Annotated in this window: 313 protein-coding genes and 3 pseudogenes; 155 read left to right on the top strand and 161 right to left on the bottom strand. The window is 71.1% G+C overall.

The genetic code is table 11. The features are described from left to right. Window positions 1-368: 368 nt before the first annotated feature. The 6 genes and pseudogenes from IO36_RS12770 (at window position 369) to IO36_RS12795 (ending at window position 4523) form a co-directional block, all read left to right on the top strand. Window positions 369-746 (top strand): hypothetical protein, encoded by a 378-nt coding sequence (locus IO36_RS12770; RefSeq protein ID WP_037619569.1) that lies wholly within the window; start codon window positions 369-371, stop codon window positions 744-746. A gap of 186 nt (window positions 747-932) precedes the next feature. After that, on the top strand, window positions 933-1967 hold the full coding sequence (locus tag IO36_RS48070) for a helix-turn-helix transcriptional regulator (RefSeq protein WP_245173240.1): 1035 nt from the start codon (window positions 933-935) through the stop codon (window positions 1965-1967). A 211-nt stretch (window positions 1968-2178) separates the two neighbouring features. Continuing rightward, window positions 2179-2604: a DUF7878 domain-containing protein gene (locus tag IO36_RS12780; protein WP_245173242.1), complete on the top strand. Its 426-nt coding sequence runs from the start codon at window positions 2179-2181 to the stop codon at window positions 2602-2604. Between the two features lie 264 nt (window positions 2605-2868). After that, on the top strand, window positions 2869-3447 hold the full coding sequence (locus IO36_RS12785; RefSeq protein ID WP_158997309.1) for a GNAT family N-acetyltransferase: 579 nt from the start codon (window positions 2869-2871) through the stop codon (window positions 3445-3447). 411 nt (window positions 3448-3858) lie between these two features. Next, window positions 3859-3990: pseudogene (locus tag IO36_RS48075) on the top strand (IS256 family transposase); the annotation flags it as partial. Beyond that, on the top strand, window positions 3987-4523 hold the full coding sequence (locus IO36_RS12795) for a hypothetical protein (RefSeq protein ID WP_209441194.1): 537 nt from the start codon (window positions 3987-3989) through the stop codon (window positions 4521-4523). The pseudogene IO36_RS48075 and the gene IO36_RS12795, both read left to right, overlap by 4 nt. Here the strand turns inward: IO36_RS12795 and IO36_RS12800 are convergent. From IO36_RS12800 to IO36_RS12805, 3 genes are all read right to left on the bottom strand, one after another. Continuing rightward, on the bottom strand, window positions 4518-5066 hold the full coding sequence (locus tag IO36_RS12800) for a GIY-YIG nuclease family protein (RefSeq protein WP_037619575.1): 549 nt from the start codon (window positions 5064-5066) through the stop codon (window positions 4518-4520). The two genes, IO36_RS12795 and IO36_RS12800, sit on opposite strands and share 6 nt — an antisense overlap. A 13-nt stretch (window positions 5067-5079) precedes the next feature. Beyond that, a complete protein-coding gene (locus IO36_RS49330; protein ID WP_425535525.1) occupies window positions 5080-5427 on the bottom strand; it encodes a DUF6234 family protein in 348 nt (115 codons plus the stop codon). A gap of 156 nt (window positions 5428-5583) precedes the next feature. Beyond that, entirely contained in the window at window positions 5584-6057 is a 474-nt protein-coding gene (locus IO36_RS12805; protein WP_063764854.1) for a hypothetical protein, read from the bottom strand. 299 nt (window positions 6058-6356) lie between these two features. Between IO36_RS12805 and IO36_RS12810 the strand changes: the two genes are divergently transcribed. Both IO36_RS12810 and IO36_RS12815 read left to right on the top strand, forming a co-directional pair. Then, window positions 6357-7187: an SDR family oxidoreductase gene (locus IO36_RS12810; RefSeq protein ID WP_037619577.1), complete on the top strand. Its 831-nt coding sequence runs from the start codon at window positions 6357-6359 to the stop codon at window positions 7185-7187. Window positions 7188-7316: 129 nt separating this feature from the next. After that, window positions 7317-8000 carry a M15 family metallopeptidase gene (locus IO36_RS12815; protein ID WP_037619579.1) on the top strand — a complete coding sequence of 228 codons (684 nt, stop codon included), beginning with the start codon at window positions 7317-7319 and terminating at the stop codon, window positions 7998-8000. Between the two features lie 198 nt (window positions 8001-8198). Here the strand turns inward: IO36_RS12815 and IO36_RS12820 are convergent, their stop codons facing one another. Continuing rightward, entirely contained in the window at window positions 8199-9602 is a 1404-nt protein-coding gene (locus IO36_RS12820) for a HEAT repeat domain-containing protein (protein ID WP_245173244.1), read from the bottom strand. A 158-nt stretch (window positions 9603-9760) separates the two neighbouring features. Between IO36_RS12820 and IO36_RS12825 the strand changes: the two genes are divergently transcribed. Next, a complete protein-coding gene (locus tag IO36_RS12825) occupies window positions 9761-10684 on the top strand; it encodes an immunity 49 family protein (RefSeq protein WP_245173245.1) in 924 nt (307 codons plus the stop codon). A gap of 117 nt (window positions 10685-10801) precedes the next feature. Next, the gene (locus tag IO36_RS12830) at window positions 10802-12304 is read left to right on the top strand and encodes a serine/threonine-protein kinase (protein ID WP_245173246.1); all 1503 of its coding nucleotides are present in this window, start codon (window positions 10802-10804) and stop codon (window positions 12302-12304) included. A gap of 13 nt (window positions 12305-12317) precedes the next feature. Here the strand turns inward: IO36_RS12830 and IO36_RS12835 are convergent, their stop codons facing one another. Further along, complete coding sequence (locus IO36_RS12835; RefSeq protein ID WP_037619586.1) at window positions 12318-13037, bottom strand: TetR/AcrR family transcriptional regulator; 720 nt, start codon at window positions 13035-13037, stop codon at window positions 12318-12320. A gap of 88 nt (window positions 13038-13125) precedes the next feature. On the opposite strand from IO36_RS12835, the gene IO36_RS12840 reads away from it, so the two are divergent. Next, window positions 13126-13986 carry an SDR family oxidoreductase gene (locus IO36_RS12840; RefSeq protein ID WP_037619588.1) on the top strand — a complete coding sequence of 287 codons (861 nt, stop codon included), beginning with the start codon at window positions 13126-13128 and terminating at the stop codon, window positions 13984-13986. Window positions 13987-14049: 63 nt separating this feature from the next. On the opposite strand, the gene IO36_RS12845 is transcribed toward IO36_RS12840, so the two are convergent. Next, window positions 14050-15189 (bottom strand): PucR family transcriptional regulator, encoded by a 1140-nt coding sequence (locus tag IO36_RS12845; protein WP_037619590.1) that lies wholly within the window; start codon window positions 15187-15189, stop codon window positions 14050-14052. Between the two features lie 86 nt (window positions 15190-15275). Here IO36_RS12845 and IO36_RS12850 point away from each other — a divergent pair, with 86 nt between their 5' ends. From IO36_RS12850 to IO36_RS12865, 4 genes are all read left to right on the top strand, one after another. Then, the gene (locus IO36_RS12850) at window positions 15276-16331 is read left to right on the top strand and encodes a ferredoxin reductase (protein ID WP_037619592.1); all 1056 of its coding nucleotides are present in this window, start codon (window positions 15276-15278) and stop codon (window positions 16329-16331) included. Between the two features lie 7 nt (window positions 16332-16338). Next, window positions 16339-17457, top strand: a complete 1119-nt coding sequence (locus IO36_RS12855; RefSeq protein ID WP_037619594.1) for a fatty acid desaturase family protein — start codon at window positions 16339-16341, stop codon at window positions 17455-17457. 781 nt (window positions 17458-18238) lie between these two features. Continuing rightward, window positions 18239-19270 (top strand): serine hydrolase domain-containing protein, encoded by a 1032-nt coding sequence (locus tag IO36_RS12860; RefSeq protein WP_158997314.1) that lies wholly within the window; start codon window positions 18239-18241, stop codon window positions 19268-19270. Between the two features lie 104 nt (window positions 19271-19374). Further along, the gene (locus IO36_RS12865) at window positions 19375-20157 is read left to right on the top strand and encodes a hypothetical protein (protein ID WP_037619596.1); all 783 of its coding nucleotides are present in this window, start codon (window positions 19375-19377) and stop codon (window positions 20155-20157) included. An 84-nt stretch (window positions 20158-20241) separates the two neighbouring features. Here the strand turns inward: IO36_RS12865 and IO36_RS12870 are convergent, their stop codons facing one another. Further along, on the bottom strand, window positions 20242-21114 hold the full coding sequence (locus IO36_RS12870) for a restriction endonuclease (protein WP_037619599.1): 873 nt from the start codon (window positions 21112-21114) through the stop codon (window positions 20242-20244). Window positions 21115-21389: 275 nt separating this feature from the next. On the opposite strand from IO36_RS12870, the gene IO36_RS12875 reads away from it, so the two are divergent. Beyond that, complete coding sequence (locus IO36_RS12875; RefSeq protein ID WP_209441195.1) at window positions 21390-22820, top strand: MFS transporter; 1431 nt, start codon at window positions 21390-21392, stop codon at window positions 22818-22820. 173 nt (window positions 22821-22993) lie between these two features. Here the strand turns inward: IO36_RS12875 and IO36_RS12880 are convergent, their stop codons facing one another. Further along, window positions 22994-24226, bottom strand: a complete 1233-nt coding sequence (locus tag IO36_RS12880; protein WP_037619601.1) for a cytochrome P450 family protein — start codon at window positions 24224-24226, stop codon at window positions 22994-22996. Window positions 24227-24526: 300 nt separating this feature from the next. On the opposite strand from IO36_RS12880, the gene IO36_RS12885 reads away from it, so the two are divergent. Beyond that, entirely contained in the window at window positions 24527-25108 is a 582-nt protein-coding gene (locus IO36_RS12885; protein ID WP_037619605.1) for a dihydrofolate reductase family protein, read from the top strand. 21 nt (window positions 25109-25129) lie between these two features. On the opposite strand, the gene IO36_RS46785 is transcribed toward IO36_RS12885, so the two are convergent. Both IO36_RS46785 and IO36_RS12890 read right to left on the bottom strand, forming a co-directional pair. Beyond that, window positions 25130-25267 carry a hypothetical protein gene (locus tag IO36_RS46785; protein ID WP_158997316.1) on the bottom strand — a complete coding sequence of 46 codons (138 nt, stop codon included), beginning with the start codon at window positions 25265-25267 and terminating at the stop codon, window positions 25130-25132. Window positions 25268-25308: 41 nt separating this feature from the next. After that, entirely contained in the window at window positions 25309-26607 is a 1299-nt protein-coding gene (locus tag IO36_RS12890) for an MFS transporter (protein WP_037619608.1), read from the bottom strand. A 635-nt stretch (window positions 26608-27242) separates the two neighbouring features. On the opposite strand from IO36_RS12890, the gene IO36_RS12895 reads away from it, so the two are divergent. Next, window positions 27243-27923, top strand: coding sequence for an NADPH-dependent F420 reductase (locus tag IO36_RS12895; protein WP_037619609.1), 681 nt, complete (start codon window positions 27243-27245; stop codon window positions 27921-27923). A gap of 87 nt (window positions 27924-28010) precedes the next feature. Here the strand turns inward: IO36_RS12895 and IO36_RS12900 are convergent, their stop codons facing one another. The 7 genes from IO36_RS12900 to IO36_RS47695 form a co-directional block, all read right to left on the bottom strand. Beyond that, window positions 28011-28766, bottom strand: coding sequence for a YqjF family protein (locus IO36_RS12900; protein WP_037619611.1), 756 nt, complete (start codon window positions 28764-28766; stop codon window positions 28011-28013). Between the two features lie 261 nt (window positions 28767-29027). Continuing rightward, window positions 29028-29930 carry a hypothetical protein gene (locus tag IO36_RS12905; RefSeq protein ID WP_051900364.1) on the bottom strand — a complete coding sequence of 301 codons (903 nt, stop codon included), beginning with the start codon at window positions 29928-29930 and terminating at the stop codon, window positions 29028-29030. Between the two features lie 311 nt (window positions 29931-30241). Next, window positions 30242-30802: a hypothetical protein gene (locus IO36_RS12910; RefSeq protein WP_051900365.1), complete on the bottom strand. Its 561-nt coding sequence runs from the start codon at window positions 30800-30802 to the stop codon at window positions 30242-30244. A gap of 83 nt (window positions 30803-30885) precedes the next feature. Further along, window positions 30886-31035 (bottom strand): hypothetical protein, encoded by a 150-nt coding sequence (locus IO36_RS46790; RefSeq protein ID WP_158997318.1) that lies wholly within the window; start codon window positions 31033-31035, stop codon window positions 30886-30888. Window positions 31036-31085: 50 nt separating this feature from the next. Next, entirely contained in the window at window positions 31086-31541 is a 456-nt protein-coding gene (locus tag IO36_RS12915) for a hypothetical protein (protein WP_051900366.1), read from the bottom strand. A gap of 278 nt (window positions 31542-31819) precedes the next feature. Beyond that, a complete protein-coding gene (locus tag IO36_RS12920) occupies window positions 31820-32227 on the bottom strand; it encodes a hypothetical protein (protein WP_037619613.1) in 408 nt (135 codons plus the stop codon). 45 nt (window positions 32228-32272) lie between these two features. Further along, window positions 32273-33529, bottom strand: a complete 1257-nt coding sequence (locus IO36_RS47695) for a hypothetical protein (protein WP_051900367.1) — start codon at window positions 33527-33529, stop codon at window positions 32273-32275. 110 nt (window positions 33530-33639) lie between these two features. Here IO36_RS47695 and IO36_RS43035 point away from each other — a divergent pair, with 110 nt between their 5' ends. The 3 genes from IO36_RS43035 (at window position 33640) to IO36_RS43040 (ending at window position 38967) form a co-directional block, all read left to right on the top strand. Continuing rightward, window positions 33640-35373, top strand: coding sequence for an FHA domain-containing protein (locus IO36_RS43035; RefSeq protein ID WP_158997320.1), 1734 nt, complete (start codon window positions 33640-33642; stop codon window positions 35371-35373). Further along, entirely contained in the window at window positions 35370-36947 is a 1578-nt protein-coding gene (locus IO36_RS12935; protein WP_051900369.1) for a serine/threonine-protein kinase, read from the top strand. The genes IO36_RS43035 and IO36_RS12935 overlap by 4 nt, the downstream gene beginning before the upstream one ends. A 70-nt stretch (window positions 36948-37017) precedes the next feature. Beyond that, window positions 37018-38967, top strand: coding sequence for a hypothetical protein (locus IO36_RS43040; protein WP_051900370.1), 1950 nt, complete (start codon window positions 37018-37020; stop codon window positions 38965-38967). A gap of 470 nt (window positions 38968-39437) precedes the next feature. Here IO36_RS43040 and IO36_RS12945 read toward each other — a convergent pair whose 3' ends face one another. Together IO36_RS12945 and IO36_RS12950 are read right to left on the bottom strand one after the other, a co-directional pair. Then, complete coding sequence (locus IO36_RS12945) at window positions 39438-41222, bottom strand: cation:proton antiporter (protein WP_037619615.1); 1785 nt, start codon at window positions 41220-41222, stop codon at window positions 39438-39440. A gap of 41 nt (window positions 41223-41263) precedes the next feature. Further along, the gene (locus tag IO36_RS12950) at window positions 41264-42211 is read right to left on the bottom strand and encodes a DUF389 domain-containing protein (protein WP_037619616.1); all 948 of its coding nucleotides are present in this window, start codon (window positions 42209-42211) and stop codon (window positions 41264-41266) included. Between the two features lie 205 nt (window positions 42212-42416). Here IO36_RS12950 and IO36_RS12955 point away from each other — a divergent pair, with 205 nt between their 5' ends. The 4 genes from IO36_RS12955 to IO36_RS12970 all read left to right on the top strand — a co-directional run bounded on the left by IO36_RS12955 (window position 42417) and on the right by IO36_RS12970 (window position 47493). Beyond that, window positions 42417-44237 (top strand): glycoside hydrolase family 15 protein, encoded by a 1821-nt coding sequence (locus tag IO36_RS12955; RefSeq protein WP_037619618.1) that lies wholly within the window; start codon window positions 42417-42419, stop codon window positions 44235-44237. 3 nt (window positions 44238-44240) lie between these two features. Next, entirely contained in the window at window positions 44241-45185 is a 945-nt protein-coding gene (locus tag IO36_RS12960) for a cyclase family protein (RefSeq protein WP_245173247.1), read from the top strand. Window positions 45186-45232: 47 nt separating this feature from the next. Further along, window positions 45233-45751 carry a gluconokinase gene (locus IO36_RS12965; protein ID WP_245173248.1) on the top strand — a complete coding sequence of 173 codons (519 nt, stop codon included), beginning with the start codon at window positions 45233-45235 and terminating at the stop codon, window positions 45749-45751. Window positions 45752-45912: 161 nt separating this feature from the next. Beyond that, a complete protein-coding gene (locus tag IO36_RS12970; protein ID WP_037619622.1) occupies window positions 45913-47493 on the top strand; it encodes a GMC oxidoreductase in 1581 nt (526 codons plus the stop codon). Window positions 47494-47548: 55 nt separating this feature from the next. Here IO36_RS12970 and IO36_RS12975 read toward each other — a convergent pair whose 3' ends face one another. The 4 genes from IO36_RS12975 to IO36_RS12990 form a co-directional block, all read right to left on the bottom strand. Beyond that, entirely contained in the window at window positions 47549-48592 is a 1044-nt protein-coding gene (locus tag IO36_RS12975; RefSeq protein ID WP_037619624.1) for a cytochrome d ubiquinol oxidase subunit II, read from the bottom strand. Beyond that, the gene (locus tag IO36_RS12980) at window positions 48589-50091 is read right to left on the bottom strand and encodes a cytochrome ubiquinol oxidase subunit I (RefSeq protein WP_037619626.1); all 1503 of its coding nucleotides are present in this window, start codon (window positions 50089-50091) and stop codon (window positions 48589-48591) included. Before IO36_RS12980 ends, IO36_RS12975 begins: the two co-directional genes overlap by 4 nt. A gap of 82 nt (window positions 50092-50173) precedes the next feature. After that, window positions 50174-51514 carry an NAD(P)/FAD-dependent oxidoreductase gene (locus tag IO36_RS12985; RefSeq protein ID WP_037619627.1) on the bottom strand — a complete coding sequence of 447 codons (1341 nt, stop codon included), beginning with the start codon at window positions 51512-51514 and terminating at the stop codon, window positions 50174-50176. A 6-nt stretch (window positions 51515-51520) separates the two neighbouring features. Beyond that, window positions 51521-52360: an SDR family oxidoreductase gene (locus tag IO36_RS12990; RefSeq protein ID WP_037619629.1), complete on the bottom strand. Its 840-nt coding sequence runs from the start codon at window positions 52358-52360 to the stop codon at window positions 51521-51523. A gap of 441 nt (window positions 52361-52801) precedes the next feature. On the opposite strand from IO36_RS12990, the gene IO36_RS12995 reads away from it, so the two are divergent. After that, window positions 52802-53758 (top strand): 2-hydroxyacid dehydrogenase, encoded by a 957-nt coding sequence (locus tag IO36_RS12995; RefSeq protein WP_051900371.1) that lies wholly within the window; start codon window positions 52802-52804, stop codon window positions 53756-53758. A gap of 326 nt (window positions 53759-54084) precedes the next feature. Here IO36_RS12995 and IO36_RS45895 read toward each other — a convergent pair whose 3' ends face one another. Continuing rightward, window positions 54085-54348 (bottom strand): hypothetical protein, encoded by a 264-nt coding sequence (locus IO36_RS45895; RefSeq protein WP_037619631.1) that lies wholly within the window; start codon window positions 54346-54348, stop codon window positions 54085-54087. A 170-nt stretch (window positions 54349-54518) separates the two neighbouring features. On the opposite strand from IO36_RS45895, the gene IO36_RS46795 reads away from it, so the two are divergent. Further along, window positions 54519-54680, top strand: a complete 162-nt coding sequence (locus tag IO36_RS46795) for a hypothetical protein (RefSeq protein ID WP_158997322.1) — start codon at window positions 54519-54521, stop codon at window positions 54678-54680. 71 nt (window positions 54681-54751) lie between these two features. Here the strand turns inward: IO36_RS46795 and IO36_RS13005 are convergent, their stop codons facing one another. After that, window positions 54752-55465 carry an SDR family oxidoreductase gene (locus IO36_RS13005; RefSeq protein WP_037619633.1) on the bottom strand — a complete coding sequence of 238 codons (714 nt, stop codon included), beginning with the start codon at window positions 55463-55465 and terminating at the stop codon, window positions 54752-54754. A 102-nt stretch (window positions 55466-55567) separates the two neighbouring features. On the opposite strand from IO36_RS13005, the gene IO36_RS13010 reads away from it, so the two are divergent. Beyond that, on the top strand, window positions 55568-56404 hold the full coding sequence (locus tag IO36_RS13010; RefSeq protein WP_037619634.1) for an MmyB family transcriptional regulator: 837 nt from the start codon (window positions 55568-55570) through the stop codon (window positions 56402-56404). 109 nt (window positions 56405-56513) lie between these two features. On the opposite strand, the gene IO36_RS13015 is transcribed toward IO36_RS13010, so the two are convergent. Continuing rightward, window positions 56514-57143 (bottom strand): hypothetical protein, encoded by a 630-nt coding sequence (locus IO36_RS13015; RefSeq protein ID WP_037619637.1) that lies wholly within the window; start codon window positions 57141-57143, stop codon window positions 56514-56516. 173 nt (window positions 57144-57316) lie between these two features. Here IO36_RS13015 and IO36_RS13020 point away from each other — a divergent pair, with 173 nt between their 5' ends. Then, entirely contained in the window at window positions 57317-57916 is a 600-nt protein-coding gene (locus IO36_RS13020; protein WP_245173249.1) for an Imm21 family immunity protein, read from the top strand. Between the two features lie 780 nt (window positions 57917-58696). Continuing rightward, complete coding sequence (locus tag IO36_RS13025) at window positions 58697-59107, top strand: DUF6281 family protein (RefSeq protein WP_245173250.1); 411 nt, start codon at window positions 58697-58699, stop codon at window positions 59105-59107. A 243-nt stretch (window positions 59108-59350) separates the two neighbouring features. On the opposite strand, the gene IO36_RS13030 is transcribed toward IO36_RS13025, so the two are convergent. After that, the gene (locus IO36_RS13030) at window positions 59351-60217 is read right to left on the bottom strand and encodes an RNA polymerase sigma-70 factor (protein WP_037619903.1); all 867 of its coding nucleotides are present in this window, start codon (window positions 60215-60217) and stop codon (window positions 59351-59353) included. A 67-nt stretch (window positions 60218-60284) separates the two neighbouring features. After that, complete coding sequence (locus tag IO36_RS13035) at window positions 60285-60854, bottom strand: carboxymuconolactone decarboxylase family protein (protein ID WP_037619640.1); 570 nt, start codon at window positions 60852-60854, stop codon at window positions 60285-60287. 207 nt (window positions 60855-61061) lie between these two features. Between IO36_RS13035 and IO36_RS13040 the strand changes: the two genes are divergently transcribed. Further along, entirely contained in the window at window positions 61062-61991 is a 930-nt protein-coding gene (locus IO36_RS13040; RefSeq protein ID WP_037619641.1) for an ADP-ribosylglycohydrolase family protein, read from the top strand. A gap of 205 nt (window positions 61992-62196) precedes the next feature. Here the strand turns inward: IO36_RS13040 and IO36_RS13045 are convergent, their stop codons facing one another. Beyond that, window positions 62197-63306 carry an FAD-dependent oxidoreductase gene (locus tag IO36_RS13045; protein WP_037619642.1) on the bottom strand — a complete coding sequence of 370 codons (1110 nt, stop codon included), beginning with the start codon at window positions 63304-63306 and terminating at the stop codon, window positions 62197-62199. Between the two features lie 68 nt (window positions 63307-63374). Between IO36_RS13045 and IO36_RS13050 the strand changes: the two genes are divergently transcribed. Then, entirely contained in the window at window positions 63375-64055 is a 681-nt protein-coding gene (locus IO36_RS13050) for a TetR/AcrR family transcriptional regulator (protein WP_037619643.1), read from the top strand. 239 nt (window positions 64056-64294) lie between these two features. Here IO36_RS13050 and IO36_RS13055 read toward each other — a convergent pair whose 3' ends face one another. Next, window positions 64295-65368 carry an alpha/beta fold hydrolase gene (locus IO36_RS13055; RefSeq protein ID WP_078943159.1) on the bottom strand — a complete coding sequence of 358 codons (1074 nt, stop codon included), beginning with the start codon at window positions 65366-65368 and terminating at the stop codon, window positions 64295-64297. Here IO36_RS13055 and IO36_RS13060 point away from each other — a divergent pair. The 3 genes from IO36_RS13060 to IO36_RS48085 all read left to right on the top strand — a co-directional run bounded on the left by IO36_RS13060 (window position 65341) and on the right by IO36_RS48085 (window position 70403). Then, window positions 65341-66291, top strand: a complete 951-nt coding sequence (locus IO36_RS13060; protein ID WP_425535526.1) for a helix-turn-helix domain-containing protein — start codon at window positions 65341-65343, stop codon at window positions 66289-66291. The two genes, IO36_RS13055 and IO36_RS13060, sit on opposite strands and share 28 nt — an antisense overlap. A 196-nt stretch (window positions 66292-66487) precedes the next feature. After that, window positions 66488-69286 carry a lysylphosphatidylglycerol synthase domain-containing protein gene (locus tag IO36_RS13065; RefSeq protein ID WP_078943160.1) on the top strand — a complete coding sequence of 933 codons (2799 nt, stop codon included), beginning with the start codon at window positions 66488-66490 and terminating at the stop codon, window positions 69284-69286. 502 nt (window positions 69287-69788) lie between these two features. Then, window positions 69789-70403 (top strand): hypothetical protein, encoded by a 615-nt coding sequence (locus tag IO36_RS48085; protein WP_037619645.1) that lies wholly within the window; start codon window positions 69789-69791, stop codon window positions 70401-70403. Window positions 70404-70581: 178 nt separating this feature from the next. On the opposite strand, the gene IO36_RS13075 is transcribed toward IO36_RS48085, so the two are convergent. Next, complete coding sequence (locus IO36_RS13075) at window positions 70582-71181, bottom strand: CGNR zinc finger domain-containing protein (RefSeq protein WP_037619646.1); 600 nt, start codon at window positions 71179-71181, stop codon at window positions 70582-70584. A gap of 133 nt (window positions 71182-71314) precedes the next feature. On the opposite strand from IO36_RS13075, the gene IO36_RS13080 reads away from it, so the two are divergent. After that, window positions 71315-72604, top strand: coding sequence for an MFS transporter (locus IO36_RS13080; protein ID WP_078943161.1), 1290 nt, complete (start codon window positions 71315-71317; stop codon window positions 72602-72604). A gap of 121 nt (window positions 72605-72725) precedes the next feature. Here the strand turns inward: IO36_RS13080 and IO36_RS13085 are convergent, their stop codons facing one another. The 4 genes from IO36_RS13085 to IO36_RS13100 all read right to left on the bottom strand — a co-directional run bounded on the left by IO36_RS13085 (window position 72726) and on the right by IO36_RS13100 (window position 77033). Beyond that, window positions 72726-74237, bottom strand: a complete 1512-nt coding sequence (locus IO36_RS13085) for a DUF4246 domain-containing protein (RefSeq protein ID WP_078943162.1) — start codon at window positions 74235-74237, stop codon at window positions 72726-72728. Window positions 74238-74405: 168 nt separating this feature from the next. After that, window positions 74406-75158, bottom strand: a complete 753-nt coding sequence (locus IO36_RS13090) for a hypothetical protein (RefSeq protein WP_245173252.1) — start codon at window positions 75156-75158, stop codon at window positions 74406-74408. A 227-nt stretch (window positions 75159-75385) separates the two neighbouring features. Next, window positions 75386-75982 (bottom strand): NADPH-dependent F420 reductase, encoded by a 597-nt coding sequence (locus IO36_RS13095; protein ID WP_037619648.1) that lies wholly within the window; start codon window positions 75980-75982, stop codon window positions 75386-75388. Window positions 75983-76214: 232 nt separating this feature from the next. After that, complete coding sequence (locus IO36_RS13100; RefSeq protein WP_037619649.1) at window positions 76215-77033, bottom strand: 3'(2'),5'-bisphosphate nucleotidase CysQ; 819 nt, start codon at window positions 77031-77033, stop codon at window positions 76215-76217. Window positions 77034-77170: 137 nt separating this feature from the next. Here IO36_RS13100 and IO36_RS13105 point away from each other — a divergent pair, with 137 nt between their 5' ends. The 3 genes from IO36_RS13105 (at window position 77171) to IO36_RS13115 (ending at window position 80200) form a co-directional block, all read left to right on the top strand. Further along, window positions 77171-78079 carry a LysR family transcriptional regulator gene (locus IO36_RS13105; RefSeq protein WP_037619650.1) on the top strand — a complete coding sequence of 303 codons (909 nt, stop codon included), beginning with the start codon at window positions 77171-77173 and terminating at the stop codon, window positions 78077-78079. A 353-nt stretch (window positions 78080-78432) separates the two neighbouring features. Next, on the top strand, window positions 78433-79050 hold the full coding sequence (locus IO36_RS13110) for a hypothetical protein (protein ID WP_037619651.1): 618 nt from the start codon (window positions 78433-78435) through the stop codon (window positions 79048-79050). Between the two features lie 397 nt (window positions 79051-79447). Beyond that, window positions 79448-80200 carry a class I SAM-dependent methyltransferase gene (locus IO36_RS13115; protein ID WP_037619652.1) on the top strand — a complete coding sequence of 251 codons (753 nt, stop codon included), beginning with the start codon at window positions 79448-79450 and terminating at the stop codon, window positions 80198-80200. A gap of 63 nt (window positions 80201-80263) precedes the next feature. Here the strand turns inward: IO36_RS13115 and IO36_RS13120 are convergent, their stop codons facing one another. The 4 genes from IO36_RS13120 to IO36_RS13135 all read right to left on the bottom strand — a co-directional run bounded on the left by IO36_RS13120 (window position 80264) and on the right by IO36_RS13135 (window position 83359). Continuing rightward, the gene (locus IO36_RS13120; RefSeq protein ID WP_037619653.1) at window positions 80264-80884 is read right to left on the bottom strand and encodes an SMI1/KNR4 family protein; all 621 of its coding nucleotides are present in this window, start codon (window positions 80882-80884) and stop codon (window positions 80264-80266) included. A 144-nt stretch (window positions 80885-81028) separates the two neighbouring features. After that, entirely contained in the window at window positions 81029-81919 is an 891-nt protein-coding gene (locus IO36_RS13125; protein WP_037619654.1) for a GNAT family N-acetyltransferase, read from the bottom strand. Window positions 81920-82086: 167 nt separating this feature from the next. After that, window positions 82087-82452, bottom strand: a complete 366-nt coding sequence (locus tag IO36_RS13130) for a darcynin family protein (protein ID WP_037619655.1) — start codon at window positions 82450-82452, stop codon at window positions 82087-82089. Then, the gene (locus IO36_RS13135; RefSeq protein WP_037619656.1) at window positions 82442-83359 is read right to left on the bottom strand and encodes an NAD(P)H-binding protein; all 918 of its coding nucleotides are present in this window, start codon (window positions 83357-83359) and stop codon (window positions 82442-82444) included. Before IO36_RS13135 ends, IO36_RS13130 begins: the two co-directional genes overlap by 11 nt. A gap of 106 nt (window positions 83360-83465) precedes the next feature. Here IO36_RS13135 and IO36_RS13140 point away from each other — a divergent pair, with 106 nt between their 5' ends. Both IO36_RS13140 and IO36_RS13145 read left to right on the top strand, forming a co-directional pair. Next, entirely contained in the window at window positions 83466-84422 is a 957-nt protein-coding gene (locus tag IO36_RS13140; protein ID WP_037619910.1) for a LysR family transcriptional regulator, read from the top strand. Window positions 84423-84758: 336 nt separating this feature from the next. After that, a complete protein-coding gene (locus IO36_RS13145) occupies window positions 84759-85097 on the top strand; it encodes a thioredoxin family protein (RefSeq protein WP_037619657.1) in 339 nt (112 codons plus the stop codon). Between the two features lie 70 nt (window positions 85098-85167). On the opposite strand, the gene IO36_RS13150 is transcribed toward IO36_RS13145, so the two are convergent. Continuing rightward, window positions 85168-86157: a 5'-nucleotidase gene (locus IO36_RS13150; protein WP_051900374.1), complete on the bottom strand. Its 990-nt coding sequence runs from the start codon at window positions 86155-86157 to the stop codon at window positions 85168-85170. Window positions 86158-86313: 156 nt separating this feature from the next. Between IO36_RS13150 and IO36_RS13155 the strand changes: the two genes are divergently transcribed. Next, a complete protein-coding gene (locus tag IO36_RS13155) occupies window positions 86314-87006 on the top strand; it encodes a VOC family protein (RefSeq protein ID WP_037619912.1) in 693 nt (230 codons plus the stop codon). 45 nt (window positions 87007-87051) lie between these two features. Here IO36_RS13155 and IO36_RS13160 read toward each other — a convergent pair whose 3' ends face one another. Beyond that, entirely contained in the window at window positions 87052-87648 is a 597-nt protein-coding gene (locus tag IO36_RS13160; RefSeq protein ID WP_037619658.1) for an SMI1/KNR4 family protein, read from the bottom strand. A gap of 599 nt (window positions 87649-88247) precedes the next feature. Here IO36_RS13160 and IO36_RS13165 point away from each other — a divergent pair. Both IO36_RS13165 and IO36_RS43045 read left to right on the top strand, forming a co-directional pair. Beyond that, window positions 88248-88559 (top strand): hypothetical protein, encoded by a 312-nt coding sequence (locus IO36_RS13165; RefSeq protein ID WP_037619659.1) that lies wholly within the window; start codon window positions 88248-88250, stop codon window positions 88557-88559. After that, window positions 88559-88909 carry a DUF7336 domain-containing protein gene (locus IO36_RS43045; RefSeq protein WP_051900375.1) on the top strand — a complete coding sequence of 117 codons (351 nt, stop codon included), beginning with the start codon at window positions 88559-88561 and terminating at the stop codon, window positions 88907-88909. Before IO36_RS13165 ends, IO36_RS43045 begins: the two co-directional genes overlap by 1 nt. Before the next feature lie 175 nt (window positions 88910-89084). On the opposite strand, the gene IO36_RS13175 is transcribed toward IO36_RS43045, so the two are convergent. From IO36_RS13175 to IO36_RS13190, 4 genes are all read right to left on the bottom strand, one after another. Then, the gene (locus IO36_RS13175) at window positions 89085-89399 is read right to left on the bottom strand and encodes a hypothetical protein (RefSeq protein ID WP_037619660.1); all 315 of its coding nucleotides are present in this window, start codon (window positions 89397-89399) and stop codon (window positions 89085-89087) included. 236 nt (window positions 89400-89635) lie between these two features. Then, a complete protein-coding gene (locus tag IO36_RS13180; RefSeq protein ID WP_051900377.1) occupies window positions 89636-90742 on the bottom strand; it encodes an NAD(P)/FAD-dependent oxidoreductase in 1107 nt (368 codons plus the stop codon). Between the two features lie 306 nt (window positions 90743-91048). Continuing rightward, window positions 91049-92140: a CU044_5270 family protein gene (locus tag IO36_RS13185; protein ID WP_037619661.1), complete on the bottom strand. Its 1092-nt coding sequence runs from the start codon at window positions 92138-92140 to the stop codon at window positions 91049-91051. Next, entirely contained in the window at window positions 92137-92754 is a 618-nt protein-coding gene (locus IO36_RS13190) for an RNA polymerase sigma factor (protein ID WP_037619662.1), read from the bottom strand. The genes IO36_RS13185 and IO36_RS13190 overlap by 4 nt, the downstream gene beginning before the upstream one ends. A 284-nt stretch (window positions 92755-93038) precedes the next feature. On the opposite strand from IO36_RS13190, the gene IO36_RS13195 reads away from it, so the two are divergent. Further along, window positions 93039-93959 (top strand): ADP-ribosylglycohydrolase family protein, encoded by a 921-nt coding sequence (locus IO36_RS13195; RefSeq protein ID WP_425535528.1) that lies wholly within the window; start codon window positions 93039-93041, stop codon window positions 93957-93959. Window positions 93960-94233: 274 nt separating this feature from the next. Here IO36_RS13195 and IO36_RS13200 read toward each other — a convergent pair whose 3' ends face one another. Next, a complete protein-coding gene (locus IO36_RS13200) occupies window positions 94234-94878 on the bottom strand; it encodes a TetR/AcrR family transcriptional regulator (protein WP_245173254.1) in 645 nt (214 codons plus the stop codon). Window positions 94879-94936: 58 nt separating this feature from the next. On the opposite strand from IO36_RS13200, the gene IO36_RS13205 reads away from it, so the two are divergent. Beyond that, window positions 94937-95812 (top strand): class I SAM-dependent methyltransferase, encoded by an 876-nt coding sequence (locus tag IO36_RS13205; RefSeq protein WP_037619667.1) that lies wholly within the window; start codon window positions 94937-94939, stop codon window positions 95810-95812. Between the two features lie 124 nt (window positions 95813-95936). Here IO36_RS13205 and IO36_RS13210 read toward each other — a convergent pair whose 3' ends face one another. The 3 genes from IO36_RS13210 to IO36_RS13220 form a co-directional block, all read right to left on the bottom strand. Beyond that, window positions 95937-96332, bottom strand: a complete 396-nt coding sequence (locus IO36_RS13210; protein ID WP_037619668.1) for a hypothetical protein — start codon at window positions 96330-96332, stop codon at window positions 95937-95939. 147 nt (window positions 96333-96479) lie between these two features. Next, entirely contained in the window at window positions 96480-96848 is a 369-nt protein-coding gene (locus IO36_RS13215) for a VOC family protein (protein ID WP_037619669.1), read from the bottom strand. A gap of 187 nt (window positions 96849-97035) precedes the next feature. Further along, the gene (locus IO36_RS13220) at window positions 97036-97527 is read right to left on the bottom strand and encodes a hypothetical protein (RefSeq protein ID WP_051900378.1); all 492 of its coding nucleotides are present in this window, start codon (window positions 97525-97527) and stop codon (window positions 97036-97038) included. A gap of 304 nt (window positions 97528-97831) precedes the next feature. Between IO36_RS13220 and IO36_RS46800 the strand changes: the two genes are divergently transcribed. The 4 genes from IO36_RS46800 to IO36_RS13240 all read left to right on the top strand — a co-directional run bounded on the left by IO36_RS46800 (window position 97832) and on the right by IO36_RS13240 (window position 102316). Then, on the top strand, window positions 97832-98092 hold the full coding sequence (locus IO36_RS46800) for a hypothetical protein (RefSeq protein WP_037619671.1): 261 nt from the start codon (window positions 97832-97834) through the stop codon (window positions 98090-98092). 12 nt (window positions 98093-98104) lie between these two features. Then, the gene (locus IO36_RS46805; protein WP_037619672.1) at window positions 98105-98482 is read left to right on the top strand and encodes a hypothetical protein; all 378 of its coding nucleotides are present in this window, start codon (window positions 98105-98107) and stop codon (window positions 98480-98482) included. Between the two features lie 372 nt (window positions 98483-98854). Next, window positions 98855-100795 carry a caspase family protein gene (locus IO36_RS43050; RefSeq protein ID WP_051900379.1) on the top strand — a complete coding sequence of 647 codons (1941 nt, stop codon included), beginning with the start codon at window positions 98855-98857 and terminating at the stop codon, window positions 100793-100795. Window positions 100796-100939: 144 nt separating this feature from the next. Further along, window positions 100940-102316 (top strand): tetratricopeptide repeat protein, encoded by a 1377-nt coding sequence (locus tag IO36_RS13240; protein WP_158997326.1) that lies wholly within the window; start codon window positions 100940-100942, stop codon window positions 102314-102316. 87 nt (window positions 102317-102403) lie between these two features. Here the strand turns inward: IO36_RS13240 and IO36_RS13245 are convergent, their stop codons facing one another. Next, window positions 102404-103012 carry a hypothetical protein gene (locus IO36_RS13245; RefSeq protein WP_037619676.1) on the bottom strand — a complete coding sequence of 203 codons (609 nt, stop codon included), beginning with the start codon at window positions 103010-103012 and terminating at the stop codon, window positions 102404-102406. A gap of 547 nt (window positions 103013-103559) precedes the next feature. Here IO36_RS13245 and IO36_RS13250 point away from each other — a divergent pair. Then, window positions 103560-105215 (top strand): ricin-type beta-trefoil lectin domain protein, encoded by a 1656-nt coding sequence (locus tag IO36_RS13250; protein WP_245173274.1) that lies wholly within the window; start codon window positions 103560-103562, stop codon window positions 105213-105215. A 294-nt stretch (window positions 105216-105509) separates the two neighbouring features. On the opposite strand, the gene IO36_RS13255 is transcribed toward IO36_RS13250, so the two are convergent. After that, on the bottom strand, window positions 105510-106448 hold the full coding sequence (locus IO36_RS13255; protein ID WP_037619679.1) for a LysR family transcriptional regulator: 939 nt from the start codon (window positions 106446-106448) through the stop codon (window positions 105510-105512). A 187-nt stretch (window positions 106449-106635) separates the two neighbouring features. Between IO36_RS13255 and snpA the strand changes: the two genes are divergently transcribed. Both snpA and dacB read left to right on the top strand, forming a co-directional pair. Beyond that, window positions 106636-107331 (top strand): snapalysin, encoded by a 696-nt coding sequence (gene snpA, locus IO36_RS13260; protein ID WP_037619681.1) that lies wholly within the window; start codon window positions 106636-106638, stop codon window positions 107329-107331. Between the two features lie 549 nt (window positions 107332-107880). Beyond that, window positions 107881-109464 carry a D-alanyl-D-alanine carboxypeptidase/D-alanyl-D-alanine endopeptidase gene (gene dacB / locus IO36_RS13265; protein WP_078943164.1) on the top strand — a complete coding sequence of 528 codons (1584 nt, stop codon included), beginning with the start codon at window positions 107881-107883 and terminating at the stop codon, window positions 109462-109464. Window positions 109465-109618: 154 nt separating this feature from the next. Here dacB and IO36_RS13270 read toward each other — a convergent pair whose 3' ends face one another. Then, window positions 109619-110062 (bottom strand): MarR family winged helix-turn-helix transcriptional regulator, encoded by a 444-nt coding sequence (locus IO36_RS13270; protein WP_245173255.1) that lies wholly within the window; start codon window positions 110060-110062, stop codon window positions 109619-109621. A 148-nt stretch (window positions 110063-110210) separates the two neighbouring features. Here IO36_RS13270 and IO36_RS13275 point away from each other — a divergent pair, with 148 nt between their 5' ends. The 3 genes from IO36_RS13275 (at window position 110211) to IO36_RS13285 (ending at window position 112655) form a co-directional block, all read left to right on the top strand. Continuing rightward, the gene (locus tag IO36_RS13275; protein WP_051900382.1) at window positions 110211-111176 is read left to right on the top strand and encodes an SMP-30/gluconolactonase/LRE family protein; all 966 of its coding nucleotides are present in this window, start codon (window positions 110211-110213) and stop codon (window positions 111174-111176) included. A gap of 148 nt (window positions 111177-111324) precedes the next feature. Further along, window positions 111325-111909 (top strand): sigma-70 family RNA polymerase sigma factor, encoded by a 585-nt coding sequence (locus IO36_RS13280; RefSeq protein ID WP_037619685.1) that lies wholly within the window; start codon window positions 111325-111327, stop codon window positions 111907-111909. Beyond that, window positions 111906-112655: an anti-sigma factor gene (locus IO36_RS13285; RefSeq protein WP_037619686.1), complete on the top strand. Its 750-nt coding sequence runs from the start codon at window positions 111906-111908 to the stop codon at window positions 112653-112655. Before IO36_RS13280 ends, IO36_RS13285 begins: the two co-directional genes overlap by 4 nt. A gap of 63 nt (window positions 112656-112718) precedes the next feature. Here IO36_RS13285 and IO36_RS13290 read toward each other — a convergent pair whose 3' ends face one another. The 5 genes from IO36_RS13290 to IO36_RS13310 form a co-directional block, all read right to left on the bottom strand. Further along, window positions 112719-113195, bottom strand: coding sequence for a fasciclin domain-containing protein (locus IO36_RS13290; protein WP_037619920.1), 477 nt, complete (start codon window positions 113193-113195; stop codon window positions 112719-112721). A 135-nt stretch (window positions 113196-113330) separates the two neighbouring features. Continuing rightward, window positions 113331-114953, bottom strand: coding sequence for a molybdopterin-dependent oxidoreductase (locus IO36_RS13295; protein ID WP_051900453.1), 1623 nt, complete (start codon window positions 114951-114953; stop codon window positions 113331-113333). Window positions 114954-115162: 209 nt separating this feature from the next. Continuing rightward, window positions 115163-115522 (bottom strand): hypothetical protein, encoded by a 360-nt coding sequence (locus tag IO36_RS13300; protein WP_037619687.1) that lies wholly within the window; start codon window positions 115520-115522, stop codon window positions 115163-115165. A 268-nt stretch (window positions 115523-115790) separates the two neighbouring features. Next, window positions 115791-116738 (bottom strand): M28 family metallopeptidase, encoded by a 948-nt coding sequence (locus tag IO36_RS13305; RefSeq protein ID WP_037619688.1) that lies wholly within the window; start codon window positions 116736-116738, stop codon window positions 115791-115793. Between the two features lie 305 nt (window positions 116739-117043). Further along, on the bottom strand, window positions 117044-118654 hold the full coding sequence (locus IO36_RS13310; protein ID WP_037619689.1) for a glycoside hydrolase family 26 protein: 1611 nt from the start codon (window positions 118652-118654) through the stop codon (window positions 117044-117046). 350 nt (window positions 118655-119004) lie between these two features. Here IO36_RS13310 and IO36_RS49150 point away from each other — a divergent pair, with 350 nt between their 5' ends. From IO36_RS49150 to IO36_RS13335, 6 genes are all read left to right on the top strand, one after another. Further along, complete coding sequence (locus tag IO36_RS49150) at window positions 119005-119769, top strand: ABC transporter substrate-binding protein (RefSeq protein ID WP_342455114.1); 765 nt, start codon at window positions 119005-119007, stop codon at window positions 119767-119769. 15 nt (window positions 119770-119784) lie between these two features. Next, the gene (locus tag IO36_RS49155; protein WP_342455116.1) at window positions 119785-120288 is read left to right on the top strand and encodes an extracellular solute-binding protein; all 504 of its coding nucleotides are present in this window, start codon (window positions 119785-119787) and stop codon (window positions 120286-120288) included. Window positions 120289-120349: 61 nt separating this feature from the next. Continuing rightward, window positions 120350-121321: a carbohydrate ABC transporter permease gene (locus tag IO36_RS13320; RefSeq protein ID WP_078943165.1), complete on the top strand. Its 972-nt coding sequence runs from the start codon at window positions 120350-120352 to the stop codon at window positions 121319-121321. 53 nt (window positions 121322-121374) lie between these two features. After that, on the top strand, window positions 121375-122322 hold the full coding sequence (locus IO36_RS13325) for a carbohydrate ABC transporter permease (RefSeq protein ID WP_078943166.1): 948 nt from the start codon (window positions 121375-121377) through the stop codon (window positions 122320-122322). A gap of 72 nt (window positions 122323-122394) precedes the next feature. Then, window positions 122395-124086: a glycoside hydrolase family 43 protein gene (locus tag IO36_RS13330; RefSeq protein ID WP_037619690.1), complete on the top strand. Its 1692-nt coding sequence runs from the start codon at window positions 122395-122397 to the stop codon at window positions 124084-124086. A gap of 129 nt (window positions 124087-124215) precedes the next feature. Continuing rightward, on the top strand, window positions 124216-125250 hold the full coding sequence (locus tag IO36_RS13335; RefSeq protein ID WP_037619691.1) for a LacI family DNA-binding transcriptional regulator: 1035 nt from the start codon (window positions 124216-124218) through the stop codon (window positions 125248-125250). Window positions 125251-125323: 73 nt separating this feature from the next. Here the strand turns inward: IO36_RS13335 and IO36_RS13340 are convergent, their stop codons facing one another. After that, complete coding sequence (locus IO36_RS13340; RefSeq protein WP_037619692.1) at window positions 125324-127456, bottom strand: glycoside hydrolase family 6 protein; 2133 nt, start codon at window positions 127454-127456, stop codon at window positions 125324-125326. Between the two features lie 745 nt (window positions 127457-128201). On the opposite strand from IO36_RS13340, the gene IO36_RS13345 reads away from it, so the two are divergent. Next, entirely contained in the window at window positions 128202-130022 is a 1821-nt protein-coding gene (locus IO36_RS13345; protein ID WP_037619693.1) for a cellulase family glycosylhydrolase, read from the top strand. A 212-nt stretch (window positions 130023-130234) separates the two neighbouring features. Here the strand turns inward: IO36_RS13345 and IO36_RS13350 are convergent, their stop codons facing one another. After that, complete coding sequence (locus IO36_RS13350; RefSeq protein WP_158997328.1) at window positions 130235-131680, bottom strand: endonuclease/exonuclease/phosphatase family protein; 1446 nt, start codon at window positions 131678-131680, stop codon at window positions 130235-130237. Window positions 131681-131970: 290 nt separating this feature from the next. Between IO36_RS13350 and IO36_RS13355 the strand changes: the two genes are divergently transcribed. Next, window positions 131971-132927: a hypothetical protein gene (locus tag IO36_RS13355; RefSeq protein WP_037619695.1), complete on the top strand. Its 957-nt coding sequence runs from the start codon at window positions 131971-131973 to the stop codon at window positions 132925-132927. A 59-nt stretch (window positions 132928-132986) separates the two neighbouring features. Here IO36_RS13355 and IO36_RS13360 read toward each other — a convergent pair whose 3' ends face one another. Both IO36_RS13360 and IO36_RS13365 read right to left on the bottom strand, forming a co-directional pair. Further along, the gene (locus tag IO36_RS13360; protein WP_209441196.1) at window positions 132987-133415 is read right to left on the bottom strand and encodes a gas vesicle structural protein GvpA; all 429 of its coding nucleotides are present in this window, start codon (window positions 133413-133415) and stop codon (window positions 132987-132989) included. A gap of 284 nt (window positions 133416-133699) precedes the next feature. Beyond that, on the bottom strand, window positions 133700-134296 hold the full coding sequence (locus IO36_RS13365) for a nucleotidyltransferase family protein (RefSeq protein WP_037619697.1): 597 nt from the start codon (window positions 134294-134296) through the stop codon (window positions 133700-133702). A gap of 280 nt (window positions 134297-134576) precedes the next feature. Between IO36_RS13365 and IO36_RS13370 the strand changes: the two genes are divergently transcribed. Both IO36_RS13370 and IO36_RS13375 read left to right on the top strand, forming a co-directional pair. Then, window positions 134577-135779, top strand: a complete 1203-nt coding sequence (locus tag IO36_RS13370; RefSeq protein ID WP_245173256.1) for a DNA topoisomerase subunit B — start codon at window positions 134577-134579, stop codon at window positions 135777-135779. Continuing rightward, the gene (locus tag IO36_RS13375) at window positions 135776-135964 is read left to right on the top strand and encodes a hypothetical protein (protein WP_037619699.1); all 189 of its coding nucleotides are present in this window, start codon (window positions 135776-135778) and stop codon (window positions 135962-135964) included. The genes IO36_RS13370 and IO36_RS13375 overlap by 4 nt, the downstream gene beginning before the upstream one ends. A gap of 153 nt (window positions 135965-136117) precedes the next feature. Here IO36_RS13375 and IO36_RS13380 read toward each other — a convergent pair whose 3' ends face one another. The 5 genes from IO36_RS13380 to IO36_RS13400 form a co-directional block, all read right to left on the bottom strand. Beyond that, the gene (locus IO36_RS13380) at window positions 136118-136666 is read right to left on the bottom strand and encodes a hypothetical protein (protein ID WP_037619700.1); all 549 of its coding nucleotides are present in this window, start codon (window positions 136664-136666) and stop codon (window positions 136118-136120) included. 168 nt (window positions 136667-136834) lie between these two features. Then, window positions 136835-137500, bottom strand: a complete 666-nt coding sequence (locus tag IO36_RS13385) for a DUF305 domain-containing protein (RefSeq protein ID WP_037619701.1) — start codon at window positions 137498-137500, stop codon at window positions 136835-136837. 103 nt (window positions 137501-137603) lie between these two features. After that, window positions 137604-138017 (bottom strand): DUF6153 family protein, encoded by a 414-nt coding sequence (locus IO36_RS13390; RefSeq protein ID WP_037619702.1) that lies wholly within the window; start codon window positions 138015-138017, stop codon window positions 137604-137606. Window positions 138018-138549: 532 nt separating this feature from the next. After that, window positions 138550-139365 (bottom strand): endo alpha-1,4 polygalactosaminidase, encoded by an 816-nt coding sequence (locus IO36_RS13395; RefSeq protein WP_037619703.1) that lies wholly within the window; start codon window positions 139363-139365, stop codon window positions 138550-138552. A 173-nt stretch (window positions 139366-139538) separates the two neighbouring features. Further along, window positions 139539-140192, bottom strand: a complete 654-nt coding sequence (locus tag IO36_RS13400; RefSeq protein WP_037619926.1) for a TetR/AcrR family transcriptional regulator — start codon at window positions 140190-140192, stop codon at window positions 139539-139541. Window positions 140193-140351: 159 nt separating this feature from the next. Between IO36_RS13400 and IO36_RS13405 the strand changes: the two genes are divergently transcribed. Then, window positions 140352-141824 carry an MFS transporter gene (locus IO36_RS13405; RefSeq protein ID WP_037619704.1) on the top strand — a complete coding sequence of 491 codons (1473 nt, stop codon included), beginning with the start codon at window positions 140352-140354 and terminating at the stop codon, window positions 141822-141824. 140 nt (window positions 141825-141964) lie between these two features. Here IO36_RS13405 and IO36_RS13410 read toward each other — a convergent pair whose 3' ends face one another. Both IO36_RS13410 and IO36_RS13415 read right to left on the bottom strand, forming a co-directional pair. Further along, window positions 141965-142360 carry a hypothetical protein gene (locus IO36_RS13410; RefSeq protein ID WP_037619705.1) on the bottom strand — a complete coding sequence of 132 codons (396 nt, stop codon included), beginning with the start codon at window positions 142358-142360 and terminating at the stop codon, window positions 141965-141967. A gap of 4 nt (window positions 142361-142364) precedes the next feature. Continuing rightward, on the bottom strand, window positions 142365-143249 hold the full coding sequence (locus IO36_RS13415) for an AraC family transcriptional regulator (protein WP_037619706.1): 885 nt from the start codon (window positions 143247-143249) through the stop codon (window positions 142365-142367). Window positions 143250-143393: 144 nt separating this feature from the next. Between IO36_RS13415 and IO36_RS13420 the strand changes: the two genes are divergently transcribed. Then, a complete protein-coding gene (locus tag IO36_RS13420) occupies window positions 143394-144509 on the top strand; it encodes an EstA family serine hydrolase (protein WP_037619707.1) in 1116 nt (371 codons plus the stop codon). A gap of 288 nt (window positions 144510-144797) precedes the next feature. Continuing rightward, window positions 144798-145460: a lysophospholipid acyltransferase family protein gene (locus tag IO36_RS13425; RefSeq protein WP_037619927.1), complete on the top strand. Its 663-nt coding sequence runs from the start codon at window positions 144798-144800 to the stop codon at window positions 145458-145460. Between the two features lie 223 nt (window positions 145461-145683). Here IO36_RS13425 and IO36_RS13430 read toward each other — a convergent pair whose 3' ends face one another. Both IO36_RS13430 and IO36_RS13435 read right to left on the bottom strand, forming a co-directional pair. Then, window positions 145684-146673, bottom strand: coding sequence for an aldo/keto reductase (locus IO36_RS13430; RefSeq protein WP_037619709.1), 990 nt, complete (start codon window positions 146671-146673; stop codon window positions 145684-145686). 318 nt (window positions 146674-146991) lie between these two features. Next, window positions 146992-147897, bottom strand: coding sequence for a LysR family transcriptional regulator (locus tag IO36_RS13435; RefSeq protein WP_037619711.1), 906 nt, complete (start codon window positions 147895-147897; stop codon window positions 146992-146994). Window positions 147898-148307: 410 nt separating this feature from the next. Here IO36_RS13435 and IO36_RS13440 point away from each other — a divergent pair, with 410 nt between their 5' ends. From IO36_RS13440 to IO36_RS13455, 4 genes are all read left to right on the top strand, one after another. Continuing rightward, window positions 148308-149012 carry a type 1 glutamine amidotransferase domain-containing protein gene (locus IO36_RS13440; RefSeq protein ID WP_037619713.1) on the top strand — a complete coding sequence of 235 codons (705 nt, stop codon included), beginning with the start codon at window positions 148308-148310 and terminating at the stop codon, window positions 149010-149012. A gap of 195 nt (window positions 149013-149207) precedes the next feature. Next, window positions 149208-150200, top strand: a complete 993-nt coding sequence (locus IO36_RS13445) for a TIGR01777 family oxidoreductase (protein ID WP_037619715.1) — start codon at window positions 149208-149210, stop codon at window positions 150198-150200. Window positions 150201-150285: 85 nt separating this feature from the next. Next, window positions 150286-151053, top strand: coding sequence for a hypothetical protein (locus tag IO36_RS13450; protein WP_158997330.1), 768 nt, complete (start codon window positions 150286-150288; stop codon window positions 151051-151053). Window positions 151054-151091: 38 nt separating this feature from the next. Continuing rightward, window positions 151092-151448: a hypothetical protein gene (locus IO36_RS13455; protein ID WP_037619718.1), complete on the top strand. Its 357-nt coding sequence runs from the start codon at window positions 151092-151094 to the stop codon at window positions 151446-151448. A gap of 23 nt (window positions 151449-151471) precedes the next feature. Here IO36_RS13455 and IO36_RS13460 read toward each other — a convergent pair whose 3' ends face one another. From IO36_RS13460 to IO36_RS48905, 7 genes are read right to left on the bottom strand one after another with little or no spacing between them, the layout of a single operon-like run. Beyond that, window positions 151472-153127, bottom strand: a complete 1656-nt coding sequence (locus IO36_RS13460; protein ID WP_037619720.1) for an alpha-keto acid decarboxylase family protein — start codon at window positions 153125-153127, stop codon at window positions 151472-151474. Between the two features lie 19 nt (window positions 153128-153146). After that, window positions 153147-153974: an MBL fold metallo-hydrolase gene (locus tag IO36_RS13465; protein WP_037619722.1), complete on the bottom strand. Its 828-nt coding sequence runs from the start codon at window positions 153972-153974 to the stop codon at window positions 153147-153149. Window positions 153975-153993: 19 nt separating this feature from the next. After that, entirely contained in the window at window positions 153994-154989 is a 996-nt protein-coding gene (locus tag IO36_RS13470) for a sugar phosphate isomerase/epimerase family protein (RefSeq protein WP_037619928.1), read from the bottom strand. A 2-nt stretch (window positions 154990-154991) separates the two neighbouring features. Then, window positions 154992-155906 carry a myo-inosose-2 dehydratase gene (gene iolE / locus IO36_RS13475; protein ID WP_037619723.1) on the bottom strand — a complete coding sequence of 305 codons (915 nt, stop codon included), beginning with the start codon at window positions 155904-155906 and terminating at the stop codon, window positions 154992-154994. After that, the gene (locus IO36_RS13480) at window positions 155903-156427 is read right to left on the bottom strand and encodes a hypothetical protein (RefSeq protein WP_037619724.1); all 525 of its coding nucleotides are present in this window, start codon (window positions 156425-156427) and stop codon (window positions 155903-155905) included. The genes iolE and IO36_RS13480 overlap by 4 nt, the downstream gene beginning before the upstream one ends. Then, window positions 156424-157536: a ferritin-like domain-containing protein gene (locus IO36_RS13485; protein ID WP_051900384.1), complete on the bottom strand. Its 1113-nt coding sequence runs from the start codon at window positions 157534-157536 to the stop codon at window positions 156424-156426. Before IO36_RS13485 ends, IO36_RS13480 begins: the two co-directional genes overlap by 4 nt. Further along, complete coding sequence (locus IO36_RS48905; protein ID WP_051900386.1) at window positions 157533-159464, bottom strand: GMC family oxidoreductase; 1932 nt, start codon at window positions 159462-159464, stop codon at window positions 157533-157535. The genes IO36_RS13485 and IO36_RS48905 overlap by 4 nt, the downstream gene beginning before the upstream one ends. 258 nt (window positions 159465-159722) lie before the next feature. Here IO36_RS48905 and IO36_RS46810 point away from each other — a divergent pair, with 258 nt between their 5' ends. From IO36_RS46810 to IO36_RS13505, 4 genes are all read left to right on the top strand, one after another. After that, window positions 159723-159878, top strand: a complete 156-nt coding sequence (locus tag IO36_RS46810; RefSeq protein ID WP_158997332.1) for a hypothetical protein — start codon at window positions 159723-159725, stop codon at window positions 159876-159878. A 568-nt stretch (window positions 159879-160446) separates the two neighbouring features. Then, the gene (locus IO36_RS13495; protein WP_037619726.1) at window positions 160447-164133 is read left to right on the top strand and encodes an ATP-binding protein; all 3687 of its coding nucleotides are present in this window, start codon (window positions 160447-160449) and stop codon (window positions 164131-164133) included. Window positions 164134-164153: 20 nt separating this feature from the next. Next, a complete protein-coding gene (locus tag IO36_RS13500; protein ID WP_037619727.1) occupies window positions 164154-165992 on the top strand; it encodes a glycoside hydrolase family 15 protein in 1839 nt (612 codons plus the stop codon). A gap of 590 nt (window positions 165993-166582) precedes the next feature. Further along, window positions 166583-167674, top strand: coding sequence for a phosphatidylinositol-specific phospholipase C domain-containing protein (locus tag IO36_RS13505; RefSeq protein ID WP_078943167.1), 1092 nt, complete (start codon window positions 166583-166585; stop codon window positions 167672-167674). A 292-nt stretch (window positions 167675-167966) separates the two neighbouring features. Here the strand turns inward: IO36_RS13505 and IO36_RS13510 are convergent, their stop codons facing one another. Then, window positions 167967-168398 carry a pentapeptide repeat-containing protein gene (locus tag IO36_RS13510; RefSeq protein WP_037619729.1) on the bottom strand — a complete coding sequence of 144 codons (432 nt, stop codon included), beginning with the start codon at window positions 168396-168398 and terminating at the stop codon, window positions 167967-167969. A gap of 219 nt (window positions 168399-168617) precedes the next feature. On the opposite strand from IO36_RS13510, the gene IO36_RS13515 reads away from it, so the two are divergent. Then, window positions 168618-169397 carry a Type 1 glutamine amidotransferase-like domain-containing protein gene (locus tag IO36_RS13515; protein WP_078943168.1) on the top strand — a complete coding sequence of 260 codons (780 nt, stop codon included), beginning with the start codon at window positions 168618-168620 and terminating at the stop codon, window positions 169395-169397. Here IO36_RS13515 and IO36_RS13520 read toward each other — a convergent pair. Further along, window positions 169379-170575: a serine hydrolase domain-containing protein gene (locus IO36_RS13520; RefSeq protein WP_037619730.1), complete on the bottom strand. Its 1197-nt coding sequence runs from the start codon at window positions 170573-170575 to the stop codon at window positions 169379-169381. The genes IO36_RS13515 and IO36_RS13520 overlap by 19 nt on opposite strands. A gap of 202 nt (window positions 170576-170777) precedes the next feature. On the opposite strand from IO36_RS13520, the gene IO36_RS13525 reads away from it, so the two are divergent. From IO36_RS13525 to IO36_RS13540, 3 genes are all read left to right on the top strand, one after another. Continuing rightward, window positions 170778-171542 carry a hypothetical protein gene (locus IO36_RS13525; protein ID WP_158997334.1) on the top strand — a complete coding sequence of 255 codons (765 nt, stop codon included), beginning with the start codon at window positions 170778-170780 and terminating at the stop codon, window positions 171540-171542. Window positions 171543-171644: 102 nt separating this feature from the next. Beyond that, complete coding sequence (locus IO36_RS44395; protein WP_051900390.1) at window positions 171645-172889, top strand: hypothetical protein; 1245 nt, start codon at window positions 171645-171647, stop codon at window positions 172887-172889. A 162-nt stretch (window positions 172890-173051) separates the two neighbouring features. Beyond that, the gene (locus tag IO36_RS13540) at window positions 173052-173531 is read left to right on the top strand and encodes a hypothetical protein (RefSeq protein ID WP_037619732.1); all 480 of its coding nucleotides are present in this window, start codon (window positions 173052-173054) and stop codon (window positions 173529-173531) included. A gap of 88 nt (window positions 173532-173619) precedes the next feature. Here the strand turns inward: IO36_RS13540 and IO36_RS13545 are convergent, their stop codons facing one another. Next, entirely contained in the window at window positions 173620-174111 is a 492-nt protein-coding gene (locus tag IO36_RS13545) for a hypothetical protein (RefSeq protein WP_037619733.1), read from the bottom strand. 154 nt (window positions 174112-174265) lie between these two features. Here IO36_RS13545 and IO36_RS13550 point away from each other — a divergent pair, with 154 nt between their 5' ends. Beyond that, window positions 174266-174904, top strand: a complete 639-nt coding sequence (locus tag IO36_RS13550) for a hypothetical protein (protein ID WP_037619734.1) — start codon at window positions 174266-174268, stop codon at window positions 174902-174904. Between the two features lie 65 nt (window positions 174905-174969). On the opposite strand, the gene IO36_RS13555 is transcribed toward IO36_RS13550, so the two are convergent. Then, the gene (locus IO36_RS13555; protein ID WP_037619735.1) at window positions 174970-175410 is read right to left on the bottom strand and encodes a VOC family protein; all 441 of its coding nucleotides are present in this window, start codon (window positions 175408-175410) and stop codon (window positions 174970-174972) included. Window positions 175411-175703: 293 nt separating this feature from the next. Here IO36_RS13555 and IO36_RS13560 point away from each other — a divergent pair, with 293 nt between their 5' ends. The 3 genes from IO36_RS13560 to IO36_RS13575 all read left to right on the top strand — a co-directional run bounded on the left by IO36_RS13560 (window position 175704) and on the right by IO36_RS13575 (window position 180209). Further along, window positions 175704-176441, top strand: a complete 738-nt coding sequence (locus tag IO36_RS13560) for a dienelactone hydrolase family protein (RefSeq protein WP_037619736.1) — start codon at window positions 175704-175706, stop codon at window positions 176439-176441. A 494-nt stretch (window positions 176442-176935) separates the two neighbouring features. Then, window positions 176936-179356: a SpoIIE family protein phosphatase gene (locus IO36_RS13570; RefSeq protein WP_245173257.1), complete on the top strand. Its 2421-nt coding sequence runs from the start codon at window positions 176936-176938 to the stop codon at window positions 179354-179356. A gap of 109 nt (window positions 179357-179465) precedes the next feature. Beyond that, complete coding sequence (locus tag IO36_RS13575) at window positions 179466-180209, top strand: alpha/beta fold hydrolase (RefSeq protein WP_037619742.1); 744 nt, start codon at window positions 179466-179468, stop codon at window positions 180207-180209. 363 nt (window positions 180210-180572) lie between these two features. Here the strand turns inward: IO36_RS13575 and IO36_RS13580 are convergent, their stop codons facing one another. From IO36_RS13580 to IO36_RS13605, 6 genes are all read right to left on the bottom strand, one after another. After that, window positions 180573-181361, bottom strand: coding sequence for a hypothetical protein (locus IO36_RS13580; RefSeq protein WP_051900393.1), 789 nt, complete (start codon window positions 181359-181361; stop codon window positions 180573-180575). 180 nt (window positions 181362-181541) lie between these two features. Then, complete coding sequence (locus IO36_RS13585) at window positions 181542-182321, bottom strand: alpha/beta fold hydrolase (RefSeq protein WP_037619744.1); 780 nt, start codon at window positions 182319-182321, stop codon at window positions 181542-181544. 102 nt (window positions 182322-182423) lie between these two features. Beyond that, complete coding sequence (locus IO36_RS13590) at window positions 182424-183560, bottom strand: alpha/beta hydrolase (RefSeq protein WP_037619746.1); 1137 nt, start codon at window positions 183558-183560, stop codon at window positions 182424-182426. After that, window positions 183557-186481, bottom strand: coding sequence for a thioester reductase domain-containing protein (locus tag IO36_RS13595; RefSeq protein WP_037619748.1), 2925 nt, complete (start codon window positions 186479-186481; stop codon window positions 183557-183559). Before IO36_RS13595 ends, IO36_RS13590 begins: the two co-directional genes overlap by 4 nt. An 80-nt stretch (window positions 186482-186561) precedes the next feature. Further along, window positions 186562-201339 (bottom strand): type I polyketide synthase, encoded by a 14778-nt coding sequence (locus tag IO36_RS13600; protein WP_107065699.1) that lies wholly within the window; start codon window positions 201337-201339, stop codon window positions 186562-186564. Window positions 201340-201732: 393 nt separating this feature from the next. After that, entirely contained in the window at window positions 201733-203523 is a 1791-nt protein-coding gene (locus tag IO36_RS13605; RefSeq protein ID WP_037619749.1) for a fatty acyl-AMP ligase, read from the bottom strand. A gap of 497 nt (window positions 203524-204020) precedes the next feature. Between IO36_RS13605 and IO36_RS13610 the strand changes: the two genes are divergently transcribed. From IO36_RS13610 to IO36_RS13615, 3 genes are all read left to right on the top strand, one after another. After that, window positions 204021-204431 carry a hypothetical protein gene (locus tag IO36_RS13610; protein WP_158997336.1) on the top strand — a complete coding sequence of 137 codons (411 nt, stop codon included), beginning with the start codon at window positions 204021-204023 and terminating at the stop codon, window positions 204429-204431. Window positions 204432-204660: 229 nt separating this feature from the next. Then, window positions 204661-204891: a hypothetical protein gene (locus tag IO36_RS47705; RefSeq protein ID WP_107065700.1), complete on the top strand. Its 231-nt coding sequence runs from the start codon at window positions 204661-204663 to the stop codon at window positions 204889-204891. A 60-nt stretch (window positions 204892-204951) separates the two neighbouring features. Continuing rightward, window positions 204952-205437: an HIT family protein gene (locus IO36_RS13615; RefSeq protein WP_037619751.1), complete on the top strand. Its 486-nt coding sequence runs from the start codon at window positions 204952-204954 to the stop codon at window positions 205435-205437. A gap of 27 nt (window positions 205438-205464) precedes the next feature. Here the strand turns inward: IO36_RS13615 and IO36_RS13620 are convergent. The 5 genes and pseudogenes from IO36_RS13620 to IO36_RS13640 form a co-directional block, all read right to left on the bottom strand. Continuing rightward, a pseudogene (locus IO36_RS13620) lies at window positions 205465-205538 on the bottom strand. A 117-nt stretch (window positions 205539-205655) separates the two neighbouring features. Further along, a complete protein-coding gene (locus IO36_RS13625) occupies window positions 205656-206474 on the bottom strand; it encodes an SAM-dependent methyltransferase (RefSeq protein ID WP_037619752.1) in 819 nt (272 codons plus the stop codon). A 122-nt stretch (window positions 206475-206596) separates the two neighbouring features. Beyond that, window positions 206597-207409: a class I SAM-dependent methyltransferase gene (locus IO36_RS13630; protein ID WP_037619753.1), complete on the bottom strand. Its 813-nt coding sequence runs from the start codon at window positions 207407-207409 to the stop codon at window positions 206597-206599. A 395-nt stretch (window positions 207410-207804) separates the two neighbouring features. Further along, the gene (locus IO36_RS13635) at window positions 207805-208215 is read right to left on the bottom strand and encodes a hypothetical protein (RefSeq protein ID WP_037619754.1); all 411 of its coding nucleotides are present in this window, start codon (window positions 208213-208215) and stop codon (window positions 207805-207807) included. A 234-nt stretch (window positions 208216-208449) separates the two neighbouring features. Next, window positions 208450-208998, bottom strand: a complete 549-nt coding sequence (locus IO36_RS13640; protein WP_037619755.1) for an ArsR/SmtB family transcription factor — start codon at window positions 208996-208998, stop codon at window positions 208450-208452. Between the two features lie 108 nt (window positions 208999-209106). Between IO36_RS13640 and IO36_RS13645 the strand changes: the two genes are divergently transcribed. The 3 genes from IO36_RS13645 to IO36_RS13655 all read left to right on the top strand — a co-directional run bounded on the left by IO36_RS13645 (window position 209107) and on the right by IO36_RS13655 (window position 211225). Beyond that, window positions 209107-210345, top strand: a complete 1239-nt coding sequence (locus IO36_RS13645) for an MFS transporter (protein ID WP_037619756.1) — start codon at window positions 209107-209109, stop codon at window positions 210343-210345. Window positions 210346-210594: 249 nt separating this feature from the next. Next, window positions 210595-210921, top strand: coding sequence for a hypothetical protein (locus IO36_RS13650; protein WP_245173258.1), 327 nt, complete (start codon window positions 210595-210597; stop codon window positions 210919-210921). Between the two features lie 64 nt (window positions 210922-210985). Further along, window positions 210986-211225, top strand: a complete 240-nt coding sequence (locus IO36_RS13655) for a hypothetical protein (protein WP_037619757.1) — start codon at window positions 210986-210988, stop codon at window positions 211223-211225. A gap of 35 nt (window positions 211226-211260) precedes the next feature. On the opposite strand, the gene IO36_RS13660 is transcribed toward IO36_RS13655, so the two are convergent. Then, window positions 211261-212403, bottom strand: a complete 1143-nt coding sequence (locus IO36_RS13660; protein ID WP_037619758.1) for an acyl-CoA dehydrogenase family protein — start codon at window positions 212401-212403, stop codon at window positions 211261-211263. Window positions 212404-212677: 274 nt separating this feature from the next. On the opposite strand from IO36_RS13660, the gene IO36_RS13665 reads away from it, so the two are divergent. Continuing rightward, window positions 212678-213901 (top strand): oxygenase MpaB family protein, encoded by a 1224-nt coding sequence (locus IO36_RS13665; protein WP_037619759.1) that lies wholly within the window; start codon window positions 212678-212680, stop codon window positions 213899-213901. Between the two features lie 134 nt (window positions 213902-214035). Here IO36_RS13665 and IO36_RS13670 read toward each other — a convergent pair whose 3' ends face one another. Next, window positions 214036-215097, bottom strand: coding sequence for a porin PorA family protein (locus tag IO36_RS13670; protein ID WP_051900396.1), 1062 nt, complete (start codon window positions 215095-215097; stop codon window positions 214036-214038). Between the two features lie 519 nt (window positions 215098-215616). Here IO36_RS13670 and IO36_RS13675 point away from each other — a divergent pair. Both IO36_RS13675 and IO36_RS13680 read left to right on the top strand, forming a co-directional pair. After that, window positions 215617-217284, top strand: coding sequence for a beta-1,3-glucanase family protein (locus IO36_RS13675; protein ID WP_037619760.1), 1668 nt, complete (start codon window positions 215617-215619; stop codon window positions 217282-217284). Window positions 217285-217516: 232 nt separating this feature from the next. Beyond that, complete coding sequence (locus IO36_RS13680; protein WP_037619761.1) at window positions 217517-218308, top strand: hypothetical protein; 792 nt, start codon at window positions 217517-217519, stop codon at window positions 218306-218308. 199 nt (window positions 218309-218507) lie between these two features. On the opposite strand, the gene IO36_RS13685 is transcribed toward IO36_RS13680, so the two are convergent. Beyond that, entirely contained in the window at window positions 218508-219374 is an 867-nt protein-coding gene (locus IO36_RS13685; RefSeq protein WP_037619762.1) for a PhzF family phenazine biosynthesis protein, read from the bottom strand. Between the two features lie 256 nt (window positions 219375-219630). Between IO36_RS13685 and IO36_RS43060 the strand changes: the two genes are divergently transcribed. Further along, entirely contained in the window at window positions 219631-221814 is a 2184-nt protein-coding gene (locus IO36_RS43060) for an FG-GAP repeat domain-containing protein (RefSeq protein ID WP_051900398.1), read from the top strand. A gap of 174 nt (window positions 221815-221988) precedes the next feature. Here the strand turns inward: IO36_RS43060 and IO36_RS13695 are convergent, their stop codons facing one another. Next, entirely contained in the window at window positions 221989-222933 is a 945-nt protein-coding gene (locus IO36_RS13695; protein WP_037619763.1) for a hypothetical protein, read from the bottom strand. Further along, a complete protein-coding gene (locus IO36_RS13700; protein ID WP_037619764.1) occupies window positions 222930-223493 on the bottom strand; it encodes an RNA polymerase sigma factor in 564 nt (187 codons plus the stop codon). The genes IO36_RS13695 and IO36_RS13700 overlap by 4 nt, the downstream gene beginning before the upstream one ends. A 303-nt stretch (window positions 223494-223796) precedes the next feature. Here IO36_RS13700 and IO36_RS13705 point away from each other — a divergent pair, with 303 nt between their 5' ends. Further along, window positions 223797-224384, top strand: a complete 588-nt coding sequence (locus IO36_RS13705; RefSeq protein WP_051900400.1) for a GNAT family N-acetyltransferase — start codon at window positions 223797-223799, stop codon at window positions 224382-224384. Between the two features lie 183 nt (window positions 224385-224567). Here the strand turns inward: IO36_RS13705 and IO36_RS13710 are convergent, their stop codons facing one another. The 3 genes from IO36_RS13710 to IO36_RS13720 all read right to left on the bottom strand — a co-directional run bounded on the left by IO36_RS13710 (window position 224568) and on the right by IO36_RS13720 (window position 229312). Further along, complete coding sequence (locus tag IO36_RS13710) at window positions 224568-226838, bottom strand: outer membrane protein assembly factor BamB family protein (RefSeq protein WP_051900402.1); 2271 nt, start codon at window positions 226836-226838, stop codon at window positions 224568-224570. 381 nt (window positions 226839-227219) lie between these two features. Further along, on the bottom strand, window positions 227220-228725 hold the full coding sequence (locus IO36_RS13715) for a COG1361 family protein (RefSeq protein ID WP_037619765.1): 1506 nt from the start codon (window positions 228723-228725) through the stop codon (window positions 227220-227222). Continuing rightward, window positions 228722-229312 carry a chloramphenicol phosphotransferase CPT family protein gene (locus IO36_RS13720; RefSeq protein ID WP_051900404.1) on the bottom strand — a complete coding sequence of 197 codons (591 nt, stop codon included), beginning with the start codon at window positions 229310-229312 and terminating at the stop codon, window positions 228722-228724. The genes IO36_RS13715 and IO36_RS13720 overlap by 4 nt, the downstream gene beginning before the upstream one ends. Window positions 229313-229586: 274 nt before the next feature. Between IO36_RS13720 and IO36_RS13725 the strand changes: the two genes are divergently transcribed. The 5 genes from IO36_RS13725 to IO36_RS13745 all read left to right on the top strand — a co-directional run bounded on the left by IO36_RS13725 (window position 229587) and on the right by IO36_RS13745 (window position 233297). Continuing rightward, window positions 229587-230030, top strand: a complete 444-nt coding sequence (locus IO36_RS13725) for a hypothetical protein (RefSeq protein ID WP_245173259.1) — start codon at window positions 229587-229589, stop codon at window positions 230028-230030. A gap of 116 nt (window positions 230031-230146) precedes the next feature. Next, on the top strand, window positions 230147-230815 hold the full coding sequence (locus IO36_RS13730) for a TetR/AcrR family transcriptional regulator (RefSeq protein ID WP_051900405.1): 669 nt from the start codon (window positions 230147-230149) through the stop codon (window positions 230813-230815). An 84-nt stretch (window positions 230816-230899) separates the two neighbouring features. Continuing rightward, window positions 230900-231538, top strand: a complete 639-nt coding sequence (locus IO36_RS13735) for a TIGR03086 family metal-binding protein (RefSeq protein ID WP_051900406.1) — start codon at window positions 230900-230902, stop codon at window positions 231536-231538. 76 nt (window positions 231539-231614) lie between these two features. After that, a complete protein-coding gene (locus IO36_RS13740) occupies window positions 231615-232286 on the top strand; it encodes a HEAT repeat domain-containing protein (RefSeq protein WP_037619766.1) in 672 nt (223 codons plus the stop codon). 3 nt (window positions 232287-232289) lie between these two features. Then, the gene (locus tag IO36_RS13745; RefSeq protein ID WP_037619767.1) at window positions 232290-233297 is read left to right on the top strand and encodes a HEAT repeat domain-containing protein; all 1008 of its coding nucleotides are present in this window, start codon (window positions 232290-232292) and stop codon (window positions 233295-233297) included. Window positions 233298-233525: 228 nt separating this feature from the next. Here the strand turns inward: IO36_RS13745 and IO36_RS13750 are convergent, their stop codons facing one another. Then, window positions 233526-234062 (bottom strand): hypothetical protein, encoded by a 537-nt coding sequence (locus IO36_RS13750; RefSeq protein WP_158997338.1) that lies wholly within the window; start codon window positions 234060-234062, stop codon window positions 233526-233528. 265 nt (window positions 234063-234327) lie between these two features. On the opposite strand from IO36_RS13750, the gene IO36_RS13755 reads away from it, so the two are divergent. Then, window positions 234328-234846: a GNAT family N-acetyltransferase gene (locus IO36_RS13755; RefSeq protein WP_037619769.1), complete on the top strand. Its 519-nt coding sequence runs from the start codon at window positions 234328-234330 to the stop codon at window positions 234844-234846. On the opposite strand, the gene IO36_RS13760 is transcribed toward IO36_RS13755, so the two are convergent. Further along, on the bottom strand, window positions 234847-235203 hold the full coding sequence (locus IO36_RS13760; RefSeq protein WP_051900407.1) for a winged helix-turn-helix transcriptional regulator: 357 nt from the start codon (window positions 235201-235203) through the stop codon (window positions 234847-234849). A 104-nt stretch (window positions 235204-235307) separates the two neighbouring features. On the opposite strand from IO36_RS13760, the gene IO36_RS13765 reads away from it, so the two are divergent. The 3 genes from IO36_RS13765 (at window position 235308) to IO36_RS13775 (ending at window position 238274) form a co-directional block, all read left to right on the top strand. Beyond that, complete coding sequence (locus IO36_RS13765; RefSeq protein ID WP_051900408.1) at window positions 235308-236012, top strand: NADPH-dependent F420 reductase; 705 nt, start codon at window positions 235308-235310, stop codon at window positions 236010-236012. A gap of 450 nt (window positions 236013-236462) precedes the next feature. Then, window positions 236463-237170, top strand: a complete 708-nt coding sequence (locus IO36_RS13770; RefSeq protein ID WP_037619772.1) for a DUF4232 domain-containing protein — start codon at window positions 236463-236465, stop codon at window positions 237168-237170. A gap of 327 nt (window positions 237171-237497) precedes the next feature. Continuing rightward, window positions 237498-238274 (top strand): hypothetical protein, encoded by a 777-nt coding sequence (locus IO36_RS13775; protein ID WP_037619774.1) that lies wholly within the window; start codon window positions 237498-237500, stop codon window positions 238272-238274. Between the two features lie 79 nt (window positions 238275-238353). Here the strand turns inward: IO36_RS13775 and IO36_RS13780 are convergent, their stop codons facing one another. The 3 genes from IO36_RS13780 to IO36_RS13790 all read right to left on the bottom strand — a co-directional run bounded on the left by IO36_RS13780 (window position 238354) and on the right by IO36_RS13790 (window position 241136). Beyond that, window positions 238354-238539 (bottom strand): hypothetical protein, encoded by a 186-nt coding sequence (locus IO36_RS13780; protein WP_037619775.1) that lies wholly within the window; start codon window positions 238537-238539, stop codon window positions 238354-238356. A gap of 303 nt (window positions 238540-238842) precedes the next feature. After that, window positions 238843-239367, bottom strand: coding sequence for a hypothetical protein (locus IO36_RS13785; RefSeq protein ID WP_037619777.1), 525 nt, complete (start codon window positions 239365-239367; stop codon window positions 238843-238845). 758 nt (window positions 239368-240125) lie between these two features. Next, window positions 240126-241136 (bottom strand): sigma-70 family RNA polymerase sigma factor, encoded by a 1011-nt coding sequence (locus IO36_RS13790; RefSeq protein WP_037619778.1) that lies wholly within the window; start codon window positions 241134-241136, stop codon window positions 240126-240128. Window positions 241137-241300: 164 nt separating this feature from the next. Between IO36_RS13790 and IO36_RS13795 the strand changes: the two genes are divergently transcribed. After that, a complete protein-coding gene (locus tag IO36_RS13795) occupies window positions 241301-241891 on the top strand; it encodes a dihydrofolate reductase family protein (RefSeq protein ID WP_037619779.1) in 591 nt (196 codons plus the stop codon). A 105-nt stretch (window positions 241892-241996) separates the two neighbouring features. Here IO36_RS13795 and IO36_RS13800 read toward each other — a convergent pair whose 3' ends face one another. Beyond that, window positions 241997-242329: an ANTAR domain-containing protein gene (locus IO36_RS13800; RefSeq protein ID WP_037619780.1), complete on the bottom strand. Its 333-nt coding sequence runs from the start codon at window positions 242327-242329 to the stop codon at window positions 241997-241999. Between the two features lie 246 nt (window positions 242330-242575). Here IO36_RS13800 and IO36_RS13805 point away from each other — a divergent pair, with 246 nt between their 5' ends. Both IO36_RS13805 and IO36_RS13810 read left to right on the top strand, forming a co-directional pair. Further along, window positions 242576-243304 (top strand): hypothetical protein, encoded by a 729-nt coding sequence (locus IO36_RS13805; RefSeq protein WP_158997340.1) that lies wholly within the window; start codon window positions 242576-242578, stop codon window positions 243302-243304. Window positions 243305-243515: 211 nt separating this feature from the next. Further along, window positions 243516-244994, top strand: coding sequence for a glutamate-cysteine ligase family protein (locus IO36_RS13810; protein ID WP_037619782.1), 1479 nt, complete (start codon window positions 243516-243518; stop codon window positions 244992-244994). Between the two features lie 93 nt (window positions 244995-245087). On the opposite strand, the gene ltaE is transcribed toward IO36_RS13810, so the two are convergent. Beyond that, window positions 245088-246215 carry a low-specificity L-threonine aldolase gene (gene ltaE, locus IO36_RS13815; protein ID WP_245173260.1) on the bottom strand — a complete coding sequence of 376 codons (1128 nt, stop codon included), beginning with the start codon at window positions 246213-246215 and terminating at the stop codon, window positions 245088-245090. 307 nt (window positions 246216-246522) lie between these two features. Beyond that, a complete protein-coding gene (locus IO36_RS13820) occupies window positions 246523-246984 on the bottom strand; it encodes a MarR family winged helix-turn-helix transcriptional regulator (protein WP_037619783.1) in 462 nt (153 codons plus the stop codon). A gap of 61 nt (window positions 246985-247045) precedes the next feature. On the opposite strand from IO36_RS13820, the gene IO36_RS13825 reads away from it, so the two are divergent. The 3 genes from IO36_RS13825 (at window position 247046) to IO36_RS13835 (ending at window position 255643) form a co-directional block, all read left to right on the top strand. Then, window positions 247046-247960: an LLM class flavin-dependent oxidoreductase gene (locus tag IO36_RS13825; protein ID WP_037619953.1), complete on the top strand. Its 915-nt coding sequence runs from the start codon at window positions 247046-247048 to the stop codon at window positions 247958-247960. Between the two features lie 70 nt (window positions 247961-248030). After that, entirely contained in the window at window positions 248031-248732 is a 702-nt protein-coding gene (locus tag IO36_RS13830; protein WP_158997342.1) for a hypothetical protein, read from the top strand. Window positions 248733-249028: 296 nt separating this feature from the next. Next, the gene (locus IO36_RS13835) at window positions 249029-255643 is read left to right on the top strand and encodes a glycoside hydrolase domain-containing protein (protein WP_037619786.1); all 6615 of its coding nucleotides are present in this window, start codon (window positions 249029-249031) and stop codon (window positions 255641-255643) included. A gap of 25 nt (window positions 255644-255668) precedes the next feature. On the opposite strand, the gene IO36_RS13840 is transcribed toward IO36_RS13835, so the two are convergent. After that, window positions 255669-256343, bottom strand: a complete 675-nt coding sequence (locus IO36_RS13840; protein ID WP_078943172.1) for an LUD domain-containing protein — start codon at window positions 256341-256343, stop codon at window positions 255669-255671. Window positions 256344-256713: 370 nt separating this feature from the next. Here IO36_RS13840 and sigJ point away from each other — a divergent pair, with 370 nt between their 5' ends. After that, window positions 256714-257700 carry an RNA polymerase sigma factor SigJ gene (gene sigJ, locus IO36_RS13845; RefSeq protein ID WP_051900412.1) on the top strand — a complete coding sequence of 329 codons (987 nt, stop codon included), beginning with the start codon at window positions 256714-256716 and terminating at the stop codon, window positions 257698-257700. A 163-nt stretch (window positions 257701-257863) separates the two neighbouring features. On the opposite strand, the gene IO36_RS43065 is transcribed toward sigJ, so the two are convergent. Further along, window positions 257864-260581 (bottom strand): glycoside hydrolase family 5 protein, encoded by a 2718-nt coding sequence (locus tag IO36_RS43065; protein ID WP_051900414.1) that lies wholly within the window; start codon window positions 260579-260581, stop codon window positions 257864-257866. Between the two features lie 359 nt (window positions 260582-260940). Between IO36_RS43065 and IO36_RS13855 the strand changes: the two genes are divergently transcribed. After that, a complete protein-coding gene (locus tag IO36_RS13855) occupies window positions 260941-261669 on the top strand; it encodes a hypothetical protein (protein ID WP_037619788.1) in 729 nt (242 codons plus the stop codon). Continuing rightward, on the top strand, window positions 261659-262429 hold the full coding sequence (locus IO36_RS13860) for a hypothetical protein (protein WP_037619789.1): 771 nt from the start codon (window positions 261659-261661) through the stop codon (window positions 262427-262429). Before IO36_RS13855 ends, IO36_RS13860 begins: the two co-directional genes overlap by 11 nt. A gap of 50 nt (window positions 262430-262479) precedes the next feature. Here IO36_RS13860 and IO36_RS13865 read toward each other — a convergent pair whose 3' ends face one another. From IO36_RS13865 to IO36_RS13875, 3 genes are all read right to left on the bottom strand, one after another. Then, window positions 262480-262863: a hypothetical protein gene (locus IO36_RS13865; protein WP_245173261.1), complete on the bottom strand. Its 384-nt coding sequence runs from the start codon at window positions 262861-262863 to the stop codon at window positions 262480-262482. 266 nt (window positions 262864-263129) lie between these two features. Continuing rightward, window positions 263130-263564 carry a VOC family protein gene (locus IO36_RS13870; protein WP_037619793.1) on the bottom strand — a complete coding sequence of 145 codons (435 nt, stop codon included), beginning with the start codon at window positions 263562-263564 and terminating at the stop codon, window positions 263130-263132. Between the two features lie 97 nt (window positions 263565-263661). Next, window positions 263662-264210, bottom strand: coding sequence for a GNAT family N-acetyltransferase (locus IO36_RS13875; RefSeq protein WP_037619794.1), 549 nt, complete (start codon window positions 264208-264210; stop codon window positions 263662-263664). 226 nt (window positions 264211-264436) lie between these two features. Between IO36_RS13875 and IO36_RS13880 the strand changes: the two genes are divergently transcribed. Further along, on the top strand, window positions 264437-265207 hold the full coding sequence (locus tag IO36_RS13880) for a polysaccharide deacetylase family protein (protein WP_037619796.1): 771 nt from the start codon (window positions 264437-264439) through the stop codon (window positions 265205-265207). A gap of 307 nt (window positions 265208-265514) precedes the next feature. Here the strand turns inward: IO36_RS13880 and IO36_RS13885 are convergent, their stop codons facing one another. The 3 genes from IO36_RS13885 to IO36_RS13895 all read right to left on the bottom strand — a co-directional run bounded on the left by IO36_RS13885 (window position 265515) and on the right by IO36_RS13895 (window position 267615). Beyond that, window positions 265515-265721 carry a hypothetical protein gene (locus IO36_RS13885; protein ID WP_037619797.1) on the bottom strand — a complete coding sequence of 69 codons (207 nt, stop codon included), beginning with the start codon at window positions 265719-265721 and terminating at the stop codon, window positions 265515-265517. Between the two features lie 632 nt (window positions 265722-266353). Then, window positions 266354-267043 carry a class I SAM-dependent methyltransferase gene (locus tag IO36_RS13890; RefSeq protein WP_037619799.1) on the bottom strand — a complete coding sequence of 230 codons (690 nt, stop codon included), beginning with the start codon at window positions 267041-267043 and terminating at the stop codon, window positions 266354-266356. Window positions 267044-267150: 107 nt separating this feature from the next. Then, window positions 267151-267615, bottom strand: a complete 465-nt coding sequence (locus IO36_RS13895; RefSeq protein WP_037619801.1) for a GNAT family N-acetyltransferase — start codon at window positions 267613-267615, stop codon at window positions 267151-267153. Window positions 267616-268089: 474 nt separating this feature from the next. Here IO36_RS13895 and IO36_RS13900 point away from each other — a divergent pair, with 474 nt between their 5' ends. The 3 genes from IO36_RS13900 to IO36_RS13910 are packed head-to-tail and all read left to right on the top strand — an operon-like array spanning window position 268090 to window position 270139. Continuing rightward, on the top strand, window positions 268090-269304 hold the full coding sequence (locus IO36_RS13900) for a glycoside hydrolase family 3 N-terminal domain-containing protein (protein WP_037619802.1): 1215 nt from the start codon (window positions 268090-268092) through the stop codon (window positions 269302-269304). A 58-nt stretch (window positions 269305-269362) separates the two neighbouring features. Further along, on the top strand, window positions 269363-269746 hold the full coding sequence (locus IO36_RS13905) for a VOC family protein (protein WP_037619804.1): 384 nt from the start codon (window positions 269363-269365) through the stop codon (window positions 269744-269746). An 18-nt stretch (window positions 269747-269764) separates the two neighbouring features. Then, the gene (locus IO36_RS13910; RefSeq protein WP_037619805.1) at window positions 269765-270139 is read left to right on the top strand and encodes a hypothetical protein; all 375 of its coding nucleotides are present in this window, start codon (window positions 269765-269767) and stop codon (window positions 270137-270139) included. Window positions 270140-270312: 173 nt separating this feature from the next. Here the strand turns inward: IO36_RS13910 and IO36_RS13915 are convergent, their stop codons facing one another. The 4 genes from IO36_RS13915 to IO36_RS48910 all read right to left on the bottom strand — a co-directional run bounded on the left by IO36_RS13915 (window position 270313) and on the right by IO36_RS48910 (window position 274296). Beyond that, window positions 270313-272736 (bottom strand): ABC transporter permease, encoded by a 2424-nt coding sequence (locus IO36_RS13915; RefSeq protein WP_037619806.1) that lies wholly within the window; start codon window positions 272734-272736, stop codon window positions 270313-270315. Further along, window positions 272733-273425 carry an ABC transporter ATP-binding protein gene (locus IO36_RS13920; protein ID WP_037619807.1) on the bottom strand — a complete coding sequence of 231 codons (693 nt, stop codon included), beginning with the start codon at window positions 273423-273425 and terminating at the stop codon, window positions 272733-272735. The genes IO36_RS13915 and IO36_RS13920 overlap by 4 nt, the downstream gene beginning before the upstream one ends. A 442-nt stretch (window positions 273426-273867) precedes the next feature. Further along, window positions 273868-274131 carry a hypothetical protein gene (locus IO36_RS48100; RefSeq protein ID WP_037619808.1) on the bottom strand — a complete coding sequence of 88 codons (264 nt, stop codon included), beginning with the start codon at window positions 274129-274131 and terminating at the stop codon, window positions 273868-273870. Window positions 274132-274161: 30 nt separating this feature from the next. Continuing rightward, a complete protein-coding gene (locus IO36_RS48910; protein ID WP_280923723.1) occupies window positions 274162-274296 on the bottom strand; it encodes a hypothetical protein in 135 nt (44 codons plus the stop codon). Between the two features lie 79 nt (window positions 274297-274375). On the opposite strand from IO36_RS48910, the pseudogene IO36_RS49160 reads away from it, so the two are divergent. Continuing rightward, window positions 274376-274975 (top strand): annotated as a pseudogene (locus tag IO36_RS49160) (sensor histidine kinase); the annotation flags it as partial. A gap of 13 nt (window positions 274976-274988) precedes the next feature. Then, on the top strand, window positions 274989-275675 hold the full coding sequence (locus IO36_RS13935) for a response regulator (protein ID WP_037619810.1): 687 nt from the start codon (window positions 274989-274991) through the stop codon (window positions 275673-275675). 115 nt (window positions 275676-275790) lie between these two features. On the opposite strand, the gene IO36_RS13940 is transcribed toward IO36_RS13935, so the two are convergent. The 3 genes from IO36_RS13940 to IO36_RS13950 all read right to left on the bottom strand — a co-directional run bounded on the left by IO36_RS13940 (window position 275791) and on the right by IO36_RS13950 (window position 279477). Further along, window positions 275791-277392: a serine/threonine-protein kinase gene (locus IO36_RS13940; protein WP_051900421.1), complete on the bottom strand. Its 1602-nt coding sequence runs from the start codon at window positions 277390-277392 to the stop codon at window positions 275791-275793. A 108-nt stretch (window positions 277393-277500) separates the two neighbouring features. Continuing rightward, complete coding sequence (locus tag IO36_RS13945; RefSeq protein WP_037619811.1) at window positions 277501-278184, bottom strand: hypothetical protein; 684 nt, start codon at window positions 278182-278184, stop codon at window positions 277501-277503. A 153-nt stretch (window positions 278185-278337) separates the two neighbouring features. Then, entirely contained in the window at window positions 278338-279477 is a 1140-nt protein-coding gene (locus IO36_RS13950; RefSeq protein WP_037619812.1) for a winged helix DNA-binding domain-containing protein, read from the bottom strand. Window positions 279478-279598: 121 nt separating this feature from the next. On the opposite strand from IO36_RS13950, the gene IO36_RS13955 reads away from it, so the two are divergent. The 7 genes from IO36_RS13955 (at window position 279599) to IO36_RS13985 (ending at window position 286119) form a co-directional block, all read left to right on the top strand. Further along, entirely contained in the window at window positions 279599-279793 is a 195-nt protein-coding gene (locus IO36_RS13955) for a hypothetical protein (protein ID WP_037619814.1), read from the top strand. A gap of 231 nt (window positions 279794-280024) precedes the next feature. After that, the gene (locus IO36_RS13960; RefSeq protein WP_037619815.1) at window positions 280025-280786 is read left to right on the top strand and encodes a hypothetical protein; all 762 of its coding nucleotides are present in this window, start codon (window positions 280025-280027) and stop codon (window positions 280784-280786) included. Between the two features lie 218 nt (window positions 280787-281004). Then, the gene (locus tag IO36_RS13965) at window positions 281005-281868 is read left to right on the top strand and encodes a bestrophin-like domain (protein WP_051900424.1); all 864 of its coding nucleotides are present in this window, start codon (window positions 281005-281007) and stop codon (window positions 281866-281868) included. A 225-nt stretch (window positions 281869-282093) separates the two neighbouring features. Continuing rightward, entirely contained in the window at window positions 282094-283302 is a 1209-nt protein-coding gene (locus IO36_RS13970) for an ATP-binding protein (RefSeq protein ID WP_037619817.1), read from the top strand. Window positions 283303-283411: 109 nt separating this feature from the next. Next, window positions 283412-284335, top strand: coding sequence for an aminoglycoside phosphotransferase family protein (locus IO36_RS13975; protein WP_037619818.1), 924 nt, complete (start codon window positions 283412-283414; stop codon window positions 284333-284335). Window positions 284336-284516: 181 nt separating this feature from the next. Beyond that, window positions 284517-285101 carry a DUF6817 domain-containing protein gene (locus IO36_RS13980; protein ID WP_051900426.1) on the top strand — a complete coding sequence of 195 codons (585 nt, stop codon included), beginning with the start codon at window positions 284517-284519 and terminating at the stop codon, window positions 285099-285101. Between the two features lie 295 nt (window positions 285102-285396). Next, a complete protein-coding gene (locus IO36_RS13985) occupies window positions 285397-286119 on the top strand; it encodes a VOC family protein (RefSeq protein WP_037619959.1) in 723 nt (240 codons plus the stop codon). 148 nt (window positions 286120-286267) lie between these two features. Here the strand turns inward: IO36_RS13985 and IO36_RS13990 are convergent, their stop codons facing one another. Next, window positions 286268-287209, bottom strand: a complete 942-nt coding sequence (locus IO36_RS13990; protein ID WP_037619820.1) for an EamA family transporter — start codon at window positions 287207-287209, stop codon at window positions 286268-286270. Between the two features lie 40 nt (window positions 287210-287249). Between IO36_RS13990 and IO36_RS13995 the strand changes: the two genes are divergently transcribed. The 4 genes from IO36_RS13995 to IO36_RS14010 all read left to right on the top strand — a co-directional run bounded on the left by IO36_RS13995 (window position 287250) and on the right by IO36_RS14010 (window position 289372). Then, entirely contained in the window at window positions 287250-287774 is a 525-nt protein-coding gene (locus tag IO36_RS13995) for a MarR family winged helix-turn-helix transcriptional regulator (protein ID WP_037619821.1), read from the top strand. A gap of 52 nt (window positions 287775-287826) precedes the next feature. Further along, the gene (locus IO36_RS14000; protein ID WP_037619823.1) at window positions 287827-288525 is read left to right on the top strand and encodes a VOC family protein; all 699 of its coding nucleotides are present in this window, start codon (window positions 287827-287829) and stop codon (window positions 288523-288525) included. Window positions 288526-288737: 212 nt separating this feature from the next. Next, window positions 288738-288989: a hypothetical protein gene (locus tag IO36_RS14005; RefSeq protein WP_037619824.1), complete on the top strand. Its 252-nt coding sequence runs from the start codon at window positions 288738-288740 to the stop codon at window positions 288987-288989. Between the two features lie 5 nt (window positions 288990-288994). After that, entirely contained in the window at window positions 288995-289372 is a 378-nt protein-coding gene (locus IO36_RS14010) for a hypothetical protein (RefSeq protein WP_037619826.1), read from the top strand. A gap of 142 nt (window positions 289373-289514) precedes the next feature. On the opposite strand, the gene IO36_RS14015 is transcribed toward IO36_RS14010, so the two are convergent. Next, window positions 289515-290018: a hypothetical protein gene (locus IO36_RS14015; protein WP_037619828.1), complete on the bottom strand. Its 504-nt coding sequence runs from the start codon at window positions 290016-290018 to the stop codon at window positions 289515-289517. Between the two features lie 97 nt (window positions 290019-290115). After that, window positions 290116-290541, bottom strand: a complete 426-nt coding sequence (locus IO36_RS14020) for a hypothetical protein (protein ID WP_051900427.1) — start codon at window positions 290539-290541, stop codon at window positions 290116-290118. Between the two features lie 248 nt (window positions 290542-290789). Between IO36_RS14020 and IO36_RS14025 the strand changes: the two genes are divergently transcribed. The 3 genes from IO36_RS14025 (at window position 290790) to IO36_RS48920 (ending at window position 295822) form a co-directional block, all read left to right on the top strand. Next, entirely contained in the window at window positions 290790-291917 is a 1128-nt protein-coding gene (locus IO36_RS14025; RefSeq protein WP_209441197.1) for a MerR family transcriptional regulator, read from the top strand. A gap of 449 nt (window positions 291918-292366) precedes the next feature. Next, on the top strand, window positions 292367-294979 hold the full coding sequence (rph, locus tag IO36_RS14030; RefSeq protein ID WP_037619962.1) for a rifamycin-inactivating phosphotransferase: 2613 nt from the start codon (window positions 292367-292369) through the stop codon (window positions 294977-294979). A gap of 159 nt (window positions 294980-295138) precedes the next feature. Beyond that, window positions 295139-295822, top strand: coding sequence for a TetR/AcrR family transcriptional regulator (locus tag IO36_RS48920; RefSeq protein ID WP_051900428.1), 684 nt, complete (start codon window positions 295139-295141; stop codon window positions 295820-295822). Between the two features lie 118 nt (window positions 295823-295940). Here IO36_RS48920 and IO36_RS14040 read toward each other — a convergent pair whose 3' ends face one another. The 3 genes from IO36_RS14040 to IO36_RS14050 form a co-directional block, all read right to left on the bottom strand. Continuing rightward, window positions 295941-296462 carry a hypothetical protein gene (locus tag IO36_RS14040; protein ID WP_245173264.1) on the bottom strand — a complete coding sequence of 174 codons (522 nt, stop codon included), beginning with the start codon at window positions 296460-296462 and terminating at the stop codon, window positions 295941-295943. A gap of 137 nt (window positions 296463-296599) precedes the next feature. Further along, window positions 296600-297388, bottom strand: a complete 789-nt coding sequence (locus IO36_RS14045; RefSeq protein ID WP_037619829.1) for an enoyl-CoA hydratase-related protein — start codon at window positions 297386-297388, stop codon at window positions 296600-296602. A 222-nt stretch (window positions 297389-297610) separates the two neighbouring features. Next, complete coding sequence (locus tag IO36_RS14050) at window positions 297611-298609, bottom strand: NAD(P)H-dependent flavin oxidoreductase (protein WP_037619830.1); 999 nt, start codon at window positions 298607-298609, stop codon at window positions 297611-297613. Between the two features lie 557 nt (window positions 298610-299166). Between IO36_RS14050 and IO36_RS14055 the strand changes: the two genes are divergently transcribed. From IO36_RS14055 to IO36_RS14065, 3 genes are all read left to right on the top strand, one after another. Continuing rightward, window positions 299167-299979: an SDR family oxidoreductase gene (locus IO36_RS14055; protein WP_037619831.1), complete on the top strand. Its 813-nt coding sequence runs from the start codon at window positions 299167-299169 to the stop codon at window positions 299977-299979. Between the two features lie 136 nt (window positions 299980-300115). Continuing rightward, window positions 300116-301258: an acyl-CoA dehydrogenase family protein gene (locus IO36_RS14060; RefSeq protein WP_037619832.1), complete on the top strand. Its 1143-nt coding sequence runs from the start codon at window positions 300116-300118 to the stop codon at window positions 301256-301258. 22 nt (window positions 301259-301280) lie between these two features. Then, complete coding sequence (locus IO36_RS14065; protein WP_037619965.1) at window positions 301281-301811, top strand: hypothetical protein; 531 nt, start codon at window positions 301281-301283, stop codon at window positions 301809-301811. Between the two features lie 51 nt (window positions 301812-301862). Here the strand turns inward: IO36_RS14065 and IO36_RS14070 are convergent, their stop codons facing one another. After that, window positions 301863-302306 (bottom strand): MarR family winged helix-turn-helix transcriptional regulator, encoded by a 444-nt coding sequence (locus tag IO36_RS14070; protein WP_245173266.1) that lies wholly within the window; start codon window positions 302304-302306, stop codon window positions 301863-301865. 111 nt (window positions 302307-302417) lie between these two features. Between IO36_RS14070 and IO36_RS14075 the strand changes: the two genes are divergently transcribed. Further along, window positions 302418-302831, top strand: a complete 414-nt coding sequence (locus IO36_RS14075; RefSeq protein WP_037619833.1) for a DUF1398 domain-containing protein — start codon at window positions 302418-302420, stop codon at window positions 302829-302831. Window positions 302832-302950: 119 nt separating this feature from the next. After that, window positions 302951-303826 carry an SDR family oxidoreductase gene (locus IO36_RS14080; RefSeq protein ID WP_037619834.1) on the top strand — a complete coding sequence of 292 codons (876 nt, stop codon included), beginning with the start codon at window positions 302951-302953 and terminating at the stop codon, window positions 303824-303826. 18 nt (window positions 303827-303844) lie between these two features. Here IO36_RS14080 and IO36_RS14085 read toward each other — a convergent pair whose 3' ends face one another. After that, window positions 303845-304780, bottom strand: coding sequence for a LysR family transcriptional regulator (locus tag IO36_RS14085; protein ID WP_037619835.1), 936 nt, complete (start codon window positions 304778-304780; stop codon window positions 303845-303847). 132 nt (window positions 304781-304912) lie between these two features. On the opposite strand from IO36_RS14085, the gene IO36_RS14090 reads away from it, so the two are divergent. Continuing rightward, window positions 304913-306163 carry an MFS transporter gene (locus IO36_RS14090; protein ID WP_037619837.1) on the top strand — a complete coding sequence of 417 codons (1251 nt, stop codon included), beginning with the start codon at window positions 304913-304915 and terminating at the stop codon, window positions 306161-306163. Window positions 306164-306191: 28 nt separating this feature from the next. Here IO36_RS14090 and IO36_RS14095 read toward each other — a convergent pair whose 3' ends face one another. The 3 genes from IO36_RS14095 to IO36_RS14105 all read right to left on the bottom strand — a co-directional run bounded on the left by IO36_RS14095 (window position 306192) and on the right by IO36_RS14105 (window position 309596). Then, on the bottom strand, window positions 306192-307640 hold the full coding sequence (locus tag IO36_RS14095) for a 3-hydroxybutyrate oligomer hydrolase family protein (RefSeq protein WP_037619838.1): 1449 nt from the start codon (window positions 307638-307640) through the stop codon (window positions 306192-306194). A 221-nt stretch (window positions 307641-307861) separates the two neighbouring features. Next, window positions 307862-308395 (bottom strand): 2'-5' RNA ligase family protein, encoded by a 534-nt coding sequence (locus IO36_RS14100; protein WP_037619839.1) that lies wholly within the window; start codon window positions 308393-308395, stop codon window positions 307862-307864. A gap of 550 nt (window positions 308396-308945) precedes the next feature. Beyond that, window positions 308946-309596, bottom strand: a complete 651-nt coding sequence (locus IO36_RS14105) for a TetR/AcrR family transcriptional regulator (RefSeq protein WP_051900429.1) — start codon at window positions 309594-309596, stop codon at window positions 308946-308948. 70 nt (window positions 309597-309666) lie between these two features. Here IO36_RS14105 and IO36_RS14110 point away from each other — a divergent pair, with 70 nt between their 5' ends. Continuing rightward, complete coding sequence (locus IO36_RS14110; RefSeq protein WP_037619841.1) at window positions 309667-311274, top strand: FAD-binding oxidoreductase; 1608 nt, start codon at window positions 309667-309669, stop codon at window positions 311272-311274. Window positions 311275-311328: 54 nt separating this feature from the next. On the opposite strand, the gene IO36_RS14115 is transcribed toward IO36_RS14110, so the two are convergent. Next, window positions 311329-312183 carry a helix-turn-helix transcriptional regulator gene (locus IO36_RS14115; protein WP_037619843.1) on the bottom strand — a complete coding sequence of 285 codons (855 nt, stop codon included), beginning with the start codon at window positions 312181-312183 and terminating at the stop codon, window positions 311329-311331. Window positions 312184-312283: 100 nt separating this feature from the next. Between IO36_RS14115 and IO36_RS14120 the strand changes: the two genes are divergently transcribed. Beyond that, entirely contained in the window at window positions 312284-313048 is a 765-nt protein-coding gene (locus IO36_RS14120; RefSeq protein WP_037619844.1) for an SDR family oxidoreductase, read from the top strand. A 30-nt stretch (window positions 313049-313078) separates the two neighbouring features. On the opposite strand, the gene IO36_RS14125 is transcribed toward IO36_RS14120, so the two are convergent. Continuing rightward, window positions 313079-313504: a tautomerase family protein gene (locus tag IO36_RS14125; protein WP_037619845.1), complete on the bottom strand. Its 426-nt coding sequence runs from the start codon at window positions 313502-313504 to the stop codon at window positions 313079-313081. A 147-nt stretch (window positions 313505-313651) separates the two neighbouring features. Between IO36_RS14125 and IO36_RS14130 the strand changes: the two genes are divergently transcribed. Both IO36_RS14130 and IO36_RS48120 read left to right on the top strand, forming a co-directional pair. Beyond that, window positions 313652-314134: a winged helix-turn-helix transcriptional regulator gene (locus tag IO36_RS14130; RefSeq protein ID WP_037619846.1), complete on the top strand. Its 483-nt coding sequence runs from the start codon at window positions 313652-313654 to the stop codon at window positions 314132-314134. A 323-nt stretch (window positions 314135-314457) separates the two neighbouring features. Continuing rightward, the gene (locus tag IO36_RS48120) at window positions 314458-315093 is read left to right on the top strand and encodes a hypothetical protein (RefSeq protein WP_245173268.1); all 636 of its coding nucleotides are present in this window, start codon (window positions 314458-314460) and stop codon (window positions 315091-315093) included. Between the two features lie 43 nt (window positions 315094-315136). Here IO36_RS48120 and IO36_RS14140 read toward each other — a convergent pair whose 3' ends face one another. Both IO36_RS14140 and IO36_RS14145 read right to left on the bottom strand, forming a co-directional pair. Next, window positions 315137-315754 (bottom strand): DUF4240 domain-containing protein, encoded by a 618-nt coding sequence (locus IO36_RS14140; RefSeq protein WP_051900431.1) that lies wholly within the window; start codon window positions 315752-315754, stop codon window positions 315137-315139. Between the two features lie 195 nt (window positions 315755-315949). Further along, entirely contained in the window at window positions 315950-316663 is a 714-nt protein-coding gene (locus IO36_RS14145; protein WP_037619848.1) for a hypothetical protein, read from the bottom strand. A gap of 366 nt (window positions 316664-317029) precedes the next feature. Here IO36_RS14145 and IO36_RS48125 point away from each other — a divergent pair, with 366 nt between their 5' ends. Beyond that, window positions 317030-317428 carry a hypothetical protein gene (locus IO36_RS48125; RefSeq protein WP_037619970.1) on the top strand — a complete coding sequence of 133 codons (399 nt, stop codon included), beginning with the start codon at window positions 317030-317032 and terminating at the stop codon, window positions 317426-317428. Between the two features lie 162 nt (window positions 317429-317590). Next, the gene (locus tag IO36_RS48130) at window positions 317591-317734 is read left to right on the top strand and encodes a hypothetical protein (protein ID WP_245173269.1); all 144 of its coding nucleotides are present in this window, start codon (window positions 317591-317593) and stop codon (window positions 317732-317734) included. Between the two features lie 92 nt (window positions 317735-317826). Here the strand turns inward: IO36_RS48130 and IO36_RS14155 are convergent, their stop codons facing one another. Together IO36_RS14155 and IO36_RS14160 are read right to left on the bottom strand one after the other, a co-directional pair. Beyond that, window positions 317827-318441: a hypothetical protein gene (locus IO36_RS14155; protein ID WP_037619849.1), complete on the bottom strand. Its 615-nt coding sequence runs from the start codon at window positions 318439-318441 to the stop codon at window positions 317827-317829. Between the two features lie 19 nt (window positions 318442-318460). Then, the gene (locus IO36_RS14160; RefSeq protein WP_037619850.1) at window positions 318461-319009 is read right to left on the bottom strand and encodes a DUF3291 domain-containing protein; all 549 of its coding nucleotides are present in this window, start codon (window positions 319007-319009) and stop codon (window positions 318461-318463) included. A 366-nt stretch (window positions 319010-319375) separates the two neighbouring features. On the opposite strand from IO36_RS14160, the gene IO36_RS14165 reads away from it, so the two are divergent. Beyond that, window positions 319376-319846, top strand: a complete 471-nt coding sequence (locus IO36_RS14165; RefSeq protein WP_209441199.1) for a hypothetical protein — start codon at window positions 319376-319378, stop codon at window positions 319844-319846. 428 nt (window positions 319847-320274) lie between these two features. Here IO36_RS14165 and IO36_RS48925 read toward each other — a convergent pair whose 3' ends face one another. Then, the gene (locus IO36_RS48925) at window positions 320275-320403 is read right to left on the bottom strand and encodes a hypothetical protein (RefSeq protein ID WP_280923724.1); all 129 of its coding nucleotides are present in this window, start codon (window positions 320401-320403) and stop codon (window positions 320275-320277) included. A gap of 736 nt (window positions 320404-321139) precedes the next feature. After that, window positions 321140-321958 carry a hypothetical protein gene (locus IO36_RS14180; protein ID WP_051900432.1) on the bottom strand — a complete coding sequence of 273 codons (819 nt, stop codon included), beginning with the start codon at window positions 321956-321958 and terminating at the stop codon, window positions 321140-321142. A gap of 215 nt (window positions 321959-322173) precedes the next feature. Here IO36_RS14180 and IO36_RS14185 point away from each other — a divergent pair, with 215 nt between their 5' ends. Continuing rightward, window positions 322174-323091: an oxygenase MpaB family protein gene (locus IO36_RS14185; RefSeq protein WP_051900433.1), complete on the top strand. Its 918-nt coding sequence runs from the start codon at window positions 322174-322176 to the stop codon at window positions 323089-323091. A 120-nt stretch (window positions 323092-323211) separates the two neighbouring features. On the opposite strand, the gene IO36_RS14190 is transcribed toward IO36_RS14185, so the two are convergent. The 3 genes from IO36_RS14190 to IO36_RS14200 all read right to left on the bottom strand — a co-directional run bounded on the left by IO36_RS14190 (window position 323212) and on the right by IO36_RS14200 (window position 326748). Further along, on the bottom strand, window positions 323212-324183 hold the full coding sequence (locus IO36_RS14190) for an alpha/beta hydrolase (protein ID WP_037619856.1): 972 nt from the start codon (window positions 324181-324183) through the stop codon (window positions 323212-323214). Between the two features lie 284 nt (window positions 324184-324467). Further along, the gene (locus IO36_RS14195) at window positions 324468-325187 is read right to left on the bottom strand and encodes a type 1 glutamine amidotransferase domain-containing protein (RefSeq protein WP_037619857.1); all 720 of its coding nucleotides are present in this window, start codon (window positions 325185-325187) and stop codon (window positions 324468-324470) included. Window positions 325188-325497: 310 nt separating this feature from the next. After that, on the bottom strand, window positions 325498-326748 hold the full coding sequence (locus IO36_RS14200; RefSeq protein ID WP_037619858.1) for an NADH:flavin oxidoreductase/NADH oxidase family protein: 1251 nt from the start codon (window positions 326746-326748) through the stop codon (window positions 325498-325500). Between the two features lie 95 nt (window positions 326749-326843). On the opposite strand from IO36_RS14200, the gene IO36_RS14205 reads away from it, so the two are divergent. Beyond that, window positions 326844-327446, top strand: coding sequence for a TetR/AcrR family transcriptional regulator (locus IO36_RS14205; RefSeq protein ID WP_037619859.1), 603 nt, complete (start codon window positions 326844-326846; stop codon window positions 327444-327446). Window positions 327447-327769: 323 nt separating this feature from the next. Then, window positions 327770-328819: a hypothetical protein gene (locus IO36_RS14210; RefSeq protein ID WP_158997344.1), complete on the top strand. Its 1050-nt coding sequence runs from the start codon at window positions 327770-327772 to the stop codon at window positions 328817-328819. 53 nt (window positions 328820-328872) lie between these two features. Here the strand turns inward: IO36_RS14210 and IO36_RS14215 are convergent, their stop codons facing one another. The 3 genes from IO36_RS14215 to IO36_RS14225 all read right to left on the bottom strand — a co-directional run bounded on the left by IO36_RS14215 (window position 328873) and on the right by IO36_RS14225 (window position 331596). Further along, window positions 328873-329232, bottom strand: a complete 360-nt coding sequence (locus IO36_RS14215; protein ID WP_425535527.1) for a hypothetical protein — start codon at window positions 329230-329232, stop codon at window positions 328873-328875. Window positions 329233-329481: 249 nt separating this feature from the next. After that, entirely contained in the window at window positions 329482-330405 is a 924-nt protein-coding gene (locus IO36_RS14220; RefSeq protein WP_037619860.1) for a PIG-L deacetylase family protein, read from the bottom strand. 174 nt (window positions 330406-330579) lie between these two features. Then, window positions 330580-331596, bottom strand: coding sequence for a LysR family transcriptional regulator (locus IO36_RS14225; RefSeq protein ID WP_078943176.1), 1017 nt, complete (start codon window positions 331594-331596; stop codon window positions 330580-330582). A gap of 100 nt (window positions 331597-331696) precedes the next feature. Here IO36_RS14225 and IO36_RS14230 point away from each other — a divergent pair, with 100 nt between their 5' ends. Then, window positions 331697-332695, top strand: a complete 999-nt coding sequence (locus tag IO36_RS14230) for an NADP-dependent oxidoreductase (protein WP_037619861.1) — start codon at window positions 331697-331699, stop codon at window positions 332693-332695. A 204-nt stretch (window positions 332696-332899) separates the two neighbouring features. Further along, window positions 332900-333274: a response regulator transcription factor gene (locus IO36_RS14235; RefSeq protein ID WP_037619862.1), complete on the top strand. Its 375-nt coding sequence runs from the start codon at window positions 332900-332902 to the stop codon at window positions 333272-333274. Between the two features lie 90 nt (window positions 333275-333364). Here IO36_RS14235 and IO36_RS14240 read toward each other — a convergent pair whose 3' ends face one another. Then, a complete protein-coding gene (locus tag IO36_RS14240; protein ID WP_158997346.1) occupies window positions 333365-334585 on the bottom strand; it encodes a sensor histidine kinase in 1221 nt (406 codons plus the stop codon). 503 nt (window positions 334586-335088) lie between these two features. Here IO36_RS14240 and IO36_RS43075 point away from each other — a divergent pair. Together IO36_RS43075 and IO36_RS14250 are read left to right on the top strand one after the other, a co-directional pair. Continuing rightward, window positions 335089-336153, top strand: coding sequence for a HEAT repeat domain-containing protein (locus IO36_RS43075; protein WP_051900439.1), 1065 nt, complete (start codon window positions 335089-335091; stop codon window positions 336151-336153). Beyond that, on the top strand, window positions 336150-337625 hold the full coding sequence (locus IO36_RS14250; protein WP_037619863.1) for a glycosyltransferase family 2 protein: 1476 nt from the start codon (window positions 336150-336152) through the stop codon (window positions 337623-337625). Before IO36_RS43075 ends, IO36_RS14250 begins: the two co-directional genes overlap by 4 nt. 167 nt (window positions 337626-337792) lie before the next feature. Here the strand turns inward: IO36_RS14250 and IO36_RS43080 are convergent, their stop codons facing one another. The 4 genes from IO36_RS43080 to IO36_RS14270 all read right to left on the bottom strand — a co-directional run bounded on the left by IO36_RS43080 (window position 337793) and on the right by IO36_RS14270 (window position 345011). Next, on the bottom strand, window positions 337793-340132 hold the full coding sequence (locus IO36_RS43080; RefSeq protein WP_051900441.1) for an ABC transporter substrate-binding protein: 2340 nt from the start codon (window positions 340130-340132) through the stop codon (window positions 337793-337795). Window positions 340133-340787: 655 nt separating this feature from the next. Beyond that, a complete protein-coding gene (locus tag IO36_RS14260; RefSeq protein ID WP_037619864.1) occupies window positions 340788-341534 on the bottom strand; it encodes a DUF4386 domain-containing protein in 747 nt (248 codons plus the stop codon). Between the two features lies 1 nt (window position 341535). Beyond that, a complete protein-coding gene (locus IO36_RS14265) occupies window positions 341536-341844 on the bottom strand; it encodes a hypothetical protein (RefSeq protein WP_051900444.1) in 309 nt (102 codons plus the stop codon). A 332-nt stretch (window positions 341845-342176) separates the two neighbouring features. After that, entirely contained in the window at window positions 342177-345011 is a 2835-nt protein-coding gene (locus IO36_RS14270) for a winged helix-turn-helix domain-containing protein (RefSeq protein ID WP_037619865.1), read from the bottom strand. Window positions 345012-345448: 437 nt separating this feature from the next. Here IO36_RS14270 and IO36_RS14275 point away from each other — a divergent pair, with 437 nt between their 5' ends. After that, a complete protein-coding gene (locus IO36_RS14275) occupies window positions 345449-346117 on the top strand; it encodes a DNA alkylation repair protein (protein ID WP_245173270.1) in 669 nt (222 codons plus the stop codon). A gap of 260 nt (window positions 346118-346377) precedes the next feature. On the opposite strand, the gene IO36_RS14280 is transcribed toward IO36_RS14275, so the two are convergent. From IO36_RS14280 to IO36_RS14315, 8 genes are all read right to left on the bottom strand, one after another. Beyond that, window positions 346378-346899 (bottom strand): hypothetical protein, encoded by a 522-nt coding sequence (locus tag IO36_RS14280; RefSeq protein WP_078943178.1) that lies wholly within the window; start codon window positions 346897-346899, stop codon window positions 346378-346380. Between the two features lie 13 nt (window positions 346900-346912). After that, window positions 346913-347035: a hypothetical protein gene (locus IO36_RS48930; RefSeq protein ID WP_280923725.1), complete on the bottom strand. Its 123-nt coding sequence runs from the start codon at window positions 347033-347035 to the stop codon at window positions 346913-346915. A gap of 166 nt (window positions 347036-347201) precedes the next feature. Beyond that, a complete protein-coding gene (locus IO36_RS14290; protein ID WP_037619867.1) occupies window positions 347202-348032 on the bottom strand; it encodes a transglutaminase domain-containing protein in 831 nt (276 codons plus the stop codon). 118 nt (window positions 348033-348150) lie between these two features. Beyond that, window positions 348151-348654, bottom strand: a complete 504-nt coding sequence (locus IO36_RS14295) for a hypothetical protein (protein ID WP_037619868.1) — start codon at window positions 348652-348654, stop codon at window positions 348151-348153. A gap of 80 nt (window positions 348655-348734) precedes the next feature. Then, entirely contained in the window at window positions 348735-350333 is a 1599-nt protein-coding gene (locus IO36_RS43765) for a serine/threonine-protein kinase (protein ID WP_245173271.1), read from the bottom strand. A 206-nt stretch (window positions 350334-350539) separates the two neighbouring features. Further along, window positions 350540-350875, bottom strand: coding sequence for a hypothetical protein (locus tag IO36_RS45925; RefSeq protein WP_158997348.1), 336 nt, complete (start codon window positions 350873-350875; stop codon window positions 350540-350542). Window positions 350876-351172: 297 nt separating this feature from the next. After that, window positions 351173-351394, bottom strand: coding sequence for a DUF7489 domain-containing protein (locus tag IO36_RS46815; protein ID WP_037619871.1), 222 nt, complete (start codon window positions 351392-351394; stop codon window positions 351173-351175). Between the two features lie 191 nt (window positions 351395-351585). Further along, window positions 351586-352344: a maleylpyruvate isomerase family mycothiol-dependent enzyme gene (locus IO36_RS14315; protein ID WP_209441200.1), complete on the bottom strand. Its 759-nt coding sequence runs from the start codon at window positions 352342-352344 to the stop codon at window positions 351586-351588. Window positions 352345-352510: the final 166 nt, after the last annotated feature.

The following is a 352510-nucleotide window of genomic DNA, read 5'->3' on the forward strand; positions in this document are numbered from 1 at the left end:
AACAGGACGGCACCTGGGCCGTCGCCTACAGCCGCCAGACCGGAGACCACTACCTCGCCAGCACCAAGGTCACCGACTACGTCGACGTCCGCTGATACGTATCGCAGCAGCGCCGCACATTGGCTCCGGCCAGAGCCAAAGCGAGGGGGTCGACAGCCAGCGCGCATCAGGTGCGAGCGGAACGCCGCCGCCACGTAGGAGCAGGAAGCTCTGCGGTCCTTGGCCGATTCTGCGGAGGCATCCTGTCAACCCCCCACTTCTGGGGGCTTCGTTCAGTTCCCCGGTCAAGGCAAGGTCCTCGATGTGCTCCAGAAGTCGGGGCGCCGCTCGGCAGCGCATCGCCGACAGCGATCAGGGGGAAAGCAATCATGAAGAGAATCAAGGGACGTCGTGTCGCCATCGTCGCGGTACTCAGTGCCGGTGCGCTGGCGCTGGCGACCGGCAGTGCGTCCGCGGCCGACGCGTTGATCCACGTAACCGAGGGCAACGGCGTCGGCGTCTACAACAGGCCGCACACCCGCTTCGGCAAGGTGGGCATCCCGGACCTGCGCCTCGGAGACGCGATCATCGCCGACTGCTGGGACCGCGGCGACAACATCGACAATCACGGAAACGTCTGGTACCACACGGTCTCCGAGCGGTACACGGCCGGCACCGGCCAGGAGTTCTTCGTGACGGGGTGGACCTACGGGGCGTACGTGGACAGCAACGAAGCCTTCCACAGTGGGGACATTCCGGAGTGCTGACGGGATGAACCCGAGTCGCCCGGTCCTGAGAAACTCAGGGCCGGGCGACCGCGGGGAAAGGCCGGGAATCGAAGCCTCCAATTCCACTCTTGTGAGGGCTGACTCATATGCGCCAAGGATCGCTGCCGGTCGGCCAATATGCGGAGACCATTTGCTCGTGGGCACACGCTGAACCACACTGCCTGCATGATTCCGGACGCGAAGCTGATCTCCCACACTTTGTTATCGGCAGCCGCGGAAGCAACGACCATCTCCGAGCTCGGCAAGGTGATCTCGGAGAACCTCGCACCGCTCATATCCCACGACGGCTTTATGCTTCGAGGAGTGGACCCGATCACGGGTGCCGCCTGTTTCCTGACCAAGGAACACGGCTACGGAGCATCCTTCTACCGCGCGCTGGAAACCGCGGAGGTCCTGGGACACGACCGGCACACCTTGACCAACCTGGTCAGCAAGGAACGCCTCGCCACCGTGCTCGGATCAGACCCACGTGCGCGACGGCACAGCCTCCAGCACTTGGAGATGATGAACGCGACCGAAGTCGGCAGCGAGCTGCGAGTCGCGCTGTGCATCAAGGGGACGCCTTGGGGATTGCTGGTGCTCCTGAGAGGAAGTGGCAGCAGACCGTTCTCGCCGGCCGATGCGCTCACCGCCGGGCGACTGTCCCCTTCCATCGCGGCGGCGCTGAAACGGTACCTTGCCGGTCGATTCCTCCGCCCCGTCCGCAGCGCTCCCCCGCCCGGCGTCGTCGTCATCGACGGGAACGACAAGATAATGGCGGTCACCCAAACCGGCCATGACTGGATGCGCAAGCTCGTTCCCGACATCGAGGCCGAAGACAAGGGAGAGACATTCGCGCATATCTGGAACATCGCCATCACCGCACGGCAACCGGGCCGCCAACCGCTGAGCCGCATACCGGGCCCGGACGGGTGGATCGTGCTGCAGGCCCAGCCACTCGACGCATCAGGCTCCGGCGGTGTAGCGGTGACCATCCAATCCGCATCCTCCGACGTCCTGTTGCCCGCCGCGGCCGTCCTGTACGGAATCACCTCGCGGGAACAGGCGGTCATCCGAAGTGCTCTCACTGGGCTGGCCGTCAAACAGATAGCCCGTAGCCTGGATCTTTCCCTGCACACCGTCAACGATCACTTCAAAGCGATCTATCGGAAAACCGGCGTCAACAGCCGTGAGGAACTTGTCGCCAGCCTGTCGCAGTGACTCTGGGAACCTTTAGCGCCGTCTATTGTGTCGGGCGGGCGGCAAAGGCCCGTGCCGTGCGCCTGCTCGAAGCCGTGGTGGCGCCGCCTGCCCAGCCATTTGACGTTCGGGCCCTTTTCAGCGCACTCTCTTGGTCGGTCCAGTGCGGTACGGCGTCGAACGGCCTCGCCCCTCACACCAAGCCGGCCTCAGAACTCATGGAGGTCGGGCGATGCAGATCGTATGCCGGAACTTTGAACTGTCCGACCTGCCCCGCCGCGGCCTCACTCCGCAGGAGGCGCCCCTGGAGGTGCTGCTCCTCGACATCGAGGCGGAACTGTCCCTCTGGGAGCAGGGGCGGAAGGTGTGGTCCGAGGCCGCGTTCCCGGTGGCCGAGCTCACGTACCACCTGGCGCTCTGGCTCCAGAGCCCGTCTGCCGGTCACGAAGCCTTCGGGCTTGATTCGATGCAGGCCGAGGAAGGAATGATCCGGATCGTCCACTCCGATGGGGGCTGGCGGATCGGTTCCACCTTGACGCCGGGCTTCTGGACCTCACCCGTAGCTTGGAAAGTGCTCGTGGCAGAGATCAGGCATTTCGACCAGACCGTGCGCGAGGGCATCGCCGCGATGGGCATCGACCCCGCCTTCATCCCATAGCACTGAGAATGTTCCGAACACCGGTCGAGGGCCGGGGAAGTCCCTCTGTGAAGCGTCGGGCCGGTGCCGACGACCAAGCTGACGGATACCTGCGGGGACAGGCTATATTCGGCCATCGCGCGATGCTGGAGCACCGCTTCAGCTGTCTTCCTCCTGGTGCGGGGCATGATGTGGAAACCACTGTTTCGCCGACCTGCTGAACCGCTTCACCCCCCAATACGCGGTAAGTGCGGTGCGGGCCGGCACGTGTTGCGGAGCGAACGGTTGCTGCTCTACACGCCGGTCATCGCCCTGGATGTCATGGCTTCTGCCGCGGCAGGATCCGACGCCGAGGCGCAGCGCTGGCTGGGGTCCAGGGATGACGAGCTTGTGCAGCACGCGGACACGCGAGAGTTGTTCTTGTCCATACGCGCGGATGACGACCTATCAGGGTTCGAGGCGCGCGACCGCTTGAAGATGATGAGAAGGCTGGAGCCGGGCTCCGATGGCTTCGTCCAGCTGACCGCCGTGCATGCGGCCGACGGCAGATATGCGGGTGCGACGATCATCAACCTGAAATCCGGCGAGATCGGTGGCTGGTTGGCCCCGGGCTACCGTCGGCAAGGACTGGGCATCGAGCTCTTCCGCGCGGCCGTCCAGCTCGGTCACCGACATCTCGACATCAAGGTCGTGCGAGCGGGCGCGGAGCCGACGAACAGTGCCTCTCGGGGAGCGCTCGCGGCAGTCGGCTTTACGGCTGCCCCAGGACCGACACGGTTCACCCTGGGCGACGGACGGGAGATCGACGCATGCTGGTACCAGCACGCGCAGGAATCAACTGCGCTCTGCCGTGGCGGGAACTGATCAACCGCAAAGAGTCCAGCCGTGTTCATCACCGGAGCAGCACCGGCTTCAGAGGCCATACCCCGACCATCGCGTAGTCCGGGCCGACCGCGACGCCGAGACAAGAATGATGACCTCCTCGCCCGAGCGAACCCTTACTGGGCACTTCAGCTTGCGCTGCCGTGTCCCTCACCTGCTGCTGCGGTCCGGGGCGCCCGCAGTCGTTCGCCGCCGTGCGTCGGCGTTGTCTCCGCGTCGGACACTCATGCCAGGAGCTAGGTAGTGAGATGTCAGGATGGTGGCGTGGTGATCCCTGGACATGAGGACGACCCTCTAGCGGTCGATGAGGAGTGGCTCGGCCTTCCTGGTTTCTGGCCGGCGCACCTGCTGTGGCTTGCCGAAGGCGAGAACGTGGATCCTGAGCCCGCGGTCTTCAAACTAGTCGAGTTCGCGCAGACTCGCTGGTGCCCGGTCAACGCACCCCACCGTGTCGCGCTGGTCCGGGCCGGCGTCTGCTTCGAACGTGGCCAGCTGGTCGAGCGGCCGGAGGGGAACGCCGCGTGAGTGACGAGCCCTTCGACGAGGAACCTGCCGAACACCACCGCTACCGCCGCTACCTGCAGGACTTGGAAGGCGTCTCGCCTGCGGAAGAAGCCGCCCTGGTGGCCACGGTGCTGCGCGACCCGGTCATGTCGATGGCGGAGGCCGCGGTCAACCGCCACTTGGAGTGCCGGGTTTCGGTACTGCTGACCGACCCGGCGTTCACTGCGTGGGGCCACAACATGGCGGCGGTCATCGGGGACCGCCCTTTCCTCACCCGCCGTCTGCGCGAGTGGACCCTGCTCAGGGCAATCGCGCTGGACGAGCCATGGACCGTCGAAGAGCTCACCACCGCATCCGACTGGTTCCAGCGCACAGCCTCGGCCGCACAGATCGTCACCTCAGCCGAGGTCCTCACACTCCTCGCTGAGCGGGGGCGAACTCGCCGCGTTCGCAACGCAGCACGTCGGCGCATCCAGCTCCGGCTGACGCCTAACGCGATGGTTCACCCTCGGTGCAGCTCAGTTGGTGAGACCAGACCGACGGACGGTCTATGAGCTGACAGCCAACTCACGTGCTCGCTCCCGGGCTTGGGACCTCAGATCCTTGAGGCGGCTGTGGAACGGGTTGTGGCGGTTCTGGTCGAGGTTCAGCGGCAGGTCGAGTTGAGCTATGAGTTCCGACTCCAGAGTCCACGGCTCGTCGTGCTCGATCCAGCACACTCGGGCGTTCGCCACCATCCACTGGCTGAGCCAGGCCTCGCCGGCCTTGCCGAAAGTCATTCGTGTACCGCTGTGGCCCACCCGACGCAGCTCTATCCCCAGCAGGCAACCGAGCGTGAGGCGAAGGGTCGATCCGGCCGCGTTGCCCCGGTAGTGATACCGCACCCGCTTGCGCAGGTTCTGCGTGCTGGTCCGGTTGGCCATGTACCGGGGAGCTATTCCGACGTAGAGCAGGCGCCCTGCATCGAGGTCGGCTGAGGGAGCCTGTTCGAAGTGCCACCCGTAAACCCCAGCTGCCGCCGGCACCGGGCTGGGACGCGTCAGGACCTCCTCCGCGGACCACAGCCGATCTGGTGCGGTGAGAGCGACATCGGCCACGGAGCCTCCAGGGTCACAACGGTGTTGATCGGAGGCTACTACGGGGCCGCGTCGCCCCTTGGAGCCGGTAAAACTCGTAGTGGACCCAACCGCCGGCCGCGCCCCGACGATGGCCACGAGGCGAGGTGCAGCACCCACCGGTTCGGCCACTGCCCTTGCAGCTGGGCGCTGATGGCACGTCGTGGCAGAACTGATCCTGGTGAGCCTGGACCTGGCCCCCACCCATGTAGATCATGAAACTCAAAACAGCCATGAAGGCTTGGGTCATCACAGTGACGACGGCGTCGACCCATGCGGCTGTCACGGCCGCCGCATCGGTGACTACTCCGACCGCGCTGGCGACGGCCAGGTAACCCCACAAGGGACGTCTTGACGGTGCTTTCCGGCTCGAGATCGAAACCGGACAGGAACCAGAGTCCGAAGATCACTGCCATCAGCACAAAGTCCAGAGACCCACGGCTTCCTCCAGGGGCCGCTGACCGGCTGTGCACTCGTTCCGATCCGTAGCTCGATGGCATCAGTCGCTGACGGTCGTCCTGTGCCCTGCTGATCCTTGGAGCGGCATGCTCGCTTCGTCGTCGCTCAACGCGGTGTAGACCGTAAGGGCGGATGCGACGACATCGACCTTCGCAGGCCCTGCGATCCGCAGCCGCACCAACGCGGGGAGATCGGCAGAGCGGTCGATGAGACCGATGGCATCGTCAGGCCACGGGTGTGGCAGCCGCGGGAGGTGGTCCACCATGATGTCGTCGATGAAGGAGCCCTGGACCGCGGTCGGGTCCCCTGTCTCGAAGTGGTGCAGATAGGTGAGCGAGATGACGATGTCTGGCTTGTGGGGCCCCTCTCTGAGGAAGACATCCACACCGACACCGTCATCTACAGCCCCGAACGAGACCCGTTCTACGAAGTAGCTCACGCATGGAGCAAGAATGCGGGCTGCTCTCAGACAGCGGTTCTTGACGGCATCCTCGGCCTCGACTGCGTCGCTCATGGCGTGAGGCTACGGCTCACTGCTGGCCACATCGATGACTGGTGGCTGACGGGGGCACGGCACCGTCCCGACTCCAGGTACCGCTCGTACAACTCGTCATAGGTGGAGCCCGCTTGGATGTCGTCGAGCGGAGGCTCTCCCTCCCAGACGGCAAGGTCGTAGGTCATGCCGAATGATCGCAGGGGTGTTCTCCCGAGTTCTCTTGGGCCGGCCGTCACCGGCTTCCAGTCGGCCTCCTCCAGCGCCTCCCTGTAGTGCTGTGGCCGATGCCAGGCCGGGACGGTCTACCGTGTCGCGTCATGAAGGTCTTGGTCATCGGCGGCAGTGGCTTCCTCGGCACCGAGTTGATCCGGCAGGCGACCACGGCCGGGCACGCGACGGTCGCGACCTACGCGAGCAGGCCCGGCACCTCTTCCCACGTCTCGTGGCACCCGCTTGACCTGCGGGATCCCGGACGGCTGGACGCCGTCATGGCCGAGGTCGGCGCGGATGTTGTCGTCAACGTATCGAGCGGCAACGCCGACTGGGCGGTGACGGCTCAAGGGCCCGTCCGGCTGGCGATGGCGGCTGCGAAGTACGGATGCCGCCTGGTCCACGTGTCCAGCGACGCGGTGTTCTCCGGCGCCCGAGTCGATTACGACGAGTCCTGCCTCCCCGATCCCGTCACCCCGTACGGGGCGGCGAAGGCGGCCGCGGAAACGGGGATCCTTCTCGCATATCCGGAGGCCGTCGTCGCCCGCACCTCGCTGATCATCGGCGATGGACGTTCCGTGCATGAGCGCGTCGTTCATGAACTGGCCGCCGGCACCCGCGAAGGTGTCCTGTTCACCGACGACGTCCGCTGCCCGGTGCACGTCGCCGATCTGGCCGCCGCCCTCCTGGAGCTGGCCTCAGACAGGGGCGCGGCCGGCATCCACCATCTCGCGGGGTCCGACGCTGTGAGCCGTCACGGGCTCGGCATCCTCATCGCCAGGCGTGACGGCCTGGACGCCTCCCGGCTACCGACCGGCCTGCGAGCCCGCAGCACACTTCCCGGCGCCCTCGACGTACGCCTCGACAGCCGAGCCACCCAGCGGAACCTAAGCACCACGCTGCGCGGCGCCCACCAGTTCATGAGAGCAACAGTCTGACCGCCGCCCAGCCCGACGACACCACCCGTCCGCACCTGCGGCCAACGGGCGCTCTCCCCTGCTCGCCGAGTACTTGGCCGACCTTGTGGCCCTTGGTCGCTCGGAGGGCACCTGCGAGATCATCACAGGATGAGCGAGATCATCTTGATGTCGGATCCACGCGTCGCGGCCGTCCCCGTGCACGAGTGCGGTGAGCCGCTGGTCGATGTCCGAAGCGGCGGTGCGCTCCTTGTGGACTCACGAAAGCAGAGCGACTCGGACGCTTTCTACTACCTGCGTGAGAGTGTGCTGGAACGTCTGCGGCAGGCGCAGGCGCACCTTCCGGCGGGCCTGAGATTCTTGGTGGTCGAGGGCTATCGTCCCCCAGTGCTGCAGCGCCGCTATTTCGAGAACTATGCGGCGAAGCTCCGAGCCGAGCGGCCAGGATGGACTGACGAGGAGATCCGGTCGGCAACGAGCCGTTTCGTGTCACCACCCGAGGTCGCGCCGCACAGCGCGGGCGCAGCGGTGGATCTCACGCTCGTGGACACGGACGGGCGCGAACTCGATATGGGCACGGCGATGAACGCCACTCCGGAGGAAAGCGCCGGCGCCAGCTACACCGACGCTGCCGGGATCAGTGAGCAGGCGCGCACCCACCGGGCCATCTTGGGGCGCGCGCTGACGGCCGCCAGCTTGGTGAACTACCCAACGGAGTGGTGGCACTGGTCATTCGGCGATCGATATTGGGCCTTGATCACACACGCAGCAGGCGCCTGTTACGGGCCGATCCGACGACACGAGCGGTTGCCCGGCCCCTCAAAGCACGGCTGAGGGGTCACGGACACCGACTCGGCAGCCGGACTTCGAGTTGCAAGGTGTGGCGGGCTCCCGCTGTCCCCCTGAGGGCCCGGCCACCCGGCGGCGCCAGCGCGGCAGCGCTCCGCATCGCACCACCACGACCAGGAGCGTGGCCCGTAGGCCTGGCCTGCAACAGCTGTCCCGGGGGCAGATGCTCACGCTGACTTGTCGTCACTCGCCGGCAGCTTTCTCCTTTTGCCATCTCCACCGCCAGAGCGCGTCGGCCCGATGGTCGTGCTCGAAACCGTCTCCGAGAGGCCCCACCCGCTCGATCGCCTCGGCGATACGCGGGTCGTCGCGCAGGACGAGACCGTAGGCGGCCTCCAGACGCACGATCTGGTCGTCGTCGTCGAGCAACGCCACCAGTGCGTCGGCGATGGCAGGGGAACGGTCCGGAGAGCCGGCCAGCGCCGCCGCGACGCCACCGCGCATGTCGGTGGCCGGCCCTGATGCCAGCAACAGCAGCGCCCGAGTGATCTCCGGGAGGAGGTCGGCTTCCGGCATGCCTACAGTGCAGGCCATGAACCGCACCCCAGCGTCCGGGTCACTCATCAGGGTGATCAGTGCGGCCCTGGCCGCGGGCGTACGGACACCGCCGGCCCCGGAAAGAGCGTAGGGCACCTCGCGGCGCACGCGCGGGTCGGGATGGCCGGCGTAGCGAAGGCCGATGGCCTCGTGGTCCGGATGCTCCTGCTCGGTGAAAATGTCGAGCACCTTCGCGAGAACCTCGCTGTCCGTTTCCTCGGCTGCCCAGGTGGCCAGGAGTTCGTTCTCCTTCTTCGCGTAGTAGGGGCTGGAATCGAAGAGCCCTCGCGCCCGCAGGTAGGCCAGCACGAACCGGCGGTGCGCCCGGTCCGGGTGGTGACGATGGGCCACCACGGCCGACCAGGTCTCGAAGCTGCGACGCTCGGCAAGGATCCATCTGACCGTGGACCAGCACACATGCTCATCGTCCGGCTGCTCGACAGCGCGGGCGATCAGTTCGTCGACGGGGGTCAGAACACGAAAGGCCCACTCCAGAGAGGTCAGGACGGCAGCGTGGCCGGCCCGCACGACGAGGCCGCCGACCGAGACCTGATCGACCCAGTCGTATTCACCGTCCTGAACCCGGACCGTCCGGGCCTGATTCGGCACGCCTGCCCTGCGTCGCAGTTCTTCGGCCGCGCCCGTCTCGCACCATCCTCGGGCCAGGACGAGCAACCGTTCACGGGCGGACTCCGAGAGCCGCAGCCGGGGCTCCCCGCCCAGCACCGCCGAGAAGATCGCCGGCGAACCGCCGTCGACGGCGCGCCACAATGGTGTGGTCCCGTCGGGCAGGACATGGTCGGGGTCCGCGCCGCCCTCCACCAACGCCTCGGCGACCGGCTCGTCGTACGCCGCCACCGCCGCGCACAGAACCGGCAGCCCGTTCGCGTCGACCGTGTCCGGATTCGCGCCTCCGTCCAGCAGCTCCCGCACCGACTTGGCGTCCCCGGCCTGAACCGCCGACCTGAGCCGACCGTCGAGTCCGTCCTCGTTCATATCCCCGTCCCCCGTTTTCACAAGCGTCGCCGTCCCACCGTTCGCGAAGACCAATTCATCTGAGGCCCTCCAAAGGACAGCATTCTCAAACTACTTGACTGCCCCGCAGATCACAGGGCTGGTCAGGGCCGGGTCCTCGAGCGGATTCGGAAGGGACCGGCAGCGAAGCGTTGAGGAGGGCGTTGTCAGTGGGCCCTGCGAGGATGGCAGGCATGGCGATCAAGGAAGTTACACGTCACGCAGTCGCGGAGCAGCGGATCGAGCAGGCTCTTGCCGGCATGCGGAGTCGGGCGTTCGACCGATGGCACACGATGCGGTACGGCGACCTGCCGCTGCGGCAAGGGCTGAGGGAACTCGGCGAGGCACTGGCCGACCACATCGCCGCGCGCACCGTGCCCGATCCCGCCCTGGGCGCACCCGAGTCGCGCACCGCCCTGGTCACAGCCGCGGAGTGCGCCATGGGCGTACTGAGCCTCGCGTGCTTCCCCGACGGTGACTTCTCGGTACCCCTCCCGCTCGTGACGGAGACACTCACCAGCGAGGAACTGCACTACGAGGAGGAGTGGGAGCCGGCTGCCCCCGTGACCTCGGCGCGGACGTGGACGGACGCGTTCGCGTGGTCCGTGATCAGCGGCCTGATAGGCGAGCGGGACCGCGTGATCGGTCCCCTGCTGCGCGAGGACTACGCGCCCGCCATCCGCGACGGCGTCCCGTACTCGAAGCGGAAGTCGGTGTCCGATCCGGCCGACCTCGCGGAGATGGACGCGCTGTGCGGCTACCTGACCGTCGTCCAGGGTCCTTACCCCGGCGCACTCCCCGGCCCGGTGCCGCTGGCCAAGCCGGACACCGCCGAGCGAGTGCGTAGCGCCGAGCAGCTCGACAGGGCCGGGACGCTGACGCCGGATCAGCGGTTGCTGCGCGTTCTCCTCGACGACGACCAGGTCGAGTTCGAGCAGGCCCTGCACGAAAGACTCGTGACCCACCGCGAGAGCGTCGGCGACGACCCGGGTGCCCGGACGCTGCTGCCGTTGGGAGCTGTCACGCTGGCAACCCTCGCCTGCCTCGCCCACGGCTGGCAGTTGGGCACGCGATCCGCCTATCTGCCCGAAGCGCTGTTGAACGCCCCGCAGCGGTGATCGGCCCGCGACCCTGCGATCGAGCGGGGCGGTGATCGCACTTGCCTCCCCGGTTCCGCCCGCGGCTTCCTCCTGAACTGGCCACCTCGTGTCCCCTGTTGTCCTAGTCTGACCCGCATGACACCGGGGGACATGGTCGACGGACGCTTCGAACTGATCGAACGGGTCGGCAGCGGGGGGATGGGAACGGTATGGCGAGCCATGGACACCGTGCTGCACCGTGAGGTGGCCCTCAAGGCGGTGCGGCAGGACGCGGACGCCTCGCACACCGTACGGGAACGGGTCATGCGTGAGGCAAGGGCGTTGGCCCGGCTCAGCAACCCGTACGTGGTGACGGTGCACGAAGTCATCGAGGCGGAGCCCCATCCGTGGATCGTGATGGAATTCGTGCCCGGCACCTCGCTCCAACAGCGCGTCGACGCGGGTCCGCTGAGCCCGGCAGAGACGGCCCGCATCGGCCGCCAGTTGCTTTCCGCCCTGCGCGCCGCGCACGCCGCCGGCATCCACCACCGTGACGTCAAACCCGCGAACATCCTCATCCGCCCCGACGGCAGCGCCGCCCTCACGGACTTCGGTATCGCCGCCCTCCAGGGCTCGACGGCACTGACCGCGACCGACCAGATCATCGGCACCCCGGAGTACATGGCTCCCGAACGCATCCGCGGCCGCGACGACGACCCGGCCTCCGACCTGTGGTCGCTCGGGCTGGTCATGTACGTGTGCACGGAGGGCACAAGCCCACTGCGCCGAGCGACCACGGCCGCCACTCTCGCCGCCGTCCTCGAAGAGCCGGTCCCCCCGCCCGTACGCTCCGGACTTCTGGCTCCTGTCCTACAGGCCCTCCTCGAACGGGACCAGGCGGCCCGCCCCGGCGCCGAGCAGCTGGACGCGATGCTCGCACAGGTAGAGGCCGGCACCCTGTCGAGCTGGCATCGGCCGACGATGACGGCGGCACGAATGCCGCCCTTGGTCCTCCAGGCGACCCCCACGCATGTGGACATCCCCCGGCAGGTGACTCCGACACGCCATCTCACGCCGGCGCTCCTCGCGGTGACCGCGGTCCTGGCCGTCGTCGCGGTGACCGCGTTGGTGCTGGCGTTCCAGACGCGCAAGGACAACGAACCGGCCGCAGGCCCAGCCGTTGGAACAACCACGCCTGCCCAGCTCACATCGGCCCCTCACACGCGACCGGCGAGCCCGGATCCGGTGCGCAGTCCGGACCCGACGCCAAGTACCCTCTCCTCCCCCGCACCGAGCGTGTCGCAGCAGTCCGCGGCCCCGGTGGACCGTGGCCGCTGGATCGCACAGCTGTACTCCGAACCCGTCTCCTCGGGCTCCGGCGCACGCGACCAGCGCCTCAGCCAGATCCGTGGCACCGTGCCCGAAGCGCTCTACCTGCGCAGCGACGACTACGCCTCACTGCGCCCCGGCTACTGGGTGATCTACGCGCCGGGCCCGTTCACCGACGGCCGCGCCGCGCTCTCCTTCTGCGCCGAGCGCGGACGTACCACGGCGAACGCCTGCATCGGCCGCTACCTGAGCACCGATCCCGCCGACCTCCCCCTCCAGTGCCGTCCCCCGTCGGCCAACGCGACGGGCCGCTGCACACGCGACAGCTGACGACTTCGGCCCCTCAGGGCGAACCGGACGCTGTCAGGCGGGTCAGCCACTCGCGCAGCAGGTGCTGTTCGGCGGCGCTCAGGACATCGGCGTCGTCGGGGAGGGCGGCGCGCAGTGCGCGGGCCGCCGCGGCGGGGCCGTTCTCCGTGGCGGGGACCGTCGGTTCGGTACGGGTGATGGCGGTGACCATCGCTTCGCGGAGGGCGGTCAGCAGCGCCGGATCGCGGCGGTCCGACGGGGTGGAGTGCCAGGTGGTGACCGCGCCCCGGCCGGTGGCCTGGATGATCTGGGCGGCCAGTTCCTCGTCGACCCGCAGCCATCCCCCGGCCGCCAGTCGGCGCACCCGGCCGTGGAGGATCTCCAGGCCCGCGCGGTGTGCCATGTCCGCGCCCCGGCCGGTGGCCCTGTTCATCACCGCGAACAGTTCGGGGCGGGAGATCCCGAACTCGACCACCAGGTCCCAGCCGTGGCGCAGCTCCTCCACCGCGTCCTGCGGGTCGGGGTCGAGCTGTGCGCGCTTGGTCTCCAGGAACTGCGCGTAGCCGTGCTCGGCGACGGCCTCGAGGAGCCCCTCCTTGTCGCCGAAGAGGCGGTAGATCGCGGGCGGCTGCATCCCGGCCGCGGCGGCGACCGCGCGGGTACTGACCGCTTCCGGGCCGCCGTTCTCCAGTAGCTCGACGGCCGCCTCGACGATGCGGTGACGGGGGCTGTCGGTGGTGTCGCGCGTTGCCATGAACCGATGATATCGAAGGTTTGATTCCATCGATATTCCAGTGTTACCGTCGAAGTGATTCCACTGGAAACAGCGTCGGGAGAACACCGTGATCATCGTGACCGGAGCCACCGGAAAGCTCGGCCGCCGCACCGTCGAACGCCTGCTGGAGCGCGTCCCCGCCGACCGTGTCGGTGTCAGCGTCCGTGACCCCCGCAAGGCGAAGGATCTGGCCGACCGCGGCGTCCGCGTCCGGCAGGGCAACTTCGACGACCCCGCCTCGCTCGTGCACGCCTTCGAGGGCGCCGAGCAGGTGCTTCTCGTCTCCCTCGACCGGACGGGCGAGGAGTGCGTCGCCGGCCATCGCACCGCCGTCGACGCCGCCGTGAAGGCCGGCGCCGGCCGCATCCTCTACACCAGCCAGATGGGCGCCGCCCACGACTCCCGCTTCACGGCATGCCGCGACCACGCCCGGACCGAGGACCTACTGCGTGCGACCGGCCTGCCGTGGACCGCGCTGCGCAACGGCTTCTATACGTTCAGCGCCCTGCTATTCCTTGAGCCCGCCCGCCAGACCGGCGACATCGCCCTCCCCGCCGACGGCCCCTTCGCCTGGACCGGCCACGACGACCTCGCCGAGGCCACCGCGGCGATCCTGACCGACGAGGGCCGCTTCGAAGGACCCACCCCGCCGCTGACCGGGGCGACGGCGCTCGACTTCGACGCCGTCGCCCGGATCGCGTCCCAGGCCACCGGGCGGTCCTTCACCCGCACCGTCATCCCTGACGACACCTTCCGCGAGCAGGCACTGGCGCACGGCGCCCCGGCCCCGATGTCCGACCTGCTGGTGAGCATCTTCGACGCGGCACGGAACGGCGAGTTCACCACCGTCGACCCGACGCTGGCGGAGCTGATCGGGCGAGAGCCCGCCACCTTCGGCACCCTCCTGGAGGCCGCCTGGGCCGCATAGCCCCTGAGCACCCCGGTCCGGCGTGAGCGGGCACATCGCCCTGGTGGACGGTCGACATACGCCTCAGCCGACCCGAGGACCGACCGCCAGCGTCAGTTCAAGGACCCGCTCCGGCAGTGCGAGGTCCGGGAACAGTTCCCGTAGCTGCGACATCCGGTAGCGGACGGTCTGAGGGTGGACGAACAACGCCGCCGCCACCTCGTCCCGCCGGCCCTGGTGCAGCAGCCACGCCCGCAACGTCTCCTCCAGCCGCCGCGCGGTCGCGACAGGCAAGGTCCGCAACGGTGCGAGGGCTCGGGCACGCAGATCCGCGAACGCGTCCACGTCGGCGCTCAGCACCAGCTCGGGCAGGTGGTCCTCGGTGTCGCGGATGTCGGAGGAGAGGGAGCGCGCGCGGACAGCCCGCTCGTACGAGGCGCACGCACGGGTCCACGGCCGGGCCGGGCCGACCACGGCGGTGCGGTCGGCCAGCTGCCGCAGGAGATGGGATCGGTCGGCGTCGGGGACGAGCAGTACACCGGTGGCGTCCGGAAGATCGTCCAGGACGAGGGTGCTCGGGTCGAACGCACGGTAGGCGGGGCGGGCCTGGGCGGCGGGCAGCAGGACCGCGGTCAGCGACACCGGAGCCTGCCAACCGGCCCGCTGAGCGGAGGACAGCAGCACATCCGGGTTCGCGCCGGCGAGGAGGTCGCGGGCCAGCTGCTCCAGGTGGCGCTCGTGGTCCCGGCCCCGGGCGGCCAGTTCGTCGGCGTGGCCCGCGGCGCTTGCGGCGGAGAGCTCGTCGATGTAGGCGAAGGTCAGCTCGGCGAACTTGGCGACCTCGGCGGCGGGCAGACCCGCGGGTACGGCACCCGCTGCCAGGCACCGCCAGGCCACGCGGGCACCGACACGGTAGGCGCTGAGCAGGGCGTCCATCGAACGCCCGTCGCGCACCTCGCCGCGGCCCAGCTCGTAGGCCGCGTCACCGCCGTCACCGCCCGTGGCGCTCCCGCTCGCGAGGTCCAGATAGTGCCCCAGGGCGGTGCGGACGGCTCGGCGGATGGTGGCGCCCATGTGGCCCGTGAGGGCGTTGGCGTAGGGAGGGACCTCGTCGATGATCGCCTGGACGACCTCGTCGGCGGTGGCCTTCAGCCCGGCTCGAAGTACGGTGACCGTCGTCTCGTCCAAGGCCAGTTCGCTGGCCCTCCGCATCACATGGTTCACGATTTATTCCCTGCGAACAATTCTGCCGACCAGATTTACGTCCTACGGTCAGGACTTTACGCCCTGAGGCGCAGCAAGCTGGGGCCATGACGAGTACAGCCCTCCGCAGCAGGGCGTGGAAGATGCTCGAGATGGTCACGACGCCGCTGCTGCCGTCGGACTACCTCGACCTGGTCAGCCCGCTGCGCGCGGGCGCCGACCTGCGGGGGCGCATCGAGGCCGTGCACCCCGAGACAGCGGACGCCGCGACCATCGTGATCAGACCGGGACGGGGCTGGCGCGGTCACAGAGCCGGTCAGTACGTGCGGATCGGGGTCGACGTCGACGGGGTGCGCCTGTGGCGTGCCTACTCCATCACCTCGCCGACGAACCGCCAGGACGGCCGCTTCACGATCACCGTGAAGGCGATCCCCGACGGCAAGGTCAGCAACCACCTGGTCCGCGCGGCGACACCGGGCACGCTGATCCAGCTCGACCAGGCGACCGGTGACTTCGTGCTGCCGGAGGCCAAGCCCGCCAAGGTGCTCTACCTGACGGCCGGCAGCGGTATCACGCCGGTGATGGGCATGCTGCGCGACACCGGGTTCGACGACGTCGTCATGGTCCACTGCGCGCCGCGGCCGCAGGACGTGATCTTCCGCGGTGATCTGCACGACCTGGTCGCGGACACGAAGCTGCAGCTCACCGAGGTGCACACCGACACGGACGGCATGCTCGACATCGCCCGTCTCGACGAGCTCGTGCCCGACTGGGCCGAGCGCGAGACCTGGGCCTGCGGGCCCGCGGGCCTGCTCGACGCCGCCGAAGCGCACTGGACCGAGCACGGCGTGCAGGAGCGCCTGCACACGGAACGCTTCCGCCCCGGCATCGTCGTGGCCGGCGACGGTGGCCAGGTCACGTTCAGCACCACGGGCAAGACCGTCGACGCGGACGGCGCCACGCCGTTGCTGGACGTCGGTGAAGAGGCCGGCGTGCTCATGCCCTCCGGGTGCCGCATGGGCATCTGCTTCGGCTGCGTGACGCCGCTCAAGGCGGGCGCCGTACGCGACCTGCGCACCGGTGACATCACCGAGGCGGAACCGGGCGTCCTCATCCAGACCTGCGTGTCCGCCGCCGCGGGCCCCTGCGACATCGAACGGTAGGAGCACCTTGACCGCCATCGACCCCACCGCCCACCTCACCGCGGAGCAGATCGAGGAGCTCGGCCGCGAGCTGGACGCGATCCGCGACGAGGTCATCGCCAGCCGTGGCGAGAAGGACGCCGCCTACATCCGCAAGGTCATCTCGGCGCAGCGCAAGCTCGAGATGGCCAGCAGGGGCGTACTGCTGTTCTCGTTCTTCCCGCCGGCCTGGCTGCTCGGCACCGCCGGACTGTCCGTGGCGAAGATCATGGACAACATGGAGATCGGCCACAACATCCTCCACGGCCAGTGGGACTGGATGCGGGACCCGAAGATCCACTCGACCACCTGGGAGTGGGACCACGTCTCGCCGTCCGACCAGTGGAAGCACTCGCACAACGAGCTGCACCACACGTACACCAACGTGATCGGCAAGGACAACGACCTCGGCTACGGCATCATGCGCGTCGACGAGGACCAGAAGTGGCACCCGTTCCACCTCGGCCAGCCGCTGTGGAACTTCATCAACGCCTGCTTCTTCGAGTACGGCATCGCGGCGTACGACCTGGAGCTCGGCAAGAACCTGCACAAGCGGCGCCGCAAGAACCCGGAGTTCCGCGCGCGGGCCAAGGACGTGGGCCGCAAGATCCGCAAGCAGGTGCTCAAGGACTACGTGATCCACCCGCTTCTCTCGGGCCCGTCGTTCCTCACCACGCTCGCCGCCACGTTCACCGCGAACCTGGTCCGCAACATCTGGTCCCACTCGGTGATCATGTGCGGGCACTTCCCCGAGGGCGTGCAGGTCTTCGAGCGCCGGTCGATCAAGGGCGAGACGCGCGGCCAGTGGTACCTGCGCCAGATGATGGGCTCGGCGAACATCAGCGGCAGCAAGGCCATGCACTTCATGACCGGCAACCTCTCGCACCAGATCGAGCACCACCTGTTCCCCGACCTGCCGAGCAACCGGTACGCCGAGGTCGCGGTGAAGGTGCGCGCGCTGTTCGAGAAGTACGAGCTGGAGTACGTCACCGGGCCGCTGCCCAAGCAGGTGTTCTCCGCGTGGCACAAGGTCGTCCGCCTCTCGCTGCCGAACAAGAAGCCCAAGGTCAAGCTGCCTGAGCGCGAGAAGGAACTCGTCGCGGCCTGATTTCCGGTACGGGTTCAGGGGTCTCGGCCGCAGCGACGGCACCGCCGGTTTCGGCGGAATCCGCTGCGCACGGTGAGCGGCTGAGACATCTGACCGTACGACAAGGCATCCAGGCAGCCCGATTTCCGGCTGTGCTGCCTGAACGGGCACCGGGCCGGCGACGGCGGCCCCGGCAAAGTGCTGTGCTCCGCCGACTCGCCGCCGACGGGCCGGTCGGCCCTTGGAGCGGGTCGGTGTCGGCAGACCCTAGGTCACGGGCACCCGCGCCCGGAGTCGGGCCGACCGCCGGCGATCGGCGCCTTGATCCGGGTTCGCGGAGTCCGCCCGCGAAAACACGATCGAATAGCCGACACTCATCTCTTGCACCCCGCGTTCGGCTATCCTCCGATGCATTCACAGGACCGTGCAGGGCCCGCCGGAGCCGGCCTCGCCTCAGGGTGCGGCGACAACTCGCCAGGCGGAGTTCCGAGTTCCATGTTCTCCTCCCCGTACCCCGATCGTGCCCGACGGCATTCCGGATCCGAAGGAGCATGAATTGCGCGTGAAGGTGCTTGTTCGGCGGCGCCCGCAACGGACGTGGTTTCGCGCGGTGGCCACGGTTGCGTTCTCCGGGGCCCTCATCCTGCCGCTCGCCGCGACCCCGTCGAGTGCGAACGCGCTCCGCGAGAGTGGTGCGGCCGGGCCTCGGTCGCCCTCAGCGAACCAACAGGACGGCACGGCGGATACACGCGCTCATCTCCGTGATTTAGCCCGGAGGTTGGTGGATGCAGGAGTCCCCGGGGTGATCGTCCGGGTGGACGACGATCACGGCAGGCCCATCGAGATCTCCGAGCAGGCCGCCTGGACGAAGAAGGACCATCGGCTCAGGGCGGACGACGAGGTCCGAGAGGCGTCCAACACCAAGACGGTGATGGCCACCCTCGTCCTGCAACTGGTCGCCGAGCACAGACTCGCCCTCACCGACCCGGTCGACAAGTGGCTGCCCGGCCAGGTGCGCAACGGCAGAGCGATCACCCTGCGCATGCTGCTCAACCACACCAGCGGGCTGTACGACTACACCGAGGACCCCGCCCTCGCACCGGCCCTCACCGGCCGCGACCCTCACGTGTGGACGTCGACGGAAATCCTTAGGTTGGTGCGCAGACACCCGGCACAGTTCGAGCCCGGCACCGAGTGGTCGTACAGCAACACCAACTACATCGCGATCGGCGCCGTCCTGCGGAAGGCCACCGGCAGGAGTCTCGCGTCGCTGGTGCGGGACCGGATCGCCAAGCCCCTGGGGCTCCGGCACACTTTCTACGCCACCGGCACCGCCTGGCACGACCGGCACGCGCACGGCTACGAACCCGACGCCGCCCACATGCCACCGGACGTTCCCGACGAGTTCAGGACGTACGGCGGACCGCAACACGACGACCACGTGGACGTCACCGGCGACTACGTCACGGCCAGCGGCGCGGATGCCGCGATCGTGTCCACCGCCGGTGACTGGTCCCGCTTCTACGGCGCGCTGATGTCGGGCCGCCTGCTGCCGGCCGCGCAACTGGCCGAGATGCGCACCACCGTTCCGGAGGGCGGGCCGGAGGACCCGGACGAGCTCTCGTACGGGTTGGGCATCGAGAGGGCGAAGACCGGCTGCGGCACGGTCTGGGACCACGTCGGCGTCGTCCCGGGCTACGCGACCTACAACGTCACCGACTCAACCGGCCGTCGCACAGCCTCCTTCTTCTTCGCCACGTCCACTCTCAGCAAACAAGGGCACCAGACCGGCGCGGCCCTGATGGAGGCGCTCAACTGCGCCCTGTTCGACTGACCTCCGAGCTTCCGTGGGAGTCGCCTCCGCGCTCCCGCCGACGGATCTCCGGCGCAGAGCGCAGGGGCGAGTCGATCGATTTCGCCGAGCACCGCTGTCCGGCGGTGGCCACGGCGATGCACTCGTGGAAGGGCCACTTCATGTTCGTGCTGGGATGGGCCATCGCAGTGACGGCCTTGGCGATGTGGTGGGTGCTCTGGCGGATCGTCCGGTACCCCGGGGGTTGGACGTACGCGTTTCACCAGGAACACCGTGAAGCACGCAGCGCTCTGGACGATGCCCGCGGCACAGTGCGCGGGCTGCGCAGAACGGCGCGACGCGAGAAGTGGCGGGCGCGGGCGGCGGTGCAGCGGGCGGAGTGGGCGTACCGGCGCCGAGTCCGCCGAGCCGAGGCCGAGTTGCGGCAGTTGGACACGACACACCGCGGGGCGCGCATCGAGCAGTTGGGTGCGATCGCCCTGCACAAGCATGCGGTGGTCGTCGGCAACAACGAGATCGCCCTGGCCGGCCTGCAGGTCCGGTTCGAACTGGGTCGCTCCAAGTCCGCGTCGTACGTGTATCTCACGCAGCCCGACGGCCTTGAACACATGGAGCGTTACGGCGGTGCGCAATACCCCGAGGACGCGGTGCGCCGGTTCGTCGTACGGGTGCAGAACGCCGTCGCGGCAGCCGACAAGCTGAAGGAGCAGCGGGTCGGCAGTCTCCGCGCCGTCAAGGCCGAACTACGCGAGGCTCGTTCGGCGACGGAACAGATGGAGGAAGCGAAGGAGCGACTGGAGGAAACACGCGCCCGCCATGACGCGGACGTGAGGCTCCCGAAGGCGCGTATGGCCCTGGACGACGCCCGGAGCACGTGGCAGAGCCTCACAGGACGGCGGCCTCTTTGACTGCTGGTTCGGCGGCACCCGGGGCGGCGGTGTTCGGTGAGCCGGCGGGGCGTATTCGCTGGGCCGGCTCAGCGGCAACCCGCCTCACCCCGCCGACGTCTGCGCCTGCCAAGGCCGCGGTCCCGTGCCTTCCTGCCAGCTCCGCAGTTGCGGACCGTCGACGCATACGATGCCGCACTGCTCCGCGTACTCGAGTGCGGGGGCGGTGAAGTCGCTGGTGGTGACCACGACGGCGACGTCGGCGCCGTGAACGGTGAAGCAGGTGCCACCGAATCGCTGCAGGTCCTGTGAGCCGACCCGGTTGCCGTCGCAGTACCGCTTGCACTGGATGACGACCGAGCGCCCGTCGGGCGTCCTCCCCACGACGTCGGCGCCCAGGTCGCCGGCCCCGCCCACGACGTCCACGTCGAGACAACCGTCGCGTCGGCACAGCTCGGCCACCGCCTCTTCGAACTCGTACGGGTCCAGAGCCTCGTAGGCGATCTCCACCGGGTCCGCGGGCGTCTCGGGCATCGTCTCAGGCAGCGCCTCCGGCATGACCTCGGGCATTGCTTCGGGAAACAGGACGGTGGGTTCCGTGCCGAGGCAGCCGCTGGAGGCACCGGCCTCGGCGGGGACCAGGCCGAAGGCGGGACCCGATGACGCCGCGTCGAGCGCTTCGACCGCCGTCTGGGTGGCAGCGTCCAGGGCTTTGGCCGACCGCCGCGCGATCCTGGCCGCCGATATCCGTCGCCTCCCGCGGCCGCCGGCCATGACAGCGCCGACACTCGTGAGTGCGAGTGCCAGGGCCCACGCGGGACGGTGCATCGCAGCCGCGGCCGCGGTACGGGCGACCGCACCCACCAGGGCGAGGATGACGGCGAGAAGCGCGAAGTAGAGAGCCGTCGCCCGGAGTTCGAAGCGGCGGGAGCGGCGGGAGCGGCGAGCGGTACGCCGGGCGCGTGCGGGAACGGCCATGGTGATGTTTCCTCCCCTGGGACATCAACGAAGATCAATTCGCGTCTTCCCAGGCAGCGGCCGTTCTACCATTCGCGCGGATCGCGATGAGAGCCGTGCGATCGGCGGGGGCTGCCGCACGTCGCCTCGCTCGGCCGGTTCACTGGCTGTCCCCGCTGCGCACCGCTCCCCTACGCCCCGTCAACACCATGCGCCACACGCAGGGAACGGGATTTGTCACCGTCTCCTAATTACTGTGGCATTCATCCAATTCTGTGCAGGACGGGGACCAGCGTATGGCGTTCGCAGAACCGGTCGACGACGGAGCCTCCGCCTCCCCCGGCCGAGCCGGCAGGCAGCCCAAGGAGCAGTCCTTGGCCCCGTTGCTCGCTGTATGCGCCGGGTATTTCATGGTGATCCTCGACGTCACGGTGGTCAGCGTCGCGGCGCCGGTGATCGGCCGGGAGATGTCGGCTTCCGTCACGGGTATCCAATGGATCACCGACGGATACACCCTGGTCTTCGCCGGCTTTCTGCTGCTGGGCGGTGCCATGGGCGACCGGTGGGGAAACCGCCGGATCTTCTGCACGGGCGTGGCCGTGTTCACGCTCTCCTCCGCCGCCTGCGCACTAGCACCCAACGCTCCGTTCCTCACCGCGGCCCGTCTGGTGGAGGGACTGGGTGCGGCGTTGATCGTGCCCGGGTCGCTGGCGCTGCTGCGGCAGGCGTACCACGCTCCGGCGGCTCGTTCGAGAGCCTTCGGCCTGTGGGGATCCATGGCCGGTATCGCGGCCTCGGCCGGGCCGCTGCTGGGCGGGCTGCTCGTCTCCACGGTGGGCTGGCGATGGGTGTTCCTGATCAACCTCCCGGTGGGTGTCGTCTGCCTGATGCTGACGTTGCGCCACGTGGAGGTCTCCCCCAGGTTGGTCTCCCGTGCCCTCGACTGGCCCGCGCAGGTCGCGGTGGTCGCCGCCGTGGCCTTCCTGACGGCCGCGCTCAACGAGGCCGGAAGACGCGGTTGGACGGCACCGGCCGTCCTGACGGCAGCGGGACTGTCTCTCCTGGGAGCCGTCGCGTTCGTGGTCCGCGAACGGCTGGCGCGATCTCCCGCTGTCCCGCTGGACCTGCTGTGGTCTCGCGCGCTGGGCGGCGGCACAGCCATCGGCCTGCTGTTCAACTTCGGCTTCTACGGAATGGTGTTCACCGCCAGCCTGTACTTCCAGCACCAGCGCGGTTTCAGCGCCCTCGAAACGGGGGTGGCGCTGCTCCCCGCGGTGGCCATGACCATGTTCGCCTCGGTCGTGTCGGCCCGGCTTGCCCGACGCACCGGAGACCGGCCCCTGGTGATGGCCGGGATGCTCGTGGCCTCCGCCGGACTGGCAGGCTGGGCCGTCGCAGGAGCCGAACCCGCATACCCCCTGCTCATCGTCCCGATGATGGCAGCGGGGTTCGGAACCTCCTTCGCACTCACCGGCACGACATCCACCGTCATGGCGGCGGCACCGCAGGCCTACTCGGGAACTGCTTCCGCCCTCTTCAACACGGCCCGCCAGGTGGGCAGCGCGACCGGTGTCGCGCTCGGCGGCACCCTCCTCGCCACCGCCACAACCTACGGCCAGGGGATCCGCGTCAGCATGGCCATCGGCGCAGTCGCCTACCTGACCGCCGCCGGCCTGGCGTGGCGATGCGTGCCCCGCAGATCCGAGCACGACGCTCGCAGCTCGTAGATCGGCGGGGCCGGCGGCCACGCCACCCCGCCCTCGCGGACCTGGGCCTCTCAGGCAGCTCCATGGTTGAGCTCCCTGGCCAACCAGGTGCAACCTTGCTCAGCCCCTGCCCGCACGGTGGGATGCACGACGGCGAATCGACCCAAGGTTCGGGCAGAGGCCGTGCCCCCCTCTCATCGCCGCGTAGCTGCTTCCTTGCTGACTCCGGTGCGGACCGGAAGGCTCAGCAGACCGCGGGACCGCATCGAGGGCCGCCATCGCAACTCGCTCGGCGGCACGTCGAGGGCCAGGTCGGGGAAGCGGCCGAACAAAGTCGACAGGGCGATTTCGGTTTCCATACGGGCCAACGGGGCGCCGAGGCAGTAGTGGATGCCGTGACCGAGGGCGAGGTGGCCCTCGGCGTCGCGGTCGATGTCGAAGCGATCCGGATCAGTGAATCGGTCCGGGTCCCGGTGGGCGGCCGCAAGGCACAGCAGGACCGTCTCGCCCGCGGGGATGGTCACGTCGCCGATCGTGACGTCCTCGGTCGCGAAGCGGCGGATGGCCAGCGGTACCGGGCCGTCATATCGGGCCAGTTCCTCCACCGCCGCGCTCATGCGCGTGGGATCGGCGCGCAGTTCGGCCAACTGGTCGGGGTGGCGAAGCAAGGTCAGGACTGCATTCCCGATGAGGTGAACGGTGTTCTCGTACCCGGCGAACAGGATGAGGAAGGTCAGGGACATCAACTCGTCCTCGCTCAGCCGGTCGTCCTCGTCGCGTACGGCAATCAGGGCGGAGAGCAGGTCGTCGGCTGGAGCGGTGCGCTTGTCGGAGATGAGCTGGGTGAAGAACGCCAGCATTCTGCCGACCGCCTCCCTGGCGAGGGCCGGCCGCTCAGGATCGGGGGCCACGAGTGCGTCGGTCCATGAACGGAAGTCGTGCCGGTCGCCCCCGCCCACGCCGAGCAGGTCACAGATCACGGTGATCGGCAGCGGCGCGGCGTACGAGGCGATCAGGTCCACGCTTTCGGCCGCGCCAACCGCGTCCAGCAACTGGTCCGCGGTGCGCTGTATCGGCTCGCGCAGCTGCTCGATCTGGCGTGAAGTGAAGGCCCGGGTCACCAGGCGCCTGATGCGCGTGTGATCCGGAGGATCCATGTTGAGCAGGTTCGCGTCCAGCGCCGGCGGTAAGGCCATACCTCGGTAGCCGCCGGGCGCCGCGTTGTGCTTGTCCAAGGAGAGCCGCGGGTCGGCGAGTGCCCGGCGGACGTCGTCGTACCGGGTCACCAGCCAGGCGGGCAGACCGTCCGTCCCGGTGATCCGGTGTACGGGTCCGGCTTGGCGAAGCCGGGCGTAGACGGCGTACGGGTCTTCAGCGAGCGCCGAGGGAACAATTGCCGTCTGCGGACCGGAGGTTGATTGGTTCATGCCCCGACCCTACTTATCGGGTCGGTGCACTATCCGTGCACTGCCTTCACCTCGGCGCGGCGCACGCTTGACCTCAGCCGGCCGCGAACGCAGACAGCAAGGTGTCCGCTCGCAGCTCCAGTTCGGCCGTCACGACGCCGCTCACCGTCACGGAGACTTCGTCGCCGCCTCCAACCGGTTCGCCGCGGTGGAATCGGCTGACCGCTGCCGAACGGATGGCCAGGGGCGGCCTCTTGATGTCTGACAAGAGCGACAGCCCACGCCACGCTAATTTGGGGCACCCCAGCAGAGGAGAGCCCCATGGGCAAGGTGGTCATGTACAGCTCGGTGTCGGTGGACGGCTTCATCGCGGACGAGAATGACCAGCCCGGACCGCTGTTCGACTGGTTGCTCAGCGGTGACGTCCCCTTGGACGAGAGCGGCGCGGTGAAGGTGTCGCAGACGTCCTACGACTACATCCGGCCGTACTGGGACCAGATCGGGGCGACGATCGTCGGCCGCCACGTCTTCGACCTGACGGACGGCTGGGACGGGAAGCCTCCGGGCGGGATCGACCACGTCGTCGTCGTGACGCACCGGCCGGAGCCCGAGGGCTGGGACCCCGAGGCACCGTTTCACTTCGTCGAAGGCGTCGAGGCGGCCGTGGCCAAGGCGCAGCAGCTCGCGGGTGACCGCCTGGTCGAGGTCGCCGCCGGCGAGGTCGGTGGCCAGGTGCTCGCCGCGGGCCTGGTCGACGAGGTGCGCATGGACGTCGTACCCGTCGTGTTCGGCTCGGGCAAGCGCTACTTCGGATCGGTCCACGCGCAACACCTGCTGGAGGATCCGGACGAGGCGATTCAGGGCGACCGGGTGCTTCACCTGCGCTATCGGGTACGCCGCTGACCGATCTTGCGGACGTGCGGGTCAATGGGCGTTCGCCTCTTCGGAGGTGGACCACCGGCCCGCGGCCTCGACTTCGGCGAGCGAGGGGAACCTGCGGACCCGATCGTCCTTCATCCGCCGGCCGTCCTGCCGGTCCCTCAAGTAGACGCCTCTCGCCATGCTTTGCTCGATCCTTTCCGAGTTCCTGCTCCGTGCAGAGTTCAGCCGCGGACCTCCCACTCTTCGGGGAGTCGGCTGTGGTGACGTATCGGCGACAGGAGCAGCAGCACGAGCGGCACGCCCATGGCCACGGCTCCCGCCCACAGGGCCGTACCGGTGGACCAGTGGTTGGCGACCAGGCCACCGGCCAGGGCTCCCAGCGGTGTGGCGCCTTGGACGACGACGCTGTAGGCGGCCGTGACCCGGCCCATGTATGCGTTCGGCGTCACCCGGGCACGCAGTCCGGCCGTGGACACCGACCGGCCCACGATGGCGACGCCAATGAGGACCTCCGCCAGCGCGATGAGCGGCACGGCGACGTCTCGGAAGACGGCGGCGAGGGGAGCCGCGACCACGGCGAACGGGGCCAGGGCGGAGAAGACGATCGCCATCCGGATCTCGCCGAACCGGCGCCGCAGTCGTGGGGCCAGGAGGGAGGCGGCGAACCCGGTCAGGGCGCCGAGCGTGGACAGCAGGCCGAACAGCCAGGCCGAAATGCCGATCTCCTCGAGCAGGAAGACCGGCAGCATCGCCAGGATGATGCCCGCGCCGACGTTGTTCAGCGCGGCCTGGTTGAGGAGCAGGCGGAGCAAGGGCTGCTTGAACAGGACGCTCATGCCGTCCGCGATCTCACGGCGGAACTCACGCTTGGGCGTGGTCCTGCCTCGCGCGACGTCCCCGGACGGGTGGATGCGTCGAAGGAGCAGGAGCGACACCAGGTGGCAGAGCCCGACGAAGCAGTAGAGGACGGGTGCGGCGACGCTCTGGGTCACGACGCCCGCGACGCTCGGGGAGATCGCCTGAAGGGCGGTCTGGGAGGTCTGCAGGCGGGCGTTGCCGTCGGCCACCCGCCGTCTCGGCAGCACGTACGGCAGCACGCTGCTGTGGGCCACTTCGAAGAAGACCCCGGCCATGCTGATCACGAGGGCCACCACGATCAGCTGGGCCACGGTGAGAGCGTCCAGGAAATAGGCGACCGGGATGCTGCCGAAGGCGACGGCGTAGGCGACGTCCGCCCAGACCATCACCGGCTTCTTGCGCCAGCGGTCGATCCAGACGCCGGCGGGCAGACCCACCGTCAGGAATCCCGCCCGGCTGCAGACGAAGATCAGACTCATCACCAGGGGACGCGCGTGCAGCAGCAGGAGCGCGGTGACGGGCAGCGCGAACCCGGCGACCTCGGAGGCCGCGTACCGAAAACCGTTGGCTGCCCAAAGCCGCCGGAAGTCGGGAACCTTGAGGACCTCGGTGGCGTCGTCGTCGGTGGCGAAGGCCGAGGTGCTCGTGTCGGTGTGGACCATGCCCCCCTTTCCGCCTCCCTGTCTCCAACTGAGGGAATTGACAACGCCGTCACGACGCAAGATGGAAGCTACATCGAGCACTGATCGAAGGTCTAGAGGTATTTCCTCGCGACGGCTGACAGGCCAATTTCCGCAGCGACATAACAGGCCCGCTCAGGTGTCTTGTCAATAACGTGACGTCACCTTCAGCTGCAACAGCACACACGACGGTCCACGGACTCTTGAGGTACTCGAAACCCTTCAGCGAGGCGCACTTGACCGAAGGATGAGACACCCTTGGTGAACCGATCATCGCTCACCAATTGGGGTCGCGATGCAGTCGACCGATGAAAATGAGACAGATTTCCCGGGTTTTCGTCACTGTCGGCGAGAGAGGGATTTGGGACCGTTCTTGCGGCCCTTGGGAGTGCACCCCCTCGGCCGCGAGGCAGCATTTCGTGACACTATTCGGAATTCACTTGCAGCGCATGGACGCAATCGTTTCCTGGCGGCGCCGAGCCAGGGCGCAGTGGCTGGAGGCGAGGCCTCGGGCCAGGCGGGGTGGTCACTCCGCCCGGCGGGGCGCAGACCACGGGCTCTCGCGCCTGCGAGTGAGTGGGCGGAATGCACGGCCGCGGTGTGGGGTTGTCGCTTTCATGGCGACTCTTGGACTCATCGGCAGTGGAAACATCGGTGGCACGCTGGCCCGGCTGGCCGTGGACGCCGGCCTGGACGTGGTGCTCAGCAATTCGCGCGGGCCGGAGACGCTCGGCGACCTCGTCGCGGATCTCGGCCCCCGTGCCCGTGCGGCGACTCCGGCGGAGGCCGCGGCAGCGGGCGACTGGGTCGTGGTGACCGTGCCGCTCAAGGCGTTCGACCAGATCCCGGTGGCTCCGCTCTCCGGGAAGACGGTCATCGACACCGGAAACTACTACCCGGAGCGGGACGGCGAGATCACCGCGCTGAAGGACGGCTCGACCACGGAGAGCCAGCTGCTCCAGGGCCACCTGCCGAACGCGCACGTGGTCAAGGGTTTCAACAACATCTTCTTCCGCCACCTGGGCGCGCTGGCCCGTCCCGAGGGCGCGCCGGACCGCACCACGCTGCCCGTGGCGGGCGACGACCCGACGGCCGTGAAAAACGCCGCCGAGCTGCTCGGCATCCTCGGCTTCGACGCACTGGCGTACGGCGGCCTCGCCGACAGCTGGCGCTCGCAGCCCGGTACCCCGGTGTACGGGCTGCCGTACGCGGGCGACGCCGCCGACTTCATGAACGCCGAGGCCACCCCGGCCGGAGCCGACGTCGTCCGCGCCCGCATCGACGAAGCCGTCCGCTGACACCTGCGTCCGTCGCTCGGTCGTCGGTAGCGGGCTCCACCGACCCCGTGCGTCTGCCGCCATGGGGGCGCTTTCCGTCGCCCCCGGTCAGGGCACCGTCGGCCGGAGATGACTCCGAGGTACCAGGCCGGCGGGTCTGCCCAGGCGTACCGGGACTCCGGGCGAGTAAAGGACGCTGACCGGTGGCCCGTCGGGTGCGGGGAGCCCTGCCGCCGTGAGGAGGTTCTCCTCGCAGGTGATCAGCTCCGCGCGGTGCAGCGGCCAGCGCGGGTGGTCGTTGGCCAGGTAGCCGGTGCCACCCCAGAAGGTGTTGTGCAGGCCCCAGCGGGCCGTGAGGAAGTGCTCCAGCCCTGTCGGCTCCGTGACGAGCGGGCCGACCTGGGCGACGATCCGGCTCCGCGCCCGGGACGTTCCGGGCCGGCGCCGGGAACTCGTGTAGGTGACGGTACCGCCGTCCGACCTCACGTCCATCCGGGACCACGAGTACGGGAGCCGGAAGCCCACGCGGCCCAGAAGCACCGGCACGAGGCGCGAAGCGTCCATGGAGCGGAAGACCACCCCGCGGCGGCCCTGATCGTCCACGGAGTACAGGCGCACGTTGGTCTCCGGGAACGAGCCGAAGTACGGCACCCCGGGGAGTCCGAGCCAGCCCGTCTTGTCCATCCGGAAGGCGATGAGGCCGACGTGGGCGGCCCCGTCGTAGGTGTCCGCGGTGACCCCGCGCGGCAACAGCGGAGCGACGGCCGCGGGATCAACGGCCCAGTGGATGAAGGTGAGGTCGAGCCACCGCTGGGTGAGAAGCGCACTGCGCACCGCGACCGTGGCGTCAGGCGTGATGGGCATCGGGTCCACCCCACAAGGGTGCCGGATCGGGTACGGGACGACTGCGGCGGGTCGGGTACGGGACACGGGCGCCGGATCGAGCGCTGGAATCGGGGCCGGTCCCGCACGGGAGGTGAGCCCGGCTCGCCCGCGGGGAGGCTGGGGCGGATCGTGCACGGGAGGCGAGGGTGGTCGCGGACGGCTGAGCCCGACGACGACCGGGCCCGATGCAGGCGCCGTCGCTGACCTCGTCGGCGCACCTGGTGGCCACAGGCGGCGGCTTCAGCCGTGCAGCGGGACCGTGCGCACCTTCGCCGGTGACGGCGGCCAGCGCAGGCGTACGCCTGTCGTACGGGCGATGAGGCGCAGATGGGCGCCCGTGTTGCCGACGTACCAGAGCGAGCGCTCCGTCCTGGTCCAGACGTATGCCGGCACACCGTCGTCCAGGAGAGTCGTCAGGCGGGGCTCCTCCAGCGCCGCGGCCGCGACCGCGTACAGCGCCGGCAGTCGGGGGGCGATCACGCCGTAGTCGAGCATCCGGGCCAGGGCGTGTTCGTCGAGGATGGTGTCCTCGGTGGGCAGCGTGATCGGGTACACCGCCGGGAAGGACCGGCCGAGGTCGAGGAACCACTTCACGGTCCCGGAGCGGGGGTCCACCAGCAGGGGCCCGAGCCGGGCCAGGGGCCCCAGCATGAGCCGCGGCCGTACGAGCATGGCGTGAGTGAACAGCACGCGCAGCAGGGCCACGTTCATCATGAAGCGCTCCACCTGCGACTCCGGTGCGGCCAGTTCCTCGTGGCGCAGATAGCCGGCGACGATGCTGGCGTTGTGGGCGCGGTACCAGGACGCCGGGGACGGCTCCCGGACGCAGTCCACCCAGTACTCGACGCTTCTGGCACTCGCCTCCCCGCGGACACCGGCGCACAGCAGGCCCGCCTCCACCTTGTCCCGGAGCAGCCCCTCGTTCACCGAACGCCACCACGCGCTCCCCGGGCGCGCACCGGACTCCGGGGCGAGCACGCCACGTGCCGCGGACCAGCGCAGAAAGCTCAACTCGGCGTGACCGTATCGGCGCAGAGGCTCGGCAGAGTGCGTGTAGAACTCCTGCGCCAGCGCCAGCCGGGCGTCCACGTCGTCCCGGACCAGGGCGATCCGGCGCTCGGCTCGAGCGGCTGCATCGGACATGGGAACCCCATCGGGCGGCTGTGACACGAGAACCCTGGCAGCCGGTGTCTCCCGGCCGGACCGGGCCGCTGACGTCTGCGCCTGGACCGGCCAGGGCCGGGCAGCCCGGCTCGACGGCAACACTCGTGTGTCGGGAGGCGTGCGTGGCTAGCGGCTTTCTCAGCGCCGGGGGGCTTTCTCAGCGCCGGGGTGAGACAGCCGCCGCTCCCTCTTCTCAGGATCCGTGGTGCGGACGCGTTCTGCCAGTCGTCCAGGAGAGCCGGCCCGTCCCGCGAGGCCTCCGCCCCGGCGCCACGGCAGCACTGCTGTGGCTAGATCCAGTGCTGGTCATCGTCATCGTCATCGTCATCGTCATCGTCATCGGGTTCAGGCTCCCGGATGTAGGCGAGGTCGAGGACGTAGCGCTCGGTGACCGGGCAGCTGTTCCACGCCTCGGTGAGCCACCCGGCGGGAGCATCGTCGGGCAGCAGGTCGAGGGTGGCGTTGTAGTGGTCGTACGCCGCTCGGCGGCCGGTCCACCAGGCGTGACCCTCGTAGACACCCGGGCGGGGTAGAACGACGTCATCAGGGGCGGGACCGCGGTCGAGCTGACCCACCACGAGGATGCCTGTCGCGGACTCCAGGCTGACATCTACGCGGCCTTCGGCGTCGGCGGGCGGCGCCGGTGGGGCGTCCCAGACGCGGACGGTGATCTCGACGGGCATGTGGGGTTGCAGGCTCAGGAGGTACAGGTGATAGCCGTTTCCCGCCACCACCTGAGTCTCGGCGGCCTCCAGAGCGGCTCCGTCGCCGAGGAAGGCGTCCGCGTCGTAGACCTCCAGGACGCGGCGGCCGGGGGTCGCGATGACACGGTGTTCGGCGAGCAGTGCCATGGCCGGCCGGGTCCCTTCCGCCAGTTCGTGATCTCGTGGTCTCTCCATGGAAGAGGCCGCTGTCCCCGTTTTGGTTGAGTCCGCTACGCCCTGCCGACTACCGCGTAGAAAAGCGCGGCCCCTGCGCACATGAGCGCGAACGGCAGGATGATCACGGCGACCACGGCCTTGATCAGGAACAGCAGGCGGTCCGCAGGCGTGAGCGGGGCCCGTAGCAGGTCGTGATCATTCATCGGTCTCCCCTTGGCCGTGCGGCACCGCGTTCCGCGGCGGTGGGCGGAGTCTAGAAGGCCGGGTCACGCCGGCCGACGGTGTTCCCCGGTCCAGGGCCGGTGAGGACCCTGATCGCGAAGGGCCGGTGCGAGGCGTCGCTCCGCTCGGCCTCGTAGCCCAGGACGTCGAGCATGCAGACGATCGCTTCCGCAGTCCGTTCATGCACGTCGACCGAAGCCTGGATCACCGCCTCGCCCGTCCGGCGCTGCACGGCCTCTCGTACGGATTGCCGCACCGCGGGGTGGAGCTCCCAGGTGAGCCACAGGCCGCCCGCTTCGTCGTCGACCGGATCCAGGTCGATCACCAGCCCGCCGGGCGCCGTCCGCCGGTCCGGTTCCGCCCCGGCGTCACGAACGACGAGTCCGGATCGGGACAGGTGTGCTTTCACGGCCGCGGCAAGCCGTCGGAGACGATCGATCTCGACGGGATCGAACGTCTCCGGTCCGGACTCGTTCACCTGGCTCACGGCGTGAACGGTACAGCGCAGGTCCTGGAGTCCCGGAGTCCTGGAACGTGTTGTAGGGGGTGCACGGGCGCGGTGACGGTCGGCCCCGTGGTGGCCGTATCCGATCGGTGTGCGGCCGGGGCGGCTGCCTCTTTCCATGGGCATATGCGCCGCCAGGCCCTGCTCCCAGCCTTGCGCGGGCCATGCCATGCCCCTTATAACCAACCGTGCAGGCATCGGTGGGGATGGCTGGAAATGGCAGGTGCCACCAGTCAGGGGGATCCTCAGCTCCGCCGGGATCAGACAGCAGCAGACTCAGACCCACGGAGACCGAGGACATGACCGACGACGCCTTTCGCGATGCCATGACCCGTCTTGCCGTCGACCCGGCCTTCAGGGCCGAACTCGACGGTGACACCGAGGAGGTGGCCCGAAGACTCGGCCTCTCCCCCGCGCAGGTCGATGAACTCCGCGCGCTGCGGGTCGAGTCCGGAACCGCGGCGGGACCGGCCGCACTCGACCCGCGGCTGTCCAAGTCGTCCCTGTTCTTCGGAAGCGCGGCACACGCGCTGGCCCACCATGACGTCCCGGACGTGTCGGACGTCCACACCGACCACGTGTCCGGCGATCACGTCTCCGCAGACCACGTGACCGACCTGTCCTCCCGCGCCGACGCCCACGAGGGCACCGGCGGCTTCGACGTCCACTCCACCGGCGCCCAGAGCCTGCTCGGCGGCGGGCTGGTCCAGCAGTCACCGTCCGACGTGGGCGGAGGATTCGGTGAGGCCGGCGAGTTCGGCGGCTTCGGAGAGTTCGGGCACGGGTCCGGGGCGGATCTCGGCGGGCTCGGAGGGCATGTCGGCGCGGGTGCCGACGGTGGTTTCGGCGGGGCCGGCGAAGGCGGTTTCGGCGGCGGTTCGGACGACTTCGGAGGGTTCGGGGATCACGGCGGCGGCTTCGGCGGCGGCGGTGCCGGTGACGGGTTCGGGGACGGTGGATTCGGAGGCGGTCGTACCGGGGGTGGCTTCGGTGACGGCGGATTCGGTGCCGGTGGTGCCGGTGGCGGATTTGGTGAAGGCGGGCTTGGCGACGGCGGGTTCGGCGGCGGGGGTGCCGGGTCCGAGGGCGGGTTCGGCGGCCTCGGGGACGGCGGCGCCGGTGGCGGATTCGGTGACGGCGGGCTTGGTGACGGTGGCTTCGGGGGCGGTGGTACCGGATCCGGGGGCGGCCTCGGCGGGTTCGGGGGTCTCGGCGGTCACGGTGGCGGCTTCGGGGGCGAGGGGGGCGGCGAAGGCGGTGGCGACGCCGGCCACTTCGGCCACGGCGGCATCTACGACCGCGGCGAAGACGGCGGTGGCGGGGACAGCGGCGGCGGCGAGGGCGGCGGCGGAGACAGCGGTGGCGGGGGTGGCGACCAGGAGAACACCGGGCGTCGGCCCGGCGGCGGTGAGGGCGGAGGCTCCGGCGGCGGCGATGGCGGGGGCGGCGACAGCGGCGGTGGCGGGGGCGGCGACAGCGGCGGTGGCGGCGGATCCGGTGACGGCGGCTCCGGTCATGGCGGCGAGGGCGGCGGCCACGGTGGCTCCGGCGGTGGCGATGGCGGCGGTTCCGGTGGCGACGGCGGAGGCGGTGAAGAGGGTGGGGGTCACGGTCACGACGGCGGCTCCGGCGGTTCCGGCGGCGGCGAACGCGGCGGTGGCGGTGGCGGTGGCGACCAGGAGAACACCGGACGGCGCCCCGGCGGCGGTGGCGGTGAGCCCGGTGGCGGCGACGGCAACGGCGGTGGCAGCCAGGAGAACATCGGCCGGCGGCCCGGCGGTGGCGGTGGTGAGCCCGGTGGCGGCGACGGCGGTGGGGGCGGCGACCAGGCGAACACCGGACGCCGGCCCGGCGGCGGTGGCGGTGAGCCCGGCGAGGGCGGCGGCGGCCGCGGGGGTGTCCTCGGCGGTGCCGACCGCGTGCGCGGCGGCGTGAGCGCACCCGGCATCGGCAACGGCATCTCCACCCACCTGTCACCCTCGGCGCCGGGCAACGAAGGCGGCTTCTCCGGCGGCACGTCGATCAGCGGCTCCGGCGCGGGCTGAGCCGACCCATGCTCTGCCACGCCTGCCGCGTCCACGTGCGACGCGACTTCCCGTACTGCCTGCACTGCGGCACCCTGCGCCGCGGCGCGGCCCCGACGTCGTACGCCGCTCCGCACCTGCGCGGCCTCGACGACCCGGACCTGCTCGTCCCGCTCACCGGCCCGGTCACCACGTTGGGCCGGGGCGCGGACAGCGACGTCGTACTGGCCGACGCCAGCGTCTCGCGCCGGCACGCCCGGATCGTACGGACGGAGTCGGGCTTCCGGATCGAGGACCTGGACTCGTTCAACGGCACCGCCGTCGCGGGCGTCGACCTGCACGGCGGCGCGGCGCACCTCGCCGACGGCACGGAGCTGTCCGTCGGCGACGTGCGGCTGGTGTTCGAGCAGCCGCGCGAGGCGCACATCGGGCAGCGGACCCAGGTCGTCGGTACCCAGCTCACCCAACTCCCCACCGTCGCACAGGAGGAGGCTGCGCCGGAGGCGAACGGGCCGCTCACCGCGCGGCCGCGCCGTCGCTCCGGATGGGCGCTCAAGCAGTTGCCGGCCGATCGCGGCGAGACCCGCTGGGTGCTCAACAGCACCCGTACGGGCAGGTATCTGGAGCTGGACGAGCGCGAGGTGTTCCTGTGGAACGCCGTCGACGGCGAGAACACCGTTCGGGACCTGCTGTTCGCCTACGCCGACCGCTTCGGCGAACTCGCCCTGCCCCGTATCGAGGCGGCGCTCGCCACGTTCGCGGACGCCGGACTGCTGCGCGGGCTGCCCGGCCACCCCGAGGCGGCACGGCGGACGGGCTGGCGGCGGGTGGGGCACGCCGTGTATCGGGCGCTGTTGAAGCTGGAGATCTCCGTGCCCGGCCTCGACCGGGCCGTCACCCGGCTCTACCAGGCCTTCGGCTGGCGCCTGTTCACCCGGACCGGGGTGACGCTGGTGTGGCTGTCGGTGGTCGGCGGGCCGGCCGCGTTCTTCGCCGCGCAGGGCCGCCAGCATCTGCTGGACTTCGGCGGCGCGGGTGTCTGGGGGCCGGTGCTGCTGGCCGCCGGATACATATCCGCCCTGGTCGTCCACGAGTTGACGCACGCGCTGGCCGTGAAGTCGTACGGCCGCAAGGTCAAGCGTGGCGGGTTCCTGCTCATGATGGGCATGCCGTTCGCGTTCGTCGACACGAGCGACATGTGGTTCGGCACCCGCTGGTCGCGGGTCCTCGTGGCGCTGTCCGGGCCTTTGTCGACGGCGGCGTTGGCGGGCTGGTGCGCGGCGGGCGCGGCCTTCCTGCCCGCCGGGGCGGCCTCGGCCGTCCTCTTCCAACTGGCCTTCGGGCTCTATCTGAACACGCTCTACAACTTCAACCCCCTGATGCCGCTGGACGGTTACCAGGCGCTGACCGACGCGCTGCGCGTGCCGCGGCTGCGTGAGGAGGCCAGCGCCTACTTCCGTAAGGGGCTGTGGCGGGACCTGCGCGCGGGCAGCCGGCCCGGCCCGCGGCAGGCGGGCATGGCCGCGTACGGGCTCGCGGTCGTCGCCGGGACGTACGGCTTCCTGGTGCTCGCCCTGCTGGCCTGGCGCTCGCGGATCGGCGACCTGCTGGACGGGTGGCTGTCCCCGGCGTGGACCACGGCAGTCGAGGCCGTCGTGGTCGCCCTGGTGGCCTTCCCCGTGTGGTCGGCACCCGTGCGGTGGCTGGCCCGCCGGGTGCGGCTGCGGCGCGGCGCGCGGAGCGCTGCACCGGCTGTGGCGGTGGGCTCGGCCGTGGAGGGAAGGGCGTGAACGAGGACACCACCGGCACCGTCGGCCCGTGGGCCGTCCCCGGTTACGAAGCGGTGCGCATCCTCGGCGAGGGCGCCGGCGGACGGGTCGTCCTGGCCCGGCACACCGCGACCGGGGTGCCCGTCGCGGTCAAGTACCTCGGTGAACACCTCCGCGGTGACCGGGAGTTCCTCGCCCGCTTCCGCGCGGAGGCGCGACTGCTGGGCGAGTTGCGGCACCCGTGCGTGGTGCGGCTGTACGAGTACGTAGAGGCGCGCGGCGGGGCCGCGATCGTGATGGAGGCGGTGGACGGCGTCAGCTTGCGCCAACTGCTGCGCCGGCACGGGGCGACCGGTCCGGAGGCCGCTCTGGTCCTGCTCAAGGGCTCGCTGCTGGGCCTCGGCGCGGCCCATGCGGCCGGTGTGGTCCACCGCGACTACAAGCCGGAGAACGTGCTGGTCCGCGCCGACGGCACCAGCGCTCTCGCCGACTTCGGGATCGCCGTGCGCGACGGACGGGAGACCGAGGCCGCCGGCACGCCCGCCTACATGGCACCCGAGCAGTGGCGCGGCGAGCAGGCGGGACCGGCCGCCGACGTGTACGCCGCGGCGGTCGTCTTCCACGAATGCCTCACCGGACGCCGTCCGTTCACCGCCGACGACGTGAGCGCGCTGCGGCTCCAGCACCTGCGAGCGCCCGTCCCCCTGGACGACGTGCCCGCCCCTGTACGTGGACTGCTGCGCAGGGGAATGGCCAAGGACCCGGCGCAGCGGCCGGACATCGAGTCGTTCCTCGCCGACCTGGAACGGTCCGCCGTCGAGGGTTACGGCGCCGACTGGGAGGAGCGGGGACGGCGCCGCCTCGCCGAACTCACCGTGCTGCTGGCGCTGTTGTTCCCCTTCACGGCGACGGCGACCCTCGAGGCACCGGCCAGCGCGCTGACGCTGCTCGACAGGGTCAGGCGCGGCGGGTGGAAGGCCGCCGCCGGGGCGGCCGCGCTCGTGGTCGTGGCGGGCGGGGCGACGGCCGTGGCGGCGCGTCCGCACGACACGTCGACGACGGTGGCCAGTTCGACGCCTTCGTCTCTCGACTCGCCCTCGCCGTCGGCCTCTTCACCCTCCGCGTCCGTCTCCGCGTCCGCGTCCGATGCCTCGCCGACCGCCGACACCACTCCGTCGGGAACGCCCACGGACAGTGCGTCGGCCTCCCCGGCCCCCACGGCGAGCACCGCCGTACCGGCGGAGTCTCCGGCGTCGACGACCGCGAGCCCGGTCGCGCCCAACGCCGGGACCGTCACGATCACCATCGGCTCCTGGCAGCGCGGGCAGACCCCGGGCACGCTGGTCGCCGACGTCAGCGTCGACACGACCGGCACCGGGCCCGTGACCGTCTCGGCCGACTATTACGTGGACACCCCCGCCGACTCCTACGGCCACCAGTCCCGGCAACTGTCCGGTGCCACCCACTACCCCGTGACCTTCGTGGCGGACTTCGCCAACCACCCGTGCCGGGGCACCTGGATGGTCACGCTCACGAGCTCGCCGGCCGCGGCCGGCGGACCGCAGACGGCTTCGCTGGACGCGCCGCCGTGCTGAGGGCCGTACCGAAAGTCGAACCGGACTTCGTACCGAACGCCGTACCGAGCGAGATCGAGAACGGATCGCCATGACGACACCCGCCACCGTCGCCGGGCGCACCCTGTCGGGCTGGACGCGCCCCGGACGCCACGGCACCTGGCACGCGCTGTCGCCGACCGAGCCGGGCGGGCCGGTGCTCGGCGCGCTGCGCATCGACCGTGCCCTGCTCACGCCGGACGGCACCCGCGAGCGGCTCGCGGCGGCCGTGCTCGCCGTGGCCAAGCTCCGGCTGCCCGGGGTGCTCGGCACGGTCGACCTCGTCGCGGAGGCCGGGGAGGTGTGGCTGATCACGGCCCGGCCGCCGGCTCCGACCCTCGCGGATCTGCTGGCCCGCGGGGGTACGGGCCTCGACGCGGGCAGCGCGGCCAGCGTCCTGAACGAGACCGCGCAGAGCCTGCTGGCCCTGCACGCGCGCGACCTGGCGCACGGGGCACTGGACCCTGACACCGTCGTCCTCGCCCCGGACGGGGTCGCGCTGCTCGGCGAGGTGGCGTTGGGTGTGGTGTTGGGGGACGGGGCGGTACTGAGTGCCGGCGCGGGGGTGGGTGACGGCGTGGGTACGAGCTCTGGCCCGGGGGTGGGTGAGGGCGGCGCGCCGGGTGGTGGGACGGGGCCTCGCGACGGGGCGGCACCCGCGTGTCGCGAGGCGGACGTCGCGGCCTGGGCCGGGCTGTGCCGCGCCCTCGGCGAGGCCTGGGCCTCCCCCGGCACGCCGGCGGCCGCCCTGTTCGCGCACTGTTCCGCAACCGCCGGCTCCCAGGGGCTCGCGGCGGCCCGCGCGGCACTGGTCGCGGGGCGCGCCGCGCTTCCGGCGGGGTTCCTGCAACGTACGGAGCTGCGCGCGGCGGTGGCCGCGGCGGGGTCGGACTTCTCCGTGGCGCCGGGGTCGGCGACAGACACTGAGCCCGAGGGCGGCGCGGGAACCGAGGGCGCAGCGCCTGAGAGCGAGGTACGTGCTGAGGGTGGCGTGCACTCAGGGGGTGCGGGCGCCGGGACCGGGGGTTTCACAGGCACCGGTTCCGGGAGTGTGGTCCCTGGAACGGGCAGGGCCGCGGGCGCACAGCCCCAGGACGAGAGTCCCCGAGGCAGGGGTTCCGCAGGCACAGAACCCGGCGACGTGATCCCGGGAGCGGACGGGCCCGGGGGCGCTCCGGCTGCCGGTGGCCCAGATCCGCAGGACCGGGACGCGGTAGCCGCCTGCCCCTCGGGCGCAGCTCCCCAAGGCGCCGGTGTCCAAAGCGGAGACACCATGCGCACCAGCCCCAGGGACCTGATCCCGAAGTCGGTGGGATCTGGGCAAGGCGAGACGGACGAGCAGTTGACCATGCCAGGTCGCAGCAGGTCCGCCGCGCGGCAACAGCGGCACTCCGCCGACTCGGACGATCAGGCCACCGTCCTCGGTAAACGCCACCGCTCCCCCGCCGAACCTCTGCAAGCGACGCCGGACCCCGTAGGCGAGGGCGGCGACGGCGGCGAAATCCTGCTGCGCTTCGGCCCCGGTGTCCCCCTGGAGGACCGGGACCGCCTGCGGGCCCAGTGGTCCACCGCACCGCCCGTGCCCTCCGACGGCCGTCCCCGCCGGCGCCGACGGCGAGCCTGGATCGCCACCACGACCTTCCTGGCTGTCGCGGCCGTTCTCCTGTGGCTGCTGCTGCGCCCCTCACCGGCCCCGACGGTCACCGCGGTCGAAGTCCGGGCGCCCGCCGGGCGGTTGCACTGCGGACAGACCGCCGATCTGGTCGGCGTGGTGACCACGGACGGCAGCGGCGGGGCGGTGACGTACCACTGGCTGCGCAGCGGCGGGCACGACTCCGGTGAGCTGGTACGTATGGCCCGCAAGGGCGAGCGCAGGGTGACCGTGCACCTCCGCTGGACCGTACGCGGCCCCGGCAGCTTCCGGGGAACCGCCCGTCTGCGGGTCGCGCAACAGGGTGAGCCGGCCGAGGCGGAGGCGACGTTCAGGTACATCTGCTCCTGACGGACCTGGTTCTGCTCTCTCATCGGCGCCGACGCCTGGAACCGGGGCTCGACGCCAGTGCGCTCGTGGACGTGCTGCCTGGTCGGCCGAACCCCTGCCACAGCCGATGGCGGTCCTTCGGGGAGCCAGGTCCCTACGGCAAGGCACGGCTCCGATCGGTACGGACACGACCGCGCCCTCCGTGGCGTCCCCGGCACTTGCGCCTTGGCGTGACGCAGGTCGGAGCACGATGAGGACGGCCGCGACGAGAGCCGTCTGCGCCGGTCGGCTCGCCATCGGATCCCCCATCCGCGTCCACGACCCGGTCAGCCGCGGCAGTCCGGATTCCTCTTCGCTCATCACCACACGGTCTTCCTGGGGTGGAATTCCGGAAGGCTCAGCCGGACGTAGCGCGTGCGGCGTGGGGACCGCCTGTTTCCGTTCAGGTGTGACCGTGAGCGGCGGCCCGGCGGCTCCACGCGGCCGGGAGTTCAGCTTGCTTCCTGCCCGGGCGGCTCGCCGTCGGCGGCAGGGGCCAGCAGGACCAGGGTGTCCCCCGGATCGGGCCGCGGGGCGTTGTCCTCGGTGACGGGCTCCAGCCGGTGGCCAGGGCGCACCACGAACAGCAGGTCGCTGTCGGCGGGGACGCCGTCCTCGGCGGGGACCGCCACGATGGTGCTGCCCTCCTGGTGCCTGCGGGCGAGGGCGGGGCCCGTCAGGTGCGGCCCGAACAGAATCTCGCCGCCGCGGTAGGGATCCACGGCGCCATGGCTGGCCTGTGCCGCGCCCACGCGCAGGACCGGTCCCTCGACACCGCCGTGCAGGACCGCCGTCGCCAGGGCGTTGAAGTCGTCCTCGCCGGTGAGCAGGAACACGCCGGTGATTCCTTCCAGCTCCGCGCCGGGGCCGGTGGCGTTGCCCAGCATGGCACCTGGCGCGATCTCGAGTCCGGCGCGCCGGATGCGGTCGCGTTGCTCGTCGCCTCCGGCCCACATCAACACCTCCATCCCGGTGGATCTCAGGGTCGCGCCGAGGTCGAGGACCCATGGGTCGCCGCCGACCAGGAGCGGGCGTGAACGGGAGGGGCGTTTCACCCGCAGGAGCCGGGCAACGGGGGCGGCCGTGAGTCCGTAGAGGGTGACGGTGGCGACGATGACGACGAAGGTCGCCGGAAGGATCTTGGCCGCGCCGTCGATGTGATCGGCGACGAGCGCCGAGGTGAAGGTGGAGGCGGTGGCGGCCGCCACGATCCCTCGTGGCGCCATCCATCCGATGAAACACCGCTCGCCCCGGGACAGGTCGGTGCCGAAGGTGCACATCGCGACGACGAGGGGCCGGACGACGACGACCAGGAAGGTCGCCAACCCGAGAGCGGGCAGGCCCACATGGTCGAGCGAGGCGGGGGTGACGGTGGCCGAGATCGACGTGAAGAGCAGCCCGATGATGAGGCTGACCAGTGTCTCGAAGAACTGGCGGCGGACGGGGATGTCGATGCGGGAGATGTTGGCCACCGACAGGCCCATCAGCACGGCGGCGATGAGTCCCGAGTCGTCGCGCAGAATGTCGCAGCCGGCCGCGACGCCGATCACGGCGGCGAGTTGGGCCGCGGTGCCGAGCACCTCTCCGGGCCGCACCACGCGGAACAGCGCCCACAGCGCAGCAGCCCCGACCACGCCTCCGGCCATGCCCGTGCCCACGCTGGCCGCGAAGTGCGCGATCCCGCCGGACGCCGTGGGCTGGGTGCTGGCGTCGACGGCGTGGAAGACGACGGCGCCGAGGATGCCGCCGACGGGGTCGATGAGGGAGCCCTCCCACACGAGGATGTGCAGGAGGCGGTCCTTGGGGCGGACGATGCCGAGCAGCGGCCCCACGACGGTGGGGCCCGACACCACCAGGACGGCACCCAGCGTGATGGCCGCCTGGTGGGACATGCTCAGCAGCGGAATGGCGAGAGCGGCGCCGAGCAGGCAGGTGGCGGGTACGCCCAGCCAGATCAGGCGGGTGACGACCGTGCGGTTGTGGCCCCTGAACCTGTTCAGGTCCAGGCCGAGGCCGGCGTCGTAGAGAATCACGGCCACGCCCAGGGTCACCAGCGGGGAGAAGGCCGGGCCGAGCAGTTGCTGGGGGTTGACGTCGTCGATCAGCGCTCCGGCCGCGAACCCGACCGGGAGCATGACGATCAGCGAGGGGATGCGCAGGACGCTGGCCAGCAACTGTGATCCGACGGCGAAGACCATGATCAGGGCCACGCCGGTGAGCACGTCATCCGTCGTCACGAACGGTCCTTCTCTCGGGAAGCCGCGGAAGGGGTGGCGCGTCAGGCGGTCGACGTCCGGCCGCGCAGGCCGATCCGCCGCCAGACGGCTCGCTGGAACTTGAGCGTCACCACGCCGACGACGATCAGCAGCACGATGTTGAGCAGCAGTTGGAAGAACGAGCCGCGGGCCTCGCTCCAACTGGAGTACGCGAGGGCGACTCCCATGTCGGCGGCGGCCGGGATGGTGGTGACCGAGATGAAGACGCCGAGCAGGGCAGTCGTCCTGGCCTGCGTCAGCGAGACGATCCCGACGATCCCGGCCAGTACCGCGACGGCCGCGGAGAAGAAACCCGGAGTGTCGATCAGGGTGGTGACCGGTCTGACGCCCAGGCCGAACAGTCTCGGTGTGAGGCCCAGGCCTCTGACCGCCCAGGAGAACAGGAACGTCACCAGGACCGCCAGCGCGAATCCGGTGGTCAGGGCGAGCAGTCCCTGGCGGACCCTTGCTCCGTTGTGGCGGTCGATGCCCAGCGCGACGCTGGCGATGGCGCCGTACTCGGGCCCCACGACCATCGCCGCGACGATCAGGATCTGCGAGTTGGACAGGATGCCGACCGCCCCGATCACCCCGGCGATCACGAGGTAGAGGTAGAAACTGGGGCCGTACGTGCCCTCGGCGCGGATGCGCGCCTCGACCTCTTCCCACACCGGCGTGTGGGCCAGCGGCCCCAGCCGGCGCTGCTCGGCTTCCGCGGCCTTGTCGGAGAACGCCGTGTCGACGGGTTCGATCACGATGGACCCGCGGGAGTCGATCTCCAGGGCACGCAGGCCACGCAGCACGGTGCTCGCGTCTCCGGCCAGCACGTCGCACTGGAGGGCGTCGCCAGCCGGGTTGCGGGCCTCGCCGGAGAGCACGAGGTTGAACACACAACGGTCGTCGGACAGCAGCTCGATGGTCCGGGGCGTGAGGTCGGGCGGGCTCACCAGTCGCACGTGGATCAGGTCCAAGGCCAGTCTCCCAGCTCTGCCGACGGCGGGGCCGGGCGCTGTGGACCAGGGCCGGCATGCACTTTCAGTGATGGATCGGGACAAAAAGTAGCAGCGATGTCCGGTGATTCACCGCCTTGGCGGCGTGTGGCGATGGTCAGTCCGCGGACGGATAGTGGAAACGGAAGCGTAAGGGGGTTCCTCGGGGAGACAGTGGAGTGACCGTATGGACCGCTATCCGCCCATCGCCGATCACGGCCTCGTCGGCGATCTGCAGACTGCCGCGCTCGTCTCCTCCCAGGGCGTGGTCGACTGGTTCGCGGCACCACGCTTCGATTCACCCAGCATCTTCGCGGCCCTGCTCGACCACGACGGCGGCGGGCACTTCCGTATCGCTCCCGAGCATCCCGATCTCACCTGCAAGCAGCTCTACTATCCGGACACCGCGATCCTGGTCACGCGGTTCATGTCGCCGGACGGAGTGGGTGAGGTCGTCGACTTCATGCCTCCCGACCGGACCCGTACACCGACCGACCGGCACCAGCTCATCCGTCTGGTACGGGCGGTCCGGGGAACGGTCGAGTTCTCCCTGGAGTGCCGGCCCCGCTTCGACTACGGCCGCGCCGAGCACCGGCTCGACGTCGACGAGAGCGGTGCCCGGTTCCACGCGCCGGGCACGGAGGCGTTCCTCCAGGCGACGTTCCCCCTGGAGGCCGACGGCTACGACGTGCGCGGCACCGTCCGTCTCGACGCGGGGCAGAGCGCCGGGGCGGTGTTCACGGTCTGCGCCCCGGGCGGCAGCCCACCCGACCCCCTCACCGTCGGCGGCGTCCACGCTCAGCTCACCGAGGTCACCAGGTTCTGGCACGCCTGGCTGCGCCAGTCCCGCTACCGGGGCCGCTGGCCGGAGCTGGTGCACCGCTCGGTGATCACCCTGAAGCTGCTGACGTACGCGCCGACCGGCGCGCTGGTGGCGGCCGCCACCATGGGCCTGCCCGAGCAGGTGGGCGGGGAGCGCAACTGGGACTACCGCTTCACCTGGATCCGGGACGGCTCGCTGTCCGTGCGGGCCATGCTCGACCTCGGCTTCGTCGACGAGGCCACCGCCTTCCTGCACTGGCTGGTCGACCGGCTGCACGAGCGCGAGGGCAAGGAGGGTGAGCCGCTGCAGACGATGTATCGCATCGACGGCAGCCCCGACCTCCCCGAGGAGAGCCTCGAACACTTCGAGGGCTACCGCGGATCCGCACCGGTTCGCATCGGCAACGGCGCCGCCGACCAGCTCCAGCTCGACATCTACGGCGAGGCCGTCTACGCCCTCGCCCAGGGCCGCGAGATCGAGCAGCAGGCCACCTACGCGGGCTGGAAGACCTTCTGCGGGACGCTGGACTGGCTCGCGGACCACTGGGACAGGCCCGACGAGGGGATCTGGGAGACCCGCGGCGGCCGCCAGGACTTCACCTACAGCCGGGTGATGTGCTGGGCCGCCTTCGACCACGGACTGGCCCTCGCGGAACACTGGCGCAAGCCCGCCGACATCGACAAGTGGCGCGCCGCCCGCGACGCCGTCTTCAAGCAGGTCATGGACCGCGGCTGGAGCGAGAAGGAAGGCGCGTTCATCCAGCACTACGGCAGTGACGTGCTCGACGCCTCGCTGCTCCTGATGCCGAGGGTGGGGTTCCTGGGCTCCAGGGACCCGTTGTGGCTGTCCACCCTGGACGCGATGGACCGCAAACTCGTCTCCGACAGCCTCGTCTACCGCTACGACCCCGCCGCCTCTCCGGACGGTCTACGCGGCTCGGAAGGCACCTTCAGCCTGTGCACCTTCCTCTACGTGGACGCCCTCGCACGGGCGGGACGGTTGGAGCAAGCCCGGTACACCTTCGAGAAGATGCAGACGTACGCCAACCATGTGGGCCTGTTCTCCGAGGAGATCGGCCCGAGTGGCGAACAACTCGGCAATTTCCCGCAGGCGTTCACCCATCTGGCACTCATCATGGCGGCGGGCACGCTCGACGATGCCCTCGACGCAGAGCACGGGCGCTGAGACGTGGCCGCCCATGACTCCCAGGTGGAGGCGCCCCGGCTGACGACGGCCGAGTTCGACGCCCTGTACCGACGTCTGGCGTCCGGCGCCTCGTGGGCGGCCGGTGCGCGGGGTGCGCTGGCCGCACTGACGCCGGATCGGGTGACGGCGGCGGCACTGGAGATACGGACCGGGAGGACCGTCACACTGGCGGCGCCGGTGGAGACGTCCACGGGACCCGACAGTCCGGATCCCGCACGGCACACGATGCGCGCCTGGTCCGACGCGTCCGACGACGAGGGGCTGCACTTCGCGCGGGACAGCTTCGCGATGAACGTGCACGGGGACACCGACAGCCACTTCGACGCCCTGTGTCACGTGATCTACCGCGGCACCCTGCACGGGGGTGTGGACGCGAGCAGTGTCACGGCGGACGGCGCGTCGGCGCTGACGGTCGGGGCGCTCGCGGACGGGATCGCCGGTCGTGGTGTGCTGCTGGACATCCCTCGGCTGCGGGGCGTGCCCTGGCTCGAACCGGGCGAGCATGTGAGCGCTGACGACCTCGCCGCCGCCGAGCAGGCTCAGGGCGCCCGAGTCGGCGAGGGCGACCTGCTGTTCGTGCGGGTCGGCCACCGAAAACGCCGGGCCGAGGCGGGTCCCTGGCGCACGGCGGAGGCCAGGGCGGGCCTGCACCCGGACGCGATGGAGTTCCTCGCGGAGCGCCGGGTCGCGGTTCTGGGCGGCGACGGCAACAACGACACCGCTCCCAGTGCGGTCGAAGGCGTCGGTTTCCCGGTGCATGTGCTGGCGATGCACGCGATGGGCGTTCACCTTCTCGACTATCTACAGTTCGAGGATCTGGTACCGGTCTGCGCGGCCGAGGGGCGCTGGTCGTTCTTCTGTGTCGTGGCCCCGCTGCGGCTGCCGGCCGCCACCGGCTCCCCCGTCAACCCGATCGCCGTTCTGTGAGGGGCTGTATGGGCGACTCTTCTCAAGAACCCGCGATCGTCGTGGTCATGGGGGTGTCTGGGTGCGGGAAGTCGTCGACGGGGATCCTGCTGGCCGAGCGACTCGGTGTTCCCTTCCTGGAGGCGGACGATCTCCACCCGGCGGCGAACCGGGTCAAGATGGCCGCCGGCCGACCGCTCACCGAGGAAGACCGCCGCCCCTGGCTGGCGGCCATCAGCGAGTGGATCGAGCAGGCGACGGCGTCCCGGACCGGTGGGGTCGTAGCTTGCTCGGCGTTGAGGTACCGGTACCGGCAGATGTTCCGCCGGGCGGGAACCCGCGTATGGCTGCTGCACCTCGCACTCGACGAGGCGACGGCCCTTCGGCGGGTCGCGCGGCGCGCGGGACACTTCATGCCCGCCGCCCTGGTGGACTCCCAGTTCGCCGAGCTGGAACCGCTGGGTCCGGACGAGCCGGGCTTGACCGTCGACGCCGACAACTCCCGCCAGGCGATCGTCGACCAGGCGGCGGCCGCGCTGCACAGCGCCGGGCGGGTGGGGGGTGCGCGCTATCCGGAGCCCGGGTGAGCCCGCGTCCCGGCACCTGTTCGCCAGGGTGCTGCGGGCGGAAGCGCCCGATAAAATCGCATCCGTGACCGATCCCATTTGATAGGGGCTTTTGGGCGATTCCAACCGTGGGGGGCGATTCAGGAACGAGAAGGCCAACGACTCCACGGACGGGGCGTTCCATGACCGGCGAGCAGCACTACGACGTCATTGTCATCGGCACCGGAGCGGGCGGCGGCACCCTCGCGCATCGCCTGGCACCCAGCGGCAAACGCGTGCTGATTCTCGAACGCGGCGGTTACCTGCCCAGGGAGCGGGACAACTGGGACTCCACGGCGGTCTTCGTCCAAGGCAAGTACCGCGCACCGGAGTTCTGGTACGACAAGCACGGCAACGAGTTCCCGCCCGAGGTGAACTACTACGTCGGCGGCAACACCAAGTTCTACGGTGCCGCGCTGTTCCGCCTGCGCCCCCAGGACTTCGGCGAGATACGCCACCATGGCGGGCTGTCACCGGCCTGGCCCATCGACTACGGGGACCTGGAGCCTTACTACACGCAGGCCGAGCATCTCTACCTCGTGCACGGCCGGCACGGCGAGGACTTCACGGAGGGCCCGGTCAGCGGGCAGTACGCCTACCCGCCTGTCGAGCACGAGCCGCGCATCCAGCAGCTCAGTGACGACCTGGAGAAGCAGGGACTGCACCCCTTCCACCTGCCGATCGGCGTGAACCTCACCCAGGACGAGAACGGCCTGGCCACGCATGGCAGTGCCTGCATCCGCTGCGACCGGGTCGACGGCTTCCCGTGCCTGCTGGGCGCGAAGTCCGACGCCCAGGTGCTCTGCGTGGACCCCGCGCTCCAGCACCCCAACGTCACGATGGTGACCCACGCCGACGTCCGCCTGCTGGAGACCGACGAGTCCGGGCAGTCGGTCACCGGTGTGGTCGCCGAGTTGGCGGACGGCACCACGGAGACCTTCACCGGGGACATCGTGGTGGTCGCATGCGGCGCGGTGAACTCCGCCGTCCTGCTGCTGCGTTCGGCCAACGAACGGCATCCGGCGGGCCTGGCCAACAGCTCCGACGTCGTGGGCCGCCACTACATGCGCCACAACAACCTGGCTCTGATGGCCGTGTCGAAGGAACCGAATCCCACCAAGTTCCAGAAGACGATGGCCCTCAACGACTGGTACTTCGGCGCGGACGACTGGGAGTACCCGCTCGGCGGCATCCAGATGCTCGGCAAGTCGGACGCCGACCAGATCCACGGAGAGGCCCCGCGCTGGGCCGGCAAGGTCTCCCCCGACATGCCCTTCGAGGTCCTCGCGCACCACGCCGTCGACTTCTGGCTGTGCGGGGAGGACCTGCCCCTGGCCGACAGCCGGGTCACACTCGACAAGGACGGCGGCATCCACCTCGCCCTGGACGAGAAGAACAACATCGCGGGCCTGAAGCGGCTTCAGCACAAGATGCAGGGAATGCTGGGCCACTTGGGGATGCACCCGCACCGTCTGCTGTCCCACAGCATCTACCTGCACAAGGGGATGCCGATCGGGGCGACGGCCCACCAGGCCGGCACGGTGCGCTTCGGGACCGATCCGGCGAGCTCGGCCCTGGACGTCAACTGCAAGGCCCACGACCTGGACAACCTCTACGTCGTGGACACGTCGTTCTTCCCCAGCATCGGCGCGGTCAACCCCTCGCTGACCGCCATCGCCAACGCCCTGCGCGTCGGCGACCACCTGCTCGAACGGCTCGGCTGAGCACGACGGCCGGCCGGTGCCGTGGGGCGGCCGCGTGGGACGGCACCGGCCTTCCTCACACGTTGTCCCCGGGAAGCCCCGCGGCCCCGGTGTCGGAGTCCGTCAGCGGCTCCAACTCCCCCTTTGTGTCGAGCCGGTAGACCAGTACCAGCCCCGGACCGACCAGCACGACCGCGATGATCGTGACGATGCCCAGCCAGCGCAGCGTGTGCGCGGCGCCGGCCCCGTCGGCCACCGTCAACGTGCTGGGCAGGAGATAGGGACGCTGGGCGAAGCCCCAGGCGATCACGGCCAGGGCAACCGTGGCCACTGCGGTGTGCCGAGACCACCGGTGCGCGCGCCGCAGCAGCAGTACCACAGTCAGCACACCGGAGCAGGCCGCGAGGATCACCATCAGCAGGCCCAGCCCCCGGGTCATCCCGTGCCAGACGTAGGAGGCGTCGTCGTGGGTGACGGGCAGGGCGATCGCGGCCAGGACCACCACCGCGCCGAAGGCCAGCAGGGCCCGCAGCCGGAAGTAGTCGATGAGGTCGTCCGCGCCGAACCGGCGGGCGTCCGCGACCAGGAAGACGGCGCCGAGGAACGCGGTGGCCGCGATGGCCAGCAGGCCCGCGAGGATTGACGTCGGGTTGGCCCAGACGTGCGCGGTGGGGGGTGTGCCCACCTGCACGCGGCCCGAGGCGACGCCGCCGAGGACGGAACCGAGGAAGAAGGGGGTGAGGAGCGAGGCAACGGCGAACACCGCCCCGTAGACGCGCCGCCGGGCCAGGCGCCTGCTCGGCTTGCGCAGGGCGAACCCGGCACCGCGCAGCACCGTCCCGACGGCCGCGAGGACCAACGGCAGCCACAGAGCGGTGAACACGGCCTGGAACATCGTCGGGAAGCCGGTCCACATCAGGACGAGCACGAAGATCAGCCAGACGTTGTTGACCTCCCACACCGGCGCCATGGCGTGGTCGATCAGCCAGCGCGGCCGCTTGCCCCGATCGGCACCGCCCGCCAGCAGATCCCAGAAACCCGCTCCGTAGTCGGTGCCGCCTCCGCACGCGTAGGCGGCGATCACCACGACCAGCACCCAGGCGATGACGTCCGCCATCATCGGCCTCCTCCCGAGGACCCCTTGGACGATCCGGATTCCGGGCCGCCACCGGACGGGGCCGCGGCGGTCGCGGCATCGGCCGCGTGCCTGGGCCCGTACGGGGTGTCGGCTTCGGGTTCGAGAGCGGTGGCCGACGCGGCGTCGGCCTCGTCGGCCACACGCCAACGCGTGCGCATCTTGAGCAGGATTCCGAGGAAGGACCCGATGACGGCGATGTACACGACGACGACGACCGCGAGCATGGCCCAGAGGCCTCCGGCGCCGGTCTGGGTGACGGCTTCGGACACGCGCATGTGGTTGTAGACGATCCAGGGCTGGCGGCCGACCTCCGTGGCGATCCAGCCACACTCGACGGTCACCAGGCAGGCCACGCCCGCCAGCGAGGCGCAGCGGAGGAACCAGCGGTTCTCGGGCATGTCCCGTCGGCGCCACCACAGCCACGCGTACCACAGCGCCAGCAGGACCAGCACGCTGCCGATGGTCGCCATCAGGTCGAAGCAGAAGTGCACGAGCGTCGCCTCGGCGGCGGTCGGCCGGTTCTCCGCCGGTACCGAGGTCAGTCCGGTCACCTTGGTGTCGGGTTTGAACCCGGCCAGGATCGAGTCCAGTTGGGGGATCTTGATGCCGCCGGAGATGGACCCGTCGGAGTGGAGCCGGCCGAAGAGGTATTCGGGCACGTGCGTGTCGGTCTTCCACACGATCTCCATGGCCGCGAACTTGACCGGTTGCTTGTGGAAGACCGAACGGGCGGCGGAGTCGCCGAGGAAGAACTGGATCGGCGTCAGGATCGCGGCGATGGTGAACGGCACCATGAAGCCCAGCTTGTGGTAGCGGTCGCGTCGACCCCGGAGCCAGCCGACCGCGTACACGCCCGCGACCACGTAACCGGCCGTCAGGAACATCGCCACCACGAAGTGCCAGTACTCGGTGCCGAAGATGGGTGTGAAGACGGCCTTGCGGACGTCGACGTCGGTCGGATTGCCCTGGGAGTCGAGGCTGAACCCTTGCGGGGTGTTCATCCACGAGTTGGCGGCGATGATGCCGAACGCCCCCATCATGGCGGTGAGCGGCAGCGGCACGGCGAGCCAGAAGTGGGGCCACGGCTTCAGGCGGCGCCACCCGTAGAGATAGATGGCGATCATGATCGCTTCGAGGAAGAACGCCCACGCCTCCACGCCGAAACCCAGGCCGAACACATCGCCCCAGCGGCCCATCATGCCCGGCCACAGCAGGCCGAACTCGAAGGACAGCACGGTGCCCGTGACCACGCCGATGGCGAACTGCACCGCCATCACCGCCGACCAGCGGCGGGCGAGTTTCATCGCCACCTGATCGCCGCGGCGCAGGCCCCGGTAGTGCATGACCAGCGTGATCAACGGCAGGGCCACCCCGAAGGGGACGAGCAGGATGTGCGAGGCCAGGGTGAAGGCCATCAACTCACGGGAGGGCAGGAGCTGGGCCGGTGTGTCGGCGGCCAGGTGCACTGCTGTGCTGAGCATAGGGTGCCTCGGTGATCCTCACCCGCCTCGGCGGGGAACGCAGGGACAAGACGATGGCGGCGACGAGGGCGTCTGCCAGGTATCAGGGTCCACGCGGCGGCACCGTGGCCGCCGGCTGCCCGGCCGTCCGAGAGCCGGTGTCGGGCAGGGTGAAGGCCCGCTCCCGCCGTGCGCCGGAGGCGAAGACGACGGACCAGCTCAGCACCGCGCCCAGTCTGCTGCGGAATCCGGTCAGGAAGGCGATGTGGATGAACAGCCACGCGAGCCAGCCGGTGACACCCGACAGGTGCAGGGGCCCGGCCTTGAGGACGGCCCGTCCGCGCGAGATGTAGGCCGCGCTGCCCAGGTCCATGTACTTGAAGGGCTTCGGCGTCTTCGTCCGGCCCTCCACCGTGTGGCGCACGGCCCGGCCCGCGTACGCACCCGACTGCATCGCGACCTCGGCCAGCCCGGGCAGCTGGTCCAGAGCCATCATGTCGCCGACCACGCGGATCTCCGGATGGCCGGGGAGGGTCAGATCGGGTTGCACGGCGATCCGGCCCGCGCGGTCCTGCTCCGCGCCCGTGGCCCGCGCCAGGGCGGCGGCGATGGGCGGGGCCTCCACCCCGGCCGTCCACAGCACGGTGCGCGCGGGGTGCCGGGTGATCGTGCCGTCCCGCTCCTGAACCGTCAGTCCCTGCCCGTCGAGGCCGGTGACCCGCGTGCCCAGATGGAGTTCCACCCCGAGATCCTCCAGGGCGCGGGCCGCCCGGCCGGCCAGACGGTCACCGAACGGCGCCAGCACCTTGTCGGACCCTTCGAAGAGCAGTACCCGGGCCTGGAGGGGATCGATGGTCCGGAACTCCCGGTCGAGGGTGTGACCGGCGATCTCCCGGATCTGGCCGGCCAGTTCCACCCCGGTCGGCCCGCCGCCGACCAGGGCGAAGGTGAGCCAGTGCCGCCGGTCCCGCGCGTCGGTGGCGGACTCGGCCATCTCGAAGGCGTGGTAGATCCGGCGGCGGATCTCCAGCGCGTCCTCCAGCGTCTTCATGCCCGGCGCGTGGGCCGCGAACTCGTCGTGCCCGAAGTACGACTGGCGCATACCGCCCGCGACGATCAGGTCGTCGTAGGGAACGACGAGGCTGCCGCCCTCGGGCCGCCGCGCGTGCACGGCGCGTCCCTGCACATCCACTTCGGTGGCATCGGCGAGCAGGCAGCGCACATTCGTGTGGCGGCGCAGGACCGCGCGCAACGGTTGGGCGATCTGGCCCTCCGACAGGATCCCGGCCGCGCACTGATACAACAGCGGCTGGAAGAGGTGATGCGCCCGGCGGTCGATCAACGTCACCGCGACCGGCGACCGGCGCAGGGCCCGCGCCGCGAACAGCCCCGCGAAACCGCCCCCGATGATCACCACCCGGCGGGGCGTCACATGGTCTTCCACGAGGCCTCAGCCGCCGGTGGCGAAGCCGGGGAAGAGGGTCATCCCGCCGTCGACGTACAAGGTCGTGCCCACCACGTAGTCGAGCAGGTCCGAGGTGATCGCGACCACGGCGTCGGCGATGTCCTCGGGATCGCCGACCCGGCGGTATGGGATGAGCTTGAGGAGCTCGGCCTCGGCCTCGGGAGTGTCCCAGGCGGACGTGTTGATCGGGGTGCGGATGGCGCCCGGCGCGACCGCGTTCACCCGGATGTGGTGCGGGGCGAGCTCCTGGGCCAGGGTCTGCATCATCATGCCGACACCACCCTTGGAAGAGGCGTAGTTCACGTGACCCGACCACGGGACGATCTGGTGGACCGAGCTCATGCAGACGATCTTGCCCGCCGCACGGGACACCTCCGGGACGACACCGCGCCGCATGAACTCCTTGACGGCCTCCCGCGCGCACAGGAACTGCCCGGTCAGGTTGACGTCGATGACCTTCTGCCACTGGGCCAGCGTCATATCCACGAGCGAGGAGTCCCGCTGGAGCCCGGCGTTGGCCACCATGATGTCGATGGTCCCGAACTCCCGCACAATCCGGGCAACCATCTCGACGACCTGGGCCTCGTCCGAAACGTCGGCCTCGTGGGCGTAGGCGTTGACCCCGAAGCCCTTGATCTCCTCGACGACCTTCTCGGCCTCATCGGCTCCGACGACGTAGTTGACCACGACGTCCGCCCCCGCCCGGCCCAGAGCGACCGCGGTCGCCTTGCCGATCCCCGAGTTGGCGCCGGTCACCAGGGCCTTCTGCCCTCGCAGAAGCCGTGCGACCAACGGCGTGCCGCTCTCGTCGGCAGTTCCTGCCATCACGGTCCTCCTCGCTAGCTTCCCGCCCGCATCCGACCTCGCCGGGCGGCGGGGCGGGGGCGGCCTGGGGTCGGCACATCACAATTCGGTGGCCAGCAAAATGCACCGGCGGCGGACACCCCGACCGACGCGCGGGGCCGGACCCGCTTCGGCCACCGATGTCACTCCGGCGGCCGAAGCGGGTCGAAGGGGACCTCGCGTCCTCGTGCAAGAGCGACACGCCAGGCCTGTCAGCTGCCGAGGGCCGCGTGCGCCGGGGGCAGGCACAGCCGCCGCCCACCTGCGCACGCCGGACGAGGACCTCCTGCGCATTGCCGCGCATGCCGACCCACGTCATCCGCGGGAACATATGAGTGCTCCCCGGCCGTCCCTGGATGGCACGAACGCCGGACGGGGCGAGGCGGGGCGCTACGCGGATCGGTCGGACAGGGAGGTCCGCATATGACGGTCTTGGCCGGCAATGCGACAACAGCGCGGGCGTTGCTGCCGTACACGCCGTCGGAGCTGGGCGGCCTGCCCGCGGACTGGCGCGCCGTCGTCTGGAACGGCCGCGACCCGGCACCCACCGCCGGTGCGCTGCGGAGTGTCGAGTTCTTCGTCGTCCCGTACACCCACACCGCCTCGGCGGTGCCGGTGCTGAGCCGGCTGCCCGCGCTGAGGGTGGTGCAGTCGCAGAGCGCGGGGGTGGAGGATCTGCTGCCGCACGTGCCCGAGAGCGTCACCCTCTGCAATGCCCGCGGGCTGCACGACACGAGTACGGCCGAGCACGCCGTGACGCTGCTGCTGGCGGTGCTGCGCAGAATCCCGGAGCTCGTCCGGGCGCAGGAGGCGCGGCAGTGGTCCCCGGCCTTCCGCCCGGCGCTCGCCGACCGCACCGTCCTGGTCCTCGGCTACGGAGCGATCGGAGCCGCCGTCGAAGCCCGGCTGGTGCCGTTCGAGTGCGAAGTGCTGCGGGTGGCCCGCACGGCCCGGACCGCGCCGCACGGACCGGTGCACGCCCTGGGGGAACTGCCGTCCCTGCTGCCGCGAGCCGACGCCGTGGTGCTGACCCTGCCCCTGACCGAGGGGACCAGACGTCTGGTCGACGCCGGATTCCTGGCCGGGCTGAGGGACGGAGCCGTCCTGGTGAACGTGGGCCGTGGCGCCGTGGTGGACACCGAAGCGCTGCTCCCGGAACTGCGTGCCGGACGTCTATGGGCGGGTCTCGACGTCACCGACCCGGAGCCGCTCCCACCGGACCACCCCCTCTGGACGGCGCCGAACACGCTGATCAGCCCGCACGTGGCCGCGACCACGTCGGCCTTCCGGCCGCGCGCCCTGGCGCTGGTGCGTTCCCAACTGGCCCGCTACGCCGCCGGGGCGCCGCTGGCCAACGTGGTGTCCGCCGGCCGGAACTGACGTGCCGCGAAGACGACGTGCTCGAGGGTGGGGGACGGACCGGCCCTCCGAGGGGGGTGACGCAGAAGGGGAGTCGAGTTCGGGGGGCGCAGCACCAATGCGGCGGGCGCCTGTTCGGGGTTGCCTGTCGTGGCCCCGGGATCTCGCCGCCGCAGGTACCGTTCGCTTCTTCCGGGAACGCCGTACCCATTCGGCACGTGTGGCCCGAAGCCCGGGTGCGACAAGGCGAACCGGCCCCGGTATGCCTTCTTACGGGCGTACCGGGACCGGTTCGGGTTCGACTCGCCGCCGCCCCCTACGGGCGGAGGTCGGCGTCAGTCACAAGGTCAGCGGTGGCACTCCTTGTGGGCGGGGCGCCAGACGCGGGTCCAGTGGCCGGGGTGCCAGTGGTGGTGCCGGTCCCGGTAGGCAGGCTGCCACTCCCGCGCCCAGTGCCCCGGCACCTTCACACAGTGGTGCCGATCCGCCGAAGGCCGGTGGTGGTCCTGCGGGGCGGCCGACGCGGTTCCGACCGTTCCGACGACCGCGCCCGCGGCCAGGGCCACTGTCGCCGCCCCCAGGGCCGCGGCCCTCTTCAACCCGTTGATCATGTTCAGACCTTTCCGTACGCAGCGGAGCTGATGCCCCGACACGGCCCGGACCGTTCGGCCGGGCATGCATTGATCCTCACGCCCAGGACGGATCAAAACGGCGCAGAACACCGGACTCTTAAGGAATGCAAATTCATTTCTCATTCAGCACAAATAGTCATACAAGCCCCATGGTGCCGTCCGCCGAGTTCGACGAATGCCCCCTCAGCGACCTCTCGCTCTGGGGACGCGTGGGCACCTTCGTCCACCACGAGGAGCAAGAACGCCGGTTCCACGCGGGCCTGGACCCGATAACCGGCGAACCGGCCCCCTACGCAGGCATGTTCGGCTGAAGGACCACGCCATTCGACCCCTAGCACCCGTCCCCGTCCCCGGCCTGCGGGCGGCAGCCTCGGCCCCCGGATCAGGTGACCCGGTGCCCTCCGTCGACGTGCAGCACGGTTCCGGTGATGAATCCGTTGCCCATGAGCGAGACGAAGGCCTGGGCGATGTCGTCGGGGGTGCCGACGCGGCGGGCCGGAAGGCGTTTGGCCAGGTCGGCGAAGGCAGCCTGCTTGTCCATGCCGAGCTGGTCCCAGATGGGGGTGTCCACCCAGCCCGGGGAGACGACGTTCACGCGGACCGGCGCCAGTTCGAGCGCCAGCCCGTACGCCAGTGACGCGAGCGCGCCGTTGGCCGCGGCCATGATGGTGTTGGAGCCGTTCGGCCGGTATGCGTTGATGCCCGAGGTGTAGGTGATCGAGCCGGTGATCCGTCCGGCGCCGTGCTTGGCGATCAGCCAGGCGCCGAGCAGCTTGGTGTCGAGGACGGCACGCGCGGTCGCGGTGTCGACGTCGGTGGTCGGGCCGTAGACGCCGGTCGCGTCGGCCGCGGTGACCGCCACGTGCTCCACCGTCCCCACCCGGTCGAAGAGTTCGGCCACGTCCTCCTCGCGTCCCATGTCGGCAGTGACCGTGCCGACCTTCCCGTGTCCGTGTCGCTCCAGTTCCTTTGCGGCCGTCGCGAGCCGGTCCTCGGACCGGCCGGCGATCGTCACGTCCCCGCCCTGGGCCAGCAGTGTGCGGGCCAGGGCGAGACCCATGCCGGAGCCGCCGCCGATGATGATCGTGTGAGTCATGGTCCGAGGCTGCACCGCCGGGCGGGGCTCGGGGAGGCCGCAGTGTTCCTGGGTGCATCACGGCCACCCAGAAGGGGGGCCTCCGATGGCAGACTCGGCTCCATGAACGCGATGGCCGAGTTCCTCCGGATCCGGCGCGGGCGCATCGGCCCGGCCGACGTCGGGCTGCCCACCGGGCCGGGCATCCGGCGCACGCCCGGACTGCGCCGCGAGGAGCTGGCCGCGCTCGCCGGGGTGAGCGTGGACTACTACATCCGCATCGAGCAGGGGCGCGAGAGCACGCCCAGCGACGCGGTCCTGGGCGCGCTGGCCCGGGCCCTGCGGCTCACCGACGACGAGCACGCCCACCTCCTCGGGCTCGCCGACCAGACCGCCGGGCGCACGCCACGGCGCCGGCCTTCCGACCCACGACCGGCCGGCCCCGGTCTGCGGCTGCTCCTCGAGTCGGTCCGGCCGAGCCCCGCGTACGTGGTCGACGAGGTCAACGACGTACTCGCGGCGAACCCGGAGGGCCTGGCGCTGATGCCCGGGCTCGGCGACTGGCCGCCCGCGGCGCGCAACACGGTCCGGTACACCTTCCTACACCCGGCCGCGCGGGCCCTCTTCACCGACTGGGACCGGGTGGCCCGCAACTGCGTCGCGCACCTGCACACCGCCGAGCTGACCGCGCCTGAGCGGGCCGCCGCCCTGGTGGATGAACTGTCGTCATCCAGCGCCGAGTTCGCCGCTCTGTGGCGCCGCCACGAGGTGTGGGTCAAACGCGGCGGCGAAACCGCGTTCCGGCACCCGGTGATCGGCGTGGTCACCCTCGCCAACGAGGTACTCGGCACGACGGGCGACGGCCAGCGCCTGCTGGTCTACCAGGCCTCGCCGGGCACGCCTGAGCACGATGCCTTGGTGCTGCTGTCGATGACCACGGAGGGCGTGGGGACGGCGTAAACCCAGTCACCGTTTCCGGGACACCGACCGCGGAGGGCGAGACGCTCCCGCCGCCGTCCAGCGTGATCCCGACCTGCGCGCTTGGGTATCCGAGCCCGCACGGCGCTGCTTACGGGGCATCGCTGTCGATGAGAGCCTGCTCCTCGTCGGTGAGCCGGGCGAAGCAGGCCAACTCTGTTGCCATGAGCGTCACCTGGTCGAGTACGGGTGCCGTGTAGTTCCGCGCGTAGAGAAGCCAGCCCTTCTTCTTGTACGAAACCATGAGATAGGTGCCGTTGTCCCCCAACGGTCCTTCCTTCGGCGGCGTGCTCACTTTCCAGCCCCGCGCCGCCAGGCTTGCCAGCACGGCCTTCAGTTGCCGACGTCCGGCGGCCGGATCGGTGGAGTGCGGGGAGTGGTGCTCCTTCCCGGTGGGCCACCAGGTGACGACGCAGGGGGCGAGCTTGGTGGCCAGAGCGGCAGCCTTACGTGCCTTCGCCGTGCCTGCGGGGGCGTGCGGCTTCCGAGACTCCTCGTACCCCGTCTTCACCTCACCGCCCGACAGTCCGGCTGCCGTGACGGCCGCCTGCAGTTCGCTTCGAACGGCGTTCTGGTCGAAGGGTCCCGAGGCAGCGGAACGGGCGGGGGCGGTGGCCACAACCGGGTCGGCGGGTCCGTTGCCCACGCCGCATCCGGTGGCGAGAATGGCTCCCACGGCGAAGGTGGCCGTCCGGGCGGCGATGATCTTGTTGGTACGCATGTGCTCTTCCTGGGGCGCCGACGCCTGGCCATCACTTTGTCGGCCAGGTCGGCCCGGTCGGTCAGATCCTGGCGGGGAATCTTCGCACGACGACCCTCCGTCCGAAAACGGGTCCACGGGGGTCCAGTGCATCGGGAAAGCCCGTTGTCAGTGGGCGGCGGCACACTGACGGCGTGAGTGACTCTGTCTCTGCCGTGACAGGCGTGTCCCCCGCTTCCCCTCTTTCCTGGGTGGAGTCGGAGGGCGGGCCTCTGGTCGTCGTCCCGGTCTCCGCGCTGGCCGCGTGGCGGGGCTGCACGCTCAGCGAGGTCGACATCGTCTACGACGACTGCGACCGGGCCTGTGCCGTGGCGGGTCTGGCCGGTGTGATTGCCGTCGGCACGCACGGCGCGCAGGCGCTGGTGTTGGGCGACGAGCCCGCCGTGAGTTGCTATCTGCCCGAGCAGCGGGTCTTCCTGCGGTGGCTCGCCGCCTCCTCGGACGCCGCGATCAAGGCCGGGGCGCTGGGTGTGCTCGCCGCCCCGGACACGCCGTGGGAGGAATGCGGGACCTGGGTGGTGGATGGTCCGGCCGTGCTCATCAGCGCCGCCGAGGCGGGCGCCGCCCTGAACATCAGGGATCACTGGGGCAGGTTGCCCGACCAGGCGCCGGTCCCGCTGCCGGCCGGCCGCTGGAGGGTCCGTGCCGTGCACGCCCAGGCGGACAGGCACACGTGGGTGGGCCTGGTCCAGCTCCTGCCCGATGGTGGTTCGGCGGGCGGCGGGCCCTCCTGAGCGCGTGCGCGTGCTGCACCGTGCGCCGCGGCCCCGGCGGTGTCGGCAGTCCCGGCGCGGTGTCGGCTGGCTCGCGGCCGCATTTTGCGGTGGTCGGTGGCTGGACCCTGGTCGGTCGTGGCCCCGCCCGGTGGCCATCCCGAGGGGCCCGGATCCTTGCGGCCGCTCCCAGGGGCGCCGGTAGGGTTGGAGCGTGAGACGTTCGCAGCGTGCCCAGCGCCCCGTTGCCGATTCGGCCGCGACCGCCGCGGCGGCTGCGGCGTTCCTGGACACGCAGGAGATCACGACGACGGGCTGCCGCGGGTGCGGGACCGAGATCTCCGGAGTGAACGGGCGCTATTCGTGCGGGGCGTGCGGGTGGACGAATCCCTGGCACGAGGGGCATCGGGATCTGCCGGGCGCCGAGGACGATCCGGATTGGCCCGGTCGTAAGCGCAGTTCGGGGACCTGACGGCCTGCATCCACGCAATGGGGCCGGGGCGGCGTGGCGCGCTCTGGCCTGCCGTACGAGCTGCGAGGCGGCCATAGGCACCCGGTCGCTGTACCTCCCACCGCCGGCTGACCATCTGGGACGCGGTTCTGCATTTTGCCCGTGCCCTGCGCCGAAGAACGTTCTCCGCGCGGCCGGCGCCCCCGGCGGCCCGCACGGCGACCGTTCAGTGACAGGCAGCCGCCGGCTGACCGAACGCGCACAGCCTCCGCGGCGTCGTACTCATGAGACCGGACGCCTTTCGGGCTGAAGGACGTCAGCGGGCGAACGTTCCACGAGGAGGCGGATCGATGAAGGGCGTGAACCTGTTCGGCGTGGCGGGGGCCGTGAAGGTGCTGTCGGTGGCGGTCCTGGTCACGACGGCCGTCGGCTGCACCGCCTCCACGGGCGGTGACGGCGGCGGCTCCGCCGCATCGTGTACGTACCGGGTGGAGTACGCGGGCCGAACGTACCTGGGATCGGAAGCCAAGGGATTCGTCCTGGGCGCGAGACTCGGTGCCGCCACGGTTCCCGCCTGCGACGACACTCCCGGTCATGGCGACGACTCCAAGCGGGCGACGCCGGCGACGGCCTACGCGATCAAGGGAGTCGATCCCGGCGTCGCCATCGCGTTGAAGGACGCCGGGGACGACGTCATCTTCGTCGACGTGAGCTCCGGCACCACGTTGCCCGAGATCAAGAAGCTGATCCGGGGGTCGTGACACCGGTGGCCAGTCGGCCGAACCGGATGTCCGAGAGAAGTGTCCGACGGACCTGTTCGCCGCCCGTATCCCGCTCGGGCCGCGGGGGGGGCGAGGCCCGGTTCAGAGGTCCTGCCCGGCATCCGCGTGCTGGGCAGGACCTCGTACGGCATCCCCTGGCGGCTGGACGACGAACGTGTCGGCCGACCTACTGGCGGACAGGCGAGTGGCGGCTGCCTGGGCTGTCCGGGGGCGTGGCCGTCGTCATCTGGCCAGTTCGGCCGGCTCCTCCAGGCGTGTCAGCTTCTGCGGGTTGCGGACCACGTAGATGCGGGCCACGCGGCCGTCCGCCACCTCCAGGCTGATCGCGGCCGGCTCCCCGTCGAAGTCGACCCTGACCCCGGGCTCGCCGTTGAGGGAGACGACCGCCGTCCCGAGCGAGGCGACCACCTGCCGCACCCGGGCGAGCACCGGCGCCACCTCGGCCGCCCCGTCGATCGGCACCAGGGCGGCGGACACCAGCCCTCCCCCGTCGGCGATCAGGACCACGTCGGGGGCCATGACGTCCAGCAGGTCCTGGAGCCTGCCCGTGCGCAGCGCGGCCAGGAACCGTTCCACCACCGCCTGCTGTTCCGAGCGGCTCACCCGCATCCGCGGGCGGCGGGCGCTGACGTGTTCGCGGGCCCGCCGGGCGATCTGCCGCACCGCGGACGACGATTTCCCGACGGCCTCGGCTATCTCCGTATACGGCAGGTCGAAGACCTCGCGGAGCACGAACACGGCCCGTTCGGTGGGCGCGAGCGTCTCGAGCACGGTCAGCATCGCGATCGAGACGCTCTCCGCGAGCTGGACGTCCTCGGCCACGTCCGGGGTGGTCAGCAGCGGTTCCGGGAGCCACTGCCCGACGTAGTCCTCGCGGCTGCGTGCGAGGGTGCGCAGCCTGTTGAGGGACTGCCGGGTGACGGCCCGTACGAGGTACGCGCGCGGCTCGCGGACCTGGGAGCGGTCGATGCCGGCCCAGCGCAGCCAGGTCTCCTGTAAGACATCCTCGGCGTCCGCCGCGGAGCCCAGCATCTCGTAGGCGACGGTGAACAGCAGTCTGCGGTGGATGACGAACGGGTCATCGGTCACGGGGTAATCGGTCATGGGGTCATGATTCGCGGCGGTCATGGCGGCATCATTCACGGCAGTCATGGCGTCAGGCGGCGCTCGCGGTCCGGGGCCGTTCGGCCAGCGGGATCCGGCAGGCCTCGGAGTAGCCCTGGGAGGTGATCCCGTGGGCCGTGTTGACCCGGGTCGACAGGTTGGCGATCCCGACGAACACGGTGAGTTCGACCAGGCCGGCGGGGCCGAGCTGCCGGAGCAGGCTCCCCGACAGCTCGTCGGAGACGGTGGGCGGCGTGTTGGTCATGGCCTCGGAGTACTCCATCACCTCGCGCTCCAGCGGGGTGAACACGTCGCTGGCGCGCCAGTCGGGGACCTGGCTCGCCTTGTCCAGGTCGAGGTCCTGGTTCAGGGCGGCGAAGTAGTTGACGTCCAGGCACCAGCCGCAGCCGACCTGCGCCGCCACCGCCATGTGCGCGAACGTCTTGAGTCCCTCGTCGACCGCGTCCCACGCCGCGGCCTTGGCCGAGAACTCAAGGCTGGCGGTCGCGACGGCAGGCTGGTTGAACGCGACCTCGACGGGCTCGGGCACGGCGCCGAGCTGCTGGGCCAGGGCCTCCTTCAGCTGCATGGGGAGTTCGGCCTTGGGGATGCGCGGGGTCATGGTGTCTCCTTCGTCTTCTTCAAAGGCTGGTTGGCCGGTTCGGTCGGCTGAGCCGGTCCGCTTGTCCGCTCGACCCACCTGGTCGAGCGGTTCGGCATGAAGACACCGGCGGGCTCGCGGATGTGACAGCCGCTGTGCAGTACGCCTGTCCTCAACTCCCCGTAATTCCGGGCGCGGTGGTGCCGCCCCGGTTGACATACTGCGCTGATGATCACCTTGCCCCCCGCCGTGCTGGATTCGTTGTACGGGCTCGCGTTCGGCGACGCCTTCGGTGACCGTTGGTTCGGCATCCTGCGCCGGGAAGGGCCGGCGGCCCTCGAGGCGCGGGTGCTGCCCCCGGAGCCGCTGTGGCAGTGGACCGACGACACCGCCCAGGCTCTCGTGCTGGTGCGCGAACTCGCCGAGGGCGGCGGCATCGTCGACCAGGACCGTCTCGCGCTGCGCCTCGCCGCCGCCTACGCCGAGGACACGCACCGCGGTTACGGGGCCTCGATGCACGACGTGCTCCGGCGGATCGGTGCGGGCGAGGACTGGCGAGAGGTGGTCTCCGGGCAGTTCGGGGGCCAAGGCTCCTGGGGCAACGGCGCGGCCATGCGGGCCGCCCCGCTCGGCGCCTGGCACGCCGCCGACCTCGACGCGGTCGCCGAGCAGGCCGCGCGCCAGAGCACCGTCTCGCACCACCACCCGGAGGCCGTCGCCGGGGCCGTGGCGGTCGCCCTCGCGACGGCGCTGGCCACCCGCAGCCGGGGCGGGCCCGCCCCGGACCGGCCGGAATTCCTGCACGCGGTCGCGGCACAACTCCCCGACAGCGACGTCCGGTCGGGGGTACGCATCGCGGCCCGGATGCCGGAACACACCTCGGTCCGGCACGCGGCCGAGGTACTGGGCTCCGGGTACCGGATGTCGGGGCCCGACACCGTCCCGTACGCCCTGTGGTGCGCGGCGGGGCACCTCGACGACCTGCACGAGGGCCTGTGGTCCACGGTCGGCGGTCGCGGCGACATCGACACCACCTGCGCCATCGCGGGCGGGGTGATCGCCGCCCGCACGGGGGTCGCCGCGCTGCCCGCCTCCTGGCACGCGGCGCGCGAGCCGCTGCCGCCGGTGGTCGCGGAGCAGGAACTCCGGGCGCCCTAGCGGGGGTTCGGGGATGCGGGAGGGCCGGGCGAACGGCAGTGTGGGGGCACGTGGTCCGACGCCGGGCAGCGCTCCGGTGCAGCCAGAGGCGCTGCGGCCAGGTATCGGCAGCGGCACGCCCACCTCACAGCCCGGGCGGCTCACACAGTCCGGGCCTCCCCGCGGCGGCGGCCCGGCCGCATGCGGGACCGCGTTCGGAATGCGCTCAGCCCGGCTGGAAGAACGCGAGCACCTTGCGAGCCGCACCCGGTGATGTCAGCAGGTCGTGCATCCTCGCGGACATCCGGGCGGCGGCACCGGCGCGTTCGAACATCTCGCGTTCGTACGCCTTGACGGCGGCCGGGACGTCGCCCGGATGCGCCGCCAGGGCGAGAGCGAGCTGGGCTCCGTCCAGCAGGGCCATGTTGGCGCCCTCCCCCACCGGCGGCATCAGGTGCGCGGCGTCGCCGATCAGCGTGACGTCCGGTGCCGAGGGCCAGTTCAGGCCGACCGGGAGGGTGGTGATCGCCCGCGGCACGACCATGTCGTCGCAGGCCGCGATCAGCGCGTGGAAGCGTGCGTCCCAGCCCGGGAGCAGCTCGATCAGCCGTGCCCGGGCGGCGGCCGGGTCGTCGAGGGGGATCCGGCTCGTGGCGAACCAGTCCTCGGGAGTGTTGTAGAGGCCGAGGCCTATACGGACGCGGCCGTCGCCGTTGCGCTGGGCCGCGAGGGAGATGCCGTCGCCCAGCACCCAGTAGGTGCCCCGGCCGACCATCGCGGCGAGGTCGGGGTACGTGCGGTCGATGTCGGGGATGCCGATCTCGACGACGTTGTGCCCGATGTGCGCGGGGCGGGCGTCGGTGAGCAGCGGGCGGACCCGGGACTGTGCGCCGTCCGCGCCGACCAGCAGGTCGTACGGGGCGCTGGTGCCGTCGGCGAAGTGCAGCCGGCCCTCCTCGGCGGAGGTGAAGGCGTGTCCCCAGCGCACAACGCCTTCCGGGAGGGAGTCCAGCAGAAGGGCGCGCAGGTCTGCACGGTCGACCTCGGGCCGTAGGAGCGGGGCGTCGTCGGGCGTGTCCTCCTGGAGCAGCAGGGTTCCGTCCGGTTCGAGAAGGCGCATGTCCTGGCCCTCGCCGCGGGCGATGGTGTGGAACCGGTCGATCAGCCGGGCCTCGCGCAGGGCGCGTTGGCCGGAGTGGATGTCGAGCATGCCGCCCTGACCGCGTGCGTCGCGTGAGGTCTCACGTTCGTAGACGACGCAGTCCATGCCGTTCACGTGCAGCACCCGGGCCAGGGCCAGGCCGCCGAGCCCGGCTCCGACGATGGCGATGGTCATGAGGCCCCCTTCGATACACCGTATGAGTCGATACACTGTATCGCCTCGATGCGAGGTACTGTGGCGCCATGTTGGTGTGGGAGAGACCGGAGCCGCAGGAGAGACCGGCTCCGGTCCCGCTGAGCCGGGAACGGATCGTGCGGGCGGCGATCCGGCTGGCCGACGCGGACGGCCTGGACGCGGTGTCCCTGCGCAAGGTCGCCACCGAGCTGGACGTCCGTCCGATGCGCCTGTACAGCTACATCGACAGCAAGGACGAGCTGCTCGACCTCATGGTCGACGCCGCCTACGCCGAGATCAGACCGACCGGGGACACCTGGCGGGAGGTCCTGCGGTCCCTGGCCGAATCCACCCGGCACACCGTCCACGAACACGAATGGTTCGCCGACCTCCTCGGCGGCCGCCCCCAGCTCGGGCCGCATGCGCTGGCCTGCGGGGAGAGTGTGGTCGCCGCGCTCGACGGCGTCGGCCTGGACGCCGTGATGCCGGCGGTCGGGGCGGTCAACGCCTACGTGATCGGCGCGGTGCGTCGGGAGATCGCCGGGCAGCGCGCCGAGCGGGCCACCGGGATGGACGAGAAGCGCTGGCAGGCCGAGCTCGGGCCCTATCTGCGGCGGCAGTTCGCCACCGGCCGGTTTCCCGCGCTGTCCACCGTGGTACGCGACGCGGCCCATCTGGACGCCGACGAAACCTTCCGGATCGGCCTGGAGTGCCTGCTCGACGGCATCGAGGCACGCATTTCGCGCTGACGAGGCGGGTCGGACCGGTCCGCGGACGCACGCCGGGTGAGCGACCCGGGAGGAGCACCGCGCGGAGAGCCCCCGTTCTCCCGGCGGCCGAGCCCTCCGCGCTGTTCAAGGCCCACGCTGCCCCCCGATTCGCACGGGCGGCCGGTCGCCGTTGGTCCGGCCCCGGAGGACCGGCGGCGGTTCGCTCCGGATGGCGGGCATCGGGCGGCAACGGTCTGATGCCGAGCGGCCGGCCCGGGTCATGGACGTAGGAACTGTGCGGCGTCGGCGCCCCAGGCGCGCAGGTCGTCCATGTGATGGGCGGTCTTCATCCGTGCGCCGGGGATCACCGAGGCCAGTGTCTCGGCGGTCGACAGCGGGTGGCCCGGGTCGCCCGTCCAGGGCAGGATCAGGACCGGCATCCGCAGCCCGGCCAGCGCCTCCTTGGCCGGCAGGTCGGACGCGGCGGCGCCGCGCAGGATCGCGGGGAGCAGGTCCGCGTCGGCCTCGATGGGGAACGGGAAGCCCGGCGCACCCCGGTAGGGATCCGGTACGGGGGCCGCGGCAAGGGCGGTGTCGATGACCCCGGCCCCGTGTTCCTCCACCAGATCGGCCAACTGCTCGTAGGCGGCGGCCTGCTGGGGTCGGCTCTCCCAGGCCGTGGGAGGTGCCGTGAGCACGAGGCGGTCGAAGCGGTGCGGGGCCATGACCGCGGCGTGGAGCAGGGTGGCGGTACCCAGGGAGAGTCCGATGCCGGCGACCGGCGCGTCCGGGGAGACCACGTCGAGGAGAGTGAGCAGGTCGCGGGCGAGCCGGGGGAAGCGGAAGTCGTCCGGGACGGGCTGTCCGGTGGAGCGGCCGTGGCCACGGGCGTCGTAGCGGACCAGCTGCCGGCCCGCGGCGGCCACGGGGCTCCAGTCGAAGGCGCCGAACGACTCCGGGGTCAGGCTGCTGCTGCACAGGGGGTGGGCCCAGACGGCGGCCGGTCCACTGCCCGTCCGGGTCCAGGCGAGACGGGCACCGGGAACATCGGCCTCGTTCCAGGCGGGGTGGGAGTCGGGGGTGGTGGTCTCGTCCCACCCGGTGGGACGGGTGTCCGTGACGATGGTCTCGCGTCGTGCGGCGTGAGCGTCGGTCGTGGAGGTCTCGCGCACGGCGCGGCCGGCCTGGGACTTGGACGTCTCGCTCCCTTCGCGGCCGGCGCCGGATGTGGAGGTCTCGCTCCTGGGGGCGAGGGCGCCGGGGGCCGTGGAGGTCTCGCTTCCGGGAGCATGGGCGCCGGGGGCCGTGGTCTCGTGCTGGTGGGATGCCTGGGTGCGGGTTTCGTCGAGCATGGATCGATCATGTGCCCGGCAGGGGGCCCTGTGGCAGGCCGGGTCTCTCCCGGGGAGAGGTTCTCCCTGGCAGGAATCGTGGCAGGGTGGCAGATGTGGACGGAGATCAGTTGGCGCAGTTTCTGCGCATGAGGCGTGCGGCGGTCCAACCGGCCGACGCCGTCGGGGGTTTGCGCAGGGTGGCGGGGCTCCGTCGCGAGGAGGTCGCCGAACGCGCCGGCATCTCGCTGGACTACTACACACGGCTGGAGCAGAACCGCACCAGCAGGCCCTCGGCTCAGGTAGTCGCGTCTCTCGCGACGGCGCTGGAGATGACCGAACCGCAGCGGGCCCATCTCCACCGGCTGGCGGACCATCCCGTGCAGCCCGCTCCCTCCCAAGTCCTGGAGCCCGAGCCCGCGTTGCTCCGCGTCCTGGAGCAGCTCACCGCCGTACCGGCGCACATCATGACCGATCTCGGCGAGACGCTCGCGCAGAACCGGCTGTCCGTCGCCCTGTTCTCGGACGCGTCGCGGTACACGGGCGCGAGCCGCAGTACGTACTACCGCTGGTTCACGGATCCCGCCGCACGCGAGGTGTTCACGGAGGAGACCCGGGACCAGGAGACCCGTGCCCGCGTGGCCGATCTGCGGGCGACCCTGGTGCGCCGGTCCGACGCGGCGGCCCGGGACCTGGTCGCGCAATTGCTGCGGGAGAGCCCCGAGTTCGAGGAACTGTGGGCCGCGCACGAGGTGTCGGCGCGCTTCACGCAGCGCAAGCGGGTCGTCGGACCGACCGGCGTGCTCGAGCTGTACGCGCAGTTCCTCAGCGCCGGCACTGCGCATCAGATCCTGGTGGTGTTCACCCCGGCCGACGGCACGGACGCGGCCGAACGACTGCGGGGCATCGGCGAGTTGTCGGGGTCGGCGGCGGGTACGGACTGACGCGACCGCGCGACCACCCTGCGGCCGGCGACCGCCCAGGGCGGACGTGAAGAGCCGCACACGGGAGTTGGTGCCGGTCGTGCCGGACCGGGTGTCCTCATGTGGGACAGGTAGGGTACCCCGGGCAGTTGGGGGCGGTTTGGGCGAGACAAAACCGTACGGAAGAAGAAGGCACCGAACCGTTGAGGCAAGAGCGTTGAACGTACCGGACGTGAAACCGACCGAGGCGCATCATGCCGAGGCGCACCGCGGCGACGGGTCTCGTACCGAGGGGCCAGGTGCCGAGGTACGTCGTGCCGGGTATTCCGGGGCCAACGAGCCGTTTCTCCCGGCGCGTTGCCGAAGGGCGGCGGACCTGCTGCGTCTGCTGACCGGAGTGCTCGGCATCGCCCTGCTCCTGGTCGTGGCCTGGGGCGCGCACGCCACCACCTCCGGTGTCGAGCACGACGTCTCGCGCAGCACCACCGCCCACACCTCCCGCCATCTGATCGACTTCCTCGGCTCCCCCGCCAACCTGGCCGTGCTCCTCGTCCCGGTCCTGTTCGCCCTCGAGCGGCTCCTGCGCCGGGACGGTGCGCGGGTGGCCGACGGCGTCCTGGCGGCCGTCCTCGCGCACGGCGCCGCGCTCGGCACCGGCTTGTGGGTGACGCGGTACGCGCCCTTCGCCGTCCATGACGCGCTCACCCGGGTCGCGCCCGGCGGCGGTGTCACGGACCCCGTGCACGGCTATGTCGCTCCGGTCGTCGCCTTCATGACGGCGGTGGGCACGGCGCGCCGTCCTCGCTGGCGGGCGACGCTGTGGACCGTGCTCGTCCTGAACGCCTTCACGACGCTGGCCGGCGGGTACACCACGCTGTCCTCCGTCGTACTCACGCTGCTGATCGGCTGGAGCGTGGGCTGCGGCACGCTGTACGCCGTCGGCACGCCGAACGTGCGGCCCACCACCCTCACGCTCCTGGCCGCGCTGCGGCGGGCCGCTTTCACGCCTATCGCCGCCCGGCAACTGGAGGATCCAGCCTCCTCCCCCGCGGGCCGAGGCCGTCGCTACCGTGTGACCCGCGAGGACGGGGCGCCGCTCGACGTCACGGTCGTCGACCGGGAACAGCAGGCACACGCCTTCATGCACCAGGCCTGGCGCCAGGTGCTGATGCGCCCGATCAGCGAGCGCGGCAGTCTCCAGTCGCTGCGCCAGAGACTGGAGCAGGAGACACTGCTGGCGTACGCGGCCGTCGCGGCGGGGGCGCGCACGCCGAGGCTGATCGGCGGCTTCGAGCTCGGCCCCGACGCGGTGATGCTCGTCCACGAGCACGCCGAGGCGCGGCCCCTGGACCTGCTGACCGACGAGGAGGTCGGCGACGCGGTCCTCGACGGGGTCTGGGACCAGGTGCGCCTCCTGCACGCACGCCGTATCGCCCACCGGCGGCTGACCGGGGACTCGCTGCTGGTGGACGGCTCGGGCGGGGTCCTCCTCACCGGGCTGGGCCGCGGAGAGATCGCGGCCGGGGACATCCTGCTGCGGATGGACACGGCGCAACTGCTGACGACGCTCGCGCTGCGGGTGGGCCCCGAGCGGGCGGTCGCCTCGGCGACACGGGTGCTGGGGCCGGACGCCGTCGCGGGGAGCCTGCCGATGCTCCAGCCGATCGCGCTCAGCCGCTCCACCCGTACGACACTGCGCCGGCTCGCCGGGGAACGCGCGGAACGCGAGCGCCAGGCGGCTGCGCAGGCCGTCGGCACTCCGAAGGACGACTCCCAGCACGCCGTCACGTCGAGCCCCGGCGGCACAGGGGACGACCCCGCGGACGGCGATACCGCGCACACCGACACACCGGACGGCCGCACCACACACACCGACCGCGCGGACGGCGACACCGAACACGGCAGCCCCCCGGACGCCGGCACCCCGCACGGCAAGACCCGGGACACTATCCCCACACAGGCCAAGGCCCAGGACGCCGACACCCTGGACAGCGGCACCTCAGAGCACACCCCGGAAGACGACCCTCTGGCGCTCATCCGCCGCCAGGTCCTCCTCATGCGCCCGGAGGCACCCGTCGCCCCGGCCCGGCTGGAGCGGATCAGACCGCGCACCCTGGTCACACTCGTCGGCGGGGTCGCCGTCGCCAGCTATCTGCTCTCCCAGCTGGTCACGCTCGACCTCAACGCCCTGATCGAGCAGGCGAACTGGACCTGGGCCGTCCTCGCGCTGGCCTTCTCCGCCCTGACCTACGTGGCGGCGGCGATGACTCTGCTCGGCTTCGTCCCCGAGAAGGTCCCCTTCGGGCGGACCGTCCTGGCCCAGCTCGCCTCGTCGTTCGCCCTCGCCCCGGCCGCCGTCGGCGGCATCGCGCTCAACACCCGTTTCCTGCAGCGCAACCAGGTCAGGCCCGGGTTCGCGGTGGCTAGCGTGGGCGCCTCGCAGCTGGCCGGCGGCGTGGGCCATGTGCTCCTCATCGTCGTCTTCGGCTACGCGACGGGCACCCAGGACACGACGCTGCTCTCCCCGTCGAGCGCGACCACGGTGATCGGCGGGCTGCTCGCCGCCACCGTCCTCGCCCTGGCGGTCGCCGCCGTCCCGCCGCTGCGCAGATTCGTCACCACCCGGGTACGGGCCCTGTTCTCGGGGGTGCTGCCGCGCCTGCTCGACCTGTTGCAGCAACCCGCCAAGCTGGTCACCGGGTTCGGCGGCATCCTGCTGCTCAACCTCGCCTACATCGCCTGTCTGGACGCCTCGGTACGGGCGTTCGGCCACTCCATCGGCTTCGCGCCCCTGGCCTTCGCCTACCTCGTGGGCAGCGCCGCAGGCTCGGCCATCCCCACCCCGGGCGGGATCGGCGGTGTCGAGACGGCGCTCGCCAGCGCCCTGACCCTGGCCGGACTTCCGGCGTCCGCCGCGTTCTCCGCCGTGCTGCTGTACCGGCTTCTCACCTTCTGGCTCCCGGTGCTCCCGGGATGGCTCGCCTTCAGCCATCTGGTCCGAAAGCAGCTGCTCTAGCCCTTTCCGCCGAACCTGCCCATAGAATCTGCCTGTTGGCCCCTTTCCCGAGCCGGCACCCTGTTCCACCCACTTGACCGAACGCCCGATGATCAAGGAGCTCAGGATGCAGGACCGGCCCGAGGACGTCCCGGCACAGACGCCGACGCAGGCGTCGCCCCCGCCCGGACCGGCCGCCCCTCCCGCGCCCGGGCCCGCACCGGAACCCCAACCACGAGCGGACCAGCAGCCGTTCCCGTCGCCAAGACCGGAACCCGTACCGGGACCGGCCTCCGAGCCGAGCCCGTCAGCGCCCACGGTGGTGGCCCCGCTTCCGGCAGCACCGGCTCCGGCAGCTCCCCTTCCGGCGGCTCCGGCAGGGCACGTTCCAGCAGCGCCGGCCCCGATGGCGGCCGCCGGGTACGGCCCTTCTCCGGCCTACACTCAGGCCCAGCCGTACGGGTACGGCCAGCCGCCGGGCTTCCCTCCGCCCCCCGGAGCCAAGGGTGGCGCGGGGCGCGCGGTGCTGTGGGCCGTGGTCGGTGCGGTCGCCGCCTCCGCGCTGTGGGCCGCGGGCATCGTCGTGCTCGGCCCGCTGGGCGACAAGGCGGATCTCGCGGGGTACCAGGCCAAGTCCAACCTCTGCTCCTCGGTCGACTACACGGCCCTGCGCACCGAGTACACCCAGCAGGACAGTTCCCCCACGCACACCGCGCTGAAGCACAAGGCGATCGACGAGAGCTCCTGCAGCATCTCCCTGAAGACGGCGTCCAGTTCCTCCTACGCCGACGCCTACCTCTCGGTGGAGATGGATCTGCACAAGAAGACCGATCCCGCCGCCGAGTTCACGGCCGTGTGGTCCGAGTACGGCCAGCGCTACCCGGACTACGAGGTGCAGAAGGTGTCGGGTTTCGGGGACGAGGCCTACCTGGTCACCGAGGACACCACGTCCGGCGCGGGTACCAGCGGCAGCCGAGCGGTGATCCTCGCGGTGCGCGACGGCTGGATGACGTACCAGATGAACTGGAGCGTCTACACGTCCACCTATGACAAGACCACTCCGCCCGAGGTCAGCGATGTCTCCCGATGGGTGAGGACCGACACGCGCTCGACCTTGGAGAACCTCCGGTCCGGCTGACCCCACCGCGCGAGCACCGGCCTACCGCCGCCATGCAGACGGCACCGATGACGGAAACCGCAGTCTTAGAGCTGCGGTCCGTCATCGCCTGCGTCGTCCGTCTGCGCCAGATCCGCCATCCCGCCGGCGACGACGCATCGCCCGTACAGAGGGTCGTCGGCACCCCCAGTGACCGGGGTCAGGCCCCGGTCGTGTGCCTGGTGCGCCAGGTGTTCTTCTTGGACGTGTTCCCGCAGGTCTCCATGGAGCACCAACGCCGGTTCCCGGGACGGGAGGTGTCCAGGAACCAGGCGGCGCAGCGGGGCCCGGAGCATGCCCGTACCCGGCTCAGGGCGGGCGACGTGGCCAGGGTGACGGCGTCACGCGCGATGTCCGCGAGAACTGCGCCCACCGGGTCCTGCGCCGTGTGGACCGCCGCACCCGTGGCGTCGAGCCGTACGGCCGGAGTCGCGCCCGCGGCCACAGCGTTCAGCAGGTCGCGTTCGGCCGGGGGGCAGCCGGCCGGCCCGTCGTCGCCTCGGGCGGCCGTGAGCAGGGTGTGGACCGCTTCGCGCAGTGCCCGTGCCCTCAGGAGGACGGCCTCGTCCGGGACCGGGACGACCGTATCCGCCGGGTAGGGCCCGAGCTGGGCGACCCAGTCGGCCAGGTCCCGGGCGGCGGCCAGTTCCTCGGTGGCCTCGTCCGTGCCGCGCAGCCGCAGGGTGCGCATGAAGTCGAGGCACAGCCGGCCCGCGCCGCTGCGGAAGCGTGCCGTCGTCGGTTCGGAAGGGGACGCCATGACAACCACCTTAGCGGGGAACCGGTTTAACTGGTACGTTCGGGAACCGGTCAAACCGGTTCCCTGCGGCGAGGTGTCCAGCCCTGCCCCGTCCTCCTCCCCTTCAGCTCCTTTCACGGCCAAGGTGTACCCGATGCCCGACAGCCCTGCCCCTTCCGCCTCTCCCCCGATACCTGTCCAGATGCCGAGCCGGCCGCTGATCCTGCTGCTGGCCGTCACCTGCGGCGTCACGGTGGCCAACGTCTACTTCCCGCAGGCGGTCGGCCCGCTGGTCGCGGCCGATCTCCACGTGTCCCCCTCCTCCGCGACCCTGGTGGTCACCTGCACCCAACTCGGCTACGCGACGGGCATCTTCCTGCTGGTGCCGCTCGGCGACCGGGTGCGCCCACGCGTCCTCGTCCCGACCCTGCTGCTCCTGACCAGCGCGGGGTTACTCCTGGCCGCCACGGCCACCAGCCTGCCCGTCCTGGCCACCGCCGGCGCGCTCGTCGGCCTGACCACGGTGGTCCCGCAGATCCTCATCCCGCTGGCCGCCGGGCTCAGTTCACCGGAGCGGCGCGGAGTCGTTACGGGCACCCTGCTCTCGGGCCTGATCGGCGGAATCCTGCTCGCCCGTACGTTCTCCGGCACCCTGGGGCAGTGGATCGGCTGGCGCACGCCCTATCTGGCGGCCGCGGCCCTGGCCTTGCTCCTGACCCCGATCATGGCGGCCGCACTGCCGCGCACCGCGCCGGGCACCGATCAGCCGTACCCGAAGCTGCTCGCGGACTGCTTCCGGCTGCTGCGCACCGAGCCGCTGCTGCGGCGCTCCTGCCAGTACCAGGTCCTCGTGTTCGCCGCCTTCAGCGCCGCCTGGACCGCCCTGACCCTGTTCGTCACCGGCCCCCGGTACGGCCTGGGCACCGGGGCGGTCGGGGTCATCGCCCTCGTGGGCGCGGGCGGCATGTTCGCCGGCCCCGTCGCCGGCCGGCGCAGCGACCGGGACGGCCCCGATACCGTGAGCCTTCTCTGCCTGACCGGCGCCGTCGCGGCCGGGATGCTCCTGCTGACCGGGAACCTGGGCGGGCCCGCGGGCCTGGCCGGCCTCGGGGCGGGCATGCTGCTGCTGGACATGGCGACGCAGGCCGGCCAGGTGGCCAACCAGGCCCGCATCTTCGCCCTGCGCCCCGAGTTCCGGGCCCGCCTCAACACCGCGTACATGACCTGCGCGTTCCTGGGCGGCAGTGCCGGCTCCTGGCTCGGTGTCCGCGCCTACACGGCCTTCGGCTGGACCGGGGTGTGCGTGCTTGTCACGACCCTGGCCTGCCTAGCCCTGCTCCGCCACCTGCTGCGTGCCCGTCCCGTACCGACGCCCGCCGGGAGCACGGCTCCGCGAACGCCGGAAGCGTCCGGAGACTCGGACCGGCGCCAGGAAAAGGTGTAGGGCCGGCACGCCGCCGAGGTCGTGGTACCCGTCACCGGCGGACACCGCCGGACCCGGCGCACACAGCGGGCCCCGTCGCTGTCAGCGGCCGGGCCCGCTGAGCCTCGGCGGAGCCGGGGCTTCAGTGCTCGCAGAGATAGAATTCCCGCTCGTAGAGCTGCTCGTTGTGCTCGTCGACGAAGAACTTGCGCTCCTGCATGAGTTGTTCACGGTACGTCTTGGCCTGCTCGAGCGTCATGGTCGAGGTGTCGGACCACGGCTGCTGGGGCGGCACGTCCGACGTCGAGACGATCTGCTCCGACGGGTCGACCAGGAAGAACGCGAGGATCTTCCGGTGTCCCGGACGGGTGTCGTCCTCGAGGCGGAACGAACCGACACTGTGCTGCAGCATGTTGGGGAACGCGAGGCACCTGCCCTCCGGCGTCGACGCCGATCCCAGCACCTGGTTCAGCGCGCCCATGTCCTCCAGGCCATAGACCTCGCGCACACCGTTGTCGTCGTTCTGCTCGTAGTCCGGGTCGTCGAGCGCCGCACGGAAACTCAGCCGGCTCTCGGTGATGTTCTCGTTGTCCCAGTAGTAGATGCCGGTCGAGACGATCCGCTCGTTCAGCATCCCCTCGACGTGCCAGGAACCGCCCGGGTACTCGGGCTTGTCCGGGGTGAGATGGATGGTGGCCAGCTTGACGATGACCTGGAGACGCCGTCCGCGCAGATCGACCCGGGCGGACGCGTCGGGCGACTCGGGCGCGGTGAATTCCGGGGCGTCCGGGACGGTCGGGCGGCGGCTGTTCCACCATTCGTCCTGCGCCTCTCCCCAGACACGAACGGCTTCCGCGTAGGAGGCGTCGTCCTCGTAGGAGGACTTGTCGGGGTAGTCCGGTTCCTGCGACTCGTACCACCCGAACGGATCGGCCTTGATCCGCGGGGGCCGCGGGTGGCGCAGATCGGTGAGGACGTTCTCCAGCAGCGGCCGCATGCGCCCGAGCAAGTCAGGGAGTACCGCCGCCAGTTCGCTGTGCCGGTCGGGGTGGACGTTGTTGACGTACGAGCGGAAGGCGACGTCGCCGTCCACGCTGACGTCGACGTCCGTCGGCAGCCACTGGAACTTCTCGGAGAACTCGTACTTCGAGAAGCGGCCCGTCGGGTTCTCCCAAGCCCGCTCGGGGGCGCCGCTCGCCTCCTTCACCAGACAGAACAGGGAGGGGTGAACCAGATCCAGTACGAGCCCGTCGGATCCGGGGTGCCAGTCCCGTTCCTCCTCGGGGACGTCCTCCAGCACCCGCACCGCCTCGCGCAGCCGGGTCCTGAGCTGTTCGTCGACGAGCGTGTCCGACTGCCACACCCCGTCCACGGCGGACGCCTCGACACCGGTGCTTCCGTCGCGCAGCGCGGCGTAGTGGGCGAGTTCGGCCAGCACGTAACGGACCTGGGCTTCCGTGAGGCCCTGGGCGATCGCTTCCTGCGTCCACCTGGCGACGAGCTCGGCGTCGTTCATCTTGTCGAACCATCGGGGCTTCGCCCTGATGTGGGCGCTGCACTGCATCATCTGCAGTTCCCTCAGCGTCCGGGGACTCGCGAACGATATGGACGAGGAAGCATTGAAGGGCAGCGGAAAGGCAGTCAGGCCGGTCAACTCGGTGGGTCCTTCGCGTCGGTGTGCGGTGACGGGAAGACTACTTCGGGGGACTGACACCGCAGCCGAGGCGCCCGATGGGCCGTACCGCCTCGTCCTACGACGAGTCGGCCTACGACGGGTTGGCCTACGACGGGTTGGCCTACGACGGGTCGGCGGCGCATGGCCTCAGCCGAGCTTCCTCAGCACGTCGTCGACGGTGGCCCGGTACTTCCGCAGCGCCTTCAGCCCGGCGGTGTACCGGTCGCGGTGCCCCGCGATGTCCACGGCCTGCTCCCGCTCCTGTACGGCGTGCCAGAGTTCGGCCGTGTGGTGACGGCGCTTGCAGGTCACGTCCGCGACCGCGGTGTCCCGCTCCCGCCGAGTGTGCCGGGTGTTGCCGTCGCTCCCCCGTCGCCAGGCGGTGTCCGTGTAGGCCGCGACGGGGTCGGGATAGCGCGAGAACCCTTGTTCCGCCACGCAGCGGGACCACGTCTCCCAGGCGGCGCGGAGCCGCGGGTCCCGCTTGACCGCCTTGTCGATGTCGACAGCCCTTGTGCTCGCGTAGAGCCAGTCCCGTTTGGCGTCGATGCCCCGCATGAGCCGCCGGTTCGCGTCGGCGTTGCAGCCGGGGTAGTCCTGGTACTCGGCGTCGGACATCCGGCGGTCCTTGGGCTGCGATTCCGTCGACCGCGCGGGATCCCAGCCGTAGCCCCAGCGGCGGGCTTCGGCGAGATCCAGCACGCCGTAGTCCGTGCCGACCGCCGTGGCGACGATGGGGTCGCTGGGGAAGCGGGGGTCGAGCGGGAAGTCCGGGTGGCCGTGCTCGGCCATGCACTGTCGGACCAGCAACGCCGAAGCGCGCCGGGACTGTTGGTAGTCCTGTGGGGTGAAGTGGTAGCGGTCGGCCGGAAGTGGGCCGAGGTCCGAGCTGCTGTCCACGAGCCCAGGGCGTTGTGCACCTGAGGCACAAATCGCTGCCAGCAACACCACGGCACCCAGCCGCCACCCCCGCCTCATCATACGAAAGATGTTAGTAGTGCCCCGGTTCACGCTGCGGTGAGGGTGACGGGCCCGGCCGCCTGACCCGGTCCGGGCCCGTCGTTGGGCCGGACTATAACCCGTCCACCAGGTTCGATGGCACAGGTGTCCGCGTGGTGGGTGGCGGCTCAGCGGGCGATCGAGATCGCGAAGGGCGTGAAGCCGCTGGTTCGGATGACATGCGGTACGAACAGGATCGCGGCCTCCGTGGCGCGGGCGGTCTCGATTCCACCGAGATCAGTGATCCACTCCTCGCGCCAGCCGAGGTCTTTCAGCAGGTCACGCACGGTCTGCTTGGCCCACGGGTCCTCGCCGGAAAGAAAGGCGTCGGGCGCCTGGGAGAGCGCGCCCGGCGCTGTCATCACCGAGAAGAGCATGGTGTTGAGTGTCTTGACGACGCTCGTTTCGGGGAGCGCTTCCTGAAGGTGCTCGGCGAGGCTGGAGCCGGGGTAGATCAGGCCGGCGGGAAGTCCGTCGGGGCCGTCGGCGGTGGCGTTGGAGACGTCGACGAGGATCCTGCCGCGCAGTTCCTCGCGCAGGGCCGCGAGCCGGTCCAGCGAGTCGGAGCCCGGGGTGGCGTTGATGACGATCCGGGCCGCCCGGGCGGCGGCGGCTGCGGCGCCCGGGGTGCTGTCCGCCACGGTCACCTCATGCCCCGCCCGGGTGAGGGCCGTGGCCAGGGTGCCGCCGACGCGGCCGTTTCCGAGAACTGCGATCTTGGTCATGGTGATGTGGTCCGTTCGTTGGCGCGGGTGATTTCGTGCGGGTGATTTCGTGCGGGTCGTCGTGCCTGGTCAGTGTGAGAGTGCGGTGGTTTGGGTTGGCTTGGGGTGCGGCGCTGGCGCGCGTGCGGGCGGCGGGCCCGGCGGGGCGGGTGATGGTGCCTGGTCAGCGCGAGAGGGTGCCCACGGCCTGGGCGTGGACGCCGGGCGCGGTGGCGCGCGTCGGGGTGCGCGGTCAGCGCGAGAGGGTGGCCACGGCCTGGGCGTGGACGCCGGGCGCGGCGGCCAGGAAGCTCTCGCTGTGCGGAGTCCAGGGTCGGCCCTCCGCGTCGGAGATCTGTCCGCCGGCTTCGGTGACGAGCAGTGCCCCCGGCAGCAGGTCCGCGCGGGCGCCGGCGAACTGCCAGAAGGCGTCGATCCGGCCGGCGGCGACGTTCAGCAGGTGCAGGGTCGCGGGCACGGCGGTGCGGACGACGAGGGCGTCGAAGAGCATCGCGGTGATCGAGGAGCCGACGCGACGTACGACCTCGTCGTCCTCGTCCGGCCGGGCCTGGCTGGTGGCCACGATGCTCAGTCCGAGGTCCGCGGTCCGGGAGACGTGCAGCGGCCGGCCGTCGAGGTGGGCGCCCGCCCCGGCACGCGCGGTGTACGTCTCGCCGGTCAGCGGCAGGTGGACCGCGGTGAGCACCGGCTGGTTGTCACGCACCAGGGTGGCGGTCACCGCCCATTCGGGGAGGGCGTGCAGGTGGTTGACGTTGCCCTCGGCCGGATCCACGACCCACCATTCGCCGGGCGGCAGCGCCCCGCCGTCCAGCTCGTCCTCCACCCAGCCGGCGTCCGGCCGCAGGTCGGTGAGGCGGGGGCGCAGGATGTCGAGGGCCGTGTCGTCGTTGACGGCGAGCGCGCGCATCAGCTCCTCGCGGGTGCGGTAGGGGACCACCTCGCCGTAGCGCTCGAGCAGTGCCGCACCGGCGTCGCGCACGGCGATCGCGGTCCGGTCGAGCAGCTCGGCGTCGAAGGCGGCGACGTCGGTGGTCTGAAGGGTTTCGGACATGACGGAACTCCCTTGTGAGGATGGGTGATTGGGCTGGTGGAGCGATGCGGTTCGTTGCGTCCTGCGCTCTTGTCTCGACGGTATAGAGGCGCTGGATTAACATCAAATGCATGTAAAGCACGGATAGCATTACTCGCATGCAATTGGATCTGAACCTGCTCACCGCCCTCGACGCGCTGCTGGAGGAGGGGAGCGTGGCCGGAGCGGCGGCACGCCTGCACGTCACCGCCCCCGCGATGAGCCGGAGTCTGGGCCGTATCCGGCGTACGACCGGGGATCAGATCCTGGTGCGCACCGGCCGCACGATGACCCCCACCCCGTATGCGATCGCCGTCCGGGAAGAGGTGCACGAACTGCTGCACCAGGTCCACGGCGTGCTCGCACCGAGCCGCGAACTCGACCTGGCGACGCTGGAACGCACCTTCACGCTCCGCTGGCACGACTCCCTGGTCGCCTTGGGCGGCCCCTCACTGCTCGCGGCCGTCCGCCAACAGGCACCCGGTGTGCGCTTGCGCTTCGTCGCCGAATCGAGCATCGACACACCGGAGTTGCGGCGCGGCGAGGTCGACCTGGAGGCGAACGCCAACCGCCCGAGCGCCCCCGACATCCGCGCCGAGAGCGTGGGCGAGACGCGCCTCGTCATCGTCGTACGGCAGGGGCACCCCCTCACCCGCGTCAAGGCCGTCACCGCGAAGCGGTACGCCGCCGCCGAGCACGTCACCGTCTCGCGCCGCGGAAACCTCAGCAACGCCGTCGACGACGCCCTCGCGTCCCTCGGTCTCACCCGCCGCGTGGTGGCCACCGCGCCCACGGAGGCGGCCGCGCTGGAGTTCGCCCGTGGCTCGGATCTCCTGGTCGACGTGCCCGAAGCCACCACGCGGTCGGCCGTCGCGGACCTCGGCCTGACCGTGCTGCCCCTCCCGCTCGACCTGCCACCGGCATCGATCTACCTGTCGTGGCATCAGCGCTACGACACCGACCACGCCCACGCCTGGCTCCGCGGGCTGGCCCGCACCGCGCTGGCCGTGCGCGGAACGTCGCCGTAGGGCGCCATCGTCGGGCCGCTTCACATGCCTATACGGCGGTGCGTACGGGGATGGCGACTGGGCCGGCCGCTGTCCGGCACCTCATCGGACCACAGTCCCGACACGGCCGGCGGCCGCCTCGCACAGCCGGCGGTCCATGACCGCGTCGAGGCCCCCCTTGCCCTGACGGCCCACGGCTGGGGGACCCTCGAGGCTACCGAGGCCGTCCCGACCGATGTAGTCGTTGCCAGTTCCAACTCACGGCGAGCGCAGGGCACTTCGGGTTCGCGCACCGCCTACGTCTCCGAGGACTATTTCCGTTGGCCCGCGGCTTCGCTGCCGCGTAAGGTCACCGCGTCCCAGGAGGTGACGCCGTGACCACGTACGGCACGATTCTGATTCCCCTACCGCTGTCACAGGCGGCGCCCGTCCTGGGTGAACTCTGCGCCGCCGGATACGCACTCCCTGCCGGGCCGCGCTTCTGCCTGGCCCATCCGGACCGGTCCGTCGACGACAACAGTGTCTTCGCGCTCGCCGGACCGATCAGCGCCGCGTTGGGCACTCCGGTGCTGGCCGCCTTCCAGTACGACGGCGACCGACTGGAGTTGGAAGTCTGGCGGGACGGTACACGCGCCCATCGCTACGACTCCTGGCCGGTCCGGGACGACGATGACGCCGACGACGTACCCGTGGGCGCCGACCCCGACGCGTTCCTTGCCTTCGCCGCCGGCCCCGTGGACCGACACCGCCTGGCCTCCGCGCTCGCGGACACCCCGATCGACCCACGCGACATGGACGTCGACGGCGACCCGGGCTACGTATGGGCCCAGGCCCTGCACTGGGACGTGCTGCACGCGCTCGGCCACGCGGACGAGACGATCCGCCGTGCGCAGTGGGACTGCTTCCACATCCGCCGCGCACCGCAGGCATACGAGGAGGCGCTGGACGGCACGAAACTCCTCGTCCTGGGAACGACCGACGCCCCGCCCTGACACCCGCGACGACCAACGAGGCGACGGCGACTGGGCCCTTGGGGGTCGTCCGATGCCTGAGGCTGCCGAGCGGGCGGCGGTCGGTGTCGGCGGCCCGTTTCCTGAATTTGCGGCCGGTCTTGCGCCGGTTGTGTTCCTGCTGCCTCATCAAGCAATACTCACCCGCTGGGCACCACAGAATGACTCGTCGAAATAGTCTCCCCTCAATAGCCGAGGATGGCCCCGTCCCGGCCTCCGACGACAGGCTGAGCGAACGCGGAGTCGGGGTCCGGAGTGGGCCGCTCGCCAATGACTTCCGAGGCTCGTAGCCGCCGGTTCCAGCCATCGCCTTACACCTTCTGACCTGGTCCTTTACCGTCCTCGCTCCTATCATCGCGTAGGTCGAAAGGGGGGCCGGATGAACCGGACCGTACGCAGCGTCGAGGACGTTCTAGCGCTCTTGGACGGGCTCTTCGCATCCGAATCGGAGGCCGGGCGCCTGGGAACGGGCGACGGCAAGGACTTCTGGGACCGCTTCTATGCCGACCGGTCAAGGCCGGTCCCGTTCTTCGTTTCGAAGCCGGACGAGAACCTGGCCGCCCATCTCGACCGGGGCCTGATCGCTCCCTGCCGGGCCCTGGACCTGGGATGCGGTGCGGGCCGCAACGCGCTTTACCTCGCCTCGCGCGGCTTTCAGGTGGATGCCGTCGACCTCTCCCCGGTGGCCACCGCCTGGGGCAAGGACCGGGCTCAGGAAGCCGGGGTCGACGTCCGCTTCCTCTGCGGTGATGCTTTCACCCTTCCCGCGGCCGAGTTGAGCGGCCCGTACGACCTGGTCGTCGACTCGGGATGCTTCCACCACCTGCCGCCGCACCGCCGGACCAGTTACCTGGGTCTCCTCGACCGGGTCCTCGCTCCTGGCGGCCACCTCGCCCTGACGAGCTTCGCCGCCGGAGATGGGGGAATGGGGTCGGAACTCACCGATGCGGAGCTTTACCGTAGAGGCGATCTGCAGGGTGGCCTCGCCTACACCCCCGAGTCGCTGCGCTGGATCTTCTCCGACCTGGTGGAGGTGGAACTGCGCCGCATGCGGGAGGAGCCCCCGGAGTCGGAGCTGTTCGGCGTGACGTTCCTTTGGACGGCCTTGTTCCGCCGGGGCGCGGCTGCCTGAAGCGACGCCCGCCCCCTCACGACGGCTGAGACACGGTGCTCCCGACCCTGACTCGGCGTTCCTTCAACCACCTGGGGCATGCGAACGCCGTGCGTTCCGGGCTGTGGCCCGGGGACCCCAAGAGGTGTTCGCGACGGTTGCCGGAGAGGTCAGCCCCAGTGCGGGGTTGTCCTTGCCGTCCCGCATGTGGTTGAGCCAACGCTCGTACCAGCTCAGGAAGTCCGGTGCCGAGGAGACGTTCGGACACCAGAAGCCCTCCGCGTTGCCGGTGACCACACGGCCGGTAAGGGGACCGGTCACTCCGATGAGGCACAGATCGCTGCAGCCCATCTCGATGACGTGGAGGAACAGGTCACCCGGCGGTGCGTCCGGGTGGTCCACATGAGTGAATCCCCGCGAACTGCCGTCCGACGGCTTTGGGTTCATCGTGAACAGCCTGCACTGGTCCAGCGGAAGGAGGCCGTAGAAGGGGCCGGCACCGCTGCCCCCGACGTCGATGAGGAACGCTCTGTAAGCCGCCGGCAGGACGATGTGATGTTCCGCCTCGAAGGCGTCGGCTTCCGAGGAGTTGATGCGTGGGCCGAGGCGGAACTGATGGTGCTCTTCGCACACGGAGTGGCTGCGTTGCGCCTGGTACGGCGTCCTCGCCAGCTTGGAACGTATGCGGGCTGTACGGGAGTCCATCGGTGGAGCTCTTCTCTCGTCATTGAGACCTTACCGATCGGTTCGCACTGACACACCACCGAGGGTCTGGAGAACGCCAGCCCGGGATCCGCTCTCCGACCTCAAGTGCACCGATCTCAAGGCGCGAGGCCGAGGAGACGAGAGCTAGTCGGCTTCTGGTGTGCCGTAGGCGAACCTGTAGCCGGTGAAGTCGGTGAGGTGGACGTATCCGATGCGTTGGTAGAGGGCGTTGCTGGTGGGGTTGGCCGGGTCCGTGAACAGGACGACGTCGGTCGCGCCCGCGGCCAGTGCGGCGCGGCTCACCTCGACCGTCACGGCACCCGCGTAGCCGCGACCGCGCAGGTGGGCCGGTGTGTAGACGGGGTCCACCCGGATCATGCCGCCGACCATCGAGGTCGCGGCGGCCATGGAGACGGGAGTGCCGTCGGGGGTCTCCCAGAACGTGAAGTGTCGGTCGCCGAAGCGCGAGTCGGACCAGGCGCCGGCGTCGATCAGGTCGATGGACCGTTGCTCTCCGACGGCGACGCAGAACGCACGACACCAGCGCACGACGACTTCACGGTCCTGCGGGCCCGCATGGCGCCCTTGGCCTTCGGGGCTCGGCCGGGGCGTCGCCAGTGTCCCGAGGCGGTAGAGGTGCGTCCGCCAGAAGGGGTCCGGTGTCGTGCCGCCCGTGCGCTGCTGCCACGCGTCCGCGAAAGCGGTGGCGGTGTCATGGTCACCGAGGACGCCGGAGGGGAAATGGCCGAGGGCGGCCAGGCGAGCGGCGAGGGCGCCCGCCCGGCCCGTGGACAAACTGGTGATCCACAGGTGCCCGCCCGGCCTGCGATAGAAGACGGCGCAGACCTCGCCTCCTGACTCCAGCACGCCGAAGAGGGCCGCCTCGGCATCCTGCGCGTCAGCGCCGCCGGCCCTCAGCTTCTCGATGTCGGTCAGCGGAGTGTTGTGCAGTGCGGGCCGCGAACGCAGAAAGGCTCCGGCTCGAGCGAGGAAGTCGTCGATGTCTTCGGTGAGGTGCCAGTCATCCGGGAGCATGCTTCATGATCCCGGATGACTGGCATCCGGTGAGCGGTTTCGTCGGAGGCTCGTCGTCACCACAGGTGCCACCTCACCCGCAGAGACGCGGACCAGCCCGCGCGTGTCCGTCCACATCCGTCGTCCGAGTCACCGCAGTCACGTCGCGGCCCCGCCGGCGAGTGGCGTCACGTGGCGATGGTGGCCACCGGCTCCACATCGTAGGTGCGGGCGTAACCATTTTCGATGCCTACGAGCAGGTCGACGACGATGAAGTAGCGGTCCCAGAAGGGGGTTTCGCGCAAGGCGTCGATCAGCAGGCGGTAGGCGTCGTGGTCGTCCGCCTCCCAGACCCATACGTCGGTCACGCGCGCCGAGTAGAACTCCGTGTCGTAGAAGCGGGAGCGGACGCCACTCGTGCGGGCCTCGATCACCGGGACGACCTGGGTGGAGAAGGCATGGATACGTTCGGCCACGGTCATCGCCAGCCACTCTGGTGTCGTCTTGACCAGCATGAAGGCGGTGAGGGGCGACTCGGTTCGGTCAGCGGGCATCGACGGGCTCCTGCGGGGCGAGGACGGCGGGCTTGAGGGTCTGCGCGCACCACTGCGCGAATGTGGTGGTCGTTCCGGCCTGTGCCGAGCGATCGACGCCCGCGTCCAGGCCCTGGTCCTTGGCGCGTTTCATGTCGACCACGCCCTCGACGAACGCCTCGTTGAGGCCGTAGCCGAGAAAGGTGGACCGCAGCTCGTCGAGAGGCTGACGCCGGTAACGGACCGGGCGGCCCAGTTCCTCGGTCATGATGCGGGCCAGGTCGTCGGGTGACAGGTCCTGCGGGCCGAGCACCGGCACGCTGCCGACGCCGGTCCAGGAACGGTCCAGCAGCAGTCCGGCCGCCGCCGCGGCGATGTCGGCTACGGCGACCATCGGGGCCGGGCGGTCCGCGGCGGCGGTGTCGGTGAAGACGCCGTGGTCGCGGATCGAGTCGGCCTCCTCCAACAGGTTCTCGAAGAAGGACGGGTTGGCCAGGGCACGGTAGGCGACGCCGGAGTCGGCGATCAGGTCGTCCATGGCCAGGGACGACGTCACCAGCCCGGCGCGGGCGGCCAGCGGGGTGCCGCGCCCGAGCGCCGAGACCCCGACGACATGGCCGACACCGTGGGCGGCGAACGCCCGCGCGGCCGGGCGGGTGAAGCCGCTGTACGCCTCGTCGGGCGTGACCGAGGCGTCCGGTGGCACCAGCCAGAAGACGGCGTCGGCCCCGGCGAAGGCGCGGGCGACGATCTCGGCGTCCCCGTGCGAGCCGGCGACCACCTCGACCCGTCGGCGCACGGCTTCGGGAAGCCGGCCGGGATCTCTGGCCACCAGGCGAAGTTCCTCTCCGTGCGCGGGCGCGGACTCGACCAGGAGCGACAGCAGTCGGCGGCCGATGTTCCCCGTGGGGGCGGTAATGACGATCATGAAAACCTCGTGCTCGGGTGTCCGATCAGTGGGCCCCTTCATCGTGCGGACGCCAACCGCTTTGCCACAATGGGAACTTCAGCAACCCATCATTGCCTGGAACGGAATAATCCCGGTGACCAGCCCAGCAGCGAACCTCGACGCCAATCTCGCCGTCGCCCTCGACGCCCTCCTGACCGAGCAGAGCGTGACCCGTGCCGCCGCGCGCCTCCACACCTCCCCCGCGGCGATGAGCCGCACCCTGGCCCGGCTGCGACGGGTGCTCCAGGACCCGCTCCTGGTACGGGCGGGCCAGGCGATGGTGCCCACCCCGCGCGCCGAGGCACTGCGGGGTGAGGCCGCCGCGGTGGTGCGTCGGCTCGAGGAGCTGCTGACCCCGAGTGGCGGGATCGACCTCGCCGCGCTACGGCGTACGTTCACGGTGCAGGCGGCCGACCTGGTGGGCGCTGCGCTGGCACCGGGCCTTCTCGGGCTGGCCCGGAGCCAGGCGCCGGGCGTCTCGCTGCGGGTGCTGGCCGAGGAGTGGGAGGCGGGCCCCGCACTGCGCGAGGGCCGGATCGACCTGGAGATCGGATCCATCGACCACGTCGACCCGGAGACCCGCGTCGAGGAGCTGGTCACCCTGCGGATGGCAGCCGGCGTCAGGACCGGGCACCCGCTCACCGAAGGCCCCCTGACGGCGGCGGGGCTGGCAGCGGCCGAGCACGTGACGGTCAGCCGCCGGGGACGGTTCACGGGCCCGCTCGACGCCGCCTTGGCCGAGCAGGGGCTCAGCCGACGGGTCGGCGCCACCCTGCCCGGGCATCTGGCGGCCATGTCGCTGGCCGCGGCGAGTGACATGGTCTGCCTGGTACCGACCGCGCTGCCGGGCGATCCTCTCTCCCCGCTCACCCACCCTGCGCAGGCGCTGGGGCTGCGCCTGCTGGACATCCCGCTTCCGCTGCCACCGCTGACGATCGGCATGGCCTGGCACCCGCGCCACTCCGCCGACGGGGCCCACCAATGGCTGCGCGCGGCCGTGCGGCGGGTCCTTCGCCCGACATCGGCGGAAACGGGATCGTAGACAGGAAGCGGGTGTGCCGCTCAGAGGGCGTCGCGCACAGGCAGTCCGTGAGCGGAGGACGGCACGGGCGCGGACGCGCGGGCGCGGGCGCGGGCAGGGGCACGGGCAGGGGCACGGGCTCACAAGGGCCTGATCGCAGGTCGTCGACGAGACCACACGGGTGGATCGCCCCGGAGCGAGGGAACACCACAGCGGTCCCGCCCGGCCGCACGGGTACCTCTCGGCCTCACGGGTACCTCCCGACGGCGCGGGCTGCCCGACGGCACCGGTCAGGCCCACCCCACCCCGCAGGGCATCATGGGGACGCAACGACGAAACGTGAGCTCAGGAGCTTCCATGGCAAAGCGGGTGCACCAGCCCCGTGAGGACGCGGAGTTCGACTTCGTCCTCAGGATGAGCGCGGTCCCGGTCCTCGCCTACTTCACCGGGACGTGGCCCAAGGCGATCGAGCCCTGCCGCGCGATGGACCTTGTCGTGGGGGCCGTCGCGGAGGAGTACGCCGGCCGGGTGACGGTCGTCCGTACCGACATCACCCGCTGTCCGGTCGCGACCAAGCGGTACGAGGTCACCGGAGCCCCGTCCCACGTTCTCCTGAAGGGCGGAGAAGCGGTGGCGGACGGCAGCGGGCCCGTGCCTCTGGCTGAGCTACGGGACTTCCTGGACAGCCACCTCTGAGTGCGCGCCGACCCGTTCCTGCTCATGGATCCGGATCCGGCGTGTGGCCGTCGGCCGTATGACCGTTGCCTCATGAGGTGGTCTCGGGCGGAGGGCGGCGTGCCCGGCCGTCACTGGCCGGCGCAGGGACCTTGGGTTCGTTGATCTTCCCGAACGGGACGTGCACACTGGGTGTGCTGCGGGCGGTGCCGGTCAGGTGGCCGACCTGGTCGTCGAAGAATATGTGCGGCCTGAGGACCTCCATGATGGCGCTCTTGTCGATGCCGCCGAGGAAGAAGGCGTCGTTGACGGTCACGCCCCAGTTCTTGAGGCTGCGCACCGGGCGTTCGTGAGCGGGCGCGGCCCGGGCGGTGACCAGGGAGACGTGAACGCGCATCTTGTACTCGGGGTCCTGTGCCCGTCGTTCTTCCTCGCGCCTCTGGAGCCGGTTGACGCCCGCGAGGAAGTCGCGCAGGGGGCCCGGGTCGTGCGGGGTGGCGGCGTTCTTCGTCTCGTGGGAGCGGAAGCCTTCGATGCCATCGGCCTGGTAGACCTGTTCAGAGGCGTCGTCGGCGAGGACCCCGTCGAAGTCGAAGGCGATCCGCAGATCCTGGTCGTCGTCCTCGTCGGCCAGGGCCGGTCCGAGCACGCGGCCGGCAGGCAGCCCGCACGCGACGGCCTCACGGACATCGCCCTCGTCGGCGGACAGGAACAGGGACATGTTCAGGGCCGGCATGAAGCGGTGGGGCGAGCGGCCCTGCATGAAGACGGCCCGGCTGATCGGCAGGTCGTGGGACTGGATGGACCGCATCACCCGTAGCCCGGTGTCGGGATCGTTGCGCGACAGGATGATGACCTCGACCAGGGGGTCCTCGGGTGAGAGGTCGTTCAGGGAGAGCAGTCTGCGGACGAAGGGGAAGGCGACGCCCTTGTCCAGCGTGTCGTCCAGGTGCTCCTCCTGGTAGGCGCGGTAGGCCTCCTCTCCCTGATCACGGAAGACGGCGTCCGCCTCCGCCAGATCGAACAGCGCGCTGGAGGCGATACCGACGACCAGACGGTTCTTGAGTTCGTAGACGGCCACGGCGTCCTCCCCCGGTGGGACATGCACAGGTCCCCATGATGCAGGCAGTGGGCGTCCGGGACGTGACCCTCGGGGCGGATGCTCAGGGCGGATCCTCGGGGCGGGTTCTCGTGGCTACCGAACTCGAAAGGGAGGCCGGGCTGCGAAGATGTGGCCATGGAGCGGAAGCTGAGTCGGCAGGAAGCGTCGGAAGCGGTCCAGGACCACGGGTGGCGCTACGTGCTGGGCACCCTGCAAACGGCTGTTCCGGTGGGCACGTTGACGCAAGGGATCACCTTGGCGGCGGAGGCTGTGGCGGCGTGCGGCGACGACGCCGATCGCCACCTCCGGGTCGACGTCCGCCCCGAGCTGGCCGTCTTCACCCTGCAGTCGTCGGACCACGCGACGGTCACCACGGTGGACGTCGATCTCGCGCGTCGGATCTCCGCCGCCGTTGAGAGGTCCGGGTTCGTGCCGGGGCCCGGACTGGGAGCGGAGGCGCCGCGGCCCGTCCAGGTTCTGGAAATCGCCATCGATGCCCTGGACATCGCCGGGATTCGACCGTTCTGGAAGGCGGTGTTGGGCTATGTGGACGAGGCCGGCGCCGAGGGTCCGGAGGATGCGCTCGTCGATCCGGTCTGGCAAGGCCCGGCCGTCTGGTTCCAGCAGATGGACCACCCGCGTCCGCAGCGCAATCGCATCCACATCGACATCAGCGTTCCGCACGACGAGGCACCCCGGCGGATCGAAGCAGCGCTGGCGGCCGGGGGCCGGCTGCTCTCGGCGACCCGCGCCCCCGCCTTCTGGGTGCTCGCCGATCTGGAGGGGAACGAGGCCTGCGTCACGACGTGGCAGGGCCGGGACGGCTGACACAGCGGGGCGGTCCGAGTCACGCGCCCGCGCTCCTTGCGCGCATCAGAACGGCTTGAAGGTCGGCTGTACGGGACCGATCTCACCGTTGGCAACCAGTTCCTCCAGGTCTTCCTGCTCCAGGAACTCCAACTCCTCCGGTGCCAGGCCGTGGTAACTGTCCACGTCAAGAAGCTGCCGCAGAAAGGTGAGCACGAAGCTTGAGAACGGGCCGTCGAATGTCTCATAGCCCTCTCCGTGGACCATCGTGACGATCTGCCACCCGTCCGGGTCGGGGTCGCAGGGCAGGAAGAAGTGCTCGTCGCCGCTGTAGTCGTATCCCCAGGAGATCAACCCACCCGGTGCGGGATGAAACGGGTACGGGAAGTACTCGACGTCACCGCTGCGCAGGGCCCTGTCGCGGCGCTCGGTGAACGTCTGGTGCGTCGTGCGCATGCGCGTCAGGAGCGGGCTCGACCCCAGGGGGTGGAAGACGACGAGCTCGCCGGACAAGACCCCGCTGCCGTACGCGTTCAGGAACCCTTTGAAGTCGCCGGGCAGGGCGGAGCCTATGTGTCCTTCGACCTCGTCCCAGTCGGCTGGATCGGCTTGCCGACGGGCGGGAGCCCCCAGGAGTGCCTGCAACTCGTCCAACGAGGACATGTACTGCTCCAAGGCTGGTCAGCGGTGATCTGCGCCGCCAATGTAGTGACCAGCCACCGGCCTGTCACGCCAAGGTCGGCAGCATCTTCATGGGCAAGCACAAGAGCCTCTGATCTCCGGCAGGCTTCAGCCCTTTGTCGGACACCATGCTGAACAACCGTACCGGGGCCTTAGCCTGGGGGGGCGGGTGACGTGGCAAGTGGCGCAAACCGCCTTGCGAGTCCGCCCCAACGGGAGCTTGGCAAAGGTCGGCTCCGCCCAGAGCCACCGTCTAGAGCTGCTCAGAGAACAGCACAGACGTGATCACCCAAATACCGTCCCTGCCTCATATGTCCAAGCCAGCCTTGCGGACGGCCTCGACCAGCAGCACGTTCCCGGCCTGCGAAATCATCGTCCGGCCGCCGCCCTCGATGCAGACACGCGGGTACGACCCAATACGCTTCTACACCTTCTTTCCCAGCAGCCAACAGGGCCCTAGACAAGTCCCATCCCTTCAGGTCAGAAGCACTCTTCGCGTTTCCGATCACCCACCGGACACCCTATGGGGCTCGAACTATGCCGCCGCCCTCGAGCATCAACCAGCAAGGAAAAATCCCGCGATGACAGACGAACACAAACCTGACGACGATCTATACGTCCTGTGGCACGCGCGCCATCTCGCGGTGGAACAGGACGAACGGGTCATCCATATCGATGCGGACGGCACCATCCACCTGGACGAGGAGGAATGGAGGATCATCGGCATTTACCCGGACCAGGCAGCCGCGGAGAGACAGTGGGAGATCTCCAGGAAGCTTCCAGGTTTCCGGGACGAACCTGATTGTTTCGAGATCGCACCCGTGACGGTGGACGAGGATTTGTGGAACGAGGGGTTCGTGACGGTGTACCCCGAAGGGCTTGGGCGAGACTGATGGAACAGACGCTCTACCTCCTGGTGCACAGGCATCACTTCGCGGACGAGCCACGTGCTCCCGCCACCGTCGACTTCATGGAAGACGGCGAGCCGCTCTTCTGGGACGACAGCGACGACAGTTTCACATTCCTCGGCCTCTACTCAAGCCGGCAACGGGCGGAACAACGCATCGAGCAGGCGCGTACCCTACCCGGATTCAGGGACCATCCGGACGGCTTCCACGTGCACGAATACACCGTGGGTCAAACACACTGGGCCGAAGGATTCCTCATCGGCAAAGAACCCACGGCTGACCAGGCACCACCGCCTCCAACCGCGATTCCCTTCGACGGTCCGCCGACTCCATAGCAGGACCGAACCGCTCTGCGCGGCCGTCCCCCTGGACCCAGACGCGCAAGTACTAACTGGTAGGCCCGGTCCCCTGGAAGGTGCTCTTTCCCCCGCAGTCGATAGGACCCTAAGCAAGTCCCATCATTGCAGGTCAAGAACATTTTCCATTTTCTGCCCCGTAACCGCTTCAACGTCAGTCGATAATGGGTCCGGCTGCCGACCAACGCTGGCCTTGGGGCCTTTGATGTCCAGACTCCAGGCGATTGCCGCTCGCATCAAGGACTGCGTAGTCGCCCACGATCTTGTGCGGGTCACCGTCCTCGTAGAGCCACACGGTGACGCAGCCCTTCGAGACGTAGGTGTCGAACCAGACATCGATCCCCTCCGCCTCAGAACGGACCGTGAGCGCCTCCCCGGGCTTCATCCAGTAGTCCTCGCAATACGGTTCGATGAAGAGACAAAGCTCGATGTCGCCCTGGTTCTCTACAGGCATACTGCTGCGGTTCACTGGTCATCCCAAAGGTCGCCCCTCTTACGCCACCGCACACTAGCCCCGCAGCCCCTTCTCGGGTGCGCTGGAGCTCACAGACGGGGCAGATTGAGGATTCCGGCGGATGTGGCTGGCGCATCCCGGTGACGCCCGGCGCGATCCGTGGTTCCCCCGAACGTGCTGGCACCTCATGCAGCGGTTCCGTCAGGGGCAGATCGGACCACCGTCGCGTACCGGTGGCATTCCTCGGACAGTCACGAGCCGAACCGCTCGGGGTGGAAGTCCGCAAGCAGCTCATCCCTCTCGCCGTTGATGATCTCCCTGGCAAGCAGGCGGCCGATCACCGGGCCGAGGGTGATGCCGCTGTGGGAGACGGCTTCGTAGTAGCCCGGCACCGACTGTACTGCTCCCACGGAGGGGAATCCGTCGGCTGGGATCGGTCGGTTGACCACACGTGTTTCTGCGATGCGGCCCCTGCCGAGATCGGGAACGACCTGCCGCGCCGACTCATGGAGCAACCGCGCGAGTTCCGCGGGGTCTTCGCCGGCGTCGATGAGTGCGTCGATCTCGCGGCTGTGCAGGACCACCGAAGCGTCTCCGTCAGGACGGATCTCGATGTGAGGCGCGTGCATGGCGCGGCGAATCGGGACCCGAGCGCAGCTGATCCGCGTGACGATGCCGGGCTCCCGGCGCATCGGCAAGTGCCGCGAGACGAGCCCGGCCACGTCGCCGGCGTCGGGCCCCGCCGCGTTCACGACGACGTTGACGTCGAGACGGCTCCCGTCGGACAGAGCAACCGACCGGATGCCCCCGTCGGCACCGATGCCGATGTCGCGGACCGTGGTGCCGAATCGGTGCTCGGCGCCGGATGTGACGGCCGTGCTCACCAGGCGGCTGACCAGATGACGTCCGTGCACCCAGGCTTCGTCGGGGTAGAACAGGACGGGACTGTCGTCGGGCAGCGTGAGAGCAGGTTCGAGGCGGCGACGCACCTCGGCCCCGGTGCAGATCTCGACCTGGTAGTTCCAACTGGTCAGGAGCTCCGCTGTTTTCAGAAGCTCTCCCGTCGCTGCGGGGTCGGCTGCCCATCGGAGGTGGCCGTCGGGATGCCACCAGGAGTCCGGACCGATGGTCCTGGCGAGCTCGCGGTGCGCTTCCATGCCCGCGACGTTCAGGTCGAAGTAGGACTTGCGCACCGTCTTGTTGCTGGCGTTGACCCACGAGAAGGACCAGTTGGTAACTCCTTCACCGGGCCTGCCGGCGTCGATGAAGACCACTTCGACGCCAAGCCGGGACAAATTCCATCCCACGCCGGCTCCGAGGAGGCCGACTCCGATGACGGCAACACGTTGAGGCTTCACCAACGGCTCGTTCCCCTCCCAGATCGCAGCAACCCGAGATTCACCGGCAGAGCCGAGCAGACGCGACCGATGGCGTCCAGATCGTTCGTACGGGGGCGGGCTCCACCTAAACGCCGTGAACCTCGCCCGGCATGAGGGCGGGCGCGGGAACGAAAAGGTCTACTTCCCCACCGGCGGAACGACGGGCAAACTCATCGCTCGCCCGGGTCAGTTCGGCGTCGTACTGATCGGCGTCGAAACAGAACGCACCGGCCCGCGGCCCGCGCCGCGACGGACGCGGGCCGCGGGGCAGGTGCCCCCTGCTGCTCAGCTGTCGGCTCCCCCCGGCTTCTCGTCGTGCCGGTCGACGACCGCGCGGCGCAGTACCGCCGTGCTGCCCGTCAGGGTGTCGGACGTGATGCCCTTGCGCTCGTCGTGGGTGATGAAGCCGCGAGCGCCGAGGAACGCGAGGCTGTGCTTGTCGAAGATCCATTCGTCGCGCGTGGCCGAGGAGGCGTCCTCGCGGGTGATGCCGATCCCGTGCCGGCCGGCCACGTCGACGGCGTCCGGGATCTGCTCGACGCCCGGTATCCTCGCGGCCGCCTTGTACAGCGCGGCGGTGTTCCGCGGGGGCATGAGCGTCTGGCTCAGCAGGTCGCCGATCAGGGAGAAGACAGCCTGTTCCCTGGACTCCCCGTCGGACACCCGGACTTCGCGGCGCAGCAGGGCGAGCAGGTCGTCGGGGTCGGTCGGCAGCGAGGACAGCCACGCGTACGTCGGATGGTCGATTCCCACCGGCACCGCGTCGGACGACTCGATGGGGATCGTCTCGTCGGGCATGACGGCGTCCTTCCCCGACTCCCGCATCCAGCCGAGGGTCTTGAGGGGCTTGGGGTCCTGCGAGGTCCAGGTCTCCACCGTGTGCGGGGCGCCGAGTTCCACGGGCCCGTCGAACGTGCCCTTGTTCTCCACCGTCAGGTTCTTGACGTACACGAACTGGTCGTCCCTGACCGGCGTGACGTCACTGGTCATGGCGGCGACGGCGATCCGGTTCAGGGTGACGGAGGCGTTCTGGGCGCGTGCGCCGACTGAAGCGGCCCGGTCCGCGGGCGCGGGGCCGTGGCCGACGCCGGTACCGGTGAGGGTGACGGCCAGCGTTCCGGCCAGCACCGTCGCGGCGAGCGGCGCCAGGACGGCCGGACGCGCCAACCGGCGGCGCGGGGCGGGGGCCGGGGCAGCGGCCAGGGGCTGTGCCGGTGTCGGCGTCGGTGCCGCGGCGGGCGTGTGGCCGAGGTCTTGGTCGATCTGCTGCATCAGGACGTCCTTGTAGTGGAGGTGTCGTCCCGGCGGGAGGTCCCATTCGGCCGGTGCGGACAGCAACTCCAGCGCGTCCTCGGTCCTGCGACCGTCGGCGTTCATCGGGTCTCCTCCTTCAGGAACAGGGCCGCGAACGCGGCCTCACTCTCCATCTCTCCGCGGGGGCCGGGAGGTTCCGTCCTCGCGTCGTCCTTCCCGGAGCTGAGCCCGGCGAGCCGGGCCCGGGCGCGCGACAGGCGCGACCGTACGGTGCCGACGGGGACGCCGAGCGTCTCCGCGGCCTGCCGGTAGTCGAGCCCGGCCGACACGCACAGCGCGAACACCTCGCGCTCATGGCGGCGCAGCCTGCTCAGCGCCTGGTGGACGAGCGCGAGCCGGCGGGCGTCGTCGATCCGTCCCGCCGTCTCCTCCGCGAAGTCCTCGACGGGCCGTGGCTGCGGACTGCGCGCGAGGAAGGCCAGCCTGCGGCGCAGACTCCGGTTGGCGTTGCGGGCCTTGTGCGTGGCGATGCCGAGCAGCCAGGGTCCCAGCGATCCTCCCTCCGGATCGACCCGGTCGCGGCCGCGCCAGGCGGCGAGGAACGTCTCGGACATGACCTCCTCGGCCTGTGACCAGTCGCCGGTCAGCCGCAGGGCATGGTTGTAGACGGCCCGCGCGTACCGGTCGTAGAGCTCGGCGAACGCCGCCCGGTCCCCGGCCCGTACCCGCGCACGCATGGAATCCGCTGGTTCTTTTTGACTCACACCCTGTACTCCCCGTACCCCGCCCGCGGTTCCTGTGGCGCGCGTCACGCCCGGGCCGGCCCGTGAACGCCCCTACCGTTCAGGGTGTCACCGGCGGCGAGCGGTCCTTGCAGACCACCCCCTGCTTCTCGACGAGGGGCGCTCGTGTGCGGAGGCATCCCGGAGGCGGTCCGGACCGGAACGGGGTGAGGTGTGCCGGGCTGCCGGTGCGTCGTGGACCCTCGGCGCGGCACGGATAGCCTGCCCGGGTGAAGCGGATGCAGCGGGTGGCGGGCGCGGTCGTCGGGTCGGCGGTGGGCGACGCCCTGGGCGGGCCGTTCGAGTTCGGTCCCGAGGAAGTGTTCTCCGCGCGCTTTCCCGTGCCCGGCGCGGGCGGTGAGATGTGCGGGGGCGGTGGCTGGGACCCCGGCGAGGCCACGGACGACACGCAGATGGCCGTCCTGGTCGCGGAGTCGCTGCTGGAGCGGGACGGACTCGACCTGCCGGACATCTTCGCCCGCTTCCAGCGGTGGGCCGCGGCGGACCCCAAGGACATCGGCCTGCAGACCGAGGACGTCCTCACCAACGGCATGCCCTGGGACCTCGCCGCCGCGATCCATTTCCAGGTCAACCAACGGGCAGCCGGAAACGGTTCCTTGATGCGGGCGTCGACCTCCGCGGTGTACTTCGCGGCGGCCGGCCAGGAGGCCAGCATGGACGCGGCCCGTCGCATCGCCGCCCTGACCCACGGTGACCGTGCCGCCTGGGAGGGCACCGCGATCTTCCACGAACTCGTCCGCGTCACCCTCGAGGACGCAGATCCCCTCAGCGCGCTGCCGGGCGTTCTCGACCTCGTCCACCCCGACCACCGGGGCCGTTACGGGACCGTCCTCGCGGCTGACTGGCACCCAGACCAGGCCACCGAGTTCAACGGCGCCGTCTGGCCCTGCCTGGGGTCCGCCGTCTGGGCCCTGCGGACGACCCGTACCTTCGAGGACGCGCTGCGCGCGGCGATCGACCTCGGCGGGGACACGGACACCGTCGCCGCGGTGACCGGGGGTCTCGCAGGGGCGTACTACGGGCTGGATGCCATCCCCGAGCGGTGGACCCAACCGCTGCATGTCCCGCTCCCGGGCTTCGAGGGACGTGTGCTGCGTCTGGCCGATCTGCTCGACCTCGCCCACCGGCTCGGAGGCTGACGGGGCTTCTGCTCAGCGATGGCGACCGTCAGCCGGATCAGGTTGGCTCGTGCGGCCGCGCGGTGCCTTCCGGTCACGGCGCCGCCTTCGGGTCGCGGGCACCTTTCCGTCGCCGGCCTCATGGTCACTGCGCTTCCGGGCGTGGCGTGGGTGCCCTCCCGTCACAGCACCTCCCGGTCACAGCACCTCCCGGTCAGACCGCCTTCCGGTCACACCGCCTTCCGGTCTCACCGCCTTCCGGTCGCGGGTGCCCTCCCGTCGAGGCGCCTCCCCGTCACGGTGCCCCCGCGGCGGTGGACGGTGTCCCCACCAGCGCCGCGACCAGCCGCCCGATCAGCGCCGCGCCGTCCTCCGGTCCCGGCCCCTGGTGCATCAGCAGGTGGTGGACCGTGCCGGTCAGGGCGAGGGCGAGCATGGGACAGTCGGCGTCCGGGGCCACGCGGCCCAGGCGCTGCTCGGCCTGCAGGTACCGCGTCATCGCCTCTTCCACGGCGCCCGGCCCGGGAGCCCCGCCCGCCCAGGCGTCCGCGACGCGCTGGGCGACCTGTCGGCGCGACACGGCGGCTGCGGCGATCACGGGTCCGTTCGCCCCGAGCATCGTGAGAGCCGCGGCGGTGAGGTTCTCCTGGACGGTGCCGGTGCCCGCCCGGTCCGGCAGCGGTCCCAGTTCGGCGGCGATCCGTGCGAACCGGTCCAGGACCAGTTGGGCCACGAAGTCGTCCAGGTCCGTGAAGTGGTTGTAGAGCAGCCCCTTCGCGCAGTCCGCCTCCTCGGTGACGGACCGGTTCGTCAGTCCGGCCGTGCCCTCCCGCGCCAGCACCCGTTCCGCCGCGGCGAAGAGCCGCTCCCTGACATCGGGGATCGCTACACCGCGCGGTGACATCGGGTCCTCCTCGTCGGCGCTTGCCAGTATGGGCAAACGCTCATACCTTGGTATGGGCAGACGCTCATACTAACTCTCCGGCAGGAGTCATCCCATGCGCGAGCTCGTCAACACCGCACAGTCGAAGGCCTGGAACGGCGACGAGGGCCGGCACTGGAGCGACCATCACGACCGCTGGAACGCCGTCAACGAGGGGTTCAACGAGCCCCTGCTGGCCGCCGCCGGGATCGGCCCCGAGGACCGGGTGCTCGACGTCGGCTGCGGAGCCGGTCAGACCACACGGCTGGCCGCCCGGACCGCAGCACGGGGGTCGGTCCTGGGCCTGGACCTGTCCGGCCCCATGCTCGACCGGGCCCGCCGGGTGGCCGCACAGGAGAACCTCGACAACATCGGCTTCGAGCAGGGCGACGCCCAGGTCCACCCGCTGCCCGAGGCGTCCTTCGACGTGGCCGTGAGCCGCTTCGGGATCATGTTCTTCGCTGATCCCGTCGCCGCGTTCGGCAACGTCGCCCGCGCTCTGCGCCCCGGCGGACGCCTCGCGTTCGTGTGCATGGCGGACCCGGCCCGCTCGGAGTGGTCCGCGGTGTACGGCAGGGTGAGCGCGGCCCTCCCTGCCGGCGCGAGCCCGTCCGTCGCGAGCCCGTCCGGTGACTCCGACGGCCCCGGCATGTTCTCGCTCGCGGACCCGCTCGTCGTACGCGAGGTTCTGACGAAGGCCGGCTTCGACGACGTACGCACCGAGGCCGTCGACGCGCTCGGGAACTTCGGACGGGACGTCGACGACGCCGCCGAGCACCTGCTGGGATCAGGGCCAGGCCGGCATCTGGTGGAAGTGCAGGAAGCGGCGGCCGGCGGGGACGCGGAACAGCGCGTGCGGGCCGCCCTGCGCTCAACCCTCGCTCCGTACGAACGGGAGACCGGCGTCCGCCTGCGGACCGGGGCCTGGCTGGTCACGGCCGTCCGTCGGTGACAGCGGCGTCCGCCGGAAGCCGGACGCGGAAAACTGGTTGCCGGAGGTCTGACGCCGGACCGGAACGCGGAGGAACAACGGGCTCGGCATCGACCGGACCAGACAGCAGCATCAAACAGCCGCATCAGGTGGAGACGAAGAACTCCTCCGGAGCGTCGTCGAGCACGAACCCGTTGTCCAGCCGGACGCGGGCCGTGACGTGGAGCATCCGGTGCTGATACGCCGTCCACTCCTCCTCCAACTCCCCCACCTGCTGCTCCAGTTGCCCTCTGCTCGCGGGCGGCATCTGGGGGCCGAAGTCGTCCAGGAGCGACTTCAGGCGCAGGTACTCGCGGACCTCGTGGCTCTGCTGCCGGTGATGCTCGTGGACCTGCTCGACCGTGCCCTCGAGGCCCGCCGACAGCGCCAGGGAGGCGGCGAAGCGACCGGGCTCCTCCGGGTCCTCGTCGGCCGGGGTCACCGCCCCGGACAACCGGAGATCGGCGGCCAGTCGTACCCGTTGGCCCACGTTCAGCGTCATCGGTCCTTCGCCCTCCTCATCGGTCACCGGCGATCCGGGACACGGGCGTCGCCAGGCGTACCGGAGCGGAAAGGATCATCCCAGACGCACCCCCGCTCCCCTACGACCACACCCCACCGGCAGCGTGCCCGTGCCCCCGCTACGGGGTCACGAGGCCGGGATCGGCTGGGTGAGGTTCAGGGGGTTGCCGTCCGGGTCCATGACGTGGACGACGCGCTGTCCCCACGGCATGTCGTTGGGGCCGCCGCGGACCGTACCGCCCAGCGCCGTCACCCGGCCGAGCGTCTCTTCGACGTCGTCGACACCGATGCTGAGCACGACCCGCGGCGCCCCCGCGGCCTCCAGGTCCGTCCTCTTCACCAGCCCTAGGTCGGTGTCGCCGATGCGTAGACCGACGTAGAAGGCGGGCCCTTCCTCGGGCACCCGGAAGATCTCCTCGGCACCGAACAGTTTCGTGTAGAAGCCGAGCAGGACGTCATGGTCGGCGGTGATGATCACGGGCTGGATGGTGGACATGGCGCTCCTGTCGAGAACGGTCGTGACGCCTGGTAGACCGTTCGAGGACGGTGAACTCATCGACGGAACCACCTTGCCGGAAGAACACCTCTGTCGCCGTCCGGCTCCGCGGGCGCCGGATCTGCCGGGAGAGCCTGGAAGGGCGTGCAAGGGCCCGCCAGGGCCACACAGCGGGAAAAGCCGTGGCTCACCGCCGGTGCCGGAGACTGGCATCGGACGATGCGGATCCTGCATCTCTCGGACACCCATCTGGACCGGTCGGGCCTCGGTCCAGCACCTTGGCGCGGAGGGGCTTCTCCGGTGTGTAGACGGCGCCCGGCTCCACCCCCTGGTCGAAGCCGCACACCGCGACCCGGCGCTCGGGCATCTCGTCGTAGGAACGGACTTGCTGTACGCGGCAGTTGGAGGGAACGTCCGCGTAGCCGAGCCCTCGGGTGACGGAATAGGTGATCCACATCTTGTCGACCGGCACGGTGGTCTTGTTCGTGACGACGACGGGCAGGTCGAAGGTGCCGCCCGGTTTCACCCCGTCGACCGGCTCGAGGCCTCCTACGAGCAGTTCGCCGTCGTTCTCGTCGCCGAAGGCGGCGGGAGCCCCGGCCAGTGCGATCAGGCCCGCGGCACCCAGGGAGGCGGCAGCGGCGCGGACGGCACGACCGTCGCGTGGAGGTATCGGCATGACGGGATCCTCTGATGCGGCGCGGGCAAACGGACGGTGTCCTCAAGGAGAACAGCCCTCAGCCGAATTGACTCCCGGCGAACTCGAACCGTTGTGATCCTGCTGCTCTACAGCACCGCCCTCTCGTCCGGCAACCGCGCGAACCCGGAATCAACAGGACGAAGCGGAACGAGCCGAACCTGAGCTGTGCTCAACATCATGGCGCAGAGTCACAGGTCGATTACAGGCCTCGCACTCTGCGATCTCCTGGCGCCGTCATCCCCCAGACTGACCGATCTCCGCACCGATCACTGGGGGCACGCCGATGACCTACAGCCGGAACCCTTGTCTCACCGCACCACTCGCACCCGACCGGCCCCGGCGGCACAACTCCCCACCGATCAAGGCGCTGTCGGCACTCGTGCCCGTTGCCGGCCTCTCGTCGCTCGCGTCGTCCGGGCCGCTCGTGCCGCTCGCGCCGCTCGTGTCGCGGAACCGGACCGGTCTCGCCCTGGTGCTCCCGGCCCTCGCTGCCGCGGCACTGTCCGCGCTGCTCGGCACAGACGCCACCCGGATCGGCAAGTAGAGGGAGAGCACGATGCAACGACACCTCGCGACCACCACGGCCGCCACGATGCTGGCCGGTGTCCTGACCGCCTGTGGAACCGATTCCGGTTCCGGGGCCGGCACGGCGTCGCCGTCGGCTGCCGCCGCCGGCAGCATCTACGCACGCTGCCAGGCGCAGGAGTGGCCCAGGCCGATGCCCGACCTGGAGGGCCGGCCGTTCGACCCGCTGGGCAAAGACCTCATGTGCTTCAACCACATAGAAGCCATGGCACCGGACGGCCATGACGTGATGGCCGACCCGGCCAACGGGCTGGACGCCTGGACCGTCAAGTCCAGCGATCCCGGCCCCGGCGCCAAGGTCCGCATGACGACACCCATCACGCTCCAACTCCGGCCGGCGGGCGGGTGACGCCGGGCCGTCGCCCGGTGACGATAGGGGGTCGTAGCCGGGCAACGGCCGGGCGGTAGTGAGTCCCGACGTGTCGTTCTGTGTCGCCCCACAGTTCTGGCCGCACAGTTCACGGGGCGAGTTCGGGGGCATGATGAGCCGACAACGAGAACTGCCGCTCGCCCGATGGCGGGCAGCGGCCGAGAGCAATCCGGGCGTGGTCTCGCCCGGGGGCGACATGCTCGGGTCGCCCCTGCCGCTGGCGCGGGCGGCACTGAGGGGCGTGAAGTCGAGAGCGGACCGTCCGGCATGACGGCCGCCACAGACGGCGCGCGGCCGGATGGGCAGGAGCCGCGCCGCTATCTGATCGCAACGGCTGTCTCTCGCTATCCCATGCGTCCCGACTGGGACCGGCCTGGACGCGTCCAGGCCCGCGAGCGGATCATCGACCTCTTCACGAGGCGGCTCGGCTACCGGCACGAGAGCGCATTGGGCATCAACCCAACGGCAGACCAACTGCGCGATCATCTGCGTGCCTTCTGCTCCTCGGCCGAGCGCCGTGAGGACGACCTGGTCGTCGTCTACGTCTCGGGCCATGGGGAGGTCCTCGATGGCGGCGGCAAGCACGCACTGATGATGTCGGATACCGACCCGGCCGACCTCTCGCACACCTCCCTGCCGACCGCGGACCTGGTGCGCCTGGTTCGCGGCAGCCGATTCCGTCGGCTTCTTCTGATCCTGGACACCTGCTGCTCCGGGCACGGCGCCAACGAGGGCGTCACCACAGCCCTCGCAGGCCTCGGCACCCAGTGGGCACCGGGTACGGCCGGTGCAGAGCTGGTGATCATGTCGTCCGCCCAGCCCGACCAGCAGGCCGTGGCCGGCGTGTTCCCCTATCTGCTCCGCCAAGCCGTGAACAGCGTTGTCACGACGGGCAACAGCCCGGACCCGCTGTCGGTGTCCGCCGCGGTGCAGCACATGAACGACCACCCGGGCAGGGCCGCCTATCACCACATCGGCCTGACCCTGCTCGGGCCGACCGGCGAGGCGCCCGGCTTCCTCACCGTTCCTCGGCACGGCGAGCGCGACGCCGGTCAGGGTCCGGGGCGGCCCATCAGCCAGTGGAGTCCACACGACCTGGAGGTTCACCCGGCGGGGATCACCCCGAGCGTCGAGGCCGGCTCCGGGAAGCACAGGCTGTCCGGCTATGTGCCGCGCGACCACGACCGTGTGCTGTCCGACCTGGTGCGCAGCGCCGGACAGGGCCACAGCAGTATGGCCGTTCTGGTCGGCTCGTCGTCGACCGGAAAGACCAGAGCCTGCTGGGAGGCGGTGCAGCCGCTCTCCGAGAAGGGATGGCGGTTGTGGCATCCCTTCGACCCGACCCGGGCAGCAGCCGCACTTGAGGAGTTGCACTGGGTCGGACCGCGCACGGTGGTGTGGCTGAACGAGACCCAGCACTACCTGGGCGACCCGCGATCCGGCGAGGAGATCGCGGCGGCGCTTCACACCCTGCTCGTGGACCCCGGGCGTGGCCCGGTCCTCGTACTGGGGACCCTGTGGCCCGAATACGCCCGCCAGTACGCCGCACTGCCCGAGCCGGGCACACCCGACCCGCACAGCAGGACCCGGGCCCTGCTCGCAGGCCGCACGCTCACCGTCCCTGACACCTTCGACACCGCCGCCCTGGCCGCCGCCAGGGGCCTCGCCGAAGCCGGAGACGGACTCCTGACCGACGCCCTCACCCGCACATCCGCCAGCGGTCGCCTGGCTCAGGACCTCGCCGGCGCGCCCGCGCTGCTGCGCTGCTACGAACACGGCACGCCCGCGGCGAGGGCGGTGCTCGAAGCGGCGATGGATTCCCGACGTCTGGGGCACGGCCCCTTGCTCCCCTACGGTCTCCTGGCAGAGGGCGCCGAGGGCTGTCTGACGGACGAAGACTGGGACGCCTTGGCCGACGACTGGCTGGAGGCGGCCATGGCCTACCTCACAGCCCCCGTCACGGGAGCCCAGGGAGCACTGGTTCGCAGGCGTCCTCGCGGCCGCGGCCTGCCCGCTGCAGCCGCAGACGGCCTCCCCCGCTACCGGCTGGCCGACTATCTCGAACAGCACGGCCGCCGGACACGCCAGGACGAACCCGTGTCAGCCGCCCTGTGGCAGGCGCTGCTCGTCCATGGGGACGAGACCGGATTCCTCGCGCTGGGCGAGGCGGCGCAGAACCGTGGCCTCTTCCGCATCGCGGCGCAGTTCTACGCGCGGGCGGACGGCGGCGCGGAGAACCTGGCCCGGCTCCTGGAAGACTGCGGGCGGTACGAGGAGGCGCGTCCTTGGTGAATCCGTCGAGCCACGGAGGTGGGCGGAGGTTTTGCCCTGTCCTACGTGACTCGGTCGGCGTCCGACGCCACCGCCGATCAGGCGGAGGAGATCCTGGAATGGTGGTGGGAGGAGGCTTCGAAGGACCCTTCGCAAGGAGCGGACTTGAGCGAGCTCATCCACCGTCTCGGCCCGGAGAGCGAACCCAGGGCACACCTGTGGTGGCGCCGTGCCGCGGAGCAGGGACATGGGCAGGCCCGGCAGATCCATGTCGACCACCTCGAGCGGACCGACGGCCCCGAAGCCGTGCTGGCCTGGCACGAGGACCAGTGCGCGAACAACCGATGGCATCGGCACACGGCGGCCGACCTGTACGTGCAAGAAGGGCGCACCCGCGAGGCCGTGGCGTTGTTGGCGGATTCCGCCGAGGACGACGTCGACACCCATCTGAAACTCGGCAAGCTGCTTCTCGACTGCGGCAGGGACGACGAGGCGGTCGAGTGGCTGACCAAGGCTGCCCTTGACCTGCCGGGGTACACCGGCAGGTCGGCCGTGCAGACACTGTTCGACGCGGGGAGGGACGGAGCGGCGCTCGAATCCCTGGCGGCCGCGACCGACAGGAACGGCAAAGCAGCAAAAGTCGCCGCCCAGTTGCTCGAAGGAGTCGATCGCAAGACGGAAGCTGTCGACTGGTGGCGGCTTGCGGCCTCGACGGACGATCCGGACTCCTGGGACCTGCTCCAGTACGCGAGATCGCTCGCCGAAATCGGGGAGCTGCCGGAAGCAGTCCTTTGGTACCAGCGTTCGATCGAGGCCGGTGAGCGGCGCACCTTCGAGGCCGTAGAGCCGTGGGAAGAACAACTGCTGGCCTCTCAGGGCAAGTCCGCTGCGGATCTGACGCGGTGGCGCCTCACCTACGCGGCGACCACCGAACTTCTGGGCAAGCCGTTGCGGCGATGGAGCGCGCCGCTCGAGGAGAAGCTGGCCTGGCTGTTCGAGCTCGTCGAGCGCGGCCACCCGAGCGCCATGACCTACGCCATCAGCCGTCTGTGCGGAGCGGGGCGCGAACAGGAAGCTCTGGAATGGGCGTTGGCGCGCGCGGAACAGGGCGATGACCGAGCCCCCCGTGAAGTCGCCGAACTGTACGAGAAGGCCGGCGAGCTGGACCAGGCCCTGCTGTGGTGGGAGCGGAGCGCGCAGGAGACCAGCTTCGGACGCGCCGGACACAGCGCGGGCGGACGCGCTCTCAGGGACGCTGGCCGCCTTCAGGAGGCCGTCACGTGGTTCCGTCGGGCGACCGAGGCAGGTGACGTGGATCTCCTGTGGGCCACCGTCGAGCTGTACGAACGTGTGGACCGTCGCGGGGAGGCACTGACGTGGTTGTGGCAACTCGCCGTTCGCGGTTGGCCGTTCTGCGTGCGCCTGACCGCCGACCTCCTCGAGCGGAACGGCAAGGGCCAAGAAGCCCGGCAACTACGCCTCTACGGCTGGGAACCGGACGGATCCACCGCCCCCGCCTGGCCGGCTCCCTCACCCGCCTGACCCGTCGAACGGCCGAGCCCGGCCCCGGCGATCCGCAGTCGCCCTCACCGCAGTGACGGCAGTTGTCCGCACTCGGGGCGAGGTGGGTCAGGGCGCGCCGAGCGCCGTACGGGCCGCACCAAGGAACGCTGTGTGGGCAGCGGTGTACCGGCCGGCTGCGGCGCTCGGGTCCAGGGCCGCTCGAAGCGCCTCGGCGGTCGTGGTGACCGAGTCGGGGCCTTCGAGGCGTACGAGGTTGAGTGCCTCGGTGACCGGTGGCAGCGCGGCCTGGTAGCGGTCGCGGCAGCCCGTGGCCTGGTGGCTGCCCAGCGCCTGCTGCCACTCGCCGAGGAGCTGGGCGGCGTTGTCCGTGACCGCGAGGAAGGCGGCGTAGGCGGCTCGGCGGACCTCGCGCTGGGCGGCGAGTGCCTGCGCTGCCAGGGTCCGGCTCGCGACGTCGAGCTGCGCGTCGGCCTGCAGGCGCCCGGCCTCCCAGGCGGCGTCGGCCTGACGGCGCCCCGCCTCCCACGCGGCGTCCGCCTGCCGCTGGCCGGCCGCCCAGGCAGCGTCCGCCTGCCGGGCGGCCGCGTCGACGGTGCTCTGCGCCTGCCTGCGTGCCGACGCCGGCGTGAACCAGCCAGTGACCACCCCGCGAGAGAGCGCGCCGGCCACCGCGGCCCCCGCGGCGATCCATGCCGTCATCACGTCATCGGTCATGCCGTCCCCCGCACCACAACTGATCGCCTCTCCCGTCGTGCTCCAGGTCAGCGACGCCAACCATGCGCCCGGGAAGCAGGGTTGACCCGCACAACCGGGACACAATGCCGCGTGACGGGCAGGATCTCACCTCCGCGACAGGTGGCACAGGAGATCGGCCGAGAGGGGCCAGGACACAGCCTTGACTGCATTGGTCCGGTCCAATAGCGTCACCCCGCACAGAAATCCACACGGCTCAACATCCACCGGCCGTCACCTGCACCGATGACGTGACCGCCGGTCGAGTGACAAGAGTCCGGCCGCCAACTACGGGCCTGCCGCCGCACGGCAGCCCAGGGGCCGGTCTTCGCCCTGTTCGTCGTCATCCAGATCCGCAAGGGCGCGTGCGCGGCTCACCGTCGGTGGAGATCACCAGAGGTGACACAGCGGGACACACACGGTCATGCCCTGTCCTCGGAGGTCAAGACACATGCAGTTATCCGTTGCAAAGCCGCGGCACGGCCGGTGGAAGAGAGCGCTCTCTCTCATTCCCGTCGTCTTGGCCACGGTGGCGGCCACCGCCACCGCGACACCGAACGCCCAGGCCGCGGTACCCCCCACCCCCTCGGGCTTCACCCTCACCTGGAGCGACGACTTCAACGGCGCGTCCGGCACGGGCATCGACCAGAGCCTGTGGAAGTACGACACCGGACCGGGTAGCAACTTCGGCACCGGTGAGATCGAGACCATGACCAGCAGCACCTCGAACGTCTACTACGACGGTCAGGGTCATCTGGTGCTCCAGGCGCTGCACTCGGGTTCCGACCCGCGGGCCGGATGGACCTCCGGCCGGGTGGAGACCCAGTCGGCGGGCTTCGGTGCCGCGGCCGGCGGCGTCGTACGCATCGAGTCGGTCCTCCAGCAGCCCAACGTGAACACCGCCAACGGCGCGGGCTACTGGCCGGCGTTCTGGATGCTCGGCGCGCCGCTGCGCGACGGTGTGACCTGGCCGAAGTCCGGCGAGGTCGACATCATGGAGGACATCAACGGCCGCAGTTCCGTGTTCAGCACCCTGCACTGCGGGGTGAACCCGGGCGGTCCGTGCAACGAGTCGACCGGCATCGGCTCGGGTGAACGCGCCTGCTCCGGCTGCCAGACCGGCTTCCACGACTACGCGGCGGAGATCGACCGTTCGGTGTCGCCGGAGCAGATCCGGTTCTACCTCGACGGGAACAACTTCTTCACCGTCAACGCCAACCAGGTGGACGCGACCACCTGGGCCGACGCGGTCGACCACCCGTTCTTCATCATCTACGACCTGGCGATCGGAGGCGGCTTCCCGGATGCCTTCGGCGGGGGTCCGAACGCCGCCACGGTCTCCGGCGGCAAGCTGGTGATCGACTCGGTGGCCGTCTACAACAAGGGGCCGGGCTCCGGAGGAGGTGGCGGCGGCGGTTCGGTGAGCGGCCAGACGATCACCGGTCCGGGCGGCAAGTGCGTCGACGTGGCCGGTGACGACACCGGCGGCGACGGCAGCGCGGTGCAGCTGTGGGACTGCCAGTCGGGGGCCAAGGACCAGCACTGGACCTGGAGCGGCCAGACGCTCCAGACCCTCGGCAAGTGCCTGGACATCGCCGGCGGCAACAGCGCCGGGGGGACGAAGCTCCAACTCGCCAACTGCAACGGCGGCGGCTACCAGAACTGGGTGCGGCAGACGGACGGTTCGCTGCGGAACCCGACCAGCGGCCGGTGCGTCGACTCACCGTCGGGCGCCACCGCCAACGGCACGCGGCTGCAGATCTGGGACTGCAACGGCTCCGGCGCCCAGAAGTTCGCCATCGGCGCCCCGATCTACGGACCGGGCGGCAAGTGCGTGGACGTGGCCGGTGACGACAACGGCGGCGACGGCACCGCCGTCCAGCTGTGGGACTGCCAGCAGGCGACCTCCCTCGACCAGAAGTGGACCTGGAGCGGCCAGACCCTGCGGACGCTGGGCAAGTGCCTGGACATCGCCGGTGGTGCCAACGCCAATGGCACGAAGCTCCAGTTGGCCACCTGCAACGGCGGCGGCTACCAGAACTGGGTCTCCAACGCCGACGGTTCGCTGTCCAACCCGACCACCGGCCGGTGCGTCGACTCACCGTCGGGGGCCACCGCCAACGGAACCCGACTGCAGATCTGGGACTGCAACGGCTCCGGGGCCCAGAAGTTCGCCCTGGCGTGAGCGGATCCCCTGTCTCACGGGCACCGGTGCCTCACCGGCTCGCGTGAGCCGGGGCCGTCCGTGACGAAGGGCCGCACCCCGACCGGGTGCGGCCCTTTTCGCGTGGTGTCGGTGAGCACACGTCGAGGGTGCGCCGCACTGGTGGGACACACACGGGTGGTGTCAGCACCGGGGTCGGCACGCTCGCCGGGTGCGCAGCACTCGTAGGACAGGCACGGCAGGTGCACAGCACGGGGGCACACACACTGCGGGTGAGCAGCACCGCCCCGTGCGGCCACCACTGCCGACAGTGCCCTACTCCCTCGATCCCGAACGCTCCAGCCACGCCCGGTACGTGGGCGCCTGGCGGGCCACCTCCCAGTAGGCGTCCACCAACTCCTCGTAGCCGTGGTCGAGTTCGGCCTCGGAGCGGGCGGCGAGCAGCAGTCGCACCCCGATCGGGTCGCCGTGCAGGGGGCGGGCCACGACGTCGGGGCGCGGCAGGGCGGTGGGCTGGCTGACCGTGACGACCTCGCCGGTGGCGGCCAGGGAGTACGCCGTGAGGTAGTCGCCGTGCAGCATGTCGGGTTCGATCCCCGCCTCGCGCAGGACCCGGCAGAGGCCGTCCCATTCGCCGTCCACCGTGGAGTCCACCATCCACTGGTCGTCGGCCAGGTCTGCGAGACGCACCTCGGACCGCCGGGCGGCGGGGTGATCGGGGGCGAGCGTGACGAACTGCGGTTCGCGTTCGACCAGGACGCGCACGCAGAGCCCGGGCGGGACGCACAGGGGACTGCCCTCGACCTCGTGCACGAAGGCGAGTTCGAGCCACCCTCCGGCGACCATCCGCAGCAGGGAGTTCGCGGACACATCCATCCGCAGGGTCGGGTCGGTCCGGGGAACGCGGGCGCGCAACCGGCGCAGCCAGCCCGGCAGGGCACGGCTCGCCGTGGCACCGATCCGCAGGGTGTGCTCGTCGGCGGCACGGGCCACCGCCGCCCGCGTCTCCGTCACGATCGCGGCCAGTTCGGCGACGAGGGGTCTGGCCCGGCTCAGCACGGCGTGGCCCAGCGGCGTGGGACGGCAGCCCGCGCCTCCGCGGACGAAGAGCGGCGCGCCGAGAGCCTGCTCGATGCGACGCAACTGGGCGCTCAACGACGGCTGGGCGACACCGAGTTCACGGGCGGCCTTGTGCAAGCTGCCCGAGTCGGCGATCGCGCACAGGGCGCGTAAATGCCTCACCTCGAGCTCCATCCGGGAAGGGTAAGTGAGACCCCACAGGACACACCAGATGTTCAAATCGCTACGAACGCAGACGAGTTGGTCCGGGATAGCTCCGCGCTATCCCCGATTGCCATTACCCGCGACCCCATAGACCTCCGCGACACTCCTGCTGAACCAATCGTTCACCACCCCACACGAACGAGTAGGAGCACCCCCCATGTTGTCCTCCCCCAGGAAGTCGAAGACGTCCAGGAGACTCACGGCCCTCGCGCTCGGTCTCGGTCTGGCGTCCGCGGCTCTCGGTACCGCCGGACCGGCGAGCGAGGCGCCGGCCCCCGAGCACACGGCGGCGTCCACCGCCGTCACCACCGCCCGCTACGCGGGCTCGGCCGAAGACACCTCGAACACCAAGGCGTTCTTCGACGCCGTGCTGAAGTCGGTGGCCAAGAAGCAGGCGGCCAACCCCTCGCTGGCGTCGGTCACGGTCTACTACAACGCCTCCCAGGCGCCCAGCTTCCGCTCCCAGATATCGAGTTCCGCCTCGATCTGGAACAGCTCCGTGTCGAACGTCAAGCTCCAGTCGACGTCGAGCGGTGCGGACTTCAGCTACTACGAGGGCAACGACTCGCGCGGGTCGTACGCCTCCACCAACGGCCACGGCGGCGGCTACATCTTCCTGGACTACGCGCAGAACCGGCAGTACGACTCGATCCGGGTCACCGCCCACGAGACCGGTCATGTGCTGGGTCTGCCGGACCACTACAGCGGTCCGTGCAGCGAGCTCATGTCGGGTGGCGGCCCGGGTACGTCCTGCACCAACCGCTACCCGAACGCGGCCGAGCGCTCCCGCGTCAACCAGCTCTGGGTCAACGGCCTCGCGAAGGCCATCGCGAAGCTGAACAAGACCCCCTGACGCGGAGCCCGGCGCCCATTGCGGGCCGGGCCGAACGATCCGGTGCGGGCCGTGGCATCACGCCACGGCCCGCATCTCGTGTGGGCGCCCGTTCGGTCAACGACGCCTCAAATGCTCAAGAACGCGCCCCGTCGCACAGAAGAACGCCCCGTCGCCCAGGTAGTACGCCCGCCTGGCGCACGTGCGGTCCACACGACACACGTACGGCCCCCATCACGCCCGCGCGGGGCGCGCTGCATCCTCTGGCACCCACACCCGAGCGCCGTACGCGAGTCCTGTACGTGCGTTCCGTACACGTGTTCCGTACACGCGTCCCGTCCCGTCCCCTCCCGGCCCGCCGGCCGGCCGGCCGGCCGGAGCGACGCCCCTCCCGTCGCCGGCGATCGACCGACTGGATGACGTTCCTCGCCCACGCTGCGACCCCGGCGCCGATCAACGAAGCGTTCGTGGTTCGTTTCCCTACGATGCGGCCAGGAATGCCCCGGCTCGTCCCGTGTCATTCGGACCGGTGCGCAGCGGGCTCCCTCGACTCCAGAAATGACGGAACGCATGAGACCGATGATCTCTGGCCGGCTGCGGACCTGGTCCGCCGCCGGTGCGACACTCGTGGCGCTGACGGGAGCGGCCGCGGCCGGTCCCCCGGCGGCGGCGCACGGCGACAACCTCGGGCCCGCCATCGAGGCGATCATGCACAAGGCCCCTTACAAGCACGCGCAGTGGGGCGTGCTGGAGACGGACCCGGCCAACGGGCGGGTGATCCACTCCCAGTTCGCGAACCAGTTCTTCGTCCCCGGCTCGACGGTCAAGCTGGTCACCATGTCGACCGCCTGGCGCACCGTCGGCCCGAACCACCGCTTCACCACCCCCGTGATGGCGACCGGCACCCGCACCGGCTCGACCCTGCACGGGAACCTGGCGCTGGTCGCCCAGGGTGACCTGACCATGGGCGGGCGCACCAAGCCCGACGGTTCGGTGGACTACACCGACATCGACCACACCGAGGCCGCGATCCCCGGCGCGACCCTCACCCCCGAGAACCCCCTCGCCGGCATTAACCAGATCGCCCGGCAGATCCGCAGGGCCGGCATCACCCGGGTCGACGGCAACGTCATCATCGATCCGCGTCTGTTCAACCTCCCGGATCTGGACCCGCAGCCCACGCCGCTGATCCTCAACGACAACCTGATCGACCTGCTGACGACCCCGACCACGCCCGGCCGGCCCGCGAAGCTGTTCTGGCGTCCGCAGGTCGCGCCGTACCAGGTGACCTCCACCGTGCGGACGGTCGCGCGCGGCGGGACCACCTCCGTGAACGTGACCACCTCGCCCGACGGCACGAGGATCCGCCTCTCCGGCACGATCGCCGCCGGTACGCAGCCGCTGCTGCGGGTCTCGGGCATCCAGGACCCGAACGCCTTCGGCCGCACCGCGCTGATCGAGGCCCTCGCACGCGCCGGTGTCACCGTCAGCGCCCGTCCCACCGGCCCCAACCCGCAGAAGCAGCTGCCGGCGAACTACCGCAACGACCCGCGCGTCGCCGCGTACGTCTCCCCGCCCTACAGCCAGTACGCCAAGCTGATCCTCAAGGTCAGCCACAACCTCGGGGCCAACCTGGCCCTGTGCAACATGGCCGTCGTCCGGGGCAGCAAGAACTGCTTCGACGCGTTCCCGATCGAGCACGACTTCCTGACCAGGGTCGCGCACATCGACCCGAAGCAGTTCCAGCTCGCCGACGGGCGCGGCGGCACGCCGGGCGAGCGGGTCACTCCCAGGGGTCTCGTCGAGCTCCTGACGTACTGGCTGCACACCCCCGACGCCACGGCCTTCCGCAGGCTGCTCCCGATCCTCGGTGTCGACGGCTCGAACGCGATCTCCTGCACGAACTGCCCGGCCAAGGGCAAGGTCTTCGCCAAGCCCGGCACGATCATCGCGGCCGACGAGCTGAACCAGGAGCTCGCCGCCACCGCGCAGAACGAGGCCGGCTACCTGCGGACGAACGACGGCCGTCTGCTGACCTTCTTCGTCGGGGTCAACGGAGCCGCGACCAAGGACATCAACAGCTTCATCAGCATCTTCAACGACGTCAACCAGATCACCGCCCTCCTCCAGGAGCAAGCCTCGGCCCGCTACTAGCGCACCCCCGAAGGCTCGGTGAGAGCTACGGTGACAGGGACGCCCTGACGCCGGGTCTGCTGACCCGGCGTCAGGGCGTCCCTCGCGTTGTGGAGGTACGACGGGTGCGGCCCCGCGGTCCGGGCAGGACCCGGGCGGCACGACGCACCGCCGTTCAGGGGCGTTCCCGCTCCAGGACGGCCACGCACCGGCCGAGCAGGGCGACGAGTTCGGCCCGCTCCGCGTCCGTGAACTCCGCCGCGAGCGCCCGCTCCACCCGCACCGCCCGCGCGTCCGCGTCGGCCATCACGGCGCGGCCCTCGTCCGTGAGCCGGGTCTCCAGGACGTTGCGGTGCCACTCGTGCGGGGTGCGCTCGATCAGGGCGCGTTCCTGGAGGTTCTTCAGGACCGTGTTCATGGTCGGCGGGGTGACGCCGCACAGCCGGGCGAGGGCCGCCGCGCTGATGCCGGAGTTGCCCGAGAGGTGGAGCAGCGCGGAGTACTGCGCGACCGTCAGGCCCGCCGGCTTCAGGACCGCGCTCTTGGTCGCGCCGAGAGCCTGTTCGGCCCGCTTGAGGTGGGAGCCGAGGCGCTCGGAGGCGGGCATGGACGTCGTCATCTGCGCATGTTAATGCCCTTCCCGCACGTCGAGCCCGGCCGGCCCGGGGCAAGTCATTAATGCATTGACGATCATTAGAGCTCTAATCTAGATTCTGGTTCGTCATCCAGTGAGTACCCGAACCGAGAGGCATACCGTGTCCCGCTCGATGAACCGCCGTACCTTCCTGACCGCCACCGCCGCCCTGGCCGCGACCGTTGCCGCGCCCCAGGCGCACGCGGCCACCGGGCCCCGGATCTCGGTCGCCTTCACGCTCCCCGACGACCGCGCCTACCCGGAAGGCATCGCCCTCGATCCCCGCACCGGCGACGTGTACGTCGGCTCGTACACCAACGGCGCCGTGTACCGCGCCGCCCGTGGGAAGCACGCCGCCGAGGTGTTCCTGCCGCCGGGCGCGGACGGGCGGGCCACCGCCAACGGGCTCAAGGCCGACCGGCACGGACGGCTGTGGGTGATCGACTCGACCGCCGGGGTCGACGTCTACGACCTGCGCGACCGGTCCCTTGTGGCCCGCTTCGCGGTGCCGGGTGACGCGCCCCGCTTCGTCAACGACCTGGCCCTCGGTCCCGACGGCACGGCCTATCTGACCGACAGCACGCGCGCCGTGATCTATCGCGTCACCGCCGCCGAGGTCTCGCGCGGGGTGCGCGGGACCATGACGCCCGCGTACGACCTGAGCCGGGTCCGGGATCCGCAGCAGCCGGAAGCCTTCACGCTCAACGGCATCGTCGCGGATTCCGGCGGACACCGGCTGTTCACCGTCGACATGACCGGGGGCGGCCTCTACCGGGTGGACGTGGCCACCGGGGCCGTGGCGCAAGTCGCCCTGACCGGCGGCGACCTGCGTGCCGGCGACGGACTGGAGCTGGCTCACGGCACGCTCTGGGCCGCGCAGAACTCCGCCAACACGATCAGCCGCTGGCGGCTGTCGCCGGACGGACTCTCGGCCCGCCTGGAGCGGCGGTTCACCGACCCCGCGCTGCAGATACCGACCACGCTGGTGCGCGACCGCGGGCGGCTGCTGGTCGTGCGGTCGCAGTTCGACAAGGGCGGCCCGATGGGCCCGGGTGTGCCGGAGACGCCGTTCACCGTGGCGCGGGTGGACGGGATCTGACACCCGCGGCTCCCGCCCTGGCCGTCGGCGTACCCCCCTTCTCCACGGGACGGCCTCCCGGAGCGGACGGCCCCGACCAATCCGCCGCTCGTGCAGCTTCGGATTATGCGTGAATGGTCCGGTCTGTCTCGCACGCGGGAGAAACGTCGTGAAGGAACCAGTACACATCGGCAGGCATCCGTCCCCGAAACCGGACCTGCAGCGCCTGTTGCACGAGGTGGCGCTCGGTGATCAGGAGGCGTTCGCCACCGTCTACGACGCCGTGGCCGGTTCCGTTCTCGGTGTCGCCCGGGCCGTTCTGCGTGATCACGCGCAGTCGGAGGAGGTGGCGCAGGACGTGCTGGTGGAGGTGTGGCGTACGGCACCGCGCTACCGGCCCGAGCGGGGCACGGCCATCAACTGGATCCTCACCCTCGCCCACCGGCGCGCGGTGGACCGGGTCCGGTCGGTGGAGGCCGCCGCCGCCCGTGACACCAAGGCCGCCCAGCTCGAGCATCAGCCCGCGTACGACGAGGTGACCGAACAGGTCGAGAGACGGCTGGAGCAGGAACAGGTACGGCGTTGTCTGCGCACGCTGACCGACTTGCAACGGCAGTCGGTCACGCTCGCCTACTACCGCGGCCTGACCTACCGGGAGGTCGCCCACGCACTCGCGCTGCCGCTCGGGACCGTCAAGACGAGGCTGCGCGACGGGCTCATCCGGCTCCGTGACTGCCTGGGGGTGACCGCATGACCACGACGGACCTGCACGCTCTGACGGGCGCCTACGCGGTGCACGCGCTGCACGGCGAGGAGCGTGCCGCCTTCGAGCGTCATCTGACCGGGTGCGAGACGTGCGCGCAGGAGGTCGCGGAGTTCACGGCCACCGCCGGACGTCTGGCCCTGGCCTCCACGGTGTCCACCCGCCCGGTCATGCGCGAGCAGGTACTGCGGCGCGTCACCACCGTGCGGCAGGTGCCGCCCGGTACCGCACCGCTGGAGCGGGTCCGGCGCGGGATGCGGCGCGGACGGGGTCCGGCCCGGTGGGCGCTGGCCGCCAGCGTGGCCGCCGCGGCCGCTTTCGGCGGGGGCGCCGTATGGCAGTACGAACGTGCCCAGGACGCCCGGCACGAGACGGCCGAGGCGCAGCAGCGCGTCGCGGACGTCGCGGGCGTGCTGACCGCGCCCGACGCCGCGTCGCGTTCGGCGCGCGTGGCGGGCGGTGCGGGCACGATCGTGGTCTCGGCCGACCGCGACCAGGCCGTGTTCCTGGGGTCCGGGATGGCGGCTCCCCCGGCCGGGAAGGTGTACCAGCTGTGGTTCGCCGACGACGGGAAGATGCGCTCGGCCGGTCTGATGGACCCCGACCGCGGTAGTCAGACGGTCCTCCTGAAGGGAGCGGTCGACGACGCCTCAGCCGTCGGCATCACGGTGGAGCCGACGGGCGGATCGAAACAGCCGACCTCGGAACCGGTCGCCCTGCTGGGCGTGCCGACATGACGATGCGGGTGGGGAACCTCTTTGTGGAGGTTCCCCACCCGCTGTTTCTCGGCGGTGCGGGCGTCAGTTCGGGGGCATCAGGACGGTGTCGATGATGTAGACGTTGGCGTTGGCGGTCTTCACGTTGCCGCAGACGACCTTGGCGGAGTCGTTGACCGTGTACGACTCACCGGAGCCCGAGGTCGTGAGCTTCGACTTCTCCAGGGTGGTGAAGGAGCCGTTCTCCAGGTCCTTCGGGGTGAGCTTCTGGCCGACGACGTGGTAGGTGAGGATCTTCGGGTCCTTGGCCATGCCGTCGAAGGAGCCTTCGCCGCTCTTCGGAACGGAGGAACAGGCGGGGCCGAAGGGCTGGTCCATGCCGGCGGCGGCGGTGCTGCCCGAGCCGGTCATGTCGTCGCTCTTCGTCGCGGACGCCGCCGGCTTGGCGGAGGAGTCGGAGGCGGTCGAGTCGCCGCTGCCGCTGGAACAGGCGGTCAGGGCCAGAGGCAGCACGGCTGCGGCGGCGAACAGGCCGGTGGAGCGACGGATACGGGTGTTCATCATGTTCTTCTCCTGTTGAACGACGCAGCACGATGCGGCTGCGTTCGGGGTGTCGCGGACATGTGGTTCGTGGGGCCGAAACGCCCAAGGGCCAGAGGCGGAGGGCCGAAAGGCTCAAGGGCCGGAGACGGAGGGCTAGTCGACGGTCACGACGACCGAGTGCCGGCCACTGGCGCCGTCGGGGATCGTGCGGGTGCGTCGGACGGTCTGGACGGCGCCGGTGCGGTCCCGGGCCCGGACCGTGAGCGTGTGGGTGCCCCGGGTGGCCTGCCAGGGAATCGACCACTGACGCCAGGTGTCATGGGTGTCCTCGTCGGCCAGCCGCGCCTGCCGCCAGGGCCCGTCGTCGACGCGTACCTCGACCGCGTCGATGCCCCGGTGCTGTGCCCAGGCGACGCCGGCGATCATCACCGTGCCGGCCGCGGGGCGGGCGAAGGGTTTGGGGGTGTCGATGCGCGACTCGGTCTTGATCGGCGCGCGGCGGGCCCAGCCGCGCTTGACCCAGTACGGGTCGTAGGCGTCGAAGGTCGTGAGCTCGATGTCCTCGATCCATTTGCAGGCCGAGACGAATCCGTAGAGCCCCGGCACCACCATCCGCACCGGGAAGCCGTGTTGGAAGGGCAGCGGTTCACCGTTCATGCCGAGGGCGAGCATCGCGTCGCGGCCGTCCATGAGGTCCTCGACCGGGCTGCCGATGGTCATGCCGTCCACCGAGCGCGCCACCAGCTGGTCGGCCGGGCCTCCCCGGGACGGCGGCTTCACGCCGCACTCGGCCAGCAGGTCGCGCAGGGGAACGCCGATCCAGCGGGCGTTGCCCACATAGGGGCCACCGACCTCGTTGGACACGCAGGTCAGCGTGATGTCCCGTTCGATCAGTTCCCTGCGCAGCAGGTCGTCGAAGGAGTAGGTGGCCGGTCGGCGTACCCCCTTGCCATCAACGCGCAGACTCCAGCTGGTGGCGTCCACCTTCGGCACCACCAGCGCGGTGTCCACCCGGTAGAAGTCGCCGTTCGCGGTGATGAAGGGACTGATCCCGGGGATACGCAGGCCGGCGCGCCGGGGTACCGGTGGCGCGGGCGACCGGGGAGGGGGCAGAACGATGTTCCGACGCGAGGAGACCGCGTCCTGGCCGCGCGAGGCGTTCAGCGACCGGCCGAGGGCGCCGACGACAGCCGAGGCCGCCGCGGCGGAGGCGGCCACCAGGACGAATCCCCGCCGGTCCCAGCCCTCGGACGCGGGTGAATCCTCACCCGCTTCCCGGGTCCCGGGATCCGGTGCCGGTGCCCGCTTCGCCGTCGTCAGACGGCACACCAGTACGTACAGGAGCAGTGCCCCGGCCACGGCCCCGACGACGGACGGCAGCGCGTCGGCGGGGCCGGTGGAGTCGGGCCTGCTGACGGCGGCAACAGCCCCTACTACGCCGAAGAGAAGGACCCCTGCGGCTCCGGCTCGCCGGAACCGCAGCGCCAGTACACCCAACGCCAGCGCGAGGACGGCCAGCACGCCGAGGATGCCGAGTTGCAGGACGAGCTTGTCGTCGGTGCCGAAGTTGCGCACCGCCCAGTCCTTGACCCCGGCGGGCGTCGCGTCGATGGACGCACCGCCCACCGCGACGACCGGACCGGCCTGCGGCCGCACCCCCGCCGCGACCAGTTCGGCCACCGCGAGCGCGGCGAAGCCGGCCAACGCCCCGCTGAGCACCCCCAGCGCCAGACGCGACAGCCGTACTCGCTGATCCTTCTCTCCAACGTCCCTCACGCGGGGAATCCGGTTCAGCACCCGCGGGCGGATTGGTCCTTCACCGGATCAGGCGAAAAGAGCCGCAAAACCAATCCGGCACGCATTCCGCAACGGATTACCCGGTTGGGCTGCTTCCGGTCATCGCGGTCACTGCCCCGTGCGCCGGAACAAGCCTTCGCCCGCCGTCGCTGAGCTCCGGCGAGCGAAGGACGCACGTGCGGGTCGGGTCAGTCCCAGTGCCCGTCGGTCCAGTACCAGACCCAGTGACCGGGAACGTAGACCCACGTGTAGCCGTTCTCCCAGTAGCTGTGGTGCCAGTGACCGTGGTGGTCGCGGTAGCCGTGGTGCCACGACCGGTGGTCGGTCCACCTCTTCTCCCAGTGGCCCTTGACCCACTTCTTCTCCCAGTGGCCCTTCACCCAGTGGTGCCCGCCGTGATCCACGTGCTGGCCGGCCACGGCAGCGGGTGCGGACGTGGGCGCCGATGCGGACGCCGTGCCCGCCACGCCCAGGGCAGCACCGCCTGCCAGGAGTCCGGTCGCGGCAGCACCGGCCACGAGTCGGTGAACGCGAGTGAGCGCTCTCATCGAGAATCCTCCTCCGCGGAAAGGGCGACTCTCCGTCGCCTCTTGACTGTCAGAAGGAATCCGAAGCAGCACCCTCGACCAGATTGCCCGTTTTAGGAAGATTCTTACTTTGGTGATCCTGGGGTCGGACAGGGACGGGTGACCCGGTCGGGCGCGGACAGGGCTCGTGGGACCCTGTCCGCGCCCGCCGGGCGTCTCACGGGGAGCGACCGGGCACCTCCCGGGGCCCGATCGGTCGCCGCACCGGCGGAGTGCCGGCGCCCAGCGTCTACGCCGAGAGCGACCACACCGCGTACGCCAGCGCGTCCGCGTTCCGGTTCAGGGCCGTGTCGTCGATGTTGGACGACGTGTCGCAGGACGAGTGGTAGCAGGCGTCGAAGGCCTTGCCCGCGGTGCCGCCCCACTTCGCGGCCTGGGCGGACGTCTTGATGTAGTCGGCGCCGCTGAACAGACCGCCGACCGGGATACCGACGTTCTTGAAGGGCGCGTGGTCCGAGCGCCCGTCGCCCTCGGTCTCGATCTCCGTGGAGACGCCGATCCCGGTGAAGTACGTCTTGAAGGTCTTCTCGATGGCCGCGTCGTCGTCGTAGACGAAGTACCCGGGGTTCGGCGAGCCGATCATGTCGAAGTTCAGATAGCCGCTGATCTTCGAACGGTTCGCCGTGGTGAGGTTGTTGACGTAGTAGCGCGATCCCACCATGCCCAGCTCCTCCGCGCCCCACCAGGCGAACCGGAGGTGCTTCGTGGGCTGGTATCCGGTCCGCGCCACGGCGAGTGCCGTCTCCAGCACGGCCGCCGAGCCCGAGCCGTTGTCGTTGATGCCGGGGCCCGCGGTCACGCTGTCCAGGTGGGAGCCGGCCATGACGACCTGCCCGGTGTCACCGCCGGGCCAGTCGGCGATCAGGTTGTAGCCGGTCCGGCCGCTGGAGGTGAACTGCTGGACGGTCGTGGTGAACCCGGCGGCGTCGAGCTTGGCCTTGATGTAGTCGAGGGACGCCTTGTAGCCGGTGCGGCCGTGCGCGCGGTTGCCGCCGTTGGCCGTGGCGATCGACTGGAGCTGGGCGAGATGGGCCTTGACGTTGGCGACGGGGATGTCGGGTGCGGCGGCCGCCGCGGCGGGGGCGGGGGCCGCCCCGGTTATGGAACCGCAGGTGAGCAGCGTGACGGCCGCGACGACGGCGGTCGCCGAGGCACGCCCGGAAAGGGAGAGCTTCATGTGGGGGGCTCCGATTTCCAGGGAATCCGGCGGAGTTGTTGCTGCGATACGTGGGGTCTCCGGGATTCCAGAGTGAATGGGGTGCCTGGATGGTGAAGGTGGGACTGACTTACCGTCAAGAGCACTATCCGGTCACGGGCGTTCGTATACCGGCCGCTAGACCGCCTGGCCTGCGTTCACGTGCGTTCACCTGCCGGCCGAGGCGGTGTCCCCGGCTTGCGGTCGCGCTGGGCGCCATGGGGCCGGGACGTCCCCGGCCACCCCCTGGTGCCGGGGTCCGCCTTGCGCGGCGGACCCCGGAACGGTCAGGGCGCGGTGTAGGTGAAGGCCTGGCTGGTGATCTGTGAGGTCTGGCCGGCGGGCTGGTAGTCGAAGGTGTACGAGAGCGTGTCGTGCGCGTTCAGCGGAACCGGCTTCTCCCAGCGGTTCGCCGAGGCGTTCCAGGTGAGGAAGTAGTTGGTCTGGGCGCCGCCGTTCACGCGGTAGTGGACGGTGACGAACGTGGCGGTGAAGCCGGTGGGCTTGAACCACACGACGGGGTTGGCGCCTTGGGTGACGCCCTGTGTGAAGCCGGCCGAGGAGGGCGGGTCGGTGGGGGTGGGCGTGGGGGTCGGAGTAGGGCTGGGCGTGGGCGTTCCGGTGTCGCCGCCGCCCGGCGTCGTGCCCGTGCCGCCGACCCACTGGGAGCCGCGCAGTTCGTTCAGGAAGCGGTCACGGATCGTCGGGTCCGCCTGGATCCGGGCGTCACCCCAGTACCCGTTGGAGCAGCCGGTGCCGCCGGCCGCGGCCCCGTCGGCGCACTGCCACTGCGTCTGGGCGTCCCAGTCGGTGTTGATGTACGCGGCGGCGCGGATCACGTCGCGGTTGGCGCCGATCCAGGCGAAGTAGGGCTTGTACCACTCGTTCCAGATCGTGTCCGCGCCGGCGGCGACCCGGTTCTTGCGCATGATGCAGCTCTTGGCGTGTCCGCCGTTGTCGTAGCCCTGGGGCGAGGACTCGGCGACCATCACCGGTTTCCCGTGCCCGCGCGCGAAGTTAAGGACACGGTCCTGAAGCGCCGTGGGCGAGGTGTCGTAACTGCTGCATCCCCACTGGGTGGTGACCGATCCGCTGCCGTAGAAGGCCGACAGTCCGACCCAGTCGACGTACTGGTCACCGGGGTACCAGGTGTCGTAGTGGGCGGAGTCGGTGACGACGTAGTTCCACTCCGGGTGGTCGGTACTGGTGTTGAGCGGCCAGGCCGCGGCCTGCCACACGGTGGCGACCTTGGTGGCCCCGAGGGCGTCGATGCGGCCCTTGATGTAGGCGAAGGCACGCTTGTAGAAGTCGGCGCTGTAGCAGTTCCACGGGCCGTCGAACTCGTAGCCGATGCGCAGGTAGACCGGGCGGTTGTAGCCCTTGAGCTTGTTGACCATCTCGTCGACCTTGGCGCGGTACCGGGTGACGAGGCTGGGGTCGCCCGCGGTGACGTCGCTGTCGGAGGTGCCGATGATGGCGCGCAGCGGCTGGTTGTTGCAGCCGCTCGTGGCATCGGACAGATACAGGCCGACGGCCAGGGCCGCGTTCGGGTACTGGGCGAGCGTGCCGGCGAAGTCCACTGTTCCGGAGCCCCAGTTGGCGGGGCTGTTCATGCCGGCCAGGGGTTCCGGGCTACCGCCAAGGACCATGTTGGTGTAGAGCGTGACACCGCCGGGCGTCGGGGCGTCGAGCGAGGACTGGTCCAGCACGTCCCGTTTGTAGTCGGAGAGGGTGTCGCTGTCCTGGCCCATGAGGGCGAGGACCTTGCCGTCGGCCGGCAGGTCGCGCGCGGCGACGGCGGTCTGCGTGGTGCCGGAGGCCACTCCGAGCGAGCCGAGGGTCGCGGCCGCCGTCAGGCCGGCGAGCAGCAGCCCCGCTCGTCTTCGCAACGTATGCATTCAACTCTCCCTGGGACGGGTCGATGTGTCGCCCGGCATCGTGCGGACCCTCGAAGTCGCCGTCAATGAATCACGTAAGTTTCGAAGAATTCGGCAGGTGGCGGAGCCGAAGTCGAAAGTCGGAGGCATTGGGCGTTCGCGGCGGAGCCCGGTAAGTCGGCTTCCCAGAGCGGTCGGTGGAGGTCACGCCGAGGTCGCGGATTCACGAAACTTCAACGAAACCATTGACCCTCAGTTTCGACGGACGGCACGTTGTGCGAGCCGCGACGCCGCACCGGCCGTCCTCGCCGGGAGCGCGACGGTCTCCCCCACCCGTTCCCGTCCATCCCCGCTGCCCTCCGGAGGTCTCCATGGGCCCCTCGCACATCCGCCGGCTTCTCGCCGCGGCCGCCGGTCTGACCGTGCTCGTCACCCTCACCGGCTGTTCGTCCGCATCCGCCGGGTCCGGCGGCGACATCACCCTCACCGTCGCGACCTTCGCCGACTTCGGCTACAAGCCGCTGATCGCCGCCTACGAGAAGTCCCACCCCGGCATCACGGTCAAGGAGCGGGTCTCCCAGCTCGACCAGCACCACAACAGCCTCGCCACCCAGCTCGCCTCGGGCAGCGGCGCCGCCGACGTGGTCGCCGTCGAGGAGGGCTACCTGCCCAAGTTCCGTCAGCTGTCGGACAAGTTCGTCAACCTCGCCGACTACGGCGCGCTGCGCCGCAAGGACGAGTACCTGCCCTACAAGTGGTCCCAGGCCACGACGGACCAGGGGAAGTTCGTCCTCGGGTACGGCACGGACGTCGGCGGTCTGGCCATCTGCTACCGCCGCGACCTGTTCCGGCAGGCCGGGCTGCCCACCGACCGCGAGGACGTCGGCAGGCTGTGGCCCACCTGGGACGACTACTTCAAGGCCGGCGACACCTTCAGGTCCAAGGTGAAGGACCACGCGTGGTTCGACTCGGCCGGCAACGTCTTCAGCGCGATGATGAACCAGACCGAGATCGGCTTCTTCGACCGGTCCGACTCCTACGTCGCCGACACCAACCCGGACGTGAAGAAGTTCTTCTCCGCCACGTCCGAGGCGGCCGCCGACGGCCAGTCGGCGAACCTCGTGCCGTTCAGCTAGCAGTGGAACGCCGGCATCAAGCAGGGGAAGATGGCCACCATCACCTGCCCCGCCTGGATGACCGGTCTCATCCAGACCGCGGCCGGCACGGCCGGCGCCGGGAAGTGGGACATCGCCTCCGTCCCCGGCGGGGGCGGCAACTGGGGCGGCTCGTTCCTGACCGTGCCCAAGCAGGGCAAGCACGCCAAGGAAGCCGCCGAGCTGGCCGACTTCCTCACCTCGGCCGACTCGGAGAAGAAGATCTTCACCGGACCGACCGGCTCACTGCCCTCTCTCACCGACGCCCTGTCCGACCCGGCGGTCCAGAACACCCGCAAGGCCTACTTCAACGACGCGCCCACCGGCAGGATCTTCGCCGCCTCGGCGAAGAACCTGCGCCCCAGCTTCCGCGGCACCAAGGACCAGCAGGTGCGCATCCCCTTCGCCAACGCCCTCCAGCTGGTCGAGCAGCGCAAGGAGTCTCCGGCCGCGGCCTGGAGCAAGGCCCTCGCGGACGCCGAGAAGAACCTCAAGCACTGACCGGTCCGCCCGCGCCCTCGGCAGCACCCTCTCCCCCTTGTCTCCGACTGGAGGATCCACCATGACGGTCGACGCCGCCGGTACCGCGCGCACGCTCGCGTCCGCGCCGGAACGGCCCCCTCGTTCCGGGATCCGGCCCCGGCGCGCCGGCCGACTGGTCCCCTACGGCTTCATCGCCCCCTTCTTCCTCGTCTTCGCGCTCTTCGGCCTCTACCCGCTGCTGTACACGCTCTGGGTCTCGCTGCACCGCTGGGACCGGCTGACCGGCGACGGGGGTTTCACCGGACTGGCCAACTTCCGGGACCTGTTCGACGACCCGGACTTCTACACCGCCACCTTCAACACGTTCAGCATCTTCCTGCTGTCGACGGTCCCGCAGCTGGTGCTCGCCCTCGCGGTGGCCTGGCTGCTGGACCGGCGGCTCCGGGCCCGTACCGCCTGGCGCGCCCTCGTCCTCGTACCGCAGTACGTCTCGGTCGTGGCGGTCGCCCTGGTCTTCTCCCAGCTCTTCGGGCGCGACTTCGGCGTGGTCAACTGGGTGCTGGAACAGCTGGGACTCATCAGGGATCCGGTCGACTGGACGGCCGACACCTGGAGTTCGCACCTGGCCATCAGCTGCATGGTGATGTGGCGCTGGACCGGCTACAACGCCCTGATCTACCTCGCGGCCATGCAGGCCGTACCACGCGACCTCTACGAGTCGGCGCTCGTCGACGGCGCCGGCCGGCTGCTGACCTTCCGGCGCATCACGCTGCCCGCGATCCGGCCCACCCTCCTGTTCACCGTCGTCATCTCCACCATCGGCGGGCTCCAGCTCTTCGCCGAGCCGTTCCTCTTCGACCCGCAGGCCAACGCCGAGGGCGGCACCGAGCACCAGTTCCAGACGCTGACGCTGATGCTCTACAAGTACGGCTTCATCAACAACGACGCGGGCTACGCCTCGGCCATCTCCTGGGTCCTGTTCCTGGTCATCGCCGCCGTCGCCGCCGTCAACTTCCTCGTCGTCCGCCGCCTGGGCGGGTCCGCCCGCTGACCCGGTGTCCGGTCTCCGCGCGGAGACCGGTCACCCCGAGAGGAGCCACGCCCATGGCCTCGCCACTCGCCACCGGCGGTCCGCGCCCGGACACCGCCGGCCGCCCGACCGCCGGGGACACCCCCCGGCCGGGCGCCCACGCCTCGCGGCGCTCCGTCCGCAGCGGCGGCGGTCCCCGTCACCACGACAGCGCGGGCCCCCTGGCCTACGCGTTGCTGGCCGCAGTCGTCCTGGCCTCCGTCTTCCCCCTGTACTGGACGTTCGTGGTCGCCTCCCACGGGGACAACTCCGTTCTCGGCGGGGCGACTCCGTCCCTCGCACCCGGGGGCCACCTGTTCGAGAACATCGGACGGGTCTTCGACACGGTCGACTTCTGGAAGGCGCTCGGCAACTCCGTGACCGTCGCCGCCTCCACGGCCGTCAGCAACGTACTGCTGTCCTCGCTGGCCGGTTTCGCCTTCGCCAAGCTCCGCTTCCCCGGCCGCAACGCCCTGCTCGTCGTCGTGGTCACGACCGTCATGGTGCCGACCCAGCTCGGCATCATCCCGCTGTACCTGCTGGTCACCGACATGGGTCTGTACGGACGGCTGAGCGCCCTGATCGTGCCCGCCCTCGTGTCCGCCGTCGGAGTGTTCTGGATGCGCCAGGCCATGGAGGAGAACATCCCCGACGAGCTCGTCGAGGCGGCCCGCGTCGACGGGGCGGGACCGCTGCGCACCTTCTGGTACGTCGCCTGGCCGGGGGTGCGCTCCACGGCCGCCGTCCTCGGCATGTTCACCTTCATGTTCGCCTGGAACGACTACTTCTGGCCCTTGATCGCCCTGCCCCCGGAGAACGGGACCGTCCAGATCGCCCTCAACCAGCTGGCGGCGGGCTACTACACCGACTACACCCTGATGCTCGCCGGTGTCGTGGTCTCCGTCCTGCCCGTCCTGGCGCTCTTCGCCGTGCTGGCCCGCCGCATCGTCTCCGGCGTCATGGCCGGCGCCGTGAAGGGATGAGCACCGGGACGTGAGCAGCCCGCACCGCCGAACCGTCGTACGACGTCAGCCCATCGAGCCCCGAGGACCCGCATGACCGCCGCCCTACCCGCGACCGGACACCCCGTGCCGGTCCCCGACGACAGCCGGGCGCTGATCCGCAACCCGGTGCTCACCGGGTTCCACCCGGACCCCTCCCTGCTGAGGGTCGGCCCGGACTACTACCTCGCCACCTCGACCTTCGAGTGGCTCCCCGGCGTCACGCTCCACCACTCGCGCGACCTCGTGCACTGGGAGCCGCTGGGCGGCGCCCTGACCGAGGAGCGCCTGCTGGACCTGGTCGGCGTGCCCGACTCCGGGGGCGTGTGGGCCCCCTGTCTCTCCTTCGCGGACGGGCTCTTCCACCTCGTCTACTCCGATGTGAAGAGCCTGGCGGGCGCCTTCAAGGACGTGCACAACTACGTCGTGACCGCGCCCGCGCCCACCGGCCCCTGGTCGGACCCCGTCCCCGTCGCGGGGCACGGGTTCGATCCCTCGCTGTTCCACGACACCGGTCCGGACGGCACCGGACGCAGCTGGCTGCTGTGGCTCGAGTGGGACCACCGGCCCGGCCACGACCCGTTCGCGGGCATCCTCCTGCAGGAATGGGACCGTGCGGCGCGGGGCCTGCGGGGACCGGTCCACCGTGTCTTCACCGGCACTGGACTCGGCCGTACCGAAGGCCCGCACCTCTACCGGCGCGACGGCTGGTACTACCTGGTCACGGCCGAGGGCGGCACCTCCTGGGAACACGCGGTCACGGTCGCCCGCTCCCGTGACGTCACCGGTCCGTACACCCCCGACCCGGCCGGGCCCCTGCTCACGTCCGCCGGCGACGAACACCTCGCGCTGCAGAAGGCCGGGCACGGCAGCCTCGTCGAGACTCCCGACGGCGACTGGTACCTCGCGCACCTGACCGCGCGTCCCCTCACCCCGCTCGGGGCCTGCGTCCTGGGCCGCGAGACCGCGATCCAGAAGGTGCGCTGGACGGACGAGGGCTGGCCGGTCGTCGAGGGCGACGCCGGTGCCGGGCGCCCCGCCGTGCACGTGCCCGCACCTGTTTCCCCGGCGCGCCCCGCGACGGTCCCGGGCGTGCCGCGGGCAGCGTCCCCGGCCGGCCTCCCGGGTCCCGAGTGGATGACCCTGCGCCGCCACCCGGACCCCCGCTGGCTGACGTCCGCCCCGCGGTCCGGCGGACTGCGCCTCTACGGGGAGGAGTCGCTCTCCTCCCGGCACCGCCAGAGCCTGGTGGCGCGCCGGCAGCAGCACGAGCGCTTCCGGTTCGAGACCACCGTCTCGTTCGCCCCCGCCGCGCCGCAGCAGATGGCCGGCCTCGTCCACTTCTACAATGCCGGTCTGTGGCACTACGCGCACATCACCCGGGACCAACGGCTCGGCCGGGTGCTCCGGCAGGCCGTGTGCGACCACGGCCGCTACAGCGAGACCGCCGCCCCCGTGCCCGTACCGGACGAGGGGCCCCTGCGACTGCGCCTCACCGGACTCGGCGGTGAGGCCGCCTTCTCCTGGTGGGACGCGCGGACGGACACCTGGTCCCCCCTCGGCCCGGCCCTCGACGCCACGCGGCTGTCGGACGAGCACGCCACGGTCGGCGACGCGGACGGGCACTTCAGCAGCTGGGGCTTCACGGGCGCGTTCGTCGGGCTGTGCGCCCAGGACCTCACCGGCGCCCGCCTCCCCGCGGACTTCACGGACCTGCGCTACCAGGGGTGCGACGACGAACGGTGAGCACGAGCGGGCCTTGGTGCCCGACGCACGGGGGCCGGGTCGTCCGGCGCGGCCCCCGCCTTAGGCTGACCGGCAGGGGACGGGTCGCGCGGGCCGCGCGGCCGGACGCGGAAGGGGCACACAGGGCGCATGAGCAGTCAGCCGGGGGCCAAGGTGACGATCGGAACCATCGCCGCCGAGGCCGGTGTCTCCACCGCCACCGTCTCGAAGGTCCTCAACGGGCGCAGCGACGTGTCGGCCGCCACCCGTGAACGCGTCCAGGAGATCGTGGCGCGACGTCACTACCAGCGGCGCGGCGGCCGTCGCCGCGGTGGCATCGTCGACCTCGTCCTGAACGAACTCGACAGCCTGTGGTCCATCGAGATCATCCGGGGCGCCGAGGAGACCCTGAGGGCCGCGGGCGTCAGCATGGTCCTCTCCGCCGCGCACGGGAGCGGCGCGGGCACCAGCGCCTGGCTGGAGCAGCTGACCGCGCGCAGGTCGGACGGCGCCGTCCTCGTGGTCTCCGACCTCAACCTGCGCCAGCGTACGAAACTGACGTCGCTCGGGGTGCCGTTCGTCCTCGTCGACCCGGTGGGCACGGTGGAGGCCGGTGTGCCCACCATCGGTGCCACCAACTGGGCCGGTGCCGTCGCGGCCACCGAGCATCTGATCGGGCTCGGCCACCGACGGATCGCCCATCTCGCGGGCCCCCGGCAGCTGTTGTGCAGCAGGGCCCGTGCCGACGGCTTCCGCGCCGCCATGGAGGCCGCCGAACTCGACCTGCCGGAGGGGCAGGTGCGGTACGGGGAGTTCACCGACGCCTCGGGGCGCGCCGAGACCGACGCCCTGCTCGACGAGGCCGAGCGCACCGGACAGCCGCTGCCCACCGCTCTGTTCGCGGCCAGCGACCTCCAGGCCTTCGGCGCCTACACGGCGCTGCGGGCACGAGGGCTGCGCGTTCCGCACGACATCAGCGTCGTCGGCTTCGACGACGTCCCGATCGCCCGGTGGAGCGACCCGGCCCTGACCACCGTCCGCCAGCCGTTGCAGGCCATGGCCGCCATGGCGGCCCGGACCCTGCTGCGGCTGATCGACGGGGAGGACGTCGACCTGCCGCGGGTCGAACTCGCCACACAGCTCGTCATCCGCGACAGCTGCGCCGCACCACGTTGGGAGGACTGAGCGGACGCGTCCAGCACAGGCGGCGTGGGGCCGGGGCGTCGCCGCCCCGGCCCCCTGTGCGTTGCCGTCCGGTCTACGGCTCGGTGCCCCAGACCAGGGTGCCCGACACGTAGACGGTCACCTTGGCCGCGTCGGCGTAGGAGGTGCCGGCGCCGCGGCTGTAGTCGTCGGCCTCGTTGAAGTTCGACCAGTCCGACTTGGCCATGCGGAGCTGAAGGTCACCGCTGTCCGCCCCGGCCGCCAGGGAACCGGAGTTGAAGCCCACCTCCAGGTAGTGGTCCGCGCCCGTACGGCTCGGGGACACGGCGCCCACCGAGGTCTTCACCGTGGAGCAGCCGAGCTGCGCCCAGTCGCAGAAGGTCTGGTAGCCGGCGGAGGAGTCCCCGGTGAACCAGTAGCGGATGGTCACCTTGGACAGGTCGGCCGCGGCGGTACCGCCGTTGACCAGCTTGAGGCCGGGCTTGACCTGGTTGTCGGTGGTGGAGGAGTCGTTGTTCTTGTACTGGACCTTGAGACCCGTCGACCCTCCTCCTCCGCTGGACGCCTTGGTGGTGGCGGACACCGCCGTGGAGGCGGCCGAGACGTTGCCGGCGGCGTCCTTGGCCTTGACGGTGTAGCTGTACGTGGTGGAGGCGGCGAGCCCGCTGTCCGTGTAGGACGTACCGGTGGCGCTGCCGACCTTGGTGCCGTCGCGGTAGACGTCATACCCCGTGACGGCGGTGTTGTCCGTGGACGCGGTCCAGCTCAGCGCGACACTGCTGCTCGTCGTGGAGCCGACCGTGAGACCGCCGGGAACGGTGGGGGCCTGCGTGTCGCTTCCGCCGCCGCCACCCGATCCGCTCAGCGGCGGGTTGGCGTTGGCGAGCAGCTGACGGAACTGCGCGGAGAACCAGTGCCCGGCGAGCGGGGAGTTGGGCAGCGCTCCGGTGAGGTTGTTCCCGTTGCGTCCGTTCCCGGTGTACGTGGGGTCGCACATCCGGTCGAAGCCCTTGCCCTCGTCGTTGTCGACGGCTTGGCTGGCGCCGTCCGACTCACCCGGAGGCTTCGCCCACACGTAGGCGTCGATTCCGGTGTCGGGTGCGGTCGCCGGGCGTTCGCCGATGCCGGCCCCGCTCTGGTTGCACCAGTTTCCGGCGTGGATGCGGCGGTCGATGCGGCCGCCGTCCACATAGGCGTCGACGCTGGTCGTCGGGCCGGGGCCGGTGGGCCGGGCCGAACCGCCCCAGCCGTTGCGCGAGGTGTCGATCAGCATGCCGATGCCGGAGTCGAAGCCCTGGGCGACGAGCGCGGTGCGCAGGCCCTGGGCGTACGAGCTCTCGTCGTCGTACTGGTTCCAGTCGATCCACTTCGACTGCCGCACCGTCTGGCCGTTCACCGTGTCCGTCACCTTCACGTACGGCTCTTTGGTGGCGGAGTAGTTGGCGGTGTTGACGATGAAGCCCGTCACGTCGTTCACGGTGGCGCCGCTGGTGGTGGCCGCCTTCTTGAACTCCTGGGCCGCCGGGGTGAGGTTGCTGTCCCAGCCGAGCCAGCCGTGGTGGCCCGCGTCGATGTAGTTGTAGGTGTTGGGCAGCGCCCCGAGCGTGTGGAGGGCGTAGCCGACGCCCTTCTCGTAGTTGCCGTTCGCCTTCATCGTGGCGCACTGGGTCGTGGAGCCGGCGGTGCCGCCCGCGTTGGTCACGAGGTTGGGCAGCGAGTCGGGCTCGATGAGGTTGACGATCCGCAGGCTCGCGTAGGCGGGGTCGGCGAGGATCGCTGCGATCGGGTCGATGTAGCTGCTCTGGTAGGTGGCCAGGTCGTCGGCACCGAGTTCGCCGTTGGAGGCGAGGGCGGCGCAGTCCCGGCCGGGCAGGTCGTAGATGACCAGCTGGACGAGGTTGGCGCCCTGGGCCTTGGCCGCGTCGAGGTGGGCCTTCAGACCCCGGGCGTCGGCGGTGCCCTGGATCGCGGCCATCCGGTCGAGCCAGACGAAGGTGGGCTGGTCCGAGATGGCCGAACCGCCCGGCTCGGCCGCGGCCTTGGCCGACCAGTCGGGGTTCACGTACGCCTTGGCACCGACATAGGGATTGTCGAGCTTGGCGGCCGCGCTCGCGGTGGTCGGGAGGGCGGTTATGGACAGGGCGCCGAGCAGGGCGCCGACGGCCAGAGCGGCGGTCCGCTTCGGTCCGCCTCGGCGCACGGTGGGATCGGGTCTACGGGAAGGCATCGGCCATCTCCTGGGGAGAGCAGGCGAGTACGGGCGGTGTGCGGGTGCGCAGGCGGCCGTCCGGTGTGCCACGGCAGGGCACACCGGAGGGAAGCCCGCCGGACGGGCGTCGCGTTCAGGCATGCCGGAGGTGCGACCGCATGCGTCGCGCGACGTGGAGCTGGGGTCGCCGGGCGCGAGCGTGCTGCGGCGTCGTCCGGACATGGATCCGGACTTCTCGCCGCCTCGTGCGGACGGTGACCGGTCACCGAGGTGACGGCGGGACAGGGCAACTGCGGTGGGAGCGCTCCCAAACTGCGGCGTTCGGAGTGTGAATGTCAACACCCGTGCACGGAGTGTATTTCTGACGGCACATCACCCGATGACTTCAACGCATGGACCCACCGCGGCCCCACGCGTGCGGACCGGGCGGCGAGACACGGAGGACTCCGGAGAGATCCCCGGCGGCATCCGGCGAAGAAGCCGGGGGCAGGGCGAAACCCTCCTTGGCCAGAAGGGCATGGTTCTGGCCGAAACAGCGTGCACCCGTGGCCGACAAGGCTCGAAGGAACGCGATCCCCGCGCGAGGTATTGACGCGAACACGCTTAGTGGCTTCCATGTGCGCAGTCCGGCTTCGACGAGCCGGCCGCCGGGAGCGGGACACTCCCGGCGGTCCGCGGGAGCCGCCATGCCGGATGCCCATGATCCTGCCCGCCCGGAGACGCGCGCCCGCAAATGGGAGCGCTCCCACACGGAGAGGACCCCATGCGTCACCCACCCTCGTTCCGCGTCAGGCGTGCCCTGGTCGCGTGCCTCACCGCGGCCCTCGCGGCTCTCGTTCCCCTCACGCTGACGGTGCCCGCCCGGGCGGCCGTCGCCCCCTCACCCTCGTCGGCCGCGGCGGCCGCGGCCGGCGCCGGCTACTGGCACACCGACGGCCGCAAGCTCCTGGACGCGCAGAACCAGCCGGTGCGCATGGCGGGCATCAACTGGTTCGGGTTCGAGACGTCCAACTACGTGGCCCACGGCCTCTGGTCGCGCGACTACAAGTCGATGATCGACCAGATGAGGACCCTGGGCTACAACACCATCCGCCTGCCCTACAGCGACGACATCTTCAAGGGCACCCAGCCCAACGGCATCTCCTACGCCAACGGGATGAACGCCGACCTCCAGGGTCTCAACTCGCTCCAGGTGATGGACAAGCTCGTCGACTACGCGGGCTCGGTCGGTCTCAAGGTGGTGCTCGACCGCCACCGGCCCGACTCCTCGGCGCAGTCGGCGCTCTGGTACACCTCCGCCGTCCCCGAGACGACCTGGATCGCGGACCTCAAGACGCTGGCGGCCCGCTACCAGGGCAACAGCGCCGTGATCGGGATCGACCTGCACAACGAACCGCACGATCCGGCCTGCTGGGGATGCGGCGACACGAGCACCGACTGGCGGCTGGCCGCCGAACGGGCCGGCAACGCGGTCCTGTCCGTCAACTCCAGCCTGCTGATCTTCGTCGAGGGCGTCCAGACGGTCAACGGCGTGAGCGGCTGGTGGGGCGGGAACCTCGCCGGTGTCGCCAACGCGCCCGTGCGCCTGAACGTCGCCAACCGTCTGGTCTACTCGGCCCACGACTACGCCACCAGCGTCGCGCAGCAGTCCTGGTTCAGCGACCCGTCGTTCCCGGCGAACATGCCGGCCGTGTGGGACAAGTACTGGGGCTACATCTTCAAGCAGAACATCGCCCCCGTCTGGCTCGGCGAGTTCGGCACCACCCTGCAGTCGACGGTCGACCAGAAGTGGCTCGCCGCGCTCGTCGACTATCTGCGTCCCACCGGCACTTACGGGGCCGACAGCTTCAACTGGACCTTCTGGTCGTGGAATCCGAACTCCGGTGACACGGGAGGGATCCTCAAGGACGACTGGCAGACCGTGGACACCGTCAAGGACGGCTATCTCGCGTCCATCAAGGCGCCCGGTTTCACCGGTGGCGGGGGCGGCGGCGGGGACACGACCGCGCCCTCGGTGCCGACCGGGCTGGCCGTCACGGGCACCACGTCGTCGAGCGTCTCGCTGTCGTGGAAGGCGTCCACCGACGACACCGGAGTGGCCGGCTACGACGTGTACCGAGGTACGGCCAAGGCTGGCGCGGTCACGGGCACGTCCTTCACCGACTCGGGCCTCACCGCGGGGACCCGCTACGACTACACGGTGCGGGCCCGTGACGCGGCCGGCAACACCTCCGCGGCGTCGACGTCGGTCTCCGCGACGACCTCGGGCACCGGAGGCGGCTCCAGCGGATGCACGGCGACCTACAAGGTGAGCAGCGACTGGGGCGGCGGATTCAACGCCGACGTCACGGTCACCAACACCGGCTCCTCGACGACCAAGTCGTGGCAGGTCACCTGGGAATGGGCCGGCAGCCAGACCATCTCCGGGATGTGGAACGCCACGTACAGCCAGGTGGGCAAGACGGTGACCGCGAGCAACGCCGACCACAACGGCGCGATCGCGGCCGGCGCCTCGACCGGCTTCGGGTTCGGTGCGGCGCCGGGTGGCGCGGGCACACCGGTCCTGAGCTGCCGGGCGGGCTAGGGAAACCGTCCGGGCCGGCCGGGAAAACCGACCGGGCCGGACCGCGGGCCGCCGCCGCACGGGGCGGCGCCCGTACCGGCAGGACAGGAGCCACCTCCGCACGGATGGGCTCCCATCCCTGCAGCACCCCGTCCGCCTCCGAACGGGGCGGCGGACGGGGTCCGTCGTGGCCGGAGCTCACGAACTCCGGCCACGACGTCGGGACGTGACGGTCAGAACGTGACGGTCGCGTGGATGAGGCGGTGGTCCGAGAGGCCGGGGTCCACGACCTCGCAGCCGTAGGCCGGGCCGGCCGGGCCGAAGATGTAGTCGATCTTATTGTTCCCGTCGGTCGGAGCCCCCGTGTGCGGGGCGTCGGGGCCGGACTGACCGCATTCCTGACGGGAGGTGTAGAGGGGCGACAGCAAGGAGACGTCTCCGGTGGTCGTGTTCAGGTCCCCGCCGTAGAAGGGCGTGTAGCCGGCCGGGAATCCGTCCACGACGGCCCGGAACTGCTCGGCCTGCTGTCGGCGGGCCGTGCCGTCGGGGTCGTCGCCCTGCTGCACGCCGTCGACGAAGTAGGAGCCGCTGCTGAAGTGGGCGTTGCAGTAGACCGCCCCGTCGTCGGGAAGTGCCGCGCACAGGGCCGGCCGCTGCTCCTTGCGATCGGGCGAGGTGAGCGTGTACCCGCGGTACCAGGTGTTGGTGTCCTTGACCGCGAGGGCGATTCCGAACGCGCCCCGGTCGGTGCCGTCACTGTCCATGCAGTTCTTCTGGGCCTTCAGGGACGGGTCCACTGGGCGCCCCGCCGTGTAGTCGATCACCTGGTAGTAGGTGGGGGCGAACCGCACGTCCCAGCCCCCGCCGAGGCGGCTCTCCAGCTGGAGTTCGAGCGGCTTCACGGCCTTCTCGCAGATCTCCTGGAAGAAGACGGCCTCGGGCCGGTGGTTCAGGGAGCCGGCCAGGCCGGCGGCGACCTGGTCCCCGACCGTCTCACCGGACGCGAACTTGAGCTTGCACTCGGCGCTCTTGTTGTTGTTCGCGCACACGTTCCACGAGGCGATGTCGTGCCGGCCGGAAGCCGTCGCCGTCGGGACCGGCGGGTCGGTCGTGGCACCCGTGCCGCCGACCGGCTCGAAGGTGAAACGCTCCCAGCTTCCGACGGAGGTCGCGTAGGGGCGCAGCAGCCCGGCATCGTCCCCGGTGGCGTTGAAGCGGGCCGAGATGAAGAGGTCCGGGTTCGCGGCGGACTTCAGGGCGTATTCGTTTCCGCCCTGCGGGACGACGTAGAACCGTTCCCAGGAACCGGTGTTGGTTCCGCGGGCCCGCAGCATCCCTGCCTGGACGCCGGTGTAGCCGGCCTCCGAGGTCACGTACAGGCCGTTCTCCTCGTTGCGCAGGGAGACCGTCGTGCCGTAGCCGACCGAGTCGATGTTGTCGGTGTGGAGGGTGAACGTCTCGAGGCTGGTCCTCGACGTCGAGACCGCCCTGATTTTGCCCTTCTGGTCGCCGGAGTCGTTCACCTCCGTGGTCACGTACTTCCCGTTGACCTTGAGGGCCCAGCGCTGGCCGGTGGACGACGCGGGTGCCGAGGCGGCGAGCGCGGGCGTGGCGGGCAGGACCACCAGGCCGGCGAGGGCGGCGAACACCGCTGTGAGGAGCAGGAGGATTCTTCGCATGTTTCCTTGTTTCGACGACGACTTGGGCGGTGCCCGATCACCGCGGCCGGGGGACGCGGTCCGTCCCGCGACAAGTGCGAGGCGTAGGGCGACCGACGGGGATCGGGAGGTCCACCGCGTCAGACGTGGTTCGGCGCCGCACGGTTGTACGGAGGGACCGCCAGAAAGGATCTTCGTTGTCCACCGCTCGCTCACGACGGCCGGAGCACCTTGGCTTGATTCAACTGCGTTGTCTACGAGGTCGGTTCAGCTGATCCATTACGCTCACGAGCACATCGGGGGAGGACAGAATGGACACTGCGCCGGCAGAACCGGCGGCCGTGGCACGGTCGCGGCACGCGAAGCGCGCGGCGCGGGCTGCCGGAGTCGGACTCGCGGCTGCGGCCTGTTCCCTGCTCGCGACGTGGCTGCTGCTGGACTCCAGCGCCTGCCGGAACGCCCCGGAGTACGGCTGCTTCGTCTACGTCCTCGCGTGGTCCTACGTCCTGCCCTTCCTCGTCTTCCTGTTCACCTGGCCCGCCCTGCGCCTCGTCAACGTCCGGCCGGCCTGGCTCACCGCTCTGCTCGGCACCGGCATCGCCTGGTACCTGGCCCGGAACATCACAACGCTGCAGTGGCTCCCGGGCGGCACGCAGTACCTCCAACCCGCCCTGCCTGTCGCGGTGTTCGCCCTCGCCGCCTGGTTCACCCAGTCCCGGAGACCGCTGTGGTCGCGAGGGGCCGTGGCCCTCGCCCTGGTCCTGCTGATGCCGCTCGACTCGTTCGCCACCACGCGGCACGATCACAGCCGCCAGGACGCGGAGCTGACCGCCGTGCGTGTCCCCCTGCTCGGCCCTCGCGTGCCCACGGGCTACCACCTCGACGGCGTCGGCGCGCAGAAATCGGCGGCCGATGACGACCGCACCTTCTACTACCGGATCACGCCCGACGACCTCAGTGGCGAGGACACCATGGACGACCTCAAACGAGAGATCCAGGTGACCGTCGGCCCCGTGCAGCCGGGCTTCACCCCGCCCTCCCACTGCGCCGCGCTCACGAGCGTCTACCCGGTGCCCTCCCCCGCCTGCACACCGGTGGCTCCCGGCGTGTGGCGGTGGTCGAGGTACGACTACGTCGAGTACTTCACCCGGGTCGGGGACACGGTCGCGGTCGTCCAGGCCAGGACTCCGCCGGTCGGCGAGGGTCTCCTGCGCAGGCTCGCCGGCAGCATGCGCGTGCGCTCACCGTCGTATTTCACGGGTGGCTGAGCGGCTTGCCCGAAGGGTGGGCCGGAGCCACTTGTCCGCCGGTGATCGCCGAACGGGATTCAGTCGCGCCGGGTGGAGCGCCTGGCCGGTCTCCGTCGTGGTTCGGCCTTGCTCTCGTCGCCCTCCTGGCCCGTGACGTCACGGATCGTCTCGGTGACCGCCTCGACGGCACCGCTGAGCGCGCCCTTGGACTTGCCGCGCGCCGCCGATTCCACACTGTCGCCGACGAGGTCGGTCAGCTTCGCCGGTGCCTTCCGGCCGGATTCCAGGTCGAGCCGGTTGCACGCCTCGGCGAAGCGCAAGTACGTGTCGACGCTCGCCACGACGATCCGGATGTCGATCTTCAGGATCTCGATGCCCACGAGGGACACGCGGATGAAGACGTCGATCACGAGACCGCGGTCGAGGATGAGTTCCAGAACGTCGTAGAGACTGCTGGATCCGCCACCCCGGGCGACCCCGGCACCACTCTGCGGCACCATGGTCATGGTGCCTCCCTTCACCGGCTGTGACCTCTCGGCGCCGGTCGTTTCGTGCACGCCTCTACAGGCGCTCCGCCTTCCGAAGCCACCAGGTCACCCTTCCTCTCCAGGGGTGCCCGTCAGCCCGCGGTGGCACCGGGCACGCGCTGCAGCCCCCGAGAACCACCGGATCCGCAGCTCAACCGGGTTCCGGGGCATTGACCGCACGTGGCGTTTCCGTAGGTTCGTACAGTGGGATCCCTCGCTCCTCCCGAGGCCACCACGGCCCCTGCCGGGACATGACCGGTGCCTCAGTTCGGCCAGGGCAGGACGGTGAGCTCCGGCCACTCGCTCTTCCAACGGGCCGCCTTGGTCTCGTAGACCTCTCGTGGGGCGAGGACCGGGTTGGGTCGTACGACGAGGTTGAACACGTCGGAGAGTCCGTGGGGCGCGTAGACGCGCCAGCCGCCGTCGGGCGCCAGCCGGACACCCAGACAGCACGTCGTCGCGGCGAAGCGGTCGATCGCGGCTTCCGTGGACGTGTGCGGCGGACACGGCACGCCGAACTTCTGCTCGTACCAGAGGTGGACGCGCGCTTCGTTGCGGATCTCCACTTCGGCCGGCAGGTCGGCGAACACGGCCCGGCCTGCCTTGATCACGGCGTCCTCGGCGTCCCAGGAGAGATCGCCGTCGTCGAAGTAGAAGAGGTCGTAGTCCTTGATGGCGTTGGCCGCCGGTCTGCCGGTGGCCACGTTCCACACGGTCTGGAAGAGGCAGCCCGCCGTCACGTACCAGCCGGGCAAATCCAGCGTGGCCGCCCGGGCCATGACATCGGTGAGGATCTCGTTCTGCGAGAGCATGGATCGCAAGCCGTCGAGTTGCTCGCTGAGAGGAAGTCGGCCCAACATGTGCCCTGCCTATCACGATCGGCCGGCACGGCGGACAGCACCGACTCCGTTGCCTGCAAGGTGAATTGGTGGCCTGAGGGCTCCCGGAAAAGGGGCCGTGCGCGGGCTCGGCGGGACCGTGGCCGCATTCCGACGGCGGGGTGCGCACCCTCGGCCGGACGTCGCCGGAACGTCGCCCGGAAGCCAACCGAAGCCCTCGCCACACCACCTCTGACCTGGCGTTTTCTGGAGATTCGCCTAACCTGAGGCGTGTTGACGGGCTCGGTCCGAGGGGGACATCGTGACGCAGGAAGAGACCACGTACGACGCCAGCCACATCGAGGTAGTGGTGGGGTGGGAAGCGGTTCGGAGGCGGCCCGGTATGTATGTCGGCTCGACAGGTGAACGCGGCCTGAACCAGCTGGTGTTCGAGGTGGCTGATCGGGCGGTGAACATCGCCGTGGCGCGCCGATCCGGCTCCGTCGACATCACCCTCCTGCCCGACGGCGGTGTGTCGGTCGCCGACGACGGGCCGGGCGTTCCCTTCGGCGGACCGGAGGACGCGGACGGTCCGGGGATCGAGGCCCTGCTCACCCTGATGGGGACCGGGGCGGGGAGCGACGACCGCCATGACGTGACGCTCGGCTTCTGCGGCCTCGGCCCCAGCGTCGTCAACGCCCTGTCCCGTCGGATGACGGCCGAGGTACGGCACGAGGGAGTCCGCTGGGTCCAGGAGTACGCACGTGGTCAGGCCGTCACCCCGCTCACGGAGGCGGGAGCGGCGGCGGGGACCGGGAGCGTCATCGCCTTCTGGCCCGACGCCGACATCTTCGGAACCGCGCAGTTCTCCTTCGAGAGCCTGGCGGAGCGCTTCAGGGAACTGGCCTTCCTGAACCGGGGTCTGGAGGTGTCGCTGGCCGACCTGAGGCGCGCGGACGCGCCCCGTTCGCTCCGGTTCAGTTTCCCGGGCGGGGCCCGCGACCTCGTCGACCTCCTCGACGGCGGTCGCCCGCCGGGGCCCGCGACCACGGACATCGTCTCCTTCGAGCACGAGGACCCGCGGATGGCGGGCGTGATGGAGGTGGCGTTCCACTGGTCCGACTCCCCCGAGGAGCGGATCCGGACCTTCGCCAACAGTCGGTCGACGATCGGCGGTACGCACGAGCTGGGCTTCCACGAAGGGGTCGCGGCCGCGGTCACCGCGTTCGCGCGCGAGCGGCGGCTGCTCGCGGCAACGGAGCCCGACCTCGACACCGAGCGGACGATCGCGGGTCTGACGGCGGTCGTGTCCGTGAAAGTGGACCGTCCGGAGTTCGAGGGTGCCACGCACAGGGTGCTGGGCAACCCCGAGGTGCGCACCTGCCTCCGACAGACGGTACGGGACCACCTCGGCAGATGTTTGAGCGAACACCCCGAGCAGGCCACGGCCGTCATCAGGTCGTGTTCTGCGGACCGGCCTGCTTTGCTGACTGGAACCACCAACAGCGAGAGGGGCGGCGTGTGAGCAAACGGCGGTACGTGGCGCGCGGGGTGCCGGGCGGATACCGGATCTGGGACAACAAGGGCCGGCGCTGGTGGGGAGACCTCTACGAACTCTGCCCCGACGATCTGCTGACAGAGCTGAACAGCCGTGCCGACCCGGAAAGGATCTCCATACTCCTGAGGCGCTACCGGGCGCTGAAGCGGTAGCCGTCGTTCGTTCCTTTGCCGTGGTCGACCGACCGGGGAACAGTGGTTGCCGGCGGGCACCAGCCATGACACCGGACTCTCCCTCGCCGCCATATCGATGTGGCCCCGAGAGCGCCGCCGACGTGGGGCGCGCCATGCGTACCCCCGATGCCGCTAGCGACCGTTCGCGAGGGTGATGTCGGCGCCCTGGATGGTCTCTCGGGCCGTCTTCACGAACGCGAGGACGGCTTGCCAGAACGGGTCGTAGGCGTCGCTGAACCGCTGTCCCGCGTCGGCCTCGCCTCGGATCATGGCTTCAAGGGCCCGGTAGTTGGCCGAGGTCGCGCGCCTGAGTCGATCCGCTGCCGTGGCCACTTCCTGCGGCCCTTCCAGTTCCACCACCCACACGCGATGCCGCAGTACGGCGTACTCGTCGCGGAGCCTGAGCCGCAGATCGCGGAGGAGGCGGAGCCGGTCGCGATCGTCGGTGCCCTCCTGGGCGTCGGTGACCTTCCAGTAGAGGTCCGCCATGTGCTGCGCCTGTTCGATGACGTCCACGTACGCGGTGCGACGCGCCGACCTCGTACGGTCCGCCTGCTGGCTGCTCGCGGCCAACTGCGCCTGTATGCGGGCCGCGCCGGCCGTCCCCCGGCTGGTCACCCAACTCGCGACGACGGCTGTTCCCGCCGTGAGTACTCCGACCCACAGTGTGTTGTCGATCATCCCCACATTGTCGGTGGACAGCCCACCCGGACGACCCGTTTTCGGCACACACATCGAACCGACGCCGAGCGAGGGACGCCAAGGCGCAGTACGGACATGGCTGTTGTCGCGGCTGTCGGCATCGGGCCGGGACCTCGAGGTCGTCCGGGCCCGATGCCGCGTGGTCGGCTAGCGGCCGAGAAGCTTGTCCATCCCGGTGATCTCGGAGGACTGCGAGGTGACGATCGACGTGGCCATCGTCGTGGCGGGACCGTACGCGCCCTTGGCCCGTTCGGTCTTCGCCATGGCGATCGCACCTTGATGATGGCTGACCATCATCCGCAGGAACGCCTTGTCGAAGGCGTCACCGGACAGGTTCTTGAGCTTTGCCATGTCGTCGCCGGACATCATGCCGGGCATCGAGGAGCCGGAGTGGTCCATGCCGGGCATGCTCTCCATGCCCGTCATGTCGGCGTCCGGGACCTTCGCGTCCCAGGCCTTCAGCCAGCCGGACATGGTGTTGATCTCCGGGTCCTGCGCCCGCTCGATCTTGTCGGCCAGGTCCTTCACCTGCTGGGACTTCGCCCGTGTGGCGGCCAGGCCCGCCATGGCCACGGCCTGCCGGTGGTGCGGGATCATCCCCTGGGCGAACGACACGTCCTGCGCGTTGTGGCTGCCCTTGGCGGCGGAAGCAGTGCCCGAGGAACCGGCGGTGGACGTCGCCTCCGTGTCGTGGCCCGTGTGCCTCGACGACGAGGACGAATCGCTGCTGCCGCAGCCGGCCAGCACCACCGCCGCGGTGACAGTGGCGGACAGGATCACGGTTCGGCGGGAAAGGGAACGGCGAGATGTCATGAGAGGTGCAACCCCTTGAAGTGCCCGCGCCCATGCGCGGGAGAAACGGATTCATGCAGGCCGGAGCACGCCACCCCGTCAGGAGGGCGTCGTGCGGGAGCCTCTAGATCCGCAGGAGCTGCAATTCGGAGAGATCGGGCGGTGCGCGGCCGTCGACCGGCCCGGGAGCCGGGCCGCCACCGACGGTGGCCGCAGGTTTGGCATGCGCGGTCACGCCGGGCATCAGCGCGGGCGGCACGTAAGCGGTGGACGTACCGCCCGCCGCGCATGTCCCGCCGACGTGGTCCATGCCCATGCCGCTGTCGCCCGCGTCGGTCAGATGCCGGCAGTCCGCTCCCTCAGCGTGGACGGGCGCCGAGCGCTCTCCGGTCGTCATCACCATGTCGTGCCTGCCCGCGGCCGGCATGCCGGCGGGGGACAGCGCGTGCATGCCCAGCACCCCTGCCACCAGGGCCAGGACGAGCCACATCCAGCGCGCGGAACTCCCCTTGGAGCCGGTGCGGACGCTGGATTTCATGGGCCCATCCTAGGAGGCTCCCGCCGCATGTCGCGGCCGGACACTCCGCGAAGTGCCCCATCCCACATCGGCCCTCGCACTCGACTTGCACACATGAAGTCCGCCCATGAGTGCGCACCATGACTGTGCATCACCTGTGCGGCCGTGTGAGATCCTTCCGTCCGCGGACCTGTCGCCGCAGCAGACGGCGAATCCCTTGGGCACCCTGACCTGTGCCCGGCACCGGTGTGCGCCGTCCCCGCGGTGGAGGCCCCGCTGCTCACCGATGAGCCCGAACCGAACTGATCCCAGGGGGAATTGATGAACTCTGCGGAGCAACGCGGGCACGCTCTGCGTCGGGCCGAACACGACCACCGTGATGAGCCCTGGCCTGACTCTCAGCGGCGTCCGCATCTCGAGCAACTCGTCCTGCTGACCCGCACCGGACGATGACCACCGGACCGGCCTGTGGCAACCGCTCACCACAGGCCGGAACCGGCTCACGTCGGCCTGCGGCCCAGAGCCGGGGCGGACGGGAATTGTCTGACAGGACCTAGCAGGTCTTGCGTACGTAGCCGCTGGTGCCCGCCGGTTTGACGTCCACGTCGCGCTGGACGATGCTCAGCTTGGTGCCCCAGCCGTTGCAGGCCTTCGACCTGCCGGAGTTGGTGTACTCGATCACGATCACGTTGTTCCCGAACGCGCTCGTGTAGTCGCCGCACTCGTCGTACTGGCCGCACTCCTCGGCCACGGCGAAGTCCAGGCCGTTGGCGGTGTGGTTGCCCGCCAGTTCGGGCGTGTTCTTCTGGGCGATGGCCAGGCCGTCCGTGTGGGCGCGGGCGGAGAGCAGCTTGATGAAGGCCTGTGCGTTGGCGGCTGTCAGGCGGTTCCCGGAGCGGGTGTAGCTGTCGTAGTTGTCGGGCTCGACCGCCTGGAAGCCCTTGGACCTGCAGGTGTCGATCACGCTTCCGATCCTGGCGGCGATCCGCTGCCGCTTGCCGTCGGTGCCGATGTCGAGGAAGGCCTCGCCCCAGTCCTCGTCGTAGACGACCTTGCCGGACGCGTCCCGCAGCAGCAGGTCGGAGTCCCACTGGCTCTCCGCGCCCGGCTGGGCCTGGAAGGCGTTGACGTAGCAGATGTTGTACAGGCCCGCCGCGGGCGAGGCCTCGTTGTCCCGGGTGACGACCTTGACTCCGGCCGGCGGGGTGTAGGCGCCGCCGATCTGATAGTCGAAGCCGACGTGCGCGGGCGGCAGCGTCACGGCCGCGGCCTGCGCGGAGGCCGTAGGGGCGACCAGGGCGCCGACGAGCGCCGCGGCGCCGATGACGGTGCCCATGAGCGTGGGGGATGTGGTCCGGAAAAGGCTCATGTGGATGAGCTCCCAGGGGGAAGAGGGCACGTCCCCGCCTCGGACGCGTCAAGGCGTCCTGGCGACTCGGGCCGGACTCGAGGCGCGAGGCCCGCATACCGGCTGGGCGTGTCTCTGAACACGGAGCACGGCTCCGGTGTCGTCGGGGAGTAAAGCGACTGCCCGCGACGATGTCAAGGTCGGGTGCCCGCCTGCAGACGGAGGCCCGTGAGGGTCAGTTCCAGGGCGGAGCGGAACTGGTCGACGTCGTCGTGGCCGTCGAACTCGTCGACGATCTCGTGCACGAAGGGGTACTCCTCGGGGTCGAGCTCCCGCCATGCCTGGGCGAAGCGGCCGAGGAATTCCTCGCGGCTCACGGCGCCGTCGAGGATCTCGGCGGGCGGCTCCTGGCCCATGTCGACGGCGGAGCCGACGACGACGCCCACGATCGCGGACACGGCGTGGAAGCGCTGGTGCGCGGTGAGGTCCAGGCGGAGGGTCTGCTGGCCGAGCCTCTCGTACAGCCGCAGCGAATTGCTCTGGGCCTCGGTGTTGCGCATGAAGTAGGCGCCCAGCCAGGGCCGGTCCACGATCGCGTCGAACAGCGTCACGGCCATGGCGCGGAGGTCGTCGATCGGGTCGTCGCTGCCGGGAAGCCGCTCGACGTCGGCCAGCACCGCGCCGATCACATGGTCGGTGGCGCGGTCGAGCAGCTCCTCCTTGCTGTCCACGTACCAGTAGATGCTGGCGACGCCACCGCCGAGGCGCTGCGCGAGCGCCCGGAACGTCAGCGCCGGTGCCCCCGCCTCGTCGAGCAGGGCCACCGCCTCGGTGAGCACGGACTCCATCGAGTGCGAGGCCCGTCGGCGTCCCCCGGTGGCGCGGTTCTGCAGGCGTGTCATGGCGTCCTTCCCACCGTTCTTGCGTCGTATCGAACGTTGTTCTATCGTAGCTCATCGTACGCCGTTCGATAACCGTACGACGTTCGATAGGAAGGACTGATTGCCATGACCACCGCCACCCTTCAAACCCCCACCTCACGCACTTATCCGTCGCTCCGGGCGGCCTGGATTCCCCTGGCCGCGCTGTGTCTGGCCTTCTTCGTCGAGATGGTCGACAACACGTTGCTGTCGATCGCGCTGCCCACGATCGGGCGGGACCTCGGCGGCGGGACGACCGCGCTGCAATGGGTCACCGGGGCGTATTCGCTGACCTTCGGTGGACTGCTGCTCACCGCCGGTTCACTGGCCGACCGGCTCGGCCGCCGCCGGGTGCTGTTGATCGGACTCGCCGCGTTCGGCTCGGTGAGCCTGTGCGTCGTCCTCGTCAGTACGGCGGGCGAGCTCATAGCCCTGCGGGCCGTGCTCGGCATCGCCGCCGCCGCGATGGCGCCGATCACCAATTCCCTGGTCTTCCGCCTCTTCGACGACTCGGCCCTGCGGATGCGCGCCATGACCGTGATGATCGTCGTCGGCATGTCCGGCTTCGTCCTCGGACCGCTGCTCGGCGGCACCGCGCTGGCCCACGTGGGCTGGGAGTGGCTGCTGGTCGTCAACGCCCCGATCGCGCTGATCGCGTGCATCGGCGTACGGCTCGGTGTCCCGGCAGACCGGCCCGAGGACCTGACCTCCGACAGGCTCGACCTCCCCGGAGCCGTCCTGAGCGTCGGCGCCATCGGCCTCGCCTGCTACTCGCTGACCAGCGGAGTCGAGCACGGCTGGCTCTCCACGACCACCCTCGCGTCGATCATCGGCGCCGTCGTGGCCTCCGTCGCGTTTGTGTGGCACGAGCGCCGCAGTGCGGCACCCATGCTGGATCTGCGCCTCTTCTCCAACGGCACCGTCCGTGGCGCGGCCCTCGCCCAGATCGGGACGTCGATCGCGATGGCCAGCGTGATGTTCGGTCTGATCCTCCACTTCCAGTACGCCTACGGCTGGAGCCCGGTGCGGGCCGGCCTGGCCAATCTGCCGATGATCGTGACCATGCTGCTCGCCACTCCCCTGTCCGAGTGGCTCGCGCGCCGCTTCGGTCACCGCATCGCCTGCCTGGTCGGCGCGGCCTGCCTGGCCGGCGCGCTGGCCGGTCTCTCCTGGGGCGTCGACCACGGGTACGCCGTCATCGCCGCCTGCATGGTGCTGATGACCATCGGACTGCGCACCGTGATGACGATCTGCGCGGTCGCCCTCGTCGGCGCGATGCCGAGCAACCGCACCTCGATCGGCGCCGCCCTCAACGACACCGCCCAGGAGGTCGGCTCCAGCGTCGGCACCGCCGTGGTCGGCACCCTGATCGCCGCCCTGGTCACGTCCCAGCTCCCGGCCGGCACCTGGACCGGCGACCTGGTCGCGTCGTTCTTCCACGGTGAACGGATCATCTACGCCCTGCTGGCCGTCCTCGTCGGACTGATCACGGCCGGCGGCGCACTGAGCCTCACGAACTCCCACAGCGTCGAGGAACACCCGGTCGAGGAGGCCGCCTGAGGACACCGGAGCCTGTCCCCGCACGGCCACGGCCACGTAAGTCGCTTCGTCGCCGTGCCCGACGGCCCGGAAGCCGGGGCCGCAGTGACATGGCTCATCTCGGACGTGGTCGGGCTTCCGGTTGGGAAGTCCGACCAGCTTCAGCTCTCCCAGTGCGACTGCCAGGCGGGCTCGGTCACCGAGTGGGCGGCGAAGGCTTCGCGGGCGGATTTCGGGTCGGCGGTGCTGACCTGGTGGAGCCACTCGATCTGCCACCGGAGTTCGTCCTCGTCGCGGGCGTCCAGATCGTCGGGGTCACCGTGGGTGTACACCGCGCGGGCGATGTCGTCCCTCGCGAAGCCCGCGGCGTTCTCCGCCCTCGTGGTGTCGCCCGTGAGCGCCACCGCGAGCACGTTCTTGGCCGCGACGATCACACCGAAGGGGAGCTCGACGGTCTCGGTGGGCACGTCGCAGTAGTCGCCCGACTCCTCGTCGAGGGCCGCTGCCAGACGGTCGGCGGTCGCCTCGGACACCAGCGTGAGGCGGTCGGACGACATGGTGTCACCCTCCTTCAGCACTGCCCGCGGCCCGCTCGACCGGGATCCACAGCTGGGAGTCCGTCTCCGCGCCGGTCTCCACCGGCCGGGTCAGCAGGAGTTCCGGGCCCGGTCGGGTCGTGTACAGGTTCGAGGGGAACCACTGCGTGAACACGTCCCGCCACAGGTCCTGGAGGGCGCTCGGATACGGTCCGCTGCTGTCGAAGACCGCCCAGGTCCCGGCCGGTACGTCGAGGGCGTCGAGCTCGTCGGCGACCACCCCCGGACCGGTCACCACGCCGACCCAGTAGTCCGCCTCAGCACCCTCCTCCCGGCTGTCGCCGAGGTACACCGCCGCGGACAGCACCCCCGCCGGCTCCCCGTCGGCCAGCTCCTTCATCCGGACGACCGTCCCCCGGTCCAGGCTCTTCACATGCGCCGCGGCGGCCTCGTTGAGCCCCTCGTGCACCAGCGGCACCCTGGCCTTCCGGCCGAGGAACCGAAACGCCTCCTTCTCCACGATCCGGTACCGCATCGTCGTACTCCCCTCGACGACGACACGGAACGACATGCGCGGCTGCGCCGTGAGCACCGCGCCCGTGCGCCGGGCCTCGCCCGGCCCGACACCGTGCACCGACTTGAACGCCCGGGCGAACGCCTCGCCCGAGCCGTACCCGTAGCGCATCGCGATGTCCAGCAGCGTCTGCTCCCCTGCCAGCACCTCGGCCCCGGCGAGGGTCATCCTCCGGCGCCGCACGTAGAGCGGCAGGGGCATCCCGGCGAGCGCGGCGAACAGCCTCCGGAAGTGGTACTCCGACACCGCGGCGATCCGGGCCACCTCGGCCATGTCGACCTCCCCGTCGAGGCGGGCCTCCAGGTGGTCCAGCGCTTGGTTCAGCCGCTCCAGCACGTGTGTCCGTCCTGCCTTCTCCCGGGCTCCGGCGTCGCTGCCGTCAGGACGACCAGCAAACACGATCCGATCGCGCTCCGCCCGACAGATCCGGGCCGGGAATTGTCGGGCGGCAGGCCCCGCGGTCACCGGAGGCTTGCGGACATGAACGATGTCAGGGGATTTTGTGATCCGAGGTTCGCCGCGGTCCGCGAGGCGCTCGCGGCCCTCCTCGCCAAGGACGACGTGGGCGCTTCGGCAGCCGTGTACGTGGACGGCGAGCCGGTGGCCGACCTCTGGGGCGGGTACGCCGACGCGCGACGCACCGTCGCCTGGGAGCGCGACACCCTTGCCGCCGTGAACTCGACGACGAAGAACATGGTCGCCCTGTGCGCGCTGATCCTGGCCGACCGGGGCGAGCTCGACCTGTCCGCGCCGGTCGCCGCCTACTGGCCCGAGTTCGCCGCGGCCGGCAAGGAGAACCTGCTGGTGCGGCACGTGCTGTCGCACACCGCCGGGCTTCCGGACCTCTCCGGGCCGACGACGGTCGAGGACCTCTACGCCTGGGAGGACGTCACGGCGGGGCTGGCGGCGCAGCCACCCGAATGGGAGCCGGGGACGGTCGCCGGATACCACGCGCTCACGTTCGGCTACCTCATCGGCGAGCTCGTCCGCCGGATCACAGGGCGCGGTATCGGCGCGTTCTTCGCCGAAGAGGTGGCGGCACCGCTCGGCGCGGACTTCCACATCGGGCTCTCCGCCGCCGACGACCACCGTCTCGCCCCGCTCGTCCCGCCACCGTCGCTGACCGACGACTACGCCGCCGACGCACCGCCGGGACCGGACGGCACGCGCCGGGAGAACACCGGAGCGGTGATCCGGGTCAAGGACGCCAACTCCGTGGCCTGGCGCCGGGCGCGGATCCCCGCGGTGAACGGGTACGGCAACGCCCGCTCCGTGGCGCTCGTCCACTCGGTCCTGGCGAACCACGGTTCGGTCGGCGGCGTACGACTGCTGTCCCCCGGCGGGTGCGAGCCCGCCTGGCAGGAGGCGTTCCGCGGCGACGACCGCGTGCTGGGGACGCCGATGTCCTGGACGACGGGCTTCGGCCGGTTCGGCAACACCTTCGGCTGGGGCGGCTGGGGCGGTTCGCTGGTCGTCGGCGATCCCGAGGCTCGTATGACGGTGGCCTACGTCATGAATCAGATGATCGACCGGGAGCGGCAGGCGGACGATCGCGGCATGGAGATCGTGATGGCCGCGTACAGCGGACTGGGATGACCGCGACGCGTCGGCCCGTCGGTGCTCCACGACGGCCTTGTCTGTGGTCCGCGTCGGGCCTGTCCCTGATCTGCCGCGGCCCGGTCCGTGGTCCGCCGCGGCCCGGTCCGTGATCCGCGGCGGCCCGGTCCGTGCTCCGCGACGGCTGAGGTCTCCCGGAACGTGTGAGGCGGGCGCCCCGGGCGCCCCTGGGTAGCGGACCGCGCAAGATGAGTGCGCCTACTCAGGCTCCGGTGCGCCGCGCCGATGAGGATGAAGGCCTCCACCACCGAGTCCGGGAGACCGAACATGCTCAGCCGCCTCGCCGACGTCCTGGTGCCCGCCGTCGGCCGCCTCACGATCAGCACCGAAGCGGGCACCGGCCTCGCCCCCGGGAGCATCATCGCCGCGAACCACACCTCGCTCGCCGACCCCGCGATCGTCCTCGCCGCGCTGCACCGCCTCGGCGTGCGTCCGGTCGTCATGGCGACCGCCGGGCTGTGGCGCGTTCCGGTCCTCGGACGCGCGCTCTCCCGCGAAGGGCACATCCCCGTCCACCGGGGCGACCGGCGCGCGGCGGACTCCCTGGACGGAGCCGTCGACGCGCTCGAACGCGGGCACCTGGTCCTGATCTACGCCGAGGGCGGGCTCCCCCGCCGGGCGGACGCCGCGGAGGCGACCCCTGGGGCGTTCCGCAGCGGACTGTCCCGGCTCGTCGAACGGACCGGGGCTCCCGTGGTGCCCGTCGGCCAGGCCGGCGCCCGCCGGGTCACCTCGGGCAGCACGGCCAAGCAGCTGGCGGGGCTCTTCACGGCGCCGCTGCGCCGCCCCCGTCTGCACGTGCACGTGGGCGAGCCGCTCCGGCTGGCGGCAGCGGGCGCCGACCGGACCGAGCAGGCCCGCACGGCCGTGACGGCGGCCTGGCGCACGGCCGCCGCCCGGCTGGGAGAGCCCGCGGCGCTCGCCGCCTGAGCGCGGGTTCGATGCGGGCGTCGGGAATCCGTGCCGCCTGCCGTCGGCGAGCGGCCCGGGGCCGAGCCCGTCGACAGCGACCGGCACGGACGTGCGCGTGGTCGCCCACCGGCCGGGAAGGGCCGGACGAGCCACGGGCTCCACCCCGCCCGGTGGCATTCCCGGTCAGGCGACGCCCCGGCCACGGGATCGTCCCTGGTCAGGCGCGACTTCGCTGACCCGGCTAGCGGTTGACCGAGCGCATCCCCGCCTCGTCGTACCGCTCGCCCGATGCCTCGGGCAGCTCCGCGTCGATGCGGGCCAGGTCGTCCTTGGTCAGCTCGATGTCGACCGCGGCGGCGTTCTGCTCCAGGTAGGTGCGGCGCTTGGTGCCCGGGATCGGCACCAGGTCCTCGCCCTGGGCCAGCACCCACGCGATCGCCAGCTGGGCCGGGGTCACGTCCTTCTCGGCCGCGATCTCCTTCACCTTCGCCGCCAGCCGCAGGTTCGCCTCCAGGTTGGCGTCCTGGAAGCGGGGGTTCTGGCGGCGCCAGTCGTTCGCGTCCAGCTCGTCCGGCGAGCTGAACCGGCCGGCGAGGAACCCGCGGCCGAGCGGCGAGTACGGCACGAAGCCGATGCCCAGCTCACGGCAGGCGGGCAGCACCTCGGCCTCCACGTCCCGGGACCACAGTGAGTACTCGCTCTGTACCGCGGTGACGGGGTGCACGGCATTGGCGCGGCGGATGGTCTCCGCACTCGCCTCGCTCAGGCCGATGTGGCGCACCTTGCCCTCGGCGACCAGCTCGCCCAGCGCGCCGGCCGTCTCCTCGATGGGCACCTTCGGGTCGACCCGGTGCTGGTAGTAAAGGTCGATGTAGTCGGTCCCCAGACGCTGGAGGGAGCCGTCCACCGAGCTGCGGACGTGCTCGGCCGAGCCGTCCTGCGGGCCGACCGTGCTGATGTCGCCGGGTACGGCGTCGTCCATCCGGTAGTTGAACTTCGTGGCGATCACGTACTCCTCGCGCCGCCCCCGGATCGCCTGGCCGACGAGGGACTCGTTCGTCAACGGCCCGTACATCTGCGCGGTGTCGAGGAAGTTCACCCCGATGTCCAGGGCGCGCCGGATGGTCGCGATCCCCTCGTCCTGATCCACGGATCCGTAGAAGGCCGACATGCCCATGCATCCCAGGCCGATGGCCGATACCTGCAGGTCCCGCAGACTACGCTTCTGCATGCCGCCTCCCAGCTGTTCCTCGCACACTCGTGCGTCGTACGTCGGTCGGCACGAAGCCCCTCGTCAGTCCTGCCACGTGTCCCACGATCGGGGATTTCGCGGCGCAACCGGGTCCACGGGCTCCGTGCGCCGTGATGTCTTCGACGCTATGACCTGAAGCGCACTCCAACGCAAGTCGACGCTCGGACGGGGCCGCGTTCCGGACAGCCGTCGGCACCATTTCGCGCCACCGGCCTCGGTGCTCAGGGGTGATGACCTGCGCGGACGGCCCACGGCATCGTCGCCCGCACGTCCGTCGCGCCGTGCGGTGCGCGGCCGTCACAGACTCTTCCACTCCTGTGCCGCCCGGGCCAGGTGTTCCCAGACCGCCGCGAGGGCCGGGCTCGCCGGGGTGTCGCGGCGCGACGCCAGGTAGAGGGTGTTCAAAGGCTCGACCACCGGCCGGTGCATCTGCACCACCTGCCCCGCGGCCAGGGCCGGCGCGGCGACGTAGCGGGGCAGCACGGAGATGCCCATGCCGGACACCACCGCGGCCAGGACGGCGCGCAGGTCCGGGACGACGACCGCGACCTGGTTGGGCGGCCGCCGCCCGAACTCGCTGAGCCAGTACCGCCGGATGATCGGAAGCTCGGTGGCGTAGGCCACCAGCGGCATGGGGGACAGAGCGGCGACCGGGTCGGCGGACAGCCGCTCCTGGTCCACGGCGTGCGCGAGCGCCGGCGGGCCGACCAGTACGAACTCCTCGTCAACCAGCGGCGCGACCGACAGCTCCTCCTGCCGGGGACGGACCGCGGAGACCACCAGGTCGAGCCGCGCCGCGGTCAGCGCCGCCAGCAGTTCGTCGGCCAGGCCCAGCGTCACCCGGAACCGCAGTCCGCGGGCCGACAGCGGCGCCAGGGCCGGAAGCACCTGAAGGGACATCACCTCGGCAGCGCCGCCGAGGTGGACGGTTCCCCGCAGCATGCGCTCCTCGCCCGAGGGGGCGAGGGCGGTGCGCAGCCCGTCGACGTGCAGGCCCACGCGGGCGGCCAGCGCCGCGGCCCGGGGTGTGGGCCGGGCGCCCTTGCTCGACCGGACGAACAGCGGCTCGCCCAGTTGTTCCTCCAGGCGGGCCAGCTGCCCGGTGACCGCCGGCTGGCTCACCCCCAGCCGCTCGGCCGCCGCGGACAGCGACCCGGTGCGGTAGATCTCCAGGAACGTCGCCAGCAGGTCCAGACCGGGCACGTCCGTCTCCCTCCATCACCGAGCTTATGAACCGCCTCGCCGCCGGTCGGGTCGTGGTGATCGACCCGGGTGGCGGTGGGCCGGCCGTCGGCGCGGTGACCTCGTACGACGCGGTGGGCGGCGTCGTAGGGTGCACAGCGTCGTAAGGCGGTGGGCCCGTGCCCGCCGACGGCGTGCGGCGGCGTACCGTGCTGCGCCCTACCGCCCCGTTCTGCCACGTCACGGCACCGTTCTGCCACGTTCGCGGGCCACAGGCCGGGCCTCGTCATAAGTATTCTTATGCCCTGGAGAAGCGGCAAGGCATTCCCGTGATGAATCCTGAGGTTGTCCCGAGCGCACCGGATCCGAGGTCCGCGTGTCCCGGGAAGCGGATTCCCGAGTCGTCCAACCGATAGGAACGGGCCCTTTCGATGTCCAAGATCCTCATGATCATCTCCGCCGCCGACCGTCTGACGCTGGCCGACGGATCCACCCATCCGACCGGCTTCTGGGCGGAAGAGGTCGCCGCCTCCCACAAGGTGCTGCGCGCGGCCGGAGTGGAGGTCGACATCGCCACTCCGGGTGCCGTCCGTCCCACGGTCGACGCGCTGAGCCTCGACGCGCGCGGCGGTGTGTCCGAGTCCGACGCCGCCGAGTACCGCGCCTACCTGGACGGCATCGACGACCAGCTCTCGCACCCGCTGCCGTTGGCCGACGTACGGCTGGGCGACTACGACGCGCTCTACTTCCCCGGTGGTCACGCGCCGATGGCCGACCTCGCCCACGACGCGGATCTCGGCCGGCTCCTGAACGAGGCCGAGGCCGGGGACACCGTCGTCGCCGCTCTGTGCCACGGTGTCGCCGCCCTGCTCAGCGCCACCACTCCCGACGGCGGCTTCACCTTCGCGGGCCGCGACCTCACCTCGTTCGCGGACGAGGAGGAGCGACAGGGCGGCCTCGGCGACAACACCCCCTTCTACCTGGAGAGCGTGCTGCGCGAGCGCGGCGCGACGGTGGAGACCGGGGCTCCGTGGAGCACGACGGTCGTCGTGGACGGCCGCCTGGTCACCGGGCAGAACCCCCAGTCCAGCACTGCCACCGCCGAGGCCACGCTGAAGGCACTGGCCGACCGCTGAGCCCGAACGGGCGCCGCAGCACGGGAGCCCCGAAGCGGCTCAGGAGCACCGGTCGACCCCGTCCGCACCGACGGCCGCCGCAGGGGTGTGACACACCCCTGCGGTGGCCTTCCCGTCTCGCCTCAGCACGACGAGAGTTGAACATGTTCAAAACGTAGGGCTAGGCTGACGCCGGGTCGAGCAGAGGGGGATCCGATGAAGGTAGTGCTGCCCGGAGGAACCGGACAGGTGGGCGCGATCCTCGACCGCGCCCTCACGGCGGCGGGACACGAGGTCACGGTGCTCACCCGGCGCCCCACGCGGGCGCACCACATCGCGTGGGACGGGGCCACGCTCGGCCCCTGGGCCGAGGCGGTCGACGGCTGCGACGTGGTCGTCAATCTGGCCGGACGCAGCGTCTCGTGCCGCTACACCGACGAGAACCTGCGCGCCATGATGGACTCCCGGGTGGATTCGGCCCGGGTCGTCGGCGAGGCGATCGCCGCCGCCACGCGGCCTCCGCGCGTCTGGCTGCAGATGAGCACCGCGACGGTCTACGCCCACAGCTTCGACGCGGCGCACGACGAGGCCACCGGGGTGATCGGCGGCTCGGAGCCCGGGGTGCCGGACTACTGGGCCTACAGCGTCGAGATCGCGAGGAACTGGGAGCGGGCGCAGGCCGAGGCGCCGACTCCGGCGACCCGCAAGGTCGCCCTGCGCTCGGCGATGGTCATGAGCCCGGACCGCGGCGGGGTGTTCGACGTCCTGTCGTGGCTGGCGCGGCTCGGCCTCGGCGGTCCGGTGGCCGGCGGGACGCAGTACGTCTCCTGGATCCACGACGAGGACTTCGTGCGCGCGGTGGAGTTCCTGATCGCCCGGGACGATCTCGAGGGTCCGGTGAACCTCGCCGCGCCGGGCCCCCTTCCGCAGCGCGCCTTCATGCGAGCGCTCCGCGGCGCCTGGGGCGTCCCGGTGGGGCTACCGGCGACCCGCATGATGGCCGAACTCGGGGCGTTCGCGCTGCGCTCGGACACCGAACTGCTGCTCAAGAGCCGCCGCGTGGTGCCCGGGCGGCTCGACGCGGCCGGGTTCGTCTTCGCCCACCCGGAGTGGGAGGGTGCCGCCGCGTCCCTCGTGCGGCGGATCCGGGAGATCCGCCGGAAGTCGCCCGGACCCACGAACAGGACCGTGGTGGGCATGGAAGGCTGACGGCGGACGTTCGAAGGGGAACCGGGGAGCGCGAGGGGGATCGTCCGGTGTCGTGTCCGACGAGGGGAACGGCGGAGGCCGGCTCATGAGCGGCCCGCTGCCATGGATCGCCGGCGGCTGGCTGCTGGGGTTCGGTGCGTTCAACTTCGTTCTGTACGGGGCCTGGTGGCGCCGTACGCGGGGCGAGCGGCGCTTTCTGCGGGGTGCCCGGGCCGCGGAGCCCGACCCTCTCCAGGCGGCCTGGTGGCTCGGCGCCTCGCGGGAGGGCGCCCCGCCTCAGCGGGAGGGGTACGCGGCGGAGGTGGCCGTGCGCCTGCTGGTCGAGGCCGGGGACGCGGAGATCGACGCGGACGGCCGGATCACCGTGCCGCTCGGGCGGCTCGGCAGCCAGAAGGACCCCGTCTTGGCCACGCTCGTCACACTGCTGCGCCATCACAAGGGCGCCACCGTCGACGAGTTGCTCACGAACCCACACTTCCGGCGGTTCCGCGACCGTCTCCGGACGCGCCGCGCGCCTCTGCGCACGGCGTTCGGCTCCTACCGCGTCCCCGCGTTGACCGCCTCCTTCGTCACGGCGTTCGGGATGGCCCTGCACGCGATGTTCACGCGCTGTGCGGTGCCCGGGCTGCCCAGCCGGGATCCGGGCTTGTGGACCACGGCGTGGATCGGGGTGTGGGCGGTGCTGGCCGCGCTCGCCGCACTCTGGCCTCCGGAGTCGTCCCGTCCGTGGCCCCGCTTCACCCGCCGCTGCCGTGCCGCCGTCGCCCGGGCCCTGGCCGACCGGTCCCCCGGCACTCCCCCGCGGGCGTCCATGGCCGCGCCACGCTCGGCCGCGCCGCCCTCACCGGGCTGACGGCCCGCGTTGTCAGTGGAGGTCGCCATGATGGATGGATGGCCAACCCGCACCTCACCGCTGGCAGTGTCTGGCGGCTCCACCACGCCGGACGCGAGATAGCCCGCCTCACCGTGACCGGCACCGACATGCCCTGGACGCACGCCCGGGTCGAGACACTTCCCGGCTTCGAGGAGTTCCGCTCGGTGTTCGCCGAACAGGAACTGGCCGTCGACGAGGAGGACTGGGACCGGCTGGACACCTGCGACGCCCGGATCCGCGAGGCACTCACCATGACGTTCCCGGACGGCAGCCCGGTCGCCGAGTTCATGCTGCACATCCACGCCGACAACACGGCCGGCTGGCGCTGGCACGACGAGCCCTTCGCCGAACCCACCACAGAGCCGGACCACTGACCGGTGGCATCGCACGTTCGTGGCTAGTGGGCCTTCCAGCGGGCGTTGTCGGGGATCGTCTTCTGGGGGACCCGGACCTGGATGATGGACGGGCCCTCCGTGTACTCCAGTGCGCCCGTCACCGCCTCGCTCAGTTCGCCGTACGTGCCGACCTCCCAGCCTCGGCAGCCGAAGACGTCCGCCAGGGTGCTGTAGTTCCAGCGGTGCAGCTCGCAGGGCGTGTAGAACGGCTCGTCGGAGTGGAAGACGCCCGCGTCGGCGAGCCACTGTTCCACCGCGTAGACGCCGTTGTCGATGACGAAGATGATCGGATCGAGGCCCAACCGGGTCTGCGTGGACAGACATTGGGCGGTCATCTGGAAGCCGCCGTCGCCCGAGAAGACCATGACCCGTTGGTCGGTGCGCTTCGCCAGGCAGATGCCCGTCGCGGCCGGCGCGCTGTAGCCGATCGACGAGTAGGAGGACTGGACGACGAACCCTCCCGGGCTGGGGACGTCGAGCAGCAGGCTCCCGAAGTAGTTCATGCTCGCGTCGGCGCCGACGATGGTGTTCCGGTCGACGTACTGCTGGATGTGGTCGTAGAAGCCCTGGTAGGTGATGACGTCGGCCGCGCTCACGGCCGGGGCGCTGCGGGCCGGGGCCTCCGGGAGCTTGCGCTCCTTGGCCGTGACGTTCTTCTCCAGGATGCCGTCGATCAGGTGTGCCAGCGCGACCTGTCCGCCGAAGAACGTTCCGAACTTGACGGCGTCGAACGACGCGAACGCGGTCTTGCCGTAGTCCGGGTCCCAGCCCAGCGAGTTGATGTCCGTCAGCCACACGCCGAGGGCCAGGACGAAGTCGGACGCGGCGGCAAGGTCGGTCACGGTCGACGACGAGGCCTGGCCGTCGAGGACGCCGACGAACAGTTCGTCATCCTCGGAGACGACGGCCTTGCTGAGCAGTTCGGTGACGAAGGGGACGTTCAGCTGCCGGATCAGGCTCAGGGCCTTGTCCTGGAGGCCTAGGCGGTCGATCTCCACGCCGAGCCATATGAGGGGATTCTCGGCGCTCTCGAGCCGCTCGGCGATCCGGCCGACCGACTCCGCCAGGCTGGTCTCGTCGGACAGGACCCTGGCCGGCTTGAGCACTCCCCTCGGCGGCTCGCACTCCAAGTCGACCATGTCCTGCAGCAGTTCGATGTAGACCGGACGCCGTTCGCTGATGCACCGGGTCAGCGCGTAGTCGATCAGCGTCGGCGCGAGGTCCGGATTGTCGATCCGGATGGCCGCCACCGTCAGATGCTCGAAGGACTCCAGATCCGTCTCGCGTCCGGAGATGAAGTGGTGGGCGCTGAAGCCGGTCTGTTCGAAGGTGATGGTCCGCTTCACGCTCGGTGTGCCGTTGATGAGCACGAGCGGCACCTTCTCGACATAGGCACCGGCGACCGCGTTCACCGTGCACAGGGCGCCCGCCGAGTAGGTGACGCAGAGGGCGCCGATCCCCCGCAGCCGCGCGTATCCGTCGGCCGCGTAACCGGCGTTGACCTCGTTGACCTCCTGGACGATCTTCGTGCCGCTCGGTGCGACGTACCGGTTCAGCCACTCGATCGAGTAGTCGCCCGCGATGGCGAACAAGTGCTCCAGCCCCAGTTGGCGGAGCCGGTCCACCAGATACCGCCCTACTGTGCAGCTCTCGCTCATGATCGAAGCACCTCCGTGGTCAGTAGTCGCTCGCGCCGCCGAACAGCCGGGGCAGATAGATGTCGAAGATCCCGGGGCACCTGCGTTCCGGATACCGCTGGAGCAGGAAGCTCTTGAAGGCCTCGCCCGTCAGCCCGTCCCCGACCGCCTGCCGGGCGGCCGCGAGGTATTCGACGAGGCGGGCGACCTCGTTCTTGTCGGCCGGCAGGCCGTGGCCGGGCAGGAAGACCTCGTAGTCGGACAGCAGCATGTCCCGCAGGACCCGGCTCCAGTGGTCGAGGTGCTTCGTCAGGTACGGATGGGTGCCGCTGTAGACCAGATCCTGCGCGACGTAGACACCCACGTCGGGAAGCCGGATGGTGAGGTGGTAGTCGATCTCGGTGTCCGTCACCCGGTCGAAGACGTAGCGGACCCCGTCGATCATCTCCTCACCGGGATCGGCGGTCTTCTGGGGCACGACCACGCGCTCCGGGGCGAGGTCGCCGAGTTTCCAGTGGTCGCTCCTCGAATCCTCGCCGTGCTCGTCGACGAACGTCATGGTCTCGGGCAGCGCGTAGACGGTGACGTCGGCGAACGCGGTCCCCAGGCCGAACCAGTGGTCGGGGTGCCGGTGGGACACGTACAGCCGCTCGATGGGCTTGCCCAGACCGTCCGCGTACTCCCTGAAGGCCCGGGCGTAGGGGGCGAGGAACTGTGCGTCGACGAGCACCAACTGGTTCTCGGTCTCGATGACATGGGTGGCGTTCGCGATGTTGTTCTGCGCGAAGGACGCGACGAAGGTGTGAATCCGGACGTCGTCCGTCTGCTTCACGACCATGGTGATGGGATCTGACAGCTGGGCGGGCATGGGAGGCCCCTCTCCGAGGTTAGGTGGTGTGCTCGCGCAACTCCTCCAGCGCGGCGCTCGCGACGTCGTAGGCGCTGTCCCGGCCGGGCACCGGGTCGTCCTCGCCGGGGCGCCAGAAGCGCCGGCGCGCCATCCGCATGGAGCGGTCGAACGGCGGGATCGCGTTGAACACCTCGATCAGGTAAGGCCCTTGGTAGACGGGCTCGATGTCGCGGGTGAGCACGTCCCACGGGATCCAGCTGTCCTTGACCGCTCCCCGGTCGGGCGCGGAGATGTGGACGTAGTAGAGCCGGTCCTGGGCCACGGCCCGGGCGAGGTTCCGCCGGAGGACCGACGGCCCCTGGCTCTCCATGACGACCTGCGCCGTGTCGACCGTCACCCCGCCCCGCGGGTGGTCGAGGCCCTCGAGGAAGTCCAGCACCTCGGAGACCATGTTGGGCGGCGGTGTCTCCCAGCTCTTGACGGGCTCCACCGCGAGCTTCACCTCGCGCGCGGCGGCGTACTCCAAGAGGTCTTCGAAGACGGCACGCGCGGCGTCGTAGCGCGGTTTCATCCAGTCCTGCAGGGCGTCGCTCCAGATCGGCTCGTCGGTGTCGGTGAGCGGGAAGACTCCGTAGGGGTAGATGAACGGCCCGGACATGATCGAGTCGCCGCCCAGGATCCGGGTGATGTCGACGCGTGACTTCAGGTAGGACAGGGCCTGGCGGCGCTGGTCCTCGTAGGGCGACGTGGGGTCGAAGGTGCGGGTCGTCCCGACGTTGGTCGTGAACTTCACCTCTCCGAGTCCCGCCCGCTCGAAGGTCTTCTTGAGGCCGGCGTACTGGTCGGTCTCGACCTTGTGGTCGACGGTGGTGGGCTGGGCGGCGATGTGCACGTCGAAGCCGTCGTAGCCCATGTCGGTCAGGGTCTTCAGGTGGTCGATGAGCACGCGGCTGTACCGCGTGTCCTGCGGCCGGAGGTCGGCCGTGAACATGAAGAAGCTGAAGAAGACGTCTCGTCCGTTGTGCGTGTTCATGGTCACCAGCCCAGGACGTCGGCGAGGTAGGCACGGGCCTTCTTGGCGTACTCGAGCGGCACGGCCTTGTTGGGGTCCTGCTCCGCCTCCACGACCAGCCACCCCTGGTAGTGCGCGGCGGCCAGCGCCTGGAGGATGGGCCGGAAGTCGATCCCGCCGTCTCCGGGCACGGTGAACACACCGAGCTGGATGGCCTCCTGGAACGACAGGCCCTCGTCACGGACCCGGTGCACGACCTCGGGCCGGACGCTCTTCAGGTGGACGTGGCCGATGCGGTCGGCGTAGGTGCGGGCCAGGTCCAGCGGGTCGTCGCCGGCGAAGGCCATGTGGCCGGTGTCGAGCAGCAGATGGACCCGATCGGGGTCGGTCGAGGCCATCAGCCGGTCGATGTCGGCCCGGGTCATGACGCCGGTGCCCATGTGGTGGTGGTAGCTGAGCTTCATGCCGGCCGCGTGGGCGATCCCGCCGAGCTCGTCGAGGCCCGAGGTGAGGGCGTCCCACTGGGAGTCGGTGAACACCGGGCGGTTGGCGAACACATCGACGGGGAGCAGGTGCGAGGACGCGCCGAACTCGGCCACCACCAGTTCGTTTCCGCCCAGGGCACTGATGTGGGCCAGCGTCTCCCGGAAGGCGGCGATCGTCTTCTGCCGCATCCTGCCGATCGTGAAGTACGTGCTCGTCCAGGGCTCGGACACGCTCAGGCCGCGCAGATCGAGGGCGGCCTTGAGCTCGGCGGCGTCCGAGGGGTACTTGTGCCCGAGGCTGCAGCCCTCGAAGCCGGCGAGGGCCATGTCGCTCACGGCCTGGCCGAAGGAGATACCGGCGTCGATGGAGGGGAAGTCGTCGTTCCACCACAGGGTGCAGCAGACGCCGAGCTTCACCTTCTCCGGGCTGAGACGTTCGAGTGTGTCCGTCATCTTGACGCCCCTTTCAGGTAGCGCTCGGCGATGCGGGGCGGCTTGGACCAGGAGCCGTACCCGGGTGCCTTGGCACCGGGAGGATTGGCCCCGATGGCCCGCCACAGCAGGCCCTCCTGGTAGGCGGCGGCCGTGACCGTGGAGGTTCCCGCCGCCGTACAGGTCCCGTAGCGGTCGGTCCACTCGGGCGGCAGCGCGTACCACATCCCGGCGTACCAGAGCTTGATCACGTTGCGGGCCACCGGGCCGAGCCGGTCGTCGCAGAAGATCCGGTGGCGCAGGGCCCGGTCGAACACATCGCGGTCGAGCGGGGTCCGGGCGCGGTTTCCGGCAGGGCCGGCGGCGTCGGCCCGGGCCGCGCGATGGGCGTCCAGGAGGGCGGTGACGGCCTCGTCGCCGCAGGCCGCCCGCACCTTCGCCAGATACTTGTGGGCCATGCCGGTGCCGAGCAGATCGGTCTCCTCGAAGGCGGTGAGGTCGACCGACAGGAGGAGAAACCTCTCGAACGACGGGGCGGTCATGTCGTCACCGTCCGGGTCGTCCCGACGGTCGCGGGGGCCGCCTGCGGTTCGGGTCCGGTCCCGGCCGGGATCTCGAAGGTGGGACCGGCGTGCAGTCCGCCGCTGCCCGGCAGGGGGTTGCACACCAGGCGATTGAAGCCGTCGCGCAGCCGGAACATCTCGCAGACGCCTTCCTGGAGGACGCTCGGCTCTCCGTCGAAGGCCTTCGTGAGCAGGGCGAGGAAGGCTCCGTAGTCGGCGTTGAAGTCCTCGGCGACACGGGCGAGTTCGGAGCCCGCCGGGTAGTCGGCCAGCCGGATGCTCGCCTTGACCTGGTACACGTCGTCCCAGGTGATGCTCAGCGGGGGTCCCGTCGGCGCGCCCGGGTGGTCGCCGACCTGGTAGTAGCGCCCGAGCTGGAGCTGCCGGAAGCGGTAGTAGTGGGCCAGCTCGCCCTCCGCGTCGTAGAGGCCGGAGTCGAGGCCCTCGCCCTGGCCGGCGATGAAGCGCAGGGCGCGCTGGGCCGATTCCAGATCGGAGACGACGATCACCTCTCCGCCGCCGGAGTAGAAGTACTCGGGGCCCACCTGACGGGCCGGGTCCCCGTGGAAGAGCCCGGGGTCGTTGGCGGCCACCTTCTCGAGCCCTTCGATGATCTCCTCGTAGAACTCGCCGATGCTGTAGAAGCGCATCTCCTGCGCCGTCGGACTGGAGACCAGGAAGTGGGTCCTGGTGTCCGGGGTCTTCACCAGCCGCGAGTCGGCGGTGGGGGCCTTGCCCGGCCGCTCGATCTTGCAGAACGTCTCCACGGCTTCGGGCGTGAAGGGGCGCAGGTCGACGGTGAAGTCGTCCTCCCCGTCCGGCAGGTAGGCCGGGTACGAGGGTACGAAGCCCGGGCGGGTCAGGTCGGGCCTGCCGCCGATGGCGTTCAGGACGTTGGCGACGAGGGTCAGGTGCAGCATCTCCTCCACGGCGGTCACCCGGATGATGTGGGCGGCGTCGGAGTTGGTGCTGGAATGGATGGAGTAGTAGGCGGTCAGGTAGGGCGGGATCGTCGCGTGCTCGAGCGACATCGCCGCGTTCAGATAGCTGAGCAGGTCGTCACGGTTCTCGATGGTGGACGCGATCATCGGACGGCCGCCTCCTCTGTCGCCGACGGGACGGGGCGCCCGTCGTGGGTGACGTCGATCGGTGCGGTCTCGGAGTCGAGCTGGGCCAGCATGGCCCGCGCGCTGCGCAGGCACAGGGCGGCGAGGGTGAGCGTCACGTTCGAGGTGCCCACGGTGGGCATGCTGCCGCCGCCGACCATGTAGAGGTTCTCGTGGTCCCAGCACCGCTGGTCCGCGTCGACGACCGATGTCGACGGGTCGCTGCCCATCACATGGGTTCCGGCGAGGTGGTTGCCGCCGCGGATCTCGTACCCGACGCCTTCGTGGACGGCGTAGCCCCAGAAGTCCGGGTCGTAGGCCGTGTGGTCCTCGGCCCCCAGACGCGCGAAGATCCGTCGCGACAGCTGACGGGCGTACGCCACCCCGCGCATCGTGTACTCGGGGACGTTGTACGTCAGGACGGGCCGCATGTTCCCCAGATGGTCGGTGAAGTCCGGGCTGACGGTGATGCGGTTGCTCGGGTCGGCGGGGACCTCGACCATGAACGCCAGTTGCAGCTGACGGGACACCCGGTCCACCAGACCCTGGCGGAGCGATTCGCCGTAGCGGCCGCCGGAGTCCACCAGGCTCATCAGGTCGGTCATCGGGGCGCCCCGGGCCCAGCCCCAGCCGTCGTTGTGGATGTCGACGGTGAACGCCGCCTGGCGGCTGCGGAAGCTTCCACCGCGCAGGTCGGCGATGCCGCCGGTGCAGATCGTGCCGCGGAAGGTGCCCGCCACCTCCGGCAGCAGGGCCCAGGCCAGCAGGTAGGCGTGGTCCATGAAGTTGCGCCCCATCAGACCGCTGGACCCGTGCAGCCCGGAGGCCAGCATCAGCCGGGGGTTCTCGACCGCGTTGGCGGCGAGCACGAACAGCCGGCCCCGCGCCCGCATCGTGGTGAAGCCGGGGCTGTCGGGCCGGTCGTAGCGGCGGTACTCGATCTCGGTCACGCGGTGCGTGCTCTCGTCGACGTGCACCTTGTGGGCCACCGCCTGGGCCACCAGGTCGACCCGGCCGCTCTGGAGCGCCAGGGCGAGCGTCTTGCCGGCGTTGTACTTGGCCTGCACCGGGCAGATGGGCACGCAGTTGTTGTTTCCCTGGCACCGCTCGCCGACCTCGACCTGGTACGCGCTCACGGCGCCCCGCGGCACATAGCCCCGGCCGCCGTCGTAGGCCGGGTTCGGGATCCCGTTGCGGCCCTGCGGGAACGGCCGGACCCGTAGCTCCCGCCGCTCGCCGTCGAGTTCGACCGGCATCCCGTCGACGTCCTTGGCGACCGTCCGGTCCAGATAGGACAGGGGCAGTCCCTTCATGGGGAAGACGTAGTCCTCGTCGAAGGTGATCCCGAGGTAGGCCTGGTCCTCCACGTCGGCGGAGACACCGATCTCGCGTTCGGCCTCGGTGTAGAAGGGGGCGAGGTCCTCGTACGTGAGCGGCCAGTCCGCGCCCTGCCCGTAGAGCGTCCGCATCCGGAAGTCCTCGGGCAGCATCCGCAGCGTCTTGCCCTCCCAGTGCATGGTGGTGCCGCCGAGGACGCGCGTGTAGGTGGTGTCGGTGGCGAGGGGCCCGTTCTGGACGATGTAGGCCGAGGCGTCGGGCGCGCCCGGGGTGATGCGCCGGGCGTCGGTGCCACGGGGCATCGGGGCGTTGGCGACGGCCGGATAGGGGGCCTGGTTGTCCTTCCCGATGGCCGAGTAGAACCGGTCGAGGTACCCTTCGTAGCCCCTCAGCGTGAGGTCTTCCGCAGGGCCCGCCTCGAGGAGCAGCACCCGCTTGCCGGCATCGCTCAGCCGCAGGGCGACCAGGGCTCCGGAGATCCCGCCGCCGACGACCACGGCGTCGTAGAGGACCTCGGCCGCCGCCTCGGGGTCGGTGCGCTTCGCCGCTCCCTTGGGGAACTTCGCGTACATGGGACAGTCACTCCTCCACTGCCGGGCGTGGCCGGGACCGGTACGGCGGCCGGGGCTCCGTGCCGGCGGCCGGATTCCCCGTCGGGGCCGCGGTCACACGGCTCGGGACCGAACCTGCGGGGCGGACACGTGGGAGACGTGCCGGGCGACCGGGGGCCGCTGGGGCGCCCGAGGGCGTCCATGGACCGCCGCCACGGCTGGGTGTGGGGTTTCTGCGCGAGCGGGCCGATGAACGGCGCAAGAGAGCGCAGATTGTTCATGGCAACTTCGAGGGTCGAGCTGCGCATCGGTGTCGCTGTGGACGCGGCGGACAGGCCGCTGTCGCGTCAGCAACGATACGCGCGAACCCGCAAGATCGCCGACCGTGGCGGGGACGTCCGACGCATGCACCGGTCCCCGGTGCGCGAGAACTGAAGGAGCCTCAGGAAACCTTTTGCGTGCACAGTTTCCTGAAGAACGGCCGGGATCGTCATGCGGCCCGCCTCGCATGAAGTGCTCAACCTCCCTGATCCGACTGCCTGGTGGAGTCCGCACCGGCCGTCATTCTGCGGCCGGACACCGGCGGCCAGGCCCGTTCTCGTCGGTCAACTACGTTCCCTGCCTTGGGAAGAGGCGGTCTCGGCCGCCACCACGGAGAGCATCGGACGCGGCAGGTTGAAGAAGGCCGGCCACCCTCGCGCCCGGAGAGTCCGCCCGCCCGATTCCGCGCTCCGGCAGGCCCCTCCGCGGCCGGGCGTCGGTCGTGTTGCGATCTTCCCCTCCAGTGCTTTGATGGAGATGAAGACATGCGTGCCAGCGGAATATGCGCGAGGCAGTGGGCCTCGGCGTGGGGCGGCCATATCGCGCTGTGGCGGTGTGGGGCGGAGAACGCGCATGTGATGCGTGGTGCCACGAATACGGTTCACCGGTTTCCGCATGTGCCCACACCCGGCGCTCGTCTGACGTCCCGTCACTGATGTCGCAGCGCGGAGGGAACGTCCTCATGCCCACCAAGGTGATCCGCCGCCCGGAAGGCAAGGAACGGCCGCACAACGCTCCCTGGTACACGTTGTACCCGAGACGGTGGTGGTCCCGGCTCTCCGGGGCGACACGCAAGGAATGGCGCACGTTCAGGACGGAGAGGGAGGCGCACAAGAGTATCGCCGCGGCTCGCAGCTGGCATCCCGGGTGGTCTTCCCTCGGGCCCCTGCTGCGTGTCTATGCCCTGGTCGGGACCCTGTTGCTTTTCGCCTGGGTGGGAGTGGCGATCTACGAATTCATCAATCCCGGTTCGCCGTTCCATGCGGTGCTGAAATCCGAATGGTTCGACGCCGTGAACCACATCTTGGGCCCCGTCCTCACGGGCTCCCTGATCCTGACCTTCTTCCTGCTCTACTGGTATCACAAGACCAAGAAGCCGCTCATCGAAAAGGCGCGTACGCGTCCGAACGAGCTGGTTTCCACGGCTGGAACGTTCGGCAACCGTATCGTCGGGCGCCGCGAACTGTCCCAGGTGATCGCGCAGACACTCCGCAACCGGAAGACCCGGAAGCCTTATCTGCTGGTCGGCGGAGTCGGCGTCGGCAAAACGGCCGTTCTCGTGGAACTCACCCGCATGCTGGCCGAGCAGTCCGCTGTTCCGGTTCCCATCAGCCTGCGCGACATGAAGGGCGACGGCGAGCTCGACTTCGAGGAGATGGCGAGGCGCCGTTTCACCGAAGAGGCCGACCAGGGCGTTCTCGCCGGCAACAACATCGACAAGACCTGGCGGCAGCTGCGCCTCGACGGAAAGATCGTCGTCATCGCCGACGGCCTTGAGGAGGCCCTTCTCGATGAGAAGTACCAGGAGGACCGCGACAACATCATCCGGCGGGCGATAGAGCGGGCGGATCGCCAGCAGCTGCCCCTGGTCATCGCCTCGCGCCCACACACACCGCTGGAGGGCACGAGGGCGGCGATCGCCGACATGGAGCCGCTGAGCGAGGAAGCGGCCCTCGAATATCTGGTGCGGGAGCCGGGTGAGCTGGACGAGCGGCGTCTCGACTGGATCGTGGAGACGGCCAAGGTCGTGGAGTCCCCGATCTATCTGCGGATCGCCCGTCTGCTGCAGCAGTGCGGACTCCTCGACCACCTCACCCTCCGTGACGAGAAGGACCGCCTGGACACCAGGAGCAACGACTGCTCCACTCTCAGACTCGGGTTCCTCAACACCTACCGCCAGGCCATCGAGGACGGTCGTATCTTCGACGATCTGGTGATGGGTCGCGAGGAGCGCCGGGAGACCATGTGGGTCGTGTCGGCCATGGCCTGCATGGGGCTCCTCCAGGACAGCATCGAGGTCACCTTCGACGACTTCGTCAGCGCGCACGCGAACGACCTGCGCAGCCGCGCGCAGTCCGACGGCCACGTCCAGGAATCGCCGGAGAACGGCGCGCCGTACGGAACCCGCCTCGTCATCTCCCCGGCGCAGCGGGACGCGATCTGGGGTGTGATGTGCCGGAAGATCGGCGGGTCGGCACCCTGGCTGAACACCCTGGACTACCCCAACGAATGCCGGACCGAACTGGCGCGGCACACCGCCAACGGTCAGCTCCTGGGGCTGGTGTACGGCCGCAAGAACAAGGTCCGTTTCCCGCACAGCATCCTCCAGGCGTACATGGGCTATCGCCTGCTGAGGGAGGTGCCGGACGACAAGATCGCCGCGGTGGTCGAACCGGCGCTCCACAGCCCGGGCCCCTCGCGCGAACTGCTGATCGCCCTGGTCCTGCTCTCGCGGCACCGGGCGGCCCCCCTCGATCCCCGGAAGGCCGCCGCGCAGCACGCCACGCGCCGCAACCGGCACCGTCACGGATCGGCACCGAAGCTGGCCGAGCTGCTCAGCAACGCCGCCGCGGCCCGGCACGACGCGAAGTACTTCGACCTGTATTCCGCGGCGCTGGAAATAGACTGCGTGGATCCGGTCCCGATTCAGGACAAACTGGCCCATGAACTCGATGAACAATGGGCGGACCTCGACATCAGGGGCGACCAGCGAACCATCGAGAGCGCGAAACTGAGGCTCGTCCGCAATTTCGGAGCCGCGCTGCGTGAACGGGACCGCCGCAGCAAGGCGATCCGTCCCGCCGCGGAATCCGCGGAATCACCGGAATCCTCGGATTGCACGGGGCAGGATCCGGCCCGCCCGACGCTCCCTTATAAGCACCTCTTCCAGATCGGCACGCACGAGCCCTCGCACAGCGTGCGGATCGCGATCGCCCATCAGATCGCCGCCGGAGGGGACGCGGCCTTCCAGGAACTGCGCACGGAGTTCCCCCTGGGATCCGATCCCATAGCCCAGTATCTGGGCAAGATCCGGGAGGCCAAGCAGAAGCTCGACCGCGACTACACCGCCTGGCTCAACGAGGGAGATCCGGACCCGGCCGCCGGCCCGGAGGCGGTGGAGAAGAGACAGCGGGAGCACGACTGGATCGTGCGGGAGTACGAGCAGTGCCGGACCACCTGGTGGCGCCACTTCACCCTCCGCGCCTGGCTCGTTCCGATGGCCGTCGGCTCCGTATCCGAGAAGTACCGCGACGAGACCAAGGAGCGGCTGAACCTCTGGCTGCGCAATCTGACCACCCAGACCGCACAGCAGGGCCCGCTCATGCCGCTCTCCCTGGAGAACGCGCTGGCCCAGGGCTTCAAGAACGCGGCCAACCGCAGGAGACGGCATCCGGGGGCCTACGAGGAGACCCGGGCCTATCTGGTGGCCCAGGCGGAGAAGATGCTCACCCGCAGCCGCTACTGGTACGCGCAGCTGAGTCTGCTGCAGGCACTGTGCCTGTGGGAGCTTCCCGACACCATCGGACGCGCTCCCGGTTCCGGCTCGGCGAAGCGGCACAGCCGTTCCGCAGCCGCGGTCACCGGCGTCACCCAGAACGACGACCTGGCGTCGAACGGCCCCCAGGAGCCCATCAAGGCGGTCTCCCGCTGGCTGGCGATGGCCGGCAGCGCCCACGAGAGCAGCCCGGCCCACATCGGCGCCGCGTACCGGCGTGACGGCGAAAGGGTGCTGCACCCGTTCATCGCCGAAGCCGGAGATCTGGTGACCCTGGCCCTGGAGACGGGTCATCCCGAGCGGTTCATCTGGATCGACGAGAACGAGGTCAGCGACAGCGTCGGTTCCGCCCCCGCCGATCCGAACCGCTACCGCAAGCACAACCTGTGGATCTCCCCGTCCGTCGGCTGGAGCAGCCTGCACCCACGGGCCCAGCGCCTCCTCGCCGACGTCATGGTGCTGCTCAACCTCACGCAGGGCGGCGGGAGTCCGGACGAGATCGAGGAACGTCTGCAGCTCTCGAACAAGGCCACCCTCCCGCACTGCCTGACCCACGACCGCACCCTGCTCCACGCCGAACGCAGCATCGGCCGGGCCGACAAGGGCGAGGCCCGCACCACCTGCACGTCACCGTGCGAGTTCCGGCTGTGCCCCTATCCCCCCAAGGCCGGCAACGCGCAGGCGGAGATGGCGGAGCTGTTCTGCCGGCAGCAGCAGTCGCTCCTGCACAGCCGCTTCCGCTGGCACCTGCCCGCCGTCAGCCGGCACACCGCGCCGTGGGTCAGCGTCCCCGTCAGGGAACTGCACGCCTTCTGGGAGGAGATGGCCAACCGGAACCGCAAGACCACCGACAACGACGAACACCTTCTCTGACGACCGAAAGGGGCGCTGTGATGGACGGCTATCCACTGATCGAGAACCACGGTCTCATCGGCGATCTGCAGACCGCGGCGCTGGTGAGCACCGACGGCGGTGTCGACTGGTTCTGCTCCCCGCGATTCGACTCGCCCAGCGTCTTCGGGGCTCTGCTCGACAAGGACAAGGGCGGTCACTGCACGGTCCGGCCGGCCCATCAGACCCATGCGACCAAGCAGTTGTACCTGCCCGGAACGGCGATCCTGGTCACCCGGTTCATGACGGAGGCGGGCGCCGGCGAGGTGGTCGACTTCATGCCCGTGACCGGTACGACGGTCACCCCCAGCCACCGGCTGGTGCGCCTGGTCCGCTGTGTGCGCGGCACCATGACCTTCCAGGTGGAGATCGCGCCGCGGTTCGACTACGGTCGCGCGAAGCACGAGGTGCACATCACCGAGCACGGAGCGGTCTTCACCGCGGAGGACGGCACCGCGCTCACCATGCATCCCATCCGGGAACCGGAGGACGAGCGGCTCCTCGACGTTCTCTCGGCCCAGGACGGCGATCTCCGCGTCTCGGTGACCCTGAAGGCAGGCGAGCAGCGCGGGCTGATCCTGGAGATGGGAGCCGACGGACCCCCCGCCGAAGTCCGCCTGGACGCCTACGGGCGGCTCTTCGACGAGACAGTGGCGTTCTGGCGCTCCTGGCTGGCGCAGTCGCGGTACTCCGGGCGCTGGCGCGAGATGGTGGAGCGGTCCGCGATCACCCTGAAGCTCATGACCTTCGCGCCCAGCGGCGCCCTGGTGGCCGCCCCGACGACGGCACTTCCGGAACAACTGGGCGGGGAACGCAACTGGGACTACCGCTTCACCTGGATCCGTGACGCCTCCTTCTCCGTGTACGCCCTGCTGGGACTGGGCTTCACCGAGGAGGCCAGGGCGTTCATCTCGTGGCTGAGCGACCGGGTCAAGGAGCGCGCCGGCGAGAGCGGCACGACGGGCCCCCTCAACGTCATGTACAAGGTCGACGGCTCCTCCGACCTGGAAGAGCAGATCCTCGACCACTGGGAGGGCTACGCGGGCTCCGCGCCGGTACGGATCGGCAACGGCGCCGCGACGCAGCTCCAACTCGACATCTACGGCGAGGCGCTGGACAGCATCTACTTCGCGCACGAGCACGGATTCCAGGTCGGGCACGCCGGCTGGACCTCCGTGCGGGAGAACCTGGACTGGCTGGCCGACCACTGGGACCAGCCCGAGGAGGGGATCTGGGAGACCCGCGGAGGGCGCCAGGCCTTCACCTACGGCCGGGTCATGTCCTGGGTGGCCTTCGACCGCGCCCTGCGCCTGGCCGCCTCGAAGGGCTGGCCCTCGGCGTACGGGCGGTGGCAGACCGAGCGGGACGCCGTCTACGAACAGGTCATGGCCAAGGGATGGAGCGACGACCAGCAGGCCTTCGTCCAGCACTACGGCAGCGGCGTCCTGGACTCCTCGCTGCTGCGCATGGCGACAGTGGGGTTCGTCAGCCCCGAGGATCCGATCTGGGCCTCGACCCTGGACGCCATCGAGCGCGAACTCGTCAGCGACAGTCTCGTCTACCGCTACAACCCGGAGGCCTCGCCCGACGGCCTGCGCGGCTCGGAGGGCACCTTCTCGCTGTGCACGTTCATGTACGTCGAGGCACTCGTCCGGGCGGGACGCACGGACCAGGCGCGGCTGGTGTACGAGAAGATGATGGGGTACGCCAACCATCTGGGCCTGTTCTCCGAGGAGGTCGACCCGACCGGCCGTCAACTCGGCAACTTCCCGCAGGCGTTCACGCATCTCGCCCTCATCGACGCGACCCTGGCCCTCGACAAGGCGCTCGGCGCACAGTGACCCTCCGCCGGCTTTCGGCCGTCCCGGATCCCTGCGATCCCCTGGCATCCGAACCCTAGAAACCTCTCCCCGATCGACGATCCCCCCTCAGCTCCCGCCCGAAGGACATCCCGGCGGGAGCTGAGGCATGTCTGCCTCCGGGCTTGAAGTCGCGTCGCTGTAGAGCCGGTTGTGCTCGCTGTAGCGCCGGTTGCGCTCGCCGAAGTGTCGGCTGCGCTCACCATTGCGTCGGCTGAGCTCGCCTGCGCGTTGGCTGCGCTCGCCTTCCAGCACGTCACCGCGGTGTGCCCCCGCTGCATCGAAGGGCCCCGGCGGTGCTTCGCGCTGCCTGATCACCGACTGTCCTGCGCCCGTGAGTACCCGGCACCCGAGGGCTGTCGGACGGGAATCGCGGGACGCGCCAGGGCATGTCAGGCAGAAATTGCCGGGGTTGCACGGGGCAAGCACCGGGCCGAAAAAGATCGGCCGGATTCGTAGCTGACAGCAGGATTCTCGATCGCGTTACGTGTCATGTCTCCGTCGATTCACGCGCAGCCGTCAGCGTCCAGGCGGAGAGTCACCCCCACGATGGAGGAACCGTGCCCGGCCCGATGAACCGCCGTAGATCCGCCCTTCGCCCGCTCGCGGCACCGCGTACCGCACTGCTCGGCACACTGAGTCTGTTTCTGGCGCTCGGCGCCGCGGGGACCGGAGGAACCACCGCCTCCGCCGCCGACACGGACGCGCTGCCGCTGTCCAGCACCACCACGTCCGGCATCCACAACACCTACGATCCCAGCGCGTTCACCTACCTCGCGCAGGGCCTCGACACCGGCACCTCGATGATCGAGCTCGACGTCTGGGACGACTTCTTCACCCAGGAGTGGAAGGTCAGCCACAGCAGTCTGACCAGCAACGGGAACAACTGCGTCAACGCCTCCACGGCCGCCGACCTGTACACCGGCGGCGCCAACAAGAACCTGGAGAGCTGCCTGGACGACGTACGGGTGTGGCTCGGCGCGCACCCGGGCCACGGGCCGCTGATCATCAAGCTGGAGATGAAGGCCGGCTTCCAGGCCAACCTCGGGATGAGCCCGGCCAAGCTGGACCAGTCGATCAGCGCGCACCTGGGCAGCCTCGTCTACAAGCCGAACGACCTGCTGAACAAGCCCGGCGGCGGCCAGTACGCCACCCTCGACGACGCGGCCAAGGCCGGGAACTGGCCGACCCGGGCGCAGTTGGCGGGCAAGGTGCTGCTGGAGATCATTCCCGGCACGGTCGAGGAGGGCAATCCGACCGACTCCCTGTGGACGGACAAGGAGTACGCCACCTACGTGCGCAACCTCCACACCGCGGGCAACACGGCGCAGGCGAACATCTTCCCCTCGGTGCACAACGCGGCGTCGGGCGACCCTCGCACCCGCTACACCGACACCTCGCTGCGTCCCTGGTTCGTGGCCTTCGACGGTGACGCGGCCTCGTACATCAACAACGGCATCGACACGAGCTGGTACGACACCAACCACTACCTGCTGTTCATGACGGACTCGCAGAACGTGTCGCCGGCCCTCGACGACGTGAGCCCGTCGGTTGCCGACGCGTCGGCACGGGTCGCGCTGCTGGCCAAGTCGCACGCCACGGTCGCGTCGAACGACTGGCGGGGGCTGCCGTCGGTGCAGTCGCTGGTCGTGCCGCGCGGCTGATCCAGCCCGCGCCGTACGCTCCGCCGGGTGCCCGGTCGGTGTTTCCAGCCGACCGGGTCCCCGGATCCACGGGCGGCGGAACGGGCCTTGGCGCGTGTCCCGCCCGCGAGGTGACGCGAGGTCAGTCGAGGGAGAGGACGAACACGCCCCGGCCGGTGTCTGTCTCCAGGAGCTCGTGCGCCTTCGCCGCGTCGGCCAGGGGCAGGGTTGGGTCACCCCGGCCCGTGTCCGTGTCCGTGACGGTGTCACCCGTGACCGCGCGGCACCCGTCAGGTCCGCCCCCTCGGCGTCATCACAGGCCGTCGACCACGGCGCCCCAACCAATGACGTCGTCGTGCTGGACGTGGCGCAGGATCGCTCCCCCGAGGCGGGCTCCGGTGATGTCGGTGAGCCCGTGTGCCGACTGCCCCGTGTTGACCCGGCCGAGGTCGGCGCCGGTGAGGTCGGCGTCGCGCAGATCCGCGCCGCGCAGATCGCAGCCGGCCAGGCGTGCGCCACGCAGTGAGGCTCCCCGCAGGTCCGCGCCGCTCAGGTCGCAGAGGGTGAATGAGCAGCCGTCCAGGGTGGCGTGGCGAAGGTCGGCGCCCACGAACGAGCAACGGGTGAAGCGCACTTCGGGAGGCCTGACCGAGACCAGGTCCTGCCCGCTGAAATTCTCTCGGCGCAGGGCCGCGTAGCGCTGGAGTGCGACGAGTCGCTGCCGCGGGTTCAAGGGGGTGGCCATGCACCCCAGCGTGCCTGCCTGGGAGGACGTCGGCCCACTGATTTCTCGCACGCCGCCCCTCTACGGACGCACTCCACCTGTTTCCGGGCTGCGGGCCCTCGCGGCGAGGTGTGCCACCCGCCTTCGTCGCCGGTGAACGCGCGGCGCTCCATACTCGATTGCGGGTGCACGAGCGGACCGGCATCGTGCTGCGTGTCGTCCGCTGTCCGGCGGAGTCGTATGCCGAGGAGGTTTCTCGTGGCCGTCGTTCCCGTGCGTCGTCTGGCGCTGCTCGGGGGCGGGTTCTCCATGGACGACGACGGGCTGCTGGACGACTGGGTGCTCGCGCACGCCCGTACCGCCCGGCCCAAGGTGTGCTTCGTGCCCACGGCCAGCGGGGATGCCCCGGCCTACGCCGACCATTTCCTCTCCGCGTTCCGGCCGCGGGCCTGTGAGCCGAGTGTTCTGCCGTTGTTCCGGAGGGAACTCGACGACGCCGCCTTGCGTGCCTTCCTGCTCACGCAGGATGTCGTGTACGTAGGCGGCGGCAACACGGCGAACCTGCTGGCGGTGTGGCGCGCCCACGGCGTGGACCGGTTGATGGTCGAGGCGTACGGTCGTGGCACCTTGCTGTGCGGTATCAGCGCCGGCGCCAACTGCTGGGCCGACGGCTCGCACACCGACTCCTTCGGACCGCTGACCTTTCTGCCGGACGGTCTGGGCCTCCTGCCCGGCTCGGTCTGCCCCCACTACGACAGCGAACCGGGCCGCCGTGCTTCCTACACGGCCGCCGTGGCCAGCGGCGCACTGCCTGGCGGCTGGGCACTGGAGGACGGCGTCGGCGCCCTCTTCATAGACGGCCTACTGACAGAGACGGTGACCCGCGCTCCGGGGGCTCGCATCTACCGGGTGGAGGTGGACGGCAAGAACGGAGCCGTGGAACGCGATGTGCCCTGTTCGGTACTGCCCCTGCGGCGCGGGGGCCCACCCACCGTCCCCGGTCAGTCGTCGATGGCCTGATAGACCGCGGTCCAGAAGTCGTGCCACATCGGCAGTCGCTGGTCACCCGCGTGCGCGCGTTGCATCACGAAGATGGCCGTCAGGTCTTCGGCGGGGTCGTTGTACCAGGCCGTGCCGTACTTGCCCGGCCATCCGTAGCTCCCGATGGAGGGGCCCAGGTGCGTACGGCGGGTGCGGACCGACATTCCGAATCCCCAGCCCATGGCGTCGAAGTAGCCGGGCCAGAACCCGGAGACCGCCTTCTGCGCCGGAGTCAGCTGGTCGCTGGTCATCAGGGTCACCGACGGCCGCGAGAGCACCCGCTCGCCGGGGCGGCCGCCACCCGCGAGCAGGGCGGACGCGAAGGCGAGGTAGTCCTCGGCGGTCGAGACGAGCCCGCCGCCCCCTCCCTCGAAGACGGGCGGCCGACTCCAGCGCCCCTCGGGGCCGTCCTCGACAACGGCTCCTCCGCCCGCCGCGTCGTCCCACTCGTACGCCGTCGCCAGCCGCCCGAGGCTCTCGCTCCCGACGCTGAAGGCGGTGTCCTTCATCCCGAGGGGGTCGCAGATGCGTTCGCGCACGGCGTCCCCGAACGACAGGCCCGTCGCCCGGGCGATGAGCACGCCCGTCACGTCGGCGGCGGTCTCGTACATCCAGCGCTCACCCGGTTGGTGGACCAGTGGGAGCGAGCCGAGGCGGCGCGTCCACGCGTCCTGCGGCTCGCCGACTGCGTCCAGTTCGGCCAGGGCGTCGGAGACGGGGACCGTTCCCGGCTCGGCCGGGACCATTCCGGTGCCGAGGGTGAACGTGAGCAGGTCCCGCAGGGTGATCGGGCGTTTCGCCGGCACCGTACGGTCGAGCGGCCCGTCGGGATCGGCGAGCACCGTCATGTCCGCCAGCTCCGGGAGGAGGTCGTCGACCGGGTCGTCCAGGCGCAGGGTGCAGTCCTCGACGAGGGTCATCGCGCACGCGGCGACGAGGGGCTTCGTCATCGAGGCGATGCGGCAGATCGTGTCGCCGGCCATCGGTGTGCGCGAGCCCTGGCCCTCGAACGCGAGCGTTCCCCTCGCCTCGACGTGCACGTCGCCATGGCGCGCGAGGACGACCACCATGCCGGGGACGAAGCCGGAGTCGACGTGCCGCTCGACCAACCCCCACACCCGGCCGAGCCGTCGCTCCGAGAACCCACCGGTCGCCATCCGTCTCTCCTTCACCGCGATGCGCACCGTCCCCGAGATCCGCCTTCCGGCGACCTCGGCCACGCTGAGACGAGTCTTACAAGCACGATCACGCGGCGCAGGTTATCCGCGTGACGCGTGCGGGCGGGTCACGGCATGCCGACACAGTGAATCAATGGAATATCCTCGCCCGAATCCCAGTGGCTGGATCAGGTTGGGCAAGGTGAGTGTCGTAGATATCAAGGAGGCCGTCGCAGAAATCGAGGCTGTCCAGGAGGAGCCAGGTCTGCCTCTGGCATGGCGATGGTCAACCATGCACCGGTTCGTGATGTGTCTGGCGATGGATCACGACGGGCGCTGGGCGTACCAGATGAACTCGCTCGACGTTCACGACGACGGCCTGATCGGAGCCGTTCTGGCGTTCGCGAGGCATCACCAGCTCGGCCGAGGCCAGGATGCTCGACCGCTCACCGTCCTCCCTGGCTTTTCATACGGGAACTACCGCTTCGATGCCGTCGCCGCTGCATCACCGGCCGTTCACAGGTTTCACCATCACCGGAACGAGGCCTTGAACAAGGTCGTCTCAGCGGTCTTCCCGGCGTACCTGTGCGAGTTCCGCGGTGACGAGAACGTTGAGGAGGCAGCCATGCGGTTCGAGCGCATGCTGCGGCCGACGCGCGTGTCCAGGCTTCCGGTCCCGTACCTGCGCATGCGATACGACAACACGCGGACCGGTGGGGGCAGCATGGGCACCTCCCGGGGGTTCACCACGCACGACGTACTGCTGCGGGAACTCGCCCTCCTCGAAGGTGCACCTGGCAGTTTCGTGGAGTTCGAGAACCGGCCTGGTGAGGTGTGGCGCATCCAGTGGGACGGCTCCTGGATCGTGAACGGTCGCTCGCAGGATGTGCGGCCCTCGGAGGAGTGGCTGTTGAAGGTTCTGGGGTGCGCGTTGGACGGCGGGGACAGTGAGCCTTTTCCAACCTGACTGTGTGGGGGCGGATTGGACACGCTCGATCGTGCTCGGGAGTGAAGCTCGTGATGGACGGGTGTCCACTGGTCAGGGCGAAGCCTCTGCAAGGATCCACCCATGCTCTGCGACGTCTGTGATCACGAGATGGTGAAACTGGACCGCCCGCCCACGCGGTGGTGCCGGGAGTCATGGCACTGTCCTTGGTGTCATGCCTGGACCCAATTCGAGACCCCCGAATTCGATGTCCTGCGGCCGGGCCATATGCCTTGGGATCTGCGGTGGGAGGCTGCATGGACGGACATGCTGCCGGATGCCGGACACCATGCGTACGGCGGTTTCCACCAGACACTGTGCGGCATCGAAAGGCCCGATATGGAGGGCTCCCAGTTCGGCATGTGGGGCGGTGTCGACGATGACTGCCCCGATTGCACCGCAGCAGCTCTGGTCATCGACGCGCGCTGGCCCGAGGACCGGCGCGAGACGTTCCGCGTGAGCGTGAGAGCTTTGCCCAAGCCCCGTCCTGAGGACGAACCAGGCTACGTCCAGCCGGCTGACGAGCTCGGCCGGCTCGACATCCGACTGCCGGAAATCCCGCCGGCTACCGCAACGCGCGTGCTCGCCACCTCGATACTGCCTCGCGAAGCTCACGACGGCTTCCTGACGATCGGCGACGGCCCTGGCTCGCTGCGACTTCCCGCATCCTGGGTAGCCTGCGGAATCGGCCCCTACCGGCCACGCGACTGGTTGCAAGGCTACGGAGCCTACCCGCTGGACTCCCTGCCGCCGTTGGACGAAGCGACGTTCGTGGGCGACTTCGCCTGGATCGGCGAAATCGGCGATCCCCTGGACTACCGCATCGCGGTCACGGATCCCATCGCCGCTGAATTGGCCGAAGCCGGACTTACGCTCCCCGCCGACTTCGTCGCGCTGATCACCCGCGCCAACCTCCACCGACTCCTGGACACAAAAGGCGCTGGAAACTGGACCGATGTCGTCGGCCCGCTGCCCAGCCCGGCCGACTCTGCCGACCGTATGGTCCTGTTCTTCCGCGATCAGCAGAGCTGCGTCATGTGGTACCTCTACCTGCGCCACAGCGGGGAGTCGTTCGTCGTCTGGTCATACCAGGACTTCACCCGCGAGCCAAAGCTCCGATACAACCAGGATGGTGAGGTCGTCACCCCGCGCCAGGAAATCAACTGGTGTGCGCCAAGCGTTGAGAGTTTCGCCTACCGGTACCTGATCGAGGAACGCCTGAACGCTGCGATCCGCGACAAGGAGCGGGCCAAGGACCTCGCCCCAGAGCTTCTCGCCTACCTCGCGCACTACGTGTCTGGTTGCCTCGAGAAGCAGACAGGGATCTAATCCCAACCTGCCGATGTTGTCGCGCAGTTGGCGTGACAGATGGATGAAGCCCTCCACCGAGACATGCCTGGCCTCAACCGGATCACCGACCGAGCGACCATTCTGTCGGCAGCTTGGGAAAGCCGGTGGCAGTCACCTCTGGTGCCAGGTGATAGTCACGGGATGGATCGAGCGGACGGGCCGGACTGCCTCGCGGCGAGTGCAGAGACGTACGACGCGGTGCAGGCTGCCATCAATGGGGTCGCACCCCACTGGGCAGGCGGACAACCAGTCACCCTCAACGGGCTGTTCGTCCGGTGGAGGGGCCTCGTCCACGAGGTGGAGGAGAGCTACTTGTGGTGCGCTCCCGAGCTCGGCAACGACATCTGGTGCCGCGGCGTCCTGGCGAGGATCTGGCCGAGGCTCCCGGCGCGCGTCCGGGAGTGCAGACAGCCGGAACTCGATGCCCTCGACGAGCGCTATCGACGGGCCACGATTCCGTGGCCTGGGCATGCTGACGACGGTGACGATTGGTGGAGTTGGCGGGTTCCTCGGCGTCTGGAGATCGAGGCGTCGGAGCAACGTGGAGAAGGCTGGCCGTCGGGTTGGGAGATGATGCCGTTCCCGAAGCCTGACTCCGTGGAAGTCATCGCTCGAGGTTGATCCAGGCCGACAAGGCCACCGACCTGAGCAGTGGCGAGAATGCGGAGCGCCGGGCGAATCCGGTGGCGGTCCGGCGGAATCCACGGTGTCACGCCGTGTGTTTGTGCATCACGTCGAGGTAGTGCCGATCGCGGTGCGGACCGTGGTGGTCCCGGCCGGGGAGGCTGAAGACGGCGCAGACCTCGGCTGGCCGGGTCAGGATGCTCGACTGCTCGCCGAAGGTCAGGACGGAGTTGACTTCGTGGTCGCAGCCCGCGGTGTCGAGGGCCGTGATCAGATCCTCACGGAGCACCGTCGCATCGAACGACTCGGAGTCGGGCAGCACGAGCGGCGGGAGATGCGCCGTCGAACCAGGCCAGAGGCTGATCGAGATGCCGCTGACGGCCCGCTGCGTGACCACCAGGCTCAGCCCGCCCCAGGAGTAGGGGTAGCCGTCGATGTCGGGCCCCTTCATGATGTGCGCGGGATGCGGGCGCCCCGGGCCGAGAAGGTCTTCGGCCTCCGCCAGGGACATTCCGCAGTGAAGCGCGCCGACCCGGCCGGTGCGGGCGAAGTCGACGAGTACGTTCATCAAGGTCACGGCAGTGACTGTGTCACCGTCCCGGGCCTGTGCGCACTCCGATATGAAACGCGGTCGCGACCGGCCGGGCAGCAGCCCCGGCGGCACAGGGATCCGCCGAGCCCGGCCAGGAATTCGTTCGCTTCACTCGGTTCCGCCCAGCAAAATCCCGGCCATGGGTACAGACATACACGGATTCATCGAGGTCAGAGACGAGTTCATCGACCTGTCCGAGCCGGACGACGACGACCCCTTCCTTCGTTGGCACCCGGCCGGCGCCCTCGACCACTTCTACGACGGGCGGGACTACCTCGCGTTCGGCTGTCTGTTCGGGGTGCGCGGTAGCGGCTTCGAGCCCCTCGCCGCCGGGCGAGGCTTTCCCGAGGATGCGTCCCGAGCGGTGACCCGGGCCTTCGAGGAAGAAGGCGATGACGCCCACAGCCCATCCTGGATCAGCTGGGCCGACATCGAGTCGGCGTCGTGGGACGAGCCTGCCGAATTGACGGTGCATCCCAAGGCAGTGGAATACCGGCGCGAGCCCGGCGAAGACTGGGTCTGGTACGGGTGGGGCAACTGGCCGGCCCGCCTGGCCGAGCTCACCGGAACCAGCCTGCAGACCGTCGCACGCGCCGGCGATCACTGGCCCGAAGGCACAGAATGGATCGACGGCGATCGGCTCTTCCGCATCGCACGGCTCACCCGGCGACAAGCCGTCTCGGACGGGGACTGGGGTGACGTGTGGACGGTGATGAAGACGCTGGCCAAGCGCCACGGCGCCGACAACGTCCGTCTCGTCGTGTGGTTCGACAACTGACCGCCCCGGGGCGATCACGCGTCGAGTCACGATGCACCGGCGCTGTCCGGTGCTGTTCCTCCGCCTCAGCCGATCTGTTCGGCCAGTCCCACGATGATGCCCTCCGGGCCGCGGACGTAGCAGAGCAGGTAGCTGTCCTCGAATCGGGCGATCTGGCCCAGGAGTTCGGCGCCGTGTGGGCGCAGGCGGGTGACCGTGTCCTCGATGTCGTCGACGGCGAACATGACGCGGTGCGTGCCCAGGATGTTGTGCGGCTGGTTGCGGCGGCCGGCCCCGGTCGCCACCGGGTTGCGGTACTTCGCCAGCTCCAGCCGGCTGTGGCCGTCCGGGGTCCTCAGCATCGCGATCTCACAGTGGACCCCGTCGAGCCCGGTGCACTGGTCGGCGAAGAGGCCCTGGACCTCGCCCCGCCCCTCCAGTTCCATGCCGAGTTCCACGAAGTACGCGACGGCCGCGTCCATGTCCTCGACGACGATGCCGACGTTGTCCATCCGCTGGATCGCCATGCAGGTCTCTCCTTCTTCCTCGGGCGGCCGGTCGTGGCCGCCGACTTCGGGCGCCACCACCGAGGGTGGGTGGATGCGGCGCGGGTGACCCCGTATCCGGCAGTGGATTCGACCGTACGAAACCCGATTGGCGGATGGCAGCACCCCCTGCTATTTTTCCGGAGGCCGTGCGAGAGAACGAGGAGGTGGTACCCGTGAACACACAATCCACATGGGTGCTCTCCTCCGGGGTCACGGTCGGGCGATAGGTCGTCCGGGAGCGCCGTTCACGTGCACTCCCGAAAGGCACGACCATGAAGTTCACTTCCGAGCAGCGCCTCGACGACGGCGTCCTCGAGCGCGAATTCACCCTCGGCGAGATCCCCGGCACCCTCTGGACACCCGGATCCGCACCTGCCCCGCTGGTCCTGATGTCCCACAACAACGGTCTGCCCAAGGCGGACCCGCGCTTGGTGGCCCGGGCCCGGTACACCGCGGCTCGCGGCTACACGGTGGCCACCATCGACGCCGCCGGATGCGGTGAGCGGCCCCGGTCAGCCGCCGCGGAACAGGCCCGCGCCGACCTCCGCCGGGCGATGCAGGCCGGCGAGCCGGTCGACGAGATCTTCGAGTCCCTCATCGGCCCGCTGGTCGAGAACGCGGTCCCGGAATGGCGGGCCACTCTGGACGCCCTCCTGGAGCTGCCCGACATCGACGGCCCCGTCGGCTACTCCGGCGGCTGGACCGCCCTCGGCATCCGGCTCGCGGTGGCCGATCCGCGGATCAAGGCCGCGGGATTCTTCGCCGGGGGGTACGTCCCCCGGGCCCAGCGCGAGGAGGCCCCGCAGGTCACCATTCCGCTGCTGTTCCTGCTCCAGTGGGACGACGAGGGCAACCCCCGGCAGCGGGCCCTCGACCTGTTCGACGCCTTCGGCAGCAAGGAGAAGACGCTGCACGCCAATCTGGGCGGGCACGTCGGCACCCCCTGGTTCGAGCTGGAGGACGGGTGCAGGTTCTTCGACCGGCACCTGAAGGGGGCCGGACAGCCGTAGCGGCGGGAGGCGCGTCCAGGCGGCGGCCGGGGCTAGCCGGCGGCCGGGGCTAGCCGGCGGCCGGGGCCCCGTCCCTCGAGGACGGGGCCCGGTCGTCCCGGTCATCCCGGTCGTCGCGGCCCTCGTGGTCGCCCCGGTCGTCACGGCCCTTCCCGACGGCCCTGACCGCGAGACGTGCGAACGGCCCTGAGCGCCCCGACTGCCCCGACTGCCCGGACGGCTCCGACCCGCCGGTACCACCGAGTACCGCTACCAGCCGGTCGGAGCCGTCGTCCACCGCCCCGTCCCAGCCGCTCGGGGCGATCGACCACGGCCCCGCGGGACCCGCTCGGAGCGATCGACCACGGCCCCCTGGCACGGGCTCGAGGTGACCGACCGCCGCCCGTCAGTAACCCACCGCCACCGGATCACCACTCCAGGGGGAGTCGCGGACCGACACCGGGGGGAGGAACATCGGAGGACGAGGCAGGGTGGTGGTTATGGGGACGCCGTCGATGCATTTCAGCGAGAGTCCGGAGGATCCGTTCGCCCTCGGGCACGGCGCTTCCGCCGTGCTCGACGACCACGGCACCGTGGTCGGCTGGAGCACGCGTGCGCAGGACCTGCTGGGCTACCCGGCCAAGGAAGTGATCGGACGGGCGTGGCAGGACCTCCTGATCGACCCCCGGGACCTGCCCGTCGCGCGGGCCGTCGTCGTGGACGCCCTGCGGGCGGGGGGATGGTTCGGCGTCCTGCCCATCCGGCACCGGGACGGACGACGGGTGGAGATGGGGTTCCGGGCCCGGTCGATCACCCGGGGCGAGGACCATCAGGAGTGGTTCCTGGTCGGTGCCCCCGCGGCCGAGGTCGTGGCCTGGCAGCGCGACCGCGCGCTGCTGGACGGCCTGTACCGCCGCTCCCCCATCGGCCTGGCCATCCACGGCCCGGACCGGAAGGTGATCCGGGTCAACCGGGCGATCGCGAAGGCGAGCGGTATCCCGGCCGAGGCGACGGTGGGCCGCCACGCGGGTGAATTCCTGATCGCCGAGGACGCGGGACCGGCCGAGGAACGAGTGCGCCACGTCCTGGAGACCGGCGAGCCGTTGATCTTCACGGAGCAGTCGGCCAGGACGCGCCACGCACCCGGCCAGGAACGGATGGTGTCCGTCTCCGCGTTCCGGATGGAGGACTCCTCCGGCCGGGTCCTCGGCGTGGCGGAGACGATCGAGGACGTGACGCCCCGCCACCGGGCCCGCCGCAGGCTCACCCTGCTGAACGAGGCGAGCGCCCGGATCGGTACGTCGCTGGACGTGGCGCAGACGGCCCGGGAGCTGGCCGAGGTGGCCGCCCCGGGCCTCGCCGACTACTGCTCGGTCGATTTGCTGAAGCCGGTCACTCTCGGCGACGATATCCCCTCGGTCTCCGCGGGCGCGCTGCTGCGCGTGGCGCTCTCACCGGCGGAACCACGGGTCCCGTTCCAGGAGGGCGAGGTCGTCCCGCTCCTGCCGGGGTCCCCGCAGGCGCGGTGCCTGGAGGAGCGTCGCCCGGTCCTCGAACGGCTGCTGTCCCTTCGTCCCGAGTGGCACGCCATGGACCGGCGGCGGATCGAGGTGGCCCTGGGACTCGGGGTCCACTCCCTGATCGCGGTGCCGCTGCTGGCACGCGGCCAGATCCTGGGCGTGGTGAGCCTGTGGCGGGTGGGCCATGCGGAGCCCTTCGAGGACGACGACGCCGCGGTGGCCCACGAATTCTCCTCGCGTGCGGCCGTGTGCATCGACAACGCGCGCCGCTTCACCCAGCAGCAGAGCGCCGCGCTGACGCTGCAGCGCAGTCTGCTGCCGGCCGCGGTGTCCGACCTGCCGGCCGTCGAGGTGGCCTGCCGGTATCTGCCGGCGAGCGCGGAACCGGGGATCGGCGGTGACTGGTTCGACGTCATCCCGCTGTCCGGGGCCCGGGTCGCCCTCGTCGTGGGGGACGTGGTCGGCCACGGAATCCATGCCGCGGCCTCGATGGGACGGCTGCGCGCCGCCGTACGGACCCTCGCCAGCCTCGACCTGGACCCGGACGAGGTGGTGGCCCGGCTGGACGACCTGGTCAGTCTGCTGGCGGCCGAGATGGAGTCGAGCGCCGACAACAACCGGGCGGCGATCGAGCAGGTGCTCGGGGCGACCTGTGTCTACGCGGTCTACGATCCCGTCTCCCGGAACTGCGCCCTCGCCCGCGCCGGCCACCCGGCGCCGCTGGTGTCCACCCCGGACGGCGAGGTCAGCGTGCTCGACCTGCCCGCCGGTCCGCCGCTCGGCCTGGGCGGACTGCCGTTCGAGACGTACAGTCTCGACCTCCCCGAGGGCAGCCTCCTCACGCTCTACACCAACGGCCTCCTGGAAGCGCGCGACGGCGACATCGACGCCTCGCTGGAGGATCTTCAGGAGTGTCTCGCCCACACCGCCGCTCCGCTGGAGGGCACCTGCGACGGCGTGATCGACGCACTGGTGCCCACGGACCGTCGCCCCACCGACGACATCGCCCTGCTCATGGCCCGTACCCGGGTCCTGCCGCCGGAGAACGTGGCCACCTGGCAGTTGCCGCTGGAAGCCACCGCCGCCTCGCGCGCGAGGGAGCTGACCACGGCGAAGCTCGCGGAGTGGGGGCTGTCGGAGATGGCCTTCACCACCGAACTGGTCGCCAGCGAGCTCGTGACCAACACCTACCGGTACGCGGACGGCCCCGTCACCCTGCGTCTCATCCGCACCCACTCCCTGATCTGCGAGGTGTCCGACACCAGCCACACCTCTCCGCACCTGCGCCGGGCGCTCAGCACGGACGAGGGCGGGCGGGGACTCTTCCTGGTCGCGCAGCTCACGGAGCGATGGGGCACCCGGTACACCCACGCCGGCAAGACCGTCTGGACGGAACAGCCGCTGCCGCCTCCCTGAGCACGGTCGGTCCGGCCTCCACGACACCCGAGACGACTGGAATCTCCCCCAGGGGGAGGACCTACCGTCCTGACCGACCGCACGGGCGACGCTGCGAAAGAGGTCAGTCATGACGACGTTTCTGCTGGTTCCAGGACTTTTCATGGGCGGCTGGGCCTGGGAGGCGGTGGCCGCCGAGCTGACCGCGCAGGGACACCGGGCGCTGCCGGTCACCCTGCCCGGCATGGCCGAGCGGGCGGCCGAGGAGGACCCGGCCGGCCTCGGGCTCGGCGAGCACACCGAAGCCGTGGCGGCGCTGCTCGACGCGGAGGGCCCGGGGACGGTCCTGGTGGCGCACAGCTATGGCATCTTCCCCGGGCTCGGGGCGGCCGACCGGCGGCCCGGACAGGTCGCCCGGGTGGTGTTCCTGGACACCGGCTTCCCCGAGCCGGGCGAGTCGCTGGTGGCGCAGATGCCGCAGCTCGGTCTGGCGGAGCAGGCCGTCGACGGGCTGATCCCGGTGCCCGAGGAGATCCCGGCCGTGCACGCCGTCCCGCCCGCGGAGCTGGAGCGCTACCACCGACTGGCCACCCCGCAGCCGGTCCGGACCGTCACGGATCCCGTCGAGCTGACGGGCGCCTGGCTCAAGCTCCCGACCACGGGGGTGTTCTGCCGCGCGAACGGCCTCAGCGTGGAGTTGGCGCGACACCTGCACGGCACCGGCCTGCCCCGCTTCGCCAAGCTCGCCGACCCCGACGTCACCTACTTCGAACTGGACACGGGCCACTACCCGATGCTGTCCACCCCGGTGGAACTGGCCGGCGTCCTGATGCGCGCGGCAGCGGGCGAGGGCGTCGGCCTGTACGAAGCCTGACCCGACCCCGCAGGGCCACCCAGTCAGCCCGGCCCGGGGCCGGGGGCAAGGCGGCTCCGCTCTTGCCGGCCGGTTACCGGACCCCGGCCAGCCTGCGTCGAGTCGGCCCGAGCCGACTCGTGATCTGACCGAAAGACCGCAGAGTCCGTGGCGCCGTGGCCATCGCCGACGCAGGCGTGACCGCGTCAGGGTCCCAGCACACGGCCGTGGCTGGGGAAAGCACTGCCGCGACTGTGGTCAACACCCGGGCCAGGGCAGTCCTGGCTCGGGCCGATGAGACCGCTCGGCCTAGCGCCCTTGGCGACCGTGTGCTTCATTCGGCCTCTCGGCCACACTGGTCGTATTCGGGCCGGGAGGTCGGGATCAGTGGGCCCAGGGCAGTCGGAGTGCCTCGATCTCCGCGTCGTTCAGGAGGGCCTCGACGAGCGGGGCGGGGCCCGCGACCTTGGTGGCCCAGAGGTCGAAGTCCGTGCAGAGGACCCACGACCGGTCCTGGGCCCAGAGGTTGGACGGGGTCCAACCGTCCTCCTCCGGGTGGTCGTACAGTGCCTTGGCATCAGCGAGCGTGCCGGCCCGGACGTGCAGGTTGTCGAAGTCCACAGCCCCATGCAACAGCGGGTTGTAGTAGGCCATGCAGCGGGTCTCCGGACCCTGCGGGCTGTGCTCGGTGAGGATGTCGATGAGGCGGTTCCAGTCGGTCCGGTCCAGACTCCCCTCGGACGGCCCCGCGATGCCCACCGGCCAGCCACTCGGCTCTTGAAGCGAGGGGAAGGAACGGTAGCAAGGGAGCCGCCCTTCGGGCGCCACGGGATCACCGGTCCGCTTCGAGAGCTCCGCCCAGCGCAGCCGGCGCCAACGGGAGCTCGGTGCCTCGCCCGGCCTTCCCCCGAACACGTCCGCGGGGTCGAGGCCCGGGATGACCTCGGGCCCGCCACCATTCAGTACAGCTCGTTGATACGCGACGTAGGACATGCTGGTGGGCCCGAGATCGTGTTCGTACATGGAGTGGAGGACCCAGGCGGCGTCGGGTAGCGCCGGCGGCATGAAGCCGGTCAGCCCATCATCGTCGGCGAGCTCCCGCAGCCAGTCAGTCTCCCCAGCCGCGGTCAGCGGCCACCGGGCCGTCGCCAGAGCAGCGGATGTCACGTTCATCCGTTCAGGATCTCACCCGCCGTGGCGAGTGCCGGGATCACTTCCCAGCCTCCACCACCGTCCCGGCGCTCTTGACAGACATCATCGGGAATCAGTCAAGTGTCCGAGGGATCCGCACGGCGTCCCGCCGCGCCTCCCGGGCCGGTCGTCCGGGAGGCGCGGGGAGCTTCCGCGCTTCCGTTACGGCCGGTCCGTCAGGAACCGGTCGAGCGCGGCGGTGAGTTCCTCGGGCTTCTCCAGCGGCAGTTCGTGGCCCGCGTCCACGATCCGCACCTCGGCGTCAGGGTAGGCCTTCGCCATCCGCAGCATCTGGGAGACGGGCAGCTGGATGTCGTGGTAGCCGTGGATCAGGAGCGTGGGTGTGCGGATCTCGCCGAGCCGGTCGAGGACGTCGAAGGAGCGCATGGCTCCGTAGCACGTCATGACCACCTCCTGGGGCGTGCCGGCCGAGGCCCGGACGTGCTCGCGGATCTTCTCGCGCGGGTAGCCGGGGGCGAAGGCCCGCTGGATGTTGGCGGCCACGAACAGCTTGAACGGCACCAGGGTGGAGACCCCCATCAGCAGGCCCCTCCCCCGGCTGTAGGTCATCTTGCTGATGGAGTTCACGAGCACCAGCCGTTCGACCCGCTCGGGGTGGGCTAGCGTCAGGGTCTGCGCGATCATGCCGCCCATCGAGTGGCCGACGACCACGAACCGGTCGACGCCGAGGTGGTCGAGGACGGCGAGCACGTCCTCCGCCAGCTCCGCCACGGTGCGCCGCCCCGAGCCCTCGCTCTCCCCGTGTCCGCGCAGGTCGAGACGGATGACCCGGCGCTTCTGGGTGAAGTGGTCCATCTGGTGGTCCCAGCGGTGCCGGTTGGCCGTCCAGCCGTGGATGAACACCAGGGGGACGCCACCACCGGAGCGGGGGCCCTCGTCGTCGTACGTCAGCGCGGCTCCATCGACTTCGAGCTGCGGCATGGGGCCTCCGTGATGTCTCGGGTGGCCCCTGGGGGCCCGGTGCGGCCTGCGGGGCCACGGCCAGTTACTGGTCGGTACGGTAACGGGTCGAAGTGTCCCCCGTCATCGTCGATCGTCGAGGAATTCCAGGATGTGACCGAAGACGTCGAGGGCCGCGCCCCGGCCCAGGAACGTGTCCAGGTGGCCGTAGGCGGGGATCTCCGTGTACGACACGTCCAGCTGGGGCTGTCGGTGTGCCAGGACGTCGTGGCAGAGCTTCTGCGAGTCCAGCCAGAGTCCGTTCTCGCTGCCCGCGAGCAGCAGGACCGGGGTGTCGATCCGGGCGGCCGCGTCGAGCGCGTTGGGCGGCAGCGCGCGGTAGCGGTGGTCGGTGTCGTGCCAGCGGACGACCGTGCGGGCCAGCTCGATGCGGCGCAGGTGCGGCAGGATCCACAGCGGCGCCGGACCGAGCAGTTCGGCGAGCCGGTCGTGGGTGGCGTCGGACAGGTTCTCGTGCAGGAACAGCGAAGCACCCGAACCCCAGGCCGAGTTGTGGAGGATCTGACAGGTCGGGTCCGGGCAGTGCGCGCCGCGCGAGGCCAGGGCGAACAGCGGCGTGTACCGCGAACGGAGGCCCACCTTGCGGAAGTCGACCGGGATGTGGTCGATCCGGTTCTTCAGCAGCTCGCCCGCCACAGTCATCCGCAGCGAGGTGCGTCCCGCGAGCTTCGGCGTCAGGAACACGCCCTGGGAGACGACACCCGCGAGCCCGGGTACGAGCCCCGCCGTCATGCTCAGGGACAGGGTGAGGGAGCCGATGCAGTGGGCGACCACGAACAGCGGCCGGTCACCGATGCGTTCACGGATGCACGAGACGGCATCGGGGATGTCGTGGAGCGCGACGTCGTCGTAGGTGTACCGCTGGCCCGTCTCGTTGTACGGAAGCCGGCAGCTGCCCCGCCAGTCGAGCAACCAGGGTTCGTAGCCGCCGTCGAGCAGGGCGTCGACCAGGTTGCGGGTCTCGGGGAGCAGGAACATGTCGGCGGAGGCGGTGTGGCCGTGCAGGAGCAGCACGGCGGGCCGGTCCCGCTCCCCGCTGTCGACGCGGGTGAGTCCGAGGCGTACGCCGTCCCCAGCCCTGAAGGGGATCTCCTCGACCCGGGCCGGGTCGAGGCGGTGGCGCAGCGGTCGCAGGGCCGTGCCCGTCCTGACCTTGCGGATCGTGGGACTGGTACGGGAGTTGGCGGTTCTGAAGATCATCGGTGGCGCTCCGAGGGGGTCCGGGCGGGACGCAGGTCGAGGAGGTCGGCGGCGGCGCGGGCGAAGGGGTTGAGCAGTCCGCGGCCCATCTCCGCGCCGAACCAGGCGAGCCAGGTCAGCTTGGCGGCACGCTTCTCGCGGCTGGTCAGACGCGGGTCCACGCGGATGCCGTCGATCTGGTCGCGTACGTAGCTGTCGGCGGGCACGACGAGTTCACCGGCGAGGATCGCCGGCTCGCGCTCGCGGCCGATCTCGACACTCAGGGCGCGGGTCTGGCGCCACACGTCGCGGCGGGCGCGTGCGGTCTTGTGGCCCTCCAGCCACCATCGCCCTCCGTCGGCGTCGATCAACGTCATCCGGTAGCGCAGGAGTTGACCACGGGTCCCGTGCCGTTGCGGAATGCCCTCCTCTGGGCGGATCCAGGCGTCGCCGCTCTCCACGCGCAGGGGTGCCGAATGGAGCGCGGCGCACACCAGCTCCCCGCGGACGTCCACCCGGCGCTCCTTGACCAGTTGGTACATGCTCGCGATGGAGAGGGTGAGCGCCATGGAGCAGGGGGTGTCCGCTGCGGTGCCGGGCGGCCCGGGCATGTCCGCTTCGGCGCCATCGCCGTCACCATAGCGATCGCCGTCGCCGGCGCCCGCGGGGCCGAGCGTGCCCTCGGTCGTCTCGGTGAACCAGAGGTACGGCTGGTCGTCCTTGTGCGGCAGCCGGGCGAGGCCGTCCTCGGCGAGCCGCTCGAACGTCCGCAGCTGGGCCCGGGCGTCGTAGCGGGCCGCGGGGGTCAGTCCGAGCGCCTCGACGAGCGCGGCGGTGCGTTCGTCGGTGGCCGCAGGGCCCTTTAGAGTCGCCTCGCACAGCTTCAGGGCGGTGGGACTCTGCAACACCCGTGAGAGGAAGGCGAGTTCGGGTACGGGCTCGGCCTCCAGACGGGCCAGGGCGTCGGCGCGCCATTCGTCCCAGTCCTGGACACGCACGTGCATCCCGCCGAACGCCATGTCCCGGACGACGTCGTCGAGGGTGTTGGGGACGCCGGTGAGGTTGTAGTCGAAGCCCCAGGCGTCGGGTTCGCAGACGACGGCGGCCGCGACCCGGCTCACCCAGTCCACCGGGGCCGCGTTCAGCCGGTGGAAGGCGGGCACGGTGCGAAAGCGGCCGAAGGCGGAGATGAGGCCGCTGCTGAGGTCCTGCGGGTTGTGGGCGCCCGTGCGGGTGTGGCCTCCGATGCCTCCAGGGCGCAGGGCGGTGACGATCAGCCCGTGGTCGCGGGCCCGTCGCAGGGCGACCTCGGCGGTCCACTTCGACTGGTCGTAGCCCGCGACGAGCCGGTCGACGTGGGCGAGCGGGTCGTCCTCGCCCATGGAGGAGATGCCGACCTCGTTGAAGACCGCGATCGAGGAGATGTGGTGCAGCGGCTTGGGCGTTCCGGTCGCCGCGAGTTCGGCCAGGGTCAGCGCGCCGATCACGTTGCTCTGGCGCAGCGACCGGTAGCCGCGCAGGAAGTCGACGGCCGCCGCGACGCCCACGATGCTGTCCAGTTCGTGGGCGAGCCTGTTCCAGACCTCGTCGGACAGTCCGAGCCGGGGCCTTCTGATGTCACCCGGGAGCACCGTCACCCGGCGGCGGATCTCGGCCGACCAGGGCAGCCGGTGTCCCTTCAGCGCCTCGCCGAGCCGGGCCGTCGCGGCCTCCTCGCTTTCTGCGCGGACGAGGCAGTACACATGTGCGTCGCTGTGCCTGAGCAGGTCGAGCAGCAGATGGCTGCCGAGGAAGCCGGTGGCGCCGGTGAGCAGGATCCGCCGGGGCGGCAGCGGCTCGGGCGCGCCGGTCCAGGGCAGCCGGTCGGCGAGCGCGAGGTCGGCCAGGATCTGGTCGAGGTCCTCGGGACGAGCCGTGGCGTACGGGGTGCGGTCCTCCGGGGTCCGAGCCGTGACCGTCGCCCGAGGCGGGACGGGGTGCGGCGAGGGGAAGAGCGGGTGGTTCGTTCCGGGGGTGGTGGGAGCGGGGTTCCAGCTCGGGGCGGAGGCGGGGGCGACGGGCGCGAGGGCGCCCTTCGGGGGCTGTGTGCCGCCGGTCGTGCCGGCCGCCGGGACCGTACTCGTACCGGTCGCCGGGACAGTGGTCCGCGCCGCCGCCGGAACGGCATGACCACCCGCCGCCGGGACGGCAGGACCACCCGGGGCCGGGACGGTCGGGGCGCCCGGTGACAGGACCGCCGTAGCGGTCGGCGCGCTCAGGGCCTGGAGCGCGGCCGAGGCGCCCGCGGTCGCCAGCCAGCGCCGGGCGAGACTGCTCGGCCGGGCGTCCGCGAACACCTCGTCGAGATCGAGCTCCATGCCCAGCTCGTCCTCCAGCACCGCGACGAGTTCCACGGCCCCCACGGAGGAGCCCCCGGCATCGAAGAAGTCGGCGTCGGGCGCCAGCAGACCGCCAGGGACGAAGGGGCCGGCGGCCGCGGCGACGACCGCGGCGAGGGCGTCGACGTCGGCACCAGCACCAGCACCAGCACCAGCACCAGCACCAGCACCAGCACCAGGGTCGGTCCCGGCGTCGGTCCCGGCGCCCGCACCCGCGCCCTGCGGCCCGCCCTCCGTCCCGGCGTCGGACGACACGGCAGGCTCACCCGAGAAGGCGTCGCCCGCACCGGATGTCGCCGCACTCGCGTCGGTGTCCGTGGGCGCACCGGCCCCGGCAAGGGACACCGAGGTGTCCGCACCCGGCCCCGCGGCCGGTCCAGCGCCTGGCTCGGCGACCGCCCCCACACCCGGTTCCACGACCGGTCCCGTCGCCGACGATGCGGCGGCCTGGCTGATCCTGGCCAGCAGTTCGTCCACGCTCGGCCCGCCGTCACCCCGTTCGATCGCCTCACCGATCGCCCGCTGTCCGGCGTGGGCCGACGCGTCCTCGTTCACTTCACTCATGGGAGCCCTTCACCCTGTGCACTGTTCCTTTCCGAACTGCCGCGGCGGGCCGGCCGCCGCCCCGTTCACCGCCGCCCCGTTCACTGCCGCCGCCAGGAGCGGAAGGCCCGGAGGTGTTCCGGCGTGACCACACACTCCAGGCGTGCGTCCTCCTGGTCCCCACCGCCGAGCGCGGCCACCAGACGCCGGGCCGGTACGTTGCGGTCGGTGCGCTCCGCCGTGAGGCGGACCTTGGCGCAGCCGAGCTCGTCGGCCCGGTCCGCCAGCCACGTCAGCAGCCGCTCCTCGACACCCCGGCCGAGCGCGCGGCAGCTCAGGGACCAGGCGAGGACGTCGAGCCGGTCGCCGTCCGCACGCAGGGCCAGCAGACCGATCTGGCCGTAGTCGCCGAAGCGGTCCCGTGCCGCGGCCGTCCACACCTCGCCCCGCTCCCTCCACCGGGCGAGATCGCCTCCGTCGGCGGAGCGGGGGCGGAGGGCGAACTGATTGGTGCGGCGCACGAGTTGCTCGGCCCGCTCGACGTCGGCGGCGGACAGGGCCCGCACGTCGACCTCCAACCGGAGCTCGGCGAGGAACTCCTCGAACCCCGCCTGTTCCCGCACCGCGTCCCGCTGCCGCTCCTGCGCGTAGAACCCGGCCCGCAGCCCGTCCTCGGCCGTGGCCGCCGCCGGAACGAGCGGCCACAACCGGTCGAGGAACGCCTCCAGTTCGGCCGCGGGAGGGCAGGTCACCGAGAGCACCTCGGGCAGCGCCGAGCGCATCGCCCCGATCTCGACGGTGTTGTCGTCGAGGAACAGGAAGCTGTCCAGGCCCAGATTGAGGGTGCGCGCGGCCTCCGCGAGGCGGTCCCGCTTCGGAGCCCAGCCGGCGGACAGCACGCTGAAGTGCTCGGCCTTCAGCGTGCTGTCCGGACGGTCCAGGACGGCCCGGACGGTGGCCTCGTCGTTGTTGCTGACCAGGGCGAGCAGCGCGCCGGCGGCCCGCCAGCGCAGCAGGGTCCGGGCGAGCCGGGCGCGCGGTCCCGTCAGGTCCACCGACTCGGGGCCGATCTCCCCGGCGATCCCGCCCCAGAGCGTCTCGTCGCCGTCCACCGCGATCACCTTGGGCGCGGGACGCAGTACGGCCCGTACGACCTGTGAGAGCCGCAGCGCGACCGCCGCCTGGAAGCGCGGGGTGAACGGGAGGTGGGCGAGCCGCTCGGTCCGTGCGTCGAAGGGTTCCTCGACCGTGTGATGCCGGGTCCACTCGTCCGGGCCCAGCAGGGCGATGCCGGGCGTGTCGGCCAGCTCGGCGGCGAGGTCGCCCTCCCAGCGCGTGAACCGGTCGCTCGGGTCCGCCGAGGGGAGGATGCCGACGACCAGGGGCCGCCGGGTCCGCTCGGACAGGGCCCGCAGCGCGGCCGGGTAGGCGGCGCTCAGTTCGGCCAGCACCTCGTCGGTCAACGGGCCGAACCGCTCCAGGTCCGTGGCCCGCAGCAGCACCACCCCCACCGCCGTCGCTGGATCGGTGAAGACTCCCGAGGGGTCGCGGAGCGCGGCCAGCACCTGGTGGTACGGGGCTTCCGTGACCGTCAGCCCCTCGGCGCCCGCCCTCCCACCGTCCCCTTCGCCGGCCCTCTGCCCGACCGCCGCCCCGCAGAGCAGCGGCAGATTGCCGAGCGCGAAGGTGGCGGCGAGCGCGAGCGAGCGGCGGGGGCCCTCGACGGGACTCGGCTCGACCGGTGCAGCCGCCCCGGCCGGGATTCCCGTCGCCGTCGAAGCGGCCGCGGCGGCCGTCGCACGCGTGTCGTCCGGTGCGGCCTGCGCACGTGTCTCGTCCGGTTCAGCCATCGCAGCCACCGCGACCGAGGCCATCGGAGCCACCGCGACCGGAGCCGTCGCCGCCGCCTGGCCCCGCGTCGAACCGCTCGCGGAGGTGCCCGTCATCGTCACCGCGCCCACCACCGTGCCCGGGTCGTCGGCCGTCGCGGCGAGCAGGCGCAGGAACTCCTCCGCCAGTTCCGTGGAGGTCGCGGAGTCCAGGATGTCGAGGTTGTGGTCGAGCCGTACACGGCCCGCGTCCGGCGTCATGGTGACCATCAGGTCGAGGTCGGAATACCCGGTGCCCGCCGGCAGCACCTCGAGCCGGCCGAGCCGCGCGGATGAGGAGCGTACGTAGTTGAAGTACACCTCGACCAGCGGGGCGTTCGGCCGGTGCAGTCCCAGTCCGGCCAGGGTCGACAGGACGCCGGAGAACATCGCGCCCTTGGCGAGGACCCGGTCCAGGCGCGCGTCCGTGCGGCGCAGCACCTCGCCGATCCGCTCCCCCGCCGCCGCCTCGGCCGGGAACGGCACCGGTACCCCGAAGAAGCCCACCGCGTCGTACGCGTCGGCGTGGATGCGGGTGTCGACGGGCACGGCGAGCACGAAGCGCTCGCGCTCGCGCATCCGGGCCAGCAGGACGGTCAGGGTGCCGAGGCAGAAGGCGGCGGGTGTGACGGCGAGCCGGGCGGCGGCCGCCGAGACCCGTTCCATCAGCCCGTCCGGGATGGCGACGGTCACGCTCCCGGCCCTGTAGGACCTGGTCTCCGGGCGCGGCCGGGCGAGCGTCAGATCGAGCCGTCCGCTGCCGTGGAAGGCCTCGCGCCACTCGGTGTCGGGGGTGCCGGAGGGGCCGTCGGTGCGCTGGGCCTCGATCAGCAGATCGATGTCACGGTTGGTGACGTGGTCCCCGAGAGGGGTACCCGACAGTTCGGCGTCGATCTCCCCGGCGACCAGCAGCAGGGACTGCAGGTCGCTCACCGCGTGGTGCGCGCCGAACACCAGGATCTGGCCGCGCCGACCGGCGTCGAGCAGCTCGAACCGCCACAGCGGGGCCTGCTCCAGGTCGAACGGCGGCTCCAGCAGCCGCGACAGCCGGTCGTCGGCGTCGAGCGCGACGTCGGCGGGCACGTCCGTCCAGCGCAGCAGCGGTCCGGCGGGCTCCCGCTCCACACGCAGCTGCCGGCCTTGTCCGCCGCCTGCGGTCACGGCCGTGCGCAGGGCCGCGTGCCGGCCGGCGAGCCGGGTGACGATGTCGGCGAGTGCCTCGCGGGTGGTCGGCGCGGTCAGCCGGACGGCAAGGCCGACGGCGTGCGCCGCGTCCGGCATACCCGGCTGGGCGCTGCGCAGCAGCCGTACGACGTCACGGGTCGCGGGCCGCAGTTCACTCTCGGGCACCTCGTCCGTACTTTCGTGCCGGTCTTCCAACCCGCGGGTGCCGGTGGCGCGTTCGGGCAGTACCTCGCCCAGCGCGCGGGCCAGGCTCCGGATGTCGGACGCCGCGAAGACGGCGGTGGCCGGGAGTTCGGCGCCGAGTTCCCGGATGAAGGCGTTCCGCAGCCGGACCAGCATGAGCGAGTCCAGGCCCAGCTCCTTGAGGGCCGTGGTCGCCGACGGCTCCCCGGAACCGCCGGAGACCTGGCGGACCTTGGACCGAACGTACGCTTCGAGCCGTGCGGTGCGGTCCTGGTCCGTGCGGGCCGCGAAGACCTGGGCGACGAGGGCGTCGGTGCCGTCCTGGTCCGCCGCGACGGTGATCAGGTCGGCCAGGATCGGGCGGGTGCGGGCCGTGTCCCGGTCGAGTTCCAGGGCCTCCGGAGCCAGGGCGAGAGGGGCGAGCTGCCGGCGGGAGCTGGTGAGCACCCGCTCGAACATCTCGCCGCCTTCGCCCGGGGTGAAGGCGACCAGACCCGAACGGCTGGTCTCGACGGCCCGGTCGGCGGAACCGGCGACCATGCCGACCTCCGTCCAGGCGCCCCAGTCCAGGCTCAGGGCGGGCCGCCCGCTGAGGGCGAGGTGGTGGGCCCAGGCGTCGAGGAACGCGTTGGACGCCGCGTACGGAGCCTGGCCGGCCGATCCGAGAAGGCCCGCCGCCGACGCGAAGAGGACGAACTTCCGTGCCTCCGGGACGAGTTCGGTGAGCAGGGCGGTGCCGAGGACCTTGGGGGCGAGCACGCGCAGGACGCGTTCGTCGGTCAGGTTCGCCACGGTGGCGTCGTCGAGGACACCGGCCGTGTGGACGACCGTGGCGATCGGGCCCGCCTCCTGGCGCAGGGTGTCCAGGGCGGCTGTCAATGCGACGGGGTCGGCGACGTCGGCTCGGGCCAGGTGCACGGTGACGCCTTGGGTCTCGATCTCCTCGATCCAGCTCCGTGCCGCCGCGTCGGGGCCGCTGCGGCCGAGCAGGGCCAGTCGGCGGGCGCCCCGGCGGACCAGCCGCTCGGCGGCCACCCTGCCGAGGCCGCCCAGCCCGCCGGTGACGAGGTGCACGCCGTCCGTGGTGACCGCCTCGCGGTCACCGTCGTCGGGCCGGGTCCGGGCCAGCCGTGGCACCAGCCGCCCCGACTCCCGCAGTGCGACGAGGCGTTCGTCGTCCGCGTGCCACAACTGCGTCCACAGACCGTCGTCGCGCTCGGTCGCCAGGTCGATCAGCGTGGTCGACAGCTCCGGATACTCCTGGGCCACCGACAGCGCGAATCCCCAGGCGAGAGCCTGCTGAGGGTGCGTCACCTGCGCGCTGTCCCCTGCGGCCTGGCTGCCCCGTACGACCACGAACAGCCTCGGGGCCCTACCGCCGGGCCGGTCGGCGAGCGCCCGTACCAGGTGCAGGGTGCTCAAGCAGCAGTCGCGGGCCGCCTGTTCGGCCGTGATGGCGTCCTCGACGGCCGGAGCGTCGAGCGCGGACAGCTGCACCACGCGCCCGGGCGGCGCGTCGGTGAAGCCCTCGTCCAGCAGACGGGTCAACTGCGCGGGATCGGTGGGATCGAGGACGTAGCGGCCGGGGCCGTCGGCGCCGAACTCCCGTCCCCGGCGGGCGATCACATGGGGGACGGCGGCGGAGGCCAGCCGCTGTGCGAGTGCGTCGGCAACCCCCGTCTCGTCGGCCAGGACGAGCCAGCTCCCTTCGGCGGGCTCCTCCTGCGCCGCCGGGCGCGGCTGCCAGCGGGTCTCGTACAGCGCGCCGTCCAGCGGAGAGAGGGCCGCGAGTTCGAACTGCGTCGCCTCCAGAACGAGTTGGTCGTTCCCGTCCCAGAGCCTCAGGTCCAGGAACGCGGTGTCGCCGTCCACGGAACGCAGCCGGCAGGTCGCCCACGCGGGCGCGGAGCCCGGGGTGAACCGCAGCCGTCCGACACCGGCGGGCACGAAGGCGCGACCTTCGGGCGCGTCGGCCGGCAGGGCCGCTGTGTGGAAGGCGGCGTCGAGGACCGCGGGGTGCAGCAGATGCCCGGCGGCGGGCCGGCGGGCCAGTCGCCCGACGGCCGCGGTGTCCGTGCGACGCCCCCGCTCCAGGCCCCGGAAGGCGGGGCCGTAGTCGATGCCCAGGGCTTGCAGCCCCGCGTACACGGCGGTCAGGTCGGCCTCTTCGTCGCAGCGCTCGCGCAGTACGGTGAGCTCCGCCTCCGGGTCGCCCGTCTCGGCGGCGGGCTCACCGGTTCCGTCGACGATCCGTCCGGTGACGTGCTGTTCCCACCCGGCGCCGCGTCGGCCGGTGTCCGCGGAGGCGATGGTGAAGTCGCGTGCGCCGTCGTCTCCGGCGGGCTGAAGCACGAGTTGCAGCCGGACGGGCCGGTCCGGGGCGAGCACGAGCGGTCGCAGGAACCGCACGTCCGCCAGGCAGGCACCATCACCGTCGCGCACCGCGGTCGCGCCCTCCAGCGCCAGGTCGAGGAAGGCGGCGCCGGGCAGCCATACCTCTCCGTTGACCTTGTGGTCGGCGAGGTAGGCGAAGCGGCTGTCGCGCAGGTCGATGTCGCTCTGGAAGAGGTGTCGGCCGGGGGTGTCACTGGCCTCGAAGTGGGTGCCCAGGAGCGGGGAGCCACCGGCCGTCCCTGTGGCCGGTGCGGGTGCGCGCCAGTGCCGTTCACGGTCGAAGGCGTACGTCGGCAGGTCGGTGCGGCGGCCCCGCGGGAGCAGCACCGGCCAGTCGGGGGTGCACCCGGCCTCGTACAACTCGGCCAGCCGGGAGAGCAGTTCGTCCCGCCCGTCGCGGCCGCGGCGCAGCGAGCCGATCACGACCGCGTCGATCCCCGCCTCGGCCGCCACGGCCTCGATGGACGCGCCGAGCGAGGGATGGGGGCTCAGTTCGACGAACGAGCGGTAGCCGTCGTCCAGCATCCGCCGGATCGTGTCCGCGAACCGGACGGGGCGTCCGAGGTTGGCGTACCAGTGGGCGGCGTCGAGCCGGTCGCCGGACACCGGTTCGGCCGTCACGGTCGAGTACAGCGGCAGAGACGTCGCCGTGCCGCGCATGCCGGAGAGCCGGTCCAGCAGTTCCGCGCGCACGGGGTCCATCAGGGGGGTGTGGGAGGCGAACGGCGTAGACAGCCGTCGTACCGGGATGTCCCGTGCCTCGAGGTGCGTGCGCAGCGCGGCCAGTGCTTCGGCGTCGCCGGAGACGGCCGTGGACTGCGCGCTGTTGACGGCCGCGACGAACAGCCGGCCCTGGTGGGGCGCGAGCAGCTTCTCCACGTCCGCGGGCGAGAGTTCGAGGGACAGCATCCCGCCCAGTCCGACCAGCGGAGCGACCGCATGGGCGCGCCCGGTCACCACGGTCACGGCGTCGTCCAGGGTGAGGGCGCCCGCGCTGTAGGCGGCGGCGATCTCCCCGAGGCTGTGTCCGGTCACGGCGTCCGGGCGGACGCCGAGCCCGCGCCAGGCGGCGGCCAGGGACGCGTTCACCGCGAACAGCACCGGCTGGAGGAACTCGGTGCGGTCGAAGGGCGCGTGTTCCTCGGGTGCCCGCAGCACGTCGAGGACCGACCATCCGGCGTGGCGGCGCACCGCCTCGTCGATCCGCGCCAGCTCCTCGCCGAAGGCCTCGGACTGTCCCGCCAACTGCACGCCCATGCCGGGCCATTGGCCGCCGTGTCCGGCGAAGACGAAGGCCGTCTTGCCCGTGTGCTCCGCGCGGGACGGGGGCAGTGGCATTCGACCGGTCGCCAACGCGTCGAGCCGAGCGCGCAGTTCGGTCCGGTCACCGGCCACGATCGCGACACGCCGTTCGAAGTGGCTTCGGTGCCGTCCCAGGGTGTGGGCGACATCGGTCAGGTCGACGTCCTCCTCCAGACGTCGCGCCAGTCGGGCGGCCTGTCCGCGCACGGCGGCCTCGCTCCGCCCGGACAGCGGGAACAGCAAGGCCCCCGGGGCGGTTTCCGGCGTCGCGGGGACCTCGGCCGGCTCGGCCTCCTCCACGATCAGGTGCGCGTTGGTCCCGCTGATCCCGAAGGCGCTGACACCGGCCCTCCGTACGCGTCCCTCCGACGACGGCCAGTCGACCGTCTCCCGGAGCAGGTGCAGCCCGCTGTCGTCCCAGTCGACGTGACGGCTGGGCGTCCCGGCGTGCAGGGTGCGTGGCAGGGACCGGTTCCGCAGGGACTGAACGACCTTGATCAGCCCGGCGATGCCCGAAGCCGCCTGTGTGTGACCGACGTTGGACTTGAGCGAGCCGAGGTACAGCGGACGGCCCGCCGGGCGCGAGGTGCCGAAGACCTCCGCGAGGGCGTTCGCCTCGATCGGGTCGCCGAGCGTGGTTCCGGTCCCGTGCGCCTCGACGTAGTCGATGTCGGCGGGTTCCAGTCCGGACTGCTCCAGCGCCCGCCGGATGACCTGTTCCTGCGCCGGGCCGTTGGGCGCGGACAGGCCCTGGCTGCGCCCGTCCTGGTTGACGGCCGTACCGCGCAGCACGGCCAGCACCTGGTCGCCGTCGCGGCGCGCGTCGGCCAGCCGCTTCAGTACGACCATGCCCGCGCCCTCGGCCCAGACGGCGCCGTCGGCGTCGTCGGAGAAGGAGCGGCAGCGGCCGGTCGGGGACAGCCCCCGCAGCCTGCTGAACTCGACGAAGGTTCCCGGAGTCACCATCAGGGTCACCCCGCCGGCGAGGGCCAGGTCGCACTCGCCCGACCTCAGGGCCTGTGCGGCCAGGTGCAGCGCGACCAGGGACGAGGAACACGCGGTGTCCACGGTCATGGCCGGTCCGTTCAGGCCCAGCGTGTAGGCGAGCCGGCCGGAAGCAACGCTGGCCGCCGACCCCGTGCCGACATAGCCGTCGAGCTCGTCGAGCCGGGTGCCCGCGAGGTAGTCGCTGCCGAACATGCCGACGTACACACCGGTGCTGCTGCCCGCCAGCTCTCCGGGCACGATCCCGGCGCGTTCCAGCGCCTCCCACGCCGTCTCCAGCAGCAGCCGCTGCTGCGGGTCCATCGCCTCCGCTTCCTTCGGCGTGATGCCGAAGAAGGCCGCGTCGAAGGACTCCAGGTCGTCCAGGAAGCCGCCTTCCGCTGCGTAGGTCGTGCCCAGGGCGTCCGGGTCGGGGTCGTGCAGCGCTTCCACGTCCCAGCGGTCCGCCGGGAACGGGCCCACGGCGTCGCGGCCCTCGGCCACCAGGCGCCACAGGCTCTCGGGGTCGTCCACGCCGCCGGGCAGCCGGCAGGCCATGGCGACCAGGGCCAGCGGCTCGTCAGCCGTGGCCGCGTGGTCTCGCCGGGGCCGCGGATCGGGGGCGCCGCGCCGAGAGGTGCGGTCGCCGCCGGCGAGCGCGGTGTCCAGCAGGTGGGCGGAGAGCCGGGCCGCGGTGGGGTGGTCGAACAGCAGGGTGGCGGGGAGCCGGGCGCCGATCCGGGTGCCGATGCGGTTGCGGAGCTCCACCGCGGTCACCGAGTCCATGCCGAGTTCCCGCAGCGGCTGGTCGGGGCGCACGGAGTCCGCGGAGCGCAGGCCGAGGGCCCGGGACGTCTCCTCGCGGACCAGGGCCAGGACCCGGGCGGCGCGCTCGGTCTCGGAGAGCCGGGCCAGCCGGTCCGCGAGGGCGGCGGGTCCGTCCTGGCCGCCGCGCGGCGCGGGCAGCAGCGAACGCCACAGGGCCGCCGTGCCGTCGTCCGCGCCGGCCGTGCTCTCGCGCAGGCGGGGCAGGTCGAGATGGGCGGCGACCAGGTGGGGTGTGTCCCGGCGCAGGGCGAGGTCCACGAGGTCGCGACCCTGCTCGGGGGTGAGGGCGCGATGACCGAGGCGGGCCATGCGTTCCAGGTCGGCGTGTTCGGCGGCGAGCCCTTCACCGGACCAGGCCCCGAAGGAGAGCGAGACGGCGGGCAGCCCCTGGGCCCGCCGGTGGTGGGCGAGTTGGTCGAGGAAGACGTTGGCCGCGGCGTAGTTGCCCTGGCCCGGGCTGCCGAGCACACCGGCCACCGAGGAGACCATCAGGAACAGGTCGAGCGGGGTGCCCGCGGTGAGCCGGTGCAGGTGGGCGGCACCGTCGACCTTGGGTCGCAGCACGCGTGCGAGACGTTCGGGCGTCAGCTCGGCGATCAACCCGTCGTCGAGGACCCCGGCGCAGTGCACGACGCCGCGCAGCGGCAACGCGTCGCCGACGCGGACGAGCACGCGGGACAGTGCCTCGGCGTCCGCGACGTCGCACTCCGCGATCTCGACCTCGGTTCCGAGAGCGGCCAGTTCGGCGATGACCGCGGCGGCACGCGCATCCGCCGCGCCTTGACGCGACGTCAGAAGCAGTCGGCGTACGCCGTGTTCGGCGAGGAGCCGGGCGATGTGCCGGCCCACGGCGCCGAGGCCTCCGGTGATCAGCACCGTGCCGTCGGTGGGCACGACGACGCCCCGGCCGACGAGGTCGAGGACGACGGGGTCGCCGGACGCCCTCCCCCGCCGGAGCGCCTCGGGTGCGGCGGTGACGGGCAGGACCTGGGGGCGGGCCGGGCGCACCTGACCGTCGACGGCCTCGCGCAGTGCCCGGGCCGCCTGGTCGGCATCGGTGGTGTCGAGTCCGAGGGGCAGGGCGGCCGCGGTGGTGAACGGCACCTCGTCCGGGAGGACCGTGACCAGCCGGGCGTCGGCGAGCGCCGTGGAGCCGGGCGGTGTGTCGGCGAGGGCGACGACCCTCGTCCCGGGGGCGAGGCCCGGCACGTCGGCGGCCGCCTCGGCGACCACACCGGCGCAGGCGGTGCGCGACGACCGCCCGTCGGGCCCGGGTACCGCCACGGCGTGCACCTGGATCCTCACCCCTCCGGGGGTCAGGGCCGGGGGCTCCGTCGCACGCAGGGTCGGGTCGTCTTCGAGACCGGTCAGCTCGTAGGTGTCACCGGCCGGGATGCGCAGCGCGTCGGCGGCACGGGCCCGCACCAGCCGCGGCGCGAGCAACATCCCGTCCCGGAAAGCGAGTTCGGGCTCGTCGGCGTGTGCGGCGACGGTCGGCAGAACTGCGGCGGTGCCGGAGTCCCCGAGGTCGAGCAGGGTCAGCCCGAGGTGCGGGTGTTCGGCCCGGGCGCTGCGGACGAGGCCCCACAGCACGGACTGGGCGAGTCCGGGCACCGAGTCCCCGGCGCCGGCGGCGACCGCGCCACGTGTCACCCAGACGGTCCGTGCGGGCGGCGGACCTTCCGAGGCCACGATCAGGGACCGCAGTTCGGCGAGTGCCAGTCCGGCCAACTCCCCTGCGGTGTCGCCTGGTTCGACTCCGTCCTCCGGCTCCGGCCAGAAGCGTAGGGCGATGTCGGCGCCCGTCTCGAGCACCGGCACGCCCGCCGCGGCCAGGTCCCGCAGGGCGGACGCGACCTGGGAGTCCGATCCGTCGCCGTGAACGGCCCACGTGGCGTCCGGTGCCGCCTCGGGCCGCTCGGTCACGGCCGTCCATGCCACTTCGTAGAGGTGCCGGGCGTTCTCCGAGGCGCCGTTCAGGTCCGCCGGATCGGCGGCCCGCAGGCGTACGTCCTCCAGCCGGCCTGCCGGGAGGCCGTCGGCGTCCCACAGGGTCACGTCGAGGACGAGGTCGGTCCCCGAACCGCCTGTCCGCCGCACCAGGACAGTCAGGTCGTTCGCGGAGCCGGGCGGCAGGACGCAGCGGCCCACCGCGACCGGCAGCAGCACCCGGCCCGCGGAGGCGTCCAGAGCGGCGGCCACGTGCAGTGCCGCGTCCAGGAGTGCGGGGTGGACGGGGTAGGGGTCGGCCGCGTCGCGGGCCGTGGGCGGCAGCGACAGCCGGGCCAGCATTTCGCCCTCGACGCCGGTCGTGGTCGCCGAGCGCACGCCCTGGAAGGAGGGGCCGTACCCGAGACCGAGCGTGGCCAGCCGTTCGTACGTGGCCGGGCTCCAGGCGGGCTCCTCGGCCTCCGGCCACACCGGGGGCACCGCCGCCGTCACCGGCGCGGGGTCGGCCGCGGACGCCGTGGCGTGCAGGGTCCAGGCCCGGGGCTCCCGGCCGTGCGGGCGGCTGTGCACGGTGACCTCCGGCACCGCTCCGCCGGTGCTCACCTCGACCGACACCTCGACCGTGCCGGACTCGGGCAGCACCAGGGGCGCGAGCAGGAGCAGACCGGTCACGTCGGCGGGGTCGTCCGGGCGGGCCACGGCGAGCGCGGCACGGCACAGTTCCACGAGGGTCGTGCCCGACACCACGGTCCGGCCGAACACGGCGTGGTCGGGGAGCCAGTCGGCGGTGGCCGGGGACCATTCGCTGCGGAAGGTCCAGCGGGTCTCGTCCGCCGACTGGAGGTGAACGCCGAGCAACGGGTGCGCCGCGCGGTCGAGAAGACCCGAGGCCGCGGTGCCGGAGCCCGGCCGGGTCTCGGTCCAGTAGGACTGGGGATCCCAGGCGTACGTGGGCAGGTCGGCCCGCTCCGAGTCGGGCACCACCCGGCGCCAGTCGATCCGGCGTCCGTGGACGTGGAGTTCGGCGGCGGCCCGGTCCAGGCACGCGAGCGCGTCCTCGTCCCGGCGCAGCGATCCGACGGCGACCAGGTCCTCGTGGCCCCGGTCCTCGGCGACCGTACGGACGGCGGTGAGGAGGGAGGGGTGGGGGCCGAGTTCGACGAAGTGGCGGTACCCGTCCGCCGCCATGCGGTCCACGGTGGCCGCGAAGCGCACGGGTTCCCGCAGGTTCGTGTACCAGTACTCGGCCTCTTGTTCGCGGGTGACCGGCTCGCCGGTGACCGTGGAGTACCAGGCGACGGCGGTCGGGGAGGTGATGACGCCGTCGAGTTCGTCGAGGACGGTCGCCCGCAGCGGCTCGACGCGGGCGCTGTGCGAGGCGTAGTCGACGTCGAGGCGGCGGACGAACACCTGCTCGCGGGCGAGGTCTGCGAGCAGGGCGTCGAGCGGCTCCACCTCACCGGCGATGACCGTCGAGCGACCGCTGTTCACGGCGGCGACGGACACCCGGCCGTCGAGTCCGGCCAGGCGCGCCTCGACCTCGGTGTGCGGCAGGGCGACGACGGCCATGGTCCCGGTGCCGGCCACCTCGGTCAGTGCCTGGCTGCGCAGGGCGACCACGGCCGCGGCGTCGCTCAGGCTCAGCGCCCCGGCGACACAGGCCGCGGCGACCTCGCCCTGACTGTGCCCGATCACCGCGTCGGGCCGCACACCGCGCGCCCGCCACACCGCGGCCAGGGAGACCATCACGGCGAAGAGGACGGGCTGGACCACGTCCACCCGGTCGAGCGCCGGTGCGCCCGCGTCGCCGCGCAGGACGGCGGCCACGGACCACTCGGTGAACGGGCGCAGGGCGGCGTCGCAGCGGTCGAGTTCGTCGGCGAACACCGGCGACCGGTCCAGGAGTTCACGGGCCATGCCGGTCCACTGGGCACCCTGGCCCGGGAAGACGAACGCCAGCTTGCCCGGCGGGAGGGTCTGCTGGGGGCCCACCACCAGGTCGGGTTCGGGCCTTCCCTCGGCGAGTCCGCGCAGGGCGGTGACCAGTTCGTCGCGTCCGGCGGCCCGGAGGACGGCGCGGTGCTCGAAGTGGGTGCGGTGGTGGGTCAGCGTTCCGGCCACGTCGGCCAGGGGCGTTTCCGGTCGTGCGGCGACCGCGTCCGCGAGGCGGACCGCCTGGCCCCGGAGGGCGGGGAGGGTGCGGGCGGAGATCGGGAAGAGGGTGGGGTCTTCGGGGTGGGGGGCGGAGGGCGAAGGCACGGAGGGTGCAGCGCCGCCACCGGGCGCGGGAGCCGAGAGTGCGGGGGCGGAGGGCGAAGGCACGGAGGGTGCAGCGGCGCCGCCGGACGCGGGAGCCGAGGGTGCAGGGGCGGTGGGCGAAGGAGCCGAGAGCGCGGGGCCGGTGGGCGAAGTGCCAGCGCGTGAAGTGCCGGTGGGCGCAGGGCCAGTGGGCGAAGACGCGGCAGACACGGGGCTTGCGGGCGAGGAGGCGGCAGACGCGGGGCCGGCAGACGAAGAGGCGGCGGGTGTCCGCTCCGCCGCCGGTGCCGCCGTATCCGCAGGCGGCTCCTCCAGGATCACGTGCGCGTTGGTGCCGCTGATCCCGAACGCGCTCACCCCGGCGCGCCGCGCCCGGTCGCGGCGCCGCGGCCAGGCCTCGGCGGCGCTGTGCACCCGCAGACCGCCGTCGGCCCAGTCGACGTGCTCGGTCGGGGTCTCGGCGTGCAGGGACGCGGGGAGCCGTTCGTGGGCGAGGGACAGGACCGTCTTGATGACACCGCCGATGCCCGCCGCGGCCTGTGTGTGACCGATGTTGGACTTCAGGGAGCCGACGCCCAGGGGTCGGTCCGCCGGGCGTCCGGGGCCGAAGACCGACGCCAGCGCCCGGCCCTCGATGGGGTCGCCGAGCCGGGTTCCCGTGCCGTGCGCCTCGATGTAGTCGAGATCGTCGGGCCGGAGCCCGGCGTCGGCGAGGGCGGCGCGCAGCACCCGTTCCTGCGCCGGACCGTTCGGCGCGCTCAGACCCTGGCTGCGGCCGTCCTGGTTGATCGCCGAGCCCTTGACGACCGCGAGCACCCGGTCGCCGTCCCGCCGCGCGTCCGCGAGCCGCTTGAGGAGCACCAGACCGCAGCCCTCGCCCCACACCACCCCGTCCGCCTCGGTGGAGAACGGACTGCACCGCCCGGACGGCGACAGCCCGCGCAGCCTGCTGAACTCGACGTGCCCGCGCGGGGTCACGAGGAGCGTCGCGCCGCCGGCCAGCGCGAGGTCGCACTCACCGTCGGCCAGCGCCCGCGCCGCCAGGTGCAGGGCCACGAGCGAGGAGGAGCAGGCGGTGTCGACCGTGACGGCCGGCCCCTCGAGTCCGAGGGTGTAGGCGATGCGCCCGGACGCCACACTGGACGCCGAGCCGGTGCCGACGTGTCCGTCGAGCCGGTCCAGCGGGGCGGAGGCGAGGTATCCGCTGTCGTACAGGCCGACGTAGACGCCCGTCAGGCTGCCGTTCAGCGTCTCCGGGACGATGCCGGCGCGCTCGATCGTCTCCCAGGCGGTCTGGAGCAGGAGGCGTTGCTGCGGGTCCATGGCCGCGGCCTCGCGCGGCGAGATCCCGAAGAAGGCCGCGTCGAACCGGTCGATGCCGTTCAGGAAGCCGCCGCGCAGGGTGTACGCCTTGCCGATGGCGTCCGGGTCGGCGTCGTACAGCCCCTGGGTGTCCCAGCGTCCCGAGGGCACCGGGCCGACGGCGTCCTCGGCCGCGTCCAGCAGCCGCCAGAGGGACTCCGGGTCCTCGGCGCCGCCGGGGAACCGGCAGGCCATGGAGATGATCGCGATGTCGTCTCCCCTGCGCGCGCCCGGGCCGTCCGACACGGCGGAAGGTGCGGGGAGCGCTGCGGGGGCGCCCGGGACCTGTTCGTCGAAGAGTGCGTCGGCGATGCCCGCGATCGTGGGGTGGTTGAAGACGACGGACGGTTCGAGGGGCCGCCCCGTCCACTGGGACAGGCGCGCGACCAGGGACACCAACTGCACGGATCCCAGGCCGAACTCGGCGATCGGACGCTCCTCGGAGACGGCCGAGGGGGCAAGCCCCGTCACTTCGGCGACGGCGGCCGTCAGCCAGGTCCGTACCCCCTCGGGGGCCGTCGGGGACATCTCGGGGAACTGCTTCGGGGACTCGCTGGCAGGCATCTGGGCTGGTGTCCTCGTGAACGTGGGCTCAGGTGGAATCCGTACGGCCGGCGATCCGGGCGCGCACGGAGGACGAGCTGTTGTCGGCGGGGTACGGGTGAATGGCTGGACGGCGGACATCTGGCGGGGGGGGGCGGACCGGGGGCGGTGGCGGTGGCCGTGCGGCGGAGTCCGGCAGCCGTACGGGGTCCACACGACCTCGGGTGGCGCCGGTACGGACTCCGCACGACCCGCGTCCGGCACCCGTACGACCCAGGTGGCGCCGCCGCGCGGCCGCCGCGTCGACCGCCCGGGACACCGGATCATCGGCGCCCGGGACGGACCGGTGGCCGGCGTGCGGTCAGCCGCCGTCGCCGCGCCGACGGCGTGCGGGCACGCCGTCGGCGGAGCCGGTCATCCCGTCTCGGTCCCCCCGACCAGGGAGAGCGTTCCGTCGAGATACGCCGCCCGCGAGGCACGGCGCTGGATCTTCCCGCTGGAGGTCTTGGGGATGGTCCCCGGGTGGACGAGCACGACGTCACGCACCGGCACGCCGTGGGCCTCGCTGATCGCGCCCCGGATCAGATCGATGATCTTCTCCGACTCCCCCGCCGCCTCCGGGGCCGTCTCGGCGACGACCACCGCCTGCTCGCCCGCCGCTCCGCCGTCGACGGAGAAAGCGGCGGTGCAGCCGGGACGCAGCGACCAGTGGGACATCTCGGCGGACAGTTCCAGGTCCTGCGGGTAGTGGTTGCGTCCCTCGATGACGATCAGGTCCTTGAGACGCCCGGTGACGAAGAGCTCGCCGTCCCGCAGGAATCCGAGGTCGCCGGTGCGCAGGAAGCGGCCTTCGTGGCCCGCGAGGGTGGCCCGGAAGGTCTCCCGGGTGGCGAGCGCGTTGCGCCAGTACCCCTTGGCGACGCTGGCGCCCGACACCCAGATCTCACCGACCTCGCCCTCGGGCAGCTCTTCCTGCCGATCGGGGTCGGCGATCACCAGGGTGACGCCGGGGCCGGGCCGGCCGGAGCCGACGGCGGCCGCGTCGACGGACCGGGTGTCCGGGGCACCGAGGTACGGCCCCGCGCCGTCGGCGGCGACGGAGGCACCGGTGCCGGCCGTCGCGGTGGCGTCGGCTGTCGTGCCGGCCGCCAGTGTCGGCGGGGCGTGCACCGAACCGCCGGTGACGATCAGCGTGGATTCGGCCAGGCCGTAGCACGGATACAGGGCCTCACGACGGAATCCCGCCGCGCCGAAGGTCTCGGCGAACCGGCGCAGGGTCGCCGCCCGCACCGGTTCGGCGCCGTTGAAGGCGACCCTCCACCGGCTCAGGTCGAGGGTGTCGAGGAGGTCCGGGGTGACGTGCTTGAGGCACAGCTCGTAGGCGAAGTTGGGGCCGCCGCTGGTGTGCGGACGGTACCGGCTGACGGCGGTCAGCCAGCGTTCGGGCCGCTGCAGGAAATGGAGCGGGGAGAGGAGGGTGGCGGTGACACCGAGGTAGACCGCGTTCAGGACCGGGCCGATGAGCCCCATGTCGTGGTAGACGGGCAGCCAGCTGACGAAGAGTTCACGGTCGTACTCCTCGATCACGTCGGGCGTGTGGCCCATGCGTTCCGTGATGACCCGCTCGTTGTCCAGCAGGTTCCCGTGGGTCACCATCACCCCGCGCGGGGCGGAGGTGGATCCGGAGGTGTACTGGAGGAAGGCGACCGAGTCCGGGGTGAGGTCGGGCTCGCGCCAGGACGCGGCCGCCGCGTCGGGGATGTCCTCGGTGGCGACACAGGTGATGTCGGCCAGTTCGGGCAGGTCTTCCGTCATGGTGGCGAGGGCCGCGATCACCTCGCGGCCGCCGAGGATCACCTGGGCGTCGGCGTCGGCGATCAGGCGCTTCATCCGGAGAACGGCGCGGTGGTTCTGCGAGCGCCCGTGCGGGGGCAGGCCCGGTACGGCGACCACGCCGGCCGAGAGGCAGCCGAGGTACCCGCAGATGAACTCGATGCCGGGCGGATACAGCAGCATGACGCGGGAGCCGGCCAGACCGCGCTCCTGGAGCCAGGCGGCGACGGCCCGGGACCGCTGGGCGAGCCGCCCGTACGAGATGTCCTGGATCTCTCCGTCGCAGTCACCCGTGACGAGGTAACGGAAGGCGGTTCGGTCGGGCTGCGCGGAAGCGTGCAGAGTCAAGAGATCGACCAGGGAACGAGCCATAAGAGGAGTCTCACCTGTTCGGATAAGTGAGCGAAAAGAGTGGACTTCGAAGGCCGCGTCATGGATACGCGCAGATGCCGTGTCCGCCTGGCCCCCTTGCCAGAACGTCCATCTCGACCAATCCGCCCGGGAATCGCCGACGACGCTCGCGTCGGCTCCCCGTGGCCCCCTACGGATTGCTACCAACGAGTAACACCCTAGCAAGTTCGGCCGACTCGACAGATGTAACCCCGGGTACTAAATGGGGAATTGGGCGATCTGACGGTCTGTCACCACCCATGAACAGGGTGAAGTCGCTGGTGGGCGGCTTGACTTGGATCAAGATGTGGAGCGCGTCACGTATGCCGGACAAGTTCCGGGCCGGCCGGTCGCCCCCTCTCGCGAAGCCACGCCGTCCGGTCCACCACGGAGACGGAGAGCCGCCCGATGCCCACCCCGGGCGCCACCCGGGCGGACCGGCCTTCACCAGAGCTTCACCAAGGCGCCATACTGTGCCCATGAGCACGTCATCAGCCGGCCCTCAGGCCACCACGCCGGCCTCTCCGTCACCTTCGCCGTCCCTCGCCGGCCCCTTCACCGGACCCCGGACGCAGCCCCGGCGGGCGTGGTGGATCGCCCCGCTGGCCGGTGTCCTGGTGGCGGTGCCCGTCCAGCTCGGCGCCGCCTTCCTGCTGCTGATGTCCCCCATGGCGCTGGACTCGTGCAGCTCGGCCAACCCCTGCGGGCACACGGAGGCCGCGATGGGCGCGAGCCTGGTGCTGTTCCTGCTGGCGCTGCTGTCCCTGGGCGTGCCGTGGTACCCCGCGAAGAGGAAGAGCCTGGGTGTGGGGATCGGGGTCAGCCTGATCCCGCTGGGACTGACGCTGGCCTCCATCGGCACACTGCTCACCGGGATCGGACTCGGCTGAGGGCAATCCGCGTCGCACGCACGGTGTCACGACAGTGGGCCGGAGCGCGGACCGCCGCCTCTCGATCCCGCACACGAGGGGACCCCTTCAGACGCATGTAGCATCGGGGCACCGGAAGTAAAAAACGTGTGGCCTCGCAGGACCTCGACCCCGGTCGATGGGCAGGGGACCGCACGCGCATACGCGGACTCGCACGAGCCGCCACTTCTTCACCTCGAAGGAGTGCGCGATGAAAGTCCGACGTCAGGGAACGGTCGAGGGCGTCAACGCCCCGACCGGACAAGCTGGTTCACCACAGTCCCTTCGCGAGGCCGGGACGGCTCTCGCGGGGCTGTCCGCGGTGTTCCTGTTCGAAATGCTCGACAACTCGATCCTCAACGTCGCCCTGCCGACCATCGGCCGCGAGCTGTCCGCGTCGACGACCGTGCTGCAGTGGGTCACGGGCGTCCCCTACGTCTGATCAGAGCCGAGTTGTACGAACGATCCTCTCCAGTCCGGCAAGCTTCTACGATCTCGATCCATGACGACCGCCGATTGCTACCCGTGCAGCAAGGAAGGGGAGTTCGACCGGCTTCCCCCACGCGAGTGTGTGGCGTACGACGAACACTGGCGGGTGGTCCACGCCTTCGGCACAGCGGTGCCCGGCTGGCTGGTGCTCCTCCCCCGGCGCCACGTGACGGCGATCCACGACCTCACGGACGCGGAGGCCGCCTCCCTCGGGGTGTGGCAGGTCGACCTCTCCCGGGCGCTGCGGAGCGTGACCGGCTGCGCCAAAACCTACGTCGTCCAGTTCGCCGAAGCCGCGGGATTCGCGCACGTGCACTTCCACGTCGTACCGCGGATGCCGGATCTGCGGCCCGAACACCGCGGCCCGGGCGTCTTCGACCTGCTCCGGAGCCCCGATCAGGCCGTGACCGCCGACGAGGCGGACCGCCTGGCCCTCGCCCTCCGGTCGACCTGGTCCGGCGGAGCGGTGCGGCCGCCCGGATCGCGTTCCGATTCCTGAGCTCGGACGCCGACGGACAGGCGGGACAGGGCCCGACCGGATTCGAACCGGCGTCCTCCTACATGAGGTGAAAGGCGCGACGACCACTGCGCTACGAACCCTGTCCCGCAGGCGATCATACGAGCCGCCCCGGGCCGCACCGATCACGATTCAGGCACCACCGCGGGGTCGACGCGCCGCACCACTCCGGCTCGAAAGGCATCAGGGCGCAGGTGCCCTCAGGCCTTGCGGGCCATCCCGGCCGCGATGAGGTGTTCCCATACCGTGAGTTCCCGGCCGGCACCGCCGATCGACGGCTCGGCGACCTGGGCGGGGCGCCAGAGCGAGGCGGGGACGACCCCGGGGTCGAGGATCTCCAGTCCGTCGAGCAGGGACGCGATCTCCTCGTCGGTGCGCCAGCGTCCGCGCCCGAACGTCTTCTGGAGGACCTTCTCCGCCTCGGCCGTCTCCGCGTTGTTGCCCGAACGGAAATGGCTGACGAAGAAGTAGCTCCCGGAGGGCACGCGCTCGCGCCAGTAGCGGACGATCGCGGCCGGGTCCTCCTCGTCGTTGACGTGATGGAGGATGGCGCTGAACACGACCGCCACCGGACGTTCGAAGTCGATCAGTTCCCGGGTCTCGGGGTGGTTGTAGACGGCCTCGGGGTCGCGGACGTCCGCCTCGATGACCCGGGTCCGGTCGTTCTCCTCCAGCAACGCCCTTCCGTGCACGAGCACTTGGGGGTCTATGTCCACGTACACCACCCGGGACTCGGGGGTGTGGCGCTGCGCGACCTGGTGGACGTTGTCGGCGGTCGGCAGTCCGCTGCCCAGGTCGATGAACTGGGTCACGTCGGTGGTCGTCGCTATCTCCGCGACCGCGCGGGTCAGCGCCGAGCGGTTGGCGAAGGCGATCGCCACCGAGCCGGGGAGGTCCCGTTTGAACACATCGCCGATCTCCCGGTCCACGGCGTAGTTGTCCTTGCCGCCCAGCAGATAGTCGTACACGCGCGCGATGCTGGGCCTGGTGGCGTCGATCGAGGTGCCTTCGCTCGTCATGACGACCATCCTCCCCCGCGGAAGAACTCGCTGCCCAGCACTTCGACGCATCGATCCAATGAGCCCTGGAGGAAGCGGGATTCAGCCCGTCCGCGTGGGCACGGCGCGGGTATGGGGTGCCGTCACGCCCGGCCGTGGGCCAGAAGGGCCGTGTGGGGCAACACCAGTTCGCCGCCGGGAGCGGCGAACTCGGCGCTCAGCGCGGCGAAGTGGTCCTTGATCCGGGCGACGACCTCCGGAGGCTGGCTCGTCACGATGCGGCCGATCGTCGCGACTCCGGCGGCAGGTCCGCTCCACCACTCCTCGGCCGTCGTGCGGTGCTCCCAGGTCACGGTGTCGCAGACGACGTCCGTCAGACCCGCCGCACCGAGCAGCTCGGCGAACCCCCGCTCCGTACGCGGGAAGTCGTCCTCGGGAGCCAGGGACGGTACGTGGTCGGGACGCGTGACGCCCGCCGCCTGGACCGCCCTGCCCAGCAGCGCCTGCCCGGCGGCCGAGGGAACCGCCCAGACGGTGGCGGCGATCCGCGCGCCGGGCCGCGTCACCCGGCGCAGCTCGGTGAGGGCCTGTCGAGGCCGACCGACGTGGTTGAGGACGAAGTTGGCGACCACGGCGTCGAACGCGTCGTCGTCGAACGGCAGACGGGGAAGTACCGCCAGCCGTACGTCGGCCGCCGGAGCCGCCAGTGCGGCCCGGGCCACCATGTCGGGCTCGGCGTCCACCGCCGCGACCTTCGCTCCCCGCTCGCCCGCGAGCACGGCGGCGGTACCCGTGCCCGTACCGACGTCGAGGACCCGTGTCCCCTCCCCGACCCCGGCGGCGTCGAGGAGTGCGGGCACCGTGTACGCGCACAGCCGGGCGAACCCGCCGGCGTAGGCATCGGCCCGGCCCTCCCAGGCCCGCCGCTCCGACTCGTCGAACCCCGTCTGCGCCACTCGTCCGCTCCCCGCCGTCCGAACCCTGCAACCGTCACCCCGGCGACAACCACCGCGGCGTCCCGACGCTAACCCATGGCCGACCGGCCCGGAGGTACGGCACCGGACCAACGGGCCTGGAGCCGCAGCGCCGACGCGCGGACGGCTCGCGGGGTGTCCGGACGGGACGCCCCCGATCGGCCGATCCGCGCGGCCCGGTGACGGGCCGTCGGCCACCGGGCGGAGCGGGTGCGTCCGGACCGGTCGCCCCAGCCAGTGCCGCCAGACCGGCAGGTTTCTGCCGGTCGGCCCTGCCGGTCTTGCCGACCTTTCGGCCTTGCCGGCCTTGCCGATCCGGCTGGTCCGGCCGATCCGGCACGTCTCGCTCGTCCGGTCCGTCTCGCCGGTCCGGCCCGTCAGCCGATGAGGTCGATGGCCGCCTGGTCCCCCTTCTCCCTGAGTTCCCCGGCCGCCTTCTCCGCCTCCGCGGCGACCTCGGCCGCCTCGCGCTGCTGATCTGGCGACAGGCCCTCACACGCACTGGGCACGCTGCCGTCCGGGTGCGCCACGAACGCGGCGGCACAGCGATCGACCGGGTCGGCGAAGCCGGAGTCCGCCTGCCCCTGGCCCGCTGTCCCATCCGGCGCGGCGGAACCCGCCGGGTCCGTGTCCCCGTCGGACAGGCCGGGCACTCCCAGTCCGGCCGAGGCTCCGGGCGTCTGCCGCCCGCCGGAGCCGGACGGATCCGCCGTGTCGTCGCCGGAGCAGCCGCTGAGCAGCGCGAGTGCGGCCAGTGCGAGGGCGGCCGGGATCGTACGGTGGTGCACAGGTTCTCCCCGAAATCTCCTGGAACATGATCGGCCGCCAGGCTGGCAGAGCCGACCTCGGCCCATACCTGTGGTGACGATCCTGTGACAGTGAGTTCCCCCGACCGCACACACGTGCGGGCGACCGCACCGGACTCCCGATGAAACCGGGGCAGTTACCGCACCGGGCCGTCCGCGCCACGAGGGCCGGGCCCGAGCAGCAGCACCACTCCCCCGGCCCTCATCACTCGCGGGTCACCCCTCGCCGGTCACGCGCCGGCCATCCCCGCCCTCGCCCTTCGCCTCGTCCCGCAACGGGAACGCCATCATGCTGACGCCGAGGGGAACGGTGCCCGGCGTGTGGGGCGGCCGGGCCGCCGCGTGGAGTTCGTCGGCCAGTTCGGCGAGGCGGCGCCGGACGGTCTGCCAGGTTCCGGGATCCACCCACAGTTCGGCGTCGACGGTCACGCCGTCACCGCCCGCCTCACGGCGCCCCGCACGTTCCCGAAGGGTGTGCGCCATGGTCTCCGCCAGCATCGGGGTCCCGTCCTGCTGGTCGGACAGCGGCGTGCCCTGGACCGCCCGATAGCGGCGCTCCCTGCCGCCGCGGCGGGTGCGTTCCTCCGCCAGTTCGACCAGACCGACCGCGTCCAGCCGACGCAGATGCTGACTGGCCAGCGCGTGCGACACGTCCAGCTCGCGGGCGAGCTCGGCGGCCGACATCGGTCCCGGCCACATGAGGCTGAGCATCCGCAGCCGCAGGGGATGGGCGAGTGCGCGCAGGACGGGATCGGTTTCGGTCACGCAGCCAGCGTAGAGCGCGCAACGCCGGGGCGGACCGACTACCACCAAGCATTTCATTGGGGGTAGGTTGTGCGCTCAGTCGCCGACCGACGACGAGAGGGGGCGGGCGTGGGCTGGAACACCTTGAGGGTCGTGCGGGACCGCAACGCGGGTCTGTATCTGGGCGGAGTTGTCGTCTCCGGTTTCGGCGACTCCGCGATGTCGCTGGCCGCCGGCATCTGGGTCAAGACGCTCACCGGTTCCAGCAGCCTGGCCGCGCTCGTCAGCTTCTGCATCTGGCTGCCGACCTTCGCCGGTCCCGCGATCGGCACCGTGGCGGACCGGGTGCGCCGTCGTCCACTGCTGGTCGCCACCAACCTGGCCCTGGCCGTCGTCATGACCGCGGCGCTCGCCGTGCGCTCGCCGGGACGGGTCTGGCTGCTGTTCGTCGTGCTGACGCTGGTCGGGGTGGGCATGGTCCTCACGGACGCGGCGGAGACCGCACTGGTGGCGGCTGCCGTGCCTGACGAACTGCGCGGCGACTTCAACGGCCTGGTGCTCACCGCCATCGAGAGCATGAAGCTCGTCGCACCGCTGGGCGGCGCGGCCCTGTTCGCCGCGTTCGGCGGCCCGACGGTCGCCCTCCTGGACGCGGTGACCTTCGTCCTGGCCGCGGCCGCCTTCTGGCTCATCCGGGCGGAGGAGGGCCCGCCCGCGGCGCGCGTCGGCCGGTCGTGGACCGCCGAGACCGCCGAAGGCGCCCGCTATGTGCGCCGGCACCCGGTCCTGCGCCCGCTCGTCCTCACGAGTGGGACGACGCTGGTGCTGGGCGCCGTCAGCAGCACGGCCACGTACGCGATGCTGGACGCCGGACTCCACCGGTCCCCCGCCTTCGCGGGCGTGCTCACCTCGCTCCAAGGGCTGGGTTCGGTCGTCAGCGGGCTGGCGGCGGGTGCGCTGATGCGCAGGATGCCGGTGCGCGCCTTCGCGGCGGCCGGACTCACGCTCTTCGCCCTCGGCGTGCTGGCGCGGGCGACTCCCTGGCTGCCCGTCGTGCTCGGCGGTGGTCTGTTGATCGGGCTCGGCCTGCCCTGCCCGCTGATCGCCGCACTGACAGCGGTCCAGCGGCACACACCGGCGAAGCTGCTCGGCCGGGTCGCGGCGACGGCCGGCACCCTGATGTACGCACCCACCGGGCTCGCCCTGCTCGTGGGTACGGGCCTGGTCGCCCGCCTCGACTACCGGGTGCAGCTCGTCGCCGCGGGCCTGTGCGGCCTGGCGGCCGCCTCCGCGCTCACCCTGACGGGCCGCGACGCGCGGACCACGGCCGCGGCGGGCGAGCGACCCGCGCCCGAGATCCATCGGTGACGACGCCGCACCCCGATGAGGTCCGGCGTGAACAGCGTTGTGAGCTGGTCGAGTTGATGCGGGCAGGGCGCGATGTGGCGGTGGACTACAGTTTCCGGAGTCGCGCCGCCAGGAACCCTTACAAGGCGCTGATCGAGAACTCCGGACACCGCTGGGAACTGCTCCACCTCAAGGCCGGCCCGACGACGCCGCACCATCGCCTCCACGCGAGGACGGCAGGACGGCACCGCCGCCGAAGAACGGAGGACGATGGTGCAACAGTGGCCGGAAGGGCCCGCCGCCGATCCCGAAGCGGCGCGGGAGCGGTACGACTCCGACATGCGGGCGACGCGCAAGGCGATGCGGGAGGTCATCCGCGCCGATGTGCCGACCGCTCACCTCGGCCTGGGAATCGTGGTCGTCGCCAGTGTGGTCCTGAGCTGTTTCGGGGCTCCCGTCGTCGGGGTGTGCGTGGGCGGAGCCTTCGCCGCACTGTTTCTCGCGGCAGCGGCGGTCATGTTCCTTCGAGGCGTTCGGGGCCGGGACGCGTGGCGCCGGGCCTATGTGTTCACCTTCGGGTGGGCGAACTGGGTCTAGGGCCCTGACCGGTAGGGTTCGCCGGGTCGGAGCCAGTCTGAGCCGGGTCGAAGGGAGCAGCACGGTGTTCGTCGAGATCGTCCTTGCCGGTCTGCCCGTCGATCGCGACGAGGTCGAGGAAGCGCTGGAAGCCGCGCTGGGCCCCGACGGCGAGATCACCGGGGCGGGCGGCGGCATGGGACGCTGCCACCTCGACGTCGAGATCGAGGCGCCCCTGGACCCCGGTCTCGCGGTGGAGCGGCTGCGTGCCGTGCTCGCCGACCTCGGCGTCGAGGCCTGCGCGACGTTCAACGTGAGCGCCTGACAAGGGCGCCGCCCCTTCACCGGAAGCCCGTTCAGCTACAGCCCGTACGTCCTGCCGATGATGTCGCGCTGGATCTCGCTCGTCCCGCCGTAGACCGTGGACACGACCGTCTGCCGGAGCAGGGCCTCCATCTCGTACTCCGTGGCGTAGCCGTAGCCGCCCATCATCTGCATGCCCTCCAGGGTCACGTGCTTGGCGAGTTCGGTGCACTTGAGCTTCACCATGGACGCCTCGCGGGCGAAGACCCGGTCGGGTTCGGCCTCGATGGCGGCGGCGACGTCGTCCAAGAGGAGCTGGGCGCAGGCGAGTTCGGTGGCCATGTCCGCGATGCGGTGCTTGAGGGACTGGAACGAGCCGACCGCCCGGCCGAACTGCTCGCGCCGGCGGACGTACGCCACGGTGTCGTCGAACGCCCGCCGCGCCACGCCCAGCATCAGCGCCCCGAGGATCATCCGTTCCAGGTTCAGCCCGGCCATCAACTGGCTCCACGCCTGTCCGGGGGTTCCGACGACGGCCGAGTCCGGTACGAAGGTGTCCGTGAAGTAGAGGTCGTTGACGTCCTTGCCGCCCATGGTGTCGATGCCCCTGATCCGCAGGCCGTCGGCATCGGTCGGCACCATGAACTGGGTGAGTCCCTCGTGCTTGGTCCCGCCTCGTCCGGTGCGGGCGATGAGCAGGATGTGGTCGGCGAAGTGCGCGTTGGAGCACCAGGTCTTCTGCCCGTTGACCAGGTATCCGCCGGCGGTGCGTTCCGCGCGGCAGGTGAGCGCGGCCACGTCCGATCCGGCGCCCGGTTCGGACATCGAGATGGCCTCGACCCGACCCCTGGTCACTCCTTCGAGCACGACGCGCTTCTGGGTGTCGGTGCCGAACTTGTCGTAGGCGGCGGCCGCGATGACGGTGGTCCCGAATCCGCTGATGGGCGCGCGCCCGTACGAGGTCTCCTGAAGGAACAGGCAGAGGTCCACCATGCCGCGGCCCGCGCCGTCGTACTTCTCCGGCACGGCGATGCCCAGCCAGCCGAGGGCCGCCATCTTCTCGTAGAGCCGCTGGTTGTGCTGCTCCTGGCCGTTGGCCGTCAGCTTGTCGCGCTGTTCCTTCGTGCCGCACTCGCGGCGGCAGAAGTCGCCGATCGCCTTGACCAGGTCGCGACGTTCGTCCGTCAGGGCTCGGGGCATGGTGTCCCTCTTCCTCTCACTTCACTGCGGATGCGGTCCTGAGGGGTGTCGGTCCTCCCGCGCCGGAGCGGGAAAAACGGTGTCGAGCAGGTTGAGCAGGAGGACCGGGTGGACCGGGTCCGGCGAGACCCGGCGGCACAGGTTCCACAGGCGCCTCCCTGATTCGGTGAAGACCCTGGCGCTCTCGCCCGGCCTGTGCTCCTCTGGATGATACTGAGAGCCTCAATGTGTTTCATCGTATCAGGAAGTCGGACTCAGGGAGGAGTTCAGCGCGATGGACGGACTGAGCAGGCGCAAGATGTTGACGACGGGAGGGGCCCTGGGCGCCCTCGGGGCACTGGGTCTGGCCGCACCAGCCGACGCCCGCCCCCTGTGGACATGGGCACCGGACACGTCGGTGGCGGGCTCCGGATCGGGCCTCGACCCGCAGTGGGTGTGGGACGAGGAGGCCGATCCGGTGCTCGCCGCCGTCCTCGACCGGGGCGGGATCGCCGCGATCAACGATCAACTGGCCACCTGGACACGCAACGACCAGGCACCGCCCGCCGGACTCCCCGCGGATCTGCGGGAGTTCATGGACCAGGCACGTCAACTGCCCTCGTGGGCCGACCGGACCAAGCTCGACCGTGCCGCCCGGATCAACGCGACGAAGGGCATCTACATCGGGGCGCTGTACGGCCTCGGCAGCGGCCTGATGAGCACCGCCATCCCCCGGGAGTCGCGCGCCGTCTACTACTCCAAGGGCGGCGCGGACATGAAGGACCGCATCGCCAAGACGGCGAAGCTCGGCTACGACATCGGGGCCACGGACGCGTATCTGCCCCAGGGTTCGATGATCGTGACCGCGGTGAAGACGCGGATGGTGCACGCGGCGGTACGGCACCTGCTGCCGCAGTCGCCGGCCTGGGTCCGGACCAGCGGGGGCCAGGCGACGCCGATCAGCCAGGCGGACATCCTGGTCACCTGGCACAGTCTCGCCACCTTCGTCATGCGCAAGATGAAGGAATGGGGCGTCCGGGTGAGCACCGCGGACGCGGCCGCGTATCTGCACGTGTGGCAGGTCAGCGCCCACATGCTCGGCGTGCGCGACGAGTACATCCCCGCGTCCTGGGACGCGGCCGACGCCCAGTCGAAGCAACTGCTCGACCCGCTGCTGGCCTCCACCCCCGAGGGCAAGGCGCTGACCGACGTCCTCCTCGGTATCGTGGCCCAGCTCGACCTCGGTCTGACCCGACCCCTGATCAGCGCGTTCTCCCGCTACACGCTCGGCGACCGGATCGGCGACATGATCGGGCTGTCGAAGGAGCCGATCCTGGAGCCGCTGATCGCGACCGTCTGGCCGCTCCTGGTGGCCTTCCGCGAGGGGCTCATCCCGCTGCCCGCGATCCCGGCGGTCGCCTGGACCTTGGAAGAGGCGCTGCGTCAGTTCGTCCTGCTCTTCCTGAACGAGGCGCAGCCGATCGCCATCACGATCCCGGACACGAACCGCCCCGGCTGACCCGCACCGCCCGAACCGCACGAACCACCGGACCCACCCGAACGCTGCCAGGGGCGGCAGTCCACCCACCGCCCACCGCCCCTGGCAGCACTCCCGGACCATCGAGCACGACGCCTGGCGTCACGCGGCCCACATCACGCGGCCGGCGTCGCGGCGCCCTCGCGCTCGTCCCCGGCCGAACCGCCGTCGCCGGCGGGACCGTTGTCCGCGACGGCCCGGCGGCGGGCGAGCCCCACCGCGACGGCCGTCACCAGGAGGGCGGCGGCGAGCAGCCCGAGGGGCACTCCAGTACTCAGCCACCACCAGGCGCGTTGCGCGGTGGAGGCGCCCTGGGCCTGCTTGCGCACCGAGGCCGGTGCGCCCTTGACGGTCACGTCGGTGACGGGGAACAGCGCGACCGGGCCGTCCGGGGTCTGCGTCCGGGCGAGCACCGTCTGATGGAGACTGCCGTTCAGCGCGAGGCCGGTGTCCGCGTCGACCCACCCGGTACGCGCGGTGGTGGAGGTGTATGTGAGAGGTACCGCCTCGGGCAGGGCCGCCAGCACGACCTTGTCCGGTCGCCGGTCCGCGGGCAGGGCGGCGGCGAGGACCGTCACCGCGCTCCGGGGAAGGGCCGCGGGCAGGGCCTTCAGGGTGGCGGGGTCGGCGAGCGGTCCGGTGGCGTCGACGGTGTACCGGTACGCGTCTCGCCCCTCCACCGACTCCTGACCCATGTAGCGCGCGGGCACCGCCTTGCGGATGCCCGTGTCCCAGAAGCGGTAGTCGCGCTTCTCGGGTTCCAGCGGCCAGGAGATGACCAGTCCGGTGTGCCGCTCGGCGCCGGAACCGGCGGGAGCGGGGCGCTCGGCGAGGGTTCGCCGGTCCACCGCCCAGGTGTGCCGGGCGGCGTTCAGCTGCTTGCCGTCCCGGCTCCGCAGCACGGCCCGGTCGAGGACCACGGCGGTCTCGCCGCTGGTGTCCTTCACGGCGACACGCCAGTCCAGGGTGACGGGCAGGTCGCGCAGGAAGGCGTGGGCGCTGTCTCCGGCCTGCAGGGCGGGGGCGTTGAGCAGGGAGGCGGTGCCCCGGTAGTGGAAGGTGGTGTCGGCGTCGGACGGTATGCGATGGAGGTCGGGATAGAGGGTGAAGCGGGTGACCGCGGAGGCGGCCACCAGGACCACCGCCGACCCGGTCAGAATCCAGCTGCTCTTGCGCATGGCGCTCTCCTCGGGACGGGATGCCGATGGGCTGCCACTCGATGTGCGTTCAGCTGTACTTAGCGAGCGCTAGGTAAGTTACGAGCCGTGCGACACAGGGTCAATACTCCTGCCCGAACCCCGACATGCCGTACACAGAGCGCCTTTTGACGCACGACACCCGGCACGGGCGGGATCGATTCGCCCACGTTTCCCTAGCGATCGATAAGTAGCGGAATTGGGCCGCGGGCCGGCTCCCGCACACACGGATGCACCTCTCCGCGCGACCCCACACGCACCGGCCGCCACCCCCGCACCAACCGGACACACACCGCCCGGCGGCGCGGCTTCACGTCACGGGGCCATACCTTCAAGGCTCCCGTCGAGACCCGAGTGGATCACACGGACGTAATCGTTCCGCAACCTTGACTGTATTGGTCCAGTCCAATAACGTCACCCCCGCACAGAACCCCACATGATTCAACTCCCCCCAACCGTCCCTGTGCTGACGGACCATCACCCCCTCCGGGAGGGCCCCCCGTGGTTTCCCGTCGTTCCTTCCTGTCCGGAGCCGCCGCCGTGGCCGGTACGGCCGCGCTCAGCCCGTTCTCACCGGTCTCCCCGCTGACCTCGGCCGCCGCGGCGGCGGGAGTCTCGCTCCCCGTGAAACTGGCGAACAACTCCGGACACGACACCGTCTACGCCTACATATCCGGTACCGACAGCAGCGGCTGGCCGGTCTTCGTCTCGGCGAACGGCGCCTTGAACCGGCTGCCCAACCCGTCGTCCGCGGTGACCCCCATCGCCGACTACTCGATCGCGCTGGGCGCCTCCGGTTCGGCCGCCAAGACCATCACGCTGACCGACTACGTCATCGGCGGCCGCGTCTGGTTCTCGGTCGGCCAGAAGCTCCAGTTCTTCGTCAACCCGGGCACCGTGCCCGGAGTGGTCCAGCCGGCGCTCGTGAGCTCCGACCCCAACTGGGCCACCAACTGGACGTTCTGCGAGTTCACGTTCAACAGCGCCAACCTGTACGCGAACATCTCCTACGTCGACATGGTCGCCCTGCCGATCTCGATGTCCAGCACCGGCAGCGGGGGCAACCAGTCGGTCAGTCCGCTGCCGGCCGGCGCCCTCGGCTCCATCGCCTCCGGACTGCAGGCCCAACACGCCTCCGATGGGGCACCCTGGGACCGGCTGGTGGTCACCGACTCATCCGGTGCGGTCCTGCGTGTCATGGCACCCGCGCACTCGCCGGTGGGCTTCGGCGGCTACTGGGACGACTATCTGAACCGGGTCTGGAGCCACTACGCCTCCACTCCGCTGACCATCAACGGCCAGGGAAGCATCGGCAGTTACACCGGCACGGTCTCGGGCAACGCCATCGTGTTCTCGGGTCTCAACACCAACGGGGTCCCGTTCACCAAGCCGAGCGCCGTCGACATCTTCGGCTGCGCGTCCGGTCCCCTCTACAACTCCGGCGGGGACGCCCGCGGGGCGATCGCCGCCCGGCTCGCCGCCGCGATCAACCGCAGCTCACTGCTGGTCTCCGGCGGGAACAACAACCCCGACGGCGTGACCCCCTCGCAGTACTACACGGACCCGATCACCAACCACTACGCACGGCTGGTCCACAAGTACGCGAGCATCGGCTACGCCTTCCCCTACGACGACGTCGGCCCCACCGGGTCGGCCCCCGTCGACGGGCACATCCAGGACGGCGCGCCCACCTCGTGGAGCATCACCCTGGGCGCGGGCAGCGGCTCCGGCGGAGGATCGGGGGGCGGCTCGGGGTCGGTCAGCGCCTACAGCACCATCCAGGCGGAGTCGTACTCGGCGCAGAACGGGACCACCACCGAGAGCTGCTCCGACACCGGCGGCGGCAGCGACGTGGGCTACATCTCGAACGGCGACTGGCTGAAGTTCTCCTCCGTCGACTTCGGTTCGACCTCCCCGGCCCAGTTCAAGGCCCGCATCGCGTCGGGGGCCGCTGCCGGGGTCAGCGGTGCCATCCAGGTACGGCTCGACAGCACGAGCGGCACGAAGATCGCCGAGATCGACTTCGCCAACAACGGCGGCTGGCAGAACTGGCAGACGGTCCCCGCGAACGTCGTCGCCTCCGCCACCGGGGTCCATGACGTCTATCTGGTGTTCTCGGGCAGCACGTCGGACTTCACCAACGTCAACTGGTTCACCTTCACCAGCTGACATCCGGAACCGGCGGACGGGGGGCGTTACGGCCCCTCGTCCGTGGGGAGTCCCGCCCGGGAAACACGATTCGTCCAGCTCGTCAGGCGGCGAGCCGCAGACGGGCTCCACTGTTTCGAACATCAGGGCAACCGACACCGGCGGTCGAGGGTCTAGGCAGCGTGACTCATCGTCCGGTTCACCGAGAGGGGACGGCGAGCCGACGATCCAGTAGATCCCGAAGGGGGATTCCATGCGCATCCGCCCGGCCGCCGCGGCCGCGTTCCTCACCTCCGTCCTCGCCGCGTCCGCGGTACCGGCCGTCGCCGACGCGGCGGACCGGGCAGCGCCCGGCGACGCGACGTTCTCGAAGGTCGTCGTCAACGGCGGCAAGGACATCGTCCTCGGCCTGACCACCAAGAAGACCGTCACGATCACGTGGACGGTGACGGACCCGGACGGCGTCGCCGCTTCCTGGGCCTATCTGTGGCACGGGCCCAACACCGACGACGCCGACGGGAGGCTGCCGCTCGTGCCGCCTGCGGGCACGTGCACGGTGTCGCCCACCGACCGCACCACCTACACCTGCAAGCTGAGCTTCGGCATCGACGCCGCCCAGGAGTTCGACCGCAACACTTTCGCCGGGACCTGGAAGGTGCTGGGCGAGGCACAGGACCCCAACGACGACTGGACGGCCGTCGATGTCGCCGGCACCGCCCAGATCAAGCGGTACGCCAGGATCACGGTGAACGCCTCCCCCGAGCCGGTGAAGGCGGGCAAGACCGTCACGGTGACCGGCAAGCTGAGCCGCGCCAACTGGGAGACCGGCACGTACACCGGCTACGAGGGCCGTTCGGTCAAGCTGCAGTTCCGCAAGAAGGGCAGCAGCACCTACACCACGCTGAAGACGATCACCAGCGGCGGCAGTGGCGCGCTGAAGACCACCACCAAGGCCACGCAGGACGGCTACTACCGCTTCGTCTTCGCCGGCAGCACCACCACCGGCCCCGCGACGGCGACCGGCGACTTCGTCGACGTGCGGTGACGGCGCCGGGCCGGTCCCCCGGCGGCGCGGTCGGTGACCGTACCGTACGGGCGCCGGGCCGGCCCGGGCCCAGAGGACTCCGTACCCACGGCGAGACGACCGCCGGAGCGGCGGCGAGGTCGAGCACCTCGCCGCCGTGCCGGGACATCCACCGAATCACCCCCGCGAGGCGATGGCGACCACACGCACCGACGAACGGCTAGCCGATGCGCGTTCCCGCTCCGCTCACGCGGACACGGGGGTCGCCGGCGCGCAGGGTCACCGTGAGCACACCGGGACGGCCCAGGTCCTCGCCCTGGTGCAGCGTGAGGACGGCGTCCTCGGGCGCGAGGTCGAGCTCACGGACGTAGGCACCGAACGCTGCGGCCGCGGCGCCGGTCGCCGGGTCCTCTACGACACCGCCGACGGGGAACGGGTCCCGGACGTGGAAGACGGCGGCCGACTCACGCCACACCAACTGGACGGTGGTCAGGTCGAGTCGGTGCATCAGCGCTTCGAGGCGCGCGAAGTCGTAGTCCAGATCCGCGAGGCGGGCGCGGGTCGCCGCCGCGAGGACGAGATGGCGGGCACCGGCGAACGCGACACGGGGCGGGAAGGCGGGGTCGAGCTCGTTCCGGTCCCAGCCGAGCGCGGCCAGGGCCTCGTCGAGGTCCTCGTCGGCGACGTCCACGAGGTGCGGCTCGACGCTGGTGAGCGTGGCGCGCAGCGTCCCGCCCTCGTCGGTCACCTCCACCGGCACGACTCCGGCGCGCGTCGTGAACACCAGCTCACCCGGCCCGGTCCGCTCGGCCAGCGCGATGGCGGCCGCGACGGTGGCGTGCCCGCAGAACGGCACCTCGGCCTTCGGGCTGAAGTAGCGGATGTCGTACGCCGTGCCGCCGGATTCCCCCGAGGACGGGGTCAGGAACGCGGACTCCGAATAGCCGAGGTCGGCCGCGATGGCGAGCATGTCACCGTCGTCCAGGGCGGTGGCATCGAGAACGACACCGGCGGGGTTCCCGCCCTCGGGGTCGCTGGAGAACGCGGTGTAGCGAAGGACGTCGGCGTTCGGTGTATTCGTCGTCATGTCCGTGGCAATACGAAACACCCGCCGCCTATTCCCCGCCTCCGCCCGGGGGACGCTCGCGCGTTCACCCGTGGGCTGCGCCTGTCGACGAACCCGGTGCGCGGGGCGGCCGAACGGCCACGAATGCCCAGCTCACGAGTGGTGGGCCGACATGAGGTCGGAGCGAGGGCGCAGGGGCGCCGGCGCCACCACTCGTGATCTTGACTGATATAGGCTGTTGTACGTTCAAAGAGATCAAGCCCGGGGGGGCCTACAGATGAACATGCACTCACGCGCGCTGCTGGGAAGCGCGCTCGTTCCCGTCTTCGCACTCGCGGTGACCGCGCCCTGCGCGCACGCGGTCCCGTCCACCGCCACGTCGGGCACCACCACCGCCGCCGCCACGACGCCCGCCGTGGGGACCGGTCCCTGGGCCACGCCGAAGCAGCTCGCCGGCGTCACCCGCGTGATCGCCCTCCAGTCCTCGCGGAACGGCACCGTGGCGGGACTCTTCGTCCAGGGCGGCAAGACCGTGCTCTCGGTCAGACCGGCGGGCAGCACCGCCTGGGGGTCGGTCGAGTCCGTCGCCGGTGCGACGCTCCAGCGCACGGACGACGGTGCGCTCACCCTCCTGTGGTGGGAGAAGGCCGCCGACGCGACGAGCGGAACGCTGCGGATGTCCCGGCTGGCGCCCGACGCCACGGCCTTCGGGCCCGCCGAGGCCGTCGCCACCGGCATCCCGGCGAACGGCTCCTCCACGGGGGCCGTCTCCGCCACCGTCGCGGCCGGGACCTCGGGCGTCCAGGCCGTCGCCTGGATGGACAAGGACAACCGCCTCACGGTGACGCAGCGCTCCGGCCCGACGGCAGCGTGGTCCGCGCCGACGGTCCTGGACCGGCTCCCGGACCCGATCGTCCGGACCGACAACGTCTACGACTACCACCTGCACGACCTGCGCCTCGCCGTCGACAAGAACGGCACGATCGGACTGATCTGGGGCGGGGACAGCTACTACACCGGTGACGGGGTGGACTACGACCCCACCGCATACCAGTGGTACTACAAGTACCTGGAGAAGCCCGCGGGTTCGGCCTCCTGGACCGTGCCGCGGGACCTGCCGCAGCTCGGCGAGAAGCCCAATCGGGTCACCTTGGCGGCGCACCCCCAGGGCGGTTTCCATCTGCTCTCCTTCAACAACTACGCCCGCAAGGCGGCAGGGGCCGCGAACTGGGGACCGGCCGAGAGCACCGGCATCTACGCGAACGGCACCCGGCCCGCCGAACTGCTGACCGCCCCGAACGGCGATGTGTCGGCGGTCGGTTCGGCCTCGGGCCCCGCCGTCGCCACCCGGCTGTCGACAGGCGGCTGGAAGGCCCCGCAGGACCTCGCCGACAACACCGAGTCGGGGTCGTACTCCAGCACCCGGACGGCGGACGGTTCGCTGGTCGTCACGTACACCCAGAGGCGCTACGTCGACGGCCGCACGGTCCGCCGCGACTTCGTCGCCCAGACCGTCGGGGTCGGCAGTGTGGGCAAGTCGCACACCCTCAACTCCCTGACCGACGGGACCACCAGCACCGGCGCCGTGGCGGCGGACGACAAGGGACGTCCGGTGGCGGTCTGGACGCAGGCGGCGACCGACGGCAGCTCCGTCTCCTCGTACACGGCGACCACGGGCACCCGTGCCCTGCCCAAGTGGCGCGACTACGCCGACAGCACCCGCTCGGACATCCTGGGCATCGGCCGCAGCGGCACCATGAACATGCTGACGCAGGACGCCGCCAACCCGGTGCGCACCTTCCAGGAGCGCCCGTGGGCGGCCGAGACCAAGGTCGTGCCGTTCGGCGACTTCGACGGCAACCGGTGCAACGACCTCGTCGTGCGGATGCCGGGCGGCGAGGCGCGGCTCTACACGCCCGTCTGCGGCGGCCTCCCCACTCCCGACTCCCCCTACAAGCGTCTGTCCAGCGACTGGAGCGCGTACGACACCCTGCTCTCCAGCGGTGACCAGACCGGTGACGGCCGCCCGGACCTGCTGGCCCGGAACAAGGTCACCGGCGACCTCTACCTGTACGCCCACAACGGCACCAACGGCTTCCTGCCGCGGGTGAAGATCCGCTCCGGCTGGACCGGCTACAAGCGGGTCATCGGTGCCGGCGACCTCAACGGCGACGGCCTCGGTGACGTGCTCGCCCTCGACAGCACGGGGAAGCTCTGGCGCTACAACGGCACCCGCACCGGCAAGCTCAAGGACCGGGTCCAGGTCTTCAAGGACTGGGGCCGCACCTACAAGGACGTCATCGGCGCGGGTGACATCAACGGCGACGGCAAGAACGACCTCGTCTCCCGTGACACCTCCGACAACCTCTGGCTGAACACGGGTACGGGGACCGGCACCTTCAAGGGCCGTGTGCAGGCGGGCGATGCGACGTACTGGAAGAACTGGGCGTCCCTCGGCTGACCGGACCGTGCGCGCCGGCTCCCGCGGGGGCCGGCGCGCACGGCGAGCCGCGGCAACCGTCTCACCGGGCACGCGACGCCATGAATGGCGTCGTGGACCGATGCACTCTCGGGAATGGGGACCCGGCCGTCGGGGAACCGCCGGCGGAGGCTCCGCGGTTCCCGGGGCGGCGACTCAGCGGACCTTGTCGGCCGGACCCGCGTACAGGTACGTGGTCCGTTCGGTGATGTGGCTCGCGTCTCCCGCACGCGTCGACATGGTCTCGAGGATCTGTCCGTCGGACGGCCTCACGATCCAGTTCGGATCGTGGGGACTGTGCGCGACGTTGTCCGACCACTTCCAGGAGATCCGGGCTCCGGTTCGCCCGGCTCCGTCCTTCACTCCTGGTGTGACCTCGGCTCCGGGTGTGTCCGCCAGAACGCGGTAGAGCGCGGCGCGCAGGCGCGGGGAGGCGGGTGAGCCGGTCAGCAGCTCGCCCGACTGCCGGACGGTCTGCTCGGCGGCGGACGCCCCCTTCGCACCCGCGGACAGGATCCGGCGCAGGGCGTCCGGCCGCGTGGGGAGCTTGTCGAGGTTGCCCCAGCTCACCTGCCGGGTGCCGACACGCCAACTGGTTCCCCCCGGTGGAGCCTTCTTGGTGACGGTTCGACCGTTCTGCGTCTTGATGACGAGCGCGTCGCGGCTCAGGTAGTAGGTGTCGGTGTGGGTCCTGTCGCCTTCCACCCAGGTCCTGACTGTGGTCTTCCAGTACGGAGCCTGCCCCCGGCCTCCGGAAGCGGCCCTGTCGGCAAGGGAGTTGAAGAGATCGGCGGCCGAGACGGTGGCTGCCGGCTCGCTGCCCACGCCGACCACCGGCAGAACGGCGAACCCCGTGGCGACGGCCGCGACGGCGGCGGCGCAGGCGAGGAGCCGGCGCCTTCCGAAGCGGGACGTGACCACGACGGCGGCCGCGGACGCGGTGGGTACGGCGTGGTCGGTGTCCGCGGCGATCGCCTGGAGGACGAGGGCACGGGTCCTTTCCAGCACCTTCGGGTCGGGAGATTCGGTCCGTCCGGCGTTCCTGAGGGCGGTGGCGCCCGGGAAGTCGAGAACGTGGATGTCCTGGTCCTTGTGCGTCATGCGAAGTCTCCCGTCAGGTTCGTCAGAGTGCTCCCGGACAGCGCCACGCGCAGTCGGGTGCGGGCCCGGTGGAGCCGGGAGCGCGCGGTGCCGGCGGGGATCCCCACGACGGCCGCCGCTTCACTCGGCGTGAGTTGCTCCCAGGCCACGAGCAGGAGCAACTCGCGTTCCGGCTCGGGAAGCTGGGCGAGCCCGTTGCGCAGCTCCGGCACCACCGCCGCGACGTCCAGGCGCTGGTCGACCGCCCGCCACGGGTCGACCTCCGGGATCTCCGACGTCCGCCGCGGGGCACCGGAAGTCCGGGAGAGGGTCTGCCAGTGCCGGGCCAGTACGTTCCTCGCGACGCCGAAGAGCCATCCTCTGGCAGAGCCCCGGGCGGCGTCATAGGTGTGGCGGGTGGCGTAGGCCTGAAGCCACACCTCGGAGAGCAGGTCGTCGGCGGCTGTCGGCGCACGGCGTACGAGATAGCCGTGCAGGGCGACGGAATGCCGATCGACCAGGGGTTCGAATGCCGCCGGCTCGCGTGCGGCGCGTACCAGCAGATCCTCGTCCCGGTCCATGGAATCTCCTATCCGAGCCGCCGGGGCGGCGGCCTCAACCCGTACTTGCACGCAGGGGGCGGGAGCGTTCGCACGACATGGGGAGTGTCGGGTCTTACCGGCTCGACGCCAAGGGTGGCACCGTGCGCCCGTCGGTTCCTGCGCCGCCGACGACGCGGACCGGCACCCGCCTGACCAGCACTCACCTGGACCGGGCGTTCACCCCGGGCCGGGTGAGCCACGCGGAACAGGCGAGCGACCGCGCGACCGCCTGTCGCAGCACCGCCGCCGAGGACCTACCTCCAAGATCCATATGATCACCACATGATCGAAGGCACACTCGTACGACTGCGCGCCCCGCAGGCCGCCGACCTCGAGGCCCATCTGCGCTGGCGCAACGACCCCGAGGTGGCGCACTGGGCCACCGGCGGCGACCCGCACTACGGGCCCATCACCCGCGAGTCCATGGAACGCTTCCACGACTCCACACTCCGTCAGGACCCGCGCTCCGAGGCCACGTTCACGGTGGAGGACATGGCCGATGGCCGAGTGATCGGCACGGCCGACTACCGGGACCTGGACCCGTTCGCGGGCCGGGCGACGGTCGGCGTCGTCATAGGCGAGCGCGACCACTGGGGCGGGGGCTACGGCTCCGAGGCGTTGCGCCTGCTGCTGGGCCACCTGTTCGGGGCGTGCCGCCTCCGGCGCGTCGAGCTGGAGACCTGGAGCGGCAACGAACGCGCCGTCCACGCCTTCCGCAAGGCGGGTTTCGTCGAGGAGGGACGCCGACGCGCCGCCGTACGGGTGGGTGAAGAATGGTACGACGGCGTGCTGTTCGGGCTGCTGCGCGAGGAGTGGACCGCCCTGAGAGCCGACGCACCGCCGATGACCCCGGCCGCCTCCGCCGGCTGACCGGACCGATTCCTTCGCCCAGAGGCGCATCCGCGAAGCCCCGCCCACCTGGCGTCCCCGCCGGGCGGACCACGCGCCATGCGGACGCCCCCGAGCATTCCGCCCGCCGCGACATGACCGTCGCGCCGGGCGTCTTCCCACGTTCCCTCGCCGTCAGGTGCCTGGTGGCGAGGGAACGGGACCTCAGGTCTTGATCGCGTACAGGGAACGGTCCTGGCTGCCCGTGTAGACCACGCCGTCCGCCACCACGGGCGACGAGACCACGGCGTCGCCCGTGGGGAACTCCCAGCGCCGCTTGCCGTCCGCGGCGTTCACCGCGTACAGACGACGGTCGTCGCTCCCGACGTACACCACACCGTCCGCCACCACGGGCAGCCGCACGGCGTTGCCCGAGATGAAGGACCAGCGCTGCTTGCCGGTGGAGGCGTCCACCGCGTACAGGCGGTGGTCGTCGCTGCCGACGTACACCACGCCGTCCGCCACCACCGGCAGACGCACGGGGCCGCCGGCGGGGAAGCTCCAGCGCTTCTTGCCGCTGGCGGCGTCCAGGGCGTAGAGGTGGTGGTCGTCGCTGCCGACGTACACCGTGCCGTCGGCGATCGCCGGGGCGCGTACGACGTCGTCGGCGGTGAAGGTCCAGCGCTTCTTCCCGCTCGCGGCGTCCACGGCGTACAGGCGGTGGTCGTGGGTGCCGAAGTAGAGCACACCGTCGGCCAGCACCGGAGAACCGACGGTCGCACCGGCCGGGAACGTCCAGCGCTTCCTGCCGCTCGCCGCGTCGACCGCGTACAGAAGGTGGTCGCGACTGCCGAAGAACACCACACCGTTCGCCACGGCCGGCGTCGAGTGCACGGCGCCGCCGGTGGTGAAGGTCCAGCGCTTCTTGCCGCTGGCGGCGTCGACCGCGTAGAAACGGTGGTCACCGCTGCCGAAGAACACCGATCCGTCCGCCACGGCCGGTGCCGTGGAGACCTCGCCACCGGTGCCGAAGTGCCAGCGCTTCTTGCCGGTGGAGGTGTCCACCGCGTAGAGACGGTGGTCGTCGCTGCCGACGTACACCACGCCGTCGGCGACCACCGGCGAGTACACGGCGGCGGGCGCGGGGAAGGTCCACAACGCCGTACCCGGCGCAGTTGCGGGCCGGGGAGAAGCGGACGCGGCTCCCGACCGGGAACGGCCCGTACCGGACCCCGACCCGGAGCCATCGGTATGCCTCCCGGGAGAGTCGTCGTCCAGGGCGTTCCAGACGGTGAGGGCGCTCGCGGCGGCCAGGACGCCACCGGTCAGCGCGAACAGGGCGCGCCGTCTGGAGACCGTGCCGTGCGGCTCGGCGGGCCGCATTGTCGGTTCGGGTGCTCCGTCCGTGGGCTCCACCGGGTCGGCGGCCACGGGATTGTCAGGGGTGGGCTGTTCTCCGGTGCGCGTGGCCGCCTGATGGAGCGCGGTCTCCTTGGGAGCGTCCGGTCCGGGTGGTTGCACTGCCGTGGGCGCGGGGGCGGGGAGGGGCGTGCCTGCGCCGCCGGGTACGGGCGAGGCCGGCACCGGGGACGGGGTGATCGTGCCGGTCGCGTGCTCCTGGACGAGGCGGGCGACCGGGGCCGGCATCCAGGTGGTCGCGGCGACGGGCGTGACCGTCGTCGGCCCGTCCGATGACTTCCCGGTGAAGTGCTCGAGAAGGTCGGCCAGAGTGGGCCGCTCGTCTGGGGTCTTGGCGAGGCAGGTGGCCACGATGTCGCGCAGCTCCGCCGGGACGGCGCTGAGGTCCGGCTGCTCGTAGACGGCACGGAAGTGCAGCGCGTGCGGGGTGCCGGTGCCCCAGGGGCCGGTGCCGGTTGCCGTGTAGGCGAGGATGGCGCCGAGGGCGAAGACGTCGCTGGCCGGGCCCACCCGTTCGCCGAGGAGCTGCTCGGGGGACATGAAGCCAGGGGTTCCGATGCTCATGCCGGTCTGAGTGAGGGCGCTGGCCTCGCTCTCGAGCGAGATCCCGAAGTCGATCACCCGGGGGCCGTCGGCCGCCAGGAGCACGTTCGAGGGCTTGAGGTCGCGGTGGACGACTCCGGCCGCGTGCACGGCCTCCAGAGCCTCGACCAGTCCGGCGGCCAGGGTCACGACCGCGGACGCCGACCAGGGTCCATGTCCGGCGAGCGCCTCGGCGAGCGAGACACCGGGAACGTAGACGGTGGCCAGCCAGGCCGGGGTTCCCTCGGGGTCGGCGTCGACCACCCCCGCGGTGAACGCCCCGTTGACGCGTTTGGCGGCGGCGACCTCACGGGCGAAACGACGCCGGAAGTCGGCCTCCCTGGCCAGCTCCGGGCGCACCACCTTGATCGCGACCGCTCGGCCGCTGGGCGAGTGCGCCAGGAACACCTGCCCCATGCCGCCCTCGCCGATGCGCCCGACGATCCGGTACCGCCCGACCTGGCGGGGATCCCCCGCTTCCAGATCCTGCACCATGCCCAACCCGCACACCTCTACTTGCTCCGTGACCCGGGGGTCGCCGCCATTCACCTCGAACCACGCCAGGGCGCCGTGGGGTTCACCTCGGTCGGCACCGGCGGTGTGTCGAAGGCACCCATGCCTTCGACGCTTCGAGGCTCGCCGTCCCACCGGTCCGCGGGCCGCCGGGGCGTACCCGTCCGGCACTCATGCGTCCACACCGGCAGCGGCGTGCGGCGGATCTCCACGGATCTCCCGAACGCCTGGATATGGCTGGATCCCGGCCGGACCTCGGCAAGCGCGATGATCATAACCGTGATGTGAACATGATGTGAACATACCTTCACATCATCTCGACGGAATCGCCATCTGCGGCCCAGCGTCTCGGGTGACCCGTCGTCAGAGCTTCCGCCGGACCCGTCGACGTCGCACGTAGAGCGTCGCGGCGAGGGTGAGCAGCGGGAGGGCGACCGCCGCGGTGATGTCGAAGCGGGGGGTGGCCCAGGGCGGGCCCGGCCAGACGGAGACTTGGACGTCCGCCGCGTCGTCGGCCGGCCGGGTGTCGCGGCTGGGGTGGTCCGGGTCGGCGTCCGAGACCGTGACGCGACCGCCGTCGTGCGGGCCGGGCCGGTCGATGCGGAGGGTGAAGGGGAACGTCGTCGTGGTCCCCACCGCGCCGACGCGAGCCGTGCACACGTAGCGCCGGGCACTCGGCTGCCGCTCGCTCGCCTCGGCCAGGGGTGTGCCGTCGTCGGTGACGGCCCGGCAGTCCTGGTCGATCACCTCCTCGTCGTTCTCGAAGCGGTACGGCGACGCCGCCACGGTGGTGCCGTCCGGCACCGTGAAGACGACCTTGGCGTCGGCGGGCAGGGCACCGGGCCCGTTGTTCCGCACGCCGATCCGCACCGACGCGAGGCTGCCGACGGGGCCGCGGGCGGTGTCGGACACAGCGGCGAGCTCGCTCCGGTTGCGCACCGCCACCCGGAAGGTCTGCCGGCCGTCGTCGGCCGTGTCCGTCGCGTCGGAGGCCGGTCGAGGGACCGGGAGGAGGTGCAGCGCTGGTCCGTCGCCCTTGCTGTACCTCGACGCGATCGCGGCCGGGGGCACGTAGTCGTCACCCACTGCGGCGGCGGTGACGTCGACGGTGGGATACGTGGCGTCCCGCGCGGCTCGGAGGTGTTCGCGGGTCTCCAGGCCGTACGACCGTCCCGGTGGGATGACGATGTCGGCGGCGGGCAGCCTGCACCACGCCACCGTGTCCCCTCGGTAGCGGCAGTTGCGGTGCCGGTCGCCGAAGGTGACGCCTTCGCGCGCCTGCATCGTCAGCGACACCCCGCGGGCCGGCACGTCCCCGATGTTGTGCACCGTCAGCCCGACGGCGAGGCTCCCTCCCGCTGCCACGGGACCCGGATCGGGACCGAAGGTGACGCGGAGCTCCGGTCTGCCGACCACGACGAGGGAATGTCCGGTCACCGGCGCGAGGCCGGGCGCGGTCACGCGGTAGCGCAGCACCCCGGAGTCGCCCGCCTTCGCTCCCTTCGCGGGGCTCAGGTGGAAGGACTGGATACCGCCCGAACCCGTCGTCTCCGGATGGGTGTCGCAGTGGTAGACGGGCAGGTGGACGGGGCAGGCGTCAAGCGCGCGCTTGACGCCGACGATGTCCCTAAGACCGGTGGCGTCGAAGGTGATCCGCAGTCCCCCGGTCACTCCGACGGTCTTCTCCTGGACCCGCAAGTCGGACACGGGCCGGTCCGTGTCCCGCGAGACGTAGAAGACGGGAGGAGCGACGAGTTCCACCTTGGCTCCGCCGCTCGACGAGCACCCGGAGAGGAAGGCGGTGGTCGCGGCCAGGGCGAGCATGAGGCCGACGGCGGCCCTGCCCGCGCGGACCCGCAGGGGGTTCACGCCCGCCCCACGGTTCCGGCCAGGTCGTCGATCTCCGCCCGGTACCGCTCGCGGAGGCGGGAGAAGGCAGTATGACGGGGCCGACGGGGAAGGAACTCCCTGATCCTCTCGGCGCATTCGCGCGGGGTCGACGTGCCGGTGTCGCACTCCAGGTCGTAATCGCCATGACGGTGGACGACGGCGTACTGCTGCGCGGCCAGACCCGACGGGCGGTCTCCGCGGGCCTGTTCACGGCGCGCGAGTTCCTCCAGCGGACAGTGGACCCCCACGAACAGCACGTCCTCGGCGCGCAGCACCGACAGACAGTCGAGCAACCGCCAGTGCTCGCTGAGGACATGGTCCACGACGACGTCGTTGCCCACTTCGGCCATGGCCGCGATCGAGCGGTGGAAGCCCATCCTGGTCCGGCGCAGCGCGAGGTCGAGTTCCTCGGCGCCGAGGGGCCGCCCCGTACGCATCGCGCCGAAGCCGTCCACGGCCATGTGGAAGAAGACGCCGTCGTCGAGGACGTCGAGCAGTTCGCGGGCGATGCTCGACTTTCCCGAACTGGAGGTGCCGTTGAGGAAGATGATCCGGCCGCGTGTCATACGGGGATGATCACACGGCCACCGGTCCCGCGTCGCCGAAGCCTTCGTCGAAGGGGTCAGCTGCGCTCCTTCCGCGGCTCGTCGCCGGCGTGGTTGACCGCGGCGCACTGGAGTACCGCGGTGGTCCGCAGCACGCTGCCGGCCTTTCCGATCACCGCGTCCTCCTTTATGACGTCACGGACTGGGGGTAATCCATTTCCTGCGGACCGGGCGGGCCTGGACAATGATCGAACCGGAAAGCGTCTCTCCGAGATCGAAGCAGGTGGCCGAGCCCATGACCGACGCGCCGTCCACCCCGCAGGTGGTCTCCTTCGCGGCCTGGCGTGATGATGCTCCGGAGCCAGGCACCAGAGGCGTACGGCGCTACGTCACCCTGGCCGAACTCCTGGTCCGACTGGGGAGCTTCGGACTGGGGCTCAGATGGAGGGCTCGGTTCTCCGACGATCAGCCGCACCCGGCCTTCGATGAGCTGGTGGCGGCTTCGGCGGGCAACGGCGTGCCCACCCTTGCGCTGCTGGCCACGCGAGCGCCCTACCTACAGGCAGTCGACGCCGACTTCGAAGGCTACGCGGGGACCGAACTCGTCGTGACCCTGCGGGAGTTCGACAGCTCCTCCTGGGACGTCCGCACAGACGACCCGTGGGTGCTCCGTGAGATCCAACGGCACTACCCCGACGCCCGACCACTGACGTCGGATGAATGGGACACCACGGGCTGATCCTCTGAGCGCCCCTTGCAAGCCAGTGCAACCACTGCGCCGCGAGGTGACAGCCGAGAGGCGGCCTAAAGTGGTTCTCTGTGAAGCACGAAACGACGTCTCCCGATGCCGGGCCGGTGAACCAGGAATCCGGTGCGTCCGCGGCCTCGGCGCGGGTGGACGGGCGGGTCGAGCGGGGTAACCGCACTCGGCAGTCGGTGCTCGGGCGGACGGTCGACATCGCGTCGGTCGAAGGGCTGGAGGCGTTGTCCGTCGGGCGGCTCGCGACCGAGCTGGGGATCAGCAAGAGCGGAGTGTTCGCCGTCTTCGGGTCCAAGCAGGAACTCCAGCTCGCCACCGTCCGCGAAGCCGGCCGGATCTTCACCGAGCAGGTGATCCGGCCCGCCGAACAGGTCCCGGCGGGCGTCGGACGTGTGTGGCGGCTGTGCGAGCTGTGGCTCGAGTACTCGCGCGGACGGGTCTTCCCCGGCGGCTGCTTCTTCTACGGGGTCATCGCCGAGTTCGATGCCCGCACCGGGCCCGTGCACGACGCGCTCGTGTCGGCCCACCGGGCGTGGACGGACCTGCTGGAGCGCACGGTCGAAGAAGCCCGGGCGGGCGGCGAGCTGCGGCCCGACATCGACGTGCCCCAACTCGCTTTCGAGCTGCTCGCGTTGATGGAGACGGCCAACGGTGTTGCCGTGCTGCACGGCGAGGAGACCGCCTACTGCCGGGCCCGGACGGGCATCGCCGAACGGTTGCGGAGCGCTGCCGCGGAGGGTTCGCCGGCACCGCCCCTGCCGTAGGCGTTGCGCCGACCGTCCTGGGTCGTCGCGGCCGAGGCCGAAAAACAAATTGCACGACCGTTCGCACAGTTTTACCGTCCGGTCATGACTTTGAGCGGAACGGACATCGTGGAACTCGACCGCATCGCCGTCCTCGAAGCGCTGCGCCTGGTGGAACGGGCGAAGGACGGGGACTGGGACCTGGACACCCCCTGTGCGGGCTGGGACCTTCGGCGGCTGGTGGCCCACATGAGCGCACAGCACTTCGGCTTCGCGGCGGCCGCGCGCGGAGCGGGACACGAGACGGCCCACTGGCGGGAGCCCGTGGACGCGGATGATCCGGCCCGCGTCCACCGGGCGGCGGCGACGGCCGTGCTCGACGCCTTCGCCGAACCCGGCGTGACCGAGCGGGAGTTCGCGCTTCCCGAGCTGGGCGGGAGCTTCCCCGGACGGCCGGCGGTCCGCTTCCACCTCGTCGACTACGTCGTACACGCCTGGGACGTCGCCGCGGCCTTGAAGGTGGACCTGGAACTGCCGGAGGACGTGCTCCGCGCGGCGCTCGCCGTGGCCCGACGGGTCCCGGCCGATCAGGCGAGCCGCGGTCCCGGGAACGCCTTCGCCCCGGCACTGGGCGTGCCCGACGGCTCCGCCCCGCTCGAAGAGACCCTGCGCCTGCTCGGCCGGGATCCCCGCCGATGGCACCCGGACGTCGCCGGACGGGGAGAAGCGGAGACCAGCGCCTGACGGCGACCCGTACGGTCCCCCGCTTGACCTTGACACGGTGGCAAGCCGTTGAGTGCGTGGCGAGGAGGTGGTCTCGATGACGACCACGAAACAGGACACGGACGCCGTACGAGCTCTGCGGGGGCTGGAGGACGACGATTCCTCCGTGCGGCTGCGGGCCGCTCTGGCTGTCGGCACGGCGCCCGGCCCGCGCTTCGTCGCCGCGCTGGTGCGGCGGTGCGCGGTCGAGCCCGAGTTCTTCGTCCGCGACATGCTGACCTGGGCGCTCACCCGCCACCCGGTGTCTTTGACGCTGCCCGCGCTGCTCGACGAGCTCCGCTCGGATCGTCCGCAGGCACGGAGCCAGGCACTGCACACGCTGTCGAAGATCGGGGACCGGCGGGCCTGGCCGGCGATCACACCCGAACTTCTCTCGGACACCGACGACGAGGTGGCACGCAGCGCCTGGCGCACCGCGGTCGTCCTCGTCCCCGAGGGTGAAACGACGGCGCTGGCCGCGCAGTTGACGGCGCAACTCGGGCGGGGCGGACGGGAGACGCAGCTCAGTCTCAGCCAGGCCCTGGTCGCGCTGGGAGACGTGATCGAGCCGCTCGTGGGCGCGGCGGCGAGCGCGCCCGACCCGCGCGTGCGGGCGCACGCGCTCGCCACCCGGCGGCTGCTCGACGACCCGGACGCCGGATTCCAGCTCGCGATCGAGGCGGCCAAGCGCGTCGCGGTGCTCGACGGGCCCGGTCAGGAGGGACGATAGGGCGTGTTGATCGGTGAGGTGGCGCGACGGTCCGGTGTCAGTGCCCGCATGCTGCGGCATTACGAGTCACTCGGTCTGGTGCGTCCGTCGGGGCGCACCGGCTCGGGCTACCGGGAGTACTCCGGTGACGACATCCGGCGGATCTTCCACGTCGAGAGCCTGCGGTCGCTGGGGCTGTCCCTGCGCGACATCGGGCGTGCCCTCGACGATCCCGGTTTCGCGCCCACCTCGCTCGTCGGTGATCTGATCGCCAGGACGCGTGAACGCATCGCGGCGGAGACCGAGTTGCTCACACGGCTGGACAGGATCCGTGCCGTGGAGCCCGGGGACTGGGAGGACGTCCTCCAGGTCGTCGCGCTGCTCCAGGCGCTGACCTCGACGAGCCCCGACGCGCGCCAGCGGGCGGCGCTCTCGTCTGCCGGTGAAGTCCCGGTCCCGGTGGAGGCGTTGGTGGACGCGGCCCTGACCGAGACGGAACCCAATGTCGCCGGCGCCCTCCGCTGGGCCCTGGCACGCTCCGGGGACCGTGGCGCGGAGCTGCTCGCGGTGGGACTGGACTCACCGACGGCCGCGGTACGGGAACGCGCCGTCCGGTCGCTGGCCGAGATGCCCGGCGCCGAGGCCGCCGCGTTGCTGCGGGCCGCCCTCGCGAGCCCCGACGCCGTGGTCCGCGGGCAGGCCGCGCTGGCGCTCGGGACGCGGGGAGCGGCCGAAGCCGTACCGACGCTCGTCGACATGATCGTGGAGGGGCGCAACGACACGGACGCGGCGGATGCCCTGAGCGTCCTGGCCGGCGACGCCGTGACGGCGGACGGGCTGGCGGCGAGGCTCGTCGACCGGCTCGCCGACCCCGCCACGGAAGCACCCGCGCGCGGACGGCTGACCCAGGCGCTGGCGGGCATCCCGGGGCCGACGGCGTCGGACGCGCTGGCGGCCCTGTCCGAGGACGCCGACCCCGCCGTCGCGCTGACCGCGACGTACCTGCTCCGGCTGCGTGCGTCGAACGACTGACGGGCCGCCGTCGGGGCGAAGGGGCGATGTCCGAGGCCCCGCCGCCCCTGAGCGGCGATGCCCGACGCTCTTCCGACCCCGAGCGGCTATGTCCGACGCTGTACGGACCCCCGAGCAGCGATGTCCGACGCCCCACCGCCCCCGAGCAGCGATGTCCGACGCCCTACCGCCCCCGGAGAGGCGATGTCCGACGCCCAGCGGCCCCCGGGAGCCCGCCCAGGGCCCGACTCAGCGGCCGTCGATGACGAGGTACTGCCCCTGGGCGTCGTAGTCGACGTGGCAGTCAAGGTTGCCCTCGGCGGAGCAGTTCGGCCTGACCTTGCCGTCCGTGTCGAGGGTCGCGGTGACCCGGACCTGCCCAGCCGTGCCCGCCGACTGGTACACGGCCTCAGAGGGGCCGTCGATCGCGACGTTGACGAGGTAGTTCGGGTAGATGGCCGGGGGGTACTCGCCGCTGCCCTCGTGCGAGGCGAGCCGCACTCCGTCGAACGGCAGCCGGACACCCGTGGTGATGCGTACGACCGCCGAGCCCGCGCCCGGGGCGCCGACTCCCGTGGACGGCGCTCCGTTCCCGTTTCCGGAGCCCACGATGTTGTCGTGGCCGACGTTGAAGATGTCGCCGTCGGCGCGCTGGTTCACCGTGGTGATGACGACCAGGGGCCCGTCCCCCTTGTCGACGGCGACAGCGGTGGCCGCGCAGGTGGCGGGCAGGGCGACGAGGGCGGAGGCGAGCAGTGCTGCGGCTCTGGCGACAGTGCGGTTCACGAATCGTTCCTTCGCATGGGTTCCGTCGGTGTCGATCACGACCGTAGGAACCGCGCAACCGCTCGTGCGACACCGTCGCCCGCCCGGGTGGTGTCGCTGAGCCGATCGCTCTACTCGGCTTCGCGGCACGGGCGGCCGGGGAGGGAGGCGTCCCAGCCCCCGACTCCCCCACGCCGGTGGCCCGGGACCCTGGGGCGGCCGTACTGGGGCGACGCCGGATCCGGGGCTCGCGCACGGCCTGGCGGAGTCGTGTGATGCTGTCGCCATGACCGATCGAGCCGAGATCTCCATCGTGCGCTGGCCAGGCCGGACGCCTTCGGCCGACGACGGGCCGGCCGCGCTGCTCGCGGCGTACCACCTGCGGACGGAGGGCGAGAAGGGTCAGGCCGTGGCCGACGTGGACGAGCTGCCCGACCGCTACCGGACGGAAGTCCTGGACCCGCGGACCGCGTTCGCCGACGACGTCGTGCTGCTGGCCCTGAGCGGGGAGACCGCCGTGGGGTGCCTGGTGCTGACCAAGCCCGCCGACGGGTCCTCGGAGATCAAGAGACTGTGGACGGACCCGGGGTACCGCGGCCACGGCATCGCGTCGGGCCTGCTCGGTGCCGCGCTCGCGCAGGCCGCCGAGAGCGGTGCCGGCGAGGTACGGCTGTCGGTCTGGAAGTGGCGGACCGGGGCCGTCGCCCTGTACGAACGACTGGGCTTCACCGTCACCGATTCCTGGGACGAGCGGGACCAACTGGTCTGCATGCGACGCGAGATCGGTTCACGCGGGCCCCTCTGATCAGGCCGGTCCTGCGAGTTCGGTCTGATGGTCCGCCGCCCATCGCGCGAGGTGCGCGAGCGGCCCGTTCGCGAACGACTCACCGAGTGGCGAGAGTTGGTAAACCGCGCCCGGATGCGACGACGCCTGCTCGGCACCGCGCGCCTTGACGACGAGGCCGTGGTCCTGGAGTCGTCGGAGCGCCTCTGTGAGCACCTTGTCGCTGGCCCCCGCGACCCGCGCGAGCAGTTCGTTGCGCCGCGTCGGCCCCAGGCGCAGGGCCGAGAGCACCACGGGATCCCAGGTGTGGCGGATGAGCTCCGCCGCCGCGCGCACATGGCAGTCGGACACGAAGGACTCACAGGACTCCTCAAGCACACGGTCCAGTATCCCAGCCGCGTCCTACCGGACGGTAGGACGCGGCTTCGTAGCGTCGGGAGGAGATCGCTTCCCGCATCTCGCTCTCGGCAGAGGAGACAGTTGTGAACGTAGGCATCCTGGGCACCGGAAACCTGGCCGTGCCCCTGGGCCGCGCCTGGGCCGCGTCCGGTCATACGGTCCTGGTGACCGGGCGCGATCCCGAGCGTGCCGGCGAGGCCGCGGACCGGATCGGCACTTCGGCAAGGGCAGTTGACCCCGCCGGTTTCGCCGGCACGACCGACGTCGTCGTGGTCGCGGTCTCGTGGGAGGGGCTGGAGGCCGCGCTGGGGCTCGTCGGCGGCATCGACGGAACACTCGCCGGCAAGACCGTGATCGACTGCACCAATCCGGTCGACTACGGGACCGGGGAACTCAAGCCGGCGACCGGCTCCGCGGCCCAGCTCGTGGCCCGCTCCGCTCCCGGCGCCCTCGTCGTCAAGGCACTGCACCTGTTCGCCGGAGCCTCGTGGCCGTACGCGGGGCCGCGGGAGGCGGCACCGGTCGTGGCCGTCTGCGGCGACGAGCGTGCCGCTCTGGATGTCGCCACGGCACTGATCGGCGACCTCGGCGGGCGGACGGCCGTGGTCGGCGGGCTCGACAGTGCCCGGCAGTTGGAAGAGGCCGCGGGATTCGTGATGAGGGTCGTCGCCTCCGGTCACAACCCGAGGCACGCCGTTCCCGATGTCGACCCCGCTCCGGTCGACTCGACTGTCGCCGACCCAGCGCTCCCCACGCCGGTCGACTCCGCTCTCCCCGCGACTCTCTGAGGCGCCGCGACGGGAACAGGGCACGGTTCGGCGGCTCGTGGCGCAGGTACGAGGGGCCCGGGGCGTCCGAGCCGCGGCCCGTGGCGCCGGTTCGCGGTCAAGTACCCCCGTGTCACGGATCCGTACCGGCGGACGGCGACCAAGAACCGGCGCAGGAAAGGCTGTTGGAACCGCCTGGCCACCGTCCTCGGCCGGGCCCGTAGCACCACGGTGGGCCGTGCGGGGCCCCGCCTCCCGTGCCGTGGAGCGGCCGGGCCAAGGGCATCCGACGGACGACAGAAGCAGGCCCGCGCGGTCACCGCGGGCGTCCGGACCGATCCGGTGTGTAACAGGGCTGTATTACGGGGCCGTCGGGCGGAACGCGGTGCCCGGTCGGGCTGCTCTTGGTCGGCAGAAACGCCCGCTCGTACCGAGCGGGCGGCACCCTCCACCGATCCTGAGGAAGAAACGATGCGCGTTCGCAAGCTCACCTTCGCCGCCCTGGCCGTCGCCGCGGGTCTCTCGCTCACGGCCTGCCAGAACGGGGATGACGGTACGGGACAGAGCGCACCGTCCTCGGGTTCCACCACGTCCTCCACGGGCGGCGGCTCGGGCTCGGGCGGCTCCCAGAACGGCGGGACGGGCGGCGCCGGGACCGGCAAGGGGTCCGGTGGAACGGGCAAGGGCTCCGGCGGTACCGGAAAGAGCTCCGGCGGAACGGGCACCTCCGCCGGGACCGGCTCCGGCGGAGGCGGCACGGTCGAGAGGTGCCACACCGACGGACTGGCGATCACCGCGAAGGACACGACCATCGGCGGCGACCCCGGCGGAACCGTCACCGTGGAGCTGAAGAACCGCGGTGGCCGGGCCTGCACGATCGCCGGGTACGCGGGCGTCGACCTGAAGACCTCCGCGGGGTCGCTGTCCGCGAAGCGCACCGGTGAGGCCGTCAACCACGTCACGCTCAAGAGCGGGCAGTCGACGGCCTTCGGCATCACCTACCCGCTCAACAACTCGGGCGGCTCCGGCGTCCGGATCACGGGCCTGCTGGTGACCCCGCCGAACGAGACCTCCACGGTCACCCTCGGCTGGCCGGGCGCCGCCTCCCTGCCCGTCACCGAGGGCAGCGGCACCCCGGTGAAGGTCGGACCCGTCGGCAGCGCCGGCCAGGGCGGCTGACCCGCACCGCCCCGGCCTGTGGTCACCGGAGTGCCCGGACCACCGACCACAGCGGGCGTTTCGGCAACCCGCCGGACCCGTACTCCCGTTCCCTAGCAAAGGTCCTGCCCCACGGCAGGCCCCGGCGGTAGGGTCCGGATGTGCGTTGATCTTCGAGGTGGCGGCCGGGTGCCGCCGCAGACGGTGCGGGGCGCCTCGCGGCGAGGCGGCCCGGCAGACACACCTGGCATCAGGCAGACACACCCGGCATCAGGAGTCACGCCTGTAGCCGGGCAGCCAAGCCTCTCGTCGGGCGGACACCTGTCGTCATCTCACCGGAGATCCACCATGACTGCTCGAACCCCGCTCACCTACGATGCCTTCGTCGAGCTCGCCTCCGCGGATCCGGCGGTGGTCGGTCTCGCCCTCAAGGGGTCCCGGGCCCATGAGGGCATGGTCACCGTGCACTCCGACCACGACGTGTACGTGGTCGTCGCCGACGGCACCGGGCCGAGCCCCCTCGCGGATCGCGGCGGTCCGGGGCTCGACCTCGTGGTCGTCACGCTGACCGAGTTCCGAGAGGCCGGGATGCCGGCATGGGAGCGTTACGCCCTCGCCCGTGCCAAGGTCGTGCTCGACCGGCTCGACGGCGCCATCGGGGACATCCTCGCCGGACACGCCCGGCTCGACGCCGAGGAGGCGTTCAGGACCTCCGCCGCATGGCTCGACGCGTACGCCAACTCCCTCTACCGCTCGCTCAAGAGCCACCGCGCTGGCCGGACACGCGCCGCTCGTCTCGACGCGGCCGACAGCGTCCGGTTCCTGCTGGAGCTGCTCTTCGCGCTCGACCGCCGCGTCCGCCCGTACAACACGTACCTGGAGTGGGAACTGGCCCGGCACCCGCTGCCCGGCTGGGACACCGATGAGTTGCTGGCGGCCGTCGACGGCATCACGGCCACCGGTGACGCGGCCGCGCAACGGCGGCTGTTCGCGCAGGTCGAATCGGCTGCGCGTGCCGCAGGGCACGGAGCGGTACTGGACGCGTGGGGCGACTCCCTCGACCTGATGCGTCCACGAGGGGCTTCCCCGGCCCCTGACGGTCGGCCTCAGGGCCGCAAGGACTGAAGCGGCGCTGCCTGGGGCCCCCGGGCATTCCGAGGGCCCGGCGTCACGGCGGTGGGCGGCCGGGTTTCCGGGAAGAAGGTCAGAGCGCCGGCTCGGGCAGCTCTCCGGGCTTGACCACGACGACCTCGACGCGGGTGCAGCCGACGGCTTCCAGTGCACGCCTGCGCCTCGTGGCGGAACGCTTGTCGTATCGCCCGGCCGCGGCCTGCGCCGCGCCGTCCGGATCGGTCCACGTCAGGCTGTAACAGCGCTTCGCTGTCGACATGCAGCCGTCCTCTCTGCCACCGGCTCGCGCGGGTCCCCCCGACCGGTTCATGGTCCATACGATGCAGCAGCATCACACGCTTGGGACCGGACCGGAAGCACCAACCGGTGTGGCGGACATCATCACCTCACGACGTTCACCCGTGGCAGAACGTGCACGGACCGACGAACGGAGGGCGAAAAGCCGGATGCGTCCAGGTGTCGGCGGCCGGAACGGGGGGCACCACGGCTCGTCGCGGGGCCGGGCACCATCACCCGGCCCCGCAGAGCCCCCCGGCAGGCCGACTCCGCCGTCGGCGGTGCGTCAGCCGTTCGTCGTCGTGCCGATGTCGGCGATGTGGCCGTAGCGCTCCAGCAGGACGAAGAGCCTGGTCTTGTGGGTCGTCTCGCCGCTGCCGTAGGTCAGGGTGACCACGACCTCGTGCCCCATCCCCACGGCACCGTTGTCGGTCACCGTCCACCGCGCCGGGACGTTCTGGGCGCGCAGGACCCCGTCCTCCCCGTTCCGCTCCTCCCAGGCCGCCAGGCGCGTGGCGAAGTCGGACGTCAGATAGTGCGTACGGAGCGCTGTCGCGAGCCTGCCGTCCGGGTCCTCGTAGTCGCCCTTCGCGTCGATGTACGCGCCGTAGAAGTCCGCGACCCTGGTGACCGCCTGGCCGGTCGTGCCGCTGACCGACCGCGACGCGGCGGCGGACGCCTTCGCCGGGGCGTGGACGGCGGCCTGGGCCGACACCTGCGTCGAAACGCCGAGCCCAACCGCCAGGAGGAGGCCGGCGGCGAGGACCGCGCGGCGGCCCGGACGACGGTGTGCGTGGGTGGTGCTGCTCATGTGGGTCCCTCTTCCGGGTTCTGGTGGGTGTGCGGTCGCTCCGGGCCCGTTCCGGCTCTCGCGCCGGAGGCACCCGCCGACCCGTCACCACCCCTGTCCGGGTCCTGTGCGAGGCCCCGGGCATCCGGAACACACGGTGTCCCGGTACGTGGAGGTGGAGTGGGTGCCGTCGCGGTGCCTCGGGCGGGGCGGCTGCGGCCCCGGCCGGTGCGACACCCCGAGCTTCCAGCACGTCCGGAGGCCGCCACAACGCCTCCCGCCGGCCTGCAACGGTGGAACGATCCCACCCCCTTCGAACTGCGGAAAGGGCGGTCCCTGGGATGCGTGTCCGGGACGCGAAGTGTCGAATCCGGCAAGGCGGACGACGAATCCTGGCCGCGGTTATCCTCGCGACCGCCGTCATCGCCCCCGCCGGCCCGGCCGTCCGCCGCGCCCCACCGCTCCCGGCCTCGGCGGGCGACACGGAGCCGTCGCACCGGACCTCGGCAGACGACGCGCCGCCGGCATTTCCGACCCCGGCGGACGGCACCGCGCCACCGCACCAGAACCCGTCCCCGGCCCCGTCCCCGGCCCCGTCCCCGGCCCCGGCCCCGGCCCCGGCCCCGGCCCCGGCGAACGACACGCCGCCCCCACTCCCGACCCCGGCCGACGACACGCCGCCCCCGCACCGCTGACCTGCCGGTGCGGACGCCGACGCCGGTGCCCGTGCCCGTGCCGGTGCTGGCGTCGGCGTCGGCGTCGGTGCTCATGCCCACCGCTCATCGCCCCGGGAGCGACCTCGGCAGGCCGAACCACGGCAGCACGTCGTCGTCGAACCGGGTCATCGCCCCGATCCGATCCCCGGTGAGGGTGAGGACGTAGAGGCCGACCCCGCGGCTGACGCCGTCCGGCGAGCGGAGGTAGGCACCGAACGCCGGCTGGCCGTTGGCCCGTGCGGGGACGAGGTCGAAGCGGCGGCCGGCGTCGAACAGTCCGGCGCAGAAGCGGGCCACGACGTCCCGGCCCTGGTATTCGAAGGGCATCGGGGGCATCGACATGAAGACGTCGTCGGTCAGCAGCGTCACGAGGGCGTCGACGTCGGCCGACTCCCACGCGTCGACGAACCGGCCCACGATCGCCTCCTCCGCACCGGAGCCGGGGGCGGGAGGCGGCTCGTGCCCGGCGCGCGGTTCCTGATGGCGGCGCAGTCCCGCGCGTGCCCGCTTGAGGGCGCTGTCGACCGAGTCGACGGTCGCGTCCAGGACGTCGGCGACCTCGCGCGCCCTGAACCCCAGGACGTCCCGGAGGACGAGGACGGCGACCTGGCGGGGCGGCAGGACCTGAAGAGCGGTCACGAAGGCAAGGGAGATGGATTCGGTCCGTTCGTAGCGTGCCTCCGGACCGAGTGGTGCCTCGGCCGTGTCCTGCGGGAGGGCACCGGGAAGCGGCTGGAGCCACACGACCTCGCCGAGCCGGGTCGGCTCCGGGGGTTCGACGCCCGGCACGTCCCACTGCCTCGCCGGGCGCCGGCTCGCCGCACGGAGTGCGTCGAGACAGCGGTGGGTGGCGATCCGGTAGAGCCAGGTGCGCAGCGAGGCGCGCTCCTCGAAAGCGTCGAGGCCCTGCCAGGCGGCCAGCAGCGTGTTCTGCAGGGCGTCCTCGGCGTCCTCGAACGATCCCAGCATGCGATAGCAGTGGACCTGCAGCTCCCGTACGTGCGGCGCGGTCAGCTCCCGGAACGCCTCACCGTCCCCGTCCCGCGCCCTGTCGATCAGTTCGGCCGCCGCCATCGTCACCGTCTCCCTCTCCCTCTTTCGGGCCGTGCCGCTCTTCCATCCTGTACAGGCGCCGGCCGGGAGGAGAACCGGGCGGCGGGAAGGCGCCCGGTTTCGCGGGCCGGCGGCGCCTGTACCTCTGTGGCCGGCGACGGTGTCGGCGCGAGGAGGGATCGGACATGGGAAAGATCGTGATGAGCGGGCCGCAGAACGTGTCGCTGGACGGGGTGGTCCAGGACCCGGACGGAGCGGAGGGCTTCGAGCGGGGCGGCTGGTTCGGCAGGTTCGGGGGCGAGGACCTCGCCGCGTGGAGCGAGGTCGCGCTCGAGGAGGCGCTGCGCGCGGAGGCGTGGCTGCTGGGGCGCAGGAGCTACGCGTTCTTCGGGACGCGGTGGCGGCCCCGGAGCGGCGCGCTGGCGGACCGGCTGAACAGCATGCCGAAGTACGTGGTGTCCTCGACGCCGTTGGAGGCCGACTGGGACAACTCGACGGTCCTGAGCGGCGACGCGGTGACCGAGGTCGCGAAGCTGAAGGAGCGGCTGGACGGGGAGATCGTCGTGCCGGCCAGTCATCGGCTCGGCCGGACGCTGATCGAGCACGACCTCGTGGACGAGGTACGGCTGGTCGTCTTCCCGGTGGTGCTCGGGACCGGGGAGCGGTTCTTCGGCGACGGCACGCTCCTCGGCACGAAGCCTCTACGGCTGCTGGAGTCACGGACGATCGGTGACGGGCTCGCTTTCCTCACCTACGCGTTCGTCCACGGGGGCTGAGGGGCCCGCCTCCTCACCTACGCGTTCGTCCACGGCGGCTGAGGGAACCGGTCGGCAGGCCCGGTCACCAGGCGCCCGCCGGCCCGGCCGCCGCTGCTCCGCACGTCATTCCTGGGGCGCCTCGGGGATCTGGGCGGGGCCGTGGCGGTCGAGGGCGTCCTCCAGTTCCGCCCGGATGTCGTCCGGGATCTCGCCCTCTCGCCCCCAGACCAGGATCAGTTCGGCGACGTTGCGCAGCTTGATGTTGGTGTGCTGGGAGACGTCCTTCAGCACGGCCCAGCCCTGGTCCGGGGAGACGCGGCCGAGGGCGACCATCATCCCGATGGCCTGGTCCACGACGGCGTGCGAGGTGACGGCCTCCTTCAGCTGCTGCACCTCCGCCTCGAGCTCGAAGACGCGGTCGCTGTCGTCGTTCGCTCCACTGGATCCCGATGCCATGAGTCCATCCTCACCGACCCGACCGGTGCGATGCCACCAAGTGCAGGTGATTCCGCGCCGGGTGGCGGTGGGTGACGTGAACGTGTCGAGATCCACTGGCGTGGCGTACAACCATTCGCCGATCTCTGATCGTTACCCCAAGCGGGCCTAATGAGCTGGCAAAGTCCGCTGGTTGTGGGCTTGAATGCGGCTCGGCGCGCCCGTTGTCGTGGACGCGTCCATGAACGTATGAGGGTGGGGAAGAACGTGAAGTCAGTACCGGGACGTGTCCTGATGGGCATCTGTGCGACGGCGGTGCTCGCCTTGACGGCCGCGTGCGGCGGACAGGGCACCGACGGCGGCGACAACGCCGGCGGCGGCGCGTCGAAGAAGCCCGCGGCCAAGGCGAGTTCCGCCGCTCCCGAGGGTCTGAAGCCCCTCACCGAGGCGCAGTTGAAGCAGGCCGTGGTCACCACGGCGGACGTGAAGGGCTACCGCGTCGGCGACACCCCCGACGACGAGATCCCGGAGGTGAGCGTGCCCGCGAAGCCGGCCGGCTGCCAGGCGCTCGCCGACATGTTCCTGCTGAGCACCGATCCGCACGCGGCGGCCCGGGTGTCCCGATCGCTGACGAGTCTGACGGCCACCGACGGCCGGGTGCTGCGCGTGGGTCTGCTCGCGCACGAGGAGGCGGACGCCAAGAAGGTGGTCGGTGACCTGCGCGCCCAGAGCGGGACCTGCAAGGCCTACGAGCACACCGACTACCAGTACACGGGCGTCAAGGCCCTGAAGGCTCCCTCGCTCGGTGACGAGGCGGTGTCGTACTCGATGACCAGCGACATCGAGGGAACCAAGATCCCGGTGACCTACACGGTCGTCCGCAGCGGCTCGACCCTGGTCGTCTTCTCCGCGATGAGCGCCCTGGGCGGCAAGGCTCCCGAGATCCCGGCCGCTCTCGTCGCGGCACAGGTCACCAAGATCGAGAAGACCGCCTGACGGTCTCCGTCCGGCATGCGCTCCGGCCCCGCGGGCAGCCCGCGGGGCCGGCGATCTCCGTGGCCGGCCGCCCCCACGGGCCGGAACGCTCCTGGTCACCGGCCCCGTACCGGCTCACCGCGACGCCGTGGAACCCCGTCCCGCATGGTCAGACCCGGCCCATGGTGCGACGCTGGACGGGAGAGGTTTCCGCGGGTCACCGGGAGGGCCTATGGGACGCGACGTTCCGGCGCTGGTCTTCACCCGCGAGGACCGCAGGCGGTACCGGATCAAGATGCAGGAGTGTCTCGACGCCTTCGCGCAGATGCTGCGGGAGTCACGGTTCGACGCCGAGTGGCCCCGGGTGGGCCTGGAGATCGAGCTGAACCTGACCGACACCGAGGCCGAGCCCGCGATGCGCAACGCCGACGTGCTCGACGCCATCGCGGACCCCGCCTGGGACACCGAGCTGGGCCGGTTCAACCTGGAGATCAACATCCCGCCCCGGCGGCTGACCGCGGGTGGTCCGGACGCCTGGGAGGACGAGATCCGCGGCGCCCTGAACCACGCCGACGAGCGGGCCCGGACGGTCGGCGTCCATCTCATCATGATCGGCATCCTGCCCACGCTGCAGGAGAAGGACGTCGGCCCCGAGGCCCTGTCGGAGAACGCCCGCTACCGGCTGATCAACGAGCAGGTCTTCGCGGCGCGCGGCGAGGATCTGCTGATCGAGGTGGACGGGGTCGACCGGCTGCGGACCTACGCGGAGACCATCACGCCGGAAGCCGCGTGCACGAGCACGCAGTTCCATCTCCAGGTGTCTCCCGAGGAGTTCCCCGACTACTGGAACGCGGCCCAGGCGATCGCCGGGGTCCAGGTCGCGCTGGCGGCCAACTCGCCCTTCCTGTTCGGCAAGGAGCTGGCGCACGAGACCCGTATCCCGCTGTTCGAGCAGGCCACGGACACCCGCCCGGTGGAGATCAAGGCCCAGGGCGTACGGCCCCGGGTCTGGTTCGGCGAGCGGTGGATCACCAGCGTCTTCGACCTCTTCGAGGAGAACCTGCGCTACTTCCCGGCGCTGCTGCCGTTGTGCGAGGACCAGGACCCGACGCAGACGCTGGACCGCGGGGACACACCGGAACTGGCCGAACTCACCCTGCACAACGGCACGATCTACCGGTGGAACCGTCCGGTCTACGCCGTCTCCCGGGGCCTGCCGCACCTGAGGGTGGAGAACCGGGTGCTGCCCGCGGGCCCGACGGTCGCCGACACGCTCGCCAACGGCGCCTTCTACTACGGGCTGACCCGCGCCCTGGTGGACGAGGACCGGCCGGTGTGGTCGCGGATGTCCTTCTCCGCCGCCGAGGACAACCTGCACACGGCCGCGCGCCACGGCATGGACGCCCGGCTGTACTGGCCCGGGGTGGGCGAGGTCCCGGCGCCCGAACTCGTCCTGCGACGCCTGCTGCCGCTGGCGCACCGGGGCCTGGAGCGCACGGGCATGGACGCGGCCTGGCGCGAGCCGCTTCTCGGCATCATCGAGCAGCGGTGCGTCACCGCGCGCAACGGCGCGATCTGGCAGAAGGAGATGCTGCACCGGTTCGAGACGTCGGACCACTGCGGCCGGCACGAGGCCCTGCGGCGCATGACACGGCAGTACATCGACTACATGCACCTGAACGCACCGGTCCACACCTGGCCGGTGGACTGACCGGCTTCCCCTCCCGCGGCCCCGCTCCGAGGGGAAAGCGCGAGGGGCGTTCGCACCGATGAGAGGGGCGTACGGGCCAACAGACCGGCGGGGTCAGCCGGTTGCCGTCCCGGCCAGGGTCTCGCGGACGATCCGAACGGCGCGTTCGGTGTCGGCGCGGGTCACGTCCAGGTGGAACACGAAGCGGAGTTGACCGGGATAACCCCCGCACAGCACACCACGGCGCTCCAGCCGGTCACGGATCTCGTCGGTGTCCACCCCCGGGGCGGACCGCGCGAAGACCATGTTGGTCCCGCTGGGCTCCATGGTCAGGCCCGGCAGGTCCTGGAGGGCGTCGGCGAACAGCGCGGCGTTCGCGTGGTCGTCGGCGAGCCGCGTCACCTGGTGGTCCAGGGCGTACAGCGCCCCGGCGGCGAGCACACCGGCCTGACGCATCCCGCCGCCGAGGACCTTGCGCCAGCGCCGTGCCTCGGCCACGAACTCCCGTGATCCGACCAGCGCCGAACCGACGGGCGCGCCCAGGCCCTTGCTGAAGCAGACGGAGACGCTGTCGAAGTGGCCGGCGATGAGCCGCGCCTGCTCGTACGGGTCGCCGCCCGCGGCCACCGCCGCGTTGAACAGTCGTGCGCCGTCCAGGTGTGTGGCGAGTCCGTGGTCGCGGGCGACATGGGTCGCGGTCTTGAGGTAGTCCAGGGACACGGCCCGGCCGCCGATGGTGTTCTCCAGGCAGAGCAGCCGTGTCCGCGCGAAGTGCGCGTCGTCGGGCTTCACGGCCGCCGCGATGTCCCCCGGGTCCAGCGTCCCGTCCGCCCGGTGCGCGAGCGGCTGGGGCTGGATGCCTCCGAGCACGGCCGCGCCGCCGCCCTCCCACCGGTACAGGTGGGCCATCTGGCCGGCGATGTACTCGTCGCCGCGGCCGCAGTGGGTCAGCAGGGCGCACAGGTTGCTCTGGGTCCCTGAGGAGACGAACAGCGCGGCCTCGAAGCCGAGGAGCCCGGCGATCCGCTCCTGCAGCGCGTTGACGGTGGGGTCGTCGCCGAAGACGTCGTCGCCGACCTCCGCCTCCGCCATCGCCCGGCGCATCGCCTGGCCGGGCCGGGTGACGGTGTCGCTGCGCAGATCGACGAGGCGTCCGGGCTCGTCATGGGCGGCGGAGGCCGCCTCCTCGGCGGACGGGACCTCGACGGCGTGGGCGGCACGGGCGGCATCAGTGGTCGGCACACGCATACTCTGCCACGCCGGTGGGGGCATCGACTGCCGGGGTACTGCCGGACGATCACCGCACGCTCTGCCACGCCGGAGGTGGCCTCGAGGCCGGGGTGACAGCAGACGATCACCACGCGTACCTCCGCCACGCCGGAGTGGCGTCGGCTACCGAGGGTGGCCGCAGGGAATCACCCGCGGGACCTCAGCTCCCGTCGGTGGTGCCGGACGATCACCCTCGGGGCCTCAGCCCCGTCAGCGGTCCCGGACAATCACCTCGGGGCCTCAGTCCCGTCGGCGGTCCCGGACGATCACCCTCGCGACCTCAGCTCCCGTAGGACGTCCCGACCAGGACCCGCAGCGCCTTCACCAGCCGCGCCGCGTCCTGCTCGCCGAGCGGGGCGAGGAAGCGGCGTTCCGCCGTCTCGCGGGCCTCCTCCGCCTCCGCCCGCACCCGCACGCCTCGCTCCGTGAGCTCGACGACGTTGCGACGGCGGTCCTCCTCGCTGCGGCGCCGCTCCACCAGGCCCTTGGCCTCCAGCGCGTCGACGAGCGCGACCATCGTCGTACGGTCCACGCCGAGCCGCCGCGCGGCCTCCAGCTGCGACAGGGGGCGGCCCGCCGCAAGGACCGCGAGCACCGCCAGCTCCCGTGCGTCCAGCCCGTACGGGGCCAGCGCGGGCCCGGCGTGTTCGGCCAGCCGCATCTGTGCGTGCTTGAGCAGGTAGCCCAGCCGTGTGCCGAGCAACTCCTCGACCCCGGACCCGCTGTCGTCGTTCTCCGCCATTCCGGCATCGTAGTCGGCGACTGATAGTCATCAACACTGACGATCGGCTAGAGTGACGGTCATGCCCACTGACGAGAACCGGCACCCGCTGCGCTTCGGCCTGAAGACGACGCCCATGCACCTCTCCTACGACGAGATCCTCCGCGTCTGGGAAGAGGCCGACGACCTGCCCGAACTCGACGACGCCTGGCTGTGGGACCACCTGATGCCGCTGGCCGGACCGCCCGGCGGCGCCGTCCTGGAGGGCTGGACCCTGCTGGCGGCGCTGGCCGCCCGGACGACACGGCTGCGTCTCGGGCTGCTGGTCACCGCCAACACGCTGCGCGCCCCCGCCCACCTGGGGAAGATCGCCACCACGGTGGACGCCATCTCCGGCGGGCGCCTGGTCATGGGCCTGGGCGTCGGCGGCACGCGGCAGCCGGACGGCCCCAACCCGGCCGTCGCCGAGTTCGCCGCGTACGGGTTCCCGCTCCCGAGTCCCGCCGAGGGGCTCGCGCGGCTCACCGAGACGATCACCATCCTGCGCCGCATGTGGACCGAGGAGGTCTTCGACCACGACGGCCCCTTCACCACCCTGCGCGGCACGCGCAACGGCCCCGGCCCCGCCCGGCCCGGGGGCCCTCCGCTGCTGCTCGGCGGCTGGGGCGACCGCACACTGCGGATCGTCGCCGAGCACGCCGACATCTGGAACGTCCCCGGCCCGCCGCACAACAGCACCGAGTGGATCGCCGAGCGGGCCCGTGTCCTGGACGCGCACTGCGCGGCCATCGGCCGTGATCCCGCCGAGATCACCCGCTCCGCGCAGATCATCGTCGACCACTCCGACCCCGCGGCCGCCCGTGCGCACGTCCACGCCCTCGCGGCGGCCGGGATCCGGCACGTCGTGCTGGCGCTGCCCCGCCCCTATCCGGACAACGCGGCCCGCCGGCTCGTCGAGGAGATCGTCGTCCCGGTCCGCGAGAGCGGGATCGTGTGACCACTCCCCCGCCGGGCACCCATCCCCCTGGACGCACAACCCTGGGGACCGGCCGCTCGTCTGACCGACCGTGGCAGACCACGTGCACCGATGGGGTTTTCTCCGGGGCGCGGGCATCATCGTGCTCGCCGCGGCGGGGTTGTTCCTGACGGCCGGCGGCGTGTTCGGGCTGGTCGACGATCTCGCGCTCTCGGACAGGTTCGACTCCGCGGCCCCATGCGCGCGTTCCGACCGCGACGATCTCTACGCACCGTGCCTGCACAGGGTCACGGCCGTGGTCACCTCCACCGGCACCGAAGGACGAGGGGGCAGCGTCGTAAGGATCACGCTCACAGGGCCCGCGCCCGTCGGCGGGGACGTCCGGCTGGACGACCCGCCCGGCGCCTTCCGCGACGTGCGCTCCGGCGACCGCGTCGACGTCACCGTCTGGGCGGGGACCGTCCCGAGCATGACCGTGCACGGCCACACCCGCCGGACCGAGGACGCTCCCGAGACGAACCTGCTGATCGACGCGGGCCTCCTCATCGCCGGCGCTGCGATGTCGCTCGGCGGCCTCCACATGGCCTGGCTGTGGTTCTTCCGTCGGGAGCAACTCTCCGACGATCTCTCCGAGTTCAAGGCGGTCGGGGGCTGGGTCGGCGGCCAGTGCGTGCTGGCGATCCTCATCAACGCCCTTCTCGGTGTCGGCACCCTCACCGTGGTCCTGGTCCTCTGGGGCGCGCTCACGGTTCCGATGAGCCTCTACTTCTGGATCAAACTGCGTTACGACTGACCGAGGAGACCTGAAGTGGCCCCCGAACAGGGGCCGCTGACCCGGCCCCGGCCGCGTCGCCTTCGCGGCGCCCGGCACGCGTCCCCCGTACGCGTGCCGTTCGCCCGCCGTACGCCTTCTCCCTGTCTGATGACGGGCGGTCGTGAACACGACAGGGTGCAATCCGGCGTACGGATGCCATCCTGTGGGTCCACTTCCACCTCGGTCCGGTCGCACGTCCGGCGCCACGGGCTGACAACGTTGTCTTCCGGTGAGGCCGGACCGTGCGCGTGTACGAGCGACGCTGGAGAGGTCACGTGCCCATCAGATCCCGTTCCCGCCTGCACCTCGTGAGACCCGCGAGGACCGACCGCCGGCGGCACCGCCCGCTGCGCGCGCTGACCGCCGCGCTGCTCGCCGGGACGCTCGCCCTCGCCGTACCCGCGGCCGCTGGTCCGGCAGCCGCGGCCGCCGCCAAGTCCGCTTCCTCCGTGGGGACTTCGAGCGAGCCGTCCGACAGCACGGACCGTGCGGCGCTCGTCGACCCCTTCGTGTCGACCGCCGGCGACGACGGCAACGACCTTCCGGGCGCCCAGGCGCCGCACGGTCTGGCCAAGGTCAACCCGCTCACCGCACCGGACCGCAACCACTCCGGGTACGACTACGACGAGGACCACATCGCGGGCTTCACCGCCACGAACCTCGACGGAGTCGGCGGCTCGGGCGGTGGCGGCGACCTGCTCGTCGTCCCGACCTCGGTGCGCTACGACAAGCGCCCGGCTCCGAGCACGTACGCCCACGCCTACCGCCACGAGGACGAGACGGCGTCGCCCGGGTACTACCAGGTGGGGCTCGGGGCCCTCTCCGGCACCGGCTCCTCGGTGACGCAGGGCTCCGGCACGATCCGGGCCGAGATGGCCGCGACCACGCGCACGGCGCTGGAACGCTACACGTTCCCCTCCGGTGCGGCCCCCCAACTCGTCCTCGACCTCGCGAACAACTTCACCAGCCGGACCCGTTCGACGCTGAGGGCGACGACGCTCCCGGACGGGACGACCTCGATCACGGGCATCGTCGCGGGATCCTTCAACGGCGCGGCCTACCAGCTGTATTACGACGCGACCACGAACATCCCCGTGACCTCGCTGAGCAGTTGGGGCGGCGACGGCAAGCTGAGCGAAGCGACCACGCAGGACGGTACCGACACCGGCGCCGTCCTGGGATTCGACGCGTCCGCCGGGAACACCGTCGAACTGCGGATCACGCTGTCGCCGATCAGCGCAGAACAGGCTGCGGCCGACCAGCTCGCGGAGGTGGGCCGGCTCACCTTCGACCAGGCACGGGAGCGGACGCGGGCCGACTGGAACCGCGCCCTCGGCGCCGTCGACGTGCAGGCCTCCGCGACGTCCGACCCCGGGTCGACGCTCACCAAGGAGTTCTACACGCACCTGTACCGCATGTACGCGCTGCCGGTGAACGCGACCAGCACCAGCGGCACCTACCGCGGCGCGGACGGGGCGGTGCACCGGGCGAACGGCTTCACGTACTACGACGGCTGGTCCACGTGGGACGACTTCCGCAAGTACTCCGTCGAGGCGTACATCGATCCCGCCACCTACCGCGACATGATCCAGTCGCTCGTCGAACTCTTCGCCGACACACGGGCTTCCGGCACGTCCATCGGCAAGCTCACCCACTCGGTCCCGACCGTGCGCTGGGAACGCTCGGCCGTCCTGGTCGCCGACGCGCTGTCGAAGGGCTACAAGGACTTCGACCGGCTCGACGAGGCCTACCCGGCCCTGATGGCGTACACCGGGTACTACACGGGGGCGCAGCTGCGGCAGGGGTACGTCACCGGTGATCCCGGTACGACCGTCCAGCGCGGCTACGACCAGTGGGCCCTGTCCGTCATCGCGGACGCGCTCGGCAAGGAAGCGGACGCGAAGAAGCTGCGGGCCCAGGCGACGATGGCGATCGACCATCTCGTCCAACCCGGTGCCTGGACGGCGGCCGACGGTACCCGGGTCGGTCTGCTCACCCCGCGCGCCGCGAACGGCGACTGGCAGAGCGCCGACCACGAGAAGTTCGAGGCGGCCGGGCTCTACCAGGGCACTCTCTGGCAGTACCAGTGGTACGACGCGTACGACATGGGCGGGCTCGTCGAGGCCATGGGCGGCGCGAAGGCGGGCAGGGCTGCCGTGGAGCACATGTTCGGCGAGGACTCCGGGTCCGACGACGGCTCGGCCATGCTGCACTCCAACGCCAACGAGATCGACCTGCAGGCCCCGTACCTCTTCAACTACGTCGGTGAGCCGAGCCTGACGCAGAAGTGGGTGCGCGCCATCTACACCGGCACCACCTGGAACCGCTACATCGCGACCGGCTCCTCGAACGAAGCCCCCAGTTCCGGCGGCGAGTTCCGCCCGCCGGTCAGGACCCAGGTCTACAAGCTCTCGCCCCGGGGCTTCCTTCCGACGATGGACAACGACGCCGGCACCATGTCGACCATGTTCGTGGCCGCCGCCCTGGGCCTGTTCCCGGTGACCGCCGGGTCGAGCCAGTTCCAGATCGGCAGCCCGTTCTTCGACTCCACCACGATCCGCTACGCGAACGGCGCCCGGTTCACGGTGAAGGCCGACGGGGTGTCGTCCGACGCCTACTACATACAGCGCGCGACCCTGAACGGCACGCGGTTCGGCGACACCTGGCTCGACTACTCGCGGATCGTCTCCGGCGGCACCCTGGACTTCACCATGGGCTCCGAGCCCTCCGGGTGGGGCGCCGACACGAAGCCCGCGTACTCCCTGAACACCGACGCCGGCGGCACGGCCGGCGGCGGAACGGGCAAGGGCGACACGGTCGTCTCCGCCCGCCCGGGAACCCTCGCCATCGACCAGGACGGCACGGTCGACGGAGCTGTACGCCTCACGCTGACCGGTCCGGCGTCGTTCGCCGCGCGCAAGGGAACCAGCCTCACCAGGACCGGGGCGGCCACCGTGACGGGCCTCGCGGGCGGTGTCACGGCGGACCTCCGCGTCGACGGCCCGCGAACGGCGATGCTGTCGCTCACCGGGCGCGCAGAGGTCGACGCCCGCTTCGGCATCACGTTCCAGGACGCGGCCTTCGCCCACGGCGCCCGGGCCTCGAGCGTCCACGGCACCGGAGTGTCCCCGACCGACCCGCTCGTCCTGTCCACCGCCGCGGTGCACCGCAAGGCGCTCGGCACGTTCGTCGACCAGGCCTCGCTGGTGCGCGGCGGCGCCTACTCCGACGGCTCGTGGACCGTGTTCCTGGCGGCCCTCGAACGCGCGCGGACGATCCTCGCGGACACCGGCTCCACGACGGGCACGATCATGGCCGCGGACGACGCGCTGCACTCCGCCGCCGAGGCGCTCATCCTCGACGACGGCGGTTACGCGGTCCTCCAGGCGGAGGCCCCCGACCAGATGGAGGGCCCCAGCCTGGTGAAGGAGGCGTACTACTCGGACGGTGACCTCGGCGGGGTCACCGAGGGGGCGTGGGAGCGGTTCGACAGGCTGGACTTCGGCGGGGTGGCCCCGCGAAGCGTCACGGTCCGCTACGCCAACTCCCAGGCGGCGAACGCGAAACCGAGCAGCGTCGACATCCACGCCGGAACCGCCGACGGCCCTCTCGTCGCCACCGTCCCGCTTCCCGGAACCGGCGGCTGGCAGTACTACAGCACGGTGCGGGCGGCCGTCACCGACCCGGACGCCCTGCTCGGCGCGTCGAGCGCGACGTTCGTCTTCCACGCCCCGTCCGGGCAGCCGTGGGTCTCGAACTTCGACTGGTACCGGTTCTCCCCGGACGAGGCTTCCACGACCGCCCCGGTCGGGTTCGACGCCACCGCGTTCCGCGCCGGCAGCGGCGGCGGGCTCAAGAGCGAGCCGGCCGGCTGGAGCGGCGCGGGTTCCACCACCGACCTCGGCGGCACGTACGACGGAGCGTGGCTCGACTACGGGGACATCGACTTCGGCGGCTCCCCGAAGAACACCGTCACCCTCACCTACGTCAACAACTCCGCCCGCTGCGGCACCGGTTCAGCCGTCCAGCTCTACCTGGACGCCTTCGACCCCGCCTCCCCCGGCACCCCGTACGCGACCGTCCCGCTGCCCGTCACGGGGGCCGCGTGGTCCTCGGGCGGCACGACGAGCCTGGCACTGCCCACGCCGATCACGGGCACGCACGCCGTCCACCTGCGGCTGGTGACGACTCCGGACACCTCGCACCCCTACGTCGCGAACCTCGGCCGGATCACCTTCGACCGCACCGACGCGCCCGCCGTCACGGACAAGTCCGCCCTGAACAGGGCGATCGAGCGGTACGCCGGACTCTCCGACCACGCCGAGCGCTACGACACGATCGACTTCGGCGTGTACCGGCGCGAACTCGCCGCCGCCCGCGCCCTGGTCGCCGCCGACGACGCGACCCAGCCGGAGGTCGACACCGCCACCCGCGGCCTGACGCTCGCCGCCGGGCAGCTGGTCCCGCTCCCCCGGCTGCGGCTCGAGACCCTGGTCGCCACCGCGTCCGGCCTCGGCGACGACCGCTACACGGAAGCGTCGTGGCAGACGTTCACCGACGCGCTCGCCGAGGCGAGGACCGCGGTCGCGGACGAGGCGGCCACCGACGACACCCTCGGCGCACGCTACGCCGCGCTCGACGGGGCCATGGCGTCCCTGGCCACCCGGCCCAAGGAGGTCCCGGCCACGCCCGAGGCCGTGTCGGCGACCTCCTCCGGCTCGAGCGTGACCGTCGCCTGGTCCGCCCCCGCGGACACCGGCGGCTCGCCCGTCACCGGCTACAGGGTCACGCTCGACGACGGCCACCGGGTCGACATCCACGACCCGGACAGCCGGCGCACCACCTTCACCGGGCTGCCCGCCGGCCGCTCCTACACGGCCCGGGTCCGGGCGGTGAACGCCCTCGGCTCCTCGCGGCCGAGCCCCGCCACCGCACCCGTGGCGACCGGCGGCGCCGCGCCGCAAGAGCCGACCGTCACCGGCGTGTTCACCGACGGCGGGCGGGTCCGCGTGACCTGGCGGCCCGCCGGTGACGGCGGATTCCCGGTCATCGGCTACACCGTGGCCCTCGACGACGGCACCACCGCACACGTTCCCGCGACGGCGGACACGGCCCTGCTCTGGACGACGAAGAGGGCGGGAGCCCACACTGCGACCGTGACCGCGGTGAGCCTGGCCGGAACCTCGGACGACCCCGCGACCACCGACCCGGCCCCCTCCGCGAACACCTCCGACCCGGTGTACGTGCCGTCCCCCTTCCCCGACGACGTACTGAACGCGGCCTACCCGTCCGACAGTTGGCCGACGACCGGCGGCGGGAACGGCTACTTCGAGAGCATGCTGGACGGTTTCCGGAACCTCGGCCCGACCGTCCTCGGGACGAACGCCAAGGTTGCCGCCGGCACCGCGCCCGGCGCGGAGAACGACCGGACCGCCGTACGCATCAACAACGCGGCGACGCAGCCCCAGGTGGACCGGGCCGAGGTCGACGCGACACACAGCGCCACCGTCACGCTGGCCGACGGACTCGGCTCCCGGCTCGGCCGGATCTACGAGAACGCGCTGGCCGACGGCCGACTGCCCAGGACCAGCGCCCTGTTCTCCCGCGTCACGAAGAACCTCGACGGGGTCGACGCGGCGAAGAACCACTACGGCTACCCGCGTCCCTACGTGCGGCTGGGCTTCGTCGGTGACGGCGGTGCCGTCTACGAGTCGCAGGACGGCTCCTATACCGGCCTGGCGGCCGGCGGCTCGTACCCGAGCGGCCACACCTACGGCGGCTACGAGGCCGGGACCGTCCTCGCCACGCTCCTGCCCGAGCTGGCACCGTCGATCCTCGCGCGCACCTCGGAGTACGGCGACAACCGCGTCGTCCTCGGGTTCCACTACCCGCTGGACGTCATGGGCGGCCGCATCACCGGCCAGGCCACCGTGGCGCACCGATGGGCCGACCCGGAGTTCCGCAAGCTGCTGATGCAGGCCCACACCGAGATCCAGGGCGTCCTGCTCGCGCAGTGCGAGCAGGACGGGTACGGCGACACGCTCGCGGCCTGCGCGGGCGACCCGTACGGCGGTCTGAGCACCGCGCAGGACGTCGGCCTGTACACCCAGCGCCTGACCTACGGGTTCTCGCAGGTCGCGAAGCCCGGGCAGGCCCTCAGGACGCCGTCCGACGCGGCGGCCCTGCTGATCACGGCCTTCCCCGACCTCAGCGCCGAGCAGCGCACCGAGGTCCTGGAGCAGACCGCGACGGACTCGGGCTACCCGCTCGACCTCACCGCGGACGGCGGGGCGAGCTGGCAGCGGATCAACCTGGCCGCCGCGATGGCCGCGCACGTCGTCGTGGGCGCCGACGGATCGGTGACGGTGACGAACTTCGCGGACGCCACCGGGGCGAGCGTCGCCGACGCCGACGCGATCACGGTGGGCGGCGCCCCGATCGACGGGTTCGATCCGGACGTGTCCACGTACGTCGTCGACTGGCCCAGGAACAAGGGGGTCCCGCCCGTCTCCGCCGTACCGGCCCGGTCGGACGCTCGGGTGAAGGTCACCAAGGGCGGTTCGGTCCTCACCTCGCCCGGTGCCGGGTTCACCACCCGCAGGATCCGGGTGACCTCGGCGAACGGACGGGTCACCCGGACCTACACGGTCGGATTCCGGTCGACGGACCGGGAAGGGCGGCCGGTCCCGGCCGACGGGATCGGCGGGATCGGCGCGACCAGCGGGACCACCGGGATCGGCAGTGACCGTGGCGGATCGGTCGCCGGGTTCTGGCCGGCCGGAGACGCCGGTACGGGCTCGGGCGACGGCACCGGACGGTGGTCGCCGGCGACCGAGTGGGCGCGGCGCACGGGCATCCTGGGCGTGATCGGCGGAGGTGATCGGCGGTAGGCGGCCCCGAGACGCCTCCCGGTCGCTAGAAACCGATCGCTTCGCGGAGCAGCAGGACGGTGACGCGGCCGGGCCGGGGTTCCGCGTTGAGGACGAGGAGGCGGTTGAGCGCGCTGGGCACTCCGTAGACCTGCCTGGCGCGTTCGTCCTCCAGCGGGACGCAGTACTCGTCGACGCGGCGCAGTGCCGTGTCCAGATCGGGCACGACCTTCTGCGCTCCCACGACCAGGACCACGCGGAGCGCGGCGCCCGCGTAGGCGGGCAGCTGGCTGCCGCTGGCCGAGGCGGCCACGAGGGACCCGGTCTCGGTGACCGCGCAGACACTGCCCACGACGGCGTCGGGGCAGGCGAGCATCCGCCAGATCTCGGCCATCTGGGTGGCACGGTCCATGGCCGTCCCGCGTTCCTTCACGGAGTCGTACCTGCCGCCGGCGTTGATGTCCTGGTCGATGCCGGACAGACGGAGGGTCTCGCTGGCCGCGGTGAACACGGCGCTGCCCGCGGGGATCAGGTCCTTGACGCGGGCTCGTGCGGCGGAGGCGTCGTCGAGGATCTCGACGTCGAAGTTCCGCTCCTTGAGCGCGGCGGCCACCCGTTCCAGTCGCTCGTCGGTCGCGGCGGCGGTGAACGGCGTCGTTGTCGTCGCCTGCGCCGCCGCTGTGGTGTGTGTCGTCGGGGTGGCCGGTGTCGAGGCAGTCATGGTGTCTTCGCTCCTGATGTGCGCCGGACGATGTGTCGGTCTCGTCTGTTCGACAGCGCAGCCCGGCGGAATGTGAGGCGCGGGCCGGAGGGTCGGCGGGGGCCCGGCTCCGGACGCTCGACGGGGCACGGCTCCGTACCGCTCGACGGGGCACGGCTCCGTACCGGTCGACGGGGGCACGGCTCCGTACCGGTCGACGGGGGCACGGCTCGGACCGATGAGGTGCGCGGTGGCACTCCGGCGGGGTGCACTCTCGGGGGTCTGGCGGGGTGCCCGGTGGGGTGTTCGGCGACGCCCCGCCTCACATTCCGGTGTGCTGTTCTGTCGTATGGGTGAGAGCACACGCGCGACCGAGGGAGCTGCAGGCACCATGACCACCCGATCCGACCCGGGGCACGGCCACCCCGATCCCGGCCTGGACGCGGTGATGAGCGAGCGGCGTCACCTCGTCAATCTCGCCTACCGGCTGCTGGGTTCGCTGACGGAGGCCGAGGACGCCGTCCAGGAGACGTACACCCGCTGGTACGCCATGTCCCGGCAGCAGCAGGAGGCCATCAAGTCTCCCGGCGCCTGGCTCACGACGGTCGCGAGCCGTGTCTGCCTCACCGTGCTCGGCTCGGCTCGCGTCCGGCGGGAGACGTACGTGGGTGAGTGGATCCCCGAGCCGCTGCCCGGGGGCGCGGAGTGGATCGGCGGACGGCAGGGGGGCGCGTCCGTCGACCCCGCGGACCGGGTCACCCTGGACGAGTCGGTCAGCCTGGCGTTCCTGGTCGTGCTGGAGTCGATGACCCCGGCCGAGCGGGTCGCGTTCGTCCTGCACGACGTGTTCTGCCACTCCTTCGCCGAGGTGGCCGAGATCGTCGGCCGTACGCCGGGGGCGTGCCGCCAGCTGGCGTCCTCGGCCCGCCGCCGGGTCCGGGCCGCGCGGCCGTCCGCGGGCGTGGCGAGCGGCCGTTCCGATGTGGTCGGCGCGTTCAAGGTGGCGTGGGAGGCGAAGGACATCGAGGCCCTCATCGGGCTGCTCGACCCCGATGCGACGGCGACCGCGGACGGGGGCGGTCTCGCCACGACCTTCCTGCACCCGATCGTGGGCGGTGAACGGATCGCGCACGCCTGGGCCGAGCTCGCTCGCCGCAGGCCCGCCGACACGGTGCTCCTGGAACGGACCGTCAACGGCCGGCCGGGGCTGGTGGCTCAGCAGGACGGGGTCACCGTGACGGTGTTCGCGTTCGAGGTCGTGGGCGACCGGATCAGGAACATCTGGGTGATGCGCAATCCGGAGAAGATCGGGAGGTGGACCACGGGGTGGCACCGGGGTCCACCGACACGCGTACGTCCGCTCCCGGAGCCCTCCTGACGCCCGCCCGGGCCGCCTGACACACGCGCTTCCGCCCCTCGGGCCGCCCTGACCCCGGGTCGTCCTGACGCATGGGTCGGCGGCGCGCACGGGTCGGCCGGCGCTCGCGGTGCCTGGTGCCGTCGGCCGGCCCGCCCCGAGGCGGGCCGGCCGACGGTCCCCGCTACGACGCGTGGAGCGTGTAGTGGCCGGAGGTGTGGGCGGTGAGGCGCCAGCCGCCGGGCCGCCGCTCCGTCTTGATACCGGTGAGACCGTGGCCCGTGGCCTCGGGGCGGTCCGTGCCGGGGACCCACACGTCCAGGATTCCCGTCCCGGAGCCCGACAGCCGCAGGTCCCGTCCGCCGGCCGAGGACCGCAGGGAGTCCAGGCGGCCGGGGGCGCTGCGCGGGTACGCCTGGGACAGTCCGGTGATCTCGAAGGCCGGGCTCGCCAGCGGCTTGCCCTCGGGGCAGGTGGTGAGCACGACGCCGCCGCCCGAGGTGCTGGCCGCGGGGTCGTTCTGGGGGTCGCCGCAGGCCTTCTTCCACACCCAGATCGCCGAGCCGAGGACGTCCTCGTTCTGCCGTTCCAGGAAGCGGCCGAAGCGGGAGCGGAAGTCGTCGGGTTCCCCGAACCATCCCCACTCGCCCGACCACAGGGGAGCCCCGTACGCCCGTGCGGTGCGCTCGGCGGTGGTGTAGCCCTGTTCGATCGAGGTCAGCGTGATGCCCAGGCCCTGGTCCATGGTGATCGACTCGCTGTACAGGTGGGGCGAGAACACGAGCAGCGGGTCGTCGGAGAACCCGACCGGCGGGGTGGTGTCGAAGCCCAGGCCCGACCAGAGGATCGAGGGCTCGAAGAAGACCAGGTGGTGGAAGCTGCCGGGGACCTTGGACTCCGCGGTCCGGATCGAGGTGATCGCCTGCTGGTAGAGGCGCCCGAGCAGGATCGAGGACGTCACGCCCGGGGCGTTTCCGGGACCGGGCTCGTTGAGCAGGTCGTACCCGGCGACGGCGGGCTCGTCCGCGAACGTCTTGGCCAGGTGGCCCCACGCGCGGGCGAACTCGGTGCCGATGCCGTCGGTGTCGTTGTAGAGGTTGGTGAACGCCTGCTGCACATTGGGCGCGAGGTCGCGGCCGAGGAAGCCGCAGGCCTTGGCTCCGTCGGTGCGGGTCGCCCACTCGGGAGCGCCGTCGTTGCCGAACTCCGGTGAGGCGTTGGCGCGGCAGCGGGTGCCCGGCTCGGCGCTGACGTACTTCGAGTACGTGTCCTGGTGCATGTCGAGGACGGTGTGGATGCCGTGGGCGGCGGCCTGCCGGACGGCGGTGCGCACCCGCTCCAGGTATCCCTCGTCGAACTCGCCGCGCTTCGGCTCCAGCGCCGACCAGGACAGGGCCAGCCGCTGGACGTCGAACCCGTACCGTGCCATCTGGGCATAGTCGGAGTCCTCCAGCGGCCGCACGGTCGGCTTGGCCGGGTCGGGCTGTCCGTAGTCGATGAGCTGGTTGACGTTCACGCCGCGCAGCAGCACTTGGCGTCCGGTGCTGTCGCCGATGACCGGGTCCTGTCCCTCGTGGCGCAGCACGGTGAGCGGCAGCAGGGCGTTCCGGTCGCGGGCGGCGGCCTGGGTCGGCCCCTGCACGGAGGCGACGCCCGTCGGGCTTCCCGGTGCCAGGGTGCCGGCGGCGAGCGCCAGCACGGCGGCGACGGCCACGGGCGGCGCCCAGCGGACGGCACGGGCGAGACCGCCTCTCTCGGCCGCGGGCTCCCGTCTGCGCCGCCACGCCATTTCCGCGACCCAGGGCACGCAGACGACACCGGCGCACACGCCGGCGGTCACGCCCTCGGCGACCCGTGTGAGCGCGGACGCCACGGGGAACAGGGCCCCGCCGAATCCGTTCAGGGCCGCGTCGAGCAGCCACAGGGGTACGAACCCGAGCACGCCCGCAACGGTGAGTGTCGTGGCGAGGGCCCACAGGGTCGCGCCGGTGCCGGCGTGGGTGAGTGCGGGCGCCACCGCGCGGCGCCAGAGGGCGATTCCGGCGAGCACGGCGGTGACGCCGGCGATCAGCGTGGCGACGCCGAGGCCGCCGGGTATCGGTCCGGCCGCCCAGGCGAACATGCCGGTGCCCGCGTGGAGGGCCACGGCGGCACCGGCGGGCAGCCACGCGAACCCGGCGATCTCGTTGATGTCGGCACCTGAGGGGGTGTCGGAACCCGGGGCGGTGTCGGTCCGTGAGGTTTTGTCCGTAACAGCGGTGTTGCCAGTAACCGCGGTGCTGCCGGTGACCGCGGTATCGCCGGCACCCGAGGCGATGTCCGTACCCGGCGCTTCCGAGGCACCCTCGCCGCCCTTGCGCTCCTCGCCCTGCTTGCGTCGCTCCCCGGCCGTGCGCCCGAGGCGCCACACGCCGATCCGGTACGCGGCGGCCGCCACGCCCGCGACCAGCGGCCCGTACACGGCGTACTTCGCGCCGGTGAGACCGCACTCGCCGAGCAGCGCCCCGGCCGTCGGGAAGATGTGCAGCCCCGCAGGTCCGGCGATGGCCAGCAGCAGGGCGCTGTAGGCCAGTTTGGCCAGGAACGCGACGAGGATCAGGCTCGCCCAGACGGCGCCGAACACCCAACGCGCCTTCGCGGCAGGGGCCGCGGCCCGCACCACCCGGTGGACGGCCGCCGCGCTGCCGCCGATCAGCAGGGGAAGGAACACGACCGTGGCCCACGCCGGGCTGGTCGCGTTGCCGGGCAGGAATCCCGCGTCCAGCCAGTTCTCCGGGGCGAACAGTCCGGTCCCGTCGGCATGGCCGAGGACGGCACAGAGGACCGCGAGAACGACCACGGTGGTGAGGGAGGCGATGCCGGCAAGCCGACGGCCGCCGCGCTGATCATCGGCTGGGAGCATGGATGGAGAACATAGGGCAGTGTGAAGGTTCTGCGAAAGCCCTGTGAGCAGGAATTTTCCCTGATAGACGAGGTCAAGGCCGGTACGCGCAGCGCTGGAGCCGCCGACTGCTCACACCCAAAGGGCCCCGATCCGACGCAAATCACAGCAGCCGACCCAAAGTTCTGGCGGCCCAATGGGTCCCCGGCGACGAGTGGTCGGCCTCCGGCCTCGGGGTGCGATGTACTCGACCCGTCTCTACCCTGAAAAATATGGGACGTCATCCTGGCGAAGACGCGACGCGACAGAGTTCCCATTCCCTGCCCCCTGCCGACGCTCCGCCGTCACGCAGTCTGGTGCCGCGTGAAGCCACCGCTCCCGTGGCTCTCCACAGCGGCACCATCGACGAGTTCCTCGCATGGGCGGCGCAGGTTCCGCACAGTGAAGCGGGCGTCGTCCGTCTCCAGATTTCCGGTGCGAAGGACGATGCTCTGGCCGAGGGTCTGTGCGCGGCGCTGGAGGAGCAGCCGGTACGCGACCTCGGGCGGCATCTTGTCCTGCTGTCGACGATCGGCGAGCTCCGGGACGCGAGGGCGGTGCCTCGCCTCGAGGCGTTCGTCTGGTCACCGACGCAGCTGCTTCCATCGCCGGAAGAGGCCGGCGGCGAGTCTGACGACGACGGGCGCTCGATGCTGAACGCCCAGACGGTGTTGCAGGCGCGGGCGGCGGAGATGCTGTCCTACCTGGCCACGGAAGAGGCGGACCGTGCCACCCTGCGCATCGCGGCCGACCATCCGGAGCGGGCGGTACGGGCTGCCGCGATCGACGCGCACCTGTTCAACCACGGTGACACCGCCGAGGCCTTGGAGGAGGTGCTGCCTGTCGTACGGGCCGAGGACGTGAAGCTGGTCGGACTACCGCGGCTGACCGGGGACATGGACACCGCCGAGTTCGACCGCCGCGTGACCGCGTTCTACGAGCGGTACCCGGACGAACGTCCGCCCCTGCCGCATCGCGGCCCCGACTCCGGCCCGGACCAGGAGCCGCCGTCGCCCCGCAGGCGTGGGAGCGCCGGAACACCGGAGGAGGCCGGGCCGGATGTGCAATGACGGAAGCAACACGGAAGAGACGGCGGTGCAGGCCCTCTACGGCTGCTGGGCGGATCTGTACAACTGGGTCTGGCAGGCGTACCAGTTGACGGACGCCTCCTGGAATCCCGCCGGTATCAGCGACGCCTGCAATGTGGGCCTGCCCTTCGGGAAGGTGGTCAACAGCGCCTTCCTGATCAACTACTGCCTCACGGACAACCACAGTTCGCAGTGGCACTCCACGGAGGACTACCAGAGCTCGTCCAGAGCAGCCGACAACCGCTTCCACGGGCCCTTCTACCAGCGGTTCATCCAGTACAACGGCAGCAGCGAGGCGGATTCCGAGGTCGGAAGGGTCGCGGCCAGGGACCGGACGAACCTGCACTGCCCGTTGTTCAACCTCGGCGGCTTCTCCGACTCGGCCGGGAACCGTGCGTCGGTCATGCTCCATGAGTCATGGCATCACTGGCAGCACAAGCACGGCTTCTCCAGCAATCACATCGGCGGGTGCGCCAACGGACAGTGCGACTACTACTACTTCCACGGAGTGGGCGCCTACGAGTTCGGGCAGTTCGACCGGTACGACACCGATCCCAACCACCTGCTGTTCCACTCCCCGTACCAGGTGTGCGCCGAACTCGAGGGCGACATCGCCGAGAACGCCAAGCCGTTCGTCCCCGTGGTCGTCACCCAGACCGCCCGCAACCTCGGCAACACCCGCCTGTCCATCTGCTTCGCCAACACGGTCGGCTACCGCATCGGAAACCCCCGCCCCTGGTAGGCGCGCGGCAGGCATTGTTCCAAGGACCGCCCTGTAATGATCGCAGCCAGTCAGGCGCGATGGTCGAGTCTCGAGGTCAGTCGGCGGCGCAGGCGGGGTGAGGCTCCGTGGAGGGTTCCTGGTCTTGCCACGTCGTCCGGCTCGAGTTCCGGGCGGTCGGCGAGTGCCAGTGCGGCCGCGTAGGGTCGTTCGCCCTCTTCGAGCTTCGTCGCCACGGCATCGAGGACAGCCCGGAGAACGGCGGCATCCGCGGACGGGTGTTCCGCCAGCAGGCGCAGGAGCTTGTTGTCGTTCCAGGCGCTGTCGCGGGCCGCGGTCAGATCGAGGAGGACGGCGGGCGGGGTGTGGGGATTGGCCGCCAGGGCCTGCCAGACAAAGGGGTACGGGCACCGCGCGAGACGCTCCAGGGCGGAGCCGTCTCGCTCCGTCTGCACCTGGGCAAGGTAGTCAGCGGGGGTGGGCACGAGGCCGGCCTCTCGGGGTCGTCGAAGCCGTCATCCTGTCATTCCTCGCCCGATGGCGGTCCTACCGAATCGCCCCGCCAGGGGCTCAGGCGCTCCCGCCGCCGGAGAGGCCGTCTCGCCGCAGGGGAGGCCGTCTCGCCTCCGGTGAGGACGGTCTTCCCTCCGCGGTCACCGGCCGGCGGTGAGGCGGTCTCGTGGGCCGCCTCACCCCTCGTACGCGTCCGGAACCCGGCTCCTCAGTCGAGGCAGAACTCGTTGCCCTCGACGTCCTGCATCGGGATGCAGGACTCGTTCTTGTCATCCGCGTACAGCGTCTGCACGTGGACCGCGCCGAGGGCGACCAGTCGGGCGCACTCGGCCTCGAGCGCCGCCAGGCGCTCCGCGCCCACGAGTCCCGTGCCGACCCGTACGTCGAGATGCACCCGGTTCTTGACGACCCTGTCCTCCGGGACCCGCTGGAAGTACAGCCGCGGGCCGGCACCCGTGGGGTCGACGCAGGCGAACCACGCACCCCGGTCCTCGGGCGGCTGCGCTAGCGCGAAGTCGTCCCATGTGGCAAACCCGGCCGGCGGCGGCGGAACGACGTACCCGAGGACCTCGCACCAGAAGCGGGCGACGCGCTCGGGGTCCTTGCAGTCGAAGGTGACCTGGACCTGCTTCACGGATGGCATCGGCCCACCGTAGCAGGGGATCCTTGCAGGTCAACTCACTTTGGAAGCGCAGTTGTTGGGGCGGTTCGGATCGGGTTCCGAGGCGGTTCCGGGGTGCTCACACCTGCGGCAGGGACGGGTCCGGCTGCCAGGGCTCGGGCGCGGTCACCGACCAGCGTTCGTGGTCGCGCCAGGCGCCGTCGATGTAGAGATAGGCGGGCGACACCCCTTCGTAGCGGAAGCCGAGGCGCCGGGCCAGGGCCAGGGACGGCTTGTTGTCCGGCCGGATGCCGGCCTCCAGCCGGTGGAGCCGTAGTTCGGTGAAGGCGTACCGCAGCGTGAGGGCGAGCCCCTCCGTCATGTACCCCTGGCCCGCGGACGGGGCGAACGCCGCGTAGCCGAGGGACGCGCCCTGATAGCGGCCCCGGATCACCGAGTTGATGTTGACCGTTCCGGCGGCGACGCCCGTCTCCCGGACGCGGATCAGGAACCCCAGGTTGGTGCCGTCGTCGAAGCGGTGCATCCATTCCCTGAACCTCTCCGGGCTCGCGGGCAGTTGCATCCACGGCAGGTGCAGTTCGGCGCTGGCCCGCACGAGCGAGCAGAACTCGTCCTCGTCGGCGAGCGTGAGCGGGCGCAGTTCGACACGTGATGACAGTTCGGACATGGGCCAACCGTAGGGCCGTTCGCCGGCGGAAGGATCACCCGGGCGACCGATGCGCGGTGCCGCGGGCCCGGTGCCGGTCTCCGTTTCCCGCCGCTCCCCCGCGAGTTGTCCGCGTTCCCTCTCGGAATTGTCCGTGATCTGTAACAGGCGGATCCCCCGGCCGCCGTGGCTCGTCCTGCCAGGTGGTCGGACGGCGACCGGGGAACTGCGGCGGAGTGGGGCGGACATGGCACGGCACGGCAGCAAGCGGGGCTGGTACGGAAAGGTGGCCGGCGCGGCGCTCGGAGTGACCCTGCTGGCCGCGGGGGCCTCGGTGTGGACCGCGCAGGCCGGTGCCGTCCACCCCTCGGCCTCGCACCCCTCCTCGTCGGCCCCCGCCGACCGGGTCAAGGCGGTCGCGGTGACGATCGTGCACGCCTCGGACAAGGGCGCGAACGGCGTGAACATCACGATCGACGACGGCCCCGACCCCGCATGGACGCCCCAAGTGCTGGACGTGCTGCGTGAGTACGGGGTGAAGGCCACCTTCTGCATGGTGGGAACGCAGGCACAGGCCCACCCGGACCTCGTGAAGAAGGTGGTCGCGGCGGGGCACCGGCTGTGCGACCACTCGGTGTCGCACGACACCGGCATGGACAAGAAGTCAGAGGCGTACCAGTCGAAGGAGATACTCGACGCCGAACGCATGATCACCAAGGCGTCCGGAGGCGTGCGGCCCATGTACTACCGGGCGCCCGGCGGGGCGTTCACTCCCTACAGCCGCAAGCTGGCCGCGTCCCGGGGGATGCGGCCGCTGGGCTGGAACGTGGACTCCAAGGACTTCGAACGGCCGGGCACGGACGCCGTCGTCAGCACCGTCCAGCAGGAGCTGCCGAACGGACCGACGATCCTGTTCCACGACGCCGGCGGTGACCGATCGCAGACCGTCGAGGCCCTGCGCCGGATCCTCCCCTGGCTCAAGGAGCAGGGTCACACGTTCGGCTTCCCGGTGCGCTGAACCGGGGAGCGGGCCCCGTCACCGGCGCGCACGGGCCAACCGGCCCAACCGGCGGGCGGGGTCCGGTTCGTCCTGATCCCGGAAGCTTTCGGCTTCCGGGACGGTGCCACGGGGTGGACGACGGCGGGGCGGGCGGCAGAGACACCGACCGGGTACGGCCGGCCGGGCGGGCGGCAGAGACACCGACCGGGTACGGCCGGCGGGCCGCGTCTGCCGCGTAACCGCCGCCGCCGCGCGGTGGCACTCAGCCCTGGGCCACGTGACCCTCAGCCAGGCGCCGCATGCCCCTCAGGCCGCCCCGTGACGCTCAGCCCTGCTGCGTGCCGGGCGGCAGCGCCAGACCGGCGGGGGCGCCGGACCAGACGGGCTCGGGCGCGGCGGGAGCCTGAGTCCGGACGGGAGGCATCACCCGCTGCAGGTCGCTCTTGATCCGCTCGGCCTCGCCTCGGACCTGCGCGGGGATGTCACCGCGCTCGGCGACGAGCTGGCGGTAGATCGGGGCTTCCTGGAACACGGACAGCGTGTCCTTCCTGTCGGGGCCTCGCGCCGGGAACGGAGGCGGTTGCCGAGTGTACGGGCCTCTCGGCCCCCTCTTGTCCCGCTCTGGGCGCCGAGGGCCTCTCCGGGTGTCGGTCCGGCCGCGGCAGGACGGACGCGAGGCCCGCTCCGGGGCCCCTCCCGGCCCCAACATGCCTCAGGTACAGGGCTCTTCACCGGTGTCCGTTTTCCCCTGCGGCGGCGGATGTGCAACCGGCCACACCACCGCCGCAGGGGCCCGGCATATGGACACGGAGGACGGCTCAGCCCCTGCTCACGGCGACGGTCAGGAGATGTCCTGGAAGGAGCCGTGCCCGAAGGCCGGGCCGGGATGGGTCCCGGCGGCCGCGGGCGCGTTGGCGGGGGTGCGGCCACGGGCAGGGGTGCGGCCGCCGAGGCGGGGCCGGCGGCGAGGACGGCCGCCACGGTCAGCGGCGGTGCCGGTACGGTGCGTGACAGTTCACGGAACACGGGGTCGCCTTCTCCTGCGAGGGAAAAGCCTTCTGCCCCCAGCGACCAGATAAGTCGCGTACACGACACCCCTTGTCCGACCATCCTGCCCCACCCGACGCGACAGCCTCACCCGGGAGGCCGTCACGTCACGTCACATCAACCTTCTGCCAGGGCCTTGCGGGCCAGCAGATGGATCTCCTGGAACTGCCGCCGGTCGGCGGGCCGCGGCTCGCGCGTCATCCGGGCCACCTCGTCGAGACCGGCCTCGCGCAGCAACAGCGCGAGGTGGTCGGGCGACCACCGATGCGCCTCGGTGACCGCGTGGTCGAAGGCCTCCGTCGGGCGGGAGGGATCGTCGGCTCCCCAGAATCCGATCAGGAGATGGCCGCCGGGCGCGAGCACACGATGGAACTCGGCCAGGACACCCGGGACTTCGCGAGGCGGCATATGGATGATGGACCAGCGCGAGAGCACACCGGCCAGCGCGCCGTCCGCGATGTCCAGCGCGCCCATGGAACCCACCTCGAACCGAAGTCCCGGATGAGTCCCCCGAGCCAGCTCGACCATCACCGACGAGGTGTCGACCCCGAAGACCGAGAGGCCCAACTCGCGGAGGTGGGCGGTGATGTGCCCGGGCCCGCAGCCCAGGTCCGCGACCTGTCCGCCCCCGCCGTCACCGTTCCCGTCGCCGCCGTCCCCGCCTTCCCTGACGGCCTCGGCGAAGACACCCAGCATGGCCCGGTCCAGGGGCCGTCGGCTCAACTCGTCCCGGAACAGCCGGGCATACTCGGGCGCGACGGTGTCGTAGGCATCGCGGACCACACGCAGGGCATCGGGTTCGACCATGGGCCAGACGCTATCCGCTCGACGCACGGCCGGGCCTGCCTGTCGTCGGATCCGCGCCCCTCAGGAGTGCCCGGACTCCGCGGGGCCCCATCGGGGCGCGGCCTTTCTCACTTCAGGTCCAGTACGCCCACCGTCTGGTCGCCGCTGGTCTCTCCGGTGGTCCGGAAGCCCAGAGTGCGGTAGAAGTCGCCCGGGCCGTCCTCTCCGGGATGCCAGGTGGTCGTCAGGCGCGTGCCGCCTCGGCGCCGGATCTCCTCGGCCACGCACTCCACCGCGAAGCGGCCGTAGCCACGGCCCTGCTGCCCGTCCGCGATGTTGAGGCGCCACAACCCGGAGCGGAAGTCGGTGCCGTCGCCGGTCCAGTCGATGTCGAAGAAGGCCATGAGGAACCCCACCGCCCGGTCGTCGACGCAGATGAGCCGGGGCCAGGCGACCCCGGGGTGTACGTAGGCCTCGGCGAGCGACTTCACCACGGGGTCCACCAGGTGTTCCTGGTCCGGACGGACGCGCAGCGCGACGGCGGTGTCGAGGTTCGAGGCGGTGATCTCTTGCAAGTGCGGTGAAGCGGCCATGGGGGCACTTTATGAGGTCGTCTCAGGCGGCCGACCATGAGGCCGTCACACGCGGCCGACGGGCGGTCACACGTCCCTACGGCACTCACTGCGCCGGACAGGACACGGGCCCGGCTGCGGCGGATCTCCGGCGGCCTCGGCCCCGGAGGGCTCCGGCCGCACCGACAGGAACCCACGCGCTCACGCCCGGCCGCCCACGGGGCCGTACGTACCTCGTCATCGGCCCCGTTCCCGGGCCCTCACCCACAATTCTCGCCGCGTCCCGTACGCCCGTCCACTCCCGCGCTCCCGTCCACCCCCGTACGCCCCTCACCTGGGGCGGCGCGGCTTCTCCAGGCCCTCCGCCCCCGGCCTCCCGGCAAGCATCACCGCACGCCCAGAGGCAGTCCAGGTACCCGGAGGTACCCTGGACGGAGCAACTGACCACCCGCTCACGACACAAGCGGCCCGTAGCAGGCCCTTCGGAGTATCTCCATGGCATCACACCGGTCGCTCACCCGTCGTTCCGGCGTCAGCCGCCGTGTCTGGATCGCATCCTCGGTGGCCCTGGCCATCGCCGCGGCCGGCGTCGGGGGCGTGCAGCTCTCGCAGGCCGCCACGATCGACCAGGCCTCCGCGCCCGCGAAACGCGCGGCGCCGACGTGTGCCGACAAGACCTACTCCGCGATGACGTCCGCGCAGCGGGTCGGACAGCTCTTCATGGGCTCGGTCACACCGTCCGCGCCGGACAGCGCGCGGATCGCCCTCATGCGCCAGTACCACGTCGGCTCGGTGTTTCTCGCCGGTCGGAGCAAGGCCGGGACGAGCGCGACCAAGACGCTCGTCGACGGACTCCAGGCGAAGGCGGACAGCGTCGCCGGACACCGTGTCGGCCTGCTGGTCTCGACCGACCAGGAGGGCGGGGCGGTGCAGGTGCTCTCCGGTCCCGGGTTCTCGACGATCCCGAGCGCGCTGACCCAGGGCACGTGGACGACGACGAAGCTGCGCAGCGAAGCGGCCGTGTGGGCCAAGCAGCTCAAGTCGGCCGGGGTGAACCTGAACCTCGCGCCCGTCGCGGATGTCGTCCCCGCGAGTCTGGGCACGGCGAACGCACCGATCGGCAAGTACAACCGCGAGTTCGGCCACACCGCGGCGGTCGTGGCCCCGCACAGCAACGCGTTTCTCCAAGGCTCCCTGCAGTCCGGGGTGCTGGCCACGCTCAAGCACTTCCCCGGGCTCGGCTACGTCCGGGGCAACACCGACACCACGGCGGGCGTCGTGGACACGGTGACGACGAGCACGAGTCCGAGCGTCTCGGTGTTCAAGTCCGGCATCGACGCCGGAGCGCCGTTCGTGATGATCTCCTCGGCGACGTACAGCAAGATCGACGCGAACAACCGGGCCGCGTTCTCCTCGACGGTGATCCAGACCATGCTGCGCAAGAACATGGGCTTCAAGGGCGTGGTCATCTCGGACGACCTGGGCAACGCGGTGGCGGTGAAGGCCGTGGCCCCGGGCGACCGCGCGGTCAAGTTCATCTCCGCGGGCGGTGACGTGGTCCTGACCGTCGAACCGAACCTGATCCCGGCCATGACCAAGGCCGTGCAGAGCCGCATGACGCAGAGCTCGGCGTTCAGCACCCAGGTGAGCCAGAGCGTGCACCGCATCCTGAACGCCAAGCAGAAGGCCGGTCTGCTCACCTGCAGCTGACCGGGTCGGCCCGAGGGCGGTGCGGGACAGGACCGCCCTCGTGGTGCAAGGATGCGGCATGAGATCCCGAACTTCCGGCATGTGGTGGGGAACGACCGTCGAGGCACCGGACCCCGGCGGCCTGGCGAGGTTCTACGCCGAGCTCCTCGGCTGGCACCTGGGGCACGAGGAGCCGGGAACGGCCGTCGTCGCCGCTTCCCCGCAAGGGCCGTTCTTCGTGTTCCAGCAGGCGGACGGCTACCGGGCACCGGTGTGGCCGCCGGCCGACGGGGACCAACGGCCCATGATGCACTTCGACTTCCAGGTCGGCGACCTGGAGTCCGCGGTGGCAGACGCGGTCGCGCTCGGCGCCACGGTGGCCGACGTCCAGCCGCAGGACAACGTACGCGTCCTCTTCGACCCGGCCGGCCACCCGTTCTGCCTGTGCTTCGACGAGGCCTGACACGAAGGTGGGCCCGGCATGGCGGAGAGCCTTCCCGCTGACGTGGCCGACGTCCTCGACGCCGTCCTGGCCGTCGACGATCCGGTGCACCTCGCCCTGCGTCGACAGCTTCCGCACCTCCGCGTGCGCGAACGCTGCACGTGCGGGTGCGGGACGGCGTACTTCGACGTCGACACGAACGCCGCGGCACGGGCGCCGGTCGACGCCGGCACCGTGGTGGCCGCCGAGGCCACGCTCGTCACCGAGTCCGGCGAATGCCCCGGCGAGGTCCTGGTGTTCACCCAGGGCGGCTACCTGTCATGGCTCGAGGTCTGTTCCTGGAGCGACGGCGGCCCGGTGACACTGGCCGCGGCCCGGCGGTGGCTGCGGGCCGGGAACGAGGGACCCACGTAAGCGGTTCGGGCGGCGGTGCGCCGGGGCAATGAGCAGGGCGGTCAGCGCGTCCCTGACCACCGCGACGTCGTCGTACTGCCAGGACGCAGTACGGTGCCTCGCCGTCGGGCGGCCCGGTCGTCGTGGGGTGCCCCGCCCGGACCGGGGCACCCCACGACGCAGGCCCCCGGCCTTCACTCCGTGCGCAGTGCCGTCGCCGTGCGGACCTTGGCCGCCCAGCCCGCCGGGGTCATGGCGCCCAGCAGGGCGACGAGCACCCCGGCCAGGCCGAGCAGCACCAGTTGGGAGGTGTCGTACACGTCGAGGACCGACGGGGGCAGCCCGGTGCCCGCGGCCCGGCCCATGACGGGCAGGACGTAGTCGTGCAGCGCGTACCCGGCCGGGACGCCGATGAGTCCGCCGGCCACACCGATTCCTGCCACGGAGGCGAGGACCAGCGTCACGGTCTGCCGCGGGGACATGCCGAGCGCCTTGCACACGCCCAGGTCGTGGACGCGCTCGCGGGTGTCGAGGACGACGGAGTTGAGGACTCCGAGCCCCGCCACGGAGACCAGCATGAAGGTGAGCAGCGCGGCCATCGCCTCGAGCAGCACGATCATGTTCTCCCCCTGCGGGGCGGACTCGGCGAACGCGGCGCCGCCCAGCGGCTCGACCACCGCGTTGAGCTTGCGGGCGTAAGTGGCCGCGGAGACACCGGACTTGACCTCGATGTGGAAGACCTGCGGCTTCGCCTTGGCGAAGCTGTCGAGATCGGCGTGGAGTCGCAGACCGTCGTCCGAGGTGTCGAAGGCCTCGCCCACGATGCGCAGGCTCACCGTCTCCTTCTGGAACGTCACGCGCACGCTGCCGCCGATGCGGGTGCCCGTCCGCTCCAAAAACCGGGTGGGCACCACGACTTGGCCCCGGCCCGAGAGCCAGTGGCCCGCGATCATCTCGTAACCGCCCGCGCGGGAATCGCCCTGGTAGAGAACCGCCCGGACGGCCCCGGAGATCCCGGACACCTTCGCGTCACCCGTCGTGGTGCCGTAGTACGAGGCAGTGCCGGACTGCGCCGCGATCGCCGCGCGCACCGCGGCCGGATCCGCCGACGCCTGCCCCTGGTTCGGCCCCGAGGCCGCGGGAGCCTGCCCGGAACCCGGCGCCGCCGGCGCCCGCCGTCTCTCCACCACACCGCCCCCGGGGCCGGCGCCGTCCCCACCGCTGACGGCGGTGACATCGGCGCGGTTCTCGGGATCCTGTGCGTGGGCCACCGCGTTCAGGGACTGCGTCAGCCCGACCGCAAAGGTCGCGGCGACGGTTCCGAAGGTCACCGCCAGCACCATCGCGGCGGCCCGCACGGGGTGCGCGAAGGGACTCGCGAGGCCGTACGTCACCGGCCTCGGCAGCGGGAGCCGGCCCGCCGCCCGGTGCGCCCACTGTCCGCGTGTGGTGCGCGGTGCCCGGCCGACGGCGATGGCCTCGACGGTGCGCAGCCGGCCCGCCCGCAGCGCGGGCACCAGCGCCGCGACAGCGACCACGAGCAGCGCGCCGGCCGGTACGACGACGTCCACCCACCAGGCCACGGACAGCGACACGGTGCCGTACACGGACTCGGTGTCGTTCAGCAGTGGCACGGCCAGCACGTTGCCGAGGACGACCCCGAGCGCGATGCCGGCCGCGGCGGGGATCAACGCCTGGGCCACATAGGCCCGTACGACCTCGCGCGGGGTGAATCCGATCGCCTTGAGGATGCCGATCCGGCGCAGACTCGTGCCGACGGCGCCGGAGATCACGCTGCCGACGATGATGACGGACATGACGATCCCGAGCACGCCGAAGGCGACCAGGAACGGGATCGTCGCCGCCGCGCCCTGGTCGGCGGCGTGTTTGGTGTCCAGCCACGACTGGGTGCCGACCAGCGCGCCGGCGGGCAGGGCGGCGGCGATCGCCTTCCGGTCGGCCGCGATCTGCGCCTTGGTCGCCGCGGAGTCGAAGCGGTAGAGCATCTGGTTCGAGAGGCCGCCGTCGCCGCTGACGAGGGACCGGACCTGGGCCGGGGTCGCCCACATCTCGGCGGTCCCGCTCGCCGACAGCGCGAAGCCGACGACGGTGAGCGTCCGGGCGTCCTCGGCGTCGGAACTCCGCAGCTTCGTACCGAGTTCGAGGAACGGGCCGGAGAACGAGGCCGACAGCACGACCTCGCCCTGCTTGCGCGCCCACCGGCCCGACTTCAGGTCCAGCGCGTCCACGTCCTCGCCCGAACCGGACCGTCCGACGACCGTCAGCGCGGGCAGATGTCCGCCGTCCGGGCCCACCGGGTTGACGGTCGTGGACGGGAACGGTCCCGCGCTCGCCGTGACCCCGTCGAGGCGTCGCGTGCCCGCGAGTTGGGCCGCGCTCACCTTGGCCGGGTCGAACTCCGCGGTGATGTGCGCGCCGTGCTGACGGGCGAAGGCATGGTCGAAGGGAGCGTTGGTGGCGACGATGAGAGACCCTGCGACGACGGCCGAGGCCACCGCCATCATCGTGGCGACGGCGATCACCAGCGTCTGGACGCGTCGTCTGCCGACACCCGAGCGCACGACCCGCCCGAGGGCGCCGCTGCCGAACCCCGTCATCGGACGGCCTCCGCGTGGGTGTCGACGGCGACGTGGCCGTCGACCAGGTGGATCGTACGGGTGGCGCACGCCCGGGCCAGTTCGAGGTCGTGGGTGACGAGGACGACGGTCTGCCCGCCGCGGTGCAGGTCGACGAGCAGCTCCCGGACGTCCTGCCCGGAGGCGGTGTCCAGCGCGCCGGTCGGCTCGTCCGCGAGGAGCAGGGCGGGCTTGTTCACCAAGGCCCGTGCCACCGCGACGCGTTGGCGTTCACCGCCGGACAGCCGTCCCGGGTAGGCGCGGGCGTGCTTCTGGATGCCCAGTACCTCCATCAGCTCCCCGGCCCGGGACGCCGCCGCCCGCCGGGCGGTCCCGGTCAGCTGGGCGGGAAGCTGGATGTTGTCGGCGACGGTGAGGTCGTCGAGGAGGTTGAAGAACTGGAACACCATGCCGATCCGCTCCCGGCGGAACCGGGCCAGCGCGTGCTCGCCCATCCGGTCGATGCGCTGCCCGGCCACGGTCACGGAGCCCTCGCTCGGCCGGTCCAGACCGGCGATCAGATTGAGCAGCGTGGACTTGCCGCTGCCGGACGGCCCCGTCACGGCCAGGGCCTCGCCCTGCGCCACGCCGAGATCGACCGGTCCGAGCGCCGGGGCGTCGGCGCCGCCGTACCGCTTGGCGACGCCCTCCAGTTCGATCACGTGAGTCATGGGTGTGTCCGTCCTTCGTGGTCGGGAAGCCGATGCCCGGTGCGGGCCAGGTGAACGTACGGGCGGGCGGCTCGGGAGCGCGTCGGCCGTGGCACCGACATACGGCCCTCCCTGCGGAGGATCCGGCCACGAGGTCATCCTGGAGGAGTACGCCTGCCGGACAGGCCGGCCGGTCACGCAGGCGGACGTGGACCGGGGCGACGGGGCCGCACAATGTGCGGATGGAGAAGGAGGACCCCCACGGGCAGCCGCGCGACGCGTCGGGGGCGGGCACATGGCGCGAACGGGCCGGCGACGTACTGCGGCCGGGGACCTGGTGGGCCCACGTGCGCAGGGCGATGCGGCCGGAGGGCGAGCCCGCCCGGCCGTCCCGGCGCGCGCTGCGCCTGGACGTGCTGCTCGCGGTGGTGCTGACCGTCGTCGCGCTGATCGTGGCAGCCCGCTATCCCGGTGACGGACCGGTGCGGATCAGCTCCCGGGCCGTGTCCGAGGGCCGGGGCATTCTGCCCCCGGAACGCCCCGTGCCGCCCGTCCCGGGGTCCACGTACGACCCGCGGTCGTCCGCGCCCTGGGGCTTGGTCGTGCTGTCCGCGCTGCCGCTGATGGCCCGGCGCAGGTACCCGCTGCTGGCGTTCGGCGTGATCGCCGCAGCCGCGCTGGTCCTCGGGGACGCCGTCTCCTGGATCAACGTGCTGACCTGCAGCATCGGCGCGTACGGGGCCGTCGCGCACAGCCGCTACCGGACGCGGGCGCTGACCGCGCTGATCGCCGCCGCCGTGCTCGCCGGTGTCGCGTTCCGGGACACGGACCCCATGCTCCCCGGCTGGTCCAGCCCCGCCGTGGTGCTCCTGGTGGTCGGGGTGCTGGCCACGCTCGTCCGTCTCGGCCGTCTGCGGCTGGAGGCCAGCCGCAAGCGCTTCGCGGACCTGGAGCGGGCTCAGGAGCAGGCCATGCGCCGGGCCGTGGAGGAGGAGCGCGCCCGGATCGCCGCCGAGCTCCACGACGTCGTCACCCACAATGTGAGCGTGATGGTCATACAGGCGGGCGCGGCGCGCAAGGTGATGGACGCGGCTCCGGAGCGGTCCAAGGAAGCGCTGCTGGCGGTGGAGGCCGGGGGCCGTGCCGCCATGGCGGAACTCCGGCATGTGATGGGCCTGCTGGCCGGCCCGGACGCCGCCGCCGACACCCCCGCCGACGGCCTGGAGCCGCAGCCCGGTCTCGGACAGCTCGACGCCCTCGCCGAGCGGGTGCGGGCGGCCGGGACACCGGTGGGCCTGACGGTGTCGCTGCCGCCCGCACCGCTGCCGCCCGGGGTCGAGCTCACGGCGTACCGGGTCGTCCAGGAGGCGCTCACCAACACGATCAAGCACGCGGCCGGCGCCGGGGCGCGGGTCACGATCGGCTTCGCCGGATCCTGGCTGGAGATAGAGGTCAGCGACACGGGAGCCGTCCGGGACTCGCCCCCGGTCGACGGCAACGGCCGCGGGCTGATAGGGCTCCGCGAACGGCTCCCGCTCTACGGCGGCCGGCTCCTTGCCCGGCGGAGGCCCCCCCGCGGCCACCGTGCAGCGCGGCGACGTCATCGCGGACGACCAGGCCCTGGTCCGTACGGGCTTCGGAATGATCCTGGCCGCGGACGGCGTCGAGGTGACGGCCGAGGCGGCGGACGGGGCCGAGGCGGTCGACGCCGTCCGGCGCACCCGGCCCGACGTCGTCCTCATGGACATCCGGATGCCGGGGATGGACGGCATCGAGGCCACCCGGCGCATCCTCGGCGGCGGCCCCGACGGCTGCGACGGCACCCGGGTCATCATCCTCACGACGTACGACCTGGACCACTACGTGTACGCGGCGCTCACCGCCGGGGCGAGCGGCTTCCTCCTCAAGGACGTCACCCCCGAGCACCTGGTGGCGGCGGTGCGTCTGGTGCGCTCCGGCGACGCGCTGCTCGCGCCGACGATCACGCGCAGGCTCATCGAACGCTTCGCCCACCGCGAGGAGTCCCCGCGGACCGGCCTCCACCGTGATCTGTCCGGGCTGACCCCGCGCGAACTGGAGGTGCTCCGGCTGCTGGCAACCGGCCTCAGCAACGCGGAACTCGCGGACCGTCTGTTCCTCAGCCCCACCACGGTGAAGACCCATGTGGGCCGCATCCTGTCGAAGCTCGACCTGAGGGACCGTGTCCAGGCCGTCGTCCTCGCCTACGAGAGCGGCCTGATCTCGCCGCAGGGGCCGCCTGGAACGGACTGAGGGGTCGGGCGGGGGGCAACAAGCTCGGCCGGGGCCGGCACGCTCGACAGGGCCGGCCCGGTTGCCCGAGGGCGGCTCGCTCGGCCGGGGCGGCGCGCTCGACAGTGCAACGGGGTCAGGTGGACGCCCGCCAGATCGTCATGTCCGCCGTCAGGAAGCTGCCCTTGTTCGCCAGCACGGTCGACTTGACCTGGATGACGAGCAGCGCGATGTCACCGGAGGGGTGCTTGACGCAGATCTCGCTCCCGGCCGCCGCCGCGGCGAGCGGGAGACGGTGACTGGTGGCGCCGCTCAGGGCGAGGCTGCACGAGTCGAAGGTGGCACCTGGCTTCTCGGTGTACAGCATCGCGATCACACTCGTGTCGCTCGCCAGGGCGCAACTGTTCGCGTCGCAGTCGAGGCGGATGTCGCCCTTGGCGTCGTCGCGGTCGACCGGCTGCTCGATGTGCAGGGAGTGCTTGTCGTCCAGCCACTGGAGCGGATGTGCCTCGGCCAACGGGGTGGCGGTCGCCGGGGCGTCCGAGGGCCCAGGCGTCCGCCGGTCCGCGCCGGACACGGTCCCCGATCCCTTCGCGGGGGCCGACGTCCTCGGGGACGCGCCGTGCGTGGACGTCGACTTGGCGAGCGCGTCGATCCGGCGGAACTGTTCGCCCCCTTCCACGATCGCGTACACCAGCCCCGCGAACAACAGCGTCATCGCCACGCCGTACGCCGTGAACAGCGCGGCGCGCCGCCGCGGCGACGAGGGCCGTACCGGACGTGCCGCCTGCGGCCAGACGATCAACGGCATGGGGTGCACCGGGGTCGGATCGGGCACGGGAGCCGGCACCGTCACCGGCGGACCCGTGATGTCCCGCCAGACGGCCGGACCCGCGCCGTCGTCCGCGTCCCGGCCCAGTCGCTCCCGGCACATGTGGACGATCTCCGCGGGAGTGGCCCGCTCACCGGGATCGGCGGCGAGACAGCGGGCGATCAGTGGCCGTATCCGCTCGGGCAGCGGCGACAGGTCGGGTTCCGAGTGCACGATCCGGTAGAGCACGCCGACCGACGGGCCGTCCCCGTAGAGCGGTTCGCCCAACGCGGCGAACGCGGCCGTCTGCCCGAGCGCGAACACGTCGGTGGCGGCGGTGACTTCACCCGCCGACGCCTGCTCGGGTGCCATGAACTGGGGTGTGCCGATGGCGGCGCCCGTGGCCGTGTGCCAGGTGATGCCGGAGGCCAGCGAGATGCCGAAGTCGATCACGCGCGGCCCGTCGGCGGCCAGCAGCACGTTCGACGGCTTCAGGTCGCGGTGCACGATGCCCGCGCCGTGGATGGCCTCCAGCGCCTCGGCCACCCCCGCCATGAGCCACAGCACCGCCTGCACCGGCAGGGGCCCGCGCCGGGAGACCACCTCCGACAGGGAGGGACCGGGCACGTACAGCGTGGCCAGCCAGGGCGGTGTGCCGTCCGCGTCGGCGTCGATCAACTCGGCCGTGTAGGCGCCCCGGACGCGCTGGGCCGCCTGGATCTCCCGGCGGAACCGGTGCCTGAAGTCCGGTGAGTCGACGAGCTCGGGCCGTACTACCTTGATCGCCACCGGTCGGCCACCGCCCGTGTGGGACAGATAGACCCGGCCCATGCCGCCCGCGCCGAGTCTGGCGGCGATGCGGTACCCGGCCACCAGACGCGGATCGTCCGCCTCCAGTGGCTGGAAGGTCTCGGCTGCGCTCTTCATCGGACTTGGTCCCCCCGACCCCGTACCCCTGCCCCCGGTTTTGATCAACGACAGCCTACGACCTACATCATGACGACGCGTCAGTGACCCATGTCGACTGACATCCCTTCAGTTGCCAGCGGCCACGTGCCTCAGGAAGCTGTCGGCGTGGGCGGGTTCCGCCAGCCGGCCCAGCTCCAGCCAGGAGCCGTCGGTGAAGCACAGCCGGAACGTGGCGAAGCCCCGGGGCTGACCGGCCTCGCCCTCCACCCGTACCTCGGAGGACGGGTACTCCGCGACGATCCGGAAGTCGTCCGCCTTCGTGGGCGAGAGACGGCGCCGGGGTGAGGCGGCAAGGCAGACACGGCCGGGGGCCAGCATCACCAGCCGTTTCGGGTTGGGCGACTGGGTGTACCAGCGCAGGAGCAGCTGGCCGGCCGACAGGTCCCAGTCGCCGTCGAAGACACCGTCGGTCCGCTCCCCGCGCTCGCTGTCGCGCGTCGTCGGCCGCCGGTCGGCGGACGTCCCTCCCGAGGCCGTGCGGGAGCTCCGTGACCGTCTGTCGGGCGTCGCACCACCGAGACGGTCGCCGAGCTTGTCGATGAGCATCATCGGCACGAACACGAAGAAGAACGCCACCGCACCGACGTACAACAGCCAGTGGTGACGCGGCTTGAGCCGGCCCTTCCCTGCGGCGCGGTGGACGTCGGCGGGCGGTTTCGGGATCCGCTTGTGGACCTCGCACCAGACCATGGCCGTGGGGTCCTCCCCCAGGATCGTCCGCATCCGCCGCTGCACCTTGCGCTTCGCCATGGAGGGAATCCTAAGAGGCCGCGAGCTGCGGGAATCCGGCCCCTCCCGGGCTCCACTCCGGTCCGGTCGGGGCCCGGCTGCGGTCCGGCTCCGCTCGAAATACGGCCCAACCCGACGGTGTCCGCCAACTGACCTTCTCCCGTGCCGAGTTGGTCAGTCCTTCACGATCCTCGTCTCGGCACCCGGAATTCCCTTGTCCCACCAGTGGTTGTAGCGGCCGTACGGAGCCGGGTCACGGTCCGCGAGCAGCGCCGCCAGCCGTTCGGCCTCCTCGGTGAGCCCGCGCCAGGACTCCTTGTCGAGCTTGCGGAACGCGGTCAGTTCCAGCGCTCCGTCGATGGTGCGCCACACCCCGGCGACCTGCCCGTCGACGAGCAGGGTGGGCAGGATGTCGCCGTTGCGCCGGACGACGAGGGGACGGTGCTCCGGGGACATGACGCGCCCGGGGACGGCGTGGGCGAGCAGGATGCTGTCCCACATCGGCAGCAGCCTCGGCGGCGCGGGTGTGTCCTCGTCGGGCACGGTCGCGTCCGGCAGGTCGTACAGGACGGCGCGACCGGGCCCGGGAACGCGCACCACCTGGTCACCGAGATCGCCGAGCGCCCGGGTGATCACGGGCCGTCCGAGCAGGGTGAAGCGCGCGAAGTCCTGAGCCGACGCCGGTCCGAACGCCTTGAGGTACGCGAGCAGGAGCCGCCGTGCGCCCGCCGCCACGTCCGGTGCCGCCCCGGCGGCCAGCGCGGGCGCGGCACGGTAGGTGTTGGGCAGCCTGAAGGACCACGGACCGCCGGTCGGCACGTGGTGGAGCGGCGCGTACGTCTTGAGCGCCCACCACACTTGGCGCGCCCGTTCACCGAAGTGGGCCGTGACCTCGCGCTCCACGTCGGTTCCGGTGTGCGGGTGCGCCAGGAACTCGGCGAGCCGTGACAGCGTCCCGTCGGCGTCCTCCTCGGTCAGCCCGGTGGAGGTGTACCGGCGGTCGTAGACCCGCGAGGCCCGCAGCCCCGGGGCCATGACGGCCTGGAAGGGCGCGTAGTCCTCGGCGTGGACGGCGTGCAGCGTGTTCCGCATGAGGGTCGCCTTCACGATCCGGCGATCCGCGAACGCGGCGTGGAGGTCCTCGGGCACGAAGCCCTCCACCCGGTTCCACAGGGCGAGGTACGGCGAGGCGGGTGCCTGCGCCTGAACGGCACAGATGCGGCGCACCGCTTCCACCACGTCGATGCGCTGCCGCTCCAGCAGGAGCTGCCGGTCCAGGGCCGCAAGGATGAGCTGCCGCTCGGTGAGGGTCACGCCCGGATTATCCCTCTCCCCCACCACCCGCAGCCCGCCGTTCCACCACGGGCGTGGCTGAGCGCACCTCACCGGCGCCCTTCTCGGTCGCTCCTTCTATCCTCGGGAGCGAGGGGGTGCCATGGCTGACCGGGATTGGTACGACGACCGCGACTACGCAAACGCGGTCGAGCGGTCCGAGAAGGCCGCCCGAGCGGGGTGGACGGCGATCGCGGGCGTGACGGGACTGTTGGGCCTCGCAACGGCGGCGGCCGTCATCGCGGGCCTGGCTTGCGCGGCCGGGATGCTGTACGTCGTGATGGTCGCCACCCGCTAGTAGGCGAATGCCGGTCCAGCCCGGCCCACCCGGCGAGTCCGGGCGATCTGGTCTCGGTACGAGGCAGGGACAGCCGGCCGTCGTGACGGCCGACGCCCATCATGTGGTCGAGCGGGACCGCCCCACCCCTCCAGTCCCCCTGCACCCTGACACCCCGTCAGGGTCGGCTCAGGGTCGAGGCCGGGACCTCACCGATAGCGGCCGCCCGGCCTCGGCCAGCACGCTGGGATCATGTTGAACACGACCACTGATGGCCGCCGCTCGTCCCTCGTCCGTCGCGCCGCGCTCGCCCTCGCGGGCGCCGCCGCCGTGACCGCTCTGGTGGGCTCGTACGCGCCGAACTCCGCCCACGCCGCGTCCCGTTCGCCCGTCGGCGAGTCCGCGACCGACTTCGGCGACTGCCCCGCCCTCCCGGCCGGAGTCGACCCGGCCCGCTGGCGCTGCGAAGTGCACACGGCCGCACCACGGTTGAACCTCGGGAACATCACCATGACCCTCGCTCCGATCACCATGACGCACGCCGAGGGGCCCATGCCGGACGGAACGGCGGGGCAGGTGTGGGGTGCGATGCACAGTGCGCCCACGGCCGTCCCGGGCGGGCTCACCGGCACGGCGGAGGGTGAGCACGCGCGGAGCCTCGGGCTGGCGATCCGGCCGGAGTACGGCGGCCGGTCCGACTTCTACACCGGGCGGTTCAGCCTTCGCTTCCGGCTGTCGAGCCCGCTGCTGGCCCACGGATGCACGATCGGGGCGAGCGCACCGGTCGACTTCCAGCTGAAGCGGTCGGGACCCTCGGTGTGGGTCTCGCAGGATCCGCCGGTGATCAAGTTCTCTGCGTACGACGACACATTCGCCGCCCCCGCCGCCGAACACTGCGGGCCCCTGGCCGGCCCCCTCAACCGACGCCTCGGCCTCCCCGCGGCAAGCGGCAACCTGATGTCCTACGACGCGACCTACACGTTCCTGATGTACGACCGGCTGCCCGCTTCCTGAGGGAACGACGACCGGTTTGCCTGCCTCCTCACGTCTACAGCGGGCCCCGGTCCCCAGGGCACGCCGCAGGTGGACACAGCTCGCCCGGCGTTCCGCATCCGTGGGGCGCCGGGTCACCCGTGAGCACACACACGCCCCCGGAATCGGCCCTCACCCGGAGGTGTGAACTTGCCCGTCGCACCCGTAGCGGCTGATCGACGCCGTGCGTTGGGGCAGGCGTGTCCCCTCTAGACTCCGCTCACGTCTCGCTCTGGCTGCTCAACCACTTCAGCACCTTCACCCTGGCCGTCGTCACCGTCGGCGGGACCGTCCTCCTCGCCGTCGGCGGCAGTGTGCTGCTCCGCCGCAGATATCCCTCGGTCGCACGCGGCGAGCACAACGACATGGTCGGCGTGACGCTCGGCATGTTCGGCGCGATCTACGGAATCATCCTCGCGTTCGTCATCGTCACCCTGTGGACCCAACTGGAGGACACCCAGACCATCGTGGCGTCCGAAGCCACCGACGCGGCGCTCATCACGCGGGACGCCGCCGCGTTCCCGGCCCACGTGCGGGCCCAGCTCGACTCCAGCATCGGCGGCTACGTCCACGCGGTCGTCGAGGACCAGTGGCCCCGGATGCGCGCGGGAAACCCCAGTTACGGGGCGACGGAAACCCATCTGGCCTCCGCGTACGAAGCACTCCAGCGATACGACCCCAAGAGCGAGAGCGAGCAGGTCTTCTACGAGGAGGCCGTATCGCATCTCAACGACGTCGCCTCGCAGCGCCGCGCCCGCATCACCATGGCCCGCCAGGAACTCCCGCCGCTGCTCCAGGTACTGGCGTTCGGCGGCGCGCTCGTCCTCGTCCCGCTCACCTTCCTGTACGGCATGCGCAAACTGCGGGTCCAGATGCTCTTCGTGGCCTCGGTCGCCGGACTCGTCGGCTTCAGTCTCCTCCTCGTCTTCGTGCTGGACCGGCCCTTCGCCGGCGAACTGAGCGTCAGCCCGGCCCCGTACAGAGAGGGCGCTCTCGCGCAGTACTGGCCCCATGGAACCGGCGACGTGAGCGCCGATCACCGAACTCCGCCCGCCAAGAACTGAATGCGCCGAATCTGTGCCCTCGGCGCCGCCGGAAACGCTGCTTTCCTGGGCCGCCGAGGGGCCACCGACGCCATCCGGCACCGGCCCTCACGCCTGGGGCCGACCACCCGCCGACAGCTCCTCACCCACCCTCCTACACCCTCGCCCAAAACTCTCTGACCTGGCACTTTGCCGAAACTCGCGTACCGTGACGAGTTCCGCCGGACATCAACTCAGGGGGTCTTCATGAGCCGGGAAAACACCACGACGGACACGCCTCGGCGCGAGGATCTGTGGGGTCGGGAGGCGATCCGGAAGCGGCCGGGCATGTACGTCGGCTCGGTAAGTGAACGCGGTCTGCACCAAGCGGTGTTCGACGTGGTCGAGCGGGCGATGAACGATGCCCTGATCGGTCCAGGAGGGCACGTGGACATCACCCTCACCGCCGACGGCGGCATCCGGGTGACCGACGACGGTCCGGGCGTACCCGTGGAAGCGGCGGGACACTCGGGCGGCCGGGGACTCGAGGACGTGCTGACCCACCTCCAGGACCTGAAGCGCCGCCACCCCCGAGGCCGCCACACCGTGGCCCTGAGCCCCTTGAGCAACGAACCGGCCGTCACCAACGCACTGTCGAGTCGCCTGACCGCCGAGGTACGACGCGACGGGCGCCGCTGGATCCAGGAGTACGCGTGCGGCGAAGCGACCGCCCAGCCCACGGACGCGGGAGCGGCGGCCGGAAGCGGCACCACCATCACGTTCTGGCCCGACGCCGACATCTTCGAGACGACGACCCCCTCCTTCGAGCGTCTGACGAACCACTTTCGCGAAGCAGCCGTCCTGAACCCGGCATTGACCGTCTCCCTCGCCGACGAACGGGTCGCGGGCGAGTCGCGGTCCGTGCGCTTCCATTTCCCCGACGGACGCGAGGACCTGGTCGCGGCCCTCGGCATGGAGACCGGAGCACGCGTCCACCCGGACGCCATCTCCTTCGCGGAGGAGGACGAGCGGATGGCGGGGTCCGTGGAGGTGTGGCTGCGCTGGTGCGACTCCCAGGAGGAGAGCGTCAGGAGCTACGCCAACAGCATGCGCACCTTCGAGGGCGGCACGCACGAGGCAGGCTTCCGCGAGGGAGTGACTGCCGCCGTGGACGTATACGCTCGCGGGCAAGGGCTGTTGGCAGCCGACGATCCTCGGCCGGCCTACGACCGCGTCGGCGCGGGCCTGACGGCCGTCGTCTCGGTGAAGCTGGACAACCCCGAGTTCTACGGAGCCACCCGCACCCGACTGGGCGGCGACGGCGACCTGGCCCACCCGGGCATCCACGACACCGGCACGGTACAGACCCGCGTCCGCGACATCGTCCGAGCACACGTCGGCACCTGGCTGAACCACCACCCGGAGCAGGCCGAGAGCATCGTCAGGAGAATCACCGACGGAACCCGTCGGGGCTGAGCGGGAGCCGGCACCGGTCGTGGTCGGCGCGCGTGTACTCGCCCCACGCGCGCCGACACGGACCTCGTCCTCGCCGGCGGAACCGACGACCCAACTACCCTCGTTCCCCATGACCTTCACCGATTCCGACATCACCGAGGACCTGATCCGGGACCTGTTGCGAGTGCAGTGTCCCGAGCTGGCCGATCTTCCGCTGAAGCTGGGTGCGCTCGGCTGGGACAATCAGGTGTGGCGGCTCGGTGACGACCTCGCCGTGCGGCTGCCCTGGGCCACGCGGTCCGCGGACGAGCTGCTGCGCAAGGAGCACGCCTGGGTGCCGCGGCTCGCCCCGGACCTTCCGCTCCGGGTTCCCGTTCCGCAGCATCTCGGTGAGCCCGGCGAGCGCTTCCCGCGACCCTGGCTCGTCACCACCTGGGTACAGGGCGACCCCGCCGACCGTGCTCCCGCCACCCGCCCGGCGGAGTCGGCCGCCGCCCTGGCCGCCTTCCTGACCGCCCTGCACCGGCCGGCCCCCGAGAAGGCGCCGGCAGGACGGGACCGCGGCGGTCCGCTGGCCGACACCGCCGCGTACTTCACCCAGGCACTCGACTCGGCCCACGGCCTGGGGCTGGTCGACGATCCGGCCGCCGTCCGCGCCGTCTGGGAGGACGCCGCCGCCGCGCCCGACTGGGCCGGTCCACGTCTCTGGCTCCACGGCGACCTGCACCCCGCCAACGTCCTGACCACGAACGGCACCATTACCGGAGTGATCGACTTCGGGGACCTCTTCGCCGGCGACCCGGCCTTCGACCTCGCCGCCGCCTGGATCCTGCTGCCGGACGGAGCGCTCGACCGCTTCCGCGAGGCCTACGGGCCGAGCGCGGACGCCGCGACACTGCGTCGCGCCCGCGGCTGGGCGGTGCTGCGAGCACTCGCCTGCCTCCACATCGCCGACGCCGGCGTCCACGGCCGCCCGGGTGGCAAGGCCAGCTGGGGCCCACCCGCCCAGGCCTCACTGCGGCGCCTCACCACCGGAGCCGGCCGGAATCCCTGACATGGGGAACGGGCTCTGTCCGGCGCGGGCTTGTCGGCATCGCAGCTCCCCGCCGGGGCAGGCGGACGTAAGTCGGCTCCGGGTATGGGCCCGCGATCAGAGGAGCCGGCATCACGCCATCAACTCCACTGATGTCAGGCCGTCTTGCGTTCGCGTTCCCGTCACGGCTACAACTCCTGACGTGACCGAGCATCCGAACGCCACCTCCCCGAGCGCCGACAGGTCCGGTATCGAGGGCCTCCTTCGGTCTCGGGACGCGGCTGTCCTGGCGCACCCCGGAGGGACACTGCTGGAACATCTGGTCCGCGTCGAACGCAGGCTCGCCGACTGGGGTGCTCCGCGTGAGGTCCAGCTCGCGGGCCTGTGCCACGCCGCGTACGGGACGGATGGCTTCGATGTGTCCCTGCTGGGGCCGGCGGAGCGCCCGCTCCTCACCGCGCGGATCGGCGAACGGGCCGAGGCTCTGGTGTATCTGTACGGGAGCTGCGACAGAGCCGCGACCTACCCACGCCTTCGCGAAGACCGACGGCCTCTGTTCAAGGACCGGTTCACCGGCACCGACCACGATCCCACCGTCGACGACCTGCGGGCCTTCCTGGAAATCACCGCGGCGAACGAACTCGACGTGTTCGAGCACAACGACGAACTGGCCCTCCGGTACGCGGCGGGGCTGCGCTCGGTGCTGGAGCCGGTCCGTCATCTGCTGTCCCCGGGAGCGTGGGAGTCGGTGCGACGCGGGACCGAGGGTCACGGCGCGACCGCCTGAACCGTCCGGCGAGCGCGAACGTCCGGGCCCTCCACCACCGGGGCACGCCGACCCGGATCCCTTTCGGCGCGGGCGAACGTGGCGCCCGCCCTCGCGGATCCGGAGCGCGCAGGCCCGCTCCCTCCCGGCACTGGGGTGCGGGCGCATAGGCCCGCGGAAACTCGGATGCGGACCCCGCACGGCCGTCCCTAGGCTGGACGCGCGATGCGCGATGCGCGATGCGCGATGCGCGATGCGCGATGCGCGATGCGCGAAACCTCTGATGGGCCGTCAGCGAAGCGGAGATGTCCGGGACATGAGCACTCAACTGTTCGCGATCTGCTTCAACGCGACCCGACCCGCGGACCTGGCACGGTTCTGGTCCGGCGTCCTGGGGTGGAAGGCGGTCGACGCACCGGACGGCGACTTCGCGATCGCGCCGCCCGACGCGGGTGGCTACCGCGTGCGGTTCCTGCCGAGCCGGGAACCGAGAGTGGGCCGCAACCGGGCGCACTTCGACCTCACGAGCGCCTCCCCGGAAGATCAGGGTCAGACGGTCGCCAGGGCACTGGAGCTCGGTGGCAGCCACCTCGATGTGGGTCAGCTCCCCGAAGAGGGCCATGTGGTGCTCGCCGACCCCGACGGCAACGAGTTCTGCGTGATCGAAGCGGGCAACAAGTTCCTGGCCGACACCGGGACCGTCGGAGCGCTGGCCTGCGACGGTACGCAGGCGGTCGGCTACTTCTGGAGCGCGGTCCTGGGCTGGCCTCTGGTCTGGGACCAGGACGAGGAGACCGCGATCCAGTCGCCGGACGGCGGTACGAAGATCACCTGGGGTGGCCCTCCGGTGGCACCGAAGACGGGACCGAACCGGCTGTACCTGGAGCTGGCGGTCGCCTCAGACGCCGACTGGGAGGCGGAACTCGACCGCCTGGTCTCGCTGGGCGCGACACGTGCGGACACCGCCGAGGAACACGGCGACCGGGTCCTGCTGTTCGACCCCGACGGCAACGAGTTCTCCGTACGACGGCACGCGTAGGCCCTTGGCCGGGAGGTCCCCCCGTGCCCACGGGGGTCTCCCCGGCCCCGGCCTCGGCCCCGACCCTCGGGAATTCACACCGGGCCGGGGGCAACGCGCCACCCCTCGCGCCCAGGCGCCCGCGCCCGCGCCCGCGCCCGCCCAAGCCTCACCCGCAACGCACCCCCGCCCCGTTCGAGCGATCGCTCACCGAGGCCTCCGACGGGACGCCCGGGCCCGGTCGCCGAACCGCGCCACCCCCGGCCGCACGCCGGGGCCGGCCCAGCACGACTCCGGCCAGGACCAGCACCAGCCCGCCCAACTGCTGCACGGTCAGCACCTCCTTGGCGACCACGGTGCCGAGGACGACGCCGGTGACGGGATTCAGCAGCCCGATCAGTCCGACCGTCCCGGTGGGCAGGTGCCGCAACCCGGTGAACCAGGCCACGAAGGCCAGCGCGGTGGCGATCAGGGTGACGTAGGCGAAGGCGAGGAGGCTCTGCCCGGAGAGCGCGGGCGGACGGCCTTCCACGGCCGCGGCGACGGGGAGCAGGAACATGCCTCCGGCGGTGAGCTGCCACGCGGTCGAGGCGAGCACGTCGACGCCGGTGCTCCACCGTTTGGCCAGGATGTAGCCGAAGGACGACACCAGCATGGCGGCGGCCGAGGCGAGGATGCCCGGGAGGCTCACCTTCCCGACCCCCGAGAGCAGCATCAGGCAGACCCCGCCGAGACCGATCGCGGCACCGGCCAGATGCGCCGGCCGAGGACGTTCGGACACCAGGGGCCAGGCCATGAGCATCATCGTCAGCGGGGCGACCGCCATGACGGTCGAGGCCACGCTCGTCGGGAGCAGCTGGGAAGCGGCGTAGACGAGCACGAAGAACACGCTCATGTTCAGCAGCCCGAGCACCGCGGACCGCCACCACCAGGCACCGCGCGGCAGCCGTCTGCGCACGGCCAGCAGGAGAAGCCCGGCGGGCAGTGCGCGCAGGGCGGCTCCGTAGAGCGGCCGGTCGGCCGGCAGGAACTCGTGCGTGACGAAGTAGTTGGCCCCCCAGGCCACCGGAGCGACCGCGGTCAGTGCCACCCATCGGGGATTAGCTTCCATGGAAGACAATATAACTTCCCGGGAAGCTACAATGCCAGTCATGGAACCCGGAGAACCTCTCGACCGCGTGGCCCGCATCCAGGAGGAGTGGCGTCGCGAGCGGCCCGACCTCGACACCTCCCCCCAGGGAGTGATCGGCCGGCTGCACCGCCTCGCCGATCGACTGAGCGAGGAACTCCGTCTGGTCTACGACGCCTACGGCCTCGGCGAGGGCGAGTTCGACGTCCTGTGCGCACTGCGCCGCGCCGGTGAGCCCTACGAACGGGCACCCGGGGAACTCGCCGCGCACACCATGGTCACCACCGGCGCGATGACGAAGCGGATCGACCGCCTGGAGCGGGCCGGCCTCGTCACCCGGCGCCGTTCCTCCGACGACCAGCGCGGCCGGATCGTCGCCCTCACCCGGCCCGGACGCGAACTGATCGACCGGGCGTTCACCGACCACATGCGCAACGAACGCCGACTGCTGGACCTGCTGACACCGGCCGACTCCGCGTCGCTGGAGACACTGCTCACCACCTGGCTCTCCCGGGTGGACCATCCGCGCACACTCGAAGGCGAGTGACCGGGCCGGCAAAGTGGAGGGAGTTGTCCGAGCCGACCGCTACGTTGGCAGCATGATCGAGGACGAGAACAGGAACGAACCCATCCGCCCCCGGCGCTTCCACGAGACCGCGGGCCTCGAGGACTGGCGCGTGCTCGGTGAGGGAGCGTGCGCCTACTTCCGTACGGGGTCGTTCGCGGTCGGCGCCCAACTCGTGCGTGCGATCAGCGAGTTGTCGGACGTGGTCGACGACCACCCGGACGTCGACCTGCGCCGCGAGGGGGTGACCGTCCGGCTGATCAGCCTCACGGACGACTACTACGGACTCACCGAGCGGCACATCGATCTCGCCGGGCAGATCTCGGCGATCGCGCGCTCACTGGACCTCACGGCCGACCCGTCCGCCGTCCAGACGGTCCAGGTCACCGTGGACGCTCTCTCCGGCGCCGACGTGGTCGCGTTCTGGCGCGCCCTCCTCGGCTATCAGGACCGCGCGGGAAGCGACGAGGACCTGGTCGATCCCGGCGGTCGCGGAGCGCCGTTCTACTTCCAGCGGATGGACGCCCCACGGCCCCAGCGCAACCGCGTCCACATCGACGTGTGGGTGCCCTACGACGAAGCCGAGGCACGGATCGCCGCGGCCCTGGCGGCGGGCGGCCGTCTGGTGAGCGACGCCGACGCCCCGTCGAACTGGGTCCTGGCCGATCCCGAGGGCAACGAGGCGTGCGTCGGCGTGGCCGGTCCGCCCGCTCCGCCCGCGAACCAGCCGTAGCCCCGCGGACGGTCCCTGTGGACGAGTCCCGCGCAACGAGTCCCGTGCGAACGGGTCCCGGGCAAACGAGTCCGGCGGGGCGGGGATGACGCCCATCGGTGGGCCGGCGAAGTCCCGCCCCCGGGCGGCCCCGGCACCTCCCGAGGTACCTGATCCATACGCACTGACCTGCGATGATTGAGCTCGTGGTACCGCAGGAGTACCCTGCCGACATGGCAGCACTCAACGTGGAATTCTCCGACGCGGAACTCGCGGACCTGCGAGCCATCGCCCAGGAGCAGAACATGCCGATGAAGGCGTTCGTGCGGGCGTCGACCGCCAACGCGATCGCCCACCACCGGGCACTGCAGGAGGGCGCGGCCGTCTTCCAGAGCGTCTTCAGCGATCCCGCGCTGGCCGACGCCATCGCCGCGGCCGGCATCGACGACGGACCGGTCGCCCGTACGACGGACAGGGCCGCCTGACCCCCATGGCCCCCGTCGTCCACATCGACGTGCGCTGGCTCCTGCGGCAGCACGAAGCGGCCCTTCCCGACCAGCCCCACATCAGTGACTTCTCCGCGCTCGTCGCGGCGGTCGCGCGGCACCGCGTGGATCCGCCGCGCCTGGGTGTCGACCCCGACGCGTCGTGGCGCGCGGCGGCGCTGCTGCACACGCTGCTCCTGCTGCGGCCCCTCCCCTCCCTCAACGTCCGCTTCGCCTGCGCGGTCGCCATCGCCTACATGCACGCCAGCGGCGAGGGACTCGACAGTCCGTACGGGGAACTCGTCGAGCTGTGCAAGGACCTCATCACGGGCAAGAAGGACGTGTTCGGCGCCGCCGACGTGATCCGGTCCCAACGCGTCTGACGGCCGGGGCACGCGGGCGCCGAGCACCGGCGCCGGGCACCGGGCATCGGGCATCGAGGTACCGGCCGCCGAAAACCGGGCGCCCCGAACTCCGTACACGGCGACGGACACTCTCCGGAGCCAAGCCCGGAGCAGCCGAGCGCTACCCGGTCACCACGGAGCAGCGCGCATCCTCCCGCGCCCGCCAGGAGAGCAACGGCTCGGTGGTCCCCCGTTCGAGCAGCCACGCCGTAGCCTCCACCAACCCCCTCGCGGCCCCGATCGGCGTCGAGAAGGTCCGCGACCGCTCGGCGAGCGTATGGCCGCCGCACTCGGCCACCTGGTCGCACTGGACCGCGACCTCCGCCTCGACCTCCCAGGGAGGGCCCCAGCGAGGCTCCCAGAGGCACCGGCGGGGAAAGGAGAGCGAGGCGCTGAAGCCGACCCCCTCCGCCTCCGTGGAACCGAAGACGCCCGCCAGCACGAACCCCTCGACCCGGTGAAACGCGAGGCCCTCCCCCGCCCGTCCGGCAGGTGCACCCAGATGCCGGGCCAGAGCCGTCACCTGCGCGTCCGCCTCGGACAGGGCATCACGGACGGCGTCGGGCTCCGCCGCCTCGGGAAAGACCCAGCGCAGCTCGCCCTGGCTCAGCGGGATGACATCCATGCGTCCGAGTCTGCCTCACCCGCCCGCGTGACGGCAGGAGACGCACGATCCTTCGCAGGCATGACGGACCCTCAAACAGCGGCAGATCGTGCCCAGTTCAGCCTTGCTCGCGCAGACCGCCCTGTTCCGACGCCCGCTTCAGGGCCGGCACGAACTCGGGCTTCGCCTGCAGCACCAGGATGGGCAGGGTCTTGGCGCCCTGGCGCACCACTTCGTACCGGTGGAAGGTGAGGAGCGGTGACATGTTGGACATGTGCCTGATCACGGTGATGCTGCCCCACGGCACGGAGTGCTTCACCTGACCGAACATGCCGGTCACGGCGAGCCCGCCGGTGTGGAGGTGGCACAGCCGCGCCCCGAACCGGGCGGACGCCCAACCCCAGGCGATCCTCAGCCCGATCAGACCGAGGATCACGGCCACGATGATCGTGCCCTTGAAGAGCGCGTTGCTGGGCCTGTTGATGATCAGGACGGTCAGTGCGATGAGGCAGAAGAGCACCGCCAGCCTTCGGAGCGTCTGCATCACCGCCCCGACGGCGCTCGCTATCGGATAACTCCCGCGTCTCTCGCCGAGCTCCGCGTCTGTCGCACCACGCCGGACCATTCCGCCCCCTCGCAACCCGCCCTGACATGATCAAACAGGACAACTATCAGCGCGCCGCGCGGTGTTGACAAGCCCAGGCCGCGCCCGCCTGACTCGCCACGAGCCCGCACAGCGCAGCGCCGGACGCACGACGGCCGACCCTTGACCCTCACGTGGCGTCATGCCGCATGGTCGGTGGCGTGGAGGAACACCTGACCGTGGGACGCGTGGCGCGGCTGGCCGGCGTGAGCGTCCGCACGCTGCATCACTACGACGAGATCGGGCTCGTACGGCCGTCCGCGCGGACCGGGTCCGGGTACCGGGCCTACGCCGCGGGCGACGTGGAGCGGCTGCGGGAGGTACTCGCCTTCCGCCGGCTCGGCTTCGGACTGCGGGAGATCGCGGACCTCGTCGACGACCCGGCCACCGACGCGGTCGCACGCCTGCACCGGCTGCGCGGCCTGCTGCTCGGACAGCGCGACCGCGCCGCGGCGATGGTGTCGGCGATCGACAGCGAACTGGAGGCACGGGCCATGGGGATCAGGACGACACCGGAGGAGCAACTGACTGTGTTCGGAGCCCAGTTGTACGAGGTCATCGGGTCCGCCTATCCGGCGACGCGACGGACCGAGCCACGGATCGCCGCACGCGTCTGGGACGCCCTCGGGGACGCCCGGACGGTCCTGAACGTCGGCGCCGGCACGGGCTCCTACGAACCCCCGGACCGTGAGGTGACCGCCGTGGAACCGTCGGCGGTGATGCGGGCCCAGCGTCCCGCGGGCGCGGCACCGTGCGTGGCCGCCGACGCGGAGAGCCTTCCGTTCGAGGACCAGAGCTTCGACGCGGCCATGGCCTTCAGCACCGTCCATCACTGGCGGGACCCCATCGCCGGGCTGCGGGAGATGCGGCGCGTGGCCCGACGGGTGGTGGTGTTCACCCACGACGGCAGCGACGCCGCGTGGCGCGACCGGTTCTGGCTCACCCGGGACTATCTGCCCGAGGTCTCCGGGCTCGTCGCCGACTGGCCCTCACTGGCCGAGCTGACCCGGGCGATCGGGGGCCGGGCGGAGCCGGTGCTGATCCCGTGGGACTGCGCCGACGGGTTCTTCGAGGCCCACTGGCGCCGGCCCGAGGCGTATCTGGACGAGACCGTGCGCCGTGCGGTGTCCGTGTGGACCAGGGTGGGGCCGGAGGCCGAGGAGCGGGCCGTCACCGGGCTCCGCGAGGACCTGTCCTCGGGCCGGTGGGCCGAGCGCAACCGCGACCTCCTCGCCCTCGACGCCGCGGAACTCGGGCTCCGCCTGCTCGTGGCCTGAGGCCGGCAAGGAGTCCCGCCCGCTCCGCGCGAGCGCCTTGGGGGTGCTCGGGGGTGACCTGTCGGCGCCGTCGAGTGCCCCCGCCGGTGCACTGAGGGCACCTCGTCAGCGGCGAAAGCTGCGGTCCGTTCGCGCGGGATCAAGACAAAGGCGCCCCGGACATGGCGAAGGCAAGGAGAGCCCTCTCCTTGCCTCTCTCAACGTATAGCGCACCGGGGGGCTTGCCGCAAGGCCCCGGGTACGGCGCAGAATCGTCGGCCTGTGCCGCGGTCCGCGCGGGTGCCGGCGTGCGGCGCCGCCCGATCGGCGGAGCGGCCGGACGGCTCGTCAGCGGGAAGGCAGTCAGGGATGCGTACGTGCACGACACGAGGTTCGACGAGGTGGGAGGCACCGGTGAGGCGATCGGCCGGAGCGGCGGGGCGGATCACGGCTGTCCGGGAGGTGTCGCGGTGACGGAGCCGTACGCGCGGTACGTGGCGGATATCCAGGACGTCGACGAGACGTGGGTCGCGGTCGTGGGCGGCAAGGGCGCGCAGCTGGGCGCCCTTGCGCGGATCGAGGGCGTCGACGTGCCGGACGGCTTCTGTGTGACGACGGACGCCTTCCGTCGGATCATGGCGCAGGCACCGTCGGTCGACGGCCTGCTCGACGAGCTGTCCCGTGCGGACCCGGACGACCGCGAGGCGATCCGCACCCTCAGTGCGCGTGTCCGGCGGACCGTCGAGGAGACCCCGGCCCCCGCCGATCTCACCGCGGCGATCACCGGCGCGCTGGCCCGGTTCGGTGAGCGGTCCGCGTACGCCGTCCGGTCCAGCGCGACGGCGGAGGACCTGCCGACGGCTTCCTTCGCCGGCCAGCAGGACACCTATCTGAACGTCACGGGACCGGCGGAGGTCCTCCGGCACATCGGCCGGTGCTGGGCCTCGCTGTTCACGGAGCGGGCCGTGACCTACCGCCGGCGCCAGGGCATCGACGACCGCGCGGTCCACATGGCGGTGGTCGTGCAGCGGATGGTCCTGCCCGAGGCGTCCGGCATCCTGTTCACGGCCGACCCGGTCACCGGCGACCGCAGGGTCGCCACGGTGGACGCCGGGTTCGGGCTCGGCGAGGCGCTGGTCTCGGGGCTGGTGAACCCGGACGTCTTCAAGGTCCGCGACGACGAGATCGTCGCCAGGACGATCGCGGCCAAGCAGCGCGCCGTGGTCGCCCTCGCGGACGGAGGCACGCGCGAGGTGGCGGTCGAACCGGGGCGGCAGGAGCGACCCGCGCTGACGGACGCGCAGGCCCTGCGGCTCGTGCGCCTCGGGCGCCGGATCGAGGCGCGCTTCGGGCGGCCGCAGGACATCGAATGGTGTCTGGCCGGCGACGCGTTCCGGATCGTGCAGAGCCGGCCGATCACCACGCTGTTCCCCGTCCCCGAGACCACCGACGAGGAGCGGCACATCTACGTCTCCGTCGGCCATCAGCAGATGATGACCGACGCCATGAAGCCCCTGGGACTGTCGCTGTGGCGTATGACGGCCATGGTGGAGATGCACGAGGCCGGCGGGAGGCTGTTCGTCGACGTCGCCCCGCGGCTGGCCTCGCCCGCGGGCCGCGCCGCCCTGCTGGACGTCATGGGCCGCGGAGATCCGCTGGTTCGGGACGCTCTGGAGACGGTCCTCGGCCACGAGCACGCCGCCCCCGCGCTCCCCGACGCGGGGCCGGTCGCTCCTCAGGACGGCGGCCTGTCCACCCCGGCCGAGGCCGATCCGGCCATCGTCGCCGAGCTGATCGAGCGCAGCAGGGCGTCCGTGGCGGCCCTGGAACGCGAGATCCGGGCGAAGAGCGGAACGGAGCTGTTCGACTACCTGCTGGAGGCCTTCGAGGAGCACAAGCGGGTCCTCGGCGATCCGCTGAACATCCGGGCGATCATGGCAGGGATGGAGGCCACCTGGTGGCTCAACGACCGGCTGTGGGAGTGGCTGGGCGAGAAGAACGCGGCGGACACGCTGACGCTGTCCGCACCGGACAACATCACGTCGGAGATGGGCCTCGACCTGCTCGACGTCGCGGACGTGATCCGGCCGCACGCCGAGGTGGTGGCCTTCCTGCGGACCGTTCGGGTCGAGGACGAGGGCTTCCTGGACGACCTGGTGAAGCTCCCGGGCGGGACGGAGGCGCGCGAGGCCTTCGAGGGCTACCTCGACCGGTACGGCATGCGCTGTGTCGGCGAGATCGACATCACGAGGCCGCGCTGGAGCGAGTGCCCCACCACGCTCGTTCCGGTGATCCTCGACAACGTGAGGAACTTCGAGCCGGGCGCGGCCGGGCGCCGGTTCGAGGAGGGACGGCAGAGGGCCGCACGGAAGGAACAGGAGGTACTGGCGCGACTGCGGGACCTGCCGGACGGGGAGCGGCGGGCCGACGCGACCAAGCGGATGATCGACCAGGTCAGGGCGTTCGCCGGGTACCGGGAGTACCCGAAGTACGGCATCGTCCGCCGCTCCTTCCTCTACAAGCGGGCGCTGTTGGAGGAGGCCGGCCGGCTCGTGCTGGCCGGGGTGCTCGCCGAGAAGGAGGACGTCTTCCACCTCACGTTCCAGGAGTTCCACGACGTCGTGCGGACGAACCGGGTGGACGACCCGCTCGTGCGGCGGCGCAAGGAGGAGTTCCGGTCGTACCGGGCGCTCACACCGCCCCGGGTGCTCACTTCGGACGGCGAGGCGGTCAACGGGGCGTACCGGCGCGACGACGCGCCGGAGGGCGCCCTGGTCGGCCTGCCGGTCTCCGCCGGGACCGTCGAGGGAAGGGCCCGCGTCGTCCTCGACCTGGCGGACGCCGATCTGGAGGCGGGCGACATCCTGGTCACACCGTTCACGGACCCCAGTTGGTCGCCGTTGTTCGTCGCGGTCGCGGGCCTGGTGACGGAGGTGGGCGGTCTGATGACGCACGGCGCGGTCATCGCCCGTGAGTACGGTCTGCCGGCGGTCGTGGGCGTGGAGGGGGCCACCCGGCTGATCCGCGACGGTCAGCGCATCCGCGTTCACGGCACCGACGGGTACGTCGAGATCCTGTCCTGAACGGCCACGGCCACGGCCGCAACTGCGGCTGCGGCTGCGGCTGCGGCTGCGGCTGCGACCCAGGTGGCTCGCCGTAGGCCGCGGGCCCGCCGAAGGGCCCGGTCACGGGCCTCCCGGCTGGGCCGCAGCCGGCCGCGGGCAGGGTGCGATGATGGGGGCATGGGACGACAGAGGACCAAGCCAGCTCCGACGCCGCCGACCACCACACGTGGTCGGCGCACGCGTGACGGCCTGGTCCTCGCCGGGCGGGACGTCCTGGAGCAGCAGGGCTGGTCGGCGTTCAGCCCCGAGGCGGTGGCGCAGGCGGCGGGTGTCTCGTACGGCACGTTCTACACGTACTTCGAGTCCAGAGAAGACCTGCTGCACCACGTGGTGCGGTCGGTCGCGGGCGAGATGTTCGCGTCCAGCCTCGTGCCGCCGGACACCGCGGACGACCCGTACACGAAGCTGGTCGAGGCGAACCGTCTCTACCTGCGCGCCTGGGACCGCGCGTCCAAGGTGCTGCGGCTGGTGGACCAGGGGGCGGCCGCCGACGAGACCATGCGCCAGGTGGTCCTCGAGATCCGGGAGTTCTACGTCAGCCGCGCCACCCGGGGCATCCGTCGCCTCCAGGACGCGGGGCTCGCGAATCCGGACCTGGACACCCGGCTGACGGCCCTGGCGCTGGGGTCGATGGTCGAGCAGGTCGCCCACGCACGGTCCTCCATGGACGAGCCGTACGACGAGGACACGGTGGTCGACCACCTCTCCCGGCTGTGGGCGGCGGCCATCGGCCTGCGCGGCGCCCCGGACGAGAACTGGGCCGCCCGCGCCGACGCGTCCGCTGGAACGACGTCCGGCTGATCCAAGTGGGGTGCGGTGTAGGGCTGTTGCCCCGACCGGGTCCTCCCGCTGTCGTCCGCTGACGCGCCACGGCACCGTCCCGGTGCGCCGACCCACTGCGACGGTGCCGCGCCCGCTGTCAGGGCGTGGCCGGATGCGTGGAGTCGTCGAGCAGCGGACTGTGCCGTTCTGCGAGGGGACCGACACCCAGGTCCTCGCGCATCAGTTTGCGCATCCTGGCCGCCGCCGTGCCGCGCGCCTCCCAACGGGCGCGGTCCTCAGGGCTGTTGAGGGGGGTGCCGTCGATGTAGCCGTCGCAGATGCGGCGCAGGCAGTGGAACACGCTGTTGGAGGCCTTGACGACGGGTTCGGGGGCGGTGAGCCACATCCGCTCCGACGCGACGGCCAGTCCGGAGTCCCGGAACGCCTCGCGCAGTGCGCGCGCCCGGTCCTCGTCGGAGGGGTGTTCGCGCTCGGCCAGGGCACGCAGCGTCTCGCCGAGGACCTTCACAGTGGTGGTGTATTGCGTGTAGACGTCGAGCCGGAGCCTCAGCCCGTCCTTGACGTCCTCGCGCTTCCACCGGTTCCGGTCGGCGATGAGCGTGGAGCCGATACCGATCGCGGCCCCGGCCAGGGTGGAGAGCAGTGGCAACCAGTCCATGCGGGCCAGCTTGGGCCATCGCGCCCCGCCCGCACCAGGTGGTCCCGTGAACGAACCGGTATCGACACCCCGTTGATCCGCCGCGGAGTGCGCGACGGGCGGGGGCCGTGCCGGCGGAGCGGCGGCGAGCGCGCGGCTCAGCGCCCCGTGAACGCCGGTTGCCGCTTGGCCAGGAAGGCGTTCAGGCCGGTCCGGTAGTCCTCCGAGGCCCCCGTGAGGCCGATCTGTTCCGCCTCGCGTTCCAGCGCGGTGTCGAGCGCCGGCCCGGACGACAGGGTCACCGCGGCCTTCATGGCGGCGAACGCCCGCGTGGGCCCGGCGGTCAGTTCGGCCGCGCCGCGCCGAACCGCGCCCTCGAACTCCTCGTCGGGGACGACCTGATGCACCAGCCCCAGGCCGAGCGCTTCCGCCGACCCGAGGAGGCGGGGGCGCATCAGCAGGTCGAGCGCCACCGCCCGTCCGGCGACGCGGGGCAGGGTCCAGGAGATCCCGGTGTCGCAGGACAGGCCGATGGCGGCGAAGGCGGTGGTGAACGTCGCGGACAAGGCGGCGATACGGATGTCGCACGCGAGCGCCAGCGCCATGCCGGCGCCCGCGGCCACCCCGTTGACGGCGGCGACCACCGGCTTGGGCATCGTCAGCAGCGTCCGCACGAGCGGGTTGTACTGCTCCCGTACGGCGTCGGCCATGGCCCTTCCGTCGGTCACGGAGCGCGCTTCCTCCAGGTCCTGACCGACGCAGAACGACCGTCCGCTTCCGGTGAGTACGACGGCGCGGACGTCCGGGTCGTCGGCCACCGTCCGCAGGGCGTCGAGCAGTTGGGCCTTGGCGTTCAGGTCCAGGCTGTTCATCCGGGCCGGCCGGTCGAGCCGGATCGTCCGGACGCCACCTTGCGTGGACGTGATGACGACAGGGGTGTCGGGCATGAAGGTTCCGTTTCTGGCTGGGTGACGGATCGCCCGAGGGGACGCGGTGACCTGACGGTCCAAGGCTCGGACGCTGTGGTCGGCCGGTCCAAGGCTCGGACGCTGTGGTCGGCCGGTCCGAGGCTCGGACGCTGTGGTCGGCCGGTCCGAGGCTCGGACGCTGTGGTCAGTTGGTCGTCGACGGGACGCGGTGCTCAGGTGCTCACCCGCGGGACGCGGCGCTCAGGCCGTCGTCGACGGGACCGTATGGACCGCGGTCTTGGCGGTGAGTCCGGTCAGCGCCTCGTCGTACTGCGCCTTGAGCGAGGCGACGAGTTCGGCGACGGTCAGGCTCCGCTTGACGGCGCCGATGCCCTGGCCGGATCCCCAGATGTCCTTCCATGCCCGGGCGTTCGTGTTGCCGCCGGAGCCGAAGTCCATCGCGGACGGGTCGGACACGGGGAGGTCGTCCGGGTCGAGCCCCGCGGCGGTGATGCTGCCGCGCAGGTAGTTGCCGTGGACGCCGGTGAACAGGTTGCTGTAGACGATGTCCTTGGCGGTGCTGTCCACGATCATCCGCTTGTACGCGGGCGTGTTGTTGGCCTCGGTGGTGGAGAGGAACGCCGATCCGATGTAGGCGAGGTCGGCCCCCGCGGCCAGGGCGGCCAGGATCGACCGGCCGTGGGCGATGGCACCCGACATCAGCAGCGGACCGTCGAACCAGTCACGGATCTCCTGGACGAGCGCGAAGGGCGACTGCGTGCCCGCGTGCCCACCGGCCCCGGCGGCCACGGCGATCACCCCGTCCGCGCCCTTCTCGATTGCCTTGCGGGCGAATTGGTCGCTGATCACGTCGTGCAGCACGATCCCGCCGTACGCGTGGACGGCGTCGTTGATCTCGGGGCGGGCGCCCAGCGAGGTGATCACGATCGGCACCCGGTGCTTCACGATCACGTCCATGTCGTGCTCGAGCCGGTCGTTCGAGCGGTGCACGATCTGGTTCACCGCGAAGGGGGCGACGACGGCGTCCGGATGCGTGGCTGCGTAGGCGGCGTTCTCCTCGGTGATGCGGTCCAGCCAGTCGGAGAGCAGGGAGGCGGGCCGGGCGTTCAGGGCCGGAAAGGAGCCGATCACCCCGGCCTGGCACTGGGCGATGACCAGTTCGGGCCCGGAGGCGATGAACAGGGGCGAGCCCACGACGGGCAGCGTGAGCGGCCGGGACAGGGCGGGAGGCAGCGACATGACGGGTCCTTGGGCGGCTTCGAGGATTTCAGGACGTGAGGGCCGGGACCGCCGAGGCACCTGAGACGCCTGGGACGGCAGCCGACGAGGGCTGGACGGCCGGCGACGGAAGTTCGAGGGGCGGACGGCACGCGACGGAAGCTCGAGAGCCCGACGGCTGTCGAGGTCCCGGCCGGAGACAGGGCCTGATTGTGCAACTCGTTGCACAACCGAGCAAGGGCGCCCACCGGCCGGCCGGCGACCGGCGGGCACCCCGAAGCCCTCCCGACCGGCCGTCCGGATGCACCCCGACCAGCAGCTTTCCCGGCCGCACCCACTCCGGCCTCCGTATCTGACTTTTTTGTCAGAGAGATGCGCATCACATCATCGCACCCAACGGATCGGTCACCCACAACCTCACCAGCATCCGCAACAGCAGTCATGAGCGACTCGCGAGCCAGCCGCATCAGACTTGACTATTTTGTCAGCTTGCTCGACGCTGCCGTCATCGCAGCACCCGCACCGCCGTCGGCGGTGCGGTGCTCACCTCGGATCGGAACCCCTCGGGAGAGACGCGCATGGACGTCGAGTTCGATTTCAGCGGCAAGCGGGTGGTGGTGTTCGGCGGCACCTCCGGCATCAACCTCGCCATCGCCGATGCCTTCGCCGCGCGGGGCGCCGCGGTGGCGGTGGCCAGCCGGAAGCGGCCCAACGTCGACGCGGCCGTGACCCGGCTCGGCGCCCACGGGAACCCCGTGCGCGGCTTCGTGGCGGACGTGCGGGACATGGGGTCGGTCGCGGAGGTCTTCGAGGCGGTGCGCTCGGAGTGGGGTCCGGTGGACGTCCTGGTCTCCGGGGCAGCCGGCAACTTCCTGGCGGAGGCGAACGAGCTGTCGTCGAACGGCTTCAAGGTCGTCGTGGACATCGACCTGAACGGCACCTTCCATGTGCTGCGCGCCGGGTTCGAGCACCTGGCCCCCGGGGCCTCGGTCATCAACATCACCGCACCCCAGGCCGTGATCCCCGTGCGCTATCAGGCCCATGTCTGCGCGGCGAAGGCCGGTGTGGACCAGCTGACGCGGGTGCTCGCGCTGGAGTGGGGCGCCCGGGGCATCCGTGTGAACGCGATCGCGCCCGGCCCGATCGCCGGAACGGAGGGGCTGGCGCGACTCTCACCGGGCGACGACCCGGAGGGCGACCGGTCGGTGAAGAGTGTTCCGCTGGGCCGGTTCGGCACCACCGAGGAGATCGCCGATCTGGCGATGTTCCTGTCTTCGTCGGCGGCCGCCTACATCTCCGGTGCCGTGATCCCCTGCGACGGTGGCGGCTCGTTCGAGAGCGTCCGCGCCATCGAGGAAGCCGGCCGTTTCCTCGCCTCGGCCCCGCGATGACGGGGTCGCACCCAGCTGCTGCCGGAGCCACGACGGGTGCCGGTGGAGCGCCCTTCGGGCCCGCCCGCGCCGCCTCGGGGCTTCCGCACGACCCGTTCGCACCCTCATCGCCCCTCACCTCTCAGGAGCCTTCCGCATGAAGCGTCAGATCTACACCGAGGACCACGAGGCGTTCCGGGCCGTCGTGCGCACGTTCCTGGACAAGGAGGTGCTGCCGCACTACGAGCGCTGGGAGCAGGACGGCATCGTCTCCCGCGAGGTCTGGCTGGCCGCCGGCCGGCAGGGGCTGCTCGGTCTCGCCGTGGCGGAGGAGTACGGGGGCGGCGGGAACACCGACTACCGCTACAGCGCCGTCGTGGCCGAGGAGTTCGGCCGCGCGTACGCCGCCGGGTTCGCCATCGGCCTGCACAACGACATGATCGGCCCCTATCTGACCTCGCTGGCGACCGAGGAGCAGAAGCGGCGCTGGCTGCCCGGGTTCTGCAGCGGTGAGACCGTCACCGCGATCGCCATGACCGAGCCCGGCGCCGGATCCGACCTCCAGGCCATCCGCACGAGCGCCGAGGACCGCGGCGACCACTGGGTCCTGAACGGCTCCAAGACCTTCATCTCCAACGGCATCAACGCCGACCTGGTGATCGTGGTCGCCAGGACCATCGCCGAGGGAGGCGCGCACGGGCTGTCGTTGCTCGTGGTCGAGCGGGGCATGGAGGGCTTCGAGCGCGGCCGCAATCTCGACAAGATCGGCCAGAAGTCGCAGGACACCGCCGAGTTGTTCTTCCACGACGTCCGCGTGCCCAAGGGAAACCTGCTCGGCCGGCTCGACGGCGCCTTCCTGCACCTGATGACCAATCTCGCCCAGGAGCGCATCACGATCGCGGTCGCCGCCGTCGCCGGGGCGGAGCGCGTGCTGGAGATGACCACGCGGTACGTGAAGGAGCGCGAAGCGTTCGGACGGCCGCTGGCCGAACTCCAGCACGTCCGCTTCGAGATGGCCGAGATGGCCACCGAGTGCGCGGTCACCCGTGCCTTCCTCGACCGCTGCATCCTGGACCATGCGAACGGCGAACTCGACGCCGTGCACGCCTCGATGGCGAAATGGTGGGCGACCGAGCTGCAGAAGCGGGTGGCCGACCGCTGTCTCCAACTGCACGGCGGATACGGCTACATGACGGAGCAGCCGATCTCCAGGGCGTTCACCGACGGCCGGGTCCAGACGATCTACGGCGGGACGACCGAAATCATGAAGGAGATCATCGGGCGCTCCCTGCTCGCCTGAACTCGGTGTGTACGGTGCGCACATGTCCGCCTTCCTCCAGCAACTCCCCGCGCTCGTGGGCGTCGTGATCGGCGCCCTGGGTTCGTACCTGGCCCTCGTCCGCAGCGACCGCGAACGCTTCAAGCGGGACCGGGCCGACCGCTGGGAGGAGCGTCGCCTCGCCGTGTACTCCGAGTACGCGCGGTCGCTGAAGAAGTCGGTGACGCTCACCTACCGGGTCGCAGCCCACCTGGGCAACGACCCGCACCCGCACCCGTTGGCCCTGGCGGAGGCCGAACCGCTCCTGGCCCGGGCCACAGACGACCGCGATCCCGCCGGTGAGGCGCTGATCATGCTGGGCAGCCGGGAAGTGGTGGACCGGGCCAGGGTCTGGGTGACCGTGGTGATGGAGATGGAACGCTTCCAGCGCGTGGGCACCCGCGACCCCGAGGCGTGGCAGGCGCTTCTGGAGCGCCAGCGCCGGGGCCGCGAGGGCTACTACGCGGCCGTGCGTGAGGACCTCCAGTTGCCGCCCGGCCATCCGGGCCGCTGGCTGACGACACCCGAGGCATGACCCGTCGGACGACACCCGGGACCTGACCCGTCGTCGGCCGCCTCGGAGCGTCTACTCCCCCTGCTGCCGCCGCACTTGCTCGGTCACGCGGCGCAGCAGGTCCCTCGCGGCGGCGATGTCGGCGGGGGCGATTCCGGCGGCGAGCACCTGGTGGGCCGCCGCCGCGCGGTCCGTGATCCCGCCGAGGACGCCGCGCCCTCGGTCGGTGAGGACCAGGAGCGGTGAACTCCGGTGATCGGGGTTCGGCCGGAAGTCGGCCAGCCCGTCGCGGACGAGTTCGTTGGCGACGCGCTGGACCCCTTGCCGGGTGATGCCGAGGCGGCGGGCGGCGCGGGCCACGGGCAGGGGCTCGTCGGAGACGACGCTGAGGACCTGCCAGCGCGCCTGCGTCTGCCCCTCGGCTGCCGCGATCGCCTCCCCCGACCGGCGCAGGGCGCCCGCCGCCTCGTAGACGTCCGCGACCAGCAAGGCCATCTCGTCCGGCACCTCGGGCACGGGGTCCCTCTCTTCCTTTTGACAACATGTTGTCGGTCTGTAAATTGGTTGTCATAAGACTACGCCGTGTCCCGTCGCGGCGCCCGCCTTCCGACACACCGGGAGACCCTCATGACCGACGCGATGGATCGACTCCAGGCCGCCATGGCACGCGCCGACGCCGTCCGCCCCCAGGTCGGCGGCTTTCCCTACCTCGCGGAGGCACTGCGCCAGGCCGGAGTCACCCGCTGCCGGATGGCCGTCCCGTCCAACGCGATGCTCTACGTGACCGACGCGGGTCCGGTCGCCGTCCAGGGCGAGCCCCTGATCACCGGCATGGTCGACGTCCCGCCCTTCGACCGGGAAGCCCTGGTCGCGGCGCTGCGGGCCGATCAGGCGGGCCGGACGACGTTCCCCGAGTTCGTGCGGGGCTGCTGGGCGGCGGGCATCGTGGGGTACGGCGTCGACCTTGCTGCGCGCACCTGCACGTACTACGGCGCCGACGACGACTCCTACGTCGAGTCGTACCCGGCGGTCCAGCTGTAACGTCTCGTACCGCTTCGCCCACACCCGCCACCCCACGGACCGGCCACCCGCCCTCCGGACCTGCCGCCACGGCGTCCGGAACGGACATCGGTGCCCGCGCCCGCTCAAGGAGGACGACGTTGGCTTCCACCGGCACCGACGCCACGTACGCGATCACCGGGGCCTCGGGCCGTCTGGGCGGGCGCGTCGCCCGCAGGCTGGCCGCCGCCGGCACCGGGCAGACCCTTCTGGCCCGCACCCCGTCCAGCACCCCCCGACTGCCCGGCGCGACCGTCGTACCCGCGTCCTACGACGACCACGAAGCCCTCGTGGGCGCGCTGCGCGCCACCGACCGCGTCCTGATGGTCTCGGCCTCGGAATCCCCCGACCGGCTCCGGGACCACCGCACCTTCGTCGACGCGGCCGCCCGCGCCGGTGTCGCGCATCTGGTCTACATCTCCTTCTACGGCGCCGCCCCCGACGCGACCTTCACCCTGGCCCGGGACCACTGGCACACCGAACAGCACATCCGTGCCGCCGGGATCCCCTTCACGTTCCTGCGCGACAACCTCTATGCCGACTTCATGCCCGCCCTCGTGGGAGCCGACGGCGCCATCCGGGGTCCGGCCGGGGACGGGAGAGCGGCCCTGATCGCCCAGGACGACATCGCCGACGCCGCCGTCGCGGTGCTGCGCGACCCCGGTCCGCACGCGGGCCGCGCCTACGAGCTGACGGGCCCCGAGGCGCTCACCCTCACCGACGTGGCCCGGATCCTCACCGAGACCGGCGGCCGTCCCGTCTCCTACGTCCCCGAGACCACCGAGGAGGCGTACGCCTCGCGCGCGGTGTACGGGGCGCCCGACTGGCAGCTCGACGCCTGGGTGTCCACCTACACGGCGATCGCCGACGGCTCCCTCGCCGGCGTCAGCACCGCCGTCGAGGACCTCACCGGGCACCCGGCGACCTCGCTGCTCCAGGTCCTGCGCGCGGCCGCCGACGGACCCGCGTCGCCCTGACGGCCACCGCGACCGGGATCAGCGCGGGATCACCCAGTCCGGCGTCCAGGTCCCGGCCGCGTCGTGACCCGCCGTCGTGGCGGCGAGATGGGTGCGGAGCGTGGCCAGCGCCGGGTGGGGATTGTCGCGGTGCCACAGCAGCGAGTGCGGGTAGACAGGGGTCGGGTCGACGACCGGGATCAGGCGCAGACCGTGCCCGGCCGGCCAGACGAGCCGCGTCTGCTCGCCCATGAACGTGGCGAGCGCCGGGGTGTCGGCGACCGTGTCGAGCAGCGCGTCGGAACCGAAGTTCGGTCCGGTCGCCTCGATGGTGAGCCCGAACTCGGCGACCAGGTCGTCGTAATAGGCGGCCCACTCGGTCCCGGGGACGATTCCCGGCATCCAGATCCGGTGGCCGACGAGCTCGACGACCGTCACAGACTTCGACCCCGCCAGCGCGTGCGCGGGGCCGGTCAGCAGCTGGAGCGGCTCGTCCAGCACCCGTACGGAGGCGATGTCCTCGGGCAGCGGCCGGTCCGGCACGGCGACGGCCCGGAAGGACGCGTCGATCGCGCCGGACCGGATGGCGGAGACGGCCGTCTCGATGTCGAACAGCATCACCACGTCGAGGTCGACCTCGGGATACGTCCGGTGGAAGCCGCGCATCAGGCCCGAGGCCGCGCCGCGCGAGGCGATGATGTCGACGCGCAGCGGACGGCGTCCGGTGCGCACGGAGGCGACCGCGCGTTCGGACACGCGCAGCAGCTCGCGGGCGTGGGGCAGGAACGCCTGGCCGTCGATGGTGAGTTCGGCACCACGCGGTGTACGGGTGAACAGCCGCACGCCGAGGGTGCGTTCCAGCGCGGCGACGCGTTTGGAGACGGCCTGCTGGGTGACCGCGAGTTCCGCGGCGGCCTCCTGGAACTGCCCCGCGTCGGCGACGGCGACGAAGGTCCGGACGGTGTCGAGGTCCACACCGCCACCCTAGTCCCACAACCGATGGTTGTGGCGAGCGTGCCGCCGGTTGTTTGATCCCTGGTGGCGGTGCTCGCTTTGATGTCCACCGGAACGGATCGGTTGTACGGACGAGGGGCCAGGGGGTCGGGCATGCGGAGCGGGCACCGGCTGGGGCGGCCGTTCGGGTGGCTCTGGGGAGCCTACGGAACCAGTGCCCTCGGCACCTGGCTCGCCTTCGGCTCGTTCGAGCTGATCGCCATCCGTGTCCTGAACGCCGGGCCGGCCGAGGTCGCCGCGCTCGCCTCGGTGGGGGCCGCCGTGGGCGCCGCCGTGGCGGTGCCGCTGGGTCCCTGGGTGGAGTTCCGCCGCAAACGGCCGGTGCTGATCGCGATGGACCTGGTGCGGTTCGCGGCGCTCCTGACGATCCCCGCCGCGTTCGCCCTCGGAGCACTCACCTTCCTCCAGCTGCTGCTCGTCTCGGTCGTCGTCGCGGCGGCCGACATCACGTTCCGCGCCGCCTCCGGCGCGTACCTCAAGACCCTGGTCGCGGCCGAGGACCTGCTCGTCGCGGGCGCCCGGTTCGAGTCGACCGCCTGGACGACCACGATCATCGGACCCCCGCTGGGCGGCGCGGCCGTCGGACTCCTCGGTCCGGTGACGACCGTGGTGGCCAACGGGATCAGCTATCTGCTCTCCGCCCTGGGCATCCGGGCGACCGGCGGCCACGAGCCGCCGCCCGCACCCCGGAAGGCCACGCGCATGCGGGCCACGGACCTGCTCGACGGCTGGCGGTACATCCTCGCCGACCGGACCCTGCGCCCCCTGTTCTTCAACACGGCCCTCTTCAACGGCCTGGTCATGGCCGCCCAGCCGCTGCTGGCCGTCCTGATGCTCGGCCCGCTCGGGTTCACGCCGTGGCAGTACGGCCTCGCCTTCGCCGCGCCCTCGATCGGCGGTCTGCTGGGGTCGAGGCTGGCCCGGCCGCTGGTCACCCGGTTCGGGCAGCACCGGGTCCTGGTGGCGTCCGGGGCGCTGCGCGCGATCTGGCCCCTCGGCCTGGCCCTCGTGGGACCGGGTGCCGGCGGACTAGCACTGGTGATGGGCGTCGAGCTCGGGCTCATCTTCTGCTGCGGGGTCTTCAACCCCGTCTCCTCCACCTGCCGGCTCGAACGCACCGCGAACGACCGGGTCGCCCGCACCCTCACCGCCTGGTCGGTGACGACCAAGGCCTCGACCGCGCTGCTGACCGCGCTCTGGGGCGTCCTGGGCGCCCTGATCGGCCCGCGCACGGCCATCGCCCTGGCCGGTGTCCTGCTGCTCGCGACCCCGCTGCTCCTCCCCCGCCGCGCCACGGCGCCGATCGCCGCCGAGGCGGAGGCGACGGCACCGGGACGCGGCTGAGGGGGCGCGCGGCAGGGCTCGGGTGCCGCTATCGCAAGGGGCACGAGGTGAGCAGCGCCGTGGCGTCCGCGTCCTTGGGGCGGAGCACGGTGTGGCCGGCGGGAGGGCGTCCTTCGCCGGAAAGCCAGCGCTCCAGGGCGGTGAAGGCCGCGTGGTGGCAGGGGGTCATCGGACGGAGCCGGCCCGGGAACGCGTCGACGAGGGAGTCGGTGTGGGTCCCGTCCTCGATGCGGTAGTACCGCAGTAGCGGCCCCCGTCCGGCCTCGCGCACCATCCGGGCGTAGACGTCCCCGTCGCGGCTGATCGGAAGCAGCACGTCGAGCGTGCCCTGGAGGGTGACGAGCGGTTTGCCGATGCGCCCGGTCAGCGCGATGCGGTCGACGGCTCGGTGCACGGCGCGGGGGCGCGTTCCGTAGTCGTAGTCGGTGTCGCAGCCGGGGGTGCCGGAGGCGCAGAACGGCGTTCCGGCCTCGGTCGCCCCGTCGTATCCGGGGTCCAGTTCCTCGCGGTAGATGCGCTGGGTCAGGTCCCAGTAGGTCGCGTAGTGGTACGGCCACAGGAACTCCGACCCGGCCGGATAGCCGGCCGCGTACATCGCCTCCCGGGCCTCCCCGGCGCCGGGTCCGCCCGCCGCGTGGACCGGATAGGCGCGCAGTGCGGCCGGCAGGAACGCCAATAGATTGGGGCCATCGGAGCTCCAGAGCGTGCCCTCCCAGTCGACGCCTCCGTCGTAGAGCTCGGGGTGGTTCTCCAGCTGCCAGCGGACCAGGTAGCCGCCGTTGGAGATGCCGGTGGCGATGGTGCGGGCGGGCGAGCGGCCGTAGCGCTCCTCGACGACCGTGCGGGCGGCCCGGGTGAGCTGGGTGAGCCGGGTGTTCCACTCGGCGATGCCGTCGCCGGGGCGGCGGCCGTCCCGGTAGAAGGCGAGGCCGGTGTTGCCCTTGTCGGTGGCGGCGTAGGCGTAGCCCCGTGCGAGCACCCAGTCGGAGATCGCGCGGTCGTTGGCGTACTGCTCACGGTTGCCCGGTGTTCCGGCGACGACGAGTCCGCCGTTCCAGTGGTCGGGCAGCCGAATCACGAACTGCGCGTCGTGGTTCCACCCGTGGTCGGTGTTGGTGGTGGAGGTGTCGGGGAAGTAGCCGTCGATCTGGGTGCCGGGCACTCCGCTGGGTGTCGGGAGGTCCTTGGGGGTCAGGCCCGCGTAGTCGGCGGGGTCGGTGTGGCCGGAAGCGACGGTCCCGGCGGTGGTCAACTCGTCGAGACAGGCGGCCTGTTGGTAGGCGGCACCGGGGACTCGCGGCGGATCGTCCGGCGAGCAGACCCCGGTGCGCGGGACGTGGCCGCCGACGGCGGGTGACGGCGCGGCGGCGGCGAGGACGCCGGAACCGGTGGTCGCGAGCAGGAGCGCGCAGAGCCCGGCACGCCATCGGGGCCGCCGTCGGCCGGGTGGGGTGACGTCCGTGCTGGAGAGGAGCATCCGGGACCTCGAATCCGCAGGGGGAGGGAGTGGACGCGCCGGACGCTAGTGAAACGGATTCCGTGGGGACATGTGCCGGGTCGCCATGATGACGGGGGCGGGAGCGGGGTCGGCGACCATGGCGGCCGATCTCCGCTTGTGCGAGCCGGAGTTGAGACCCTGACGGGAACGACTGCGGTCGGCGGGGGTGCGGTGGGGCGACTCCGTGCGGGGAGACCCGCTCAGGGGCGGGGCGCCAGCACCTCCAGGGCGCCTGTCTCGGTGTCGTAGCTGCGCAGGGTGGTGAGCGTGACCGTCAGCGGCGGCGTCGGCAGCAACTCGGGGATCCGCCGGTCGGCGAAGGCGCCGGACCGCCGGGAACGGCCGAGCGTGACGTGAGGGCTCCAGCGCGCGGGGTCGTGGAGGGGGTTGAGCGTCTCGGGCGGGCTGTCGGAGGCCACCGCGTCCCAGGCCCGGCCGTGCAAGTCGGCCAGCGCGGAGTCGAGTTCGAGTCCCCAGGCCAGGACCGAGGTCGGCCGCTCGAACCGGACCACGCCGGAGATCCGCACCGGCAGCGGCAGCGCGGCGGCCACGTCGGCGAGTTCCCAGCGGATCGGGGCGGTCAGCTCGGGACAGGAAGCCAGGGTGACGTGCGGGCTGTTGGTCGGTGAGCGGAGCCGCGCCTGACTGGGCAGTCCCGCCTCCACGAGCCGTCGCCACGCCTCCCGGACCGCGAGGTCCGCCGCCTCGTCCAACAGGACCTCGACCGTACGCACCGGGGCAGCATACCTACGCCGGCCTGCGGTTTCCGCGGTGCGCGGCCGGGTGCGCCGGACCGGGAGCACGGCAGCGGGCCGCGCGGCGGAGGTCCGCCCGAGGGGTGCAGGGTCCCGCCGTCAGGAAGCAGCCGGGCCGCACCGCCCTTGCCGCCGAGCCGAGCCCGGCACGGCTTTCGCACGGCCCTGGCACTGCTTTCGTACGGCCCTGGCACGGACTTCGTACGGCCCTGACACGGCCTGCGTACGGCCCTGACGCGGCGTTCGTACGGGCCCTGGCGCGGCCCTCCGTCTCGGGGGAGGACGGAGGGCCGCTCCTCCACCATGCACGCGGGCCATGCCGTTGGCATAGGTGGCTGCCCGGACAATTCGGCGCGGAAGTAAGTCAGCACCCCCTCGGGAGGACGCCCTACTCAGGACCGACGACCACGTCACCGATCTTGGCCTGAAACCGGACCAGCCGATCCCCCGCGAACCCGACCGTCGCGACGAAGGGCAGGCTCTTGTCGCAGCCTGCCAACTCCCCTCCGCAACACCGGAATCGAGCCCATCAGCCCTGTCGGCGCTGATCCGACGCCGCCCACAGGTCCGGGCAGAGCACCGCGACGACGCGTTCGAAGCGGGCCGCCATCTCGTCGGCCGTCTGCTCGGGGTGGTGTCGCCACCAGGACACCGCGGCGCTCACCGTCCCGTACCAGAGGTGGGTGACGAGGTCGGCGTCGAGCGGTTCGACCTCCGGGGAGGCGTGCAGGAACTCGGCGACGCCCACCGCTCCCAGCCGGTTGAGCTCCCTGCGGTACGCCGTCGCCGCGTCGTGCAGCGGCCCGTCCGGCGGAAGCGTCGCGTCGTAGACGAGTTCCCAGTCGTGCAGGCGGGACGCGAGCGCACGAAAGACGGCCTCCAGCGTGCGTACGGCCCGCGAGAGGTCGGAGGGTCCCTGCTGGGCGGACGCGACGGCCTCGACGAGGCGGGTCCCGGCCTCGTCGAGACAGGTCAGATAGAGGCTGTCCTTGGACCCGAAGTACTCGTAGATCATGGGTTTGGTGATGCCGGCCAGTGCCGCCACCCGCGCGGTCGAACCGCCCGCGTAGCCCTTGACCCCGAACTCCTCGGCGGCCGCCTCCAGGATCAGCCGCTCCCGGTCCTTGCGGGGCATTCCCTTCGTGCCCACGCCCTGTGTCGTCCTCGGCTGCTTGCTCATGTCCCCACCCTATGCCAAAGTGACCGCTCGGTAAGTTACCCGACGTTCAGTTCAAGGAGCTGGGGGCACGATGAGCGGCAGGACGCGTTCGTGGTGGGGCTGGGGAAACATCGAGGACGCCGTGACCGGCGCGGAGCGGGCGGAACTCACCCGCCGCACCGCCGCGTTGCTCCCGGACGCGGATCTGACCGTGCACGAGGCACCGCCGATCGAGTCGTTCGACGTGGCCCCGAGCCGGGTCACCGCCCCGCCCGCGCTGGCCCGGCTGGCGTCGTACGACACCCGCGACCGGCTGGCGCACAGCCATGGCCAGGCCTTCCGGGACGTCGTCCGCGCGCTGCTCGGGCAGCTCCCCCATGTGCCCGACCTCGTCGTGCGCCCCACGTCGGAGGCCGAGGTGGTACAGGTCCTGGAGTGGTGCGACGGCGCCGGCATCGCGGTCGTCCCGTTCGGTGGCGGCACTTCCGTGGTGGGAGGCGTCGAAGCGCGTACGGGCGCGGACTACGCCGGAGTGGTCAGCCTGAATCTCGGCCGCCTGGACCGGGTCCTGGAGGTCGACGGCACCAGCCGGGCCGCCCTCGTCCAGGCCGGCGTCCTCGGCCCCCGCCTGGAGGAGCAGCTCAGGCCCCACGGGTACACGCTCCGGTTCTTCCCCCAGTCCTTCGAGTTCTCCTCGCTCGGCGGCTGGCTGGCGACCCGGGCCGGCGGCCACTTCGCGACCCGCCTCACCCACATCGACGACCTCACCGAGTCGCTGCGGGTGGTCACGCCCGCCGGTGTCGTCGAGAGCCGCCGTCTGCCCGGTTCGGGCGCCGGCCCCTCCCCCGACCGGATGTTCCTCGGTTCCGAGGGAGCACTCGGGGTCATCACCCAGGCCTGGGTCCGCCTCCAGGACCGTCCGCGCTGGCGCTCGGGAGCGTCCGTCGCCTTCGAGGACTACGAGGCGGGGGTCCGGGCCGTACGGGCCCTGGCGCAGTCCGGGCTCGATCCCGCCAACTGCCGGCTCCTGGACCCGACGGAGGCGTTCATCAACGCTGGCAGCCCGACCGCGGTGCTGGTGCTCGGCTTCGAGTCCGCCGACCACCCCGTCACCGCCTCCCTGGACCGCGCCCTGGAACTGTGCCGCGACCACGGCGGCACCCTGCCCGAGCCGCCGCGCCACACCGACTCCGCGGAGGCGGCCGCGCGGACCTCGGCCGCCGACACCTGGCGCTCCTCCTTCCTGCGGATGCCCTACCAGCGGGACGCCCTCGCGGCCCAGGCCATGATCGTGGAGACGTTCGAGACAGCCTGCACCTGGGACCGGTTCGCGGCCCTCCGGGCGGCCGTCGACACCGCGGCCCGGGACGCCCTGCGCCAGGTCGGCGCCACGGGGGTCGTGACCTGCCGGTTCACCCATGTCTATCCCGACGGTCCCGCCCCGTACTTCGGGATCTACGCGGCGGGCACATGGGGCAGGACCGTCGAGCAGTGGGACGAGATCAAGCGGGCGGTCTCCGAGGCGCTGATCACGCACGGCGCCACCATCACCCACCATCACGCGGTGGGCCGGGACCACCGGCCGTGGTACGACCGGCAGCGCCCGGACCTCTTCGCCGCCGCGCTGCGGGCGGGCAAGGCCGTGCTGGACCCGTCCGGGATCCTGAACCCCGGAGCCGTGATCGACCCCCTGCGCTGACGCCACTCCTCGTGCCACGGCCCACCGGCATCACGCACGGCGCCCACGGCGGCCTCAGATGTCGGACGGCGCCTCGGTGAACCGGTTCAGGCCCAGCACGGCGAGCAGACCCAGCTTCTCGTGGCCGTCGGTGCGCGGCGGGGCCGTGAGGACGAGGAGGGTCTGGGACTGGTCCTCGGTGAAGAGCGCCTGGCAGTCCAGCTCGATCGGACCCAGTTCGGGATGCAGGAGGGTCTTGTGGTCCTCGAAGCGCTGCGCGACCTCGTGCCGGTCCCACAATTCGGCGAACTCCACGCTCGTCCTCTGGAGGGTCCGTACGAGTGTCCCGGCACGCGACCCCGGTCCGCGCAGCCCGTGGGCCGCCCGCAGATTGGCGACCTGCGCGCGGCTCTGCCGTTCGTGATCGTCCTCGGGGTAGATGGTCCGCTCCGACGGATCCGTGAACCAGCGGTAGATCGCGCTGCGGGAGAGCCCCGTGTGCCGTGAGGCGTCACCGAACAGGGCGACGGCCATCCGGTTCTGCACCAGCGTCTCGTTGAGGTCGGTCAGGATCATCGCGGGCGTGTCGTCGAGGTGGTCAAGCACGCGCAGCAGTGCCGGGGCGACATGCGTGGGGGCGGACAGCCTGGCCGGCGCGTTGCGTCCGGCGACCCGGTACAGATAGGCGCGCTCGTCGTCGGTCAGCCGCAGGGCGCGGGCGAGCGAGGCCAGCATCTGATCACTGGGCTGCGGGCCACGGCGCTGTTCCAGCCGGGTGTAGTAGTCGGTCGACATCACCGCGAGGGAGGCCACCTCCTCACGCCTCAGGCCCGGGGCCCGTCGTCGTGCGCCCGGAGGAAGGGCGACGTCCTCCGGGCGCAGCGCCTCACGGTGACGGCGAAGGAATTCGGCCAGTGCTGCTCGGTCCATGGAGCCATTGTCGTCCGCTGCCCGAGGACGAACCAGGGATCGCCGATCCCCCGATAAACGGTCTCTGCACCCGCGGCGACGAAGCGGTCAGGATCGGAGCATGAACATCTCCGGAAACACCGTCTTCATCCCCGGGGCCACCAGCGGTATCGGCCTCGCCCTGGCCCTCGCGCTGAAGGCGAGGGGCAACACCGTCATCGTCGGCGGCAGGCGCACCGACGTGCTGGAACGGATCGCGGCCGAGCACCCCGGCATCGACACCGTACGTATCGACACCGCGGACGCGGACAGCATCACCGCCGCCGCACGGCAGGTGCTGACCGCCCATCCCGACCTCGACGTCCTGGTGACCATGGCCGGAATCATGCAGGCCGAGGACTGGCGCAAGCCCGAGTCGTTCCTCGCCGGCGCCGAGTCGATCGTGACGACGAACGTGCTCGGTCCGATCCGGCTCATCGGCGCGTTCGTCGAACACCTCCAGACCCGACCGTCCGCCACGATCATGACCGTGTCCTCGGGCCTGGCGTTCACCCCGCTGCGGATCACGCCGACCTACAACGCGTCGAAGGCAGCGATCCACATGCTCAGCGAGTCCGTCCGGCTGCAGCTCTCCAGCACCTCCGTGAGCGTCGTGGAGCTCGTACCGCCGGCAGTGCGCACGGAGCTGATGCCCGGTCACGAGGAGAACGAACACGCCATGCCGCTCGACGAGTTCATCGCCGAGGTCATGGACCTGATCGAATCGCAGCCCGACGCCAAGGAGATCCAGGTCGAGCGGGTGAAGTTCCTGCGCTACGGGGAGGCACGCGGCGACTACGACCAGGTCGTCGAGACCCTCAACGCGCCGCAGCCGGTGCATCCGTGAGCTCTTGGCTCGGGGGTACCGCCGGTACGGTCAGTAGGGGGTCGCCACATTGTTCTCGGCCCAGAGCTTCTCGGCGTCGGAGCCCGCCGGGGGCGGCGCGATCCCGTTGATCATCCAGAGGTCCTCACTCGTCTCGTCGACGTGGAACTCCCAGTGCAGCCCTGCGTGCCGTTCGACGTAGGGCTGCAGCATGCCCTTGATCCACCGGGCGTTCCGGCGTCGGCTCTCCCGGTCGGGGCTGCGGCGGGCGATGTGGTCGATGGCGATACGGACCCCGACAGGGGCGGGTTCCCCACCCACGTAGAAGTCCTCGGGCCGGGTCTCGTGGAACAGCGTGACCACATAGAACCGGGGCAGCCCGGCCTTCTCGTAGTGGTCGGCTATGTGCGAGGCGAGCCGGTGCTTCTCCTCGCCGGTGAAGATCCCGGGCGTGTGATGAATGGTCCACAACGGCATGGCGGTTCGCCACTCCTCGATGGTCGGATCGGCCGTTCAACGGGCTTCTGGGACAGCGGACTTGACATCTGACTAACACTGTCGTTATCCAGATCGAATCACGCCCGGCTGGCTAACGCAAGCGTTAGTTACAATGGCGGTGTGGTGATGAACTTCGAGGAACGGCTGAGCGACCGGGACGCTTGGTCGATCGGCGACGGATGCTCGGCGGGACGCGTACTGGACCTGCTCAGCACCAGGACGGCGTTCCTGGTGGTCCGCGAATGCTTCTACGGCACCACCAAGTTCGACGACTTCGCGGAGCGGATCGGGACGTCGGCACCGGCGGTGTCGCGAGCACTCAAACACCTGAAGGCCGCGGGTGTCGTCGAGCCCGTTCCCTACCGGAACCCGGGGGAACGGGCCCGCACCGAGTACCGGCTGACCCGGGCCGGCGAAGACCTGCTGCCGGTGTTCCTGTCGCTGATGCAGTGGGGCGACAAGTATCTCCAGGAAGACCGCCCGCCCTTGACGTTCGTCGAGGCAGAGACGGGGCGTCCGGTCCGGGCCCGCGTGACCGCCGAGCCGGCGCCGGAGGCGGGATCCGAGGACATCGAGATCCGGTTGAGCCCCGACTGGCGGCGCGATTAGGTTTCTTCGGATGTGGACCGGCCGGACTTGGACTCGGGCGGGCGGGGCTTGGTTGTGGGCGGGCCGCTCTTGGACGGCGGGTCGGCCGGACTTGGACTCCGGGCGGGCCGGTCGCGGGCTGCGGGTCGGCCGGACTTGGAGTCCGGGTGGGCCGGTCGGGGGCTGCGGGCGGGCCGGCATCGGACCGTGGGCGGACGCCCTCCATGACGCACCTCCGAATGGCCCCACCGCGTAGAACACCCGCTTCACCGCGACCGAGTACTCCCACCGACTTGAGTACGTGTACTCACGTGGCGAAGATCGCCTGTTCGGAGACTTGGCGCATGAGACGAAACGCCGCCCCGGCCGGAACCGCCACCCGCTCCCCACACCACCTGCGACCCATGCTCGCGATGGCGACTCTCGCCGCGCTGACGCTCACCGCCTGTGGCACCGAGGAGACAGGCGCCGGCGGACCGCAGAGCGACCGCGCCGGCACCAACGGCGTCGGGACCGGCGCCGCCTTCACCGAGATGCTGGACAAGGTCGCACGGCAGTGTCCCCCGAGCGCTCCGCCGGAGGCGCCGCCGACCGGTCCGACGCGGCCGATGCCGTCCGGGGAGACCCCTCCGAGCGACGCCGTCGAGCCGATCGCACCCACGGCGGGACCCGAGGTGGAGCTGAACGCTCGCGACTGGTGCGCGGGCAACCTCCATGAGGAGCGCATCGCCCAGGCGCTCTGGAACCTGGAGGACCCCACCCCCACCAAGGTCAGGGCGATCCTGAACGACCTCGGCTACATCGACGGGCGCATCCACGGCCTCGAGCAGTCCGGTACGGCCACGCGATTCCTTCTGGACCTGCGCGACCAGGGCGGACGCCTCTGCCTGGACGGCTCGGCGGCCGGCGAGGAGACCGTCGTCGACAAATGCGTGGCCCCCGCGACCGGCCCCTTCCAGGCCGAGGACCGGAAGGTGTGACGCCGCCTCGGCCCGATGCTCCACCCGCCGTGCGCGTGGCCAGTCAGGAAGCGGACGACGGCGGTTCGCCCGCCCCGCCCGCAAGCTCCTGGCCCGCGATGTCGCCGAGGCACAGGGCGGCGAGCCGCGGGAGGCGGCTGTGCATCTCGGCCGGGTCGTCGAAGTCGAAGTCCTCGCCCATGTCGTTGTGGTCGCACAGCGGGCAGTCGAGCGAGGCCTCGTACTCGGTCCACGCCTCGTAGAAGTCCTCGTCGTCGCCGGTGATGCGCCCGAACGCGCGGGCGGCCGCGTAGTTGGTCTCCTCGTCGAAAAGCGCCCAGTCACGACGGGCACCGGCGGCGGCGATCACCGCCGGGTGCTCGGCGAGCCGGTCCGGGGAGGCCGCCGCCCTCTCGTACCAGTCGCGGCCCTGCGCGACGAGGCCCGCCCGGAAGTCCATGAAGCTGTCGTCCGAGCAGCCTCCGCCGATCAGATAGGCGGCCGCCCACACGTCCCACCGGTACACGGCCCCGCTCGCCTCGTCGAAGCGCTCCTGGTAGCACAGGATGTCTTCCTTGGTGCGGGTGGCCAGTTCATCGGTCAGCACCTCGGCGAACGGCCTGTCCTCCGTGGCCGCCGAGCGGGCGGCCTCGATCACGGTCCAGAACTCAGTGGTGTCCATGTCCGGGCACTGTGCCAGGCGGGTCTGACAACAGCGCCTGCTCGTCTGCTCACTGGAGTGATGCGCCCCCGGCTGCACACGTGCCGCCGCACACCAAGCCCCCGGCCACCATGGCGGGCCGGGGGCTCCCGATCACATCCGCCGCACATTGCCACTTCGTGAAGCAGTTCGCCGGGAACCTCGCCCGAGCGCCGGTCAGGCGACCCGCTCGAGGCCCGCCTTCACCGACTGCCGGGTGCCGTCCCGCTTGATCGTCTCGTAGGCGAAGTCCACCGTGTCGCCGGGGCGCAGGGTCAGGGTGATGCGGCCGTTCGTGACGCAGTTCCCGGACTGGATGCTCTCCCCGAGGATCACCTGGTCCATGCCGCCGACCGCGGTCAGGCTCACGGTGCCGTAGCAGTCGGAATCCTCCATGGCGTAGTGGACGCTGCCGACCTGCTCGCGCAGGGCGCCCTGCTCGAGTTCCACGGTCACGCGGTAGTGGTCGGTCCGTGTGGCGTCGACCTCCTCGGCGTATCCCTGCCAGCGCCCGCGGAACGCGTCGGGCAGACCGACAGTCGTGACGACGGTGGTCGTCGCGGCGGCGGGGGTCGAGGGGGCCGGGGTCGCGTCGGTCCCCTCGGACCCTCCGGGGGCCGCGGGCGCGCTCGGCGGGACCGAACTGCGGGGGACGACGGAGGTGTCGGGCGCTTCGGAGGCGGGCGAGGCGCCGCCGACCGACGGCCCGGAGGCGCGTTGCTCCACATCGCCGCTCAGCTGCACGAACAGTCCGATGAGTGCCGCGACGATCGTGGCCGCGGCTCCGATGAGGGCCACGACGAGCGCGCCGCGGTTGGAGTCTCCGGAGGTGTGAGGGACCGGGCGCTGCGGCCGCCCGTAGGGGTCCGGCGGGGACTGCGGTCTGGTCATGACGAGGCCTCTGATGCGTGGTTCAGGGAAGATCAGCCCATATTGCCGCCCAGGCACCACACTTGTGCGACTTTCACGCAAATCCGACGAATGGATCATGCTGAATCGATTCGCCGGGGACTGGCACCTGACCGGACCTGTGCCCGCTGCGACACGTGGCGCAGGAGGGACACATGACGCGAACGCCATGGATGACGGAGCGAAACACCTCCGGCCGGTGGCACCGAGCCCGAGCCGCGGCCAAACCCCGTGGCGGTAGGGCAGGGGGGTCCGGCATGATCGCCGCGAGACGGTGACGCTCCCGCTTCAGGAGATCCTCACCGTCACCATCACCCCGGCACGAGCACGGAACCCGAGCCCCACACCATGACCAGTTTTCTGACCCACCGAGCGCGCGTGCACGACACGGGCCTCCCCCTCGACAGCCGGCACAACGCGCTGCGAACCTGCGTCACCCTCTTCGCTCCGTACGGCTTCCGCGCGACGTACCACCACCTCACGCTCAGCGCCGGGATCCCCCGACGGCTGGAGGCGGACCCGGATGCGCCGATACGGGCTGTTGACGAACTGCACGAGGCCCGGGTGCTGTGGCTGGCGCGGGCACAGCGGTACGCCGAGCAGCGCCGGGCCGAGAAGCGCGAGGGGCGGCGGGCCGTGCCGGACCCGCGACCGTGGTGGCTGCGCCGGACTTGGGAGGGCCCGAGCCGCGCCTGGTACGAGGACCCGTTCCGCCACCCGTCGCTGCGCCTCTCCGAGTACGTATAACGGCAGAACGCGATCCTGGACGGCACCGATCTCCCCGGCTGCCCGGCCTGTGGCGACGAGCGACCACTGGAGCAGACTCCGACCGGGCACGGTTGCGTCGAGCTGTGCCGCGGGTGCTCGTGGGCGCCGATGAACTGCCCGTGCGGGCAACGGCACCGAGTCGTGCCGGAGACCACGTACGGCTGGAACACCATCTGGCGGCGCGGTCACATGGGCGACGACGGCAAGCCGAACCCGCACTGGCCCACGCCCCGGGAAGCCGCTGGGAACATGCCGTCCCCCGCCGGAGAGACGACCGGTCCCTGACCCGACAACGTGACCGCCGCGAGGCCCCGTTCACCACCGGGTCGGGTCCGGCGACGATCCATTCGGCCCCGCCCCGCCCCATGGCCAGTCGGTCAGATCGGCAAGGACGTCGCAGTGCGGGTCGTCCAGGGCCGGCCGTCGATACTGCTCTTCTCGACGAGGACGGGCAGGGAGGCGATGAGGCCGGTGGCGGGCGTCTCTGTCAGGCGGATGTCGGCGCCGACGATGCCGGCCCCGTCGCGGCGGTGCACGTACAGGCGCAGCAAGCCGCGACCGTGCATCAGGAAGCCGACCAGGAAAGGGTTCGCGTCGCCGTCGGCCCCCGCCCGGGCGTGTACGACGGCGAGCACCCGGCCTTGTTCGGGCTCCGGGTCCGGGTCCGGGTCCGGAGTGATCTCCTGCGGCCGCAGGCGGAGGAGTGTCATCCCCATGACCTCGCCGACGTCGCTGCTGCTGTAGAGCTGGGGTCCGGTCAGGACAGTGCGCAGCAGACCGGGGATGGAGTACGGGGCGACGGTGCCGTTGGGGATCTCGTAGAGGAAGTCTTGGGTGTGCGCCTGGTCGCCGGCGCGAATGGCGACCCGGACGGCGCCGGGGGCGGGCAGGACGCCGCGCAGTCGGCAGTACGCGGCGACCGGGGCGTTCAGGAAACAGAGCATGCGCCGGGTGACGTCGGCTTGCTGTGCCCGGTCTTCGGAGTCTGTCATGCGTGCCTCCATCGCGAACCTAGTCGTTGTTCGGCCCGATGCCGCCGACCCTGGCCGGGGCTCCGTCGGAGGCGAACGCGTCGTGGAAGGTGAAGGCGTGCGGCACGGGACCGTGGGCGCGGAGGTGCTCCAGCCTGGAAACGCCGTCCCGCCAGGTAGGAATCACGCCCTCGGCGACCCACCAGAACACATAGTTCGGGTGGTCCGTCCTCTCGAACCAGTCGTGGCGCCTGCTGAGCGCCTCACGGTGTCGACCGGCGTAGACCGCGTCGAAGGCGGGGCGCAGGTCGGTCCAGAGGGAGAGGGTCGTGGCCAAGGCGGTGGTTTCCGCCGTACGGCCCTTGTCGTACCAGGTGGGTACGGCGAACTCTCCCCACGCACCCCAGTCCGCCTCGAAGAGCACGCCCCGGGCGCCGTCCGCCGCTTCGGCATGCCCGAGGTGTCCGGGGTGCCGGCTCATCCTCCGGTAGACGGCCTCCCCCATGGCGTAGAACTCGCCCGTGAGGGGCCCGGGATCGGCGAGAGGCGACTTCAGGACGCCGAAGGTGTACAGAGCAAGATGGGGCATGCGTGTCTCCCTGGATGAAGCTGGCCGGCGTGGACCCGGTTCAGTGGCTTGCGCACGGGTGCGGGATGGTTCGTGGGCGCGAGCGAGCCGCCCGGTCGCGGCCGGCCCAGCCCGAAGAAAGCCCCTGTGCGGCCGCGGACGACCGCCGAAGACGCCATGAACGTAGCCGCCGTCGCGATCCCTGTCGAAGTTGCAATTTCCCTGTCCAGATGGCCTCTTGGGCAGGTCTCGCAGGCCGCAGGGCGCCTCGCCGAGGTGAAATCATCCGGCGATCGGAGTCGTCGTGATCTACCGTCTGACCGGTGAACAGCCACGACACCCACCTCGACCTACCGGACGCCGTGAGCGAGCGGCAGGACCGCAACCATGGCTGATCTACAGCTCGTCTGGACGCTGTCCGGCCGCGGGTGGGCCGACTGCAAGGTCGCCGATGCACGAGCCGAAGCCGAGATCATCGCCTCGTACATCACCAACGCGCCGGAGGACCTTCTGACGGCGGTCGCCCGACTTGTCGCGGGCGAGACCGAGACGCGTGCCCAGTTCGAAGCGGAGCCCACGGCTTTCCGGTGGATCTTCTACCGTGCGGACGACGACGTGTGGATTCGCCTCCTTGAGCTGCCGAACGGCTCCAAGCACGACAACGTCGGCACCGAGATCTGGTCGTCCCAGCAGAACATCGACGTCGTGGCGCGAGCAGTGATCCGCTGCTTCGACGAGGTCGCCGAGAAGTACGACGTGAGTGGCTACCGCGGCAAGTGGGGTGAGCACTTCCCGCGCACCGAGCTCGAAGCGCTGCGATCCCTCTGGCGCACACACCGTTCCGACCGCACGCCCTGAACTCCGAACCCCGCCGAGACAGTCAACCCACCTCTACCAGCCACAAGATCAATTATCGGGCGATCCCTGGCCGGAATCGGGTGCGAAGTTCGGGACGAAGAGGCTCAGCCGGAAGGTGGTCGGCCGGACCAGGCGCCCGCAGAGCATGTCCACTCGCACCGCAGTCCAGTCGATTTGCGCGTCCGACTCTCGGAGACGGCGGAGGTGAGCGTGCCATTGCGACTCGTCCTGAGTCTCGAAGAGCACCTCCCAGCGACCCGCGTCGGGCGCGAAGCGAGCAGCCATCCGCTGTGCCTCGTCCTGCTGCTGACGTTGCCTTTGACGTTTCCTCTTCCTCTGCCCTGGCATCGGTCCAGCATCGCTGCGCCCCACCATCACAGCAAGGCGATTACGTGCTGCCCGAAACCCAGCGCAACGTTAATCATTTATCAGAAGCTCCAGCGAGCATCGAGGTAGTCGCTCGCCGTGGTCACCGGGGCTGTCGCCGAAGTGTCCGCGACAAAGAAGCGCCACTGGTCGAGATGCGGCGAGCCCTCGTCACGCTGAGATCGGCTCATCCTGCGTGTTCGCACGCCACAACTACCGCCCGAGGCCGGGCGACCACCCAGTTTGGGAGGACGGACTGGTCGGTAGCGGGACGGGCCCGCTGATCTACTTCGGCGCACGGTGGAACAGAGGCGAGGAGGTGTCGGCGTTCGCCGCGCAGGTTGCGACGTCCATGGGGCTGGTCTGCTTCGACGTCTCGCGCGGAAAGCTGCTGTCGCATTAGGAACCCGTACTCAGCATGTCGCTTAGGCTCGTCTCCGTTGGGGGGTGGGTATGGAGCAGGCTGTCTTCGAATCTGTCAGGTACTCCGCGGTGTGCCACAACTGCGGTGCCGAACTGGAGTGTTGGGGAACTCAGGCCCTCACGTACAACGGACTGGAGTGGGACGTCGAGTCAGCGTGTTCCGCCTGCGGAAGTGCGGTAGCCGCGTGCGGTGGCGACATACCGACCGAACGGCGGGAGCAGATGCTCTCCGAGCACGGACCCGCGAGGCTGGAGGTGAGCAGTCCGCCGACCCAGAGTGTCGCCATCATGCGAGTACTGCGGACTGAGCTCGGTGTTGACCTGGCGGGCGCCAAGGTCTTGGTGCGTCGCGTGCTGAACGGCGGCTACTCGGGAACGCTTCCGGAGATGGAACGCCTGGCTCGCAAGCTGAGAGCATCCGGCATCTCCGCTGTGGCGACGCGACCTTGACGCGGAGGTCAGCGTCGTTGGCTCTGGTCTTCCTTGCTTCCGCGTATGGAGCGCTCAGGCGGCGTCCAGCTCCACTCCCGCCAGTTCAGGCATCGCCCGCAGAAAGTCGGGGACACCGTGGAGTTCGTCCAGCCGTTGCTCGTAGGACTCGACGCGCTGCGCGCAGTCCTCGGCGAGGTCGGTCAGCGGGCCGAGCAGATCACCACGCGACGCGACGACGACCGAGTCGTAATGGCCCGTGTCGACACCGATCGTGAGGTCGACGAAGATCCCGTCGTCCCCGAGGACGTCCCCCAGCACCGGCCGCACCGGGCCTCGCAACGCGGCGGTCAGGCGCTCGAAGCGCTCGGCGCCCGGCGGGATGGCGAACACGGTGATCTCCGAGGAGGCGTCGAAGAGCACGGCGTGCAGCGCGGACACCAGGTCCCTCGGGGTCGCCAGTGGGAACAGGCCCGCGCGACCGGCGTTCGCCACCTCCCAGTCGGTGGGCCGAGGACGGATCCGGACGCAGGAGCGCCCGGGCACGAAGCCGATGTCCCGCGACTCGGCGGTCAGTTGTTCGGCGTCGACCTCGTACTCCCAGTCGACCAGAACCGGCTCCCGGCCCAGGGCCCGCGCGGCCTCATCGCGGTAGTACGTCGGAATCGCATACCGGGCCAGCCCGGCCGTCAGGCGCCAGACCAGACCCACGTAGACGGCGACTTCCTCCATATTGTTGTTGTTCACCGCCCACTCGGAGAACGGTGTCCTCTCCTCAGGCCATTCTGCGAACAGCCCCGGCCAGTTCCTGGACACGGTCAGGTCGTCGCCCGGGAGGTAGTGGAAGGCGTGGACACCGTGACTCGGGGCGGCGGAGAACCGAATGGGATGCACCGCGCCAACCTAGCCGTCCTCGCCTCGCCGGAGCCCGTGGATTTCGCCTCCGCAGCAACAGCGGGAGCAGCGTGCCCAGCGTCCTCTGGCCCCGAGCCGGACTCCATCGAGAGCGTGGGACGTACGGGCGTATCGTCGGGAGTGGCGAAGATACAAGAACTATTCACACGTAGCGCCCGGGCACGTCACCTGGGGGAACGAGGAACGGGGGCACCATGCCAAGCACTCCGACGGCATCCGGACCCGACGACGCGACCCACGCGACCCGGACGCCGCCGCCCGAGCCGGTCCCGTTCGCACCGGGCTCCGTCCTGTGGGACCTCGCGGGTGACGTACGGATGCTTCTGGCCCTGCCCGCCGCCCTGGTGCTCCAGGTCGCGCACCCGGCCGTCGGCGCCGGCGTCGACGACCACTCCGTCTTCCGCACCGACCCCTGGGGCCGCGCGGAGCGCTCGCTGCGCTCGCTCCAGCTGTGGGTCTACGGCGGCGACCAGGCCCTGGAGGAAGGACGCCGACTGCGGCGCCTGCACAAGACGATCTCGGGCACGGACCACAACGGCCGCGCCTACCACGCCCTGACCCCGGCCTACTACGCGTGGGTCCACGCCACCGCCTACCCGGTCTTCCTGCGGGCGGCGGAGTACATCTCCCGCCCCTTGGACGAGGACGAGCAGCGCCGTCTCTACGATGAACTGCTGTGCCTCGGTGACATCCTCGGCATCCACCGCCGTGACATGCCGCCCACGCCGGAGGCGTTCTGGGAGTACTTCGACGCGATGGTCCGCGACGAACTGGAGGCGACGATCGTCGTCCGGGAACTGCTGGACCCGCGCCGCCCTGTCGCCCTGCCGGACGGATCCCCCGCCCCGCTCCGCCTCCTCTGGCCCCTGCTGCGCCCGCCGCTCGCGCGGTTGAACGTCTTCGTGACGACCGGACTGCTGCCGCCCGGGGCACGGGAGCGGCTCGGCCTGGCGTGGAGCGACCGGGACGAGCGCCGGCTGCGTCGCTTCGGGGCGGTCGTACGCAGGACGGTCCCACTGCTCCCGGAGCGGCTGCGGTTCCTCCCCCTCGCCTACGCCGCTCGCCGCTCGGCGGCCGGACTCCCCTCCCCCAGGACGCCCTCGGCACGGTGACCCGAACCTTCCTCCGGGCGTCGCGCGGTCGGTGGCTCTGCCGAGCCGCAGGCGCAGCTCGGGCCCGCAGGTGCACTCAAGGCACCTGCGGGCCCGAGCCCGAGCCGGACTCCGGGGGCGTCAGTCGTGCAGCGCCGTCTTCAGCGCGTCGACGGCCAGGCGGCGGGCGACGTTGGCGGCCCGCGTGTCACGCAGGCTGTCGAGGAGCAGGAAGTCGTGGACCATGCCGGCCACGCGGACGGAGGTGACGTCCACACCGGCCTCACGGAGCCTGTTCGCGTACTGCTCGCCCTCGTCGCGCAGCACGTCGGCCTCGTCGGTGATCACCAGCGTGGTGGGCAGCCCCCGCAACTGTTCCAGGGAGGCCTGCAACGGAGAGGCGTACACCTCCTTGCGCTGGGCGTCGTCGCTCGTATAGGCGTCCCAGAACCACTTCATGCCGTCGCGCGTGAGGTAGTACCCCTCGGCGAACTGCAGGTAGGACGGGGTGTCGAAGTCGGCGTTGGTCACCGGGTACAGCAGCACCTGGGCCTTGAGGTCGATCCCGCCGCGCTCCTTGTTCATCAGCGCGAACACCGTGGACATGCAGCCGCCGACCGACTCCCCCGTGACCGCGATGCGCGAGGTGTCCAGACCGTGCTCGGCGCCGTGCTCGAGCACCCACTGGCCCACGGCGTAGTTCTGCTCCACCTGCGTCGGATACTTGTGCTCCGGAGCCCAGTCGTAGACGGGGAAGACACCCGCAGCGCCCGCGCCGACCGTGAGTTCGCGGAAGAGCCGGTCATGCGTCTTGTCGTCACCGAAGACCCACCCGGCGCCGTGGATGTAGAAGACCACCGGCAGCGGCCCGCTCACGCCCTTCGGGCGGATGATCCGCGTTCGTACGGTGCCCCACTGCCCGGCGTCGACCTCGACCCACTCCTCGTCGACGTCGGGTCGTGGCACGCTCGCGTCGCTCTGCAGACCGAGGAGGATGTCCCGGCCCTTCTCCGGTGGCACTTCGTAGATCCGCGGATGCGGGTCGGTGGCCTCGACCAGCTCTTTCGCGGCCGGTTCGAGGTAGGGGGTGATCGGGGGCGGCAGCTCAGACATGATTCTCCAAGTCACGAGGACACGTGGTGAGCGCTCCTGCGGCCTGCCCGGCCGCAGCCGTCGGCGCGCGCGACCGCGCGCGCCGGAACGCCTTCCATCGTTCGCGTCATCCCCCGGGACTGCAACCGCACCACGGGCGGGACGGGACTTCCCGGGTTCGACGGTGCGGCGCGCCGACGCGGAGGCCGGCGAGCGCGTTTCCCCAGCAACATCCGCCGGGGCTCGGCACATCGGCGTCATCCGTGGCCTTGGCGCCATCGTCGTTTTCGGCGCGGCCGGGACTGCTAGCGCGCCCCCGTGGCCGCCTCGGCCACGTCGCTCACGAGCCGTTCGGCGAGACGCTCCGAGGAGGCCGGGTTCTGCCCTGTGTAGAGGTTGCGGTCGACCACGACGAAGGGGCGCAGCGGCAGACGAGCCTTGGCATAGTGGGCGCCGCGTTCGCGCAGGCGGTCCTCCAGCAGCCAGATCGCCCTGCGGCCGAAGCTGTTCAACTTCTCCTCCAGGTTCGACAGCCCCGTCATCCGGTAGCCGGTGAAAGGCCAGGACCCGTCGGGGTTCCGCGCCGCGAAGGCGGCCGCCGGCGCGTGGCACAGCAGCGCCAGGGGCTTGCCCGAGGCCAGCACGCGGGTGATCAGGGCTCCGGAGACCGGGTCGACCGCGAGGTCCTCCATGGGTCCGTGGCCTCCCGGATAGAACACCACGTCGTAGTCGTCCGGGTCGATCGTGTCGAGTGACCGCGGAGCGTTCAACTCGCCCTTGATGGAGGCCAGATGGGCGGCGACCTCGCGCAGCTTCGAGGGCCGGCCGGCGGTCCTGGACATGCTCAGCCGGTCCAGCGTCGGCGCCTTCCCGCCGGGGGTGGCGATCGTGGCCTCCCAGCCCGCGCCGGTGAAAATCTTGTGCGGCATCGCCAGTTCCTCACCCCAGAATCCCGAGGGGTGCACCTCCCCGTCGCGCAAGGTCCAGCGGTCTGCCGCGGAGACGACGAACAAGACCTTGGTCATGTCGATCCTTCTTTCCGCGCAGAGGGCACGCCTTCCGGCCGCCGCGCCCATCGATCCCGTCGATCTCCGCTGTGCGGGCCCCCGACCATCATCTGCCCGCCCCGGGGCTCGGGCCATCCGCCGCGACCGCGCCCGTGCCCGCCCCCGTGGCCGTGACCTTGGCCGTGCCTGTAGCCGTGGCCGTGACCTTGGCCGTGCCTGTAGCCGTGGCCGTGACCTTGGCCGTGCCTGTAGCCGTAGCCGTCCCTGTGGCCGCGACCGTGACCGTGACCGTGACCAGGGCACGCCCGTCGGCCGCCTCCTGCGATGCTCACAGCGCTGCCGTGCTTCGCGCCTCGGACAGCCACGCGCGGTAGCGGCGCAGGGCGCGTCGCTGTCTGCGCTGATCGGCGATGAGCGCCACCGCGGGGTGCGTACCGGGGGTGGGCCTGCTGCCACGGGCGATCCTGCGCAGCTGATGCCGGACCTGGGCCATGCCGGCGGCGGACGCGAGGGCCTTGTCCGACCATGTCACCGGCCGCAGCCGCCGTTCCGCCTCGTTGCCGCGACGCCAGCGGTCGGGCAGATCGGGGGTGACGGCGAGGGCGGTGCCCATGCCGACGACCGCCACCCCGCTGCCGAGGACCTTCTCGGCGGTCTCACGGCGGGTGATGCCACCGGTGAGCATCAGGGGAACCGGGCTGGTGCGGACGAGGTCCTCGGCGAGGTCCAGGAAGTAGGCCTCGCGGGCCTGCGTGCGGGAGTCGGCGGCGCGGCCGGACATGGCGGGGCTCTCGTAGCTGCCGCCGGACAGTTCGACCAGGTCCACGCCGAGCGGTGCGAGCATCTCGATCACCTGCCGGGCGTCGTCGGCGTCGAATCCGCCGCGCTGGAAGTCGGCCGAGTTGAGCTTGACCGCGACCGCGAAGGAAGGCGACACCGCGCCACGCACCGCGCGGACCGTGTCCAGCAGCATCCGGGCCCGGTTCTCCAGAGATCCGCCCCATCGGTCGGTGCGCTTGTTGACCAGGGGAGAGAGGAACTGCGAGAGCAGGTAGCCGTGCGCGGCGTGGATCTCCACGCCGTCGAATCCGGCCTTCTCGGCCCGGTGAGCGGTGACCGCGAAACGATCCACGGTGGCGGCGATCTGCTCCGCGGTCATCGCCGACGGCCGGCCGAAGCGGCCGCTGTGCCTGCCCAGGTCGACGCCGACGTCCGAGGGCCCCCACACGACACCCGGCATGTCGGAGCCGACCTGTCGGCCGGGGTGGTTGATCTGCATCCAGATCGCCCCGCCGCCGCTCCGGCCCGCCTCGGCCCACTCGGTGAACGGTTCCAGGGGCGCGGCCTCGTCGAGGACGACGCCGGCGGGGCCGGTCAGGGCCTCGGCGTGCACCATGACGTTTCCGGTGATCAGCAGTCCGGCGCCGCCGGCGGCCCACTGCCGGTACAGCGTCAGCAGTTCCTTGCCGGGGAGCTGGCCGTCGTCGGCCATGTTCTCCTCCATGGCGGCCTTCGCGATCCGGTTGCCCAGGACCTGCCCCGAGCGCAGGGGCAGCGGTGTGTACAGCTCGCTCGACATACGCGTCTCCTTCTTCCCTCTCCACGCCCTACAATGTGTGCACCGCTCACATTAGAGGACGATGTAAGCGGCGTAAACATCAGGGAGGGTGACCTGTGCCGCAAGCCGCCGCGTACCACCACGGAGATCTGCGGGCCGCGTGCCTGCGCGCCGCCCGTGAACTGCTGGAAGAGGACGGCAGCGCCGGCCTGTCCCTGAGGGCCGTGGCCCGGAGGGCCGGGGTGTCCCCCACAGCCCCCTACCGTCACTTCGCGGACCGGGATGCCCTCGTGTCCGCCGTCGCCGCCGAGGGGTACCGCGAACTGACCAACGAGCTGGCGACCGCCCACCCCTCGCCCTCGACACCCGAGGAACTGGCGGCCGTCGCCGTCGCCTACGTACGTTTCGCGCTCGACCATCCGGCGCTGTTCCGGGCGATGTTCGCCGAGCCGTGCGACCCGAAGAGCGAGGAACGGGTCGCCGCCACCGCGGTGATCTCGGAGTACGTCCAGGGCATCGTCCGCGCCGCCTTCCCCGGCTCGGACGCGGGCGCCCTGGCCACCGCGGTGTGGGCGCTCGTCCATGGCCTGGCCTTCCTGCACCTGGACGGCAAGCTCGACGCCTCCACCCCCGAGATCGTCGCCGCCCAGGTCCGTACGACGGTGAACGCGCTCTTCACCACCGCCCCCGGCCTGACAACGGCCCCCGAGGCCCGCTAGAGCGTGTCTCCTTGATGCTCGGGCGAACCGTACTCGCGCGGTGTTCGGCCCCCGGATCAGGCCTCCCTCCTTGGTGTCGCCGCCACGCCGGTCGGACCGTTGCCCACGGCCACCGTGTCCACTGCGCGGGCTGTCGAGGAGATCGGCCACCGCCTGCGGCGGGTTCGTCGCGGTGACCGACCGTCCGGCTCTGACCTGACACCGGCCGCCACCGCCGACGACCGACGACGTACGCGCCCCACCCGTGCCCTCCTCCTCACGGCGGACCCGCTTACGCCCCCGGGTTGATGTCGGGCGAGTCCGCCGATTCCAGAATGAATGCCATGGCGGATCAGAGGCGACAGAACATGACGAACGCCCCCATGGCGCGGCCGGGCGAACGACCATCCGAAGGGCTCCCCCGACTCGACGCCGTGCCCACTCCCCGCCGGCTGAGCTGGACAGCGCCGGCGGCCCTGGCGACCGCCCTCTGCTACGGCGCCGTGCAGTCCTACTGGGCGTCCGGTCATGCCCCGTCCTTCGGGAAGTTGGGCACCGACCTGCTGGTCTTCCCGAAGTGGGGCGCAGTCGCCCTCTGCGCGGCGGCCGCGGTCCTCGCCCATGCCCTGCGGACCGTTTCCCGGCAGCGCACGGCTCTGCTGGTGGCGGGCTGGGCCGTGAGCGGGGCGCTCCTGATCTGCTGCCCGTTCCTGTTACTGGACGTGGTCGGCAGCCTGATCCCGGGCTTGCGGATCCCCTTCGACCTCACGGCCTTCCTCAGCCGGACGGCCTGCGTCTCGGTGGCGGCCCTGCTGGGGGCCGCGACACTCTCCTGCCAGCGCCGGCTCTGGGGCGACTGCCCCCGCTGCAGCCGCACCGGGGAACCGGTGCCGCCGGACCCCTTCGCTCCACCGCCGCGCTGGGCCTGGTGGGCGGCGTACGGCGCGGTGGCCTCCTGCTGGCTGCGGATCATGGCGCAGTACGGACTCGGCTTCGGCAGCCCGGGCCCCCTGACCTCGCCTCAGGCGGCATCCCTCGCGGTGTTCGAGACCGGCTTCGTCCTGGCCGGGACCGTCCTGCCCCTCTCCCTGGTCCACCGGTGGGGCCGGACGTTCCCACGCTGGGTACCGCTCCTGGCCGGACGCCGCGTCCCGCGCCTGCTCCCCCTCGCACCGGCCACCGGCATCTCCGTCGGTCTGCTCGTCTACTTCGGTGTCGGGATCTGCCAGTTGGTCGGCGAGACGATCCATCCGGTACCCCACGCCGACTCGATCCCCCTCTCCTTCCTCTGGGTCGCGATGCCGGCGTACTGGCTCTGGGGCCTGGGCCTGGGAACCGCGGCCCTGTCCTACCACCACGCCACCCGCCGCCCGTGCCGCCACTGCAACCGGTGACCCGAACTTTGCGTCAGGGGCCGCTGCTCCGCTGCCGTACGCCCATCAGCCACTCAGCGGAACTCGTGGATCACCTGGATCTCGCCGACGATGTGGGCGTTGAAGTCGTCCAACTCCTCCGCTGGGACCCAGAGTTCGAGGATCGTCCGGCCGCCGGCCTGCTGGACGGGGTACCGGCTCACGAAATCCGACGCGACCTCGAAGCGCGTGACGAAGCCGGCGCCGTCGTGCTTAACGTTCCAGTCCCGCGCGATCCTGATCGCGTAGTCCTCGTTGAGGACCGGGTAGAAGATCGGCTGCTCGGGCAGCCGGGGCGGCCAGGCGCGCCAGTTCAGCTCCCGGACCAGCTCCAACTCCTTGGGTCCCACGGGGCGCCACAGGGTCGTCGTCGCCTGCCGGCCGGTCATCTGCATCGCTCTCTTCTGACGTGGTCCGCCGTCGGTACGGCGGTTCGGGAGGGCGGACGATACCGGCACCGCGAACACGGCAGCCACACGGTTTCCGCACGCACCCCGTCTCCCGAGACGGGAACCCGACCTCTAGAGGGCCCGCCGACCTGACGATCGGCGGGCCGAGCTCGAACCGTCCCTCACTCCGGCGGTGTGTCCCTCACTCCCCGCCGCGCCCTCGCGTGCTTCCCGCGAACGGTGGGGCGGGGGAAGTCAGTTTCCGCGTCCGGCCCGGTAGTTGGACGGCAGCGCGAACACGAACTCCCTCGGGTCGTTGTACGCCTCCTCCAGCATCCTGGGCACGCTGTGGTAACCGGTGGTGTAGAGATTCCGGCTCGGGTCCCAGGTGTTGTACGCGAGGATCGCGGCCCGCTTCTTCGCCATGTGCGAGGAGGGGATGTTGAGCACGTAGTCCGCACCGCGGTTGCGCTGATCGCGGCTGAACGCCTCGTACGTGTAGATGTGGTTGAAGCGGACGTCCGTCAGCTCACCGTTCTTCAGCAGCCAGTACGCGGCGTCGCTGCACGCCTTGTGCGTGGCGTTCACGGGCTTGGTCGGGTCGGTCGTGTCGAGCCATCCCGCGGTGAACTTGTGGGAGGCGCCGGGGTACTGCTGAGCGAGCGTACGGACCTTGGCCATGATCTGCTTGACGAAGGCGTTGTACTCGCTGTCGGTGCCGTAGGCGTTGTCGGAGAGCTTGAAGTTGATGACCTTGTCGACGCCGATGGCCTTGGCGGACAGGGTGAACTCGGACGTACGGGCCGAGACCACCTCCGGCGTCGGCCACGTCTCCTGCCAGCCCAACTGGTGGTGGTGACCGGGGGCCGAGCACTTGTCGCCCAGGAAGCACGGATCCTCGTTGAGGTGCTGCGCGATGCCGCCGTTCTCACCCTTGGACACGAGAACCAGGTACACGGGTCGCCCCGCGGCCTTGTGCTCCAGGATGGAGCCGGCCATCCCGATCGCTTCGTCGTCCTGGTGCGGCGAGTAGAAGATCGCGGGCGCTGACGCCGCGGCGGCGCTCGAAGCGCCGAGGGACCCTTGCAACGCGACGCCCGCGGCCGTCAGCCCGGCCGCGGCCAGCACGGACCGCCTGGAAAGACCGGTCGGGACGGCATCATGGTGGGGGGTGGTCATGTGGTGACTCCTCGAATCGGCGTACGGAGCACCCGTCCCGGTCGCGCGGGAACAGGCCGGGCACACCAGCTGTATGCCTCACCACGGTCACAGGAGCCGCTTACGTCCTGCTCACGTCTCGCTGACGTCCCGATGTCACGCTTCGCGCCGGTTGCGCGACAAGCCCTCCGGCGACTACGAAGTTCCGACCGCAGGCAGTCCGGAGAGCGGAACCTGGCGCGGCCGGAGGCCGGACGGCCGGCCGAGCCGGGCCTCTCCGGGTGTACCGCCGAGGATCGCCACGACTTCGGGGACCGTCGCCCGCAGTTCGCGAACCGCCGCACGCACGACCGCCGTCGTGGCCAGCTCGTCCGTGGTGACGTAGCCGACCCGGCGCGTCGGGCCGTCGGCGCCGAGGTCGGTGATCCCTACCGTGTCCGTCACCCCGGTCAGGGAGAGCGCCGGCATGATCGCCATTCCGTGACCCGCGCTCACCAAGGAGAGCACTGCTCCGTCGTCCTCGGCCTCCACGGTCGCCTTCGGGATCCAGTCCTGCGCCGCCCACCAGTCGCGGGTGTACGAGCCGCAGTTCTCGGCCCAGTCGACCAGCGGCAGCGAACGCGGAACGGCATGGCCCGCCGGGTGCACCAGGGAATACGGCTCATCGAGGAGACCTCTCGCGATCAGGCCCGGCGGCAGCGCTTCAGCGCCACCCAGCGTGGCGATGGCCAAGTCGGCCTTCCCGTCGGCCACTTCACCCACCGTGCCACGACCCAGCTCGCGCACGATCCGCACGCGGGGCTCGATCCCGGGATGCCGGGCGCGCAGCCGCTCGAGAACGGGCGGCAGCAGGTGAAGTGCCGCGCTGCGGAAGGCCGCGATCCGCAGCGGCCCCCGCACCCCGCCGCCGGACCGGGTCTCGTCCGACCGGGCGGCGTCACGGGCCTCGACGGTCAGCACGTCCAGCAGACGCAGGATGCGGCGGGCGTGCGCCACGGCCTTGTGTCCGGCGAGCGTGGGGCGGGCGCCGCTGCGGTCTCGTTCGAAGAGCACGGTGCCGATCTTGCGCTCGTTCCCCCGCACCGAGTGGGAGACCGCCGACTGGGTCAGGCCCAGTGCCTCGGCCGCGGCCGAGAAGCCGCCGGCGTCCGCGACCGCCACCAGGACGCGCAGTTCCCGCGGGGAGAGGTCGGAGTCGTTCGGGCGGGTCACGGGGCGCTCACCTCGAGGTATGAGTGCTGCTCATGGAACGGTGCGTCGCATGAGCCCAACCGGCTGACCGGGCGGCACATTCCCGCTCTACCGTCCGGGCATGACCGAGACCGCGCTCACCGTGCACCAGACCGCCCGCCCCCACGGCTTCCCCACCGCCGACCACTTCACCTTCTCGGAGTCCGCACTCCCCCGGCCCGCGGCCGGCAGCGCCCTGGTGGAGAACCTCTACTGGTCCGTGGACCCGTACCACCGCGAGATGATGGACGACGTACCTGGCGGCTTCGCGCTCGGCGCTCCGCTGGAGGGCCGCACCCTCGGCCGGGTCGTCGCCTCACGTACGCCCCGGCTGACCGAGGGCGAGATCGTCTTCCACCGCAAGGGCTGGCGCACGCACGCGGTGGTCGCGCCCGAGGAGACCCGTCGGCTGCCTCGCTTCGACGGTGTCCCGCTGACCGCGTACTTGAGCACTCTCGGCGGCACCGGCCTGACCGCCTACGTGGGCCTGACCCGGATCGCCCGGCTCCAGGAGGGCGAGGACCTGTTCGTGTCGGCCGCCGCGGGCGGCGTCGGCACGACGACCGGACGCTTCGCCAGACTGCTCGGCGCCGGACGGCTCGTGGGCAGCACGGGCTCGAAGGCGAAGGCCGACCACCTCACCCGCGAGGTGGGATACGACGCCGCCTTCGACTATCACGACGGTCCCACCGCGGAACTGCTCGGCAAGGCCGCGCCGGACGGCATCGACGTGTTCGTCGACAACGTCGGCGGCGAGCAGCTGGCCGCGGCGGTGGGAGCACTGCGCGAGTTCGGACGCGTAGCGCGCGTCGGCACGATCAGCCAGTACAACACCCCCGGCGCGACCTCGCCCCGCTTCGACCACGCCGACATCGTGGAGAAGAGCCTGCGCCTGGAGGGCTTCCTCGTCCGCAACCACCTCGACCTGCAGGAGGAGTTGTACGAGTTCGCCGTACCGCATCTGCGGAGCGGCCGGCTCGCCCTGGACGAGACGGTGGTCGACGGCTTCGGGAACATAGTGGACGCGTTCCTGGGAATGCTGCGCGGCGAGAACACCGGGAAGATCATCGTCCGGGCCTGACTACGGATCCCGCCCCGCCCGTCGCCCCCTTCCCGGCAGCTCCGGTCGGACGGGCCCGGCGCGGAGCCGGGTGCGCTGCCACTCCAGGGCGGCTGTCTGATCTCTGGGTGATACTGACTGCATGACGGCGTGCGCGTCGGGCCCGTCCCCCTGGCCGCTGCGCAATTTCGCCGACAGGAAGGTGTCCGGCGGAAGGAGCATGCCGTGGGGATCATTCTGGTGGCGGACGACGACGCCGACATCCGCGACGTGGTGGCGTTCAAACTGGGCACCGCCGGCCACACCGTAGTGCTGGCGCAGGATGGTTCCGAAGCCCTGGACATCGCACTCGAGCGGGAACTGAACCTGGCCATCCTGGACGTCAGGATGCCGGGTCTGACCGGCGTGGAGGTGTGCCGCCGGTTGCGGCGCGAGCCCACGACGGCACGGCTCCCGGTCATCCTGCTCACCGCCCAGACGGAGGAGAACGACGTCGAGGCGGGCTTTCAGGCCGGAGCGGACGACTACATCACCAAGCCGTTCAGCCCGCGGGAGGTGGGCAGTCGGGTCGAGGCGGTCCTGTCCCGCTCGCGCTCGTGAACGACGGGGACGACGGGGACGACGGGGACGACGGGGACGACGGGGACGACGGGGACGACGGGGACGACGGGGACGACGGGGACGACGGGGTCACCCTAGGCCCGGCGGGTACGGAATGTGGCACGTGACGCTCGTCCCCCCGTCGATGCCGTCGTCGATGGACAGTGTGCCGCGGTGCGCCACCGCAATGCGGACGCAGTTGGCCAGGCCGATGCCGAACCCTTGAGTGCCGGAGTCCAGACGGACGAACGGTTCCATCACGCGCGAGCGTTCCGCCGCGGGAATGCCGACTCCGTTGTCCGCGACCCGGAGATCCCATCCGTCCGCGTCGTTCGCGCAGGAGACCTGGATTTCCGGGAGCCGGTCCGGGCGCCGGAACTTCGCCGCGTTGGCGATCAGGTTCTGCAGCAGCCGACGCATCTGGACGGCGTCGCAGGAGATGGTGGGCAGCGCCCCGACACGGACCTGGGCCTCGGCCTCGGTCAGACCGGCCCTCAGGTCTTCGAGCACGTCCCGGACGAGTTCCCCCAGGTCGGTCTGGGTGATGTCCAGCTTCCCGCCGAACCTGGCGAGGGACAGTGCGCCCTCGATGGTGCGGTTCATGCGTGCGGCGGCCTGCTCGATGCGTTCGACGAACGCCGCCGCGTGCGTGTCCTGGGTGACGGCGGGCAGCTCGGCGAGGAGTCCGGCATGGCCGGAGACACCGGTCAGCGGGTTGCGCAGGTCGTGGCTGACCTGTCCGGCGAACTGCTCCAGCGCCGTGTTCGACCGTTCTAGTTCGGTCCGCGCCTGGTCGGCCGCGAGGAGCGCGTGGTGGACGAGCTGGCGATGGCGGTGCAGGTCGAGTACGCCCACGACGAGGGAGGCGAGGTCCTCCAGGGCCCGGCTCTGTTGTGTCGTCAGGGACCGTGTCTGCCCTGAGAACACGCACAGGGTACCCAGGGTCTCCCGTTCGGGAGAGCGCAGTTGTGAGGCCGCGTAGAACCGGACGGCGCCGGTGGGGGCGGTCACCCAGGGGTTGGAGGAGAAGCGGGGGTCCAGCCGGGCGTCCTCGACCAGGACCTGGCCGGGCGCCTTGATGCTCACCGCGCACATGGAGTCGGAGCGGGAGCACACGGACGGCGCGATGCCGACGGCCGCGATCTGGTGCTGCTCGTCGGCGGAGATGATGTTGACAGCCGCCTGGGGTGTCTCGCACACGCGGGCCGCCAGTCGGACGATGCCGTCCAGGTCGGCCGGGGCCGGCGAGCCGACGATGCCGTACCGCTCCAGTACGGCCAGACGACGCTTCTCGGCGGGATTGTCGTTCACGCTCACGTGCACCTCGTCGGCCATCACTGCCCTTGATGGACGCCTCATCGGTCCCGGCCAGCGTCACCCGGCGGGTGCCTGCCCGCAACCAGATGCCCCTCACGCGTGTACTGCTCACGGACATGCGGAGGGCTGGGCTGAGAGCCACCCTGCGCGGCGCGGACCATGCGCGATGTCACCCGGCTCGGCTCGGCGCCCGCAGCGGACCAGGCCCGACGCCGCCCTGTTCGGCTCTGCACCACCCGGCTCGGCACCACCCGGCTCGGCGCCACCCGGCTCTCGATGGCGCCCGGCCCGCCAACCCGTTGCCACCGCCCGTCGACACCGGCACGAGGACGCCAGGCCCCGGGCCCCACCCGACCACATCGCGGCCGATCACCGTCACTCCTGCGGATGACACCGTGCGGCGAACGCGTGATGCCCCTCCGGCCGGAGCCCCGCCGGGATCGAAGCTGGAAGCGCAGTCGAGACGGAGCGGAGCCCCGGTGCGCACGGTAGTCCAGATGATCTTGCTGGTGTCGGTGATCGAAGCGGTCGTGTGCCTGCTGGTGCTCTGCGTGAGCAGACTGGTGCGCAACCGGCGCGAGCGCGTCCGGAGGGAGGCCGCGACAGCCACCAGACCGCTCATCCTCCAGGCCGTCGGGGACGAGGATCCGGACGCGGGCGCGGTGCTCGCCTCGCTCGACCAGCGTTCCTGGCGTGCCGCGCAGCCCACCGTCCTGCGACTGCTGGGCCGCGTCAAAGGCGGTTCCCACGCCTCGCTCACCGAGATCCTCCTGAGCCGGGGCATCGTCGACCGGGCCCTGACCGACGGCGCCCGCCCCCGCGGTCTGAAGCGCGCCCACGCGGCATCGCTGCTCGCCCTGACCGGTCACGCGCTCAGGACCGATCCTCGGCGCGGGCCCGAGGCCCGCGCCACGCTCCACCGCCAGCTCACCGACCGCAACGCGACGGTCAGAGAGGGCGCGGTCCGTGCGCTGGGCCGCGTGGGCGACGCCGACAGCGCCCGTCTGCTGCTCGCCCAGCTGCGCTCGCCCCGCGCCGTCGCCGCGGGCCTGACCGGCGATGCCCTGATCCGCATCGGCCCGGCGGCCGTACCCGCGCTGATCGAAGCGGTGCACGGCACCGGCGGAGAACACCGGGCCCTGGCGGTCGAACTCCTCGGTCTGATCCGCGACCGCCGGGCCGTCGCCACGCTGTCGACGGCGCTGGAGGACCGCTCCGCCGCGGTCCGCGCCAGTGCCGCGGCCGCCCTCGGCAGAGTGGCCGAGCCGGCCGCGGTTCCCGCCCTGATCCACACCGTGCGCGCCGACACCTCCGCCCGGGTGGCAGTGGCAGCTTCGGAAGCACTCGGCCTGATCGGGGACCGGGGCGCGATCCCGGTGCTGCACGAGGCACTGGCCGCCGACGGATACCGCCAGGCCCACACGGCAGCGCGGGCACTGCTGCGGCTGGGTCCCGCCGGCCGGGACGCGCTCACCGAGGGCACGTTCGCCGGGGGCTCCGCGGCAGCCCACGCACGTGAAGCCCTGGCCACCGCGCAGCTCGTCGCCGGTGGTGAGCGGTGAAGGACGTCGTCGTCGCGCTCATCCACTTCAGTCAGTACGCGGTGATCGGCTACTTCCTGGTCCTGAACACCGTCTACCTGGTGCTGCTGGCCCTGGCCGGCCGGACGATCCCCCATCTGGCCCGACGCCGACGGCTGACCGGTGTGGACGACCTGGCCACCAGCCCCCTCACCCCGCCGGTGTCCATCGTCACGGCCGCCTACAACGAGGAACCGACCATCGTCGAGAGCGTCCGGGCCATGCTCGCGCTGCGCTATCCGCGCCATGAGGTGGTCGTCGTGGACGACGGTTCACGCGACAACACCTTCGAGCGGTTGAAGGAGGCCTTCGGCCTTGTCCCGTTGGAGCGGGTGGCCCCCGGGGAGATCCGCTCCCGTGAGGCGGCCCAGTCCGTCCACGTCAGTACGCACTCCGTCCCGCTCACCGTCGTCCGCAAGCACAACTCGGGCCGGGCGGACTCCCTCAACGTCGGCATCGACCTGGCCGCACACCCGCTGGTGTGCATGGTGGACGCCGACTCCCTCCTCGACGAGGACGCCCTGCTGACCATCGCCCAGCCGTTCGTCGCCGATCCGCTGCGGGTCGTCGCCGCGGGCGGTGTCATCCGGCCCGTCAACGACAGCGTCGTACGGCACGGGCAGGTCATCGAGCCGAGGATTCCCACCCGTTGGCTGCCGCGCATCCAAGTGGTCGAGTACCTGCGCGCCTTCCTCATGGGGCGCACCGGCTGGTCCCGTGTGCACGGCCTGCTCATCATCTCCGGGGCCTTCGGCCTGTACCGGCGCGACGTCCTCGTCGAGGTCGGCGGCATGGACGCCGATTCCATCGGGGAGGACTTCGAACTCGTCGTCCGCATGCACCGGCACCTGCGCGACCAGCGCCGCCCCTACCGGATCGTCTTCGCCCCCGAACCGGTCTGCTGGACCGAGGTCCCCGACGCCCGTACGGTGCTCGCCAAGCAGCGCCGACGCTGGCACCGGGGCCTGTACGAAACCCTCCGCCGCCATCACCGGATGCTGCTGCGTCCCCGCTACGGGGTCATCGGGATGGTGGCCTACCCGTACTTCGTCCTCTTCGAGCTCCTCGCTCCGCTCATCGAGGTGTGCGGCATCGTCGTCGTGGCCGTCGGATTCGCCCTCGGCATCATCGCCCCGCCCATGGCCCTCCTCTTCGTCCTCGCCGCTTTCGGCTACGCCGTCCTGATCTCCCTCCTGGCGCTGCTCCTGGACGAACTCGGACTGCACCGGTACCGCCGTCTCGGCGACCTGGGCGCGGTCGCGGCCGCCGCCGTCCTGGAGAACCTCGGATACCGCCAACTCACCGCCGTCTGGCGGCTCCAGGGCTGGTGGGCATCCCTGCGCAACGGCAAACCGGAGTGGGGCGAGATGACCAGGGTCGGCTTCGCCACCCCCACCCCACTCGACCACGGAAGCCACGCCACGATCCCGGAGATGTCCGAGACCGGTCACTGACAGACAGGGGCCAAGGCGGACACGAGGCGGGAGGCGTCCCCCTCCCGCAGACCACCACCTCCTCCACCGGCCCCTCGGTCCCCTCGGCCGCCTCTCACCAAGGCCACGACCCGGCTGCCATCGAGGCAGCCGGGTCCCCGTGCCGCGAGCCGCCGCGCGGTCGGTGTTCAGCTGTCGTTCTCGGGCGTCTCGGGCAGTGGGTGGCCCAGTTGGTGGACGGTGACGACGCGGCTGGTGTCGGTGCGGTTGCCGTTCTTGTCGATGCCGAAGTGACCTGTCGCGCCGGCTACGGCGTCGTTGCGCAGGGCGAAGAGCTCGTTGCCGACGGCGTAGCGGTTGGGCAGGGCTCCGTGCCCGCCCGCTCGGTGCACGGCGGTCGCTGCGGTGAGGACCGCGTCGTGGGCGACCAGGGACCAGTAGGTGTCGGTGAGGTGGTCCGCGTCGAACCGCTGTCCGTGGTGGCGTGCGGTGAAGTCGCGGGCGAAGTCCTCGTAGAGATTGCGGGCGGGGTTGTCGGGGCTGCGGAGTTGCGCCGCGGTGCGGAAGTTCGCGTACAGCACGGTGATCGGTGCGTCGCCGACGTGGAGCGACTTCGTCCCGGGGTCGAAGCCCGCCGTGTCGGATCCGGCGACGACGGTGATGGGTTCGGTGTGGCAGCTCCTGGTGGCCAGGCCGTCGAGGAGGTCGGGCAGGTACTTGACGCGGCCGGCGTAGTAGATGGTGTCGATCTTCTTGTCGGAGTGGCAGAGGTCCTCGCTGATGCTGGTCATGCTGGTGCCGGGGCCACCGCGGGGGTCGAAGCGGAAGTCGGCCGAGTCGTCGAGGTTCTTCTTGAGGCCTTCGATGCCCTGGAAGCCCTGGTTGAGGGACTCGGTGTAGAGGTCCTTGCTCCCGTTGGGCGTCAGACCGGTCCTGATCAGGGCCGCGTTGCGCCGGGCGGTACCGAGGTCCTTGCTGAGGGCGGTGAGTTGGTCCCGGTTGGGCAGGGCCACGCGGGCCAGGCCGTCGATCGCTCCCTTGTGGTCGACCGTGCCGGTGGAGTCGAAGCCGTCCGCGGTGATGAGGTCACCGACCATGGGCAGATCGGCCTTGCTGAGGGCCCGGGCCGCTTGCACCGATTCGCCCTGGCTCAGACCCAGGCCCGCGACCGCCACCAGACGGTCGTCCTTCTTCATGGTGGTGAGAAGCCTGACCGTTCCGGCCCACTGCTTCTCGCTGCTGCCCATGTTGGCCACGACCAGCCGGATCTTGGGCCGGCTGTTCTTGCGGTTCTCCTCCTCCACGGCGGTGTAGGCGCCCTCGAGTTCGGCGACGTACTGTCCGAAGGTCAGGCTGTTCGCGCTCTTCGAGGCCAGCGGCGCCAGGAACGCGACCGTCACGTAGTCGCCGCCCTCGACCACGTTCCGGTTCTCCGCGCCGATGGCGGTCAAGACCGGCTTCAGGTCGTCCCCGAAGACCGCGGCGCCGTCGCTCCCGTCCGTGACGCCCGTGCACTCACCGTCGGCGGTGACCAGGCTGGAGTTGAGCGTGCCGCAGTGCTGCTTCTTGAACTTCTGCTCCTCCTCCTGGGTGTTCTTCGCATCCCGGAGCCGGTCGTCGGCCACCGTCTTGTAGTGCCACGCCCAGCCGGCGAGAGCGGCCACCACCAGGAGAACGGTCACTCCCGCGAGCACCTTCAGGAGTTTGGTCGAGGGCTTCCAGCCGCTCTTTCTGCCTGAGGACGATGGCGGTTGACCACCGGTCACCACCGTGCGCCTGGGCTCGTCCTTCATCCGGGTCCGGTTCGACCCTGATCCGACGGTGTTCGCGGTGCGGGCTCGGTCCGGGACGCCGGACGGGTCTTGTCCCGGGGACGTCTCCGTGCCCTGGGGCGTCTTCGGGGATGTCGGTCCGTCGTCGCCCGGTGGCGCCTGCGCGGGGGCCTTGGTGGCGTCCGGCGCGGCCTCCGGGGATGTTCCCGGGGATGCCTGCTCGTCGCGTGGCGCCTCCGGGGACGGCTCCTTGACGGCCCTCGGCGCAGCTGGCGGTGCCTGCTTGTCGTCTCTCCGCCCGTCCGCAGGAGCCGGTTCCTCCTCCCTCCGCCCGTCCGCAGGTGCCGGCTTCTCCTCCCTCCGCCCGTCCGCAGGTGCCGGCTTCTCCTCCCTCCGCCCGTCCGCAGGTGCCGGCTTCTCGTCCCTCTGCGCGTTCACGGGCGCGGGCTTGTCGTCCCGTAGCCTCTCCCAGCACGTGAGCCAGGGGCTCTGCTCGACCTCGGTTCGCAGGCCGCAGCCGCACAGGAACTTGATGACGAACTCCCGGGCAGGCAGTGCGTACTGCTTCCGCACCGTGGAGATCTTCGTCGTCGTCAACTTCCGGCCGGAGCCGTCGTCGCTGGCCTCCGCCACTTGCCTGTCGGTGAGATTCTTCAGCTCGCGCAACTTGTCCAGCGCATCGCGGAAGTCCTCTTTCGTCTGTACGGCACTCAGATCCGGCCAGGTGCCGTTCTGCCCGATCGGTGGCTGCGTCACAACGCCTCCTGAACCGAACGCGGGTGCTGACCCTGCCATCGCGCCCATCCTGCCGACATGGTCGTCCTCCCCTTCCCGAACACGGCGGGGTTCCGCCGCAGCGATTCGCCACCCCCATACGGTTACCGGCCGTGATGAGGTGATCGCTCGACGAGTTTCACCGCTGCAATCCGGACAGGGCAACCCACTGAGCATTACCGGAAACATCCGAAGCTTTTACTGCACTCAAAAGGCCCGCGCTTTTCTTTTCCGCCCTCTTCGGAACCCTTCCACCAGGGCTCGGGCGACGTCCGTCGACCGGGAATCCATCACGTCACTCTCACGACGCCGGACGTCCGACAGCCACCCACGGACAGACCCAAGGCCATCGAGCCACCCCCATGACCAGCACCTTCACTGTTCGGAACAATCCCGAATCCGAAAGATCTTGCAGCCGGACGCCGACAGTGGTGAGCTGAACAAGCGGAACCCCCGCAGTCGAAATCACGGCCCCTCCCCTTCCCGGGCGCGGCAATGCATCACGCGGGTGGAAGAGGGGACTCCAGTTACCGGCTCGAGTCCCCTCGCCCCACCTGAGCGGTACCACGGAAACTGTCGCAAGAACTCCGACCTCGCACAGGCGAAGCGCATTCGGAATCTGAAAGCGATTTTGCATTCAGGCTCGTTCGCCCGCCGCGGACTGGGGCCGGAACCCCTTGACGAGCATGTACGTGCCGACGGCGAGTTCCCAGGCGGCGATGGGCAGGGTCGCCAGGAACGACCACCCGGAGAGCTGATCGTTGTGGCCGAAGAACGTCGCGAGGCCGGAGGCCAGAAGCAGTGGGGCACCGACCAGGCCCATGACGGGAATGAAACGGGGCACCAGGCGGGACCGGTACAGCAGCGTGCCGAAGAGCAGTGCGTTGACGGCGGACATGAAGCCCGGGCCCAGCAGGAAGGTCCAGTCGCGGACGGCCACGAGCGCCCGTCCGGTGGTCACCAGAGTCGCCGCGTCCTCACCGGTCGCGCCGGTCGTGGCGCCGAGGTCCTGGCGCAGGGTGACCACGGACAGCAGGCTCACCACACCGATCACGATGATCCCGGCCTCCACCATGCGCGAGCTGACAAACCCGAGTGCCAGGGCCTCGTTCGTGCGCCGGACGACGGGAAAGACCGCGACAGCGGTTCCTATGCAGGCCATTGCGCTCACCAGGTCGAGGAGGCAGCCCCACAGCACCCGGGTGTCGGAGCCGGCTCCGACGACGTAGTCGGTGTGGTCCAGGACGGGAGCGATGAGCAGCAGGGCCGGGATCGACGCCAGAAAGGTGACCAGGTAGAGCGCTCCCGCAGCGCGGGCGTGGTTCCTCGTCCGGTCGGTCGGTGCCTGTGCGGCCGCGGCCGTTCCCGTTGTGGTGGTGATCATGTCAGTCTCCTGGGTTCTGGTTCTCGGATGTGCGGGGGCGGGGCGCCGGACGGCCGTCCTCGCGTCGTCCGGGTTCCACCCCGACGACCGAGAGCAGCGGGAGGCCGACGTCGCGCAGTCGGTGCAACAGGCCGTGCAGGGCCGCCTGGTCCACGACGGGGCCCCGCAAGAGGGTGGTCCCGTCGCTGTTGTCGGCGATGAGGGCCATGCCGTCGAACCAGGACGCCCACCGCGGGTGGAGGCGGCCCTGAACGCGGATCTCGTACCAGCTCGGACGCGTGTCCGGGCCACCGGTCGTCGGGGAGTTCATGACCCTCCTTGTGCCGTGCCGTGCGCACGGGTCCGCGCGTCCACCGCACGGTCGCAAGGAGTGTGATGAGCGGTCATCACCAGATGTGGTGACCGGGGTGGTGATTGTGTGGCGGGCGCGGGGCCGCGGGGGCGAGGCAGTCCGCGCCGATGGGCGCGGTGGACCCATCGGACCGGCGGACCCGGCGGACGCAGCGGGCTCGACGGGCCGGCGGGCTCGGCGGGCTCGACGGACGCGACGGACGCGCTGGGCGTGGCTGCCCCAGTGAACCCGGGAGCCCCCGGAGCTCCCGCTCCCGTCCCGTCCTGTCCCGTCCCGCCAGCCGCCGCGCGTCAGATGAGGTCGAGCCGCCCGGCCGCCCGCACCGCCTCCCGCCGGTTGGTGACGCCCAGCTTCGCGTAGATGTGCCGGGTGTGCGTCCGCAGGGTGTTCACGGACACGTGGAGGAGACGGGCGATGTCCGGTCCGCCGAGGTCCCCGGCCAGCAGTCGGAGCACCTCGCGTTCGCGCTCGCTGAGGGGCTCGACGGGTTCGACGAGTGGGGACGGGTCGGCCGCGGGCCGCTCGTCCGCACCCCCGTCGGCAGGAGCGCCGGCCCGGTGTACCGCTTCCAGGAGTCGGCGCGGATACGGCCACTCGGGCCGCGTCCCGGCAACAGCCGCGAGGAGCGCGGCGATCCGCGACCCCTCGTCGGCGAAGACACGTACGTGCCCGTGTGGCTCGGCCAAAGTCAGGGCTCGCTCCAGGACCGAGACGGCGGTGTCGGAGCCCCCCGGAGCGCCGTCGCCGCGATGGTCGATCGCCTGCAGTACGAGGATCTCGATGACGCTCGACAAGCGCCCGCCGGCCTCTGCGGAAGTGAGGAGCCGCCCGAGGAAGGGTGCCGCGGCGCCGAACCCCAAGCCGGGCGAGCGGTCGGCGGCGAGCAGGATGCGGGCCAGCGTGATGTGCTCGTACTCGCGCACGTAGGACAGCGTGTCGTCGGTGGTCAGGTTCTGCCGGCGGGCCCAGTCGAGCGCCTCGTCGAGGTCCCCGTGGCGGAGGTGCATGCGCGCCCGGGTGGCCGGGACGGGTCGTACGTTCGGCGAGAGGTCGCCGGTGTACACGCGCTCCGCCTCCTCGATGAGGTCCAGCGCGCCGGCCCGATCGCCCCGGGCCTCCAGGAGATGGGCCTTCGTGACCCTCCACCGGTACGGGTGCTGCGGCAGCCCGGCCCGTTCGCCGAGGTCCCGCGCCCGCCGGAGATGGTCGGCCGCCGCCACCGCGTCGCCGCGTTCCCAGGCGATCTGGCCCAGCCCCGCGTGCACGTCCGCGGTGCCCCGCAGGATGCCCGGTTCCCCGGCGGCCAGCCGCTGCGCCCGCTCGTACGTGCGCTGCGCGTCGGTCAGTCGGCCCTGGGTGACCCGGATGTCGGCCAGGGTGATCGAGCAGCCCAGGACGTCGGCGACGTACCCGGCCCGCAACAGGCCCTCGACGGCGGCGGAGTAGGCCGCGTGGGCGGCGTTCAAGTCGCCGCCGCCCCAACTGGCCAGTCCTGACAGGGCCGATGCCGCCGCCTGGACCACGTGGTCGTCCGCGGCTGCCCGCTCGATGGCCCGGTGGGCGTGGACGAGGGTCGCGAAGGGGTCGCCCTGCGCGAGTGCGAGGGCGGAGCGGTACATCTCTATCGCGCCGGGCAGCCGGGCCAGTGCGGAGCGGTCGGCCACCACCAACGCGCCGTCTGCGGAGCCCTGTTCGTCTCCATCCCCGCCCCCGTCCCTGTCTCCGCCCCCGTCTCCGTCCCCGTCCCTGCCCCTGTCCCCGTCCCCGTCCCCGTCCCCGTCCCCGTCCCCGGCGAGGAGCCGCTCGGCCTCGTCCAGGCGCTCGGCGACTCCCTCGAACTCACCGCGGGTCATCAGCGCGCCTACCAGTCCCACAGCGAGCACGGGCCGCACGCGCACGACGGCGTCGGGCAGATCCTTGATCCACCCGCAGATGGTGGCCTCCTGCCGGTCGCGCTGGAGGGCCGGGATCGCCCGCTCGACGAGGTCGGCCGCCCGGTCGGGGTCACCGGCCTCGAGGGCGTGCCCGACCGCCGGCACCGGCTCCCCGGCGTCCGCGTACCACCGGCTCGCCCGCCGGTGCAGGCCCTGGACCTCGCCCGGGCCCTGTTCGTCGGCGAGGTGGGTGCGCAGGACGTCCGCGAAGAGGTGGTGGTAGCGGTACCAGCGGCGTCTGTCGTCGAGCCGGACGACGAACAGGTTGGCCCGGTCGAGGACTTCGAGCATGGCCCGGCTGTCCCCGCGCCCGGTGACGGCGTCGCACAGCGGGCCGTGGAGGCGCGTCAGGACGGAGGTGCGGAGCAGGAAGTCGCGCAGGTCGTCGTCCTGGCGCCCGAGGACCTCTTCGACCAGGTAGTCGAGAACGTACCGGTCGTCACCCGCGAATCCGGCGATGAACCCGGAGACGTCCTCGCGTCCCCGGAGCGAGAGCGCCGCCAGTTGGAGCGCGGCGATCCAGCCCTCGGTGCGCTGTTCCAGGGCTTCGACGTCCCGGGCGGTCAGGTTCAGCCCGGCGTCGTCGTTGAGGTAGGCGGCCGCCTCGCCGGGGGTGAAGCGGAGGTCGGCGGCGCGCAGTTCGACCAGTTCGCCGCGGGCGCGGAGCCGGGCGAGCGGCAGTGCGGGGTCGGCGCGGGTGCAGATCACCAGGTGCACCGGCGGCGGGAGGTGGTCGAGCAGGAACGTCATGCCCGTCCGGACGTCCGGGGTGTCGGCGAGGTGATAATCGTCGAGGACCAGGTCGAGCGGGTGGTCCAGTGCGGCGAGTTCGTTGAGCACGGGGGTCAGGACGCTCTCGATCGGCGTCCGCTCCGACTGCAACAGCGGCAGCACTCCGACACCCACCCCGGGGACGGCCCGCTCCAGGGCGGTGACCACATAGGTCCAGAAGGACGCGGGCCGGCCGTCGCGCGCGTCGAGGGACAGCCAGGCCACGCCGCGCCCGCCGCGGGCCACGCCCTGCAGCCACTCGGCCACCACGGTCGTCTTGCCGAACCCGGCCGGCGCGGACACCAGGGTCATCCTCGACCTCGCCCCACGGCTCAGCAGCTCACCCAGACGCGGGCGCGCGACGACGCCGGGCCGGGTCCGGGGCCGGTACAGCTTGGTCTCGATCAGGGGGCTTGCCACACCTGTCCCCTCCCACGGATGCGAGCACGTGCAGATGAACGTAGAACATGCGGCGGTGCCGGCGCAGTCCGGGCTGCGCGGTACTGGTGCGGTCCGGGAGTGCGGTTTCCGTACGGCCCGGCCCCGCGGTGTCGGTGTGACCCGGGGGCCCGCGGTGTCGGTACGACCCGGGGGCCCGCGGTGTCGGTACGACCCGGGGGCCCGCGGTGTCGGTACGACCCGGGCCCGGCGGGGTCCGTGCGGTCTGGACCCTGCGGTGTCGGTACGACCTGGGTCCCCGGTGTCGAGGCGGCCCGGCCCCGCGGTGTCGGGTACGGTCCGGGCCCACCGCGGCTCTCCCTCCCGGGATACGGGGAGCCGATCTCGTACGATCCTGGTGGCCGGCCGGCCCGCTTCGCCGGCTGCGCCGAACCCGGGTGACAGACAGGAGGCCGCTGGTGGCCGACACGACGGTGGCCGAAGTGATGGCCGAACTGGCCGCCCTGGAGGACCCCAAGGCCCGGGCGGTGAACGAGCGGCACGGGGACGACCACGGTGTGAACCTCGGCAAGCTCCGCGCACTCGCCAAGCGGCTCAAGACCCAGCAGGAGCTCGCCTCACAGCTCTGGGAGACGGACGACAGCGCGGCCAGACTCCTGGCCCTCCTGATCTGCCGACCGAAGGCTTACGGGCGCGCGGAGCTGGACGCCATGATCCGAGGGGCGCGCACACCCAAGGTGCACGACTGGCTGGTGAACTACGTGGTGAAGAAGAACCCCCACGCAGAGGAGCTCAGGCTCGCCTGGCTCGCCGATCCGGATCCCGTCGTAGCCTCTGCGGGCTGGGCGCTGACCACGGAACGCGTGGCGACGCGGCCCGAGGGCCTCGACCTCGCCGGCCTGCTCGACACCATCGAGGCGGACATGAAGGACGCCCCCGATCGCCTGCAGTGGGCGATGAACCACAGCCTGGCCCAGATCGGAATCGAGCACCCCGAACACCGCACCCGCGCGGTCGCCATCGGCGAGCGCCTGGGAGTGCTCGAGGACTACCCCACTCCGCCGGGCTGCACGTCCCCGTACGCACCGGTCTGGATCGCCGAGATGGTGCGCCGCAAGGACGGCTGAGGCACCGGATTCGTCGCGAGCCGACGGGGGCAGACGTGGCATCCCGGCTGACGGCTGACGGCTGACGGCTGACGGCTGACGGCTGACGGCTGACGGCTGACGGCTGACGGCTGACGGGCCATGGGACCAGACCGGCTCAGGGAAGCCGCTCCGAACTCCGTTGCAGAATGCCCCTGTTCAGTAACCAGGACCATCCGACAGCCAAGGATGGGCGCCTGGGTCTCCTGGAGGGTACGGCTGCCTGTGGCCCCGGACGGCCCCTACGCCGTGGGATCCACGTTCCACGCCACCGGTAGCTCGCCGTCACAGAAGACGCAGACGAAGTCGTCCTCGCGCACGATGTTGTGCTCCTGGCAGTCCGGGCAGCGCCGGAACACGACCTCGTGGGTGAAGCCGGAGGGACGTCCGAGTCCTGCGCGGTCCAGGGCCCGGGCGACTGCCGACCATGAGGTGACGTCCGGGCAGTACCCCGTGGACTGATTGGTGACCTCGTCCACGGTCCATCCCTCCGCCTCGCGCCTGAAGCCGATCTCGCCGGCACCCAGAACCATGTCCCCTCCGGCGCAGGCCACGTGCTCGCTCCGCCGCGGCGCCAGCCGAAGCACACCGTCCGTGTCGACCACGAAGGTGAAGGGTTCGGCCAGTTCCGCCGCCGATCGCCCCGCGATCCAGCCGTCGAAGTCGGCCGCCGATCTGATGCGGCACCCGCCGCCACCCGGCAGGACAGCAGCCTTCAACTCGGCCGGCCCGACATATCGATAACTCCGCCCCCGCACACCCACGTCAGCGGACTCCTTAAGCGACCCAGCAGTGGACACGGTGACCCTGGCGTCGGGCTTTGTCGGCGAGTGCGGCCAGGTCTACGAGGATCAGGTCGGCGACCTCCGCGTCGGAGGTCTCGCCGTCCTCCGCGCGCATCGCACCCCACGACGCGGCGACCCGAGCCGACGTGGAGCGTTCGACGGCGGCGAGTGCGGCGCCGTGAAGAACTCGACGATGACGCTCACCCGGTCATCATGGCTGACCACAGACATCCGTCGTCGGCCGGACAGGTCCTCGTGAGGCAACCGTGCGTAGGCTCGTCCTACCCGACAATGCGCTGGGGAACGGCCAGGTCCTCATGGGCGAACAGGCTCGTCAGCGCCGAGGGATTGTCCTGCGCGCAGGCGGCCGCCACCGTGTCGATCAACTGGTCGTACTCGGGACCCGTCTTGTCGTCGTAGGCCTCGGTCATGCGGCCCCACTCGTCCCAGGGCAGCGTCTCGTACTTGCAGAGCGAAGCGAGGTCCCGGACGGCGTTTCCGCTGATCTCGGCCCATCCCCAGGCGTGGTCGGTGCCGGCCACGCCGAACGTGGCCGGGTCGATCAGACCGTCGCGGTACCGGGTCCAGGCCTCTCCCCCGGTGAGGAACTCTCCAGGAGCCAGGTCCTGCGGGTCGTCGACGAGCTGGGTGCCGAGGATCTCGGAGTCGATCCGTACCCAGCGAGCCCGGTCGGTGTCCCAGTACTCGGTGATCCAGTGATCGAGGCCCTGCTCCTTAACGAAGTAGGTGGCGAATCCGCACCGGGCGCGAGCGGTCACGCCGCGTGCCCGCAGGAACGCGCAAGCCATGGTGGCGAAGTGACGACACGTGCCGACCACCCGATTCTCCGGAGTCCGGGGCAGGTGAAGCGGTGCCGGATCAAGGCCGGTCAGCACCGTGACCAATTCGTCGACCCGCCGGATGTTCTTCTCGGCCGTCCGGTGCTCGCCGATCCCCGAGGCCACGGCGTCCGTGGGCTGGATCACCAGGCCTTGCACGACAGCGCAGATGCCGACCGGATCGTCCGGCAGGCCCGCGATCAGCGGGAGTTGTTCGGCGTCAAGGCTGGTGAAAGGCCCGGGGCGAGCGTAGTCGAGCACGTCGTCGGTCATGACCGAACATCGTAGACAGCCGGTCGGACCCTGGTGGTGCGTCAGTACGGCCGGCGATTCTTTGACTTGTCCGCTCCAGGACTGGAGCGTCCTGAGACCGGGCGAATTGAGCGCACCGTCAGAACGAGTTCCCAAGGATCAATTCGATCCACACCGAAGTCAGGCCCTCCCCCTCGGCCACGGGATCAATGCGTCCCACAGCCTCCGTCACCAGCTCCACGAGCGAGTAGAGGTGGTCGTGGTGCCGCAGGTGCTCCGCTTCTCCTGCCATGACCTCAGGCTCTTCGATCTGCCGGAGGACCCCCAGAGCCGCATGCCACCGCCAGGCCGTCTCGACGTACCGCGCGACCGACGAGCTGAAGAAGGACACCGCGGGCTTGTGGAGCCCCTGGTGGTACGGCCGAAGGACCTCCGGCAGATCGTCGACGGTGATGGGTGCGGGGAGAAGGTCGCCATCGGGAAGATCCCAGTGCGCGGCAGCCTCGACGGCGACTCTCGACGCGTCCGTGACCAGGCGCGACACGGGCTCCGCCAACACGCGCCGCACGGCGTCACGGATCAGCGTCGTCTCATCCGCACCCGTGCTCTCCACGCGGCTCAGGATTCCGGCAACGACGTTCACGCGCAAGATCGTTCACGGTTCGGCAGTTCGAGGCATGTCTGGGGGCCACATGGCTGACGATGCCGGTATAGGCGAACAGCTCATTCGTCGGCGGGAATTGGGCTGCTCGTTCCCTGGGCGTCGCCGTCCTCGTCGTCGTTGCTGTCCTGGCGGGCCTTGCGGATCTGTCCGGGCGGCTCCTTGGGGGCCTTCGTGTTGCCCTTCCCTGCGGCGTCCGGTCCGACTCCCTCCGCCGTACCGGCCCTTTCGGCACGAGGAGTCGGCGCCGGATCGGCGGTATGGGTCCGGGTCGGGCCGGCGGTGGGCATGCTGTTGCCCGGGGTGGGGTCGTGGTGCGGGCGGCCGGAGCTCGCGTGCCCGTCGGCCGGCGTCGCCGGCGGTATGTGACGGCCGTCGTCTCGGGCCGACGGCTTCGGGGAGGCGGCGCGGTCGCCGGACGACGCTGCCCGGTCACCGCCTGAGCCGGGAGAAGAGGACACCTCGGTGACGGCGAAGGTGGCGAGCGCCGCGGCCAGTGCCGCCGCCGTCCCGACCATCCGCATCCGGCTCCGGCTCCGGCTCCGGCGGGGCGCGGTGCGAACGGCGGTCCGTGGAACGGCCGTCCGAGGAGAAGCAGTCCGTGAATCGGCCGGCTGGGGAGCGGCGGTCCCTGAAACAGCCGTCCGGGGAACAGTGGTCCGTGGAGCGGCCGTCTCTGGAACGGCGCTGTGTCGACCATGCCTCGGTAGCGGCTGCTCGGAGCCCGGCCGGGGCATGCTGTGCGTGCTGTCACGGCCGTCCATCGTCACCTGCGGTGCGGCAACGAGACTCGTGGCGCCGACGGCCGGTGCGGTCGGGTCCGCGGCGGCCGTCTCGTCCGCCAAGAAGGCCAGCGCGTGGGCGCACTCGCGCGCAGTGGGCCGGGCTCCGGCGTCCAGGGCCGTCATCGGCCACAACAGGCCCGCGAGGGTCCGCGGCACGGAGTCGGGGACGCCGGGCCGGCGGTGCAGGCGTGCGATCGCGGCTTCCAGGGGGCCGCCGTCGTACTCGATTCGGCCGGTGAGGCATTCGAGGAGGACCAGGCCGAGGGCGTAGACGTCCGCGGGCCTGCCGACGGGCTCGCCGAGAACCTGCTCGGGGGACAGATAGGCCGCCGTGCCGACGAGGGCTCCCGTGGGGGCGCGGGTGGTGGTGTCCAGCAGGCGCGAGATGCCGAAGTCGGTCAGATGGGGGCCGCCCGAACCGTCGAGGATGATGTTGGACGGTTTCACGTCGCGGTGGACCACCCCCGCGTCGTGCGCGTGGGCGAGGGCGTCGGCCAGTCCGGCGCCGAGCGTGGCGGTGGTCCCCCACGGCAGGGGGCCCTGGGCGATGCGGGACTTCAGGGTGGGGCCCTCGATGAGCTGCATGACGAGGTAGGCGTCACCGCCGTGCCGTCCGGCGTCGTAGGCGGTCACCAGGCCCTGGTGGTGCAGCCGGGCCAGGAGCACCGCCTCGCTGCGGTAGTCCTCCTCGGTGTCGAACCCCGTACCGGGCCGGAAGATCTTCACGGCCACCGGGCGCCGCAGCCGCAGATCGAACCCGCGGTGGACGTCTGCGGCGCCACCGGAGCCGATCAGCCCGTCCAGGCGGTAGCGACCCGTCAGCACCCGTGAGCTGCCCCTGGAAGCCAGAGCGACACCCGACTCGACGAACCCCACCCCGAACCTCCCTGATCCGCTGACCGCGACCGGCGACGCCCGCCACCGCGGCGATCAGAACCGCGTACCCAGGGAACCCACCCCTATCCCCGGTGCGCAGGACGGAGGGCGGGGCCCGTGTCCCGGCCCCGTATCGCTCCCCGCCCGGGAGACGGCGGGCACCGCCAGGGACAGGGCGGGCACCGCCAGGGACAGTGCGGGCCTTCTCACGACGCGGCCTGGACGGTGAGCTTGTGCCCGTCCCATACGAGCGTGTCGCCCGGCCCCGCGATGATCGGGGGCTCGTCGCCGCGCTGGATGACGTAACCCCAGGAGCCGGCGACGGCCAGATAGCCGTGCCGGCGGCACCAGCGCTGCGGGATGTCGATGATCGTCGCCCAGGTGATGGTCATCCGGCCGGGGTCGACCGCCTCACGGTTGCCGACCATGCGCCGGAACAGCCTCGCCGATTCCCGGAGCGCCCGTCTGCGGCGTTCCCAGGGCCGCAGACCGGCTGCCTCGCTCTCGTAGTCGAGGGCGAGATCGAGCAGCGTCCCCCTCACGGCACCCACTCCGCACCCTCGTGACGCACCTGTCCCACGGACGACCGGTCGAGCATGCGAGGCGTGACCCGGTCAGCGGGTCCGCGTGGTTGTCTGAGCACAGTCTGCTCCAACTCGACTGCGGCCGGGTTGGTCACGACGGGAGTTGACGCGGTCTTCGGTACGGGTCGATTCGGCGACACGTGCGGCTCCGGTCCCGAGCCGGCAACGGGGCCCGCGACCACGGTGACGACGAGGGGGCCCGCACGGTCCTCGGCCAGCAGGTCCGCGTTCGAACCTCACCAGCAGGTGCGGGAGTTACGCCTTGACCGGGCCGCTGCCGGGCTGCTTGACGAGGCGATCGCCGACCGCGAGCGACTTCCACAGTCTGCGGTCGACGCGCACCTTGGCGACCTGGCCGTCCGCGCGCCTCACCTTGACGAAGTGGTACATGTTCGAGCCGTCGAGCATCCCCCGCGACTTGTCCTCGACGATACCTTCCCAGGCCTCGTCCGGTTCTGGTTTGTGAGAAGTGAACATGCCGCAAGCCTACGGACGCCGACCGACCCGGTGCAGTGTCACGAGGCACGCTTACCGCGGTACGGGTGTCCCACCGGAGCACCGACAAATGTCCCGGGTGCCGGAACGACGACGGTGTCAGGGCCCGGGACGGCGGACCCGACCTGGGGCGGCTCCCCCGGTGATCGACCGGCAGGCTCCCCGGCCGCCGTTCAGGCCCATCCCGGCGTCGGCGGGAGCGGCCACCTGGGCGGGGTCGGCAGCGGGGCGTCCGACGAGAGCTCCGGGTCCGTGCCGCGTCCGGCGAGCCAGGCCAGGACGGAGTGCCCCGGGCCGGCGACGGTGGGGCCGGTGGGGGCCGGGGTCCAGGCGCGATCGAGGTCGGTGGCCTGGATGCGGGCGACCGGGAAACCTCGTGCCGTGAGCGAGGCGATGGTGTCGTCGAGCGCCCATGCGACGTAGCCGGACGGCCAACGGGTCGTGGTGTAGCCCAGGTTCAGGTCGACGTGGTGCGTCTCGAGTTCGCGCCGGCAGCGCTGGAGCGTGAACCAGGCCGGGTGCCGCCACCCCGCGAGCGCGGTGACCAGTACGGGCCAGCGTTCGGCCGGCATGGCGTGCGCGTCGTCGATCAGTCGGTCGAGTCCGGTACGGAGGTCGTCGACGAGCTCGCCGGCTGGGCGCTCGGCGCCCTCGCGCACCGCACGGTCCAATGCTGCGGCGTCTGCCCGGGGGCCGGGCTCCGTGCCGTTACGGGCCAGAGCCAGCAGGCGGCGGTAGGCGTCGGCGCTGCGGGCGAGGTGGGTGATGACGTGCGCGCGGCTCCAGCCCGGCAGCGCCGAAGGCTCACGGGCCTGGAGCAAGGTCAGCGAACCCAGACTGGCGCCGAGGCGTGCGGCGGAGGCACGGAGTTCGTCGAGGAGAATCTGGATGTCCGCGAGAGCGATCTCGGTGGTCTCGGTGGTCTCGGTCACGCCCGTCACCCTACGGTCGGCCGACGAGCCGGCACTCGCGTTCTGCCTTCCAGGCGCCCCGGGCCCATGCCCGCCTTCTCCCCGCCCGGAGCCTGCCCGCCTCCCACCACCCACCCGGAGCCTGCCGGCCTTCCACCACCCACCCGGAGCCTGCGGGCCTTCCACC

Source organism: Streptomyces aureus, assembly GCF_000725495.1.
Lineage (GTDB): Bacteria > Actinomycetota > Actinomycetes > Streptomycetales > Streptomycetaceae > Streptomyces > Streptomyces aureus_B.

Bases quoted from the DNA above. Each gene is read 5' to 3' on its own strand.
- IO36_RS43050 (WP_051900379.1), top strand. From the start codon at position 98,855: ATGCGTCCCGACTGGGACCGGCCTGGACGCGTCCAGGCCCGCGAGCGG.
- IO36_RS14090 (WP_037619837.1), top strand. From the start codon at position 304,913: ATGCGGAGCGGGCACCGGCTGGGGCGGCCGTTCGGGTGGCTCTGGGGA.
- IO36_RS13145 (WP_037619657.1), top strand. From the start codon at position 84,759: ATGGCAAAGCGGGTGCACCAGCCCCGTGAGGACGCGGAGTTCGACTTC.
- IO36_RS14025 (WP_209441197.1), top strand. From the start codon at position 290,790: ATGGTCGGTGGCGTGGAGGAACACCTGACCGTGGGACGCGTGGCGCGG.
- IO36_RS13590 (WP_037619746.1), bottom strand. From the start codon at position 183,560: ATGATCTTCAGAACCGCCAACTCCCGTACCAGTCCCACGATCCGCAAG.
- IO36_RS12900 (WP_037619611.1), bottom strand. From the start codon at position 28,766: ATGCCCATCACGCCTGACGCCACGGTCGCGGTGCGCAGTGCGCTTCTC.
- IO36_RS43075 (WP_051900439.1), top strand. From the start codon at position 335,089: ATGATCTTGCTGGTGTCGGTGATCGAAGCGGTCGTGTGCCTGCTGGTG.
- IO36_RS13600 (WP_107065699.1), bottom strand. From the start codon at position 201,339: ATGCCTGCCAGCGAGTCCCCGAAGCAGTTCCCCGAGATGTCCCCGACG.
- IO36_RS13035 (WP_037619640.1), bottom strand. From the start codon at position 60,854: ATGACCCCGCGCATCCCCAAGGCCGAACTCCCCATGCAGCTGAAGGAG.
- IO36_RS43060 (WP_051900398.1), top strand. From the start codon at position 219,631: ATGAACATGCACTCACGCGCGCTGCTGGGAAGCGCGCTCGTTCCCGTC.
- IO36_RS13100 (WP_037619649.1), bottom strand. From the start codon at position 77,033: ATGTCCGAAACCCTTCAGACCACCGACGTCGCCGCCTTCGACGCCGAG.
- IO36_RS43040 (WP_051900370.1), top strand. From the start codon at position 37,018: ATGACGACACCCGCCACCGTCGCCGGGCGCACCCTGTCGGGCTGGACG.
- IO36_RS13025 (WP_245173250.1), top strand. From the start codon at position 58,697: ATGAAGGGCGTGAACCTGTTCGGCGTGGCGGGGGCCGTGAAGGTGCTG.
- IO36_RS13800 (WP_037619780.1), bottom strand. From the start codon at position 242,329: ATGGCATCGGGATCCAGTGGAGCGAACGACGACAGCGACCGCGTCTTC.
- IO36_RS14165 (WP_209441199.1), top strand. From the start codon at position 319,376: ATGGCTGATCTACAGCTCGTCTGGACGCTGTCCGGCCGCGGGTGGGCC.
- IO36_RS13185 (WP_037619661.1), bottom strand. From the start codon at position 92,140: ATGAACGCCGACGGTCGCAGGACCGAGGACGCGCTGGAGTTGCTGTCC.
- IO36_RS13705 (WP_051900400.1), top strand. From the start codon at position 223,797: ATGATCGAAGGCACACTCGTACGACTGCGCGCCCCGCAGGCCGCCGAC.
- IO36_RS46800 (WP_037619671.1), top strand. From the start codon at position 97,832: ATGACCTACAGCCGGAACCCTTGTCTCACCGCACCACTCGCACCCGAC.
- IO36_RS13390 (WP_037619702.1), bottom strand. From the start codon at position 138,017: ATGAAATCCAGCGTCCGCACCGGCTCCAAGGGGAGTTCCGCGCGCTGG.
- IO36_RS12895 (WP_037619609.1), top strand. From the start codon at position 27,243: ATGGCGACTCTTGGACTCATCGGCAGTGGAAACATCGGTGGCACGCTG.
- IO36_RS13795 (WP_037619779.1), top strand. From the start codon at position 241,301: ATGGGAAAGATCGTGATGAGCGGGCCGCAGAACGTGTCGCTGGACGGG.
- IO36_RS45895 (WP_037619631.1), bottom strand. From the start codon at position 54,348: ATGATCAACGGGTTGAAGAGGGCCGCGGCCCTGGGGGCGGCGACAGTG.
- IO36_RS13825 (WP_037619953.1), top strand. From the start codon at position 247,046: ATGCCCACTGACGAGAACCGGCACCCGCTGCGCTTCGGCCTGAAGACG.
- IO36_RS13195 (WP_425535528.1), top strand. From the start codon at position 93,039: ATGCAGCGGGTGGCGGGCGCGGTCGTCGGGTCGGCGGTGGGCGACGCC.
- IO36_RS13755 (WP_037619769.1), top strand. From the start codon at position 234,328: ATGACCGATCGAGCCGAGATCTCCATCGTGCGCTGGCCAGGCCGGACG.
- IO36_RS12885 (WP_037619605.1), top strand. From the start codon at position 24,527: ATGGGCAAGGTGGTCATGTACAGCTCGGTGTCGGTGGACGGCTTCATC.
- IO36_RS13160 (WP_037619658.1), bottom strand. From the start codon at position 87,648: ATGTCCTCGTTGGACGAGTTGCAGGCACTCCTGGGGGCTCCCGCCCGT.
- IO36_RS13820 (WP_037619783.1), bottom strand. From the start codon at position 246,984: ATGGCGGAGAACGACGACAGCGGGTCCGGGGTCGAGGAGTTGCTCGGC.
- IO36_RS12875 (WP_209441195.1), top strand. From the start codon at position 21,390: ATGGCGTTCGCAGAACCGGTCGACGACGGAGCCTCCGCCTCCCCCGGC.
- IO36_RS13555 (WP_037619735.1), bottom strand. From the start codon at position 175,410: ATGGCGATCCAGCGGATGGACAACGTCGGCATCGTCGTCGAGGACATG.
- IO36_RS13095 (WP_037619648.1), bottom strand. From the start codon at position 75,982: ATGACCAAGATCGCAGTTCTCGGAAACGGCCGCGTCGGCGGCACCCTG.
- IO36_RS43045 (WP_051900375.1), top strand. From the start codon at position 88,559: ATGGAACAGACGCTCTACCTCCTGGTGCACAGGCATCACTTCGCGGAC.
- IO36_RS13515 (WP_078943168.1), top strand. From the start codon at position 168,618: ATGCCGAGGAGGTTTCTCGTGGCCGTCGTTCCCGTGCGTCGTCTGGCG.
- IO36_RS13210 (WP_037619668.1), bottom strand. From the start codon at position 96,332: ATGACGCTGAACGTGGGCCAACGGGTACGACTGGCCGCCGATCTCCGG.
- IO36_RS13050 (WP_037619643.1), top strand. From the start codon at position 63,375: ATGTTGGTGTGGGAGAGACCGGAGCCGCAGGAGAGACCGGCTCCGGTC.
- IO36_RS48125 (WP_037619970.1), top strand. From the start codon at position 317,030: ATGACCAGTTTTCTGACCCACCGAGCGCGCGTGCACGACACGGGCCTC.
- IO36_RS14020 (WP_051900427.1), bottom strand. From the start codon at position 290,541: ATGCAGACGCTCCGAAGGCTGGCGGTGCTCTTCTGCCTCATCGCACTG.
- IO36_RS14140 (WP_051900431.1), bottom strand. From the start codon at position 315,754: ATGGACACCACTGAGTTCTGGACCGTGATCGAGGCCGCCCGCTCGGCG.
- IO36_RS13115 (WP_037619652.1), top strand. From the start codon at position 79,448: ATGAACCGGACCGTACGCAGCGTCGAGGACGTTCTAGCGCTCTTGGAC.
- IO36_RS13920 (WP_037619807.1), bottom strand. From the start codon at position 273,425: ATGACTCACGTGATCGAACTGGAGGGCGTCGCCAAGCGGTACGGCGGC.
- dacB (WP_078943164.1), top strand. From the start codon at position 107,881: ATGAGACCGATGATCTCTGGCCGGCTGCGGACCTGGTCCGCCGCCGGT.
- IO36_RS13720 (WP_051900404.1), bottom strand. From the start codon at position 229,312: ATGACACGCGGCCGGATCATCTTCCTCAACGGCACCTCCAGTTCGGGA.
- IO36_RS13055 (WP_078943159.1), bottom strand. From the start codon at position 65,368: ATGCTCGACGAAACCCGCACCCAGGCATCCCACCAGCACGAGACCACG.
- IO36_RS13430 (WP_037619709.1), bottom strand. From the start codon at position 146,673: ATGCAGAAGCGTAGTCTGCGGGACCTGCAGGTATCGGCCATCGGCCTG.
- IO36_RS13400 (WP_037619926.1), bottom strand. From the start codon at position 140,192: ATGGAGTCCGTGCTCACCGAGGCGGTGGCCCTGCTCGACGAGGCGGGG.
- IO36_RS13015 (WP_037619637.1), bottom strand. From the start codon at position 57,143: ATGCGTACCAACAAGATCATCGCCGCCCGGACGGCCACCTTCGCCGTG.
- IO36_RS13915 (WP_037619806.1), bottom strand. From the start codon at position 272,736: ATGACGGGGTTCGGCAGCGGCGCCCTCGGGCGGGTCGTGCGCTCGGGT.
- IO36_RS13910 (WP_037619805.1), top strand. From the start codon at position 269,765: ATGGCGGAGAGCCTTCCCGCTGACGTGGCCGACGTCCTCGACGCCGTC.
- IO36_RS12980 (WP_037619626.1), bottom strand. From the start codon at position 50,091: ATGCTCAGCACAGCAGTGCACCTGGCCGCCGACACACCGGCCCAGCTC.
- IO36_RS13165 (WP_037619659.1), top strand. From the start codon at position 88,248: ATGACAGACGAACACAAACCTGACGACGATCTATACGTCCTGTGGCAC.
- IO36_RS13540 (WP_037619732.1), top strand. From the start codon at position 173,052: ATGGATCGAGCGGACGGGCCGGACTGCCTCGCGGCGAGTGCAGAGACG.
- IO36_RS13650 (WP_245173258.1), top strand. From the start codon at position 210,595: ATGGTGCAACAGTGGCCGGAAGGGCCCGCCGCCGATCCCGAAGCGGCG.
- IO36_RS13385 (WP_037619701.1), bottom strand. From the start codon at position 137,500: ATGACATCTCGCCGTTCCCTTTCCCGCCGAACCGTGATCCTGTCCGCC.
- IO36_RS43065 (WP_051900414.1), bottom strand. From the start codon at position 260,581: ATGCTCCCAGCCGATGATCAGCGCGGCGGCCGTCGGCTTGCCGGCATC.
- IO36_RS12955 (WP_037619618.1), top strand. From the start codon at position 42,417: ATGGACCGCTATCCGCCCATCGCCGATCACGGCCTCGTCGGCGATCTG.
- IO36_RS14290 (WP_037619867.1), bottom strand. From the start codon at position 348,032: ATGACCGACGACGTGCTCGACTACGCTCGCCCCGGGCCTTTCACCAGC.
- IO36_RS13955 (WP_037619814.1), top strand. From the start codon at position 279,599: ATGGCTGACCGGGATTGGTACGACGACCGCGACTACGCAAACGCGGTC.
- IO36_RS14065 (WP_037619965.1), top strand. From the start codon at position 301,281: ATGTCCGCCTTCCTCCAGCAACTCCCCGCGCTCGTGGGCGTCGTGATC.
- iolE (WP_037619723.1), bottom strand. From the start codon at position 155,906: ATGACGGACACACTCGAACGTCTCAGCCCGGAGAAGGTGAAGCTCGGC.
- IO36_RS13725 (WP_245173259.1), top strand. From the start codon at position 229,587: ATGACCGACGCGCCGTCCACCCCGCAGGTGGTCTCCTTCGCGGCCTGG.
- IO36_RS13685 (WP_037619762.1), bottom strand. From the start codon at position 219,374: ATGACGACGAATACACCGAACGCCGACGTCCTTCGCTACACCGCGTTC.
- IO36_RS13510 (WP_037619729.1), bottom strand. From the start codon at position 168,398: ATGGCCACCCCCTTGAACCCGCGGCAGCGACTCGTCGCACTCCAGCGC.
- IO36_RS13780 (WP_037619775.1), bottom strand. From the start codon at position 238,539: ATGTCGACAGCGAAGCGCTGTTACAGCCTGACGTGGACCGATCCGGAC.
- IO36_RS13350 (WP_158997328.1), bottom strand. From the start codon at position 131,680: ATGCGAAGAATCCTCCTGCTCCTCACAGCGGTGTTCGCCGCCCTCGCC.
- IO36_RS13875 (WP_037619794.1), bottom strand. From the start codon at position 264,210: ATGTCCGAACTGTCATCACGTGTCGAACTGCGCCCGCTCACGCTCGCC.
- IO36_RS13450 (WP_158997330.1), top strand. From the start codon at position 150,286: ATGAGCGGCCCGCTGCCATGGATCGCCGGCGGCTGGCTGCTGGGGTTC.
- IO36_RS48100 (WP_037619808.1), bottom strand. From the start codon at position 274,131: ATGCTGCAGGTCAGCACGTTGATCCAGGAGACGGCGTCCCCGAGGACC.
- IO36_RS46810 (WP_158997332.1), top strand. From the start codon at position 159,723: ATGGCAACTTCGAGGGTCGAGCTGCGCATCGGTGTCGCTGTGGACGCG.
- IO36_RS13735 (WP_051900406.1), top strand. From the start codon at position 230,900: ATGACTTTGAGCGGAACGGACATCGTGGAACTCGACCGCATCGCCGTC.
- IO36_RS14105 (WP_051900429.1), bottom strand. From the start codon at position 309,596: ATGAGCAAGCAGCCGAGGACGACACAGGGCGTGGGCACGAAGGGAATG.
- IO36_RS13410 (WP_037619705.1), bottom strand. From the start codon at position 142,360: ATGTCGTCCGACCGCCTCACGCTGGTGTCCGAGGCGACCGCCGACCGT.
- IO36_RS14015 (WP_037619828.1), bottom strand. From the start codon at position 290,018: ATGGATGTCATCCCGCTGAGCCAGGGCGAGCTGCGCTGGGTCTTTCCC.
- IO36_RS14095 (WP_037619838.1), bottom strand. From the start codon at position 307,640: ATGCTCCTCTCCAGCACGGACGTCACCCCACCCGGCCGACGGCGGCCC.
- IO36_RS12805 (WP_063764854.1), bottom strand. From the start codon at position 6,057: ATGAGCGACGCAGTCGAGGCCGAGGATGCCGTCAAGAACCGCTGTCTG.
- IO36_RS46785 (WP_158997316.1), bottom strand. From the start codon at position 25,267: ATGGCGAGAGGCGTCTACTTGAGGGACCGGCAGGACGGCCGGCGGATG.
- IO36_RS12830 (WP_245173246.1), top strand. From the start codon at position 10,802: ATGACACCGGGGGACATGGTCGACGGACGCTTCGAACTGATCGAACGG.
- IO36_RS13440 (WP_037619713.1), top strand. From the start codon at position 148,308: ATGTCCAAGATCCTCATGATCATCTCCGCCGCCGACCGTCTGACGCTG.
- IO36_RS14110 (WP_037619841.1), top strand. From the start codon at position 309,667: ATGAGCGGCAGGACGCGTTCGTGGTGGGGCTGGGGAAACATCGAGGAC.
- IO36_RS46795 (WP_158997322.1), top strand. From the start codon at position 54,519: ATGGTGCCGTCCGCCGAGTTCGACGAATGCCCCCTCAGCGACCTCTCG.
- IO36_RS13680 (WP_037619761.1), top strand. From the start codon at position 217,517: ATGCGCATCCGCCCGGCCGCCGCGGCCGCGTTCCTCACCTCCGTCCTC.
- IO36_RS13700 (WP_037619764.1), bottom strand. From the start codon at position 223,493: ATGGACCGGGACGAGGATCTGCTGGTACGCGCCGCACGCGAGCCGGCG.
- IO36_RS14265 (WP_051900444.1), bottom strand. From the start codon at position 341,844: ATGAACTCCCCGACGACCGGTGGCCCGGACACGCGTCCGAGCTGGTAC.
- IO36_RS13365 (WP_037619697.1), bottom strand. From the start codon at position 134,296: ATGTTGGGCCGACTTCCTCTCAGCGAGCAACTCGACGGCTTGCGATCC.
- IO36_RS44395 (WP_051900390.1), top strand. From the start codon at position 171,645: ATGCTCTGCGACGTCTGTGATCACGAGATGGTGAAACTGGACCGCCCG.
- IO36_RS12905 (WP_051900364.1), bottom strand. From the start codon at position 29,930: ATGTCCGATGCAGCCGCTCGAGCCGAGCGCCGGATCGCCCTGGTCCGG.
- IO36_RS13550 (WP_037619734.1), top strand. From the start codon at position 174,266: ATGGGTACAGACATACACGGATTCATCGAGGTCAGAGACGAGTTCATC.
- IO36_RS13945 (WP_037619811.1), bottom strand. From the start codon at position 278,184: ATGGCGAAGCGCAAGGTGCAGCGGCGGATGCGGACGATCCTGGGGGAG.
- IO36_RS13155 (WP_037619912.1), top strand. From the start codon at position 86,314: ATGGAGCGGAAGCTGAGTCGGCAGGAAGCGTCGGAAGCGGTCCAGGAC.
- IO36_RS14005 (WP_037619824.1), top strand. From the start codon at position 288,738: ATGGCAGCACTCAACGTGGAATTCTCCGACGCGGAACTCGCGGACCTG.
- IO36_RS46815 (WP_037619871.1), bottom strand. From the start codon at position 351,394: ATGTTCACTTCTCACAAACCAGAACCGGACGAGGCCTGGGAAGGTATC.
- IO36_RS13420 (WP_037619707.1), top strand. From the start codon at position 143,394: ATGAACGATGTCAGGGGATTTTGTGATCCGAGGTTCGCCGCGGTCCGC.
- IO36_RS12880 (WP_037619601.1), bottom strand. From the start codon at position 24,226: ATGAACCAATCAACCTCCGGTCCGCAGACGGCAATTGTTCCCTCGGCG.
- IO36_RS13890 (WP_037619799.1), bottom strand. From the start codon at position 267,043: ATGGTCGAACCCGATGCCCTGCGTGTGGTCCGCGATGCCTACGACACC.
- IO36_RS13325 (WP_078943166.1), top strand. From the start codon at position 121,375: ATGGCCTCGCCACTCGCCACCGGCGGTCCGCGCCCGGACACCGCCGGC.
- IO36_RS12780 (WP_245173242.1), top strand. From the start codon at position 2,179: ATGCAGATCGTATGCCGGAACTTTGAACTGTCCGACCTGCCCCGCCGC.
- IO36_RS13455 (WP_037619718.1), top strand. From the start codon at position 151,092: ATGGCCAACCCGCACCTCACCGCTGGCAGTGTCTGGCGGCTCCACCAC.
- IO36_RS12990 (WP_037619629.1), bottom strand. From the start codon at position 52,360: ATGGCAGGAACTGCCGACGAGAGCGGCACGCCGTTGGTCGCACGGCTT.
- IO36_RS12870 (WP_037619599.1), bottom strand. From the start codon at position 21,114: ATGGCCGTTCCCGCACGCGCCCGGCGTACCGCTCGCCGCTCCCGCCGC.
- IO36_RS13395 (WP_037619703.1), bottom strand. From the start codon at position 139,365: ATGAGCCTTTTCCGGACCACATCCCCCACGCTCATGGGCACCGTCATC.
- IO36_RS13205 (WP_037619667.1), top strand. From the start codon at position 94,937: ATGCGCGAGCTCGTCAACACCGCACAGTCGAAGGCCTGGAACGGCGAC.
- IO36_RS13275 (WP_051900382.1), top strand. From the start codon at position 110,211: ATGAACCGCCGTACCTTCCTGACCGCCACCGCCGCCCTGGCCGCGACC.
- IO36_RS13500 (WP_037619727.1), top strand. From the start codon at position 164,154: ATGGACGGCTATCCACTGATCGAGAACCACGGTCTCATCGGCGATCTG.
- IO36_RS13790 (WP_037619778.1), bottom strand. From the start codon at position 241,136: ATGGCGGCGGCCGAACTGATCGACAGGGCGCGGGACGGGGACGGTGAG.
- IO36_RS12815 (WP_037619579.1), top strand. From the start codon at position 7,317: ATGAGCGAGATCATCTTGATGTCGGATCCACGCGTCGCGGCCGTCCCC.
- IO36_RS13355 (WP_037619695.1), top strand. From the start codon at position 131,971: ATGGACACTGCGCCGGCAGAACCGGCGGCCGTGGCACGGTCGCGGCAC.
- IO36_RS13665 (WP_037619759.1), top strand. From the start codon at position 212,678: ATGGACGGACTGAGCAGGCGCAAGATGTTGACGACGGGAGGGGCCCTG.
- IO36_RS13840 (WP_078943172.1), bottom strand. From the start codon at position 256,343: ATGACTGCCTCGACACCGGCCACCCCGACGACACACACCACAGCGGCG.
- IO36_RS13285 (WP_037619686.1), top strand. From the start codon at position 111,906: ATGACCACGACGGACCTGCACGCTCTGACGGGCGCCTACGCGGTGCAC.
- IO36_RS14210 (WP_158997344.1), top strand. From the start codon at position 327,770: ATGGCGGATCAGAGGCGACAGAACATGACGAACGCCCCCATGGCGCGG.
- IO36_RS14045 (WP_037619829.1), bottom strand. From the start codon at position 297,388: ATGCCCGACACCCCTGTCGTCATCACGTCCACGCAAGGTGGCGTCCGG.
- IO36_RS13425 (WP_037619927.1), top strand. From the start codon at position 144,798: ATGCTCAGCCGCCTCGCCGACGTCCTGGTGCCCGCCGTCGGCCGCCTC.
- sigJ (WP_051900412.1), top strand. From the start codon at position 256,714: ATGACCACCCGATCCGACCCGGGGCACGGCCACCCCGATCCCGGCCTG.
- IO36_RS13585 (WP_037619744.1), bottom strand. From the start codon at position 182,321: ATGCCGCAGCTCGAAGTCGATGGAGCCGCGCTGACGTACGACGACGAG.
- IO36_RS13610 (WP_158997336.1), top strand. From the start codon at position 204,021: ATGAGCACGTCATCAGCCGGCCCTCAGGCCACCACGCCGGCCTCTCCG.
- IO36_RS13040 (WP_037619641.1), top strand. From the start codon at position 61,062: ATGATCACCTTGCCCCCCGCCGTGCTGGATTCGTTGTACGGGCTCGCG.
- IO36_RS46805 (WP_037619672.1), top strand. From the start codon at position 98,105: ATGCAACGACACCTCGCGACCACCACGGCCGCCACGATGCTGGCCGGT.
- IO36_RS13995 (WP_037619821.1), top strand. From the start codon at position 287,250: ATGGAACCCGGAGAACCTCTCGACCGCGTGGCCCGCATCCAGGAGGAG.
- IO36_RS13125 (WP_037619654.1), bottom strand. From the start codon at position 81,919: ATGCTCCCGGATGACTGGCACCTCACCGAAGACATCGACGACTTCCTC.
- IO36_RS13520 (WP_037619730.1), bottom strand. From the start codon at position 170,575: ATGGCGACCGGTGGGTTCTCGGAGCGACGGCTCGGCCGGGTGTGGGGG.
- IO36_RS12890 (WP_037619608.1), bottom strand. From the start codon at position 26,607: ATGGTCCACACCGACACGAGCACCTCGGCCTTCGCCACCGACGACGAC.
- IO36_RS13870 (WP_037619793.1), bottom strand. From the start codon at position 263,564: ATGCCATCCGTGAAGCAGGTCCAGGTCACCTTCGACTGCAAGGACCCC.
- IO36_RS14200 (WP_037619858.1), bottom strand. From the start codon at position 326,748: ATGTCGAGCGAGCTGTACACACCGCTGCCCCTGCGCTCGGGGCAGGTC.
- IO36_RS14050 (WP_037619830.1), bottom strand. From the start codon at position 298,609: ATGTCGCTGCCTCCCGCCCTGTCCCGGCCGCTCACGCTGCCCGTCGTG.
- IO36_RS46790 (WP_158997318.1), bottom strand. From the start codon at position 31,035: ATGAATGATCACGACCTGCTACGGGCCCCGCTCACGCCTGCGGACCGC.
- IO36_RS14160 (WP_037619850.1), bottom strand. From the start codon at position 319,009: ATGCCCCATCTTGCTCTGTACACCTTCGGCGTCCTGAAGTCGCCTCTC.
- IO36_RS13255 (WP_037619679.1), bottom strand. From the start codon at position 106,448: ATGGAGCTCGAGGTGAGGCATTTACGCGCCCTGTGCGCGATCGCCGAC.
- IO36_RS13245 (WP_037619676.1), bottom strand. From the start codon at position 103,012: ATGACCGATGACGTGATGACGGCATGGATCGCCGCGGGGGCCGCGGTG.
- IO36_RS14260 (WP_037619864.1), bottom strand. From the start codon at position 341,534: ATGATCACCACCACAACGGGAACGGCCGCGGCCGCACAGGCACCGACC.
- IO36_RS12995 (WP_051900371.1), top strand. From the start codon at position 52,802: ATGACGGTCTTGGCCGGCAATGCGACAACAGCGCGGGCGTTGCTGCCG.
- IO36_RS13335 (WP_037619691.1), top strand. From the start codon at position 124,216: ATGAGCAGTCAGCCGGGGGCCAAGGTGACGATCGGAACCATCGCCGCC.
- IO36_RS13010 (WP_037619634.1), top strand. From the start codon at position 55,568: ATGAACGCGATGGCCGAGTTCCTCCGGATCCGGCGCGGGCGCATCGGC.
- IO36_RS13570 (WP_245173257.1), top strand. From the start codon at position 176,936: ATGCATTTCAGCGAGAGTCCGGAGGATCCGTTCGCCCTCGGGCACGGC.
- IO36_RS14040 (WP_245173264.1), bottom strand. From the start codon at position 296,462: ATGGACTGGTTGCCACTGCTCTCCACCCTGGCCGGGGCCGCGATCGGT.
- IO36_RS14055 (WP_037619831.1), top strand. From the start codon at position 299,167: ATGGACGTCGAGTTCGATTTCAGCGGCAAGCGGGTGGTGGTGTTCGGC.
- IO36_RS14010 (WP_037619826.1), top strand. From the start codon at position 288,995: ATGGCCCCCGTCGTCCACATCGACGTGCGCTGGCTCCTGCGGCAGCAC.
- IO36_RS13320 (WP_078943165.1), top strand. From the start codon at position 120,350: ATGACGGTCGACGCCGCCGGTACCGCGCGCACGCTCGCGTCCGCGCCG.
- IO36_RS13005 (WP_037619633.1), bottom strand. From the start codon at position 55,465: ATGACTCACACGATCATCATCGGCGGCGGCTCCGGCATGGGTCTCGCC.
- IO36_RS14000 (WP_037619823.1), top strand. From the start codon at position 287,827: ATGATCGAGGACGAGAACAGGAACGAACCCATCCGCCCCCGGCGCTTC.
- IO36_RS14145 (WP_037619848.1), bottom strand. From the start codon at position 316,663: ATGACCAGACCGCAGTCCCCGCCGGACCCCTACGGGCGGCCGCAGCGC.
- IO36_RS14155 (WP_037619849.1), bottom strand. From the start codon at position 318,441: ATGACAGACTCCGAAGACCGGGCACAGCAAGCCGACGTCACCCGGCGC.
- IO36_RS13660 (WP_037619758.1), bottom strand. From the start codon at position 212,403: ATGCCCCGAGCCCTGACGGACGAACGTCGCGACCTGGTCAAGGCGATC.
- IO36_RS13075 (WP_037619646.1), bottom strand. From the start codon at position 71,181: ATGGCGTCCCCTTCCGAACCGACGACGGCACGCTTCCGCAGCGGCGCG.
- IO36_RS13785 (WP_037619777.1), bottom strand. From the start codon at position 239,367: ATGAGCAGCACCACCCACGCACACCGTCGTCCGGGCCGCCGCGCGGTC.
- IO36_RS13615 (WP_037619751.1), top strand. From the start codon at position 204,952: ATGACGACCGCCGATTGCTACCCGTGCAGCAAGGAAGGGGAGTTCGAC.
- IO36_RS13135 (WP_037619656.1), bottom strand. From the start codon at position 83,359: ATGATCGTCATTACCGCCCCCACGGGGAACATCGGCCGCCGACTGCTG.
- IO36_RS14115 (WP_037619843.1), bottom strand. From the start codon at position 312,183: ATGGACCGAGCAGCACTGGCCGAATTCCTTCGCCGTCACCGTGAGGCG.
- IO36_RS14215 (WP_425535527.1), bottom strand. From the start codon at position 329,232: ATGCAGATGACCGGCCGGCAGGCGACGACGACCCTGTGGCGCCCCGTG.
- IO36_RS14195 (WP_037619857.1), bottom strand. From the start codon at position 325,187: ATGACCAAGGTCTTGTTCGTCGTCTCCGCGGCAGACCGCTGGACCTTG.
- IO36_RS13130 (WP_037619655.1), bottom strand. From the start codon at position 82,452: ATGCCCGCTGACCGAACCGAGTCGCCCCTCACCGCCTTCATGCTGGTC.
- IO36_RS13990 (WP_037619820.1), bottom strand. From the start codon at position 287,209: ATGGAAGCTAATCCCCGATGGGTGGCACTGACCGCGGTCGCTCCGGTG.
- IO36_RS14060 (WP_037619832.1), top strand. From the start codon at position 300,116: ATGAAGCGTCAGATCTACACCGAGGACCACGAGGCGTTCCGGGCCGTC.
- IO36_RS13770 (WP_037619772.1), top strand. From the start codon at position 236,463: ATGCGCGTTCGCAAGCTCACCTTCGCCGCCCTGGCCGTCGCCGCGGGT.
- IO36_RS12965 (WP_245173248.1), top strand. From the start codon at position 45,233: ATGGGGGTGTCTGGGTGCGGGAAGTCGTCGACGGGGATCCTGCTGGCC.
- IO36_RS49150 (WP_342455114.1), top strand. From the start codon at position 119,005: ATGGGCCCCTCGCACATCCGCCGGCTTCTCGCCGCGGCCGCCGGTCTG.
- IO36_RS13970 (WP_037619817.1), top strand. From the start codon at position 282,094: ATGAGCCGGGAAAACACCACGACGGACACGCCTCGGCGCGAGGATCTG.
- IO36_RS47705 (WP_107065700.1), top strand. From the start codon at position 204,661: ATGAAAGTCCGACGTCAGGGAACGGTCGAGGGCGTCAACGCCCCGACC.
- IO36_RS13775 (WP_037619774.1), top strand. From the start codon at position 237,498: ATGACTGCTCGAACCCCGCTCACCTACGATGCCTTCGTCGAGCTCGCC.
- IO36_RS13880 (WP_037619796.1), top strand. From the start codon at position 264,437: ATGGCACGGCACGGCAGCAAGCGGGGCTGGTACGGAAAGGTGGCCGGC.
- snpA (WP_037619681.1), top strand. From the start codon at position 106,636: ATGTTGTCCTCCCCCAGGAAGTCGAAGACGTCCAGGAGACTCACGGCC.
- IO36_RS13905 (WP_037619804.1), top strand. From the start codon at position 269,363: ATGAGATCCCGAACTTCCGGCATGTGGTGGGGAACGACCGTCGAGGCA.
- IO36_RS12850 (WP_037619592.1), top strand. From the start codon at position 15,276: ATGACGAGTACAGCCCTCCGCAGCAGGGCGTGGAAGATGCTCGAGATG.
- IO36_RS13460 (WP_037619720.1), bottom strand. From the start codon at position 153,127: ATGAGCGAGAGCTGCACAGTAGGGCGGTATCTGGTGGACCGGCTCCGC.
- IO36_RS13305 (WP_037619688.1), bottom strand. From the start codon at position 116,738: ATGAAGCTCTCCCTTTCCGGGCGTGCCTCGGCGACCGCCGTCGTCGCG.
- IO36_RS12970 (WP_037619622.1), top strand. From the start codon at position 45,913: ATGACCGGCGAGCAGCACTACGACGTCATTGTCATCGGCACCGGAGCG.
- IO36_RS13605 (WP_037619749.1), bottom strand. From the start codon at position 203,523: ATGGCTCGTTCCCTGGTCGATCTCTTGACTCTGCACGCTTCCGCGCAG.
- IO36_RS13670 (WP_051900396.1), bottom strand. From the start codon at position 215,097: ATGCGCAAGAGCAGCTGGATTCTGACCGGGTCGGCGGTGGTCCTGGTG.
- IO36_RS13860 (WP_037619789.1), top strand. From the start codon at position 261,659: ATGTGCAATGACGGAAGCAACACGGAAGAGACGGCGGTGCAGGCCCTC.
- IO36_RS13445 (WP_037619715.1), top strand. From the start codon at position 149,208: ATGAAGGTAGTGCTGCCCGGAGGAACCGGACAGGTGGGCGCGATCCTC.
- IO36_RS13960 (WP_037619815.1), top strand. From the start codon at position 280,025: ATGTTGAACACGACCACTGATGGCCGCCGCTCGTCCCTCGTCCGTCGC.
- IO36_RS13215 (WP_037619669.1), bottom strand. From the start codon at position 96,848: ATGTCCACCATCCAGCCCGTGATCATCACCGCCGACCATGACGTCCTG.
- IO36_RS13595 (WP_037619748.1), bottom strand. From the start codon at position 186,481: ATGAGTGAAGTGAACGAGGACGCGTCGGCCCACGCCGGACAGCGGGCG.
- IO36_RS13580 (WP_051900393.1), bottom strand. From the start codon at position 181,361: ATGAACGTGACATCCGCTGCTCTGGCGACGGCCCGGTGGCCGCTGACC.
- IO36_RS13105 (WP_037619650.1), top strand. From the start codon at position 77,171: ATGCAATTGGATCTGAACCTGCTCACCGCCCTCGACGCGCTGCTGGAG.
- IO36_RS14125 (WP_037619845.1), bottom strand. From the start codon at position 313,504: ATGCCGTTGTGGACCATTCATCACACGCCCGGGATCTTCACCGGCGAG.
- IO36_RS12975 (WP_037619624.1), bottom strand. From the start codon at position 48,592: ATGATGGCGGACGTCATCGCCTGGGTGCTGGTCGTGGTGATCGCCGCC.
- IO36_RS14230 (WP_037619861.1), top strand. From the start codon at position 331,697: ATGACCGAGACCGCGCTCACCGTGCACCAGACCGCCCGCCCCCACGGC.
- IO36_RS13695 (WP_037619763.1), bottom strand. From the start codon at position 222,933: ATGACGCACAAGGACCAGGACATCCACGTTCTCGACTTCCCGGGCGCC.
- IO36_RS13900 (WP_037619802.1), top strand. From the start codon at position 268,090: ATGGCATCACACCGGTCGCTCACCCGTCGTTCCGGCGTCAGCCGCCGT.
- IO36_RS13380 (WP_037619700.1), bottom strand. From the start codon at position 136,666: ATGATCGACAACACACTGTGGGTCGGAGTACTCACGGCGGGAACAGCC.
- IO36_RS13560 (WP_037619736.1), top strand. From the start codon at position 175,704: ATGAAGTTCACTTCCGAGCAGCGCCTCGACGACGGCGTCCTCGAGCGC.
- IO36_RS14120 (WP_037619844.1), top strand. From the start codon at position 312,284: ATGAACATCTCCGGAAACACCGTCTTCATCCCCGGGGCCACCAGCGGT.
- IO36_RS13485 (WP_051900384.1), bottom strand. From the start codon at position 157,536: ATGATCGCGTCCACCATCGAGAACCGTGACGACCTGCTCAGCTATCTG.
- IO36_RS13345 (WP_037619693.1), top strand. From the start codon at position 128,202: ATGCGTCACCCACCCTCGTTCCGCGTCAGGCGTGCCCTGGTCGCGTGC.
- IO36_RS13710 (WP_051900402.1), bottom strand. From the start codon at position 226,838: ATGGTGCAGGATCTGGAAGCGGGGGATCCCCGCCAGGTCGGGCGGTAC.
- IO36_RS14220 (WP_037619860.1), bottom strand. From the start codon at position 330,405: ATGACCACCCCCCACCATGATGCCGTCCCGACCGGTCTTTCCAGGCGG.
- IO36_RS13575 (WP_037619742.1), top strand. From the start codon at position 179,466: ATGACGACGTTTCTGCTGGTTCCAGGACTTTTCATGGGCGGCTGGGCC.
- IO36_RS13290 (WP_037619920.1), bottom strand. From the start codon at position 113,195: ATGAACACCCGTATCCGTCGCTCCACCGGCCTGTTCGCCGCCGCAGCC.
- IO36_RS13940 (WP_051900421.1), bottom strand. From the start codon at position 277,392: ATGAAGAGCGCAGCCGAGACCTTCCAGCCACTGGAGGCGGACGATCCG.
- IO36_RS48930 (WP_280923725.1), bottom strand. From the start codon at position 347,035: ATGCGCGCGGAGGACGGCGAGACCTCCGACGCGGAGGTCGCCGACCTG.
- IO36_RS13220 (WP_051900378.1), bottom strand. From the start codon at position 97,527: ATGCCGATACCTCCACGCGACGGTCGTGCCGTCCGCGCCGCTGCCGCC.
- IO36_RS13270 (WP_245173255.1), bottom strand. From the start codon at position 110,062: ATGACGACGTCCATGCCCGCCTCCGAGCGCCTCGGCTCCCACCTCAAG.
- IO36_RS13740 (WP_037619766.1), top strand. From the start codon at position 231,615: ATGACGACCACGAAACAGGACACGGACGCCGTACGAGCTCTGCGGGGG.
- IO36_RS48070 (WP_245173240.1), top strand. From the start codon at position 933: ATGATTCCGGACGCGAAGCTGATCTCCCACACTTTGTTATCGGCAGCC.
- IO36_RS13060 (WP_425535526.1), top strand. From the start codon at position 65,341: ATGCCTGGGTGCGGGTTTCGTCGAGCATGGATCGATCATGTGCCCGGC.
- IO36_RS13405 (WP_037619704.1), top strand. From the start codon at position 140,352: ATGACCACCGCCACCCTTCAAACCCCCACCTCACGCACTTATCCGTCG.
- IO36_RS14190 (WP_037619856.1), bottom strand. From the start codon at position 324,183: ATGTCTGAGCTGCCGCCCCCGATCACCCCCTACCTCGAACCGGCCGCG.
- IO36_RS13975 (WP_037619818.1), top strand. From the start codon at position 283,412: ATGACCTTCACCGATTCCGACATCACCGAGGACCTGATCCGGGACCTG.
- IO36_RS13895 (WP_037619801.1), bottom strand. From the start codon at position 267,615: ATGGCCGCTTCACCGCACTTGCAAGAGATCACCGCCTCGAACCTCGAC.
- IO36_RS13190 (WP_037619662.1), bottom strand. From the start codon at position 92,754: ATGCGTGCGCGGGTACGGGCCGGGGACCGGGCGGCGTTCGCCGAGCTC.
- IO36_RS13120 (WP_037619653.1), bottom strand. From the start codon at position 80,884: ATGGACTCCCGTACAGCCCGCATACGTTCCAAGCTGGCGAGGACGCCG.
- IO36_RS48920 (WP_051900428.1), top strand. From the start codon at position 295,139: ATGGGACGACAGAGGACCAAGCCAGCTCCGACGCCGCCGACCACCACA.
- IO36_RS13495 (WP_037619726.1), top strand. From the start codon at position 160,447: ATGCCCACCAAGGTGATCCGCCGCCCGGAAGGCAAGGAACGGCCGCAC.
- IO36_RS13985 (WP_037619959.1), top strand. From the start codon at position 285,397: ATGAGCACTCAACTGTTCGCGATCTGCTTCAACGCGACCCGACCCGCG.
- IO36_RS13480 (WP_037619724.1), bottom strand. From the start codon at position 156,427: ATGACCGCCCCGTCGTTCGAGAGGTTTCTCCTCCTGTCGGTCGACCTC.
- IO36_RS48925 (WP_280923724.1), bottom strand. From the start codon at position 320,403: ATGAGCCGATCTCAGCGTGACGAGGGCTCGCCGCATCTCGACCAGTGG.
- IO36_RS13300 (WP_037619687.1), bottom strand. From the start codon at position 115,522: ATGAGAGCGCTCACTCGCGTTCACCGACTCGTGGCCGGTGCTGCCGCG.
- IO36_RS13470 (WP_037619928.1), bottom strand. From the start codon at position 154,989: ATGAACACGCACAACGGACGAGACGTCTTCTTCAGCTTCTTCATGTTC.
- IO36_RS13360 (WP_209441196.1), bottom strand. From the start codon at position 133,415: ATGACCATGGTGCCGCAGAGTGGTGCCGGGGTCGCCCGGGGTGGCGGA.
- IO36_RS13310 (WP_037619689.1), bottom strand. From the start codon at position 118,654: ATGCATACGTTGCGAAGACGAGCGGGGCTGCTGCTCGCCGGCCTGACG.
- IO36_RS13340 (WP_037619692.1), bottom strand. From the start codon at position 127,456: ATGCCTTCCCGTAGACCCGATCCCACCGTGCGCCGAGGCGGACCGAAG.
- IO36_RS12770 (WP_037619569.1), top strand. From the start codon at position 369: ATGAAGAGAATCAAGGGACGTCGTGTCGCCATCGTCGCGGTACTCAGT.
- IO36_RS12910 (WP_051900365.1), bottom strand. From the start codon at position 30,802: ATGGCACTGCTCGCCGAACACCGTGTCATCGCGACCCCCGGCCGCCGC.
- IO36_RS48120 (WP_245173268.1), top strand. From the start codon at position 314,458: ATGAGACGAAACGCCGCCCCGGCCGGAACCGCCACCCGCTCCCCACAC.
- IO36_RS14075 (WP_037619833.1), top strand. From the start codon at position 302,418: ATGACCGACGCGATGGATCGACTCCAGGCCGCCATGGCACGCGCCGAC.
- IO36_RS13810 (WP_037619782.1), top strand. From the start codon at position 243,516: ATGGGACGCGACGTTCCGGCGCTGGTCTTCACCCGCGAGGACCGCAGG.
- IO36_RS12835 (WP_037619586.1), bottom strand. From the start codon at position 13,037: ATGGCAACGCGCGACACCACCGACAGCCCCCGTCACCGCATCGTCGAG.
- IO36_RS13505 (WP_078943167.1), top strand. From the start codon at position 166,583: ATGAACCGCCGTAGATCCGCCCTTCGCCCGCTCGCGGCACCGCGTACC.
- IO36_RS14185 (WP_051900433.1), top strand. From the start codon at position 322,174: ATGCCAAGCACTCCGACGGCATCCGGACCCGACGACGCGACCCACGCG.
- IO36_RS48905 (WP_051900386.1), bottom strand. From the start codon at position 159,464: ATGTACGCGAAGTTCCCCAAGGGAGCGGCGAAGCGCACCGACCCCGAG.
- IO36_RS12810 (WP_037619577.1), top strand. From the start codon at position 6,357: ATGAAGGTCTTGGTCATCGGCGGCAGTGGCTTCCTCGGCACCGAGTTG.
- IO36_RS13045 (WP_037619642.1), bottom strand. From the start codon at position 63,306: ATGACCATCGCCATCGTCGGAGCCGGGCTCGGCGGCCTGGCCCTGGCC.
- IO36_RS12825 (WP_245173245.1), top strand. From the start codon at position 9,761: ATGGCGATCAAGGAAGTTACACGTCACGCAGTCGCGGAGCAGCGGATC.
- IO36_RS13080 (WP_078943161.1), top strand. From the start codon at position 71,315: ATGCCCGACAGCCCTGCCCCTTCCGCCTCTCCCCCGATACCTGTCCAG.
- IO36_RS13465 (WP_037619722.1), bottom strand. From the start codon at position 153,974: ATGCCCGCCCAGCTGTCAGATCCCATCACCATGGTCGTGAAGCAGACG.
- IO36_RS13330 (WP_037619690.1), top strand. From the start codon at position 122,395: ATGACCGCCGCCCTACCCGCGACCGGACACCCCGTGCCGGTCCCCGAC.
- IO36_RS13625 (WP_037619752.1), bottom strand. From the start codon at position 206,474: ATGACGAGCGAAGGCACCTCGATCGACGCCACCAGGCCCAGCATCGCG.
- IO36_RS14130 (WP_037619846.1), top strand. From the start codon at position 313,652: ATGAACTTCGAGGAACGGCTGAGCGACCGGGACGCTTGGTCGATCGGC.